Origin of the sequence: Croceibacter atlanticus HTCC2559 (assembly GCF_000196315.1) — a bacterium.
Classification (GTDB): domain Bacteria; phylum Bacteroidota; class Bacteroidia; order Flavobacteriales; family Flavobacteriaceae; genus Croceibacter; species Croceibacter atlanticus.
The window spans coordinates 288,357-749,729 of sequence record NC_014230.1 but is presented as its reverse complement, the minus strand read 5'-3'; the positions used below and the strand labels follow the sequence as shown (position 1 = coordinate 749,729).

Genomic DNA, 461,373 nt, shown 5'->3' with positions numbered 1-461,373 from the left:
TAAGTACGCGTTTACCTTCTTGAGATAGTGCAATTCCGGCAGCCAGTCCATTTGGTCCAGATCCTATAATTACAGCGTCATATGCGCTCATAGTTTTTAATGTGTTATAGAGATGTGTCTATTATATCTTGAACAACTTCAGGATTTAGCAAGGTACTAATGTCTCCAAGGTTTTCAGAATCTTTACTAGCAATTTTTCTTAAAATACGGCGCATAATTTTCCCTGAACGGGTTTTAGGAAGCCCTTTTGTAAATTGAATCTTATCTAACTTGGCTATTGGACCTATATATTCGGTGATTAATTGATTTATTTCTGACCTAAGATTATTGTGATCTCTTCCTTCTCCAGTTTCCTTTAGAGTAATAAACCCATACAGTGCATTTCCTTTAATATCGTGAGGGAAACCTACTATAGCACTTTCAGCTACAGCTGGGTGTTCATTAATAGCATCTTCAATAGGTGCAGTACCCATATTATGCCCGGAAACAATTACAACATCATCAACGCGTCCTGTAATTCTATAATATCCAGTTTCATCTCTTAATGCACCGTCACCTGTAAAATACATACCTTTAAATGCTGAAAAATAGGTGTCCTTATACCGTTTATGGTTTCCATATATAGTACGAGCTATACCAGGCCAAGGATATTTTATGCACAAACGGCCATCTACTTGGTTGCCTTTAATTTCATCTCCATTTTCGTCCATTAACGCTAACTGTACTCCAGGCAAAGGTAATGTTGCATATGTAGGTTTTGTTGCTGTAACATACGGAATAGGAGATATCATTATACCACCAGTTTCTGTTTGAAACCACGAATCTGCAACAGGGCTGCGTTTTTTTCCTACATTAACATTATACCAATGCCAAGCCTCTTCATTAATTGGTTCTCCAACAGTACCTAATACTTTTAAGGAAGACAGGTCGTGACTTTCAATAAATTTAAGGTTTTCTTTTGCCAAAGCACGAATTGCTGTTGGCGCAGTATAAAACTGATTTACTCTATGCTTTTCTACAATTTCCCAAAACCTTCCAAAATCTGGGTAGCTAGGGACACCTTCAAACATTAAGGAAGTGGCACCATTGGCTAAAGGACCGTAAATTATATAACTGTGTCCTGTAATCCAGCCAATATCTGCTGTACACCAATACACATCATTTTCTTCATATCTAAACACATTTTTAAATGTATAGGCGCTATATACCATATAACCTCCACAAGTGTGTACCATTCCTTTTGGCGTACCTGTAGATCCAGATGTATACAAAACAAATAATGGATCTTCTGCATCCATTATTTCTGCAGGACAATTTGCACTAGCCTCTTTCAACAGTGGTTCTATCCAGAAATCTCTGTTAGGTGTCATTGAGACCTCAGAATTAATACGTTTAACCACCAATACGTTTTTAACGCCACTACATTGCTCTAATGCTTCATCTACAATTGCTTTTAAATCTATTGTTTTGTGGCCTCTATAAGATCCATCTGAGGTAATGACCATTTCACAGTCACAGTCGTTTATTCGAGTTGCTAAAGCTTTAGATGAAAACCCTGCAAAAACAACAGAGTGTATGGCGCCAATTCTTGCACAAGCCAATACAGATACGGTGAGCTCAGGTATCATAGGTAAATAAATACAAACGCGATCTCCTTTTTTAACCCCTTTTTGTTTTAAGACATTTGCAAGCTTACAAACACGCTCATACAACTCTTTGTAAGTAATATGTTGTGCCTTTTCTTCGGGATTGTTTGGCTCAAAAAGAAGTGCCGTTTTATTTGCTCTTGTGGTTAAGTGTCTGTCTAAGCAGTTTTCTGTAATATTTAATTGGGCACCCTCAAACCATTTAAACTCAGGTTTGCTAAAATCATAACTTAAAACGCGATCCCATTTTTTTCGCCATAAAAAATGTTCTTCGGCTATTTCACCCCAAAACAGCTCGGGATCTCTAACAGATTTTCTATATACTTGATAATACTCTTCAATATGTTTTATGCTGTAATGGCTCATTGTTAGCTATTTTCATTCTAAGATACAAAATTGTTTAAAGCTGTGTTTGAGGAAAAAAGAAGTTCTAACTTTAAATATTATGAAGAATTTACTTTCAACTATTAGAGACTGTAGCCTTTGTGCAGATAAGCTTCCTCTTGGCCCTAGACCAATTATTGAAGCTGCAAAACACTCTAAAATAGTTTTGATAAGCCAAGCTCCAGGTCGTAAAGTTCATGAAAGTGGTGTAGCGTGGAAAGACCAAAGCGGAAAGAAGCTTAGAGAGTGGCTTGGGGTTACGGAAGAGACTTTTTACAATACAGACAATTTTGCAATTTTACCAATGGGATTCTGCTATCCTGGTAAAGCTAAAACAGGAGATTTACCACCAATGAAAATATGTGCACCTACGTGGCACGACCAAGTGTGGAATGAGCTAAAACACGTTAAGCTTAAATTATTAATTGGTGCTTATGCTCAAAATTATTATTTACCAGATGATAAACGCAACTTAACAGAGAAGGTTAAAAACTACAATGACTATTTACCGGAGTATTTTGTAATCCCGCATCCTTCACCAGTTAATCGTTTTTGGAGAATGAAAAATCCTTGGTTTGAAAATACAGTTGTAACCAAGTTGCAGGAGCATGTAAACTCTATTCTTTGAGGCTAAAAGTTTTTTTAGTTACATTTATAAAAAACTAACTATGAGAACACTACTACTTTGCTTTATCTTATTAACTATAACTTCTTTGTCACAAGCACAAGCTGTTGCTAATCCAGCATCAGATTTAACTGCTTGTAGCGACACAGATTTTTCTCAGTTTGACCTTAGTGTAAATGATGCTCAAATAATAGGAGATCAAAATAATGTAACTGTATCGTATCATACCTCACAAACCGATGCAGATAATAAAATAAATCCATTAATTAGTCCTTTTACAAATACGACTAATCCGCAGACAATTTATGCGCGTGCAGAGGATACTACGGATAGTACTTATGATACTACAACCTTAATAATTAGTGTTGGACTTAATCCTGCAACTGCAGAGCCCATAGATCTTATATTAGAAGATGTCAATGAAGACGGTACAGAAAGTTTTGACCTTTCTGAAAACACTCCTATTGTTTTAAATGGCTTGTCTCCCTCAAACTATGATGTAGTATATTTTGAAACAGAAAGTGATGCCTTAGCAGATAACAATGCCATAGTAACACCAAATGCTTATAATAACTTATTTTCCCCACAAACAATATATATTAGAGTAACTAATTTTGAATTTGGATGTTTTACTATTGAAAATTTTGATTTGGTTTTAACTTTGCCAGATAGTGATAATGATGGGATAAGCGACTCTGATGAAGACTTAAATACTAATGGAGATTTAAATGATGACGATACAGATGAAGATGATATTCCTAATTATTTAGATGATGACGATGATGGCGATGGCGTAGATACATTAACAGAAATAACAGGTATTGGCGCAGGTTTACAATCGTTTGCGTTTATTGATACAGATGAAGATTTAATTGAAAACTACTTAGATGATGACGATGATGGTGATGGTGTTTTAACTATAGACGAAGATTATAATAACAATGGATCGCCTTTAGATGATGATACAGATAATAGTGGTGTTCCAGATTTTTTAGAATCGAACATTAGCCTTTCAATAGAAGATAATAAACTTAGCGAAGTTTCAGTTTTCCCAAACCCATCGTCAGGTATTTTTAACTTAAACGGCATTACCGTTGATACTATTAATGTAAAAGTTATAACCATTTATGGTAAAACCCTTAAAAGCTATACGTTTAATAAACATAGTACTTCTATTAATCTAAGCAATTTACCAAGTGCTTTATATTTTTTGCATTTAGAAGTTAATGGATATAAACGTGTTCAAAAGATTGTTATAAAATAACATCTTAAATAAAAAACCCTGTTAGATAATAAAGACTCTAACAGGGTTTTTTGTAATTGAAATAGTCATTTAGGAAAGGCTCCTAAATCTTATATTATTTCTGCATCGTGTTGTTATCACGCTTAACATCTGCCATAAGTTGACTTGGATCTATTTCTACTTTAGAAATTTCCTTATCCATTTTTAGCTCATATGTAGGCATTGCCCAAGGCCAATCTTCTTGAACATTTTCTGCATTTGGTTTTACCCAACGCATCATACGTAATGGAATGTGAACCATTTTAGTTGTGCCATCTGCAAATGTTACTTTAGCATCTATTGGCATTGGCATTAAACCTATACGCTCTAATGTAGCAGTGTTACCTTCAATGCTTTTTACTGTATAATCTATTGTATTTGTAGTTTGACCAAAGTCTATCAAATACCAACCTAATTCTGCTCCAGATACTTTCTCAGCAACGCGTATAAAATCGTTTGGTGTAGGGTGCTTAAACTTCCATTGGTTATAATATTCTTTTATAATTTCATCTTGAAGATCATTTCCTAATAAATACTCTAACTGTGCTAAAAATACAGCGCCTTTAGCATACGCAGTAATGCTGTAAGCTTGGTTTACATTATATCTGTCTGCGTGTGTAGTCATTGGTTGCTCTACACCAGAGTTTGCTAAATAGGTATAGCCTCTGTAAGAACCAGAATGTGGGTTTTCTTTATTTTCGCCCATAACTACATTCATAGCTTCAGAACTAATAAAGCTAGTAAAACCTTCATCCATCCACTCGTGTTGCGCTTCATTAGTTGCTAGTATAAACTGAAACCAGCTATGTGCCATCTCATGTGCTGTTACACCTACTAGGCTTCCAAACTTACGCTCTCCAGTAATTAAAGTACTCATACCATACTCCATACCGCCATCACCACCTTGTATTACCGAGTATTGTTCATAGGGGTAAGGTCCTATATTTTCATTGAAAAATTCTAGAATCTGCTCTGTTTTTGGCTGAAGGTTCTTCCAGTTTTCTTTAATACTGTCGTTGTCTTGATATAAGAAATGTAAAACAGTACCATCATTAGCAGTTACTTTATCATGAATATAGTCTGGATCTGCTGCCCACGTAAAATCATGAACCATAGGTGCTTTAAATTTCCAGGTAAGCTTTCCTTTTTTACCTTTCTTTCCTTTAGGGCCTTCATCGCCATAGTTATATCCTATATCTTCTGGGTTTTGAAGGTAACCTGTTCCTCCAATAATGTAATCTTTATCAATAGTAATGTTTACATTAAAGTCTCCCCAAACACCATGAAACTCACGTCCTATATAAGGATCTGCGTGCCAACCTTCAAAATCATATTCTGCCATCTTTGGGTACCATTGTGTCATAGATAGAGATACTCCTTCTGCATTGTTACGACCACTTCTTCTAATTTGCTGAGGTACTTGACCGTCAAATTCCATTTCAAAAGTAGCTTTGTCACCAGATTTTATAGGTGTTGCTAATTCAACTTCTAAAACAGTACCTACAGTTTTGTAAGTAACTTCTTTACCATCCTGTGTAAGAGATTTTACTTTAATGTAACCCATTTCAGATTCAGAAAGAGACATAATTCTACTCTTCTTATCTTCAGTAGTCATACGACCATCTGGATCTTGAATGTTTTGTAAACGAACATCCATTTCACTTCCTGGTTGAAATGCATTAAAATATAAGTGGTAAAATACACGGTTTAAATCATCTGGTGAATTATTAGTGTATTCTAATTTTTGGGTTCCTTTATATTGAAAGGTTTCAACATCCATATCAATATCCATATTGTAATCAACGTGTTGTTGCCAATATGAGGTGTTGTTTTGAGCGATAGCTGAAAGGCTTAAAAAGCAAATCAGTACTGATAAGTATTTTGTCATAGTTATAAAGTTTAGTGTTTAAAGGCTCTTACTGTAAACAATAAGAATAGTCTCTCTTATTTCTTACTTGCTAAAATTAAAGCATTGTAAAGGTTTACCATTTTACCTGAAGTAGATAAGCTTGTAAACGGTTTTGTATTGCTGGATTCACCACCAACTACAACAGTTTGTGTTGTGCTTAAACCACTTTCCATTAAAACTTGTTTTACTTCTGATGCTTTTAAGTTAGGAAAGTAAGAACGAACCATAGCAGCAACGCCAGCAGCTGCAGGCGCGGCCATAGATGTTCCTTGTAAGTACTCATACTCGTTTAATGGTGTTGTGGACCAAATTTTAGAACCTGGTGCAAATACATCTACATTGCTTTTTCCGTAATTTGAAAAAGACGATACCATTTCTGCTCCATATGTGTATGTTAATGAACCTACTGTTAAAAATGTATCAGATATTTCCTTTGGTTCTGTAGGTGTTTGATCGTTTGGATACACTCTTTTTTCATCTAGGTTTAAACCTTCATTTCCAGCGGCATTTACGATTAGAACATCTTTTTTAGCTGCATATTCTATAGCATCATTTACCCATTCTGGATGTGTAGAGAAATACTTTCCGAAACTTGTATTAATAACCTTAGCACCATTATCTACAGCATAGCGTATTGCATTTGCTATATCCTTGTCATACTCATCACCATCTGGCACTGCACGTATAACCATAATCTCAACATTTTGTGCAACACCGTTCATACCAACACCATTATTTCTAGATGCTGCAATAATACCAGCAACGTGTGTACCGTGTTTTGCATCTGCTTTTTTAGGGTCTGGACCATCTACATCATTATTACCGTAATAACGCGTTGACCAATCGTCTGGATTGTCTTTTAATATAGTTGCTCTAGCATTTAATTTTTGATTAAAATGTGAGTTTAATCGACCTGCAAAATAATCTACGCCTTCTTTTATACCTTCCATAAATTCTGGAATAGTTTGACCTTCTGCATATGTATACATTTGCGTAAGAAAACCTTTGTATTGCCCTAATTGCTCAGATGTTGTTGTCATTTCAGACAATTCTTTCTTGGTATAATCTTCTTTACCTATTTCTTTGCTTACTGCGGAATGTGCAGCTTTAAGCTGTTGGTAAATACCTTCGTACTGTTGTTTGTTTTGAATAGCTTCTCCGTATTCTTTATCATATTCTGCTTTAGCTTCAACATACTGGTTGTAAGCTTCTAAGTCTTCTCCAGAAAAATCTGAAGCAGATGCGTTTTCAAACTTTGAGTAGCCATCACGAAGAATTCTCACATATTCCATGTTTTCTTCAACAATATCACCTAGGAAATTCCATCCGTGAATATCATCTATGTAACCATTTTTATCATCATCAATTCCATTATTTGGAATTTCATCTGTATTGGTCCAGATTACATTTTTAAGGTCTTCATGTTCTATATCTACACCACTATCTATTACAGCAACAATAACGCTTTGTCCTTGTTTGTCTTTAATGATTTCTGTGTAGGCTTTTTCAACACTCATTCCTGGAATAGTATCGCTTACAATATCTGCGCCACCCCAACCTTTTAATTGTACCTCATTTAGGCTTGTTGTCTTTAGAGGTTGCTTATCTATGTTTTCTAATGGTGTAGAAACAATAGTAGGTACTGCACTTCCACAACCTGAAAGTATAATACTAGCTGTAATAGCGGCAGTTGCTACCGCAGGAAATTTTATAGTCATGTGTTTTAGTTATTTAAATAATTGATTAAATGTGTAAGTATCTTTAAGACGAACGCCTTTGTCTGTATGTTGCACGGTTATAATTTCATTATGAGCATCGTGTTCTAAAAATATGTAATGATTATGGTCTGCAGCTTCGTTTAAAAACTGTGCTTTTTCATCTAAGGTTAATAGCGGCCTTGTATCATAACCCATTACATAAGGTAGCGGTATGTGGCCGGCAGTTGGTAATAAATCTGCTGCAAATACAAGTGTTTTTCCTTTATAGTCTATCCTCGGAATCATTTGTTTTTCTGTGTGACCATCTGCAAAAAAGATTCCAAAATCTAACTCAGATGATGTTTGGAAAGAATCTTTAGTCGTTTTCTTGATAAAGTTAAGTTGTCCGCTATCTTGCATTGGCAAGATGTTCTCTTTTAAAAAAGATGCTTTTTCTCTTGCATTAGGGTTTACAGCCCAATTCCAATGGTTTTCATTGGTCCAAAATTTAGCGTTTTTAAAAGCAGGCAGATAACCGTTACCGTTAGGATTGTTTATTATACAACCACCACAGTGGTCAAAATGTAAATGTGTTAAGAAAACATCTGTTATATCATCTCTATGAAAGCCAGCTTTGGCCAGAGACGCATCTAAAGAATGGTCTCCCCACATATAGTAATATCCAAAGAATTTTTCACTTTGTTTGTCACCCATACCTGTGTCAATTAAAATAAGCCTGTCGCCATCTTCAATTAAAAGGCAGCGAGCCGCCATATCAATCATATTATTAGCGTCTGCAGGGTTAGTCCTTGTCCATAAACTTTTAGGAACAACGCCAAACATAGCGCCACCATCTAGTTTAAAATTTCCAGATTCAATAGGGTGTAATGTCATAGCTTGCAAATTACTAAATGCTATTCAAATTAAAACGAAGTTTAGAGGATTGTGCCTTGCATTTAACAGAATATTATATCCTTTTTTCGTGTCCTCATTATGTTTTGAGCTCAAAAGGTGTTATTTTCCCGAAAAAATACGTAAATGTTAGAATTAGCAGGTATCATCATTTTAGGAATATTGGCACAATGGGTTGCTTGGAAGTTTAAAATCCCAGCAATTTTGCCGCTTATTTTAATTGGGCTTTTAGTTGGTCCTTTAGCAACGTTATACACAGATGGCGGTGTTAAATTAATACAACCTATATGGAATGGTGAAAAAGGCTTATTTCCAGGAAAGAGCTTATTTTACTTTGTAAGTCTTGCCATTGGAATTATTTTATTTGAAGGTGGTCTTACTTTAAAGTTAAGTGAGATAAAAACTACGGGTTCTGTAATTACTAAGTTAATTTCAATTGGGGTTATTGTCACATTTTTTGGAGCAGCGTTAGCCGCACATTTTATCTTCTTTTTAAGCTGGCCAATATCATTCTTGTTTTCAGCTTTAATAATAGTAACTGGACCTACAGTAATTTCACCTATACTTAGAAACGTGCCACTAAAAAAAGATGTTTCTGCTATTTTAAAATGGGAAGGTATTTTAATAGATCCAATAGGTGCTTTATTTGCCGTTTTGGTATTTGAATTTATAAGCGTTGGAGCAGGTAGCGAGTTTACTATTACCGCTTTAGAAGAGTTTGGTAAAATTGTACTTTTTGGCTTTACGTTTGGTTTTACATTTGCTCATGCTTTAGCATTTGCAATAAAGAAAAATGTGATTCCTCATTACCTACTAAACGTATTTACACTTGCTATGGTATTAGCAGTGTTTGTACTTTCAGATTTGTTTGCACACGAAAGCGGATTACTTTCTGTAGTTGTTATGGGTATGGTTATGGGTAATATTAACCTTCCTAACATAAAGGAACTTTTATACTTTAAAGAATCTCTTTCTGTATTATTAATTTCAATACTATTTATTCTGCTTGCAGCTAATATTAATATAGATGATTTACTATTAGTCTTTAATTGGAATGCAGTAGTACTATTTGCAATTGTAGTATTACTAATTAGGCCTCTTGGCGTCTTTTTAAGCAGTATAAACTCAGGATTACAGCTTAATGAAAAACTATTTATAAGTTGGGTAGGACCACGTGGTATTGTTGCTGCAGGTATTGCTTCCTTATTTGGTTTACAACTAACACAAGAAGGAATTGAAGGCGCAGAGTACATTACGCCATTGGTATTTATGATAGTGTTAGGAACGGTATTATTAAATGCAACAACTGCAAGGATGTTTGCCAAACTAGTGGGTGTATTTTTGAAAAACTCAGAAGGCATTTTAATCATTGGCGCTTCAAAGGTTAGCCGCTTAATAGCTAGCTACCTTCATAAAAATGGGCGTCACGTTGTTTTGGTAGATAGTAACAACTTAAATATCAAAAAAGCAAAAGAATTAGGCTTAGAGGCAATGGAAGCTAGTGTTTATGCAGATGATTTAATAAGTAATATTGAGTTGAATGATGTAGGGTACTTAATGGCTCTAACAGGAAATGCAGAAATTAATAACTATGCGTTAGATAAATTTGAAGCTCAATTTGGTGAAAATGGATCATTTAGACTCATTAGCCCAGAAGAAATGAATAACCCTCAAAAAAACCCAAGACAAGGTTTATTCTCACATACAGATGATTATATAAAACTTACAGATGTTGCTAGAAAATATCCAGCAATACAAGAAATAGATATAGATACTAAAGAACAATTTGAAGGCCTTATAGAAATGACTAAATCTGAAAAAGATATGGTACCTCTATTTATAAAAAAGGCAGATGGACAAATAGATATACTAAGCTCATTTAGTAAAGATGTAAACGTTGAAAATTTTGAAGGACATAAATTAGTTTACCTAGGAAAACCAATAGATGTTGAGCAATTAGCAGACTCTACAACTGCTATGGAAGATGAAGATAACTCTATGTAATACTTATAAAAAATGCTTTAAAAAATATAGTTTAGTATATCTTTTAAAGCATTAATATTTTAAAAAAGGAAAGTCTTAATAAAAGACTTTCCTTTTTTGTTAGATTACTGTTGCAAGTAAACTTAGTCGTTTAGCTTTAATACAGCCATAAATGCTTCTTGTGGTATTTCTACATTACCAACCTGGCGCATACGTTTTTTACCTTTTTTCTGCTTTTCAAGAAGTTTACGCTTACGAGAAATATCTCCACCATAACATTTTGCGGTAACATCTTTTCTAAGCGCTTTTACGGTCTCCCTAGCAATAATTTTAGCACCAATGGCAGCTTGTATAGGAATGTCAAATTGCTGTCTAGGAATTAGCTCTTTTAGCTTCTCACACATTTTTTTACCAATATCATAAGCATTGTCTTGGTGTAATAGGGCAGAAAGGGCATCAACCGTATTTCCATTTAAAAGAACATCTACTTTTACAAGCTTAGATTCTTTCATACCTATTGGCGAATAATCAAAAGATGCATAGCCTTTAGAAACTGTTTTAAGACGATCATAAAAATCGAATACAATTTCTGCTAATGGCATATCAAACGTTAACTCAACGCGCTCTGTTGTTAAATAAGTTTGGTTAGTTATAATACCACGCTTTTCAATACAAAGAGACATAACATTTCCTACAAAGTCTGACTTTGTAATTATTGTTGCCTTAATAAAAGGTTCTTCTACGCGGTTAAGTTTAGATGGTTCTGGAAGGTCTGAAGGGTTGTTTACCAATAATATTTCATCTGGATTCTTATTGGTAAATGCGTGGTAAGATACGTTAGGTACTGTAGTAATTACAGTCATATCAAACTCACGTTCTAAACGCTCTTGTATAATTTCTAGGTGAAGCATTCCCAAGAAACCACATCTAAATCCAAAACCTAATGCTGCAGAGCTTTCTGGTTGAAACACTAAAGACGCATCATTAAGCTGAAGTTTTTCCATACTTGAACGTAGTTCTTCAAAATCTTCAGTATCAACAGGATAAATACCAGCAAAAACCATTGGTTTTACATCCTCAAAACCACCAATCATATTTTTGGTAGGGTTTTTAGCATCTGTAATAGTATCTCCAACTTTTACTTCTCGTGCATCTTTTATTCCGGTAATTAAGTAACCAACATCACCAGTTTTAATTTCTTGTCTAGGAAACTGTTTAAGCCTAAGTGTACCCACTTCATCTGCACCATAGGTTTTCTTGGTGGCCATAAACATAATCTCTTGATTCTTTTTAATGCTACCATTAATGACTCTAAAGTAAGTTTCAACACCTCTAAAAGGGTTATAAACAGAGTCAAATATTAATGCTTGTAAAGATTCATCTGGGTTTCCTTTTGGAGCAGGTACTCGCTCTATAATTGCAGTAAGAATTTCTTCTATACCAATTCCTGTTTTTGCACTTGCAGGAATAACTTCAGAAGGGTCACATCCTAATAAATCTACAATGTCATCTGTCACTTCTTCTGGACTAGCAGAAGGTAAATCAACCTTATTTAATACAGGGATAATCTCTAAATCATTTTCTAATGCTAGGTATAGGTTAGAAATTGTTTGTGCTTGTATACTTTGAGCAGCATCTACCACCAATAAGGCACCTTCACAAGCTGCAATACTTCGAGATACCTCGTAAGAGAAATCTACGTGGCCTGGCGTGTCAATAAGGTTAAGGGTATATTCTTCGCCTTTGTGTGTGTAATTCATCTGTATGGCGTGAGATTTTATGGTAATACCACGTTCTCGCTCCAAATCCATACTGTCTAACAGTTGTGCCTGTGCTTCTCGAGCAGTTACAGATCCTGTAAAGTCTAAAAGGCGATCTGCCAAGGTAGATTTACCGTGATCAATATGGGCGATGATACAAAAATTGCGAATATGCTTCATAGTCTACGTCTAAATAAGGCTGCAAATATAGTGGTTTTCAAATCGCTATTTTAAAATGCAATCAATTTTAAAGGTGCTTTAATTACTTCTGTTTAGATAGTTCTTGCTTAAACTCTTATTTTTGCATTAAAATTTAAGCATTTGGCTAAGATAGGCGATATAGACGTAGGTAATTTCCCATTGTTGTTAGCACCAATGGAAGATGTTAGTGATCCACCATTTCGTGCACTCTGTAAGGAACAAGGTGCAGATGTTGTGTATACTGAATTTATTTCTTCGGAAGGTTTAATTCGAGATGCGGCAAAAAGTGTGATGAAGCTTGATATTTATGAGAAGGAAAGACCTGTTGGGATTCAGATTTTTGGTGCCAACTTAGAATCTATGCTAAAAAGTGTGGAGATTGTTGAAGCTTCTGGACCAGATATCATAGATATTAATTTTGGTTGTCCTGTAAAGAAAGTCGTTTCAAAAGGCGCTGGTGCTGGAATTTTAAAGGATATAGATTTAATGGTTTCTTTAACTGAAGCTATGGTAAAACACACGAAATTGCCAGTTACTGTAAAAACCAGATTGGGTTGGGATGAAGAGTCTATAAAAATTGTTGAGGTGGCAGAACGCTTACAGGATGTAGGTTGTGCTGCAATAGCCATTCACGGTCGTACGCGTAAGCAAATGTATAAGGGTGATGCAAAATGGGAGCAAATAGCCGATGTAAAGAATAATCCTAGAATGCACATTCCTGTTTTTGGTAATGGTGATGTAAACACACCAGAACGCGCTGTAGAAATGCGCGACAAATATGGATTAGATGGTGCTATGATTGGTCGTGCAAGTATTGGGTATCCTTGGTTTTTTAGAGAGGTAAAACACTTTTTTGAAACCGGAAAACATTTGCCACCACCAAATATGATAGAACGTTTAGATGCCGCACGTCGTCATTTACAAATGAGTATTGATTGGAAAGGCGAAAAACTAGGCGTTTTTGAAACCCGAAGACATTACACCAACTATTTTAAAGGCATCCCACATTTTAAAGAATACCGTATGAAAATGGTAACGAGTGATGACAGTAAAGATGTATTTGCTGTATTTGATGAGGTTGAGAAGGAGTTTGGCGATTATCAATTTGTTTAAAAGTTGACAATGAGGGTTTTTATAGGCATAGTCTTAGTTGCGCTAGGTTTGTCTTCTTGCAAGAATACTGACTCCTCAAAACAAAGTTCTCACGAAAAAGTAGTTTCAAAAGGATTTTATAATGACTCTATAAAAGGACTCTACATAGGAACCCTACCATGTGCAGACTGTCTAGGAATTAAAACAGAATTACACCTAAAAGAAGATTATAACTTTACGCTCAATCAAGTATATTTAGAAACTTCAGGTTCAGCATTTACTGTAGTAGGAAATTATACAATAAAGCAAGACACCATAAAACTTTATGGAAATACTATTACCCCAGATGCTCATCAATATTTGTATTTAAAGGATACATTGATTAAGCTTAATTTAAAAGGTGAACGAATTAAAGGGATGTTGTCACAAAAGTATAAGTTACCTAAAAAAAACTTTTAGTCTTTAATAAATGAGATACTCTTCAATACAACTAAATTTAACTGTTTAGATAAAGTATCACTTTCCCAAGGATGTTTGGTGTTAAACACATGATCGGCATTGGCAATCCAGCGCAACGTGGCGTTTTCATTCCAATTTTTCAAATTCTCAGCATTATAGTTTTTTACAGATGTGTCATTCGTGCCATGAAGAATAAGAAGTGGCTTTTCTAAACGCTTTGCCACTTTTTGAATATTTAGGCGTTCGTAATTAGCCTTAAAATCTTCAAAAAATGAGAAATAATGAGGCATCTTTTGCTTTGTTCTTCCGTTAACAACGTGCATTACGCCATCTTTTTTCCAAGCTTCAAAGTCTTTTCCGCGAGGAAAACGCGCTTTGTAATCGCTTACAGATGCTAAGGTTATCACTTTAGTTACTCTTGAGTCTTCTTCAGCTTTAATTAAGACAATACCACCACCACGAGAATGACCAACAAGAGTAATATCTGTGGTATCTATCTGTGGTGCGTGTTCAAAATCTTCTGCGGTAAGCCAATTTAAAACAGACTCTAAATCATCTAATTCTTTAGTATACGTGTTGTTTCCAAAGGCCTCAAGATCTGGAAAATCTATAGGTTGCTCCAACGTACCTCCATTATGTGAAAAGTTAAATTTCACGAAAAACAAACCTGCATTGGCAAACGCTTCAGCCATAATATTCCACGCACCCCAATCTTTAAAGCCTTTATAGCCATGGCAAAAAATAACTACAGGTTTTTTATCTGTATTTTGTTTAAAAAATAAATCTGTTACAATTGGTTTGTTGTGCTGTCCTTTAACGGCTATATTTTGTGTTATGGTCATCCTTTAAATGGGTCTTTAAGTTCTTTTTCTACAAACGGAATATTAGGATTGCAAATGTCTTTAATTAGTTGCTCTAATTGCTCAGAAAATGCCTTAAATGTTTCGGTAGTTATTTCTGTGTTTTTATTATAATTGAATGGTAGAAATCCAGATTTCAAATTTTTAAATGAAATTATTCCAGCTTCAATAGGATTTAAAAAGGGTGTTTTTAAATGCATCATATATGCATATTGAAGAATTTGAAAGGATTTTGAATACTTATCATAATCTGTATTTAGATCGTCCCAGCTTTTAACGGTTACTTTAGCGAGATCTACATTACCTGTTTTATAATCTATAATACGCGTTATGCCATTTGTTTTCTCTACACGATCTACTTTTCCTCTCAAATTAACAGGAAAGTCTATCCCATTTATTGTTATAGGAACATTATTATCTTCTTCTATTTTTAATATTTGAATATCTTCACCATTATCGAGGCGTTTTTTTTCTAATTTCAAAAAATTATGAACGTAACGCTTTGCAACTTCAAAGATTAAGAGGTTCATACCTTTGTCTAAAGAAGATTTAGAATAGGTGTTGTTAAACTCTAGGGCTACTTGCTTATCTGCTTTAGTCGTCATAACTTTAATAATATCAGCATTAAGCAGCTCACCAATGTATGGTGTATATAATTGCTCTAAGGTGTCATGCACAACTGTTCCTAAGGTGTTATACGCCACTGTTTCTTCAACCTCTTCAGTATCTCCTACACCTAATACATAGCGCGTATAAAAATCTATAGGGTTTCGCATATATAATGTTAGTGCAGATGGAGAAAACCCAGATTTAGCTCTGTATTTTATTTGATCCATTACCTGAGCTGTTTTTTGTACAGTTCTTAATTGCGAGGTGATTTTTGGAACTTTAGGAAGTGTAATTAAATTGTTATACGAATGCTTTGGGTAATTTTGAGCCTCTACCTGTAATTGTGTAATAAATCTACTTTTTTCACCACTATTTAAGTCGCCGGCTTCTGTGTTAAATATAATATGTGCTTGGTTACAACGCTGCAACATATGGTAAAAGTGATAGGTGTATATGGCATCTTTTTCTTTGTAGGTAGGTAAGCCGTATTCTTTCTTTAAATCATAAGGCAAATAAGAATTAGCACTTTTTCCAGATGGTAAGATACCTTCATTTACAGAGGTTATAATGATGTTTTCAAAATCTAGAACACGAGTTTCTAAAACTCCCATTATCTGTAAGCCATCGTGTTTTTTCCCTATAAAATCTAAGGTTTCATTAGATAGCATATCCTTGTAAATAGTGTGTAATACAGAAATATTAGATATATGAGAAAAGGTAGACAGTAAATGTTCTAATTTATTAAATAGCACATTAAAACGGTATAGATACTCTCTTAATACAGACTGCTCTACAGATAAGTTTTGCTTTAGGTATTGAATTATTTTTAAAATACGGGAAATGAAGTGCTCTGGATTGTTCTCTGAACTTGAGAAAAGCAATTTTACTATTTCACTTTCTTCAGCGCTACTTTGTGCAATAAGGCTATCAAATTTTATTGAAACAATATTTCCTGTGTTTATATAAGATACAACGTTAAGCTTTGAAACCTCTAATACATATTGTAATGAGGGATGATTAAATAATTCTAAAACGTGTTTATAATATAACTCTGATGTATTGTTAAGTTGTAATGTAAACAGAAGTTCAAAAAAAGAAGCTAACGGAACTTTTTGTAACGGTAACCCCATTGTAATATTTACATCTTTAATATGCTTAGGGATTGCATTTAACAATGGCAGTAACAAAGTTTCGTCTCCTAAGATTACAGCTGTACTAGATAGTTTATTTGCTGGTATGTCATTTAAAATTTGACCTACTGCTTTTGCCTGCCCTATTTTTTTTGGTGTTCCAATGATTGAAATTTCTTTCTTATTAGAAAAATTATGGCCACCATTAAACTGTTTGTTCTCAAAAACTTTCCAATTCTTATAATATGATCTTATAAAATGTGAGGCGTCGTGAAATGTATCATTATAAAACACCTCATCTAAGTCCCAAAACACCTCTGCACAATCCTTTTTGATTGATTGTTGTATGATATGTTGCTCAGCATTATTTAATGCATTAAACCCTATAAAAATATGTGTTTTGTTATTTGTAGACAGATAGGTGTCTATGTTGTTGGCAGCTTCTCTGTATATTAATCCTTGATACCCTTTTTTAGAAGAAATAAGACTGGAATATAACGCGTTATAGAGTTGAGGTAGTTGCTTCCAGAATTTTAAATAGTTTTCAATGAGTGTTGTTTTTTCATCTGCTAAGTACCAGTGGTCTTTATCTTTAATTTCAGATAGATAATTAAAGAACTCATCGGAAGGAATAAGGTATCTATCTATTTCATTAAAATCTCCTATTATAGTTTGCGCCCAACCACTAAATGTTTCGAAGGTTTCTTGGTCTTCTTTGTTAATTAGACTTATATAAACTTCGTATAGCTTAAAAAGTGTAGTGGTATTATCTATTTGCTGTAAGCCAGCAACCTTTTCAATAAAACTTTCAATACTATAAATTTCCGGGAGAAATGTGGCTTTATTGGTACGTTTTGCCATGAGCTGTTTTAAAAAACTAACTGCTCTTTGGCTGGGAAGAATAAATATAGGTTTACTTAAATCCTGGTAAGTGTTTTCAATAGAATTTAAGGTTTGCTCTAAGAATGATATCATCTTCTAAAAATAAAAAACGCCTCGAATATTTCGAGGCGTTTCCTAATATTTATTTAGTTAAAGACTACTTTCTGTCTTTCTCTAATTTAATTTCAACACGACGGTTTTGTTGACGACCTGCTGCAGTTTTATTTGTAGCAATTGGTCTTAATTCACCATAACCTTCAGATGTAAGCTTGTTAGCAGCAACTCCTTTAGTAGTTAAGTAAGTTCTTACAGAAGCAGCACGCTCACGTGATAGCTTCTCGTTGTAAGCTTCACTACCTTGACTGTCTGTGTGACCTTCAATATGGAACTTAGCTGTTGGGTATTCGCTCATTATATCTGCAATGTTCTGTAAAGTTTCGAAAGACTCAGAACGGATAGTTGACTTGTTAAGGTCAAATAAGATAGTTCTTGAATACTCATTTAATTCGTTCATTACTTCAACAGTAACTTCTGGACAACCGTTGTTAGCAACAGTACCAGCAACATCTGGACATTGGTCATCTTTGTCTAATACACCGTCACCATCTTTATCTTCGAATGGGCAACCGTTATTAGATGCAGGACCTGCTTCGTTAGGACAGTTATCTTCGCTATCTTTAATACCATCACCGTCTGCATCTGGGCATCCGTTTAATGCTTGGATACCTGCAACTGTAGGACAGTCATCTTTAGGATCTGGGATACCATCACCATCTGTATCAGGGCAACCGTTAAACTCAGCTGTACCAGCTACGTTAGGACAGTCATCCTTACGGTCTTCAATACCATCGCTATCTGTATCTGGACATCCGTTAAACTCAGCTAAACCTGGAGTTTCTGGACATTCGTCTTGATCATCATAGATACCATCACCATCTGTGTCTTTTCCACCAAATGTGAAAACAACACCTAAAGAGTGCTGGAAGTGCTGTGCACCGTAAGCATCTTCAAATACGTGCTTGTAAGTAGAAGCAGCGTTAATTGCAAGGTTTTCTGAAATCCAGAAGTTTAAACCTGCAGTAACGTTACCAGTACCAACACCAACAGTACCTAAGTCACCATCATCGTTACTAAAGTTATCTGGTAAAGCAGCGTTGTTAGATTCTTCTAACCAAGTGTAACCACCACCAATACCAACGTATGGATCTGCCCATCCGCCAGGACCGTTAAGTACGTTTCTTAAGCTATAGCTTAACATACCATCGATACCGTAGTAAGCAAGGTCACCAACTTCTACATCACCAATTCTGTCGATTTGGTTAATTGTACCTACTGCAGTTGCAGAGAAACCGTTACCAATGTAACGACCTACAGATATTCTTGAGATAGATGGAAGGATATTCCAGTGATCTTCTACGTTAAAAAATTCTTGAAAATAAGAACCAAGAGGACCTTGGTCTTCACCAGCTGAAAAATAATCAACTGCGTTTACACCAACGCCAATAGCCCAAGGATTATTTTCGTCCTGTGCCTGAGCAACAGAAAATCCAAGAACAAATAACGTAGCGAATAAAACTTTGCTAAGATGTTTCATATTCTAATTAATTTAATTTTTAAAGTGTTAATTGCTAACAAAAGTAAGCGCTTACAACTAATCATCAAAGACATTTGTAATAAAATTTTCTTAATGCCTTTAACATCAGAGGCCTTGATTTACCTTAAATAACGTTTAAATCCTTTCCAACTTTTATAAATGCTTTAACGGCTTTGTCGATATGGTGAGTTTCGTGAGCAGCAGATAGTTGTACTCTTATTCTTGCTTTATCTTTAGGAACAACAGGGTAAAAGAACCCAATTACATAGATTCCTTCTTCTAATAATCTGTCTGCCATCTCTTGGGAAAGCTTAGCATCGTATAGCATTACTGGTACTATTGCAGAGTCTCCGTCAACAATATCAAAACCAGCATCTTGCATTTCCTTTTTAAAGTAAGCAGCATTTTTTTCTAGCTTATCACGTAACGTAGTGTCATTTTTTAACATATCAAACACTTTTATGGATGCTCCTACAATTGCTGGAGCTAAAGAGTTTGAAAATAAGTAGGGTCTAGAACGTTGTCTTAACAACTCTATTATTTCTTTCTTACCTGTTGTAAAACCACCCATAGCACCACCAAGAGCCTTACCGAGTGTTCCTGTAATAATATCTATGCGTCCTAAAACACCTTTAGCTTCTAATGTTCCTATTCCTGTTTCACCAATAAATCCAGATGCATGACATTCATCAATCATAACCATTGCATCATACTTATCTGCTAAATCACAAATTTTATCTAAAGGCGCTACAAGACCATCCATAGAGAATACGCCATCTGTTACAATTATCTTAAAGCGAGCTCCATTTGCGTTTGCATCCTGAAGTTGTTTTTCTAGGTCTTGCATATCTCCGTTTGCATACCTATACCTTGCTGCTTTACAGAGTCTTACGCCGTCGATTATAGATGCATGATTAAGAGAGTCTGAAATAATAGCATCTTCTTTAGTAAGAAGTGGTTCAAAAACACCACCATTTGCATCAAAGGCTGCAGCATAAAGAATGGTGTCTTCAGTTTCAAAAAAATCTGAAATCTTTTGCTCTAACTCTTTGTGTATATCTTGAGTACCACATATAAATCTTACGCTGGACATTCCAAACCCATGAGTATCCATAGTGTCTTTAGCAGCTTGTATTACATCTGGATGAGAGGACAACCCTAAATAATTGTTGGCACAAAAATTTATAACTGTTTCACCTGTTGATATTTTTATTTCTGCACCTTGTGGTGACGTAATAATACGCTCTTTTTTAAATAGCCCATTATCTTTTATTTCTTGAATTTCGTTCTGTAAATGTTCTTTTATTTTTCCGTACATAATATAGGGTTGATTTTTCTTGTAAAATTACACATTCTTAATGGTAAGGCTTTCATTAGTGTAAACCAAAATAGTTTTTGTAACAGTATAACCTATGTCTTCAAGAGCTTTCTTGTATTCTTTAACTTGACGCTCATTCTGCTCATTAAACACTCCGGTTTTGTAATCAATAATTACTGCAGTGTTATTTTCTACCACATTAATTCTGTCTGGTCTTAAGATTTTACCATCTCTTGAAACCAGATCTCTTTCGTTGTAATTCTTGTTTGCTTCCTTAAAGTATGTATTTAATTCTGGATGCATAATAATAGTCTTTACCTTTTTTCTTACCCTCAAAACATCATCATTTGGCAAAATACCTTTGTCTACAAATAAGTTTATGGCAGATTCCAAATCTGAAACGGAATTTATATTTGCCATAATATCATGAATTAATATACCTTCATCAATAGCTTCTTGTTGTGTAGTGCCCCATAACCTTCCTGAATTGGTAGATAGTGTTATTGAACGTTCCTTAAATGGTAGTGTTTCTACTTTAGACTGAGTTTGTGTTGCTTGTGAAGATGAAGATTCTGTAGATACTTTAAAATGAGGTTCTCCAAAATGAAAACTTGTCTGAGTGTTGTCCCAAATGTTTTCATTAATTAAAAAATCTATTAATAAACCTGAAACCGTTTTTGTATTTACAACTCCCTTTGAGTTAATATCTTTTTTACTTAAAACATAAAGTTGCTCTTTAGCTCTGGTTAGTGCAACATATAGAACGTTAACACCATCCATCTGCTTTTCATTTAATAGATACTCATAAGGTACTGCCATGCTTTCATCCAGCGTTTCTAGCTTAGAGCTAGCAGAAATGTAAGCCTTTGGAATATCATTATAGGGATCTTTTAAATTAACCCAGATATCATCCATTTTAGTATCAAGAATATTTTCTGAAGCGTATGGATATATAACAACTGGAAACTCAAGTCCTTTAGCTCTATGTATAGTAAGCAATTGTACTGCATCTTCTCCTTTAGGAACAACAATACTTAATTTATCTTCGTGTTGAGACCAATGCTCTAAAAATCCATGAATACCTCCAACATTTTGATTACCGTAATCGAAAGCGAAATCTAAAAAGTATTGTAAATAAGCGTTTGAAGATTGTAAAAGGTTAAAGCTTGAAATAATATACTCTAAGGCATCATAGAGAGCTAAACTTGTCAATAAATTATGATCAAAATTTATATTGTATTGCTCTAATGAACTGTAAAAATCTTCGTGATCTTTTTGAAGGCTTTCTAAAATAAACTGCGTTTCATCTTTTTGAATCTTTTCTGAAGCAATCAAATAGTGGAGCAAGTTAACTTTGGTAAGTGCATCTTTAGGGTTTTTTATTAGCTTAAGAACATCAATTATAAATAGAACCTCTTTAGAGTTTTTTACCAGTAAGGTTTCAGAAGAAATTAAAGAAATGCCTTTTTCACTGAGATAATCTGCTATAACTACGCCTTCTTTTCGATTTCTATTTAGTATGCAGATATCAGATTTTTTATAACCAAGAGCTTCACATTCTTTAATAATCTTTAAAACTTCTTCAGGGAAAACCTCATTCTCTTCTTCTTTGTTTTTTAGATCGAAGAATTTAAGATTAACATAACCTTTGTCTTTTTTTATTATTTCCTGTGGTGATTTTTCATAAAGTGATTCATAATCTTCTACTTTAAAATATTGAGCAATATGCTTAAATAATGCATTATTAAAATTTACAACTTGAGGTAAACTCCTGAAATTATTTGGAAGATTAGTGACTTCTGGATTTATAGAAAACGGCGATATCTTATTACATAAATTTATAAACTGTTCTGCTTTGCCACCACGCCACCTATATATACTTTGCTTGGCATCTCCTACCAACAATAAACTTCCTTGATTTTCATCTTCATCTAAACTAATTAGAGGATTTTCTGCTAATGGAATAATATTTTGCCATTGCAATTCTGAGGTGTCTTGAAATTCATCTATAAAAAAATGTCTATACCGTTCACCTAAACGTTCGTATATAAATGGTGCAGGTTGTCCTTTTATAGCATTTGCAATTGTGTTGTTAAATTCTGAAATGAGTAATAAACCACGTTCTTTCTTAATTGCTTCAACCTCTTTTTTAATGCTGTTTAGTAAAGAAAGTGGAATAATGTTTTTGGAAATGTGCTCTATAAAATTAAGTAAAAGAACCTTGTTTTTCGAGTCTTCAAAATATGATCCAATTGGTTGTTTAAGGCCATCTAAAATACTTTTTTGTTCTTTACTTAAGTCTTTGCTGGATTTTGAATAAATTGGCTTTGTGCCATTTATTAAATCATTTTGCCAGCCTGCAGTAAATGTTAGTTTCCCTAAGTTTCCTTCTTTAAGGTTATTAAAATATTTATATGCATACTTACCAGTAAATGCATATTCAGGTAAAATGCCATTCTCATTTAAAAGATTAAAGACATTTTCTGCAATTTGCTTAATAGCGCTTGTAATATCTTGTTTTTTGTCATTTAAAGTTTTAGTGTAAGTTTTAAAATCTTTTAAGTCTTTATTCTCAAAAGCCTTTAAATGATCAAGGTTGTTTTCTTTAGTTAACAGCTTTGCAATGCTGTATAGTTCTCTTGAAATGTCCCAACTTTTGTCATCATCTGCTTTACTTAATGCAAAATCTATTAAAACTTTAGTGAGCTCTTTATCTTCTCCAGCTTTTGCTATTAGCTTATCTACAGCTTCGTGCAAAATATCATCTACCTGCATAGTGACCTCAAAATTAGAAGGTAACCCTAAATCTTTGGCAAATGTTCTTAATACTCTATGCGTAAAGCCATCAATTGTTGAAATCTCGAAGGCTGCGTAATTATGAATTAGTTTTTTTAGTAGGATTACAGATCTTGTTTTTATAAGATCCTGACTAATATTAGTACTATTGGCAACGGCATTTAACATGGCCAAATAATCATCTTGCGTATTATCTTTTGAAAACGCTATAAGGTTTTCAACAATTCTAGATTTCATTTCAGCAACGGCCTTGTTTGTAAAGGTTATTGCTAAAATGGACCTGAAAGCATCTGTTTTTTTAGCTGAAAACAATAAAGAGAGGTAATCTCTAACCAAGGAAAAGGTTTTACCAGATCCTGCTGAAGCGTTATAAATTTTGAAGGGAGCATCTTGCATAGGATTAAAGGTACAATCTTTAAGCTTTTTATAACATGGAAAAGTTTTTAAAGCTTTCTATAATCATTAAATTTGATGGAAACTTATAATAACTAATAAAAAATCTATAATATGTCTTTCGAATTACCGAAACTAAAATACGCGCATGACGCACTAGAGCCACATATTGATGAAAAGACCATGACTATACACCATGGAAAGCATCACCAAGGTTATACAAATAAATTAAACGCAGCAATTGAGGGAACAGATCTTGAAGGCAAGACTATTGAAAATATCTTGACAAATTTAGAGATGAGCAATACAGCCGTTAGAAATAATGGTGGTGGTTTCTTTAATCACAGACTATTTTGGGAAGTGATGTCTCCAGATGGTGGCGGAAAGCCTACCGGAGAACTTGCTGAAGCCATTGATGCTAAGTTTGGTTCTTTTGAAGCTTTTAAAGACGAATTTTCAAGTCAAGCTGGAGGCCAGTTTGGTTCTGGTTGGGCTTGGCTTTGTGTACAAGAAGGTGGTAAAGTAGAAGTGTGTTCTACAGCTAATCAAGATAACCCACTTATGCCAGGAATTGGTTGTGGTGGTTACCCTATCTTAGGGTTAGATGTTTGGGAACATGCATATTACTTAAACTATCAAAACCGTCGTCCAGATTACGTAAATGCATTTTTTAATGTGATTGATTGGACAGAGGTTTCTAAGCGTTATGCAGAGAATAAATAATCTGAATATTTAATCAGACTTAAAAAGGAGGCTTCTTAAAAGCCTCCTTTTTTTATGCATTATATGCAAATAAAAAAGGGTGGATAAACCACCCTTTTTTGCCCCAAATCTACCATAAACTTAACCTACTTAGTTATGGTATCGTCAAATGTAATATAGTCAACTTAAATAAATATGTGTTTTTCAGTAAATTAGATAAAATACATATTACTCGGACTAACGACGCGTTTAGTAGGCGCGCTCCTTATTACCTTCAACAAAATTTATAAATGCTCTGTTTACGACTCTATTGCCGCCTACAGTAGGATAATCTCCTGTAAAATACCAATCTCCTAAATTCTTAGGGCAGGCTTTATGCAAATTATCTATAGGTTGATAAATTACTTTAACTTCAGCATTTACAGTCTCATCACTTAAAAGTTCTGCTATTTTTTGAGAAACAGCCTCATAGCTAAACGGCGCATATACTTCTTTAACAAAGTTCTTTACGTCCTTGTCTTCTAGGTGTTCTTGAGACTTACATTTCTTATAAACATCATCAATAACATGATATTGGTTGGTTTCTTTTAATAGCTCTAATGCCGCTTTAAAAGCTACAAAATCTTCAATACGAGCCATATCTATACCATAGCAGTCTGGAAAACGTATTTGTGGTGCAGATGATACAACTACTATACGTTTAGGTTTAAGACGGTCCATCATCTTAATAATGCTCTTTTTAAGTGTGGTTCCGCGTACAATACTATCATCTATAATAACTAGGTTATCTTCTGGCTTTACAACACCATAAGTAACATCATATACGTGTGCAACAAGATCATCTCTGCTGCTATCCTCGGTAATAAACGTTCTTAACTTAGCATCTTTTATTGCAATTTTCTCGGTGCGAAGCCTGTGCGAGAGTATTTGCTCTAAACGTTTATCTGTTAGTGTTTCCTTTTCATTTAAAATTGTTTCGTTTTTGCGTTTATTAAGGTCTTCTTGAGCAGCCTCAACTAAACCGTAAAAAGAAACTTCTGCTGTGTTTGGTATAAAAGAAAATACAGAATTTGTGGTATCGTTATCAATTGCTTTTAAAACTTCAGGATAAAGTAGTGCACCTAGCTCTTTTCGTTCTTTATAAATTTCTGCATCACTTCCTCTTGAAAAGTAAATACGTTCAAACGAACAGGCTTTACGCTCTAAAGGCTTTAATATTTCAGGAATACTTACAGATCCATCTTTTTTGGTGATAATTGCGTGTCCTGGCGCTAGTTCTTTAACATCATCAAACTTTACATCGAAAACGGTTTGTATAACTGGTCGCTCTGATGCTACTACAACAATTTCATCATCTTTATAATAATATGCTGGTCGTATACCTGCAGGATCTCTTAATACAAATGAATCACCATGTCCTAAAAGACCAACCATAGCATAACCGCCATCCCAATCTTTAGAAGATTTTTTTAGGATTTTTTCAATATTTAAACGTTTAGCAATTTCTGGAGAAGCCTCAATCTTACTAAACCCTTCTTTTTTAAGTTTTTTGTAAAGTTTCCTTACTTCAGAATCTACAAAATGGCCTATCTTCTCCATTACCGTAACGGTATCTGCTTTGTCTTTAGGATGCTGTCCTAACTTCACTAAATTATCAAATAACTTAAACACATTTGTCATGTTAAAGTTACCAGCCATAATAAGGTTGCGGTGCATCCAGTTATTTTGCCTTAAGAATGGGTGTACACTTTCTATACTATTCTTACCAAATGTACCATAACGCACATGGCCTAAAAGTAATTCTCCTATATAAGGAATGTGCTGCTTTTGTAGCTCGACATTATTTGCATATTCTGGATTGTCTGTAAGCTCTTGATTAACGCGTTCATTAATTTGAGCAAAGATATCTTGTATAGGTTGAGCTTGATTACTTCTTACTCTACTAATATATCGCTCTCCAGGCTTAACATCTAACTTAATACTAGCAAAACCGGCACCGTCTTGGCCACGGTTATGCTGCTTCTCCATCATTAAGTACATTTTGTTAACACCATAAAATGCTGTGCCATATTTTTCCTTATAGTATTCTAAAGGTTTAAGCAAGCGTATTAGGGCTATACCACACTCGTGTTTTAAAACATCACTCATAATCGTTTGGTGTTGTACAAAAAAACGCCCCAAATAATTTAGGGCGTTTTTTAGTTATGATAATTCTATTTTGAATTGTGTTAATTTCTTAAACTGCTCTAAGCGTTCTTCAACTTCTTTCTTGTCTAGACTTTCCATTCGCTCTGTGCCAAATTTCTCCACACAGAAAGACGCTAGGTTAGAGCCGTAAATTATGGCATTTTTCATATTCTTAAAGCTGTAGTCCTCAGTTTTTGCTAAATATCCACTAAAGCCTCCTGCAAATGTATCTCCAGCTCCAGTAGGGTCAAACACTTCTTCTAACGGTAGTGCAGGAGCAAAGAACATTTTGTCATCATGAAAAAGTAATGCGCCGTGCTCTCCTTTTTTAATAACAACATATTTAGGTCCCATTTTTTCTATTTCTCTTGCTGCTTTTACTAAAGAATACTCTCCAGACAATTGTCTAGCTTCTTCATCGTTTATAGTAATTACATCTACTTTGGCAATAACTTGCTTGAGTTCTTCTAAGGCGCTGTCCATCCAAAAATTCATTGTATCTAATACAATTAGCTTAGGATTTTTCACTTGTTCTATCACTCGCATTTGTACAAATGGGTGCAAATTTCCTAACATGACTACATCTGCATTTTGATAAGCCGCTGGAACAACAGGATCAAAATCTGCAAGAACATTTAATTCTGTCACCAAAGTATCTCTAGAGTTCATGTCATTATGATACTTACCGCTCCAGAAAAATGTTTTACCACCTTTTACAATCTCAATACCATCTATATTTACATTGTGTTCTGTTAAGAGGTCTAAGTGTTCTTGTGGAAAGTCTTCCCCAACTACTGAAACTACACCGCTATCAATTCCAAAATTTGAAGCAGACAATCCTATATAAGTAGCAGCGCCACCTAATATTTTATCTGTTTTTCCAAAAGGTGTTTCTATAGCATCAAAAGCTACGGTTCCTACGATCAATAATTTGCCCATGTTGAGTTTTTAATTTGAATTTGCAAAGGTACAATATCAAAAATGGATTTCCGAATTATATATTATATCAAGAACAATTTTGACGGTTACTTTCTCCCAAAATCTGCGGGAATTTCTCCCCAAGCTTTTGTTTCCCATTTTACAACAGGTGTATTATAAGAATTGGTTTTTAACCAATGCTCAGCACGCTTTACCAACTCAAACACATTTTTATTTTTGGCATTTAATGATAGTTTGGTGTTGCATTTCTTCTTACGAACCCAACCCATAGCTATTCTGGAGTCTGTATATATTATCCTATCACTGTTGTGTTTTTTTAAAAAGGCCAAGCCATGAACCAACGCTAAGAACTCTCCTATATTATTTGTGCCTTGTAAAAACGGCCCTTGATGAAAAAGTTGTTTTTTAGTTTTAGTGTCTACGCCGCGATATTCCATTTTCCCAGGATTTCCACTAGATGCAGCATCTACAGCAATTGAGTTAAAGTTAGGAGTTCCATATTTTAATTTGTCTGCTTCAGAAAGGACTCTAAGCTTTGCACTTTTGCCTTTAAAATCTTCGTAATTACCATTATAGGCTTTTTGTGCTGCTGCAAAGGTTGGAAAAGATTTATACAATGCACCTTTATAGCCATCTATGCTAGCTTTGCAAGATGCCCAAGTTTTATAAATACCTGGTTTTTTTCCTTTCCATACAACATAAAATTTGGGAGACTTAGTTGCCATTTGTGTCGTAGCGTTCTGGGAATAATAATTCGTTTATAACTTTAGGAAAGTGCTCCATCTCTAACTCATTTATTTTAGAAGCAACATCCTCAACAGTGTCAGTTGGTTTTAACTCTGTTTCAAATTGAGCAATAATCTTTCCGTCGTCATAAACTTCATTAACAAAATGAATGGTAATTCCTGTTTTTTCTTCTTTTTGCTCAACAACAGCTTTATGAACATTTGCTCCATACATGCCTTTTCCGCCAAATTTTGGAAGAAGAGCTGGATGAAGGTTTATAACTTTATCTGGGAAGGCTTCTACAATCTTTTCCGGAAATAACCACAAAAAACCAGCTAACACAATAAGGTCTGGTTGTATGTCTTTTAAGAGGTTAAGCATTTCATTAGTGCCATAAAATGAAGACCTGTCAAAATGTATAGCATTGACATCCAGATTATAGGCGCGTTTTAAGATCTTGGCGCGCTTGTTGTTACTGAAGACGTGAGTCACTTCAGCTTGATTGTTTTTTTTGAAGTATTTAATAATGTTTTCGGCGTTGGATCCGTTGCCGGAACCAAATATGACAATACGCTTATGATGTAGAGAAGTGACCAAATTAAATTATTTATGAATATCGGTTAGACCCCAAAATTAGGTGATGTAGGATAAATTTACAGAAAATCCTGCCACATTTTAAGACATTAAACATTTATTAAGGTAAAGTTTTTTATTTTTGCCGTCTAATCATTTTAAAAACTAGAGATTATGTCAGACATTGCATCAAGAGTAAAAGCAATAATCGTAGACAAATTAGGTGTTGACGAAAACGAAGTAGTTAACGACGCAAGCTTCACAAACGATTTAGGAGCAGATTCATTGGACACAGTGGAATTAATTATGGAATTCGAAAAAGAATTCGATATTCAGATTCCAGACGACCAAGCTGAAAACATTGCAACAGTTGGTCAAGCAATTTCTTATATAGAAGAGGCTAAATAATAACTGCATTATGGAGTTAAAGCGAGTTGTAGTAACAGGTTTAGGGGCATTAACCCCAATTGGTAACAATATTAACGAATATTGGAACGGGTTGGTAGAAGGGAAGAGCGGCTGTGCCGGAATCACTTCCTTTGATCCTGCTAACTTTAAAACGCAATTTGCTTGCGAAATCAAAGATTTCGATCCTTTAAAGCATTTTGATAGAAAAGAAGCCCGTAAGTTAGATAAGTTTGCACAGTACGCCCTTGTTTCTTCAGACGAAGCTATTGCAGATGCAGGTATAGACCTAGATGCAGTAGATAAGTTTCGTGTAGGAGTAATATGGGGAGCTGGTATTGGAGGAATACAAACATTTCAAGATGAGGTTGTAAATTTTGCTCAAGGCAATGGTACACCACGTTTTAATCCGTTTTTTATTCCTAAGATGATTGCAGATATAGCGCCAGGAAACATTTCTATTAAACATGGATTTATGGGTCCTAATTATACCACAGTTTCTGCTTGTGCATCATCTGCTAACGCAATGATAGATGCCTTAAATTATATTCGACTAGGCCATTGTGATGTTATTATCACAGGAGGAAGCGAAGCAGCAGTGACTGAGGCTGGTATGGGTGGTTTTAATGCTATGCATGCACTATCTACCAGAAATGATAACCCACAATCTGCTTCCAGACCTTTTGATGCTAACCGAGATGGTTTTGTATTAGGAGAAGGTGCTGGAGCTTTGGTTCTCGAAGAACTTGAACACGCAAAAGCACGTGGCGCAAGAATTTATGCAGAAGTTATAGGTGGCGGTATGTCTAGTGATGCTTATCACATGACAGCACCTCATCCAGATGGCATAGGCGTAAAACGCGTTATGGAAAACTGTTTAAGAGATGCAGGTATAGATGCCTCTGAAGTTGATGCTATAAACACACACGGTACATCTACTCCTTTAGGAGATGTTGCCGAATTAAAAGCAATCAGTCAAGTATTTGGACAGCATGCCGGGAAGATTAATATTAATTCAACAAAGTCTATGACTGGTCACCTTTTAGGTGCTGCTGGTGCAATTGAGGCTATTGCGTCTATCTTATCGATGGAACATAGTGTCGTGCCACCAACAATTAACCACGAAACGGTTGACGAGAATATAGACCCAAATTTGAACTTAACATTAAACAAAGCACAGGAAAGAGAAGTAAATGTTGCTATGAGCAATACATTTGGTTTCGGAGGACACAATGCTTGTGTATTGTTTAGAAAACTTAATGAGTAATACGAATGAGTATCATTCGTAACATATTAAATTCCCGTTCAAAAAAGGACGGGAATTTTTTTAGTGCTATACAAAACCTTGTTGGGTTTAAACCAACAAACCTAAAACCTTATAAAAAGGCATTTACACACAGATCTTTAAATGAAGTAGATGAATTAGGGAATGCGCAAAACTATGAACGCTTAGAGTTTTTAGGAGACGCAATGCTAAGTGCTATTATCGCTGCACATTTATTTTCTGCTGTACCTGGAGGTAATGAAGGGTATTTAACCAAAATGAGGGCCAAAGTAGTTTCCAGAAAACACCTTAACGAGTTAGGTAAAGATTTAGATTTAGTAAGTCTTGTAAAAACAAATATTCCAAAAACTCAATTTGGAGCAAACATTCACGGCAATTTATTTGAAGCCTTAATAGGCGCTATTTACCTAGATAAAGGTTACAAAAGTTGTAAAAGATTTATACATGAGCGTGTAATAGAGCCTTATGTAGATATAGAACAATTAGAGAACAAAGTTATTAGTTACAAAAGCTTACTAATAGAATATTGTCAAAAAACAAAAAAAGAATTTCACTACGATGTATATGAAGACACAGGAGTTGGTGAAATGAAACACTTTGCTGTTAAATTACGGATAGATAAAAAAGTGGTAGCAAAAGCACGAGCAACCTCAAAGAAAAAAGCCGAGGAAAAAGCATCTAAAAGAGCATTTTTCGCATTTCAGTCTAAGATTAAAAAGGTTTTCGACTAAATCTTATGAGTCGCAAACGTTTTCGTAATATATTTAATTAAGATTTAATCTTTTTCCCTCTTATTTTTATACCTCATATTTTATCTTTAGCTGTTAGCTTGTAAAATATGAAAGGTAATAAACTCATTTTAGACACTGTTTTTGAAGACGAGTTTAAACTCATTGCAATTCATTGCTCTTTGGAGCCTTATAGAATAGCATACTTTGTAAACAAGCAACTAAAACTAAAACTTGAAAGAGTAAGTGACATAGAAATTTATCAAGGAGATACTGTAATTAACGCACCTTTATTTCAGTTTGAAGATGCTATAAGAGAAACAGATTATTACTTGACAGCAAATAAGTTTAAAACATCAAATAAAAACATAACAGAAGACGATCTTTTTGGAAGCAAACAAAACAGATATTCTATAATTTCATTACTTAAAGAATACAAAAACGCAGATTATTTTTTAAAAATTGAAGATGAAGTTGTTAATGCAATTCCTATAAAGCGGATATTGTTCGAACTTAATCAAATAAAACACATAGTTACAGCCTATCTTATAAACACTGAAGATTTAAAACAGAAAGAAAGGCTCGTATTTAAATAATAGTTAATAATAACTTTAGCCCATTTTATGCCTAATAGAAAGAAAACCAAAATTGTAGCAACCTTAGGACCATCAACGTCTACTAAAACGGTCTTAAAACAAATGCTTGAAGCAGGTGCCAATGTATTTAGAATTAATTTTTCTCATGCTAATTATGATGATGTAAAGAAACGCATCTCAATGATTAGAGAGCTTAATGAAAAGTATGGATTTAACGCATCTATCCTTGGAGATTTACAAGGCCCTAAATTACGTGTAGGTGTAATGAAAGGTGAAGTTATTGTAAGTAAAGGCGATAAATTATCCTTTTGTACCGGCGAAGAATTTGAAGGAACAGCAGATCGTGTGTATATGAACTACGACACCTTCCCAAGAGATGTAAAGGCAGGCGAGCGTATTCTTCTTGATGATGGTAAACTAATCTTTGAAGTTTTAGAAACAAATAAAAAAGATGAAGTAAAAGCCAAAGTTATACAAGGTGGTCCTTTACGTTCTAGAAAAGGAGTAAACCTACCTAATACCAACATTTCTTTACCTGCATTAACAGAAAAAGATGTTAAAGATGCCATTTTTGCTTGTGAACAAGGAGTAGATTGGATGGCATTATCTTTTGTACGTCACGCAGAAGACCTGCAAGAATTACAAGAACTCATTAAAAAACATAGCGAGCACAAAATTCCAATAATAGCCAAGATAGAAAAGCCAGAAGGCGTTGAGAACATAGATAAGATAGTTGCTTACTGTGATGGTTTAATGGTTGCGCGTGGAGATTTAGGTGTTGAAATTCCAGCACAAGAAGTACCTTTAATACAAAAGCAATTAGTACTAAAAGCAAAGCAAGCAAGAATACCTGTAATTATTGCTACACAGATGATGGAAACAATGATTACTAGCCTTACGCCAACACGTGCAGAGGTTAATGATGTAGCAAACTCTGTGATGGATGGTGCAGATGCAGTAATGTTAAGTGGAGAAACCTCTGTAGGACAATATCCAGTTCAGGTAATTCAAAAAATGTGTCAGATTCTTAAAACTGTGGAAGACTCTCCATTAATTCACGTACCAGAAGAGCCACCACATATTCGTACTAAGCGATACATAACAAAATCAATATGTTATCATGCAGCACATATGGCTAATGAAATTAAGGCTAAAGCTATTTGTACACTAACAAATAGTGGTTATACAGCATTTCAAATTTCTGCTTGGAGACCTAGTGCACATATATTAGCATTTACATCAAACAAACGCATACTTACACAATTAAGCTTACTTTGGGGTGTGCATGCGTACTACTATGACAAGTTTACTAGTACAGACGATACTGTAGAAGATGTTAACGGTATTGCAAAACAAATGAAGTATGTTAAAAAATCTGAATTTGTTATAAACCTAGCAGCAATGCCAATTTCAGATAAAGGTATGGTAAACACATTAAGAGTTTCAGAGATTAAATAATTCTAAAAAATATAATTTTACACACCCTAAAGCGAAGCTTTTATTAAGCACACTTTAGGGTTTGTTCTTTTTAAAAAGAGGGAATTTTATTATAAGCAGTATCTTTGAAACCTATGGACCAAAGCTTTCCAAATACAGAACATTTAAAAGGAAAAACACTTATAAACGAGTTGTTCTTAAATGGAAAATCTGTAACTGCATACCCATTAAGAATGTACTATATACCTTTAAAAGATAATGATGTAAAAGGTTTTAAAGTTGGTGTATCTGTGCCTAAGAGAAACTTTAAACTAGCGGTTCATAGAAATAGAATAAAACGCTTACTCAGAGAATCATTCAGAAAAAATAAGTACCTTGTCTATAATGGGACAACGCAACACTTTGCGCTTCTCATCGTTTATATTGGCAAAGAAACACCTGAATATGAATTTGTTGAAACTAAATTTAAAAAGCTTGTTGGGGCATTTCTCAAAGCCGTGTCTTAGTTTTTGTGTGTTGTTGGTTTTAGCTTGCGGAGAAAATTCTACAGAGTCTTTTTCAAAAGAATTTACAATTGAAAATTCTGAAGATTATTTAGAGGAAACTATAATAGAAACCACAACAACCCCAAATTTAAATACATCCCAAGAGCAAAAAATTATAAAAACAGGTGTATTAGAGTTTCAAACACAAAATCTTTCTAAAACATATTCTCAAATTAAGGCTTTGCTTAACACCTATGAGGGTTATATTCAAACCGATAATTCTGGCAAAAATTACAACAGGCAATACCAAAATTTACAGGTAAGAATACCATCTAAAAACTTTCAAGTCATTATTGATAGCATTTCTCAGAGCGTAAACTACTTTGATACAAAATCTATTTCCAGACAAGATGTAACAGAAGAATTTATAGACCTTACAGCACGCTTAAAGGCTAAACGAGAATTAGAATCAAGATATATACAGCTTTTATCTAAAGCAAATACTGTAAAAGAAATTTTAGAAATCGAGAGAGAACTTTCTACAATTAGAGAAGATATAGAAGCTAAACAAGGAAGACTAGAGTATTTGCAAAGTCAAGTATCTTATAGCACACTAAACATAAATTTTTATAAGGAAATTTCTAATACTGGGATTACAGTTTCCTACGGAACAAAAATTGTGAATGCTCTAAAGTCAGGTTGGTTCGGTATTTCTTCTGTATTTTTAGGCATCTTAACACTATGGCCATTACTTATAATAGGACTTGTAGTTGCTATTGTAATAAGACATTGGCTTAAGTCTTCAAATAAAAACACTTCAAAATAATGAAAAAGCGCATTATACTTTCGGTAGTAGCTGTCGGTATTTTTTTTACAACAGTAAGTTTCAAAAATGATTTCTTCGAAATTGCTAAGCAGATAGAGATTTTTACTACGCTGTTTAAGGAATTAAACATGAATTATGTAGATGAAACAAACCCTGCAGAACTTATGGATACTGCCATAAAATCTATGTTAACAGAATTAGATCCTTATACTAAATTTTATAATGAACAAGATGTAGAAACAGCACGTATTCGAAACTCTGGAGAGTATACTGGTATCGGAGCATCTGTAAAAACACGAGATGATAAAATTACAATCATAGAGCCTCATAAAGGCTATCCGGCAGATAATGCAGGCCTTAAAGCTGGAGATGAAATTATAAAGATAGGAGATATCGTACTGTCAGATTTTGATAGTGACGCTGGAGAGTTATTAAAAGGATCACCAGGTAGTGAAGTACAGGTTACCTATTTACGACAAGGAAAACAAGAAACAACCACGTTAAAAAGAGGAAAGATAGATGTTGAAGCAGTGCCATATTATAAACTACTAGAAGATAAAACTGGTTATATAGTGTTATCTAAATTTAATGCTAAAGCGTCTACCCAAGTTATTGATGCTTTAAAAACATTAAAAGCAGATGGTGCCGATAAAATTATCTTAGACCTAAGAGGAAATCCTGGAGGCTTATTAAGTGAAGCTATAAATGTGACAAATATATTTATACCAAAAGGAGAGTTAGTTACTACCACAAAGTCTGTTATAAAGAAGTATAATAGAACGTATGTTACTAAAAATGAACCTGTAGATACTGAAATTCCATTAGTGGTTTTAATTGATGGACGTAGTGCATCTGCCAGTGAAATTGTTTCTGGAGGCTTGCAGGATTATGACAGAGCTGTAATTGTTGGCGCAAGAAGTTTTGGGAAAGGCTTAGTGCAAAGACCAAAACAGCTTACTTATGGCACACAACTTAAAGTAACTATTTCAAGATACTACACACCAAGTGGTCGTTGTATACAAGCATTAGATTATTGGAATAGAGACGAAGATGGTAATGCAGTGCGAACAAAATCTGCAGAATATAATGAGTTTAAAACTAAAGCAGGCCGAAGTGTTTTTGATGGCGGTGGCGTACTTCCAGATGTACAGTTAGAAACTTCTAAATTTAGTGGCGTAACATCAGCGTTAGTTCAAGATGAAGCCATTTTTAACTTTGCCACAAACTATTACTACACTCATAAGTTAGAGTCGCCAGAAGATTTTAAATTCACTAGCTCAGATTTTTCAGACTTCAAAGAATTTTTAAAAACAACTAACTTTAAGTATACTACCCAAACCGAAAAGGAATTAAAAGAAACCCTTGAAATTGCAGTTAAAGAAGAGTTTGATGATGATGTGCAGAATAACTACAATAACTTTCTAGCATCTATACAACAAGCCAAGACAAAAGCTATAGATGATAAGAAGCCAGAAATAGAGCGTCTTATAACAGATGAGATTATAAAGCGTTATTTCTACAAAGAAGGTCTTTATGATTATTATGTTATTAATAATCCAGAGATAGAAGAGGCAAAGAACATACTAAACAGTACAAACAGGTACTCTAAAATTTTAAAATAAATCACAATCATAAATGAGGGTATAGGATTATTAATGTCCTCTCATTTTTTGTAAATTCCCATCATTAAATCTAGATAATGATTAAAAAGACAGTAAAAGACGTAGAAGCAGCATTGCAAGGCGTACAAGATGGCATGACATTTATGTTAGGCGGTTTTGGATTAAGCGGCATACCAGAAAATGCAATTGCACATTTAGTAAAATTAAACGTAAAAGACATTACGTGTATTTCTAATAATGCAGGTGTAGATGATTTCGGTTTAGGGTTGTTGCTTCAAAAAAAGCAAATACGAAAAATGGTATCGTCTTACGTTGGAGAGAACGATGAGTTTGAACGTCAAATGCTAAGTGGTGAGTTAGAAGTGGAGCTTATTCCACAAGGTACCTTGGCAGAACGATGCCGCGCTGCACAAGGAGGATTTCCTGCATTTTTCACACCAGCAGGTTATGGTACAGAAGTCGCCGAAGGTAAAGAAGTACGAGAGTTTAACGGGAAAATGTATGTGTTGGAAGAAGCATTTAAAGCAGATTTTGCATTTATAAAAGCTTGGAAAGGAGATGAAGCAGGTAATTTAATCTTTAAGGGTACAGCGCGAAACTTTAATCCAAATATGTGTGGTGCTGCAAAGGTTACTGTGGTAGAGGTAGAAGAGTTAGTTAAGCCAGGAGAGTTAGACCCTAACCAAATACATATTCCGGGCATATTTGTACAACGAATTTTTCAAGGCGAACGCTATGAAAAGCGAATTGAACAAAGAACAGTAAGACAAAGAGATTAAGCAATCATCAAAATTTTCAAATTGAGTATATGTTAGATAAAAATGGAATAGCACAACGCATAGCTAAAGAAGTTAAGGATGGTTACTATGTAAACTTAGGCATTGGGATACCAACATTGGTCGCAAACTTTGTTAGAGATGATATCGATGTAGAGTTTCAAAGTGAGAATGGTGTTTTAGGAATGGGGCCATTCCCTTTTGATGGTGAAGAAGATGCAGATGTCATTAATGCTGGTAAACAAACTATTACAGCCTTGCCAGGCGCAAGTTTTTTCGACTCTGCTACAAGCTTTAGTATGATAAGAGGCCAACACGTAGACCTTACAATTCTGGGTGCTATGGAAGTAGCAGAAAATGGAGATATTGCCAACTGGAAAATACCAGGTAAAATGGTAAAAGGAATGGGCGGAGCTATGGATCTTGTTGCAAGTGCAGACAATATTATAGTGGCAATGATGCACACTAACCGTGCTGGAGAATCTAAATTATTAAAACGCTGTAGCTTACCGTTAACTGGAGTTGGTTGTGTAACTAAGGTGGTTACAAACCTTGCAGTGTTAGAGGTTACTAAAGAAGGCTTCAAGCTTTTAGAGCGTGCGCCAGGCGTTAGTGTAGATGAAATACAAAAGGCAACAGAAGGTACACTCATTATAGATGGAGATGTTCCAGAAATGAAGCTTTAATTGTATAAAATAAGCCTTTAATGCAAATTTAATAATGACTCAAGAAGAGAAGATTAAACAATTAGAGGCTGAAAACAAAAAGCTAAGAGACACCTTTGCATCTCAAAAAGAATCTAAGCGAAAACGAAGAAAGTTAGGGTGGAGCTTTTTAAAACGTTCTTCAGGTATGGTTTTGGGTGTAAAGCTCAAAACTTCAATCGAAGATTTTTTAAACGAATTAGGAGATGACCGTCGTGTTTCTCGTGAAACATTGTCCAATTTACTTTCTGCAGTAGTACTAAGGCTTACTAGAGTTGGTTTCCTGTTGGTGCTTACGGCAATTTTACCTTCAATTTTACTTATTTTTCAAACCTATTACCTTGCCAAGCAAACCACGTTAATAGATGATCAGAAAACACTATTTCAAAATCAGAATATTCGTTTAGATCAACAAACCTATTTGCAAGAAGCAGAACGTCGTGGCAATGTCATTATTTTATTAGATAACATGATTAAGGATGTTAATGATGAAATAGACAGAACACCTTCAAACAGAATTTCTAAACCAACTACAGGTCGTTTAATTGCTTTAAGTAAAATGCTAAAGCCATATCGTTACTTAAAGAATGATAGTCTTACAGAACGCGTTCTAAGCCCAGAACGAGGCTATTTGTTATTGTCTTTAATTGAAAGTGATTTAAGTTTAAAGCTAAGTTCTAACACGTCACTAAACGGATCTTTATTAGAACGATTAGATTTCAGTTATGCAGAAATGGTGGGCGTTTCCATCATTAATGAGGATTTATTAAATATTAATCTGTCTTATGCAGACCTAAGTAATTCAAATTTTAGCGGTAACGATTTTGAAAATGCAGATTTTAAATATGCAGATTTAACCAATACAGTTTTAGATTTAGCAAATCTGGAATCTACTAACTTTAAAGGCGCTATTCTTAAAAACACAAGCTTTAAGCGTGCAGACCTAACTAAGGCAGACTTAAGTTTAACAGATCTTAGAGGCGCAGAGTTCTCTGTTAAATCGCTTAAAGGAGCAACACTTACAAATGCAAGGGTTTCAGAAAATTTTAGTGTAACAATGAGTAAGCAACTAAATAAAACAGACTATGCGTGGTTTGCAGAGACCTATGAGGTTGTTGAGGTAGATGATGATAACTACCAAATTCTTAAAAAATAATTACCTAGGATTTCTAGGAGCTTGCCTTGTGCCGCGCTCTTCAATATCTGTTAGCTTGTAATACAGTAGTTTACCACGTTCTGTGTAGGAAATTATAGCGTCATTAGAGGACAATTTGAAAGAACCATTTTTAGAAAATTGAGGTGGTTTATTACCGTATTCTTTTACAGGGTCGGCATTTAAGATACGGTCAGTTTGTTTAGGAAACTTCCCTACATACACCGTAGGCGCACGTAGTTCAGGCTTTAATGCAACTTGTTTATCCCTAAAGAAAACCTCTTTTAATTCAATAGAGTTTAAATTCTCTTTTAAAACTATGGTAACGTGTATTCCTGCAGGAGATGTTCTTGTATGTTGAGGCCAATCTTGATAATAATATTCAACTATTTCAAAAGGCACCTGTTCTTGTAGCACAAAGTTTTGTAGCTGCTGGCTTGAAGAACAACTGGAAAAAAACACTAAGGGAATAATACCATAAAGTAAAGTAGCTAATTTCATAATATTGAGATTTTCAGTTTAAAGGTACAAAACAAATTAAGTGCCAAAGCGTTGTAAAACAATGATAAGACCTAACTAAAAGAGCATTTGTGTTAATAAAAACTTAAAAATAATTTAAGACTATGTTTTACATAGTCTGTTTGGTTATTTTCGTCGACAATTCATCAATCAATTAAAAATCAACACTCTTGAAAAACGTTTACTTATTTTTAGCAGTCTTCTTCATTTCGATAACATCTATTGCTCAAAGTGTTACTATAAAAGGAACAATAGTAGATGAGACCTCGAAAACACCTTTAGAAGCAGCAACTGTTTTTGCAGAAAAAGTTTCAGATAGTACATTAATAACCTATTCCATTTCAGACAGAGCAGGTCTTTTCTTATTAGAAACAGAATCTAGTTTACCAGAAATGCGAGTAAATATTAGTTTTACTGGCTACGCTGGCTATTCTAAAGTTGTAAAGATAAACTCCTCAGAAATAGATCTAGGAACTATTCCTCTTGGTTTGCAGGCAGAATCTTTGTCAGATGTTGTGATTACTGCTACACGCGCACCAATTACTATTAAAAAGGACACATTGGAGTTTAATGTAAAGTCGTTTAAAACTAAGAAAGATGCCAACGTTGAAGATCTTTTAAAACAATTGCCAGGTGTTGAGGTAGATCCAGATGGCACCATAAAAGTTAATGGTAAACCAGTAAACAAGATATTAGTTAATGGAAAACCTTTTTTTGGTAATGATCCTACAATTGCAACAAGAAACCTAACCAAGGATATTATCAAGAAAATACAAGTAACAGACACTAAAACAGATTCTGAGGCTTTTACCGGCGAAGATGGAGAGCAAACCAACAAAACCATAAACCTTACTATAGATGAAGATAAAAACAAAGGAATTTTTGGTAGGGTAGCTGCAGGTGCAGGCACCGATGAACGTTTTGAATATGCCGGACTTTTAAATTATTTTGATAACGATTTGCGAGTTAGCGTATTAGGTGGTGGTAATAATATTAACTCACCAGGTTTTAGTTTTGGAGAAATACAAAGGCTTTTTTCTAATACGCGTTCTGTAAGCTTTAATGGCAATGGCAGTTTTAATGTTGGTGGGCGTTCTTTTGGTGGTGGCCAAGGTATTACCAACTCCAGAACAGCAGGCGTTAATTTTGCTAATGAATTATGGAAAAAAACAGACATTACTACAGATTATTTTTACTCTGCATCTAACTCATATAATGACGAAGTTACCCAGCGAGAAAACATTTTGCCAGACAATAGGTTTATTACAAATTCTATATCAAGTTCAGACAGTAATATAGATTCTCATACAGTTAATGCTAGATTTAGGTCTGAAGTAGACTCAACTTTTGTAATATTATTTAGACCTGAATTTTCATACAATACAGGACTTTCAAACTTTGATTCTAATGAAGAAAGCAGAACGATAGATGGTGAACTTACAAACCAATCTGAAGCCTCTACACAATCTGATAGAACAGGCACCAACTTTCAAGGAGAATTAGACTTTACAAAGAAGTATGGTAAAAAAGGTGGATTTGTAAGGTTAGGAGTAGAAAACAACATTAATAAGGATGTAAACGAAAGATTCCTGTTTTCTAATACCGAAGTTTTTGGAGACACACCAGAAACAATTACAAGAAATCAATTTACAGACGGTGAAAATACAGACAATGGTTTTCAGGTCTCAGCAGATTGGAGAATTCCTTTAATAGAGAAAAAACTATTCTTAAATGCTGAATATACCTACGAACAAAATACAAGAGAAGATAACCAGTCTGTATTTGACTTTAATGAAACTAACCAAAACTATTCAGATTTTAATCTTGAACAGAGTACAGATTTTGAAAATAAGAATAGCAGTTCTGAACCAGAGTTAGGGTTACAATACCAAACCGATAAACTAAGAGCCGGTTTTAGTGCTGGTTATATACATAGGACTTTAGAAAGTGACGATGCATTAAGAGACATTAATTTTGAAAACAATTTTGATGCACTAACACTTTCAAGTAATTTTAGATATAACTTTACTAAACAATCTAGAGCTTATATTAGTTATAGGCTCCGTAATGATGCTCCAAGCGTAAATCAACTATCTCCTTTTGTAGATGTGTCTAATCCACTAAACACTATACAGGGTAATCCAAACTTAAGCCCTTCTAACAATCATAATATTTATTTAGGATATAACTCTTACGATTTTAAAACCCAATCTGGAGTTTACAGCTATGGTAATGCTACATTTACCAATGATCGTGTGGTAGCTCAAACTACTGTTGATGAAAATTTTGTAAGAAACACTACGTATACCAATGTAAATGGTAATTACAATTTAAACTTTAGCATAGGAGTTAATAAACAAAAGAAGGTAGATTCATTACAAAGCATACGTTACGGGCTTAGAGGAAGCATAAACGCCAACAGAAACGTAAACTTTAATAATGCAGTACAATATGCTAGTAGAACTGTAACGTATTCGCCATCTGTAAATATTGCCTATATATTAAAAGATAAATTTGAGTTTAGACCATCTTACACACTTAACTATACAGAGAATAGCTTTAATTTAGACCTGTTTGAAGGTAGAGAGTACGTAAGACATACCATAAACCTTTTTACTACAGCTACGTTCTTTAAAAAGCTTGAATGGGTAAATGATATAGATTATAATTACAATGCAGATGTTGCTGAAGGATTTGAAAAAAGCATCCTGTTCTGGAATAGTTCACTTTTATACTCATTTTATAACGACGCTTTTACCGCTTCTATTAAGGCGTATGATATCTTAAAGCAAAACAATAATACAAGACGAACAGCTACTCAAGATTATATTCAGGATACACAAAGTACAGTACTACAACGTTATGTTATGTTTGGACTTAGTTATAAATTTAATACTCTAGGAAAAAAAGGCGAAACGAGAGAGTTTAACTGGAGAAGACATTAATATAAAATGAAATCTATTTTATAATTAAGCTGTTATTTAATGAAGATTAAAAAGTATAATTACTTTACCACTTAACTTTTTTACACTTGATCAAGAGATTAAATATTATAATATATTAAAATATTGTTAAAAAGATTAATTAGTCAACTTCTCAAATCATTTTACAGAACGTAATTTTACCTTTCATCAATTTTAATTGTGCTTAAACGATAAATTATATTTAATTAAGAAATGCCATAAAGGGACATAAAGATAGGTTATATTTGTCTTGTAATGAGACACTTGTATTTAATAATTATGTTCCCTTATATGTTTTTTGCTCAACAAGGTGTAGGAATTAATACCAACGACCCTCAACAAGCACTTCACATTGCAGGAACAACAAGCACAATTAGACTAGACGGTTTAAATGCAGTTAATAATGCAAGTAATTCAGGTGATTTTGATGGTAACGGAAATTTAAGTGATAATACATTTCCACTGTATATAAATGAAGATGGAGACTTTTTATTAGATTTTAATACACTCTACATTAGTGAGGACGAAGATGCCATCCAAACTACAACGACTATTACATTAAATCCATTCACAAATTCAGATGGTAATGGAGCAGAAGAGGTGTTTTCTTTTAATGTCACTACTACAAGGCCAACTATTCTAGAAATAAAATATAATATAAGCTTTGAAGTAAACTCTAATGCCGCAGGTGATGAGATTGAAGATTATCTTTCAAGACGAATTACAAATTACTTTACTGTAGGTGGTGCAACATATGGTATTGCCTCCAAGAATTTTACAAATCGAACACCCTCATTTTCTTTTGGTAATACAGGGTCAAATGAAACTTATTATAATGTAGGTAGAGGTTATGTTTCATTACCGGCAGCACAAACATATACAATTCGTTTTTTTGGCGAAGTTTCTTCTGGCGACAGCTATTTAGCAACGAGTGTTGTTTTTGGTTCTGGAATTGATTCACTCTTATTTAGAATGTATTAGAATGAATGTATACTTACTTCCATTTTTATTTTTACCAATGTTAAGTTTTGCTCAAGTAGGAATAGGTACAACTCAACCTCAACAAGATTTACATATTGCAGGAGATACTTCTACAATTAGAATAGAAAGCTTAAATGCAACAAATAACCCTTTTAATAACGGTATTGATCTTGCTCCAGTATCTATTGATGGTTTTGGAAATTTCACATTGGTCCCGCAATACAATACACCTTTGGTGTTTTTGTTAGAAGAAAATAATTTTATTCCTGATAATCCCAGTAATTTAGATTTTAATACAGGTACTGTTATAAATAGTGACCTCGCATCTACCTCAAACGAAGCTATTATTATTACTAAAGCAATTACAATCCCACAACCATCAATAATAGAAGTTAACTATGCGGTTACAATGTTGTTTGCCGGAGATGATTTAAAATCAAATACACTTTCACCAATTACCGATGCTAAATCTAGAACAGGTGAAATATTTTTTAGAATAGACCTCAATAGTGATGGTCTTAATACTACTGAAATCTCAAAGAAATATGGAATCAAAGGAATATATTATACATCCAGTTCTGGTGGAGTTGCTGGATACGCTTATGTTAATAGTCAAGGCTATGTTACATTACCAACAGGAAATCATACTATTTACTTTTACGGTGTTGTCAAAGACGGCAACTCATCCTATACTAGTATTGGTTTTGGAGGTTCAAAGGATTATCTCAAAATTAGACTTTATAATTAATGTTTAACACTAGTCACATACTTAAAGTTTTATTACTATTTATATTAGTAACGACGCTCTCCAGTGCACAAGTTGGTATTAATACTACCTCGCCGCAAGAGACTTTACATATCGCTGGTGATGATACTACAAATATTAAAGTTGAAGGTTTAAGCGCTGCTAATAATGTAAATAACCTCGGTATAGGAAATAGCACTAGAGTTTATGCTAATGAAAATGGTGATTTAACTTTAGCAACGTCACCTCCTAGCGTTGAAATTGTTTTAGATTTCTCTAATTATTTAGACGATAATGGTGTAACAGTTAACCAAACTGGTGGAGGCTCTGCTTTTACCAGAACCAATAGGCCATTAAACACAACATTTACCTTAGTAAGAGACGCAATCATCCAAATTAATTATTCTGTATCTTGGAGTATTCGAAAGAATAATAACTTTAAAATTAGTGACCAAAGAGCTAGAATAATTCAAACTGGAATTTATCTTGTGGATGATTCTGACAACAGTTTTGTAACTCAAGATTTAGATGGTAATACAATAAACCCAGCTACTGTAAATTGTAATCTTTTTGGAGATTTACTAAACTGTCTTGGTACAGAAGCATTACTTGGTCTTAGTGGACAATTTTATAATAACTCTAGCAGAACAGTAGGTGAAGCAAATGGTTTCCATAATACAGGTTCAGATTATGTACGTTTGCCAGCAGGAACTTACAAAGCATTATTTGCAGTTCAAGTTAGTGTTGGTAATGCAAGTGGTTCTGGTAATATCCAGTTTAAATTAGGTACAGCTAATGACGATATTCAAATAATAGCATATTATTATAATTAAAAAAGCTCCAAATTTTATTTGGAGCTTTTTTAATTAGGAATAAAAATTATTAGTTATTCAATGCTTCTGCACCACCAACAATTTCTAATATTTCATTTGTAATACTTGCTTGTCTTGCTTTGTTGTAAGACAATTTAAGACTATCTCTAAGCTCTGTAGCGTTATCTGTAGCCTTGTGCATTGCAGTCATACGTGCACCGTGCTCAGAAGCAAAAGAATCACGCATAGCTTTATACAATTGCATTTTTAAAGACTTAGGAATTAGGTCATTTACTATTTCCTCTTTAGAAGGCTCAAAAATATAATCTGATACGCTAGACGTATCAACATCATCGTTTTGTTTTGCTACTAATGGAAGAAACTGCTCATTCATTACAATTTGCGTAGCTGCATTTTTAAAACTATTGTAAACGATAACTATTTTATCGTATTCACGGTTTTTAAATTTAGCCATTAAATCCTCAGCAACTTCAGCTACATTTTCAAATGATAAATCATCAAAAAGGCTGTTGTTGTTTGTTGTAACTGTATGCGTTTTCTTTAAGATATCATTAGCCTTCTTACCAATAGTTATAACCTCTGTAGAAATACCTTTATATGTAGTTTCTGTAAGAGATTTAACTTTCTTAATAATGTTGGTATTAAAAGCTCCTGCTAATCCTCTGTTAGATGAAATAGCAACAATAAGCACTTTATTTATCTGGCGCTCTTCTGCAAAATCACTTCCGCTATCTGCATCTAAAGTAGCGCTTAGACTTTGTAATAATTCAGTAAGCTTATTAGAGTAAGGGCGCATTTTTGTAATAGCGTCCTGAGCTTTGTTCAACTTAGCAGCAGATACCATTTTCATGGCACTAGTAATCTGCATCGTTGAGCTTACCGATGTAATTCTATTTCTAAGTTCTTTTAAGTTTGCCATTCGTATTAAGAGTATAGATTAAAGAGTAAAGAATATAGGTGATCTTATTAGAGCACCTATACTCTAAAGTCTGTGTCTTTGTTCTATTTAGTATTTACTAGAAAGCTCTGCAGCAACTTTTTCTAATGTGTTAGTCACTTCTTCTGTTAATTTTCCAGCTTTAAGTGTATCTAAAACATCTCTGTGCTTAGCATTTAAGTATTCTAAGTAATCTACTTCAAATTCTTTTACTTTGTTTACAGGAACCTTACGTAATAAGTTCTTAGATCCAGCATAAACGATTGCAATTTGATTTTCTACAGTGTAAGGATCATTTTGACCTTGCTTAAGAATCTCAACGTTACGTTTACCTTTTTCAATTACATTTAAGGTTGCAGCATCTAGGTCTGATCCAAACTTAGCAAATGCTTCAAGTTCACGGAACTGTGCTTGGTCAAGCTTTAATGTACCTGCTACTTTCTTCATAGATTTAATCTGTGCAGAACCACCAACACGAGATACAGAAATACCTACGTTAATTGCTGGACGTACACCAGAGTTAAATAAATCTGAAGTTAAGAATATCTGCCCATCTGTAATAGAAATTACGTTTGTTGGGATATATGCAGAAACGTCACCTGCTTGAGTTTCAATAACAGGAAGTGCAGTTAAAGAACCACCACCTTTTACCTTATCTTTTAAGCTGTCTGGTAAGTCGTTCATATCTCTTGCAATACCGTCATCATTGATAACTTTTGCTGCACGCTCTAATAATCTTGAGTGTAAGAAGAAAACGTCACCTGGATACGCCTCACGTCCTGGTGGACGACGTAATAATAAAGATACCTCACGGTAAGCAACTGCTTGCTTAGATAAATCATCATAAATAATTAATCCTGGACGACCAGTATCTCTAAAGTACTCTCCAATTGCAGCTCCTGCAAATGGTGCGTATACCTGCATTGGTGCAGGATCTGATGCGTTAGCTGCTACAATAGTAGTATAAGCCATTGCACCTTTGTCTTCTAGCGTCTTAGCAATACCTGCAACGGTAGATGCTTTTTGACCAATAGCAACATAAATACAATATACTGGCTCACCAGCATCGTAAAATTCTTTTTGATTTAAGATCGTGTCAATACAAACGGTAGTTTTACCTGTTTGACGGTCACCAATAACAAGCTCACGTTGTCCACGGCCAATTGGCACCATAGCATCAATAGATTTGATACCAGTTTGTAATGGCTCTGTTACAGGCTCACGATAAATAACACCTGGCGCTTTACGCTCTAATGGCATTTCGAAAGTTTCACCTTCAATAGGGCCTTTACCGTCTATAGGATTACCAAGAGTATCTACAACACGACCAACAATACCTTCACCTACTTTAATAGATGCAATACGTTGTGTACGTTTTACTGTAGACCCTTCAGAAATACCAACAGATGGTCCTAAAAGTACCACACCAACGTTGTCTTCCTCCAAGTTTAAAACGATAGCTTCAAGGCCAGTTTCAAACTCTACCAATTCACCATATTGTGCGTTGCTTAGACCATATACACGAGCAATACCATCACCTACGGTTAAAACGGTACCAACTTCGTCTAATGAGGCTTTGTTTTCAAAACCTGAAAGCTGTTGTTTAAGTATTGCTGATACTTCAGCTGGATTAACTTCTGCCATTTTGTTTAATCTTTAAATCAATTATAGTTTTGAAACGTAAGTGTTGTTTGTAAACTCACGTTTAAGTGTATTCAATTTGTTTGCAATACTCGCGTTGTACTGTAAATCTCCAACACGAAGGATGAAACCACCAATTATGTTTTCATCAATTTTATTTTCTAAAGAAACGTCATTTCCTGTAAGCTCTTTAACTTTTGCTAAAACTTTTGCTTCTAGCTCTTTGGTTAAAGGTACTGCAGTAGTAACGGTTGCAACTTCTGTTTTGTTCATTTGGTCGAACAAAAACGTATATTTTTTTGCAACATCTTGTAATATGTCTACGCGCTTGTTTTCAATAAGAATATCGAAAAGACCAATAGTGATAGCGTTACCGTCTTTAAAAACCTGTCTTAAAACTGCTTTCTTATCTGCAGATTTTACTACAGGACTTGTAAGCATAAGCTGTAAGTCATCACTTGCAGCAATGGTGTTGCTAACAAGCTTCATGTTCTCGTTAGTTTCTTTTGCGTTGTTTTGGTCAATAGCCAAATCTAAGATGGCTTTTGCGTAACGTTGTGCTGCTCTTGATGCTGCCATGTTATATTAGTTTAAAGTAACGTCACCTAACATATCTTCAACAAGCTTAGCTTGTTTTTCTTTGTTAGATAATTCTTCACGAACTACTTTTTCTGCAATATCAATAGACAAGTTAGCAACTTGGTTTTTAATATCTGCAATAGCAGCTTGTTTTTCTGAAAGGATAGCAGCTTGTGCTTGCTTGATAATTTGATCTGCTTTAGCTTGAGCTTCATCAGAGGCGTCTGCAATCATCTTATCTTTCATAGAACGTGCTTCTTTAATAATTGAGTCACGCTCTGTACGTGCTTCTTGAAGAATACGCTCATTGTCTGCTTGTAGGTTTTCCATTTCACGACGTGCAGCCTCTGCAGAGTCTAAAGCACTTTTAATAGAAGTTTCTCTATCGTGAACTGCTCCTAAAATAGGTTTCCAAGCAAATTTCTTTAAAAGGAAAAATAAGATAAGGAAGGTAATAACCGTCCAAACCACAAGTCCAAATCCAGGTGTTAATAATTCCATTTTATAATAATTAGATAATTAATTCAACTAAAATTAACTTCAACAGCAACCAACCGTTACTGTTGAAGTTTTGTAATCCTTAATTAGATAAGTGATGCAACAACACCGAATAGTGCTACCGCCTCAACGAATGCTGCTAAGATAAGTGCAGAAGACTGAATCTTACCGTGCATCTCTGGCTGACGAGCCATTGCCTCCATTGCTGAAGAACCGATTTTACCAATACCGATTCCCGCTGCGATAGCTGCTAAACCAGCTCCAATTGCTGCAATTCCTGTAATAGTCATAATATATAGTTTAAAATTAATTAAGTTACTCCGTTATTAATGGTGATCGTGATCCTCTACAGCCATACCAAAGTAAAGCGCAGATAATACTGTAAATATGTAAGCTTGTATTGCTGTTACAATTATCTCGATAATACTAATAAACAATGCAAATGCTACAGATACTGGTGCCACAGCTAATGAGTTGAAAATAAATATTAAAGAAATTAAACTTAAGATAATAATGTGTCCTGCAGTAATGTTAGCAAACAAACGTATAGCTAATGAAACTGGCTTAACAATCATCCCGATTAATTCAATAGGGATTAAGAATATTTTAATTGGTACTGGTACACCTGGCATCCAGAAAATGTGTTGCCAGTAATTTTTGTTACCACTAAATGTTGTAATAATAAATGTAAATCCTGCTAATACAGCTGTAAATGCAATGTTACCAGAAAGGTTTGCTCCATTTGCAATAGGGATTAATCCAAAAATGTTGTTAATCCATATAAAGAAGAATACCGTTAATAAGAAAGGCATGTATTTTTTGTACTTGTGCTCACCAATCATTGGGATACCAATCTCATCTCGTACAAAAATGATTAATGGCTCTACAAAACTTGCAATACCACTTGGTACATTAGTATCAGATTTTCTGTATTTTCTTGCTGCTGTAATAAATATAAGGAGAAGAACAATAACCGAAATAAACATCATAAACACATTTCGTGTTATAGAAATATCAATTGGTATTTGTGCATTTGTAGCATGACCTTCTTCGTCTAACTGTACAGAATCTGCACCAGCGTCTAACTGATACACTTTTTCATGAAGGTTAATAAACTTACCTCCATTTTTTTCTACAACAACTTCACCGTGATAATCGTGATGAAACTCTGAAGACATAAATGTAGTAAGACCATTGTCTGTCCATAAAATAACAGGAAGAGGAATGGAGATTGCGTGACCATTATAGTCTATAATATGCATACCGTACGCATCTTTAACGTGGTGCATTATCATTTCTTTCACGTTAAAGCCTTCCTCAGGTTCTTCTGTATTTGCGTCTTTTGCAAAACCGCTAAGTACGGTAGTTACTAATGCAAGGCCTAAAATAAATTGTCTAAGAGTAATATTCATTGCAAAATTGCGTTAAAATAACCTGTTTAAATTTGGTGCAAAAGTACGCACATTAAATGAATTGGCAAACAAAAAAATTAGTCAAAGTTTTTAGTTTGTTTTTTCCTTTAAAAAATTGGTGACGGTCCACACTTCTAACCCTAAATAAATGAAATACGGAAAGAAGAAGTTAAGCACGTCTGGCACCTTGTTTTCTAAGGATGAAAGTAATACGGGTAATAAAAATACCACAGCCAGGATCATCTTCAAAAACGTAAGTATCATAAAAACATTAAACACATCTGTCTTTCCGGAAGTATGCCTGTAGTTTATAAAGCTATAAATAAGCAATACAACTATAAAGTGAAATGCATAAACTGTCCATAGTGGTATCTTGAGATCAATAGAAGCTGCAAAGTAGTAGTATATATAATAATGGAGCCCAAGTAAAATAACAGTAATGGCACTAAGAAGGCCTACAAAACTTATTTGGCGTCTTCTAAATTCTTTTTCTTGAATAGAATTCATAAAGTTGGTTTTAAGAACAGTGCGTTTTAAGACGCATTATCATCTTTGCTCATTTTTAAAATTTGCCTAATGACAAAAAATATAGCTGCAAGTACAGCCACTAAGCTAAAAATTATAGTGTAAAGGTTGTTTTGGTTATTTAGATATTCATCTAGCTTTACACCTCCAAAAGCACCAATTGCAATTATGGCAAACATTTGAAAGGCTATGCCTGAATATTTAGCGTAAGAAGAATTAAGCGGACTTTTCTTTTCGTTTGTCATCGTCGTTTTTTAACGATTTTACATTGCCTTTCATTGCACATGACGCGTTAAACGTTGCGCCTGGTTCAACAGCAAGCTTACCTACTAAAACTTCACCTTCTATGTGAGAAGAAGACCTAAGTGTTAATGTATCTGCAATATCTAATTTCCCAGAAAATTTTCCTTCAAAATCTGCATTTTCACAAGTAAGTGTACCACTAATAAAGCCACTTTTGCCCACAACTACTTTTCCAGGAGTTGTAACAGTACCTTCTACAGTGCCCTCTATCCTAAAAGCTCCTTTGGCAACAATATCACCTACTATTTTTGTGCCTTGTGAAATTTTATTTTGTTCTCTCGAAACCTGTTCATTATTTCGAGATTTTTTACCTGAATTATTGTCTGAAAACATAGTGTGATTGTTTTAGAGTTAAGGCCTATTTATTGAGTTGAAAACTCTCTGTAAGCATCAATATTTTTATGAATCTGTACAATAGTATAGTTTTCTGAAGAAATACCAAAAAACTCATTTGTAATTTTATAATTCTTGTTGTCTTTTAAAAGCTCGCCAAATCCTTCTGCACCAAGGCTACTGTTTAAACCATGTATTACTAGGAAGTTTTGGAAAGGATTATAAACATCATAAGATGTATACAGGTTAGTGTACCCTAAATCTTCAATAGCTTTATCTACTTTTTCCCTAAGTGCTTTTGCATCAACTGTAGTGTCGTTTTTGTCTATTGGATAAATTAATTTAAACTCACCTTCTTTACCATCTTTTTCAAATTCCTTAAATTCTAACGATGGAATAGATTGTTTGTAAATTTTGGCAGCCTGTTTACCTTCATCACTTTGTGGATAGTTAAGGGCTACAAAATTTAAACCTTCTTTGTAAGCTTCAAATCCTAGATAACGGCCTTCAGCATAAGCTTTTAATAACTCAAATTTAGGAACAATATCATCTCCTGTAAATTGTTGAATATACTCTTCAGATTTTTCTAATACTAAAGCATAATTTTGCTCTTGAAACTGTTTGTATAACGTGGCGTAAATAGCTTCTGGACTATTTTCATCATTCTTTAAGGATTCTGGGTTTCTTAAAATTGAAGCATACCTGGACTCTGGATGATTATTTAAAATATCGTTCTTTACACGATCTGCATTGGCAGTATCTCCAGTGGTTTCGTAAACTTTATACAGATTGTACTTAGAAGGTAATATTAAGCGTTCCTCTGGATTGTTGTTTAATAAGCCTTCAAGCTTTTCTGAAGCTAAACTGTATTCCTTAAACTTTTCTTTATAAATAAGACCTAATTGGTAGTAGGCAAAATTACGCTCTGTAGATAAACTATCAAGTACTTTTTGGTTTTTAGGAATTAAATCTACATAGGTTTGAGGGTCAAATCTCGGATCTTCCTCTAAAGCTGCAATAGGATCTATATCTTCTTCTTCTGTTTCTGTATTAGAAAAAACAGAACCGCCAGTTCTCCAATTGTCTTCTAATTTACGACTGCCCCAAACTTTTTCAAACTCCTGTTTTCCGTAAGCCACAGTTGTAGGGTTGTAAAAGTAAAAATCACCTTTTACTTTAGGACCACCTATTCCTTTTAACTCTCGAGAGTTGGTTTGCTTATTGTAAAAGGAGTTTGTTGCACCAGTAACTGGTAACTCTTCTGCTCTTGCTTGTGCTATGGCAGTAGCTTTAAGACCATCTGCATAGGTTTGGTAATATGAATATTGATCTTCTGCAGATAAATTAGCAACATTTAAAATACTATCGTTTGCTCTTGCAATGCCTTCATAAAGAATCACATCGTCTAGATTAACACGACGTTTTGTAATGGTCCTAAATTCTCTTGTGGTATTATCTAGGTTGGTTAGTGTACTGTCAAAATAATTACCAGCTTCTTTATATTCTGCATTGTCAAAATTTATTTCGGCCAGCCTTAAATAGTTTCTTGAAACTAAATAATTATCTGCAGATTGTGTTCTTAAAGATTTATTGTAATAAGTAACAGCAAGATCTGTAGAGTCTAGTTTTTGATAGTAGTCTGCCATAACCAAATATATTCTATCTAGATATGGTCTGTTTTCATAATATGTTTCAAGGCGTGTAAGCAATTCTTCAAATTCAGCTTTATCGCCTTTATCTAAATCAAAGTTCTTTGCTTTTTCAACATAAGCATTAATTAGATATCTGCGAGGAATGCTTCGGTTAAGCTTTATAACTTCATCAAATGCAATATTGGCACTGTCTACTTTACCAATATTATTATAAAGTTGTCCCTTTATAAACGTATATCGTGCTTGTTTTTCTTTATCATCTATAGTTTCTGAAGCCAATTTAATTGGCATTATAGCACTATCTAATTGTTGAAGGTTTATATAGGCTTGAGAAAGCATTGCAGCTGCTTCTGCAACAGCTTGTTTGTTTAGATCTTCTTCTTCAGCTTCTTCAAGAATTTCTTTTAAATTTTCAATAGCTAGTTCGTTGTTGTCTAGTCTAATATTTACTTTTTCTTTCCAAACACGAGCTTCTGTAATTGTGTTACTAGTAGGATAGCGTCTAAGCACATAGTTAAAGGCTTCTTGTGCCGGTATAAAACGACCATCAAAATAGCGCGCCTTACCTAACATTATAAAAGCTTCATCCATCTGAGGGTTATTTTCCTCGCCATCAATGTACATGCTATGTTTTTGAATGGCTTTAGTTGCTTTTTCTTCAGCACGTTCAAAATTTGCATTCTTGGTTTCTCCTTGTAATAAGGCTTGCTCTTCTATTTGTAACCGCTCTACAGGCAGTATTGCCCAATAGTTATCTCTAAAAGAGGCCTCAAGCTCTGCTTCACCTTGTATAATAGCTTGTTTGCCATTAAACATAGTGTTGTAGTAGGCTGTCATAGCGTGCCAACCACGGTTTATAAATTTGTCCTTTTTTCTAGAACACCCTACAAGAAGTAAAAGTGTTAAGGAAAGTATGATGTATTTATGCGTAGATTTCAAAATCAAAAAGCGCTTATTTTGTGTACTATAACTAACTGAAAACCGCCTACTTTAGTATCACGGGTCGTAAAAATAAGGTACTTTTTTTGAAATAAGCAGATTTTACAATTTAAAACATAGAATTGTACTGAATTATAGAGTGTATTTTAAGTTGCTATCTGTTAAAATGCTCTTCTAATTCTTTTAGTGTTTCGGGAGATTTAGCTAAGTCTTTAACAACTTCTCCTTTTTCTAACACCACAATACGTTCACACACTTCTGTAACATGAAGCAAGTCATGAGAGGAAACCAATAACGTTACTTCTCTGTTTTCAGTAAGCTCTTTCATTAATCTTTTTAGTCTAATTTGAGTTGTAGGATCTAAATTGGCAAAAGGTTCATCTAAAATAATAACTTGTGGGTTACCTATAAGTGCTGCAATTATGCCTGCTTTTTTCTGATTTCCTTTAGAAAGGTCTCTCAAGTATTTTTTCTGCCCTAAAATTTCTCCATTAAAAAAATCTTCAAAATCTGCTAAAAAGGCATCAACTGTGGCTTTGTTTTGGCCCCTTAAATCGCCAATAAAATAAAAGTATTCTTCAGCAGTTAGATAACCTATTAAAAAACTTTCATCTATAAATGATGATGTAAACGGTTTCCAGTCTTCGCTTTCATTTACTATTATAGCATTGTTTTCTATATGTCCTGTAGTGGGTCTTATTAAGTCTAAAAGTAAACTGAAATATGTGGTTTTTCCTGCGCCATTATTACCTACAAGACCAAAGCTTTCGCCTTTAGGAATCTCTAAATGCTCAACATTTAAAACAGTTGCGCCGTTATATGATTTTGATAAGTTTGTTGTGGTGATCATAATATCCAATTCTTGTTAGGTTATTTTTTTTCGTTGAAAGCTGCAATAGTTTTATACTTTCCTTTTTGGTAAACGGCTTCTATCTTATTAAGAAAAACGCCTTTTAACGCAATGCCTAAAATACCACTAATGGCTAGTGCTATTATGCCTGCATTAAAATCTATAAGCTTGTAGGGCACATAAAAAATAAGCATAGGACCAATCATTTTTGGTAAGGCTATTAATAATTGTGTAGGGTTAAATCCTTGTGTATTGCTAAATGCTTTTGCCTTAACATTTAACTCTACAGGAACTCTATTTAAGGCGCCACCAAACAAGGTTATAAAGCTGTTTAATCCAATATTAAAAAGTGCGCCTGCAGCTATCATTCCATAAATATCCCAACCAAAATAAATATATGGTGTGCTTAAAATGAAAGAAATTGCAACAGCTACAACCATTAAATACCATTTAGATTCTAAGTACTTTCTGTAAGGTATGTTTTGGCTCATAAGCAACTTATAATATTCGCTATCCCAAGAAGGTACTAATTGCCCGAAAGAAAGAAGGAAACCACCTGTGACAAATATTGAAGCAAACGCTAAGAATACTGGCATCTCTCTATAAGTTTCTTGAGTATAAAATATAAGCCCATAAAATAAAAAGATAAAAGACATCATTAGGACTTGCTTAGGCCTTGCGTTTCTCTTAATAAGTTTAATATCGTTTTTAAGAAAGACAGCTATACTTCCAAAACGGTCTAACCATGATAAGTTTTCGGTGGTTACTGCTTTTGTTTTTTTAGAAATTGCACCATCTAGGTAAAAACCACTTCTTACAAGACTATAATTAGCCTTGTAAAGTCCAAATGCAGCTATTAAAGGAATGATAACTAAATAAGGTTGCGTGTAAAGACTATAAAATGCAACACCTAATGGCTTGGATACTTTATAAATATCATAAAATTCTAACCCTATAAAAATAGCCAATACCGATAGTAGACTGTAAAAGAAAACGTTGTTCTTATTAATTAAAAAGTTTAAGAAGTTATTACATAATGTTATTCCTAACATGCTTATCAACCAAGTTAATGCAGAAAGCGCAGCATAACCTTTAAACAGTAACACACCAGTTATTGGTACAAATAAGAATAACGGTAAAAGATTAAAAAACGAAATTGTAGTTTTCCCTAAAAGGTAGTGTATAACAGTTTCTCGTTTAATAGGGATAATCATATAAGGCTTTATATTCATTACAGGAAGTTGATGCATAAAAAATCGAAACACCAAGTCGAATAAAAACCAATAAATAACATAGTTGTTAATGGTCACAAAAGGATCAACATCCTTTACAAACTCTTCTGCCATAAAAAAGGCGCTAATACCAAGAAAAAAGGCAGCAGTCATAAAATAGAGTGCTCCAAAAATTAAAAGGATTTTTATTGCTAATCCTTTTTGAAAATAAGAGGATCTTTTAAACTGTTTCCATTCTAATGAGATGAACCGTTTGATCATGTTTTGAGAGTTTTTTCACTATACAAGTGTCGAATTTATCAAATATGTTACAATGACTTTGTATTTTTGCACTCTAATTTTTTAATATGGACGCATTTCAATTTCTTAGAATTAAAGATATCATTCGAGAAACACCACAAGCGGTAAGTTTAGTTTTTGAAGTTCCTAGTGTACTAAAAGACAATTATAAGTTTAAGGCAGGACAATATCTTACATTTAAAATGATGCTTAATGGCGAAGAGATTAGAAGGTCTTATTCGCTTTGCTCTACACCTAAGAGTGGCGAGTTAAAGGTAACAGTAAAAGAAGTTGAAGATGGTACATTTTCTACCTATGCTAATAATAAACTAAAAGTTGGAGATAGTTTAGAGGTGCACACTCCTGAAGGTAAATTTATTTACGAGCCAAATAACACATCTCAGCATAACTATGCGGCTTTTGCTGCTGGTAGTGGTATTACGCCTATACTATCTATATTAAAAACTGCTTTAGAGGAAGAACCAACATCTAAGTTTGTTTTGGTATATGGAAACAGGACACCTCAAGAAACAATTTTTTATAAAGAGTTGTTAGAGTTACAAGCCAATTATGCAAGCAGACTTTTTATAGAGTTTGTATACAGCCAGTCTCAAGAGGATGCTTCCCACTTTGGAAGAATAGAAAAAAGCACAGTTAACTTTATAGTAAAAAACAGATACAAGGATTATACATTTAAAGATGTGTTCTTATGTGGTCCTGAAAAAATGATTGAAAATGTAACAGATGTTTTAAAAGAAAATAATATTTCTGAAGAAAACATTCATTTTGAATTGTTTACCTCTAACACAGAAGGCTCTATTGAAGCAGATTTAGAGGGAAATACAGAAGTTGTAGTAATGTTAGATGATGAGGAAACAACATTTACTATGAAAAAGAGTGAATCTATATTAGATGCTGTTCTAAATCAAGACTTAGATCCGCCTTACTCTTGTCAAGGAGGTATTTGTAGTTCTTGTATTGCTCGTTTAACCGAAGGGAAAGCGGAAATGCGCAAAAACCAAATTCTTACAGATGATGAGGTTGCAGAAGGTTTAATCTTAACCTGCCAAGCGCATCCAACTACCCCAAAAGTAGTTGTAGACTTTGATGAGGTTTAGGCTTCAATAATTTGAATAGCCATTTTTGTTATTTTTTCTACAGGAATACTTAACATAGCATCCTCATAACCATTAGGGACTTTGTTGCCATAAATGGAAGTTGGTATTTTAGGAAACTTCTCTAAGTCTGGAATAAGTTGATTTGCTTCAGGTTGTCCAAATGGCACAAAACCAGCATAAGGATGTGTAACACCCCAAATTGTTAGTACGGGCACTCCAAACATTGCTGCTAAATGCCCATTACCACTATCCATTCCTATCATAAGGTTTAGGTTAGAGATTACTTGTAGCTCTTCTTTAAACTCAAGTGTTCCTGCTAAACAGATTACATTGTCATATTGAGAGGCAATCTTTGTAAGAACTTCAATTTCTGCCAAACCACCTCCAAATAATAATACTTTAGTGTGGTCTTTTTTCGAAAGGGTTTCAATTACAGCAACCATCTTATCTAAAGGGTATTGTTTACCTTGGTGTGCAGCAAAGGGAGCAATACCAATAAGCTTATGTAGAGAAGGTTGCAAAAGGTGTACTAACTCAGGATTAAGCGTTGTGGTGTTCTTTGGTATCGGCTTCAAGTTTATCTGAAAGCCAATTGCCCTTAACACATCAGCATACCTTTCGTGAGTAGACTTAAGTGGTTTAAAGACTTTGTTTTTATCTCGAGTAAGTGCTTTTTTATCGACTCTACCTTTGTCAATTTTAAATGTGGAAATACCTCCAAGCTTAAAAAAAGCTCTTAATATTTTACTGCGTAAAACATTGTGCAAATCTGCGACTGCATCTATTTGTAGAGATCTTAATTGCTTGTATAATTTAAAAAGCCCAAAAACACCTTTATACTTTTGCTTAACATCTGCTTTAAAAACTTCTGTATTTGGAATGTCTTTAAAAAGAGTTGCAAAAAAAGGCTTTGTTACAACTGTTACCTTTACGTTAGGATATGTATTTACAAATTGTTTTAATACAGGAACTGTCATAGCCACATCTCCCATTGCAGAAAACCTAATGACTAGTATATGTTTTGGTAAAGGCTCCAAAAAAGGATTTTACTTTTGGTTTCTTAATACAGGATTAAGATCATCATCATTATACATCTTCATTTGCTTATACACTTTCATGTACTTATCTCCATTTTCAATGTCTGTAAGTAATTGATCGATAGCAGAAGATAAATCTGTGCGTTGCTCTAAAAGAACATTTAATTTTTGTTGACATTGCATGCGGTGCTTTTCAGTAGCATCTTCACGAACGCTTTCTTCATTCATATGATACACCTTTAAGGCAAGGATAGATAATCTATCTACACCCCAAGCAGGACTTTCTGTATTAATGGTAGCATCTTTTTTAGGAGTTACATCTTTATACTTTTCTAAAAAATAGCTATCTATGTACTCTACCATATCTGTACGATCTTGGTTAGAAGCATCAATCTGTCTTTTAAGTTTAAGTGCAGCTACTGGATCTATTTGTGGGTCACGAATTATGTCTTCGTAATGCCATTGTACAGTGTCTATCCAACATTTTCTATATAGCAAATGCTCTAAAAGTTCATCTTCGTTGCTGTATGGGTTTTCAAATGCTTGGTCAACCGTATTTACAACGTGGTATTTATCTATAACTTGCTTAAATATTTTATTTGCTTTTTCTGAAAACATAGAACGGGTATTAATTTTTGTAAAGGTATTATAAATCTATTTATGTCTTATTCTATAGCCCAAAGTATTCTAGATTTGGTTTTATAATTGTCCTCAAATTGAAACTCATAAAGGCTTGATTCACTTATTTGATTTAAAAACTCAGTAATTTTAGGCTTAAGCCAATTTAAATTTGCTTTTAATTTCCAGTGTGCATTATCCTTAGCATACATTATAACAAATAATCTATTTTTATAGTGTAGTCTACTTTGACTAGATTGGTGTTCATAGAGCCAAGAAATTAGTTCCTCTTCGTGATTTATAGCATAATCTAACGTGTGTCCAAACCCCTTTGGGAACACTGTCGTTTTATGATCAAAAGGCGTTTTATTTATATAAAAATCTATGTGTTTGTGCTTTTTGTTTACTTCTGGTGTTACAGCAGTATGATTACAAAATAATTGTTCAATAGCTTTGGCACTCCAGAAATTATACCACCTGTTTATGGTATAATAAAAGAAAGGTCTTTTTTCGAAGCCATAGGTTTCAACAGCATGTTTCATTTTAAGAACTAGTGCCTCCCAAGATTTAGTGTTGTAAATAAATCTTGACCGTTTGTCCCATATGTCTTCCTGTTTTCTAAACCATTGGTATTTGTAGTTCCAACGGTGTTTTAGCTCAGCTTCTATATGGTTTATGTTATACGCCATTAAAAGATTATGGGAATAAGTATAGGCATTAAAATAAGTAGCCAAAGAAGAACTTCTTTAAACCAAAATTCTTTTTCTCTCTCAAAATATTTTGCAGTCATTACAGAAAGTGGCGCAAACATAAATAAAAGCTCACTTCCATTTTTAAAAGGAGAAAAGATAGCAATTGCCATAGATGCAAATAATGTCATGAGTATTAAATACATAGATGGTTTTTGTGAAATAGAAGCATTTTGAATTGCCTTTAAATAAGAACCAGACACCCACACAACCATAGCAAGCACTACGCTAATAGGTAGTAAAATAGTAATTGTATTAAGTTTGGTAAAGTTGAAGTTTGAAAACTGAAACCAATCTGAAAACAAGAAAAACCTGTCTTGAGTTAGTAACATATACGTTGTAGCTAAAATAGCGACACAACTTACAGAGGTAATAGGGATTGCAAAGTTTTTCCAACTTCTGTTAGAATGAAATAGTATTCCAAAATACACAATGATTAAAAATAAGATTGTCCAGAATTGAAATAAAGAAGCAATGCAAATCCAGAAAGCTGCATCAAAAATCTTTTTTTTAATGTCTTTATTTGTCCTTAAGCTTATAATTCTTCGCAAGGCTAAGATGACAAAAATATTGGCGCTAATGACACTATTGTTTTGTAATAAATTAATAAACAACACAGTAAAGCAAGCGTAAAGTATTATTTTATAGGTATTTACCTTGTTTAGGTCGTTTTTCTTTGCAATAAAATTTAGAATGACCATACCAACAACGTAGAGTAGAAGTAAGGCAACTTCTTTAAGGATTGTTATAAAAGATGACCCTCCAAAAAACACTAATCTGTTAGCAACGATATAGAAGACCATCATATAGATGGCTACAAATAAAAAATTTATAGGCTTAGATTGCCCAAAAAACCTTGTGAGCATACGTTATTTTGCTATTTTTGCATTGTAAATATAATACATTGATATCATGGAAGATTTTTTTACAGGCATACAATGGTTTTTTGAAACTATTCTTTTAGCTCCTTATAACGCATTAGCAAACCTAGAGCTAGAAAGCTGGTGGTTAGCAAACTTTATGTCTTGGATTTTTATCTTAATTACTTTTGTGGCTTTCTTTTACTGGTTAAAGCAACTACGTATCTTTAAAGACAACAATGAAGACAGAACAGATGTTTCTGCTCATTCATTCTTATAAATACTTATCTAGGTCTAAACCTAAATCTTTACGATAATACATCCTATCAAACTTGATATTTTCAATGTTTTGGTAGGATTTTTTTAATGCCTCTTTGTGGTTTTTACCAAAAGAAGTAACAGCAAGAACACGACCACCACTTGTAACAATTCCGTTACTGTCTTGTGCAGTTCCAGCTTGAAATACAATACTATCTTTAATATCTGCAAGACCAGAAATTGCTAAGCCTTTATTGTAAGCTTTTGGATATCCTCCAGAAACAGCCATAACAGTTGCAGCTGTATCTGGGTTAATAGTAAGTGTAATGTCGTTTAATTTGCCTTGAGAAAGTTTCACAAAAGCTTCAAGCAAATCAGACTCAATTCTAGGAAGTACAACTTCTGTTTCAGGATCTCCCATTCTTACATTATACTCTATAACTTTAGGTTGGCCATCTACATTAATTAATCCTATAAAAATGAAACCTTTATAATCAATATCTTCTTTATTAAGACCGTTAACAGTTGGCTTAACAATTTCATTTTCAATTTTTAGCATAAATGCTTCATCTGCAAAGGGAACAGGAGAAACAGCACCCATACCACCAGTATTTAAACCAGTATCTCCTTCACCTATACGTTTGTAATCTTTAGCTGTAGGTAATGTAATGTAATTTTTGCCATCTGTAAGCACAAAAACACTTAGCTCAATACCATCTAAAAATTCTTCAATAACAACAGTTGTACTTGCCTCACCAAACTTTTTGTTGGTAAGCATATTGGTAAGTTCTTCTTTTGCTTCCGTTAGGTCGTTTATAATTAAAACACCTTTTCCTGCAGCCAAACCATCTGCTTTTAATACGTATGGAGGATTTAATGTTTCTAAAAAATCGTGTCCTTTTTCAACAGTAGCTGCAGTAAAACTCTCATAAGCTGCAGTAGGTATGTTATGTCTAAACATAAATTGTTTTGCATAATCTTTACTACCTTCTAATTGGGCACCTTCTTTAGATGGTCCTATAACAGGAATATCTTTAAGTAAGTCATCTTTTAAAAAATAATCATAAATACCATTTACTAAAGGATCTTCTGGACCAACAACAACCATATTAATTTGGTGTGTTAACACAGTGTCTTTTATAGCCTGAAAATTAGTAACACTTAAGTCTAAATTTTTAGCGATAGCTGCTGTTCCTGCATTTCCTGGAGCAACAAAAAGATTATCGCACTGCGGACTTTGAATAAGTTTATGAGCAAAAGCGTGCTCTCTTCCTCCAGAGCCTAATAAAAGAATATTCATACTGTTGTTTTTTGCAAAAATAGAGAATTAATGATGTAGGGAGAAAGCTAATGCTATGCAATTTAGATTAATTGTATACATATTTTTAATACTGAATTACTAGAGTATTTATATACCAAGTAAAATTATGTTTGTAATTTCGATTTTTCTGAAACACTATACGTGAACTGGTTTAACCTCTCATTAAAACTTAATAATTATCCACTTAATTCTGCAAAACGTAGATTAAGTGAAATTGTTAATATACCTGAGAAAGACTACCAAAGCTATATAGACGAGAGAAAGCTTAACATCGTAGAACATCACTTTAATACCACCGCGTATTATAAATCTTTATGTAATGGTAAACTGCCTAAGCATTGGTCAGATGTGCCAATAGTAACCAAAGGTAATTTCCAGGTTCCGCTTCAGGATCGTTTGAGTGCAGGCTTTACAGCTAAAAACACATATGTAAACAAAACATCTGGATCAAGTGGTCACCCTTTCATTTTTGCTAAAGACAAAACTTGTCATGCTTTAACTTGGGCTAATATTATTAAGAATTTTGGTGGCTTAGGCTTAGACTTCAATACTTCCTACCAAGCCAGGTTTTATGGTATTCCTTTAGATAAATTAGGGTATTATAAGGAACGTGTAAAAGACACTTTTGCAAAACGTTATAGGTTTCCAATATTTAATATAAATGAAGAAACACATGAGTTTTATATTAAAACATTTACAGCTAAACAATTTGATTACATAAATGGTTATACGAGCGTAATTGTATTATTTGCTAAATATTTAAAACAAAAAAACATCATACTTAAAGATATTTGCCCTAGCCTTAAAGTTTGCGTTGTTACAAGTGAAATGCTTTTTGAGGAAGACAAATTACTTTTAGAGCAATATTTAGGAATTCCTATAGTAAATGAATACGGCGCTAGTGAGCTGGATATTATTGCGTTTCAGGATGTAGAGGGCAATTGGCGTATAAACACAGAAACGTTGTTTGTTGAGGTGTTAAATGAACAAAACAAACCAGTATCTCTTGGTGAACCTGGAAAACTGGTTATAACGAGTCTTTACAATACTGCACACCCGTTTATACGTTATGAAATAGGTGATTTAGGCATCTTGAGAGAAGATAGTACTGCAAAACATACATTTTTAAAGTCTCTTATTGGCAGATCAAATGATATTGCTAAAACACCAAGCGGTAAAATTGTTCCAGGCTTAACCTTTTATTACGTGACTAAAAGTGTCATAGAGGATCAAGGCAATGTGAAAGAATTTGTTGTAAAACAAACAAAGCTGGATTCGTTTAAAATTGAATATGTCTCTAAAGAAGAACTAACTCAAGCATTTAAAACTAGGGTAAAGGAAGCTTTGAGCAATTATTTAGAACCAGGTTTACATTTAGAACTTATTAGAGTAGAGCAATTAAAACGAAGCAAAAGCGGAAAATTAAAACAGTTTGAATCTTTATTATGAAAGAGATCTGTATTGTAACTAATTATTTTCCTCCGGAAACAGGAGCAGCTTCAAATAGAATTAGCTTCTTAGCTACATTGCTAGCTAAAAAAGGATATAAGGTAACGGTTCTTTGTCCGTTGCCAAACTATCCAAAAGGGCAAATTTTTAAGGGTTATAGGCGTTCATTTTTTAGGAAAGAAGCGCAAGCTAATATTAGCGTTCATAGATTATGGCTTTATGCTACAAACTCAAAAAATAAATGGAAACGGTTATTTTCTATGCTATCATTTTCTGTGAGTTTATTGTTTTATAGATGTTTTAAAAAGCCTGCAGAAGTAGTAATAATACAATCGCCACCTTTACTAATTGCATATTCTGCAATAAGGCTGTATGCCTCAAAGAAGAGAAAGGTTATTTTAAATGTTTCAGATTTATGGCCACAAGCAGGATTGGATCTTGGTGCATTAAAAAAAGGAAAATTTTACAACTATCTAAAAACTATTGAAGCCTATAATTATACAAAAGCTGATATGGTTATGGGGCAATCTCAAGAAATATTAGATCACGTGCGTAGCATACATCCACAAAAGGAAATGGTGTTATACAGGAATTTTCCAGATATTAAATTTAATACTGACTCTACAATTTCAATAAATGCTCCTGTAAAAATCATATATGCTGGCTTATTAGGAGTTGCACAAGGTATTTTGGAGTTATGTAAACATATTAAGCTTCCGGAAAATGTTGAGCTTCATATATATGGTGACGGACCTGAAAAGCAAGCGCTACTTCAATATTTAGATAGTGCTAACAAGAATAATATTATATGTCATGGTGAAGTCTCAAAGTCTGAGTTACATACATTATATGAAAATCATCATATTGCATTAGTTCCTTTAGTTAGACCTATTTTAGGTTCAGTGCCATCAAAAATATTTGAAATAGCCCATTTTGGGCTACCAATACTTTATATGGCAGGTGGCGAAGGAGAGCATATTGTAAAAGAACATGCTTTGGGTTATGTTATTAATACACAGGATTATAAGGAGCTTAATGAAACTCTCTGCACTTTAAAAGTTAAAGATTTATTAGATAATAGAATTGAAATAAAAGCTATAGCTAAAAAGCATTTTGTGATTGAAAAACAGTTACAGCAGCTATTAAATGCTATTGAAGCTTAGTAGGCCTTATCTTCACCTTTAGCAGTGTTTTTAATTGTGAGCAGTAGGATTTTAATATCTAACAGAAGCGACCAATTTTCAACATAAAAAATATCATATTTTACGCGGTTAATAATATCGTCGTCTGTTTCAACTTCACCTCTAAAGCCACTTACTTGTGCTAATCCTGTAATGCCAGGTTTTACAAAGTGGCGTACCATAAACTTGTCTATACGCTCTGCATACATTTCTGTATGACTAACCATATGAGGTCTAGGACCTACTACAGACATGTCTCCAAACAATACATTTATAAACTGCGGAAGCTCATCTATACTTGTTTTCCTTATAAACTTTCCAACTTTTGTAATACGTGTATCACCACGAGTAACTTGATGTATATGTGCTGTAGGATTAGGTTTCATAGACCTAAATTTATAGCAACTAAATTCTTTATAGTCTAACCCGTTTCGTTTTTGTTTAAAGAATACAGGTCCTTTAGATTCTAATTGTATTAAGATGGCAAGAATAGGTGTGAGCCAAGTAAGAATAAAGACAAGTACAAATATGGATAATGCAATATCAAAAACACGTTTTATTATTTGATTTATAGGATCATCTATAGGAATACTTCGTAATGATAAAATGGGTAAGTACCCATAATAGTCATAATTCATTTTTTTAGTATAAATCTCCTTGTTATCCGGCAAGAATTTGAGAACCTTAAGATTGTTGTCTGCAAAATCTATAAGGCTTTTCATCTGCTCATCGTTTAGCTCAGATATAGAACAGTAAATTTCATCTATGGAGTTAGTTAAAATAAACTCATAACAGTCTTGTAATGCTAGCTCGTTGGTATCATTTACCTCGAACATATGCTTTAAATGGTAGCCGTATTCTGGGTTGCTGGTAAAAAACTCTTTAAGCTTAAGGGTTTTTTCATTTACACCTACAATTACGGTTTGCCTATAATTTCCTCCAAGAATTACTCTATATTTCTTAAGAAAGTAAAAAATGGTGAACTTAATTAGGGTTATAAGCCCAATGACTTCTGCTATATAAATTACAATTTCTGTAGCGCTCCTATTAAGTTCATTATAAAACCCAAAGAAGGAAAAAACAATAAGGGTAAAGAAAAAGGCTTGCTGTAAAACTAAAGCTGCAATTTTAGTGGCTCTAGTAAACCTATAAACATCATAAAACCTAAGTTTTAAAGATAAAATTAACCAGCCAATAGTTACAAAAATTATGTAGTTGAGGTACTCTAAAGGCATCAATATAAATTGAGAAGCCAAGAAATTTACAATACACAAGTCGACCAAATAATTAAATGGTCTTATATATCCTGAATATCGTCCTCTTCTGTAAATCATTATTTTACAATATGCTTAGAGAAGTCTTTGTGTTCGCTTCTATAAAGCTCTTCTTCACTTAACCCTTTAAAATACGCATAGGTTTTTTGCATACCATCTTCTCTAGACACTTTAGGAGACCAAGACAACTCTCGTTTAGCAACGGTAATATCTGGTTTTCTTTGTAAGGGATCGTCTGTTGGTAAAGGCTTAAATATGATTTTCTGGTCGCTGTTTGTTAGCTTAATAATTTCTTCAGCAAAATCTAAGATTGTAATTTCTTCTGGATTACCAATATTTACAGGATCTGTATAATCACTCATTAATAAACTATACAAGCCTTCAACTTGATCATCTATGTAACAAAATGAACGGGTTTGTAAACCATCGCCAAATACTGTGAGGTTTTCACCTCTTAACGCCTGTCCTATAAATGCAGGTATTACTCGACCATCATTAAGTCGCATTCTTGGGCCATAGGTATTAAAAATCCTTGCAATTCTTGTTTCTAAGCCATGAAACCTGTGATAGGCCATAGTTATAGATTCTTGAAAGCGTTTTGCTTCGTCATAAACGCCTCTTGGTCCAATAGTATTTACGTTACCGTAATACGTTTCTGCCTGAGGATGAACTTTAGGGTCTCCATAAACCTCAGAAGTTGAAGCAATTAATATGCGAGCACCTTTTTCTTTAGCTAAGCCAAGTAAATTGTGGGTTCCTAAAGAGCCTACTTTTAATGTTTGAATAGGAATTTTAAGATAATCTATAGGACTTGCAGGAGAAGCAAAGTGCATGATGTAATCTAAACTTCCTGCAACGTGTACAAATTTTGAAACATCGTGGTGGTAAAATTCAAAATTTTCTAAGGCAAATAGATGTTCTATGTTTTTTAAATCTCCAGTTATGAGATTATCCATACCAATAACGTGACAACCTTCGTTTATAAATTTATCGCAAAGATGTGATCCTACAAAACCGGCAGCACCAGTTATTAATACTCTTTTTGGCATAGAAACTTGTTTTACATTAAGGCATAGCATATTTGCAGTACTAAACCTGGTAGTTTTTAAATCGTAGCAAATGTAAAGTAATGTTTTTTTATAGGTAAGAGTTTAGCTGATGTTTGTCTTACTAAAGTTAAGATATTAAATATAGTACTCCAAAACTCTTTTTAAGGTATACTATTTTAAAAGAGTTGCTATCCTACTTTCCATTTCTTTTAAAATAACATTTTTTGAGAATTTACTAATGATATAGCACTTTGCATTTTCACCAATCTTTTGTGAATAGGATTCATCATTAAAAAGACATTCTGTATAAGTTAAAAGAGCATTAATACTGAACTCAGCTTCATCAACGTATTTACCACCTTCACTCTCTTGAATTGTTTTTTTAACTTCAGATAAACTGCTACCAGTTACTAAAGATGGAACAGAGCTACCCATCATCCCTAATATTTTAGAGGGCATTACTGTATCAACAATTTCTGTTTTTTGAAACAAAATATGCAATTGAGCACTTGAAAGAACATGTCCTAAATCCTCATAGGGAACAGGTTCATAGTGAGAAACCTGTGGTAATGTTTTCGTGTTTTCTTTTAGCCATGCTTTTTTTGAGCCGTCTCCAATGACAATGAGTTCATACCTTTGCTTATCTAACTTTGAAGCATATTGTACAAAAGTATCCCAATCTTGTTTGTCTCCTATATTGCCAGAATATAAAATTTTAAATTTATTAGATGAAAAATATTTATGAGGCTTTTTATAAGTCTTGTCTATCTTTTCATTGTCTACCCAATTAGGTAAGAAATATGTTGGTGATTTTGTTTTAGCACTTAGTTTTTCTAACATCGTATTGCTAATAGTGCTGGTAATATCTGCTTTGTTAAGCAACCAAGATTCAACTTTAAAAAGCAAACCAAAGAGTGGCGTTTTTAAGCTAAATTTCTTTTTTGTAGTTAAACCAGACTGTAAAGCAGCATCAAATTCAAAATCTTGAATGTGAACCCATAATTTAGCATTTAATCTCTTTTTTAATAACCAACCTATACCTGCTGATGGCGTTACAGGTATTATTGAAATTACAAGGTCTGTCGATTTTATTTTAAATGAATTGATTAAACTGCCGAAGCTAAAATCTAATATATGTAAGATACGTTTAATAAATGACGGAGAATTAGGCACATACTGTTTATAACGATATATAGTAATGTTATTTATATCTTCTTTTATGAAATTAGGGTTGTTTTTATAAGATTTCCAAACTTCCCATTGTGGATAATATGGAAAACCTGTAATTACATTTACCGCATACCCTTTGTTAACTAGGTAATTTATGAGTTGTGTAGAGTAAAGACCTATAGCAGTGTCTTCAGGATAAAAATTTATCCCAATGAGAGTTATTGTTTTATGATGTTGCTGTGCTTCTATTTTTTATAACTTTTGCAGGACTGCCTAAACATACTTTTCCTTTTGGCAAATCCTTAAATACTGAGCTTCTTGCTCCAACAACGGTACCCTTTCCAATTGTAACATTTGGTGCGACATATACATCTGTTGCGAGCCAGCATTCATCTTTAATGTGTATAGGTTTTGCAAAAATAGCAAAGTCTCTTTTTAAATAGTCATGAGAACCTGTGCAAAGATATGATCTTTGAGAAATGACAGCGTGTTTTCCAATATTGATTTTTCCTAAAGAGTATAAAACAACATCATCTCCTATCCAGCTGTAATCGCCAATTTTAACTTTCCATGGGTATACAATACTAACGCTTGATCTTATTAAAACGCCTTTACCAATTTTTGCGCCAAAGCATCTTAAAATAAATCTTCTCCAACCATAAAATAATTGAGGAGATGGTTTAAATAATAACGATTGTGCTATCCACCAAAACTGGACGTAAACTTTTGATTTACCTCTAAAACCATTTGGAGTACTATAATCATCTAATTTTTGAAATTCATTCATTTTCAATATTCATAATACTTATAAAACCCTCAATAAACTTTAGAGTTGTAAGTTTTTCTATATAATTCATATTAAATTTAATAATATCCTCTTGTGCTCTAGAATGCTTAGAAACTTTTTTTATAGCTTCTGAAATTTCAAACGACGATTCTTTTTTAATAAATGTAATTTGAGTGTTATTAAACATATCTTGTAGCGCTGGTTGCTTTGTTGCAATTATTTTGTTGCCAGTAGCCATTGCTTCTAAAATAGATAATGGTAAGCCTTCAACCATTACAGAAGGACATATTAATATATTACTCCATTTTAAAAGCTGTTTTTTCTTTTCTCCTCTAACAACACCAAGATACTCAAGGCTATTAATGCTATCTATTTTTTTGTTGTATTCTACAGTTTTCTTTGAGTCCATTGTACCAGCACACTTAGCGGTAAACTTAAAACCTTCTAACTCTAAACTCTCTAGAGATTCAAAAAAATACTGAATTCCCTTACCTGTCATCAAGTTACCTAAAAAAACTATTCGAGGTTCGTTTATTGTTTCTAATTTCTCCTTTTCAGTATTAGTGAGTAGAATATCTTTAGATACAAAATTAGTTAATACATATATATTTGAAACATCAATAAAAGGAGTGAAATTATTTTTTAAAGACTTAGAAAGTACAATAGCTTTGTCTATCTTAGATAAGATAAATTTTACTAATTGTTTTTTTAAACCACTAAGGTTGTGGTGCATATCACCCAGGTAGTTACCGTGTAAGTGAATAATTACTTCTTTAGACAATAATTTACCTAGTAAAATATAAAAGCTATATTTTAATACCCCGAAGAAACTTTGACCAATGGTTATATATATAACATCATTGTTTAAAACACATTTTATATTGAAACTTATTGTAATGAAAAAGAATAATTTATCAAAACTAAAACTACCTGTTTTATCTTCAAATTTAGAGTAGGATGTGTCTAATTTAGAAACCATATATTTCTTGTTTAGCAAACCCTCATATAAGGTAAGGTTGGCAACAGAAAGACCGGTAATAGGGTTAGGGAATGGCCCAATAATTATTATACGTTGTTTTTTCTCCAAGGTAATTCTTGTGTTGATATTGTTTGTAAGAAACAACTAAAATAACTGAAATAGATAACACCATCTTGGCGTTCTAAAATATTTTCAGTTAGCATTACTAAAGCATAAAATGCAATAGTATATATAGCCAAATAATTATTTTTTGATTTTTGATTTTTGAATACTATTATGTAACAGATAATAATAATTGTCGTGCCTATTATACCTAATGCAAGTAGAAAACTTAAATATTGATTGTGAGTATTATATTGCCCAGCAAATAATAGGTCTGATGTTTCTTTGTTCTTTTCGAATAGTGTATTCTTAGAGTCTCCAATACCATAACCAATTAATGGCTCTTCTTTAAAAATTACTATAGCATTTTTATAGATAGAGTACCTAATGTTAGTTGAGGTCACATTGTTCTCAATAGTATCTATAGAAAAAAGTTCTTTAAAGTTTCTGTTAGCTCTATCATTAATAAAAAGAAAGCATACGCAAAGGCATATTATAGATACTCCTAAACCTCTAATTAATGAGGATTTGTTGTGTTTAAAAAAATAAAAGAGAGCTATTAGACCTATGGCTATCATTGGTCCTTTCTTGCTCATTAAAAACATAAAAAATACTATAAGAAACACAAGTAAACCTCTTATTGTAAAGTTTAAAATATTTCGTTTAAGAGGTATAAACATTAAAAATATAAGCGAAAGACACAAGTGCATAGATAGGTATATGGGATGAATCATATAACCCTCAATCTTATCATCTATTAAATGAGAATAATGATATAAAACGTCAGCAAACGTAAACTCTGTAAAATAAAAGTATAAGAAATAATACAGGTTAAGTAAAATAGCACTTAGGATAAATGCGTATAATAACTTATAAAGGACTTTAGAGTTACCGTAAAGTTTGTATTTAGAGTTTACTAAAAAAGCAAAATACCAAGGAAAGACTAATAGTGATGCTGTTTGCTCAATTTTTTTAAATCCGGTGTCAAGGTTTTCAGTATATAAGAGGCTAATTAAAAAAAGTATTGAGACACAAGCATTTATTAAAAAAAACTTGAGATTAAATTTTAATTTATTCTTTATTATAGTAATGAGAGCAAAAAGAGCAAAAACACCAATGGCTAATGGCTTTTTGTCAAAAGGCAATAAAATAGAGCACATCATAACTAGACAACCCAAATAAAACCAGTTTTTAGAAGAAAATTGCATCATGAGCTTGTTTTACTTTTAGAAAAACTAAATGTTATACACTTCTCAATTATTTTAGGTATAACAACAACGCCTAAAAGTGTTCCTATAAAGTATGCATAGCCATTTGTGAAATCTCCTCTAAGCAAGAATAATAGGTGTATTGCAAAATAAAATGAAATAATTTCTTTTAGTGCATCGCCTGAGTTTAACCATTGCATAAGTTTTATGATAGCAAAGGATAGCGCAATGGCCATTAAAAAAACACCAACCCAACCAAAGTTTATATATCCTTCTGAAACAATAGGGTTAGATATGTTATTAAATCTAAACCCATATTCTTCAATTAAATGATCGCCAACAACCTGGCCAGTTGAGTAAGGTTTTCCTTCCCAAATACCTCTAGGTATAAAAAACAATAAGGAACTTAAAAGTTGATGTCCATATTCTAGACCATTTAACTTAACATAGTCTACAGTTGCTATAATATTAGCGTAAGCATCATAATGCAAGGTGCTAAAAGCTCTTAATATTCCTTCTTTTTGCAGATATTCTACAATTTCTTCAGGATGTTCAATCATTTCCTGAAATGTAATCCTTAAGTGTGTAAGTGCTGAGATTAGAGGAAATGCTATAATCATCGAGATAAATAAAAACAGAAATGACTTTGCATTTTTATTTATAATCTTCGGAAAGAAAAGATAGATTAGGGAAATGTAAATAGGTCCTAGTGCATTTCTTTTTTCGGTCAATGGATTTTTAAGCACTAACAGTATAAATAGCATTATTAGCATTACACCAAAAATTATAATACTATTTCTGCTTAATTTAACTTTACTTCTTAAATAGCTAAAGCAAATAGCTACACCACCCAATGGGACCAAGAAAAGTACTTTTTTACGTATAAGTAAACTCCCTACAGAAGTGTCTGGTTTCATCCAGTTGGCTCGCTCTATTTCATTTATTAGAAAGCCAAAATTTGTAATCAAAATAACTGCACATATTATTACTAAAGTTATTGCAATAATAGGTGTAAATGGAGATGGAGATTTTGGGAGGGCTTTTATATATACTCTTTTACTCTTAAAATGAACATAACTAAGAAAGAATATTATATTAAAGAATAATATTACTGCATTAGTATAAATAACAACATTAGAACTGTAAGGGAAAAAATTTATAAAAGTATTAACTTCTGGGTCAATTGCATTAATCTGAATGATAGGAGCTACAATAAAAAACAAAAAATTAAAAACTATATATGCAGATAAAAATGGAGAATATGTTTTTTCAACCTCTAAATGATAGTATGTAATAGCTGTAATAAATAAATAATTAACAAAGAAGGATAACCATACACTTATATCTGTATAAAAAAACAGAAATAGCGGAATACTAGTTACTAAATACACAAATATTAAAAAGGTCCTTAAATTCATGTAACTTTAATCTAAGTTCATTAAAAAGGGTTCTGCCATAGCTTCAATAGAGTACTTATTTTGGCAAAAGTTACAAATTACCGAACGTTTATTAATCCAGAAGTCTTTATTCTCAAAAAATAAAAGGCTTTTATTTTTAAAGTCTTCAATGTCATCAGTTTTAAAATACAACGCATTCTCATTTGGATGTACAGCTTCAATCTCTGGAGAGTGATTTTCATTTTCAGAAACAAGCATAGGTACCCCAAACCCAAAACTTTGAGTTACTGAAAGCCCAACGTATCCAGGAGAAACACTAAACAATGCATTGTCGTATTGAGTTTTTAGCTCAGAATAATTTGAGATATGACCTAATAATTTAACTTTATGAGCAATGTTGTTTTTTATAATGTAGTTCTCAAGAGCCTTTTTTTCTTCTCCATCGCCAATAATTATTAATTGGCTATTTTTTGGCAAAGATGAGTGTAAAGTAAGAAATGCTTTTATTAAAAAAAGTGGTTTTTTGCCTTTTGTTAACCTGCCTACATATAAAATATTATTCTTGTCATTAAGGTCTTGAGTAGAAGCCACCATTTCTTTTTTGAAAATTAAAGCATTACTAGCTGTATAGATAGGTTTAGACGGCATCTTTAATGATAACTCTTCCTCTTGAGTTTTTGTATATACAATTATTTCATTTGCTAATAACCTCATAAAATGTCTAAGCAAATCACTTTTGCTATTAGGACCAGACCTTGGCCAAGCGTGTCCCCAAACAATAGTTTTTCTATTTAGAATTTTCCTTAAAATTAATATTAGCCAATTAGATATATTTCTAGGATTCAGGCTAATTACAAATGTGGTATTTGGTTTTAAAACATATTTCCAAAAAGGCCCTGTCTGGAATAAAAAGTTTCTATTAAAGAAAAAGATGTTTTTAACAGCTCTGTGGAAGCTAATGGTTTTGTCTGTTGTAATAGTTTCTTTAAAAAATCTTTCGCCTCCAAATAAAATAAAATTATCTTCTAATTTTATTTTTAAGTAGGTAAAGAATTTTACCCTATAATCTGGAATGACAGTTTGTATGATAATAAGTTTACTCATGAAACTGTAGCATATTTTTTAAAGTAAATATATCCGAGAATTAATAATAAAAATTCAGTCAATACAACACTAATTGTTGTCCCATAAATACCATAATAGTTTACAAGGACAAGACTTACGGTTAAATTAAACAGACCAGCACAAATCATAATATTCATTCGTGTCTTGTACTTCTTTATTGCAGGCAAAAACAATGCGTTAAAAAGCATGTTTAAACCTGAAAATATAGAGATTAAACTTAATGCTTTAAAAACAATTGCATAATTAGAAATTAAATTGTCGTCATAAATTATATCTAATAATGTTTTACCGAGTACTATAATAATGATCGAAATGATAGTACTTACTAAAAGTATATAAGGCAATAACTTTTTAATAGTATTGATTTTCTTTAAATCACCTTGCTTAGAAAGCCAAGGATAAAATGCTTGATAAAGAGGCGTATATACATTTTTAATAGCTAAAATTAATTTTTCAATACTAGAGTAAATCCCAGCAGTTGTATTTGAAGTAAACATACCAAGAATAAATACATTACTACTTGTATAAAGGCTTATTGCAAAGTTAGATACAAATAAACTTGTACTATCTGATAGCAATTGTTTAATTAAGTCAATTTTTGGACGCGTAATATATACGTACTTAAAACATAAACCCACACCAAGTAACCCAGCAATTATAAAGCCTAAAGAATTATATATAGGGACATAAATATAATCCTGTTCTTTTGTAATTAGAATAAAAACAAGTGCAGTAAAAATTGATTTAGCTAAAATATTTATTAGCGTTACAAATTTCATTTTTTCGATTCCCTGAAAAAACCAAACAGGAAACAAAGCTTGCCCTATAACTAAACCAAAGCTATAAAGGTAAACACTAATATCTACGCTAAACCTTGTAAATACACTAATTATAAAATAAAAGATTGAAAAGGCAATTAATAAAAGGAAAGCCTTTATAACGAAAATAGCAGAGAAGATCTCCGAAAGCTTTTTCTTGTCATCTCTTGCTAAAGATACTTCTCTAGTACCACTTAAATTAAAACCATAATCTACAAACACATTAAAGAAGATAGTTAAAGATTGTGCTAACATTATTAAACCAAACTTATCTGTACCTAGTACCCTTACCAAATAAGGTAAAACAAGAAGCGGTAAAATATAATTAGCGGCTTGAAGCACTAAAAGCGAAACGTAATTAGAAGCTATTGTTCTATTCTCCTTGGCTTTTAGGTAGTTTTTAAACATATACAATTAGTTAAATTACTTTGAAGCTTTATACCAATTGTATAATTTTTGAATACCCTCTTCTGTTTCAATGTCGTGAGACCAACCTAATTTATTAAGTTTAGAAACATCTGTTAATTTTTTTAATGTTCCGTCTGGTTTTGATGTATTAAAGGTAAATTCTCCTCTAAATCCTAAATGCTTTTTTATGCTAAACGCTAATTCTTTAATAGAAATGTCTTTTCCTGTACCAATATTAATGTGGGTATTTCTAATAAAAGAGCCTTTGTCTTTTATTAAATCATTAAAATTAACTTGCTGCATAATAAAGACACAAGCTTTAGCCATATCCTCACTCCATAAAAACTCTCTCCTAGGTGTACCACTTCCCCAAATTTCAACAGAGACAACATCATCTTTTTTTGTAATTCCAAAGCTGGTTAATACTTTAAGAATGTCCTCCTTTGGTGATTTTCCAGAAATAGCACCAATAGGCAACTTATTTAAATCTTCTTTAATAATTTCCCAATCATCTAATTCTAAGGCTTTACCTAAATGTATTTTTCTAAGTAATGCTGGTAGTACGTGAGATTTTTCTAAATCAAAATTATCGTTATACCCATAAAGATTTGTAGGCATTACAGATATATAGTTTGTATTATATTGAATATTATAACTCTCACAAAGCTTAATTCCTGCAATCTTAGCTATAGCATATGGTTCATTTGTGTACTCTAAAGGTGAGTTTAAAAGATAATTTTCTTTAATAGGTTGTTGGCTATCTTTTGGGTAAATGCAAGTACTTCCTAAAAATAGAAGCTTCTTAACGTTATTTAAATAACTATGGTGAATAACATTATTTTGAATCATTAAGTTTTCATAAATAAATGATCCTCTATACGTATTGTTAGCTACTATACCACCAACTTTAGCTGCAGCTAAAAAAACATAATCGGGTTTATGCTCTGAAAAAAACTGTTCTGTTTCAACTTGATTGGTAAGGTCTAACTCTTTATGTGTTCTGGTTATAATATTATGATAGCCTCTAGACTTAAGCTCGTTAACAATAGCTGAGCCAACTAAACCTCTATGTCCTGCAACAAATATTAAAGCATCTTTCAACATATTTATTCAAAATAATTCATAATTGTATAACCGCCTTTCTTAAGATAGCTTTCCTTTTTCATAAGGTTTAGGTCACTTTTCATCATATCATACACAAGGTCTTCTAATTTATGATCGGGTTTCCAACCTAGTTTTTTAAATGCTTTAGAAGCATCGCCTATAAGTAGCTCAACTTCAGTTGGCCTAAAATATTTTTCATCTATTCCAATTACTTCTTGTCCTAAAGAAATGTTGTATTCTGATTTTGAAACAGCTGTTACAATACCTTTTTCATGAATGCCTTTTCCTTCAAACTTTAATGTAACTCCAAGATAATCAAAAGCCATTGTAACAAAATCACGAACAGATGTAGTTTTACCAGTAGCAATCACCCAATCTTCGGGCTCTTCAGCTTGTAAAATCATCCACATCATTTTTACATAATCCTTAGCGTGCCCCCAATCTCTTTTAGCATCTAAATTTCCTAAATACATTTTATCTTGTAATCCAAGTGCAATTTTAGACGCAGCTCTAGTTATTTTTCTTGTAACAAATGTTTCGCCTCTTATAGGAGATTCGTGATTAAATAAAATACCATTACAAGCAAACATGTTATAAGCTTCACGATAATTTACTGTTGCCCAATATGCATAGAGTTTTGCAACAGCATAAGGACTTCTAGGATAAAAAGGAGTGTTTTCGGTTTGAGGAACTTCTTGAACTTTACCATAAAGCTCAGATGTTGAGGCTTGATAAAGTTTAACGTTATTTTCCATTCCTAATATGCGTATAGCTTCTAAGAGACGTAACGCACCTAAACCGTCTGTATTAGCTGTATATTCTGGCATCTCAAAAGACACCTGCACATGGCTCATAGCCGCCAAATTGTATATTTCATCCGGCTTTACTTCTTGTATGATCCTAATGAGATTTGTGCTGTCTGTTAAATCACCATAGTGTAAAAAGAAATTTTGATTTTCTACGTGTGGATCTTGATATAAGTGATCTATTCTATCTGTATTAAATAAAGAAGATCTTCGTTTTATGCCGTGTACTATATAACCTTTTTTTAAAAGAAATTCACTTAAATAGGCACCATCTTGTCCGGTAACTCCAGTTATTAAAGCAATTTTTTGGCTCAAAATTTCAAATTTTAAATTAACATCTTGTTCAAATAACTAACTATTAAAGCTTTTTGAATTTCCAAGTTTCATTCTGTTCTACACTTCCTAAATATTTAAATAATTTTATACCTAATATTATAAGAATGGCTAATAGAATAAAAGCTATGCTGAGGTAATAACTTTTAATTATCCTAAATGGACTACCATACTCCGGAAATCGCTTAATGACATTTACAAAATTTTTAGATTTATTAATATCTTGAATTGTACTCACCAATTCTAAGCTTAAATCCTTTTCATATGAATACAACTCAGGAGTTTCTTTATAAGCTTCTTTAGCTCCTAGGTCTATATTGGTGCCGGCGCCATTTTGCGGTTTATTTGCTTCTGTAATTAAGACTTGCCTTAATACAGATCTAGTTGAATCAATACTCTTTAAAGAATTTTCTAATAGTTTCTTTTTATTTAAAAGAACATCCATCTCTCTATCTCTACGATCTGTTATGTTAGGTGAGTCTGAAAAATCCCAAAGCTTATTATTTAATAAGCTAAAACTTTCGTTTTCCGAAGAGTGCGCTTTTATTTCAAAATTATCATAATCTTCAAATCGCATTTCTTCTTCATACATATTGAAGCTGAAGTTTTTTTGAAGAGTAGAATCTTGCTCATAGATATAATCGTAATAATCAAATCTTAATTTATTAATACTATATATTGGCTCTATTTCAAAAGAAATTAATTTAGCAGCTTTAGATGGTTCTATTTCTAAAAGTCGGCCTAATTTAATGGAGTCTTGATTGATTATTAGCTCATTAAATTCTTGTATTCTTGCTCTTAATTGAAATTCGATTTCATAATTAGTTTGTACAACTGCAGTAGCTTCATAAACCTCAGACTTATACTTTGATGCAATACGCTCTGCAACAAATCCAAGGATGGCTGCAATAATTATAAAAATCAAATATTTTTTTAAAAAGCTTAGAATAAGAATAAATAGAACAAAAACGTTATGAATTAACCGTCCTATCCATCTAAAAAGGTTGCCAAATCCGTTTCCGATAACTTTAAATAGCTCAATAATATTTATTTCTTCTTGGCTATCTTTTTTTTGAGTAGTCTCTTCACTCATAGTGCTTTAATTAAGTATTTGTTCTAATATTTTTTTAGTTATCAGGTATGTTGGTTTTACACCAGTGGTTCCTAAACCTCCAGAAGCAAGTGTGCTTCCTGTTTCTAAAGGATTGTCACTTGCATAATAAGCGTATCTTACTTTTACATCGTCTTTAATGCTACCTCTTATTCTTGATGCTGCTTGTATTGCTTTTTGATAGTGCGCACCTTCCATTTCTAGTCCTATAACATTCCAGGTTGAATGGTGAAAGAAACGTAAAATATCCTTGTTCTGCAATGAAGTACCCATAACGGTAATCATACTACCATCATATACATCTAAGCCTTGATTTTCTAAATCTTCTACTTTTAATTCGTTTACAAATGGATAATTATCTGCTGTTCCTTCAAACAAGTGTGCATTAGGAATCATAATGTCTCCTTTGCCACCTTGCAAAATCCCAGCTTTACCCATTATTGAAACACTTTTCACATTCATGAGTGTTGTGCCACTTTCTGTAGTGTAGGGTTTTAAAAGCTCATCCATAGTCTCATAGGCTTGCTCACCAAAGGCATAATCCATAACCATAATTACAGGTGCTGTTTTAGCCTCAAGACTTTTATCTAATTTAGCAATATCAAAAATTTGAACATTTATATTGGCACCACTTTTATCCTCTAAGTAAGTCATGCCATTTGCTAACGCTGTTTTCATAACTTTAGTACGCAACTTGCCACTTGCAGAGTTACTTAAGTCTTCATAAATAGCATCTATGTTCTTTTTTTTAAGCTCTGTAGTTAAAGATGTGGGTGCGTATAGTGTATTCATAACACTATGCATATTGGCGCTAATAATATGTAGTGGTCTTTCAAGTAAACCTAGCTCTAAAAGCGTTTCCTTTATTTTTGTAGCCCAAATTTCTCCATGAATATGGTGTCCTAAACGCTCTCTTAGTACTGGTGTAAAGGTTACTAGGCGTTTGTTATTGTGTATAACCTCTTCAATAGCCAGTTTTCCTAACCAATAAATAACATGTAAAAAACGGTCGTTAGAGTCTGAAGTGTTAAACTGTGGATATACTGTTGAAACCTCCTTAAATGTCCTACCTATAATATTAGCAGTGTGAGTTAATGCTATCTCGCGTTCTGCTTGTGAAAGATCTTCTTTTTGAAGGACAGCCTTTTCTAATTTTTTCCAATCTCTAGTTACATCACCATTCTCATTTATTATAACACGACGCATAATTTTATGAGACTCCATAAATAAAAAAGTAAGATGCGTTAGGATATCGTAAATTTCTGAGCGACCTCTAGTAATTTCAATATTCATCTGCTCATCATCTATACGATAGCAGTTACGTCTTCTTTTAGGAGGAATAATAGGCTTAAAGTGAGAGTCACCGTAACCTTCATCACTCGTTAAGTTTATAAAACTACATTCTTCAATACCAAAAGGCAGCCTGTCTATAACATAAAGCAAACCTTGAAGCTCTACTTTTTCTTCTGCTATTGTACCATATATTTCTGGTCGTAATGTTAGTAGAGATTCTCTTAGTGTTTCTCCAGAAACGCCCATAGGCTTATAAAATCCGCGATTAAACAAATGTCTCATCGTTATGTACATGCGCTCTATGGCATTTGTACTTTCTTGTGCTCTGCTTCTGTTATTTTGTGTTTCCTTACTCATTATATAATGCTAAGATAGTTTTTTTAAGATTGCAATTCGTAAAGGCTATTTGCTATTTTACGGTCGTTAGACAGTCTTGGCAGTTTGTTTTGACCGCCTAATTTGCCCTGAGTTTTCATATATTCCTTAAAGCCATTCTTTTTTACTTTAAAAATCTCTAGTGGTCTAAGAATTTTTCCATCTATTAAATCTTTGTAATAAGAATTTTGCTGTTGTAAAGCCTGGTCTATTCTGCTTGAAAATGCAGCTATATCTTTTGGCTCTGTTTCAAACTCTACAAACCATTCGTGATAGGGTAGTCCTTGTTTTGGTTCTATTTGAGGTGCTACAGTAAACTCACTTATAGAGACTTGGTAAGAACTACAAGCATCTTTCATTGCCTCCTCAACTTCTTTGGCAATCACATGTTCGCCAAACGCAGAAATAAAATGTTTTATGCGTCCGGAGACTATTACTTTAAATGGTTTAAGTGAAGTAAACTGAACGGTATCTCCAACATTATAAGCCCATAATCCTGCATTGCTAGAGATTAGCATAACATAGTTTACATTTAACTTAATGTCTTTTAATGTAAGGCGTTTAGGGTTTTTGTCGAAAAATTTATCTGCTTCAATAAATTCATAGAATATACCAGAATCTAGCTGAAGCAACATGCCATTATCATCTTGTTTGTCCTGAAATGCAAAAAAACCTTCAGATGCTGGATAAAGTTCAATACTATTTACTTTCTTCCCAATTAACTTTTCAAAAATGGGTTTATACGGCTCATAGTTAACGCCGCCATAAATAAAAAGATTAAAGTTTTTAAAAAGGTCTTTTATATCCTTATCGCTTTTTTCCTTTAAACGTTCAAAATACATTTGCACCCAAGGCGGAATACCACTAATAACAGTCATGTCTTCATTAATGGTTTCCTCTACAACAGCATCTACCTTTGTTTCCCAATCTTCTATACAGTTGGTTTCCCAACTTGGCATTCTGTTTTTTTGAAGGTAGTTTGGTACAAAATGGGCTACAATACCAGATAGGCGTCCCAACTTAATACCGTTTTGCTCATTTAGCTCGGGACTTCCTTGCAGAAAAATCATTTTTCCATCGACAAAATCTGCATTGTTTGTTTCAGCTATATAACAAAGTATGGCATTTCTTGCAGCGTTTATATGACCAGGCATAGACTCCTTGGTTAAAGGAATATATTTTGATCCACTTGTGGTACCAGAGGTTTTTGCAAAATAAAGAGGTTTACCTTTCCATAAGATATCCTCTTTTCCAGCTACAGCTTCTTCTACATAAGGCTTAAGATCTTCATAATCTCTTACGGGTACATATTTAGCAAAATCTGTATGGTCTTTAATAATTACAAAATTATGATCCTTACCAAATTTGGTGTCTTTGGCACCATTAATTAATTCCCTTAAAACACGCTCTTGTGTTTTAATAGGATTAGCTGCCCAACGATCTATTTTTCTCCTGTGATAATGAGCAAAGACTTTTGCTGCAAAAGATTTTAATGACATAGGTTATTCGAAATCTATAAGATCTGAAGGATTTAATGGGTATCCATTACTCCAAATCTCAAAATGTAAATGTGGTCCTGTAGTGTACTCTCCAGTAGATCCTGCTGTGGCTATAACTTCGCCAGTACTTACTAAAGAGCCTTGTTCTTTTTGTAATGCAGAGTTGTGTTTGTATACGGTTATTAAACTATTGCCGTGTTCAATTATAATAACATAGCCGGTTTCTGCTGTCCATTCTGCAAATATCACGGTACCGTCTGCTGCAGCTTTAATTGGTGCATCTTTAGCAACAACAACATCTACAGCGTAATGTTTTTCTTTAAAATTATAACCTTCGGAAATGCTACCGTTTACTGGAGGAAACAGTGTAACATTTAAATTTGAAGGGTTTGTTTCTTCAAAGACATTATACTTGTCTTCTAAAGCTACCTTTTCTCTTAGCTTTAAATCTTCTTCAGAAGGTGACAGGTTAATAGAGTCTATACTTATTCTTGCTGCTTCTAAAATTGAATCTTTATCAATATCTGTAGACTTAACATCGCCACTAAGCACCTTTTTAATGCTTTCGTAATATTGATTATTAATGGCAAGTGCTGTTTCTAGCGAGTCTGTTTTATAAGTAAGCTCTGTAGCTTTTAGCTTTAAACTTGTAGAAGAATAACCAGGAATATATTCTTTTAAAGGAGTAAAGGCAATAAGTACTGTTGTTCCTGCAATAAGCAATAAAGACGTTAGTGTAACTAATATAAACACGTTTAAACGCGTTAACTTTAAAGAGACGCGCTCTTCAAAAGTGTCTTCATTTAAAATAACCATTCGGTATTTATGAAGCAGTCTTTTCTTAAGTTGTTTTTTTTCTTTCTTAGCCATAGCGTTTTGCTGGTTCACAAAGATACTATTTTCGATATTACCACTAAGAAAACGTTTGGTTATTGAATTATATTCTATTAATAGAAGAGATAACAAATTTCTTAGTAAATTTGCAGTCTATAAATATAATGACAATGATTTTAGCATCTATATCTTTAGCAATTGGAGCACCACAGATTATACTAATCGTAGTGGTTGTACTTTTATTATTTGGAGGTCGTAAAATTCCAGAATTAATGCGTGGTTTAGGAAGTGGTATTAAAGAATTTAAAGATGCCAGCAAAGACGACGATGAAGACACAAAAAAAGTAGATAACAAATAGTTAGTTACTTTAAGAATACAAAAAAAAGCCGAAATTATTAGTTTCGGCTTTTTTTGTGGAGAATATCGGATTCGAACCGATGGCCTCTACGCTGCCAGCGTAGCGCTCTAGCCAACTGAGCTAATCCCCCAAAAATGTTGAAATTTTATTTTCCGCTTAATACTAACAATGGGATATTGCAGTAAAACTCTTTTTTAAGGATAATGTTCTTTTCCCAAAGCTTTTTGAAAAATCCGCGTTTACGTCTCACTACACAAAGCATATCTGGATTATGACTTTGAAAGTGTTCTAGTACTCCTTGAAATGTAGTGGCATTTTCTGTCTCAACTATACTGTTCTTAATTTTTGTAAGACGGTCATTAATCTTCGCATCTTCCTCTGTAGCGTCTGGTGTAATTACTCGTAATAAGTTTAATTCAGCATCAAAACCTTCAATAAGCTCCATTAATGGGTTTAAGACCTTTTTCTTACTAATTGTACCGCTTTTAAAGGCCATTAAGATACTGTCTACATTTTTAAACGTGTAACCTTCTGGTACTACTAAAATTGGTATGTTGGTTTGTTTTACAAGTTTACCAGAAGTGTTTCCTAAATAAACTTCTTCTTTAACAGAATTACTTCTTGGGCCAATAACCATTAAATCTACAGGAATATGCTTGTTAAAACGCTCTACACCTTCAACGACATTGCCTTTTAATGGATGTGCTACAACCGAAATGTCTTTTTTGTCCACAGCATTTATAACATCTTCAAGATTATTCTTGGTGTCGTCTTCTATAACCCTATTAAGCCTTGTTCCTGTTCCAGCTTTAGAAAATTCTTTAAAAACAGAAATAACATACACATTTACATCACCTATAAATGACGCCAAATCTATAGCATATTGTAAATTACTAATTGCATTTTTTGAAGAGCCTATAGGTACGAGTATGTTTTTCATAATTATGTTTTATTGAAAGAAATATAAGTAAAAGTACGAGTAATTTTTAAGTGTTTTAAACTTGTTTTTATACAATTTTTGGAACAGTATTATATTCTGAAACAAATTTTGGTGGCTCAGGATTAACAGTGTCTCCAGCTAAAACTGTATTGTAATAAGCGATATAACCAAGAGCCATTACCTTGGCATTAAAGTTTTTTACAGCATAGTCATAACAAGCTTTAGGATTGTAATTAAAGGATTTTGCAGCAAAAATTAAATCTTCATATGAGTTGCTTGTTACACCTACTTCTGGTGAGATTAATTCCTCTAATGCACCTACTTTAGTACCAAACACAGCACAGCCAGCATAAAGGCTTTCAATAATTGCCAAGCCAAAAGGTTCATTCCATATAACAGGAAAAACTAGGGCTTTAGAGCTTTCTGCAACTTCAATTTTCTTTTGGTTATTTACCATGCCGTGAAATATCACTTTAGGGCTTAACATATATACCAAACCTCTTTTAAAGTTTCTAAATGTAAATCGTTTTCCGCCAAGCACATGTAATTTTTCATTAGCAGCTAGTGCAATCTTTGCAGCACCAAAGACATTTTTTAATTTCCAAGCTGATTTGCCTAAGAAATGAAATCCGTTTCTAGTACTCTCTAAATTAGGCTTAGGATAGTCACTCCAATCTATCCCATTGTATACAAAAGCTTCAGAGCCATAACGTTTCGCATGGTTTTTAGATATAAAAATGGTGTTTTTACTTAGATTCTCACTTTCTGGAGGATTTGTGTGTATAGTGACCACATAGGGTTTCTTAACTTTAAATGTTGGTGTTCTATTAAAGTGAATAACATCTATGAATTCTGGGATATGACTTTCAATGGATTTAGATGCATCATAAGGTATTACTGTAGCAAAGTTACAGACAGACGTTTTATCAACCAGGAAATAGACTTGGTGCCCTAAATTACTCAACTCTTTTCCTAAACACCAAATAACACGCTCTATGCCACCATAAGTTTTGGTTGGGATAATTGCGTACCTGCATTCTATTAAAATATTCATAGGTTTAATAGATAGGTGTAATTTGTTGTTTGTGCTTAAGAGACCTTGTTAATGGTGCTTGTAAAAACAACGTATAAAATAAACTCCAATATTTAGGTTTTACAAGGCTACTTATAAAGTACCTTACTTGAAGAAACGTAAGTAGAATATAAAAAGGAATTAAGCCTTGATGTTTTCTTACCACATATAATAGGGAAATCTTTAATTCGGTTTTAATGGCTACAGATTTTTCGGTGCTTGCACCGTGATAATGTATAAAAGAAGCTTCCGGAACTAAGTATGCGCTTTTGTTTAATTTAGCTAGTCTTCTACAAGTATCTGTTTCTTCATAATAAAGGAAAATATTAGTGTCGAAACCACCAATTGTATTAAAGTCTGATGCTCTAAAAAACATAAAACTTCCTGCTATAAATTGTCCTTGTTGCGGAGTGCTGTACAAACGCTTTCGTTTAGGGTACTTTTTAGGCTGTATGGTTTCCAAGAAACTTCTTCCAAATATTTCTCTTACTGGAGATGCAAAATGATCTATAGTAGGCAATATTTTTTTGTCGTCTGTAAAAGCTTGTGGACCACAAACACCAACATCTGGACGCGTGTCCATAAATTTCTTTAACACAACTAGACAATCACTCTCTAAGACAGTATCATTATTTACAAATGCTAAATACTGTCCTTTAGCGTGTTGTACACCTAGCATATTTCCGCCACCAAAACCTGTATTTATGTTACTTCTTACTAATATTATAGGGTGTTCATTAGCAATAGAGTCAATATAATTTTTAACGTGTAGGTAACTTTTTTTAGTAGAGCCGTTATCTACAATTATGTATTGGCATTTTAAAGTAGTTGAGGTATGCTCAAACAATGATTTTATACAGTTAACCGTATAATCTTCAGAATTGTAGTTTATGATGATGATAGATATATCGACCATTTATTCGTTTTTAAGATACTGGTCTACACCTTTTTCAATATAGGTTAGGTTTTTTTCTGTGGTTTCGCGTTCTATAATTTCATTAATCTCAATATGGCTTTTGTCTTGTTCCTTATGATAAATATGATACACAATACCTTTAAACTTAAGACGCTTGCCTTTTACACCTATATTAATAAGGCGTTGTATCATTTCACTGTCATCTATTCCCCAACCGGTTAAACCTTCATTAAACCCATTAACCTTAATAAAATCATCTCTCCAAAAAGACATGTTACAACCTCTTAATTTAGAAGAACGCGAGTCTTCTTTTTTATAAGAATTTGCTAAAAAAGGAATTCTTAAAGTTCTGCCTCTTTTTTTTATGCCTTTCGAAAAATAATTAAATGTTATTTTTTTCTCTTTGAAAAGAGTCTGCAAATAGTCTTCTTGTATATTAACTCTACTGCCATATAAAAACTGACCTTTTTCAGCTAGAGATAAGTGGTCTTTCACAAAATCTTTATGCATAATAATATCGCCATCTATTTCTATAATATAATCATATTTAGCGCTAGCAATAGCTTTGTTCATAATTGCAGGCTTTCTGTTTTTAAGATCTTCATGCCAAATATGGTGTAATGGCACAGGAAAATCTGCCTGCATGCGTTCTATAAGATTTTTGGTGTCTTGAGTAGAGCCATCATCTCCTATGATTACTTCATTAGGTAAATGTGTTTGATTTTTAATACTTAACAACAGAAGCTCTAAGGCTTCAGGCCAATTATAGGTTGGTGTTATAAGTGAACATTTAAGATTAGAGACCATTGTTAGGATTTAGTACAAAGTAACACATTTTCTAAAAAACATCTTTAGTTATTGCCTTTCACTTGTACATTCCTATACTTTTAGTGGTAATGCTCTTTTTTTGTCTAAATTCGTGCCCTTCAAAATAACATCTCTAAAAACAAATATGGATTACAACAATAAACCAGACGGCTATTATAATAATGTGAGACAAGAAATGCTGGCCTATCTTCCAGCTAATGCTAAAAAAGTATTAGACGTTGGTTGTGGTAACGGTGCTTTTGCAGCAACAATAAAAACTAAAAATTCTGCTGAAGTTTGGGGTATTGAATACATGGATGAAGAAGCTAAACAAGCAGAACAGGTTTTAGACAACGTATTTTCAGGACCTTGTGAATCTTTTATAAAAGATTTACCAGACAATTTCTTTGATGTAATATATTTTAATGATGTTCTTGAGCATCTTGTAGATCCTTATGATGTTTTAGACCAAATAAAACACAAGTTAGCACCAAGTGGTGTTGTTATAAGCTCAATTCCCAATATGAGGTATTACAATGCTTTTATAAAACTACTTGTAAAAAAAGATTGGCAGTACGAAGGTCATGGTATTATGGATAAAACACATTTAAGGTTCTTTACTAATAAGAGCATTAAAACCATGTATAAAGATGCTGGATATACAATCACCACACATGAAGGTATAAACAAAACAAAATCTATAAGACCATTGCTGTTTAACATTCCATTATTGTTTACACAAATGGATATGCTAAATTTACAATACGCAACAGTTGCCAAATTTGATAGGTAATAAATTTGGTAAGAGTTTTTAATCATGTCTAAACTCAATATTTCTTTTAAGCACATAAACAAGTTGGCAATACCAGCATTGCTAACAGGTATTGCAGAACCAATTCTTTCTGCAACAGATGCGGCGGTAGTAGGAAATATTGATGTTAACGCTACAGAAGCCTTAGCTGCCGTTGGGATTGTAGGTTCTTTTTTGTCTGCTTTAATATGGATTTTAGGGCAAACACGAAGTGCTCTTCAAGCCATTATATCCCAATATTATGGCGCTAATAAACTTGATGAGGTTTCAACGTTACCCGCACAAGCTATATATTTTAATGTCTTACTTAGCATTGTTATATTAGGGAGCACAGTTTTCTTTATCCAAGATATATTTAGTCTTTATAATGCAGACGGTCTTATTTTAAAGTATTGTGTAGACTATTATGAAATACGTGTTTGGGGATTTCCTCTAACACTTTTTACGTTTGCGGTGTTTGGCATTTTTAGAGGATTACAAAATACCTTCTGGCCAATGGTAGTTGCTATTATAGGAGCAGTATTAAACATAGGCTTAGATTTTATATTAGTGTATGGTATTGATGGCTATATACCAGAATTTGGTTTAAAGGGAGCTGCTTATGCGAGTCTTATAGCTCAAGCGGTAATGGCCATTTTAGCATTACTTCTTTTACTAAAGAAAACAAATATTAGTCTTAGATTAAAATTCCCTATTCATACAGAGCTGTATACTCTAATAGGAATGGCTTTAAACTTATTTGTAAGAACTATTGCGCTAAACGTTGCCTTATACTTAGCCAATGCTTTTGCTACAGATTATGGTAAAAACTATATTGCAGCTCAAACAATCCTCATAAACATCTGGCTCTTCTCTGCTTTTTTTATTGATGGTTACGCGGCAGCGGGAAATATATTATCTGGAAGGTTACTTGGTGCAAAAGATTATGAAGGCTTACTAAAACTAGCTAAAAAAGTTTCTTTATATGGTATGGCCGTAGGTCTATTTTTAGTAGTTATAGGCTTTCTTTTATACACACCACTAGGTTTGTTGTTTAGTAAAGAACCTATGGTTATACAACGTTACAAAGAAGTTTTTTGGATAGTAGCACTTATGCAGCCTTTAAATGCCGTCGCGTTTATTTTCGATGGAATTTTTAAGGGATTAGGTAAAATGAAATATCTAAGAAATGTCTTACTCATTTCTACCTTTGTAGGGTTTGTGCCAACCTTATTTATATTAGATTATTTTGACTATAAGCTCTACAGTATTTGGGTAGCTTTTGTAGTGTGGATGTTGTTTAGAGCTGGAGCCTTAATAATAGCCTTTAGAAAACAATATGCACCAAAAGCAGCAGTTCAATAATCACAGCTTTATCATGTATATTTGCTAAAAAAAGAAACAATGGAAATTTTACAGTTCTTAAGTGGCGCAGGTTTATTTTTAATATTAGGACTAGTTTTAGTAGGCGTATTTATTTATAAAAAAATAAAAAACAGATAAGCTTTTATCTTGTTTTAAGCCAACCTGTTATACTCAAACGTTCGTTAGCCATGACACGTTTTACCTCATGTTCTATGACTTGACTTTCAAAAATAACCACGCGTCCTGGCAACGGTAAAATAGTTTTGTCGCCTCCATCTAAATACAGTGTGAGCTCTCCACCAAATTCTGGCAACCAACCATCTTCATTTAAATAAAACACCATAGAAAGTTTTCTCCTATCATCATTTTGAAAAGTATCTAAATGCCTTTTATAAAATGTTCCGGTAGGGTAAACAGCATAATGAAACTCCTTGGTTAGTATGCCTAAGAAGCAAGTTTTGTTTAAATAAGATACCAAGCTATTCACTTTAGCAAAAAACAACTGCTCTGTTGGCTCTTCCTTTTTCTCATCGATCCATAAAATAAAATCACCTCTAATGGTTTTGTCTATTTCTTGATTGGTATAATTGCCAATAGCAGATTTTTTAAAAGAATCTTCTTCATACTTTATTAATAAAGATTCTTTTAAAGTCGAAACCTCTTCAAGAGTAAAAAAATCATCTACTATACTGTATTTTTTAGTGATGAGGTCACTTATAATACGCTCGTAACTTTCGTTTTCTGTAAACGTAATATCTTCAAAAAGTTGTGTTGTGCTCACGCTTTAAAATTTGCGCAAATATAAATTTTGATTTCATATGATTTGAAAAAAATGACGAGCTCTAAAATATGTATCTTTGAAGCCTATAATAATGTCATGAGTCACATAAGAATAACAAAACAATTCTCTTTTGAAACCGGTCACGCACTTTATGGTTACGATGGTAAATGCAAAAATGTACATGGTCATAGCTATAAGTTAAGCGTTACAGTTATCGGAACACCTATAAGCGATACCTCACACGTAAAGTTTGGTATGGTGATAGATTTTGGAGACCTTAAAAAGATTGTAAAAGAAGAGATTGTAGATGTTTATGATCACGCTACTGTATTTAACAAAAATACACCACACGTGGATCTTGCAAAAGAACTTAGCAACAGAGGGCACAATGTACTTTTAGTAGACTACCAACCTACTAGTGAAATGATGGTAACAGATTTTGCTGAAAAAATTAAAACTAGATTACCAGAGCATATTTCTCTACATTCCCTAAAGCTTCAGGAAACCGAAACGAGTTTTGCAGAGTGGTATGCAAGCGATAATATGTAAGAATGAAGCTTCCTAAAGATAAATACATCTATTTTTCTAGCGATAACCATTTGGGTGCGCCTACAGATGAGCTTTCTAAACCTAGAGAGTTAAAATTTGTTGCGTGGTTAGATGAGGTAAAGAAAGATGCCGAAGCTATTTTCCTATTAGGAGATTTATTCGATTTTTGGTTTGAGTATAAACATGCCGTGCCTAAGGGATTTGTACGTGTACTTGGTAAACTCGCTGAAATTAGAGACTCTGGCATCCCTATTTATTTTTTTGTAGGCAACCACGATTTATGGATGCGCGATTATTTTCAAAAAGAACTGAATATTCCTGTATATCACAAACCAAAGGAGTTTACGTTTAACGATAAGACCTTTTTAATTGGTCATGGTGATGGTCTTGGTCCTGGCGACAAAGGTTATAAGCGTATGAAAAAAGTGTTTACCAACAAATTCTTTCAATGGTGTTACCGTTGGTTGCATCCAGATATTGGTGTTCCCATAGCCAAACACCTTTCAGTAAAAAACAAACTTATTAGTGGTGATGAAGATGCCAAGTTTTTAGGTGAAGACAATGAGTGGTTGGTGCAATATGCAAAGCGCAAACTGGAGCAAAAACATTACGATTACTTTGTTTTTGGGCATCGTCACTTACCTTTGGAAATAGAAGTTGGCAACAACTCAAAATACATCAACCTTGGTGATTGGATTTCATATTATACTTATGGGAAGTTTGATGGGGAAACTATGAGCTTAAACACATTTAAAGAGTAAGACGCTTATTAGATAATGTTATAGGAAATTTATTTTGTCAAGACATGTAAATACTCCACAACACTACTTGCTTTGTGGTTTCTATTCTCAGTCTTATCTGCTTTAAAGCGATTGTATTTTGTAGTTGCTAAATCATACCTACCATAGCGCTCTAAAATCTCACGAAGCTGTTCTGGTGGCAGTAAGCCTTCATTATTATAGCTTAAAAAGATGTATTTGAAACCTGCATTTTTTATGAGTTCCTCAAAAGCTTCTGCAACTTTGGGTTTACTAGAATAGTCACTTTTATTATACTCTGGCAAACCGGTTTTTCCTTTTGGTGTAAATGGTTTATAGTGTGCTATCGTATTCAATAAATGATAGTTTGCACCATATTGCCTAGCATTGTAAGGTGGATCTAGATATAAAATATCACCACTAATCTCTTTTATAAGCGAATTTGCATCTTGTTGAAACACCAAATTATCCTGATTGGTTTCCGCAAATTCAGCAGGTTTTAATTCTAGCGTTTTTTGAGCTGAGGTTTTTAATTTCTTTAAATATGCACCATAAACTGATGCGGTATTAGCAACCTTATCGGCGCTTTCTAAAAGACTTGCCAAGAGGAAAAAATAGACATCATCTGAAATTTTTTCAGCAGTTTTCCAAGCTTCAATTTGTTGGCGAATGGCATCAATCTTTTTCCCGTTTTCAGCTGAAAAATAGAGTCGGTTTGCTGCGCCACCTTCAGCATAATTTTGAAAAATAAAGCCTTCAACTCCTTTAACACCTCTTAATTGTTCTAAAAGTTTAAAGCTATCAATAGCTCTTGAATTGCCAATATAGTTGCGATTTAACACGAAACTATAAAACTCCAAATCGTTTGAAATGACTTGTTTTACTTTCAGCTTAAAATAATGTCCCACAGTTCCTGTTCCTGCAAACAAGTCGCAAAACACAAATTCTGAAATGTCATTTCCGCAGACATTTAAAATTGTTTTTTCTAAAAAAGGAAGTAAGCTTTGTTTAGAGCCAATGTAGTTCATTAGGCGTTTAGGTCTTTAAGTTTTAATTGCAAACTTACATTACCATTCCATTCATTTTCATCAATACTGTAAACAATATCAAAAGTTTTTCTATCTGTTGTAAGCTCACATTTATTGCCTAGGTTAAAACCAATGGCACCAATGCCACGTTTATCGCTTTTTGGCACATTGTTAGGTTGCACTGCAAGTTTTAAATGAGCATTATCTTGTCCAACACATTTTCCATAACCTGTATCGCGTACATTTTTGGTCATAAATGTTGGATGCATATTTCCTGGCCCAAATGGAGCAAACTGTTTAAGTATTCTAAAAAATTTAGGGGTAATATCTGCTAAATCTAGTTCTGAGTCTATATTAATTTCTGGAGTTAAGAGACGCTCATCAATAGTTTCAGAGACTACTTTTTCAAATTCAGCTTTAAAGTTTTCGTAATCTTTTTCTAGTAAGGTTAAGCCTGCTGCATATTTATGGCCACCAAATTGTTCTATATGTTTAGAGCAGGCTTCTAAGGCATTATAAACATCAAACCCTTTGACACTGCGTGCACTGGCAGCAAGCTTTTCTCCACTTTTGGTGAATACTAGCGTAGGCCTATAATAAGTTTCAGTTAGTCTAGATGCTACTATACCAATAACACCTTTATGCCAACTTTCATGATAAACGACTGTGGTTTTACAATCTTTTTCTGAATTATCATTTATTTGTAGTAGTGCTTCCTCAGTAATACTTTTATCTGCCTCACGCCTGTCTTTATTAAAGGTCTCTATTTCCTGAGCGTACTTTGCAGCTAGATTAATGTCTGTTTCGGTTAGAAGGGTAACGGCATGATTTCCATGTTTCATTCTTCCTGCAGCATTAATACGCGGCGCTATAATAAAAACAACATCTGTAATTGTTAAAGTTTCTTTTTTAACCTGTTTTATAATGGCATAAAACCCCATTCTAGGTGCTGTATTTATAATGTGCAACCCATGGTAGGCTAAAATTCTATTTTCTCCAGTCATTGGTACAATATCTGCTCCAATGGCTGTAGCTACCAAGTCTAAATAACCTAAAAGGTCATTTATTGTTCCGCCAGACTGTTCATTAATAGCTTGTATGAGCTTAAAGCCAACACCGCAGCCACAAAGTTCTTTATAAGGATAATTACAATCGTCTCGTTTAGGGTCTAACACTGCTATAGCATCTGGAATCTGTTTGCCTGGCCTATGGTGATCACAAATAATAAAATCTACTCCCTTTTCTTTTGCATAGGCAACTTTGTCAATCGCTTTTATACCACAATCTAAAGCTATAATTAATGTAATGTCATTATCTGCTGCAAAGTCTATCCCTTTATATGATACTCCATAACCTTCATCATACCTATCTGGAATGTATGTAGCAACATTAGGTGTTTTTGTTTTAAGAAAAGAGCTCATTAATGCAACACTTGTTGTGCCATCTACATCATAATCGCCGTAAACTAAAATATTTTCAGACTCTTTAATAGCTTTTTCAATACGTGTAACCGCAACATCCATATCCTTCAATAAGAATGGGTTATGGAGCTCACTTAGAGATGGTCTAAAGAAAGATTTAGCCTCGTCATAATTTGTAATACCACGTTGTACTAACAATGCGGCTATATTTTCTGGAACCGATAAGGCTGCAGACAGAGCTGTTACTTTTGTATAATCTGGTTTTGGTTTTAACGTCCAACGCATAAAAGAGAGGAAAATCTGTTAGGCAAAGTACTTAAAAATTACTTAACTTTTCAGAAAATTGAAGATATGAAATATGTATATGTAATACTCTTAGTATTATGTTGTTTAGGTTGTAAGAGTACAAAAGTGGCACCAGAAACATCAACTTATGAAGGTGTTTTAAAGGTGCAAGGTATTACAACCTACCAATATGGAACTCATACGTTGACTAATGAAAATGATGTATATGCATTAACCAGCGATACGATTATTTTAGATGATTTTGACAGTGAATATGTTGAGATTACTGCTAAACGTGTAGATGGCTATCCTGTAGAAAATGGTCCTATTTACTTAAACGTTAAGACGATAAAAATAAAAAACCAATAACATTAATATATTATAAACTAAACTCAAAATAATTAAGATATGCCATTAGTTACACCATTAGATGCTTCTCACGATAAGGAAACTGCTGAGCTTGCAGAGTTTTTTAATGAGACTTTGGGCTTTTGTCCAAACTCAGTATTAACTATGCAACGCAGACCTGCTATTTCAAAAGCATTTATTAATCTTAATAAAGCGGTAATGGCAAATGAGGGTCGTGTAACTTCTTCTTTAAAGCGTATGATTGCTTGGGTAAGTAGTAATGCTACTGGTTGTCGTTATTGTCAAGCGCATGCTATAAGAGCTGCAGAACGCTATGGCGCTGAGCAAGAGCAACTGGATAATATATGGGAATACAGAACACATAGTGCTTTTAGCGACGCAGAACGTGCTGCTTTAGATTTTTCATTGGCTGCTAGCCAAGTACCAAATGCTGTAGATGCTGATATCCAAAAACGATTACACGAACATTGGGACGAAGGTGAAATTGTAGAAATGTTAGGTGTTATTTCTCTCTTTGGATATCTTAATAGATGGAATGATAGTATGGGAACAACGCTTGAAGGTGATGCGATTGAAAGTGGTAACCAATATTTAGGGAAGCACGGTTTTGAGGTAGGGAAACACGTTTAAAATTCAAACTTAAGCTGTACTGCTATTTCTTTTTTTAGTGATGGTTTTGCTTTAGGACGGTCTTCTGTATTAAGGTTAGATAGTGAAATGCCGAGCAACCTTACGCTATTTTTCATGTCATCTTGGTACAGAAGTTCTTTTGCAGTTTCAAGTATAACTTCTTTTTTTCGTAAATAATACGGCAATGTTTTACTTCTTGTCTGTAGAGTGAAATCGCTGTATTTAATTTTTAGTGTTACCGTCTTGCCAGCCACATTACTCTTTTCTAAACGGCGTTCAATCTCTTCAGCAATATGCTCAAGACGTTCCATCATAAAAAGCTCAGATGTTATATTTTCAGAAAAGGTACGTTCTGCACCTAAAGACTTACGAGTGCGATGAGGTTTAACTTCGCTGTTGTGTATACCTCTTACGATGTGATAATAGTATGTGCCACTTTTTCCAAAATGCTCTTCAAGATATTCGAGTGATTTAGATTTAAGATCGTTACCTGTAAAGATGCCATGGAGGTACATTTTTTCAGCGGTTACTTTACCTATACCGTAAAACTTTCTAATGTCCAGAGTTTCTAAAAAGGGTATAACCTCTTCGGGATTTATGGTTTTTTGACCATTTGGTTTATTAATGTCACTTGCAACCTTAGCAATAAATTTATTTATAGAGATACCAGCAGAAGCATTTAAACCAGTTTTTGCTTTTATTTTTTCTCGAATTTCTTTTGCTATTAATGTAGCACTTGGATTACCTTTTTTATTCTCTGTTACATCTAAGTAGGCTTCATCTAGTGAAAGCGGCTCGACCTTATCTGTATATTCATAAAAAATTTCCCGAATTTGCTGAGAACACTCCTTATAACGAGTAAAATTTGTTTTTACAAAAATTAATTCTGGGCAAAGACGTTGAGCTTGAGCGCCACTCATTGCACTGCGCACACCAAACACTCTTGCTTCGTAGCTTGCTGCGCTCACCACGCCACGCTTGCCTCCACCGCCAACAGCTATTGGTTTTCCTCTTAAATCTGGATTATCGAGCTGCTCTACGGAGGCGTAAAATGCATCCATATCTACGTGTATGATTTTTCTTTCAAAAAAATGCTTACTCATACGGTAAATTTAATATCTTTATTACGAGAAAAGAAACTACCACTTAGTTCATTTGTGATGAGTAAATAATGTTTAAAACTATTATTCATTTCACAAATTTCGCCCCCTATTTTTTAGAAACGAATAAAGATAAAAGTAATAGCATATGTCTAAAACAGCCATAGTGTTAGGTGCAACAGGATTGGTAGGTCATCATTTGTTGGAAGAAATACTTCAAGATGAATCTTATGAAAAGGTTACTCTTTTCTCAAGATCTCCTATAAAAAAAACACATCCTAAAATAGAAGAGCACCTTATAGATTTATTCAATTTGGAGAATTATTGCAACGAATTCAAAGCAAATGATGTTTTTTGCTGTATTGGTACTACAAAATCTAAATCTCCAGATAAAAAAATGTACAAGAAAGTAGATTATGGGATTCCTATAGATGCAGCAAAACTTTCAGGTCTCAATAATATAGAAAAGCTTTTGGTGGTATCTGCAATGGGAGCTAATCGTAAAAGCAAAGTCTTTTATAATAGAGTAAAAGGACAAATGGAACGAGATGTCCAGTTTTACAATAGTAATGAAACATACATTTTTAAACCATCGTTAATTGGCGGAAAACGAAACGAGTCTCGAGTAGGAGAGACAATTGCAAAAGCTTTCTTTTCTGTACTTAATCCAATCTTACCAAAAAAAATTAGATCAATTCATCCTCAGGATATTGCAAAAGCAATGATGCACGTTGCAAAAACAGGATACAACTCAAGTAAGATACCTTCAGATGAAATTCGTATGTTAGCGAAATAATGATTGAAATAGAACGAAAATTCCTGGTAACCTCTTTAGATTTTATAACTGAAAAATCTAACAGTTATACTATTAAACAAGGTTTTCTTAATACACATCCTGAAAGAACAGTGCGTGTGAGAATTAAAGATAAGAGTGCATTTTTAACCATTAAAGGGAAGCCAAATGCATCTCATAGGAGTCGTTTTGAATGGGAAAAGCAAATTACAATTACTGAAGCTGAAAATCTTTTAAAGCTATGTGAAAGAGGCGTGATTGATAAAACTCGGTATGAAGTACAATCTGGCTCACATACTTTCGAAATAGATGTGTTTGAAGGAGATAATAAGGGACTTACTATAGCAGAAGTAGAACTTTCTGAAGAAAATGAAACATTCTTAAAACCAGACTGGTTAGGAGAAGAAGTTACAGGAGATACCAAATATTATAATTCCCAATTAAGTAAAACCCCATTTAATACTTGGATAAATGATTAAAAACCTACTCTTTATTGCAATTCCTATGTGTTTACTTTTTTCTTGTGATACAAACAAAACAAAAAGTAACACCTCAGAGATCATAGAAGACCAGCAAATAAAAGAACAAACCACAGGTTATTTGGTAGATAGCCTTACGGCTCGTGGATTTGAAACTTTTCCTTATAAAGACGAAAAAACTGGAGATACAATAGTAATGCAAAAGTATTTTATTGCTTTTTTAAACAGAGGAGAGCAAAGGGATCAATCCAAAGAAGTAGCAGATAGTTTGCAAACGTTACATATGGCGCATTTAGGAAAGATGTACGATTTAGGTTTGGCAGATATATCTGGACCATTTGGAGATGATGGCGATATGAGAGGCATAACTATTTATAATGTACCTACAAAAGACATAGCAGATAGCTTAGCCAATAGTGACCCAATGGTAAAAGCAGGAAGATTATCTGTTATAGTAAAACCATGGTGGGCAGCTAAGGGCTTTGGATTGCGTTAAGTAGTGATTACTTTAAATAAAGACACATACTTTTATAATCTATAACAGCTTTTCCTTTTTTTAAAACATCTGCACCAATAATGCCATTAACTGGTTCTGCATCGTGTGCTAATAGAGCACTGTTAACATGAGTCATATCAAATAAAACTAAAGAAAGTTTTTTATATGCCCATTTTCCTATGGTTATTTTATTTTTAGACGAAAGCTGTGTAAGCATATCGGTCGCTCCAGCACCAGCAGCTTTAACATTACTGTCTTCGGCTAAAAGTTGAAAACGTTCAACTGCCTCAAAACCAACGCAAGAGCTAGATGCACCTGTATCTAAAATAAATGTTCCTTCAGTTGAGTTAATTGTAGCTTTTAATTCTAAGTGATTTGTTGCCGTGCGTATAAGCTTTATGCGTTTATACCCTTTTTTTAAAAGAAGCTGTCTTAAGGTCATAGGCTGCAAATGTCGTTAAAATCTAAATTCCTATTTCAAAAATAGGGATTTTAAATACTTACTTTTGCAGTATGATTTTAACAGATACGCATACCCATTTATATAGTGAGTCTTTTAATGAAGACAGAAATGCCATGGTGCAACGAGCTTTAGATAATAACATAACCCGTTTTTTTATACCAGCGATAGATTCTACGTATACAAAAGCAATGTATTCATTAGAAAAAGACTTTCCTAGCCATGTACATTTAATGATGGGTTTACATCCAACACATGTAAAAGAAAATTTTAAAGAAGAATTAGCACACGTAACACAACAATTTGATGAACGGGACTTTATTGCTGTAGGTGAAATAGGAATCGATTTATATTGGGATAAAAGCACGCTTGGTATGCAGCAAGAAGCATTTAAATCTCAAATACAACTTGCTAAATCTAAAAATTTACCAATCGTCATACACTGCAGAGATGCTTTCGATGAGGTTTTTGAAATTCTTGAAAGCGAAAAAGACGAGAGTCTATATGGTATTTTTCATTGCTTTACAGGAACACAAGAACAAGCACAGCAAGCAATTGGATATAATATGAAATTAGGAATTGGTGGTGTTGTAACTTTTAAAAACGGAGGTTTAGATAAATATTTAGCAAATATCCCGTTAAAACATATAGTATTAGAGACAGATGCGCCATATTTAGCACCTACACCTTATAGAGGAAAAAGAAATGAAAGTAGTTACCTTATTAATATAGCAGAAAAGTTAGCAGACATATATAATTTAACTGTAGCTGAAATTGCTGAAGTAACTACAGAGAACTCAAAAGACGTATTTGGAATATGAAAAAGGGAGCAAACATTTTATTAATATACACTGGTGGTACCATTGGTATGATCAAGGACTTCGAGACTGGAGCTCTTAAAGCATTCAATTTCGATGAGCTTTTACAAAACATACCAGAACTTAAGCTTTTAGAACACACCATTGATACGGTAACTTTTGAAGAACCTATAGATTCCTCGAACATGAACCCTAAATATTGGGTTGATATGGCAGAAATTATTGAAAACAATTATGATAATTACGATGGATTTGTTGTGTTACACGGTAGTGATACCATGTCGTATTCTGCATCAGCATTAAGTTTTATGTTTGAGAATCTGGCAAAACCAATAATATTTACAGGATCACAGTTGCCAATTGGAGATTTAAGAACAGATGCCAAAGAAAACCTTATTACGAGTATACAAATTGCAGGATTACAAAAAAACGGTAAGCCTGTAATAGCAGAGGTAGGCCTGTATTTTGAATATAAACTATATAGAGGAAACAGAACCACTAAGATTAATGCAGAACATTTTGAAGCATTTGCTTCCTTAAACTACCCAGAATTAGTTGAAAGTGGTGTTCACCTTAAAGTTAACCATACTGCTTTAAAAATCCCTAACCGTCGAAAAAAACTTATATTACACACAGATTTAGATGATAACATTATTGTTATAAAACTTTTTCCTGGTGTAAATCAGAAAATATTAGAACAAATATTGAATATTGAAAATCTTAAAGGTATTATTTTCGAAACCTATGGAAGTGGTAATGCAACCTCAAGCAATTGGTTTATAGATCTAGTTAAAAAAACCATTAAAAGAGGTGTCGTTATTATTAATGTTACACAATGTAGTGGTGGTAGCGTTGCAATGGGACAATACGAAACCAGTGTTGCATTAAAAAAAATAGGCGTTATTTCTGGGGAAGATATGACAACAGAGTCTGCTGTAGCTAAACTAATGTTTTTATTAGGTAAGAATTTAGCGCCAAATGTCTTTAAGACTATATTTGAAACTTCATTACGTGGAGAAATATCCTAAAATTGGTTTAAAATTATGCCAAATCCTTTATGGTGCGCTTATTTTTTCGTTATTTGGCGCACCATTTAGGAAACAAAGATTGTATAGAGAGGTGGCCGAGTGGTCGAAGGCGCACGCCTGGAAAGTGTGTATACGCCAAAAGCGTATCGAGGGTTCGAATCCCTTCCTCTCTGCTAAAACTGTAATTTTAACATCTATTAATGGTAAATAAACGAGAATAACACCGATTATATTTAATCATATTCAATTACGTTTTTAAACAACTAATATTTTTTTATCTTTAACCCTTTAACTAATTAAATTAAGACAATAACAATGAAAAGATTATTTTCAATTTTGGCGATTGCGTCATTAATGGTTTTCAGCACAATTAATGCAAACGCAACAACAGACGCAACAGCGTTAACAACAGCAGTAGTCGCGCAAGAAGACGCAGCTGACGATGCAGTAGAGGAGTCTGCTAGCTTCCATCAAGAATTAAAGAAACGTTTTATAGAAGGAGGTCCTGAGTTTATGGGGATTGTACTTTTATGTTTGATTTTAGGTTTGGCTATCGCCATTGAAAGAATCATCTTCTTAAATCTTTCTACAACTAACACTAAGAAATTAGCTCAAGATGTAGAAGATGCATTAAATAGCGGTGGAGTTGAAGCTGCTAAAGAAGTATGTAGAAACACAAAAGGTCCAGTAGCATCTATCTACTACCAAGGTCTTGATCGCGCAGACGAAAGTATCGAAGCTGCAGAGAAAGCAGTTGTAGCTTACGGTGGTGTGCAAATGGGACAATTAGAAAAGAATGTATCTTGGATCTCTTTATTTATCGCTTTGGCACCAATGCTTGGTTTCATGGGTACGGTAATAGGTATGATTCAAGCCTTCGATAAAATTGAAGCAGCTGGTGATATGCAACCTTCTCTTGTAGCAGGTGGTATTAAAGTAGCACTTTTAACAACTGTATTTGGTCTTATTGTGGCTATTATCCTTCAGATTTTTTACAATTATATTATTGCAAAAATTGACAGTATCGTTAACGATATGGAAGATGCATCAATCACATTGATTGATATGCTTGTAGCATACAAAAAGAGAAAGTAATAACTTTTAAAAGACCAAATTAATTATGGCTTTACATAAAATATTAAAATTAGTAGCCCTGTTGTTGGGTGTAGTCGCTCTAGTTATGGGTATTTGGCTATTCTCAACAGGAAACCAAAGTTTGGTGCAACCCTTAATGTATATTGCTTATGCAGTATTCTTGTTAACGGTATTGTTTGTAGTCATCTTTGTTTTAAAAGGCTTATTTTCTGGAAATATAAAAAATACATTAATTACTGTTGGCGCATTTTTAGCTGTAGTAGTTGTAGCTTATCTTATTTCTAATGGTGTAGAAACACCAATGAAAGACGGTGAAATGCTATCTGCTAGTGGTTCTAAATGGGTTGGTACAGGATTGTATACTTTCTATTTCCTAGCAATTATAGCAATTGGCACAATGATTGTGACTGGTGCTAAGAAAATCTTTAAGTAATTATGGCAAAACGATCAGCACCAGAAGTTAATGCAGGAAGTATGGCTGATATTGCCTTCTTACTTCTTATTTTCTTCCTAGTAACAACAACAATTGAGACGGATAGTGGTATTTCTCGTAAATTACCTCCTATCCAACCAGAAGAACAAGATCCACCACCACTTAAAGAAAAGAACATTTTTATTGTTATTGTAAACAGTAATAATGACCTTTTAGTGGAGGATTCACCAATGGAGCTTGAAGACCTTCGTGAAGCTGCTGTTACCTTTTTGGATAACGGTGGAGGACAAGGTCCAGAAGCTTGTACATATTGTAGAGGTGCAAAAGATCCTGCATCGTCAGATAACCCTAATAAAGCTGTAATATCTTTACAGAATGATGCGTTAACTGAGTATGGAACTTATATTGCAGTACAAAATGAGTTGGTTGCAGCTTATAACGAACTTCGTAATCGAGAAGCTCAGCGTTTATTTAACGTTAGCTTTATCGAGATGGAAGATGCCTATAAAGATGCAAACTACAATGGTGATAAAGAAAAGCTTAAAGAACGTATCCAGCAAATTAAGGATATGTATCCAGAAAAGCTTTCTGAAGCAGAACCAAAGAAACGAGGTTAATAACATAAAATTTTAAAACTATGTCTAAATTTAAAAAGAAAGGAAATGGTGATTTACCAGCTATCTCTACCGCTTCCTTACCAGATATCGTGTTTATGTTGTTATTCTTCTTTATGGTAGCAACAGTTATGAGACAAAACACTCTTAAAGTAAAGAATGAGTTGCCTTATGCTGACCAAGTAGAAAAGTTAGATAAGAAAGATTTGGTGATGTATATATATGCAGGTAAACCAAGTGAGCGTTATCAATCTACATTTGGTAAAGAAGCACGTATTCAGTTAAATGATAAATTTGCAGATGTTAAAGACATACAGCAATTTATATATACTGAGAGAGAATCTAAGCGTGAGGAGTTAGTTCCTCTATTAACAACAGCTTTAAAAGTTGATAAGGAGACTAATATGGGTCTTGTATCAGACATTAAGCAAGAGCTTAGACGTGCAGAAGCACTTAAAATAAACTATACCACAAGAAAAGGTGAGTCTAGTAAGAATAATGAATAAACTTGTCTTAGTTTAATTCTTAAAAATCCCAATCATTTATTTGATTGGGATTTTTTTATGCCCATACTTTAATAGATTGTACTTTTGCTATTGTGAAACATATTATACTCATACTTTTAACATCGATTTCTTTTGTAAGCTTGAGGGCTCAAGAGTCTCCAGAACGTTACGACAGTAGGTTCGATTCTATTCAAAAAACTACAGTTGATAGTCTTTATTTAGAGGATCAATTTTATGTGGGATTTGGCTTTAACTTACTTTTAGATAAACCAGGAGGCTTTTCTCAAAATGGTTTTTCTGGTGGTTTACACTTAGGCTATATAAGAGATATTCCAATTAACAAGCGAAGAAACTTTGGTTTTGGTATTGGTGTTGGTTGGTCTATAAATACTTATAACCAAAATCTTTTCATTGGAGAAAAAGAAACTGAACAAACTATATTTAATGTTGTAGATCGAGGTGATTTAGATGTTAATACAAATAGATTTAGTACGTATTTAATAGAAGCTCCTTTAGAGTTGCGTTGGAGAACTTCTACAGCAACAGATTATAAGTTTTGGAGAATTTATGCTGGCGTAAGATTAGGGTACATATATCACTTTAAATCGAAGTTTGAGCAACCTAATAATGCAGTTAATCAAACACAGTTAGATGAATTGAATAGATTTAGAGTTGCTGGTACATTTACTTTTGGTTATAATGTATTTAATTTTAGTTTTTACTATAGCCTTAACCCTTTATTTGATGGCACTTTAGAAGATGAAAATACTCCTGTTAATTTGGTGCCTTTAAAAATAGGCTTAATGTTTTATATTCTTTAACTATAGCCAAAACTTCAATAAGAATAGTTGAGGCAGGAAACCAATTGCTATTCCTAAAATAACTTCTACAACTGTATGGGCCTTTGCATAAAGTCTAGAAGATGCTACCCAACCATTTATTATTACAAGTGCACTTATAATGGCTAACAAGTTTATATTGTAATGAATACTTAGGGCAATTGTAAACATAGCTAAGCCAGAAACACCAACCATATGCAAGCTTACTTTAATCTTAAGTAATGCCAATAAGAAATTAGTAAATGAAGCGATTAATATACCTCCAAAAAAGTAATACAATTCAGGTACATCTATTCTATTTATTATTACATTCATTAAGAGTAAAAGCAAGATAACAAAGAACAATAAAGGCAATCTGCGTTCTTTTATATTTTTTAGAAATATAGATTGTGCTAGCCCCATATTTTTAAGCATAAAAAAATAAATGATAGGGATAAGGATTGTAACAATGCCAATAGCTAATAGTTGCGCTTTAATAACGTAAATATCTATATACCGAGGTGTAATATAGAAATAGAAAAAACTTCCTATAAAGGGCATCCAAAGTGGATGAAATAAATAGGATCCAAGTTTAAGAAACCACTTCATTAAATTTCTTTTCTTAGCCTTGCAACAGGAATATCTAGTTGTTCTCTATATTTAGCAATGGTACGTCTTGCAATAGGATAACCTTTTTCTTTTAAAATTTTTGCAAGCTTTTCATCTGTTAATGGTTTGCGTTTATTCTCTTCTGCTACAGTTATCTCTAATATTTTTTTTATCTCTCTAGTAGAAACCTCTTCGCCTTGGTCATTAGTCATAGACTCACTAAAAAACTCTTTAATAAGTTTTGTACCATAAGGAGTATCTACATATTTACTATTGGCTACGCGCGATACTGTAGAAACATCCATTTCTATTTCATCTGCTATATCCTTAAGAATCATAGGTCTTAAATTGCGCTCGTCTCCAGTTAAGAAGTATTCTTTTTGATAATGCATAATAGAGCTCATTGTAACAAATAGAGTTTCTTGACGTTGTTTAATGGCTTCAATAAACCACTTGGCAGCATCTAGCTTTTGTTTTATGAACATCACAGCATCGCGCTGCGCCTTGGTTTTTTCTTTAGCCTCTTTATAGCCTTTCATCATATTGCTATAATCCCGAGACACGTGCATTTGTGGTGCATTACGACCATTTAGTGTAAGCTCTAAATCACCATCTACAATTTTAATAGTGAAATCTGGCACAACGTGTTCTACAATACGTGTATTACCAGAATAAGCGCCACCAGGCTTTGGATTTAAATGTTCTATTTCATCTATAGCTTCTCTAAGCTCATCTTCTGTAATATCAAACTTAGATAATAGTTTGGAGTAATGTTTTTTAGTGAAATGATCAAAAGCATCTTCAATCAAACGAATAGCAAGATCTATATCTTTAGTAGGTGTTTTTCTTTTTAATTGTATTAATAAGCACTCTTGTAAAGACCTTGCTCCAACTCCTGCGGGATCTAATTGATGTACAATCTGTAAAATTTTAGATACAGTTTCGTTGTCTGTGTATACATTTTGAGTAAATGCCAAATCATCTACCACATCATCTATGGAGCGTCTTATATAACCGCTTTCATCTACGCTGCCTACAAGAAACTCGGCAATTTGCCTGTCAATATCACTCAGCCTATAGGTTTGTAACTGTGTCTTTAAAAATTGACCAAAAGATGTTCCAGATGCGTAGGGTACACTTTTTTCCTCATCATCTGCACTATAATTATTAGCATTTAATCTATAGCTAGGAATATCATCATCACTAAGATATTCATCAACATTTATATCTGTTTCAATTGTTTCTCGCTCTTCATAATCATCTTGAGAATTGTCAAAATCATCATCATGTTTTTCATCTCTTTCCTTGCCACTATCAAGGGCAGGATTTTCTTCTAATTCCTGCTTTACACGTTGTTCAAACGCCTGTGTAGGAAGTTGTATAAGCTTCATCAACTGTATTTGTTGAGGAGAAAGCTTTTGAGATAATTTATATTTAAGTTGCTGTCTTAGCATGTATGGAGTTGGTTTACTAGTAAATTTACCAAAATGATGCCATAAAAACGTTAGGAAGGCTTAGTTTATGATAGGTTTAATAATTTTTCAAAACGTTTTGGCAATTCTGAAGTTGTAAAAACCTCATTACCAGTAACCGGATGTTTAAATTGAATAGATTTAGCGTGTAGCAACAATTTTTTATTTTTTTCTGAAGATATGCCGTATAGTTGATCACCTACAATAGGATAACCAGCTTTAGAAGTGTGTATTCTTAATTGATGCGTCCTTCCAGTTTTTGGAAATAGCTCAACTAAAGAATATATATCATCTTTAACTTTAAAGGTTTTAATGATTTCTAATTTACTTTCAGATTCTTTGCCATCAATATTGTCATTAAAAAGCATATTACTATCTGGAGTATTGTGTACAACTGCAATGTATGTTTTTTGAATGCCCTTTAACTCTAGTTGTTTGTTTAAATTTATTTGAGAAGATTTGGTCTTAGCAACCACTAAAACTCCAGATGTAGGATTGTCTAACCTATGTATGGGTTGTGGTATTAAAAGAGCATCATTTTTAGTAGAAATCTTTAAATTATAGGGTAAGGCTTTAGCAATTGTTTTAAAGAAATTACCACTTGTAGGATAACCTGCTGGTTTATTTATAACGGCTACATAGTCATCTTCAAATAACACATCAAGGTTAAGCTTAAAATGTTTAGTTGTAGGTTTTAATTGAAAAACTTCTAGAAGTTGTCCTTCTTCAATCCAATCTGCAGAGTCTGCTTGTTTACCATTAATAAATATTAATCCTTTTTTTATAGCCTTTTTTACACTGCTTCTGCTAGGTAATGTATTAAAGACTAACGGCCCATATTCTTGAATTCGAATATGAGCCGTAACTTCTTTTACAGTATGTTTTTCAACTAATTGCAATTTTAAAACTCTGCATTAAGCGGTGTTCTAGGGAATGGAATTACATCTCTTATGTTACCCATACCGGTAGCAAATTGCACAAGGCGTTCAAACCCTAATCCAAAACCACTATGCACACACGTGCCAAATTTCCTTGTATCTAAATACCACCAAAGCTCTTCTTCAGGTATGTCTAGAGCAGTCATTTTCTCTTTTAGAACATCCAGACGCTCTTCACGTTGTGAACCGCCAACTATTTCTCCAATACCTGGAAAAAGTATGTCCATAGCTCTTACTGTTTTTCCATCTTCATTTAAACGCATATAAAACGCTTTAATGTTAGCTGGATAATCAAATAAGATTACAGGGCATTTAAAGTGTTTTTCTACTAAGTAGCGTTCGTGCTCAGACTGTAAATCTGCGCCCCATTCTTCAATTATATATTTAAACTTTTTCTTTTTATTTGGTTTAGAGCTCTTTAGTATATCTATAGCTTCTGTGTAACTAACACGCTTAAAATTATTTTCTAAAACAAACTTTAGTTTGTCTCTTAATAACATGTCTGAACGTTCTGCTTGAGGTTTTGATTTGTCTTCTTGAACCAATCTGTTTTCTAAAAACTCAAGATCTTCATCACAGTTTTCTAAAACATAACCAATCACATATTTTATGAAATCTTCTGCTAAGTCCATATTGCCTGCAAGATCACAAAATGCTACTTCAGGCTCAATCATCCAAAATTCTGCTAAATGTCTAGAAGTGTTTGAGTTTTCTGCTCTAAATGTTGGGCCAAATGTATAAACTTGTCCTAAGCCCAATGCAAAAGTTTCAGCTTCTAATTGACCGGAAACAGTTAAGTTAGTTTCTTTTCCGAAGAAATCTTCTTTGTAGTTTATGCTACCATCCTCATTTTTAGCAGGATTTTTTAAATCCATTGCAGTCACTTTAAACATTTCTCCAGCACCTTCTGCATCGCTTCCTGTAATAATAGGCGTGTTTACATAGTAAAAACCGTTGTCTTGAAAATACTTGTGTACAGCAAATGATAGTTTTGAGCGTAATCTCATTACTGCTGCGCCAGTGTTTGTTCTTACTCTTAAGTGTGCCTGCTCTCTAAGTTTTTCTAAGCTATGACGCTTAGGGGATAAAATTGTAAGCTTAACATCTTCAGGATTTGCTACACCTTCTATTTTTATGTCTTTTACTTGTATTTCCACGCGCTGTCCTGCGCCTTCACTTTCTTCTAAAATACCCTTAATGCGTACCGCTGCACCAATATTAATTTCTTTTAATATGTCTTCTGGCAAGTTTTCAAAATCTATAACACATTGTAGGTTATTAATTGTAGAGCCATCATTTAAAGCTAAGAATCTATTGCTTCTAAATGCTTTTACCCATCCGTTAACTGCTATTTCTTGATGATATTGCTCGCTTTTTAAAACGTCTGCAACTTTAAGTGTCTTCATTGGTTTTACTTTAAGGCACAAAGATAAATGTATCTATACAAAGTATAAAGATATTAGTGCTAAGAGTTTGTTTGAAAATAGTTTTAAAAGAAAAAACCCACTAATAAAAATTAGTGGGTTTTTAAAAAATTGTTAAAGCAAATATTAAGCTTCGAAAGGTACTACGCTTACGTAAGATTTATTGTTTGCTTTCTTTGTAAATTTCACAACGCCGTCAACTCTTGCGTGAAGCGTATGATCTTTACCGGCGTACACATTTTCACCTGGATTATGTGCAGTACCACGTTGTCTTACGATGATATTTCCTGCAACGGCAGCTTGACCACCAAAAATCTTTACACCTAAGCGTTTCGATTCTGATTCTCTACCGTTCTTCGAACTACCAACTCCTTTTTTGTGAGCCATGGTTTTAAATTTTAGTCCTTAAATTAAGGATAAGGTTATACTTAAGCGTTATTTTTCAATTCCGCCGTCTAATTTGTCTTGATATTCTTTAAGTTCATCCCACTTACCATCTGCTGCCATTTGAGCTTGCTTTGGCCAAGTGTCTGTCACTAAATGTGCTAGTCTTGAACTTGCTTCAGATAAAATCTCAGAAATATGTTCTGGAGTTTCCTTAGCTAATTTTTCAAAAGTGTCAACTCCTGCATTCACTAACGCTTCTGCTGCTTTAGGACCTGCGCCTTCAATCTTTTTAAGATCGTCTGCTTTTCCAGATGCTTTCTTTGCAGTAGCTTTTGGTGCTGCTTTAGCTGTTTCTTTTTTCGCTTTTGGCTTAGCTTCTGCTTTACTTGAAGTCGCCTTTTTCTTAGCGCCTGAAGCAGTAATGCTTTCAATTACGATTTCAGACAAGTATTGTCTGTGTCCGTTTTTTACTCTGTAACCTTTACGTCTTTTTTTCTTAAAAACGATTACTTTGTCACCTTTAAGGTGCTTCACGACTTTTGCGCCTATTAGCGCGCCGTCTATAGCTGGGGCGCCTAAAGTAATGTTATCTCCATCACCTACAAGAAGTACATTGTCAAACTCGACACTGTCACCTTCTTCTGCAGACAAACGGTTAACATAAACCTTTTGGTCTTTCTCAACTTTAAATTGATGCCCTGCTATCTCTACAATTGCATACATAGCGTACTTATTAAATAATTAATTTAAAAATTCACCTTCTTTAAAAGGCGGGTGCAAATATACTGCTAATCGCTAAAATAACAAGAACTTATATAGTTATTTTTTTTCTTCTTTGTTGTAAGTGTGTCTTTTACCATCTTTTGTATTCCAACTTTTCTTAAATAATTGCATAAAAGAGAGTGTTAATACAACACTTGTTGCAAACCCCATGATAATAACTTCGAATAAAAAGAGTCCTAAACCTGTTTCTCCTGTTAAACGCCATTGTATATTATCTAAAAATGCTGGGTTTAGGTGAGACGCGTAAATACCCATAAACACACTAAATAAAATTGTAGCGTTAAAACCAGATAGCATTCCTGCTGCAAAGCCTTTTTGATATTTAAATTTTTCACCTTTAAGTAGCTTATAGTGCTTTATGCCTTCATAAATACCATAACCTGCTAAAACACCATTTAATAAACTATATATAGGGTTGGTATGTGCACCAAATAATGACAAAATTAAGAAGTATGCTATTAATGCAGTGCCAATAGCTAATCCGTATTTTATAGGAATGGTTAGATTTTTCATAAATAAAAACGTTGATTTACGTAAATTTCAGAAAAAACTCTGTTATTTTCACTTAATGGGCTGTTAATTTTGACAACCTTAAGTATTGTATAAGTGATTATCTTTTGAACTTTTCTTTATAATGAAACGCTTTCTTGTTTTCTTGCTGGCATTTTTTTTAAACGTACCTGTCTTTTCTCAGGTGCCGGCAGAAGAGCCTGTAGATCAAAATTTAGGCGAGTCTTTTAAAACAATAAATGATTCTACTTTCGTATTAAGGAATGGATTAACTGTTATACTCTCAAAAAATACTTCTAAAGTAATTTCAGTAGAATTGTCTATTAATAATTTACCCCATTCAGATTTTCAAATCGCAGGAATAGATGCTGTAACAGATAATCTTTTAAATGCCAAGGGTGATAATTACTCTGCAGAAACAAAAGAAGGGCTTGTGGAAGTAAATTTAGGCATCAACAAGTCAAATTTTACAAGTTTGACATCTAAGTTCACAGATCATTTTGAGTGGTTTGCAAATGTTTTAGTTTCTCCAAAATTTTCAGAAAATCAATTACAAGCTGAAAAATCCCAGTTAATTTCGAGCATTTCTAACACAACAGATAATCCTTTAGATATTGTTAACCGTGTAGGGAAAACACTTTCCTATGGTCCAGAGCATCCTTATGGAGAGCTTTCAACAATAAAATCATTAAATGCAATTACACTACAAGATGTAATAATACACTACCAACGTTTTGCTGTTCCTAAAAATGCATCACTTCATATTAAAGGTGATTTATCTATCAACTTTCTTAAAAACTTGCTTTTAAACACTTTTTCAAATTGGACCGCGTCTAATTCTTTAAACTCAACCGTAGCAGAAACCGTAAACCCACAATATACTCAGCTTAATTTTATACAGAACGATAGTATAGAGTATAGTAGGATTCAATTTTTAAATACCACAGATTTAAGTAAAGAAAGCGTTGATTATCCTGAAAGCTTAGTAGCTTTAAAATTACTTAACACGTTATTAAGTAATGAATCATATGAAACACAAGCCTTCTTAGAAATATTGCCATTAGCATCTAGAGCCATAGTAAATGTTAGTACAGCTTCTAAACAAACGCCAGAAGTTATCATGGATGTTTTAGATATCATTAAAACTATAAGAACTCAACAGATTGATGACTCTAGATTAAAAAAAATAATATCTGAGCTCAAAGAGGCTTATCCAAATGTTGATTTTAGTGAGGTGGATGCAAATAAAGTAAGGTTGGCATCTGTACTTCATTTTAAAGTAAACCAAATGCGTATAGTTATTATGGCAGATGGTTATAAGTTTTACGAACGTCTTAAAGAGATTAAGCTGAAAGGAAAAACTGTCCCTGTAAAATTTTACAATACAAGAGCAGAGCGTGTAGAAGATATAAAATTTGAAAGAAAACTTCCCGAAGGTGTAACAATAGAAACTGTTTTTGAAAATTATTTAAATGCAATTGGAGGTATAGAAAAGGTTATAAAAATAAATAGCCTTACCATAAAGGCGAAAGCCGTTATCAATGAAACGCGATTAAATTTAGAAATAAAAAAGAGCGTAGATAATAATTACATGTCTCAAGTCTTAGTTGGAGGTAATACATTGAGTAAGTTGGTAATTACAGAAGACAGCAGTTACATTTGGTCTGGCGGTCAAAAAAAATCTATAGGAAGTTCAGAATTAAACGCTTTAAGATATAAATCTCATCCTTTTTTGGAGTTGCTGCCAGAATACTCTATGCTACTGAGAATTGAAACTCTAAATGAGAGAGATGTGCTAGTAGTAGCGTTTAGTGATGTGTCTGAAGAATATTATGATTTTAAAACAGGTTTAAAAACTCAAAGTGTAGTTTTCGATAAAGATTCTGGCGAAAAAATTATTACGAGTTACCGAAACTATAGCAATGTTGAGGGTATTTTATACCCTTCAGAAATTTCTCAAAAAATTGGAGATGCAACACTCTTTTTTGAAGTAACAGAAATTAAAGTAAACCCCACTTTTAAGCCTTCAGAATTCGAGTAACATTTAATTCGGCTAGACCAATTTAAGGCCACTCAATATTTTTTCTATTTAAAATGTAACATGTAGTACTATTAGGCTACATATATAACTGTAAACCATATTAATTAATTAAACTAAACAAAATATGAAATTACTAACCTTTTGGGGTTGTGCATTTTTAGCAGTATTTACTGCCCAGGCACAACAGGTTGAATTCACAGAATTTGATCTTGATAACGGCTTACACGTTATCCTGCATCAAGATAATAGTGCACCAGTAGTAACCACTGGCGTAATGTATCACGTAGGTGCAAAAGATGAAGCTCCAGGAAGAACTGGATTTGCACACTTTTTTGAGCATTTACTTTTTGAGGGCACAGAAAATATTGCACGTGGTGAGTGGTTTAATATTGTAGCTGCAAATGGCGGTAGCAATAATGCCAACACAACTCAAGACAGAACATATTACTATGAAACTTTTCCTAGCAATAGTTTAGAGTTAGGGCTTTGGATGGAATCTGAACGTATGTTACACCCAGTAATTAATGAAATTGGGGTAGAGACTCAAAATGAAGTTGTAAAAGAAGAAAAGCGTTCACGTATAGATAATGCGCCTTATGGTAAGATTATTTATGCAACGGGTATTAATAAATATGTGTTTGATAAACATCCGTATGCTAATTCTGTAATAGGTAGCATGGAAGATTTAGATGCAGCAGAACTTCAAGAGTTTAAAGACTTCTTTAAAAAATATTACGCGCCTAACAATGCTGTATTAGTTGTTGCAGGAGATATAGACGTAGCTAAAACTAAAGCTATGGTGAAAAACTATTTTGGAGCAATTCCTTCTGGAGAAGAGGTTGCTAGGGTAGATATAAAGGAAACTCCAATTTCAGAAACTATTACAGCAACTGAATATGATGATAACATTCAAATTCCTGCAAAATTATATGTGTACAGAACACCATCTATGAAAGAAAGAGATGCTTATATCTTAGAGATGATTTCTTCAATTCTTACAGACGGAAAGAGTTCTCGTATGTATAAGAAAATGGTAGATCAAGATAAATCAGCTTTACAGGTGTTAGCTTTCACAAGACCTCAGGAAGATTACGGTACATATATTATGGGCGCACTGCCATTAGGAGATACAGAGCTATCTACTCTTGCAACAGCTATGGACGAGGAAATTAATAAGCTTAAAAATGAATTAATTTCAGAAAGAGAATATCAAAAACTTCAAAATAAGTTTGAGAATAACTTTGTAAGTTCAAACTCTAGCATTCAAGGTGTGGCTAACTCATTAGCAAGATACTATATGCTTTATGAAGATATTAATCTTATAAATAAGGAGATAGAAATTTACCGTTCTATAACTCGAGAAGAGATTAAAGAAGCAGCTAATAAATATTTAAATAAAAATCAGCGTTTGGAGTTGGATTACTTACCAACACCAGAGTCTAAATAATATTAAAAAATATAAACTTTATGAAAACTAAATTAGTTTCCATGCTTATGATTTGCTTTGTCACTTTAGGTGTCACAGCACAAATCGACAGAAGCAAACAACCACAACCAGGACCAGCACCAACCATTAATTTGGGACAGCCAGATAGCTTTACTTTAAAAAATGGACTTAGAGTATTGGTGGTAGAGAACAATAAACTTCCAAGAGTAACAGCAAGTTTAATTCTAGATAATGATCCGCATTCAGAAAATGAAAAGGCAGGACTAGGTAGCCTTACTGGCGCAGTATTAGGAAATGGTACTAAAACTATTGCTAAAGAAGCATATCTTGAAGAAGTAGATTTTTTAGGAGCAAATGTATCTATAGGAGCAGAAAGTGCTTTTGCTAGCTCATTATCAAAATATTTTCCTAGAGTATTAGAACTTATGGCAGATGGAGCCTTAAATCCTCTAATTACTGAAACAGATTTTGAAGCAGAAAAAACAAAGTTAATTGAAGGTATTAAGAGTAACGAAAAGTCTGTTGGTGCAGTAGCAAGTAGAGTTAGTTCTTACTTAGCATATGGCGAAAAACACCCTTATGGTGAGTTTGCTACAGAAGAAACAATTAATAACATTACGTTTCAAGATGTAAAGTCTTACTACGATCGCTACTTTGTACCATCTAAGGCATATTTAGTAATTGTTGGTGATATTGAATTTAGAGATGCTAAAAAATTGGTTAAAGATGCCTTTGGAGATTGGAAAAAATCTGAAGCGCTTTCTAAAACCACTGTAAAGCCAGTAAACGCACAATACACACAGGTAAACTTTATAGACATGCCTAATGCAGTTCAAAGTGAATTGAGATTAGAAAACACTATAGATTTACAAATGAATGATGAAGATTATTTTAGCGCTTTGGTGGCTAATCAAATCTTAGGTGGTAGCTTCGGAAGTTATTTAAATATGAACTTACGTGAGGCTAATGGTTATACGTATGGAGCGCGATCTAGCATTGGGGCAGATCCTTACGCATCTCGATTTGTAGCATCAACAAGTGTTAGAAATGAGGTGACAGACTCTGCAATTGTCGAGATGGTTAAAGAATTAAGACGTATTCGTACAGAACCAGTTTCTGCACAAGACCTTAACAATACAAAGAATAAATATGCTGGAAATTTCGTGTTGCAATTAGAAAACCCAGCAACTATTGCAAATTTTGCTTTAAACATAGAACGTTACAATCTTCCAAAAGATTTTTACAAAAACTACCTTAAGAATATTAATGCTGTAACTATGGAAGATGTTCAAGCTGCTGCAAATAAATATGTAATGGTAGATAATATGAGAATTGTTGTAGCGGGAAAAGGTAAAGATGTTGTAGAAGGTTTAGAAAACTTAAATCTTAACGGTAAGAAAACACCTGTTTTTTACTTTGACAAGGAAGGAAACAAGGTAGATAAACCTGTTTATGATAAGGAAATACCAGAAGGTGTAACAGCTCAAACTGTTTACAATAGTTATTTAGAGGCTATTGGAGGAAAAGCTAAGGTAGAAGCTGTGAATACATTATCTATGACAGCTGGAGCTACAATGCAAGGCACGCCATTAGAGCTAGAGATTAAGAAGTCTAAAGCAGGAAAAATGGCTCAATCACTTTATGTAATGGGTAATGTAATGAGCAAACAAGCATTTAATGGAACAAGTGGTTATGCTATGGCACAAGGTCAAAAGGTACCTTATGACGAAGAGCAAATAGCAAAAGGTAAAACAGATGCACTACCTTTTCCAGAACTTAATCTAGGTGAAGCAAAGTTAGTTAGGATAGAAGCAGTAGACGGTAGTGATGCTTATGTGGTAATGCCTTCAGAAAATGTTGAAGATTATTATGATGTAAAATCAGGACTAAAGGTTAAATCTACCCAAACAAGATCACAAGGTGCTCAAACAATGGTTGTAACAACACTTTATAAAGACTATCAAGAAAAAGAGGGTATTATGTTCCCTATGACTATTTCACAGTCTTTCGGACCACAGTCTATAGATTTTAAAGTATCTAATATAGTAGTGAATCCAGAGTTTGCAGACTCAGATTTCGAATAAATCAACATAGATTTATTCTGTTAAATGCAAGAATTTCTTTTTAATCCAACCTTGTTGCGTCATTAAAAAGTACAATTGAAACAAAAGAGTATCTTATTTACTATTTTTGGGTTTTCAATTACAGTACTATGACGACTAAACACAACTGGACTATAGAAGAAATTCTTGACATTTATAATAAACCCTTTATGGATTTGCTGTATGAAGCAGCAACTGTACATAGAGAATTCCATGACCCTAATACGGTACAAGTATCAACATTACTTTCAATTAAAACAGGTGGTTGCCCAGAAGACTGTGGCTATTGTCCTCAAGCAGCGCGCTATCATACAGATATAGAAGGAAATGATCTTATGGGTGTGCAGCAAGTAAAAGCACAAGCATTAAGAGCAAAAGCAAGTGGCTCTTCCAGAGTATGTATGGGAGCAGCTTGGCGTAATGTAAAAGACGGCGAAGAGTTTGAGCAAGTTTTAGAAATGGTTCGTACTATTAATAAACTTGAAATGGAAGTTTGCTGTACGTTAGGAATGCTTACCGAAAATCAGGCACACCGATTGGCAGAAGCTGGTTTATATGCCTATAACCACAATTTAGATTCCTCTGAAGAATATTACAAAGAAGTAATTTCTACTAGAGGTTTTGAAGACCGCTTAAAAACAATAGATAACGTAAGAAAAACAAATGTTACTGTGTGTAGTGGCGGTATTATTGGAATGGGTGAAAGTACTAAAGACCGTGCAGGAATGTTGGTAGCTTTAGCAACGTTAAACCCACAGCCAGAATCTGTACCTATAAATGCATTAGTAGCTGTAGATGGTACGCCATTGGAAGATCAAGAGCCAATACCTATTTGGGATATGGTGCGTATGGTGGCAACGACACGTATTGTAATGCCACAAACGCAAGTACGTTTATCTGCTGGAAGAACACAAATGAGTAGAGAGGGACAAGCAATGTGTTTCTTTGCAGGTGCCAATTCTATATTTGCAGGAGATAAGCTATTAACAACGCCTAATCCAGATGTTAATGAAGACATGGAAATGTTTAAAGCATTAGGTCTTAATCCTCAAAAGCCTTTTGTAAAGAAATCTCAGCCAGAAACTGTGGAGTCTCAAGATTCAAAGTACCAAGCATTGGGAGAAAAGCCAAAATGGTCTCGTCCTGGTCATAAAATTGAACGTAACGAAGAGGCAAAAGGTAAGGCTAAAGCAGTATAAAGTTTACTTATAGCTTAATTAAAACTGTTTTTTACAACCGTGTAATAAGCACCTTTTATTTCGTTAATTTTGTTCATTAAAAATGACGCACGTTATTTATGTGCAGAAATTATGAGTAATACCCTTCATTTAGAAGACATACCGAGAGTAAAATCTATTTCAAAAGAAGATTTTATTGAACATTACTTAAAACCACAGAAACCTGTTGTTATAGAGCGTTTAATAGAAGATTGGCCCGCTTTTAAAAAATGGGATTTTGAATATATAGATTCTGTTGCAGGAAATTTAAAGGTGCCGTTATATGACGATAGGCCTATTTCCAGCAAGCTTAAATTTAATGAGCCTCACGCAGAAATGAAGATGAAAGATTATATTAAGCTTCTTAAAAAGCAACCAACTAATTACCGCATTTTCCTTTATAATTTAATGAAGCAAGTTCCGGTTTTGCAAAAGGATTTTAAATATCCTAATATGGGTTTAAGATGGGTTAAGAGTGTGCCTTTTTTATTTTTTGGAGGCGAAAACTCTAAGGTGTTTATGCATTACGATATAGATTATGCAAACATTTTTCATTTCCATTTTCAAGGCAAAAAGCGTTGTATTTTATTTCCGCAGTCCGAAACTAAATATCTTTATAAAGTTCCTAATGCGTTAGTTGCAAGACAGGATATAGATTTTAGCAAGCCAGACTTCACAAAATGGCCAGCTTTAAAACAGGCTGAAGGATTGGTTTGTGAATTAAATCATGGTGAAACATTGTATATGCCAGAAGGTTATTGGCATTATATGCATTATTTAACACCAGGATTCTCAATGAGCTTGAGAGCATTTCCTAAAAGTGTTACTAACCTTTCTAAAGCTGTATACAACTTAGGGTTTATGCGTTACTTTGATAACCTTATGAGAAAAATAGCTGGAGAACGTTGGATACAGTATAAAAATAGAGAAGCTATAAGACGAACGCATAAGCGTAATAACTTAAGTACAAAGCACTAATTAACTATCTCATTTACTTTTTCAAATACTAAGCTAGACTCCCAGCCTCGGTATAGGAGGTAGTCTGCCAGCTTCTTTTTAATTTTTTGGGGTTGTGTTTCTTTAATTTGTTTTAGGCGTTTAAAAGCGAGCTCGTTAAATGTTGTGTAATATTCCTCAGTAGGAATTTCTGTTAATGCAAATTCTATGTTTCGTTTAGATATTTGCCTAAATTTAAGCTCTGAGATTATTCGACGCTTTCCCCATTTTTTTATTCTAAACTTTCCTCTTGCAAAACTTCTTGCAAAGCGCTCTTCATTAAGATAGTTTTCTTGTAGTAGTATATAAATAATATGATCTCTTGCATCAGGAATCATATTCATTTTTTTAAGTTTTTCTTCAACTTCTTTGTGGCATCGTTCTCTATATGCACAATAGCGCTTTAAAGCTTGCTCTGCTTCTTTTACGGTGTAAGATGTTTGGGATTTAGAGTTCATGTTTAAGCAAGATACAAATTATGCATTTTTAATATTGTATGATATTGAAAGTGTGGTATAAAAAAACCCACATCAAAATTAATTGATGTGGGTTTTAATATTTTATAACTTCATGAGTTTTCCATCTTTATCATGAAAGTGATATTCAAGATATGTGTAAGCATCTCTTGGTAAAACTTTTACCCAACGCTTATGGTCAAAAAACCAATTGGCGCGTGGAGAAGGAAATCCTCTAGTTAAATAAGCGGCAATAAATGGATGAGCAGTAATACTCATTTTTTTATGCCCTTTTTTAATTGCTTTTTGCAAGTCCGTTTTAATTTTCTCAACAATAATTATAGGAGCTTCAATTTCTTCGCCTCCGTTGTTGCTAGGGTTTACCTCGCGTGTTTTAATGTTGGTTTCTGGTCTTGTACGCTGTCGCGTTATTTGTATGAGTCCAAATTTACTTGGAGGTAGTATTTTATGTTTTGCGCGGTCGTCACTCATTTCATCTCTTAAATGGTCAAAAAGCTTACGTCTGTTTTCAGCTTTTCCCATATCAATAAAGTCGACAACAATAATGCCTCCCATATCTCTAAGGCGTAATTGTCTTGCAACCTCTGTTGCGCTAATCATATTTACCTCAAGTGCTGTGCCTTCTTGGCTTTTGCTCTTATTGCTTCTGTTACCACTATTTACGTCGATAACGTGCATGGCTTCAGTATGTTCTATAATGAGGTAAGCACCTTTACTCATAGAAACTGTTTTGCCAAAGGACGTTTTAATTTGTCGCTCGATACCAAATTTTTCAAAAATTGGCACTTTGCTGCTATCGTAATACTTAACGATAGACTCTTTTTCTGGCGCTATTTCGCCAACGTAATCTTTTATCTGAGTATGTAAGGTCTCATCATCTACGCATATAGACGTAAAGCTGTCATTAAAAACATCTCTTAGGATGGATGACGCTTTATTCATTTCGCCTAATACTTTTGTAGGATAGTTTGGCCTATACATTTTTTTGCACATAGCCGTCCAGCGATCCATCAAATTTTGAAGATCTGTATGGATGTCGGCTACTTTTTTGCCTTCTGCAACAGTACGAATTATAACGCCGAAGTTATTCGGCTTAATGCTTTTTACAAGTCTCTTAAGGCGTTCTTTTTCTTCTTTAGTTCCTATTTTGGTAGAAACAGAAATTCTATTTGAAAAAGGAACCAAGACAATATAGCGTCCGGCAAGCGAGAGCTCGCTGCTAATTCTTGGGCCTTTAGTTGAGATAGGTTCTTTTACAACTTGTACTAAAATGGATTGATTAGATTTTAACGCATCGTTAACGGTGCCATTTTTATCTATATCTTTTTCCAAAGGAAAGTTTTTTAAAGAGAAGTCTTTAAGCTTTCCTGTTGTTACTTGTTTAACGAATTTTAATAATGAACCTACTTGTGGGCCAAGGTCATGATAGTGTAAAAAACCATCTTTTTCATAGCCAACATTTACAAAGGCGGCATTTAAGCCAGGTACAGTTTTGCGTATTTTTGCAGTGAAAATATCACCAACAGCAAACTTGTTATCATCTTCGTCTTGTTGAAGTTCTATTAATCGTCCGTCTTTTAATAAGGCAAAATCTACTCCAGATGAACTCGTTCTAATAATTAACTCTTTGTTCATATTAGTTAGATTTATACACGCACACTGTGCAAATGCACAATACTTGTGTGGTGTTATTTATATTTATGTCACACAGGACAGTAACTATTAGGTATAATAGCTTTCTTAACAATTACTAGTTTTTTATGTAAAACTGTAATCTATGTCAATGAACGTAAAAACAAGAAAAAGTAGTATAAGACTACTTTTTCTTGTGGCGGTTAGCTCTACGACGTTTCTTACGTTTGTGAGTAGCTACCTTATGTCTTTTTCTTTTCTTACCACTTGGCATACGCTGTGTTATTTAAGATTAATTAATTTTTTAAATTTATTTCTTTACAGAAACATTTTCTTTTACGCCTTCCATAAATACTTTAGCTGGCTTAAAAGCAGGGATGTTATGTGCAGGAATTTTAATAGTTGTATTCTTAGAAATGTTTCTTCCAGTTTTTTCAGCACGTTCTTTAATGATGAAGCTTCCGAAACCTCTTAAATAAACATTCTCACCACCTTCTAAAGATGTCTTCACTTCCTCCATAAAGGTTTCAACTGTAGCTTGAACTTCGTTTTTTTCCATTCCAATGCGATCTGCAATCTTAGCTACGATATCTGCTTTTGTCATAATATGTATTAATATTGGGGTTTGATAATTTTTTTTGCGGGTGCAAATATAAGCATTAATATCTCATTATTTCAAACCTAATTCTCTTAATTATAACCTAATAAAGTTTTTACCTTGCCAAGATATGCAAAAAGACCTTAATTTTTCCAAAATACTCATTAATTGGTATTTAAAGTACAAAAGAGACTTGCCTTGGCGGCATACTACCGATCCGTATTTTATTTGGTTGAGTGAAATTATGCTCCAACAAACCCAAGTTGCACAAGGATTACCTTATTATTTAAAGTTTACAGAGACATATCCAACAGTTTTTCATTTGGCTAAAGCTTCTCAAGAAGAGGTATTGAAAAATTGGCAAGGCCTAGGCTATTATTCCCGCGCAAGAAATTTACATGAGACAGCAAAATATGTAGCAAATGAGAGAGATGGTAAATTCCCTGAAGATTATAAGGGGCTTTTAAGACTAAAAGGCGTTGGAGATTATACCGCTAGTGCTATAGCTAGTATTTGTTATAACGAACCCGTTGCTGTTGTAGATGGTAACGTTTATAGAGTGCTTTCAAGATACTTTGGTATAGAAACTCCTATTAATTCAACAAAAGGTATAAAAGAATTTAAAGCTATGGCAGAGTTGCTTCTGGATGAAAATCAACCTGCGTTATTTAACCAAGCCATTATGGAGTTTGGGGCTAGGCATTGCAAACCTAAAAATCCGTTTTGTGATACATGTCCTTTTAGTGATAGTTGTAAGGCTTTGCAAGATGATAACGTATTAAGTTTACCGGTAAAACTGAAAAAGACAACAATTAAAAAACGATATTTAAACTATATAGTTTTACTGTCTGACAATGAAAACACACAAATAAAACAACGAGTAGGCAAAGGCATTTGGCAAGGATTGTACGAGTTTCCGTGTATCGAAACTAAAAAAGACATTTCTGAAACGGAGTTCTTGTCTCTTTTTAAGGCTTCAGATATAAGTAATGATATTAATGAAAATTATAATGTTTCGCTATTTAATGATGCTTCAATAGTACACAAACTTTCACACCAGCACTTGTATACTAAGTTTTGGATTGTAAGAGTGAGTACTTTAAACGACGGTATACCTACACATCAACTTAAAGACTATCCCGTTCCTGTTTTAATAGCGCGATTTTTGGAAGATTTTTCATTTTAAGTGACACACAACACTTTGTTAACAATCTACTTAAAATCAGTAGATATTTGTATTTTTACAAAAAATTAAATTATGGCTGGTACGTTGAATAAGGTGATGCTAATAGGGCATACAGGAGATGAAGTTAAGATGCACTACTTTGAAGGTGGCGGCAGCATTGGCCGTTTCCCTTTAGCAACCAATGAGGAGTATACCAACCGTACTACTGGTGAGCGCGTTTCTAATACAGAGTGGCATAACATTGTAGTGAGAAATAAAGGCGCAGAGGTTTGTGAGAAATACCTTAAAAAAGGAGATAAGGTATATATTGAAGGTCGTATTAAGACTAGAAAGTGGCAAGATGATAAGGGAATGGATAGGTACTCTACAGAAATACAATGTACAGACTTTACGTTCTTAACACCAAAAGACCAACAAGGTGGTCCAGTACAACAACCATCACAAAGTCAAAACCAATCTAATAACACTCAGCAACAATCACAGCCAGCTCAGCAAGCAAGTCAACCTCAAGTTAGCCAATCTTCTTCTGTAGATGAAGACGATGATTTGCCATTTTAATTTAAGTTAAACTAATTTCTAAGTATTTGGATCCTGATCCCTCGAGTTTACCGTTATTATTAGTCTCTTTCGACTTTTCACAGATTTTTAGCATTATAGTGCTAATGGTGCTACTTTTATGTTCTGCATTAATATCTGGTTCTGAAGTAGCTTTATTTTCATTAGCACCAACAGATTTTGAGCCAGACGAAACTAAACGCTCTGCCAAAGAACAAATTGTAATAAATTTATTAGATAGACCCAAGAAGCTTTTAGCAACAATTTTAGTAGCTAATAACTTTATAAATATTGCTATTGTGTTATTATTTGCTTCATTAGGAGAATACTATCTAGGCAATTTAAATTTAGAGACTCAAGTAATTGGTTACAGTATAGATTTTAGATTTATTATTGAAGTTGTAATCGTCACCTTCCTAATATTGCTTTTTGGTGAGATTTTGCCTAAGGTTTATGCAAATAGGAACAATGTAAAATTTGCTTTTGCAATGGCTTATCCGTTAAGGGTTTTAGATAAAGTATTTTCACCTATTAGCTTACCAATGCGTGGCATTACTTTAGGAATACATAGGCGCTTAGGGAAGCAAAAATCTAACATAAGTGTAGATCAGCTATCACAAGCACTGGAGCTTACAAGTGAGGAAGATACAACGAAAGAAGAGCAAAAAATACTACAAGGCATTGTCTCTTTTGGTAATACAGATACCAAACAAGTCATGAAACCGAGAATGGATATTTTTGCCCTAAATGTAGAGCAGAGCTACAAAGAAATTATTCCTGAGGTTATTGAAAAAGGATATAGTCGTATTCCCGTTTTTGAAGAAAGTATAGATAACGTTCAAGGTATACTTTATGTGAAAGATTTATTGCCTTATTTACATAGAAAAGTATTTGATTGGACTACACTTTTAAGAGAACCCTATTTTGTTCCAGAAAACAAGAAGCTAGATGATTTGCTAAATGAGTTTAAAGACAAAAAAAATCACTTAGCAATTGTGGTAGATGAATATGGTGGTACTAGTGGTTTAATCTCGTTAGAAGATATTATTGAAGAAATAGTAGGCGATATTAGTGATGAGTTTGATGATGAAAATCTCATATTTAGTCAACTAGATGAGTTTAATTATATTTTTGAAGGAAAAACTCCATTAAAAGATTTTTATAAAGTCATTAAACTAGAAAACAATTCTGGTTTTGAAGATTTTAAAGGTGAAGCTGAAACTCTTGCTGGTTTTGTTTTGGAGATTTCTGGAGGCTTTCCTCAAAAAGGTGAAATACTAAGTTTCGAGAATTATACGTTTACAATTGAAGCAATAGATAACAAACGTTTAAAACAAATAAAATTTAGCATTCATCCAGAGTGAGGTATTTAGTCGTCATCATATCATTATTATGTTTTTGGTCCTGCCAAGAAGAAATGCAACCTAAACCTAAAGCGTTTTTGGCTTTAGAGTATTCTAAAGCAGAATATAAAAAAGTAGATGTTGGTTGCGCTTATACTTTCGAAATAAACACAATGGCCAAGGTTAAGCCATCTCGCGTAAATAATCCTTGTTGGGTAGATATAGAATATCCAGAACTTAATGGCACATTATTTATAACTTATCAAGAAGTAAATGGTAATCTTGACACTTTATTACGTGATGGCCAAAAGCTACCATTGCAGCATACCAAAAAAGCAGATGTGATTGAAGGAGACCAGTACCTTAATCCATCTCATAATACCTACGGTATGTTTTATGAGGTAGAAGGTAATGCTGCTAGCCAAGCGCAATTTTATGTTACAGATAGCATTAATCATTTTTTAACTGGCGCTATTTACTTTAGGGCAACACCTAATTTCGATTCAATTTATCCTGCTGCTGCATATCTTAAAAATGATATTAAGCAACTTATGGAAACTGTGGAGTGGCAAGACTAGGTCTTTAGTTAACAGTTTCACAATTAATAATTCTTTAGCGTAAAGGCTTTATAAACCTATGTATCTTTAGGTTAAAACAAATTATTATGTCTTTACTAACCATCATTTTAAGTATTTTATTACCACCATTAGCAGTAGCTTTAAAAAAAGGCCTAGGTGTCGATTTTCTAATTAACTTACTATTAACTGCTTTAGGTTGGTTACCAGGAGTAATTCACGCATTTTACGTAAACTCAAAATAAATACAGATTACCCATTAATCGTATAGTAACCCTTTTTAAATTCCGACTTTTGCAAACTTAAATATAGGTTATGCATCAAGATCGTATTAAATGGGTTTACCTTATAATACTCTCATTAGTTTGGGGCAGTTCTTTTATTCTTATAAAAAAAGGATTGTTAGGCTTAACACCATTGCAATTAGGGGCAACTCGTATTTTAATTGCAGGCATGGTGCTTATTGCTATAGGTTTTAAACATTTAAAATCAATTAAGAAAAGTGAGTGGAAGTGGGTGATACTTTCTGGCTTTTTAGGGACGCTAATACCGGCTTTTTTAATTGCATTTGCCGAAACAGAGATAGATAGTGCAGTTGCTTCTATTTTAAACTCTACAACACCACTATTAGCGCTTATATTAGGCGTTCTAGTATTTGGTGTAGCTTTTGTTAAGCGACAAGCAATAGGTGTATTTATAGGCTTATTAGGTTGCTTAGTCCTAATATTTAGTGGTGCAAATGTTAACCCTCATCAAAATTATTGGTTTGTTGGGTTTGTATTAGTGGCTTCGGTTTGCTATTCAATAAATGTAAACCTTATTAAACAGTATATGCAAAATATACATCCTATAGGAATTACTGTTGGTAATTTTATAGGGATTATGATTCCTGCTTTTATAGTACTAATGTTCTCAGATTTTCCTTTTTCTGAAGTTACATCAAATCCGAAACTATACAATGCACTAGGTTATGTAGTCTTACTGGCCATTATTGGTACGTGTATGGCTAAAGTTTTATTTAATAAATTGGTGCAAATGAGCAGTGCCATTTTTGCTACATCTGTAACTTACCTTATACCTATTGTTGCTTTATTTTGGGGTGTACTTGATAATGAAGATTTTGGTTTTTGGCAGTTTGTAGGAATGGGAATTATATTATTTGGCGTATTTCTAGTAAACTCTGGAAAAAAGAAAGTATAAAAAAAGCCCGCAATTTGCGGGCTTTTTAATAATATACTATTAAGAATTACTCACCTGCAACACTAATGTTGTCTACGTGATATCTTGTAGTTTCTGAGTCTGTACCTTCATAGAAGAAAGCAATATAAACATCACCATCATAACCTGAAAGATCTACAGCAGGAATAGATTGGAAGCCTCCAAATCCAGATCCTGGTCCGTCAGGAATGTTAGCATTTAAATCTGTCCAAGTTGCTGTTGAAGCATCTCCAGTGAAATCTGTAGAGATAAGAACAGAAAGAATGTTACCATTATCAAACGCAATTTCTAAATCGAAACGTAAAGTTTCATTTTCTGTTGCATCTAAGTTAATAGCTGGTGTTACTAAATATACATCTGCTTCTGCTTGACCGCTGTTAAAAGCAGAAATACGAGCATATGTGTTATCGTTAAAAGAAGAAGAGAACCAATCTACAGAACCACCGCTAACATTTTGGTTTGTCCAACCTTCATTAGCAACAAGATCTTCGATAGAAGCACCTTCAAAGTTTTGAGTAAAGAATGGTGTTGGAGGATCGCAACGCTCACCTGTTAAGTTTACAGTTTCTGGAGAGTTTACATTAATTATGTAGTCTTCCCCAAAGAAGTTTAATGATAAAATACCATCTATAGATCCAGATCCAGAAGGAAGTGTTAAGCCTTTAAAGTCTGCAAATGTACTTGTGCTAAAAATAATAGAGTTAGTAACATCTGTTCCAGCTTCATTACATTCCTGCAAAATACGCTCACCATCAAACTCATCTGAAGTCTCACCAGCGTAAGTAATACCATTATTTACATCATCTTGAGTAAACTGTACGCTTGGTACACTTAAATAAAGGTTTAAATATTGGTTTGCATATGCGTCATCTTCATCTACGTCTGCTTTAATTTCGCTAATTGTTTTTACTAGAGGAACAATTTCTGCAGTTTCTGTAGAACGTACAATAACTTGGCTTTGTAAAGAAGGCGCAATTTTACCAATACGGTCACCATCTTGAACACCTAATGTAAGTACACCACTATCTAAACCAACACTAAGACCATCTAATCTTATAAACACTTTTCTACCAAACTCATAAGATGTAAATAATGGGTTTACATCAATTAATAATTTAATACCAACTGTTGGATTTTCAGCTTTATCTTGAAGAATTATTTCTTCGAAGAAGTTACCACCTTCATCAGAAGAGATTACATAACCTTCCATATAAGTTGCTGTATCATCACTTTCATCATCATAAGTGAAGAAATTAAATGTATCCTCATTGTAGAAAAAGTCTTGAGCTTGTACAAAATCTGCTTGTACAGCACCAATACCTATTACTTGACCATCAAGGTTTACTTCTTGTGGTGCTGTATTAGGAATATCAAAATCGTCATCTTGAACGCAAGATGCAAGAACTACTATACTTAGTAGAAATGTTGCTAATAATTTAAAATTCGTTTTCATCATTATTGTATTTATAGTGTTGTTCTAAAGTTTATTATTAAAATCTTACGTAGACGTTAGCATAGTAAGTTGTGCCGTTTCCGTAGAAATAACGTGGTCCAAACACACGACCGTTTTCTCTATTAACATCTTCTTGTAAACTTCTGAAGTTAGATGTTCTAGATTGCTCAAAACCTCCAGTTTTATACTCTTCGTCAAAAATGTTATTTATAGTAATAAAGAAGCCTACAAAGTAGTCGTCTATTTTCCAAGATTTACCACCTACTGCATTAACTAAGATATAATCTCCAAAGTCTTCTTGCTGTAATAAAGCTCTTGCTTCTGTAGGATCATAATCATTAAATGGTTGTCCATCTATATCTGTTGTAAATGCATCAGATCTCGTAATAGTACTTACATCTATATACGCATTATCAAAATAGTTGGTTGTAACACCAAACCACCAGAAGTTAGGATCACGGTATTCAAAACCTATTTGGTACGCTTGTTCTGGACCACTAGCAACGTGGTAATCTTTTAGTTTAGCAGTACCATCTCCAAATCTTAACTCGCCTACACTGTTAATGTTAGGGTTGTCATTAGATGGATCATCATCTGTATTTACTCTGTTAAAGTCGTCACTTGTATAATACACATCTGGGTTGTTGTTAAATGTATACTGTCCAAAAGATGCTGCAGCTTTTAATTTAATAGTTGGAGTTACTTGTGCTTCAATACCAAGTTCTGCACCTATATTACGACGCTCTATGTTTGTTAAAACTTCTTGAACAAATGCACCTTCACCGTTGTTTACATCTTCTGTAAAGTAAAATGCAATATCTGTACCGTCTTCAAAACCAGTGTAAAAACCAGTTAACCTAGCTTTAATCATTGGGCTTCTATAAATGTAGCTAAGGTCTGCAGAAGTAATTTTTTCAGACTCTAATCCTGTAACAGTATTATTGTTTTGTCTTGCATTACTAAATGCGCTTCTAATTGTAGGTGCATTTGTAATATAACCACCATTAGCATCAATTAAATGACGACCTGTAATTTTATAGGTTAAACCAGCTTTTGCACCGTAGTTAGAAAAATCTAGCTTTTCACTTTCACCAAAAGAGGTGTCTGCAAAGTTACCGTTACGGTATAAACCATTTCTCTGGTAAGATGTCTGAGATAATTTAGTAGATACGAAAAAGTCTACTTTGTTGTATTTAAATTGTGCTTGTGCAAAACCACCAACAACATTAGCATCTATCTCGTAATTGTACTTGTAACGATCTCCTTCACCAACAATTCGGTTAGGGTTGTTTAAATCACTCTGAGCAGCATCTGTTGAGTTTGTATTCTCGTTTGCTGTAATCTCTGTAAAGTTATCTATATCTAAATATCCTGTGCCTCCTAAAAGGTCTGATATTCTTGCGTAGTTAGCACTGTTTAAGTTTCTGTAGTTAAGACCTGCATTTAAAGTAATGTTGTCTGTAAGTGTAGAACTTAAGATTGTGTTAGCCTGTATTTGTGTATCATCAATTACATCTTCTTGTATTGCATAAATTGAATTACCGCCAGTTGCAGCAGATAACCTGTTAGCTTCATATAATGCATTGAAATCAAATTGACCATCGTTAATAAATTCCTGTTGTGCTAAATAAGCATTTTGGAAATCTGCTGGTGATGGATTTGGAAACCTTAATTGGTAACTTGGTAAGTTTTGGTAGTAAGAAGGATCTGGGTTTCTTGCACCACCAAGGTAAGTAGATTGCCCGTCTGGTGTTGTTACTAAAGTAGTACCTCCATTTTCTACACGTGAGTTTGCTATTTCACCAAACTGGTAGCTTACGTTTGTGTTAAGGGTTGTATTTTCAGAAAGATCCCAATAATGGTTAAGCATTATAATAGGCTCTTGTATGTTTCTTACTCTTGTGTTTCTTATTTCACCGTCTTGGTAACCCCAAAGTGGGTTGTACTCACGACCTTTAAGGTTGTGTACTTCTTCTGTAATAGCTGTAGAACGACCTCTTCTGTTTGGTGTATACCAAGCAGCAAGGTTTAAGCTATGATTGTCATTTATTTTCTTTTCAACAGCTAAGAACACAGAGTTAGCGTCATAAAAAGTACCGTCTATGTAACCTTCATCACCAAAACGTCTAGATGCTAAAACAGTATAAGCCCAACCGTTAGATTGTAAACCAGAGCTATAGCTACCCATAACACGACCCGTATAACTACGGTTAGCAGTTGCATAAGATACACGACCACCTTCACGATACTTAGAAGCTCTCATTATAATATTTGTAGTTCCTGCAGGACCACCAAAAGAATACTCGTTAGCAGATAAGCCCATTGAGAATTCCTGGTTACGTTGAACATCATTTAAGCCACCCCAATTTCCCCATTGTGGACGACCGCTAAATTGCTTGTTCATATTAAGACCATTAATAAGAACTTCACCAAACTGGTTATCTAAACCACGAGGTCTAAAAAATGTTGCACTAAAATCATAAGCAGCAGCATTTAAAAATATGTCTCTAGAGGCTTGTAATAATCCAGAGATGTTAAATGCAGTGTTTTCGTTATCTTGATCAAGCTCGTTGTCAGATAATGAAATGGTTCCGATTTGAAGTTGTTCCTCATTAATATCAATATCCATAGAAAGGACATCTAAATTAAGGGTTTCGCCTTCATTAATAGTAATAGGAAAACGCTTTGTTGTGTAACCTTGCTTGTAAAGAACAATGACTTGTTCTCCAATTACTCGGCTAGCATCAAAAGAAAATTCTCCTAAACCATCAGTTTGAGTTTCGATGTTAGAGTTTTCAATTGTAACTGTAACATCTGGTACATTTTCATTTGTAACGCCATCTACAGCTTTACCTTGTACAACAGTTTGCTGAGCAAACGCCGTAAGGCTAAGTGTAAACATAAATACAAATACAATGTGGGTTTTACGTAGTAAGTGCCTCATTAATACATGTTTTAGATTAAGAAATTATTATTAAGGGACGGCAAATGTACATTATTCTTGCTTAATTCTTACTTTTGACGCTTATTTTGAACAAGGCTTTACATTAATATAATATAAACTATGAAAACTAAAATTACAATCTTCCTAATTGCCTGTCTTGCATTTAGTTGCGGTAGCTCTAAAGTTGCAACTACTGAAAGCAAAGTTTCAACTGAAAAAAAATACAATGTGTTAACGGTAGCTTTTTACAATTTAGAGAACTTATTTGATACAGAGGACGATACAGAAAAGAATGATGAGGCTAGTCCTATAATGGAAATGCAAAACGATAGGGAGCAAGCTTACCAAAGTAAGTTAGCTAATATGGCTAAGGTAATTTCTGAAATAGGTGCAGATGTAGCTAAAAACTCTCCAGCAATAGTGGGTTTATGTGAAATGGAGAACAGAAAAGTTTTAGAAGATCTAGTGAATCAGCCAGGATTAGTCGAAAAAAATTATGGTATAGCTCATTATGATTCTCCAGACAGACGTGGTATTGATGTTGCTCTTTTATACCAAAAAGACTTATTTAAGCTACAGAGCGCTACAAATCATGAGTTGTTAATTTACGATAATAATGATCCTGAAAAACGTGTATATACTAGAGACCAGTTATTAGTAACCGGTTTATTAGATGGAGATGAAATGAATTTTATTGTAAATCACTGGCCATCGAGAAGTGGTGGTGAGGCACGTAGTAGATACAAAAGAGAAAAGGCTGCAGCTTTAAACAAGAGTATTATTGATTCTTTACAAGCGGTAAACCCTTATGCTAAGATTATCACTATGGGAGATTTAAATGATGACCCTACAAATACAAGTGTGACTAAAGTTCTTGGCGCTAAAGACGAAAAAGAAAATTTAGAAACTAAAGATCTTTATAATCCTATGATGGATTTGTTTAAGCAAGGTATTGGTACTTTAGCCTATAGAGATGGTTGGAATTTATTTGACCAAATGATTATGTCTAAGCCATTATTAGATGAAGATTTTTCTTCTTACAGGTTTTACAAAGTGGGAATTTATAATAAAAACTACTTAGCTAATCCAAGAGGACGTTACAAAGGATATCCTTTTAGAAGTTGGAGCGATGGTGGTTTTACAAACGGATTTAGTGACCACTTTCCGGTTTATGTTTACTTGATTAAAGAAGTAAATTAAAGAATAAACTCAAATAAAAAAGCCCTTTTGATGTATTTCAAAAGGGCTTTTTTAATAATATAATTAATTAACAGATTAAGATTTTAGCAATGTATCAAGCTTTGTTCTTAATTCTGGATTAGAAGGTCTAGGTGCATCTGCAGATACAATATGACCTTTCTTATCTATCAAGATAAATCTTGGGATACCTTGAATACCATAATCCTGAACAAACTTAGATTCCCAATTGTTATCTGCAAATAATTGTATGCCTTGTAAGTCCTTTTCTTCAATCATTGCCTTCCATTTTTGTTTGTCCTTTTCATTATCTATGGAAATACTAACAAACTTAACTGGTTGCCCATGATAGTCTTTTTCAACTTGCTTTAATGATGGTATTTCTGCGATACAAGGTCCGCACCAAGTTGCCCAAACATCTATATAAACATAATTACCGCTTAAGTCTTTTAAACTTGTAGTTGAGCCATCTATATTTTCAAAACTAAACTCTGGTGAAATTTTACCAGGAGTAATATCCTTTAAAACATTATAGCGCTTGTTAACCTTTTCTAGGTTTTCTTTAGTAGGATTTGTGCTAATATACGTTGAGTAAATTTTCTCTAAATGCTCATCTGGTCTTAAACCATAACCGCTTAGATAATTGGTAAGTACATTGTCTTTAATAGTACCATTAGCATATTCATCATTAACTGTTTCAACAAAAGTAACACTGTAGTTTGCTGTGCTATCTTCTTCTTGTTTTTTAGAAATAATGGTGTTTAAATGAGTAGCCACTAACCCTCTGTAAACTTCTGAGTTTTTATATGCAAGAGTATCCTTGTAATTTAAATCTTTTACTGAGCTATAAAACCCTTCCGAAACTTTAAATGAATCATTTTTAGTCGCGTATTTATGATAGGTTTCATAATTTAAAATATTACCTGCTTCTGCGTATCTTATATCGTCTTTTTCTAACTCAAGAAATGCAGTGTTTGTAACATTGTTTGCACTTAAGATGCTGTCATAACTTTTGCTGGAGCTTGATAGTGCATTCTTAAATTGAGCTTCTTCTTTAGCGTAAAGAGATTGCATGTCTCTATTGGCTTCATTATAAAGATATTTAGCAGCCAGATAATTATTTTCATTTGCAAGATCTCCGCTATAATTTATAGTTTCATCAAACTCATCTGTATTTACAGTTACATTTAAGGTTTTTCCTTTTTCAAGGTATATTGTTGTGCGCTCTCTTCCTGCAAAAAAGTAATAGTAACCATTTGCTGAAATGTTTAAGGTATCCTTAAAATTACCTTCTTTATCAACCTTTAGTTCGTAAGCTTCTCCATGACCATTAACGGCAACGATATCTTTAGAGTTGTTTGTTAGCGTACCACTTACTATTGTATGTTGTTTATTTTCTGTAGCACAGGATACAATTACAATTGCTACTAAACTTAAGATAAAATACTTCATAAATGGATTAATTAAAATGTTAACCAAGAACTCCAAGGAATTCGAGAAAGTAATAGAATAAGTGCTAACGTATAGAATATAGCTAACATCTTAAGTTTTGGCGTGCTGGTAAGCTTTTTCTTATGTTTAGAATAACCAACTGTAATAAAAACAACAGTGAGTATCATTACTAATGGATGTTCGAGATTGTACAATCTTAGATCTGAGTTTTTCATAATTGTTGAAACCTCTGTATCACTATCAAACCACCTTACCTTATCACTAACAAAGAATAAAACAAAGCCAATTAAAAATTGAATATGCGTTACAATTAAAGCAAATAATGCGAGTCTAAAATCTCGTGGTACAAATTCTCGTTTTGTAACGTAACCTATTACTGCATTTATAGTGGCAACAGTTACCACAATTACGACTAGATATGCCCAATAGGAGTGAATAAATTTAATGATTTCCATAAGTTCTGGTTGGTTATAGTTTTGCTATGATGTTTGTGTTCTCTTCTTTAAATTCTAATGCATCTAAACGACGTTTTAAGTCGTCTATATGCATAAAATATTCTGTTCTTAATGCTTCCTCTAAAGGCTCTGCACTAGGTAAGTCTTGTTTTAAAGGATCTACTTGTACGCCATTTTTCCAGAAACGGTAACAAACATGAGGTCCGCCAGTATTTCCGGTCATACCTACCCAACCTATAACATCTCCTTGTTTTACATATTGACCAACGTTAACTTTACGTTTTTTCATATGTAAATACTGTGTTTCATAGGTAGAGTTGTGCCTTAATTTTACATAGTTTCCATTTCCGCCTCTATATTCAGATTTGGTTACTACGCCATCTGCTGTAGCTAAAATAGGAGTGCCAACACTTGCTGCATAATCTGTACCTCTATGAGGCCTTAGTTTATACCCGTAATATTTAATTCGCCTTTTTAAATTGAATCTTGAAGAAATCCTACTAAACTGCACAGGTGCTTTTAGGAAAGCACGTCTTAGGTTATTTGCCTCTTCATCATAATATTCTCGCTGACCAATAATTGAGTCATGCTTAAAATTAAACGCATAAAACGGTTCGCCTCTATGCTCAAAATAAACAGCTTTAACGCTTCCCAATTCGGCATATATAGTGTCATTTATATACTTTTCTTCATAAATAACTTTAAATCTATCGCCTTCTTGTAATCTTAAGAAATCTATAGTCCAAGCATAGACATCTGCCATTTTGTAAGCAAGCACAACACTTAGGCCGCTATCTTCCATAGTTTTTGATAGCGAACTGTTTATGATGCCTGTAGCTTCTTTTTCTACTACCGTTAATTTTTTTTGACCTTTATACGCGCCAATACTATCTGAAAAATTAACAACAGTATAATCTACCTTGTCATTTTCATATATAAAAGCTTGTGCAGTTTGGGAGGTGTCTTTAGATTTTAATATAGCATAAGGTCTTCCTATGCCTATTCGAGCTGGATTAAATGTTTCTTTTACAGAGTTTGTAATGTTAAACACTGTTTGGGCAGGAACGCCATGAGCGTCTAATATAGTACCAAAAGTGTCACCAGATTTTACGGTATCTCTTACAAATTCATACTCTTCTGTATTAAAGCCATATTCCTTAACGATTGGTTTTGGAGCAATGGCCATTGGTTCTGTTTCAGGTTTAGGCTCGTTTCCGCAAGAGCTTAAAATTAAAATTAATGCGAAAAGTGATAAGAGGTGTTTCAATGCTTAATTTTTTCTGTGTTAAATAAATGTTCTACCCATTCTTGTCCCCAATTGTCTAGCTCTTCTTCTGTCCAGAGTGACGGGAAGAATACAATCTTTTGAAAGCTTGGTGGCAAAAACTGCTTCCAGTTGGTGCCTCCTGTAGCTTGTATGGCACTGCCTTCTTTGTCTAAATACCTATAGGCTGCACCCATATGCATAAGATTCCAGTTTACATTTGCGTTTAGGTCTAAGTTTTTTAACGCTTCAATAAGTTTTTTATTTTGTTTTTCAGACTTTGGAAGCTCTTCATATTTATGAAAAATAGTTTGTCCTTTTACTTCGTTGGCAATTCTTATAAAACGAGGTGTATAACGGTATTCAAATTGTTTAAGTGTTAAGGTTTTCTCTTTTGTTTTTAAATCTGTTGCTCCACGTTTCCAATACAATTGTTCGTATAGGTTCTCAATATCTTCAGAAGTTTCTAAATCTTTTCTTAGTGAAGGGTGTACTAGGTTATTTAGTGGAGTTGCATAAACCTCGATCATTCTAAATTGTGCAGATTGAAATCCGCTTGCAGGTAATAAAGACATTCTAAACTTTAGAAACTGCTCTCGTTCCATACCACGAATCATAACATCAAAAGAATCTATTAGAATTCTGAAATATCTATTTATTCGTGTAATTTTTTCAATAAAAAACTCTGCCTTTTGGCCTTTGTCATCTATGATTTGCTTTTGCTCATGTATGATTAGCTTAAAGTAGAGTTCAGTAATTTGGTGATAGCCTATAAATATTTCTTCGTCTGGAAAATGTGTTTTAGGTATTTGTAGGCTAAGAAGTGTATCTAAATGTATGTAATCCCAATAGGTAAGATAGCGTTCGTGCAACAAACCATCTAAATAGGAACCCATGTCTTGCCCAGAGTTCTTGAACTTTTTTTCTAATTGAATTATTTTTTTGGCAATTTCAGGGTCTATGTTACTCATATATTTTAATTAACGACAATCTGGAACGGATGTTTCAAACCTTTAAAAGCACTTAAGTCTGCTTCTAAAGAACCTACAGCTAAGTCTGCCTCTATTTTAATAGGTAGCATATTAGGGTCGTCACTAACCCAAAATGTTAAGCTTTCTTCCTCCTTAAAAACACGACCTGCTTGTACGTAGGGCCTAAATTTAAGACATTTTATTTTTCCAAATTTGGTCTTAATAGTTTCGCGTTCCAAAAACTTAAGTTTAAACTTAAAATTTTCTTCGTCGAAAAATAGATTTAGGGTTTGCTCCTCGCCAGATGTTAGGGTTGTAGGGTCTAAATTATTGCGAAGATAATAAAATGCAGAAAGCATGTCATGCACCTTTTCTTTTGTGGTGAATGTTTTTTTAGTGTTGTATTTTTTGTTGTGTACTAAAGCAGTGTTTTTGGAGTGGTCAAAATTAATTTCAATATCCTTGGTGTGACCGCCTTCATTTATTTTTCTAATAAATTTATAAGGTTGGCCATTGGTTTTGTCTACGTATGTTTCGTAATTATCGTCTACTTCAAAAAATAAATGCAATAATCCGGTAGATTTTCCCTTGCCTACAATATGGTGAACAGGTGTTCCTTTATAGGTGTCTTCTTTAACCTCTAAAGTTGCCTCACTAGCATTAAACCAACCATAATGTATCCTAAATTGAAGCCACTCATTAGTGTCGAAAGCTTTTTGCTGAGCAATTGATACAGTTGTAGTTAGGAGTAATGTAAATGCTATTAAAGTCTTCATGTGGTTATAAGATTTAGTGATCTTTTTAAGATGATTTACAATTACTGTTCCAAAGGTAAAAAAAGAAAAAAACTCCACCGTTACCGATGGAGTTTTTAATTGTATTAACCAACTAAATCTTAAATTATGAAATTCACTCCTTTCAGTAACCACTCCGAAAAAAGCTCGGCAAAAGTATAAACTTAATAGATATTGAGCAAATACTTTTTAGCCATTAACATAATCTATTTATGATTAGCAGTCAAATATAAAACTATAAATCATATTTTCATAAAATTTCTTAAAAAACTTATAAAGTTCCTCTAAGATCTTGCTCGCGTTCTATCGCTTCAAACAGCGCTTTAAAGTTTCCTTTTCCAAAAGATTGTGCTCCTTTTCGCTGTATGATTTCAAAAAACATTGTTGGTCTGTCTAGAACTGGTTTAGTGAAGATTTGCAATAAATAGCCTTCATCATCTCTATCTATTAGTATTCCTAAATCTTTTAATGGTGCAAGATCTTCGTCAATTTCACCAACACGATCTAAAACGGTGTCATAATAAGTTTCTGGTACGTATAAGAACTCTACACCTTGATCTCTCAAGTTTGTAACAGTTTCAATAATATTATCTGTTGCTAATGCAATATGTTGTACGCCTGCACCATTGTAAAAGTCTATATACTCTTCAATTTGAGACTTCTTCTTTCCTTCAGCAGGCTCATTAATTGGAAATTTAATCCTACCGTTTCCATTACTCATTACCTTACTCATTAAGGCTGTATAATCGGTAGAAATATCTTTATCATCAAACGAAACCATTTGTGCAAAGCCCATTACTTTTGCGTAAAACTCACACCATTTGTTCATTTCATTCCAGCCTACATTACCAACCATATGGTCTATATACTTTAGACCTACATTATTAGTGCTGTAGTTTGGTTTGTAAGGTTTGTAACCTGGTAAAAAGACACCTTCGTAATTTTTACGCTCTACAAATACGTGAACAGTCTCTCCATAAGTGTGTATTCCAGAAAGAACAACTTTCCCGTATTCATCTTCTACGGTGTAAGGTTCCATATATGATTGTGCTCCACGTTTAGTAGTTTCTTCGTGGCTTTTTGTGGCATCGTCTACCCAAAGTGCAACAACTTTTACACCGTCGCCGTGATCACTTATATGATCATTAATAGTACCGCCAGGTTGTAGTGAAGATGTAAGTACAAGTCTTATTTTTCCTTGCTGTAAAACATAAGAAACACTGTCTTTGCGACCAGTTTCAAGTCCAGAATATGCTATTGGCTCAAAACCCCAAGCAGTCTGGTAATAATATGCTGCTTGTTTTGCATTACCTACGTAAAGCTCAACAAAATCTGTTCCTAATAAGGGTAGAAAATCTTCTGCGCCTTCTATTACTTTTTCTAGTTCTGGTGTTTTATTATCTATCATTATAAAGTCTTTTGTATTTTTTAGTGTTCTAACCAAGATTGGTGGTAAGATTTATCTGCTATTTTAGCACCTTCTTCAGTTACCATTAATGGTTTAAAAGTATCTACCATAACAGCAAGCTCTTCAGTTTCTGTCTGCCCTATGCTACGTTCTACAGCACCTGGATGTGGGCCGTGAGGTATGCCGGCAGGATGCAGTGATATGTGTCCTGGCTCAATATCATTTCTGCTCATAAAATCACCATCTACATAATACAGCACTTCATCACTATCTATATTGCTATGGTTGTAAGGTGCAGGAATGCTTTCTGGATGGTAATCGTATTTTCTCGGACAAAAACTACATACTACAAAGGCATCTGTCTCAAATGTTTGGTGTACTGGTGGCGGTTGGTGTATGCGACCAGTTATAGGTTCAAAATCATGTATTGAAAATGCATATGGATAATTATAGCCATCATACCCAACAACATCAAAAGGATGCGTGGCATAAACCATATTGAAGATTTCGTTATTCTTTTTTACTTTAATTACAAAATCTCCAACCTCATCATGAGTTTCTAAGTCTTGAGGTTGTCTTAGGTCACGCTCACAAAATGGAGAATGCTCTAACAATTGTCCAAACCAATTTCTGTAACGTTTAGGAGTGTATATAGGACGACGTGACTCAACTATAAATAGTCTATTGTTTTCATCATCAAAATCTATTTTATAAATAACACCTCTAGGTATTAAAAGGTAATCTCCATATTTAAAATCTAAATTACCTAAATGCGTTCTTAAGACACCGCTACCTTTATGTACAAATAATAACTCATCACTATCTGCATTTTTATAAAAATAGTCTTGTGTTAAATTTTGAGGCGATGCTAATGTAATATCTACATCGCTATTTGTAAGCACTACCTTTCTGCTTTCTAAGTAATCTGGTTCTGGTATAACCTGAAAACCCTTAAGGCGTAAAGAATGCATATTGTTTTTGGTAGCTACTTTAGGAGTTACATCATAACTGCCGTCTATTTTTTTAACCTGTGTAGGTCTATGTTCGTGGTATAAGTTACTGCTCATACCATCAAAACCAATTGTGCCAAAAAGCTGCTCATAGTATAATGAGCCATCTGGTTTCTTAAAAATGGTATGACGCTTATGAGGAATCTTACCGAGTTTATGGTAAAAAGGCATGTGTTTTAATTTTTATCTTAATATACAAAATCTGAACTTAGACCTAAAATGCTTAGTTACAAATATCGATAAATTTAAGGACAATTAATTGCATCGCCAATTTGTGTAGGTGTATTAATTATTAAGATTAATAGGAATGCTGTTTCTTTAAACCTATAGTATAAATAAATCATGAGGTTACTCTTCATTTTAGTAACTTTGAAGCTATTCAACATCTCAAGATTTTCAACACATTCTCATGACCAATACTCCAGAAAACACTCAAAAACGTTTATTTCTTCTTGATGCCTATGCTCTAATTTTTAGAGGCTATTATGCGTTGATAAAAAACCCAAGAGTAAACTCAAAAGGGATGGACACAAGTGCCATCATGGGTTTTATGAATTCATTGTTTGATGTTATTAAACGTGAAAAACCAGACCACTTAGCCGTAGCTTTTGATAAAGGTGGTAGTAGTGATCGTGTAGAGATGTATGAAGATTATAAAGCCAATCGAGATGAAACTCCAGACGCAATTAAAATAGCAGTGCCATACATACAAAGTATACTAAAAGCTATGCACGTGCCTTGTATAGAAATTGAAGGTGTAGAGGCAGATGATTTAATAGGAACACTCTCTAAGCAAGCCGAAAAGGAAGGCTACCAAGTTTTTATGGTTACACCAGATAAGGATTATGCGCAATTGGTTTCAGAAAATATTTTTATGTACAAGCCTGCACGTATGGGTAATGGTATAGAAATTTGGGGAATACCAGAAGTACAGAAAAAGTTTGAAGTAGAGCGACCAGAGCAAGTAATAGACTACTTAGGGATGATGGGAGATGCTAGTGATAATATTCCAGGTTTGCCAGGTGTTGGAGATAAGACAGCCAAAAAATTTATTAAGCAATATGGAGGATTAGAAGGTTTATTAGAAAACACAGATAAGCTTAAAGGTAAAATGAAAGAGAAAGTTATTGCTAACGCAGAGTTAGGAAGACTTTCTAGAAAATTGGCAACAATCATGCTAGATTGTGATGTTACTTTTAATGCAGAAAACTATGAGTTGTCTGAGCCAGATGCAGAAGCTGTAGCAGAAATTTTTGATGACCTTGAGTTTAGAAGACTTAAAGATCAATTTGTAAAAATTTTCTCTGGTGAGGCAGAAGCAAGTGTTGGCGCAGCAGTCTCTAATACAGAAACGGCTAAGAAGATTGAAACAGCTTCGAAAAAAGCAGCTCAAGCAGGTGCAGGACAATACAACTTATTTGATGCTAATAGCACGATAGCAGATGATGTTGAAGAGGCATCATCAAGGCAGACCATAAAATCAAAGGAACACCATTACCAAAGTGTAGCAACATCTGGAATGGGCTTAAAGCTATTTCTACAAAATTTAAACAAACAGACATCTGTTTGTTTTGATACAGAAACTACAGGACTTAATCCTTTAACTGCCGAGTTGGTAGGTATTGCGTTTTCTTGGGATGCTGGTAAAGGATTTTACCTGCCGTTTTCAGATAACAAAGAAGAGGCACAACAATTAATAGAAGAATTAAGGCCATTTTTTGAAAACGAAGACATTCAGAAAGTTGGGCAAAATTTAAAGTATGATATTAAAGTACTACATAAGTATGATATAGAAGTTCGCGGACCTCTTTTTGATACCATGTTAGCACATTATCTTATAAACCCAGACATGCGCCATAATATGGATGTGCTTGCAGAAACATACCTCAATTACTCACCGGTTTCAATAGAAACATTAATTGGTAAAAAAGGTAAGAATCAAAAAAGTATGCGAGATGTGCCTTTAGAAGATCAAACCGAGTACGCGGTGGAAGATGCAGATATCACACTTCAATTAAAAGAGCATTTTGAAAAAGAATTGGGAGATGCCAATACCCAAAAATTGTTTGATGATATTGAAATTCCATTACTACGTGTATTGGCAGCAATGGAGTTGGAAGGTATTAATTTGGACAAAGCATTTTTAAATAATTTAGCTGAAGACTTAAACAATGACATTGCAACTTTAGAGGCTTCGATTTATAAAGAAGCTGGAGAAGAATTTAATATTGGCTCGCCAAAACAACTGGGCGAAATTCTCTTTGATAAACTTAAACTAGTAGAAAAGCCTAAGAAAACCAGAACAGGACAATATTCAACTGCAGAAGATGTACTAAGTTATCTTGCCGCAGATCACACAATAATTCAAAATGTACTTGACTATCGTGGGTTGGCAAAACTTAAAAGTACATATGTAGACGCACTACCAGAGCAAGTTGAAGAAGATGGTAGAGTGCATACAGATTATATGCAAACCGTTGCTGCTACAGGTCGTTTAAGTAGTAATAACCCTAATCTTCAAAATATACCAATACGTACAGAACGAGGAAGGCAAGTAAGAAAGGCATTTGTACCTAAAAATGAAGACTATGTACTACTCGCTGCAGATTACAGTCAAATTGAATTAAGGATTATCGCGGCATTAAGCGAGGAAGACACAATGATTGAAGCCTTTAAAAATGGTGAAGATATTCACGCCAGTACTGCAGCAAAAGTTTTTAATGTACCTATTAATGAGGTAACAAGAGAACAGCGTAGTAATGCTAAAACCGTAAACTTCGGTATTATATATGGTGTTTCAGCTTTTGGGCTAAGTAACCAAACAGACCTTACACGAAGTGAATCGAAAGACTTAATCGACACGTATTATAAAACCTACCCAAAGCTTCGAAACTACATGAGTAATCTAGTAGATGATGCTCGTGAAGATGGTTATGTAAGTACCGTATTAGGAAGACGCCGTTATTTAAAAGATATAAATTCTAGTAATGGTGTTGTAAGAGGTGCTGCAGAACGAAATGCTGTAAATGCGCCAATACAAGGTAGTGCAGCAGATATAATTAAAGTGGCTATGATTAATATTCATAAAAAATTAGCCGAAGGAAACTTTAAAACTAAAATGTTACTTCAGGTACATGATGAATTGGTTTTTGATGTTCCAAAAAATGAGTTAGAAGACATTAAAACTTTAGTAAAAACAGAAATGGAAAGCGCTTACACCTTAAGCGTACCGTTAGATGTAGAGGTTGGTGTAGGTAACGATTGGCTAGAAGCGCATTAATAAAATAAACTCTTAAACATGAAAAAGACCTTACAAATAGTAAACATAGTTGTGTTTGCTATTACAATATTTATGAATTATGCGTCCAGCGCAGGTCTTTTTAACGGTGCAACTCAAGCAGAAATAAGTGCTAAGTATAGTAATATGTTTACGCCAGCTGGTTATGCATTTTCAATTTGGGGTCTTATTTACTTGTTGCTTTTCGGCTTTGTGATTTACCAATCGAGAAGTTTGATTGTTAAAGTTAGGGATGATGATTTTATACAAAAAACAGGTTGGTGGTTTACACTAAGTTGCTTGGCAAATAGCTTGTGGTGTTACTTGTTTGTTTCAGATTATATATTAGCTTCGGTAGTTGTAATTTTTTTCCTGCTGTTTTGTCTATTTAAAATAGTTTATAAAAATAGTATGGAACTTTGGGATGCTCCAATAGCTGTAATTTTATTTATTTGGTGGCCGTTTGTGTTTTATAGTGGCTGGTTAACAGTTGCATGCATTGCAAATGTTTCTGTATATCTTACAAAAATTGAGTGGAATGCTTTTGGACTATCGCATCAGTTTTGGACAATAGTTATGATAGTAATTGCTACTGGTATTAATTTAGCCATTACTTGGACCAGAAACATGCGAGAATTTGCATTGGTAGGTGCTTGGGCACTAGTGGCTATTAGTGTGGCAAACTATAATATAGAGGAAGCTGTTGTTTATTGTGCTTTAATTACTGGAGGGTTATTACTTGTAAGCAGTAGCGTTCATGCTATTAAAAATAAAGATACAAGCCCTTACCAAAAATGTTTAGAGTACTTAAATAAAGAACCGAACTCTTAATACCTGTAAGCTTCATAAATTACTACTACATTATCTACTGCATTGGTGATATTTAATGTAAAACCATCATCATTAAATGCTGTAAGCGTAGCAGTTGTTAGCCCTAAATTACCTCCATTTTGATTGGTGTACCTTAAGCCAATACAATTTGTTGAAGAGGCGTAACGTGATATATCATTAATAGAGTTTCCAGAACCACCGTTAAAAATAGATTGCTGTAAGATTGATCCATCAATTTCATAAGCATAACCCTTCATTGAACCGTGAGTGTTTTCCTTAGTGTTGTTGTTATTGTTACCAGTACTATTGCTAGCGCTTTGGTTATAATCATCAACATTTGCATAAGCGGTAAAAACAATACGAGAAGGCTTAAAAGGTAATCCTGTAAAATTAACTGTGCCTGTTGAGGTAATTCTAAATTTACCGATATGAATATGCGGTGTATTATCTACAAGTTTATCCCAATCTGAACCATTCCAAAAGTAAAACCCTTTTTCTGTCAAGGTACCGTTACCATTGTTAAAAACCATAGTGCCTTCTACTAATGGAGAACCATCTGGATTTAAAACCGTGCCAGTGTCTGCAGAAGAGTTTAATGCAACTCTTGGTATTAATATGCCAGAATCTGTGGAGGTTATATCTAAAGCTGCTTGAGGTGTTGTAGTAGAGATGCCTACCTGTGCATTTGTATTAGAAACAAATAGAATAAATGAAAGTATAAAGGTAAAAATGGTGCGCATAAATAATTTAAAATCTAACGAAATAGAAATCTTAATACTATGTTAAAAAAAACAAAGATAGAAATTTGTAAAACGTTAATGTGTATTTATATCCGTTAAAAGACCAAATATCGTGCCTAATACCAAAATTTTATACCATTGCAGCTACATCTGTTCCCCAAGTTGGGTATGCAAAGACCATTTGTTTAAGCTCTGCAGCTGTCATCTCTTTAAATATAGCCATTGAGAAAAGGTTGATAACTTCTGAAGCTTGTGGACCAATTAAATGTGCACCTAAAATCTTATCGGTCTCTTTGTGTATAATTATTTTATAGGCGTATACAGAAGTGTTTACTCTTCTAGCATTATACCAATCTTTACCATCTCCAGATTTTACAATATACTCTAAAGACTCATTTTTAGCATCGGCTTCTAAAATGCCAACACTTGCTACATTAGGTATTGTAAAACACACCGATGGTGTAGGAGGAAAAGTAATTTTTTTCTTAGAAGTTGTTTTGGAGTTTAATTCTGCTAAAATATTTGTGGCTACGGTACTTCCTTCTCTGCCGGAAAAAGGCGTTAGTGGTACTGCGTGATCACTAACATCTCCACAGGCATATACATTTTTATTTGTTGGGTTTTGCAAATAGCTATTTACCTCAATCCCATTTTTATTAAATTCAATATTACCTTTCTGAAGTTTAAGTTTTTCTGTAGCAGGAACTCGTCCCGCTACATTAAAAATAAGTTCTGCCTTTGCAGTTTGCAGTTTACCATCTTTTAAATACTCAACCTCGTAGTTTTTTCTTAAATGTTTTACTTGTCTTACATCAGCCTCAAAAATAAATTTAATACCTAATTTTTTTGAAGCCTTTACAAGTTCTTCAACTATATCTTCATCAAAATTACCTAAAGGTCGTTTGGCAAAATCAATAACTGTAACCTTTACACCGCAACGTGCAGCCATATGGGCAAACTCCATCCCGATATAACCTGCGCCTACAAATATCATAGTTTCAGGAAGTGTTTCTAACTCAAGAAAATCATCACTTACTTTCATGAGTTTACACCCATCAAATCCTAAGTTTCTTGGATGTAAACCTGTGGCAATAACAAACTTATCTGCAGTGACAGTTTTTCCTTCTACAGAGATAGTGCTCTGGTCTATAAATTCAGGAGATTGGTGGTATAAAGTGATATTTAAATCTTCAAGCTTTTCTTCTGTTACAGCTGGCACTGCATCTGTAAAGTTACATTTATAGGCCATAAGATCTTTCCAAGAATATTCTGGCATTGTGGTAATCCCTTTTCCTAAAAGATCATTACTTCTCTGTAAGATATGGGTTAGACCATAAATAACTTTTTTAGGGTCGCAACCTCTATTAGCACAAGTACCTCCAAATTCTCTGTCGTCTGCAATTGCAACGTTTAATCCTTCTTTAGCAAGTTTTTTTGCACAGGTTTGTCCTGCAATTCCAGATCCTATTATAAAGACGTCAAAATGTTTGTAGGCCATAACTTTTTATGTAAAATTAAGAGTTGGTGTATAACAGCCGTGTTATAGAAATTGTAAATAATAGGCTGCCTAAACACAAATTCTCTTAAATAAGTCACGCTATGTTTTTAAAGCTTACATAACAGTTAGGGATTCTTAAAATATCTAGACACAAAAAAAGCACCACTAAAAAGTGATGCTTAGACATTAAACGCAATAAACGTTTTAATTAACTCTTGTATAAGTTGTTGTAAACACTTCTGTTTCGTCTCCAAAAGAATCTGTAAATGAAAATGTAAGTGTAGAGTTGTTTAGTGTTTCTATTGAACCACTATCTGAACCGCCATCGTAGCTTATAGTAACGGTGTTTCCAGAAATAGTGTAGGTTGATACATCTGGTGTTTCTGTTTCACATTCATTTTCGTCATTAGTATAAACATATACAGAAGTTACAGTATCCTCACTAAATGTAATTGTGCTAGAGGTTTCGCAATCATCTAAAGGTTCTGGCTCTCCGTTAATTACTTCAGAAGTTAAGCGCCACTGACCAATAATTAATGTATTGAAATCTGCAACATCTCCATTGTTGGAGTCGTCGTCGCTACTGCAAGATGCTGTGGTGCAGGCTATTATTGCAGCTAATAAAATAAGTTTAAATGTTTTCATTTTGAGTTTTGTTTATTTTGCTGCTAAATTATAAAAATATAAAGACTATAAAATGATATTACCCAAAATCAAAATTAAGAGCTTATTTTAGAGTACACTTTAGTTAATGTGCCATCGTCTGTACTTACTGTAAGTTCTAATGTTGTGGTATTAAGTTGGGTAATTTGAACTTGAGAAACATCTCCAGATGATAATGTATAAGTGAGAATAGACTCACTTATGGTATAAGTACCAATTAATATGCTAAAAACACTACAGTTACCATTTGTATTTGTAAAAACATCAACAAACCCAAATTCATTATTACTATCAAAATTAAAGGTGGTCATTAGTTCACATTCTCCTAAAGAAATAAGTTCTTCATTATCGTAGCTTTCAATTAATTGCCATTCCCCAACAATTAAAGTTTCAAAATTAGACGTTTGGTTCGTGCTATCATCATCATTACTGCAACTGCATAAACATAAAAGAAAAGTAATTGCTAGGATAAGGTTCTTCAAAATATAGTTTTTTCTAAATATACTAAATGTATGTTATAATCGCGGTTGTGGTACGCTATACATTTATTGTAAAAACTTATAGATAACATTCTATAATTTAGAGGTTACAAGTATCTTTGTAGTATACATGAGTAAGACATCTATTTCCCAAGCCTTTTCTCGGTCTCCTCAATTCAGGAAACTGCAGGACACTATTGCCCAATCTCAAGAAAATTATCATAAAACAACCCTTACAGGACTTGTTGGATCTGCCGTATCTTTTGCTATTGCAGAAGCTTTTAAGCAAGCAGACAAACCATTCTTGGCCATATTTAACGATAAGGAAGAAGCAGCTTATTATTTAAATGATTTTGAGCAACTTATAAAAGATGATGAGGTGCTGTTTTATCCCGGAAGCTACAGAAGACCTTACCAAATAGAAGAAACAGATAATGCCAATGTACTACTTAGGGCTGAGGTTTTAAACAGACTTAATTCCAGAAGAAAACCAGCCTTAATCGTTACCTATCCAGATGCACTTTTTGAAAAGGTGGTAACCAAAAAGGAGTTGGAGAAAAACACGCTAAAACTTAGTGTTGGAGAACAGGTTTCTATTGATTTTGTGAATGAAGTATTGTTTGAGTACAAGTTTCATCGTGTAGATTTTGTTACTGAACCAGGCGAATTTTCTTTACGTGGTGGTATTTTAGATGTATTTAGCTTTAGTCACGATGAGCCTTTTAGAATTGAATTTTTTGGGGATGAAGTAGATAGCATAAGAACTTTTGATGTAGAGACACAGTTGTCTTTAGAGCAAACCAAAAAAATTTCGATAATACCTAATGTCGAAAATAAGTTGCTTCAAGAATCTAGAGAAAGCTTCTTGAAATATATTCATCATAAAACTATCATCTTCAGTAAAAATACAGAGCTTGTATTTGGAAGAATAGATTCAAACTTTGATAAGGCTGTACAAGCTTTTAAAACATTAAATGCAGAAACTAAACACAGTGAACCAGAAGAGTTATTTGCTACAGGAGCACTGTTAAAAGAGCAACTTAAAGGATTTACGCATTTTGAAATTTTAAATAAAAGTACTGGTGCGGCAGACACCATACAATTTCATACAAGACCACAACCAAGCTTTAATAAGCAATTTAATTTGCTTATTGAAAATTTAAATGAAAACCATGAAGATGGTTATCACAACTATATAGCTTGCGTAAGTGAACAGCAAGCCAAGCGTTTTCATGATATTTTTGATGATGCAGAGCTTAACGTAAAGCAATATGAAACAGTAACAGTTTCTTTATACCAAGGTTTTATAGATGATGAAAGTAATAGCGTTTGCTATACAGATCATCAAATTTTTGAGCGTTATCATAAATTTAATTTAAAGAATGGCTATGCTAAAAAACAAGCCATTACTTTAAAAGAGCTAACCAACCTTACTGTGGGAGATTATGTTACACATATAGATCACGGTATTGGAAAATTTGGTGGTCTACAGAAAATTGATGTTGAGGGTAAGAAGCAAGAAGCTATTAAGTTAATTTATGGAGATAGAGATATTCTTTACCTAAGCATACATTCACTACACAAAATAACCAAGTATAATGGCAAAGATGGGCAAGCACCTAAAGTTTATAAATTAGGTAGCCAAGCTTGGAAAAAACTGAAACAAAAAACCAAGTCTAAGGTTAAGGAAATAGCTTTTAACCTTATAAAATTATATGCAAAACGACGCCTAGAAAAAGGGTTTGCATTTGGTCCAGATACCACAATGCAACTTGAGTTAGAATCTTCTTTTATATATGAAGACACACCGGATCAAAGTAGTGCTACAGAAGATGTAAAAAAAGATATGGAAAACGAGCGGCCAATGGATCGCTTAGTTTGTGGTGATGTAGGTTTTGGTAAAACCGAAATTGCCATAAGAGCAGCATTTAAGGCTGTAGATAATGGTAAGCAAGTAGCAGTTTTAGTACCAACTACAATCTTGGCGTTTCAGCATCATAAAACATTTAGTGAACGTTTAAAAGATTTTCCTGTCACGGTGGAATATTTAAATAGGTTTAGAAGCGCTAAAGAACGACGAGAAACCATAGCAGATTTAGAGGCAGGTAAGGTAGATATCATTATAGGAACTCACCAATTAGTAAATAAGACTGTAAAGTTTAAAGATTTAGGGCTGTTAATTGTAGATGAAGAACAAAAATTTGGTGTGGCTGTAAAAGACAAGCTAAAAACCATAAAAGAAAATGTAGACACACTTACCTTAACAGCAACACCAATACCTAGAACGCTTCAGTTTAGTTTAATGGCTGCAAGAGATTTAAGTACCATTACAACGCCACCACCAAACAGATATCCTGTTGAGACTAATGTAATTAGATTTTCAGAAGAAAGTATTCGTGATGCTGTGCAATATGAAATACAACGAGGCGGTCAAGTTTATTTTGTACACAACCGTATAGAAAACATTAAGGAAGTTGCTGGTATGATACAACGTGTAGTGCCAGATGCAAAAATTGGAATTGGTCACGGCCAAATGGAAGGAAAAAAACTGGAGCAACTTATGCTAAGTTTTATGAATGGAGATTTTGATGTTCTAGTGTCTACTACAATTATTGAAAGTGGTTTAGATGTACCAAATGCCAATACCATATTTATAAACAATGCCAATAACTTTGGTCTTTCAGATCTTCACCAAATGCGTGGCCGTGTTGGTCGTAGTAATAAAAAGGCATTCTGTTATTTTATTACACCACCATATTCTGCAATGACAGATGATGCCAGAAAACGTATTACAGCGTTGGAGCAATTCTCAGATTTAGGAAGCGGTTTTAATATAGCCATGAAAGATTTAGAAATTCGTGGAGCAGGAGATTTACTTGGAGGTGAGCAAAGCGGATTTATAAATGAAATTGGTTTCGATACCTATCAGAAAATTTTAAATGAAGCTATTGAAGAGCTTAAGGAAACAGAATTTAAAGATCTTTACGACACTAAAGAAGAAGATAGAGTTTTCTTAAAAGACACCACTATAGATACAGATATTAGCCTTTTATTTCCAGATGATTATATAAATAATATTTCTGAACGCTTAAACCTTTATACAGAGCTAAACTCTATTTCTGAAGAGAAGGAACTTGAGGCATACGAAAAACGCCTGTTAGATCGTTTTGGAGAGTTGCCACAACAAGCAGAAGATTTATTAAACTCTGTAAGGGTAAAATGGATAGCTACGCAAGTGGGTATTGAAAAGCTAATACTTAAGCAAGGTAAAATGATTGGCTACTTTATAAACGATCAACAAAGTCCTTTTTACCAAAGTAATACCTTTACTAAGGTTTTACAATATGTGCAAACACATCCTCGTCAAGTAGTTATGAAAGAAAAGAAAACAAGAAACGGCTTAAGGCTTTTAGTTACTTTTGATAAAGTAAAGACAATTGATAAGGCTTTAGAAGTTTTAAAACCTTTAGATTTTAAGTCTCAAAAAGCACAACAAGAACAAGTGTCTTAAAACAGAATTTTAGTTGTAATGCATCATCTTATAACAAGGTTTGAACGAGCTCATAAAAAAGCCAGACATAATATATGGATTGGGTGGTTTGCTATTTTCTGTAGGATTGTACTTGCTATTGGTTTTATTCCTGCGGGTTTTACAAAGATTATTGGAGAACGTTTCACAGCGCTTCCAGATATGCATCCTATGGGAAGCTATTTAACAGCGTTATTTCATACAGGATATTACTATACAGCAATTGGTGTTGCTCAAGTACTTGCTGGCGTGCTATTGCTTATTCCCAGAACAGCAACATTAGGAGCACTTTTGTATTTTCCTGTTATTTTAAATATTGCGCTACTATCTTTCTCTGTAAGGTTTGATGGTTCTTTGTTGTCATCACCATTAATGCTCTTGGCCAATATATTTTTACTTTGTTGGGATTACCATAAGCTTAAATTTATCTTTCCGTGGTATCATAAAACATCAACGGAAAACTTAATAGTTGCTAATGAAAAAACAAAGCACTTTCCTTGGAGGTTTGTTGTAGGTTCTTTTATGGTGTTTGTGGTAATTGTAGGGTTTATTGTTGTAATAAACAAAACACTACTTATGCCTAGAAATTCAATTTCAGACTGCCAACAAGATTGTATGAATGCCACTAATCCAGAGGCTTGTCTTGTGTTTTGTGATTGTGTACATAACAATGGCTCGCCATTAAATGAATGCTTAGAGTGTTATGAGAAAAGTTTATAAAACTATAGGTATTGAAATTCTCTAGAAAAACTCAATGGATTATTGTAATCATAGCTACCATTATTACTATCGTAGGTTTGGTAACAGGTTGGTATATGTTTTTCTTAGTGTTTTTGCCATTAGGATTTCTGTTTGGTAAAAAGGAAGACGATAACCACTAAACCCTTTGGATAGTTTTATATTTGCGTTTTCAAACCAGCCTTAAACTTAATACATAATAGGATTTTTTAAATCTCTTTAACTCTTGTATTATACTCATTGAGCAAATTAGAATACTAAATCCCTAATAATATTTACAATGTTAGACTTTATAATAATTGGTGCAGCACAAGCAGGACTTTCCATGGCTTATTATTTAAAGCAACAGGGCAAATCGTATTTAGTTTTAGACAAAGAAAATGAAGTTGGTGCTAGTTGGTTAAATCGTTGGGATTCATTAACCTTATTTACACCAACAGAATTTAACCATTTAGCAGGTATGCCATTTCCCGCTAAAAAAGGGTATTACCCTAACAAATATGAAGTAGCAAGTTATTTTAAGGCTTATGTAAATGAATTTAGCATACCCGTACAATTAAATTGTTTGGTAGAGAAAATTGAAAAAAGAGACGGCAAATTTATTCTTACATCTAATAATGGAATATATGAAGCAAAACAGGTTGTAGTAGCAACAGGTCCTTTTCATATCCCATACACGCCGCCTTGTTCTAAATTAATGTCTAAAGACATATTTCAAATACACAGTAATTATTACAAAAACCCTAAACAATTACAAGAAGGGCCAGCAATGGTAGTTGGTGCTGGAGATAGCGGATTTCAAATTTTAGATGAAATATCCGATAATGGTAGGAAAACTTATTTTTCTGGAGATACAGACGTAAAAACACTACCTCAAGAAATCTTAGGTAAGACATTATGGTGGTGGTTTACCATTACAGGGTTTTTAAGTTTTAGTAAAAACTCTTGGATTGGTAATAAAATAAATCACTCTAAGCAACCAGTAATTGGTACAGATGTAAAAGAGATTTTAGCAAGACCACAAGTTACCGCTGTAGGTAGAACTAATGATGCTCATGATTATATAATTGAAACAGAAAAGAAACAGTTAACCGATGTAAGAAATGTGATATGGGCAACTGGCTATCGTCCAAATTTTAGTTGGATAGAAGGTTTAGAGCTAGATCATGAAGGTTACCCTAAGCACAAACGTGGTGTAAGTACTATTGAAGGCTTATATTTTATAGGATTACCTTGGTTGCACACAAGAGGATCTGCAACTCTAGGTGGCATCAAAAAAGATGCAGAATATTTGTCTAAACAAATAAAATAAGAGTTACAGAATCTTTTAGTTTAAAACAGTATAAGACTACTGTTGTTCTCCATTCTGATAAAAAAAGCGCTCTTCTGTAATTTTACCATCTTTTACCTTATAAACACCTAGTTCACTCATTTTAGAACGTTGTCCACTAGGTTTGTGAGTTGTGTCCATATCAAAGCGTGTTGTAAAGTATCCATCTGCTACAGTTGGTTCACTGGCTTTGCTACTATGAACTTCAAAATTTTCGTACCACCATTCACCTTTTTTCTGTATTTCTTGCATGCCTACGCATTTTGCCATAGCATCATTTGGGTCTGCTTCCATTTCCCAACTTACGGCATCTGGGCTGTAAAGCTCTTGATAGCATTTTGCTTCATTACCTTCATTGCACCATTTAACTAATTGGTCTGCTACTTCTTGGGTTGTCATAATCTTTTGGTATTAAGGTTAATGACACTAAGATACACTATTTATTTAATGCTGAATATTATTAGATTGTAACCTTTTTTTAGGTTTTCTAGAGCTTATATAAACACCTGTAAAGATTAAAGCAGCAGCAAATATGCGAAGCGTTGTTAAGATATCCGAACCTACTAAAACAGCAATTAATGTTGCAAGTAGTGGTTGCAAATACATAAAAGCACCTATAGTAGATGGGCTTAGTATTTTTAATGCATAAATATTAAATAGATAAGTTAAAAACGTAGTGCCAATTATTACAAAAAGCATTCTCCAAATAGAGCCTAAGCTTAACGCTGTCCATTCCACTTGGGTAAATTCAGAAAGGCCAATAGGTAAATTTATAATTACAGCAAATAAGAAAAACCACTTCATAAGAGTAACAGGCCTGTACTTATTAGCAATGGGCTTCACTAAGATGAGGTAAACAGAATAAGAAGAGGCATTTAATACAAACAACAAATTACCTAAAGGAATATTAGGGGCATTAGGTTGCTCTTTCATTCCGAATAAAATTAGAAGCAATGCGCCTGCAAGTCCCAACCCAATACCTATAGATTTTAGTAGGGTAACACGTTCCTTTAAAAAAATAGCAGAAAGCACTAAAAGCAAAACAGGAGATAATGTTATAACTACAGAGCTATTAATAGGAGTAGATAGGCTTAATCCCTTAAAAAAGGACAGCATATTAATTGCCATGCCAAACAGAGCACAGGCTACAAAACGTAACCAATCTTTACGATCTATCTTTTCTCGAGGTAAAAACAAACTAGCAACCCAAAATAATAATGCAGCACCAGACACTCTTAAAAGTATAAAACCAAAGGGTTGTATAACAGTTGGCATTAAATCTTTGGCAATAGTGTGGTTTGCACCATAAATAGCACTTGCTGCAAAAGCTGCCAGCAATGCAAGAATACGGTTGTTCATAGGTTGGCTGGTATTGTGCTTTAGTCTTTAAGGAAAATGTAAGACTAAGCTATTCAAAAAAAATTATAAACTTTCTTTAGCTTCTTCAATAACTTTCTTACTGTTACCAATAAAAATTTGATCGTTATTAATAATCACAGGCCGTTTTAAAAAGGTATAGTGTTCAAGAATAAGATCTCTAAAATCATCTTCTATAAGATCTTCATCTTTAAGATTACGTTGTTTATAAAGTTGTGCTCTTTTACTAAAAAGCGCTTCATAACTTCCGGCAAGATTTTGCATTTCCTCTACATCTTGCTCGCTTAAACCCTGTGTTTTTATATCCTGTTTAATAAATGAAGAAGGAAGGTTTAATTCTTTCATTATACGCTTACAGGTGTCACACGTAGATAGATAATATATTTTTTTCATAACGTGGTTATTTTTATGATTTTACAAAGGTATCTTTTCCCAATTTGAAATGGTATTTTTGATATGTTAGAATTTTTATAATAATACCTATGAACGCTATTTTAGATCTTACATACCGCAATAGAAAAGCCATGTTGAAAATCATAGAACCACTTTCTGTAGCACAACTTAATCATATTCCAGAAGCATTCAATAACAACATTATTTGGAATTTAGCTCACGTAATTTCTGTGCAGCAAGGTCTGGTTTATGGATTATCTAACCTCAACTTTAAAATTGAAAAAGACTTTGTAAAAGCATATACAAAAGGCACAAAGCCAATGGGAGATGTTTCTGAAAAGGATGTCTCAATTATAAAAGAGCAACTATTATACACTATAGAACAAACAGAATTAGATATAAGTGCAGACCGTTTTCAAACTTATAATGAGTATCCGGTAATGTTAGGAAACACGCTAACCAATGTTACAGACGCCTTACAGTTTAATAATTATCACGAAGGTTTACATCTAGGAGTAATTATGTCTTTAAAAAAGTTTGTGTAAAGATTAACCTAAGTGTTTACGCAAATAGTTAAAAACAATACAATGAAATTTAATACAAGAGCAATTCACGGAGGACAACACGATATAGACCCAGCATTCGGGTCTGTAATGACGCCTATTTACCAGACTTCTACTTATAAGCAGACTACACCTGGCGGTCATAAAGGGTATGAGTATTCTAGAAGCGCCAATCCAACACGATCCTCTTTAGAGCAAAGTTTAGCAAGTTTAGAAAACGGAAAGTATGGATTAGCTTTCGGCTCTGGCTTGGCTGCGGTCGATGCTGTATTAAAGTTGCTTGAGCCTGGCGATGAGGTTGTAACTACAAATAATCTTTATGGTGGTTCTTACCGTTTGTTTACATCGATATTCCAGAAGTTTGGTATAAAGTTTCATTTTGTAGATATGGAAAATGCTCAAGATATTGTCGAGCATATTAATGACCACACTAAAATGATTTGGATAGAAACGCCAACAAACCCTATGATGAATATTATAGACATAAAAGCAGTTTCTCAAATCTCGTCTAAACATAAACTTATTCTAGCTGTGGACAATACGTTTGCGACACCTTACCTTCAATCACCATTAGATTTAGGCGCAGATATAGTAATGCATTCTGTTACTAAATACATTGGTGGTCATAGTGATTTGGTAATGGGAGCTCTAATTGTAAATGATAAGGCACTAGCAGATAAACTTTACTTTATACAAAACTCTAGTGGTGCAATATGTGGTCCGCAAGATGCATTTTTAGCTTTACGAGGCGTTAAAACTTTACACGTAAGAATGCAAAGACATTGTGAGAATGGAAAAGTTGTAGCTCATTTTCTAAAAAGTCACCCAAAGGTTGAAAAGGTATATTGGCCAGGATTTCAAGAGCACCCTAACCATATTATTGCAAAAGCACAAATGAAAGATTTTGGAGGCATGGTATCTTTTTCAACTAAAGAAGGATCTTGGGAGTCTGCAATTCAGATTTTAGAAAACTTAAAAGTATTTACATTAGCAGAATCTCTTGGCGGTGTAGAAAGTCTTGCGGGACATCCGGCAAGTATGACACACGCAAGTGTCCCTAAAGAAGACCGTTTAAATATGGGAATTGTAGATTCTCTTATACGATTAAGTGTAGGTATAGAAGACGAATCAGATTTACTAGCAGATCTTAAGCAAGCATTAGGATAAAAAATTAAACTAATAAGACGTTATTTAAGTTAATTAAATATGCTTATTCGAGATAATAAATGTATCCAAAACGAATCCAAAAAATCCAGTCATTAGCTTTGTTATCTGGGTTTCCTGGTTGTTGTGGAGAAAAACCTTCAACCCAATCTGAGCCATAATAATGCCATCGTCCTTCAAAAATAAGATCGCTTAAAGGTCCAAGTTTATAACGTGCTCCAAGACCACCAACTATAGCATAAGTAGAGCCGTCTTCTGGAACAATACTAGCTTCTCTGCCTACAGTAGGGTCTGGTAAAAAAGAATTAAATGTTGTGCTTGGTGAGCCTAAAGGACCTAAATCTGAATATACCTCTGGTGTGTAGTAAACATAATGTACACCAGCACTTATAAAGGGTGCTAGCCTATAACCGTTTGCTTGAAAAGATCTAATGCTTAGTGGCCAATATTCTATACTTGATCCTATTTCAAAAACTTTAGCTTTACCGTGCTGAGCTCTTAATTTAGCACCTTGAAATGTGTTGCTTTCTGCATCATCACCAAAAAAATCTAGGTTAGTAGCGTGGTAATCTGCTTCGGTTCTAAGTTTAAAGTGGTCATTAAAATACTTGTCTCTTGTATAGCAATTGCAATCTGCGCGATATGCAAAATTTATGTAATGTAATAAGCCAATTCCTAATCCAGAATTGTGAGTATTTGTTTGTATGTCATAACGCTGTCCAAAATCTGAGAAGAAGGCAACAGGACCAACTGCAACACCTATTTCTTGAGAAAACCCAAGTTGTGCGTTTGTGGTTTGTAATGACACTAAAAGAAGGGCCAAACCAAGTAAAATATCCTTGATTTTCATTTTAGTAGGTTTAGTTTTGAGACAAAACAAATATATAAATAGTTACTTAACAAAATAGAAAGGTGTGTGTTTTAAAAGTTAAGAATAAAAAATTCTTAAAAAATAATAGGAATATCACAAAATTAAACGCCCTTTTTTATATAACCATTATATTTGCACTTTATTTATTTCAAACGTTTTCGCAAACCGAAACAATACTTTAATTATGGAACAAGAAGTAAAAGAATTTTTAGACAGAGTTTCTCTAAGAAATGCTAATGAGCCAGAATTCATGCAAGCAGTTCATGAAGTTGCAGAAACTGTCATCCCTTTTATAAAAGAAAATAAAAAATATCAGAATAAACGTTTATTAGAGCGTATGACTGAGGCAGAACGTATTATCATGTTCCGTGTAACTTGGTTAGATGATAACGGTAAAATACAAATGAATAGAGGATTCAGAATTCAGATGAATTCTGCTATCGGTCCATATAAAGGTGGTTTACGTTTTCACCCAACAGTTAACTTAAGCGTACTTAAGTTTTTAGCTTTTGAGCAAACATTTAAAAACTCTCTTACAACATTACCAATGGGTGGTGGTAAAGGAGGTTCAGATTTTGACCCTAAAGGAAAATCTGATAATGAAGTTATGCGTTTTTGCCAAAGCTTTATGACAGAGCTACAACGTCATATTGGTGCAGATACAGATGTTCCTGCAGGAGATATTGGTGTAGGCGGAAGAGAAATAGGCTTTATGTACGGACAGTACAAAAGACTAAGAAACGAATTTACAGGTGTATTAACAGGAAAAGGCCGTGAGTATGGTGGTTCTTTAATGCGTCCTGAAGCTACAGGTTACGGTAACGTATACTTTGCGCAAAATATGCTTAAAACAAAAGGAGATTCTTTTGAAGATAAAACAGTTGTTATTTCTGGATCTGGTAACGTGGCCCAATATGCTGCAGAAAAGGTTATTGAGTTTGGAGGAAAGGTTGTAACACTTTCAGATTCTTCAGGATATATCTTAGATAATGATGGTATAGACCAAGAAAAACTTGAGTTTGTAATGGAGCTTAAGAATGAAAAAAGAGGTCGTATTAAAGAATATTTAGATAAATACACTAACGCAGAATACTTTGAAGGTAAGACACCTTGGTCTGTAGCTTGTGATGTTGCCTTGCCTTGTGCTACTCAAAACGAGTTAGAGGAGAGCGATGCTAAGACATTAGTTAAGAATGGATGTATGCTAGTTGGTGAAGGAGCTAATATGCCTTGTACTCCAGAAGCTGTAACTGTTTTTCAAGATGCTAAGATATTATTCTCTCCAGGAAAAGCGTCTAACGCTGGAGGTGTAGCAACATCTGGATTAGAAATGTCTCAAAACTCTATGCGTTATAGCTGGACAGCAGAAGAAGTAGACAAAAAATTACATGAGATCATGAACAACATTCATGACCAATGTGTAAAATACGGTAGCGAAGAAGGTGGCTATGTAGACTACGTGAAAGGTGCAAATATTGCAGGTTTTGTAAAAGTAGCAGATGCAATGCTAGCTCAAGGCGCTGTATAAACAAACAAATAATTTATTTAAAAGCCATTTACACTTTTGTAGATGGCTTTTTTTTATTTTTAGACTATATTAAACTATAGTGAATAGGATTACAAAATTTGTTTTTAAAAACCCTGAACTGTCTATTATTGCTTTTGCAGTTGTAGTGAGACTCATTACGTTTATTTTCTACCCCAATACAACACTATTTAACGATTCGGAAAACTATTTAGATTTAGCAAAGCGCTTGCTTGAGGCTAATCTAATAGGATACGAAGGTTACAGAACACCAGGTTATTCAATGCTTATTCTTTTAGGCTTTCAAAATTTATGCTTAGTTGTTTTAATTCAACATCTACTAGGCATTTGCACCAGTTTGTTTATGTATTGGCTCTTAAGAAGTATTGCACTTCATAAGGGAGTAGCCATAGGTGCTGCTATTTTATATTCGTGTTTATTGCATGTTGTGTTTTTTGAAAAAGGAATTCTTACAGAAACTTTTTCAGCATTTTTGCTAACTGCGATACTTTATATCTTACAACTTCATATTATAAAGAGAAAGTTTAAACCAAGTCATTTTGGAATTCTCTCAGTGTCAATATTGTTGCTGGTAATGACAAAGCCATTTTTCATTTACATCCTGCCAATTATTATCCTCTTTTTAGGAATAGCACTTTGGAGTCAATTACAATTTAAAATCATTAAGCCTATCTTAATTATTACAATACCAACACTTTTAGCAGTAGGAAGTTGGGCGTTTTTAAATAAACAAAATACAGGATACGCAACGTTAAGTAGCTATTTTGGGTATAACCTAGCACAACAAACAGTTAACTTTATACATAAAGCACCCGATGATTATGCAACTGTAAGGGATATTTATGTAAAACAAATAGAGAAAGATAAAGAACAGTTAGGATATACATATTATTCAATTTGGGACGCATATCAACCTATGATGAAAGCTACAGGTTATAATTTTTATGATCTTTCTAATGAGCTTGCTAATATGTCTAAGGCAACAATTATAGCCAACCCTAAGGATTATATTAAGCAAGTATTTTTATCCTGGAAACTTTTTTGGGGAGTAAAATTATATTGGGATCAGTCTCATATCAGTAATCCTGCAGTGGTAATAGTGTATAAAGGCATTTGGTTTTTGCAAAGACCGCTTATTGTTTTTGGTAAAATTTTATTTGTAGGGCTGTTCTTATGGAGTTTTATTAAAGGTGTTTTAAGAAAACGTATATCTGTACATTTGTTATCCTTTATTTTTGCGTTGGTAATTTTAGGGTCTATATTACAGGCTGCTATCATATATTCAGATAATTACAGGTTTTCGTTTCCTTATTTACCTGCAATAATAATTGTCCTTGCAAGTTATAGTGTAAGGCTTACACAGCTTATTAGAAAAAAGAAATGAAGTTAGTTTTTAAATTGTTAGTTCTTGTTCTGCCAATGTCATTAATTGCTCAGGATTTCTCAGAGAATTGGACAGAGTTTTATTCCTACTACAACATTAAAGATGTTAGTAATGGAAACAATAAGATTTATGCAGCAGCAGAGAACGCAATACTTATTTATGATATACCAACAGATTCTGTAAGAACTGTATCTTCTGTTAACGGATTATCTGGAGAGCTTATTACTGCAATACATTATTCAGAAACATACGAATCCTTAATTATTGGTTATGAAAATGGGTTAATTGAAGTTATAAATGATAACAGCACAGAGGTTACTTCGGTAGGTGGTATTATAGAAGAGGTTTCAATTTCACCATTAGATAAACGCATTAATCATTTTATGGAGTTTGAAGATAATATCTATGTATCAACAGACTTTGGAATTGTCCTATATAATCTTCCTAACTTAGAATTTGGAGACACATATAGGATAGGAGATAATGGAGAAGAATTACAAGTAAAACAAACAACAGTTCGTGGCGAAACAATATATGCTGCAACATTTTCAGGAGGTATAAGATATGCAGATGTCACTAGTGAAGATCTTATAGATTTTGAAGAGTGGCAAGGCATAACAACATCTAGTTTTGATGCAGTACAGGTAGTAGGAAGCCAAGTCTATGCTGTTCAAAATAACGGAAGCTTACACCGTATAGAAGGAACCAATTTAGTGTTTGAAGAGTCTTTAGGATTAAGAGCTAGAGATTTGCGTGTAAATAATGAAAACGAACTAATACTAACAACCCAAAGCTTTGTAAGGGTTTATGATGAAAACTTAACCCTTTTAAATGCCATAACAACGCTTCAGGATATTTCACAGAACTATGTGGCAACTACTGTGGTAAATGGGGAGTTTTTTATTGGTCATGATGAGGTTGGCTTAATTGCAACAAGTACAACGTTATCTCCAGAATTTGTAGTTATTAGCCCAGATGGACCATTATTAAACAGCATATTTAATATGGAAGCTTTAGACAATGAGCTGTGGGTTACTTTTGGTGAGCATAACATATTTTATAACCCTTACCCTAGAAGTGATAGAGGTATAAGTCATTTGGTAGAAGATGAATGGCGAAATATTCCTTATGACAGTTTAATGGGTGCTTTAGATATTATTGAAGTTACCTCAAACCCATTTAACTCCGAACAAGTCTTTTTTAGCTCTTTTGGCGATGGGCTTTTAGAAGTGAATGATGAAGTGCCAACGCAATTTTTTACAGGAAATAATTCTGCAATTTTCGATTTTATTCCTAATGGTACAGATGGTAGCCGTGTTAATGGTACGGCATTTAACTCAGAAGGTACTCTGTATCTAGCTCAAGGATTTACAGATATTGCTTTATATAAAAAGGAACAAGACAGTGATGTTATTATGCCTATTGATGATTTGATAGATAACATTCCAACCTTAGGAGATGGTTTGTTAGGTAAAATAGTAATAGATAGAAATGATAATTTATACATAGGATCACAAACACAAGGTTTAGTGGGGTACCAACCTTCTACAGGAATAGTTACACAATTAAAAGATGATGTTGGCGGAGCTGGCTTACCAGATAATGATATTAGAGCTTTAGAGTTTGATCAAAATGGAAGACTGTGGATAGGGTCTTTAACAGGTCTACGAGTTCTTTTTAATCCACAAAGTATCTTTACAGAAGATAATGTAACTGTAGAGCCTATTATTATTGAAGAGAATGGTGTGCCACAAGAATTGTTATTTAGTCAGTTTGTAACATCTATTGAAGTTGATGGCGCAAACAATAAATGGATAGGAACTGCACAATCTGGTGTTTTTTACTTATCACCAAATGGACAAGAAACCTTATTAAGGTTTACAAAAGAAAACTCACCATTACCATCAAATATTATTACAGATATACGTATAGATGAAGCTTCTGGAAGAGTATATATTGGTACTCCAAATGGTCTTTTGGCTTATAATGCTACAGCAACTAGCCCTCAAGATAATTTAGAAAATGTTAGAGCTTACCCTAACCCAGTAAGACCAAACTTTAATGGCGTAGTGGTAATAGATGGTCTTACAGCAAGAGCTAATGTTAAAATAACAGACATCACTGGAAATCTTGTTTATGAAGATACTTCTGTAGGTGGAAGTATTGAGTGGGATACTACAGCATTTGGAAGACATAGAGTAGCTTCTGGCGTTTATTTAATTTTAATTACTGCAGAAGATGCGCTGGAAACTAAGGTGCATAAACTTATGATTATTCGCTAATGCTCGTAACTACAAAAGCAATAGTTATAAGTGCATTAAAGTATGGAGAAGCAGACCTTATTGTAAAACTCTTCACAGAAAGTAGTGGTTTAAAATCTTATCTCCTAAGAGGAATTTTAAAAAGTAAGCGAGGTAAGTTTAGGGCTTCACAATTTCAGCCATTAACATTGCTGGAAGTCGTAGCAAAACATAAAGATAAAGGAACTCTTGAAACACTTAGAGATGCTAAAATCCTAGCAACATATCAAACACTTCACACAGACTTATTAAAGTCAACTGTCATCATGTTTTTGGCAGAGTTACTAAGGAATGCAATACAAGAAGAGGAAAAAAACCCAGAATTATTTGGCTTTCTGGAAACCGCTTTTTTATGGTTTGATAAGTATAATTCATCAAACTTTCACTTGTTATTTTTAGTCAAACTAAGCTTGTTTTTAGGATTTTACCCAGAAGGAACTAACAAAAATGCATCATTTTTCAATTTGTTAGATGGTACGTTCCAAGAAGTTTCTACCAATTCATATTGTATTTCTGGAATTCATAAAGATACTTTAGAACTGTTATTAGGCATAAATTTTGATGGTTTAGAAGAACTAAAACTAAACCAAACCAACCGTTCGGGTATGTTGTCTATGTTGCTTCTTTATTATGAGCTGCATTTGCAAGGCTTCAGAAAACCGAAATCCTTAACGGTTTTAAAAGAAATTTACTCCTAATGCGTCTACTTATACTAAGCTTATGTTTACTGTGTGTATGTACTTTAAAAGCACAGGAAGTTATAGTGTTGTCTGAAGATACAGAAGACCCATTATTTAATGTGGCTGTTTTTAATCTAGATAAATCAAAAAGTAGTGTAACAGATTTTAACGGTAGTGTTAGTCTCAAATCATTTACACTAACTGAAACTATAATCTTTAAGCACCTTGCTCATAAAGTGTTTAAAACCACTAAAGCAAGTGTTTTAAAAGAAGGAAATACGATTTATTTAGAAGCTTCAGAAAACGCATTAGATGAGGTTGTAATGTCTGTGTCTAAATTTTCTCAGAAAGAAAAAGAAGTCTCTCAAAAAATAGTAAGTATTAAAGCTAAGGATATTATAGCTGCAAACCCTCAAACTTCAGCAGATTTACTTGAGAGTACTGGTCAGGTCTTTGTTCAAAAGAGTCAACTTGGTGGTGGCAGTCCAATTATTAGAGGATTTTCAACAAATAGGTTGCTTATAACTGTAGATGGTGTTCGGTTTAATACGGCAATATTTAGAGGAGGAAATGTGCAGAATATTATTTCTATAGACCCATTAGCTGTAGAGAACACAGAGGTTATTTTAGGACCTGGCTCTGTAGTTTATGGTAGTGACGCTGTTGGTGGTGTCATGAATTTTTATTCTAAAAAACCTAAGTTTTCTAATGATGCTAATCTAAAAACTTCTGGAAATGCATTGGTGAGATATGCTACTGCAAATGCTGAAAAAACAGGCCATGTAGATATAAATTTTGGAAAAGAAAAATGGGCGTTCTTAACTAGTGTAAGTTATAGTGATTTTGACGATTTAAAAATGGGGAGTCACGGTCCAGATGAGTATTTAAGACCAGACTATCAAACTACTCAAAACGGAGAAGACCTGGTTGTGCTTAATGATGATCCTAAAGTGCAGGTAGAGACAGGTTTTAATCAAATTTATCTTATGCAAAAAGCTAGGTTTTCTCCTAATACAAAATGGGATTTTAATTTAGGAATAAGCTATTCTGAAACCTCAGACTACCCAAGATACGATAGGTTAATACGTAAGAATGAAGGAGAGTTTAGAGCAGCAGAGTGGTATTATGGACCTCAATCTTGGCTGTCAACAAATTTAGATATAAGGCAAACGCAATCTACATTATTTTATGATGAAGCTAATCTTACGCTAGCTTACCAAAAATTTGAAGAAAGTAGAAATGATAGAAATTTTGGTGAAAATATACGTTTTGAAACAGATGAAGTTGTAAATGCCTATTCTACCAATCTAGATTTTACAAAATCACTAGGGAAGCATAAGGTGTTTTATGGTTTAGAGTATGTTCATAATAAAGTAAGCTCCTTCGGAAAACAAACAAATATAAATACTAACGAATCTGTTGAAGATGCCTCAAGATACCCAGATGGCTCTACTTGGCAATCTGCAGCTGCTTATGCAAGCGCACAATGGTCATTGCAAGATGGCTTAACCTTAACAACTGGTGCCAGATATAATCAAGTGATTGTTAACGCAACATTTAATGACCGTTTTTACGATTTTCCTTTCGATAAAGCAGATATTAACACAGGTGCACTTACGGGTAGTGCAGGATTATCTTGGCAACCAACAGCATTATTTGGAACAAAATTAGGATTTTCAACAGCATTTAGGGCTCCTAATATAGACGATGTAGGAAAGGTTTTTGATAGTGAACCAGGTTCTGTAGTAGTGCCAAATCCAGATTTAGATCCAGAATATGCATATAATACAGAAATAGGATTTACACTAAACTTTAATAATAATGTAAAGTTTGATATAGGTGGTTTTTATACGCTTTTAAATAATGCATTAGTTAGAAGAGATTTTACATTGAATGGAGAGTCTACCATAGATTATCAAGGAGAACCTAGCCAAGTACAAGCCATACAAAATGCAGCAAGTGGAAAAGTATATGGTTTCGAAGCAGGTACAGAAGTAAATTTCAATAAAAACCTTCAGCTTACATCTCAAATAAACATTACAGAAGGCACACAAGAATTAGATGATGGTACAGAAGCACCTTTGAGACACGCAGCTCCAGTTTTTGGAAATACACACTTTAAATTCAGTAAAAACAAAATTACTTTAGATGCATTTGCAGAATATAATGGAGAATTTAGTTTTGAAGAATTAGCACCAAGTGAGCAGGATAAACCATATTTATATGCAATTGATGAGAATGGAAATCCATATTCGCCATCTTGGTACACCTTAAATTTTACAGCTCAATACGATGTTTTAGATAACCTAAAAGCAACAGCAACTGTAGAAAATATAACAGACCAGAGATACAGAACTTACTCTTCTGGAATAGCAGCGGCAGGACGAAATCTTATTCTTGCCTTAAGCTATGATTTTTAATAAAAGAATTTAAAAATTTTAACTCAAGTTTTTTCAAATTATAAAAACGCTTTAGTGTGAAGCAACTACAATGTTTACAGAGACTAAAGACCCTAATTTTTACCCAAAAATTCATTACTTTCGCACTTCATTAGAAAATGCACAGTAATGAGTACGAAGTTCACTGAATACAAAGGACTTGACCTGCCTAAAATAGCATCAGAAATTCTTGACTACTGGAAAGAAAACAAGATTTTCGAAAAATCTATCAGCTCTAAAGATGACAATAAGCCCTTTATCTTTTTTGAAGGACCACCATCTGCAAATGGTTTGCCTGGAGTTCATCACGTGTTAGCACGTAGTATCAAGGATATTTTCCCTCGTTACAAGAGTATGAAAGGTTTTCAAGTTAAGCGTAAAGCAGGTTGGGATACTCATGGCTTACCAATTGAACTTGGAGTAGAAAAAGAACTGGGCATTACTAAAGAAGATATAGGTACTAAAATCTCTGTAGAAGATTACAATAAAGCTTGTAAGAAAGCAGTAATGAGATATACAGATGTTTGGAATGACCTTACCGAAAAAATGGGCTATTGGGTAGATATGGAAGATCCATATGTTACGTACAAGTCTAAATACATGGAAACCGTTTGGTGGTTGTTGTCTCAAATTTATAGCAAAGGTTTGCTTTATAAAGGCTATACCATACAACCTTATTCTCCAAAAGCAGGAACAGGTTTAAGCTCTCATGAGCTTAACCAACCAGGAACATATCAAGATGTGTCTGATACTACTGTGGTGGCACAATTTAAAGCAGATGCTTCAACATTGCCCGAAGAGCTAAAGGCATATAAAGACAATTTATTCTTCTTAGCTTGGACAACAACACCTTGGACATTACCAAGTAATACAGCATTAACAGTTGGACCTAAGATAGATTATGTGGTTGTAAAAACATACAACCAATATACTTTTGAGCCAATTACAGTAATTGTAGCTAAAAAGTTAGTAGCTAAACAATTTAACAAGCGTTTTAGCGCTGTTGAAACAGAAGAAGAACTTTCAGCCTATAAAGAAGGCGACAAAAAGATACCTTACTTAATAGTTTCAGAACATAAAGGAAAAGATTTAGTAGGTATACGCTATGAGCAACTATTATCTTATGCTAAGCCGTACGAAAACCCTCAAGATGCATTTAGAGTAATTTCTGGAGATTTTGTTACAACAGAAGACGGTACAGGAATAGTGCACACAGCACCAACATTTGGTGCAGATGATGCTTTGGTAGCTAAGCAGGCATCACCGCAAATACCACCGTTATTAGTAAAAGATGATAACGACAACCTTGTGCCACTAGTCGATTTACAAGGGAAATTCACCAAACATATGGGTGAGTTTGCTGGTAAATATGTGAAAAATGAGTACTATGATGAAGGGCAAGCGCCTGAGAAATCTGTAGATGTTGAGTTAGCCATAAAGCTAAAGGAAGAAAATAGAGCATTTCACGTAGAGAAATATGTGCACAGTTATCCAAACTGCTGGCGTACAGATAAGCCAATCTTGTACTATCCGTTAGATTCTTGGTTTATAAAAGTAACAGATGTTAAAGATCGTATGCACGAGCTTAACACAACAATTAACTGGAAACCTAAAGCAACAGGTGAAGGCCGTTTTGGAAATTGGTTAGCAAATGCTAATGACTGGAACCTGTCTAGATCTCGCTATTGGGGAATTCCATTGCCAATTTGGAGAACAGAAGATGGTAAGGAAGAGTTAATGATAGGCTCTGTTGAAGACCTTAAAATTGAAATGAAAAAGTCTGTTGAAGCAGGCATAATGGAGAAAGATATTTTTGAAGAATTTGTAGTAGGAGATAACTCCGAAGAAAATTATGATAAGATAGACTTACATAAAAATATAGTAGACCAAATTATCTTGGTATCTTCTAAAGGAGAGCCAATGCGTCGTGAAGCAGATTTAATTGATGTTTGGTTTGATAGTGGAAGTATGCCATATGCACAATTTCACTATCCATTCGAGAATAAAAGACTTGTTGAGACCACGTGGCGTAAAGCAGATTTTATTGCAGAAGGCGTAGACCAAACAAGAGGATGGTTTTACACCTTGCACACAATTGCAACAATGATTTTTGATGATGTTGCATACAAAAATGTAGTTTCTAATGGATTAGTTTTAGACAAGAATGGTCAAAAAATGTCTAAGCGTTTAGGAAATGCTGTGGATCCTTTTGAAACACTTTCTGTTTATGGACCAGATGCAACAAGATGGTACATGATAAGCAATGCCAATCCTTGGGATAACCTAAAGTTTGATATTGAAGGTATAGAAGAAGTAAGACGCAAATTCTTTGGAACGCTTTACAACACCTATTCATTCTTTAGTCTGTATGCAAACCTAGATGGCTTTACATATGATGAAAACCCTATTCCTTTAGAGCAACGCCCAGAAATAGATCGTTGGATATTGTCTGAATTACATTCACTTATTAAAGATGTAGACTCATATTATAATGATTATGATGCCACAAGAGCAACTAGAGCAATATCTGAGTTTGTACAAGAAAACCTTAGTAACTGGTTTGTAAGATTAAGCAGAAGGCGTTACTGGAAAGGCGATTATGAAACAGATAAAATATCAGCATATCAAACACTTTTTGAGTGTTTGTTAACCGTATCTAAACTCGGAGCTCCAGTCTCTCCATTTTTTATGGACAAACTTTACAGAGACTTAATAATGGCTTCAAATAAGGAGCCGTTTGAAAGTGTACATTTGGCCGAATTTCCGATAGCAGATGAAACGGTCATTGACAAAAGTTTAGAGAGTAAAATGAAAAAGGCACAAATAGTGTCTTCTTTAGTACTTTCATTACGAAGAAAAGAACAAATAAGAGTACGCCAGCCATTACAGCGTATTATGATACCTGTATTAAACGACCAACAGCGTAGCGAGATTTTAGCAGTAGCAGACCTTATAAAAACAGAGGTTAACGTTAAGACTATAGAGCTTTTAGATGATGCAAGCGATATTCTTGTAAAGCAGATTAAGCCTAACTTTAAAGTTCTTGGTCCGCGTTTTGGAAAAGACATGCGCTTTGTGGCTTCAGCAATATCAGAGATGAATGCTAAAGAAATCACAAAAATTGAGCAAGAAGGCGAAATCAGTATTGATGTTAATGGGAATTTAACTAAATTGACCCTCGAAGATGTCGAAATCACCTCTCAAGACATTGAAGGTTGGCTAGTTGCAAACAACTCTGGAATCACGGTAGCGTTAGACGTGACAATTTCTGAAGATCTTAGAAAAGAAGGAATTGCAAGAGAGTTTGTCAATCGTATTCAAAACCTACGTAAAGATAGTGGTTATGAGGTCTCAGACACCATTGCTATTAAAATACAAAAAGACGGCAAAATCGAGACTGCCGTAACAGACAATATGGAGTATATTAAAAACGAAACTCTAGCTACAAGTCTCGATCTTGTAGAAGAGTTAGATAATGGTACAGTAGTTGAGTTTGATGATGTAACTACGAAGCTATTTATAGATAAAAACTAAATCATTATGGCACAAACAGATGTAAAAGAAAGATATAGCGATAAGCACTTAGAAGAATTTAGAGCTATTATATTAGAAAAAATTGAATCTGCAGAACATCAACTTAAAATGTATGAAGAAGCATACAATAACTTAAGTGGTAATGGCACAGAAGATACTGCGCCAACATTTAAGGCATTTGATGAAGGTAGTGAAACAATGAGTAAGGAAAGCAACGCACAGTTAGCTAGAAGACAAGAAAAATTTATACGTGATCTTAGGAATGCAATAGTACGTATAGAAAACAAAACGTACGGTATTTGTCGTGTAACAGGAAAACTAATAAATCCTGAGCGTCTTAAACTTGTGCCACATGCTACTTTAAGTATAGAGGCTAAAAATATGCAACAGTAGTTGTTTCTTAAAAGATAATTTTTAAAAACGCTCCTATTTGGGGCGTTTTTTGATGTTATAAAATGATGATACGTAGTATTAAAATATATTTTACAGTCTGTTGTTTTTTCGCAATTCTTGTTCAACAAAATACTTTTGCTCAAAAACAAACAGAACAACAAATTGATGCAAATGAGATAACAACCATCTTGGTAGAAAGTAATGAGGTTTTCAAAATCACATTAAAAACAGCGAAGACTCCGTTTGTAACTATTAAAACAACCTCTGAAGGTGAATACTATCAAAACATATCCTTAATTACAGAACTTACTGGAGAAATTTTAAAAGTAACGTCAAAATATCCACAAATACTTACAAGTGGTTATGATAAGCTAAGCGCTCACAAAGTATTGGCTATGGAAGTTATTCTTGAAGTGCCAGAAAATTTATCTGTACAAATACAAAGCAATGTAGCCTCAGTGTTTGGAGAAGGTAGTTTTGAGTACTTACAATTAGAATTAAAATCAGGGCAATGTGTCCTCAGTAATTTTAATGGTAATTTATTGGTTAACACTTATAACGGAAATATTGCAGTAGCAACAAGCCCATCAAGAGTAGAAGCAGAATCCAGGCACGGTACACTTATAAATAACCTAGATTATACAGGACAACAACTCTTAAAGCTTAAAACTATAGATGGCAATATTACCATCACAAAATCTCAATAAAAAAAGCTTATTTTTGCTCCCGTTAAAGTGCGTTTAATTTTATTATAGCAGCGTACTTACACTATTTTGATAATAAGAAACAATTTATGTCTTTAAAGAAAGCATCCTTACTTATACTAGTGGTTTTATTAATAGACCAAATTTCTAAGATTTACATTAAAACTAATTTTATACTGGGTGATGAGGTAGCTGTATTAAGTTGGTTTAAAATTAGGTTCATAGAAAATCCTGGAATGGCTTGGGGTTTCGAGTTGCCAGGTAACTACGGAAAGTTAATTCTTACCTTATTTAGAATAGTCGCTATTGCTGGTATAGGATATTGGTTGTGGGATAGTGTAAAGAAAAATGGTTCTAAAGTATTAATAGCTTCAATAGCATTAATATTTGCTGGTGCTTTAGGTAACATTTTAGACTCTGTATTTTACGGGATTGTTTTTAATGACAGCTTGCATCAAGTGGCTACTTTCCTACCAGAAGAAGGAGGTTATTCTTCGTTATTTCATGGTAAAGTAGTAGATATGCTTTACTTTCCTTTATACCAAGGTTACTTACCAGAATGGGTGCCATTTTGGGGTGGTGAGTATTTTAGATTCTTTGAGCCTGTTTTTAATATTGCAGATTCTGTAATATTTATAGGGGTTGTAATGTTATTAATCTTCAATAAGAAAGCATTTCCTAAAACAGAAGAAGAAGCTTAAAAAGAATACACCTTTTCTGGTGTTACACAATAATCTAGAGGTATGTCTGTGTTTAAGACATCTTCAAAGGGTTCTTCTTCAACTTCAAAAAAACTTAATCCAATTTTAATGGTTTCAGGTTTACATAGTGCTAAAAAGGCATCATAAAACCCTTTACCATAACCTGCACGTTGCCCTGTTTTGTCAAAAGCTAATAAAGGTATAAATACAACATCTATTTGTTCAGAAGTAATTTCTATACCATCTAATGGTTCTGGTATATTGTAGGCGTTTAACTTTAACCGTGTATTGTCCAATAACAAGATGCTTTTCATAGCTCTTGTTTTAAAGTCTGTTTTAGGTATAACTACTTGTTTGTCCTTACCATTTAAAATATGTAGCAGGTATTCTGTATTAATTTCGGCTTGTGTTTCAATTGCTAGGAAAATATGATAAAAAGAATGTTCCCAGATATGAAGTTGCAATGCTTTATTTGCAATTCTCATGCTTAATTCTTCACGAGTTTCTACACTTAAGTTTTGCCTACGTAGTTTATTAGTTGTCCTCGCCTTCTGCTTCTTCATTAGATTGACTTGAAGTTGAAATATGAAAAATGGCATCTCCTTGATATACCATAGGAGATTGATTTACATTAATAATATACCCTTCATTATTAGTTTTAACCTTATGTCTAAATTGACCATATGGGTCTGTTATTGTGGCAATATATTCTCCTTTTTCTACGTGTTTGCCACATTCTATTTTTGTGTGTAGCAAACCACTATATTTAGCTCTTATCCATGTGCTAGAGTCTATAATTACTGTAGGAGCGTTAACGTCTGGTACACTAAATTTATCATCTAACATACCTAGGTGATTTAAGATTCTCATAGATCCATCAACACCATATTTTGCAATGGTTTTATCGTTATCCTGAGATTTTCCGCCTTCAAAAAGTAATATAGGAATATTTAGTTTTCCGCAAGTTTCTCTGTAAGATTTTGGGATTGTTTTAGAGTACATAGTGAAAGGCGCGTTAAATACTTTAGCAAAATCTAAAGCTTCTGCATCTCCTTTTTTCACTCTAATCTGTGGTGCATTAAATCGACTTGCACCACCAGTGTGAAAGTCTAAACAATAATTAGCAACAGGTAAAATATTTTTTGTGAATTGGTAAGCAAGTCTACTTGCTAAACTACCATTCTTAAAGCCTGGAAATACTCTATTAAGGTCGCGACCATCTGGAAATTCACGATTCATATTTAAAAATCCGAAGACGTTTAAAACAGGAACACATATAATAGTCCCTATTTTAGGTTTATTAATGCCTTTAGATATTAGTTGCCTTACTATTTCGACACCATTTACTTCATCACCATGTATACCACCAGTTATAAGTACTGTTGGGCCAGGAACTTTAGAGCGCTCAATAATTATAGGCACATCTACATTGGTTGTAGTGTAAAGCTTAGCCATATTAAAATTAATGGTAGCTTTTGCTCCTGGTAAAATAGTTTGGTCAAAAATGTAAAGTACGTTTTGATCGTCTATATGAGCCATTATATGTTCTTTTCTATATAACGAACAATTGATTTTGCAATGTCTTTTCCAGTTGCTGTTTCAATACCTTCTAATCCTGGAGATGAGTTTACCTCAAGTATCAATGGGCCACGCTCACTTTGTAGCATATCTACACCTGCAACACCTAACCCCATAACTTTTACGGCTTTAATTGCTGCAATCTCTTCTTCGTCTGTTAATTCAATAATGCTTGCAGATCCTCCACGGTGCAGGTTGCTTCTAAATTCTCCTTCTTTACCTTGGCGCTTCATTGCACCAACAACTTGTCCATCTACCACAAATGCTCTAATGTCTGCTCCTTTTGCCTCCTTTATAAATTCTTGTACAATAACACGAGCTTGTAAGCCATTAAATGCTTCTAAAACAGATTCTGCTGCCTTTTCAGTTTCAGCTAAAACCACACCTAATCCTTGTGTGCCTTCTAGTACTTTAATGATAACTGGAGCGCCACCAACATGACTAATAATTTGCGAAACGTCTTTAGAGTAATTGCTAAAAACAGTTTTTGGCATACCCAACCTTGCTTTGGTAAGCAACTGTAAACTTCTTAGTTTGTCTCTACTTCTTACTAAAGCTTGAGATTCTGTAGTAGTAAAAGCACCCATCATCTCAAATTGGCGTACAACAGCTGTACCATAAAATGTGATAGAGGCACCTACTCGAGGTATTACAGCATCTACGTGTTCTAATACACGACCTTTATATACAATAGTTGGTTTTCTCTTTTCAATAATTAGATCACACTTTAAAGGATCAATAACCTCTACATCATGCTTTCTTTTTTTACATGCTTCAATTAAACGCTGTGTTGAATAAAGGTTAGCATTTCTAGATAAAATTTTGATATTCATAAGATCAATATAATTGAAGCCTTTAATTTTGAGTGCTTCGTTAAATTAAAGGTTATAAAATTTCTGAAGAAACATCTTTAGTGTTTTCTTGGGAAGTTGCTTCAAAAGAGAGGTTTGAAAACTCTGTGTCTACTATAAACTTTTTGGTTAAAAATTTTCTGCCAATAAGAACAGGATAGCGCATATCATCTCTACTACTAAGTGATAATGATATCTTATAAACCTTATTAAAAATCTTAATGTTAGAGTCTATACTATATCTCACATCTACCTGGCCGTTGCTACTTCTTACATATACTACATCGTAATTGGTAAAGCTAAATTCTTTACCATTATAGTTTGGGTGAGTGTCATCTAAAAACTTACATTTTAAAACACCATCAACTTCTTCTATATCCTTGCAATGTATGCTAGAGGTGTAAGCGCCAGTATCTATTTTAATAGATATTTCATTAAGATTTAACTTAGGGAAATTAACCACGTCTACACGTCCTATAACCTTTTTGTCCATAGTATTTGCAAGGTAATAAAATTTAAAACCAAAGCTGCAAAGTTACAAGATAGCAATGGGATATTTAGTAGCGCCAAAAATTAAATACAAAGTTTAATTACTAAAGAGAAGAGAAAACTTTAAAGTTTATAATGTCTTTCAATATAGCTTATTATAGATTTAGAGACACTTTTTTGTGTTGTCTTTTCTATACCTTCTAAACCAGGTGTGGAGTTTACCTCTAAGACCATAGGGCCATTTTTAGACTGTAATATATCTACACCACAAACCCCTAAACCTAAAGTCTTAGCCGTTTTAATCGCAACCTGTTCTTCGGCTTTTGAGAGTGAAACACTTTTTGCAGTGCCGCCTCTATGTAAATTACTTCTAAAATCTCCTTTAGCACATTGGCGTTTCATTGCGGCAACCACCATACCATCTACCACGATAACCCTAAGGTCTGCGCCTTTAGATTCTTCAATAAACTCCTGCAATACAAAACGGGCATTTAAGGATTCAAGTGTTTCAATAGTAGTTAACGCATGTTTTCGGCCTTCGGCTAATATAACGCCATTTCCATGTGTGCCTTCAAGAAGTTTAATTATGATTGGCCCGTCAGGAAACTGATTTAATAATCCTTCGGCATCACCATAAAAATTACCAATAACAGTTTTTGGGGTTGGTATTTGTTGTCTTACCAAAAGTTGAAAACATGTCCATTTATCTCTGGAGTTAAGGATTGCTTGAGAGGAAACAGTGGAGAAAACTTGTAAAGCTTCAAATTGTCGTACTACAGAAACACCAGTTGCAGTTTGAGATGAGCCAATGCGCGGTATAACGGCATCCAGATCATTAACAATGTCATCATAATATCTTAGTACAGCCTTACCACTTTTAATAGTTAAGTTACAAGCCAAAGGATCTATAACTTCCATATCGTGACCTCTAGACCTTCCTGCTTTCAGTAAGCTTTTGGTAGAGTATAAGTGCTCGCTACGCGAAAGTATGGCTATATTCATAGAGCTTGCAATATAGTATTTTCTTAAAACGCGTGGAAAGTTTTGTATCTTTAGTGATAGTAAAATAATATAGAAAATACGTTATGGCAATAGCAAAACCATTCAACTTAAATAAGTGGGTTGAAGAACATAGAGAACACCTAAAGCCACCAGTTGGTAATAAGAATTTATATAAAGATGCAGAAGATTACATAGTGATGATTGTTGCCGGACCTAATGCTCGAAAAGATTATCATTATAATAAAACAGAAGAACTTTTTTATCAGTTAGAGGGTCATATTGAAGTGCATATTCAAGAAGATGGTGAGAAAAAAACAATGAAACTTGGACCTGGAGATATGTATTTACATCCAGCAGGTGTACCTCACTCACCAGTGCGTCATGAAAATTCAATTGGTTTGGTTGTAGAGAGAAAGCGTAAAAAGCTTAATGTAGATGATGGTTTATTGTGGTATTGCGATAACTGCAATAACAAACTTTATGAAGTAAAATTCCCTTTAAATGATATTGAAAAAGATTTTTTAAAACACTTTAAGGAATTTTATGGCAGTAAAGAAAAACGTACTTGTGACAACTGCGGAACTGTTATGCCTGTTGATGAACGATTTGTTGCAACTGAATAAGTTGCATAAGTTTTTCAGCCCAATTCTATTTACCTATTTTTGTGAAAACAACTTAAAACAATAGACTAAATGAGCGCAGTAGCAACTGAATTCGGAATAGACGAAGCTTTAAAGCAATTAGGCATAAATGAAGTTAATAATGGTACATCTACAGGGTCAGATTGGTTTTCTTCTGGTGAAGAAATCTCTTCCTACTCTCCAGTAGACGGACAATTAATAGCTAAAGTAAAAACAACAACTAAAGACGACTACGAAAAAGTTGTTACAACAGCATCAAGCGCATTTAAAACTTGGCGTAAAATGCCAGCTCCACAACGTGGTGAAGTTGTAAGACAATTTAATGAGGAGCTACGTCGTCTTAAAGAACCATTAGGTAAGTTAGTATCTTATGAAATGGGAAAATCTTACCAAGAAGGTTTGGGAGAAGTTCAGGAAATGATCGATATCTGTGATTTTGCAGTAGGACTTTCCAGACAATTGCACGGTTTAACAATGCATAGTGAGCGTCCAGGACACCGTATGTATGAACAATACCACCCATTAGGAGTAGTTGGTATTATCTCTGCATTTAATTTTCCAGTAGCTGTTTGGGCTTGGAATACTGCTTTAGCTTGGGTTTGTGGAGATGTATGTATTTGGAAACCTTCAGAAAAAACACCATTAACAGGTGTAGCTTGTCAAAACATTGCACAACGTGTATTTAAAGAAAATGGTTTACCAGAAGGTATCTCTTGCTTAATTAATGGAGATTATAAGGTTGGTGAATTTATGACTACAGATAAACGTGTGCCATTAATTTCTGCTACAGGATCTACTAGAATGGGTAAAATTGTAGCATCTAAAGTAGGAGAACGTTTAGGGAAATCTTTATTAGAATTAGGTGGTAACAATGCAATTATCGTAACACCAGATGCAGATATTAAAATGACTGTAATTGGTGCTGTGTTTGGCGCAGTAGGAACAGCAGGACAGCGTTGTACATCTACACGTCGTCTTATTATTCACGATTCTATGTATGATAAGGTGAAGAATGCTATTGTCGATGCTTATGGACAATTAAAGATTGGAAATCCTTTAGATGAAACTAATCACGTTGGTCCACTTATAGATAAAGATGCAGTGGCTAACTACAACAAAGCACTTGAACGCGTAGTAGAAGAAGGCGGAAAAATTATTGTTGAAGGTGGTGTTTTAGAAGGTGAAGGTTACGAAAGTGGATGCTACGTAAAACCAGCTATAGCTGAAGCTCAAAATGATTTTGAAATCGTACAACACGAAACCTTTGCGCCAGTGTTATATTTAACAAAATATTCTGGTGATATTGAAAATGCTATCGATTTACAAAACAGTGTAAACCAAGGTTTGTCTTCTGCAATTATGACAAATAATTTACGTGAAGCAGAACACTTCTTATCTGTAGCAGGTAGTGATTGTGGTATTGCAAATGTAAATATTGGAACATCTGGAGCAGAAATAGGTGGTGCCTTTGGTGGAGAGAAAGAAACTGGTGGTGGCCGCGAGAGTGGTAGTGATGCTTGGAAAGTATACATGCGTCGCCAAACCAATACAATTAACTACACAACAGAACTTCCTTTAGCACAAGGTATCAAGTTTGATCTGTAATTGTTGTACAAACAATATACTCTTTAAGGTTTATTACGATTAAAGAGTAATTACAAATACTAAACCTCATAAGCTTTTAAGTTTATGAGGTTTTTTATATTCTTAATAACAGTTACTGCAGAAAAACATTCTTTTATAGATATCCTATCACTAAGCATTATATTTGTAGTCATTTCAAAATTAAAGGCTAGAGTTATGACATTAGGGTTTACTGTAAATAGAATGTGGGTGATTGTATTTTTATTAGTGAATTTAACACTCTCTGCACAAGAGTTTACAAGACAAGATACGTTACGAGGTAGTATAACTGAAGAACGTGCGTGGTGGGATTTAAAACACTACGATTTAAATGTTGAGGTATTTCCAGTAAGTAAATCTATAAGCGGAATTAATACGTTAACCTACACAGTACTTTCCGAAGGAAATGTTTTACAGGTAGATTTACAGTCACCAATGTCTTTAGATAAGGTAGAGCAAAACGGAACGCCTTTAAAAGTAGTTTCAGAAGGAGCAGCACATTTTATCACATTACAAGAAAAGCAGGAAATAGGGGAAGACTATAATATTGTTCTCACATTTTCTGGTAAACCTCAAGAAGCTAAAAATGCACCTTGGGATGGTGGTTTTTCTTGGAAAAAAGATGGTAATGGCAAACCATTTATTGCTACATCAAACCAAGGAATTGGTGCTAGTATCTGGTGGCCTAACAAAGATCATGCGTATGATGAGCCAGACAACGGTATGACAATGGCATTTACAGCACCAGCAGAATTAACAGTAGTAGGTAATGGTCGGTTAGTAAAAACCGAAGATAACGGTAATACAAAAACCTGGTATTGGCAAGTTGTTAATCCTATAAATAATTACGGTGTAAATATAAATATTGGAGATTACGTTAATTTTTCTGAAGCCTATGATGGTGAAAAAGGACCTTTAGATATGGACTATTGGGTCTTGAGTGAAAATTTGGAAAAAGCAAAATCTCAGTTTAAGCAAGCACCGAAAATGATGGAAGCTTTTGAGCATTGGTTTGGCCCTTATCCATTTTACGAAGACAGTTTTAAATTAGTTGAAGTTCCTTATTTAGGAATGGAGCACCAAAGTAGCGTTACTTATGGCAACAACTATAAAAACGGTTATTTAGGAAGCGATTTAAGCGGAACAGGTTGGGGTTTAAAGTTTGACTTTATTATAATTCACGAAGCTGGTCACGAGTGGTTTGCAAATAATATAACACATATAGATGTGGCAGATATGTGGATACATGAATCTTTTACAGCATATTCTGAAAGTTTGTTTTTAGATTATTATTACGGTGAAGAGGCAGCATCTGAATATGTTATAGGTACCCGAAGATCCATAAGAAACGACAGACCATTAATTGGAACTTATAATGTTCATCACGAAGGTAGTGGAGATATGTATTATAAAGGTGCAAATACACTACACACGTTAAGACAATTGGTTGATGACGATGCAAAATGGAGAGGTATTTTAAGAGGTCTTAATAAAGAGTTTTATCACCAAACAATCTCTTCTGAGCAGTTAGAAAATTATTTGAGTGAAGAAACAGGAATAAATCTAACCCAGTTTTGGGATCAGTATTTAAGAACCACTAAAATTCCTAAATTAGAATATAAATTAGATGGCAGTAAAATGTCTTTTAGGTATACTAACGTTGTAAAAGGTTTTGACATGCCTATAACAATTTCTGTAAATGGAAATGAGAAATGGATAGTTCCAACAGAAGAGTGGACTACAGAAACCTTTCCAGAAACTATAAAGAAAGTGGTTGTTAAAAAAGACTTTTATATAGAGTCTGAAAAACTTTAAGGCTAAGGATGTATTTTGTTACTTGCCGGCAACTACAATTACTATTTCACCTTTAGGTGCTTTCTCTTCAAAATGTTTAAGAACTTCAGTCGCAGTTCCTCTAATGGTTTCTTCGTAAAGTTTGCTTAATTCACGAGATACAGAAACGGGTCTGTCTGCACCAAAATATTCAGCAAAGTTTCCAAGTGTTTTTACCAACTTGTGTGGAGACTCATAAAAAACCATTGTTCTAGTTTCTTCAGCAAGAAGTTTAAGTCTTGTCTGCCTTCCTTTTTTAACGGGTAAAAACCCTTCGAATACAAACTTGTCATTCGGCAACCCACTATTTACCAATGCTGGTACAAATGCAGTTGCTCCAGGAAGGCACTCTACATCTAGATTAGCTTCAATACAGGCACGTGTTAATAAAAATCCAGGATCGCTAATAGCAGGTGTTCCAGCATCTGAAATTAATGCACAGGTTTCTCCAGATTGTATTCGCTTTACAACACCTACAACGCTTTTATGTTCGTTATGCATATGGTGTGAGTGCATAGGAGTAGAAACTTCAAAATGTTTTAGGAGTTTGCCACTAGTTCGAGTGTCTTCAGCTAAAATAAAATCTACATCCTTTAGGGTTTGTATTGCCCTAAAAGTCATATCCTCTAAGTTTCCTATTGGTGTAGGTACCAAAAATAGTTTACTCATAAATTAAGCTCTAACAGTTTTTCCAAAGAAAAATGATATTAATAAAAAGATTAGGGCTATTAATGTTGTAGTTGTGTCTTCACCAGCTTGTTGATGAGCAAAAAATGCTAACACAATATCAAAGAAAAAGCCCGCGTAAGCCCAAGATGTTAACCAAGCATTACGTCTCCATAAAATCATTACAACACCAAGTACTTTTGCAATGGCTAAAGGGATAACAATATATGTAGGATAGTTATAGCTTTCAAAAAGGCCTTTTACTGTATCTGTTTCTAAAAAATAAAAAGAAGCAGAATAAAGCATTAATGCACATAATAGAGCTGTAGCTACCCAGTAAATAATTTTTTGAATTCTCATATTCTATCTTATTTAAGTCGGTTAGTTAAACTTCTTTTCGACAATTTCTTTAAACCTATTTTCATACAGCTCTTTGCCTTCCCAATTCTTATAATCTGGCTTAACAACAGTTTCTAAAAAATGTTGAGCATTCTCATTACTTTCTATAGTGTTTAGTTGAGACAATACTCTGTTATAGTCACCAGCACTTCCATTAAATAAATGCTTTATAAATGCTAAGCGATCATTTAAGCCAATAGCAATTCCTGTATTAAGTCGGTCATTTAAGGATTTAGATTTTTTTGTGTCCTGAGTGGCTTTCGCAGTCTCTTTTTTGGGTGTGCTAGGTTTTTCTGGTGTTCCTATAGGTTCAAATTCTGGTAAATCATCATAGCTAACGCCACCAATATCTACCATATCATTTTTCATAAGCCTATTTTTAGCTTCTAAGGCTTCTAGTTGCTGCTGTCTTTTTTGATACTCTACTTCTTCTTGGGACAACGTATTTGGTTTAATTTCTTTTTCGGTAGCCTTTATAATATCTAAATCTGGTTGTGCCTCTTCTCTTACTTCTTCAATTTTAGAAGTTGTGTTGTCTTTTAATGGAACAATAACTTCTTCAGAAGGTGTAATTTCATAATCGTTATCTGCATTCTCAATTGCTTGTACAATATCTTTTCTGCCAATTGTAGGTTGTGGGCCATCAAAATGACGTTCTGTAAATTCTAAAATTGTAAGCTTATCATGGAGTTTTGCAGCCATCTCTTTTAACGTCTTGATATCTTCTGTAGATTTCAATTGTAAAATTTGATGAGCAAGACTTGTTAATTCGGCTTTAAGCGCTTTCTTCATAATTTATGAGATTTCAATGTAGAGCCAATTGATTTTGGTTAAATTTGTGGCACTTTCAGAATTGAAAATTACAAAATGTTTCTTGAAAACACGGTAAATCACAAAGAGCAATTTGGCTGGATAGAAGTCATTTGCGGATCTATGTTCTCCGGTAAAACCGAAGAGCTTATCCGTAGGCTAAAACGCGCAAAATTTGCTAGACAAAAGGTTGAAATTTTTAAACCAGCTATTGATGTACGCTATGATGAAGATATGGTAGTCTCTCATGATGCTAACGAAATACGTTCCACTCCAGTTCCTGCTGCCGCAAATATAAGATTGTTGGCAGATGGTTGTGACGTGGTTGGAATAGATGAAGCTCAATTTTTTGATGATGAGATTGTGGCGGTCTGTAACGATCTAGCCAACAAAGGTATTCGAGTAATTGTTGCTGGTCTAGATATGGATTTTAAAGGCAATCCTTTTGGACCTATGCCTAATCTTATGGCTACAGCAGAGTATGTTACTAAAGTACATGCGGTTTGTACACGTACAGGAAATTTAGCGCAATATAGTTTTAGAAAGTCTGAAAATGACAAACTTGTTATGTTGGGCGAAACTGAAGAATATGAACCTTTAAGTAGAGCAGCATATTTTAAGGCAAGGTTACGAGAGAAATTAAAAACCATGCCAGTAAAAGAAGCTCAAGAATTAGAGGCTAAAAAAACACCAAATAATTAATAACCAAAATGCCTAAGGCCCAAGAAACAGTCCTAGAGATAAACCTTAGTGCTTTAGGGCACAATTACAACTACCTAAAAAGTAAAGTAAATACTTCTGTAAAATTAATGGCTGTTGTAAAAGCCTTTGGTTATGGTAGTGATTCTGTAATGGTTGCTAAAGAGTTGCAGACATTAGGTGCAGATTATTTTGCGGTGGCATATACTAGTGAAGGTGTACGATTAAGAGATGAAAATATCACGACACCTATTTTGGTATTGCATCCATTAGCTAATGCATTTAAAGAATTAATTGAGCGGTGTTTAGAGCCAAGTATTTATAGTTTAAAAACGCTTAGAGAATTTATAGCTACTGCACAAACACTCAAGCAAAAAGAATATCCTATTCATTTAAAATTTAACTCTGGTTTAAACAGGTTAGGGTTTAATGAAAAAGATGTGCCAGAAATGTATTCATTGCTTAAAAACACTACTGCAGTAAAAGTGACCTCACTTATGTCTCATCTTGTGGCGAGTGAAGATCACAACCTAACAGACTTTACACACAATCAAATTTCCTCATTTGTTTCATTTACTGAAGACTTTAAAACTGAATTTGGATATATGCCTATGAGGCACCAAAGCAATACATCGGGGATTTTAAACTTCCCTGAAGCTCATTTTGATATGGTGCGTTCTGGTATAGGACTTTACGGATACGGAAATTCTTCAACAGAAGACCTTGCTCTTAAACCTATTGCAACATTAAAATCTGTAATATCTCAATTACATAACATTCCTAAAGGCAGTTCTGTTGGGTATAATCGTGGATTTATTGCAGATAGAACTACCGTGTCTGCAACAATTCCTTTAGGGCATGCAGATGGTATAGGAAGACAATATGGTAAGGGTAAAGGGTGCTTTATAGTTAATGGTAAAAAAGCACCAATATTAGGAAATGTATGTATGGATATGACTATGGTAGATGTTACCGGTATTGAGTGCCAGGAAGGTGATGAGGTAATAATATTTGGGGCTTATCAAAATGCATCAGAATTTGCTAAAGGAGCACAGACAATTTCCTACGAAATACTCACATCTGTATCTCAACGAGTAAAAAGAACCTTTTGTCGATAAGGTCTATCAAAAGTTGATAATGCTTTTATAATTTATTTAATAAGAAATATATTTAACCAAATAACTTAAAACCAAAACTATGGGATTTTTTTCTGATTTTAAATCATTCTTAATGAAGGGTGATATTGTAGCTTTAGCAACAGCAGTAATTGTTGGAGGCGCTTTTAGCAAAATTGTTGGCTCTTTAGTAGCAGACGTTATAATGCCAGTTATAGGCCTACTTTTAGGAGGTAGAAATGTAAACGATTTATTCTTGGTATTAGACGGCAGTGGGACCTATGAAACTATTGCAGCAGCTAAAGAAGCTGGAGCAGCAATAATGACTTGGGGTAATTTTGTACAAGCAATTATAGACTTTGTAATTATAGGATTTGTAATTTATATGTTACTTAAAGGTTACGAGAAAACAAAGAAGAAAGAAGAAGCAGCACCTGCAGCACCAAAAGGACCTTCTCAAGAAGAATTACTTATCGAAATACGTGACGAATTAAGAAAGAAATAATATTAAAAATACGCAGCGTCACCGCTACAATGCACATTTAGTTTTATTAAACCCCGAACTTTTGCGAAAAAGATTCGGGGTCTTTTTTTGAATAAAATATACACGCATATAATATCATATTTAGAGTACCTACATAACCATCTATTCCTTAATTTTACAATATGTATAAATCAACTTAAAATTAAAACGATGAAAGTTGCTGTTGTAGGCGCTACCGGAATGGTAGGCCGTGTTATGATTAAAGTCTTAGAAGAGCGTAAATTTCCAATTTCAGAGCTACTTCCTGTAGCTTCAAAGAAATCTATAGGAAAAAAGGTTATTTATAACAATCAACCTTACGAGGTTATAAGTATGGAAGATGCAATAAAACAGCGTCCAGATATCGCTATATTTTCGGCAGGAGGAAGCACTTCATTAGAGTTTGCACCAAAATTTGCAGATGTTGGTACTACGGTTATAGATAACTCTTCTGCGTGGAGAATGCATGAAGGTGTTAAGCTTGTCGTGCCAGAAATTAATGCAAATGAGTTAACTACAGAAGATAAGATTATTGCCAACCCTAATTGTAGTACAATACAATTAGTCATGGTTTTAAAGCCGTTACACGATAAATACGGTATTAAAAGATGTGTAGTTTCTACCTATCAATCAATAACAGGAACAGGTGTTAAAGCTGTTGAACAGTTAAGAAATGAGCTTGCTGGTGAAAAAGGTGAAATGGCTTACCCTTACCCAATTCATAAGAATGCTATACCACATTGTGACGTGTTTGAAGAAAACGGGTATACTAAAGAAGAACTAAAACTTACTCGCGAACCTCAAAAAATTCTATCAGACAAAAGTATTGCGCTAACTGCAACAGCAGTAAGAATACCAGTTGTAGGTGGTCATAGCGAATCTGTAAACCTAGAGTTTAATTCTGATTTTGATTTAAATGAAGTAAGAGCTATTCTTTCAAATACAGAAGGTGTTAAAGTACAAGATAATCCAGACGTAAACACATACCCAATGCCTATTTATGCACAAGGTAAAGATGATGTATTTGTAGGAAGAATACGAAGAGATCACTCTCAATCAAACACATTAAATTGTTGGATTGTTAGTGATAATTTAAGAAAAGGAGCAGCTACAAATGCTGTGCAGATTGCTGAATATTTACTAAAAAACAACCTTATTAAGAACACCAGTACTGTAAGTTATGAAGTGTAGTTAGGACTAAGTTTCCGTAACTAACTTTAAATACTTAAAAATGAAATGGGTAAACCTTATTCTTAGAATTGGCCTAGGCTTAATGCTTTTTATGTTCGGTCTAAATAAATTTTTCTGGTTTATGCCAGATTTCGATTTTACAGGTTACCCAGAAGCAGATCATTTATTTAAAGCATTGCGATATGCTGGTGAGCAAGCTACAGGAAAAGGATACTTAATGCATTTAGTAGGCTTGTCTGAGGTTGTTATAGGAGTAATGCTTGTTACAAAAAAATGGGTGCCTTTGGCGTTAGCTATGTTAGTTCCAATATCTATTAACATAGTGCTGTTTCATGCGTTTTTAAACCTTCCTAATATTGGTCCAGCAATTTTAGTAGCTATTGTAAATGCCTATTTAATGTACAAACATAGGGATGCATATAAATCTATACTTACTTAGTAAGTAAATTCATAAATAATTAAGAGGTTAATCCTCAGGCATAAAGCTTGAGGATTTTTTTATATCTTTAAAAGAACTAACCACCAAATTAATAATTTATGAATTCAACCTTTACTAAAATTGTACGCTATCTATTAGCACTAATGTTACTTGTTTTTGGGCTTAATAAATTTTTAAAGCTTTTGCCAATGCCAGAGTTACCTCCAAGCGCAGCAGAGTTTATGACAGAGCTTGCAGCAACAGGTTATGTATTGCCAGTAGTAGGTGCAATCGAAATTTTTATTGGGATCTTATTATTAATTAATAAATGGACACCTTTTGCATTGGTTCTTCTAGCGCCAATCTCTGTAAACATATTGTTATTCCACCTTTTTCTTGATTTACCAGGAATAGGAGGCGCATTAATTGTTGCTATTTTAAATGGAATACTTATATATAAACATTGGTCTAAGTTTAGACCACTATTTGCATAAATAGTATATATGTGTTAAAAGCCTCTTAATCAAAATTAAGAGGCTTTTTTTAATTTGTATTTTTATGCTGAATTAAACTCACACTAATGAAACAACTCATCCTTGTAACAATAACTGCAGCAACAATATTTAGCTGTAAAACAGAGACTAAAACCGATAGAACCATAGCAGTGACATACCCCGAAACAAAGAAAGTAGATACCGTAGATGTATATTTTGGTAATGAGGTGAAAGACCCATATCGCTGGTTAGAAGATGATCGCAGTAAAGAAACCGAAGATTGGGTGAAAGCTCAAAACCAAGCTACATTTGGATATTTAGACAAAATTCCTTTTAGAGAAGATCTTAAAAACAGATTAACCGAACTGTGGAATTATGAAAAGTTGGGATCACCCTTTAAAGAAGGTGAGTATACCTACTATTTTAAAAACAATGGGTTGCAAAACCAAAGTGTGATTTATAGGTATAAATCTACCGAAAGCCCTGAAAATGCTAAAGTATTCCTGGATCCAAATAAGTTTAGTGAAGACGGTACAACATCATTAGGAGGATTAAACTTTTCTAAAGATGGAAGTAAAGCAGCTTATTCAATTTCTGAAGGCGGTAGTGATTGGAGAAAAGTAATTGTTGTAGATGCAGAAACCTTGGAACGTGTTGAAGATACTTTACAGGATATTAAATTTAGTGGTGTGTCTTGGAACGTGAATGAAGGATTTTATTATTCAAGTTATGACAAACCTAAAGGCAGTGAGTTGTCTGCAAAAACAGACCAGCATAAACTATATTATCACAAGCTAGGAACCTCTCAAAAAGAGGATAAACTTATTTTTGGAGGAACACAAGAAGAAAAAAGAAGATATGTTGGTGGCAGTGTAACAGAAGATGGTAAGTATTTAATTGTTTCAGGAAGTGTATCAACCTCAGGAAACGATTTAAGAATAAAAGACCTTACCAAGCCAAATTCAGATTTTAAAACTATAATTTCTGGCTACGAAACAGATTCATACGTTATAGAAAATGAAGGCAGTAAACTATATATTGTAACAAACCTAAATGCACCTAATAAAAAAATTGTGACGGTTGATGCTGAAAACCCATCACCAGAAAATTGGGTAGATTTCATTCCAGAAACAGAACATGTGCTTAGTCCTAGTAAAGCTGGTGGCTACTTCTTTGCAGAATATATGGTAGATGCTGTAAGCGAAGTAAAACAATACGATTATGCTGGTAAATTAATACGTGAAGTTAAACTTCCAGGAGTTGGAACAGTTGGTGGCTTTGGTGCTAAAAAAGAAGATAAAGAACTGTATTTCTCTTTTACAAATTATGTAACACCAGGCAGCATATATAAGTATGATATTGAAGATGGTAATTCAGAGCTATATGTAAAACCAGAAATAGATTTTAATCCAGACCATTATAAGAGTGAACAGGTGTTCTTTAACTCTAAAGATGGTACAAAAATACCCATGATTATAACCTATAAAAAAGGGACAGAGCTTAATGGTAAGAACCCTACGATACTATATGGTTATGGAGGTTTCAATATAAGTTTAACACCAAGTTTTAGTATAGCAAACGCTGTGTGGATGGAGCAAGGTGGAATTTATGCAGTTCCTAATTTGCGCGGTGGTGGAGAATACGGTAAAGCTTGGCATGATGCTGGTACTAAACTACAAAAGCAAAATGTATTTAATGACTTTATAGCTGCGGCAGAATATTTAATTGAGAAGAACTACACATCAAAAGAATATTTGGCAATTAGAGGCGGTTCAAATGGTGGATTATTAGTCGGAGCCACGATGACACAACGACCAGATTTAATGCAAGTAGCATTGCCTGCAGTAGGCGTGATGGATATGTTACGCTATCATACCTTTACAGCAGGTGCAGGTTGGGCATATGATTATGGAACGGCAGAAGATTCCGATGAAATGTTTCAATACCTAAAAGGATACTCGCCAGTACACAATGTAAAAGAAGGTGTTTCTTATCCTGCTACAATGGTAACTACTGGAGATCATGATGATCGCGTAGTACCAGCGCATAGTTTTAAGTATGCTGCAGAGTTGCAAGATAAACAAGCTGGAAATGCTCCTACATTAATTAGAATTGAAACTAATGCTGGCCATGGTGCAGGAACACCAGTAAGTAAAACTATAGAGCAGTACGCAGATATTTTTGGTTTTACGCTTTACAATATGGGTTATGATGAGTTGCCGGTAAAGAAACAATTTAAAGACTAAGATAATTTCTAAATATAATTTATAACCTGTTAGAGAATAATCTAACAGGTTTATTTTTGCATTATGCTAAACGTAAATATACAAGCCTTTAAATATGCTAAAACACCTGTTTTAAAAGCTATAAACTTTAAGCTTACTAAAGGTGAACATATTTCTATTTTAGGAGAAAGTGGATGTGGTAAAAGTACATTGCTGGAACTTGTGTATGGAACGCTTCAACTTAAGGCAGGAGAGATTTATTGGAATAATAAGAAGCTGCTAGGTCCAAATTTTAATCTTGTACCTGGAGAACCTTTTATAAAATATGTATCACAAGACTTTAATTTGATGCCTTATACAACTGTAGAGGATAACATTGGTAAGCACTTGTCCCGTTTAGATATGTCTTTTAGAAAAGAACGTATTGCAGAACTTTTAGAAGTTGTAGAAATGACTTCATTTAAAACTAAAAAAGTTAAAACATTAAGTGGAGGTCAACAGCAACGTGTTGCACTAGCAAGAGCTCTAGCTAAAGAACCAGAACTACTTTTGTTAGACGAACCGTTTAGTCATATTGATAACTTTAGAAAAAATAAGCTTCGTAGGCGGTTGTATAAGTATTTAAAAGACAAACAAATCTCTTGTATTACAGCAACACATGTAAGTGAAGAGGCATTATCATTTTCTGATAGAATCTTGGTAATGAAAGACGGTAAATTTGTTGCACAAGACACGCCTGAAACTATTTACAAAACATCCCAAGATTTATATGTTTGCTCTTTTTTTGATGATGTTTTTAAATACAAACAACAAGTTTATTACCCTTATCAAATTACGGTTGAAGAATTAGGGAAACACAAGGCAACTGTAAAGCAATCTTATTTTAAAGGTGATTTTTGGTTAATTGAAGCTGTATTTAATAATGATAATTTGCTTTTAAAACACAATACTGCACTACCAATACATACAGAAATACTTATAAATTTTAATGATCGTTAGTAAACGCTTTTAATAGTCATGGTTTCACCATTAAACTCAAAAGTGTCTTTCTCAGTCTTATTCATAAGAAGCATACCAATAGGAGATTCTTTTGAAATGACATAAACTGTTTCGTTATCTAAGGTAATAGCACCTACAGAAACAGCAATGTAGTATATAGCTTTAGTGGTTTTTACTAAACTTCCTATATGAATGTTTTTAGAAGGTTTAATATCACGTTGTCTAATATTTTTAAGAATTTGATATTGTTGTTCTGCAACATCTAAACGAGCTCCAAGTTGTTCACGTTCAATATCCATCATGGCTCTATCTGTCTCGTGTTTGTCTCCAGCAGTACTCTTTGTTTCAGACTCTAAAGATTCTACAATATCTGCTATAGCGTGTTTAATCTTTTCTAGTTTGGTAGATACTAAAGATTCACAATGGGAAAGTAATTTAATTTTAAATTCAGATGTTATAGCCATAGGTTAAAAGGTCTTCTGCAGCTAATTGCAGTGGTTCGTTAGTGGTAATAGAGTAAGCATTTACATCTTTTATTAAAGATTCAATTTTAAGTACTTGCTCTTTTAAATTTTTCTTGATGTCACACTCCCAAATAGTGAGAACGGTCCAATTAGACCTTATTAATGTTACGTAATTATTCTGGTCTCGTTTCATATTAGTATCAAACTTATCTTTCCAAAATTCAGTGTTAGTTTTGGGAAGATTTAGGTTGCACTTAGGGCACCTGTGCCAAAAACAACCATTTACAAATATGGCGATTTTTTTGGTTGAAAAAACAATATCTGGAGAACCTGCTAATTTTTTAAAATGTAATCTATAACCTCTTAGTCCTGATGCCCATAATGCTTTTCTTAAAAGTAATTCTGGTTTGGTATGCTTGCTTTTATTTCCTCGCATAGAGGTGTTCACAGATTTGCTATTTATATGTAAAGACATTACAGCTTTTTTATAGCAATTACTTCAAAAATTAAACCAGATTTATTTTTTAGTTTCAGTACTGGTTTTAGTTAAAATCAACGGTCCATAATAATACATTTGTTGTCTTATCCAGGCTTTTTGTCTTTGTACATATGGTGATGAAGGGTTGGCTCTATAGCGTCTTGGGTTAGGTAAAATTGCAGCAATTGCAGCTGCTTCATCTATACTTAATGTAGCAGCAGATTTTCCAAACCAATACATACTTGCTGCAGAAGCTCCGTAAACAGAATCTCCCATTTCAATACTATTTAAGTACACCTCTAGAATGCGTTCTTTATCCCAAATAAGCTCAATTAAAAACGTGAAATAAACCTCGAGTCCTTTTCTCGTCCAACTTCGTTGTGGCCATAAAAACACATTTTTAGCAGTTTGCTGAGAAATGGTGCTTGCACCGCGTAGTTTTTTTCCTTTTTGATTAGCTTCATATGCCTTTTCAATTGCTTTGGTATCAAATCCATTATGATACACAAACTTTTGATCTTCTGAACAAATAACCGCAAGCTGAAGGTTTTTAGATATATCTTTTAACGGCACCCACTTATGAGTCCATTTATTTTGTTCATTATTTTCAAAATACCTGATAACCATTAATGGAGTAATATAAACAGGTATGAATTTGAGTAGGGCAACCCAAATAATACTCATTGCAAAAAACCAAAGTAGAATTTTACCAAAAAATTTAAAAATACGTTTTATCATTCTGTTGCTAAATTTGCTAAATCTTTACCTACAAGACTTCCTATAGCAACACCCATACCACCTAAACGGACACCGCAGTAAACATTTTTAGATACTTTTTTTAAAATAGGCTTTTTTTGATTTCCTACACCTAATATTCCGCTCCACCGCATGTCTATTTCGTAAGGAGTTTTTGGTAATATGTGTGATTTTAAATACGTGTCTAATGTACTTTGTATTAATTCTGTTTCTCCAAAATTAGTGGTCTCTTCTTCTTTTAGTGCTAGGTTTCTTCCACCTCCAAATAATAACCGGTTACCCACATTTCTAAAGTAAAAATAGCCCTCATCTATATGAAATGTACCTTTTATATTTAAGTTCTTAATTGGCTTAGTGATTATTACTTGAGCTCTTCCAGGTTTTACATTAGAGATCTTAAGTTGCTCAGAAAACCCGTTAGTAGCAATTAGCAATGTTTTTGTTTTAAAGTCACCTAAATTAGTTTGTAAAAGCACATTAGTGTGTTGTTCCACATATTCATTAACATTACAATTGTTTAATATAGTAATATTGGCATCTTGTGTTTTATTGATAAGCGCCTGCATCATTTTACCAGTATTAAGTTGGCCTTCAAAAGCATTTACTATAAGTTTTGAATTTATTCCAGAAAATCCAAATGTGTTTTCAGTAACAGAAAACAGAGGTGCTTTATATAATGAGTATAGTAAGTCATTTATCTCATTGAGATGATCTAGGCTTTTTTCTAAAAGCGCCTTGTGTTTTCTAAGAAAAACTTCATAGCCACCAAGCTGTTTGTATTCTAAGTGATCATCTCCCACTATGTTACGAAGTCTTTCTAACCCTAAAACACGCTTCTCAACTAGTTTAAAAATATCTTCAGAAGAGTGTGTTTTAAAATCTTTCAGTAATTCAGAGATGCTACCTAAACAAGCAAAGCCAGCATTTTTGGTGCTGGCACCTTGTGGCCAAGGGCCGCGTTCTAATATAGTAATAGTTGCTTTTGGAAATTTTTCACGAAGTGTTAATGCAGTATTTATACCAACAATACCACTTCCAATTATAATAAAATCGTTGGTTGTAAACCAGGTTTGCCTATCCCAATAGCTTTTTGAATTAAGTATTTCCATATATTGTAAGATACTTATTGTTCCATAAATCCACTAAAATATCTAATAATTTTACGTTTAATATAAAGCAAAAAAAAGACCTCGATATCGAGGCCTTAAAACATTGGTTAGTTAGTTAACGTTTTATTCTTCTTTCATTTTAAAGTCTTCCATAAATTTAGTAGTATAATTTCCAGCAATATAATCTGGATGATCCATAAGTTGTCTATGAAAAGGAATAGTTGTTTTTACGCCTTCGATTACAAACTCATCTAAAGCACGCTTCATCTTATTAATAGCTTCTTCTCTTGTTTGAGCCGTTGTAATAAGTTTTGCCACCATAGAATCGTAGTTTGGAGGAATACTATAACCTGCATAAACATGAGTGTCTAAGCGAACTCCATGTCCGCCTGGAGCGTGAAGTATCTCAATACGGCCAGGAGAAGGTCTAAATCCATTATAAGGATCTTCTGCATTTATACGACACTCTATCGAGTGTAGTTTAGGAGTATAGTTTTTACCAGAAATTGGCACACCAGCAGCAACTAAGATTTGCTCCCTAATTAAATCAAAATCAATAACTTGTTCTGTAATAGGGTGCTCTACTTGAATACGGGTATTCATCTCCATGAAGTAGAAGTTACGATGCTTATCAACTAAAAACTCTACAGTACCTGCACCTTCATATTTAATATACTCAGCAGCTTTTACAGCAGCTTCACCCATCTTTTTACGAAGGGCAGTTGTCATAAATGGAGAAGGAGTTTCTTCTGTAAGTTTTTGATGACGGCGTTGTACAGAACAATCTCTTTCTGATAAGTGACAAGCTTTACCTGTACTGTCTCCAACAACTTGTATTTCAATATGTCTAGGCTCTTCAATAAGCTTTTCCATATACATACCATCGTTACCAAAGGCAGCGCCTGCTTCTTGTCTTGCGCTATCCCAAGCATCTTCAAGGTCTTCAGGTTTCCATACAGCACGCATACCTTTACCACCACCACCGGCAGTAGCTTTAAGCATAACTGGATAACCCATGTCTTTTGCAACTTTCTTACATTCTGCAAAATCTTTTAAAAGGCCATCTGATCCAGGAATACAAGGCACACCTGCAGCTTGCATTGTAGCTCTTGCAGAAGCTTTGTCTCCCATTTTATCAATCATATCTGGAGAAGCACCAATAAACTTAATATCGTGCTCTTCACATATTTTAGAAAACTTCGAATTTTCTGCCAAGAAACCATATCCAGGATGAATAGCATCTGCATTTGTTATTTCTGCGGCAGCAATAATATTTGGAATTTTTAAATAGGATAAGTTACTTGGTGCTGGTCCTATACAAACAGCTTCGTCTGCAAACTTAACGTGCAAACTTTCTGCATCTGCAGTAGAATAAACAGCAACAGTGCTTATACCCATTTCTTTACAAGTACGTATAATACGTAATGCAATCTCGCCTCTATTGGCAATTAGAATTTTTTTGAACATAACTGTTTCAGCATTTGAAGTTGATATAATCATACCAACTCAGATTAAAACAAAAGGTGATTAAGAAGGATCTACCAAGAATAATGGTTGATCAAACTCTACAGGAGAAGAATCGTCTACTAATACTTTCACGATTTTTCCTGACACTTCACTTTCTATTTCATTGAAAAGCTTCATTGCTTCAATAATACAAAGTACATCACCTTCTTTGATAGAGTCTCCTACTTCACAGAAAAGATCTTTATCCGGAGATGGTTTGCGATAAAAAGTACCAATAATTGGAGACTTTACAGTAATATACTTAGAGTCATCTCCATTATTAGAATCAGCTGGTGCAGCAGCCGCGGCTTGCGCTACAGGTTGTGCTGGTGCTGGTGCAGGTGCAGCAGCCATCTGTTGTGGCATTTGTGCAGGCATTTGCATGTGCTGTACGATAGTTTCTTTTTCGTCTGAACCAGTTTTAATGGTGATTTTCACATCTTCCATTTCGAGCTTTACCTCGCTTGCGCCAGATTTGGCTACGAATTTTATTAAATTCTGAATGTCCTTTAACTCCATAATGATACGTTGTTTAGGTGTTTATTTAGTTTTGTTAGGAATTATATGCCCACTTGAGGTAAATTGAACCCCAAGTAAAGCCACCTCCAAAAGAGGCGAAAATGAGGTTGTCACCTCGCTTTAATTTTTTTTCGTAATCGTGTAATAATAATGGTAATGTGGCTGAAGTTGTATTACCATAGCGTTGTATGTTCATAAGAACCTTAGACTCATCTAGGTTCATTCTTCTAGCAGTAGCATCTATAATCCTTTTATTGGCTTGGTGTGCTACTAACCAGCTTACATCCTCATTTGTTAGGTTGTTGCGCTCCATAATGCTTGCGCTTACATCTGCCATGTTTGACACAGCAAATTTAAATACTGTTTTGCCATCTTGTTGTACAAAATGTTGTTTGTTTGCCACAGTTTCTTCGCTAGCTGGCAATATGGATCCGCCTGCATCTATTTTTAAAAATTCACGACCAATACCGTCACTTCTTAAAATTTCATCTTGTAGTCCTAAACCATCTTCATTTGGCTCGAACAAAACTGCGCCACCGCCGTCTCCAAAAATTATGCAAGTTGCTCTGTCTGTATAGTCAATGATAGAAGACATTTTATCTGCGCCTACTAATAGTACTTTTTTGTAGCGACCACTTTGTACATAACTGGCAGCCGTTGACATACCGTATAGAAAGCTAGAGCAAGCTGCTTGCAGATCATAAGAAAAGGCATTTTTAGCTCCTATTTGAGAAGCTAAATATGCTCCAGAAGATGCTACTGGCATATCTGGTGTTGCTGTTGCAAAAATAACTAAGTCTATTGTTGTTGGGTCTAGATCTATTTTTTGAATTAGATCTTCTGCGGCTTTTATACCTAAATATGACGTGCCTTTTCCTTCTTCCTTTAACAAACGACGTTCTTTTATACCAGTTCTAGTGGTAATCCATTCATCATTTGTATCAACCATAGTCTCTAAGACCTTGTTGCTTAACACGTATTCTGGGACATAGCCTCCTACAGCTGTGATTGCTGCTGTGATGTTGCTCATATAGTTCTTTTTAGTAAGAGCCAAAATTTGGCTATCACGCTAAAAAATGGTTGGAAAATTACTAAAATTTCCCGTAATGACTCAAAAAATAGAAGTTTTTTATAATTCGTGCATAAAAAACAAAAACTCCCAAAGGGGAGTTTTTAATATAAATGAGTGTAAGAAGCTTATGCTTCTACCTCTGTAGTATTGTCTATAAGAACTTGACCACGGTAATATAATTTACCTTCATGCCAGTGTGCTCTGTGAAACAAGTGAGTTTCACCTGTTACAGGATCTTTTGCCAAAGTTGGAGCTTTAGCCTTATAATGAGTTCTTCTCTTATCTCTTCTAGTTTTCGAGATTTTTCTTTTAGGATGTGCCATGGCTATGGGTTATTTATCTTTTAGTAATTCTTTTAATTTATTCCAACGAGGATCAACCTCTTCGTTCTCTTTTTGTTTAGGACTAAGTTCTTCTAGCTTCTTTAAAACATCTGTCTTTAAAGTACCGTCTTCAATGCCTGGATGAATTCGCTTTAATGGTACAGCTAAAACTATGGCTTCATAGATATATTGCTGTACATTTATTTCATATTCACCGTGAGGTAAAATAAGAAGCTCTTCATTTTCGTCATTAAACTCTGGGCCAAATTTTACAACCAGCTTTAATTCATTTTCTATAGGCTGGTCATACGGCTCATTAGTTAAGTCTCCATTAACATTAACAGTGCCAGAAATATGAAAAAGCAACTCAAACATAGTTGGTTTTTTTTCAAAATCTAAGGTCACATTAACATTAGCGTCATTAAACTCGTCGTACTCAAAAACGTCAAAAAACGATTGTCCTATAGTATAATTAAACTGATGTTTTCCTACTTTCAATCCCACAAAAGGGATTGTAAATTCTTTTAACTGCTTCATCTCTACATCTATTCTCTTACACTAGCCTTGTGAAAAGGCGGGTGCAAAGATAGTAATTTTACGGAATTAAAAAACTTTATTTCATTCAAAATGAACATGTAAGTTCATTTTATTTTCTCTCTTTCCTTCTTGGCTGTTTTTTTAAAGGGTTTTTAGTGAGCTCTTTATACTCTTTTCTGTTTTTAAAAATTTGCATTCCTGTAAAAACAGCCTGCTTAAATGAGGTTTCATCTGCTTGTCCTTTTCCGGCTATTTCGAACGCGGTACCGTGATCTGGAGAGGTTCTTACTCTTGATAGTCCTGCAGTGTAGTTTACGCCATTACCAAAAGACAAAGTTTTAAATGGGATTAGACCTTGATCATGATATGCTGCGATTACTGCATCGAAATTTTTATAATTCTGTGAGCCAAAAAAACTATCTGCAGAATATGGACCATAAACTAATTTACCGTTGTTGTTTATATTTTTTAGGGTAGGTTTTAATACTTCTTCGTCTTCTTTACCTATTACACCATTATCGCCACTATGTGGGTTAATGCCTAATACAGCGATTTTTGGTTGCCTGATCCTAAAATCTTCTTCTAATGAATGATATATGCTATTAACCTTCTTTTCTATTAATTGTGGCGTAATTGTAGAAGCAACATTTTTTACGGCTACGTGGTCTGTAAGTAAACCAACTCTCAAAGAGTCTGAAACCATAAACATTAAACTATCTCCTTGTAATTCTTTGGCAAGGTAGTCTGTGTGACCAGGAAAATTAAATGCTTCAGATTGTATAGTGTTTTTGTTAATTGGTGCTGTTACCAATATATCTACTTGCTTATTTTTTAAAGCTTCTGTTGCAGCTTCCAAAGATTTTAAAGCATAGCTTCCTACTTTAGTGTCTGGCGTCCCGAAGTTGATATTTACATTTTCTTTCCAAACATTATAAACGTTTACTTTACCATCTATAATCTTATTAAGGTCTGAAATACCTTGAAATTGAAGATCTATATTTAAGTGTTTCTTTATAAATGAAAGCACTTTTGAGTTTGCAAAAATAACAGGCGTGCAAAACTCTAATATACGCTCATCTTCAAAAGTTTTAAGCACAACTTCTGCTCCTATGCCATTTAGGTCTCCTATACTTATTCCTATTTTCAACTGTTGTTTTTGGGTCATTAATTATAACTATTTTTGCAAAGATAAAGGTAACTAAATAAATACTGAATGTTTACAGGAATAGTAGAGGAATTAGGTAGAGTTAAAGATTTGACTAAAGATGGAGATAATCTTCATATTTTTATTGAAGCACATATGTCTTCAGAATTAAAAATTGATCAAAGTGTTGCTCATAATGGCGTTTGTTTAACTGTAGTTGCTGTTACTGACAATACTTATAGTGTTACAGCAATACAGGAAACCCTTAACAAGTCTAATTTAGGGTCATTAAAGGTTAATGATTTGGTTAACCTTGAACGCGGAATGAAGTTAGGAGCTCGCCTGGATGGACATATTGTGCAAGGACATGTTGATCAAGTAGCTGAATGTATTTTAGCTCAAGAGAAAGATGGGAGTTGGGAGTACAGATTTAAATATGATCCAGCACTAAACAATGTGACTATAGAGAAAGGATCTATAACTATTAATGGAGTAAGCCTTACAGTTGTGGATTCTGAGATAAATACATTTAGTGTTGCTATTATTCCCTATACCTATGAGCACACAACGTTTAAACAATTACAAAAAGGAGATGTTGTAAACTTAGAGTTTGATGTAATTGGTAAATATGTAAAACGATTACTTGGAAATACGTCTTTGTCTTAAGATAAAATAAATACCAGCTAATACGCCCAATGCTAATGCTATGCCAATGTTAGTATCAATTGGTACAGGTAAACCTGGAAAAGGTGTTAAAGAATTAGGTGGCGGTGGTCCATCATTAGGTCTTGCCGCTATGGCAGAGCAAAGCAGTGTGGTTAAGCTTAATAATGTTTTAATAGTTTGGGGACTCATAAACAATACTTGCTGTAAGCGATAAAAATTCGCAACTAAAATATACAATTTAATGAAGTATCTTAAAAAACACTAGATTAAATTATTGTTTTTTATTTATATGTTTCAAAAACAGAGAATTAATTTAGTAAGTAATTACTTGTTTTCTTCTGCTTTATAAATAGCATATTTTTTTTCCATCTCTGCTTGAAATTCCTCCATGACAGGTTTAACAGTACTTTCAGGAAGGTCTGCAATTTTAATATACATTAGTCCATCAACAGAATTATTAAATAAAGGATCTACATTAAACGATAGCAATCTTGCATTTTGTTTTATATATTTTTTTAAAAGTACAGGTAATCGATTGTTTCCAGGTTCAATTTCATCTATAATTTTATCAAACTTGTTTAGGTCTGCTTCACTAGCATCAAATACAAAGTCTTTATCTGCATCTTTAAGCTTTACCTTGAATTCCTTTTTTGGCCGTACAAACTGTGCAAAATAAGGGTCGTAATAATGAGATTTCATAAACTCAATCATTAAACTCTTACTAAAGTTTGAGAAATTATTGCTTATGCTAACGCCACCAATTAGATAATTATGCTCAGGATAACGTAAAGTGGTATGTACTATACCTTTCCAAAGTAAAAATAAAGGCATTGGTTTTAATTGATATTCTGCAATAATAAATGCTCGACCCATTTCGATAGACTCACTTATAAGTGTGGTTATTTCTGGTTCAAACCTAAACAGCTCGTTCATATAAAAACCTTCAATACCGTAATCCCTGAAAATTTCTTTTCCAAGCCCCATTCTATAAGCACCAGCAACTTTTTGAGCGTCATTATCCCATAAAAATAAATGGTGATAATACTCATCATATTTATCTGTGTCAATAGATTTGTTAGTGCCTTCGCCTATGGCTCTAAAAGTTATTTCACGCAGTCTACCTATTTCTTGTACAATGTTTGGGATTATCTCTTTTTTTGCAAGAAATACTTCGTAGTTTTTGCTTTCTAGTAAACGTTTATCATTTGCTCTGCAGAACTCTACCTCTTTTTGCATTAAGTCATCTGGAGTCTCTCCAACAATTTTCTTAGGAGCTTTAGTTCTCTTAATTTGTTTAGGAATCTGATCTAGAATATTCTTCTTGTCAAATGAATTGTCCAACAAATAAGTCCTTTTTCTAATGTAAGCTGTAAAACCTTCAAGAGTTTTATATTCTAGTTGGTCTTTTGCTGAAATAGGATGGCCAATCCTTACTTGAATTTTTCGATGCTTTTGAGACAACATCTCACCAGGTAGCTTTGCAGTTCTTAGTGTAGGACTTAATTTAGATAATCTATAAAAAAGTGCACTATTTTTCGCTTTAAAATAAATAGGAATAATAGGAACATTAGCTTTTTGAACTAATTTCATAGCACTAGGTTCCCAAGGTTTATCTGCAATTACGCTATCTTCTTTATAGGTTGAAACCTCTCCGGCAGGAAACATACCCAACGGCTTTCCATCTCTTAAATGAGATAAAGCTTCCTTTAAGCCGCCAACGCTAGACTTTGCTTCTTTATGATCCTCAAAAGGATTTACAGGCATTATGTAAGGTTTTACAGGCTCAAGCCTATGCAAAAGAAAGTTTGCAATAATCCTATAATCTTCTCGCTTGGCAAGTAAAAGTTTCATTAAAATTAAACCATCTATACCTCCTAAAGGATGGTTTGAAACCGTTATAAAAGCACCAGTTTTTGGAATTCTTTTAAGGTCTTCTTCAGGAATATCAAATTCAACTTCTAAGGTTTTTAAAATAGAATCTATAAACTGAACACCATTAAGATCCTTTCTGGTCTCATAAATGGCATTAATCTTAGAAAGCTTAGTGGCTTTTAATAAAACACTTCCTATAGTATTACCTAACAAACCAAGCTTGTCTAGTTTAAGCACTTTAGCAATTTCATTAGCAGAGACTATAGGCATATTAAAGTGTGTTAGTTAATGCAAAATTACAAATTATTAAGCCTTTACAACGAGCTGTACAGTTTCCGTCGCAACTTGTTTTAGTAAAACATCAAACTGCCCTTCTATGCGTTTAACTGCAACATCGTCAAAATGTCTTATGGTATATAGTGAAACACCTTCTGTAAACGATACCTTAAACTTTGCTTTTAAGTGATTTATAAGGTTGTTTAATTGTCTAAACTTGTTATCTACACATACTGAAAAACTAATAGCAGAATTTTGAATTAAATCTACCTTCATTTGATATTTATGAAACAAGCTAAATATCTCACTAATATTATCTTCAACAATAAAACTAAAATCTAATGATGATAAAGAAATTAATACTTGATTTTTCTTTACTATAAAGCAAGGTGTGTGTGGAACTAAAGTTTGTCCTTTGCTAACAGCTGTGCCTTGTGTTGTAGGGTTTAAAAAAGACTTTACGTATAATGGAATTTCCTTTCGTTGTAATGGTTGTAGTGTTTTTGGGTGTATTACAGAGGCACCATAAAACGCCAATTCAATTGCTTCTTCATATGAGATTTGCTCTAATAATGTAGTATTTTCAAACTCTCTAGGATCTCCATTTAAGACACCTTGAACATCTTTCCAAATTGTAACACTTTCAGCATTTAAACAATACGCGAAAATTCCTGCAGTATAATCGGAACCTTCTCTGCCCAGTGTTGTTGTGTAGTTGTTATCATCTGCACCTATAAATCCTTGTGTTATCGTAAGAGAAGATTTGTTTACCTGTGCTTGTATAGCTTCCTGAGATGTTTCCCAATTTACCTTAGCGTCCCTATAGGTGCTGTCTGTTTGTATACAAGACCTAACATCTAGCCATTGGTTTTCTAATCCTATATCTTGTAGGTAATTAGATATAATAGTGGTTGATATTAGCTCACCATAACCAACAACTTGATCATAAACAAAATCATATTTTGGTGATTTGTTATGCTTTAAGAATCGTTTTAAATCAGAGAAAAAGGCACTTACTTTTGAGTAAACTTCATGACTTCTGTTTGAAAATAACTGGTCTAATATAACTTGATGATACATTTCCAGGTCATTAATTTCTTGAGAAAGCTGTGATTCCTTATTAAAATAACAAGAAATAACACGCTCTAAAGCATTGGTGGTTTTTCCCATAGCAGAAACAACTACAACTTTCTGTTTATGACCTGTAACTTTTAAAACTTCAACAACATTTTTTACGCCTTCGGCATCTTTAACAGATGCGCCTCCAAATTTAAATATGTTCATTTTTTTTAGTCAGTTAGTTTGTAGTATAATTATTAAGTTGCTCTTTGTTCATTTGTACCAAATGCCAATCTTTAAGTATTGTTGCTCCGCTGCGCTCATAAAACTTAATGGCATTAGTATTCCAATCCAGAACTACCCATTCTGCTCGCCCAACACCTTCTTGTTTTGCATAGCTAATAACCTGTTTAAAAAGAGCGTTACCCAATCCTGTTCCTCGTTTTGAGGCTCTTACTACTAAATCTTCAAGATGAAGTGTTTTACCTTTCCAGGTAGAATACCTAAAGTAAACAAGTGCCATACCTTCTATAATATTATTTACTCTTGCTACAAAACAAGTAAATAAAGGCTGTTTACCAAAGCCATCATTTATGAGGTCATCCACAGTAATATCTACTGCGCCTGGCTCTCTTTCAAACGTGGCTAATTCCTGTATGAGTTCTAAAACAAAAGGCATATCGTCTTTTGTGGCAAGCTCAATAGTGATGTTTTTGCTATTCATAGCCTGCAAATATAGTAGAGACAAATCATTTAAGTTTAACGAAAACGTTGTAGACCTTTTATTTTTAGATATTTTTGTGAAAAATATCACTAGCAGACCATCTTATGAATAAGACTTTTCAAACATTAGGCGAATTTATCATCGAGAACCAAAGTGAATTTGCATACTCCTCAGGAGAACTCTCTCGCTTAATTAATTCTATAAGGCTAGCTGCAAAAGTGGTGAACCACGAAGTAAACAAAGCAGGTTTGGTAGATATAACTGGAGCTGCAGGAGATACAAATATACAAGGTGAAGACCAACAAAAGTTAGATGTGTATGCAAATGAGCGTTTTATACAAACCCTTACCAATAGGGAGATTGTATGTGGTATTGCGTCTGAAGAAAATGATGATTTTATAACTATTGAAGGGCATAACGAAGACCACCAAAACAAATATGTAGTTTTAATAGATCCTTTAGACGGTAGTTCTAATATAGATGTAAACGTATCTGTAGGAACTATTTTTTCAATTTACAGGCGAGTTACAAAATCTGGAACTCCAGTAACAATCGACGATTTTTTGCAAAAAGGGAATCAACAAGTCGCGGCAGGTTATATTGTTTATGGTACCTCTACTATGATTGTTTACACAACAGGTCATGGTGTTAATGGATTTACTTTAAATCCTGCAATAGGAACTTATTACTTATCTCACCCTAATATGAAGTTTCCAGAAGATGGTCATATATACTCCATAAACGAAGGAAACTATATACAGTTCCCACAAGGTGTAAAAGATTATATTAAATACTGCCAGGAAGAAACAGAAGATGGAGAGCGTCCTTATACCTCAAGGTATATAGGCTCACTTGTGTCAGACATTCATAGAAATATGATAAAAGGCGGTATATACATTTATCCAGAAACCTCAAAAGCTCCAAATGGTAAACTAAGGTTGTTATATGAATGTAACCCTATGGCATTTCTAGCAGAGCAAGCAGGAGGAAAGGCTAGCAATGGCTACCAAAGAATTATGGATATACAACCAACAGAACTTCACCAACGAGTTCCTTTTTTCTGCGGAAGTAAAAATATGGTTACAAAAGCAGAGGAATTTATGGCAAAAAGCAGTAAGCCATAGAGTTATTTAAACACTTTGTAATTTTATTCTTTTAAAAACTATATCTTCGTTAACATAATTTAACTTTTTCAGCATCCTGCATATGTCAAAAAAAGAAACAACTACCGATCAAAACGGAATTATAGATTCTACATCAAAGTTAGAAGCTATAAAAAATCTCATATTTGGTGAGAATATACAGCAATACGATTCAGAATTTGAAGCTTTAAAGAAAGACATTGACGCCAAAAGAGAAGCACTGCAAAACTATGTAGATGAAACTCGAGATGAGTTAATGAAAAGCATAGACTCTTTAAGTACAGATGTAAATATTAGAATTACTGAATTAGAAAGTACTCTTGAAGATAAAGCAGAAGACTTACAAGCTAAAAAAGTAGACAAAGACACTTTGGGAGATCTCTTAATTTCTTTGGGAGAAAAAATTCAAAAAAAATAGCATCATAAACGCCAATCATGGTGAATGAAAGCGATAAGCTCAAACTACTAAAAGAACTACTACTTACAGACGACACAACGTTTGCAAATAGAATATCTGAGCGTATAAATCATTTAGAAAATCACCTTAATGATAATGATAGGCTTTCTAAAAATGTAAAACCCATAATAGAGGAAGAGCTTGAGCATTTTGTAAAAGAAATGCCTAAAACATTGGGGCCAACAATCACCAAAACTCTTAAGGCAGAAATTAAAAACAGCAAGGATGAAGTTGTAGAGGCACTCTTTCCCATTTTAGGTAAGATGATTAAGAAATATGTAGCTCATGAAATGGAGCTGCTAAAGGAAAGCATAAACTCTAAGACCAAATCTATATTTTCTTTTGCAAGCTTTAAACGCAAGGCAAAATCTAAAATTACAGGAATAAGTGAAGAAGATTTAATTGTTAGTGAACTTGCAAACCCTAAAATTGAAGAAGTATTTGTTATAGAAAAAGGCTCAGGTATTGTAGAAGGTCACTATAGCATTAACCAGCATATAGATAAGGATATGGTTTCTGGTATGATTACCGCCATAAAAAGCTTTGTTGAAGATGCTTTTTCTGGAAAGGCAGAAAACTTAGAGGCAATTTCTTATGAGTTATATACTATTCATATTCAGAATTTTCATAAAAAGTATATCGCGGTTGTTGTTTCTGGCAGTTATACGATTATGTATAGAGAAGTATTAGAAGATAAGTTGTTAGATTTTTACGAAGCCTTATCAAAAAATAAAGCAGATAAAACCTGCGATAATATATTAGAAGAATTTTTTGAAGATGAGTAGCGCAAAAAAAATAGTCATACTGGGTCAGTTTGGAGTTGGTAAAACCTCCTTAACAAGACGTTTTGTAGATCAGGCTTTTTCTGAAGACTACTTAGTTACATTAGGTGTACAGATAAAAAAGAAAACATTAACTCTTAAAAATGGAGATGAGTTATCTTTAATAATATGGGATATAGAAGGCACCCGTTCTGTAAAAGATACTAGAGCATCATATCTGCTAGGATCACAAGCAATAATATATGTGTTTGATGTAACTAGAATTGAAACCTATGAAAATTTAGCTGAAGAGATAGAGATCTTAAAACAACACAATATCCCTATTAAGGTATTGGCTAATAAATCAGATTTAGCCGACATTAAGTCTGTCTTAAAATATGTAAAAGAACATAACCTTGATATAAATTACTTTACAAGTGCTAAATCTGGAAAAAATGTAGATAAAGCTTTTAATGAACTTGCAAATGAGCTTGGCGTATGACAAATTCAACCAGTATTTATTCTAGAATAAACACACAAGAAGTGTTTTGCGACCTAGAAGGAAAAATTATCGATTTCAATAATAACATCTTCAATTTTAAAAAAGGAGATAATATTTTTGAAAGCCATCCATTTTTTGAAAGCATTGCTGCAGTAATTATGGATAATCCAAATACTATAGATTCATTTCCTTGTGTTCATTTAGACATTAATCAACAAGATAGGATATGCGATGTCTCTTTTAAAAAAGAAGCACACCAACTTACAGTTACATTAATAGACTATACAGAACCTTATAAGGAATTAAATACAATAGCTCAGGAACGAAATGAATCTATTATTGCTAAGCAAATGTTGGTGTTAAAAAACCAGCAGTTAGAACAGCAAAACAGGTTTAAAAATAAATTCCTAGCTAATATAAGTCACGAAATAAGAACACCTTTAACTGCTATTGTTGGCTTTTCAGAATTATTAAAAAAAACCAATCTTAATTTTGAACAATTAGGATTATTAGATGTAATTACCAACGCTAGTGAGCAGTTAACTGCTACAATTAATGATATGTTGGATATTGCCAAGATAGAGTTAGGTGAGCTTAAAATTTCGAATGAAGAGATAAATTTAAAAGAAGTTATCCTAGATATAGCTAAGGTTTACAAAGAAAAAGCTAAAAGTAAGGGCATAAATTTTTCTGTAGAGTATGATGAGGAAATCCTTAGTAATACTATAGGAGATAAATTAAGAATTCAACAAGTATTAGGTAACCTTTTAGAAAATGCCATTAAGTTTACCAATGTTGGTAATGTCTCTTTGGTGGTTAAGAAAAGTTTTCAAAGAGCTAATAAAATAGGTGTAGATTTTTATGTTGAAGATACTGGGCAAGGTATTCCAGAAGATCATTTACGTTCTGTTTTTGAAAGTTTTCATCAAGTGAATGCTTCAGAAAAACAAAAGGGTACGGGCTTAGGTTTGGCAATTACAAAAACCTTGGTAGAAGCCTTAGAAGGAAAAATACAAGTAGAGAGTGAGCTAGGCAAAGGCAGTCAGTTTAGAGTGTATTTACCATTTAAATTAAACTTAAGAACGTCTCCAAAAACAATAGGTAAATCTATAGAGACATCTGTATTTAAAGACAATAAAAAATACAATTTACTACTTGTCGATAACAGTGAAATAAACCAACTGTTAGTTGTAAAATCCCTTTTAAATCATGGTGGTTTTTATGTAGATGTAGCTCAAGACGGAGAAAAAGCCCTACAATACATTCAAGTAAGAGATTATGACATTATTCTTATGGATCTTAAAATGCCAAACTTAGATGGTTTTGAAACCACTAGGGCTATACGTTCATTAAAAGATAGAGATTTAAAGAAAATACCAATAGTTGCACTTACCGCGTTTGCCTCTCAAGATCAAAAGAAAGCTTGTCTTAAAGCTGGAATGAACGCATATATATCTAAGCCTTTTAAGCAAGAGGAACTTATTTCGGTGGTCGAAAAAATCTTTTTAAAAGCAAATAACAAATAGAGATTCTATCTTAGGAAATCTTTTTTAAAGTTTAAAATAAAGCAAAACAATACCTAAGAATTTATTAAAAGCTTTATCAAACTAGGCATTATGATTAATTTTAGTCAAATGCCAAAACAACCATTACTTCAGTTTAATTCAAAAGGAATTTATTGTGCAGCAGCCAAGGTATATCTAGATCCTTGGAAGCCTGTAGATAAGGCTATTATTTCCCATGGTCACGCAGACCATTCACGTTGGGGTCATAAACAGTATATTACGCATACAAGTAACGTTGCAATTATTAAGCATAGGCTTGGACAAGACATAAATGTAAGTGGTGTAAAATGGGGTGAGCAATTTGTAATAAACAATGTGAAATTTAGCTTATTTCCAGCAGGTCATATTATAGGAAGCTCCCAAATTAGAGTAGAGCATAAAGGTGAAGTTTGGGTGTTTACGGGAGATTATAAAACAGAAGATGATGGTATTGCTGTGCCATATGAGCCTATAAAGTGCCATTCATTTATAACAGAATGTACCTTTGGCCTTCCAGCATTTAAATGGTTGCCCCAAAAACAAGTGTTTAATGATATTAATAATTGGTGGCAAGACAATCAAGACAACGGTCAAACTTCAGTGTTGTTTGGATACAGTTTAGGAAAAGCACAACGTTTGTTAAAGCATTTAGATCCTAGTATTGGTAAGATTTTTACTCATGCAGCCATTGAAAATATGACCGAAGTAGTAAGACCACTAGTACATATGCCAGAAACTATAAGAATTACAAGAGACACAAAAAAAGAAGATCTAAAAGGGCAAATGGTTTTAGCACCACCAAGTGCTCATGGTAGTCCTTGGATTAAAAAAATGGTACCTTATGTTACAGGAAGTGCAAGTGGTTGGATGACGTTTAGAGGAGCAAGAAGAAGACGCGCAATAGATAAAGGGTTTGTGTTAAGCGATCATTGTGATTGGCAAGGGTTGCTCTCAAGTATACAGGCAACTGGTGCAGAAAAAATTATTTGCACGCACGGTTATACAGATATCTTTTCAAGGTTTTTACAAGAACAAGGTTATGACGCCAGAACAGAAAGCACGCAATTTGAAGGCGAGTTAGCAGAACTTGAAACACAAAAAGAAGAGGCATCGTGAAACAGTTTGCATCACTTATTAAGACGCTTGATAGTACAAATAAAACCACAAAAAAAGTTGAGGCTTTAACACAGTACTTTAAAACAGCAAATGCAAAAGACAAACTCTGGACAATTGCCATTCTGTCTCACAGAAGGCCACCAAGGCCAGTAAACACAACATTGTTACGCCAATGGGCAAGTGAGCTGTCTGGAATTCCATTATGGCTTTTTGAGGAGTCATACCATATTGTAGGAGACTTGGCAGAAACAATAGCATTAGTAATTCCTAATGCAGAAGAAGACTCAGAGAAGCCCTTATCTCAGTTCTTAGAAGAAATAGTTGCCTTAAAACCCCGAAGTGAAGAAGAGAAAAAAGAATATGTAGTTGAAAACTGGACGTCCTTAAACTATTATGAACGTTTTGTGTTCTGTAAACTTATTACTGGTAGTTTTAGGATTGGTGTAAGCCAAAAATTAATGACACGAGCATTATCTAAAGCTACAGAAATAGACGAAGATATCTTGGCCTATAAACTTATGGGAGATTGGACTCCAAAATCCACTACTTTTCAGGAGTTAATTTTAGAAGAAAATGAAGAAGACTACCTAAGTAAGCCCTATCCATTTTATCTAGCTTATGCTATCGAAGGTGAACCAAAAGATTTAGGTAATGTAAAAGATTGGAGTGCAGAACATAAATGGGACGGTATACGAAGCCAAGTTATTATAAGAAATGACGAGCTTTTTGTGTGGAGTAGAGGCGAAGAGTTGGTAACAGATAAATATCCAGAATTTAAAGTGTTTACAGAGGCAATACCTAATGGCACTGTTATAGATGGTGAGTTGCTCCCTTTCCCCAATGGAGAAATTGGCTCTTTTAATGATATGCAAAAGCGTATTGGTAGAAAAACAGTGTCTAAGGCGCTTTTAAAGAAAGTGCCTGTTATCTTAAAGGCTTATGATTTATTAGAGTGGCAAGGAGAAGACTTAAGATCTAAACCATTTATTGAACGTAGAAAGGTTTTAGAAACTTTAGTTAATTACGTTCAGACAGAAACATTGCCTTTACAGCTAAGTGAGCGTATGAGTTTTTCCTCTTGGGAAGAAATGGCTAAAGAACGAGAAACGTCAAGAGATAAAAAATCTGAAGGCTTGATGCTAAAACGACTAGATTCTCCGTATTTAGTTGGTAGGAAAAAAGGTGATTGGTGGAAGTGGAAAGTAGATCCATTAACAATTGATGGCGTATTAACTTACGCAATGAGAGGTCATGGAAGACGAAGTAACCTGTTTACAGACTATACGTTTGGATTATGGAATGATGATAAAACAGAACTTGTAACCTTTGCAAAAGCCTATTCTGGACTTACAGATGCTGAGTTTAGAAAAGTTGATGCTTGGATTAAGAAAAATACTATTGAGCGCTTTGGTCCTGTAAGAAGTGTAAAGCCTCATCATGTTTTTGAAATTGCTTTTGAAGGGATTGCAGAGTCCAAAAGACACAAAAGTGGAGTAGCTACCCGTTTTCCGAGAATTTTAAGATGGCGACAAGATAAACCCTTAGAAGAGGCAAATACTTTAGAAGATTTAAAACGCTTAATTCCTTAAATTCAATAGTAATATGAATAGAAAGGAACTTTTATTAGTAGCAGAGCAGTGGTTTAAAGACCAAGGATGGTCACCTTTTCCTTTTCAAAAACAAACGTGGCAAGCTTTTTTAAAAGGACAACATGGGTTGTTAAATGCACCTACTGGAAGCGGAAAAACCTATGCGCTTTGGTTTCCAATTTTGCTTAATTACATAAAAAACAATTCTGAGTATAAAACCAAACATAAAAAAGGGCTAAAAGCTATTTGGATTACGCCATTAAGATCGTTATCACAAGAAATAAAACAAGCAAGTGAGCGTGTTATAAATGGTTTAGACTTACCACTTACAGTAGGTATTCGTACTGGAGACACCTCTCCAAAAGATCGGGCTAAACAAAAACGAGCAATGCCAGACCTGCTAATTACAACACCAGAAAGTTTACAACTATTGCTTTCCTCTAAAGGTTATGATAAGGTATTTAAAGATTGCTCAGCTATTGTAGTTGATGAATGGCACGAGCTTCTAGGCACAAAACGTGGCGTACAAATGGAGTTAGCCTTATCAAGATTAAAAACAGTTGCTTCCACACTAAGAATTTGGGGTATTTCTGCTACAATAGGTAATTTAGACCAAGCTAGAGAAGTACTCTTGGGACCACAAACAATGGCGTTTCAAAATTCAGTATTAATAAAGGCAAACATTAATAAAAAGATTGTTGTTAAGAGTATTATTCCAGATAAAATGGAAACATTTCCTTGGCGCGGTCACCTTGGTCTTCATTTATTAGATGAGGTAATTCCTATCTTAAAAGCTTCAAAATCTACGTTATTATTTACAAATACACGTAGCCAATGTGAAATTTGGTTTCAGAGAATATTAGAAAAACATCCTGAATTTGCTGGAGAAATGGCAATGCATCACGGTAGTATAAATAAAGATACAAGACTTTGGGTTGAAGACGCCATAAGAAACGAAACCCTAAAAGCAGTGGTTTGTACATCGAGTTTAGATTTAGGTGTCGATTTTGCTCCAGTTGAAACAATAATTCAAATAGGTGGACCAAAAGGTGTTGCCAGATTTTTACAACGTGCAGGTCGTAGTGGCCACCAACCAGGAAAAACGAGTGTAATACATTTTTTGCCAACGCACGCTATGGAATTGGTTGAAGCTTCTGCATTGCAAAAAGCAGTAAAAACGAAGGCGGTTGAAGATAGGTTGCCATACCTTTTAAGCTACGATGTTTTACTTCAGCATTTAACAACTTTGGCAGTGTCTAATGGTTTTCTTCCAAAGGATATCTACCCAGAAATAGCTTCAACATTTTGCTTTCAAGGTTTAACTCAAGAAGATTTTCAATGGCTCTGCAACTATTTAGTAATGGGTGCACAGTCTTTACAGGCCTATGATGAGTACAAAAAAGTTGAGGTAGAAGATAATGGATTGTTTAAGGTAAACAATAAAGGTGTTGCTATGCGACACAGGTTGCAAATTGGGACCATTGTTGGAGATGCAAACCTTACTGTAAAATATCAAACTGGCGGCTATATTGGTATGGTAGAAGAATATTTTGCCTCTAAACTTACACGAGGTGATGTTTTTACGTTTGCTGGTAGAAACCTTGAATTTATTAGGATTAAAGGAATGCAAGTTCACGTTAAAAACAGTAATAAAAGGACTAATAGAGTGCCTGCTTGGATGGGCGGCCGCTTAACGTTTTCTGCTCAAATGTCTGAGTTGCTACGTAATGAATTGTATTTGGCGGCTACCAACTCAAATAAGCAATCGAGAGAGCTTAAATCGCTGGCGCATATATTTAAACAACAACGTAAAGAAAGCTGTATTCCTAAAGACAATCAATTTTTAATCGAAACTTTTAAAACAAGAGAAGGCTACCATAATGTATTTTATCCCTTTGAAGGTCGTTTTGTACACGAGGCTATGGGAAGTTTATTAGCTTATCGTATAAGCTTACTGTCTCCCATCACATTTTCATTAGCCTTTAATGATTATGGTTTCGAAATACTTTCAGATAAAGAGGTAGATATAAATGAGGTAATTGATAATAACTTGTTTACATCAGAATATTTATTAGATGATCTTCAAAACAGTTTAAACGCTACAGAAATGGCAAGGCGTAAGTTTAGAGATATAGCGGTAATAAGCGGTATGGTCTTTACAGGCTACCCAAACCGATCTGTAAAAATGAAGCACTTGCAAAGTAATTCGCAGTTATTATTTGATGTATTTAGAGATTATGAAGCAGACAATTTACTCTTTCAACAGGCTTTTAGAGAAACTTTTGAGCATTCTTTAGAAGAAGGCAGATTAAGAGAAGCCTTAGAGCGAATTAAATTACAGCAAATTGTATGGAAACCTTGCAGCAAACCAACTCCATTTAGTTTCCCTATAATTACAGACAGGTTACGTGAAAAGCTTTCCTCAGAAAAATTAGCAGACCGCATTAAGCGAATGATTGCCACGCTTTCCAAATAATTTACTGCTTTGTACCATATAAATTTAATTTAATTAAGAATTAAAAGCTGTATTAAATTATATTCAACGTATTCAAAAAGATTTTCTTTTAATGTATTGTAGGCAAAGAGCATTCCCATAACTTTGTGAGGTGAATAAGCCAATTACTATACAAAACCACAATTTTACGCTTCACCCTAGCGGAGCTATGTATTGGCATGAAAGAGAAATGCTATTAATTTCTGACGTTCACTTAGGTAAGGTTTCACATTTTAGAAAACACGGTAGTGCAGTACCTAAAAAAGCAATTGCTAAAAACTTTGAAAAACTGCAAGATGTTATACAAAGTTTTGCTCCTAAAATAATTTGTTTCCTTGGTGACCTTTTTCATAGCAACCTTAATACAGAGTGGAAGCTTTTTGAACAATGGACAAGTACTCAAACTGCTGCTATTGTCTTGGTGGTAGGTAATCATGATATTATTTCTCCAGACAGATATGAGGAGTTGGGTGTAAAGCTTGTATCTGAGTGGGTTTTAGACGGCTTTCTTCTTACCCATATACCAGAAGAAAGAGATGCGCTATATAATTTTTCTGGACACATTCATCCAGGTATAAAATTAAGAGGAATAGGCAGGCAGTTCTTAAAATTACCAGCCTTTTTTCAAAGAAAATGCCAACTTATCTTACCAGCCTTTGGGGAGTTTACAGGTAACTATATTATGACTCCAGATAAAGACGACGTTGTATTTGCTGTTACTCCAGAAGAAGTTATCCTGGTAAATACTCAAGAGTAATCTATTTTACTAAATCTTTCTTAAGCTCCCAAAAAGCTTAATAATCAGCTTTATATTTTTCTATATTTGTGAGAATGGCACAACAATTAGTATCTCGTATTTTATTACAATTAGAGTTTCCTAAAGATTCTGGTCCTGTTTATACAGAGACCTTGCCTGGCAGTTTTCCTGTAGAGCCATTTAATACTTTTAGCAACATTATTTTTCTGGCAATTGTTATTTATTTTGGAGTTAAGATTTATAACTCTAATCAAACCCATAAATTTTTAGGATATTGGGTTCTTCCTATTTTATTTATAGGTTATGTTGGCGGCACATTATATCATGGATTAAGAAGTCACGAAGCTTGGCTTTTAATGGATTATGTACCAATTTTAGTGCTTACAGTATCTGCAGTATTCTATTTTATTTTCAAATTTTCAAAATCTTGGTGGCGACGCTTATTACTAGCAGCATTTTTTGTTGGTGGCTCATTTGGCCTTCGGTTTTTGCCGTTTCCAGTAAGATATACAGAGTCTATAGGCTATATAATTACAGCTGTTAGTGTACTATTGCCCATTTGTCTTTATCTATTTAAGGTAAACTTTAAACATGGAGTTTGGGTAGCGTTGTCTGCATTCACCTTTGCTTTGGCTGTTATGTTTAGAATTTCAGATAGGTTTGAGTTTTTATCAATGGGAACACATTGGTTATGGCATTTGGCAGGTGGTACAGCAGTTTTTTTTATGTTTAATTTCATCTATTTAGATAGACATCAAAATGTTAATTACTAATGGACTTTAATGCTGAAATAATATTAGAAGATGTAAGGGTAAAATTAAGTCCGCTTTCAAAAAAGGCTACAAAGCACTTGTTGCAATATTCCTTAAATGAACCCGAAACTTGGACCTACTCATTACAGCAACCAAATTCAGAAAGTGCTTTAGAAACTTACATACAAACGGCATTACAAGCTAAAAAAGAAGAAAAAGCATATCCTTTTATAGTTACAGATAAACGCGATAATAGTATAGCTGGATCTACAAGGTTATATGATATAAATCGTTATCATAAAACCTGTTCTTTGGGCTATACGTGGTATGGTAAAGCTTACAGAGGTACAGGCTTAAATACCCATTGCAAATATCTGTTGCTAAAATTTATTTTCGAAACGCTACACTTTGAACGCGTGGAATTTAGGGCAGATTATAATAATGCGCGAAGCATAAAAGCAATGAAAAACATTGGAGCTACTGTCGAAGGTGTTTTACGAAATAATTGTACAGCTCCAAATGGCCGCAGAGATAGCATTGTGCTTAGTATTTTAAGTAACGAATGGTTTGAAGAAGTACAACCAATGTTATTAAATAGATTAAATACTGAATAGACTCACGTAAAATCGCCAAATTGGTTAAATTTGCATCCCTTTTTGAATACACGATATGTTAGATAAGATTAAAGCCTATATTAAAGAAGTTGAAGCTTTTGAAGCTAAAACTGAAGCAGAAATTGAAGAATTTAGAATTAAATACCTTGGTAAGAAAGGTCTTTTAAATCAATATTTCTCCGAGTTCAAAAATGTGGCTAACGAAGAAAAGAAAGAATTTGGCCAAGCTATTAATCAATGGAAAAATGCTGCTCAAGATAGAGTAAACGCTTTAAAAGATGCAGTAGAGTCTACTGTAGATGATAATGGGAAATACGGTGATTTATCCAGACCTGGTGAGCCGATAGAGATTGGTGCACGTCATCCTATTTCTTTAGTTAAGAATAGAATTATCGAAGTGTTTTCAAACATTGGCTTTAATGTTTCTGATGGTCCAGAAATAGAAGACGATTGGCACAATTTTACTGCATTAAATTTTACAGAACATCATCCTGCCAGAGATATGCAGGATACTTTCTTTGTAGAAAAAGATCCAGACGTTGTTTTACGTACACACACATCTGGTGTGCAAGTACGTTACATGGAAAATAACAAACCGCCTATTCGAACAATATCACCTGGTAGAGTTTATAGAAACGAAGCTATATCTGCACGCTCACATTGTTTCTTTCATCAAGTAGAAGGGTTGTATGTAGATAAAGGCGTATCCTTTGCAGATTTAAAGCAAACATTACAGTATTTCACTACAGAAATGTTTGGGAAGTCTAAAATAAGACTTCGTCCTAGTTACTTCCCATTTACAGAACCAAGTGCAGAAGTAGATGTATATTGGGGATTAGAAACAGAGACAGACTACCGAATGACTAAAGGTACAGGTTGGTTAGAAATTATGGGTTGTGGTATGGTAGATCCAAACGTTTTAAAAAATAGCGGAATAGACCCAGAAGAGTATTCTGGTTTCGCTTTTGGTATGGGTATAGATAGAATAGCATTGTTGCTACATCAAATTCCAGATATTAGAATGCTAAGTGAAAATGATGTACGCTTCTTAGAACAGTTTAAAAGCGTCTTATAATGAAAAATTTAGTGATCACCCTTTTGGTAATTGCCGCCATAGTAATAGGAATTCTTACATTTATTTCAGGTCTTATAGATCTTATATTAGGTATTGTGGGAATAGCTATAATGACTATACTTGTATTTATTTTGTGGGGTGCTTGGAAAATAAAATCAGAAGATTAAGGATTAGGAGTAATGAAGAAAGACATAACGATACCAGAATCTAAAGATATCTACATTGCAGCTGTTCTAGAAGAACACCCAGAATACCACACAAAAGATTGGAATGCCTATATCATTAACGATGGTAAAGAACCTATTGAAATGGCATTAATTGTTTCAAAAGGATTTAATGATACTAAGATTACAGCAGAGTTTCGCCATCAAGTAAAATTGTTGCCTGCAAAAAGTTATGCTAAGATTGAGTTTTTAGAAACCAAGGTATTAGCTCTCAACAACCAATTTTCAGTAACTTACTTTAAGGATAATAAGATGTTTGAGAAAACATTTCTTTTCAAGGCAAATACTATAAAAGAAAAATATCTTGATAAGCTTCCTGTTATGAAGCTTGAAGGTATTTTAGGAAACTAGTTAAAACGAAAAAGGGAAGCCAAAAGCCTCCCAATTTCTTCCCCAAATTACTACTCTTAATATATTATTGTATAATAACCTTCTGCGTATATGTAGCGTTATCTGTGTTTATCTGTAACACGTAAATTCCAGTCTCTAATTTAGCTGTGTTTAAAGTAGCTGTGTTTACAAGATCAATATTTTTACTAATTACCTTACGACCGTTTACATCATAAACTTCAACATTGGCTAAGCCACTATTTTTATTTGAGTTAATGTGTATCTGGTGAGATGCAGGATTAGGATACACTGTAAATAGAGTTTTGTTTAAATCTTGCGATGCTAATACGGCTTCGCAATCTGTACCTAATGGATCACTAATAGTAAAATCTGGTACTTGGTCCATTCTACTTATAGCAGTTCCTTGAAATGCAAGTGCACCAACACCTCTTCTAGCAAAAACTGAACGTATTAAACATTCATTAGCACCATCATACAAAGCCTCATCTGCCATAAGTATTGCATCTCGACCATCAACAAATCCTACATTACCACAAGTTTGTAGTTTTAAGCCGTCCATTACTAATTGTAATGCCATATTGTTTCCGCCAGTACCATAATACATATCTGCATCAAACCCATACTCGTCAATAAATGCCCAATACATATCCCAAATAATGGTAGACCATATAAAACCTATACCGTGTGGTACCGTAATTTCTGCATTTCCTAAATCTTCATATGTGTAATCATTTACTGAAAAATCTGTAGAATAACGTGCTGGTCTTATACCAGATCCTAAAACATCTTGACCTAGTACATATGTTCCTATTCCTCTTGGTTGTTCTGCTGTATCTGTTAATTTTTGTGTCATTACCAACGCAAAGAAATCGCTCCAGCCTTCACCCATTTGCTCTTCGAATGCCAAGCTTAAAAGACAGTTGGAGTTATTTCTTCCACCTACTAATCGGGTAGATATACCGTGCCCATATTCATGTGCAATAATACCTTGATCTAAATCGCCATCCTTCATTACTAAGTCTGCTAAAGGACCATTGTCAATTATACGACCCGTAATAGATTCTCCATTGTTAAGAGCATTTATCATAGGATCACCATCTTCAAAAGAGATAGATATAGTAGGAATTGTAATTGGCTCTGTAGCTTCTCCACCGCCATTTGCAGGACCTTCACCTTCTACATTATTAACTATAATTACGCCTATTGCTCCAGCATCTTCAGCATTATAAATTTTAGTAGTAAATGTGCAGACACCTCTTCTAATTACTGCAATGTTTCCATTTAGCGCAGCAGCATTAACAATACTAGTACAACCATCATCTGTATCTGGACTAGCTCCAGCAGTACCTCCATTAGCACCAGTGTAGGCAGCACCATCATCTTCAATAACTACTAAACTTCCGCTAACTTCAGGATCTTCTGCACGAGGAATATCTACAAAAGGAAATCTTGTAGATGCGTATAAACCATCAAAATCTCCAGAAAAGTATACATTAAGAAACTCTCCAAAAGGTGATGCGCCCCATAAAAACATTTGCATTCTTGGATTACCACCATCTGCAGGTGTAGCAAAATTAGCATTGTTTAAGCCGCTACCATCTTGTGCTTCTGCAGCTACACCATCACCATTGTGCGCTGTAACTAATGGAATGTCAAACCCTGTAAAACGGTCATAATCTTCTTCTTGAAAGTTTCCGTTGTCTTCATCAAAACCATATGCGTAAAACACATCGTGTACATAATTATTCCAAACAAATAGGTTAACAATTGTAGCGTCTTGATACACATCTGGTTCTTGAGTAAGATCTAAAGGAAAATCGAATAATAAGGTTGCACCACCATCCACTAAAGAACCGGCAGAAGAAGCAGAGTTTGAGTTGTCAGAATCTTCATAGGCAGCAACATTATTACCGTTAGTATTGGTTTGTAGTACACCGTCTAAATCGTGCCACCCACTTGGAGATGGTATGGGCCTATCAACAGGTTGTGTAGCAATTAAAGATGGATTTATTAATAACTCTCTATCACCATGGATTGGTGTCTCTACCCTTAACGGAAAAGCATTATAAATAGCACCATCACTTTGAATATTAGTATAAGAATTACTATGTGTTGTACTTTTTTTAGATAGTACAGATGGAGCATTAGTGTTTAAAACGTGTTTGTGAGTTGTGTGAGTATTTAGAGCTGGATTTGCATCTGTTACAACAGGCGCATTAAAGTTACACGATATATTAAGGTCGTATTTTGAAACTAATTCACCAGTAGTAACATTAATTTTAGACAACCACCAATGCGGCGTAGGCTCCTTGACGATAATCTCATAAGTTAACACGTAATTCCCATTGGCTGCTTTCTCATAAAATAATGGTGCAGTTAGGGTTTCTTGAGATAATTGCAGAGCATTGATGTCTTCTTTTGTAGCAAAATCTAAGAGCTGTACATGATTTAGATCTGTAAGTCCCAAAGCACTAAGTGCGGCAGTTCCAGCTTGATTTGGTGTTAAGCTAGGTGCTGTTGCGGCACCGGTTAATTTGGTTTCTAAATTATTTATAAACGTATGCTTAAAACTAATGACCTTATTATCTTTTAAAACAACAGTTGCATTGGCATTAGAAACTTTTATACCGTTAAAGGTTTGTTGTAGGTATGCAACATTGTAATTTTTGTTAGATAGATTGCCAATACTATTTGTGTGAAAAGTAATAGCGCCAGACAATTTAAGGTCTTTCTTATGGGCAGAGATGTATGTTGATATAATTGAGTTAGTATCTTGCGCAATACCACTTAGAGTAAAAACAAAACATAAGAGACAAGTAAGTAATTGAGTAGAATAGTTTTTTTTCATAATTTCAGTTCAAAGTTTTATTTATAGTTCCAAAACTAAAGAACTTAAAGAAGTGAAAACTAAGATTGAAAAAAAATAATAAAACATTAACTCATTGTTGTATTTGGACGAGAATAGATACACTTTATAGGGATTAGTGTAAAATAAATCAGAATATCAACAAATATTATGTTAAAGAAATGCTATTTTTATTAAAATTGAATCAATAATTTATATTTGTGTTAGGAGTTATAAATAACTAAACTGCTGAAAATGTCTAAACTAACTAGAGAACAGGAAGAATTAATAGAAAGATTTGGGGTTATCCAAGAACAATCTGGCTTTGCACCAGCATCTGCTAGAGTAAATGCACTCTTAACGGTTTCCGACAAAACAAGTTTAACGTTTGATGAAATACGAGAGACCTTACAATTAAGTAAAAGTGCTACGAGTAATGCTATAAATAACTTATTGGTATTAGGACGTATTGGCTACAAAACACAATTAGGTGAGAGGAAGCGCTATTTTTACTCTAAGTTAGATCATTGGAGAACTATGTTTAGAAAAGACATTTTGGGGCTTAATGATCATGTAAGAGTTTTAGAAGATATATTAAAGGCAAGGACTAAGGATACCAAAAGTTATAATCACGAACTTCAAGACTTGGTGAAATTTATGGAGTATTTTATAACAGAAAGTATAAGCCTTATAGACTCTTGGGAGCCAAAGGAAAAATAGGTTAGTCTAATTTTTCGGCTAACTTATCAAATACCTTTTTAGGATTCTTGTTTTCATATAAAATGCTGTAAACAGCGTCTATTATAGGAGTTTTAGCTCTTTTCTTCTTTTTGTCTTGGTTTATAGTGTAAGCACTTTTTGCAGCGTAATAACCTTCAGCAACCATACTCATTTCCATTTGAGCACTTTTTACTGTGTAACCTTTACCAATCATATTACCAAACATTCTGTTTCTACTAAATACAGAATAACCTGTTACTAATAAATCTCCCAAATAAGCTGAGTCGTTAATATTTCGCTTCATTTTGTACACTTTTTTAATAAAGCGCTTCATTTCGCGAATAGCATTACTCATTAAGACACTCTGAAAATTATCTCCGTAGCCTAAACCGTGAGCTATTCCTGCTGCAATAGCATAAATATTTTTTAGCATGGCAGCATACTCTGTTCCAGTAACATCTTCAGATGTTTTTACATTTATGTAATCACACGTTAAATATTTAGCAAAGAATTTTGCGTTATCCTCATTAGCACAAGCTACTGTTAAATAGGATAAACGCTCTAAGGCAACCTCTTCTGCATGACAAGGTCCTGTAATTACACCTATATTATCAAAAGGGATTTCGTAGGTTTCATTTAAGTGTTCGCCTACAATTAGTCCAGTTTCTGGTACAATTCCTTTTATGGCACTAAATACCTTCTTGTCTTTTAAGGGTATTGTTAGCTCTTGTAATTCACTATATATAAAAGCACTTGGTACAGCAAAGATTAGGTTATCTGCCGCATTAATTACTTCATTAATATCATTACTTAACTTTAGCTGCTCAGTATTAAACTCCACAGAGCTTAAGTAATTGGGGTTATGTTGCATTTTCTTTAAATGCTCTATAGCATAAACGCTACGCATATACCAATGCACCTCATTTAAATTTTCACAAAGCATCTTTACAATGGCTGTTGCCCAGCTTCCGCCGCCAATTACGGCAAATTTTGGTTCGTCATTCATAGTCTAATCTTTTCATCACCAAAAATACAAAATATGATAGCGATATATATTGCTGCAATACAATGGTTTGTGTTTTTGGCACGTCCTTTGAAACCCAAATTATAGAATCCCAAAATTAAACGTTATGAAAACGATACTAAATTTTACCATGTTATTCTTTGTAGGGTTAGTGATGACGTCTTGTTATGTAGAGGTTGTAGATGATCAAGACTATGAAGTAAATAACCCAGAACCTACCTTAACTTTAAATCAGTATTTACAAACTTACGAGTTATGGTATTTAGATGTTGAGCAAACTGCAGGTGCAACTAGAGTACCTTTTTTAGAAATTGCTTTTACATTGTCATTTCAGCAAGGAGATTTGTATGCTAATAATAATTTAGTTGGCATTGGTTCTCGAGGCGGTGGTTTTGGCATACAAACAGGGTATTTTGATGCTTTTCAGGATGTTTTAGAAATTAGCCATGATAAAGATGGTTACCATAGGTTTCAAGTTATAGAAGGACAGGCAAATAAAATGATATTGAAAGATTTGTCATCAGGTACGCGATATGTATTTTACGGCTATCAACGTTCAACTTTTGATTATGATCTTGTGTTTTATAATAATATACATTATTTCCTACAAGAATATCAACTATGGGAAAAAACTGCAACTAGTGCAAATGGTTATGTAAATGCTTTTGATGAAGAAAACTTTATACAATTCTTACCATTTGGTCAAGGTGATAATTTTGAAAGCTCAATAGATGCACAAGGAACACATCCTAATGATGTCGTTTGGGATTATCAAGGTCACTACGAAGTTACAGATATCTCTAATAACGGTTACGTTAAAGGGCTTTATTTGGACTATGAGCCTATGGGAAATGAGTACTTTGAGATGACTATACCAGATGATAATACAATAATGTTATTTCATCCAGCTTCAGAAAGCACGTATACTTTTAGAGGTAGAGGATATATTGAATATAAACTTAAAAATAACACCTCAAAAAAACGTATTAGCAAAGCAGAATTTAAAGTGCTCACTAAAGATGGAGCATCTACATAAAAAAGTAATTATTAAAAGCCTCTTTTAAAGAGGCTTTTAAAGTTGCAATTGTAAGCAAAGTCTTGTTAATAGTTTACTGCTAAATAACTCTTAAAACATTGATAAGAATTTAAGTCGGATTTATAAAAAGACTCTTGTCTTTAGTGAGTGCTTTTTGTAAATTGGGTACTTATTAATAATTAACAAAAGAAAACACAATGGGATTATTTTCATTTATTAAAAATGCAGGAGCCAAAGTATTTGGTATAGGCAAAACAGACAAGGAAGAAGCTGCAGAAGCGGCTGCAGAAAACGCAGCTAAGATTAAAGAGGCTAATGAGAAGGCTGCAAGCTCTATGGAAGAAACAGTTAGTGACTTAGGCCTAGAGGCAGAAAACCTTAATGTAACTATTGAAGGTGATACGGCTACAATTACTGGTAAGGCTTTAGACCAAGCAACGCGAGAAAAAATTGTTCTTGTAGTAGGAAATACAGCAGGAATTGCTCAAGTAGACGATCAAATGGAAGTTGAAAATAAAGAGCCAGAAGCACAGTTTCATACTGTGGAAAAAGGTGACAGCTTAAGTAAGATTGCAAAAAAGTACTATGGTAATGCTATGAAATACCCAGTTATTTTTGAAGCTAATAAACCAATGCTTACAGATCCAGATAAAATTTATCCAGGACAAGTATTACGTATTCCTGCACAAGAAGATTAATTACATCTTTATAGAAAACAAAAAACCTGTCATAAGACAGGTTTTTTTATGTTGTAAATAGTAGGTTATCTATAAAAATTCATCTCATCTGCGTAAGACCACACGTGTTCTGGTAATAATGGGCGTATGTTTTTCTTATCTGCAATTGAAGATCTTATGAATGTTGAAGATATCTCCATAATAGGAGCTTTAACTTTAGTTATCTTAGGATGATCTTTAAATTGATGCTCTATAACACCTTCAGAAATTCTTGGGTAAACAAAAATACCATAGCGCTCTAAAATCACGTCATAGTTTTTCCACTTATGAAGGCTTTTTAAATTATCCTCACCCATAATTAAATTAAACATGTAATCTGGATACTTTTCTTCTAAAACAGCAAGTGTATTTACAGTATAATTTGGTTGTGGTAAATCAAACTCAACAGTACTTGGTTTAAGCTTAGGATAATGCTCTGTTGCAAGTCTCACCATTTCTAATCTATGATGATTATCTAGTAACGTACTTTTCTTCTTAAACGGATTGTGAGGTGTAACAACTAACCATATTTCATCCAATTCTGAAAACTCTGCCATATGGTTAGCAATAGCTAAATGCCCAATATGAATAGGGTTAAATGTCCCAAAATACAAGCCTATATTCTTGTTGGTTTTCACTAGTCTTCTGTTGTATTAGTATCTGCGCCAACAAAATCTGAAACAAGATTATATGCTTTTGTAAGTGCAACATCTAAATTATCATTAAGTATAATATGATCAAATTGTGGTGCAGTCTTTAGCTCTATTGAAGCTTTTGCAACTCTCATATTAATCTTGTCTTCTGTTTCTGTTTTGCGTTTTTTAAGTCTAATTTTAAGCTCCTCTATACTTGGAGGTTTTACAAAAACGGCAAGTGTTTTTTCTGGATAAATCTCTTTAATATCTAGGCCGCCAACAACATCAATATCAAATATTACATTTTTGCCTTCGTCCCAAATACGTTCTACCTCAGACTTTAGTGTGCCATAAAAGTTATCTCTATAAACTTCTTCCCATTCTAAAAACTCGTCTTCTTTAATTCGGCGTTTAAACTCTGAAAGATCTAGAAAGTAATAATGTACACCATCTTGTTCGCCAAAGCGCGGCTCTCTTGATGTTGCCGAAATGGAGAACTCAAGATTTAACGATTGGTGTTTTAATAAATGTCTTACTATAGTAGTTTTTCCACTTCCAGAAGGTGCCGAAAATACTATGAGTTTTCCTCCTTTGCTCATTACAAAACGTTTAGTAGTTGTTCTTTAATTTTTTCCAGCTCATCCTTCATCTGAACAACAAGTTGCTGCATTGGTGCATAATTAGATTTAGATCCTATCGTGTTTATTTCACGACCAATTTCTTGACTTATAAAACCAAGCTTTTTTCCGTTGGAGTCTGCGCTATTTATAGTTTCTGTAAAATAAGAAAGGTGGTTGTCTAACCTCGTTTTTTCCTCTGTAATGTCATATTTTTCAATATAGTAAACAAGTTCTTGCTCAAACCTGTTTTCATCTACGCTTTCTTTTAACTCTTCAATTCCTTTTCGAAGGCGTTCTTTAACTTGGTTTATACGATCTGGATCTATCTTAATAACCTCTTCAAGCAAATTCTTAATATTAGAAATTCGAAGATTAAAGTCGTCCTCTAAAGCTTTGCCTTCATCTGTTCTAAATCTATTTATTTCAACTAAGGCTTCTTTTAAAGTATTTAAGATAGAGTCGTATTCTGTCTCGTCAATTTCTTCGCGAACTGTCTTTAGGGCATCTGGCATTTTTATAGCCATCTTTAAGAGTTCTGTATCATCAGAAGCTACTACTTGCTTAAGTTGCTGCATATAAGACTTTACAACCTCGCTGTTAATAGCGCTAGTCGTATCATCTGATGTAGTTTCAATATACAAGCTAAAGTCTACCTTTCCGCGCATTAGTGAAGATGCAATAAGCTTACGCATATCTAACTCTTTTTCACGATATTGGTTAGGCATACGAGCATTTAGGTCTAAACTCTTGCTATTAAGAGATTTAATCTCTATCGATATTTTTTTGGTAGGCAATTGTAATGTGCTTTTGCCAAAGCCAGTCATGGATTGAATCATAAATGATTTTTAAGAAGTTGCAAAGTTACTAATTCTAAACCGATGAAGTTAACATTTAAGATGTTACTCTTCTTCGCTACTAGTAACTCCAGTTGGAGGTAAATCATATTCATCAACTACACTTTTAGGGCTACCACTTTTTGTGTAGTGTCTTTTTAAGTGAGATTCTGTTAGAGGTAAGATTAAAACTACTAAAAGCACTAAAACTATAACAGTTATTAATGCGCTATACTCTGGAATTAAGACATAACTAGCGCCACTTACAAGAAATGTAAACACCGCAAAGCGTATCATCCATATTGAAGAAAATGTATTTGCACTATCCCAAGTATCTTGATTAGTCATAGATCTAGGTGTACGATAACCGTATACTGAGTTAATTTTCTTTGGTGGAAATTTATAGAAAATTATACCTAGTACGAGCAATATAAATGCACAGCTCAATCCAGTAATAAGTTGATGGTTAATATCCATAAATAAGAATAATTACGCTTTAAAGTAACAAATTTAGTTGAAAAATCAATATAAAGATCATTATTGTATTGAGGTTTAGATACCGTTTGGTATCTTTGTTGTATGCGAAACGCAACAGCAACAAAACAAAAGATTTTAATAGAGAGCGCCAACCTGTTTAATACACAAGGTTACAAGGCCACCTCTATAAGTGATATTACTAAAGCAACTGGTCTTACAAAAGGTGCTATTTATAGGCATTTTGAAAGTAAGCAAGACTTAGAGCAACAGGCATTACGTAATTTATCTAGGCTGTTGTTTTCTAATTTAGGATCTAGCATAAAAGAAGCGAAAACTTTTAAAACAAAGTTTGATGCCATATTCGAATTTTTTGAGAATTATATGGAATCTCCTTATTATGAAGGTGGTTGTCCTCTTATGAATGTTGCTGTTGAGGTAGATGACTCTAACTCTGTATTAAGACAACAAGCATTTAATATGTTGGCGCAACTTAGAGCTTCTATTAAGGTACTTTTTCAAAACGGTATAAAAAACAAGCAGGTAAAACCAGATATAGATATAGAGTTTTATGCTACTATAGTTATATCTTCTTTAGAAGGAGGAATAATGATGAGTAAACTAGAACGAAATAAGAAAGCCATTACCCATTGCGTAAAACACCTTGAGATGGTTATACAATCTGTAAGTCTTTAAAACCGATCTTAAATACCAATTGGTATCAAAATAAATTGATGAAGAATTTCATATTAAAAATATTAGGATTTATAATTAATAGAACAGCGCCTGTGTTCCCAAGTTGGAATAGGGAGTTTAGTTTTAAGTTGTTGTGTAGAGTAAAACGTGTAGGAATTACAGAAAAAGGAGAAGCGTTTTTTAAAAAAAGTATAAAACACAATTTTGAGATTAACAATCAAAATGTTGTGCTACATAAATGGGGCACAGGCAAAAAGCGTTTGTTTTTTGTTCATGGTTGGATGAGCAATTCACAACGTTGGCAGCCTTACATAGATCAACTCGATTTAACTGAATATACAGCGTACGCCTTAGATGCCCAAGGACACGGATTGTCTGATGGTAATGCTCTTAACTTTGAAATTTACCGTAAAGCAATTGCGGCTTCAGAAAAACATATAGGCCATATTCATACTATGGTTTGTCACTCATTAGGTAGTATGGTTACTGCGTATGCTTTTTTAGTAAACACCAACTTAAATGTAAGTAGCTATGTAATCATGGGTGCGCCTTCTGGGATGGATGCCATCTTCGCATACTTTAAAGTGATGTTGGGCCTGTCAACAAAATCAATTCAAAATTTATTAATAAAAGTAAATGAGGTTTTAAAACTTCCTGCAGATAGAGTGACAATGGCGCAATTCTTTAAATTGATAGATAAGCCAATCTTGGTTATTCATGAAACTCAAGATAAGGTAACACCAATATTACCAATACAGGAAGGCGTAAAACAAAACCCAGATATTAAAACATTTTACACAGAAGGTTTAGGACACAATCTTGAAAGTGATATTGTGGTAAACGCTGTGTTAGAAAGAATTAAATTAATTAATAAACAACCACAAGAAACCTACTAATATGTTTACAAAAGAATTTGATATAAGATGGAGCGATTTAGATGCGAATCGTCATTTAGCAAACTCTGCATTTATAAATTTTATGAGTCACACCAGAATGGCTTACCTAATTGAAAATGGTTTTGGCCAAAAAGAAATGGCTAAATATAATATTGGCCCAGTCATATTTTACGAACACATCTTTTACTTTAGAGAAGTATTACAAGGCAAACCTATTAAAGTATCTTTTGAGGTTGGTGGCGTTAGTGAAGATGGTTCACTTTTTAAATTTGTCCATAATTTTTACGATTCAAATGGAAAAAACTTAGCGACTTGCGATATGTTAGGATGCTGGATGGATCTTAAAGAACGTAAGATGACTACATTCCCAAAAGAACTTAACCATGTTCTAGAAAATGCTCCAAAATCTGCAGATTTTAAGATATTAACCAAAGAAGATACTAGAGCATTTGGAAAGTTGCCAAAAGATTTAGATTAAGGAACTTTATGACCTTGACTTGCAATTAGGAGCTCAAACCAATCTTGTATGTCAAGGTTTATTTCTTGTGCTTTAACTGCTGCTTTAGCATGAGAAACCTTAGATGTTCCAATTACTGGATGTATACCAGAAGGATGCTTTAGTAGCCAAGCAATAAGAATTTGGTCTATAGTAGTTCTGTATTTAGCGCGTAGTGTTTTTAAGACATTTTGTACACGCATAGTTTGTTGTGTATGTTCCTTAAAAATACTTCCTAAAGGAGACCAGGCCATTGGCAGTATGTTCTTAGTAACCATATCATCTAAAACACCATTTAGCATTGGTTCATACTGGGTAATACTACATTCAATTTGATTACCAGAAACCTTAATATGTTTTTCTAGCATTGCAACCTGGCTTGGTGTAAAATTTGAAACCCCAAAAGATTTAATTTTACCTTCTGTAAGTAGCCTTTCGATAGCGCCTTTTATTTCTAAAGGATCCATAAGTGGACTTGGTCTATGAAGTAACAACAAATCTAAATAGTTGGTGTTTAGTTTTTGTAAAGACCGTTCTGTGTTCTCCAAAATGTAGGTAGCATCATATTGGTAATGTTTTACACGGTTATAAGGCCGCTCATCAGAAAGATATTGTATGCCTAGTTTAGAGATGAGTTGTACATCTTCACGGTTTACACCACTTTCCTTAAATGCTTTTCCAAATTCAGCTTCAGTAGTATAACCACCATAAATATCTGCGTGATCAAAAGTTGTTATGCCAAGGTCTAATACGTGTTCAATTTGTTCTGCCATTTGTTGGGTGCTCATTTTTGCTCCCCAAGCACCCCAATTCATTACTCCTTGAATAATTCTTGAAAACTGTAATTTTTCCTGCAACATAGTTCTAATCTTTTCGTATTTGTTAGTTACTGAAACTTATCTAATGCGAAAGTACATATATTGATAAGGCTTTGGTAACTTACACGTTTAAATAAAAGTTGGTTTTTAAAAGCGACTTTTTTAAGATATTTTTTAAAAATAGGAATTTGTTTAGCTTTAGTTAGCTTTTTAAATTTGTGAATTAAATAATTGAATCTATGGAACAAAACACGTCGATAGACATTGCGAGTTTAAATGAAAAAATAGAAAAAGAAAGTGCTTTTGTAGATGTGCTTTCATTAGAAATGAGAAAGGTAATTGTTGGCCAAAAGCATATGGTAGAGCGTTTGCTTATTGGTCTTTTAGGACAAGGTCATATCTTATTAGAAGGTGTGCCGGGTTTGGCAAAAACCTTAGCAATAAACACGTTGTCTAAAGCTGTTCACGGGACATTTAGCCGTATTCAATTTACACCAGACTTATTGCCTGCAGATGTTGTGGGAACTATGATCTACAATATGAAGCTTAATGACTTTAGCATTAAGAAAGGTCCTATTTTTGCCAATTTCGTATTGGCAGATGAGATAAACCGTGCTCCTGCCAAGGTACAATCTGCTTTATTAGAAGCTATGCAGGAAAAGCAAGTAACCATAGGAGATGAAACCTTTGTGTTAGATAAGCCTTTCTTAGTTATGGCAACACAAAACCCAGTAGAGCAAGAAGGAACTTACCCTTTGCCAGAAGCCCAAGTAGACCGTTTCATGTTAAAAACAGTGATAGATTATCCTAAGATGGATGAGGAGCAAATGGTAATGCGTGCTAACCTAAAAGGCAGTTTTGAAACTGTAAATCCAGTTGTATCTATAGATCAAATTTTGAGAGCCCAACAATCTGTTAAAGAAGTTTATATGGATGAGAAGATAGAGAAGTATATTCTAGACATCATCTTCGCAACACGTTATCCTGAACAATACAATCTTAATGATATTAAACCATTAATAAACTTTGGAGCTTCACCTCGTGGTAGTATAAACCTTGCAAACGCAGCAAAGTGCTATGCCTTTATTAAACGTAGAGGTTATGTTGTGCCAGAAGATGTGCGTGCAGTAGTACATGATGTACTTAGGCATCGTATTGGGTTAACCTATGAAGCTGAAGCAGAAAATGTTACCAGCGTAGATCTTATTAATAAAATTGTAAATGAGATTGAAGTGCCATAGTAGTTTCTGAGCTTTAGTAATTAGGAAGTAATGTTTTGAGTTACTAATCTCTTTTTGCTAAGCACTTAACTCTACTTTGAAAATTCAAAAATCAAATTGCATTTAAGACTCTTCGATTAAAGACAATGAACACCAAAGACCTCCTAAAAAAAGTACGTAAAATTGAAATTAAAACACGTCGCCTTAGCGATCACGTGTTTGGTGGCGAGTACCACAGTACTTTTAAAGGTCGTGGTATGACGTTTAGTGAAGTGCGCCAATATCAATTTGGAGATGATGTAAGGAGTATAGATTGGAATGTAACCGCAAGGTATAATGAGCCTTTTGTAAAGATTTTTGAAGAAGAACGTGAGTTAACCATGGTTTTAATGGTAGATATATCTGGTTCAGAATTCTTTGGTACAAACCAAGCGTTTAAAAAAGATATAATCATAGAAATTTCAGCAACCTTAGCATTTTCGGCAACACAGAATAATGATAAAATAGGATTGCTTTTATTTTCTGATGAAATCGAACTTTTTATACCTCCAAAAAAAGGACGTTTACATGTCTTGAGAATAATAAGAGAACTTATAGAGTTTAAGCCACAAAGTAAAAAGACAGACATTACAAAAGCTTTAAAATACTTGTCTAACATGCTTAAGAAAAAAGCTATCGTTTTTGTCTTATCAGATTTTATGACAGATGGTTATGAGCAAACAATGAAAATTGTAGGCAAAAAACATGATGTTACAGGTATTCGCGTGTATGATGAAAAAGAAGAAGCTATTCCTAATTTAGGAATGGTTCAAATGCAAGATGAAGAAACTGGAGAGTTGTTATTGGTAAATACAGGATCAAAGACTGTAAGAGTTAATTATGCCAAACATTATAATGAGCGTGTAAATTACTTTGAAAACACATTTAGAAGAAGTGGGTCTGGCGTAATACATACGCGTACAGATGAGAGTTATGTAAAGAAATTATTGGGTTATTTTAAAAGAAGAGCTTAAATGATGAATGAAAACTTAAAAATGGATATAAACAAAGTGTTTTCAACTTCGGTTAGAACGCTTACTGCTATTTTCGTTTCGCTTTTCGCCATTACCTATTCATTTTCTCAAGAAGTAAACGCTACTATAGATTCTACTTCAATAAAAATAGGAGAACAGATAACGTATAGCATTCAGGTAGAAACAGACTCAACCAATGTGGTTGTGTTTCCCGAAGGACAAACATTTGCTCCTATGGAAATGGTGGAAAGTTTGTTGGCAGATACAACACGATTAGAAAAACGTTTTAGACTCTTAAAGGAATACCGCTTAACACAATTTGATTCTGGTAGTTATACCATCCCGCAACAAAGAGTTATGATTAATGATAGGGTCATACTAACAGACTCTATGCGAGTTGAAGTTGCAGATGTAGCTGTAGATACAACTAAACAGAAAATGTATCCTATAAAACCATCTGTGGAGGTGCCTAGTCGTTTTCAAATACCAACTTGGATATGGTGGTTGCTTCTTATAGCTATGGTTGTAGCTAGCTTGTTATTTTTAATCTTTAGAAGACAGAAGAAAAAAGCAGAAGCAGAAGTAAAAATTCCTCCATTTGAAAAAGCAATGCTTGAGTTACAAGCTTTGGATAAGTCTGATTTGCTTAAAAACCAAGACTACAAAAACTACTATTCTCGATTAACAGATTCTGCACGTCGCTTTATAGATGAAAAAGTAGACGATCATGCAATGGAGCGAACAACAGAAGAGTTAATCGCTTTAATGGAAGCAAAAAAACAACAAGGAAAGTTAGATCTGTCTCAAGAAACAATTAAGGATTTCAAACAAATTTTAATGCGTGCAGATTTAGCGAAATTTGCAAAAATGAATCCAGATGAAGGCGTTGTAAAAGCAGACAGATTAAGAGTTGAAGTTATTATTAAAGATACAAAAGCTGCAATTCCAGAACCTACACTAGAAGAGTTAGAGAATACTATAGAGTTTCAAGAAGCTAAAGCTAAAAAGCGAAAACGTAAACAGATTATAATTTCTGTTATAGTTGGTCTCTTTGTATTAGTTGTATTCTTTGTTAGTTTAATTGTAATAAAAGGAACAGATTATATTAAAGATAGCTTTATTGGTCATCCTACTAAAGAACTTTTGCAAGGTGATTGGGTAAGAAGTGATTATGGTTATCCATCTGTAGCAATTACAACACCAAAAGTATTGGTAAGAAAAGATGCAGCTTTGCCTAAAGAAGTAGAGCAAGTTGTTAAGGACAATCAATTATTTACTTATGGTAGCCTTATAAACGGGTTTTACGTATATGTTAACACAACATCGTTTAAGCAGGAACAAAAAGAGGTAGATAAAAGTGCAATTGTACAAGCTAATTTAGGAATGCTAGAGCAGCAAGGAGCTAATAATATGTTTGTAAAAGAAGATGAGTTTACTACAGCAAACGGTATTAAAGGACTAAAAGCTTATGGTACGTTTACATTTTCTAAAGAGCAAGGAAACTTTACGGGTCAAAAATCTGCGTTTCAATTACTGGTTTTTAATAATAACATTGGTATGCAACAAATAATGGTTGTAAATGGTGAGAATGATGAAGCTGGTGAAGAAATATCAAACCGTATTATTAATAGTATCGAACTTCAAAAAAGTGCTCAGTAATGTTAGATAATTTTGTTTTCGAAAATCCGCAGTGGTTCTGGTTGTTCTTAATAATGCCAGTACTAATTGCTTGGTACATTATTAAAAGAGGTAAACAAACTGCAGAGCTAAAAATATCTACTATAAAAGGTTTTAAAGTAAAGCAAAGCTGGTTGGTAAATATAAGACCGCTACTATTTGTGTTGCGCCTATTAGCATTAGCATTTTTAATAACTGCAATGGCAAGACCTCGTACGGTAGATGTTTCAACTAAAACTAAGACCACAAAAGGTATAGATATAGTTATGGCTATTGATGTTTCTGCGAGTATGTTAGCAAGAGACCTTAGGCCAAATAGACTGGAAGCTTTAAAAGATGTTGCTTCAGAGTTTATACAAGGACGTCCTAACGATCGTGTAGGTATTGTTCTATATGCTGGAGAAAGCTACACAAAAACACCTATTACGAGTGATAAAAGTATAGTGCTTGGTGCTTTAAATGATGTAAAGTTTAGTGAAGTTCTTGAGAATGGTACTGCTATAGGAATGGGATTAGCAACATCTGTTAACAGACTAAAAGACAGTAAAGCTTTAAGTAAGGTTATAATCTTACTTACCGATGGTGTAAACAACTCTGGTACAATAGACCCTAAGTTAGCTAGTGAGTTAGCTGTGGAGTACGGCATTAAAACCTACACTATTGGTATTGGTAGTAATGGTATGGCATTATCTCCTATTGGTATAAAGTCTAATGGCCAATTTCAATATGGCAATCAGAAAGTTGAAATAGATGAAGACCTTTTAAAACAAATCGCTACTGTAACTGGTGGTCAATATTTTAGAGCTACTAACAATCAGAAATTAGAAGCTATTTATGAAGAGATAAATAAGCTGGAAAAAACAGAAGTAGAAGAGTTTAAATTTTATAACTACAAAGAGCTTTTTAGATCTTTAGTATTAGCGGCATTAGGATTAATAGTTGTTGAGGTGTTATTAAGGTTTACAATTTTTAGAAGTTTTGTATAAATGGTCTTAGAGGAACACATATATTTTTGGCTGTTGGCAATTGTACCAGTATTACTACTGCTATTAATTGCTGCATTAATCTGGAAAAAACGCAAACAATCTCAGTTTGCAGATAAAGACTTGCTTAAAAAGCTAAGCCCAAACCAATCTGTTTTTAAAACAATTTTAAAAATAGTTGTACTGTGCTTGGCCATTGCCTGTTTAACAATTGCATTAGTAAATCCTAAGATTGGCACGAAATTAGAAACAGTAAAACGAGAAGGTGTTGATGTTGTTTTCGCAATTGATGTGTCAAAGAGTATGCTAGCAGAAGACGTTGCTCCTAACCGTTTAGAGAAGTCTCAACAGTTGGTCACTCAAATTATAAATAGTTTGGCTAGTGATCGTGTAGGTATTATTGCATATGCAGGAAGTGCTTTTCCGCAATTGCCTATTACCACAGATTACGCAAGTGCTAAGATGTTCTTGCAAAATATGAATACAGATATGTTGAGTAGTCAAGGTACAGCTATAAATGAGGCAATTCAACTAGCTAAAACCTACTATAATGATGATGAGCAAACTAACCGTGTGCTATTTATTATTAGTGATGGAGAAGACCATGAAGGCGATTCTGTAAACATTGCAGAAGAAGCAAGTGAAGAAGGAATAAGAATCTTTACCATTGGTGTAGGAACAACAAAAGGAGGCAGAATACCAATTAAACGCAATGGTGTTGTGCTTAATTATAAGAAAGATCAAAATGATCAGACTGTAATTACAAGGCTACAGGAAGAAACATTAAAAGATATTGCTAAAGAGGCTAATGGTGAGTATATATATAATAACATCACTAAGGAAACCGTAGAGAAAGTAACAGAAATCCTTCAAAATATGGATAAGAAAGAGTTTGAAGCTAAGCAGTTTGCAGATTTTAAAGACCAGTTTCAGTGGTTTTTAGGCTTCGGAATTTTCTTTTTAGTTTTAGAAGTATTTTTACTGGAACGAAGAACAAGTTGGCTTAAAAAATTGAATTTGTTCAACGAAAAACAAATAGATTAAATACATGAAGCATATCATTACATATGTAATTCTTTTAGCAGCTACGTTAACTGGATACTCCCAAAATGCCAAGAAGGAAATTGAAACAGATTTTAATACCTACTTAACTGCTATAATCAATAAAGAATTTGAAACAGCTATAGAGTATACAGCAGAAGGTATTTTTGAGCTAATCCCAAGAGAACAATTACTGGTTGCAATGCAAAGCGCTTTTAACTCAGAGTCTATGAATTTAAGGTTTGATAATACTAATATTAAGGACATTAATGAACCAGAACTCATAAACGAGAAGTATTATGCTACACTTAGCTACTCAAATGATATGTATATTGGTTTTGTAGACAACTCTGTGGAAGATTCAGAAGATGAAGAACTGCAAGAAAAAAAGGAGTTACAACAAAGTATGATGTTAGTATCATTTTATAAAAACTTTGGTGAAGAGAATGTGACGTATTTAGAAGATAAAGACCAATATAAAATAAGCGTTCAAAAACGTGTAATAGCAGAATCTCCAAATGGTATAACTAATTGGAAGTTTATAGTAGTAGAGAAGAATATGAAACCAATTTTAGAAATGTTTCTGCCTTCAGAAATTATTGAAAAATTATAATAAAAAACAAAATTAAACGAATGCTGTTTAAGGCATTCAAACCTATATAAATTAACAACAATGAAAACTAAACACAACGTATCTCTTATACTAAGTTTGCTATGTGCTTTGGTGTTCACTATTACCACGCAGGCACAACAAAAAACTAAAGAGCAACTAAAGCAAGAGCAAGAAGCTCAAGATTTATTAAATGAAGCTCAAGACTATCTTGCAGAAGATAATTTTCCGCTTGCAGAGGCTTCATATAGAAAAGCTATTGCTAAAAATCCTAATAATCATGAAGCAAAATATAATTTAGGAAACTTATATTACACCAAGGATAAGGTAAGTGAAGCAGGTGAAAAGTATGTTACAGCAGAAACAGCTTCAGAAGAAAAAGAATTAAAACATAAAAGTGCCCATAATTTAGGGAACACATTTATGCGCGATAAAAAATACGCTAAAGCTGTTGAAGCTTATAAGCAAGCTTTAAGAAACAATCCAAATGATGATGAAACGCGTTACAATCTTGCTTTGGCCAAAAGCTTATTAGAAAAAGAGCAGAAAGATGGTGGTGGCGGTAATGATGATAAGAAGAACGAAGAGCAAAATAAAGACAAGGATAAGCAAGACGATCAAGAGAAGAAAGAAGGAGATCAAGGCGAAAAAGACAAAGACGATAAAGGTGAAGAAAGTGAAGATGGTAATGAAGGAGATGATAAAGAAAACAAGGAAGACCAAGGCAATAAAGACGAAAGTGAAGAAGGAAAGCCTAAGGACGATAAACAAGGTGATGGTAAAAATAACGACGGTAAGGAAAAGAAAGAACAACAACAGCCTCAACAAGGCAAAGGGCAGCTTAGCCCTCAACAAATACAGAACCTGTTAGAAACTATGGCCAACCAAGAAGCAAAGGTTCAGGAGAAATTAAATGCTAAGAAAGCGAAAGCTGCAAAAGTAAAAACAGAAAAAGATTGGTAATGCAATTAAAACATGTCTTATTAATTTGCTTGGTTTTAATAGGGGCAAACACCTTTGCTCAAATTTCTTTTGAAGCCAGTGTGAGTAAAACTAAACTAGGTGTTAATGAACGCTTAAGTGTAGAGTTTACCATGAACAAAGATGGAGATAACTTTAATCCTCCAGAGTTTACAGGGTTTAGAAAAGTTGGAGGTCCGTACCAATCTGTTAGCCAAAGCTGGATAAATGGTAAGAGTACTTATAAGAAAAGTTATAAGTATTTTTTAGAGCCAACAGCTACTGGTAACTTTACTATACAACAAGCTGTAATAGATATAGAAGGAACTACTTATAAGACAACACCCATAAAAATAACGGTTACAAATGCTGTAGAAAATCCTACAGATGGTAATAATGCCAGCGTTGTGGCAGATGATAATATACATTTAGTTGCAGAGGTTTCTAAAACCAACCCATATTTAAATGAAGGCGTTACAGTTACCTATAAGTTATATGTAAGCCCATCTACTTCTGTAAGTAATTGGCGTGAAATAGCGAGTCCTAAATATGCAGATTTTTGGAGCCAGAGTATAGATATAAAACAACTTAAAGTACAAAATGGCACATATCAAGGAGAACAATATCGCTATGTAACACTAAGGAAAACAGTATTGTATCCTCAAAAATCTGGAAAGTTAGAAATTGAGCCACTATCATTATCTATAGATGTAGATGTGCCTTCAAACAGACGAGATATTTTTGGAGGACGTTTGTTTGAAACAGTAAAGAAAAACGTGAGTGCAGGTAAACGAATTATAGATGTTAAGCCACTTCCTACAGAAGGAAAACCTTCAAACTTTACAAATGCTGTAGGTAAATTTAATTTTGAAGTTACCACAAACAAAACAGAGCTAGAGGCTACAGAAAGCTTAGATGCTGTAGTTAAAATTTCAGGTAACGGAAATCTTTCAATGTTTAATTTCCCAGAACTTGTTGTGCCTAGCTCATTAGAAGTTTTTGAGCCTCAACGTAAAGAGAGAGTTTCAACTACTGTTAACGGCATGAGAGGTAGTGTTGAAGAAACATATACTATAATTCCAAACTATAAAGGTAAGTACCCTATTTCTCCAATTAGCTTTTCATATTTCGACCTAGAAACTGAAACTTATAAAACAATAACGTCAAAAGAAATTGTGATCGATGTACTTTCGGGTCCAGAAAATACTGGAAATGCAACGGCAACAGGTGTAACTTCGGGCAACAACAAACAAGCAGTTGTTACTACAGGTACTCCGTTTAGGTTTATTAAACAAAACGCCAATTTAAAACCAATTGGTGATCAGGCCTTTTTTAAGAGTATTGGCTTCTGGATATTATTGTTAGGACCATTGGCACTTATACCACTAGCTATAATATTTGGTAAGAAACGAGAGGAGCGAGCAAATGATGTTAGAGGAAACCGAATTAGAAAAGCAGATAAATTAGCTAGAAAGTATTTAAGTGATGCTAAGAAAAAACTAGGAGACCAAAAACCGTTTTATGAAAGTTTAGAGCGCGCTTTACACAATTATTTAAAAGCAAAATTAAATATTCAAACTAGTGAGATGAGTAAGGATAGGATACAACGTTTATTAAAAGAACGTGGCGCAGATGAAGCACCTAGTATTGAATATATCTCATTATTGGAAAATTGTGAATTTGCAAGATATACTCCAAGTAGCAATACCGCAATGCAACAGGATTATGATAAGGCAAGCAGAGTTATTTCTCAAATAGATAAACAAATGTAAGGATATGAATGGCGCACAAAACACATATAATCTTAGTAAGATAGTTGTAGTTCTTGCAATGTTTGTTTCAAGCCTTGGCTTTGCTAAAACTCTTAAATACGTTTGTACAGAAAATGGATTGCCATTAAAAGAAGTGCCTAGTGCAGATGCTAAAGATGTAGATGTACTGGATTATGGTACAGAAGTAGAAATTCTTGACGAAAAAGGCGAGTTCTCAAAAATTAGATTCTACAGGTTTTTTGAACATATCTTAGGCTACGTATTAACATCAGAGTTATCTTCAGAAAAGATAGATAAACGTATAAAGATACAGTTTAATGATGCTGTTGTTTATATAGAAGATGTTAGGTTGTTATCTAAAAACAATACGTTTAATGCAGAAGATAAGGTAACGGTAAAGGTGTCTTATGGAGACTCTCCATTTAATAAATGGGTACGTGTACAGCCAGAACGCAATGTAAACGTAAAAGTATATCAGCGCGTAGAAAAAAGCCTTGTTGTTTTTGATGAGCAACCATTTTGCGATTTATCGGGAAGCTATACGTTTAAAAGTGATTGGAGATTAATGCCTCCACTTTTAGAAGATAATACGTTTACATCACTTAAAGATGAGGTAGAAGATGAGACTTTCAAAGAAAAAATATCTGTAGCAGAAATCAAAGATGATCTGAGAAGACTTTGTAGCCAAAAGGTAGCAAATATGATAAACCCATTCAAAACACTCACAGAAAACGGTATTGGTATAAAGTCACAAAATGTTTGGTACAAAGTAGTGTTAACAGATGAGAATGGTAAAACCACAGAAAAGATTATAGAGTTTAATTTAATGGTAGGATGTTAATTTAGGATTATGAAGTTTGTAACTATAATATGTGCCCTTTTTATTACAACTGTTACCATTGCACAGTCTGAGTCGCTTTTTAAAGAAGCTAACCAAGCCTATGCAAATGAAAACTATGAAGAGGCTATATCTAAATACCAATCTATCCTTAAAGATGGATACGAAAGCACATCTGTATATTATAACTTAGGAAATTCTCATTATAAATTAAATAATGTTGGGCCTAGCGTATATTATTTTGAAAAAGCTCTTAAGCTAGATCCTAATGATGCAGATGTAACAAACAATCTAGCTTACGCAAGACAAATGACTATTGATGCTATAGATGAGGTTCCTAAAACTGGAGTTTCTAAAATTGTAAACTCTGTTATTGCTACTTTAAGCGTAAATGGTTGGGCTTGGCTTGCTGTAATAGCTTCAATTTCTTTTGTGGTGTTAATACTTCTTTATTACTTCTCTAGAGCATCATTAAAAAAACGATTGTTCTTTATAGGCGGCAGTTTAGCATTTTTAATTGCAATATGTGCAGTTGTATTTGCTTACCAACAGCAATCTGTGTTGGAACAAAAAAGTTTTGGTATTATCTTTCCAGAAGAAGTTGTTGTAAGAAGTGAGCCTAACTCAAGAAGCGAACAGCTATTCTTATTACATGAAGGTACTAAGGCTAAAATTTTAGAAGATTTTGATTCTTGGAGAAAAATTGAATTAGCAGACGGCAAACAAGGTTGGCTGTTAAAAACTGAATTAAAGGCACTTTGATGATAGCTTTAACATTAGTTTAAATGTTAATTTTTTTAAATTCAATACTTTTGCATTTCATAAATTTTTAGAGTTGATAAAGTTTAAAGCATTCATATTTCTCATAGGGTTTTTAGCCTTTACAATTGTACCTACATTGTCTCTTATATTTGATCAAGAGGTAATGAGTGTCGTTGTAATTGAGGAAGAAAACTGCAAAAACAAATTAGACTTTAAAGATTACAGTCATTCTGAAAATGATGTTGTATTTAAGTATTATGATTTCTTAGATACAGACAAACAATACTTCAAATACAATTGCACATTTGTATCTGTGTATATAGATACGGCATATCCGCCACCAAAATTCTCATAATATATTTAGTCACAACAAGCTAGCTTTCTCTTAATAAGGTTGTCTTGTTGCCATTATTATTTATTAAAAACAACAGAAAGATAAAAGTCTTTCTGCATTAAAATATATTATATGTTTAAGAATTTAAAGCACGATTTTCCAGCTAGTGTCGTGGTATTTTTTGTTGCTATTCCTCTTTGTCTTGGTATAGCATTAGCTAGTGGAGCACCACTATTTTCAGGCTTAATTGCAGGTATTATCGGTGGTATTGTAGTTGGAGCCATTAGTGGTTCTAGTTTAGGGGTAAGTGGTCCTGCAGCAGGTCTTGCCGCTATTGTACTAGCTGCAATTGCAAGTTTAGGGAGTTATGAAAACTTCTTAGTAGCTGTAGTTTTAGGTGGAGCAATTCAAATTGTTTTTGGTCTTCTAAAAGGTGGTATAATAGGATATTACTTTCCATCATCCGTAATTAAGGGTATGCTAACAGGTATTGGTATTATCATTGTACTTAAGCAAATTCCTCATTTCTTTGGTTATGATGCAGATCCAGAAGGAGATTGGGCATTTTTACAAATGGACGGTGAAAATACATTTTCTGAATTAGGAAATATTATTGGTAATATAAGTCCTGGCGCTACTTTAATAGCAGTTATTGCTATGGTGATTTTAATATTATGGGAAGCAGTTTTATCTAAAAAAGGTAAAATATTTCAATTAGTACAAGGACCTTTAGTAGCAGTATTTGCAGGTATTGTTTATTTTGTAGCTACTCAAGATATTTCAGGTTGGAGTATTAGTCAAGAACACTTAGTGAGTGTTCCTATTCCAGATGATTTTGACTCATTCCTAGGTCAGTTTACCTTCCCAAATTTTGGTGTTATTGGTAATCCAGATGTTTGGATAACAGCATTTACAATTGCTTTAGTAGCAAGTTTAGAAACACTACTTTGTGTTGAGGCTACAGATAAGCTAGACCCTAAGAAAAGAACAACACCTACTAACAGAGAGTTATTTGCACAAGGTACAGGTAACATGATATCTGGTTTAATTGGTGGTCTACCAATTACACAGGTAATTGTAAGAAGTTCGGCTAACATACAGTCTGGTGGACAAACAAAATTATCAGCAATCCTTCACGGTTTCTTATTATTAATATCTGTTATATTAATCCCTAATATTCTAAACCTTATTCCTTTATCTGTATTGGCAGCTATTCTATTCTTAGTAGGATATAAATTAGCTAAGCCATCTACCTTTAAAAGAATGTTTGTTTTAGGTTGGAAACAATTTGTACCATTTATAGTTACTGTAATAGGTATTGTGTTTGGAGATTTATTAATTGGTATTAGTTTAGGACTTGCAATTGGTATTGTAGTAATTGTAATAAAAAGCTACCAAAACTCTCACTTTTTACATATCGAAGAACCATCAAATGGTAAAAACCATGTTAAGATGACTCTTGCAGAAGAAGTTACTTTTATTAATAAAGGAGCAATTTTGAAAGAATTAAACAATCTTGAGAGTAATTCATTCTTAGAAATTGATACGAGAAAGGCTAAATATTTAGATCATGATATTATTGAGATATTAGACGATTTTAAATTTAGAGCAGAAGAGCGTAACATTCATATAAAGATTATTTCTGAAAGAGGAATCACAGAAAATCCAGAAAGCTACGAGCAGTTCTTTAATCAAGAGAAAAAACAACCTTTTAGACGAGGAGCCTAATAATTACCATATCTACTGACAGGCATCAGTAGTTATGGTTTTTAATTGATGCAATTATGAGTTTGTGTTTTACACAACTATTTAAAATTGAAAACTAATCTTTTAAGTAAAATTAATTTAATGATAACGTTCAAACATTTTAAAGGCGATCTTTTTGGTGGTCTTACAGCAGGAGTAGTAGCATTGCCATTAGCTTTAGCATTTGGAGTACAATCTGGAATGGGAGCAGCTGCAGGACTTTACGGTGCGATAGCAGTTGGTATATTTGCTGCCGCCTTTGGAGGTACACAAACACAAGCCAGTGGCCCTACAGGTCCTATGACTGTTGTGACAGCAGCACTTGTTGTCGCTGCAATAGAGCTTACAGGAAGTCTTGAAGCTGGTATGGGTATAATTTTAGCAACATTCGTTTTTGCTGGGCTTATCCAAATTGTTTTTGGCTTTCTTAATATTGCAGGTTATGTAAAATACTTTCCCTATCCGGTAATCTCTGGATTTATGAGTGGTATTGGTTTGATTATCATTATTCTTCAAATATTTCCATTTGTTGGACTAGACTCTGCCAAGTCTACCATAAAAATCATGAAGGATTTACCAAGATTATTTGCAGAGTTTAATCCACAAGCACTTCTGTTAGGAAGTATTACTATAGCTGTGTATATAATTTGGCCTAAAATTAATAAAGCTATTCCTACAGCACTTGTAGCACTAATTGTAGCGACTTTAATAGGCTATTTTTTCAATTTTGATGTTCCTTTAATTAAGGACATAGGTGAGATACCTTCATTCCTAGAATTAAAAATTGATACAATTCTTGGAATAGATTTAAACGCTTTTTCCATTATTTTAGAGTATGCATTTATCCTTGCTTTACTAGGTAGTATTGATTCATTGTTAACCTCAGTAATAGCAGATAGTATGACTAAAACCAAGCACAACTCAAACAGAGAGCTTATAGGGCAAGGTATTGGTAATGCAATAGGTGGTCTTATAGGTGGTATTCCTGGTGCTGGTGCTACAAAAGGTACTGTTGTAAATATAAATGCTGGTGGCACAACACGTCTTTCAGGTATGATTCACGGCTTGTTCTTATTAGCTGTATTATTAGGACTTGGGTTTTTAGCTTCTGAAATACCACTTTGTGTACTAGCTGGTATTCTTATTCCAATAGGATTTAAGATTATAGATATTAAAGGATTAAAGCATCTTTTAAAAGTACCTAAGGGCGACGCATTTGTAATGATTCTTGTATTATTAATGACCACTTTTGGAAGCCTAATTCAAGCTGTAGGAATTGGTGTGGCATTAGCCTGCTTACTGTTTATGAAGAAGTCTGGTGATATGGCAGAAAGAGGACTTACTACAGGAACACTATCTGATATTGATGACAATGACTCCAAGTGGAAAACTGAAGGTAATTTTTACGAGACCAACAAAGAAAAAATTCTCATCAAAAGATTATATGGGCCATTGTTTTTTGGATTTACTTCCTATTTTAAAGATGAAGTAAAACGAAACTCAAAAGACAAGAGTGTTGTGATCTTTAGAATGGATCGTGTCCCTTATATTGATCAATCTGGTGTATATGCTTTAGAAGATATTATAACAGATCTTGAAGGAAAGGGAATCGAAGTCCTATTAGTAGGTCTTGATACTCAGCCTCGAAAAATGTTGGAAGCTGTAGGTATTATACCAAAGCTTATCCAAGAACAGGATATTTTTGATACTATATATGATTGCTTGGAGTACTTAAAACTTCAATTATCAGATTAACTTTTAAAATTTATTGTATACTTTCATAGTTTGTGAAAGTAAAATTTAAAAAGCACCTCAGTCTTTATAAACTGAGGTGCTTTTATATTTTGAATTATTTTTCTTCACCAATGTATCTTTTATCCTTATCCAGGATATCCCTATTCTTTGCCTCCTTCAAAATTGAGGGTAATACTAAAGGAGTTATTTTAGACACTGGAGCGTAGAGTACAGAACTGTCTAGCTTTTCTTGTTCTATTAAAGAATTGTTGCTATTAACTGCTTCAAAAAATAGTATAATTACACTAGCCAAAAATGCCATTTTTATTACTCCAAATGCACCACCAAGCAATTTATTTAAAATACCGAGAGCAATGATATTTGCCAATTTTGTAAGTAATTTTCCGGCAAGAGAAATAATTACAATAATTATGATAAAGGTTACAGCAAATGCAGCAAGGTTTATATAATTTTCTTCCCAATCAACATGTTCAGCAATAAAAGAGCTTGCATAATAGGAAAAGTGAATAGCGCCAAAAATACCTGCAATTAATGCAACCAAAGAAGCTAATTCAACAAAAAAGCCTTTCATAAAACCTCTTACAAGCCCTAGTAATAGGAATATCCCTAAAATAATATCTATAAAATTCATATCTCAAATATAGGTAATTATGCGCTTCAACTTAAGTATCTTTGCACTATGGCAAGAGATGAAGAATTAAAGCAACGTTGGCAACAAGTTGTAGATAAGCTTTCTGCACAATTTGCAGATGGCGAGGTATTAGATTTAGATGCAATTATCTATCTAATTGGTGTACAAGAATTAGGTAAACCTCACGATAAATATAAAAAAGACCATAAGATAGATTTAATGCACATTGCAATATGCAGGCTACTTGAACCTTATGGTTATTATGAATTTGAATTTTTTGATGATGATGGCTGGCCTCATTACAAAGTGCTAGACCAGCTACCAAATTTAAAAGCTGGTGAGCAGAGTGTTTTAATGAAAGAAGCTATAGTTACATATTTTTTAGAGAAAGCGTATATTTCATAATATAACCTCGTACTATAATATTATGCTACAAAATCAAAGTCATTTATTTAATTTACCTAAAGACATCACCTATTTAAATGGTGCATATATGTCTCCACAGTTAAAATCTGTAAGTGAAGTTGGTGTAGATATGGTGCACTTAAAAGAACAACCTTTTAATGTTACCTCAGAACATTTTTTTGATGCACGTACAACGTTAAGAAAACGCTTTGCAGAACTTATTTCTGCAGATAATTATGAACATACAGCCATTATTCCATCAGTTTCTTATGGTATGGCTAATGTTGCTCAAAATTGCAATTTAAAGCGCGATGATGAAGTTATTTTAATTAATGAGCAGTTTCCTAGTAACGTATATGTTTGGCAGCACGAGGCAAAAAAAGTAGGTGCTAAGATTGTTTCCATAAAGGCGCCCGATACCTTTATAAATCGTGGTAAATTGTGGAACGATTCAATTCTCAAAAGTATTACCAAAAAAACCAAAGTAGTTTCACTTGCGCATTCTCATTGGGCAGATGGCACGTTATTTAATTTAAAGACTATTAGAGAAGCTACTCACAGTGTAGGTGCCAAATTAGTTGTAGATGGTACACAGAGTGTTGGGGCTTTACCTTTTTCTATAAAAGAGTTTAATGTAGATGCACTTATTTGTGGAGGATACAAGTGGCTACTAGGACCATATGGACTTGGTATGGCGTATTATGCAGATTCACTTTGTAATGGCAATCCTATTGAACATAATTGGATGAACAGACTAGGTAGTGAAGATTTCACAAACTTGGTAAACTATCAAGAACACTTTCAACCAAAAGCTGGTCGTTTTTCAGTTGGAGAAAGTAGTAATTTTATATTAACGCCAATGCTTACTACTGCTTTAGAACAGTTATTATCATGGAAACCACAACATATTCAGGATTACTGTAACTCTATTTCTTCTGAAGCTGTAAATACATTAAGAAGTAAAGGTTGTTTTATTGAAGATGATGCATATAGATCTCACCATTTATTTGGTATTTATTTACCAAAACATATGGATTTAAATGTGTTGAAGAAAAGATTGGAAGACGCTAAAGTTATTGTGTCTTATCGTGGTAATGCTATAAGAGTATCACCACATGTTTATAATACTACTGAAGATTTTGAAAGGTTAGTAGCACAATTTTAAATCGTCTTATTTGCCGTTACTTAAATAGAGGTGTACATTTGTAATACTGTTTCAAAAATGCATAAAAGCATCTTCTAAATGCTCTACAGTAGTGCCTAGTTTATTTTTAACAATAGCGACGATATCAAATCTAATTTCAACATCATCTTCTATATCCTCTATATAGTTGTTTATTGCGCTAACTAATAAGCCTATTTGTTTTGGTTTTACAAATTCCTGTGGGTTTCCAAATTCTGAAGTACTTCTTGTTTTTACCTCAACAACACAAATTACATTTCCTATTCTAGCTATAATATCAATTTCAGCTTTTAAATACCGATAATTGGTTTCGAGTATAGTATAGCCTTTGTCGCTTAAAAAGCGTACTGCAAGTTTTTCACCTTCTTTACCTAACTCATTATGTTGTGCCATAACTAAAGATAGCAAAATAGATTGTATGTTGTTATAAATGACAAATGCGAATAATCAATTAAGATTATCCGCATTTTAATTAACACAAATTAAATAGTAAGTTCTAGAACATTACTAGGTCTTTAGGTTATGAGCCGCACATTAAGCAGTCATCACCTTGAGCATCTTTAGATTGTTGGATTATTGCTTTTAATTCCTCTGGAGATAACTCTTCGGTATTTTCAGTATTACTCACATTGTCAAATAAAACTGGTTGTGTTTTTGCAACTTCTGGTGCTTGTACAGTTTGTGCTTGTGGTTCTAACTGTGTTTTTGCTTGTTGTAATGTTTCAGCAGCTTTAGCAGCAACCTCTTGTTGTTGTGGTTGTGGTTCTGCTTTTTTAGCTTTTTCAACTGTAAACTTAATTGCATCAACAGCAGCTTTAGTTCTCAAGTAATACATACCTGTTTTTAAGCCGTTTTTCCAAGCGTAAAAGTGCATAGATGTAAGCTTAGCGTAGTTCGCATTTTCCATAAAGAGGTTAAGCGACTGGCTTTGGTCTATAAAGTAACCTCTGTGGCGAGACATATCTATAATGTCTTTCATAGATAGCTCATATACAGTTTTGTAAAGCTCTTTTAAATCCTGAGGAATACCATCTATATTTTGAATAGAACCATTTGCACGCATAATAGCATTCTTAAGGTCGTTATTCCAAAGACCTAGATTCACTAAATCTTCTAGTAGGTGCTTGTTAACAACAATAAACTCTCCAGATAATACACGTCTTGTATAGATGTTAGATGTATATGGCTCAAAAGCTTCATTGTTCCCTAGTATTTGAGATGTAGATGCAGTTGGCATAGGTGCAACTAATAATGAGTTACGAACACCATTTTCTAACACTTTTTGTCTTAAACCTGCCCAATCCCATCGGCCACTAAGTTCTTCGTCTTTAATTCCCCATAAGTTGTATTGAAATTCTCCTTTGCTTATTGGAGAACCTTCGTAAGAAGAATATGGTCCTTCTTCTATTGCTAACTCCATAGATGCTGTAACAGCAGCAAAATAAAGTGTCTCAAAGATCTCTTGATTTAACGTCTTGGCTTCATCACTTGTAAATGGCATACGCAGCATAATAAATGCATCTGCTAAACCTTGAATACCTAATCCTACAGGACGATGGCGGAAGTTAGAGTTTTCTGCTTCTTTAACAGGATAGTAATTTCTATCTATTACCTTGTTAAGGTTTTTAGTTACACGTTTTGTTATTCTGAATAATTCTTTATGATCAAAAGCACCATTCTTTACAAACATTGGTAATGCTATAGAGGCTAGGTTACATACCGCTACTTCATCTGGACTTGTGTACTCCATAATTTCGGTACATAAGTTAGAAGAACGAATTGTACCTAAGTTTTTCTGGTTAGATTTACGGTTAGCTGCATCTTTATAAAGCATGTAAGGTGTTCCGGTCTCAATTTGAGATTCAAGAATTTTCTCCCAAAGTACACGTGCTTTAATAGTCTTACGTCCTTTGTTCTCAGATTCGTACTTCAAATAAAGTTCATCAAACTCTTCACTGTGTACGTTAAATAGATTTGGGCACTCATTAGGGCACATTAATGTCCAGTTGCCATCTTCTTCTACACGCTTCATGAATAAATCTGGAATCCACATTGCGTAAAATAAATCTCTTGCACGCATTTCTTCTTTACCATGATTCTTTTTAAGATCTAGGAAATCAAAAATATCTGCGTGCCAAGGCTCTATATAAATTGCAAATGAACCTTTACGTTTTCCACCACCTTGGTCTACGTATCTTGCTGTGTCGTTATACACTTGCAGCATTGGTACTATACCGTTAGATGTTCCGTTTGTTCCAGAAATATAAGAACCTGTTGCTCTTACATTATGAATTGATAATCCAATGCCTCCTGCAGATTGTGAAATCTTTGCTGTTTGCTTTAGTGTATCGTAAATACCATCTATACTATCATCCTGCATAGTTAACAGGAAGCAAGAAGACATTTGTGGTTTTGGTGTTCCAGAATTAAATAGAGTAGGAGTGGCGTGTGTAAAATATTTTTTAGACATAAGCTCATATGTTTCTATGGCTGCATCTAAATCATCTAAATGAATACCTACAGAAACACGCATTAACATATGCTGTGGACGTTCAGCAATTTTTCCGTTAAGTTTAAGTAAGTAAGAACGCTCTAATGTTTTAAAACCAAAATAGTCATAACCATAGTCACGGTTATAAATAATGGTGCTGTCTAGCCTGTCTTTATTGTCTTGTATAACCTTATACACCTCATCAGACAATAATGGTGCTTTTTTACCTGTACGAGGATTTACATATTCGTAAAGGTCTGTCATAACCTCACTAAACGTCTTTTTAGTGTCTTTGTGTAGGTTAGATACAGAAATACGAGCAGCTAACTTAGCGTAGTCTGGGTGCGATACCGTCATAGATGCCGCTGTCTCTGCTGCAAGGTTATCTAAATCGCTTGTTGTAACACCGTCATAAAGACCTTCAATAACACGCATGGCAACTTTAACAGGATCTACCAACTCGTTTAAGCCGTAACATAATTTTTTTACTCTCGCTGTAATTTTGTCAAACATGACTGGCTCGCGTCTGCCGTCTCTTTTTAATACGTCCATGGTGTTATTGGTTTTGGTTTAGCGGTTTAAGGCTAAGTGATTAATTGTTTTAGCCCAAAAGTTTACAGCTAAAGGGAAATGCCTTCAGCTTTAAAGGCTAGTGATACTCTATATATATTTAAGACACGTTACCGTGTTGTGTTTAGAAGCTTTAGGCTTCTAGAAGTCTGCGTCGAAACTAATCTTGCTGTTGTCTTTATCTTGATCCATAACACCAGCTTTTTGATAATCTCCTACACGTTTTTCGAAAAAGTTAGTTTTTCCTTGTAGCGATATCATATCCATAAAGTCGAATGGATTTGCTGTGTTGTATTCTTTCTCGCACTCTAATTCAAGTAAAAGTCTATCTGTAACAAACTCTAAATATTGAGTCATTAAGTTAGAATTCATACCTATAAGACTTGCTGGTAGTGATTCTGTAATAAACTCTCTTTCAATATTTAAGGCGTCAACAATAATTTCGCGAATACGCTCTTTTGAAACTTTGTTTACTAAGTGTTTGTTGTGAAGGTGTACTGCAAAATCACAGTGCATACCTTCATCACGAGAAATTAACTCGTTACTAAATGTAAGTCCTGGCATAAGGCCACGTTTCTTTAACCAGAAAATAGAACAGAATGCACCTGAGAAGAAAATACCCTCAACGGCTGCAAATGCAATAAGACGTTCTGCAAAAGAATCTGATTCTATCCATTTTAAAGCCCAATCTGCTTTTTTCTTAATTGCAGGAAAAACCTCGATAGCTCTAAATAGTTGATCTTTCTCTGCTTCGTCTTTTACATACGTATCAATTAAAAGCGAGTAAGTTTCTGAGTGAATGTTTTCCATCATGATTTGAAAACCATAGAAAAACTTAGCTTCACTATATTGAACTTCATTTACAAAGTTTTCTGCTAAATTTTCATTTACTATACCATCACTTGCAGCAAAAAATGCAAGTATGTGTTTTATGAAATAACGCTCGTCGTCATTAAGCTTAGAATTCCAATCTGTAAGATCTTGGTGAAGATCAATTTCTTCTGCAGTCCAAAAACAAGCTTCCATCTTTTTATACCATTCCCAAATGTCATTATGTTGGATTGGAAAGATGACGAATCTGTTTTCGTTTTTCTGTAAAATTGGTTCTACTTGGCTCATGTCTCTAGTGCGTTTTTGCGATTAAAAAGTCACAGATTTGGTTGTGACGATTAGGGACTAACAAATATGTAAAATAGTACGGTTAATATCGAAGAAATGACCCCAACGTTATCCACAAAGTTTTCAACATATCGTATTTGAAAGTGTATGCGGTAATCTCAATAAAAGCGTTTTAAATTACTGAAAAACAAATAATTACGCTAAAAATTATTGAATTCATATTTTCGACTTTAAATCGTTGTTAGCAAGTGTGAACATAGTGTTTCACACGTTTTTTAACAGTCTGAAAATTGATTAAAACTGAAGTGATTTTTGTGTCTTTAAGACCTAAATTTTAACATTTAATACTTAAAAATAAAATGAGAAGTTTGGAATTAAAGTTTGAGATGCTCCTCTGCAACTTTCTCTAAATCTTTGTACCAATCTTCACCATATTTTCTTATTAAAGCATCTTTGGTAAATTTATAAACCGGTACCTTAAGTTCTTTACCAAGTGTGCAGGCATCATCACAAATTGGCCATCTATGATAGTTTATTGCAGAAAAACTTGAGTATTTTTTTATCCTAATTGGGTAAAGGTGACATGAAATAGGTTTTCTGTAATCTATTTCGCCAGCGTTGTATGCATCTTCTATACCACAGCCTGCCATACCATTGTCTTTAAAAGTTACGTAGGCGCACTCTTTACCATTTACTAATGGTGTTTCTAAATCACCCAAAGGGGTTTCAATATATGTGCCTTGTTCTTTGATAGAAGCTATTCCTTCTTCTCTCAAAAAAGGTTTAACTTTTGGGTATATTTTTTTTAAGATATTTACTTCATCTTCTTCAAGCGGTGCACCAGCTTCGCCTTCTATACAGCAAGCGCCTTTACAAGAATTAAGGTTGCACACAAAATCTTTCTCTATGATCTCTTCTGAGACTATGGTTTTTCCTAATTGAAACATTTTGCGAAGATACTTTGTCTAAGTGTATTTACCATATAAAATATCTGCAATACTAATCCCTAAAATAGATGCTTAGAATATTTTAATACCTAATTTTGCATCTTAAACTATGTTGAGATGGAGTTAAATTTCAAGGAAATATTTACAGCAACTATGGTATTGTTTGCTGTTATAGATATTATAGGTAATATTCCCATTATACTATCCCTAAGGGATAAAAATGGTCATATACATTCTGAAAAAGCAGCTATAGTTGCAGCTGTAGTAATGATTGTATTTTTATTTTTAGGAGAAAGTATACTATCACTTATTGGGATTAATGTAAATGAATTTGCTGTTGCTGGTGCTTTTATACTATTTTTTATTGCTTTAGAAATGGTATTAGGAGTTACATTGTTTAAAGAAGATGAAAGTAGCTCAGACCTTGCGGCAATTTTCCCTTTAGCATTTCCTATGTTGGCAGGTCCAGGTAGTTTAACTACTCTGTTATCACTAAGAGCAGAATACTCATTGGCAAATGTAATTGCAGCAATTATTGTAAATATTATAATTGTTTATATTGTACTAAAGACTTCCTCTAGGCTACAACGATTTTTAGGTAAAAATGGAATTATCGTAATACGTAAGGTATTTGGGGTTATTCTATTAGCAATTGCAGTAAAATTATTTGCAGAAAATATTCAGGAACTTTTTAATTAACATTCATGAAAGTATTTATCTATATACTAATTGTAATAGCACTAGGATTGGCTGGTTATAATATTACGCTATTAGATTTTGAGAATCTTTTAGAAGGCAACAGTAAGACCGCACTTATTGGTATCTGTGCCTGTTTATGTGTAATTGTATTAATGCTAATACTATTAGTCTCTAAGAAAATAGAGCAGAAATCTAAGTCTATTAAGCGTTAGGCTTAATACTTATTTCCATAGCATATTCTTTAGGCTCTATTTTAGAACCTTCTTTAGGATATGGTGTCATGCCTGTAGCAAAATACTTACTATCTTCAGTTTCAAATAATAGGTAAGGTTTGTTTTTTGTTACATCTTTAGGACTAAAGGTGATATTTATGTCCTTTACAAATTTACCTTTATCGTACATACCTACAATTACAGAAACTTCACCTGCCCAAATGCATTGTGCGCCTTCTGGACATCTGCTATCATTTGTAACTTGTTTTAACTTTAACATAGTATTACCAAATGGTGTAAGTTGTCCCATTTTAATTTTGGTAAAAGATTCTGTAGCTATTACTTTTTGATTTTCTGAGGCAGCAGCTTCTGTTGTTTCTTTTTGTGAGCAACAAGATGTAAATGAAAAGGCTAAAACTAAAACGAGTACATATTTCATAAGGATGGTATTTAAATTGTAGTTAAGAAAATACTATGCCAAATTACTTAAAAACTTTTAAATACAGGATGTTAACCTCTAAATAGAAAGAAGTCTTCTTTCATAAGTTCTATTTCTGAAGTCTTGTTGGTTATAATAAACTCCAGTGCACGTTCTGTAAATTTTTGCCCTTTGTCTGTTAGGGTTACAATATTCTTTTCTATTGAAATCATGTTGTTTCTTAAAGCCAGATCCAACACAGTTTTTGAACGAATTTTTTGCCAATTTATATGTTCCTGTAAATGATTAACGTGTCGCTCACGTTCTTCTGAATGATTTTGAAGGTGAAGTAAAAATGTAAGTAGAGAAACTTCTTTTCGTTGTCTTTTTTGTCTAAACATGACAGAAATTAATCCTTTATTAGGAGCAAAGAAATAAACCATTAAAAAGATTACGCCAAGCATAGTTGTCATTGATCCTGCAATGGAACCATCCAAAAGATTGGCTAGCCAATATCCAGAGATAGCGGCAAATACCCCAAATGTACAAGATAGCAGCAGCATTTTCTTTAAATCGTTTGTTAAGAGATAGGCAGATGCTGCTGGAGCAATCATTAATGCAACAACCAAAATAGCACCTACGGCATCAAAAGCTCCTACAACTGTAATAGAAGACACTGTCATTAAACCATAATGAATAAGTATGGGAGAAAAACCTAATGTTGCGGCAAGTCCTTTATCAAATGTGCTTAATTTTAATTCTTTGAAAAACATGATTAGCAAAGTAATTGTAATCAACAAAATTGTGCCAATTACCCACAACGATTTTGGTCCTAAATCTATATCGTTAAAGAGGAGTCTGTCAAAAGGGGCAAAGGCAAGTTCTCCCAACAATACCGCATCAATATCTAAGTGTACGTCATTTGCATTCTTAGCAATTAAAATAACACCTATACTAAACAATGCAGGAAACACTAATCCTATAGCAGTATCTTTTTTTACTAAGCCAGTTTTTTGAATAAACTCTACTAAAAACACCGTAATAACACCCGAAAATGCAGCTAATAGAATTAGAATAGGCGAATTTAAATCGTGTGTAATAAAAAAACCTAAAACAATACCTGGCAAAATTGAGTGACTTATAGCATCACTAATCATAGCCATTTTACGGAGTACTAAAAATGTTCCTGGAATGGCACAAGCTAGGGCTACTAACATTGCTATAAGCTGTATGTCTATTTGTGCGCTACTCATCTGTATTGTCTTTCTTGTATAAATTCTCTGCTTTTTGATAGCCTTTTTCTGTCATAGACCACAATTTACCTTGTATCGCGATGTACTCTTTCTCTTCTAGCCTTCCTAAAGTTTTTCTGGTAAAACCTTGAAAATTATTTAAAATACGAATAGTGTGAGGGTGAGATTTATCACTGTGATTTTTTGCAATACCGTACATAAATGCTAAGGTTTTGTGTTGCTCTAAATCTCTACGGTTATTAATAAGACGAAGCTGTCTAAATAAAATACCTCTATTGGGTGAAAAAATAAATGATATTAATACAAAAACACCAGCAACAAGTACTATAACTGGTCCTGTAGATAGGTTATTCTGGCTTGCACTTATTGCTGTACCAAAAACACCAGAACAAAGACCAAATATTGCAGAAAGCAGTACCATAACGCTAAGCTTATTTGTCCATTGTCTTGCTGCTGCTGCTGGAGCCAAAAGCATCGCACTCATAAGAACCACGCCAACTGTTTGTAAGCCAACAACAATGGCCAACACAATAAAAGATGTAATTAAGACGTCTAAAAATTTGGTGTTAAATCCTAGAGTTTTAGTGTAATCTGCATCAAACAGTAATAGTTTAATTTCTTTCCAGAATAGTAATAGAATTATTAAACTCACACCAGTAATTCCTGCCATTAACCAAATATCACTTTCTAGTAGAGTGGCTGCTTGGCCAAACAAATACTTGTCTAATCCTGCTTGATTTGCATTAGGCATTTTCTGAATAAAGGTTAAGAGTAACATCCCGAAACCAAAGAATAATGATAAAATGAGCCCTAAGGCTGTATCACTTTTTAAGTGTGTTTTACTAGTTATACCTCTTATCCACCACGTGCCAAGTAAACCGCTAACTAATGCACCTAAAAGTAAGGTGTAGGTGTCTTTTGCACCTGTAATAAGAAATGCCAATGCTATACCTGGTAATGCTGCATGAGAAATAGCATCACCAAGTAAACTTTCTTTTCTTAAAACGGCAAAGCTACCAAGCATACCACATATCGCACCTAGTATAGCCGTACCTAAGGTTATGGTTCTTAGCGTGTAATCTGTAAAGAAATCTGTAATATCCATACCTATGCGTTTACAGAAACCTTATAGTTAATTCCGTAGGTTTTAGTTAGGTTGTCATCATTAAAAATGTCTCTAACAGGTCCAGAAGCTATGCCCTTTACATTTAAAAATGTTACCCAATCAAAATATTCTGGTACAGTTTGTAGATCATGATGTACTACAATTAAGGTTTTTCCAGCTTTTCTAAGTTCTTTTAAAATATTGATTATTGCCTTTTCTGTAGTAGCATCTACACCTTGAAAAGGCTCGTCCATAAGGTAAATACTTGCATTTTGAACCAAAGCTCTTGCTAGAAAAATACGTTGTTGCTGGCCACCGCTAAGTTGAGATATTTGCCTATTCTTAAAGGCAAGCATTCCAACTTTTTCTAAAGCCTCTAAAGACGCTTTCTTTTCTTTTTTGCCAGGTCTTCTAAGCCAACCCAAACTACCGTAGGTTCCCATCATTACAACATCTAGTGCTGTTGTAGGAAAATCCCAATCTACACTACCTTTCTGAGGTACATAAGCGACTTCATTTACCTGTTTTTTATAATCTTTTCCAAACACTCTTACTGTGCCGGCAATAGGTTTAATAATGCCGAGTATAGACTTTATTAAGGTAGATTTTCCTGCACCATTTGGGCCTACAATAGCCATGAGAACACCTTCTGGAATAGCAAGATCTATATCCCATAATACAGGCTTATAGTTGTAGGCAACCGTAAGATCATCTACCTGTATGGCATACTTCTTCTTAACCTCTACTTTGTTTGAATCTTTTATCATATTTATCACTAAAACTTAGTTGCGCTTACTTAAGTGCATTTACTATAGTGTTTACATTGTAGGAGAACATACCTATATATGTGCCTTCAACAGTTCCCTTATTTCCCAATGCATCTGAGTATAATGTTCCGCCAATTTCTACATTAAACCCTTTAGATTTTACAGATTGTTGTAAGGCTTCAATAGTACGTTTAGGAACACTACTTTCTACAAAAATAGCTTTCACCTTATTGTCGATTATAAATTTAGATAAATTTTGAACGTCTTGTACGCCAGCTTCAGTAGCGGTTGATAAACCTTGTAGCCCAATAACTTCAAAACCGTATTCTTTGCCAAAGTAATTAAAAGCATCATGAGCAGTGACTAAAATTCTTTGTTCTTCAGGAAGAGTACTTATAGTTTTAATAACCGCTGCTTCTAATGTGTCTAATTTTTTTATGTAGTCATTCCTGTTAGCTTCAAAATAATCAGCTTGTTCTGGTACAGCTGCTTTTAATTCTTCTGTAAGTGAATTAGTTATCTGTTTCCAATACTTAATATTAAACCAGATATGAGGATCATAGCTAGATGCAAAATATTCAGAGCTTATAAGTCCTGATTTATCTAAATTGTCTGCTAATGCTTTTGTGGTAACTCTGTTGCCCATTTTCTCAAAAACTTCGACTAATTTACCTTCTAAATGTAATCCGTTATAAATAACAAGGTCTGCATTTGCTAGTTTGCTAACATCACCTTCACTAGCTTTATAAAGGTGAGGATCTACACCACTTCCCATTAACCCTTGTAACTCAATTTGGTCTCCTCCAATATTTTCAGCTAAATCTGTAAGCATTGTTGTGGTAGTAACCACTTTTAGCTTTCCGGTGTTTTGTTCCTTAGTGTGTTTGCAGCTTGCAAATAAAAGTAAGGACAGTGATATAATTATAATATGTTTCATCTTGTAATTTATTATTTAGGTAGTCTAAAACTTACTCCAGCACTAACCAGTAAATCTTGATTTGTATTTAAACCACTTCCAATAGTTGCATCTAGTTGAAAGTTTGGTTTTAATAAATATGTAAAGCCAGCATCCCAAAGGTGGTTTGCGCTATTGTTTTCTGGTAAATCTCCATATAGTTCTACGTAAGCTCCTAATTTATTTGTTATGCTATACCCATATACCAATGTGTATATATAGGCTATTTCTGGTGAGTCATCTCCCCATTGAGCACCCAGATTATATGAAAGGCTCGATTTTTCTGAGAGCGTATGTGCAAAAGAAAATCTAAAATCTGCACCTGTTGTTTCTGGCTTATAGTCACTGCCTGCTGTAAATGGTAATCTTAAATGTCCTAAAAGACCAATTTTAGGTAATACACCATTTTCTTCAGCAATACCAACTTTTACACCTAAGAGCATAGGAGTAAAGCCACTTAGTTTATTGTCAAATTCATTGCCATCGTTACTAAATCTTGTTTCAACAAAATCTAAACCTAAACGTAGCTCTAAATTGTCTAATAAGCCATAACGTACTAGTGTAGTATTGTAGCCAATAGCTTCTGTTTTAAAACCTTCATCTTCGTCTTGTGTGAAAAAAGCTCCAGTTTCAACTTGTATATATCCTTTTGTAACTAGTGCTGGAGACTCGGTTTGGTCTGGTCTGTCTGTAACCATCGCGCCAGGATCCTGTGTTTCTTGTGCGCTCATATTTAGCGTTGTAAGTATTACACTTAACAATACTATTATTTTAATAGATGTAATATGTTTCATTTGAGTAATTTTGTATTTTACATTCGCAAAACTATAAAAGTTAGGTATGACTAACAAATTAAATTCGATAGAATTAACCAAAAGTGAAGAAGACTACTTAAAAGCTATTTTTCAACTTATGTTAGATTCTGATAATGAAAAGGTTGGAAACAATAAATTGGCAGATTATCTTAATATTTCGCCAGCCTCTGTAAATAATATGGTGAAGAAGTTAAAATTAAAAAAACTACTTAAAAGCGAGCGTTATGCCAAGTTGCAGCTTACAGATTCTGGTAGGGATATTGCCGTAGGGTTAATAAGAAAACATAGACTCTGGGAAACATTTTTAAGTAAATATTTAAATTTCACTTGGGATGAGGTTCATGACGTGGCAGAACAGCTAGAACATGTAAAATCTCCTAAACTTATAAATGAGTTAGACAGGTTTATGGATTTTCCCAAGAAAGATCCACACGGTGAAGTTATTCCTGATGCAGAAGGTAATTATAGGACGTTCGAGAAAGTTACGCTTGCCTCATTAGACAGCGGAACCATTTGTAAATTAATCTCTGTAAATGATGGCTCTGTAGAGTTTTTAAGGTATGTTTCTGAAATAGGGTTAGCTTTATCAAGCGAGATAAAAGTTATAGAAAAACGTAGTTTTGATAATTCTGTGAAAATTGAATTTAATGACAGTATTGAAACCGTGTCTCAAAAATTTGCGGATAATGTATTTGTTGAAATTCTATCAAATTAAACACTTATGTCTTACGCGGTAATATTTACTTCCAAGCAATCTTCAAATACAAAAGGCTACGCTAGTATGGCCAATAAAATTGAAGAACTCGCAAAACTACAACCTGGGTTTTTAGGTATTGAAAGTGCTAAAGATGGTATAGGCATTACGGTAAGTTATTGGGAAAGCCTTAATCATATTAAAGAATGGAAACTACAAAGTGAACATCTTTTAGCTCAACAAGCAGGCAAATCACTTTGGTATGATTGGTACAAAGTGCGTATTTGTAAAATTGAACGAGAGTATAGCTTTACAAAACCCTAGCTGATTGTTGTTTCTTTCCTAATAAGAAGTATAGAAAAACTCCTAATATAGGTAACATTAGTACTACAATTATCCACACAATTTTATTATTTCCTCTAAATTCATGTCTTAAAATATCTACTAAAGAATAAATATAAATGCCTAAGACTATTAGCATTATTAGAGGTAAAATAAAGGAAAATTCAGGTTTTAAGAGTTCCATGTAAAGCGGTTTGTGCAAATTTGTAGACTACAATATATAAAAAAAAGCCTTCAATATAATTGAAGGCTTTTCTAAATTTTATAAATCAATTTTTAGTATTATAAACTAAAAGATATTGATGGGTCTGTTGTATCATCTGGTGTTACCGTAAATGAAGTCATCTTAACCACATTGCCATCTACGCTAATAGTTAAGGCAACCTCAAAAGGATTGTTGTTCTCTTCGCCATTAGGGTCTACCTCTGTATCATCAAAATCTGTATACGTTAATTGAATAACAGTATTTGCAGGAAATGGTACATCATCATAAGACAAGTTATAAGGAAATGTAGCATTTTCTTCTGTTGTTGTAAACTCATTAATTCTTGAGATTACAGTAGCGTTTCTTGAAGATGTAGTTTGTACATTAAAAGAAACTGATCCAGAGCCTGCAACCTCGTCATTAGAGTCATCACTTGAACAAGCAGTAGTTGTAACTATTAGTAAGCAAGCTAATGCTATTTTAAATAAATGTTTCATAGGTTATAATTCTAAAGCGCGTTTAACGTCATTATCCATTAATAATTCTTCTGGATTTTCTAATGCCTCTTTAACAGCAACAAGGAAACCTACAGATTCTTTTCCATCAATAATTCTGTGGTCATAAGATAATGCCACATACATTATAGGTCTAATTTCAACGTGCCCATCAATAGCAACTGGACGCTCAACAATGTTGTGCATTCCTAAAATTGCAGATTGTGGAGGATTAATTATAGGAGTACTTAACATACTTCCAAATACGCCTCCGTTTGAGATTGTAAAAGTACCACCTGTCATTTCATCTACAGTAATTTTACCATCTCTTGCTTTTAAAGCCAGACGCTTTACTTCATCTTCTACGCCTCTAAAGCTTAAATTTTCTGTGTTTCTCATTACAGGTACCATTAAGCCTTTTGGTCCAGATACTGCAATAGATATATCCTTATAATCATAGGTAATCATTTCCTTACCTTCAATCATAGAATTTACAGCAGGATACATTTCTAATGCACGAACACAAGCAAGTGTAAAGAATGACATAAAGCCAAGACTTACGCCGTGTTTTGCTTTAAACTCTTCTTTATATTGTTTTCTCAAGCTAAAGATTGGAGACATATCTACTTCATTAAAAGTAGTAAGCATTGCTGTCTCATTTTTAGCAGAAACTAAACGCTCTGCTACTTTACGACGAAGCATAGATAATTTAGTGCGGCTTTCACCTCTTTTTCCATTTCCAGGAGAACCCATAGACGGTTTTGCCTTTACAGCATCATCTTTAGTTATGCGGCCGTCTCTTCCAGAGCCACTAACATCTTTAGAGTCCATTCCTTTTTCATCTAAGATTTTCTTAGCGGCAGGACTAGGAGATCCAGTTGCGTAGTTCTTATTATCTTGTTTCTGGTCTTGAGTACTAGGTTTAGAAGGTGTTTGCTTAAGAGCATCACCTTTTTCATTAGTATCCTCAGTTTTTTTATTTTGTTCTTTAAGGTCTTTTTCGGCATCGTCTCCGCTACCTTCATCACCACTAGCAGCCTTGTCATCACCACCAGGTTTTTTTGCATCTGTATCTATCAAGCATACAACTGCACCAACCTCGACAGCATCACCTTCTTCTGCTTTAAGTGTAATAATACCGCTTGCTTCAGCAGGAAGTTCTAGTGTTGCTTTGTCACTATCTACTTCTGCAATTGCTTGGTCTTTCTCAACATAGTCGCCATCTTCAACAAGCCACTGTGCGATTTCAACTTCGGTTATGGATTCGCCTGGTGAAGGCACTTTCATTTCTAAAGCCATAATGTGTTTATTTTAATCTTTATTGATTGTCTAGTGTTGTTCTTATTAATTTTCTTCGGAATTATTCAGGTCTTGTAAAAACATCTTCTATAACCTTAGCATGACGTTTCTTAAACCTTACTGAACTTCCTGCTGCAGGTGCACCATAAGGTCTTCTGCTGCATACTCTAAATGATTTTGCTTCATCTAAGTGCATTAAGATGTGGCTATAAGCTCCCATGTTTCTTGGTTCTTCTTGAGCCCAAACAACATCTTTTGCATTGCTGTATTTTTTCATAGCATTTCTCATCTCCTCTACGGGAAGTGGGAAAAGCTGTTCTACTCTTACAAATGCAATGTCATCTCTTTTATTATCATCGCGTTCTGCAGTAAGATCATAAAAGAATTTACCGGTGCAAAATACTAATGTTTTAACTTTTTTAGCGTCTGCCTCAACATCATCAATTGTCATTTGGAATGCTCCATTTGCAATTTCTTCTTTAGTAGACACTACTTTGGGGTGACGTAATAAACTTTTAGGTGTAAATACAATTAAAGGCTTTCTAAAATCTGTTTTCATTTGTCTTCTAAACAAATGATAAAGGTTTGCTGGCGTTGTACAATCTGCAACATACATATTGTCTTTAGCACATAATTGTAAGTAACGCTCCATTCTAGCCGATGAGTGTTCTGCACCTTGGCCTTCATAACCGTGTGGTAATAACATTACAAGACCATTTTGTAGTTTCCACTTGTCTTCTGCAGCAGAAATGTATTGGTCTAACATTATTTGAGCACCATTTGAGAAATCTCCAAATTGTGCTTCCCAGATAGTTAATGTTTTTGGGCTTGCCATGGCGTAACCGTAATCAAAACCTACAACAGCATATTCAGACAACAAAGAATTGTATATGTAGAAGTCACCTTGATCACCTTTTAAGTTGTTGAGCAATAAAATTTCTTCTTCACTCTCTTCAACTTTCACAACTGCATGACGGTGAGAGAATGTACCACGCTCAACATCTTGACCTGTCATCCTCACGTCATAACCTTCTTTTAAAAGCGTTCCGTAAGCTAAAAGCTCTCCCATTGCCCAATCGAGTTTGTTGTCCTCAAAATACATGGTTTTACGAGCCTCTATTAGCTTAGCAATCTTTCTTAGGAATTTTTTATCCTTAGGAAGTTCTGTAATTACCTCAGCAATTTCAGTAAGTTTTTCTAAATCATAAGTGGTATCAACCGGCGTCATCATCTCATCTTCTTGAGCATAATTAAAGCCTTCCCACTCATCTTTCATTATAGCGGTAATTTCTGTTTTGTCCTCTTTACGAGAATCCTCAAGATTTTCCTCTAATTTATTTTTATAATCTTGTTCAAGTTTTGTTACATAGCTATCATCTATAACGCCTTGAGATTTTAGCTTTTCAGCATAAATTTCTAAAGGGTTTTTGTGTTTAGAGATGGCTTTGTATAACTTAGGTTGTGTAAAGCGTGGTTCATCTCCTTCGTTATGGCCATATTTTCTATAACCTAAAAGATCTATAAACACATCGCGTTTAAACCTCATTCTAAAATCTAGCGCAAATAACATGGCGTGCACCACAGCTTCTGCATCGTCTGCATTAACGTGAAGTACAGGAGACAATGTTACTTTAGCAACATCTGTACAATAAGTTGATGAGCGGCCATCTAGGTAGTTAGTGGTAAACCCAATTTGATTGTTTACAACAATATGAATTGTACCATTAGTTTTATAGCCATCTAGCTGAGACATTTGTACTATTTCATAAACAATACCTTGTCCTGCAATTGCGGCATCACCGTGAACTACAATAGGTAATACTTTGCTAAAATCGTCTTTGTGATGGCGATCTTGTTTTGCACGTGTTATACCTTCAACAACTGCACCTACTGTTTCTAGGTGTGAAGGGTTTGGTGCTATATTTAAATTTATTTCTTTACCACTGTCGGTTTTTCTGCAGGCTGTCCATCCAAGGTGATATTTAACATCACCATCAAAAACTTCCTGTTCGTAATCTTTACCATCAAACTCACTAAAGATGTCTTTTGCGCTCTTTCCAAAAATGTTGGTAAGCGTGCTAAGGCGACCTCTATGCGCCATTCCCATAACAAAATCTTCAACACCTTGCTCTGCGGCATTTTCAATTAATGCATCTAAGGCAGGAATTAAACTTTCATTACCTTCTAATGAAAATCTTTTCTGGCCAACATATTTTCTGTGTAAGAATGATTCAAACGATACAGCTTCATTCAATTTTTTAAGAATGTGCTTTTTTTGATCGTTAGAAAACTCTGGGTGGTTGTCGTTAATATTTAACTTGTCCTGTATCCACTGTATTTCTTCGGGTTTTCTTACGTACATATATTCTACACCAATAGCTTCGCAATAAATGCGTTCTAGATGTGTAATAATGTCTCGCAAAGAAGCTTCGCCAATGCCAATAATATTACCAGCATTAAATTTAAGGTCTAAGTCTTGCTCAGAAAGTCCAAAGTTTGAAATATCTAGTGTTGGGACGTACTTACGTCTTTCCCTAACAGGATTTGTCTTAGTGAAAAGATGTCCTCTTGCTCTATAGCCATCAATTAGACGTATAACTTGAAACTCTTTTAAAACAGCATCTGGTGCTTGAGATGCAGATTTAGAGTTGCTAGTGTTAGCCTGAGTTGCTTCTATATCGCCACGTTCTTCTAATCCTAGGTCAAAACCTTGAAAGAAAGCGCGCCAGCTTGGCTCTACGCTATCTGGATATTTTAGGTACTGGTCGTAAAGGTCGGCAAAATAAGATGTATGTGCCGCGTTGAGAAATGAAAATTGATCCATAAAAGGAGTACTCTCGATTTTGTTTTAAAAACTAAGCAAAAATACAACAATTCAGGATAATAGACTTTTGAATTGCTATATTTATGAACTATTTAATAAAGCTTAACGCTATGAAACTCATTATTAACACTTTCTTTTCTTCAAAATTTAAGCTACTAATTGTGCTTTTGGTCATTTCTTGTGCAACACATGCACAGAGTGGATCTGGTTTTACAAACAATTTGAGAATAGGAGGAAGTCTTGGATTAGGATTTGGAGATGGCTTTTTTACCGCAAATCTGGCACCTTCTGTTATTTATGATATTAATAATTATTGGTCTGTAGGTACTGGTTTAAGTGGTAGCTATACATCTTTTGATGATGCGAGAGCTTATACAATAGGAGGAAGTGCATTGGCGTTTTTTAGACCAATATCCAACCTAAGGCTATCTTCTGAATTTGAGCAATTGTATGTAAATTTTAAACGTGAATTAGACGGTTCTACCTTTGAAAGAAATTATACCTATCCAGCATTGTTTTTAGGAATAGGGTATACCACAGGTAATTTAACTGCTGGTGTAAAATATGATGTGCTGTTTGATGAAGATGATAGTATTTATAGCAGTGCTCTTGTACCTTTTATTAGCGTGTATTTTTAATTAATGATTATGAAATATTTAATTATTCTAGTGTCTTTGTTTGTTTCAAATCATTTGGCATCACAGGAGATAAGTCTTTCTTTTATGGAAGGTGAGTGGAAAGTTTCTGATAAGGAAGTTTATGAAACCTGGAAGCCGTCTGATGCTAATATTTTAATAGGAGAAGCTTATACAGTTAAAGAGAATGGCTCTAAGAAAATAGCTGAACGTTTAGCTATACGAAAGGTTAAGAAAGATATTGTTTATTCTGCAATGGTACCAAACCAAAATGCAGGAAAGGCAATTGATTTTGTTTTAAATCAGATTGATGAGAACACGTATTCTTTTGAAAATCCAAATCACGATTTTCCTAAGAAGATTATCTATAAAAAAGTTTCAGACAGTGAACTGTTTGTAGTTGTACAAGGTAAAGATGTTACAGAGGCGTTTAATTACACACTTTTAAAGCAAACCAATTAGTAGTTGGCTTTATACCATACTTTCATCCAGCAACGTTTCAATATTAAGAACGAAATATCTTTTGAGAACTGTTCTAAATTTTCAGCTTTTAAATACTTTATAGAGTGTTCTGGTACATCTATGATATAAAGTAAATTTATATATGTAGAAGTGTCATACTGTAATAAATAGTATATTTTAGACTCTATACCATCTAAAAGAGAGTTTGGTGTTGTGCTTTCAATAGTATCAATTTCTAAGTCTACACTTGCCAAATTAAAATCTTTCTCAACTTGAACCACTAGATTCTTAAAAAGATTAAGAGAGGTAGCTTCTTCAAATAGATTAACAGCTGAAGATAAAGCTTCGGGTTTTTGCATTACACAGTTCTGTTCATAAGGATGTTTCCAAACTCAATAAGACCTTTCTTTTTGTCTTCTGAAATGCTAATATGGTCTAGGCACTCAAAAGCTTTTTTTGTGTATTTCTCAATTTCTTGTCTTGTAAGTTCAGATGCGCCACTATTTTCAAAAATTGTTTTTACAGTTTCTATTTTGTTTTCAGGTCGCTTTGGGCTTAAAGAGTAAAGGTGCTCAAGTTGTTTAGCATCTTCTTTAGTAGAGTTTTCAATAGCCTTTAAATAAAGGAATGTTTTTTTGTTTTCTATAATATCACCACCAACCTGCTTTCCAAATGTTTTTGGGTCGCCAAAGGCATCTAAATAATCGTCCTGTAATTGAAAAGCCAAGCCAAGCAAACAGCCAAACTCATATATTTTATCTTTGCAAGAGTCTTCTGCGTTTGCCACAATTGCTCCCATTTGTAATGCAGCACCCACTAAAACAGCAGTTTTAAATTCAATCATTTTAAGGTACTCTGGTATTGTAACATCATCTCTTGTTTCAAAGTCAATGTCATACTGTTGTCCTTCGCAAACTTCAATGGCAGTTTTTGTAAACAGTTTAGCAAGCTCTTTAAAGGTTGAGCCGTCGTAATTTTCAAAAAGCTGATAAGCATTTATGAGCATAGCATCTCCAGAAAGGATACCTGTATTTAAATCCCATTTTTCGTGCACAGTATCTTTGCCTCTTCGCAGTGGTGCGTCATCCATTATATCATCATGAACTAAGGAAAAGTTATGAAAAACTTCCACAGCTAAAGCAGCATCGAGTCCTTTTGTATAATCTTCACCAAAAATTTCTGTAGCCATAAGCACAAGAATAGGGCGTAATCGTTTTCCGCCAAGGTTAAGTATATAAGAAATAGGCTCGTATAAATTTTCAGGTTCTTTAACTGAAACTTTTGAGTTCATATGAGCAATGAATGCTTCGCGGTAGCTTGAAATTTCCTGCATCGAAATAAAAATTTTGTCAAAAATACTGCATTAAGGACGATTTAAAAGGATGACAATTGCAAAAGATTACTTAACAATACAATAACATAAACTTTGGAAACTATTTTTGTTTTTTAAGTTTCCTGTTGTACATTTGCAGCTTCAATATGAGAGAGACAATTTTAAATAAAGCAACAGAGCTATTCTTAGACCTAGGGTTTAAGAGTGTAACTATGGATGATATTGCTACAGAAATGGGCATATCAAAAAAAACCATTTATACCCATTTTAAAAACAAGAGTGTATTAGTTAAAGCAAGTACAGAAATATTGTTCCTAAGAATTTGTAGTGGTATAGATGGTGTAAGGAAAGAAAATCAAAACCCTATTGTGGAGTTGTACTCCATTAAGCAATATGTAATGAAGCATATGAAGAATCAAAACTCTTCTGCGCAATTTCAGCTTCAGAAATATTATCCGGCAGTTTATGCAGAAATGAGATCTAAGCAATATGACTATATGCAGGATTGTGTTGTCGAAAATCTAAATAAAGGCTTAGAGATGGGTCTTTACCGTGAAAATTTAGATGTAGAGTTTGCTTCACGAATTTACTTTCTTGGTATGGTAGGTATAAAGGATAATGATATGTTTCCAGCAGATCAATTCCCCATGATTACCCTTATGGAAAAATATTTAGAATACCACCTAAGAGGAATTGTAACCCAAAAAGGATTAAAAAAACTAACAGAAACAATTGAAAACTATACACCTAATGACTTATAGAATAGTAATGCTCCTGCTCTTTGTGAGTAGTGTGGCATTTTCACAAGAAGCCCCTAAATCCTACAGTTTTTCTTTAGAGGAAGCTGTAAATTATGCATTGGATAGCAGCTATACTGCAATTAATGCAAGACGAGATGTCGCCAAAGCTTTAAAGCAAAAATGGGAAACTACAGCAGACGGTTTGCCACAAATTAATGGCTCGGTAGATTATCAAAATCAATTAAAGCAACCTGTAACATTTATTCCTGCAGAGTTTTCTGGAGGAGAACCAGGAACCTTTACACCGGTAACCTTTGGTGCCAAACAATCTGCAAACTTAACAGCGACGTTAAGCCAAGTAATTTTTGATGGTTCTTATTTGGTAGCCCTTAAAGCCTCAACTGCATTTCTTGAATTTTCTGAAAATGCAAATGAGAAAACACGGTTAGAAGTAAGAAAAGGTGTAATTAACGCTTATGGTGGTGTGTTGCTAACAGAAGAAAGTGTAAGCATAGTAGAAAAAAACATAGATGCTATTACAGACAATCTCTCTGAAACACAAGCATTGTATGAAGAAGGCTTTGCAGAAGAGGAAGATGCAGAGCAATTACAGATCACAAAATTGCAATTAGAGAACCAATTGAGCAATACCAAACGACAGGCAGATATTGCAAAGCAAATGTTCAATTTAGCATTGGGTATTCCTGTAAGTGCACCTGTTGTATTTAAAGATGGTCTTGAGCAACTTACACTCGAAAATGTGAGTTTAGAGATTTCTGAGCAAGAACTGGCTGTAGAGGAAAATGTAGATTATAAAATTGCAGACAACCTAACCAAGCAAAGAGAGTTAGAGTTAAAACTTGAAAAAAGTAAGGCATTACCAAGCGTAAATGCATTTGTAAATTACGGTACACAAACTCAAGACGACGATTTTGTATTTTTTGATAGTGATACCAGATGGTTTCAGTCTTCAATATTTGGGGTGTCTATAAATGTCCCAATCTTTAGCTCTTTAAAACGAAGTGCTAGAACACAAAGAGCAGCAATTGCTTTAGATCAGGCTCAAACAGATTTAGAGCAAACAATTCAGCAAATTCAGTTAGACACAGATACAGCTCGTAGTGACTATCAGTTTGCTATAGAAAGTTACCAAACCGCTCAAAAAAATCTTGAGTTGGCAGAGCGAATAGAAAACAAAAACCAGATAAAATTTAGAGAAGGTATTTCTACAAGCTTTGATCTACGTCAAGCACAAACACAACTTTATAACGCCCAACAAGAACTCTTGCAAAGTATGGTAAATGTAATTACTACTAAAGCAGAGTTAGAAACGGTACTAAATACACCACAGCTAAGAGTGCCATATCAAGAAAGCAAGTAATTGCAATATTTAGAAAAAGACATACAGAAAACGAATCAACAGAAAACTATGAGATCTATATTAAAATTAATCGTATTAAGCCTTATCATCGTCTCTTGTGGTGGTAATAAAAATGAATCTGTAGATAGCCTTATTGCAGAAGGTAATATAGAGGCGCTTAAAGAGAAGAGAAGTGCTTTAAATGAAGAGCAGCGTACTGCTGCTATGCAAGTTAAGAAAATCGACTCAGTTCTAGAGTTAAAAAGCGGCAACAAGAATTTGCCTTTAGTATCTACTATCGTTGTAAAAGATACTTTATTTAACCACTATTTAGAGCTTCAAGGTAGTGTGGAAACTAAGCAGAATATTGTAATATCTCCAGAATACAATGGCCTTTTAGAGCGTATTTATGTAAAAGAAGGACAGCGTGTAAACAAAGGACAGCTACTTGCAAAAATAGATGATGGAGGTATTTCCCAGCAGCTTGCACAAATGGAAACACAGTTAGCTCTAGCTAAAACAACTTTTGAACGCCGCCAAAGACTTTGGGAGCAAAATATAGGTAGTGAAATTGAATACCTACAAGCTAAAGCTCAATATGAAGGACAACAAAACTCTGTTGCACAGATGAGAAGCCAAGTAGGTAAAACAACTATAAGAGCACCATTTTCTGGAACTATTGAAGATGTAATAGCAGAGCAAGGTACCGTAGTAGCATCTGGACAAACCCAAATAATGCGTTTGGTAAGTTTAGAAGACATGTATATAGAAGCAGAAATCCCTGAAGATTACTTAACATCTGTATCAGAAAACACACCGGTAACAATAAACTTCCCTATTCTTAATAAAACAGTAGACTCTAAGGTAAGACAAGCAAGTAATTACATAAGTCCCAGTAACAGAACGTTTAGAATAGAAGTGGCTGTGCCAAATAAAGACAAGTCTATAAAACCAAACCTAACTGCACGATTAAAGATTAATGATTACACTTCAGAAAAAGCACTACTTATACCACTAAGCGTTATTTCTGAAAATGCAGATGGTGAGCAATATGTTTATATAGCTGAAGGAGAAGATACACCAGTCGCAAAACGTCAAATTATTGAGACAGGACGTTCCCAAGGGCAAAATATCGAGGTGCTTTCAGGATTAAGTAACGGAGACTTTGTTATTAAAGAAGGTGCTCGTACAGTAAAAGAAGGCCAAGAGTTACAAATAAAAAATTAAGGATTGTTTTTAAAGCTCTTAGCAGAATTTACTATAGGCCTTTACAAAACCAACCAAATAATACTATAATATGAGCAGTAATAAAGCACAAAAAAATGCCGATAAGGAGTTTGGCATGTCGTCTTGGGCAATAGACAGTAAAACTACCATCTGGGTAATGATTGCCATTTTTCTTGCTCTAGGTGTTTCAGCATACTTTACGCTTCCTAGAGAAAGTTTTCCAGAAATTGAAGAAACCAAAGTATACATAAGCACGCCTTATCCAGGAAATACAGCAGAAGACATAGAGCGTCTCATTGTGGATCCTTTAGAGGATAGATTAAAAAACGTGAGTAATGTTGTCGAAATCATTTCAACAGCTCAAGAAGATTATGCTATAATTACTGTAGAGTTTGATGAAGAGATTACTGTTGAGCAAGCTAAAACTAAGGTAAAGGATGAGGTAGATGCAGAAAAAGCAAGTGAAGACTGGCCAACGTTTAATGATGCTAAAGTAGAGCCTAATGTTTTCGATTTAAATATAGCTGAAGAAACACCAATCCTTAATATTAATATTGAAGGTGATTATCAGGTAGAGCAACTTAAGGAATATGCAGAATACTTAGAAGATGAAATTGAAGACTTGCCGCAAATTAAGCAAGTAGACATTAGAGGTGCTCAAGAGAAAGAGGTTGAGGTAGCTGTAGATATTTATAAAATGATGGCTGCCCAAGTTAGTTTTGATGATATATTAAACGCTATTCGTGGTGGTAATATGACCATTAGTGCTGGTAACCTAATAAAAAGTGGACAGCGCCGTACTATTAGAGTTTTAGGTGAAATACAGTCTCCAGAACAACTTAATAATTTTGTTGTAAAATCTCAAAATGGAGCAGTTTACCTTAAAAACATAGCTAATGTAACGTTTAAGGAAGAAGATAATACCACCTATGCTAGAGAGTTTGGAGAGAGTGTAGTTATGCTAGACGTTAAAAAACGCTCTGGAAAAAATATGGTCGAAGCTGTAGACCAAATTAAAGTTATTGTTGAAGAGACAAAAGCAAATGTATTTCCACCAGATTTAAAGGTGACATTAGCTAATGATCAATCTGAGAAAACAATTAACCAAGTAGATGACCTTGTAAACAATATCATCTTTGGTATTATACTAGTAGTTACAGTATTAATGTTTTTCCTAGGGTTTAGAAATGCACTTTTTGTTGGGTTTGCAATTCCTATGTCTATGTTTATTGCATTCTTTATCCTTCAGCTATTAGGATATACTATGAATACCATGATTCTTTTCGCATTAATTATGGGGCTAGGTATGATGGTAGATAATGGTATTGTGGTAGTAGAAAACGTATACCGTCTTATGGATGAAGAAGGTATGAGCCGTATTGAAGCTGCTAAAAAAGGTATTGGAGAAATTGCTGTGCCAATTATCATTTCTACATTAACTACTGTTGCAGCATTTGTTCCGTTAGGAATGTGGCCAGGCGTTATGGGAGAGTTCATGAAATATTTCCCTATTACTTTATCTATAGTACTAGGCTCGTCTTTATTTGTGGCAATTTTCATGAACTCCATGTTAGTGTCTCAGTTTATGAGTACAGATGAAAAGATAATCTCAAAGAAATCACTAAGAAGAATTACGTTTATTGGGTTGCCGTTAGGATTGCTTGTATTTTTTGTTGGAGGTCCAGTAAGAGGTTTAGGTACATTAATGATTGTGACTATTATCTTGCTTTGGTTATATAAGTTCTTTATTAAAGGTTGGGCTATAAACTTTCAACGTAAAACCTTAGTAGCTTTAGAAAATAGATACAAGAGGTTTTTACAGTACGCCTTAAAAGGGCGTAGAGCTTGGGCATTTGCTGCAGGTACTTTTGGCTTGTTGTTTATTGTATTTATACTATTTGGAATATCTGTAGGAAGTGGTAGAACAAGTATTGAGTTCTTTCCTGATAATAAGCCTAACCAAATTATAGTATATATAGAATATCCTGAAGGAACAGATATCAAAAAAACTAATGAGATAGCTAAGGATATTGAAGAGCGTGTATATGCAGTACTGCAAGATGACATGTATATGGAAGACGGCAGAAATTATATGGTAGAGTCTGCTGTATCTCAAGTTGGAGAAGGAGCAGGTAACCCTCAAACAGATGGTGGTAATAGTGCAGAAATGCCACATAGGGCAAAAATTACTGCAACTATGCGAGAGTATAAGTTTAGAAAAGGTAAAGATTCTGAAGTCTTAAGACAGAAGGTTCAGGATACATTAGAAGGTGTATATCCTGGTGTTGCTATTTCTGTTGAAAAAGACTCAAATGGACCACCTGCAGGTTACCCAATTAACATTGAGCTAGAAGGACCAGATTACGATGAGCTAATCTTAGTGGCAGAACAAATGAAGAATTTCATTAATGCTTCAAATATAGAAGGTATAGCAGAGCTTAAGATAGATGTAAACCGAAGCAAGCCTGCTATGCAAGTTGTAGTAGATAGAGAGAAAGCAGGAGAGCTTGGTGTTACAACAGGACAAGTTGGTAACCAGTTAAGACGTTCTATTTTTGGAGATAAAGCTGGTGTTTATAAAAAGGATGGAGAAGATTATGATATCTATGTGAGGTTTAATGAAGATAATAGATATAATACTAGTGCTTTATTCAATCAAAATATAACATTTAGAGATCCTGCAACAGGGCAAATTAAGGAAATTCCAATTTCTGCAGTTGCTAAACAAAAAAACACATCATCTTTTAGTGCGATTAAACACAGAGATGCAGAACGTGTGGTTACAGTTTACTCTGCATTAGAACCTGGTTATACAGATGCTGCAGCTATTGTTGCGCAAATACAGGAGAAGATGAAAGAGTTTCAGGATTTGCCACAAGAAATTAAAATTGATTATACAGGGCAGATAGAAGAACAAAATAAACAAATGGCATTTTTAATGAGTGCGTTCTTTTCTGGACTGGGATTAATTATGTTAATCCTTGTATTCCAATTTGGATCAATTTCAAAACCAACAATAATTATGATTGCTATATTCCTAAGTTTAATAGGAGTGTTTGGCGGTATAATTATAACTGGAGCATCTTTCGTAATAATGATGACTATGATGGGGATAATTTCATTAGCAGGAATTGTTGTAAATAATGGCGTAGTATTATTAGATTATATCCAGATTCTTATAGATAGGCGCATGGTAAAATTAGGTATGAGTGATGGAGATTTATTACCTAGAGAAGAAATGACAGATATAATTATTGAAGCTGGTCGTGCAAGATTAAGACCTGTACTATTAACAGCAATAACTACTGTATTAGGTTTAATTCCATTAGCTATTGGTTTAAATATAGATTTCTTTGGCTTATTTGGTAGTCTAAATCCTGATGTATATATGGGTGGAGATAACGTTATATTCTGGGGTCCATTGGCAAAATCTGTAATATATGGACTTATTGTTGCTACCTTCTTAACACTAATTATAGTACCAGTATTATTTTATCTAGTACATAGAAATAAGCTTAGGTTTAGAAAGCGTTTTAATAAAGAAAAGCTTCACGATATACATCAATAAAATTAATTTCTAATAATGAAAAGGCCTGCAAATGCAGGCCTTTTTTATACTTATGTAAAAAGAAAAAGCCTTTAGAGAATATCTAAAGGCTTAATAATTTTATTTAATATTTTGGTTATGGGCGATCTCTTACAACTAGTGTTTTAGAGTTGTCCCAAGTTGTTACCTCAGCAATAGTATTGTTAGTATAATCTACTTCTGTTAAATTTCCATTATTCCAAAAAAACCATTTGCCAGTTTTTTCACCATTGGCATATTGCGCAACCGCGGTCTTCGCACCAGTCTTATCATAGGCAACCCACTTTCCGTGAAGTTTACCATCTTTATACGTGCCTTTTTGTTTAACTGCTCCATCTTCATAAAAAAAAGTTCCTTTAATTAAATCTCCTTGTTCTTCAAACTCAGGCTTTACATCTTGTGCAAATAGTGCGCCTGTAAACACTAGTGCTGTCATCATTAATAGCTTCTTCATAACCAAATTATTTATTATTACATAACAAAGATAACATATATTTTACATAAAAAACAAGTTTTGGTAACATTAAAGTAACATTAAAGCTTTAAAACACTGATTATGAAATGATTAAATATAAAAAAACCACTTCTGGGTAGAAGTGGTTTTAATATAATTCTATGAATTAATGATTTATGCTCCTGTATTTTCAGATAATGGAATATCAAATACATTAAATATTTGGTCTCCAGCTCGGTCTATTGGTAGCATATCAGACATGTTGTAACGTCTTAAGTCAAACATTCTGTGGTTTTCACTCCAAAGTGAATAACGACGTTGTCTTAGTAATTCTTCAGTTAAAGCATCTGTAGTAGTTGGTCCAGTATAATCACCAATATTACCAGACACATTTCTAACTACGTTTAGTGCAGTTACTGCATCACCAGGACTTCCAGCTAAGATACTTGCTTCAGCATATAGTAAAATAAGCTCTTCGTTTCTTAAGATATCTATAGGAGAAACATTTGTAGCGTATAAACGTGTTTCAAAATCTCCAGTTAACTCATCCTGAGTAGATGGATCTGGTCTTAAAGCAGTCTTACGTTCTACTCTTGCATCACCAGGCGTTGCATCTGCAATAAAGCTTGGGTGTACAACTATTTGGTCACCATTATTTGGGTTTTCCGGAGTAGATGGACCTCTAAAAACAGGATTAGTTTGGTCATTAGCTTGTTGAGAAAACACATGCTTTGGTCCTGCATTTAGCTCCTCTAAAGTTGTTGCATCTAGGTTTAAAGAAGAACTTGCAAGTGCTGTTAGTGCGCCGTTACCGTCGCCAGCATATACAGCAGCTAAAGCAGCTACACCTCTATTAAATTCCTGAAAATCAGAAACACTAGTGCTAAAACCAGCTAAAGGGAAAATAAAACTTGTACCGGCATTAGATAAATTAGTGTTAGCTTCTTCTAATAAAGCTCTAACATCTGCTATTGCAGCATTAAAATCTAAAATAGGACCTAAGTTTAATTCATCTGCAACATCAGTTCTTGCCATTCCGTAAGACTTAAGTATTTGTATAAGCTCGTATGCTTGAATTGTTTTTGCAAAACCAGCATAACCATTACGTTCTGTGTCATCTATAGACTCAGTGTTGTCAATAGCATTTAGTAGGATGTTAGTGTTTTTTATAGCACGGTAGTTACCATTCCATTGAGAAACACTATAAAATGAATTGTTATCTAAACCAATTCCGTTTTTTCCTAATAAATCTCCTGTGTTACGAGGATCTGCATCAAAAAGATACAATTCTCTAGCCATAGTTCCGCTTGCTGTAGTTTCTACACCAAGGCCATTACGAGTAGTAGACTCTATACCAACAACTAATTCGTTTAGTTGTCCTATTGTTGCATTTTCTTGTACACCACCTAAACTTGGGGCGTTAGGATCAACGACTTCGTCGAACTCACAAGAACCAAAGGTCATTGCCGCTAGAGCAACTGTTCCTATGATTGAAATTTTCTTAAAAATATTTTTCATAATTACTTTTTATTAAAATGATACGTTAAAGTGGAAGTAAAATTGACGTGAACTTGGGAAAGGAGTTACCTCAATACCACTTGATAGGCCAGCACCACCATTTACAGAAACTTCTGGGTCGTAACTAGAGTAATCTGTAATTGTAAAGATGTTTCTCGCAGATAAACCAAATTTTACGGTATCTACTGTTTCGCCAAATATGTTGTTTACAGTTGCACTTGGCAGTCTGTAATACACAGCAGCTTCTCTTAATCTTACGTAACCAGCAGGCTCAACAAAACGTAATGCGTTTGCAGGTTGCCCTAATCTGTCTTGTCCTTCTGGAGTTTCTAAATCTGGAGATGTTTGTCCTAAATCTGTAAGGAATCTAGAAAGGTTAAGGTTTTCACCACCTTTTTTCCATTGTAATAGGAAAGATACATCTACATTATTAAATAACGTTAAGCTGTTATTAAATGCCATTTGGAAATCTGGCTCTACGTTACCTACTTGTAATAGCTCACCATCTACACGACCAACAAGTTGTGTTACAGGTTGTCCTTCTTCAATATAAAAAGTACCTAAACCAGTACCAAAACCAGCACCTGGCTGAGCAAATGCAGGAACATCTAAGCGTGTTACTTCAGAACGGTTAAGGTAAAATTGAACACCTGTATTCCATTTAAAGTTTTCAGTATCTACAACATCAGATCTTACAGCTAATTCTATACCTTCATTCATAAGGTCTGCTAAGTTTGTAGTTTCTGTTGTAAAACCAGAAGATGCAGGAAGTGATCTAGAAAGAATAAGATCATCTACATTCTTGTTGTAATACGTTGCCTCTAAGTTAATACGGTTGTTTAAGAAGCCCATATCAAAACCTATTTCAAATTCTGAAGCTGTTTCTGGCTCAACATCTGGATCTCCTCTTAAGCCTCCTAAAGACTGTCCAGAGTTTCCTCCAATGTTACTAGATCCTAAACTTGTAAAAGTAGCTCCAAATCCTGCAGGCGCACCTGTTTCACCATAAGCAGCTCTAAGCTTAAACTGGTTGATAGAATCTATGTTCCAAAAGTCAAAGTTATTTAAGTTAACAGCAACAGAAGCTTTTGGGAATCCATAAAATTTATTTGGGTCACCATTTCTAGAAGACTTATCTAATCTATACCCTAAGGTAGCAATTACTTGGTCTTTATAGTTACCTTCAACTTGTCCAAAATATCCAAAATCTCTTTCGTCTGAAACAAACTGAATAATACTTTGGTTTACAGATTGAGATACATTTGTTTGTCCAGCAGCTAATTGAGAACCAATACTATTTACAAGGTTAGATTGTTGTTGTAAGTATGTTGTACCTAATTGTGTAGTTAAACCTAAGTCTCCTTCCATAGCATCGTGATTCCATATCGCAATAGCTTGAGTGTTAATTTGCGTAAAGTTGTTTTTACCTTGTGCAACAAAACCAAGTTGACCACTAGCAATTTGTCCTTGGTGATCTTCTGGAACGTAAACATAAGTTTGGTTAGCTAAATAATCTAAACCACCACTTAATACTAATTTTACACGGTTTACATCGTCCGTATATAACTTAGTGTTTAAAGTAAGACCTTGTATAATTCTATCATTTTGGTCTTCGTTTGTAGCTCTATCTCTTGTGTCTAATGGGTTACCAGGATAGTTAGGGTTGTTAGGATAGTTTCCATTTTCATCTGGGAAAAGGTTGTTCCAAGGTCTTGTAAATGCTAAAGTGTACCCATAAGATAAACCACCTTCATTTTCATTACCTGTAAAACTACGTGAAGAGTTACTTCTTACATAGTTTGTAGTAGATGTAAAGTCGAAAACATCAGAAAGTTTGTGATCTACGTTAGTTCTAATAGAAAAACGATCAAAACCAGTACGCTTTATAATACCTTCTTCATCTCTGTAAGACCCACCAACGTAAAAGCTTGTTTTTTCATTACCTCCTGTAGCACTTAATGCTGTTTCTGTAATTATACCAGTCTCACCATAAATAATATCTTCATAATCGTATAAAGAACCATTTGCTGCAAGTGTAGCATCGTATTTTAGAGCTTCATCTTCACCAAAAGTATCTACTACAGATTGTCTTGTCCAAGGTCTTAAACCTAAAGGATTAGCAATTCTTGTAATACCAACATCTTGCTTAAAGTTAATTTTTGTTTTTCCAGTCTTACCTCTTTTAGTTGTAATAATAATTACACCGGCATTACCACGTTGTCCATAAATAGCAGCTGCAGAAGACCCTTTAAGTATTTCGATATCTTCAATATCGTTTGGATCGATATCTGCAAGACGGTTTGAAGAGTTTTCCTCGTTTCCACGATTTGCACCAGATGCAAAACGTAATCCAGAAGGAATCTCAACATTGTTTATATATACACCATCTACAATAATAAGTGGTTGGTTGTTACCGTTAATTGAAGAAATACCACGTAAACGTAGTGCGAAACCTCCACCTGGCGCACCAGAAGAAGATGTAATATTTACACCTGTAACTTTACCATAAAGTGCACCATCTACACTAGTTTGTCCAGTAGTTCCCACAAGTTCCTCGGCAGATACTGTAGAAACTGCATTGGCAAGGTTTTTACGTTTTACAGATGTTCCTAGTCCTGTAACTACAACCTCATCAAGTGCAGCAGCAGACTCTTCTAATGAAGCATTAACAGTTCCTGCAGATGAGACAGAAATCTCTTGGGTGGTAAACCCTAATGAAGAAAAAACCAGAGTTGCAGGTGTAGCTCTTAGTTCTATAGTATAATTACCATCAATGTCGCTCACTGCGCCATTGTTTGTTCCTTTTTCGATAACGTTTACAAAAGGAACGGTTTCTCCTGATCCTGCTTTAGTTATTTTTCCCGTAACCGTCTGTGCGACCATAGCTAAAGGAAAGATAAGCAGTACAAGCAAAATCAATTTTTTGCTAAAATACAAGTGTTTCATAATGAATTGGATTTGATTAATATGTGACGAATGTAGAAAATACATAAGCGAATATAATGCATTTGTTAAATATTTAACAAATAGAAACGTTCATTGTTCTAAAAACAAGGTGTAAGTGCAATTAGTGAGAAACAACTATTAAAATATGCAATATTTTTGTTAAATTGTAAAATCTAGCTGCAGTTTAAAGAGATTATCATTTCTCGTAATTCCTATTCTTTTACAGTGTTTAAATCTATACAAGTTCTTAAATTTGCACTCTTAAATTTAAGTTATGTATAGATCACATTCTTGTGGTGAGTTAAACTCAGATCACATTGGTAATCAAGTCACTCTTTCTGGATGGGTGCAAAAAGTAAGAGATAAAGGTTTTGTGGTATGGGTAGATCTTAGAGATCGTTATGGTATAACTCAATTAGTATTTGATGAGGAGCGTACGTCTTTAGAGATATTAAATCGTGCCCAAGAACTTGGTCGCGAGTTTGTTATACAAGCAAAAGGAAAGGTAATTGAGCGTGAATCTAAAAACAAGAATATCCCAACTGGTGATATTGAAGTGCTCGTTGAAGAACTTACTGTTCTTAATGCTGCAAAAACACCTCCTTTTACTATTGAAGATGATACGGATGGCGGTGAAGATTTAAGAATGAAATACCGTTACTTAGATATAAGAAGAACTCCAGTTAGAGAGAATTTAATATTTAGGCACAAGGTTACTATTGCAGTAAGAAACTATTTATCAGATTTAGGGTTTATTGAAACCGAAACTCCATACTTAATAAAATCTACACCAGAAGGTGCAAGAGATTTTGTTGTGCCTAGCAGAATGAATGAAGGGCAATTTTATGCCTTGCCACAATCTCCTCAAACTTTTAAGCAATTGCTTATGGTTGGTGGTATGGATAAATACTTTCAAATTGTAAAATGCTTTAGAGATGAGGACTTAAGAGCAGATAGACAGCCAGAATTTACACAGATAGATTGTGAAATGGCGTTTATAGATCAAGAAGATATCTTAAATACTTTTGAAGGTTTAACTACACATTTACTTAAAGAACTTAAAGGAGTAGAGGTAACCGAGTTTCCTAGAATGACCTATGATGACGCAATGAAACGTTATGGTAATGATAAGCCAGATATTAGGTTTGGGATGGAGTTTGGTGAACTAAACGAAGTTGCACAACATAAAGACTTTGGTGTATTTAACTCTGCAGAACTTGTAGTAGGTATAGCAGTACCTGGAGCAGCATCATATACTCGTAAAGAAATAGACGCCTTAGTAAATTGGGTTAAAAGACCTCAAGTAGGTGCTTTAGGAATGGTGTATGTAAAATGTAATGAAGATGGATCCTATAAGTCTTCGGTAGATAAATTTTATGACCAAGAAGATCTAGCAAAATGGGCAGAAGTCACTGGTGCTAAACCAGGCGATTTAATTTGCGTGCTTTCTGGAGATACACATAAAGTAAGAACACAACTTAGTGCATTGCGTATGGAAATGGCAGAGCGTTTAGAACTAAGAAAGTCAGACGAATTTGCTCCACTTTGGGTAATAGATTTTCCATTATTAGAATGGGATGAAGATACAAAGCGTTATCACGCTATGCACCATCCATTTACGTCACCAAAACCTGGACAATTAGAGCTTTTGGAAACTAATCCTGGAGAAGTGAAAGCAAACGCATACGATCTTGTCTTAAATGGTAATGAAATAGGTGGAGGTTCTATACGTATACACGATAGCAAAACTCAAGCTTTAATGTTCGATTATTTAGGCTTTACTCCAGAAGAAGCAAAAGCTCAATTTGGATTCTTAATGGATGCTTTTCAATACGGTGCGCCACCTCACGGCGGACTAGCATTTGGACTTGATAGATTGGTAGCTATATTAGGTGGACAAGAAACTATTAGAGATTTTATAGCATTCCCTAAAAACAATGCTGGTAGAGATGTTATGATAGATGCTCCTGCAAAAATAGATGAAGAGCAACTTAAGGAGCTTCATCTTAAGCTTAACCTGTAATTATGAAAAAGTTTATTGTCATCTTATTTTTTAGTTGTGCAATATTACTTTGCCTTGGTTTTTGGAAATTAGATACAGAAGATGTTGCCTTGGGTCATAAACTTATAGGAACAGCTTGTTTGTTAGGCATGTTCATTCTTATACCTTGTTTTATATATTACCGTTGGAAAGGGAAAAATGTTAGAGATTATATGCTAACAGATGAAGCCTTTAAACGAATGAAAGAATTTAATAAAGACAAGGAGAAGAACAAACGAAATCCCAACAACTCTAAATAATTAAAAAACGCAGACTCTTATGAGCTGCGTTTTTTTAAGCTTTTTTCTGAAATCAATTTTGCTATATTTATAACATGATTGCAAAACGAGTTTGTTTAGAGTGTGGTACAAAGTTAATGGGTCGAGTAGATAAAAAGTTCTGCCATGACGGTTGTCGTAACGCTTACAATAACAATATTAATAAGGACAGTAAAAATCTTATTAGAAATATTAATAACAGACTTCGTAAAAACTACCGAATTTTAGAAGCATTTAACCCCAAAGATAAAACCAAGACTACGCGTACTAAACTACTTGCCAAAGATTTTGACTTTAATTATTTTACAAGCACATATACAACCAAAGCAGGCAAGGTGTATTACTTTGTTTATGATCAAGGCTATCTAGAACTAGATAATGATTTCTTCGCACTAGTAAAGCGACACTAACTAATATGGATACAGAAACTATTCTATTAATTGCAGGTTTTGCTTTTGCATTTATAATTATAATATGCAGTTACTATTTTTCAAAACGTAATGTTGTATTAAGGCAATTAACCAAAGTGAAAAGCACATCTTTAGTTAGTGTTAGGCATAATCAAAAAGTGAAGGTTTTTGGAAAAGTAAAAGCAGGTACAGATGTACTAACTGCACCATTAAGTAAAAGAAAGTGTGTTTATTATTATGTTGAAGTTAAAGAAAAGAATGGAAATAACGGAAGCCGAACCATCTTTAAAGAAGAACGTGTAAAAAACTTTATGATTGAAGCAAATGGCGCTTTTGCAGTAATAAAACCGCAAACTAACTTAAAGACTGTAACAAGTTATGTAGTACAAGATATAAGTCATTCTACCGGATTTTTAAATGACGCTTCACCACGCTTAAGACATTTTATTAGGACAAGAAATATAGGAGCAACAACACTATTTGGTTTCAATAAAAACTTAGAATACAAAGAATCATCTATTGAAATAGGAGAGCGCATTGCTGTACTTGCTACAGCAAAATGGAAAAAATTAAACACGCCTATCGAAGGTTACAACTATTCTAGCATATTAGAGCTAGAAGGAACACAAGACGACAAACTTATCATTACAGATGATCCTGAAGCATTTAAAGACAAACTTTAATTTACTTCCAGTTTTGTTGCTTTAAATTTAAAGCAGCTTTTAAAATATCTTTTTGACTAATTAATCCTACAAGCTTCCCTTCTTCAACAATAGGAAAACGTCTCCTTTTAGCGCTTAAGAATTGGTTGGCTGCATCAAAAATATTCATATTACCATCTATAGTTTCTACATCTCTTACCATGTGTTTTTCAACTGTAGCATCATCCATTGGTAAATTGTGGTATCTACTATCACTAATCTGTTTTATACAGTCACCTTCAGAAATAATACCAACAAGTTCATTTTGGTCATTTACTACTGGACCACCAGAAATTTTGTGCTTTACGAGTGTCTGTATCACCTCCATCACGTTTTGGCTTGGTGTGAAGGTGACGAGTTTTCTACTCATATAATCAGACACCGTAATTTGCTCTTTGCTACCTTTTGTAGGTTTAGCTCTACGACCCATGTAATTTGAAATTCCCATAATATAAGTGGTTTAGTTAACACTTAAAGTTAGGTAATAATTTAATACAGGTCTTTATATTCTTTAATAAAATTAAAATACAGGCAGTTGAGAGTTAGTGATTTACCAGTAAAAATGTTTGGCTTCAGCTTGTTTCTTAATAGCCGCTAACATCGCGCTCTGTAGGTTGTTAGCCTTATTTAATGTTGTAGTTTCTTTGGCTATGTAATTTTTTCGTTTGGTGTTTAATTGCTGTATTTTTTCTTGTAATTGCTTACGCTCTTTAGTTTTTAATACAATGTAGGCTTCAATCTCTGCTGTAGATTTTCCTGCCAACGCTTTAGGTAGTTGGGCAGTATTTAATTTTGAAAGGGTTACTTCATTTTCATTTACAGCATCTACAAGATCCCAACTTTTATTTGTGTAAAGATGAGAGCTTTTACTAACTGCTCTTTTAATTGCGCTACTCTCATTATAACTCATAGCATTATCATCTTGAGATATTTGTACTTCAGCTTTTTCTAGGCCTTTTGCGCCATACGGTATATAGGTGTTATTCAATTTTGTGTTTAATTTTAAAATAGCATCATCGTATGGAGAGGCAACGTGTACTATGGCCTTATTATGATCTATTGCCATATAATCGCCTCCAGTAAGTAGAGCACCATCTCGCCAATAAGAAGAAACGCCATGATTGTAGCTTCCGCAGAACATAGTATTTACGGTAATGTCATGTTCTTTAGCATTTTGTGAGGCATCAACATAGTTTATTTGTCCTTGCGTATACGGTTCATTTCCTGCTATAAAAATAAGCTTTAAGGTTTCGTCTTCGTTTTCCCATTCTAAATTGTTTACTGCAGTTTGTACAACTGTACCACAATATTCATTGCCGCCATTAGTAGTTAAAGAAAATAATGCTTTTGAGACATCATCTAAATCTTGTGTGAACTCTAAAATTTTGCGAGTATAGCCGTCATATTTAGAAAGGTTACTATTTCCATACTCATACAAAGCAATACTTAAGGTTGGTGCTTTTCCATAACATTTAGCTAAGGATAACTCATTTACAATATCCCAAAGTTGAGCTCTTGCTTGGTCTATTAATCCGTCCATACTATTACTGGTATCTAACAATAATGCAACCTGTATTTTTGGAGTCTCGTTAGTCGCAGGTGTGTGTAATTGGTGAGTAACTTCTGGAGCATCTGCTAAGAGAGTTTCAGGTTTTGAATTTGCATTTACGCAGCCAATAAGACTTAAACAACTTACAATAATTGGTAGGGCATTAATTTTCATCATCTTTTTTTTAATTGAACATCATAAAAGTACTTGTACAGCAGTGCAATAAAAATTGGTAATGAGTAACTGGTACATACTATTGAGTGAATAGTCCATATGAATGATTCAGCTATTCAAAATGAGAGCAAAAACGTATTAAATTGAGTATTTACAGCACATCTGCATTTTTTTGAACCGTTTTATTGTAGTAGGTTTAACCTTTCAAAAGTACTTATGAAACACATTTTTATTATCTTATTTTTCATCTGTTCAGTGCCTTGTTGTGTTGCTCAAATTGGAGAACAAACTATTGTGAGAGGTACAGTTTTAGAAGAAGGTACCTACAATCCTTTTTCCAACGCTAATGTTGAGGTTGTTGGAGGCGCTTATACGACTACAAATGCGGCTGGCGAATTTAGGTTACAGGCAAGAATAGGAGAAGAGCTTGTAATTAGACACGAAGATTTTGAAACGGTGTATCATACCATTGGTAGAAACGACAATATTAAACTCACAGTCGCACCAAACAAAACAAAACCTAAAGCTGTAAAGCGAAATAAACAAGTTACTCAAGAACGTTTTCAGCAGTATTTAGACTCTGCCAAAAATGTACTAAAAAAAGATGCAAAAATAAGTATCGAGTATGTTGCTAAGGCCTTGGCAACAGATCAAGAACAAACGTTATCTAAACTTCAAAAAGCAAAGGCTTATGAGTTGCTGGGTGATATTTACACGTATTGGAAACAGCATGATTTAGCAGTAAGCAATTACAAGTTTGCTATACGAGATAATGTTTCTACACAACGGCAGCTAAAATTGGCAAAAGCTTATACATTAAATAAAAACTACCAAGAAAGTATATCTCTTTATAATGAGCTAAAAAATAAATCGCTTTCTAATTATAATGAAGTTTTACGATTAGAAGGTTTGGGAGATACCTATAAAAATACTGGTGATTTAAATAAAGCTATTACCCAATATCAACAAGCGCTTACCTTGGCAGAAAAGCATTTGTTTACACCAAAAGTTACAGACTTAAATTCCAAAATCGCGGAGGCTTATGATGCTAAAGGAGCTACTAAGCCTGCAGAAGATTATTATGAAAATTCTTTAAACCTTGCTAATAAGGAAACACGTAAACGTGCTGCAGAAGAAAAAACTAAGGTAGCAGACTTTTACAGTAAGAATAGATCTTATAGAGAAGAAATACAATTACGCCAAGAGGCCTTAAAAGATATTGAGGTATTGTCTGAAGATGCTGTGGAGAAAGAACAGGAAATTGATAACGAGAGTGCATTAACGCCACAAAAACAAAACTATAAAATTGCAAACGCCTACGCTGCACAGGAAAATATTGAAGATGCCATACCGTATTTACAAAAGAGTATAAAAGAAGCCAAGACAAACAATGATTTGGTGGTACAAAAGGATGCAACAAGAAAATTAGGAGAGCTTTATAGAGCAAAGGGAGATATAACTAAAGCCGAAGAAACGTTTAAGGATTATGAAGTTGTTGTAGATCAACTATACGTTCAGAAAGAACAGGAAATTTCTCAGGCAGCACGGTTTAGTAGAGATCTCACACTAAAACAAACTCGAATAGAAAGCTTAGAAAAAGACAGAGCGCTAAATGAGTCGCGTTACCAATTAGCAGTGGAAAATCAAAGCTTAGTAAACCAAAGCAACAGAAGGCAAAAATGGATTATTGGTGTTTTAATTGCATTGGCGTTGGCACTATTGGTTGCAGCATATTTAATGTACCGGAATAACAAGCAACAAAAATTTGCAAATAACTTGTTGGCTTTAAAGTCGCTGCGCTCACAAATGAATCCGCACTTTATATTTAACGCACTCAACTCTGTAAACAGCTTTATAGCAACTAATGATGAGCGTGCCGCTAACAGATATCTATCCGAGTTTTCTGGGCTTATGAGAGCTGTTTTAGAAAACAGTGAGGAAGATTTTATACCATTATCAAAAGAGATAGAGCTGCTTCAAAAGTATACCAAGTTAGAGCACTTTAGGTTTCAGGATAAGTTTGATTATGATATTTTGGTAGATGATGCAATACCTACAAATCAATTTAAAATTCCGCCTATGTTATTACAGCCTTATGTAGAAAATGCAGTGTGGCACGGCTTGAGGTATAAGGAAGATAAAGGTAATTTGTTGGTGCATTTTCAATTAAAAGATGAGCATACAGTAGTTATTATAATTGAAGATGATGGTATTGGCAGAGCTCAATCTAAAGCTATTAAAACAGACAATCAGAAAAAACAAAAGTCTCAAGGCATGAGTAATATACAACGTCGTATTTCAATTTTAAACGATATGTATAGTGACACTATTGCAATTGCCATTTCAGATAAAGACCAAACTAACCACACAGGAACTCGTGTTGCTGTAACCTTAAAGAAACACTAATGATCTTAGATGCCATTTTAGTTGAAGATGAGGCAAGAAGCCGTGATATTCTTAGAAATTACATTACTAAATATTGTCCCAATATTAATTTGGTAGGTGAAGCAAGTGGTGTAGATGAAGGTCTTGAGCTTATAAGAAATCATCAATTAGATCTTGTGTTTCTAGACGTTGAAATGCCGTATGGTAATGCGTTCGACCTTCTTGAAAAAGTAGGCGATCGCACATTTGAAACAGTTTTTGTTACCGCTTATGATCATTATGCAAAAGACGCCTTAAATGCTCACGCTTCGTACTATCTTTTAAAACCAATAAATATAGATGAGCTTATAAAAGCTGTAGATTATGTGGTGGCTATAAAAACCAAAGAATCACAGTTAAAGGATAAAGTGCTTTCTGCAAATATAAAAGCTGTAGATGGTAAAATAACCATTCCTACACAAGAGGGTTTTGAGGTCTTACAGGTTAATAACATTTTATACTGCGAAGCAGATAACAACTACACTACCATTTATTTAGAAGACACTAAAAAAGTGGTGAGCAAAACTCTTAAGTATTTTGAGGATGCGCTAACAGATTCTGGTTTTGCCAGAATACACAAATCCTATCTTGTTAATGTAAATGCTATTACCAAATATATAAAGGGAAAAGGTGGCCAAGTAGAGTTAAAAAACGGCAAAGTACTTTCTGTTTCTGCATCTAAGAAAGCAGATCTTTTAAATTACTTTTCCTGATCTTCTAACATAGTTAGTGCAAACTTAAGTTTCCAATACGGTATGGTTTCTTCAAAATGAAGGTAGTAGGGTTTTAAACCTTCAGGATGGTTTAATGTTTTACTTGCAGTCTTAACTTTAGAAAGTTCTTCATCTGTTACAAATTCATTTAAGTTTAATGAAAGTTTATCTTCTAAATGAAGCTTTAGTAAGTGGCTGTAAATAGTGTTTAAAGACAAATCACGCTCTTTGCTAATATCTTCAACAGGCATTCCTTGCGTATATAATTGAAGCGTTTGTTGGTACGTGTCTACCTTAGGTTTTTGTTGTGCTTTATATGTTTTAATAACATCAATAAACGGTTCTGCATAGCTCTCTAACTTAGCTTTACCAACACCACTAATATCTGCAAAAGCTTTAATTGTGGTAGGTTGCTTCTTAATCATATCTTTTAAGCTGGCATCACTAAAAATAATATAGGCAGGCACATTTTTTTCAGCAGCTATAGCAGAACGCTTGTTTCGCAATTGCTCAAATAGGCTGTCATTCTTAGTTACTTTAGTAGTTTTTGCATCTTTTAAAGCTTTCACATCTTCGGTATGTGCTAGTTGAATGTTCTGCCCTTCAAATAAAATTGCCTTTGCTAAAGGTGTAAGCACTAATCTTCCATTTTCGTGAAAGTAAACCTCCAACACACCAAGATTTATTAATTGAATAATGTATTGCTGTAAATCGTTCCAGGAAACATTGTTTATAGCACCATAGGTCTTTATATGCTGGTATCCTTTATCAAATACTTGTGCATTTTTGGCACCACGTAACACATCAACAATCATAGTGACACCTTCTTGTTCTTTAACGCGTGCCACTGCAGAGCAAACCTTTTGCGCTATAACTGTTCCATCTACATATTTAGGCGGATTTTGACAAACATCACAATACCCACAATCTTTAGTAAGATGTTCTCCAAAATAATTAAGCAAGGCTTTTCTGCGGCAACTTAATGCTTCAGCGTAATGTTGCATACGCTCTAATTTTGCCAACTGAAACTCTTCTGTAGCTGTGCCTTCGGTAAATCTGCGTAATTGTATCACATCTGCATAACTGTAAAACAGTAAGGTGTGTGCTTTTAAGCCATCTCGTCCTGCACGACCAATTTCTTGATAATAGCCTTCTATATTCTTAGGCATATTATAATGTATAACCCAACGCACATTACTTTTATCTATTCCCATACCAAAGGCAATGGTTGCCACAATAATGGGTGTGGTGTCATTTACAAAATCTTCTTGTATGTTTGCACGGTCTTCTGGAGATAAACCTGCGTGATAAGCTTTAGCCTTATAGCCAGCTTGTTTTAGTTTTTGGGCAAGCTTTTCTGTACTCTTTCTGCTCAGGCAATAAATAATACCGCTTTGGGCACCTCGAGGACCTAAAAATTTAAGAATTTGTTTAATGCGGCTTTGACCTGGTCTTACATCTAAAAATAAATTTTGCCTATCAAAAGAGGCCAAGTGCTTTTTAGCGTGAGAGATATTAAGCTGTTTGCTAATATCATCTTGTGTTGCCTTATCGGCAGTTGCTGTAAGAGCAATTATGGGAATTTGCGGAAACTCCTGTTTTAAACTCCCAAGTTTAGTGTAGGCTGGTCTAAAATCATGTCCCCAAGCAGAAATACAATGCGCCTCATCTACCGCAATTAGATTTAGAGTAATTGTACTAATGGTGTGGCGTAAGTTTGGTAAGCTTTCTGGTGCAACATAAAATAAAGACAACTCACCTTTTGTAAGTTGTTGCAACACGTGTTGCTGCTCTTCTTCTGGTTGGCTACTGTTGTAATAAGCAGCAGTTATACCATTGGCTCGCAATGCATCTACCTGATCTTTCATAAGAGCAATTAATGGCGAAATAACCAAAGCAGTTCCTTCTTTGGCTAATGCAGGCAATTGGTAGCACAACGATTTTCCACCACCAGTAGGCATAATAGCTAAGGTGTCTTTCCCCGAAAGCACATCGTTTATAATGGCTTCTTGGTTGGGCTTAAAGCTGTCATAACCAAAATGAGTTTTTAATAGTTGGGTGATAGATGAAGTAGTAGATGTCATTTAAAAGTGAGCTTTCTATAGTATACATTGCGCCGTTAAGGTAAGAATTAGGGATGAGTGAAAAACGAAAAGCGAAGAAAAATATATGTAATATATATGTTGTTTTCTTCGCTATTGTTTTCTGGCTTTAAAATTATTTAGACATCATTAGAAGCTCACTGCAAACCACTTCTGTGGTGTAGCGTTTGTTGCCATCTTTATCGTCCCAAGAACGGTTGGTAAGCTTTCCCGTTATGGCCACTTCTTTTCCTTTACACACGTAGTTTTCTACAATCTCTGCGGTTTTGCCCCAAGCTACAATATTGTGCCAATAGGTTTGTTCTACCTTTTCTCCATTTTTGTCTTTATAAGATTCGTTTGTGGCGATTGAAAATTTAGCCAGTTTTTTACCTGACTCTAAGTTGATAATTTCTGGGTCTTGTCCCAAATTCCCGATCAATTGTACGTTGTTTCTTAGCGTTTGCATAATAATTAGTTTTTAAATTAAACAATTGAGATAATGACAGATTAGTTGTATTGACTGCCGAAGCAAAGATGTAGTAGCGTTCTTGTATTAATCGGTAAGTAAATATTTGTAAACGATTGTAAGTGCTTGTTGTCGCTTGTAAACGTTTAAATAATTATAAATCAATTTATTATGTTAATTTAAAAATTATAAGTTTTTTAATGTGTTTTATTGATTAAGTTTGGAGTTACGCTTATAAACTAGTTAGCAAATATTAAGAAAATACCCAATATGAGGTATTGACCTGAATTCATAATAATTTTAATTTTGAATCCTTAAACATTTAAAATGAAAATAAATATACTCATAGTATTTCTGGTTCTTTTAAATTTTTCAGCATACTCTCAAGACTGCAATTCATTACTAAAAAACGGTGAAAATTATGCTGCTGGTGACAATGCAATTTCGTGGTGTGATTTTGAAACACAAACAGATTACGTAAAATGTATGTGTGATAGAGAAATTAATTATCAAAATCAAGTTAAGGAAGAAAAACGTATTGGTGATAAATACAATTCAGACTTAAAAAACCTAAGAGGTCAAAGAGAAAATGCCGCATCTTCTGGCAATTATAAATTAGCTATAGAATATATTGATCAGCAGATAGATCTTGTAATAAAGAATCCTGTTAATCATCCGCAATATTTTATAGATAACGAGTTAAGAACGCTTAGATCTCAAAAAAAACAATACGAAAATCAATTAGGTAATAATGAAAATTCGCAAAACAATGAACAAAGAGATTCTTACACTCAAAAAAGCAACGACGTAACCTCTAATAAAAACAATCAACCTAATGATGCTCAAGATTTTATTGATAATCAAAAAGCCGCTACTGTAAAATATGATGCTGCATTAGAAAAATTAGGTAATACCTTAACTACTCAATTTACCGAAATGTCTAATAATTGGGCAAAAGAGCAAGATTATATAAATCAAATATCAAGTTTTTCTCAAATAAAATCTACAAGTGTAACTGGTATTATTAAAGAAGCTAGGCAGAAACAAAAACAGCTAGAAGATGTTTTTAATAAAAAAGCTAGAGACCTAGACAAAGATCTTGCCACAGCTAGAACCCGAGTACTTGCAGCTGCAAAGAATGAAACACAGGCTGCTGTAGGAGAATTATTAACAACAACAGCTACAGTTTTGGCAAGAAGAAAACTGGAAAAAGAAGAACGTAATGCAAGACAAAATCTTGAAAGGCAGAAGGAACGAGAACTTTCAAAAATAGCTGAGAAATTAAAGGAAAAATACCTCCCAATAAGACAAAATGCACTTAAAGCTGCAACACTTGCACTTTCTGAAGATGCTGAAGAATTTTATTTAAAACAATATGAGTTTGCAGCGTGTATGATGAAAGATGCTGATGAAATTATTAGAGGAGGCAATTATTGCAAAGACCCTGGGAATAGAAGTTTTAAAAATAATAGTAAAAATATCTCTGGTGAAACCTATTATAATACGTTTAGTCGTAAATCTAACAGTAGTAATGAAAGTATAAAACAAAAAGCACCGTATTTTTTAGAGTTGGCTCTTCAAAAAAAGCCTAATAATCCTAAATGGCTTTATGAAAAATCTCAACTTAAAAATATTGAACTAATTGAAAAACTTGCAATACTTAAAAAAGTTATTGCCTTAGATAATAAAAATGTTGCTTATGGTACTGCTTATGATTCAACACTAAAGGAATATAAAAAGTTTTTAGAACAAGAACGTATATTTGAAGAACAGAAAGCTAAATATGGGAGTGATATTGTTAAAAAAACGATAATTCAAGCAAGTAATTCGAATTATAACTGGGCAGAACGTGAAAATGTTAAATTAGTATATGTGCCAAAACGTAATGAAACATTTTTTATTAATAAACAAGGAAAAACTATTCTAAATACCTCAAAATATGATACCGTAACAGACTTTTTTGAAGGACTTGCTCTTGTAAGTAAAGATGAACGCTATGGTTTTATTAATATCAAAGGAGAAACGATTATACCTTTAAAATACAAAAATGCTAGAACTTTTGATGAAGGTATGGCGTTTGTTGTAGATGTAGAAACATACTTAGCAGGTTTTATAAATAAAAATGGAGAAACAGTAATCCCTTTTGAATATATAGACGTCAGTTCATTTTCAGAAGGATTGGCTTTTGCAACAAAACTCAAAGATGGGAAAAAGAGAACTCAAGATTATGTCCCAGAAAGTGATAAAAATAGCTTTTACATTGATAGAAAAGGCAATGTAAAGATTTCTGGAAAATTTGATAAAGGAGTATCTTTTATAAATAAAAGTGCTGTAGTAAAAAAATCTAAAACTTCAACTTTTATGGGTGGTGGTAATGATAAATATAAATACATTGACACTAATGGAGAATATTTATTCAATGAAGGTTTTGATATAGCAAGACCATTCAACAATAAAGGTTATGCTATAGTGGCAAATGAGAAATTCGCAAGTGGTCTGAGATGGTTTATTATTGACAGCAAAGGAGAGAAAACTAGCAAAATAACCTTTGGCAATGAACCTAAGTTTATAAATAATGTTGCTATTGCAAATATTGGTGGTAGCAGTGACTACACAAGTAAATATGTAATTATAGATGATACAGGTAAAGTATTAACAAATAAAGAATACAAGCGGATTGAATCGTTCAAGGATGGGTTAGCACTAGCTAAAGATGAGTATGATCAAAGCATATATCTAAACCTATTAGGTGAAGAAATTGATAATGATGACGAGATATTATTTAAAAGAAAAGAAAATGAGGTACTTGAAATTGAAGAGCTTAAAGATTTAAAATCTATAGATGAACTTGAGAATTCTTTAAAAGAAATATATATCCAAGTATGGAAAACAGATGATGGTTTTCTAGTTCAACACAATAATCAAAATAGTAACAATAGAGGTTTTTTCAATTGGAAAGGTGAAAATATAATTCCAGTAAAATACCCTTGGCTAACACCTTTTAGTGATGGTCTCGCTGTTTTTAGTGAGGTGAAAGGTAAATATGGCTATATGAATTTACAAGGTGATTCTGTGATAGACCCGATATATGATTTTGCAGAGATGCATTCTGAAGGTATCGCTATAGTAACGCTTAATAAAAAAATGGGGTTTATAGATACTAACGGTAAAATTGTTATACCTATAGAATATCAAGCAGTATTTGCATTTACAGAAGGTTTGGCAAGAATCTGCGATAATGGCAAATGTGGGTATATAAATGAGAATGCTGAAATCGTCATTCCTTTAAAATACATAATGGTTGAGCCATTTAAAAATGGTAAAGCTAAAGTAAGCCTTAAAAAACCTAAAAAAAATGATTATTTCTACATAAATAAATTTGGCGAAAAAGTAGAATGATTCATTACCAAAGGAAATAACATTTGCTAACAATGTATATAAAAAATAGCGCGAGTACTTGCTAACACAGAAGTTCGGGCGCATTTGCAAGGTCGCCAAATTTTTAAATTTGGCTTATTGACAAAGGAAAAATAATAAGAAAAATTTAAAAATTCGGCTCGTGTTTAACCGAATGGATAGCGTGCAAATCAGCCCTACTGTTCTTATACACAACCGTTATAATGCAATTTGAGTAACTGACTCTATGGATGAATTAAATACAAAAATGAATGATGAAATTAGGGTAAGAGGGCAAATTATTGCTCTAAGTTTGAAACTTGAAGATATTTTAACTAAAATTATCTACTCGACTTTTAAACCAATATGCGAAAATGAAGAAGTCTTAAATTTATATCTTGAAGAATTCATTTTGCCAATAGCTTTTGGAAAGAAAATAAGCCTTTTTAAACAAGTATTGAAAACAGAAAAATATCAAACTAAAATTAAGTTATATTTAGAATCCAATTCTTCAATTACTAAAAATAGAAATATATCAACAGCTAAGGAATTAACTAATTTCTTAGACCTAAATCTATCTGAGACTTTAAAAACTAGGAATCTAATCGCTCACGGATTGAATGTGAATGACTTAGTCGCTGAGGAAGTCGATTTAGATAATGGGAATATCATTTTTGCTAACAAATTAAAATCAGAAATACTGAATAAAAACTCTTTGAAAGACTTTTCTGAAAATACATTATTGATTTCCTTCATAATACTAATGATAAACAGATTTTAATATATAAACCCCATACAACAATGTATAACCCCTATTTCGGCGGATTCGACTACGTCTGAATCTGCTTGGAAGTGCTAACTTCTGTGCCAAACAGAAAATTAACGCATATAAATCCTTAACTGACGGTTATATTAGACCGTAACCAATTTGATAAAAATTAGTTCTCAAGAGTCATATTGTAACACATTAGTTAAAAAGCAGACTCATATAATAGAGTATATCCTAAATATTAAATTTAAATACTTATGAAATTAGATGAAGCATCTGCATTTTTCAAAAATTTAATAATAGAATCAGATAATAAAACTGAAATCAAAATTTATAAGAATTTTATTTCAATTTTTACTGATTTGAATAATAGAGATCTTTCAGAAGAACAGTTAAAATCAATAGAAGAAAAACTTGATTCTCTAAATTTTAATGAGAACTCTGATAACAGAAAAAAACACTTCAAGCAAAAGCTGAACCTATTTGTAGGGTATTTAAAAGAAAAATTATCTCTGATTTCAAAAGGTTATTATACTGCAATCGGAATGAGCCTTGGTATGAGTTTTGGAGTTGCGTTTGGAGCAGCTTTCAAAAATGTTTCATATGGATTAATTTTCGGGATGTTAATTGGAATGTTAATTGGAATTGCGAAGGACTCTAAAGCTAAAAAAGAAGGTAAAGTTTTAAGTACGAATCTGTAATAATAACTAGCTACAACACCTTATAAAATTAATTGCTAGTGCAAGTCTATTTTTGAAAATTCTCTCAAATTTTCTTTTCGGTTTGTCTTTGCTAAATTAGGTGCTTAAAAAAGCACTATTCTTATACATAAAGGCTGTACAACATTTGATGAAACACAAAACGATAATATTAATAATCACATTTACAGCGGATTCGACTACGTCCGAATCCACTCGGAATTGATAACGTTAGTTTTAAACTGAAAATAAACGCTAATTTAACACAGTAACTTAAAGCCCTAGTACCAACCTCATGAAATCACCAACCCCAAAACAAATTATTAGAATGCTACTGTTTGTGGGAACAGCTATCTCATTGTATTTTGTGCCGTGGCCAATAGTTACAGCTTGGATAACACCTTTACCAAATACTATACAGGAACAAGTAAACAACGCTAAAGATTATGGGTTTGATGGTATTGTAGTATATGTAGATAAGGGTCAAGATAAGGAACCAGAGTTTTACACTTCAGGATATAAGAATAGAGCATTACAAACACCAGCAGATCCTCAAGCCTTATTTAAAATAGCAAGTGTAAGTAAACTTTATGTAGCACTTTCCATAGCCAAATTAGAGCGTAGCGGTAAACTTTCAATACATAAAACGCTATCCCATTACCTGCCAGAATTAGAAGGAAGTATAGATAATGCTAAAGACATAACCCTAAAAATGATGGTTACCCATAGAAGCGGTATTCCCAACTATACAGATGTGCCTAATTTTTGGGCAAATCCACCAAGTAGTGAACAGAAGATCCTCGAGCTTGTCTTAAATACGCCAGCCAATTTTAAGCCAGATCAGGATTATGAGTACAGTAATACCAATTACTTATTGCTTGGTCGTGTAATGGATCGTGTTTTAGGATATAGCCATTTACAATATATACAACTAGAAATTTTAAATCCGTTGCAATTAAACAATACGTACACTTCTTTAAATGATGTGAATATCGAAGACGTTATGAGTGGCTATTATGTAGGTTATGAGGAAGATCTTAAGACAGATTATATTGGGTCTATGCTTGCTACTGCACAAGATTTAGGCAAGTTTATAAGAGCGTTAAACGATGGCTCTGCATTTTCTGATGCTAAGGAACAAGAGATATACACATCCCTTTATAAATTTAATCATACTGGCCTTATACCAGGATACCAAACCATAGCAGAATACCACCAAGATATTAATACGGTTGTTATTCAGTTTACTAACACCGTAAATTTTAATGGCTACAATTGGAACTTATCTGAGATTATGTATAGTCGAATTTTAAAAATTCTGAAGTCAAAAGATTAAAATCTATATGTTGTTTTAAAACCCTTAGCACCTTATGAAAGCTATAACAATTGTAAATAGAGCATTAACACCTAAGGAAAGCAATCAAGTAAATTTAGGGTTTGATACATTAATGCGAGAAGAGCATGTAGCGTTAGAGAAAACAGAACCCATACATTTTGTAGCAATACAAGAAGATTATCTTATTGGCTGCGCTATAGGATTAGCACATAAAAACGGCGACGTATTTTCAGGTTGGTTTCACTTAACAGATTTGTTTGTAGAGAAAGAATTTCGAAATTTAGGCATAGGCGCATCACTTTTAAAAGAACTTGAAGCACACTGCAAAGCAATTGGTGTTACTAAAATTTGGTTATGGACATCTGGAGCAGCTTCGGTTAGATTTTATAACAGACACGAGTATTCACAATTTGCAGAATTAGAACAGTGGTATTCAGATGGTAGCAGCCGTATTGGACTACGAAAAACAATTTAAAATATTTCAGAATAAAAACGGAAGTCAATTTCTATCTAAAACAATAGATTAGATATATTTGAAAGACCATTTATATATCGCATACTATTAATTACTACCTATGAAAAAAGCCATCTTACTTATACTTGCTTGTGTAGCATTATCATCTTGTGCACTTAAACCAATACCATCTCAGTTTAACTTTGTGAAAACAAACCTAGAAGAGGTTTCATTAGACAGTCTAGGAAACGGAACCATTATGGTATATAATGGCGCAAATTTCTTACATAAGATAGACAATACTGCGCGACTTAATATTTGGATAGATGAAAAGCCTTTAGGTCAAATTCGCCCTAGTGAATATGTAATTATAAACTTAAAAGATGGCAAACGTCTCTTTAAGGCAGTACATATAGATATGGTAAAAATGAGCAGTCTTCATGATGTTATTGTAGATGCAGAGACAAAGGTGATTGAAATTAAACCTACCGTGACATCAAACAAATTAACGGTTACCAATGCATTTCCTGAAAAGTTTGAAAAATTTAAATATGCAGAAAAGCGATAAGTTTGCTTTTCTGTAGCCATCGTTTTTAAACACCTTATCTTTAGCCTTAAACTAACCTATTCATGCATTCGTTTTTTATAAAGGTCATAATTAAAGCTACGCGCACATTTAAAGATGAAGATCACGGCGATTATTATTCAGATTATGAAATTGCCAAACGCTACCGAGAATTTATAAGACTTAGCAAACGCTTTTTTAAAAACTTCATTTTAATTGTTGCTGGTATTTTTTCAGCATCATTTGGCTTTAAAGGATTTTTACTTACTAATGATTTTATAGATGGTGGCGCCACTGGTATCTCACTACTATTAGCTGCACTAACAGTCGTGCCACTTTACGCACTTATTATTTTAGTAAACCTGCCTTTTGTAATCTTAGGCTATAAGATTATGGGAAAAAGCTTTGCCATAAAAACAGCCTTTGCCATTGCAGGATTAGCAATATGTGTGGCGGTAGTACCATTTCCTAATGTCACTAATGATGATTTGCTTGTAGCTGTCTTTGGTGGTTTTTTCTTAGGTGCAGGAATAGGTCTTGCCATACGTGGTGGCGCGGTGATAGATGGCACCGAAGTTTTAGCCATTTACTTAAGCAGAAAGTTTGCAGTAACCATTGGTGATGTTATAATCATAATTAACGTTTTAATTTTCTCTGTAGCTGCTTATTTTCTTTCTATTGAAATTGCCTTGTACTCTATGATCACCTACATTGCTGCTTCTAAAACCTTAGACTTTATTATTGAAGGTATAGAAGAATATATAGGTGTTACCATTATTGCCTCTCAAAGCGACCGCATAAAAAAAATGATTATTGAAAAACTGGGTAGAGGTGTTACCATCTACAAGGGTAAAGGTGGTTTTATACAAGATGGTTTAAGTAAAGATCACGATATTATTTATACGGTAATTACAAGGTTGGAGCTTAATAATCTAAATTCTGAAATAGAGCGAATTGAGCCAAGTGCTTTTATTGTAATGAATAGTATTAAGGATATTAAAGGTGGTATGATTAAAAAACGACCGTTAAAACATTAGCCGTAATCTATCTTAAGTCAAATACTATGGAGCATCAATTTATAGCAGACCAAGAACTATCTCAAAAAGATTTTACTGTTGAAGCATTTGCTGTGGGAGATTACGAGTCTTGCACGTTTAAGAATTGCAATTTTGCAAATGTTAACCTTTCTCAGGTTAAGTTTATAGATTGTGAATTTGAAGCCTGTAACTTAAGCTCTGCTAATATTTATGAAACCGGATTTCAAGATGTAGCATTCTTTGAATGTAAGATGTTAGGATTACAATTTGATAAAGCAGATACGTTTGGGTTTTCAATAATCGTAAAAGATTGCCAATTAAATCACGCTTCATTTTACAAGGTAAATTTAAATTCAAGTTCTTTTGAAGGCTGTAATTTTCAGCAAGCAGATTTCTCTGAAGCTTCTTTAAAAGGAATAACCCTTACAAATTGTAATTTTCAATTAGCAGTGTTTGATGGTACCAACTTAGAACACGCCAATTTTAAAGGCGCCACAAACTACACTATAAACCCAGAAAAGAACCGAATTACTAAGGCGAAATTTAATTATCCAGAAGTTTTAGGATTGTTAGAAGCGTACCAAATAACAGTTGAAGATTAATACAATGACACCAAGAATTGAAACTTTAAAACCTACAGTGTTAGTTGGTATGCACAACACAATGAGTATTGCGGCAAACACCACACAACAGCTTTGGCAAAGGTTTATGCCGAAACATAAATCCATATTAAATAGGGGTGATGCTATCTTATATTCGGCTGAGGTTTATCCTTCAGTAGACTATTTTAAGAGTTATAATCCAGAAGCAGAATTTCAAAAATGGGCAGCAGTTGCAGTCCACTCATCTCAAAGTATCCCTGAAACTATGGATATGCTAATGGTGCAAGGAGATTATGCAGTTTTCACCTATACAGGGTTAGCTAGCGACGTATATAAAGCCTACCAATTTATATATTCAAAATGGCTTCCTGCTTCAAAATATAAACTATCTAATAGACCACATTTTGCGAAGATGGATAGTACCTACAACCCAAATGATCCTAGCTCTCAAGAAGAATTATGGATACCCATTCAGTTAAAAGAGTAAAAAAACAAAACACCGCTAAACTAGTGTTTAACGGTGTACTACTAACCAATCACTCAAATGGCTTATGAACCACGAGTACGTTAATTATTTTTTAAGGTCTTCCAATTCTCATCTGCTTTGCTCTGTAATTGTTCTGGACCTTCTTCGTCCCATTTCTTTTTAGTGTCGGCAAAGATATTGTCATAAAACAAGTATAGTTTACCATCTCTAATTTCATAAGATTCTGGGTTTATGCTAATTTTCTTGTTTTGTGCACCTACTGCATAAGCACAATACCCGTTATATTGCGGCTCGTACTTCTCAGGATTAGCTTTAAACTTGTCCAAATTATTTTGGTTTACAAATTTATATTTGGCGCCATTATATGTTGTTGAGTAACGATCAAAGCCTTCTGTAGCATTGTCGTTAAAATATTCTGTAACATCATAACCATCTGCCATATAGCCATTGCCATTTACATTTGGTCCAATATTCTGCGATGCACACGCCACAAGTAATAATGTGGTAAATGCTAATAATGCAATCTTTTTCATAATAGTATAGTTAGGTTATTAGTGCGTTTAGTCCACTACTAACCATCTACCTAACATTTAAAGTGCTTATTAACAGTAAGTTTAACAAAACTTAAAGAAAGTTGGTGGTTTCTGGATAGGGTATAAGTGCACTAATTAGTAGAGAGATACTATCTTTTAAGATTAAGGTGATGGCAATGAGTATGGCAACTACCAAGATACTAGTGCCAATATTGTTCTGCTGTATATCTTTAAATTCATTAATTCCCTTTGTTAATGTTGAGAAGAGTACAAACACAGAGAAATTAATTATTACTGCAAATACAAACCCAATAATAAGATATAAGCCAGAATAGAGAAGTATATCTGTTATGGTTATACTTTGATTGGTACTCATAGAAAGCCTTATAACATTGGTGATGCTTGGTATAATTTCACTCAAGATAATACCAACAGATAAGATGATACCACTTGTAAACACAATAAATGCCATATTGTTTTGCTTTAAATCTGTACCCCTAAAAAACAAACGTTTTAATATAGAGTAAGAGGCATAAATTATAATTACAGAAATAATAACTGCAATAACAATTTCTAAAATAGCAAGACCAAGAAGATGTGAGTTCATAAGTTAGTTGTTAGTAAGTACAATGTACCATTTATTAAGATCTTTAAAATTTTGAGGCAGTGTACCCATTGTAAAGTTTTGAGAAGTGGTTTCCCACACATAGTATTTTTTACCTCGATAGGTTTTATACTGTCCGCTGGTTGGTAAATTTATACCTAGTATAGAGTGCATATAATAGTCGCTATTCAGGATGGCTATATCATACCCAAAGTGAGAAAGTATAGTGTAAATTAAGACAGTACGAGTATCACAATCTCCCTTTAAGTTAGCCAGATAGGAAACAGGGTTTTGTAACCCAAATCTTTTGTTTCCAATGCAACACGATGGGCATTCTCGTAACAACTCAGCAAAATCTTCCTCATAAAATTCTGGAGCTAAACAGGCGCCTTCAAGTACTAGAGCATATGGCATATCTTGTACCATAGTGACAACCATATCTGCAAATTGCTTCGCATTTAAGTTTTCTGAGGTCTTTAAACTTTCAAATGCATTATAAACCAAATCTAAACTTGAGTCGTCATTGGTTGAAACCAAAGTATATAAATCTCCCCAAAATGTTGCTTGACCTGTATATTTAAAATTGTCAGTTTGGTTTTTAAGTCTATGGTAATCTTGTTCTCTTACCATAAATTCACTAGAGTAGGAGGCGCCATAATAATCACGCCAAGTACGATTATGTGTAAAAACCTTAACAGAATCTGTTCCTGTTTTTAAGAATCGGGTGTCAATAGTATTCTCAACAGTGTCTATAATGTTACGATCTTTGCTAGTACTATTATATAGGTAAAAAAGACCTGCAGATATAATTCCGAGGATTATAAAACCAGCCGTTTTTCCTGTTTTAAATGTTGAGGTAGATGCTGTCTTCCTAAACAACAAAGGTGTAACTCTATTGGCAATAAAAAGCGTTCCTATAAAGATAAGAAGTATGTTGTATTTAATATTAGCATAAATAATAGCTGTAAATACTGCAGCAACAATTACACTAATGCAAAATGATAAACAGCCATAGCCTAGGTTGTTATTTTGCTCTGCCATTATAACACCATTAAGTTACAACCACGAACATCACTATGATCAAAACGCCCTAAGATTTCGAAATCTGTTTCAGATATCTGTTTGCCTAAATCTTGAGTTGCTATAAACGAACAAGAGTTTAAATTGGCAAGATCTATAACATTTATACCTCCAGTTTTTCCTTTATTTAAATATGTTAAGGCATCTTCTGGATCTCGAATTAAAATTTTCATATGCTTAGGACAGTTAAAAACACCTTGGCCGTTTGAGTATGCCTGGCTTAATAACTCTGTCATTCCATATTCACTATGAATATGGTTAACTCCAAATCCTTTACTTAAAATTTCGTGCAGTTCTTCACGAATCATTTCTTTTCGGCGTCCTTTCATTCCTCCAGTTTCCATAACAATAGTGTTTTCAAGTTGAAATGAATAAGCGTCAACCAAATCTAATAACGCAAAAGAAACACCTATTAATAATGTTTTTTGTCCGCTAGCATCAAGCGCTTTTAGTGTTTGCGCAAGGTCTTCCAAATTATGAAGATAAAATCCACTTTTAGGATGTTTAGAATCTGCTATTAAATTATTTGCCATATAGATTAAAGACGAACCATCGCGTTCAAGATAGGACGGCAGCAATGCTAAAATTGCATAGTCTTCTGGGTTTCCGTAAAATTCTTGGAATGCTATATTAAAGCTGTCTTCATAGATAGTTAAATCTGTAATGAAATGCTTACTTGTTTGAGAACCTGTTGTGCCACTACTTGTAAATGTTTTTACAATAGGCTCTTTAGACGATAGGATGTCGTGAGACTTAAAAAATTCAATAGGAATAAAGGGAATATCACGTAGGCTGTTTACGTTACTAGGATGCTTATCTAGAAGTTTACAGAATTTTTGATACACTGCATTAGCTTCGTACTGAAACTTAAACACACGTAAGGCAAGTGTGTTAAACTCTAATTCTGAAGTTATTTTAAAGATGTCTTCTCTTAGCATTATACAAAGATAGCTAACCTAAAGATGTCATTTTAATTAAATTTTAAAACATAAAAAAAGAGCCTTCAGTTATTGAAGGCTCTTTATATATTATAAACTCAGCTAAATTATCTTACGATAAGCTTTTGAGTAGATACTGCTCCATCTTGAGTTACTTTCACTAAGTAAATTCCAGATTGTAAAGCAGACACATTTAATGTGTTGTTTGTAAGCTTTTGAGATACTACTTTCTTACCAAGGATGCTGTAAATTGCTACAGTCGCATCAGAAGAGTTAGTAGTGTTTATTGTTACAGAACCATTTGCAGTTGGGTTAGGGAACAATACAAACGTTTGCTTGTTAAAGTTCTCTGTTGCTAATACAAAATCATTTGGAGCGCCAGGCGTTCCCATATCTGTACCATCTCCATATGTTGAAGTTGCAGTACCCCAATTAGAACCTAGATCGTTGTCTGTGCTATTTAACGCATCGATAGCAAGCTCCATACTTGCACCATCTGGATCTGGGAATTCTGCACCACCATCGTAAAATACTTGGTCTATTACAGTACCAGAACATGATAAAATAATTTCATCATCTCCATTTGCTAAAGCCATACCATCATACTCGTAAGCAACGTTAGTAATACCACCATTAAGAGCAGCATCTCCTTCGTTAGCAAAAACAGCATAAGAGTTAGGAGCAATTATTACAGAAGTTTCAACAGTAAAAGAATCTGATCCAGCATCTGAAATAATCCAACCCATCATATCAATAGGTGTAGCAGTTGTATTGTAAACTTCAAAATATTCCTTATTTGTATCTGTTCCATCAGGATTCTGAAGGATTTCAGTAATAATTATAGCACCTTCACCAGGACAAGCTGCTGTAGCTACACAAGTAGGAGCACTTATAAATCTTGTAAGATCGCAACCGCTATCTGCAGTGTCACCTAAAATGTTTACAGTAAAGTCTGTACCTTCATCTACAAGTGTAATTGTTATAGTACCTTCTGCAACAGCAGATGGATCGTCTCCACCAACAACTCCTACACCACCAGTATTAATTGTGTACGTAGATGTTCCGCCGTTTGTAAAAGGAATGCTTGTAGTATATGTATCTGTTCCTGCAGTTTGTGTATCACAATTTGTAGTCGCATCTCCCAAGAATAAATCACAAGGAAAAGCAACGCTAAATGAAATTGCATTTGAGTCTAAAGTAGCATTACCACTATCTTTTAATTCAACAGTAACATTGTAAGTTTCTCCGTTTGAAGTAGGAATAGCAAATGGGCTTGCTGCATCTTGAGTAGTTACGCCATCTACAATTACATTTACAGTACTACCTGCAGGAGCATTAGCTGTTGTAAACTCTAGGTCTACACTTGTAGTGCCATCTGCAAATACTTGACCATCTGTTGGTGCAGTAATAGTAACCGTTGGTGTTACTGTAAAATTGTCTATTAATCTTAAATGATCTATTGAGATATCTTCATCGCCAGCATCTAAGTTTGCGAAAGTAACTCTAAGATCTGCTACAGTTCCTGTAACACCTAAATCAACATTAAATGTTTGAAAAGCACTTGATAAAGGCGTGCTATCTGCAACACCATCAAAATCTGTATCTAAACCTGGTTCTGTATTAGTACCACCTTGAGAAGCAAATTGAAGAATTTTAGTGTAACCACCGCCATCTACTTGAACTTCTACAAATACCAATGCATCTGCATCCCAGTCTTGGTTAGCTGAATCATCATCTTCAGCTGCAAGCATTACAAATGAAAGGTTTGATAATCCTGAAATATCTATACCAGTAAAATCTAATGATTGTATTGGGGCTGCACCTTCACCATCTATATCGTGAGCTGCAAAGAAAAAAGAACCATCTGCTCCAGATACCTCATAAGATGAGTTAATGTCTGAACCATCTGTTCTAAGGAAAAAATCATTAAAACCATCAGTAAATTCTGGTGTAGTGGTAGTATAACGTGTACCATTACCATCTGTCTCGAAGCTCTCTTCTAGAGCAACTGTTTGAGCAAGCATAAGCGTGCTTGCAAATAAAAAGGTAAGTAAAAAAGTAATTTTTTTCATCATAGATAAATTTTATTATTCGTACGAAAATACGAATTAGATTCCAAACGTTTTGTTAATATGATTAATATCAATACTATTTAATGTTATTATAACATAGTAGTAATAGGTAAAAAAAAAAGCCTCTCACATGGAGAGGCTAGTTTATATTAAATGGTTCTAGCTTAGTTTCTTACCCAACCAGCACTCCAAGTATCGTAATCTGTACCTGTACCATTGTCTATACCAGAAAAGAAATCATCTTCTGTAAATTCTGCTCCAGTATCGTTCTTTAATCTTAAAGTAACATCTGTAAATAAAATATCTGTTACACCTGTTTCGTTAGCTGTTACACCAGAACCAGTAATGTTTTCTCCATCTTCATCATCTAAATCAAAAGCTTCAGCAAAACCTGAAAGTTCTACATTTGTGAATAAAGCTCTTGTTCCTGCACGTAAACGAATTGCTTCATTTTCGTTAGATGATCCACGTCCTACAATTGTAATGTTAGTGATGTTTGGAGCTGAGAAAAATCCAGAGTCTGAATTATTTCCTATATCTGTATTAAAGCCATCTCCTTCAATACCTTTGTCATGATCTACACCATGTCTTACGTATACGTTAGTTAAAGAACCAGTATAACCTTCAGTCCAGTCTACAGAGTCGTCTTGTGCGCCAACTACAGATATGAAGCTTGCATTTACAGTACCACCGAAAAACTCAACACCATCATCTTTACCTTCAAAAGCTTGAATGTATTCAATAGTTGTACCAGAGCCTACACCATAAAAAGAAAAGCCATTGTTTTCTGAAGAAGCATCTGCACTACCACCAGAATACTCAACACGTACGTAACGTAAAGTACCTGAGTTGTCATTTTCTATACTACCACCATATGGTAAGTTTCCAATTTCTGAAGTAGATGTTGCGTCTCCACCAGCTACAGAGTTAATTGGTGCTCTACCTAAAATGATAAGTCCACCCCAATCTCCTGCATTAGGAGTTGCAACATTTGATGTTAATACAATTGGGTTAGAAGCAGATCCTGAAGCGTTAATTGTAGCACCTTGTTGTACAGCAATATATACATCTGATCCTGCATTTGCTTTAACTACTACACCTTCATTAATGGTTAATGTTCTTCCTGTTGGAACAATAAGAGCAGAAGATAATGTGTATGTTTCATTAGCCGTTAGAGTTAAATCTTCAGATAATGTACCTCCAATTACGTTGTCTTGGTTTCCGTTGCCACCATCTCCACCATTGGTGATGTTTATTTGAGAAGTGTCGTCATCTGAGCAAGATGCAAAAAACATTGCAACTGCTGTAAGTCCTGTTAATAAAAGATTTTTTTTCATTGTTTTTAAATTTTAAGATTGATTGGTTTAGAGTTGATTTTAAAAGTTATATTTAAGTTGCAGGCCGACATTAATTCCTCTTTTGTAATTAGAGATAGTAATATCGCCTCCATTATTTTCACGTACTCTTTCGATGGTTGGATCTAAAAGATTTTTTGCGCTGGCATTAATTTCTAAGTGATCTCCTATTTGGTTTTTCCAGACAAAGTCTAAAGTAGTTACACTTTTTTCTGTGATATTTCCTAATTGTCCAGATCCTAATGCATCAATACGATCTGAGAAATAAGAAACAATAAGGTTAGCTACTGGCTTATATGTACCAAATGTTGGGCTATAGCTAACATCTGCATTTATTAGTAATGGAGATGCTCCTTGTAATTCATCTGAGTCTCTATCAAAAGTTGTAGAAATAAATCCTTGAGAACTCTTTAAATCTTGTTTTGTGTGCATTACTGTAACATTAGCACCTGTAGAGAATATGCTGTTTTCATCCTCATCTACCATAAGATTTTTACGAATCTCTATTTCTGCACCTAAAACTTCTGCTTTGTCTCCTGTTCTTGCAAATCGTTGTGTACCTGTTGCATCATTAGCAACAACTAAGTTTACAGGGTCGTTTATTTGCTTTGCAAATGCTCCTAAAGAAAACAACTCAGATCTTCCAAAAAACCATTCGTATTTAAGGTCTAAGTTAAGGATGCTTGAAAATGCAGGATCTGTTAATAAATCTGGGTTACCACCAATACGTTGTGTTACATCTTCATATACGAAAGGTGCTACTTCCTTAAATTCTGGAGTAGATACAGTTCTACTTGCAGAGAATCTTAAGTTTTGATCTTCAGTTAACGCATATTTAATATTTAAACTAGGTAGTATAAATAACTCGTCTGCTTCTCTAAAGCCTGGATCTGTAGCAATAACATTAATTACATCGTAATCTATACGTTGGTCAAAATACTCAAGCCTTAATCCAGGTACAAATGTCCATTTTTCTCCAGATTTAATTTCAGCATCTACATAAGCAGATTGTACGTTAAGCTCTCCTTCGTAAATGTTTTCTGGTAAACCTGGATTATTTCTATTTGTAATACCTTGAGAAGGATCTATTGCGTTAAAAACAAATATGTCATAAAGTTCACCTATGTTTTCTGGAGAAAATACAGCGTCTAAGTTGTTTATGTCTGGAACTTCTGTGCTGGTACCGTTAATAAAGTCGTAACCGTATCTAACATTTTCAAACTCACGAGTTTTAGATCTTCCATTGTAACCAAAGTTAAACGTAAGCTCTTCTGAGTGCTTGTAATTTAGGTTTACACGTGCATTAAGTTCATTATCTGTAATTTCTTGAAAATAACGTTGATTGTCAAAGGCTATGTTGCTGTAAAAGAAAGGGTTTGTGTTTGGATCATTATCTAATGCTAAATCATAACGCTCTACACTAATACGTTTACGGTCTGGTTGTCTTGCTAGTACATTATTAAAACCAATACCATACTCTACTTCTAATTTATCATTAAGTCTGCTCTTACCAGTTAGTTGATTTACAAAAACCATATCCTGATCAAACTGTACGTTCATCTGGTAAAAACCTTTGTCTGTATTTAATATGGCATCTCTGTTGGTACCATTTCCACCAATACCAAAATAACCAACTTCATCTGTAGCATCATTAATAAACAATGAGTTAAAGGTTAATCTGTGATTGTTGTTTATCTTATATCCAATATTTGCCATAGCAGTTGTGTTTGTGCTATATTCAAACTCTTCACTGTCTGGGAAACGTTTTTTCTCTACAGTTGTAAAGTCTACTTGTGTACCTCTTCTGTATTCAAAATCATTACTAAAGGATACTGTACCAAAAACGCTTAATCTAGACTCTTCCCCGACATTCCAAGAATTTCCTGTTGTAATAGCGCCTGTAAAAGCAACTGGTCCAGAAGCAGATTCTGGATCTACACCGTGAGAAACAACTACTGCAAAAGGGTTGTTGTCATATCTGTTATAATATCCAAAAAAGCTTGTGCCTTCACTTTTTACAAAGTTTTTATCAACTGCTCTAGTATTTATTGAGCTACCAGTTTCAGCAGTTATAAAGAATTTTCCTGTGTATTCTTTAGAAACGATATCAACATTACCAGCTGCAAAATCTCCATAGAAATTTGCTGCGTGAGTTTTACTAACACCAATATTCTGAATAACATCAGAAGAGAATAAACCTAAATCTATATTCTTCTTTTCAATATCATTAGATGGTACTGTAAGGCCATTGTATGTTGTGTTTAAATAGCGATCTCCTAAACCACGTACATAAACATTGCCACCACCTTGTTGTTTAGAAATACCAGAAATTTTAGATACAGCAGCTGCAGCATCACTTACACCTTTTCTTGAAAGTTCATCTGCGCCAATACTCTGTTTAATAGTTACAGCTTTCTTTTGATCTAATAATAAAGCGACCTCACTTTCCTTTCTAGCAGTGGTTTTAATAATTACCTCATCGAGTGCAGCAGCAGAAGCGCCTAAGGCAGTAGTAATATTTGTTACCTTTCCTGCTTCAATAACAACATTAGGAACTTCTAATGTTTCATATCCAACAAAGCTAAACTCGATAGTATAGGTTCCTACTGCAATGTTGTCTAGCAAATAGTTACCATCAAAATCTGTAGTGGTTCCTTTACTTGTACCTTTAATAATAACATTTGCAAAGGGCAATGGTTCATTGTTGTTATCCTTGTCTGAAAGGCTACCTGCAACCGAACCTACGTCTTGTGCTACTACGATTGTAGAAAAGACAAATATTAAGATCTGAAAAACTCTAATCATTACTTTTATAATTTTGTGCAAAGAAACTATCAAGATTAAAGATTCAGGTTAAGCAGAAGTTAACTCTATTAGCTATGTATGTTAGCATAATGTTATTTTAACACGCAATAACTTAACATAGCCGTTTTATCGATTATATTTACTTTTGCAGAAACTAACTTACCTATGGACAACAAGAATATTACTATCTTACTGGTTGATGATGAGCCAGATATACTAGAAATTGTAGGATATAACCTTTCTTCTGAAGGCTACAATGTCATTACAGCATCAGATGGTAAAGAGGCTGTTAAACTTGCAAAAAAAAGAAAGCCACAGCTAATAATTTTAGACGTTATGATGCCAGAAATGGATGGTGTTGAGGCTTGTGAGCAAATTAGAAAAATACCAGACCTAGATACTATAATTACATTTTTTACGGCAAGAGGAGAAGATTACTCAATGCTAGCTGGTTTTGATGCAGGTGCAGATGATTATATTACTAAACCTATTAAACCAAAAGTCCTTGTAAGTAAAGTAAATGCTTTGCTAAGACGTATTGTAGAAGATAGTACCAATGATAATGTTGTAAAAATTGGTGATCTTATAATTAATAGAGAAGAATATAAAATCCTTAAAGGAAAAGAAGAGATTCTTTTGCCAAGAAAAGAGTTTGAATTATTATCTTTATTAGCATCTAAACCTGGCAAAGTCTTTAAAAGAGAAGATATATTAGACCGTGTTTGGGGTAATGAAGTAGTAGTTGGTGGCCGTACCATAGATGTTCACATTCGTAAGTTGCGTGAGAAATTAGGCGACAAGCGCTTTAAGACTGTTAAAGGTGTTGGCTACAAGTTTGTATCTTAATTAATGGCTAAAGAATTTAAGCGTTCCTTTAAGTTCGCATTTAACACCTCGTTTTATATTACAATATTCTTAACGGTACTTGTAAGTATATTTCTATTCTCATTTTTCGACTTCTCAATTTCATTATTTTTTATCCTAACGTTTGCAGGAAGTTGCTATCTGTTTTCCTTTATGGTTATACAGTTGCGTATTGAAAAATTCATTTATAAACGTGTTAAGGGTATTTATGATAGTGTTTCTCTTTTAGATGCTACTACACTACAAAGAACCCAAGTAACTACAGATATGGCAACCCTTAAAAGTGAAGTGGAACGCTTTGCAAAGGGTAAAAAATTAGAGATTGAAGCTTTAAAGATTAGAGAATCTTACCGTAAAGAATTTTTAGGGAATGTATCTCACGAATTAAAAACACCATTATTTACGGTACAAGGTTACATTCTCACCTTGTTAGATGGTGCAATGAAAGACAAAACCTTAAGAAAAAAGTACCTTAATCGAGCAATGAAAGGTGTAGATAGGCTTATCTATATTGTTAAAGATCTGGATATGATTACCAAGCTTGAGGCTGGAGATCTTCATTTGGATAAAGAAAACTTCTTAATTTCAGAACTTATACATAGCGTTTATGAGCTTTTAGAAATGAAAGCTGCCAAAAAAAATATCACCTTGCTCTATGACTTCGATTCTAATACAGATGTTATGGTTTGTGGAGACAAGGAACGGTTACAACAGGTCTTAACCAACCTTGTAGTGAACTCTATTAAATATGGAGAGAAAGATGGTACTACAGAAATAACTGTCGAAGATTTTATAAACAATAAGATCTTAGTTAGGGTTACAGATAATGGCGAAGGCATCAAGCAGGAAAATATACCGCGTTTATTTGAGCGTTTCTTTAGAGTAGATAAAAGCGGAAACCGTAAAGAAGGAGGTTCTGGCTTAGGACTTTCTATAGTTAAGCATATACTTGAAGCTCACGAAGAAAAGATTTATGTAGAGAGTGAGTTTGGTGTAGGTAGTGAGTTTTCGTTTACACTAGAAAAGCTTGAAGAAGTCACTGAAGTTGACCCATTGATTACCGAGATGACCTAAACCATCGTAATTAGCCACTTGTTTTAGTTTCTCCACCTTAAATTTATGCTGCTTGCAAGCAGGCGCTAGTTTCATTTTCTTTAAACGCTTAGCTAAGTACTTTTGTTCAAACTGGCCTGGTGTAGGTATAAAGAATGCGGGTTTACCTAATTTAGCAACATCCATAAGCGTTGTATAGCCAGATCTGGAAATAACCAAGTCACTTTGGTTAAATGCATCTTCCAATTCTTTGCCCATCATATAATTGTAAATGGTCAAATTGCCGTCTTTCTCGATAGTCTGCTTGTCTTCAATCTTTCCTTTTATAAGAAGCACATTTCCTTTAAAAAGTTTTAGTTCCACCTTAAAAATGTCTTCTAGCATTTCGCGTTGAGGTTCTGGACCAGAAACCATAGCAAGTAAATCGTATGTTTTGGGTAATAGCTGTTTATTAAATCTGCTTAACGGCCCAAGATATTTAATGCGTAGAGTGCTGTTTTTTAAGTGCCCAAGCTTGCCACTTAAATTTTGGGAACCTTCTAAATCTGGAACCCAACACTCATCAAACTTTTTAATATAACGTCTGTGTAATTTAGAACTGAATTTTGTAGTGCTGCCCGACAACACATTTAGTTGATGCGTGATAAATACAGAAGGTATAGTAGTACTCCTAATTCCCATACGGTTATCAGATATAATACCGTGAAAATTAGCAGTCTTTAAAATCTTTTTTAAAGCTTTTTGCTCAGCATAAATACTCTTTAGTAGTTTAGGACTTTCCAGCAACATTTTAAACTGAAATAATGCTCCTTTTTTAGAGTAAGTTATGTTATAAGAAGGTAACTCGTGGAATGCTAAATTTGGGAATTCTTTTTTTAATAAAGCTAGGGCTGCACCGTCTGAAGCTAAAACAGGCTCAAAGCCATCTGAAATTAATGCATTAATGATAGGAATACAACGTGTGGCGTGTCCTAATCCCCAATTAAGTGGTGCCACCAGAATTTTTTTCTTCAGCATAAAACCTGTTGCCTTTAAAACTTTTTTTAAAAAGTAAATATACACTTATTCTTAAAGCTTTATAAATCTCTACTTTTGCATAAAATATTATCTGTGGGAAGTAAAAATAAATTGAAGCGTTTTAAAGAAAATGAAACATTTGAAAATGTGTTTCAGCCAACGCGAGAAGATGTTGTTTCTGGAAACTTTAAACACAAAGGAAGTTGGGCCTCGTTTTTTGGTAATAGCAATCCTGTAATTGTTGAGTTAGGTTGTGGTAAAGGAGAGTATAGTGTGGGATTGGCTAAAAAATATCCAGAGAAAAATTTTGTGGGTATAGATATTAAAGGTGCTCGTTTTTGGCGTGGCGCAAAAACTGCAATTGAGGATGAGATGCCTAATGTGGCTTTTGTAAGAACCCAGATTGAATTGGTAGAAGATATTTTTGCAGCTAACGAAGTAGATGAAATATGGATTACTTTTCCAGATCCCCAAATTAAATACAAGCGCACAAAACACCGTATGACCAATACAGAGTTTTTGCAGAAATATAAAAGAATACTAAAACCTGGAGGTGTAGTTAATCTTAAAACAGATAGTGAATTTATGCATGGCTATACACTTGGCTTACTGCACGGTGAAGGACATGAAGTTTTAGAGGCTAACCATAATGTTTATAAAAACGAATATTCTCCAGAAGATGTGATTGGCATACAGACTTTCTATGAAAATCAGTATCTTGAACAAGGAAAACCTATAACTTATATTCGATTTAGGATAAACTAATACACTTGGCGTTAACCAAACTTTTTATAATTACATATATAGCTGCTCTCGTAGGTGTTATACCTCCAGGTTTGGTAAACATGTCTGTGGCTAAAACTTGTGTAGAGCGTGGCCGTAAAAATGGAATGTTTGCTGCCTTAGGTGCATCTGTAACTGTACTGTTTCAAGCTTTAATTGCCATACTGCTAGCTAAATATATTTTTGACAACCCATTTGTTAGAAATATTTTATTAAGAACAGGTCTTGTAATTTTTGGAATTATGGCCATTTACTTTTTTGTTAAGGCTAAACAACATCATCCAGAGTTTAAGGTGCCTAAACAAGCAGGATCTCGCAGTTTCTTTAAAGGCTTTGGAGTGTCTGCATTAAATATTTTCCCGATACCATATTTTTGTGTTATTAGTACAGCATTTAATGCCAAAGGAACTGTAGATTATGGTAACCTGGAGATTCTTTTATTTATGCTGGCAGCAGGATTAGGTACATTTACAACCCTGTACTTTTATGTCTTATCCTTCCTTAAGATTGAGTCTAAAACCCAAACGTTTTCTAAATATTCCAATTATTTTATGGCTGCTCTTATGGCCATATTGGTAGTAATAGCTTTAATAAGAATTTATTATCCATTTCATATAGAGTAATATGAAGGAGCCTAGTTTTTTTGATAGGGTTTATGACGTTGCAAAGTTAATACCCTATGGCAAGGTGACCTCTTATGGTGCTATTGCAAAGGCAATTGGTGCTGCAAAAAGTGCAAGAATGGTTGGTTATGCTATGAATAATGCAGGAAATATAGAAGATGTGCCAGCACATAGAGTTTTAAATAGAAACGGTGTGCTAACTGGCAAACATCATTTTAATGGTACAAATCTTATGCAGCAGTTATTAGAAGAAGAAGGTCACATTATTATAGATAACCAAGTGCAAAATTTTTCAGATGTATTTTGGGATCCTATGAAAGAGATTTAAAAGCGAAACCCAACTACAAAGAAATATTGGCTTTCATCTACCTCTGGAGAATAACTCCATTTAACCTCTACAGGTCCTAAAAGTGTTTCGATACCGTAGCCAAGTGCATACCCACTAAAATCTGGAGAAGTTAACCAATTTCCATTTTTAAACAATCCATCTTCAACATTTGCAAAATTGGCGCTAGCTATTATGTGATTCTTATTAAAGACTTCAAAATCTAAATCTAACGTTCCTTTTATATAGCTGTCTCCAGAGAGGCTTATAAAATCATAACCATAAAATGGGACAATACCATTAATAGGTTTATTACCATAGCCGCCTAAAAAGAAATCTAAAGTATTCATATTAGAATTTCCAATTTTAAAACCAGCTTCAGAGCCAATTTTAAAGGCGAATTTGTGTAGTGGAGAAAATACGTAAGCAATTTTTCCTTTAGCTATAGAGAACTCTTCAAAATCATTATTAAAGTCGCTAGAAAAAGCATACAGATGAAAATCACCATCAAAGAACACACCATTAGTAGGATAGTATTTATTGTCGAAAGTATCTAACCTCAAGTTTCCAAAAGTGCTAAAGATATGGCTGTTTTCAATTATGATGCCGCGTAATTGGGTGTTTTCATCTAATCCAATTGTTTCAGAATCTATTCTAAGATATTTATGTTCCAAGCCTAGCCCAAGTTGAAACTGCTGTCTAAACAAAGTTTGCCCATATATTTGATTGGTAAGATCTTCAAAATTTACTTCAATTTGGTTAACATCAAAGTTAGGAATGTTGGTGTTTTCTCTTATTAAAGAGAAGTTTATATTCTTTTCAAATGAGTTGTATCTGGACTTTACGCCAACACTCCAATACCTTCCTTTATCTATATAATATTCAAAATTATAACGCACATTGTCTCCCAAGATAAAGTCTAAAGAAGTAATGTCATTTTTAAATAAAAGACGTTTTCTAGTTATGTTTAGCAATCCTGCAGTTCTGTATAAATCATCATAATGAAGCCCTAATCTTAGGAGCATTTTTTCATTACTTTCTATAACATCTATACTAACCCTGTAGCCATCTCCATCTGGAATTAGTTGATGGTTTACTCTATTAAAATTTCCTGTTGCAGAAAGGTTGTTTATGCCATAGTTAAAATCTTCATAGGTAATTAACGTGTAGTCTCTAATTTTAAGCTTACCAAGAATATAGGATCTTGGGTAATTTTTGTTTCCCGTAACAATAATATCTTTAATGTAAAGAACATCGGAAGATTTGACATCTACCTTTGAAGCTTTTTTAGGCTTTTGTCTAAGTGCGACACGTTTTAAATCTTCAAATTTTAAAAGCGCAGCCTTGTATCCGTTTTTAATGATAGAGTCGCCATCATCAAAAGACAATACGTTGTACTTAGTAATATCTGGTCTTATGTAAATGTCTGTTTTTTCACGCTTACTCTCCATATCTTGTATGGTCCTAAAATTATTTACCTGCGTAAGAATTTCGAAAGCAGAGCTTAAGTTTTTACGATCTACTAAGCTATCCTGTACGTTAATGCCAATAATAACATCTACACCTTTCTTCTTCAGTTCTTCAATAGGGTAATTGTTGCTAACACCACCATCTGTTAATATTTGATCTTCAATTGCTACAGGACTAAAAATAGAGGGAATGGCTCCACTAGCAGAAATAGCTAACGGTAATGAGCCTTCTTCTAATAAAACTTGTTTTCCATTTTCAATATTGGTAGCCATACAGAAAAAAGGAATAGGCAATTTGCTAAAATCATTTAAATCTCCAATATGAGTTGTAAGCTTATTCATGTAGTTATATACATTCTGACCTTTACTTAAACCTGATGGAAATGAGATTTTAAAGCCATCAAAAGGCAATGTTAAAGCATACTTCTCTGCGTCTTCTTTTTCGTAAAATGTTTTAGCGCTTCGCGGAAGGTTATCCTGTATAAGTGTATTAAAATTGGTTTTCTTAAAAATAGAATCTAGTTGGTTGGCAGAATATCCGGAGGCATAAAGGCCACCAATAATAGCACCCATACTTGTGCCGCCAATATAATCTATCCTAACACCAGACTCTTCAATTAATTTTAAGGCACCTATATGGGCTAACCCTTTAGCGCCACCACCACTAAGTACTAAGCCTACTTTTATATCTTTTGTAGCGTCTAAATTATCCTGACCAAAACTGTATGCAGAGTTTAGGATTAAACAAAGCAATAGGATAGCAGTACTATGTATTTTAATTGATCTCAAGGTTTTATAAAGATAGGTAATACAATGGTTGTTGGTTGTAACAAAATTATATAAAAGTTGAAGATGCAAGTTTAATATAGAACGTATTTTTTCTGTGTATATTTATAATAAAAACATGTCTTCACAAAAACGGTTTTCTAGAGCATATAAAGAGGCCAAACGTATATCATTTAATGATGACTCTAAGCTTGTTTTTTTTAGTGATTGCCATAGAGGAGACAATAGTTTTGCAGACGATTTTGCCAATAACAAAAACGTATACTTTCACGCTTTAAAGCATTACTACAAAGAAGGCTTTACATATTGTGAATTAGGAGATGGAACAGAACTATGGGAAAATATAGAGTTTGACACTATTTTAAGAGCACACAAAAATGTTTTTGAACTTTTAAAAGCATTCTATCTTGAAAATAGATTACATATTGTCTACGGAAATCACGATATGGTTCTGCGTGACCAATCTTATGTTAAAAAACATATATACACATATTTTGATCACCGTACAGGAAAGGATTTACCATTGTTTCCAAGTATTCAATTTCCTGAAGCATTAGTGTTAGCACACGAGATTAGTAAACAAGAAATATTTTGTGTACACGGCCATCAAGCAGATTTTATGAACTATGTAGGTTGGAGAATTAATAGGTTTTTAGTTAGGATTCTGTGGAAACCTCTACAAATTGTTGGTATTGCTGACCCTACAAGTCCTGCTAAGAATTATAAAGAACTTATTAAAGTGGAACGGCGTACTAAAAAGTGGATAGTTAATAATAACAACCTGCTAACTATTACAGGCCATACACATAGACCTAGATTTCCTGAGCCAGGAGATATTGCTTATTTTAATGATGGCAGCTGTGTGCACCCGAGAAGCATTACCGGTTTAGAAATAGAACGTGGCAACATCTCACTTATAAAATGGGATATTGCCACGACTAATGAAGGGTTTCTTAAAATTGAAAGGGTGCTCTTAGAAGGACCTACTCCTTTAAAAGATTACATTACAACCTAAGTAAATAAAAACTTAAGGTGCAGGATTAGGAATGTCATTGTGTACTTCATCAATAGCGTTTATAATCTCTTCAGATAAAGTGACGTTGTAACTTCCAATGTTTTCTTTTAGCTGCTCTAATGTTGTTGCACCTATAATTGTAGATGTTACAAATGGCTTTTGTCTTATAAATGCAAGAGACATTTGTGTGAGGCTTAAATTATGCGACTTAGCAATTTCATTATACCTACGTGTAGCTTCAAAAGCATTAGGATTGTGATATCTTGAGTACTGCGGAAATAAAGTTACTCTACCATTCTCTGGCGTTTTTCCTTCTAAGTATTTCCCGGTAAGTTGCCCAAACCCAAGTGGAGAATATGGTAATAGACCAATTTGTTCTCTTAGCAATACTTCGCTCAAACCTATCTCGTCTTTTCGGTTTAAAAGATTATATGGGTTTTGTACTGTAACAACCTTAAGGTTGCCTTTTCTAGCTTCTTCGGCACATCTCATAACACCGTAAGGCGTTTCATTACTCAAACCAACTTGTCTAACCTTACCATCTTTCACATAACCTTCCAGCGTATTTAAAACTTCATTAAAGTTATCTTCCCAAGCTTCTGACGGTTTATGGGTATAATCACGCTGTCCAAAAAAATTTGTATGTCGTTCTGGCCAATGCAATTGGTATATATCCAAATAATCTGTATTTAACCGTTTAAGGCTTTTATGCAAAGCGTCTTCTATTGAAGATTTACTAAAATCTAAAGGTTGCCTTATGTGTTTAAATGTTGGGCTAGGTCCTGTAATTTTAGATGCTAATACTATATCTTTTCTCTTACCAGTTTTTGCTAACCAAGAACTGATAATGCGTTCTGTAGAGCCTTGTGTCTCTGGTTTTCCGGGAACAGAATACATTTCTGCAGTATCTATAAAATTAACACCTTGCTCTAGTGCATATTCTATTTGCTGGTGTCCTTCTACTTCTGTGTTTTGCTCGCCCCAAGTCATAGATCCTAAACAAATTTTACTTACTTTAATATCTGTTCCTGGTATTTTGTTGTATTCCATAATTAGACTGTTGTGAGGTTAGTAACTTCTTTAAACTGATTTATATATCGTTAAGAAGTTTAGAGATTTCATCTAATTTAGGCGTTAAGATAACTTCTATACGTCTGTTTTTAGCTTTGCCAGTTGCGCTATCATTAGACGCTATTGGTAAATACTCGCCACGTCCTGCAGCAGTAAGGTTTTGCGGATCTATTTGAGAGTTCTCTCTTAAAATATTTACTATTGATGTTGCTCTTTTAGTTGAAAGATCCCAGTTGTCTTGTAATGGGCCGTTACCACCATAAGGTACATTGTCTGTATGACCTTCAATAAGAACAGCAATATCTGGATTTGAAGCCAAAACTTCTCCAAGTTGATTTACAGCACGACGCCCTTCTGAACCTACAGCCCAACTACCAGAATTAAATAGCAGCTTATTTTCCATAGAAACATAAACTTTACCATTACGTTGCTCAACAGTTAACCCTTTTCCTTCAAAATCTCCTAAGGCAGAAGAGACGGCTGTTTTAAGAGCTTGCATCTTAGCTTCTTTGGCTGCAATAACGCTTTCTAGTTCGTTAATTCTATTAGATCTTGTCTCTAAATCTGCTTTAAGCTTATCTAATGTCGCGCGTTCTTCGGCTAATGCTTTCTTTTTGTCTTCAAGTTCTGCTATAAGTGCTCTATTTTGTTTAGAGTTTTCAGCTAATGCTTTACTACTATTTGCCTCTAATGCATCATAAGATTTCTGTAGGCTTTCATAAGATTGCTTAGTAGCATTATAATCACTTTCTAATTGATCATGTTCTGCTTTAAGTGAAGCATATTTATCTGTCATAACATCTAAGCTAGTTTCAAACTCTTCGCTTGAAGTTTTAAACTTAGATAAATCATCTTTTAAACTTCTATTTTCTCGTTTTACATCTGCATATTTTCCTTCTAAATCTTTGTAAACTTTAGATGAAACACAAGAAGTTAATAATAAACTTCCTGTAAGGGCAACTGTTGCTAATTTTATGGTGTTCATACTTTGTAGGGTTTTTGGTTTGGGTAATTATAAATCTAATTCTAATAATACAGGACAATGATCGCTATGCACTGCATCTTTTAAAATAACGGAACGTTTTAGTTTTTCTTGTAATGGAGGTGTAACCATTAAATAATCTAAACGCCAACCTTTGTTATTAGCTCTTGCATTTGCACGGTAGCTCCACCACGTATAGTTTTCTGGCTGGTCATTAAAAACTCTAAAAGAATCTATAAAACCACTGTCAATAAATTTTGTGAGCCAATCTCTTTCTACAGGTAAAAATCCAGATACATTTTTTAATCTTACAGGATCGTGAATGTCTTCTGGTTTATGACAAATATTATAATCTCCACAAACAACAAGATTAGGTATACTGTGTCTTAAATTTTTAGAGTATTCTAAAAATTCATCCATGTAATTTAGCTTAAAGTCTAATCTTGCAGAGTTTGTTCCAGACGGTAAGTACATGCTCATTACAGAAACATCATTAAAATCTGCTCTAATATTTCTACCTTCAAAATCCATTGTAGCTATACCTGTTCCATATTCAACGTGGTTGGGTTTAGTTTTGCAGAGTAAAGCAACGCCGCTATATCCTTTTTTTTGAGCAGGATACCAATAACAATACTTGTAACCTATATCATGAAATTCTGTTTCATCAAATTGATCTGGATTAGCTTTAATTTCCTGTAAACAGACTACATCTGCATCTGTTTGAGAAAGCCAGCTTATCAAGTCTTTTCGCATTGCTGCTCTTATACCGTTAACGTTATAGGATACTATTTTCATGAGATTTGTTTTTGCAGCTTCAAATTTAAGGGATACAATTAACGAAACCCATATAAATAGCGACTAAAATGATTGTGTTTTGCATAAAATAATTATCAAAAACAGTAGTTTTACTTAAGATGCGCATACTAACTTTCATTTTATTGTTTTGTGTTGTAACAGTTGGTGTTGCACAACAAACTGTTGGTAGTATGAAGACTAAAACTTTAGTTGTTCGTGACAGTGTTTTTATAGACTCGGTTAGTATAAACCCTAATAGGTTTCAATTACTCGATACAACAGGAAAACCCATAGATACTGCATTTTATAATGTTGATTTTTCCTTGGCTAAAATCACATTTTCTAATACGTTTTTAAATACTGCGGCAAATGATACTCTAAAGGCATCATATTTACCATATCCAGATTTCTTAACCAAACGATATTTTCAGCTAGATAAAAGTATCATAGTAGAAAATAACGATGATCTAAATAAATTATACCAACTTAATCAACAAGAAAAGGGTGTAAAAACATTCACGCCTTTTGATGGCCTTAATACAAGCGGAAGTATTTCTAGAGGAATACGAGTTGGTAACAATCAAAATACAGTATTAGACTCTCAATTAGATTTACAGATTTCTGGACAAATAAGTCCTAGAGTAGGCTTAAGAGCCTCTATACAAGACTCTAATATACCGCTTCAGGAAGGTGGCTATTCTCAAAATTTAGATGAATTTGATCAAGTTTTTATTGAGCTATTTAGTGATAATTGGAGCATTAGAGCAGGTGATGTAAACCTTGTTCAAAATGAATCGTTTTTTGCTTCATTCGAAAAAAAAGTACAAGGAATATCTTTGGGTGCAACATTAAATCCTGAAGGTAATTCTACAAATTTATTTGCAGCAGGCGCGTTGGTTAGAGGTGTTTTTACAGAAAGTAAGTTTCAAGGACAAGAAGGAAATCAAGGTCCTTATAAACTTACTGGTCCTAACGGAGAGCTTTTTGTACTTATTGTTTCTGGCAGTGAAACTGTATATGTAAATGGAGTGCCGTTGGTACGTGGAGAGAATAAAGATTATGTGATAGACTATAATGCCGGTGAAATAATGTTTAACAGTACCTATCCTATAACTTCAGAAATGAGGATTAGTGTACAGTACCAATTTAGTGAGCGTAATTATACTAGGATTATAGCAACTGGTGGCGGAAATTATGAAAGTGATAATTTAAAGATAGGTGCTTTTGTATATTCAGAAAACGATAGTAAAAACCAACCACTACAACAAAACCTTAACGCGCAGCAAGTAGCAATATTGGCAGATGCTGGAGATGATATGTCCCAAATGTTTACCTCTAGTGTGCAACCTTCTGAATTTAGTGAAAACCGAGTGTTGTACAGGTTAGAAACTATAAATAACCAGCCAGTTTATGTGTTCTCTACAAATGCTGAAGATGAGTTGTTTCAAATACAGTTTAGTAATGTGGGCGCAAATAACGGAGATTATATTTTAAGTGATGCCTCTGCAATAAATAGAATTTATGAATATGTAGCTCCAGTAAATGGCGTTCCTCAAGGTAGTTTTGCGCCTGTTATACAGTTAGAGGCGCCTACCAAATTGCAGATAGGTGTTGTAAATGGGAGATATAAACCTTCAGAAAAAACAAATTTATATTTTGAGATTGCAGGTAGTAAAAATGACTTAAATCTTTTTTCAGATATAGATGATGATGATAATGATGGTGTGGCAACAAAATTTGATTTCAGACAACGTATAGTTACCAATGACTCGCTTTGGAATTTAGATGCCTTCGGAACATTTAACTACATACAAGACGAATATCAAAGTATACAGCGTATTTATAATATAGAATTTGAACGCGATTGGAATTTACAGACACCTATAGGAAGCCAAGCCTATGTAATAGGAGGTTTAGAGTTGTCTAACCAAAAGCAAGGTATTGTTAACTATAGTTTTCAGCAGTTAGATTATAAGGATAATTTTAGTGGTTCTAGACACGTGTTTAATTCGGCATTAACTTTTGGTAGGCTTAAAACCTTTGTAAACTCAAGTTACTTAAATAGTGAAGGTTCAGAGATAGATTCAGAGTTCCTAAGAGCAAATATTAACGCAGTATATGGGTTCAAAAAGTCTTGGATTGGAGCAAAATATAGTGCAGAAAATAATCAGCAGCGCCAAGTGGCAACAGACTCTTTAACGGGAGATAGTCAAAGATTTATGAATTATGAAGTGTATACTGGTGTTGGAGATAGTACAAATGTGTTTGCAGAAATAGGGTATAGGTATCGCGTAAATGATAGTGTACAAAGTAATGAGCTAACTCGTGTTAGTAACTCAAACAACTATTATTTAAAGTCTAGGCTAATTAATACTAGTAATACAAAATTAGCAGTTTTTGCAAATTATAGAGTTTTAGAAGATGAAACTGAAGATGATAATGATGATGTCTCTTTAAATTCCAGAATTGTATATAGCCAGTTTATAGCCAATAAGAAAATCTCTTTAAACACTACGTTTGAAACCAACAGTGGTACTTTGCCACAACAGGAATTTACTTATGTTGAGGTTGATACAGGTGAAGGGCAATATACCTGGAACGATTATAATAATAACGGTGTTCAAGAATTGGAAGAATTTGAAATTGCCCAATTTCAAGATGAAGCACGGTTTATAAGAGTGTTGTTACCAAATCAGGTTTTTATAAGAACACACCAAAACAAGTTTAGCCAGACATTGTCCTTAAACTTGAGGTCTTGGGAAAAAGAAACTAATGGGTTTAAAAAGTTTATGTCTCATTTTTACAATCAGACAGCCTATTTAATAGACAGGAAGATTCGCCGAGATGGTGAGGCTTTTGATATTAATCCTTTTAATGATAACGATGAAAAGGAATTAGCACTCAATCTTAGCTTTAGAAACAGTATCTTTTTTAATAGAGGTAAACAAAAGTATACTACATCCTATAGTTACGTATCAACTAAAGCTAAAAACCTTCTCTCTACTGGTTTACAAGAAAATATACAGCAGAGCCACCAAATAAATTTTAATCACAAATTTGCAGAAAGCTGGTTAATTTCAATAGAAAATCAATTAAGTACCACTGAAAGTATTTCTCAAAATTTTGAAAGTAGAAATTTTAATATTGAAGGCGTTTCAATAGATCCCAAGCTGTCCTACCTTTTAAGCAGACAAACTCGTTTTGATATCTTTTATAATTACAATTTTCAAGACAATTTAATTGGAGGTAAAGAACAGTTAGATCAACAAAAATTTGGGTTAGGGTTTTCTTATGCCAACCAACAACAATTTGCTATAAGTGGAGAGTTTAATTACATACAAAATGATTTCTCTGGTAGTGCATTTTCGCCAGTTGCATATCAAATGTTAGAAGGATTACAGCCTGATAAAAATTATACTTGGCAGTTTTTAACACAGAAAAAACTTACTAAGTACTTAGACCTTAATCTAAGTTATAATGGAAGAAAGAGTGAAAACCTAGATGCTATACATACAGGAAGCGTACAACTTAGGGCATATTTTTAAATAAAAAAAGGCTGCCAATTGGCAGCCTTTTATATTTATTAGTGATTTGTATTTAGTTCTTTACAAACTTAACAACACCACTAGTAGTTTCATTCTCTATTCTTACAAAGTAAATTCCTTTTTGTAAGCTAGAAACATTTACATTTAAATCTGAGCTATTGGTTACAGACTTAGTAACAACAGCTTGCCCTAAAGTATTAAATACTTTTACAGTTTCTGGCAACTCATTAGTATTGTTTAATGAGATGTTTAAAACATTATCTGCAGGATTAGGGTAAATAGCAAAGTTTGCAAAAGCATTCTCTTTAACAGATAGAGATTGATTAGCTCTAAAGGCAACGCTTTCAGAATCTTCAAATTGTCCACCTTCAATTACCACAGTACCGTCACCTGTTGTTAGTGAATAGCTACCATCACCATAGCCACAGCAGATACCATCGCCAAATGCATCGAAAATAGTAAACTGGAAGCACTCATTATTTTCTACTGTAAATTCATCGTTTATAGTTGTGTTATCCTCATATGGACCGCCTTCGTACAATACATTACCACTTGCATCTGTTACTTCATAAGTTGTTTCGCTACCATAATCATCAGTAACTAATTCTAAGAAATACGTTGTTGCGTTGTATTCAGTAATATCACCGTCGTTCGCATAAATATATTCATCACTATCTAAGTTGTTACTAGCAACTTCATCTGTAGTGCCGTTAACATCAGTTACAGATACATTTACAGTGTTATTACCATTAATGCCATCTACGCTAGGTAAATTAATTGAAGCTATATCAAACTGATTAAGGTTTCCTGTATACTCATAAGTTTGAGCAGCATCACCATTTACAGAATAGGTAATTGTAGCTTCAGTTACTGCAGCTGTACCTTTATTTATAATTTCAATTCCTGGAGAGAATCCTACTTCACAAATATTTTCTGTGAAACAAGTTAATCTAACTTCAATATCATTAGTGCTAGCAGTACCTGCAGAACACCCTATTGAAGTTGGAAGCTCCATACGTCTTGGAGAGTTCATCATTACAGTAAGCATACGTGTTTTTTGGTCTTCTGTAAATGTATTCATACAAGAGTCGTCTGAGTAGTCCATGTAGTTTTCAGACATATCCATAGAGCCACAAGAAGAATCCATAGCACAACCAAAGTTTGCGCCATCTGAGTTTGGAGTGTCATCACAAAAATCATCTACACTACAAGCGCCATCTCCCCAAATGTGTCTTAAGCCTAGGTAGTGTCCAACTTCGTGAGTCATAGTTCTTCCTAAGTTATAAGTGTTGTTTAAGATAAAAGATCCGTCATCTTGTGCTAAAGTTCCAAATGCATTATAGTTTGAAACAACACCATCTGTATCTGCAGGACCATTATTTGTGTTTAATCCACCTAATCCTGAGCTGTTAGGAAATTGAGCATATCCTAATAATGAAGAGTCTGTAAAGTTTACAGACCACATATTCATATATTTAGTAGGATCCCAAATAGTTTCAGGCTTTACAATACCATCTATATCTGCTGTAGACCAACTTTCTTGGCAAAGGTTTACACGGTTTACACCGTTAGATGCTGCACCGTTAGGGTCTTGTGTAGCAAGACAAAATTCTATCTCAACATCTACACCTGCATTGTAATTAGTTTCTCCAGCGCCAGGTGTTCCCATAAGGCGTCTAAAATCTTCGTTTAATACATCTACTTGAGATACAGCTTGTGCGTAAGAAATATTCTCAGATAATTCTCCGCCAGCAACATTAATAGGATCTCCATCATGTATAATGTGAATGACAACTGGTATGGTTAATACTGGTTGCTGTAAGCTAGTTAAAGCTTGATTCACTTTAAATTCTTCAATTTTTGGAGCTAGCCACTCTTCAAACTCTTCTTTAGAAATAGTTTGTTCTGGATAACGATTAGAAAGTTCTGTATCCATTTCTGTTGTTAAACAACGTACTAGTCCATTGGGACCTTTAACACCTTGCGGATCTTTCTGTGCCCAAGCACTTAGACTAAGAATAAAGCAAAGCGAAAAACAGGCTAAACGAGTAAAGTTTTTCATAAATTTATAATTAAGTTAAGTTTATCAATCGGGGAAAGTACAAAATTTACGATAAATCACTAATAAAATCTTATTTTTAACATCTAAATATACAACATGAAATTTTTAATAGTCATTTTAGGATTCGTAACAATTGTTAATGGAGCTTGCGAAAGTGGTAAAAAAGCTACTGCAGAAACTGCTAAAGTAGAAACACAAAACAATTTGAAAAAGATTAGCTGGAGTGCCTATACAAGAGGAAAGCAAGAATTAATTTCTGTTACAGAAATTAGCTTGGTTGTAAATGAAAACGGAACAGTTACGAAAGAAAAGAATATTACTAGTGAAGATTGGAAAGCATTAAATAGCCTTGTTGAAAAATTAGATTTAAATGAAATATCTAATTTGGAAGCACCTTCACAAAAACGATTTGCAGATGCAGACTTAGCTAGCAAAATTGAAATAAATACAAATTCTGCCAGCTTTACATCGTCTGAGTTTGATAAGACACAACCGCCAAAAACACTTGTGCCGTTAACTAATATGATAAAAAACTTAGCGGGATATTAACCTAACCAAGTTTTAAAATCTAAAGCCTTGCCAATAATTGATTTTAAGTCGGAAATGTTTACTCGGCTTTGCTCCATACTGTCTCTGTGACGTATTGTAACAGTTTGATCCTCTAAACTATCATGGTCTACAGTGATGCAAAATGGTGTGCCGGCAGCATCTTGGCGTCTATAGCGTTTTCCTACTGCATCTTTCTCGTCATAAAGTACATTAAAGTCCCACTTAAGATCTTCAACAATTTGTTCTGCCAACTCTGGTAATCCATCTTTCTTCACTAACGGGAAAACGGCAACTTTTGTAGGTGCTAAAATAGAAGGAAGCTTTAATACTGTTCTAGAGTTTCCGTTACCTAAATCTTCTTCTACTAAAGACTTAGAAAGTACAGCTAAAAACATACGGTCTAAACCAATTGAGGTTTCGACTACATATGGTACATAATTCTCACCTAATTCTGGATCAAAAAATTGAAGCTTTTTGCCAGAATGCTCTTCGTGAGCTTTTAAATCGAAATCTGTTCTAGAATGTATGCCTTCTAATTCCTTAAAGCCAAAAGGAAAATCAAACTCTATATCTGCAGCAGCATTTGCGTAATGTGCTAGCTTTTCGTGATCGTGAAATCTATAATTTTCTTTTCCTAAACCTAAAGATAAATGCCAATTAAGTCTAGTTTCTTTCCAATGCTCGTACCATTTAAGTTCTTCTCCTGGACGTACAAAGAATTGCATTTCCATTTGTTCAAACTCACGCATTCTAAATATAAACTGTCTTGCAACAATTTCGTTTCTAAAGGCTTTTCCTGTTTGCGCAATACCAAACGGAATCTTCATGCGCCCAGACTTCTGTACATTTAAAAAGTTTACAAATATACCTTGTGCTGTTTCTGGTCTTAGGTATAAGTCTGTGGCCGTTTCTGCATCTGCGCCTAACTTTGTGCCAAACATAAGGTTAAACTGTCTTACGTCTGTCCAGTTTTTAGATCCCGAAGCAGGACAAGCAATGCCAAGCTCTTCGATTAAAAGCTTTACATCTGCTAAATCTCCATCTGTTAAGGACTTTGCAAGGCGTTCTAAAATTTCTTTCTGTTCTTGTCTGTATCTTAATACGCGTGGGTTTGTTGTTACAAACTCTTCTTCATTAAAAGCATCACCAAAACGTTTCTTAGCTTTTGCAATTTCTTTTTCGGCTTTTTGGTGTATTTTTTCTGCGTAGTCTTCAACTAAAACATCTGCACGGTAACGTTTTTTAGAGTCTTTGTTGTCTATCAAAGGATCGTTAAATGCATCTACGTGACCAGAAGCCTTCCAGGTAGTTGGGTGCATAAGTATAGCAGCGTCTAAACCTACAATGTTTTGATGAATTTGTACCATACTCTTCCACCAGTATTCTCTGATGTTTTTCTTTAGTTCAACTCCATTTTGACCATAGTCATAAACAGCGTTTAAACCATCATATATTTCGCTTGAACTAAAAATATACCCATACTCTTTAGCATGAGAAATTACATTCTTAAATGTTGTGTCTTGGTTTGCCATAGCGCAAAAATAGAAAGTTGATTATAAATACAATTCTGAAACCTTGAATATTTCAGAGATGGATAGATTATTTTAATGTAAAGGAAGTTGTTGCCAGTAAATCTGCATCCTGAAAAATATTAACCTGATAAACGCCAGAGATAATGTTATTCTCATCTGCATCAACAAGAATACAAATGTCTAACTCTTCATTTTCATAAAATACTTTAGTAGTAGCACTGTACATAAGAACTTTTTCTTCAAACATTTCTTGTTTGTTATCTCCAATAAGGTTGTTCTTAGGGTTTATAATTTGTGCGTATAATTTCTTTTCGCCAGGTTCTGCTATTAGGTTTTTAGCAATAGTAAAGCAGGTTCTTATTTTATCTGCTCTGCGATGCCTTTTTGTGTTAGCAATATCACCAGAGTTTTTAATGATAACGCCTTCTGCAGATAATTTTGTAAGCTGCATTTTAGAACCAGCAGCAACTTTTTCATTTAAAATTTCATTTTGCTGTACTAAAGAGTCTGTAAGTACAATGCGTTCTTTAAGTACAGAGTTTGTACTGTCTACAGCTGTTGCTAATCTTTGGTTTTGTCTGCTTAAGCTGTCAACAGTTTTAAACAGTTTATCCTTTTCTCGTTCTAGTTTTTTAATTTGAGATCTAAAGCGACTAATAGCTGCATAATTTGTATTGTCTAATCCTTTAATGGAATCTAACAGACGCTCAATGCGCTGCTTAGCTTCATAAAGGTCTTTGGCCATGACATCATTCTTTGAAATTGCAGTATCGTATTTAATGATAAGTTCGCTAAGGTCTGACTCAAGATCTGCTTTTTCATTTTCCAGCCTAGAAATTGTTTGCTGGTTTTCATTGTAAAACTTCATGGTATAAACACCAAGTGCAATTATTCCTATAGTGAGTACCGCAGTAAGTATTTTTAATGCCTTGCTGTTCTTTTCTTCAGTCATTTATGATGATGGTTGCTTTATTAGGATGCTAAAAGTAATGAATTTAAGGTAAAGTTGTATTATTGTTATTGATGATAAACGATTTTATTCAGCTTTTATTTCCTAATGCATGTGTGGTCTGTAATGCAACTTTGCCTAAAGACCTTAATACGTTGTGTGTGGCGTGTAGTGACGACCTTCCTGAAGCTCCAATGTTTTACAATAGTCCAACTCAGGTTGAGAAAATGTTTTATGGAAGACTACCTTTGGAACATGGAGTTTCACTTTTAACATTTGAGAAAAAAGGAACAACTCAAAAGTTAATGCATCAGCTTAAGTACAGAGGTGATGAACAAATTAGCGAATACTTAGGTAAATGGATGGCTCAAAAGCTTTTAAAAACAGAATGGCACAAGACAATAACTGCAGTGGTTCCTGTACCAATACATCCTAAACGTAAAAAGAAAAGAGGTTACAATCAAGTTACATTATTTGGAAAAGCTATAGCATCTGCGTTAAATGTTCCTTACGAAGATCAAATTTTAATAAAAACAGGAATTACTAAGACTCAGGTGTTTAAAAAAAGAATTGCACGTTGGGGACAATTGGATAACACCTTAACAATTAATGATTTAAATTCTTTAAAAGGACAGCACGTACTTTTAGTAGATGATATTATTACAACGGGTGCTACTATTGAAGCTTGTGGTGCTAAACTTTTAGAAACAGAAAACTTAAAACTTAGTGTGGCTACTATGGCAATTACATTATGACATCTCAAAATAGATAGTTAAAAAATGCGTTTCTTTGTCATGTATATTTACACGATTATGAGCGTTTTTTTTAGGTTTATTTTTACGGTTGTTTTGTTGTCTGCTGTGTTAGTTTCATGTGCTAAACGTGGCTCGCCGTCTGGTGGAGATAAAGATGAGACACCTCCCAAGTTTGTGAAGGCAAATCCAGAACCGTTTACCACAAATTTTAATGAAGATGAAATTAGAATATTTTTTAATGAATATGTTAAGCTTAAAAACTCTCAACAGCAAATAGTAATTTCTCCGCCAATAGATCCTGCACCATATATTACTCCTTTAGGTAGTCCTAATAAAGTGGTTAAGATTAACTTTAATGACTCTGTCTTAAAACCAAATACGACGTACACGGTAAATTTTGGCAGAAGCATAGAAGACAATAATGAAGGTAATCCGCTTGAGTTTTTTAAATACGTTTTTTCAACAGGAGCTTATATAGATTCATTAAAGCTTGAAGGCTCTGTTAAAGATGCATTTAAAAGAGTGCCAGAACAATTTATTACAGTTGCTTTATATGAGCTTAATGAAAACTACAAAGACTCTATTATTTATAATGAAATACCACGTTATATAACCAACACGTTAGACAGTGCAACAACATTTCAATTTGAAAACCTTAAAGAGGGCACCTATAAATTAGTAGCGTTTAAGGACAATAACAACAATTATAAATTTGAACCTAAAGTAGATAAGGTCGCATATTTACAAGACACTATAACTTTACCTACAGATAAAACCTATGAACTAACCGTTTTTAAAGAAGAACTCGATTTAAAATTTTTGAAACCTAAACAAATAGGGAAGCAACATATACTTTTTGGTTATGAAGGTAGACCAAGCAATACTAATATAACATTGCTAACAGATACACCTGATAATTTTGAATATAGAGTATTAAAAGATAGAACTACAGACTCCTTACATTATTGGTTTAAACCCTTTTTAGAAGAAACAGATAGTTTGGTGTTTAAGGTTGAAAGCGGCACATATAATGATACATTAATTACTCGATTTAAAGATCAGTTTGCAGATACTTTAGAAATAGCAAAAGCCGATAATATAAATATTTTATTAAACAAAGCTTTTACAGTAAGTGGCAATACGCCTTTAGCTTTAATAAATCCAGAGTTAATCTCTGTTGTAGATAAAGACACTTTAAACATACCGTTTGAAGCTTCTCTGGATACAATAAAGAATACTGTAAATGTAAATTTTGAACCTACAGAAAGTAATAGATACCAGATAACATTTCTACCTGAGGCTATAACAGATTTTTTTAACGCTACTAATGATAGTTTAAGTTATAGTGTGCCAACAAAAGAATTTTCAGATTATGGCGATTTATTCCTAACCGTTCAGAATGTAAAATCTTATCCAATAATTGCTCAGCTTTTAGACAATAAAGGTGAAGTTATTTATGAAAAATATAAAGAGACTGAAAGCGTTTTCGAGTTTACTAAAATAGACCCTAAAAAGTATTTTATTAGAATTATTTACGACACAAACGCTAACGGTTATTGGGATACCGGAAGTTATTTAGATAAAAGACAGCCAGAACCCGTAGTGTTTTATCCTGAAGAGATTGAAATTAGAGCAAATAGTGAAATTTACCAGACGTTTATTTTAAAGTAAACGCATCTCTATCTTGTAAAAACTTTAAATGAGATCTAGTCTTATTTATATGAGACTTTTCTAAGGTTACTGTTTGCAACAAGTCTGTCTCTAGTTCTTCTGATGATACTAGTTCCCCTAGTGAATTGTAAACTGCTGAATGTCCAACATATTCATAGCCATTGCCGTCTAGGCCTATTCTATTTACACCTATGCAGTAGCTAATATTTTCTATTGCTCTAGCTTTTAAAAGTGTATCCCAAGCGTGCGTTCTTATCTTAGGCCAATTGGCAACATAAATTAAAGCATCATAATCTTCTGTATTTCTTGCCCAAACAGGAAACCTTAAATCATAACACACCAACGGACAAATTTTCCACCCTAAATACTCAACAATTAAGCGTTCTTTTCCAGCATCATAAGTATGGTGCTCATTAGCAAGAGTAAATAAATGCTTTTTGTCATAGGTTTTAAAGCTGCCATCTGGGTATACAAAATATAGTCTGTTGTAATAGTTCCCATTTTCATTTACAGCAACACTGCCAGTAATAGCAGCGTTTATTCTTTTTGCCCATTGTTGAAGCCAAGCTAAAGTTTCACCTTCAGAAATTTCTGAAGCCTGTTCTGCATTCATAGTAAAGCCAGTAGTAAACATTTCTGGCAACACCACTAAATGAGTATCTTTTAAACTAGTTAAAAGCATATCAAAATGAGAACGGTTCTCAATTGGGTTTTCCCAAGCTAAATGGGTTTGTATGATGGTAACATTTAGGGAGTCTTGCACAGCACAAGTGTTTTTAAATTCAGTTTAAATATAATAAACTAAAAACACTATTAACTAAATTGCTCTAGCTCTAGTTGTATTGTTTCCCAATCTTGCATGTAGGTGGTTAGTTTTTTCTTTTTTGCCTGGTAGTTGTCAAAGAAATTATCTTGAGCAATGGTTTTGTCGTAATTAAGCTCTAGTTCAAGATCTATAGCTTTAATTTCTTTCTCTAATTGGTTAATATTCTTTTCAACCTTGCTTAGTCTGTTAGAAAGCGACTTTACCTTTTTTTGGTCTTCGTAAGATTGTTTGTTGTCTTGAGAAGCAGTAGTATCATCTGTATTTTTAGAAGCTGTAGGTTGCTTGTCTCTTTTTTCGACAGCACGCATATCCTCAACCTTTCGTTCACTTAAGTAATAGTCTATATCTCCTAGGTATTCTTTTATCCTATGATCTTTAAACTCATAGATAGAAGATGTGAGTCCTTGCAAAAAGTCTCTATCGTGAGAAACTAAAAGTAACGTGCCTTCAAAATTTTCTAAAGCATCTTTTAAAACATTCTTAGATTTAATGTCTAAGTGGTTTGTTGGCTCATCCATAACCAAGACATTAAAAGGTGATAAAAGCATTTTGGCTAATGCTAGCCTGTTACGTTCACCTCCAGAAAGTACACGAACGTATTTATCTACTTCTTCACCTCTAAATAAGAATGACCCTAAAATGTCTCTTACTTTGGTGCGGTTTTTTTCATTAGCAGCATCTTCCATAGTTTGGAGTACTGTTTTAGTGCCGTCTAAATAATCTGCTTGGTTTTGGGCAAAATATCCTATCTGTACATTATGTCCAAGCTTTAAATGACCCTGATGAGAAATCTCATCGACTATAATTTTTGCTAATGTTGTTTTTCCTTGTCCGTTTTGACCTACAAATGCTATTTTACTTTCACGCTCTACAAGTAAATCTATATTCTTAAGTACTTGTTTGTCGCCGTAACTTTTTGAAATGCCTTCTGCTTCAATTACAACTTTTCCTGGTCTTACAGAAACAGGGAAGCTAACAGTCATAACAGAGTTGTCATCTTCATCTACCTCAATACGCTCAACCTTGTCTAATTTTTTAATTAGAGATTGTGCCATTGTAGCTTTAGATGCTTTTGCTCTAAATTTTTCAATTAGCTTTTCGGTGTGCTCAATTTGTTTTTGTTGGTTTTTTTGAGTGGCCAACTGTTGTTCACGTAACTCTTTACGTTGTACTAAGTATTTTGAATAGTAGGTATTGTAGTCGTAAATCTTACCTAAAGATATTTCAATAGTCCTATTAGTCACATTATCTAAAAACATCTTATCGTGAGAGACTACGACCGCAACTCCAGAAAACTGTTTTAAGAAAGATTCAAACCATAGAATACTTTCTATATCTAAGTGGTTTGTAGGCTCATCTAGAAGCATGATGTCATGGTTTTGCAATAAGAGCTTTGCCAGCTCTATACGCATACGCCAACCTCCAGAAAAGGTGTCTGTTTTTTTGTTGAAATCTTCTCGTTTAAATCCTAATCCTTGTAAGATGCGCTCTGTATCTCCTTGATAATTATAACCACCAATTATTTCATATTGATGTTGTATATCATTAAGATCTATCATTAACTGCTCGTAACCTTGACTTTCGTAATCTGTACGTTCAGCAAGCTGTGTGTTAATGTCGTCTATTTGTTTTTCGAGGCGCTTTATCTCTTCAAAAGCTTGATAAGCCTCTTCTAATACAGTTCGGCCTTCTACAAAATCTATATCCTGTCTAAGAAACCCAATGCTTATGTCTTTCTCAATTGCAATTTGACCAGTATCTGGTTCTAAATCTTTTGATAAGATTTTGAGCATTGTAGATTTTCCGGCGCCATTTTTACCAACTAAACCTACGCGATCTCCCGCATTAAGCCTAAAAGTTATGTCCTCGAAAAGGAATTCGCCTTGAAATGATATAGATAATTCGTGAATGTTAAGCATAGCCGTGCAAAGATGATTATTTTTGTATTGTAAATCAAAAGGGAATGAAACTATTTAAAGGCACAAAGATCTATTCTATTTTAGGAGGCGTTTGCCCTGTTTGTCATGAGGAATCTATGTACAAGGAACCTAACCCGTATAAGATTACAAAAATCATGCATATGCACGAGCGTTGCTCTAATTGTGGTACAAAATATAAAATAGAACCATCTTTTTTTTATGGCGCTATGTATGTAAGTTACCCGGTTGGTATTGCATTTGCAACAGCTGCATTTGTAATAGCATATTATATGCTTAACGTAAGTTTACTAAACTCATTCTTTGTAATTGTTGCTACAATGATTGTTTTTATGCCTTTAATAATGCGTTTGTCTAGAAACATCTGGATTAATTTTTTCTTTAGCTACGATAAACAAAAAGCAAAACACTAATGGATATTAAGATTACCATTATAGATAGAGAAGGTGAAGCTCATGTGGTAGATGCGCCTACAGACATGAATATGAATCTTATGGAGGTTTGTAAAATGCATGAATTGCCAGTTGAAGGAACTTGTGGTGGTATGGCAATGTGTGCTTCATGCCATTGCTATATCTTAGATAAAGCACACGTCTTACAAGAAAAAAGCTATGATGAAGAAGATATGCTAGATCAAGCATTTTTTGTTGAAGATAATAGTAGGTTAGGCTGCCAAATACCTATCACAAAAGAGTTGGATGGTATGGAAATAAAATTGGCACCTCAAGCAGACTAATGTCGTCGGTTTTAAATTCTGTATTTTTATATCCTTAAAACTAACATTATGGCCTCAATTTTCACTAAAATTATAAATGGAGAAATACCGTCTTACAAAATTGCAGAAGATGAAAATTTCTTTGCATTTTTAGATATTAACCCAAATGCTAAAGGTCACACACTTTGTATTCCTAAAAAGGAAGTTGATAAAGTTTTCGACTTAGATGAAGAAACGTACAATGGGTTAATGTCATTCTCTAGAAAAGTAGCAATTGCTCTTGAAAAAGCTATTAACTGCAAGCGTGTTGGTGTAGCGGTGATAGGGTTGGAGGTTCCTCATGTTCATGTACACCTTATACCTTTAAATGATATGAAAGAGATGTCCTTTAAACATAAAGTCTCTTTGGAGGAAGATGAGTTTAAAGCTATAGCAGAACGCATAAGAACTTTCTTGTAATGTCTGCTGAAAAATTTCCGTTAACCCTAACCTTAAGAATAGATTGGAGTGAAACAGATGCTTATAAGCATGTAAATAATGTAACATTCATTAAATACATGCAATCTGCTAGAGTTAATTTCTGGGAAGAAACAGGACTTGCAACTTACCATACAGATACTAATAAAGGACCAATGTTGGTCTCTACTAAATGTGATTTTAAACAACAATTAACCTATCCAGGAAACGTAATTATTAAAACAAGGGTTACTCATATAGGCACTACAAGTTTTAGTTTAGAACACTATATTTTAAATGAATCAAATCAAGTTAGTGCCATAGGTCAAGATGTAGCTGTATGTTTTGATTTTAATACTCAAAAAACCTTTGAAATTCCAGAATGGTTGCGTGAAAAGATGGAAGAGTTCTCCTAATCTTTACACCATAGCAATAAACGCGTAGGCTGCTATACCACCTAAGGCAACTAAACTTAAGCCAATAGCTATATATAAATTTTTTGAAGGCTTAAAGTAAGAAGGTTTTGGAGGTGATGCTTTTCTTTGGTATTCATAAACGCGCTCAATATCTTCATCCCAATCAACAGGAAAAATTTGCTGATTACATGTATTGCAGAATAACGTACTAGTTACTTCGTCTGTACGTTTGTTGTACCACATTGTCTTTAAGTGCTTTTGTTTAAAGGTAACCTGCAGGCCATCTCTTGAAAAACATTTAGGGCAATGATTATTTAGCGGAGCTTCTCGTAATGTTGAAAATAATTCTTTCATAGCTGTTAACTGCAACAATAGTTGACTTATACTTTTCTCAATTTTATGCCAAAGGTAGTACCTTTTCCGAGATCACTTTTTAAAACTTTAATGTTTCCATTGTGGTATTCTTCAATAATACGTTTTGCAAAAGATAATCCTAATCCCCAACCTCTTTTTTTGCTGGTATAACCGGTTTCAAAAACCTTTTTAAATTTACTTTTAGGAATTCCTTTGCCAGTATCAGAAATTTCGATCTTCACTACTTTTTGATCTTCAATAAGACGAAGTGAGAGTTGCCCTTTTCCTTTCATAGCATCTATAGCATTCTTAACTAAATTTTCAATAGTCCAACTAAACAGAGGTTCATTTAGCATAACTTCAATTGAGCTATTAGGAATCTCACTTTTAAATTCAATTAATTTAGAGCTTCTGTTTTTTAAGTAGCCAAAAGTTTCTTCGGTTACTTTAACAATATCGACCTTGGATAGGGTTGGCTTACTGCCAACTTTACTAAATCTGTCTGTAATAACTTTTAGCCGTTCAATATCCTTTTCTATCTCCTCAATATACTCAGGATTAACATGTTCGGTTTTTAAAATTTCTGTCCAACCTACTAATGAACTTAATGGCGTACCAATTTGGTGTGCGGTTTCTTTGGCCATTCCTGCCCATAATTTATTTTGCTCACTTGATCGTGCAGTTCTGTAAAAGAAATAGATAACTCCTATAAGTAATAACAAGAATACTATTAATGCTAGAGGATAGTATTTTAAGCGATTTAGAGTAGGACTGTTGCCGTAATACACATATTGAATTTCGCCATCGCCTAAATTTACTTTTATAGGGTCATTTTCAGACTTCATTTCTAAAAGTATACGCTGCATACGATCTGGGTTGCTTTCATCTTCTTCAGAAATATTTGCAGACTGCATAATGTTACCGTTGCCATCTGTGTTTATAGATGGTATTGTAACGTTGCTTGTTACAATTTCTGTAACTAAATCTAGGTTGGCGCCATCATTAGGATTGTCTATATCAAAACTTATAAATTCTTCTAGAGCCATAGCCCAGATTCGCATTTTATTACGCTCATCATTTTTTAGCTGCTGAAAAAATAAAGAGGCATTAAAAAAGATAAGGCCAATAAACACTAAGGCAGAGACAAGAATAAGCCAGCGTTGTATATTACGTTCGTTAGAAAAGTTCATAGTTGATTAAAAAGACCAAGTTACTTATAAACGTGTTCACATCAAATTATTGTGTGTTCGGTTTTAAAACGCATTTGCAATTGTTACCTTTGCCGTATGGAGAACATCTTGTCTATAGACCCTAAAAATGAAACTGTTGGTACAGTTCATGGCCACTTACTAAGTGCCATTAGTCCACGTCCAATTGCATTTGCAAGTACTGTAGATGCTCAAGGAAGACCAAATTTATCTCCATTTAGTTTTTTTAATGTCTTTGGTGCAAATCCGCCAATAGTTATTTTCTCTCCTGCAAGACGAGTAAGAGGTAACACCACTAAGCATACCTTAGAGAATGCTAAAGAAGTAGATGAGGTTGTTATCAATATTGTAAATTATAATATGGTGCAACAAATGTCTCTTAGTAGTACAGAGTATGCAGAAGGTGTAAATGAATTTGAAAAAGCAGGACTTACAATGCTTAAAAGTGACTTGGTTAAACCGTTTAGAGTAGCAGAGTCTCCAGTACAATTAGAATGCAAGGTGAAACAGATTGTTGAAACCGGAACTGAAGGTGGCGCAGGTAACCTTATTATTTGTGAAGTAGTGAAAATACATATTAATAAAAATGTGTTAGATAAAAACGGAAGCATAGATCAACATAAAATTGATACTGTAGCTAGAATGGGTGGTAATTGGTACTCTAGGGCAAATATGGGAATGTTTGAAGTTGAAAAACCACTTCGTACACTAGGAATTGGAGTAGATAATTTACCGCAAACTATTAGAGAAAGTAAAATTTTAACCGGTAATGATTTAGGTAGACTTGGAAATGTTGAAACGCTACCAACTAAAGAATTAATTGAAGATTATATTATAAAAAATAGCTTAGGAGAGTTTGTGAAAAATGCAACAGTAGAAGATTTGCACAAGCAAGCCAAGCAACATTTAGAAAACAATAACACCACATATGCGTGGTATATTTTATTAGCAAAATAACAGAAGAAGATGGAAGTACAAGGAACAGTTAAGTTAATTAACGACACACAAACATTTGGTAGCAATGGCTTTAGAAAAAGAGAGATTGTTGTTACTACAGAAGAGCAATATCCTCAACATATAATGATTGAGTTTGTTCAAGACAAAACTAATTTGTTAGATAACTTTAATGTTGGACAACAGGTAAAAATTAGTATTAACTTAAGAGGTCGTGAGTGGGTAAACCCTCAAGGAGAAACTAAGTACTTTAACAGTATTCAAGGTTGGAGAATAGAAAACTTGCAGCCGCAAAACAATGCAGGTTCTAGTAATGCAGCTCCAATGCCACCAGTTGATGAATTTGAGCCAGCTGGAAACAATTTAAATCAAGATGATCACGATGATTTACCGTTTTAATACGATAAATTAAAGTTGTTTTATAAGTAAGACACCCAAAGCATTTTGTAGTGCTTTGGGTGTTTTTTATATTTTTATTTGTCGTTCTATCTGTTGTTCTAAAGAGATAAATGTTTCTGTTCTGGATACTCCAGAAATAGCTTGTATTTCTTTATTTAAAACCTCCATTAAATGGGAGTTGTCCCGACACAGAATTTTAAGAAAAATAGACCAGTTTCCAGTGGTGTAATGGCACTCTATTACTTCTGGTATCGCCTCTAACTGTTTTACAGCCTTTGGGTTACTCATAGCTTTATCTAAAAACACCCCAATAAAAGCCATTGTATGATAACCTAGAACTTTAGGGTTTATAACAAATTTAGAACCAGCAATAAGCCCACTTTTTTCTAATTTTCGTAGTCGCTGATGAATTGCAGCACCACTTATACCAACATTTCTTGCAATCTCTAAAATAGGTGTACGCGCATCGGAGATTAAAGAGCGAAGTATTTTTTTATCAATACCATCAATAACAACTTGTTCGTTTTTTAGTTTCATCAGCTTTCAGTTTAAAACCGAAATATAAGAATTAATTAAAAAACATTATGCAGAAACGCCATCTGGATTATAACCTAAATATTTTCTTTCTGTTTCTTTAAAGGTAATTCCGTGCTCTTCCAGTTCTTTTAAAATTGGTTCATATACCTCTTTAGTAATTGGTATTTGAACACCAGGCGTGGTAATTTCTTTATTTAATATTTTTAGTGCTGCTATAGCTACTGGTAAGCCAACTGTTTTAGACATAGCAGTATAGGTTTGATCTTGCCCCAAAGCTACCATTGTTGAGTCTATTTGATGTTTTTTGCCATCTAACTCAAAGCCAAACTTATGATACATAACAATCATATCCTTATCATCTGGTGCTAAAGACCATTTTTCCATTAATATCTTCTGAAGAATTTGGGCAGGTGTAGCACTTTTTAATCCTATTTTCTTTTTGTCGTTAAATAGGTCAAGCTCTAATAATTTATCCCACATAATATCATCTTGATCTATCTTAAGACTATGTCTCATTTTTAGCTCTACAGAATCTGATGGAGAATACGGAAGAAAAGAGTTAACAAACTCTCTGTAGCTCATATCCATAGTATCTTCCATGGTGTAGCTATCGTCTGTCATACCAAGTTGAACAAACATATTCCAGGCTTTACTAAACCCTACGCGACGCATAGTACCTCTATATAATGTAAGAGCGTCTTCTAATTTATAAATACTTCTATATTTTAAAGAGTTTCTATTGGCATAAGCTTCAAACCTGCCATACCCATCAACTTCTAAAAATTCTGTTCTTCTAAAAAGTTTATTATAAGGGATGTATTTATATTGGCCTTCTTGAATAAACTCTGCGACACCACCTTGGCCGGCCACAACAACATTTCTTGGATTCCAGGTAAACTTATAATTCCATAAATTGTTATCACTTTCTGGAGCCACTAAGCCTCCTGTAAAAGATTCAAACAACAGCATTTTTCCGCCTTTGTCTCTTATTCTGTCAATTACCTGCATAGCACTCATGTGGTCTATACCTGGATCTACACCTATTTCATTCATAAACACCAACCCTTTATTTATTGCAGATTGGTTTAAGCTTTCCATTTCTTGGCTTACATAAGATGCGGTAACCATATGTTTTCCAAAGGTTATACAGTCTTTTGCAACTTCAATATGATAGCGTGCAGGAAGCATAGATATAACAAGGTCTACTTGGTCTATTGCTTCTTGTCTGTTTTTTTTGTTGAAGACATCAAGAGTTATAGCTTTGGCATGTTTATGATTTCCTATAGCTTTTTGAGCATTAGCTACATATAAATCTCCTACAGTAATTTCTAATTGTTCTTTCTCTGCATGATCTAACAAGTAAGACATTAAATAACTTGTAGATTTTCCTGCTCCTATAATTAATATTTTACGCATTTAGTTTAGTTGGTTAGATTTGTAGTAAGACGAAAGTAATGAATTGGCTACAACCTAAAAAATTTAAACATGGATAAAAGATTTCTTATTGCAGGTTCCTTTTTTGGACTAACAGCTGTAATTATAGGTGCTTTTGGAGCTCACGCTTTGCAAAAAGTATTAGATGTGGCACAATTAAATACATTTGAAACAGGAGTGAAATACCAAATGTATCATGCATTACTTTTAGTTTTTTTAGGATTGTTTAGTGTAAAGACATCTAAATCTAAAACTGTATTGCTTTGGTTATTAATTATAGGAGTAATTTTATTTTCGTGGTCAATTTTTGGGCTTGCCACAAATAGCTTGACAGGCTTTAATTTTAAAAAAATCGCAATTTTAACACCATTAGGAGGTACATTGCTCATAACAGCTTGGGCACTCATATTTTACAAAGCATTAACGTTAAAAAATCAATAAATAGAATTTAATTCTCTTGGTTAGGAGTGATTTCTGTACTTTTGCTTTATAAACAAAACACAACTTCAAAACCTAGTTATGGTTACAAATACCAACACTACGAAATCGATTTCGCTAGAACCTTACGGAATCAAGGACACAACGACCCATTATCAACTTACGCCATCACAATTACATGAGACAGCAATAGCAAACGGCCAAGGCCAAGAAGCTAGCAGCGGCGCTCTTGCAATTAACACTGGCGAGTTTACTGGACGTTCTCCTTTAGACCGTTTTATCGTTAAAGACGATGTTACTAAAGATGAGATTTGGTGGGGAAATATAAATATCCCTTTTGATGCAGATAAGTTTGATGCACTTTATGATAAAGTCACAGATTACTTATCTGGAAAAGAAGTTTTTGTGCGAGATAGCTACGCTTGTGCAGATGAAAAATATAAATTAAATATTCGTGTTGTAAACGAATATCCTTGGAGCAATATGTTTGCCTATAATATGTTTTTAAGACCTTCAGAAGATGAGCTTAAAAACTTTAAAGAAGAATGGCTTATTGTAAATGCACCAGGTTTTATGGCAGATCCTGAAGTAGATGGAACACGACAGCACAACTTTGCAATTTTAAATTTTGGAAAGAAAATAGCGCTTATTGGTGGTACTGGATATACAGGTGAAATTAAAAAAGGGATTTTCTCTGCGCTTAATTTTATATTGCCAGTACAAAAGGAAACTTTACCAATGCACTGCTCTGCTAATGTAGGAGAAGATGGAGATACTTCAATCTTTTTTGGTCTTTCTGGAACAGGTAAAACTACATTGTCTGCAGATCCTAATAGAAAACTTATTGGAGATGATGAGCACGGCTGGACAAAAGAAGATACCATCTTTAATTTTGAAGGCGGTTGTTATGCAAAGGTTATAAACCTCTCAAAAGAAAACGAACCAGATATTTATAATGCAATTAAACCAGGAGCTATTCTTGAAAACGTTGTGTTAGATGAAAATGGAGATGTAGATTTTGCTGATACTAGCATTACTCAAAATACAAGAGTTAGTTACCCAATTTATCATATAGATAATATTCAGGAGCCTTCAATAGGAAAGAATCCTAAAAACATATTTTTCTTAACCGCAGATGCTTTTGGTGTACTGCCTCCTATTAGTAAGCTATCTCCAGGTCAAGCTGCTTATCACTTTATTAGTGGTTATACGGCAAAGGTTGCTGGTACAGAAGCTGGTGTAGATGAGCCAATGCCATCGTTCTCTGCGTGTTTTGGAGCACCATTTATGCCTTTACACCCAACACGTTATGCAGAAATGCTAAGTCAGAAAATGAAAGATTCTGGCGTAAATGTTTGGTTGGTAAACACAGGTTGGACTGGCGGTCCTTATGGTGTTGGAAAACGTATGGCTTTAAAGTATACTAGAGCTATGATTTCTGCTGCTATGGATGGTTCTTTAGAGGAAGCAAATAAAGATAATTACCACACACACTCAGTATTTGGCGTTAAACAACCAAGAACTTGTCCTAACGTGCCAACAGATGTTTTAAGTCCTCGTAAGACTTGGAATAATGATCAAGGATACTACAAAAAGGCTTATACTTTAGCAGAAAGCTTTAGACAGAACTTCTTAAAATTTGAAGAGTACGCTAATGAAGAAATATTAGCAGGCGCTCCAAACGTTAAGTAAAGCTCAATTAAGTAAAAACAAAAAACCCGATGATATTTTTATCATCGGGTTTTTTTATGTTTAAAAGTTAGTGAAGTAATTACTTCTTATTAACTTCTGTAATGTATTTCTTTAAAGCCATTGTCATAGATGGTGTTTCTGGTGAAGGTGCTTTAATGTTTACCTTTAAGCCGTGATCTTCTGCAGCTTTAATTGTAGTGTTTCCAAAAACAGCAATGCGTGTATTGTTTTGCTGATAATCTGGAAAGTTTTCAAATAAAGACTTTATGCCGCTTGGGCTAAAGAATACTAAGATGTCATAAAATACATCTCTTAAATTAGAAAGGTCACTAACTACAGTTTTGTAGAAAATAGCTTGTTTCCAAGAAACACCTAGTTCATCTAATGTTTCTGGAACCATTGGTTTTAGCATATCTGAAGAAGGTAATAAAAACTTCTCGTTTTTATGTTTCTTAATAAGAGGAGTTAACTCTTGAAATGTTCTTTTACCAACATAGATTTTTCGTTTTCTATACACTACATATTTTTGTAGGTAATAGGCAACAGCTTCACTTTGGCAAAAATACTTAAGAGAATCTGGTACAGTGTATCTTAATTCTTCAGCTATTCTGAAAAAATGATCTACTGCATTTCTACTAGTAAGTATAATTGCTGTGTAATTCTTTAGATCAACCTTTTGTTGTCTTACATCTTTAGAAGAGACGCCTTCAACATGTATAAAAGGAATAAAATCTATTTTTACTTTTTGCTTTTCCTCAAGCTCAAAGTAAGGTGAATTTTCTATTTTAGGTTCAGGTTGGGAAACCAAAATTGTTTTCACTTTCATAGACGGTGTTTAAATACGTTAATTCAAAATTGTTACTACTTTATATAGAATAAAATAGGGGGCAATTTCAAGTGCGCAAAGATATAAAATAAAATAGAATAAATTATTGAAAATTAGAAGTCCCTTTTTTCTATAATATTTTAAGATAAATAATAGGTTAATTATTAAAAATGCAACGGAAATTATTAAAAACGCGTAACCTCCTAAAAGATGCGTATATACGTCTATAATACACAGTGGAAATATAGCAAGTGCTAAATAATGTCTGTGGCTAAACTTGAAGAATAGGTAATCCTCGATAATGTTTTCCATTAAAAAAAGATTAGCCAACATTTTCTCTGCAAAATACTTTACAAGCATTAAAACGCCAAAACCAAATACTACCTGAATAAAAAAAATAAATTCCCGAGTAAGTAATTCAGGATAATGATCTCTTGCAATAAGATTTAAAACAATACCAGCAACCAAACAGTTAAATGTGAACAGTAATGTATTAAATAGAAAACTTAATTTATGTTCGTTCTTTTTTATGATGAAATATCTTGGCTCTATAGGTAATGCTAAAAACCTTAAAAAGCGTTCTTCATATAATATCTTACAAAGACAAATAAGGCCAAGACATATCATTATAGATGCTGTGATCCATAAATTTGTGGGTTCTTGAAGAGGAATTGCCTGTAAATCTTTCATTGTTGCAAAAGTAATGTAATGAAAAAGACTATTGCAATTTCTTAGATGTTTACGGTAGTTATTTTAAGTACATTTGCAAAAAAAAAGCTTTTTTGAAAAGTTTAGTCATTATACCAACTTACAATGAGAACCTTAATATAGAAAGGTTGTTGCGTAACATTTTTTCTCAACAAAGAAAATTTGATGTGTTGGTGGTAGATGACAATTCACCAGACGGCACTGCAGCTACAGTTAAGTTTTTAATGGAAGAGTTTCCAAATCAATTATTTATTGAGGAACGCCAAGGAAAACTAGGTTTAGGAACAGCATACATACATGGCTTTAAGTGGGCGCTTAAAAGAGATTACAATTTAATCTTCGAAATGGATGCAGACTTTAGTCACAACCCAAACGATTTACACAGACTGTATAATGCTTGTGTAAAACAGCAGGCAGATCTGGCTATAGGTTCTCGTTATGTTACAGGAGTTAATGTTGTAAATTGGCCTATGTCAAGAGTTTTGCTTTCCTACATTGCTTCAAAGTATGTAAGGTTCATTACTGGTATGAATATTCATGATACTACAGCAGGATTTGTTTGTTATACAAGAAATGTACTTGAAACGATAGATTTGGATAAGATTGCTTTTGTAGGCTATGCATTTCAAATAGAGATGAAGTTTAAGGCCTATTTAAAAAAGTTTAAAATAGTAGAGGTTCCTGTCATTTTCACAGACCGAACAAAAGGAGAATCAAAAATGAGTGGCAATATTATATATGAAGCTGTTTTTGGGGTATTTAAAATGAAGTTTAAAAGCCTGTTTAAAAAATAACAATGGATAAGATTTTAATAAAGAATGCACATATTGTTTCAGACGGTAAAATCCTTTTAGGAGATGTTTACATAGAGTCTGGTATTATTAAAGAAGTTGCAGATCACATAAGTGCAAAATCTCCAGATGTAAATGTTTTCGATGCAGAAGGAAATTACCTTTTGCCAGGAGTTATAGATGATCAAGTTCATTTTAGAGAGCCAGGTCTTACTCAAAAAGAAAACATACACACAGGCTCTAAAGCTGCTGTGGCTGGAGGAATTACATCATTTATGGAAATGCCAAATACTAATCCTCAAACTACAACTATTGAAAAGCTTGAGGAGAAATTTGAGATAGCAGCAAAAACCTCTTATGCAAACTATTCATTTATGTTTGGTGGGACTAATGACAATTTAGATGAAATTGTTAAGGTTAACCCTAAGACAACAGCTGCTTTAAAATTATTCCTAGGTTCATCAACAGGTAATATGCTTGTAGATGATGAAACTGTTTTAGAAAAAATATTTAAAAACAGTCCTTTAATGATTTGTGCTCATTGTGAAGATGAAGATGCAATTAAAGCAAATCTGGCCACATATACAGAACGCTATGGTGATGATATTCCAATTGAGTTTCATCCTATAATTAGGTCTGAAGAAGCTTGTTATAAATCATCTTCTAGAGCTGTAGAATTAGCTAAGAAAACCGGCGCTAAATTACACGTATTTCACGTTTCTACCGCAAAAGAACTGGAGTTGTTCGACTCTAAAAAGCCATTAAAAGATAAAAAAATAACAGCAGAGGTTTGTATTCATCACCTTTGGTTTAATGATAGCGATTATGACGCTAAAGGCACACTAATAAAATGGAATCCTGCTGTAAAGACTAAAAAAGATCAAGATGCACTTTTAAAAGGGTTGTTAGATGGTAAGTTAGATGTTTTAGCTACAGACCACGCACCTCACACTAAAGAAGAAAAAAAGAACCCTTATACAAAAGCACCAAGTGGTGGTCCTTTGGTACAACATGCATTACCGGCAATGCTTGAATTTTATCATGAAGGTAAAATTTCATTAGAGAAAATTGTAGAGAAAATGTGCCATAATCCAGCAATACTTTTTGATATTGAACAAAGAGGATATATAAAAGAAGGATATAAAGCAGATTTAGTAATGGTAGATCTAAATGCACCTTGGACAGTGCAGGAAGACAACATCTTTTCTAAATGTGGTTGGTCTCCTTTTGAAGGCTCTACGTTTAGATCACGTATTACTCACACATTTGTAAATGGTAATCTGGTATATAAGAATTTTAGACATTATGACGTTTTAAAAGGTGAACGTTTAACTTTTGACCGTTAATGAAATATAAACTCATCATATTATGTGCTGCTCTGGCAGTGTCTTGCCAATCTATAGAGCGTTCCTCTAAGCCAGACAAGCTTATTGCCGAAGATAGGATGGTAGATATATTTTACGACTTAAGTTTAATTGAAGCATCAAAGCGTTTAGGAAATCATGATGTAGATGTAAAAGAATTAGACCTTAATACATTTATATATGAGAAGTATGATATAGATAGTACACAACTTGTTCAGAATACAACGTACTATTCAGATAACATACCCAAATTTAAAAGTGTTTTTGCACGAGTAGAAAACCGCTTAAAAGTCTTGAAAACAGAATTAGATTCTCTTAGGTCTAAAGAAAACAGAAAAAAAGACTCCTTAAAAAGAGCTGCGGAAAATGTTAGAAAAGACTCGCTTTCCAGTTCTTTAGAAATTGCTAAAAAGTTAAATTCCAAAATTTCTAATTCAGAAGGTAGAGACCGCAATTAGTAGTGTGCTGCAGTATCTTTGATACTTTCATCTATTAATTTAAAATTATAATTTAAGGCATCTTTAAGTTTGTTGTTTGAGTAAACACTTTTGCTAAAAACACCTTTTATTGAGTCGTAGGTTATAGTTTTTTTAGTGTTAAAAAGTGTATGTCCTATACTTTGAAATGCCCAACCCATAAATACCATCCAAGACTCAAGTGTCTTTTTTGGTGGTTGTTTTTGTAGGGCATTTGCTATTTTATTTACAACACTATCAAAACGCAGACTTTCCGAAACCAGTATGTAGCGTTCTTTTTGATAATTGCTTTCCATTAAGGAAATCATAGGTTTTACAACATCAAAAACATCTACAAATCCTGTAGTGAGTATAGGTGTATATTTTAAGCCATTGGCAACTTTTGTAAATAAAAGGCCACTTCCAGATTTCCAAAAACCAGGACCAATAACAACACCAGGATTAACAATTAGAACATTTAATCCTTCTTGAGAGCCGCGCCAAACTTCCATTTCACCACCATATTTAGACCAAGCATAATGAGAATGAGATAATTCTGGGTTCCAAACAGTATCTTCTGTTATAGGTTTATCGTTAATAGTAGACCCTATAGCAGCTATTGAGCTTACATGACAAAGTTTTTTAATATCATGGTGTAAGCATAGGTTAACAACATTTGCTGTGCCTTCAATATTTATACGACGCATGATTTTGGCGTCTCTCACATCATATGATATAAAGCCAGCGCAATGATATACATGCGTAATACCTTTAAAAGCTTCAGACAAAAGTGGTATATCAAGTATATTTGCTTCTGCCCAATCTATTTTTTTAAATAGCTTTTCTGCTTGTTCTTCATCATACAATTTAAAAACAGACAATACGTGCTCTAAGTTACTGTCCTGTCTGTGTATGGCTCTTATAGTCTCGGTTGAGTTTTGTAAAAGCTGAAATAATAAATGAGAACCTACTAAGCCTGTTCCTCCTGTAACTAAAATCATATTTCGAAGATAGTTTTTCTGCACCTAACAATGCGTTATCGAAATTGGATTTTTATCTTTGTCTCCTTAAAAAAATTATATAATGAAGACCAATTTTGTAGCCGAAATGACTTGGAGAGGTATGTTGCATGATGTTATGCCAGGTACCGAAGAACAACTTTTAAAAGAACCAACTGCGGCTTATATTGGATTTGATCCTACTGCAGACTCTTTACACATAGGGAGTTTAGTGCAAATTGTAATCTTAATGCATTACCAACGCGCTGGGCACATTCCTATTGCGCTTGTGGGTGGTGCTACAGGTATGATTGGTGATCCTTCAGGAAAATCTGCAGAACGTAATTTGCTAGATGAAGAAGCATTAGCTAAAAACGTAGCAGGAATAAAAGAGCAACTGTCTCGCTTTTTAGACTTTAGTGAAAATTCTGAAAATAAAGCAGAGCTGGTAAATAATTACGACTGGATGAAAGATTTTAGTTTTATAGAGTTTGCTAGAGATATAGGAAAGCATATTACTGTAAACTATATGATGGCTAAGGATAGCGTGAAAAAACGCTTAAGTTCTGAGTCTACTGTAGGAATGAGTTTTACAGAGTTTACCTACCAATTATTTCAAGGCTATGATTTTCTTCACCTTTATAGAGAGAAAAATTGTTTGTTACAATTAGGAGGTAGTGACCAATGGGGAAATATTACCACAGGTACTGAGTTGGTGAGACGTGTGGCTGGAGGCAAAGCTTATGCTATGACATCTCCATTGTTAACTAAAGCAGATGGTACAAAGTTTGGAAAAACTGAAGGAGGTAATGTTTGGTTAGATAAAAACAGAACATCGCCTTATAAATTTTACCAATATTGGGTAAATGCAACAGATGAAGATGCAGAAAATTTCATTAAAATCTTTACATTTTTAAGTCAGGAAGAAATTTCTGAGTTGGTTTTAAAACATAATGAAGCTCCACATTTAAGGCTATTGCAAAAAACTTTAGCAGAACATGTAACTAAAATGGTACACGGTCAAGAAGATTTAGACAATGCAATTAAAGCGAGTCAAGTTTTATTTTCAAAAACCTTTAAAAACGATATTTCACAATTAGATGAAGCAACGTTTTTAGATGTGTTCGAAGGTGTGTCTCAAACTGAAATCTCTAAAGCTAAATTAGAAGAAGGTTTAGATATGATTGCAGCACTCTCTGCAGAAACTAACTTCTTAAAGAGTAATGGTGAAGCAAGAAGAGCTTTAAAAGCAAATTCTGTTGCTGTAAATAAAGAAAAGGTAACAGAAGCCTATACACTTACTACAGATGATATTATTAATGATAATTATGTGATATTAAATGTAGGTAAGAAGAATACCTATATTTTAAAAGTAAGCTAAGAGAAACACTAACTCATTAAACAACTCATTTGAAGGCAGCCACTGTTAAACAACTAAAAGATGAATTGGAGATGCGCTCTCCAGTGGAGTTAATGCAGTTAACATTGAGGCTTTCTAAATTTAAGAAAGAAAATAAAGAACTACTTACTTATTTGTTGTTTGAAGCTGCAGATGAAGAAGAGTATATTAAAGAAATAAAAGTTGAGGTAGACGAAGCTTTTTCAGAAATTAATACGTCTCGAGGTTATTTTATAAAGAAGGGAATCCGGAAAATATTAAAACGACTTAAAACTTATATTCGCTATTCTGGCAAGAAAGAGACAGAAGCAGAGTTGTTAATATATTTCTGTAAGAAGATGAAAACATTTTCTCCTTCTGTATTTAAGAATAGAGTTTTAGCAAACACATATGAGCGGCAATTAACTATGGCATTAAATGCAATAGATAAACTACACGAAGACTTACAGTATGATTATCGGATTCTTATTGAAGAATTAGATTAAAACACAAAAAATACCCTTTATTGGGTATTTTTTTATGTCTTATATGAGCGTAAGTTTACACTATAAGTTTAAGTAAAAATTTCTTATAATTTGACTAGACTAGCCTTATTATAACGATTTTGGAAAATTGGGGCTTTTCAAAATTTAAATAATATTAGGTCTTAAAACAGCTACCATCGGTAGCTGTTTTTTTATGTTTAATATATAGGAAGTAAGTTATCTTCTGTCAAACCCAAATTTACCAGGACCCATTAATGCGATAGCTGTAAAAGCTAACAAGTAAACAAGACCAAGTTCTTTAGAGCCTATAGGGTCATTTAAGTGTACTACAAACACTGCAACCAGCATTGTGACAATTAAAGGGATGCACGCCAATCTTGTCTTATAGCCTATAAGTACAAGAATTGAGCAAACAAATTCTGCAAACACAGTAAGAAAGAAAGAGATAGTAGCGCCAATGCCTAATGGATCTCCAAAAGAAAAATCTCCTTGTACAAGTTGTAAGAATTTAGGGATGCCGTGAGTTAGCATCAATGCAGAAAAGCCTACTCTCAAAATAAATAGACCAATGTTGTAATATGATTTCATAGGGGTATGGTTGGTTTAATTTTTAAAATTAATAAAGTTGTTTCAATTTTATTTCATCTAAAGTTGTTTATTTACAAGACATCGTAGGAAATAGATGAGAAAAACAATTCTTTTTGTCATAGCGCTATTGATTATCAGTAATGTATTATCGTCTCAAAATGTTGATAATTTATATTACTTGTCTCCAGAAATCTTAGTTGGTAAAACACTTCCAGCCAATACAGACTTTCCTAATACAAATTTACAGACGGCTTTATTTTTTAGTTTTGGAATGTACAATTTAGATAACGAGCAAGATTGGGCTGTAAGATTAAACTACCCTAAAACAGGACTCTCTTTAGCTGTTATAGATTTTGGTAACCCAGATCAAGTTGGCCAAGCAATTACTGTTATGCCATTTGTTGAGTTTTCTGTGTTTAAAAAACATTCAGACAACTTTAATCTCAACGTTGGTTATGGAGCCTCATATATGAACACCCAATATGATTTTGAAGCAAATCCTTTAAACAGAGCAATTACAACTAAAGTTAATTGGTCATTTAGATCATTTTTATATTACAATGTATTAAAAGATAAACTTACCAACTGGCGTCTAGGTTTAGGGTACATTCATCACTCCAATGGCCACACGCGCTTACCTAACCAAGGATTAAATTCTTTGTTGGCAAGTGTGTCTGCTACTATTAACACTTCAAAAGTAGAGAGTGTAAAACCACACAAACCCAAACTTGAGCAAAAAAGCGAAACATACACATCAAGTAGATTTGGATTAGGTTATAACACACTTTCAGACTCAATAAACACCAAGAAAGAAGTGTATACGGTAGCTTTTGAAATAGGGAAAGTAATTAATAAAACCTTTAAATTTGGCGGTGGTTTCTATGCGCGTTATTATCAACATTTCTATGATTATATTAAAGATGAAGAAGCTTTAATTAATAGTCAATACCCAAACTTTAAAGACAACGCTTTTGCTTATTCAACAAATTATGGAGTATTTGGAACTGCAGAGCTACTTCTAGGTCATTTTGGTGTAGAGCTAGATCTGGGTTTAAATCTATATAAACCGTTTTATAAGTTAGAGTGGCAAATAACACAAGGCTACAGAGCAGATAGCGGAAATTATGTATATGCAGATTTAGATTCGTATTATAAATTAAAACGAACCATTTCAAGTAGGCTAGGTGTAAAATATTATTTGATTACTAATAACAAGTCGCCACAACATAACTTGTTTTTGTCTGCACATATTAATGCGAACTTAGGTCAGGCAGATTTTTCTGAAATTAGCCTAGGTTATACTTATAGGTTTAAAAATTAAGGCTTAACAACCGTTAAATCCTAATGAAGCCTTAGGGTTTTAGGATAACATTAACAATTCTGCATTAAACCCTCTTTATTTTTACACATCTAAGCTTCAAAGACCAACTATACATGCGTAAAACTATATTATATATTATAGCAGGAGTGCTCTTAATTGCTGCATTCTTTGCTATGAGAGCTATTGCCGATAGTAAAGACAAAGAGGCTCCTAAAATAAAAAAAGTAGTAAAAACAGTTTTTGTAGATACTATTAAAAACACAGATGTCCCTATAATTATACCAGCTAATGGTAATTTAGTGGCTAAGCGTAGAGTAGAGCTTTATGCAGAGGTACAAGGTATATTTAAGAACAGCTCTAATTTATTTAAAGCTGGTCAAGAATATAAAAGAGGTCAAACTTTAATTAGTATAGATGCTTCAGAATATTATGCATCTGTTCAATCTTCAAAAAGTAATTTATACAATCAAATCACGGCAATTATGCCAGATTTGCGATTAGACTATCCAGATGTGTTTCCTAAATGGGAAGCGTATTTAAATAGTTTCAACATAAATGAAACAACGCCTAAACTACCAGAGATTTCCAACGATAAAGAAAAATATTTTATAAATGGGCGTGGTATCCTAACAACATATTACAACGTAAAAAACTTAGAGCAGCGTTTAGGCAAGTATAGAATTTCAGCACCTTTTACAGGTGTGCTTACAGAAGCTTTAGTAACAGAAGGAACACTAATTAGAGCTGGACAAAAATTAGGTGAATTTATAGATACAAGCACTTATGAATTACAAGTATCCTTAAATAAAGATTATGCAGATTTACTTGAAGTTGGAGAAAATGTAGAGCTATCTAACATTAATAAGACAAAAACATATAAAGGAAAAGTAAGTCGAGTAAATGCTAGTATAGATCAAGCAACACAAACAGTTAGTGCATTTATCGAAGTGTCTAATAATACATTGAAAGAAGGCATGTATTTGCAAGCTGAATTAGAAGCAAGAACTATTAAAAATGCAATATCTATAGATCGTGGTTTAGTTAATGACCGTAATGAAATTTTTACAGTAAAAGATAGCACATTAGTTAGCCTAACTGTTAACCCAGTTTATTTTTCAGATAAAAAGGCAGTAGTGAAAGGTGTTCCAAATGGCGAGGTTATTTTGTCTAAACCAGTATCTGGAGCTTATAATGGTATGCTTGTAAAAGTAGTGTCTAACGAACCTTCTGCAGAAACAAATAGTGTAAAACAAGATTCTCTAACTGTTACAGAAACAACTAAGTAGTTATGAGAAATGTCATAAGTTACTTTATAAAGTATCACGTTGCGGTGAATATAATGATCATCGCATTTATCATTTTTGGTGTTGTAGGCATGCTAAGAATGCAGTCCTCATTTTTTCCGTTATTAGAATCTGAAATTATAACAATAAGTGTAACGTATCCTGGTGCAGCGCCAGAGGAAATTGAGGAAGGTATTGTTTTAAAAATTGAAGACAACCTTAAAGGCTTGGTAGGTGTAGATCGCGTTACCTCTACATCTCGAGAAAATGGAGGTAGCATTACTGTAGAGATAGATCCAGATGAGAATATAGACGTCATGCTCTCTGAAGTTAAGAATGCTGTAGATCGTGTTCCTAATTTTCCAACGGGTATGGAACCTTTAGTGGTTGCAAAACAGGAAAATATAAGAGAAACAATAGATTTCTTTATTAGTGGAGATGATGTAGATCTTGCAACGTTAAAACAAATTGCAAGACAGGTAGAGTATGATTTACGTGCAATGGATGGCTTGTCACAAATAACTATCGATGGTTACCCAGACGAGGAAATTGAGATTGCAGTTAGAGAGAATGATTTGCTAGCCTACAACTTATCGTTTGCAGAAGTTGCAGACGCTGTTTCTAGAGCTAACATAATTACAACTGGTGGTAATATAAAAACAGATGCTGAAGATTTTCTTATTAGAGCAGACAATCGATCTTACTACGGTAATGAGTTAAATAAACTAATTGTAAAATCTCAACCTAACGGCACACAGATATACCTGGAAGATGTTGCCACGGTAAAAGACCGGTTTTCAGAAACTCCAAATGCTTCGTATATAAATGGAAGGGTTGCAGTAAGTGTAAATATTTCAACCACAAATAATGAAGACTTAATTTCTGCAGCAGAAAAAGTAAGAGCTTATACAGAAGAGTTTAATGAAAAATATACAGCACTTCAAATTATAATTGAAGATGACAGAAGTATTACGTTAAACCAAAGAACACAGCTTTTAATTGAGAATGGCGCAGTAGGTATTTTGCTGGTATTGTTTTTCCTGTCTTTATTTTTAAATACGAGACTCGCATTTTGGGTAGCTTTCGGGTTACCAATTGCATTTTTAGGAATGTTTATGTTCGCTGGATCATTTGGGGTTACGATTAATGTATTATCATTATTCGGGATGATTATCGTTATAGGTATTCTTGTAGATGATGGTATTGTTATTTCAGAAAATATTTACCAGCATTATGAAATGGGCAAAAAGCCTGTACAAGCAGCCATAGATGGAACTTTAGAAGTGTTGCCACCAATACTATCTGCTATAATTACCACTATTTTAGCATTTTCTACATTCTTGTTTTTAGATAGTAGAATAGGCCAGTTTTTTGGAGAAGTTTCTACCGTTGTAATCCTAACACTTGTGGTGTCGTTGGTTGAAGCACTAATTATCTTACCGGCACACATAGCCCATTCAAAAGCATTAGTTAGAGAGACTGAAGAAGAAAAGCGCAATAAGAAAGGCATAGCAAAATTCTTTCTTAAAATGCGAAAGTTTAATGAGTATGGTGATAAGTTTATGAGCTATTTGCGTGATAAACTTTACGAACCTGTATTAAGAGCAACACTAAAAAACCGCTTCTTAAGTTTCGCCATTTTAGGGACGTTGTTATTGTTAACTATTGGTTCCTTAATGGGAAGTGTTGTAAAGGTTACACTTTTTCCAAGTATAGCTAGCGATCGTGTTAGCATAAACTTATTAATGCCAGAAGGCACAAATCCAAGAAAGACAGATAGTATTATTTCTTTGGTTGAAGATGCTGCCTGGAGAGTAAATGAAGAATTTACAAAGCGACAAACAGGAAATATAGATGTGGTTAAAAACATTGTACGTCGAGTAGGTCCTGGAAATAATAAAGCTTCGCTACGGGTAAACTTATTGCCTGGCGAAGAACGTGATTTTGGTTCTCCAGAAATAACAAATGCTATAAGAGATGAAGTTGGCGAAGTTTATGGTGTAGAGCAACTAACCTTTGGTTCTGGCGGTAACTTTGGCGGAAGCCCTATTTCTGTATCACTCTTAGGAAATAATTTGGAAGAATTAGAGGGTGCCAAAGAAGAGTTAAAGACAATTCTTCAAGAAAAATCTACTTTAAAAGATGTTACTGATACAGACCCAGAAGGAATAAAAGAAATAAGTATCACATTAAATGATAATGCTTATGCTTTGGGCCTTAATTTAAGAGAAGTTATGAGCCAAGTTCGAGCTGGTTTCTTTGGCCTGCAAGCACAACGTTTTCAACGTGGGCAAGATGAAATTAAAGTTTGGGTAAGGTATGATCGAGAAAACAGAGAGTCTATAAATGATTTAGATGATATGCGCATTATAACCCAAGATGGTAATAGAGTGCCATTTGGTGAAATAGCAGATTATACAATTAGAAGAGGAACAGAATCTATAGCTCACTTAGAAGGTTTAAGAGAAATTCAGGTAAATGCAGATTTGGGTGACCCAAATGCAAGTGCAACAGATATTCTTGCAGATATAGATGAAAATATTTTACCAGAAATTCTCTCTAAGTATCCAAGTGTTTCAGTGTCTTATGAAGGTCAAAATAGAGAAGCAGAAAAGTTAACTAATTCAGCTATAAATGTATTTCCAGTTATCTTGTTTTTAATTTATGCTGTTATAGCATTTACCTTTAGAAGTTATAGCCAGCCCTTGCTACTTATAATTATGATACCTTTTAGTATAATTGGAGTTGCTTGGGGTCATTACCTACACGGTTTCCCTGTAAATATTTTATCACTATTAGGAATAATTGCCTTAGTTGGAATTATGGTGAATGACGGCTTGGTGTTAATAGGTAAGTTTAATAGTTATCTACGGGAAGGCATGTCTTTTGATAAAGCACTTACAGAAGCAGGTAAATCTCGTTTTAGAGCTATTTTCTTAACATCACTTACAACTATAGCAGGTATTGCACCTTTATTAATTGAGAAAAGTAGACAAGCCCAGTTTTTAAAACCAATGGCAATATCTATCTCTTATGGTATTTTTATTGCAACATTCCTCACGTTATTAATTTTGCCACTATTAATCTCTTTAACCAATTCAGCAAAGACAAAAGGGAAATGGTTGCTTACAGGGAAAACGTACAGTAAAGAATCTGTTGAGCGAGCAATAATGGAAAAGAATGATGAAGAGAAAAGGCAAAAAGAATTAGATGAGGCAAACGGTAACAGTATTTCAGAACGCAATACTAATACAAATGATGAGGTACAATGATGAAGTATAAAAACATGTCAGCATTTCTGTTATTGGCTATAACTTTTTCTGTAACAAGTTTTAGTCAGGACTTGTTGAGTAAGGAAGAAGCTATATCTCAAATGCTAGTTAATAATTTTGGGATTAAAATTGCTGAAAATCAAGTAGAGGTTGCAGATAACAACCAAAGTGTTTTAAACTCAGGATACCTGCCAACACTTACAGGAAATGCTAATGCTCAATATGATAGGTCTAACGAAACAAGAGAGTTTCCAGGTGCCTTCAATGAAGATGGTAGTCCAAGACCTAATACAGAGATAGAAGGAGCAGAATCACAAAGCTACAATGCATCACTTAATGTAAATTATTTGCTTTTTGATGGGTTAGGACGTTTTTATAACTACAAGCAACTTAAAGAAACTTACAACTTAACAGAGCTTCAAGCGCGCGAAACTATTGAAAACACAACCTTGCAATTATTTTCGGTTTATTTTGATGTAGCTAGATTAACAGAAAATTTAGAAGTATTTAAACAAGCCTTAGAAATTTCTCAAAAACGCGTTACACGATCACAATATGGGTTTGATTATGGGCAAAGTACCAAGTTAGAAGTCCTCCAAGCAGAAGTGGATGTAGTGACAGACTCTGTAATTGTCTTAAATGCAAAACAACAGTTATTAAATGCAAAAAGAGATTTAAATGTTGTGCTTAACCGCGAATTAGAAACTATAGGTTTTCAAGTAGACACATTAGTGGAGTTTGAAAACGATTTGCTTTTAGAAAGCTTTGTTGAAAAAGCAGAATTTAATAATGTTACGCTATTACAAGCTGAAAGCCAAACACGAATTAGCGATTTTGAAATTAAAGCGAATAAAGCCTTGTTGTTACCTAGTGTGGGCTTAACAGGAAGTTACGGTTGGAACAGGGTTAACAGTCCAGCATCAGCTTTTTTTCCAGGTTCTGTATCTAGAGGAAATAATTTAACTGTAGGCGCAAATTTAACCTGGAACTTATTTGATGGTGGTAGAAGCATTGTAGGTATAAAGAACGCTAAGATTTTAAATGATTCTCAGAAATTGCAAGAACAGCAATTTGAATTACAGGTAAACAGAGATATAGCAAATGCCTTAGGAAATTATAGAAACCTTCTGAAAATTTATAAGATACAAGAGCAAAACGTTGAGACCAATCAAAATAACCTTGAGCGCTCCAGAGAACGTTTAAATCTGGGTCAAATTTCTTCTATTGAATTTAGGCAGGCACAAATAAACTTAATAAACGTTCAGACCAATAAAAACTTAGCGAAATATGATGCTAAGTTAGCCGAGCTAGAGCTGCTAAGGCTTACAGGCCAGCTTTTAAATGTAGAGTTTTAAGTGTCTTATTTTATTCATAACTTTAAGATATGTACGAACACTTCTTTCAATGCCCTTATTGCTGGGAAACAATTTCAATGCTCTTAGACACTTCTGTAAGACAGCAAGTTTATGTTGAAGATTGCGAAGTGTGCTGCAACCCTATTGAAGTCGAAGTGAAGTTCGAAAATCACGAATTAGTACAATTTGAGCCTCAAAATTTAGGGCAATAATATTTTCAAAAATAATAGTCAAAATATTTCGTCAGATTGTGAATAGGTTGTATATTTGCCATCCCAATCAAACGAAAGGGAATTGTTTTTTGTCAAGCTTATGATTTGAAGGTTGCAAAACCAAGTAAAAAACAGACATACAAATCGCGGGATAGAGCAGTAGGTAGCTCGTCGGGCTCATAACCCGAAGGTCACTGGTTCGAGTCCAGTTCCCGCTACTAGCAAAGCTTCAGAGAAATCTGGAGCTTTTTTTATCTCTAATATTTAAACTATGGATTTCAATTACATAGAGCTTATAGGTTACATTGCGAGTGCATTAGTGTTATTTTCTTTTTTCTTTAGAAACATTATAAGGTTAAGAATAGTTAACTCCTTTGGTTGCGCATTTTTTGTGGTTTACGGCATTTTGCTAGGTAGCATTCCCATTATAATTACCAATGTTGCTATTTTATTAGTAAATGGATATTATCTTTTTATAAAAAAGAAGTAACTAAGATATCAAACCTATAATAGTTTAGTATTTATAGGGTGTTGCAAACTATACTTATCTTTGTAAGATGCAACCGAACAACTTTACAACAGACTTTTTTGGAATAGGAATCTTAAATGGCAAGACTCCAGAAAATTTAGGTGTTTTATGGCGAACAGCCCAGAACTTAGGCGCTAGCTTTATTTTTACAATAGGTAAGAGATATGCCCATCAAGCAAGTGACACACACAATTCGGTGAAATCTATGCCGTATTATCATTATAAAGATTTTAATGATTTTTTTGACCACCTTCCAAAAGGTGTAAGAATTGTAGGTGTCGAAAAAACTGAAACAGCAATACAATTAGAAGATTTTGAACATCCAAGACGCTGTGTATACTTATTAGGGGCAGAAGATCATGGGTTAACTCGAGAAGCTATAGACAGGTCACACTTCTTAATTCAATTTAAATCTGAATTTAGTCTAAATGTTGCTGTTGCAGGAAGCATTGTGTTGTATGATAGAAGTAGGAATAAACCATTTCAATAAACGTTATGAGTAGAGGATTTGTAAAAGAAGATGATCAGGAAGAAGCACCAATTATACCACCAAGAGCAGCTTTGCCAAATGGTGTAACTAACTATGTAACGCCAAATGGCCTGCAAGAATTAAAAACAGAACTTAAGCAATTGGCAGAAGAGCAAGCTAATCTAGGCATTAAAGACGACCAGGAACGAAGACGCGCAATAGCCGTAATTACTGCAAAGATGAATCAGCTTAAAGAACGCTTGGCTTCAGCAAGGTTATTAGATCCTAAAGACCAACCAAAAGATGAGGTTAGGTTTGGGGCTACAGTAAAGCTAAAGAACAAAACATCTAACCTGGTTCAGGAATTTCAAATAGTTGGTGTGGATGAAGCAAATATTAAAAAACAGAAAATAGCATTTGTTGCGCCATTGGTTTCTGCAATTATTGGTGCAAAAGTGAATGAAAATGTGAGTTTTAATTTAGGTGGCGAGGTTCGTGAATTGGAAATTTTATCAATCACGTATTAAATTTTAAAATCTTATGTTTTATTGATTGGTTGTGTAAGATTGCCTTAAGTAAATACAGGTAAAACAATAATATTTTAGTGAAAGTCATAATTTTTGGGTAATTTCAAAGGCAATTAACCGTAACCAACTAAATTATGAAAACACTAATTTTTACACTGGGCTGTTTATTTATAACAGCCTTTACATTTGCTCAAAGTTCTGTGTCGGGAACAATTACAGACTCTAACGGCGGCCCTTTACCAGGTGTCAATATTATTGAAAAAGGCACTTCTAATGGTACATCCACAGATTTTGATGGAAATTACACGCTTACAGTACCAAATGATGCTGTCCTTGTAATAAGCTTTGTAGGCTTTGAAACTCAAGAAATTTCAGTAAACTCACAAACAACAATTAATGTAACACTTCAAGAAGGTAATACCTTAGACTCTGTCCAGCTTGTAGGATCACGTAGCCCTAAAAGAACAGCAACAGATACACCAGTGGCAATCGATGTTATTGAAGTTTCAGACATAGTAACTCAAGCTGGTAAAATTGAAATTAATGAGCTTCTTCAATACGCAGCGCCTTCATTTAATGCCAACAAGCAATCTGGTTCAGACGGTGCAGATCATATAGATCCTGCTACATTAAGAGGTCTTGGCCCAGATCAAACGCTAGTATTAGTAAACGGGAAACGTAGGCACCAATCTTCTTTAATAAACATTTTTGGAACTAGAGGTCGTGGTAATACAGGAACAGATTTAAATACCATTCCAGCAGCTTCAATTAAACGAATAGAAATTTTACGAGATGGTGCAGCAGCACAATACGGGTCAGATGCAATTGCAGGTGTTATAAACATTGTATTAAAAGATAATGTAGATGAATTTTCTGGAAGTGTAAGCTATGGTGCATATAACACAAATGCAAAAGGAGATTTTCCAGACGGCACTCCAAACACAGACGGCAATAGGCTAGATACAGATAGAGATGGAAATGCTATTGGAGACGATCAAAGCTTAGATGGTGGTTCTCTAAAAGTGTCAGGTAATTATGGTGTTGCAATTGGAGAGGAAGGTTATGCAAACTTTACAACAGAATATGTAAATAAAAATAAGACCCTACGACCAGGTTATGACTTTAGAAGAGGTTTTGGTGAAGCTGCGATTGAAGGATTTAATATATTCGGAAACTTGAGTTTCCCAGTGTCAGACCAAACCGAAGTTTATGCCTTTGGTGGTCGAAATTATAGAGATACAGATGCCTATGCATTTACAAGAAATGGAGGAGAACGTGTTGTTACAGAAATATATCCAAATGGTTTTACGCCAAGAATAACATCTATAATTACAGATAATTCTTTTGCAGCAGGTGTACGATCTGAGTTAGGAAACGATTGGAAAGTAGATTTAAGTAATACTTACGGAAAAAATGTCTTTCATTATTACATAAAAGGAACCCTAAATGCATCTTTAGAAGAAAACTCTCCTACAGAGTTTGATGCTGGTGGTCATTCTTTATCACAAAACACAATAAACTTAGACTTTTCAAAATATTACGCAGACATAGCTAATGGTTTTAACTTAGCAATTGGTACAGAGTACAGAACAGAAACATTTACAATTTTTGCTGGAGAAACAGGTTCTTATGCAACCTACGACACCAATGGGCAACCCATAACAGATCCTCAAACACAACAACAACCTATAGATCCAGGAACTGGTAACCCAAGACCTGGTGGCTCACAAGGTTTTCCAGGCTATAGCCCGGAAAACGTAGTAGATAGAAGTAGGTCTAACGTTTCTCTGTATGTTGATACAGAATTAGACGTTACAGAAAAGTTTCTTTTAGCCGGCGCAGTTAGATTTGAAAACTACAGTGATTTCGGAAGCACATTTAATGGTAAATTGGCTTCAAGATATAAGCTTACAGATAATATAAATTTAAGAGGATCTTTAAGCTCAGGCTTTAGGGCGCCATCTTTAGCACAAGTATATTACAACTTGCGCTTTACAGATTTTCAAGGTGGAACCGCAACAGAGTCACTACTATCTGCAAATAATAGTCCTGTAACCAGATCATTTGGTATTGGAGAGTTAAAAGAAGAAACAGCTACAAATGCATCTTTAGGGTTTACAGCTAAAGCTGGAGATTTTACAGCTACTATAGATGGTTATTTTGTGAGTGTTAAAGACCGTATAGTACTAACTGGTACTTTTGATGCTCCACAAATAGACAACGTTAATGAAGCTCAGTTTTTTGTAAATGGCGTAGATACAGAAACTACAGGTGTAGATATTATACTTTCTTACAGGAAACTTTTAGATGACAGCTCAATTTCTGCCACTTTACTAGGTAATATAAACAGTATTGAAATTAAGGATGTAAATAATGGCAACTTAGATGAAGATACATTTTTCGGTGCGAGAGAGCGAGCATTCTTATTAGCTTCTGCACCAGATAGCAAGTTTGCTTTAAACATGTCTTATGTAAAAAATAAGTTTAATACAGCATTAGGGATTACAAGATATTCAGAAATAACTTTAATCGATTTTGCAGAAACAGAAGATGTATATGATGCAAAATTTACTGTTGACTTAAACTTTGGGTATGAAATTACAGACCAAGTTAAGCTTAGTATAGGTAGTAATAACTTATTTAATGAATATCCAGACCAGCAAAATGATGGCGAAACCGAAGGTGGTGGTTATTGGGATTCAGTTCAAATGGGATTTGGCGGTGCATACTACTATACACGTCTAGATTTCACATTCTAAGTTATTTAAATAGTTAAAAATTAGTCTTAAAACTCTCAACACTAGTTGAGAGTTTTTTAATTTGTAAAGTCAAGATAAAAACTGAATTCAAAAAGAAGATGAAAACCAAAACCCAGTTATTAGTACTAATACTTATAGGAGTCTTATTCGCTTCTTGCACAGCATTACAATATAGAGAAACTACAGAAGAGGTTTACCTTAGGCATAAAGCTATAAACATACCTACAGAAATTACTACATTCAATTCAAAAGTAATAGATAGAAACATTAGGGTACAAGCAGTAAAAGAATCTAACAATAACATTAATGTTATTTTTTTTCACGGTTCACCTAGCTCAATGGCTGCTTGGCGAGATTATTTAATAGACACTTCATTAGTAAAGAAAGCTAACTTATATGCAGTAGATAGGCCAGGTTATGGATATTCTGGTTTTGGAGATGAGCTTACATCTATTAAAACTCAAGCCAAAGTTATGAACGAGTTAATTAATGACTATAACTTAGAGAATGTTATTTTGGTAGGAACATCTTATGGTGGTCCATTAGCAGCAAGGATAGCTGTTTTAAATACACGCGTAAAAGCACTAATTATGGTGTCTCCAGCATTAGACCCAAATCAGGAAAAGAAAATTTGGGCATCTAGGCTAACGCAATGGTGGCTCACGCGTTGGTTGGTGCCAACAGGTTACCGTGTTGCTGGAGATGAAAAGACGACGCACGCTAAAGAATTAGAAAAGATTGAAGATGGTTGGGAAACATTAAAAATTCCCGTAGTTCATATTCACGGAACAGAAGATAAAGTAGTGCCATTTGGAAATATAAATTACTCTAAAGAAGTTTTCGAAAATATAACTGTAATTCCAATTTCAAATGCAGGACATGAAATTGCCTGGCAAACACCAGAACTCGTAAAGCCCGAAATAGAAGTGCTCATTACAACACTTATAGAAGACATAAAACCTTAGGAACACTAGAGCAATAAAATGTATCTTTGTATAAAAGTTTTAATATGGCTCATAAAGCAGGATTTGTAAATATAATTGGAAACCCAAATGTGGGTAAAAGCACATTAATGAATGCCTTTGTAGGAGAAAAGCTAAGCATCATAACAAGCAAAGCTCAGACCACAAGACATCGTATCTTGGGAATTGTAAATGGAGAAGATTTTCAAATTGTGTTAAGTGATACGCCAGGAATTATAAAACCAGCATATCAACTTCAAGAAAATATGATGGATTTTGTAAAGTCTGCTTTTGAAGATGCAGATGTACTTATCTATATGGTGGAGATTGGAGAGCAAAGTCTTAAAGATGAAGCCTTTTTCAAGAAAATTACAAATGCAGAAATTCCTGTATTATTATTACTTAATAAAATTGATACTTCAGACCAGCATCAATTAGAAGAACAAATGCAGTATTGGAAAGAAAAAGTGCCAACTGCAGAAATTTACCCAATTTCAGCTTTAGAAGGTTTTAATGTTTCTGAAGTATTAAATAGAATTATTGAAGTAATGCCAGAGTCTCCGGCATTTTACCCTAAAGATCAATTAACAGATAAGCCAGAACGCTTTTTTGTAAATGAAATTATTAGAGAAAAAATTCTAATGCATTACAAAAAAGAGATTCCATATAGTGTAGAGGTAGATACCGAAGAGTTTTTTGAAGAAGAAGAAATCATAAAAATGCGAAGCATTATTATGGTTGAGCGAGATTCTCAAAAAGGAATTATAATAGGTCACAAAGGAAGTGCTTTAAAACGAGTAGGAGTTGAAGCACGAAAAGATTTGGAAAAGTTTTTTGGCAAACAAGTCCATATTGAGTTATATGTAAAAGTGAACAAAAACTGGCGTAGTAACGATAATCAATTACGTAGATTTGGCTATCTAAACAAATAACTGAAACCAAACCAACCATAATGAATATTTCAGTCGAGCTAACGCTAACTCCACTACAAGACGATTTTGAACCAGCAATAATAAACTTCATTAAATCCTTAAGAGCTTCAGGGTTAAAAGTATTGGAGAACCCTTTAAGTACGCAAGTATATGGAGAGTATGACGAGGTGATGGGTATTCTTCAAAAAGAAATGAAAATAGCTTTAGAGGCTGTTGAGAGAGGTTTACTTTATATTAAAATCGTAAAATCTGATCGTCACGATTATGAGCCCCATTTTTGAGTTTTTCTTCGGGCAATATCGAGGTTACGAAACACATATTATAGGTCTTGAAGTTGCCGGTATTGTATTCGGTTTAATATCTTCTATTTGCTCTATGCGCAACAGTGTTTGGGTGTATCCTACAGGAATAGTAAGTACTTTAATCTTTGTTTACATCTTATTAAAATTCAATTTACTAGGTGATACCATAATTAATGGTTACTACTTTGTAATGAGTATTTACGGCTGGTATATTTGGACAAGAAAAGTTACACCAACGCAAACAACACCTATAACAAAGGCTACTAAAAATGACTATACGAATAGTTTAGGAATATTTTTAAGTACAATGTTGTTTATATACATAATATATTATGTGTTTGAAAAGTTTGAGGGTTGGGTATCCTATATAGATATACTTACAACAGGATTGTTCTTTGTAGGTATGTGGATGCTTGCCAAAAAGAAACTAGAAAACTGGCTGTTTTTATTAATGGGAAATGTAATTAGTGTGCCGCTCTATTTTTACAAGGGTTTAACATTGAGCAGTTTTCTTTACGTTATATTTGTCATTATCTCAATATTTGGATACTTAGCTTGGAAAAATATTTTAAACAACAGACTTCAGACTGCCTAAAAATTGTTCTCTACGGTCCTGAATCTTCAGGAAAAACTACTTTAGTAAACCTTTTGGCAGAACATTTTAAAACAGTTTCTGTGCCTGAGTTTATGAGAATATATTTACAAGACAAATGGGATAGGACACAAACAGTTTGTGAAAAGGAAGATTTAATCCCAATTGCAAAAGGGCAAATTAATACGGAGAATGAACTTTCCAACGTTGCAAATAAATATTTGTTTTGTGATACTAATCTTCGTGAGATAAAAGTTTACTCCAAAGCATATTATAACGAATATTGCCCCAAAGAAATCTTAGGTGCTGTTAATGACCACCATTACCACCTATATCTATTAACCTATATTGATACACCTTGGGAAGCAGACGATCTTAGGGATAAACCTGATGAACGTAAAGCTATGTTTTTAAAGTTTAAGGATGAGTTAGATGCAAATAATTGTAATTATGTAATATTACAAGGTAATGTAGAAACTCGTTTAAAAACTGCAATAGAGCATTGCGAGGCACTATAAAAGCAAATATTTTGGATTTTACAGCACAGCAACTTAAGCAAATAGAAAATCACGGTTTAACGTTAAAACAGGTTGAGAACCAGTTGCAAACCTTCATGGAAGGTATTCCTTTTATAAATTTGACAGACTGTGCTACAATAGAAAACGGAATCCTTCAAATCTCAGACGATAAGAAACAGACGTATATTAAGTTATACAATTCAAAACTAGATGATATTGAAGTCATCAAATTTGTTCCTGCTTCAGGCGCTGCTACAAGAATGTTTAAGTCATTATACCGGTTTTTAGACACCTATAATCCTTCAAAAGAAAGTATTAATGCCTTTATAAATAAAACAAAAGACAATACACTTAAGCTCTTTTTTGTCGGCTTAGAAAAATTTCCATTTTATGAGGCTATACTTCAGCAGCTAAAGAAAACTTGTCCAAATTATAATTCACTTTCTGATGATGATAAAAAAGTGTGCATTGTAGAGTGTTTATTAGGCGAAACTGGACTTAACTACGGAAATCTCCCTAAAGGATTGGTGCCTTTTCATAAATATAAAGAACATACTGCATCTGCTTTTGCAGAACATTTATTTGAGGCCTCTAAGTATGCTGCTCCAAATAAAAAGGCGCATCTTCATTTTACCATATCAAATAACCATTACAATAAGTTTAAATCTGAGTATGATCGTATAAAAGACATAGTCTCTAATAAAACTGACACGACATTTATTACCACAGAGTCTTACCAAAAGAAAAGTACAGACACTGTAGCGGTTAATTTAGATAATACACCATTTATAGATGACGATGGCAATCTGGTATTTAGACCTGGCGGTCATGGTGCATTAATTGAAAATTTAAATGAACAAGATGCAGATATCATATTTATTAAAAATATAGACAATGTAGTCACATATCAATATGAAGAAGATGTGGCCAACTATAAGAAAATGTTAGGTGGTTTGCTTTTAGAGCAAAGACAAACATCGTTCAAGTTTCTTGAGATGTTAGATGAAAACGCGAACCCTACAGAAGAATTTATACACGAGATTGTTTACTTTTTACAAGACAACTTTAATAATATACTGTCCGAAGATTTTGAGAAGTTCTCTTTAAAATATCAAATTGAATATTTGAGGGAACAACTTGATAAACCTATTCGTGTTTGTGGGATGGTTAAAAACGAAGGAGAGCCAGGTGGCGGTCCTTTTTGGGTTAAACATGAAAGCGGTAAAATATCTCTTCAGATTGTAGAATCTGTTCAAATTAACAAAGAAGACCCAAGACAGTTGAGTTGCCTTAATGATGCAACACATTTTAATCCTGTAGATATTGTTTGCAGCGTAAGAAATTATAAAGGAGAAAAATTCGACTTACTTAAATATGTAGATTATAAAGCAGGCTTTATAAATCAAAAGACCATAAATGGCCAAGATATAAAAGCATTAGAACGTCCTGGTTTGTGGAATGGCTCTATGGCACATTGGAATACAATTTTTGTAGAAGTTCCCTTATCTACATTTAACCCTGTAAAAACTGTGGTAGATCTATTAAAAGAATCACACCAAATAAGTAATTAATGAATACCTCTCAACTTATAGAAGAGGTAGAGTTTAACACTACCACAAGTTCTGGACCTGGCGGCCAACACGCTAATAAAACAGAAACAGCAGTTGAGCTTAGGTGGAATATTAACTCATCTCAAGCAATTTCAGAAAAAGAACGTTTTATATTGTTAGAAAAGCTTTCCTCAAGGCTAACTAAAGATAACGTCCTTATTATTGTGGCTCAAGACTCAAGAAGTCAACACAAAAATAAGGATATAGTTATTAAACGTTTTTTAGAGCTTATCAAAAAGAACGCTAAGCAAAAACCTCCTAGAAAAAAGACAAGACCTTCTAAAATGGCCAAACTAAAACGCCTAAATTCAAAGAAAAAAACATCTGAGAAAAAAGCAAATAGACAGAAGCCAAGATTAGATTACTAAACTATACAGATCTTTTGTGTAACAATTACACACAATTTTAAAGTTTACACACCTGATATCCAATTTTCAACTTTCATATATTTTGTACCTAATTAGTTGTGTTTTTATAAACTACATATAAAACAAAACCTGTAATACATTGGTTTTTATTGTTTTATAAGTACTGGTATGTACTTTTTTATCTATAATATTCTATCAAAACTTACTTAATAATTAATTTTTTAAAGCCTTGGTATAATTGTAGCCTTATACCTAACAACTTTGAAATATTAAATAAATCTAAAATTAGATATCATGAAAAAGATCATATATACAGCGGTAATCGCATTAGGAGCAATAGGATTTACAAATGCACAAGCTACAACACCAGTAGCAGCAAATACAGAAGCTTCTGTTGAGGTAAAAGCAGAGTCTTTATTACAGGAAAAATATGTAGAAATTAAAGCTACAGATTTACCACAAGAGGTTCAAACTGCACTATCAAAAGATTTTGAAGGAGCAACCTTAAATAAGGCGTACATAAACAGTAAAAACGAATATAAATTAACCCTTACTACTGCAGAAGATACAGAAGCAACTGTTTATGCAACTGCAGAAGGAGAGTGGATTAAGAAAAAATAACCACCAACTAGATTATAGTTTAACTACAAAAAAAATGTTATGAAAAAGATCATATTAACAGCTGCAATTGCTCTAGGTACACTAACAGCAATGAATGCACAGGAAAAGAAAACTGAAACAATGGCAATGACAAAGACTGAAGTGAAGACTACAGTTGCTGTTCAGGATAATTACAAAGCAATTACTGCAGAGAAATTACCACAAGCCGTTAAAGAAGCATTTGCATCAGATTTTAAAGGGGCAACTCTTACTAAAGCCTTTGCAAATGACAAGGACGAGTACAAGCTTGTCATAACTACTGCAGATAAAGCTGAAAAAACCGTTTATGCAAATAGCAAAGGCGAGTGGATTAAAAAGCAATAGAAGCAGGATTTAGTTTTTAATACGTTGAAGAGGCACTCAGTAAAATGGGTGTCTTTTTTTTATGATAACTTTAAAGACAAAAGGTGTGGAGACTTTCTATTTTTACAATTCATACATATATGAAATGATACAACGAATATTAGTCGTAGAAGATGACGTTGCTTTTGGTAAAATGCTTTCTAAGTTTCTAGAACGAAAGGGTTTTCAGGTAAGTACTGCCTTAAACGGAAATCATGCTAGAAAGCAGATGGAAGAACAAAAGTATGAATTGCTTATAACAGATTTAAAGCTTCCAGATGATAGCGGCCTTAATCTTTTGGAGTATTGCCAAAGCGTATCTGCAGATACTAACATTATTTTAATGACAAGTTATGCAGAAGTTTCAACAGCTGTTGAAGCTATTAAAAAAGGGGCGTTAGATTATATTTCAAAACCGTTTAGACCAGAAGAATTGCTAATGGTTATTGAGCAGGCAGAAAATAAATCTAAAACAAATGCTACACTTAATGTTGAAACAAGTCCTAAAGCTAAAACCGTAAAGCACAAAACGAGTGAGCTTCCAGACTCTTCTTCATTTGTGAAAGGTATTAGTGAATCTTCTAAGAAATTTAATGAGTACCTAAAACTTGTAGGACCAACAGATATGTGCGTGCTTATACAAGGTGAAAGTGGTACTGGTAAAGAGGTTGCCGCAAATGCTATTCATAACTTTAGCAAACGCAGTAACGAAAATTTTGTAGCTGTAGATTGTGGTGCTATCCCTAAAGAAATTGCTGCAAGTGAGTTTTTTGGACACGTAAAAGGAAGCTTTACAGGCGCAATAAATGACAAAAAAGGTCATTTTGAAGCTGCTCATAAAGGCACATTATTTTTAGATGAGGTTGGTAATCTGTCTTACGAAAACCAAGTTCAGCTTTTGCGTGCCTTACAAGAAAGAAAAATAAAACCTGTAGGCAGCAACAAAGAGATAGAGGTAGATGTTAGAATTATTTCTGCCACTAATGAAGATCTTTTAAAAGCAGTTGCAGATGGTAAGTTTAGAGAAGATTTATACCATAGGCTAAATGAGTTTTCTGTACATATACCTAGCTTAAAAGAGCGTAGTGACGATTTATTCTTATTTACAGAGTTCTTTTTAGAAATGGCTAACAAAGCTTTAGATAAAAATGTTGTAGGCCTGTCTAAGGAAGTTGAAGAAGCTTTTAAATCCTACAACTGGCCTGGTAACTTGAGAGAATTAAAAAACATTATTAAAAGAGCTGTTTTACTTACAACTGGGCAGTTGGTGCCAATAGATGTAATTCCTAGAGAAGTAGTTAACTTTAAGGGACAAGCGCCAATAACAACTCAAGATTTTTCTAAAGACACTAATGAAAAGCAACTTATTATTAATGCACTTAAAGAAGCCGGTTACAATAAGAGTAAAGCGGCTAGGTTGCTAAATGTTACCAGAAAGACTCTTTATAATAAGATGGAGCATTATAATTTAGAGTTGTAATTATCTATTCTTTAAAGCTGTCACTAAATTTTCTACTTTTTCTTGTAATGAGTTAAATAGAGACGTTAATGTTTCTTGCCTTAAGTTTTCTTGAGTTACATACTCTAACACATCTAAAATTTTTACAACCTCTTTAGCTTCTAATTGTCTGGTTAGTGTAAGCATTTTGTGTGCTATGTCATTTACGGCGGTATAATCTTCTGTTTTTACGGCTAGTGCCATACGTTGTAAATCTATATTCACTTCATTATAAAACGAAAACAAAACTTCTTCTAAAGCGTCTTCTGTACTAAGAAAAGAGTTGAGCAAGCTTAAATTAAATAATGTGCTTTGTTGTGTTGTTTCCTTTTCGCTTTCAATTTTAATAGGTATTCCCATATGTTCTGGAAATAATTGATTTAAGGCAGAATATAACTTCTCCTTAGGAAAAGGTTTGTGCAACAATCCAGAAAAACCTTGTTCTTTAAAAGATCTTACGGTGTATTCTCTACTACCTGTCATAGCTACAATTGGCTGTCCGTTATAATTTGCTTTAAAGTGTCGCTTTAGTTGTTCTAAAACCTGAAAACCATTTGTTTTTGGCATTTCAACATCTGTAAGTACAAAATCGTATTCAAAATTTTGCGAAGCAACAAAATCTTCAAAAGCATTAAAGCTGTGGCAAGTAATATTCATTTGGCCAAAAAGCTCTTCTAATAACTTAGTCATACTTGTATCATCATCTATAACCACAACAGTTAAAGACTTTACCGCTTTAGTTAACGTGGTAATTTCAGACTTAAGTTTACTCTCAGAAAGTTTGAGAGGTAATACTAATGTAAACGTACTACCTTGGTTTGGAGTACTATCTACAGTTAAGGTTCCATGTAATAAGTTGGTAAGTTTCCTGCTAATGGCAAGACCTAAGCCATTACCGCCAAAGCGTTTTATGGTATCTGCTTCAGCTTGCTGAAATTCTTTAAATATAAGTTCTTGTTTTTCTTTAGAAATACCTATTCCGGTATCTACTACCTTTATTTCTATCTCAAATTCTTGTGCTTTTTGCTCTAATATTTTAGCATAAACTGTAACAGAACCTTCTTCGGTAAATTTAAATGCATTACCAATTAGGTTACTTAATATTTGGCGAATACGTAGTGGGTCGCTTTCAAAAACTTGATTGCTTATAGCTTGGTCCACATAAAGATGGATGGCTACATTTTTTTGTTGATGCACATCTTTAGAGGTTTCAACAGTTTGCTGTATTATGCTTTCTAGAGAAAATGGTATAGTTTCAATATGTAGTTTACCAGCTTCTAGTTTAGAGAAATCTAAAAGGTCATCAACTAACTTGGTCACGTATAATGAGCTGTTGGTTATTTGGTTTACATAGTATAGTTGCTTTTCTGTAAGGTCTGTATTTTCAATAAGATCAGAGTAACCTACAATTGTATTTAAGGGTGTTTTTAAATCGTGACTTACAGTTGAGATAAGTTGTTCCCTACTTTTTAAAAGTTCTTCAGAATAATCTTTAGATTTTTTGAGTGATATTTTAAAGCGCTCTGCTTTAAAGAAATCATTTAAAATAATGTAGGTAAATAGGAGTATGATAAATATTCCTAAAACACCTGAGTACTTTAATATTGTACTTGTCCTATCTACAGAAGCACTTTTCTTGGTCGCTTGTATTTGATTTTTTCGTGCTATCTCTGCATCAAACGCAGTAATTATTTGGCGCAATTGTGCAGAAATATTTAGATCGTTCCTAATTAACTCATTCTCTTTTTGCTGTAGCGCTTCTCTAGATTTTGAATTTTCTCTTTTAGCTTCAGCCAGGATAAATCTTGTTGCAGTAATCATAGAGTCTACAACTTTTGTCTTTACAGTGGCAGTGTCTCGCTCTTCAGATTGATTTAGGTATTCTACATAATTACTCCAAATTCTACGTTCTCGCTCTGTAAGATCATTGGGGTTATTAATAAACGTTTCAACTGTGAGTTTCCCCATAGAGGATTCTAGCTTATTAAATTCTTCTGCTATATCATCAAAAGAAGAGTCTTTACTATTGGTAAGTTTAAGAATGCGTAGCTGCTCAATATTCTTAGTTTTTTGAAGCAGTAGCTCTTTAACATAATCCAATTGTTGCTTTTGAAATTGGATGTCTGTTAAGGTTTTTATTTCCTCAATTTTATTAAAAAGTGAGTCTGCTTTTTGTTGATATAACTCAAAATCAGACTCTTCACCAGTAAGCAAGGCAAGCCTGGAAAAGCCATCGGTTTCGTAAACTTGATTTATAAGTGTTCCGGTTTCTATAAATTTTTCATCTTCTGTTGTAGTCGTATTGGTTTTAAGCAGAAACTTAAATTCAGAATACAAGAAAAAACCTACAACAAGGGCTAAAACCCCTAAGGTCACATAACTAAGTATGATTTTAAAAGTAAACCTATTTTTGGTCTTATCCATAGGCTTCAAAAATACAGAGAGTTCTTATAGCGATATGCTAAGGAATTAATAAAATTGATTTTGCAGATTAAAACCAATGTCTATCTTTGCGCAAAATCTCAAAGGGGTGCTGTATTTTAATACGGCTGAGATTACACCCAATGAACCTAGAACAGGTAATGCTGTTTAGGGAAATTTTTAAAACATATTTTTTTAGTCAAATTAAGTTGTTGTAAGCATATTGCAATGGGTTATTTTTTTTGCGAAATAGACTAAAATTTTACTGTTTTAATAACACAAGAAGCTATAATAGCTTTATAATTTAATTTTTTTAAACCTAAGAATAATCGCCCCTTTTATTCGTAATTTTTGTTACGGATGAAAACTGTATCTATTCTACTATGCGCATTATTTGTGTCTGCCAGCACATTTGCGCAAGAATTTCAACTCTCTGGTAATGTCACAAACTCTAAAAATGAGCCTATTGAAGGTGTTTCTATTTTTATTAAAGGAATAACTACAGGCACAGAAACCAATGCACTAGGTAACTATAACTTCTCTTTAGAAAAAGAGCAGTATACAATAGTTGTAAGTTATGTTGGTATGATTACACAAGAGCAGACTATTAATCTTGAAGAAGATGTAACTGCAAATTTTGTCTTATTAGAAGACTCTGAGATTTTAGATGAAGTCTTAGTGCGTTCTGTAAGAGTTACTGCAGACTCACCAATTACGTATTCAAACATTTCTAAAGAAGAGATTGAAGACCGTAACTTAGGACAAGACATTCCTATACTCTTAAACTACCAACCTGCAGTTGTAACAACTAGTGATGCTGGTGCTGGTGTTGGTTATACAGGAATACGTGTGCGTGGTAGTGATGCTACTCGTGTAAATGTAACAATTAACGGGATTCCTTATAACGACGCAGAAAGCCAAGGCACATTTTGGGTTAATTTAGGAGATTTTGCCTCTTCTACAGAGAACATCCAATTACAACGCGGTGTTGGTACATCTGTAAATGGCTCTGGTGCTTTTGGTGCAAGTTTAAATATCTTGACAGATGCTGTAAAAGATGAAGCTTATGGTGAGCTGTCTGGATCTGTAGGTAGTTTTAACACTCGTAAAGCAACACTTAGATTTGGAACAGGAACATTAAGTGATCATTTTTCAGTTTCAGGGCGTTTGTCCAAAATAGATTCAGATGGTTATATAGATCGTGCAACATCTGATCTTAAGGGTTATTTTTTACAAGCAGCTTATAAAGATGATAACACACTAATAAAAGCTATAACCTTTGGTGGTTTTGAAGAAACTTATCAGGCCTATTATGGTGTCGATGAGGCAACGCTACAAAGCGACAGAACATTTAATACCGTAGGACAACAATTTGACCGCGAAGGAAACTTTGAAGGGTTTTATGAAAATGAAGTAGATAATTACCGTCAAGATCATTATCAATTACTTTGGAATGAGCGTTACAATAATAACTGGAGTACTAACGTAGCACTTAACTACACTAGAGGTGCAGGATATTTTGAGCAGTATGTAGATGAATTTTATTATTCAAACATCTTATTTTCAGGAGATGCACAATTAGACTTTTTTGGCGTAGATCCTGTAACCATAGATGGCGAAGAGTTTACAACTACAGATTATGTAAGACGTCGTTGGTTAGATAATAATTTCTTAGCTGTAAATGCAAGTGTAAACTACAAAAATGAAAGTTTAGATGTAACAACAGGAGCTTTTTATAGCACCTATAAAGGAGATCACTATGGCGAAATATTATCTACAGAAATCCCTATTGGGTTTTTACCTTATGACAGATATTATGATGGCGATAGTGAAAAAAATGAATTTTCTGCCTTTAGTAAAGCTACTTTAAAGTTTGGCGATAAATGGAGTGTTTATGGAGACGCACAAATACGCCTAGTAGATTACGAAGCTATTGGTGGTAGTGACGACTTAGATGTAGATGAAAGCTATACGTTCTTTAATCCTAAATTAGGAACAAACTATAAGTTAAATACAGAAAACAGTTTGTATTTATCTTATGCACGAGCTAATAGAGAACCAAACCGCACAGATTTTGAAAACGGTAATCCAGAGCCAGAACAGTTAGATGATTTTGAGTTAGGTTGGAGATTAAACAATCCTAAATTTCAAATAAGTACTAATGTGTATTATATGAATTATAACAATCAACTTGTGCTTACTGGAGAAATAGATGATGTAGGATCACCAATTAGAGCTAATAGTGGCTCAAGCTATAGATTAGGGTTAGAGGTAGATGCATCTGTTCAAATTTTGAAAAACCTAATATGGAATCCTAATATGGCTATAAGTACCAATAAAAACAGAGATTTTGTAACTAGTCTAGACGGCAGCTTAGTAAACCTAGGCAATACAGAAATTTCGTATTCGCCTAATGTTATAGCTGGAAACGCAATTAAATACATACCGGTTAAAAACTTAGAGTTACAGATGCTTAATAAATATGTAGGAGAACAATATTTAAGTAATGTAGAAGCGCCTTTATCTAAACTAGATAGCTATTTCACAACAGATTTAAATGTGCAATATACTTTCTCTACAAACAGTCTGTTTAAAGAAATAGTGATAACAGGATTGGTAAACAACATCTTTAGTGAAGAGTATGTAAATAATGGGTATTACTTCACCTTCGATGGAGGAAATGAAGACGGTAGCATTACAACTTTTGAAGGAGCAGGATTTTTCCCGCAAGCAAAAGCTAACTTTTTATTAGGAGCAACACTTAAATTTTAACTTAATTAGATACAGTAAGGATGTCTCCGTTAAGCTCAGCGCGATACATCCTTAAACTGTATGTTCCAGGACCACCTTCTGTTTGTTGTCCGTTGGTAAGGTTGTATGCATTGTTATCATCACATTGGCATCTTGCAGTAAGACCAGTAACTACCAACCTGGAACAATCGCTAACTGGATGATTTGGGTCTGAAAGCTCAAAAGCTAAGTATTGATCGTTACCTATATAAAAGATATTAATTCCAGAAATACCAACCGAATAGTCTTGAAAACTATTGCCTTCAAAATTTAATTGGTTGTATTGTGGTAAGGTTAAGTTATAAACTGCCCCAAAGTTTAAGTCAACTAAATTAGGATTATTATCTCTTGCAGAATCATCTGTTGAGCAAGAAGATAGTATTGCTATTAAAAGTGTAGCTATAAATAGGTTTTTCATCATCAAAATTTAATTGTGCAAGTTAGTATAATTGACAAGCATCTAAAAATTATGTATATTTGAACATCTAATCCCGTCGTGTATGGGATTTTTTGTGTTTAAATATCAGTTGATTATAACGTAATGCTTCTATTGTTATTGTGTTTTTAACCGCTATTTAATAAGAGTATTTAGAAGCCAAATGAAACTAAAGAAGGCTTTTTTATTAAGATTAAGAAAACAACATTATGAGTAAAGTAAATTATTATACAGAAGAAGGATTAAAGAAGTTGAGAGATGAACTGGATCTTCTTAGAGATGTAGAGCGCCCTAAAGCGTCTCAAGCTATTGCAGAGGCTAGAGATAAAGGTGATCTAAGTGAAAATGCTGAGTATGATGCAGCAAAGGAAGCGCAAGGTATGTTAGAGATGAAAATTTCTAAGCTTGAAGGAGTACTATCTAATGCACGAGTGATAGATGATTCTCAACTAGACACCTCTAAAGTATTAATCCACTCAAGTGTTAAGATAAAACACCAAGGAAATGGTGCGGAAATGACCTATAAACTAGTTGCGCAAAGTGAATCTGATTTAAAATCAGGTAAAATATCTGTGGACTCTCCAATAGGGAAAGGTTTACTAGGTAAACAAGAAGGAGATGTTGCAGAAGTAACAACACCTAACGGTACCATAAAATTTGACGTGATTAAAGTTTGGAGAGACTAATAATTGCTCTCAAGCTCCTACATTTAATAAAAAAGCAGGTTTTCTTAGAAAACCTGCTTTTTTAGTTTATTATGTTAACTGTCTAATAAATAAGGATTACACAAACGCCGAATATCCAGTAATTGCGCGCCCAACAATTAATGAGTTAATCTCTTTGGTACCTTCGTAACTATAAATTGCTTCGGCATCTGCTACAAAACGAGCAACATCGTGTTCTAACAATATACCATTGCCACCCATAACTTCTCTTGCTCTGCTTACAACATCTCGTGTGCGCATAGAACAAAATACCTTAGCTAAAGAGGCTTGTTCATCCTTTAATAATCCTTCGTCTTGGAGTTCAGAAAGTCTATAGCATAGGGTTTGCATAGCTGTAAGATTAGCGAGCATCTCTACCAAATGATTTTGTATAAGTTGAAAAGTTGCAATTGGCTTCCCAAATTGTTCACGTTTTTTACAATACTTAACTGCACTTTCATAGGCACCTCTAGCACAACCTACTGCTTGCCAAGCAACACCAGCACGTGTCATTTTTAAAACCTTTGCGGTGTCTTTAAAACTATTAGCCTCTTGTAAACGGTCACTTTCTGAAATACGACAATCTGTTATAGTAATTAAGGCATTCTCTACAGTACGCAACGCCATCTTATCTTCAATTTTTTCAGGTGAAAAACCAGGCGTGCCTTTTCTTACCAAAAATCCTTTTACTTGCTTATCATCTACATCTTTAGCCCAAACTATTGTTACATCTGCAAATGTGGCGTTACCAATCCATTTTTTTTGACCGTTTAGTATCCAAGTATCACCATCACGTTGGCAGGTGGTTTCCATACCTTGAGAAATGGCAGAACCTACATTTGGTTCTGTTAAACCAAAGGCGCCAATAGCTTCCATTCGTTGCATTTTAGGAAGCCATTCTAACTTTTGCTCTTCACTACCACATAGGTAAATACTTCCCATAGCTAAACCGCTATGCACGCCAAAAAATGTAGACATCGAAACATCTACTCGTGCCATTTCAATAGCAATTATACCTTCCATCACAAAATTTTGTTCTGGACAACCATAGCCTTTATAAGCTATGCCGGCAATATTTAAAGTGGCTAATTTTGGGATAATCTGTTGCGGAAATTCTGCTTTCTTCCAATACTCATTGGCAATGGGTCTCACTTCATCTTCCATGAAATTACGCACCTTGAGCTGTATCTCTCGTTGCTCTGGAGTTAGCTTAAGGCTAAGGTCATAAAAATCTCCATCAATAGGCGGTAATTTGTGCTGGCCTCTTTTTGCTTTTCGAGTAAGCATTTTCATTAAGCCATTAAGCTGGTCATCATCTAAGCTGCCAACCTTATCCATAACTTCTTTTAAGTCTATCTTAGAATTTAGCTTGGCAATAGCTTCTATATCTATATCTTTTAAAAGAGATAATGTGCCTTTAATTTTACCGAATAATGACATATGGTTTTTTCTTTTAAAGATAACCAGAGCTATTTAATTCTGTTAACAAAGGAATGTTAATGTAAATTCTAAATTTTAAGGCAGTGATTGTGTAAGCGTTTTAAACACAAAAGCTTTTTGTCCGTCACCTGTTTTAATATGTAACCAATCATCCTGTTTACCCAGAACTGTAATAGTATCATTACGCTTAAGTTGGGTTATTTTATCAAATTTTGAAGATGGTCCTATTCTTATATTAGCTACGCTGTTTTTAATTATAGCCTTAGGTGTTATAGCAACAAATAAATTATCTGTTTCTGGGATTTCAGCATTTTTAATAAACGGCAGTGGATTTACAGCGCCATTATAGCCTTTGTAAATACCAAAATGTAAATGTGGTGGTGTGTATTTTGCATTGCCAGTATTACCTACAAAACCTAGAGTATCTCCTATTTTTACTTTTTTACCAGACTGCGTAGCAATACTATCTAAGTGTGCATAGTAAAGTGAAGCTCCAAAAAGACCGTCTCTCAACCAAACTTGTTTTCCGCCTAATCCTTTATTTCCAGTTGAACTTACATAGCCATCAACAGCTGCAATTACAGGTGTGCCTCTTTCTACAAAAATATCTACACCTTTATGGCTGCGTTTACCGCCATCGCGACTTGCACCCCAAAAACTTTGTATGGCCTTACTAGTTTTGCCAGCTACAGGAAAGTAATAGGTAGGCGATGTAAATATTTTTAAAGATGCTTTTGTTGAAGCATAGATTTCTGGCTGTATTATAAGTTTATAAGTAGCGCTCTCTTTAATTGGGACAGACATATTTGTCTCATTAGGCTTGCTTTTTATTAATGATTTGAATGATGTTATAGAGTCACCTTCAATTTTAAATAATTCAGAGAAAAATTGAATTGAATCTACATCACTTTCAATTTGAAGGTTAAATAACTCACCTTCAGAAAGATTTATGTTATATGAATATGACTGAAGATTAGTGCTGTGTAATTGTACTTGCTCTAAGTATGGTAAATTAATTTTTAGAGAATCATTTTTTGAAACCTCGAAGTTTTTGGTCCAAGTATTAAAAACAACATCTGTGTCTTCAAAATCACGCGCATATATTTCTTTTGCAGTTGGTTGCGTAATAAAATCTGTTGCTTTGGTAAGTTGCTTGCAAGAAACAATTACTAAACATACACTTAAAGTAATAAAAATCTGTTTATTCATAGCAGCTATAAATTAAACAGAAATTATGCCAAAAATAGGCGTTAGGGAATAGGTGTAAGGTATTAGTATTTTAATCTATGAGTGGTGAGCTATGGGCTATTAGTGCCTTAATTGAGATAGCTGTACTAAAAAATATATCAATTTCGATTTCGAATTCAATTTCAACTTCATTTTGGTGCTATCCAAAAAGATAATGCACAACATCTGTAATCTTCGCTGCTTTTACTACGTTGATGCCATAGGTTTCCTTCGGAAGTTTACAATAGCGTGAAATCATAATTGATGCAAAGCCTAGTTTTTCAGCTTCTAGTATTCGTTGCTCTATCTTTGGTACAGGTCTTATTTCTCCTGCTAAACCCACTTCTGCTGCAAAACAAATATCTTTAGGAACATGAATATCTTCATTGCTGGATAAAACAGCTGCAACCACAGCGAGATCAATTGCAGGATCATCTACAGAAATTCCACCGGTTACATTTAAAAAGACATCTTTTGCACCTAATTTAAATCCAGCTCTTTTTTCTAGAACAGCTAAAAGCATATTAAGTCGTTTGGCATTATATCCTGTAGCGCTTCGTTGTGGAGTACCGTAAACAGCAGAGCTTACTAGGGCTTGTATCTCTATCATTAATGGGCGCATACCCTCAAGAGTTGCTGCAATAGCAGTACCACTTAGGTCATCTTCATTTTTAGATAGTAATATTTCACTAGGATTGGCAACCTCTCTCAAACCAGAGCCTTGCATTTCATAAATACCAAGTTCGTGAGTACTTCCAAAACGGTTTTTTTGAGCTCTAAGAATTCTATAAATATGATTTCTGTCGCCTTCAAACTGCAAAACAGTATCTACCATATGCTCTAAGACTTTTGGTCCAGCAATGTTTCCGTCTTTGGTAATATGACCAATTAAAATAACTGGTGTAGCTGTTTCTTTAGCAAACTTTATAAGCTCTGTAGTACACTCTCTAATTTGAGAAATACTACCTGCGCTACTTTCTATATAATCTGAATGAAGTGTTTGTATAGAGTCTATAACCACAATATCTGGCTCAATAGCTTCTACTTGCTTAAAAATGTTTTGTGTCTTAGTTTCAGTTAAGATAAAGCAATTACTTTCTGAATTATCTATACGTTCTGCCCTCATTTTTATTTGTTGAGCACTTTCTTCTCCGGAAACATAAAGAGTTTTAAACGGAAGCTGTAACGCTATTTGAAGCATTAAGGTACTTTTACCTATACCAGGTTCACCACCAAGAAGTGTTAAGCTTCCTGGCACTAAGCCACCACCTAAAACACGATTTAGCTCATTGTTTTTAGTATTGTAGCGTTGTTCTTGAGTGTAAGAGATATCTGCAACCTTTTGTGGCTTAGCCACTCTTTTCTTAGGTGCTGTAGCAGTTTTCCAATCACTTTTTTCAGCTTTTTGGATGACCTCTTCGGCAATAGTATTCCACTCTTTACAAGCAGAACATTGGCCTTGCCATTTTGAATATTGTGTGCCACAGTTTTGGCAGAAAAAGGTAGTTTTAGTTTTGGCCATAATAGAAAGTCAGCTAAAAAAAATATATTTACGAAACTAATGAAGAATTTTCTTTGGTACATACTTGTCTTGTTATCTTTTTTAAATAGTTCTGCACAGCAAGCTAATTTAAATGACAGCTTTGCTTTAAAATTATCAGAAACAAGAAATGTAGATGAGCATTTTGTAATGTCTGAAGATAAATTTGGAGTGTTTCACTTAGATTCAATTAAGAAATACTCGAGAGTATATATAAACCTTGAGAGATATGATGAGGCCTTAGTTTATTCCAATGTGTTAAGTAATTTCTATATCTATAAAACGCTTCAGCATAAAGAAGCTTTTAAAACATTAAATAATTTTGAAAAGCACCTAGCCAACGTAACAATACCTTCTGAGATTGGTAAATATTACGTAGCATACTCAGAGGCGGCAGGATATTTAGAGCAACTGCAAAACGCAGTATTGTTATCTAAACAAGGTATTACATATTTGGAAAAAGTTAAAGATTCGTCACTTTATGAGTATGGATACTTGTACCTTAAATCTGCTGAAAATCTATCTAAGCTTAATGAAATATCTGAAAGTGCGGAACATTTCGAGAAAGCATCTGCACTATTTATACACCAAAAGGATACTTTGTTTTATTTATGGTCCCAAAATGGGTTGGCTACTTTGTTTGGGAGAAATGGACTAAATGATCAGGCTAAAAAAGCAAGACAAGTCATTTACGAACAAGGACCTAAAATAGGCGAAGAGCAAGTGGTTGCCATGGCTCATTTACAAGCTGGTGTCGAGGCTGTTTTTTTAGATGATCACGAAGAGTTATACCATTACAGAGAGGCACTTAAATTTAAAAATGAAAAGTCAGACATTCAGGAAATTGTGAGTGTTCTCGTTTTAAGCTATGCTTCTGAGGCATATGCTAGAGCAAATAAAATAGATACGGCAAAAGTATATTTAAGGAGGCTTAATAAAATTATGGAAGGGAAATCCTTTAATTCCCAATTAAAAACCAATTACGATTTTGCCAAAGCTTATATAGCGCTTTCAGAAAATAGATTGCAAGATGCAGAACGTATAGGTTTAGAGCTGGTAAAACATATACAAAACAGTAAGGATGCTGGTCTTTCTCTTAAAATAAACAGTTTGTTGTCTATAATTTATGAACGTAAAGGGAACAATGCAAAAGCTTTAGAATACTATAAAGTATACTCTAAAGTAAACGATTCAATAAAAACAGCATCTACACGTAACCGATTTGCCTATGTACAAACACAGTTTGAAACAGCTAAGAAAGATTTAGAGATTGAAACCCAAAAGCAAAATATTGAGCTATTAGACTCAGAAAATAAAGTAAAATCTCAGTGGATAATTTTTGGAGGTTTAGGCCTCTTAGGTGCATTTTGTTTAGTGGTTATTATACGTTCAAGAAATTTTGCTAAAAAAGAAAAACAACAACAAGAGCAATATTCTCAAGAGTTAATCGAGGCTGGAGAAGCTGAGCGAACACGTGTAGCAAGAGAACTGCACGATAGTGTTGGGCAAAAATTAATGCTTCTTACAAGACAGACTAAAACGTTTGGAGATACGCCAATGCTTACTCTCGCAAATACAACTTTAGAAGAGTTAAGAAGTATTTCTAGAGGATTGCATCCATCAATTTTAAATCGTTTAGGACTTACATCTGCAATAACATCCTTGGTAAATGAAACCGATGCAAATACAGATATTTTTTTTACTAATGATATTGAAAATATAGATCATAAAATAAGTGAAGACCAAGCGTTACATATATATAGGATTATACAAGAAGCCCTAGGAAATATAGTAAAGCATTCTAAATCGCCATCTGCATCGGTAAAGGTTTTCAATAAAGATAAAACCATAGTCGTGCTTATAAAAGATAATGGAATAGGATTTAGTACTGCCAATAAATTATTAACTTCGAATAGTTTAGGAATGAAAACCCTTTTTGAAAGAGCTAAGATTATAAAGGGTATTCTTACAATTAATAGTGAACCTCAAAAAGGAACAACCATCTCACTAACAATACCCGTAAAATAATGCCATTAAAACCTTCAGAAATATCAATTGTCATTGCAGATGATCATCCTATGTTACTAAAAGGTTTATATGATGAGTTAACTAAACATAACTACAATGTTGTGTCTCAGGCTTTACAAGGTATGCAAGCACTGGAAGCTGTATTGTCTGAGCGTCCCGATGTAGCCTTGTTAGATATAGATATGCCTTTGCTTACTGGGTTCGATGTTGTAAAGATGGCAAAGGAGAAAGGTGTGTTAACTAAATTTATTGTGTTGTCATTTCATAAGGAAAGTGAATATGTAGCACAGGCAAAATCCTTACAGATAGAAGGTTATTTACTAAAAGAAGATTCGTTTTTTGAAATAGAACGATGTATTCAAACAGTTTTAAGTGGAAAAACGTGCTTTAGCAAGTCGTTTGATACAAAAGCCATAATTGATGCAGAAGACGAATTAGGAAAACTAAAGCTACTTACACCTTCTGAAACTCTAATATTAAAAAAAATAGCAAACCAAAATTCAACTAATGCTATTGCAGAGCAACTGTCCGTCTCTTCAAGAACTATAGAAAAGCACAGAAGCAATATTATAGAAAAGTTAGGGCTCAAGCAGGTTAACACTAAACTATCTAATTGGGCAATGACAAATAAGGTTATAATTTTAGCATTATAGTTACGTGATTATACGTAATTTATTAGTGGTACTACGTATATACAGCTTTGTATACTAGTTATACCTTTCAAGTATAAAATATACTATGAATTTACATACCGTAGCTGTTTACCACTCTTCAGAATTATACGCCTATTCTGTAACGCAATATCTTAATACTAAAGGTTATATAGCTACTGGTTTTTGCTTAAAATCTACAGATGGAATTACTTTTACAAACTTACCTAACGTAGATATTGTATTGCTTGAAAGAAAACTATATCAAAACTCTCAAAAATATTTAAAGCAGTCTAAAGCTTCATTAAATATGATTATTATAGAAGATGGTTTTTTAAATAATGATTTGTCTATATTAAAGTTTGATCATATTAAGGGTTATGTGTTTCCTACAGATACATTTGAGTCAATCTCTAAGTGTGTAAATGATGTTTTGGTGACTAACAGCTCTCAAAATAAACAGCTACGTAGTAACACGTAGTTTATTCGTGCTTATACGTATTGTAAGAGGTTAAGGTAGACTATACATTGCATAAAGTTTATGTATGTATTGTTATATCTCTGAAAACCTATTATTATGAAGCACACTTACTTAATGTTTAAATATTTACTTGTTGTTTGCATTGTCTTTTTAAGTATACAACAATCTAATGCTCAAGATGCTACTGCTAATCCATCTTCTATAGAATTTGGAAACTTAGACGTAGGTCAACAATCTACCGAGGTTACATTTTTAACCAATAACACCTCAAACAATTGGACAATTATTGAGTTTGATATTACTGGTCCAGATGCTAATCAATTTGGTCAATCCAACAATCCAGGCGCTCCTTTTGGGCCGGAAGGAGAAGTTATTGTGGAGGCAAATTTTAATCCTACTACACCTGGTAATAAAAATGCAACCCTCATAGTTACTTATGGAACAGATTTTAGTACACCTGTAGGAACTGTAGATATTCCTCTGAGCGGAAGTGCTGGCGAAATTTTTGAGCCTATTGCAGAGGTGACTAATGTAAATTTTGGCACACACGATATTTTTGTGAATGTTACAGATGAGATAACACTATCTAATACAGGTAATGCAGATTTAATGGTTTCTAGTTTAGATTTTACAACAGATGCAAATTTTATTGAAGACTTTAGCCTAGAATCTGGAATTTCATTTCCGTTTACTTTAATTGAAGGAGAATCACGAAATTTTGAAGTTACTTTTAATGCCATAGCACGTGAGCAAACAAGTTCGCCCAATACAGCAGTTAGAGGAATAGATATTCAAATTGACACTAACGACCCAAATAACCCAACCATCTTTTCAAATTTGCAAGCCGAAATCCTATTACCGCAAATAGAAGTACAAATGAGTCCTTTTGAATTTGATGGTCAAGAAGTTGGAGTGCCAACAACCAGAACGGTAGATGTTAACAATACAGGTGACGGTACTTTAGTTTTGAGTAACCTATATTTTTCTGCAGGTTCACCTTCTACAGGAGCAAATGATGATTTTATAGTTACAGACCCATCAAGTTTACCGTTTAATATTCCTGGTAATAGTACGTATCCTGTTGAGGTTCAATTTACGCCTTCTGCTACAGGCGAGCGCTCTACGTTTTTTAGAATTGAAACCGTAAACAGTGATGCTTTATCTTCAATTTTTACAAGAGGCTTCGGTCAAGAAAGCGGTATTTCCATCACTCCAAACCCTATAGATTTTGCAGATGTTGATTTTGGTAGTTTTAGTGCAGAAAACTTTAATATTGAAAACACAGGAACTGCAGATTTAGAGTTGTCTTCTGGAAGTATATCAGGAGCACACGCATCAGATTTTGAAATTACCACAAGCAATGAGCCTTTAACTATTGGTACTGGAAATACTGTGATTTTACAAGTTTTATTTACACCTTCTGGGGTAGGTAACAGGACGGCAACCTTAACTTATACAAGCAATGCACCAAGCAGTCCTCACGTGATTCCATTGCTTGGTAATGGCGCAGAAACATTTATCGAACTTTCAACAAACAGTATTGATTTTGGCGATACCAATGTAGGCACGCCAGCTACGCAAAACTTAATCATTTCAAATACTGAAGAAGCTTCGGTCGATTTGGTTGTGTCAGAATTAAACTTATCTGGAGAAACTACTCAGTTTAATATCGGAGGCGTCACGTTACCTATAAGTATTTCTCCAGGAAATAACATAATGGTTCCTATTACATTCGAGCCTTCAGAGATAGGGGAAAAAACAGCGACGCTAAGTGTTGTGAGTGATGACGATAGTTCTCCAAATACAGTATCACTTTCAGGAAATGCACTTGAGGCATTACTTACTGTTAATCGCGCTATGATAAATTTTCAAGACACTCAAATTATTACAAATACAAGAACAGAATTAGTTAGTGTAGGTAATATGGGTAATACAGGATTAGAGATTACAGGCATCTCATTTTCAGGTGAAGATGCAGATGATTTTTCAGTTACAGATGTAAGTTTTCCTATAAATATTTCTGAACAAGCTAGCTTGTCATTTCAAGTTGTTTTTGCACCACAAACACGTACGTTGAAAACCGCAACAATGACTATTGAAACATCAGCAGGCAATGCAGATGTCGCCTTGATGGGAGAAACAACGGGACCAAAATTAAGTACAGCTGGCACACTCGATTTTGGCACGCTGAATTTAACTGATACAAGAACAGCTGTCACAAGCTTGACAAATTCTGGCGAGTCTGATTTAATAATTGATGGCATTAGCGTTAACGGTGCAAATGCTTCAGATTTTAACTTAGAAGGTCTCAGCTTTCCAATTACTTTGGCGCCTTCAGAATCGCAAGAGGTTAATGTAACAGTAAACCCTTCAGATTCAGGAGTTCGAGAAGCTATTTTGCAAGTATCTACAAATGATACTGCTACGGTAAATCAGTCTGTAAATCTTTCAGCAAATATTACAAACAGAGCAACGATAAGTTTTGCAAATAACCCATTTACATTTCCACAAACAGACACAGGAGAGACCACATTCTCCCTTATACCGGTTACAAATACTGGCTCTAAACCAATGACACTTGTTGGCGCCTATACATTTGCTTCAGACAATTCCAGCATTTTTAGAGTGACCACTTATGAGGATGGCACAGATATATATCCTTTGGAAATTGCACCTGGCGAGACAAAAGATATTCGTTTTCAGTTTTCACCAGATGGTAACCAAGACTCATATGCTACAACGGCCGCAATCGTAACCGCTCAAGCTGAAGGACCAACGACGAACTTCGATTTTCTATGCGGTACTTGCATTCCATCAGGTTATGTCCATAAATTTTACACAACAGGAGGCGCAAACCGTGCGAAACTTAATTTTGATGAAGATATCGATGGAATGGATGAGACCACTATTATTTCATTTCCAGATACCAGTATTGGTCGAGTTAGTGAGCAAATTTTGACGGCCAGAAACACAGGAAACCTACCACTTGAGATTTTTGCCTTTGCAAATGATGGTGAGTTTACCTTAGAGCGTGTTGGAATAGAAGAGGGCGAATCTTTTGCTGTCACACTGCAACCCAATGAAACTGCACAATTTAAAATAACCTTTGCACCAGAAGGTGACCTTGGTGACACCTCAGGAAACGTCATAATAATATCAGACATTTCGAATGGAGATAACGGATTTACAAATCACGTTATTCAAGTAAATGGGACACGTGTAGAACCTGAAGAGGTTGCTGTTGGCGGATTGGTCTTTAAATCTGATAGTAGAACCCTACAGCCTGATGGTGTTACTTGGCTAATGAGTGGCAACGTACACGCCGGAAAGTTAGAGTATGGCGGCGATGTCTTGGTGAATACAACTGCAATGACAGTAACCAGTCTCGAGGAAATTGATGTGTTTGTTAATGACATTCCAGAGATTGGCGACTTTGGCGGCGACCGTGTTTTGTTACAATCTGGAATGATTGAACAAACTGTGGATAATGTTGATCCCGTATTAAATGTAGGTGTTGGCGCTACTGCTGCTAGCGTATCTACCTTGTTTACTTTAGTAGGTATTCCTGTTGAAATTTCCCAATTTAAATTGATTGATGAGACTGTTGGTGGTGTTAGAAAGCAAGGGATTGAAATGGGAGGTGTTATAAGCTTGCCAGAAGAAATTTTTGGAACCAATGCAAACATTACTATGGACCGTATTCGTATTGATGATGTGGATGGTGTGAACGTTATGGGAAGTGCTATGATTGCACCAAATATTAGAATCTTAAATACTTTTGACCTAAGAAATGCCTCCATCAATTTTGATACGTTTACAAATTCCTTTGGTGGTAGTGCAGAGGTGCGTTTAAATCTTTTAAATAAGGGTGTAAACATTGCAGCTTCAATACAAATTATAAACGGCGGTTTAGATTCTGTTAGTCTAGAAATTGAGGTCTCACCAGGTATTCCAATTGCAAACACAGGATTTTCACTTGCAGGCGGAAATGGATTTATTGAGGGATTACAAATACCACCTTTATCGCTTGGTTTAGGTGTCGATATTGAGCCTACAGTCTCGCCTATCGATTTACGCTTGGACAATATGCAGGTAGCTTACACTTTAGGAACCTCATTAACGGCATCAGGAACTATACAATTATACAGACAAGATATTGGTGGTGGTAATGTAACCATTAAAGCAAACGGTGTTTCAGTTGGAGCATTTGTAAATTTATACGGCGTGTTTAAAGGAAACGCATCTATGTTGGTAGAGCATCGTAATGACGAGCTGTTCTTTGAGTCTACGGCGAACTTGTCGATTACAATTCCATCTGTAGAAGTCACTTTTGGCTGTGTTGCTTGTGAGGCTATAAATCGTTTTCTGCCTTTAACTGTTGCTTCAGTAGAAGCTACTTTTAATAATACCACAATGAGAGGAAAATTGACAGTTGCCCAAGTTTTAGAACTTGCAGTAGCATTACAACGTCGATCAAACGGAACATATCGCACCAATTTTGAAGCCAACTTAGGAATATTTAACCTATCGTTTTTTAATGGTCAGTCGCCATCAAGTTTCAACAATCAATTCTATTTTGAAAATGATGAGGAGCTTCAGTTAATTTCTGATGGAAAAGAAGGCGCAAGTCTTGTTATTCCAGCATCGTCACAAAGCAGTTTTGCGCCAATGGATATACCATTCACATTAAATGAAAGTGCGCGAAATATTATTGTGAGAGTACAAGGAGCATCAGGAACACCAGATTATATCTTGATTTTACCTGATGGAACAGAAGTAACACCAACCAATGCCGAAAGTTTAGGCTATCTAGCAACAACCTATGAAGAAGATAATAAAGCCTTCTATATTTTACAGAATACACCTGTTGGTGAGTACAATATTAGGATTGATGATGGCGACACTTATGAGATTGACATCTATGGTGCAGAGTTTGCACCTGAGTTAACAGTAACTTCAGTAACCCAAAATGCACCTAATGATGAAGTTACGTTTACTTGGGAAGATGAAGACTTTGATAGTGATGCTAACGTGTCCTTCTATTATGATACAGATGATAAAGATGCAAATGGTAATCTTATTGTTGAAGGTATTTCAGAAAACGACAATACAGATAGTTTTACATTTAATACAAGTGCACTTAAAAACGGAACCTATTACATATACGGAACTATAAATGATGATATTGAAGATGCAGAAACGAGTAGAGCACCAGCAATGTCTTACGGTACAGAAAGTTTTACAATAAATCGCGAAACAGATGTTGATGCAACAACCTTATTTGGAGAATTGAACAACAATATCTTTGAGTTATCGTGGAGCCCAGTTGAAGATGCAGAGCTTTATAACGTATATATCACAGAAGGTAACGAAACTGTTACGCTATTTTCAGACAATGAGAATGTAGGTAACACATCATCATTCGATTTTACTGAGATTGAAGCAGGTCGCCAGTATAATTTTGCGGTGACAGCTGTAAAAGAAGGAGATGACGAGATTTTTGTTGAAAGTCCGTTGTCTAATGTAGTCACGTTTAACTTCATTTCTCCAGATGAGAATAATTTACCGCGAATTATAACAGAATCTTTACCAGATTATACAGATGCCTGTTCAGAGTATTCTGAAACCATTACGTCTAGTGATGTCGATTCAGAAGATATATTAACACTTAGTTTAGCCATTGCGCCAGAAGGAATGACGCTTAGCGAAAACACTATTTCTTGGCGACCAACAGTAGAACAATTAGGACAAAATCAAGTGGTGTTTGAAGTAAATGATGGTAATGGAGGCATTGTACAGAAGCAACTTATAATTGCTGTTTTAGAAGTAGATGATGAGGAGCCAATACCAAGTCTTGAAACATTAGAGGATATTGCTGCAGAGTGTAGTGTAAGTTTAACAGCGCCAACGGCAACAGATAGCTGTTCTGGAACTATTACTGCAACTACAGAAGACGCTATGGAATACACAGAGCAAGGAGATTATATTGTAACTTGGACATATACAGATGAAGTTGGCAATACTGTTGAGCAGACGCAAAATGTAACGATATTAGACACTTTAGAACCAGAAGTGTTAACTCAAAATATTTCTGTTGTGTTAGATGAAATGGGTTCTGTAAACATTACAGCTTCTCAAATAGATGCAGGCTCTTCAGATAACTGTTCATTGCAAGATTTAACGCTTGATGTTACAAGCTTTAGTTGTGATGATCTAGGAGAAAATACAGTAATGTTAACAGCAACAGATGCTGTAGGCAATATATCATCAGGTATAGCAGTGGTAACTGTTGAAGATTTTACTGCACCAGTTTTTAATCAAGATACACTACCTGAAGATACTACAAGAGGTGCAGACTTAAATAATGAATATAATCTTGAAGATTTTACTGCTGGTATAACATTTGAAGAAAACTGTATTGCTACAATTTCTCAATCTCCAGAAATAGGAACAACGTTTACGCCAGGTACTTATGATATTTCATTAACTGTAATTGATATGGGCGGAAATGAAGACCTTTATACATTTGAGTTAACTGTTGAAGATCACGTATTAGGTATAGCTGAAGTTAATTCAACTAATTTTAGTTTATATCCAAACCCTACAAAAACTTACATAATGGTAACTAACCCAGATAATGTACAGATTCAAAATATTCAAGTATTTGATCTTTCTGGGAAACAGGTAAAAACACTATCTGTAAATAGTTTTAATTCAGAAATACGGATTGAAACATCAAACCTAGCTAAAGGTATGTACTTATTAAAAATTAACTCAAACACAGTACAAGTAGTAAAGACACTTCTTAAAGAATAGATGTTGCTCAAACTTAATTATGCCTCTATATTCGGAAAAATATAGAGGTATTTTTATGTTAAATAAAAACTAAAATAGATAGGTTAATCTACATATGCAATTAACTAATAGTTAACATTTGAACTGTCAATTAATTTTTATTAGAATTAAATTGGCTTGTAAGTAGGTGTTTAGGGTGAATGTAAATTTCATCCCTAATTTTAAGAGTTTGTCACAAAACTTAAAAAAATGTTAATTAGGTTTAAGTTTTATCCCTAATTTCGAGCTGCTTATCGTAACTCGACATCTTATGAATAAAATTACTTTATGGTGCTCAGCACTTTTTATTATTATTGGTTCATTTACTGCAACCTCTCAAACAGAAGGCACAGATTTTCCATCGGGACCAACAACAGATTCAAACTTTACTTTTAATTTAGTAGCAGGAGCAAATACTTTTTCAGGTTCTTTAGATACACCTACAGATAGCCAAGATAACTGGCAAATTGTTATAGGAGCAGGACAAACCATTACAAGTATCACATACACTATTCAAAATAATTTTGGAATTAGTAATGGTTTTTTTGCATTTGGTCCTAATCAAGAAGCGTTTGTCACATATCCTCCAAGCTTTAGTGGGAGCATAAGCTCCTCACCTTTTTTTACGTCTCCTGGTACATATGCAGCTGCTGTGGTTGCAAACATAGCCGAAAGTGCGAGTTGGAGTGTGACCATAAATGTTACACAAGCTCCTGTAGCTGGACCGCCAACGGTAACTTCAAACATTATTGGAGTAGGTTTTTCTGAAAACGGACCGGCAATAGCATTAAACAATCAAGTGTCTATAAGTGATTCTTCTAATATCACACAAATGGTTATTACAGAGCGTTCAGGTGCTGCTGGATCAGATGAAAACGATATATTAACCTTGAGTAATTCAAACGGTTATTCTATTTCTAGTTCTGCAGATAAATCACAATGGACAATAACTGGAAATGGTAGTGCAGCTCAGGCAACTGCTGCATTACGCTCTGTGATGTATCAAAACACAGGACAAAATCCCACTATTTTTGGCACTAATAATGGTCGAGGCTATAACCTTAGTGTTACTAATGCCTTGGGTTTAACAACTAATATAGATTCTTCAGAATATTATTCACTTGGTTTCGCCTTAATTATAAATGATGCTCCAACTTCTGTAATTAATAATACGCTAACTGCAAATAATTTAGACTCTACAGTAATTACCTCTACTCATCTGTTGGGTCTAGATCCAGATGATCGAGAAACAGGACTTGTATTTACAGTAAGTAATGTTCCTTCTAATGGAAATTTGAGGCTAAATGGTATTATATTGAGTATAAATGGAACATTTACGCAATCAGACATTAATAACAATCGTCTAACTTATGAAAATACAAATGGATCCGCTAGTACAGATAGCTTTGTATTTAATCTTTCCGATGGTGGAGAAGATGGTGCTGCAGCAATATCTGGTCGTACTTTTTCAATAACAATCGAATCTGGTGATACTACTGCGCCTCGTATAGATAGTATCGTAAGAGTAGATCCTATAAATCGAGAAACTAATGAGAATAGAATCTCTTTTGATATAACATTTAATGAACCTGTTTCAAATATTAGTCTAAATGATTTTGAACTTATTGGATCTTCATCTCTCATTTCTGATTTTTCACAACAAGCAACTACGCGTTATAGATTAGCTTATGAAAATGGAAATCTTTCAAATATAAATGGAATAGTTTCATTAGGGTTAAGCTCTGGTTATAGCATTACAGATTTAGCAGGGAACTCTTTAGTAAACACAACGCCAATTGGAGTAAACGAAGATTACCTGTTGGATAATTTAGGTCCAGTTGTTACTAGTGTGACGGTACCTGTAAGTGCAACATATACAACAGGTCAAAACTTAGATTTCATAATTAACTTTAATGAAAACGCAATAGTAAACACATTTGGAGGTACTCCGCAATTGTCTATTGTAATAGGAACAATTACCAAGCAAGCTGCTTATGTTAGTGGTAGTGGAAGTAATGGGTTGCTTTTTAGGTATACTGTGTTAGATGGTGATTTAGATACAGATGGTGTTGAGGTAGGTACATTAATGATAAATGGAGGAAGTATAGCAGATACTCTTGGTAACAATGCAAATCTTACACTCTCAAATATTGGTAATACAAATGGAGTGCTTGTAGGTAACCCATGTACGAATCCAGATACACCAGCAATTTCTGCATCTTCAGAGAATGTTTGTCCTGGAGAGTCTGTTGTTTTAACAATAACTGGAAATTTAAATGATGCAACACAATGGGCTATTTACTCAGGCTCTTGTGGTGGTACCTTAGTAGGAACAACGACAACAACTACATTTGAAGTTACTCCCAATAGTAACACACAATATTTAGTTAGAGGTGAAGGTGGTTGTGCAATATCAGCAGGATGTGGTTCTGTTACTGTTATGGCAGAAGATACTGAAGCACCAACAGTTATTTGTCCAGAAGATATTGTTGTTAGCAATGACCCTGGAAACTATGGTGCAATTGTTACATATCCGTCTGCTATTACAGCTGACAACTGCAGTAGTGAACTTTTTGTATCGTATTCACAGGAATCTGGAACTTTTTTTCCTGTGGGGTCAACACAAGTTACAGTAACAGTTAATGAGGGTAATAGTCCAGAAGCAACAAATACGCAAATATTAACACTTGGAAATGGTAATGATGGTGAAGCAATAGCGTTTAATCCAACCAACGGAGTATTGTTTCATGCATCAGGAATTTCTGATGGAAACCAATATTTTGAACCAATCAATTTAAGTACTCTTACAGTTGGAGCTAATATTGCTCCGGGCAATACATATCCGGCAGGAATAGAACAAGAAGTAGTTGGTATGGTATATTATCCGCCTCTTAATGGTTTTGTTGCTATGGATAGAGATGAGAATATAGCTTTAATTAATACTGACAATGGAACGTTCTCTTTATTATCAACTTTAGATAGAGATTATATTAGAGGTTACGCTGTAAACGGGAATAGTGTTTTTGGAGTAGACCCATTTTCTTCTGCATTGGTAGAGTTTGACCCAACTACAGGTGTAACCTTATCAACAGTTCCAGTAGTTATAGATGGTGTTGAAATCACTTCTGGATCAAATGGTTTGTCTACTAGCCCTATAACAGGTATTACCTATATCGTATATAAATTAAGTGGAGGACTACGTGGCTTAGCCTCAATAGATCTTTCAACTGGTATCGGAGAGAGTATTGGTAGTACAGGAACAAAAATCGCAGGAATTTCTTTTAGTGCAGATGGAACATTATATGGTGTTTCTGGAGATGGTGCGAATCCTGCAGAAACATTATATAGGTTTGATTCAATTAGTTCAAATTCTGCTACTTGTACATTCAATGTAATAGTTAATGACACTGAAGCGCCAACTATTACCTGTCCAGATGATATAATAGTTAATTCTGATCCTGGAAGTTGCGAAGCTATTGTAAATTATAACTTTCCTACTACAACAGATAACTGTAGCGTTAATTCGACTTCAGATAATATTACGTTCTCATTTACTGGAGCTCCAGAGTCTTTTATTGTGCCTGCTGGTGTAACAGAAATTTTCATTCAATCTTGGGGAGCTCAAGGTCAGGCTATAACTGTAGATGACTATCAAAATTCAGTTGGCGGTTTAGGAGGTTATTCAGAAGGCATATTATCTGTAACACCTGGTGAAACCTTAGAAATTTATGTAGGAGGAACAGGTACCAATGGTGTTGGTGGATTTAATGGTGGTGGTACTGGAGGTGTTGCTCTTGCAGGTGGCGGAGGTTCTAATGGATTTGGAGGCAGTGGTGGTGGATCTTCTGATGTGCGTCAAGGTGGAAGTGACTTGATAAATCGCGTAATTGTAGCTGGTGGCGGTGGCGGTGGCGGTCGCTCATACGTTAATGGTTCTTGTGTACCATGTGGTGTAGGAGGAGACGGTGGCGATGGTGGCGGTATAACAGGAGTAAATGGAGAAGACCCTGCAGACCCTAATTATAATTCTTATTTTAATCCAGGTTCTGGTGGTTCTGGTGCAACAGCAACAGCTGGTGGCTCTGGTGGTATGGGTACACAGGGTACTAACGGTAATCCAGGAGCTTTTGGTTTAGGAGGAAATGGTTTGCCTGCTAATTATGGTGTTGCAAGTGGCGGTGGCGGCGGTGGCTATTATGGTGGCGGCAGTGGTGCTATACCAACCAGTGGTTCTGGTGCTGCAGCTGGAGGTGGTGCAGGAGGTTCGTCTTACCTTGGAACATTAACTAATAGTGTTACGACAACAGGTATTAGATCTGGGAATGGTGAGATTATTTTAAGTTATGAAGGTTGTGTAGAAATCTCCCAAACTGAAGGATTACCTAGCGGAAGTGCTTTCCCTGTTGGTATTACTACAAATACATTTATAGCTACAGACGCTTCTGGAAACACAAGTACTTGTAGCTTTACGATAACGGTTGAAGATTCTGAAGGTCCTATTGCAGATGTTTTAATATTAGACGATGTAGTTGGTGAATGTCAAGTAAATAGTATAGGAGCGCCTACAGCTACAGATGCTTGTGAAGGTCAAGTTATTGGCCTCACTGATGCCATATTCCCAATTACAGAGAATACAACAATAACTTGGACATATCAAGATTCCTCTGGTAATATGTTAACCCAAACTCAAAATGTGCTTATTACAGATACTACACCACCAGTTGCTAATATGATGACGTTGGAAGACATAAATGAACAGTGTCAAGTAGATAGCCTAGTAGCACCAACAGCAACAGATAATTGTTCTGGCCAAATTAATGGAACTTCAAATACTGCTTTTCCAATCTCAGAGAGTACAACTATTACTTGGACCTATGAGGATGAAGCTGGAAACATATCTACACAAACTCAAGAAATAATTATAGAAGATACGGAAGCACCAACAGTAACTTGTCCAGAAAATATTGTTGTTAGCAATGATCCTGGACTGTGTGGTGCTGTAGTGAATTTTGATATACCGGAGTTTTCAGATAATTGTGTAATTGATAACGATGTTCAAGTGACTTTAAGCTTTACAGGTTCTTCAACTTTTGGTTCACCGTATACAGAGTCAGGTATGGTAATTACCGCTTTTGCTAGCGAGCATATAGATGCACCTTGGCCTGTTGGTTGTGGTGATGGGCAGGGAATGCTTATTCATTCTAATACAGGAAATACTTGGGAGTATAATGGAGGAGAAACTTTCACTCCATCTTCTTTTATAGCCTGCCAAACAGGTATGAGGTTTACAGCATTACCATCTATGGCTACATTTATACCAGAAGAAACGGGGCTTAATGTATTTCCTTCAAATGAAGACTGGAGAAATATAACAGGCCTTATTTGGGAAAATACATCAACAAGTGATGTCTCTTTAGATAACTTTATACTTAATGAATCAGGAATACAACAAACCGCAGGATTGCCATCTGGAAGTGAGTTTCCAATAGGTACAACTACAATAACTTATGAAGTTACGGACAATTCTGGCAATCAAACTACATGTTCTTTTGATGTCACTGTTAACGATACAGAAGCACCGGTTGTAGAGTGTCAAGATGTAACTGTAGAGTTAGATAATAATGGCGTAGCGACTATCACACAAGATGATGTTATCGCAAATTTAATTTCAAGTTCAGTCACTTACAGTATTGATCAGTCAGGAACTTTCGCTCCAATTGATATTTCTGCAAACTCTACACAAGTTGTTTTAAGTGATGACTCAGTTTCTGGAGCCATTCCTCTTGGGTTTGATTTTAGCTTCTTTAATAATGATTACTCAGAATATTATATATCATCTAACGGCTTTTTAAAGTTTGGCAGCGGTCTGGATAACGGTTGCTGTGGCGGTCAATTATTGCCAAATACGTCAACACCAAATAATTTGATAGCCTTCGCTTGGGATGATTTATTTCCGCAAGGAAGTGGTAGTATAACATATGCCACAACAGGTGTTGCGCCTAATAGAATAGCAGTGTTGCAATTTACAGATATTCCATTTTGCTGTAATTCAACTCCACAAGTTACTACTCAGGTAAAACTTTTTGAAAGTACGAATGTTATAGAAATTCATAGCACTTCAGTAACAGGAAGCCCAATGACACAAGGCATAGAAAATATAGATGGTACTATTGGTTTAACTGTTGCCGGAAGAAATAGCGCAAACTGGAACACTCAAAACGACTTTGTAGCCTTTGTACCCGAAGGAGATCAAAGTGTTGCCGATAATTGTGGCTTAGTATATGATATAGCACTTAGTCAAGACACTTTTACTTGTGATGATATTGGAGAAAATACAGTAACAATAACTGTAACTGATGAAGCTGGAAATGTTGGGACGTGCGATGCTGTTGTAACTATTGAAGACAACTCTGTGCCAGTAGCCACTGCAATGGATATTACTGTTCAGTTGGATGAGAATGGTACGGTAACTATTACAGGAGATGATATTAATAACGGGTCAACAGATAACTGTATAGAATCTATTACAGTAACTCCAAACTCCTTTAATTGTTCAAATACAGAAACTCCAGTAGAAGTTACAATGACAGTTACAGATATAGGAGGAAATATAGCAACAGATACTGCTATGGTAACTATTGAGGACACTATTTTACCAATAGCTAACGCCATGAATGCAACAGTTCAGTTAGATGAAAATGGAGTGGCTACAATTACAGTACAAGATATTAATGATGGTTCTTCAGATATTTGTGGCATAGAAACATTATCTGTTTCTCCAAGTACATTTGATTGTAGTAATTTAGACACACCTGTTGAGGTTACATTAATGGTAACAGATAATAATGGTAATTCATCAACAGACACTGCAATGGTCACCGTTCAAGACAATCTTGCGCCGGCAGCCGATTTATTAGTGCTTGAAGATGTTATGGCTCAATGTCAAGTAGACAATATTTCAGCACCTACTGCTACAGATAATTGCGTTGGATCTGTAATAGGAACTACCGTCACAACTTTCCCAATAACAGAACAAGGAACAACTATTGTAACTTGGACCTATGAGGATGAATCTGGAAATACGAGTACTCAAACTCAAAATGTGATAATTGAGGATATAACTTCTCCAACTCCAGATGTGATGACACTTTCCGATGTCGAGGCAGAATGCCAAGTTGATACATTAGTAGCACCAACAGCAACAGATAACTGTGTTGGCGATGTTACAGTTACCAATGATGCTAATTTACCAATATCCACTCAAGGAACAACAGTAATTACTTGGACGTATGAAGATGAAAATGGAAACACAAGTACTCAAACTCAAAATGTGGTAATTGAGGATGTTACATCTCCTACACCAGATGTGATTGCACTTTCTGATATCGAAGCAGAATGCCAAGTTGATGCATTAGTAGCACCAACTGCAACAGACAATTGTTCTGGTGATGTAATAGTATCAAATGACGCAGATTTACCTATAACCACTCAAGGAACAACAGTAATTACTTGGATGTATGAAGATGTGAATGGAAACTCAAGTTCTCAAACTCAAAATGTGGTAATTGAAGATGTTACATCTCCAATACCAGATATGATGACACTTTCTGATGTCGAGGCAGAGTGCCAAGTTGATGCATTAGTAGCACCAACTGCAACAGATAATTGTGCTGGTGATGTAATAGTATCAAATGATGCAGATTTACCTATTACGGCTCAAGGAACAACAGTGATTACTTGGACATATGAAGATGTAAATGGAAACGTAAGTACTCAAACTCAAAATGTAGTTATTGAAGATGTTTCAGGTCCGGTTGCTGATGCAGGAACACTTGAGGATATTACTGCAGAATGTATAGTAGAGAGTATTATAATTCCATCTGCAACCGATAATTGTACAGGACCAGTACAAGGAACAACAGATACAGTCTTTCCAATAGAGGTTCAAGGGATAACAGAAATAACTTGGACTTATGAAGACGATAATGGTAATATTACTACACAAACTCAAAATGTGATTATCGAGGATGTGACAGCACCAGTTCCTATTGTAGCTGTACTTCCAGATATTAGTGAAGATTGTGCAGTGCTATCTCTGCCAATTCCTAAAGCTTTAGATAATTGTTCTGGTTCAGTTTCTGGAGTAACAACTACCGTGTTACCTATAACTACTCCAGGAACTACAGTTGTAGTTTGGAGCTATACAGATGATGTTGGAAATGTATCAACCCAAACTCAAAATGTAACGGTAAATAATTCACCATTAGATCAAGTAGTGTTTAATGATGAATCTTTTATTTATGATGGAGATATACAAGATATTGAAGTCCTGAACTTGCCAAATGGAGCTAGTGTTGTTTACAGTACTACACCAAGTACAGGAATTCCGAACGGTGCAATAAACGCAGGTATATACACAGTTTCTGCAGTAATTACGCCTCCTAGTACTTCTCCAAATTGTGATGAGATAACACTTACAGCAACACTAACAATTGATAGGTCTACTCAGGAAATTGTATTTAACCCTATACCTGTAAAAGAAATAGGTGTAGACCCAGATTTTCAGTTAATGGCAGAAGCAAGTTCTGGACTACCAATTACATATACATATACGTATACAGGAACAAATCAGCCTGCAGATGTTAGTGCAGAAGGCTTTGTAACGTTATTGGCAACTGGACAGGTAACTATTACAGCAAACCAAGAAGGCGATAGCAATTACCTACCTGCAACACCAGTGTCTCAAGAGTTAATTATAGAAAGTAGTAACGCAAATATTAATACTATTACAATTGATGGGCAAGTTTATAACGACCCAGACAATTTAGTAAACTATATTATTGATTGTGGATCCACAGTAAATAGTGTTCAAGTAGTGATTGATGCAGAACCTAGTGCAATAGTAACTCCTGCAACTGTGTTTGAGATTGAAACTCCTGTGCCTGGTATTTACTTGCAGGATGTTGTAGTAACTTCTCAAAATGGTTCGATGGTTAGAACGTATACTATTAGAGTTGAAAAACAATTCTTATTTAATGATATCGCTGAACAGAAGTTTGATAATGTACTCCTTGTAAATAACAACCCTAATACAAATGGAGGTTATAGTTTTGTGGCTTATGAATGGTATAAAGATAATGTGCTTGTAGGTACAGAACAATACTATTCTGCAGGTGCAACAACATCAGACTTGTTAGATCCTAATGCTACTTATTTTGTTAAAATGACTACTGTGAGTGGAGATGTTTTACAAACCTGTGCTATTAATATAGAATTACAACACAGCTATTCAATCTCAGTAACGCCAAACCCGACAACTCAACTTAATAGAACATTAAATGTTAGTGCAGATATTCCGGCAACAGAGTTGGATAATATGATTTATACTGTATTTAATATGTCTGGTAAAGTTTTAAAACAAGGTAGGTATGATGCAATTAGCCATACAGTAAGATTACCAGAAACTATACAGTCTGGTATTTACATGATCAACTTTAGCTCGCCTAATGTAAACAAGGTCATAAAACTAATTGTAGAATAACTAGATCATACCCATATAAACGACAAGATGAATATTAAAAAATATAACAAAATGAACCATTTAATTTCCAATAAAATGAGAGGTATTTTAGTTTTGGTAATAAGTCTTAACTTTTGCTATTCGGCTTCTAGCCAAGAAATTAAAGGAGAAATAATAGGTTCGGTAAGTGGCGTTTTTTCAACGTTAGATTACAGTCTTAATGGTGCAAGCCTAAGAAACGGAAAAGGTGGGCAAGTAGGTGTTCACTATGGCTATCATTTATCTGAAAATTATAGCTTGCAATTAGGATTAGAGTTCCAATCTGTTTCTTCATCTTCAAGGTATGAAGTTATAAGAGGTTCATATAATGCAACAGATAGTGAAGGTGAAGATTTTGAATTTAGGTATAGAGGTACAAATTTTCAAGAACAACAAAAAGCTCAATTTGTTTCAATTCCTTTAGTTGTTCAATATGAAACTTCCGGAGTCTCTAGGTTTTATATTGCTGTTGGTGGTAAGGTGGCATTGCCAATTGATACTTATTACGAAACAGATATAAAAACATTAAATACAAGTGGTTTTTATAGGCAATACAATGTTGAACTTTTTGATCCAGAGTTTGCCGGATTTGGAACTTATAGAAATATTAATGTAAATGACCAAGATTTAGAGCTAAAAACAGCTTTTAGTGCAACTTTAGAACTTGGTATAAAACAAATGCTTTCATCTAATAATTCAATATATATAGGGTTGTTTTTTGATTATGGTATAAATGACCTTTACGACGGTGAAGAGTTTGAAGATCTGGTTAATTACAGTAATGATATTCCATCTGAGTTTACTTATAATACTATTTTAGGGACAAGTAATGCTAGTGAGGTTAAATTAAACGCTTATGGTGTGAAACTAAAGTACAGTTTAGGAATATAGCAGTAAGCAAAAATTCAATAAAAAGAGCCCGCTAATTATTAGCGGGCTCTTTTTATAAGTATTTAAATTTAATAGCCAAAATCAGCTTTAATAGCATCAGATTTTTCCAACATTAGGTCTTTAGTTAAATTTCCTACCTCTTGCAAAAGAAAGGCACTTTGGTAAGTTCTCATAGCTTTTTTAGGTTCTCCTGTTTCCTCGTAAAATCTACCTAGGTAATAATTGCCAAGCATTGTGTCTGGATGCTCTTTTCTTGCAAGTCTTCCTAGTTCTTCATAATCATTCCATTTTTCTAGTTTTTCAATAGCAGCAGATATAGCTTGAAAATCATTAATTCTAATAGTGTTGTCTAAACCAAATAGCTCTTCAATAACATTATATTTTTCAATTAGGTAACTGTAAAGTGAACCCTCAATATTTAAAAGTTCTTCTTTGTACTGTTTATTGCTAATAGGTCTGTAAATAGAAAATATATCTTCAATAGCTTTAGGAATAGCTCTTCCAACAAGAGAATAGTGAGTTGCACCTTCAAAATCATCAAAATAGTAGTTTACAGCTGCATTGTCAACCAAAGACAATTGTTTGTCTGTGTAAATAACATCTTCTCTAATCGATTTTATATCATCTGTTCCAGTAGCCATATAAAACCAAGTTTTTTGTTTAATGGTAGACAGCTTTTCTGTTAAACGTTCTGCCATCATTGGTGCAAAATCTGGGCTTAAATTTATATAACCTTGAAATAAAGCCGGATCTTTAAATAGGTAGTAGTTTATGAAATTAGAGGTATAATCGTGACCAACGGCAATTACAAACTTTGCTGTCCTGTAATTTGTGTCTAAGTAAGGAAGCAGCTCCAGCCCAATAAATTCAAAGAAATTAGCGCCAGAATTTGACGGAAAATAATTTGTGTCATCAAAATAACCATCATCTATTCTTGTTTCTAATTGATTTATTCCTACAACTATGGCTTCTGGCATATCTTCCCAGTAGCTATAAAAGTCTACATTTCCAGCAACAGGCTCAAAAAGATAATCACCATCTAAAACTATAAATATAGGATACCTCTTTTCTGAATTGCTCTCATAATTCCTAGGCAATTGAATTTTTATTTCGCGATCCTCTCCAAGTTTTTCTGAATAAATAGTTTCATATTTTACTTGAGATATAGCTGAAAATGAAAATAATAAAGTGAAGAGTAGAAAATAATATTTCATGGGAAGCTTTTTTTGGGTTCCCCAAGATATAAAATTTTATGTTTTCTTTCTGTTAAGAATAGGTAGTAGTAAAAATGAAAGTCCTCCTAGCACAATATTTAGTAAAGTTTGTGATCCCCAAAGAATCCAACCAAAGGCTTCACCATCTTGTTTGTCTATATTAAAATATATTAAAATTGCGCCTATAGCAAATGGATATACTCCTATGCCGCCATTAGTTGCAGAAATAGCAAAAGACCCAACTGCAAAAGCTGCAAGAATACCAGCAATGCTTAAGTTCTCTGTTCCGGGAATACAATATTTAATAACACCAAACATAAGCACATAAGAGAGCCAGATAAATACTGTATGAAAGATAAACGCCCACTTATTCTTCATATGCAATATGCTTTTCATGCCGTCTAAAAGTCCTTCTGCAAATGTTCTTAGTTTCACAAAGAATTTGTGGGTAGAGCTCTTTAATATTCGAACACCTACTAGCACGCCAACCACTAATACAACAATAATTCCAACAGCCATTAAAGGATTAATATCTTGGTCATTAAAATAGTTCAACAAAGTGTCTGTCTGTAACAGTATAGCAGTAGCAACTACTAAAAGTAACATAATAAGGTCTGCAATACGTTCTGATACAATAGTCCCAAATGCTTTTTCAAAAGGAACTTTCTCATAGGTGGAAATAGTTGCACCTCTTAAGACCTCTCCAGAACGCGGTATGCCAAGGTTGGCCAAATATGCTACCATAACTGCCATAAAACTATTATAAAACTTAGGTTTATATCCTAAAGGTTCTAGAAGAAACTTCCATCTGTAAGCCCTAGATGCATGGCTTAGTAATCCTAATATAAGGGAAACGGCTATCCAAAACTTATCAGCTTCTACTATATTAACCCAAAGCTTTTCGCGTTCTTCCGGAGTTGCGCTAGACACCATATACCAAATTAAAAAAACTCCCAGTAAAAGTGGGAGTAGTGTTTTTAAAATTTTAGAAAGGTGTTTATTCAAAGTGGTTTATTTCAGAAGGTTATTCTCTTCATTAGGAAACACTAAAGACGGTTTAAAGTTCTTAGCCTCATCCATGGTCATCATACCATAAGTAATAAGAATAAGAATATCTCCTTTTGCAACTTTACGAGCAGCTGCTCCATTTAAAGTAATTTCACCACTTCCTCTAGGGCCAGGAATTGCATAAGTTTCAAGACGTTCGCCATTGTTGTTGTTCACAATTTGAACTTTTTCGCCTTCAACTAAATTTGCAGCATCCATTAAATCTTCATCTATGGTAATGCTACCAATATAGTTAAGGTCTGCACCTGTGACTTTCACACGGTGAATTTTAGATTTTACTACTGTTACAAGCATATTCAAAATTAGTAATTTAAAGAGACATTATCAATCAATCTTACGTCTTCTACAAATACAGCAATAAAAGCCCTGTATTTGTTGTTCTTATGTTTTCTCTTAATGGTTTTAAGTGTGTCTATGTTGGCAATTTCAAAATACTCTAGCTCTAGTGCTTCTTGTTTGTCAAATTCACTCTTAACCCATTCATTAAGTTGCCTTGCAGACTTATATTTAAAATCTTCTTTAACTTTTTGTAGTGTTTTGTAAATAAATGCAGATGCTTCTCTACGTTCTTTAGACAGACGTTCATTTCTAGAACTCATAGCTAGTCCGCTATTTTCTCTATAAATAGGACAACCTACTATAGTTACTGGCTGTTTGGTTAAAGAAATCAATTTCCTAACAATCTGTAATTGCTGAAAATCTTTTTCTCCAAAATATGCATAGTCTGGCTTTACAATATCAAAAAGAAGCTCTAAAACTGTGCCTACGCCGTTAAAATGACCTTGCCTGTATTTGCCTTCCATTTCATTAGCAATAGCTCCAAAATTATAAGAGTTAGAAGTGATATTACCATTATATAAATCTTCTGCATTTGGAGCAAACACAATAATATCGTTATGCAACGTTTTTAAAAGTGTCTCGTCTTTTGATAATGTGCGAGGATAGTTTTTTAAATCTCCAGCATTACCAAATTGCGTAGGATTTACAAAAATGCTTACCACAACAATTTCGTTTTGTGATAAAGCAGATGTCACCAAAGCAAGATGGCCTTTGTGCAAAGCACCCATTGTAGGAACAAAACCAACAGTGTTATTACCCGTTCTTTGAGAGTTTAGAAATGCTTGTAGAGATGTGGCGTCCTTAAACGTAGGCATTTATATTGTGTTAATGGCGTGCAAAAGTAAGATTAAAAATGGTTATTGGCTTAAATTTTTGTAATTTTGCGTGTTTTTTGAACCAAGTAACGCTTAAAGTAAAGACCTATGAAAGATAAGAGGATATTATACATATCATCTGAAGTAATACCGTATCTGCCAGAAACAGAAATATCGTCGATGTCTTTTGAGATGCCTCGAATGATAAACAGTATTGGTGGACAGATTCGAATTTTTATGCCAAGGTTTGGTAATATAAATGAGCGTCGTCACCAATTGCATGAGGTTATTAGATTGTCTGGTATGAATTTGGTCATTAATGATTTAGATATGCCGCTAATAATTAAAGTTGCATCTATTCCTAAAGAGCGTATGCAGGTTTACTTTATAGATAATGAAGATTATTTTAAACGTAAAGCTACATTAACAGATGAGGATGGAAATTTATTTCCTGATAATGATGAGCGTGCAATATTCTTTGCTAAAGGTGTAATTGAAACCGTTAAGAAATTAAACTGGTCTCCAGATATTATTCATGTTCACGGTTGGTTGGCATCTTTATTGCCATTATATCTTAAAAACTACTACGGTAATGAGCCTTTGTTTAAAGATGCAAAAATTGTGACATCGGTTTATAACTCAGGTTTTGAGGGTACTTTAGATGAAGACATGGCTCAGAAAATTATGTTTGATGGTATAGAAGATACAAGCGTTGCTCACATTGTTGAGCCTACTTTTAATGGTTTAATGAAAACATCTATGGATTTTTCTGACGCCATAGTATTAGGTAGCGAAGATCTTTCTGATGAATTGGTAGCGTATGCAGAAGCAAGCAAAAAACCAGTATTAGAATACAAAGGGCTTGAGAGTTTTTCTCAGCCGTTACAAGAATTTTATAGCACAAAAGTGCTAAATGATAAAGAATAAATTTAATGACTATAACTAAAAATTTTATAAAAGTAGCAGCTCTTCTAGTTGCTATTTTTTATTTAGGTTCATGTGAAGAAGAAGAGTTTAATACTGTAGGTTCAGATTTAATTCCTTCAGAAAATTTTGATGCATTACTGTTTGATGGAACTCAAATGGTTACATCACAACAAGATATTGTTGGTGTGCAAACAAATGGTTTGCCAACATACTTGTTGGGTGTTTATAATGATGAAATTTATGGGCAAACATCTGCAAGCGTCTTAACACAATTAGTTATGGCTTCTGCAAACCCAACTTTCGGAGATAATGTAGAGTTAGATAGTGTGGTTATGTCTATTCCTTACTTTAGCACACCTACAGCAGCAGAAGGAGATACTACTTTTTATAGTTTAGATTCTATTTACGGCAGTGGTCCAATTAAACTAAGTGTTCAGGAATCTGGATATTTTTTAAGAAATGTAGACCCAAACTCGGGAGATGGTTTTAGTAATGCACAACTGTACTACTCTAACCAACAACAAGAATTTGAAAATAACTTAAGAGATTTTGTGTTTTTTGAAGATGATAATTTTGAGTTTTCTAACGAAGAACTTGTATTAAAGAGATTAAATGAAGAGGACGATGATGAAGATGAAACAAATGATACAATTGTTGAGAGAGTTACGCCGAGACTTCGCGTGAAGTTAGATAGCACTTATTTTAAGAACAATATTATAGATAAAGAAGGTTCAGAGGAGTTGTTGAATAATAATAACTTTAAAAATTTCTTTAGAGGTTTGTATTTTAATGCAGAAGCTGTAAACCCTAATGGCTCAATGGCATTACTTAATTTTGGATCTACAAATGCAAATATAACATTGTATTACAGATCAGACTTAGAAGAGTCTAATGGTGGTACAGAAGGAGAGACAACTTCAGATAATACAACTAAGACCTTTGTGTTAAATTTCGGTGATATAATTGTAAACACCTATAAGACTCCATTTACGCCATCTCAAAACAATCAAAACTTATATATAAAAGGCGCTACGCCTAATATTGCTGAAATTGAACTGTTTAGCGATGAAGATCAATTAGATTCTTTAAAGCAACTTGACTGGTTGGTGAATGAAGCAAACTTAACATTCTATGTAAATCAGCAATTAGCAGACAATGGAGAGAAGGAGCCAGAACGTATATTTGTGTATGATTTAAATAATAATACTATCTTGTTTGACTATACTATAGATTTTACTCAAAATGCGACAGATCCAGTTAATTCTAGAATATTGCACTTGGGAAGATTAACAAGAACACAGAATGAATCTGGTAGTACAACAGACGAAGAAGAAACTGGTATTTTCTATAAGATTAAGATGACAGAATATGTGAAAAACATAATTCAAAACGACTCTACTAATACTCGAATAGGAGTAGCTGTTTCTCCTAACGTTGAAATTTTAGGGGATCTTAACGCAAAAACAAGTAACAGCTCAGAAGATGTTACAGTGCCTTTTGCAGCTCCATTATCACCAGAAGGTACAGTGCTTCACAGTAATTTGTCGCCTAATGAAGACAAGCGACTAAAATTAAGAATCTATTACACAGAACCAAACTAACAACCAAAAATTATGTGTGGAATTGTAGGCTATATTGGACATCGTGATGCGTATCCAATTATATTAAAAGGATTACAGAGATTAGAATATAGAGGTTATGATAGTGCTGGAATAGCATTATGGGATGGAAGTGAAATTCAACTTTGTAAGACAAAAGGTAAGGTAGAGGAGCTAAAACAAAAATGTGAGTCAAGTGCTACCATTAAGGGTAATATTGGTATTGGTCACACACGTTGGGCAACTCACGGTGTGCCTAATGATGTAAACTCTCATCCTCATTATTCAAACTCTGGAGATCTTGTAATTATTCACAATGGAATTATTGAAAATTATGACCCATTAAAACAAGAGCTCACTAAAAGAGGTTACACTTTTAAATCTGATACAGATACAGAGGTGTTAGTTAACCTTATTGAAGATGTAAAGAAAAATGAAAAAGTTAAGTTAGGTAAAGCAGTTCAAATTGCTTTAAACCAAACGGTAGGAGCTTATGCAATTGCAGTTTTTGACAGAAAAAAACCTAATGAAATAGTTGTAGCAAGATTAGGGAGCCCTTTGGCTTTAGGTGTTGGAGAAGATGAATTTTTTATAGCGAGTGACGCTTCACCGTTTATTGAGTTTACAAAAAATGCTATCTACTTAGAAGATGGCCAAATGGCAGTAGTAAGAAATCATAAAGATTTAAAAATATGGAAGATTAAAGATGATTCTTTAGTGGCGCCATATATACAAGAGCTACAGCTAAACCTTGAGCAAATTGAGAAAGGTGGTTATGATCACTTTATGCTTAAGGAAATTTATGAGCAGCCAGACGCAATCAGTGATACCTACAGAGGTAGAATGTTGGTGAATGAGAATCTCATCAGAATGGCCGGAATAGATGATAACATCGAGAAATTTCTTAACGCTAAGCGCATTATCATTGTAGCTTGTGGAACTTCTTGGCACGCTGGTTTAGTTGCAGAGTATATTTTTGAAGACATTGCAAGAATACCTGTAGAGGTTGAGTATGCTTCAGAATTTAGATACCGTAATCCAATAATAAACAAGGATGATGTCGTAATTGCAATTTCCCAAAGTGGAGAAACTGCAGATACTATGGCGGCAATTAATCTTGCAAAAGAAAACGGTGCATTTGTTTTTGGTGTTTGTAATGTTGTAGGATCATCTATCTCTAGAGAAACACATGCAGGTGCATATACTCACGCAGGACCAGAAATTGGGGTAGCCTCAACAAAGGCTTTTACAACTCAAATTACAGTGTTAACTCTAATTGCACTAAGATTAGCTAAGCAAAAAGGAGTGTTGTCTAATTCGCAGTTTAATGAACACTTAAGAGAATTAGAACAAATTCCAGAAAAGGTAAAGAAGGCACTAGAGTCTAATGAACATATAGAGGTTGTTGCAAGTAAATATAAAGATGCTAAAAACTTCCTTTATTTAGGTAGAGGATTTAACTTTCCTGTTGCTTTAGAAGGTGCTTTAAAACTTAAGGAGATATCTTACATACATGCAGAAGGGTATCCTGCTGCAGAGATGAAGCATGGACCAATTGCTTTAATAGATTCACAAATGCCTGTTGTGGTTATAGCTACAAGAAAAGGGCATTATGACAAGGTTGTTAGTAATATTGAAGAGATAAAATCTCGTGAGGGAAAAATTATTGGTATAGTTACTGAGGGTGATGTTGAAGTAAGAAAAAGAGCAGACTATGTTATAGAAGTCCCTGAAACTTTAGAAAGCTTAACGCCTTTACTAACTACTATTCCGTTACAGCTCTTGTCTTACCATATAGCTGTAATGTTAGATAAAAATGTAGACCAGCCAAGAAACCTTGCAAAGAGTGTTACTGTAGAGTAATTGTCTTGAAAATGGAATACTATAAATTTAAAGGAGCTCTAATTTAATTAGGGCTCTTTTGTTTTTGGCTAGTGTATAATAGTTTATATAAAGTACAGTGCTTTAGTAGTGGTTGTATTAAATATAAATATATGTATTCAAAAAACTTCAAAATTTCCGTATTGCATTTTAAATTAAAAAACTATCTTTGCACCTTGAAAATGAAGGGTACTTGTATCCTATTTTATATAAGCTAAATACACTAAAAACCATTTAGATAATGTCTAAAGTCACAGGAAAAGTTGCTCAAATTATTGGCCCTGTTGTTGACGTTGCGTTTGACACAGAAGGCGAACTTCCAAAAATTTACGATTCTCTTGAAATAAAAAGAGAAGACGGATCTATCTTAGTTCTAGAAGTACAATCACACATTGGTGAAAACACCGTGCGTACTATCTCTATGGACTCTACAGATGGATTGTCAAGAGGTACTGCTGTTGAAGCGACAAACGCTCCAATACAAATGCCTATTGGTGATGTTTACGGGAGACTATTTAATGTTGTAGGAGATCCTATTGATGGTATGGAAGACATGCCTAAGACTGGAGACAACGGTCTACCAATTCACCGTAATGCACCTAAGTTTGAAGATCTATCTGTATCTACAGAAGTTCTTTTTACTGGTATTAAAGTAATTGACCTTATTGAACCTTATGCTAAAGGTGGTAAGATTGGTTTATTTGGTGGTGCAGGTGTAGGTAAAACTGTACTTATTCAAGAATTAATTAACAACATTGCAAAAGGACACGGTGGTTTGTCTGTATTTGCAGGTGTTGGAGAGCGTACTCGTGAGGGTAACGATTTACTTCGTGAGATGTTAGAGTCTGGTATTATTAAATACGGAGATGACTTTATGCACTCTATGGAAGAAGGTGGATGGGATCTTTCTAAAGTAGATAAAACTGCTATGAAAGACTCTAAAGCAACGTTCGTATTCGGACAAATGAATGAGCCACCAGGAGCACGTGCTCGTGTAGCACTTTCAGGATTAACTATTGCAGAATACTTCCGTGATGGAGCAGGAGATGGTCAAGGAAAAGATGTATTATTTTTCGTAGATAATATATTCCGTTTTACACAAGCAGGATCAGAGGTGTCAGCACTTCTTGGTCGTATGCCTTCTGCGGTAGGTTACCAACCTACCTTAGCAACCGAAATGGGAGCTATGCAAGAGCGTATTACATCAACTAAAAAAGGATCTATTACATCTGTACAAGCGGTATACGTACCTGCAGATGACCTTACCGATCCAGCACCAGCAACAACGTTTGCTCACTTAGATGCAACTACTGTATTGTCTCGTAAGATTGCAGAGCTTGGTATTTATCCAGCGGTAGATCCGTTAGATTCTACATCTCGTATCCTTACTGCAGATATTTTAGGTAATGAGCATTATGACTGTGCACAACGTGTAAAAGAGCTTTTGCAGAGATATAAAGAACTACAAGATATTATTGCTATTCTTGGTATGGAAGAATTATCTGAAGAAGATAAAATGGCTGTAGGGCGCGCTCGTCGTGTACAGCGTTTCCTTTCTCAGCCGTTCCACGTAGCAGAGCAGTTTACAGGTATTCCTGGTGTCTTAGTAGATATTAAGGAAACTATTAAAGGCTTCAACATGATTATGGACGGTGAGTTAGATCACCTGCCAGAAGCAGCTTTCAACCTTAAAGGAACTATAGAGGAAGCAATTGAAGCTGGTGAGAAAATGTTAGCAGAGTCTTAATAATTAAGTACGACGTAAAAGTAGTTAGCTCTATTTTAATCTGCTAATTATTAATTACTAACTACTAAAAACGAACAATTATGTTTTTAGAAATTGTAACACCAGAAGCTGTGATATTAACTAGCGAAGTTGAAAGCGTTACCGTACCAGGTATTAACGGTGAGTTTCAAATGTTAGATAATCACGCGCCTATTGTGTCTATCTTAGAAAAAGGTAAAGTGCGTTTTAATGGAGATGTTTCTATTTCAGAAAATGTACGCAAGCTTTTCAAGAAAGATGAAAACGGTAAATGGACATTTGCTGTAAAAGGTGGCGTAATTGAAATGAAAGACAATAAAGTTATTGTTCTAGCAGACTAAATTACAAGCTTTAGTATATATTTAAAACCTGTAAAGTTTTCTTTACAGGTTTTTTTATACATTTAAATTAATGATTCAGAAGCCAAATAATATCATAATTTCAGACAGTCGAAGACCAATTTGGCATCTTCTAATTGCGGCAGCTTGTTATACCTGTGTGGTAGTTTTACTCTACACCTTTTTTGCAAATTTTAGGTTTGGTGAATCCTTAAGCAAAATGAAATCTATTTCTGGTATGCTGCAATCGGCTATAGTATTAACAGGAGTGGCTGTACGTTTTTCTATGCAAACAAATATTGTTTTTGATATTGATAATAATAGATATAAGAAACAATATGCGATATCTAGAATAACCTTTGGAAGGTGGAAAGACTTTAAGAGCTTAGATTATATATCTGTTTTCAAGTATAAAGCCTATGAATACCAAGTTAGTTTGTGGTATGACCGCAATCAGCATTGGAAAATAGTCTCTTATGAAGATAAAAAAGCTGCAATTAATCAAGGGATGTTATTAGCAGATAAGTTCGGCATAGGTGTATGGGATTCAACCGTAGCTAATAATGGAAAATGGATAGCTTAAACGGTTATTAAGCACCCTAAATTTAAAATGCCGACTACGAATCAACCGCAAAATTTTTAAGCTTCGAGGTTGAAACGATAGTGGCGAAATATGTGCTTTAATAAATTATTTAGTTATATCATTTAATGTCCAATCATAGGGATAAAAAGTAACCTTAGCATCTTCTGGAATCTTAGTGCTTCTAAAAGCGTTTGAAAATTGAATTAAAGATTGTCCATTCTTAGTGAAGTCCTCATTGTACCATTCCATGATTTGAGAAAAAGCCACTGAAGTGTCATTCACTTTTAAAAAATTAGGATTGTTAATGGCTTTTACAGTTTGCTCTTGTAATTGTTTATCTAAAAAATTAGGAGAATAGGCGTGATCTATAATTGGAGGACAACTTAGTGCACCACAAACTAGCACAAAATGAAAACGAGGCTCATTTGGAAATTTCTCTCTTAATAATTTGTTTTCGATATCATTTAAAGTAACTTTTTTTCCGCCTACAGAATATGTGGTGGTATCAAAGAATCCATCTATATCTAATGGAGACTTAATAGGATAAGAATCACTAATCCCTTTAATAACTAAAAGATTATACGTGTTAATCCAAAAGGCTTGATAAGTTTTGCTGTTAAGTAAAGATACGCTTATGTTTTTTGCATCATTTAATGCATCGTCAAGTAAATCTGAATCTTCTGAAATTGCTTTATAATCTACCTTATTTTGCTTTACGTATGTATTAAAAACTAGATCAGCTTTTTTGAAAAAAGATGCAGTAGATTGTGCGTGACTAACGCCTGTAAGTATACATAAAGCTATTAAAAGCAACTTTTTCATAAAATAAAATGTGTTTATTAAAATTTAAGTCGTGTATTATAAACAATAATTACATAAGCTTACAGTAATGTTTTGAACTAGAAGTACTTTAGTTTGTAAAAACTATAACTTAACAGTGTTCTACCTTTTATAACCATTCTAAATACTAAATGTGGTCTTAAGTTTTTATCTTTAATGACGACCTACATTAATATATATTTCAAAAGCAGTGTCAAATACTGCAAAACTCACCTTGTATGAAACACATTGTTATAATTGGTAATGGTATATCTGGTATTACTGCAGCAAGACACATCAGGAAACTATCAGATTATCGTATTACTGTTATTTCTTCAGAAACTGAGCACTTTTATTCACGTACGGCATTAATGTATATTTATATGGGACACATGAAGTATGAGCATACTAAACCATACGAGGATTGGTTTTGGGAAAAAAATAGAATAGAATTAAAACAAGGCTATGTAGTTTCAGTTGATACTGAAAATAAACAACTTCAATTTAAAAACAATGATCTTTTAGGCTATGATAAGTTAATATTAGCAACAGGCTCTCAAACGGCTACATATGGTTGGGAAGGTTTAAGTTTAAATGGTGTGCAAGGTCTAGTTAATATTCAAGATGTTCAAGCTTTAGAAAATAATACAGAAAACTGTAAACACGCTGTAATTATTGGTGGAGGCTTAATAGGAGTGGAGTTGGCAGAAATGCTTTCAACTAGAAAAATTCCAGTTACCTTTTTAATTAGGGAGTCTTATTTCTGGAATAGTGTTTTACCTGAAAATGATGCAAAACATATTTCTGAGCACATTCTCTCACACGGCATTTCTTTAAAGCCTGAAACTAATCTTGACAAAATACTTGGTGATAACAATGGGAATGTTAGAGCTGTTCTTACAGATTCTGGTGAAGAAATTTCCTGCGATGTTGTAGGGATTTGCACTGGAGTTAAGCCTAATATTAATTTTTTAGAAGGTTCAGGTATTGCAACAGATAAAGGGATTTTAGTAAACAGAAAATTAGAGACCAACGTTAAAGATATTTATGCAATTGGAGATTGTGCACAGCAACATGAAGCTATAGGATATAGAAAACCTGTTGAGGCTGTTTGGTATACAGGAAGAATGATGGGTGAAACTGTAGCACAAACAATTTGTGGAAAAACCATGCCATATAATCCTGGAAATTGGTTTAACAGTGCAAAATTTTTTGATGTAGAGTATCAAACTTATGGTTGGGTATTTAATGATGAAAATAAAAAAGAAGGTGAAACCCATTTTCATTGGAAAAATCCAGAAGGAAACCAGTGGTTAACAATTGCATATCACGAAGAAACTCTTAAGTTTTTAGGTATAAATACGTTTGGCATAAGAATGAAACACGAAACGTTTGATTCTTGGTTAAATGAAAATCAAAATGTTGCTCATGTGGTGGACAACTTGCGTAAAGCCAATTTTGACCCTGAGTTTTATAAAAAATTAGAAAGTAATATTCAAATATCTTTCAAGAATCATTTGTCTTCAAAAACAACTAACACAACAAAGCTATGAGTAGAATAGAACATAACATGTCTCTTACGGGAGGACAACCACCAAAAGCATTAAATACCATTCAAAAAATTAGTACTGCTGTAGGTGTTGTTGGTTTGGGGATTTTACTTTTAGCACTCCTAAACGTTAATTTTCCGAACAAAACTATAGCATTGTCACTATCGCTTCTAATGATGCTGGCAGGTATCGTAGCTTTTTCCTATGGAGCTTATTCTAATAAACATGAAGGTATTAAAAATGATGGTGTCATGTTTAAATCAATTACCAGTCGCGGTTTATGGGGTTGGATATTAGGCATTGCTATGACTGGGTTTTATGTTGTACTATATTTTTATCCGCAATATTTAGGCTTGGTAAGTGATGGTGATAACACAGGAGTAATAGCTTTATTTGACCCATTAAGTAAATTGTTAAGCGGTAATCCAGCAAGCCAATGGTTTTTGTACGGTACACTCTATACATTAGCCATCTTTGCATTCGGAATAAAATTTATTTGGAAATATAGAAATAACACCTATGAAGTAGTAAGAACCATTTCTGTAATGTTTTTTCAAACTGCTTTCGCATTTATAATACCGGAAATACTAGTAAGATTAAACCAGCCTTATTATGATTTTAAAAACATTTGGCCATTAAATTATGAGCTGTTTGCTGGGTATAAGATAGATGAATTTTTAAGCGCTGGAAACGTTGGGCTTATAATGCTCATCTTTGGGCTTCTTTCAATATTTGTTATCACTCCAATACTTACCTATAAATATGGAAAACGTTGGTATTGCTCTTGGGTATGTGGTTGTGGTGGTCTGGCAGAAACAGCTGGAGATCCTTTTAGGCACTTGAGTGATAAAAGTCAAACTGCTTGGAAAATTGAACGTTGGGTAATACATAGTGTTGTGGTTTTTGTAACCGTAATGACGGTAGCGGTGGTGTTTTCTTATTTGCAAGGAAATGAGTCTAGCTCGATATCAGAATGGAGTAATCTGGATAACAAAGTCGTCTTTATGAGTGAAGAAGGCGACAAGCCTATTGGTGATAAAATTTTAGCTGCTCAACAAGCCAATGCAAAAGGTGTTGTGTTTATAAATAAATCAAGCAGCACACCAACTATTCAAAGTAGCGTGCCTTTAACAATAGATTATATTGTTGTAAATGAAGCTGAGCAGGAAGAGGCTTTAAAAAAGGCTAAAAATGGTGAGAATGTAGTGTTGCAAAATGCATTAGTACAATCTCCAGATTTTGAAGTAGCTGCCAATCAAGATGTAAAAGTGTATGATGATTTCTTAATAAGTAAAGAATTCTTTATTTGGTTTATTGTAATTCTACTAACACTTGTTTTTGGTTGGGCTATGCTTTTTAAAAGAGAGGAATTAGCTAAAGATGCCCAATATGGAGCAATAGGTTATTTTGTAGTGGTAATATCATTATTGCTAATTACATATTTTAGTTCACCAGGTAAGTTATTTTTGTTTGATGCTTACCAATTAAGAAAAGCTTACGGATTTTTAATTGGAGCCATTTTTAGCGGTGTTATAGGTGTAGGGTTTTATCCTATATTCGGTTCACGTGTTTGGTGTCGTTTTGGGTGTCCAATGGCAGCTATATTAGGCTTTCAGCAGCGTTTACTTTCTAAGTTTAGAATTACCACAAACGGAGGGCAGTGTATTTCTTGCGGAAACTGCTCTACATATTGTGAAATGGGGATAGATGTTAGAGCATATGCTCAAAAAGGGGAGAATATTGTAAGGTCTTCTTGTGTTGGTTGCGGTATTTGTTCTGCCGTATGCCCTAGAGGTGTATTGAAATTAGAAAACGACTCTATGAATGGCCGTATAAATTCAAACGATATTTTATTGGGTAATGATGTTAACTTAATGGATTACCTAAAGCAACACAACTAAAAATAAGGCATAAAAAAACTCCGAGTATAAACTCGGAGTTTTTTGTTGGCCCACTAGGTCTCGAACCTAGACTCTTCTGTACCAAAAACAGACGTGTTGCCAATTACACCATAGGCCAAAATTACTAAGCGTTGTGCTTTTTTGTAATTGAGAGTGCAAATTTAAAACATTTCTTGAATATTCCAAACATACTTTCAAAAAAATATTTTTCTAAAATAATATGAATTTGGTTGCGTTGTCTACCTAATCAGGTTGAATTTAGTAAATTCGCCAATTACCTATTTAATTATACTATGAAAGATTTCAACTTTTCGAAGTGGAACACTATACTTGGCTGGTTTGCATTTGCAGTCGCATTAATTACTTTTACCCTTACGGTCGAGCCTACAGCTAGTTTTTGGGATGCAGGTGAGTATATAGCAACAGCCTCTAAGTTAGAAATAGGGCATCCGCCAGGAGCGCCATTATACCAAATGTTAGGTGCTGTGTTTTCTGTGTTTGCTCTAGAGTCTTCGCAAATTGCACTAATGGTAAATATGATGTCTGTTTTGGCAAGTGCATTTACTATTCTTTTTATGTTCTGGTCTATTTCTATCTTAATAAGAAAAATTTCAGGAAAAGCAGAAACACTTTCAGCAGGTCAAAAAACAGCAGTTTTAGGAAGTGCGTTAGTAGGTTCATTAGCATTTACATTTACAGATAGCTTTTGGTTTAATGCAGTAGAGGCAGAGGTATATGCAATGGCAACCTTTATCCTTTCAGTTATATTTTATGTAGGCTTGCTTTGGGAGCGCGATATGTTAAAGCCAAGAGGTAACCGTTGGTTAATTCTTATTTGCTTTATAGTAGGATTGTTGTTTGGTGTTCACTTTATGGGTCTTTTAGCAATTCCAGCAATAGGATACCTTTACTTCTTTAAAAATTACAAAGAGGTTACTGCAAAAAACTTCATTATAGCAACGGTTATCATTGTGGCTATACTAATGTTTATATTTAAATTACTTCTGCCTTATAGCTTAAGCTTTTTTGCTATTTCTGAGGTGTTCTTCGTTAACACTATTGGTTTACCATTTAATTCAGGAACTATAATTGCGTTATTGGTTGTAATTGCAGGATTTTATTTCGGTATTACTTATACACGTAAAAAGGGTTTTGTTCATGTAAACACCTTGCTGCTTTGTGTTCTCTTTATTTTAATAGGATTCTCTAGTTGGACAATGTTGCCTATACGTGCCAATGCAGGAACGGTTATAAATGAAAATAATCCAGCCAATGCAAGAGAGCTTTTAGCCTACTATAACAGAGAGCAGTATGGCGAATCTCACTTATTTTATGGGCCGCAGTTTACAGAAATGTATAGTGGATTAGATGAAAACAATCCATATTCTGACGCTAAACCAAAATACGAGCAAGATGAAAAAACTGGCAAGTATGTTATCGTTAATGATTGGGAGAATGCTAATCAAAATTTAGATGATAATCATAAAGGGTTTCTGCCTAGAATGTGGAGTCCCGAGCATAAAGCTAATTATCTTGGCTTTATAGGAGAACTTGAGTTTACCGTAAAACCTGAATACAGAGATCAACAAGAACTTTTAAATGCAGTTGCAGATGTAAAGACTAAATATGCTTTAGGACAAATAGATGCAGAAGATTATGATCAATTCCTAACCCAATTTGGGCAATATTTAGATATAGAAAAACCAAGCTTTGCAGCCAATATTGGTTATATGATCGAGTATCAATTTGGATATATGTATTGGCGTTATTTCATGTGGAATTTCACTGGTCGTCAAGATGATGTTCAAGGTAAGATGGATGACCTTCACGGTAATTGGCTAAGCGGTATTAAGTTTATAGATGAGTTACGTTTAGGTTCACAGGATAACCTTCCGTCAGACGTTAAGAATAATAAAGCCCGAAACACATATTTTTTCTTGCCATTCCTTTTAGGATTACTAGGGTTAGTATTTCAGTTTACTAAAGACAAAAAGAATTTCTGGGTACTCTTGGTATTTTTCCTATTTACAGGACTAGCGTTAAAAGTGTATTTAAATGAACGTCCTTTCGAAGTGCGTGAAAGAGATTATGCGTTGGTAGGATCATTTTACGTGTTTGCAATGTGGATTGGTTTTGGAGTATATGCATTATATGATATGCTAAAGGACAAAATCACTACTAAAATGTTAGCGCCTGCAGTTACAGTAGTATGTTTATTAGCCGTTCCTGTAGTGTTAGCCTCTCAAAACTGGGATGATCACGACAGGTCAGACAGATATACAGCTCAAAGTATGGCTAAAATGTATCTTGACTCTTGTGATGAAAATGCCATTTTATTCACCATCGGAGATAACGATACATTTGCACTTTGGTATGCTCAAGAAATAGAAGGCTATCGCAGAGATGTACGTGTGGTAAATACAGCTTTGTTTGCTACAGATTGGTATATAGATCAAATGCGTCGTAAAGCCTATGAGAGCGACCGCATACCTACAACTTTAGAGCATAAGAACTATGTATATGGTGTAAACGATGCCGTTTGGTATCAAAAAGATCCAAGAGTAAGAGATACATTGCTAATTAAAGATTGGATAAAGTACATAAAGAGTGACAATGAAACCACAAAGGCAGAATTAAGAAGTGGCCAAATAGTTAATACATTTCCAACTAAAAACTTAAGACTGCCAGTAAGCGGATCAAATGCTATTGAACATGGTATTGTAAAAGAAAAAGACAGAGAGAAAATAGCACCTTATATAGACATTACATTAAAAGGTGATATAATTTATAAGAACAGACTTATTATGCTAGATGTAATAGCTAATAATGAGTGGAAACGACCAATTTACTTTACAGGTGGTAGTTATGGAGATGATGATTATCTATGGATGAAAGATTACCTTCAGTTAGATGGTATGTGTTATAAACTTGTGCCAATACGAACGCCAATAGACAAAAGGAACCCTTACGATATGGGACGAATAGATACAGATAAAATGTATAATATCGTTAAGGAATGGGATTGGGGTAATGGTAATGATCCAGATATTTATCATGATCCAGAAACACGTAAAAATGGTTTAGTTTACCGTAGTAACCTTGCTAAACTTATAGAAGAGCTAATTAAGGTGAAAGACTTTGAGCGTGCAGAAGAAATGTTAGACTTGGGTATGGAACAAATGCCGGTAGACTATTATGGCTTTTACACATTATTAGAGCCATTCATAAGTGGTTATTATGAAATTGGTAAGCCGAAAAAAGCTAGAGATATTTGGAGGCAAGTTGCCACTAAATATCAAGAGAATTTAACCTATTACTCAGGATTTAAAGAGTCGAGACAATTTAGGTATGCAGAAGACATCATAACAGATATTGAGCGTTACAGAAGCTTGGTAGATATACTAATTATATATCAAGATGAAGAATTAGTGAAACCAGAAGCAGAGAAATTTAATAATTACCTTAGGCTGTTCCGTCACTTTTATGGTGAAGATGAAGAAATGAATCCTGAAGAAGAGCTTACTCCAGAAGAGCAGCAGTATATTGAAGGATTTGAGCAAGAATTTGGTACAGAAACAACTCCTAAAATTGATTCTGTAAACAATTTAGACTCTATAAACTAGGGCATTCCCCAAACTCTGGTTTGGGGTCAGGCTTTTACTACTCACTTTTTTAAAACAAGAAGATGTTTTAAAAAGAGTTTAAACATGCCATTTAATCCTTAATGCAAAATTAATAGGATATGACATTACCATACATTCCTAAACTTGTACAATGGTGTTTCCCTAAAAGAATTTGGCATTTTTCCAGAAAAGAAAAAAGTATCTATCTCACTTTTGATGATGGCCCTATACCCAAAGTTACGCCTTGGGTATTGCAACAATTAAGTACTTACAATGCAAAAGCTACATTTTTTTGTATTGGAGAAAACATTAAAAAACATCCTAAACTTTTTAGTGAGATAATTTCAAAAGGTCACGCAATAGGTAATCATACTCAACATCATTATAATTGTAAATCAACAGAACATCTCAAATACATAAATGACGTTAGTTTATGTGAATATGAAATTCACACTGCTTTGGATAAGGAAAAGGAGCCTATTGTAACCACAAAAAAGTTATTTAGGCCACCATATGGTAGGTTGTCTCTAAGAGCTTCAAAAACGCTTAGGAAACTAGGATATAAGATTGTAATGTGGGACGTGCTAAGTGTAGATTATAATGCTGCAGTTTCTAAAGAAAAATGTCTTGAAAACGTTTTAAGACACACAAAAAATGGAAGTGTAATTGTATTTCACGATAGCTTAAAGGCAGAAAATAACTTGAGATACGCTTTACCAAAGGTTTTAGCGTACTATTCTGAAAAAGGGTATGCTTTTAAAGCAATTAAAGATTAAGAAAATCTAAACGTACTCTTTTACCAAACCAATTAGAGTGTTGGCATCTTGTTCTCCGCTTTGTCTCCATTTCATTTCACCATTCTTATATATCATAAGAGTAGGTAGTCCTTTAACACGTAAAGCTTCAGCAAGTTCTGAGTTTTTATCTACATCTATCTTTATAACTTTGGCACTGTCGCCTAAAGCAGCAGCAACATCTCGAAGTACGGGATGCATTGCGGTAGATTGTTCGTTCCATTCAGTATAAAAATCTAATAGAACAGGAATATCGAGGTCAATAAGTTCTCCAAATTTTGACATAGCAATTCAAAATGATTGGTTATAGTAGGTAAATGTACAAAATTCGTACAAATATTAAGCATCTTTGGCTTTAAGCGTAATTACAGTAATTTCTGGCCAAATACCAACGCGACCTGGATATCCTAAATACCCAAAGCCTCTGTTTACATTAATGCGTCTTCCTAGCTCTTCATAAATACCTGCCCAATTCTTATAACGATATTGTACAGGACTCCATTTTATTACGCCAGGAATTTCAATACCAAATTGCATACCGTGTGTGTGGCCACTTAAAGTTAACTGAAAATTTTTGGGATTAGATTTAATGTTTTGTTGCCAATAGCTTGGGTCGTGACTCAATAAAATTTTAAAATCTCTTTCAGAAAGTCCTTCAGATGCTTTTTCGATATCACCATGTTTTACAAAACCACCAGCGCCCCAATTTTCAACACCAACAATTTTAATACTGTCTTTTCCGCGTTGTATGCTTCTGTGTTCGTTTAACAATAAATCATAACCCATTTCCTTTTGAATGTTTTTAAGATTTAAAAGGTTTTCGGCTTTTTCTTTTTCATTAGCCCAATCAACATAATCACCATAGTCGTGGTTTCCTAGTATCGAGAACACACCATCTTTGGCTTTAAAACTCCCAAAAAGTACTTTCCAAGGATCCATTTCAGATGCTTTATTATTTACCATATCTCCAGTAAAGAAAATAGCATCACTTTGTTGTTCGTTAATAAGGTTTACAGCGTATTTTATCTTTTCAAAATTATCAAAGCTTCCAGAATGAATATCGCTTATTTGAGTAATTTGGTACCCATTGAAAGCTTCAGGCAAATCGTCAAAACTTAGTTCGTACTTTAAAACTCTAAAATTGTATTTACCTTGTATCATTCCGTATAATAATGATGCAAATGGTATTGCTGCAATTCCCAAGGCAACCTGACTTATAAATTTTCTTCTTGAGGGTATCGTAAATGAAGTTTCGGTAGAAAAGAATCGGTAGTACGTTGCTACAAAAAAGCGAATAATATCTTCGCCAAACATAAAGATGACTAAAATAAGTTTTGGTGCTAGCATTGCAAGCATTAAACCAAAGGCATAGCTTCTGTTGCCACTTACCACACTACCTTCCTGTGGTACAATATTTTGAAAAATTAAGTTACCTACAACCAATAATGAAAGGATAAGGTAACTGTAGTGCCAAATTTTATTTGGAGTAATTGTCTTTAATGCCTGAAAAGCATAAATATCTATTAATATATAGATGACAATAAATATGAGCCAACGCATAAGTTATTTTTTATTGAATTTAGTAGTAGCTTGGTTTTAAGAAGCCTTACAGTTACTCCAGCAAATCTTTAGATGAAACGTCTAAAATTATAGGAGGATTAAAATATCTGCCAGTGCTATCTACAGAGCTAGCATTAACAAAGATGGTGTTTTTAATTCTTGTGAGACCATAGGCATCGTGGACATGACCAAAGATGTGATACTTTAAAGATAGTTTGTCTACACGTTTAGCTAAAACCTTGTCGCCTAAGTGAAAGTTCCGATCGTGTAAGTCTAAAATTTCATATGGTGGTACATGAGAAATAAGTATATCTGTTTCTTTTGGGATGTCATTCCAGTAAAATGGCTCTTTAAATGCCCATCGTGTTAAGCTAGGGACTTGTGGTGTACCCCAAAAATTAATATTCCCAAGTGTAAGAGCTGAGTTGTGCAAATAATGAACTCCTTTAGGTAGGTTTTCTGTAAACTTTTTTAGATCTATATCCTCAAGATAGTAGTCATGATTACCTGCAATAAATACTTTATGGGTGTGTGGCAAACTTGAAAACCAGCTTATAAACTGTGAAACTTCGCGTTTAGTGCCACCTTCGGTTAAATCTCCAGCGTGTATAATAATATCGCCATCTGGAATTATGAGATCATCTTGCCTGTTGTGTGTGTCTGCTATGCAAACAATTTTCATAGGATTGCTTTTGTAGTCTTGTTACTTAAAATATTACCTTTAGCTAAAAATATTTTGAAAAAATACATAAAAGCCATTCTGGTAATCTTAGGAGTTTTATTAGTCCTGGTAATTGGAGCAAATTATTATGCAAAACTACAACTAAAAAAAGCGTTAAGTGAGGTCTCTGCTAAAAACGACTTTTCTTATGAAACTTTAGATGTTAATGTATTATTAGGTAAGGTTTCTATAGATAATGTGAGCTTTAAATCTAAAAGTTTCGAGCTTGAATCTCCTTCTATAAAGTTAAAAGGTTTTGGCTATTGGTATTATATAACAAGTAAAGATGTTAGTGTAAGCACACTTCAAATAGATGCGCCTAAATTAAAAGTGATAAAAGGAGCAGAAAAAGACACTGTCACTTCAACTAAGAATCAGTCTTTTGAAGGTGATGTTTCAATAGGTAATATAAAAACATCAAATGGATATTTAGACGTCATTAATGAAGGTGACGAAAAAAACATTTCGATTAAACTATCTAACATTAATCTTAAGTCTTTTAAAACTTCTCAGGAAATATTAAAAAATGGCTTGCCATTCAATTACAAAAGCCTTTCGGGATCTTTAGATAGTGTTTATGTAAAGATGAATTTTTATCAAGATTTAAAAGTACAATCAATTAAGATTGAGGATAATAATTTTAATGTAAATAACCTGTCGATTACACCCAAATATGAGCGGGCAGAATTTCAAAATGTGATTCCCTATGAAAAAGATCTAATTACTCTTAATGTGCCAGAATTAAAACTTAATGATTTAAAAATAGACACATTAAATGATAAGTTGTCTTTAAAGACTCCAAGCATCGTTGTTGTAAATGCAGACTGTAATATTTATAGAGATAAAACACATACAGATGATGTAAGGATAAAACCTATGTATAGTGAAATGCTCAGAAATTTAAACTTTGGTCTTGATATTAATACCTTAGAAATACAATCGAGTAAGTTGGTTTATGAAGAGCGAGCAGAAGGCACTAAAAAAATAGGCAAAGTGTTGCTTGAGAATTTAAACGCTACAATTAAGGATATAAATAATACTTCAAAAAATGATGGAGGTAAACTTACTACAGCAAACATCTCTACAAATTTTATGGGAACATCTCAATTAAACGTTAATTGGCAGTTCGATATTAATAATCTAAATGACACATTTAATATTAAAGGTGAAGCAAAACAAGTCTCAGCAGATGCAATGAATATGTTTTTTGTGCCAGCAGTCAACGTTAAGGCAATAGGAACATTAAATGAGTTGTATTTTAACTATTCTGGAGACAAAAATGACGCCCTTGGTGATATGCGTATAGATTATAGCACCTTTAAGGTAGAGGTTCTCAGGAAAGATGGCTCTAGTGAAAATAGATTACTAAGCGGTATTGTAAATTTATTTTTAGACAATAACGAAAAAGATGGTAGAGTAACAAAACAAGATGTTTCTGTTACTAGGGATAAAACTAAATCTTTCTGGAATTATTTTTGGCTTTGCATACGCAATGGAGCATTGCAATCGCTTACTAAATCTTAAATGTAATTACAGGACGTTTGGCGTGGTTAACAATATCTTCGCTCAAGCTTCCATTAAAAAAGTGGGCTAAACCTTTTCTGCCGTGTGTAGATATGCCTATTAAACCAGCATCTATACTTTGGGCGTAATTTAAGATTCCTTCTTCTATAGTACGATCATTGTATATGTGTAAATTAAACGTCTTAGATTCCATGCCTTCTAAGAAGTTGCTCATTTTCTTTTCTGCTTCTTCGGTAGTTTTAAATTTGTTGGCGGTGTTTATGTACACTAAGTGAATGTTGGCATCTATTTTATTTGCAAACTTTACAGCCTCATTAAAGGGTCTTTTGGTTTCTTCAGAAAAGTCTGTTGCAAAAATAAAATTATCAACTCTAAAATTTGGAATCTCTTGCTTAATCACTAGCACAGGAATCTCAGAATATCTTACAACCTTTTCAGTATTACTACCAATAAACATTTCTTTAAATCCTGTTGCGCCGTGAGATCCCATAATAATAAGGTCGCAATCATGTTCTTTACTTACTTCCATGATACCATCAAAAGCTTCGTGAAAGTGAACGGTTTCATGTACTGTAACACCTTCTAAATAATCACTTGCCAAAACCTCTTCAAAGCGCTTATGGGCTAATTTCATGAAAAACAAAGACTCTGGTAAGTTTTGAGAATTGTTATTGCTTGTAGGGTCTATTAATTGCATAGGTAGCTCTAGCATATGCAACAAATAAATATCTGCATTGTAAGTTTTGGCAAATTGTGCAGCAACCTTTAAGGCGTTTTCAGCTTGTTCAGAAAAATCGGTAGGGACAAGTATATTTTTCATAAAAAATTGGATTAAGTTGGATATTAAAGTTACAAAATAATTACGTGATTATTAAGGGTTTTGAAAACCAAAAAGAATTCTTATATTTGCGCCATTGAAAAAGGTAACTAAATCAATGAGGGGACGAAAAGTCCCCTCTTTTTATAACCAAAAATGTTGAAGGAAAAGGTAGATAAGTTATTGCAGGCAGTTTTAGACGACAATCCGTCACTGTTTTTAATAGATTACAACATTACTAATGATAATAGTATTGGCATCTTAATAGATGGAGATAATGGTGTAACTGTAGAAGATTGTATTACTGTAAGTCGTGCAATTGAGCATAATTTAGATAGAGAAGAAGAAGATTTTTCACTAGAGGTAGGATCAATAGGAGCAACTGCTTCGCTAACATTGCCTAGGCAATATGTTAAAAATATTGGAAGAGTCCTAAGTGTGAAAACTGAAACAGAAAAAATTGAAGCAGAACTTGTGTCTGCAGATGATAATGAGATAGCCTTAAAGTGGAAGGCTAGGGAGCCTAAGCCGGTAGGAAAAGGAAAACATACTGTAGAGAAAGAAGCGGTAATTCCTTATGAAAAAATTGTAGAAGCAAAAGTTATGATTAAATTCTAAGCAAACAAATGGAGAATATTGCATTAATAGAATCGTTTTCTGAGTTTAAGGACGACAAGCTTATAGACAGAGTAACACTCATGGCTATACTTGAAGAGGTCTTTAGAAGTGCTTTAAAACGTAAGTTTGGTGAAGATGATAATTTTGATATTATCATTAACCCAGATAAAGGCGATTTAGAGATATGGAGAAACCGTGTAGTGGTTGAAGACGGTATGGTGGAAGATGATAACTCTGAAATTTCATTAACTCAGGCTAGAAAGATAGAACCTGATTTTGAAGTAGGAGAAGATGTGTCTGAAGAAGTTAAGCTTATCGATTTAGGAAGACGTGCTATTTTGGCATTACGCCAAAACTTGATTGCTAAAATTCACGAGCACGATAACACAAATATTTACAACCAATTTAAAGAATTAATTGGAGAGATGTACTCGGCAGAAGTACATCACATACGTCATCGTGTAGTAATTTTATTAGATGATGAAGGCAATGAGCTTATCATGCCTAAAGACCGCCAAATACCTTCAGATTTTTTCAGAAAAGGAGAAAGTGTACGCGGTGTAATAGAAAGCGTAGAATTAAAAGGAAATAAACCTGCAATTATTTTTTCTAGAACATCTCCTTTATTTTTGGAGAAATTGTTCGAACAGGAAATACCAGAAGTTTTTGATGGCTTAATTCAAGTTAAGAAAGTTGTGCGTATTCCTGGAGAAAAAGCAAAAGTAGCTGTAGATTCTTATGACGATCGTATAGATCCTGTTGGAGCTTGCGTTGGTGTAAAAGGATCACGTATTCATGGCATAGTTCGTGAATTAGGAAATGAAAATATAGATGTAATTAACTACACAAGTAACGACCAATTACTTATAAACAGAGCGCTAAGCCCTGCAAGAGTTACATCTGTAAAGCTTAATTCAGAAACCATGCGTGCCGAGGTTATGTTGAAGCCAGAAGAGGTTTCAAAAGCCATTGGTCGTGGAGGGCACAACATTAGATTAGCTAGTCAATTAACTGGTTATGAAATAGATGTGTTTAGAGAAGGTGTAGAAGAAGATGTAGAGTTAAAAGAATTCTCAGATGAAATTGATGCTTGGATCATAGCCGAATTTTCGAAAATTGGTTTAGATACAGCAAAAGCAATTTTAGAGCAGGATTTAGATGACTTGGTACGACGTACAGATTTGGAAGAAGAAACCATTCGTGAAGTCGTCCAAATATTAAGAGAAGAATTTGATCAGTAATTAATCCATACTTTTCAAAAAAACAAATAAAAGGGATAACTTAGAGGCAATTTATGGCTGAAGCAAGAACAATGCGATTAAACAAGGTGTTGCGAGAATTTAATATTTCTCTAGACCGTGCTGTGGAATTTTTAAAAGAACACGGTCACGAGATAGACGCGCGCCCAACAACCAAGATTTCTGGAGAAGTCTACGATGTCCTTTTTGACGAGTTCCAAACAGACAAGAGCAAAAAGCGCGAATCAAAAGAAGTAGGCGAGGAAAAACGTAAGGAGAAAGAGCGCCTTAGGTTAGAGAGAGAGAAAGAGCAAGAGGAAAAGGAGAGAAAGGCAGAAGTTGTTCGTGGTAAAGCAAGTTTAGATGGTCCTAAGCAAGTAGGTAAGATAGACTTAAATAAAAAGCCAGAGGCAAAAGAGGAAACTCCAGAGCCTGTAAAAGAACCTGTTAAAGAAACGCCTAAAGAAGAAGCTAAGCCTGAACCAAAGAAAGAAGTTGAGGTTGTAAGGGCTGGCGCTAAACTTTCTGGAACTAAGCAAGTAGGTAAGATAGATTTAGACGCTCCTAAAAAGCCAGTGGCTAAAAAAGAAGCGCCTAAAAAAGTTGAGCCGAAAAAAGAAGAACCTAAAAAGGAAACTCCTAAAGTAGTAGCTAAAGAAGCTCCAAAAAAGGAAGAAGCTCCTAAGCAGGAAGCTGTAAAAGAAGAAACTAAAGATGCTCCAGAGGCATCTAAAGACGATAATAGAGTAACTACTAACTATAAAAAGTTAGATGGTCCTAATTTTACAGGTGAGAAGATAGATCTTTCTCAATTTAAAAAACCTGCTAAAAAGAAGGACGATAAGAAAACCTCAGATAACTCGCCTAAAAAGCGTCGTCGTCGTATAAGTAAAGATACAAGGCCATCTTCTAGAGGTGGTGCCAACAAAGGTGGTAATAACAGAAGAGGCGGCGGTAAACGTCAAATCGTTAAAGAAGAACCTACAGAGGCAGAAGTACAAAAGCAAGTACGTGAGACTCTTGAAAAACTTCAAGGTAAGTCAAACAAAGGTAAAGGTGCTAAGTACAGAAGAGATAAAAGAGACCAACACCGTACTAAATCTGAAGAAGATTTAGCACAGCAAGAAATTGAAAACAAAACATTAAAGGTAACAGAGTTTGTTACAGTTAGTGAAGTTGCTATAATGATGGATGTTCCTGTAACAAAAGTTATTTCTGCGTGTATGACGTTAGGAATGATGGTTACAATGAACCAGAGGCTAGATGCTGAAACATTAAGTATTGTTGCAGACGAGTTTGGTTATGAAGTTGATTTTGTAAGTGCAGAAGAAGAAGAATCTATAGAAGAATTTGTAGATGCACCAGAAGATTTAGTTCACAGAGCACCAATTGTAACGGTAATGGGACACGTAGATCACGGTAAAACATCGTTGCTGGATTACATTCGTGAAGAGAACGTAATTGCAGGTGAAAGTGGTGGTATTACACAGCACATTGGAGCCTATGCGGTTGAGTTAGAAAGTGGTCAGAAAATTTCTTTCTTAGATACGCCAGGTCACGAGGCCTTTACGGCAATGCGTGCACGTGGAGCGCAAGTTACAGATATTGCAATTATTGTAATTGCTGCAGATGATGATGTGATGCCTCAAACAAAAGAAGCTATTTCACACGCACAAGCGGCAGGTGTGCCAATTATATTTGCTATAAACAAGGTAGATTTACCAACTTCTAATCCAGAAAAGATTAAAGAGAAGTTAGCAAGTATGAATTTGTTAGTTGAAGATTGGGGTGGAAAAATACAATCTCATGATATTTCAGCTAAAAAAGGTACAGGTGTAAAAGAGCTATTAGAAAAAGTATTACTAGAAGCAGAGATATTAGAACTTCAAGCAAATCCAACGAGATTAGCACAAGGTACTGTTGTTGAAGCATTCTTAGATAAAGGTAGAGGATATGTGTCTACCATACTTGTTCAAACAGGAACACTTAAGATTGGAGACTATGTACTAGCCGGAACTAATTCTGGTAAAGTAAAAGCAATGCAAGATGAACGTGGTCATATTGTTAAAGAGGCAGGACCTTCTACGCCAGTTTCCATACTTGGTTTAGATGGAGCACCTCAGGCAGGTGATAAGTTTGTTGTGATGGAAGATGAGCGTGAAGCTAAGGATATTGCTTCTAAGAGAACACAATTACAAAGAGAGCAAAGTGTTAGAACACAAAGACATATTACCTTAGATGAAATAGGTCGTCGTATTGCTTTAGGAGACTTTAAAGAACTTAATATAATTCTTAAAGGTGATGTTGATGGTTCTGTTGAAGCATTAACTGATTCTTTCCAGAAGCTTTCTACAGAAGAAATTCAAGTTAACATTTTGCATAAAGGTGTTGGAGCCATCACAGAAAGTGATGTGTTATTAGCAAGTGCTTCAGATGCTATTATAATAGGATTTAATGTTCGTCCTGCAGGAAATGCAAGACAAGTAGCAGATCAGGAAGAAATAGACATCCGTACGTATTCAATTATTTATGACGCTATAAATGATCTTAAAGATGCGATGGAAGGAATGTTGTCTCCAGTGATGAAAGAAGAGATTACAGGTACAGCAGAAATCCGTGAAACATTCAAGATATCTAAGGTTGGTACTATTGCAGGTTGTATGGTAACTACTGGTAAGATTTACAGAAACTCTGGTATTAGATTAATTAGAGATGGTGTTGTTGTCTTTACTGGAGAATTAGATTCTCTAAAACGTTTCAAGGATGATGTTAAGGAAGTATCTAAAGGATATGACTGTGGTCTTCAGGTTAAAAACTACAATGATATTAAAGAAGGTGATATTGTAGAAGCTTATCAAGAAGTAGCAGTAAAGAAGAAGCTTAAATAATATAAAATCATTTAAGAATATAATAAAAACGCCTCAAAGTACTTTGAGGCGTTTTTGCATTTAAGATATTGGTTATGGTTAGAGCTTTATAATGCATTTTGTAATTGTTCCTTCCTCAGCTTCAAAATTCATAAAATAAATACCACTTTTTAAATTTGTCATATCTAGTTTAAAATTGTTTTCAAGGTTGTAAGTATACTTATGTAATACTAGTTTACCAGTTACGTCATATACATTCACCATTTTTGGTGAAATAGTATCTTCAAAAGAAACTGTAGCTTCATTATATATTGGGTTAGGAAATAGTGTAACAGCATTACTTAATTTTTCTGTTCCTGTATTAAGTATTTCAGTTGCGCTTATAGATACAACAAAATTGTTTGAAGCTGCACCTATAATGCGTCTCGCGCAAGAACTTGTACTTGCTGTACTGCAGGAAGAAAATGCATTAATTTCTGTTAACGCATCAGAACCTGTCATAGCTATACCATTTAATACGCCATTTATGTTGTCGCGTTGAGAGTTAAACATAACCCATATTGTATCATCAGTTTCAGATGAAATGTCAACATTAGGCATGTCTATAACAATAGGGTTTGCTGCAGTTGGAGCAGATGTTAGGTTTATGGTCACTTCAGAGCCTTCTATTAAGCTACCAGCGCCATCTGCGCCACACATGCCTTCAGAACCACTTGAGCCGGTTACAGGGCAATCTGTATATAATCTTACGGTAAACTCGCCAGGTATAAATGCAGTATCTGTAGTTACAAAACACGATATAGTTATTTGATTAATAATTCGTGCTGTACCTGCTAGCTGTACGCCATCTCCAGAAAATGTTCCGATGCCATTATCTGCACTCGATATTGCTACTCCTAATGCAACGCCACTACCATTATCTATAGCCTCGTAAATAACTTCTGAATCTTGTGAATAGGTCTGTTTTGTTACTCCAATAATAAGAGCAATTACCATAAGTTTTAAGTATATATTTCTCATATTTTAAATTGTTTATAAAAGAGAAATATATACAAAACTAAGACTGCGTAGTAGGCTTTAGTTATTAATTAACTAACAGATTGTCAGTTATCTATGATATAAGTTTTTAGTCTTAAAGTATAATGCGTGTTCAGTAAAATAAGTATGAAATAGGATCAAAAAAAAGCGATCAATATATGTATACAGACCGCTTTAAAATTTGATATCGAATATGAGTCTAGCCTCTTTCTGGTTTAAAGATAAAAGCGCTAGGAAATTGCTCTTTTATTTTAAGTAAAGCTCTATCTGCTTCAAGTTTATTTCTAAAATTCCCTACCCAAACTTTATAGTTAGGGGTTTCGTAAACAACTTCTGATGGCCACTCGCCAAACTTAGATCTAAAACTTGTAATTGTGTTACTTGCTTTTTGATTGTTTCCATAGTAAAGTTGAATCTTGAAACGCTCTCCAAGCTCATTATTTTTACTCATATCGATACGTTTTTCTAGTAATTGAGGAAGTTTGGCGTCCTGTTCAACCTTAATATTGCCTTGTTGTGCAATGCTAATTTGGCTACTAACCAATATGAAAAACAATGTTTTGTATAAAATCTGTATATTTAATCTGCTCATTTTGAAAAGTATTTGATGCAAAAGTAACCTAGGTAGAACGAATTTTAAGAGTAATTTATTATTTAGATTTATTATAAATTATTAATTATCGTAGCTGTTACATTTCCTAAAAGGTCTTTAAGTATTACTTTTGTGCCTGATTTTAAAAGGGCGTTAACTATATATTTTAAATAGCTTAAAGCTAAAATCATACCAATCTCGAAGATAATTGAACGACGATATGAAACAGGTGTCAACCCGCCATCAACTACTTAAAACGCTGTTACTCACTTTGGTGTTTTTTGTATCATTATCCACAAATTCATTTGCGCAAGCGCAGGCCGATCCAGTTCAAACTGGTGAAGAGCAGGTACAAGATGAAGGCGCTGGAGATCCGGCAAAAGGAAAAGAATTATTCAACTCTTTGTGTGCAGCTTGTCATAAGCGTTACAAAAACGCAACAGGTCCAGCACTAAACGGTGTGACAGATCGTCACGAACGTGGTTGGATTTACGAGTGGGTAAAAAACAATGCAGACTTAAGAGCTTCTGGAGATGCAGAGGCTATTGCAATTTTTGAAGAATGGGGTGGTTCTGTAATGAACAACTTCCCTCAACTTTCTAACAACGATATCGATAATATCCTTGCTTATGTTGAGGAGCCTAAAGCAGAAGCGCCAGTTAATACGGGTTCAACTGGAGGTGGTTCTTCTGAAGGTGGTAATGGTGTTTCGAATAATCTTGTATTGGGTATTCTTGCATTTGTGTTGTTAATGTTGATTTCTGTATTATTCTTAGTTAATAAGACATTAAGAAGATTTGCAACGGAGCAAGGTGTTGCCTTGCCGGTTAAGGAAAAAAGAACTCCTATTTGGAAATCATTTATAGAAAATCAATTCCTAGTATTAGTTACGGCGGTATTCTTACTGTTAGCTAGTGGGTATTTTGTGTATGGTTATTTTATGCAAGTTGGTGTAGATCAGGGTTACGAGCCAATTCAGCCAATTCATTATTCGCATAGAATTCACGCAGGTCTTAATGAGATAGAGTGTAAGTATTGTCACTCGTCTGCTAGAGTTTCTAAGCATTCTGGTATTCCATCATTAAATGTTTGTATGAACTGTCATAAGTCTATCTCTGAGGTAGCTGATGCTTCTAGTGAGTTTACTTCAGTTACGGATGAATATTCTAAAGAGTTTTATGACAATGAGATCCAAAAGCTTTACGATGCTGTAGGATGGGATGGTCAAAAATATACTGGTGAAACAAAACCGGTAAAATGGGTGCGTATCCATAACTTACCAGATTTTGCTTACTTTAATCACTCACAGCACGTATCTGTTGCGGGAATAGAGTGTCAGAAATGTCACGGTCCTGTTGAGGAAATGGAAATTATGAGTCAGCACTCGCCATTAACTATGGGGTGGTGTATTAACTGTCATAGAGAGACAAACGTTAAGATGGAAGGTAATGCTTATTATGAAAAAATTCATGAAGAGCTAGCTAAGAAGTACGGTGTAGAGCAAGTAACTGCTGCAGAAATGGGTGGTTTAGAGTGTGGTAAGTGCCACTATTAATATAATATAAAGTCCTGATTTGTACTTTAAACAAATCACCAAAAAACAATAATGCATATGTCATCAAACAAGAAATACTGGAAAAGTGTTGAGGAGTTGGAAGATTCCAATCCAGTGGTTGAGACGCTTCGTCAAAATGAGTTTCCATCAGAGATTCCTACGGATGATTTCTTAGGGAATGATAAAACGATGGAGAATTCGTCTACATCACGTCGTGATTTCTTAAAATATGTTGGTTTTAGTACGGCGGCAGCCTCTCTTGCAGCTTGTGAGGGTCCTGTTATTCGTTCTATTCCTTATGTAGTGCAACCTGAGAGTATTGTTCCTGGTGTTGCAAACTACTATGCCTCTACAATAGCAGATGGTTTCGATTTTGCTAGTGTTTTGGTTAAGACTCGCGAAGGGCGTCCTATTAAAATAGACAGAAACCTAGAAGATGGAGCTGTTGGATCTGTAAATGCTAGGGTTAACGCATCAGTATTATCGCTTTATGATAATAATCGTTTAAAAAGACCAATGGCTAATGGTGAAGCGGTTTCTTGGGAAGCGTTTGATAAGCAAGTTGGTGATAAATTAAATTCTTTAGGAGGAAAGCAAATTGTGTTGTTAACACAAACATTTGCTAGTCCATCTACAGATAGAATTATTAAAGAATTTTCTTCAAAATACGCTAATGTAAAGCATGTTGTTTACGACACGGTTTCAGATGAAGCTGCTTTAAATGCTTTTGAAGGGAGATATGGTTCTAGAGCATTGCCTAATTATGACTTCTCTAAAGCTGAAACTATTGTTTCTGTTGGAGCAGATTTCTTAGGTGATTGGCAAGGTGGAGGAAATGACAAAGGCTATGCTAAAGGTCGTGTTCCTAAGAATGGGAAAATGTCTCGTCATATTCAGGTAGAGGCTAATATGTCATTGTCTGGTGCTAATGCAGATAAGCGTATTCCTGCAACGCCATCTCAACAAAAAGCAATTCTTGCTGCCATGTATGGTTATATTGTTGGAGGTTCAACTAGTGGTCTAGATGCGAAATTTGATGATGCAGTTGTTAAAGCTGTTTCTCAATTAAGAAATTCAGGTGGTAATGCTGTTGTGTTAACGGGTCTTCAAGATGAAGATGCGCATACTCTCGCAATGGCAATAAATGAAAAGCTTGGTAGTATTGTTATGGATGTTAAGAATCCTAAAATGATACGTCAAGGTAATGCAAAAGCTGTAAAACAGCTTGTAGTGGATATGAATTCTGGTGCTGTTGGCGGCTTGCTTATTGCTGGTGTAAATCCTGCATATAGCTTGCCAAATGCAAAAGAATTTATAGAAGGATTAAAAAAGGTTGATGTCGCAGTGTCGTTCTCTTCAAAAGAAGATGAAACAGCAAAACTTTGTGACTATGTTGCTGCTACACCTCACTATTTAGAGAGTTGGGGAGATGTGCAAATGACTAAAACTCATTTTAGTTTAATGCAACCTACTATTAAACCTTTGTATGATACACGTCAATTTCAAGAGACGTTAATGCAATGGTCTGGTAACACTACTAAATACTATAAATACATTAAAGATACTTGGAGTTCTGTTCTAGGTACTACATCTTGGAGCGACGCATTACACGATGGTGTTTTTGTTTCTTCGACAGTAATATCGGCAGATGATTCAGCTGTTGCTTCTCAAGAAGAAACAGAATCAGTTCAGTCAACTTCGGCTTCAACAGCAGCAAGACGTTTAGCGCAGTCTGCTACTAATTCAGGAAGTGGATTAGAGTTAACACTTTATACTTCAACTGCATTAGGAGATGGTCAACAGGCAAACAATCCTTGGTTGCAAGAATTCCCTGATCCAATAACTAGAGCATCTTGGGATAACTATTTGTTAGTTTCTAAAGCAGATGCAGATAGATTAGAGCTTAAAAATACTCACGTTGCAAATGGAGCGCTTAACGGAAGTTATGTAACGATAAAGGCAGATGGTGTAGAGCTAAATAATGTACCTGTAATTATCCAACCTGGACAAGCAATAGGTTCTGCGGCATTAGCTTTAGGTTATGGTAAGAAGGAAAGTATTCAGAAAGAAATGCAAACAGGTATTAATGCATACCCTTTATATAAGGATTTTAATACCGTACAAAATATAAGTATATCTAAAGAAAGCGGTATGCACGAGTTTGCTTGTGTGCAGCTTCAAAATACCTTAATGGGTCGTGGTGATATTTTAAAAGAAACCACGTTAGAGATATTTAACACAAAAGATAAGCACGTTTGGAATAAAATGCCAGAAGTGTCTAAAGATCATATTGAGTATGATGTAACTTCTCCAGAAGTTGATCTTTGGGATGAATTTGATCGTTCAGTAGGACATCACTTCAATCTTTCTATAGATCTTAACTCCTGTACTGGTTGTGGGGCTTGTGTAATAGCTTGTCATTCAGAAAACAATGTTCCTGTAGTAGGTAAAGAAGAGGTTCGTAAGAGTCGTGATATGCACTGGTTGCGTATAGATCGTTACTATTCTTCTGACATGACTGAGGAAAAAGCTGAAGAAGAAGGATATAGTGGTGTTGGATTATTTGGTGACGGTGTTACAGATATGTTTACTGAAATGGAAGATCCATCTGCAGTAAGTCCTCAGGTAGTTTTTCAGCCTGTAATGTGTCAACATTGTAATCACGCACCTTGTGAAACTGTTTGTCCTGTTGCGGCTACATCTCACGGTCGTCAAGGTCAAAACCATATGGCTTATAACCGTTGTGTAGGTACGAGATACTGTGCTAACAACTGTCCTTATAAAGTAAGACGCTTTAACTGGTTCTTGTATAATAAAAATGATGAGTTTGATTATCATATGAATAATGACTTAGGTCGTATGGTATTAAATCCTGATGTGGTTGTACGTTCTCGTGGTGTTATGGAAAAATGTTCTATGTGTATTCAAATGACACAAAAAACTATTTTAGATGCTAAACGTGATGGAAGAGCTATTAAGGATGGCGAATTTAAAACAGCTTGTTCTGCAGCTTGTGAAAGTGGCGCATTAGTCTTTGGCGATATTAATGACAAGGGTAGTGAGATTAACGAGTTGAAAGAAGATGATCGTATGTATCATTTATTAGAAAGTGTTGGTACAAAACCTAATGTGATGTATCAAACCTTGGTAAGAAATACCAAAGAAGCTTAAACCAATTACAAAATTAACTTAGATAAGTATTATGCATTACGAAGCACCTATACGACAACCTCTTGTTACTGGCGATAAGTCCTATCACGATGTGACTGTGGATGTAGCGGCGCCAGTTGAAGGCAAAGCCAATAAATCTTGGTGGATTGTTTTCTCTATCGCGCTTGTAGCATTTCTTTGGGGAATTGGCTGTATAATTTACACGGTGTCAACTGGTATCGGAACATGGGGATTAAACAAGACCGTAGGTTGGGCTTGGGATATCACAAACTTTGTTTGGTGGGTTGGTATTGGTCACGCAGGAACTCTAATTTCTGCAGTATTATTATTATTCCGTCAAAAATGGCGTATGGCCATTAACCGTTCTGCAGAGGCAATGACAATTTTCTCTGTTGTACAAGCAGGTTTGTTTCCAATTATACACATGGGTAGACCATGGTTAGCATACTGGGTATTACCTATTCCAAACCAATTTGGTTCATTATGGGTAAACTTTAACTCACCTTTACTTTGGGATGTATTTGCAATCTCTACTTATTTATCTGTATCACTTGTTTTCTGGTGGACAGGTTTATTACCAGATTTTGCAATGATACGTGATAGAGCTGTAAAGCCTTTTCAGAAAAGAATTTATTCTATTCTTTCATTCGGATGGAGTGGTCGTGCAAAAGATTGGCAGCGTTTTGAAGAAGTATCTTTGGTTCTTGCAGGTCTTGCAACACCTCTTGTGCTTTCGGTTCACACAATTGTATCTTTTGACTTTGCTACATCTGTAATTCCAGGATGGCATACTACTATCTTCCCACCTTATTTTGTGGCAGGTGCTGTATTCTCTGGATTCGCAATGGTGAATACGTTACTTATTATAATGCGTAAAGTATCTAATCTAGAAGATTATATTACTGTACAACATATTGAGCTTATGAACATTGTAATTATGATTACAGGTTCTATAGTAGGTGTGGCGTATATAACAGAGTTGTTTATTGCATGGTATTCTGGAGTTGAGTATGAGCAGTATGCTTTCTTAAACAGAGCAACTGGACCTTATTGGTGGGCATATTGGAGTATGATGACGTGTAATGTTTTCTCTCCACAGTTTATGTGGTTTAAAAAACTACGTACAAGTATTATGTTCTCTTTCATAATTTCAATTGTTGTAAACATTGGTATGTGGTTTGAGCGCTTTGTAATTATTGTAACATCACTACATAGAGATTACCTTCCATCTTCTTGGACAATGTTCTCTCCTACGTTTGTAGATATTGGAATATTTATAGGAACAATAGGTTTCTTCTTTGTATTATTCTTACTATACTCTAGAACTTTCCCAGTTATAGCTCAGGCAGAAGTTAAAACGATTTTAAAATCGTCTGGAGAAAACTACAAGAAAATAAGAGCAGATAAAGGAGATGATGCTAAATTGTATACACCTGTCGTAAGAGAGCCAATGGTAAACTCAACATCTGGGTTTAATGAGCACACAGATATAAGCACTGAATCTCATAATGAAACAGTAAATGCAGACGCACTTGTTGATACTGAAGCTCAAAAAGATAAAATAGATAATCTACTTGATAAAATTGGTTCATTTGATCCTGCTACTCAAAAAGCAGATGATTTGAAGAAGATTAGTGGTGTTGGTCCAGTTATGGAGCAGAAACTTCACCAGTTAGGTATCTATACATTTGACCAGGTAAGCCGTATGACAAAAACTGAGTACGATTTATTAGATAGTATTATTGATTCTTTCCCAGGTCGCGCAGAACGTGATGATTGGGCAGGTCAGGCAAACACCTTAAAAAACAAATAGTAATGTCTTCAAAAGTAATACACGCAATTTACACAGACGACGACATCTTAATGCAAGCTGTCAAGCAAACTCGTGAGGCTAAGTATCATATAGAAGAGGTTTATACACCTTTTCCAGTACACGGTCTAGACAAAGCTATGGGTCTTGAGCCTACTCGTATTGCCATTGCTTCTTTTATGTATGGTCTAGTTGGTCTTACGGTAGCAGTGCTAATGATGAATTTTATAATGATTGAAGATTGGCCTCAAAATATTGGTGGTAAACCTAGCTTTAGCTATATTGAGAATATGCCATCTTTTGTGCCTATTATGTTTGAACTTACTGTATTTTTTGCAGCTCACCTTATGGTTATAACTTTTTATATGAGAAGTAAACTATGGCCATTTAAACAAGCTGAAAATCCAGATGTAAGAACAACAGACGACCATTTTTTAATGGCTATAGATGTAGCTAACCATAATGTAGAAGATATGACTAAGTTCTTCTATGATACTGGAGCTCTAGAAATTTCAATTGTTTCAAATGATGAACACTAAACAAATGAAGAGTATATTCAATATAGTTTTGATTTTAGGAATTTCAATATCATTAACTTCTTGTTTTGATAAAGAAAAACCAAACTATCAATACATGGATAATATGTATGAGCCAGTAGGTTATGAAGCTTATGGTGCATATAATGTTTTTGAGAACGAACAAGAGGCAAAGCTTCCAGCAGAAGGAACTGTACCAAGAGGTTGGGCTCCTTATGATTATGAAGATTCTGCAGAAGGAAAAGCTAATGCTAAGGCTAATTTAAAAAACCCTATTGCTTATTCAGATGATAATTTATCTTCTGGTAAACAACTTTACACAATTTACTGTGCTATTTGCCACGGTGATAAAGGTGATGGTAAAGGTACTTTAGCAAAACGTGAAAAAATATTAGGTATTCCGTCATATAATGATCAAGGCCGTGCAATTACAGAAGGTGATGTGTATCACGTGATGTACTATGGTCTTAATACAATGGGATCTTATGCTGCTCAAACTAGTGAGGAAGAGCGTTGGCAAATTGCTCATCATGTAATGAAGCTTAAAGATGCATTAGATGGAAAACCAGAAAGACAGACTGTAAATGATGATTCTCAAGTAGAAAATACAGCTACTAATGAAACATCAATGACAACAGAGGTTTCTGTAATGGAAACAGAAAACGAATTAAACGAGGAACAAGAATAGCATAACTGCATTTACAGATATAGTATGTACACCTTATCAAGCAAACTTAAGTTAATTGCAATAATCTTTATGATTGTTGGTGCCATTGGTCTCATTTATGGCTTTATAGCCGCTCCTTCTACTTTAGAAGAAGTTGAAGAAATGATGGCAGCCGAAGCACACCATGGTGGTGGTCACGGTGAAGAAGCTTCTCATGAAACTACAACTCATGACATAGAAACTACACAAAATACTTCGGAGCAAACCCATAACGAAACCGCGACAGGAGACAATCATGAAGCAGATTCACATGAAGTTTCTCACGCTGAGCATGTATTTCATCAATTACAAAATAAGCCTTGGGCTGCCGTATATGTTGCAGCATTCTTTTTCTTTATGATTCCTTTAGGTGTTTTAGCATTTTATGCTATTCAATTTGCTGCGCAAGCAGGTTGGTCACCAGTATTATTTAGAGTAATGGAAGGTATTACTGCCTATTTATTACCAGGTAGTTTAATAATGTTTGCATTGTTACTATTATCAGGTTTCCATTTAAATCATTTATTTGTTTGGATGGATCCAGAAGTTGTTGCACATGATGAATTAATTCAAGGTAAAGCTGGGTTTTTAAATGTTCCTTTTTTCTTAATTCGCGCAGCAATCTATATTATTGGTTGGAACGTATTTAGAAACTTATTACGTAAGTACTCTCTTAAACAAGATGAATCTGATAACAATTCTTATTATAAGAAGAGTTTCCGTTTAGCGGCAGGCTTCTTGGTATTCTTTATAGTAACTGAATCTATGATGTCTTGGGATTGGATAATGAGTTTTGATCCACACTGGTTCTCTACATTATTTGGATGGTATGTATTTGCAAGTATGTTTGTTTCTGGTATTACAGTAATTGCACTTGTTACAATTTACCTTAAGTCTAGAGGTTATTTAGAATATGTAAATAATAGCCATATACACGATTTAGCTAAATTCATGTTTGGTATAAGTGTATTCTGGACTTACTTATGGTTCTCTCAATTTATGCTTATCTGGTACTCTAACATTCCTGAAGAAGTAACTTACTTTATTACTAGAATAGATGATTATAACCTACCATTCTTTGGTATGTTAGTATTAAACTTCATCTTTCCAATATTGGTATTAATGAACAGTGATTATAAGCGTGTTAATTGGTTTGTAGTTATGGCAGGTGTAGCAATCCTTGTTGGGCACTACATAGATATCTTTAATATGGTAATGCCTGCAACTGTAGGAGGATCTTGGTTTATTGGTATCCCAGAAATTAGTGCAGTGCTATTCTTTGGAGGTCTTTTTGTATTAGTTGTATTTACAGCACTTACAAAAGTACCGTTAGTACCAAAACGTAATCCATATTTAAAAGAAAGTAAACACTTTCATTATTAATAATCAGAACGATATTTAAAGAATCATATATAAAATGACTGTATTTTTAACCATAATCGTATTAGCGCTTTTAGCAGTTACTGGTTGGCAAATGTCCAAGATATTTCAACTGTCTCAAGGTAACCAAAATGTTGGAAACGATTCAGAAGTTGCTAATGATAAGGATAATAGAATAAATGGGTATTTGAGTATCATGTTTTTGATATTCTTATATGTAATTAGTATTTATTGTTTCTGGAATTATAGTGAATTCTATTTGCCTGAAGCTTCTTCTGCACACGGTGCAGATTACGATACTTTAATGTTTATTACTATAGCACTTATTATGTTTGTGCAAGTAATCACACAATTCTTACTATTTTATTTTTCTAATAAATATGCTGGTAAGAAAGGGCAAAGAGCTCTTTTTTATGCAGATAATGACAAGTTAGAATTTATCTGGACTATTATTCCTGTTGTAGTATTAGCAGGTCTTATCCTTTATGGTTTGTTTACTTGGAGTGACATCATGAATGTAGAAGAGACTGAAGATACTATGGTGGTTGAACTTTATGCTTATCAATTTGCTTGGAGAGCTCGTTATTCTGGAGATGATAATACTTTAGGTAAAGCTAATGTAAGATATATTGAAGGCATCAATGCATTAGGTGTAGATCCTAGTGACAACTATGGTAAGGATGATGTTATTACTACAGAATTACACTTACCTGTAAATAAACCAGTTTTATTTAAGTTCAGGTCTCAAGACGTATTACACTCAGCGTATATGCCTTTCTTTAGAGCACAGATGAATGTTGTGCCAGGAATGATTACTCAGTTTGGATTTACACCAACTGTAACGTCTGAAGATATTCAGGAAAGCGAATTTATGATTAAAAAGGTTCGTAAGATTAATGAAATAAGAAGAGAGAATAGTAAAGACCTAGTTGCAAAAGGTGAAGAACCTTTAGATAGCTATGAATTTGAATACTATCTTTTATGTAATAAGATTTGCGGAAAATCTCATTACAACATGCAGATGAAAATTGTTGTTGAGTCTGAAGAAGATTTCAACGCTTGGATGGCAGAACAAAAAACACTTAGCGAAGAACTTTCAGCTCAAGCTAGTAACTAATATATTACAATAAACAAGATTAAGATATGTCAGCAGTAGCAGTAGCACACGATGATCACTCACATGACGATCACGGGCATCATCACAAAGAAACATTTATAACCAAGTACATCTTTAGTCAAGATCATAAGATGATTGCTAAGCAATATCTTATTACAGGTCTTATTATGGGTGCTATAGGAATAGGTATGTCAATCCTATTCCGTTTACAGTTAGCTTGGCCAGAAGAATCATTCTGGGTTTTCGAATTCTTTTTAGGAAAATGGGCAGAAGGTGGTGTTATGGATCCTGGTGTTTATTTAGCATTAGTAACTATTCACGGTACCATAATGGTATTCTTTGTATTAACTGCTGGTTTAAGTGGTACATTCTCAAACCTATTAATTCCACTTCAAATTGGAGCACGAGACATGGCTTCAGGATTCCTTAATATGGTTTCTTATTGGTTATTCTTTATTTCAAGTGTAATCATGTTATGTTCTCTTTTTGTTGAATCTGGACCTGCATCTGCTGGTTGGACAATTTATCCTCCATTAAGTGCATTACCTCAGGCAATTCCAGGTTCTGGTACAGGTATGACATTATGGTTAAGCTCTATGGCGGTATTTATTGCGTCGTCTTTATTAGGTTCTCTAAATTATATTGTAACTGTAATAAACTTACGTACTAAAGGTATGTCTATGACACGCCTTCCTTTAACTATATGGGCATTTTTTGTAACAGCAATTATTGGTGTAGTTTCTTTCCCAGTATTACTTTCTGCTGCATTAATGTTAATTATGGATAGAAGCTTTGGGACATCTTTCTTCTTAAGTGATATTTATATTGCAGGTGAAGTTTTACAACACCAAGGAGGATCTCCAGTTTTATTTGAACACTTATTTTGGTTCTTAGGTCACCCAGAAGTATATATAGTTCTACTTCCTGCTTTAGGAATCACTTCAGAAATTATTGCAACAAATTCTCGTAAACCTATTTTTGGTTATAGAGCTATGGTTGCTTCTATATTAGCAATTGCTTTCTTGTCTACAATTGTATGGGGTCACCATATGTTTATTTCAGGAATGAATCCGTTCTTAGGTTCTGTATTTACATTTACTACATTATTAATTGCAATACCATCTGCAGTAAAATCTTTCAACTATATTACAACTCTTTGGAAAGGTAACTTACAGATGAATCCTGGTATGTTATTCTCAATAGGTTTAGTATCTACTTTCATTTCAGGTGGTTTAACAGGTATCATCTTAGGAGACAGTACTCTAGATATTAACGTTCACGATACTTATTTTGTAGTAGCTCACTTTCACTTAGTAATGGGTATTTCTGCTTTGTATGGTTTATTTGCTGGTGTTTACCATTGGTTCCCAAAAATGTTCCAAGGTCGTATGATGAACAAGAATCTTGGTTACGTTCACTTTTGGGTAACAGCTATAGGAGCTTATGGAATTTTCTTCCCTATGCACTTCATAGGTATGGCAGGTTTACCAAGACGTTACTATACTAACACAGCATTCCCTTATTTTGATGATTTAACAGATGTAAATGTTGCTATTACTATTTTTGCAATTATTACTGCTTCAGTACAGTTAGTATTCATTTACAACTTTGTACACTCAATTTTCTACGGAAAAGTTGGTTCTCAAAACCCTTGGAAATCTAATACTCTTGAGTGGACAGCAGATCAGAAACATGTTCACGGAAACTGGTCTGGTCAAATACCACACGTTTACCGTTGGCCTTATGACTACTCTAAGTTAAATGAAGATGAAACAGACTATGTTATTCCAGGTCAAGATTGGGTAGGACAACATATTCCTATGCAAGAAAACGAAGAGGAAATGAATCATTAATTAGTTTTCTAATTACTCATAAAAAAAGCCTATCAATTAATTGATAGGCTTTTTTAATTTAAGTGTATGTAATTATGCTTTCCCTCTTGCAGGATAATCTTTATCCTTAATAAATTGAAATGCTTTAATTAAATCTTCAACTTTAGGTCTTGCAAACGGCATAGTTTGTATAGATGAAAAGTATAAAGAATGATCATTTTTAATTAAAAACAATCCAGGTTCAGAAAATAATTCTGGTTCACTATCTGATATTGCTTTTGAAAAATAAAGTCCCCAAGTTTTAGCATCTTCTTCACTAAGACCATATGCAATTGGTAAATTACCAGTGTCCCATTTTTCTTGAGAAAGCTTCGCTCTCTTTTCAGTATCCATAGAGATTGCTACTACATTTACGCCTTCATTTTTAAAATCTTCTAACTTAGACGATAATTCCTCAAGTTGTTTTTTACATACAGGACAATGTAAGCCTCTATAAAATACTAAAAGTGTAAAATGCTCTGGATTCTGGCTGTATAACTCCCATTCTGTATCATTTACTAATGGTAATGACAGGTTAGGTGCTTTTTCTGTTGGTTTCATAATTTAATTTTTATTTAAATATATAAGTCTATAATTAAATTAGGTCTTAAAGCATTTGTAAAGCTTACATAATATATAGTTAATGCTATTTATCATAAACATATAATCACTTAAAAACGATTTGTATCTTTGTGTAATGAATGAAAATTTAGATCCTTCAGGTGAATCTTTCAGTAAAGAAGAATTTGATATAGAGCGTGCATTACGACCGCTAAGCTTTTCAGATTTTGCTGGACAAGATCAAGTATTAGAAAACTTGAAGATATTTGTTGAAGCAGCAAATCAAAGAAATGAGGCTTTAGACCATACATTGTTCCATGGTCCTCCAGGTTTAGGTAAAACAACATTGGCTCATATTCTTGCAAACGAATTAAATGTAGGGATAAAGGTTACTTCTGGACCAGTATTAGATAAGCCTGGAGACTTAGCAGGTTTGTTAACTAACCTTGAACCTAGGGATGTTTTATTTATAGATGAAATACATAGACTAAGTCCTGTTATCGAAGAATACCTTTATTCTGCGATGGAAGACTATAAAATTGATATTATGATTGAAACCGGTCCAAATGCAAGATCGGTTCAAATAAATCTAAACCCATTTACGCTAATAGGCGCAACAACCCGCTCAGGTTTATTAACAGCACCAATGCGTGCTAGGTTTGGAATATCTAGTAGACTTCAATATTATTCAACAGAATTATTAAGTACAATTGTAGAGCGTAGTTCTAGTATTTTAAATGTACCAATAGATCTTGAAGCTGCTATAGAAATTGCAGGACGAAGTAGAGGAACGCCACGTATAGCAAACGCCCTTTTGAGACGTGTGAGAGATTTTGCACAAATAAAAGGTAATGGTAGGATAGATATGTCTATCTCTAAATTTGGTCTTAAAGCATTAAATGTTGATGCTAATGGTTTAGATGAAATGGATAATAGAATCTTAAGTACAATTATCGAGAAATTTAAAGGTGGTCCTGTAGGTATTACGACATTAGCCACAGCAGTTTCTGAAAGTGCAGAAACTATAGAAGAGGTGTACGAGCCATTTCTTATACAACAAGGCTTTATAATGAGAACACCTAGAGGTAGAGAAGTTACAGAAGCCGCTTATAAGCATTTAGGGAAAATAAAGGGAAGTGTGCAAGGAGGTTTATTTTAATGCAATTAAAGCAACTAATTGATAGTATTCCCAAAGGCTTTTCCAAAACCGTTTACAAGTCACAAACCTATAGCTTAATTAAAACCACATATAATACTGGTGATAGTATTAAAATATTTGCTGAAGAATTAGGCGGTACAGATGTAATAAGTGCAAACATTTATTCTTTAAACTCTAACTATATACTCAAGCCTTGTGAAATGCCTAAACAGAAGGTATTGAATTTTCTAAACCATAAACAAGATTTTTAATTTTGAATACTAAAGCTCAATATTCTGCATTTATAAAAAATGAAGCCAAGAGATTAGGGTTTATGTCTTGTGGAATTTCTAAAGCAGAATTTCTCGAAGCAGAAGCGCCAAGATTAGAAGAGTGGCTGTCTAAAAATAGACATGGTGAGATGCAGTATATGGAGAATTATTTTGATAAACGCCTTGACCCTACTAAACTAGTTGAAGGCTCAAAAAGCGTTGTGTCTCTACTATTAAATTATTATCCTTCAGAAACTCAAACAAAAGAATCTTATAAGATCTCAAAATATGCTTACGGTACAGACTATCATTTTGTCATAAAAGATAAACTAAAAACATTATTACATAGCATTCAGGAAGAAATAGGAGATGTTCACGGTCGTGCTTTTGTAGATTCTGCTCCAGTTCTTGATAAAGCTTGGGCTGCAAAAAGCGGCTTGGGCTGGATTGGTAAGCATAGTAACTTATTATCTAAACAGGCAGGATCTTTTTACTTTATAGCTGAGTTAATTATAGATTTAGAGCTAGATTATGATACGCCAGTTACAGACCATTGTGGTACGTGTACGGCTTGTATAGATGCTTGTCCAACACAGGCAATTATAGAACCTTATAAAGTAGATGGCAGCAAATGTATTTCATATTTAACTATTGAGCTTAAGAACGAAATACCTAATGGGTTTTCAAACCAAATGGACGATTGGATGTTTGGTTGCGATGTATGTCAAGATGTATGCCCTTGGAATAGGTTTAGCAAACCCCATAATGAACCATTATTTAATCCACATCCAGAGTTGCTCACTAAATCTAAGAGTGAGTGGCAAGAATTAACAAAAGAAGTGTTTGCAGAGATTTTCAAGAAATCTGCAGTAAAACGAACTAAGTTTACAGGGCTAAAACGGAATATTAATTTTTTAAATTCGGAAGATTAACGTGTAGAACTTGTAGTTTCTCTAATAATCAAATCTGTATCTAATACTACAGTTTTAGGAACTAAAGGGTTATTTTTCTTAGACGCCTTTATTTCTTTGTAAAGAAGTTTAAAGGATTGTTTCCCCATATCGAAACCTGGTTGATTAATTGTAGTAAGTTTTGGAGAGATTACAGAAGACATAAACCAGTTACTAAATCCTACAATTGCAATATCTTCAGGAACTTTTATACCTCGGTTATTAAGCTCAGCTATGGCTCCTACAGCAACTAAATCTGTATTAATAAATATGCCATCTACATGCTCGTGTTCCGAAAGCATTTTTGAAATATTAGTTTTACCATTTTCAAAACTCATATCATCACTAATATAAACTAGTGATGAGTCATACTTTAGGTTATTATCTAATAATGTCTTTTTATAACCTAAAAACCTGTCTATAGAGTTTTGTGGTAATAATGGTCCTCTAAAGTGAGCAATATGTTTACAGCCAATATCTATTAAATGTTGAGTAGCAATTGCTGCAGCTTGTCGATCATTAATAATCACTTTAGAGCAATTCACTAATTTGGCAATCTTATCAAACATAACCAACGGAACATTTTGGTTAAGTATTTCATTTAAGTGAGAATAATCTGTCGACTCATTCGCTAGAGAAATAAGTATCCCATCTACGCGTTTTGCAAGCAATAAATCTATTTGTTTTTTTTCTAATTCATAAGACTCGTTGGATTGTAGTATGATTACCAAATAGCCTTTTTTTTCAGCCTGATTAATAATACCATTTATAACGCTTGAAAAAAAGTGATGTACAATTTCAGGGATAATTAGGCCAATAGTCTTAGACTCCTTTGTTCTAAGGTTTACAGCAAATGAATTTGGTTTATAGTTTAATAAACTAGCAGTCTCTTTTACAAGTCGTTTAGTTTTTTTACTTACGTCCGGATAATCCTTTAATGCTTTAGAAACTGTTGTTATTGAAATGTTTAGTTTTTCAGCAATATCTTTTAAAGTAACAGGCATCTTTTAAATTCAATTATAGTACCAATATACTCCACTAATTATACATTGCAAAGAAAACGAAAACGTTTTCGAAGAATCGAAAACGTTTTCGGTGTTAAAATTTTAACTATTAACTTTCTTCAATTTATATATTCATAAAATAATAACGCTTAAAATGAATTATTAATAAATCCAACCACGATGAATTTAAGATTTAAAAATTTAGTTTTTCTTTTGCTTTTATGTTTGGGAGCAAATGAAATAGTTGCACAGTCGACTATAAAAGGAAAGGTAAAAGACGAAAATGGTATGCCATTACCTGGCGTAAACCTAGTTTTAAAAGATACTACAAGTGGAGCTGTATCAGATTTTGATGGAAACTATGAAATTGTAAACATTGCAGATGGAACCTATACTCTTAACGTTTCATTTTTAGGGTATAGTAAAATCACCAAATTTATTACAGTAACAGGAGAAGATATTATTCAGAATTTTATAATGTCTGAAGATAGTGAGTCTTTAGACCAAATTATTATTACTGGTGTTACTAATCCAAAATCAAAAATTGAATCTAGTATATCGATCACATCATTAGGATTAAAAACTATTGAAAACTCTGCACCTAGAACAACTGCTGAAATTTTTAGAACTGTACCTGGTATAAGATCAGAATCTTCTGGTGGTGAAGGAAACTCAAACATAGCTGTTAGAGGTGTACCAATTTCATCTGGAGGTTCTAAATACGTGCAATTACAAGAAGACGGTTTACCAGTATTATTATTTGGAGACATGTCTTTTGCAACTGCAGATATTTTCACACGTTTTGATGCAAATGTAAAACGTATAGAAGCTATACGTGGTGGTTCGGCATCTACATTGTCTTCTAATTCTCCTGGTGCAATAATAAATTTTATTAGCAAAACAGGTAAGGTAGAAGGAGGCTCATTAAGTACAAATTTTGGATTAGATTATAATTCATTTAGAACAGATTTTGATTATGGAACACCTATAGGTGAAGATTTATATTTTCACATGGGTGGTTTTTATAGAGTAGGTGAAGGAATAAGGGATGCAGGATATACAGCAAATAACGGAGGGCAATTCAAATTTAATATTACTAAAGAATTTGAGACGGGTTTTGTTAGGTTGTCTGCTAAATATTTAAATGACAGAGCTATAGGTTACCTGCCTATGCCAATACAAGTTACAGGTTCTAATGATAATCCAACTTTTAATAATGCGCCTGGTTTTGATGCTACACAAGGTACATTACATACCCCGTTTTTATCTCAAAATATAGGCTTAGGAGCAAATGGTGAATTACGTAGGTCTAAAGTTGCAGATGGTATGCATCCTGTATCAACATCAATAGGACTTTTGGCAGATTTTGAATTAGTTGACGGATGGAAAATAAAAAATAATGGTAGGTTTTCTGTTAATAATGGATCATTTGTATCTCCTTTTCCTGCATCTGTAGGAACAGCTGAAAATGTGTTGGCTGGTGATTTTGCTACAGATAATGGATGGAATTCTTTTACATATGCAAATGATGGTAGCGCTGTAAGTGATACTCAATTAGTAACACCAGTAGTTTTGTTTGATACCAAACTAAATAACTTTAATAATTTCATGAATGATTTAAGACTCTCAAAATCTTTTGACAAGTTAGATGTAACTTTAGGCTTCTTTAAATCATATCAAAATGTATCTATGTCTTGGTTATGGAATTCTTACTTGCTCGAGGCATCTAGTGATAATGCAAGATTAATAAATATAGCAGACGCATCTGGTGCTAGCTTAAGTGATAACGGCTTATTTGCCTATGGAGCGGCATTATTTGGCAATTGTTGTCAACGTAATTACGATACAAACTATAATATTTCAGCCCCTTATGCTCAAATTTCTTACGAAGCATCAGAAAAATTAAATTTTGATGGTAGTGTGAGGTTAGATTTAGGTAAGGTAGATGGTACATTCTCTGGTCCTGTTGGTTCTGCATTCGATGTAAATAGAGATGGTGTAATCTCTGCACCAGAGCAAAATGTTCAATCTATAAATAATGCTAACCCTACTGTTGTAGATTATGATTATAATTATGTGTCTTATTCATTTGGTGTAAACTATAAATTAAAAGATAATCAAGCTGTTTTTGCTAGATACAGCAAAGGAGCCTCGGCTAAAGCAGACCGTATTTTATTTGCCTCAGACGCTAATGGAGATCCTTTAAATTATTTAGATGGAGATGATGTAAACGCATTAGACTTCTTGAGTCAAGCAGAATTAGGATATAAACAAGGTTTTAAAAACGGAACTTTATACGCTACAGCATTTTACTCTAAAACTACAGAGGAAGGTGGATTTGAAGCTAGTACACAAGAAATAATTGAAAACGATTATAAGTCTTTTGGTCTTGAAGTTGAAGGGTCTTATAGAGTAAATAATTTTGATTTTCGTGCAGGTGTGACATATACAAAAGCAGAAATAGACTCTGGAGATAACGAAGGAAATACACCAAGAAGGCAACCAGACTTTATATATAATTTATTGCCATCTTATAATTTTGGAGCAAACAAACAAAATACAATTGGTTTAAGCTTTATTGGGCAGTCAGAAGCTTATGCGCAAGACTCTAATGCGTTAGTTTTACCAGCATTTGTAATAGTTAATAGTTTTGTAAGGTTTGGAATTACAGAAGGCTTATCAGCTAATATATCTGCAAATAATATTTTTGACACATTAGGAATAACAGAGTCTGAGGAAGGTGCAATTACAGAGGGTCAAGTTAATTATATACGTGCAAGACCAGTGCCAGGAAGATCTATCTCATTAGGACTTAGCTATAATTTCTAACATTAAGTTTCAAGTGTTTTTTAGGGAAGAGTCAATGGTTAATTCCACACATTGGCTCTTCTAATAAAATTTAAATTAAATGAAATTTTTCGTATCTATAATTTGTGTTTTATTATTTACATCTCTTACATTTTCTCAAAGCAATCCTTTAGTAATTAAAGAAAAGACACCATTAATTATTTATGGGAGTAACACCTGTCATTACTGTATAGATACAAAACTATTTTTAAAAGAAAAAAATATCGAGTTTATATTCTATGACATAGACCTTAGTGTAAGTAAGTTAAATGAAATGCTCAAAAAATTAAGTACTAATGGTGTTGATATTTCAAATGTGAAATTACCTGTTATAGATAAATCTGGGAAATTATTTATGAATGATAGTAAGTTTCAAGATTTCCTAAAAATGCTTGTTCAATAAACCTCAATTATGCTTTTAAAAAAAACCAAAGTTAAGTTTTTGGCAAATCTGGAATATGAATTTTGGGTTCTTTGGGATTCAATTTAGTTTCGGGTTACAGCAAAGTAACATGAGTGCCATTTATAAATATTTAGGTGCAAATGAAGCAGATATACCAATGCTTTGGTTGGCAGGACCAGTTACAGGACTTATTGTTCAGCCTATAATTGGAGCGTTAAGTGACGGCACTTGGTCTCCAAAATTTGGCCGAAGAAAACCATTCTTTTTAATTGGAGCTGTGTTAGCAAGTATAGCTTTGTTAATCATGCCATATTCAACAACCATCTGGATGGCAGCAAGCTTATTATGGATTTTAGATGCAGGTAATAATATCGCAATGGAACCATATAGGGCATTTGTGTCTGATAAATTAAATAAAAAACAGCATTCATTAGGATTCTTAATGCAAAGTTTTTTTACAGGATTAGGGACAACTCTTGCAAACTTCACGCCAGCTATCTTAATATCTCTTGGGTTTTTCTTAGCATCAGATAGAATGGCTAACGGTATACCGGTCTCTACATATTGGGCATTTTTCATAGGATCATTTGCTTCTATTGCAACAATATTGTATTCAGTTTTAACTACTAAAGAGTTTCCACCTACACAAGAGGAATTAAACGCATTAAAATTAGATAAAGAACGAGGAAATATCCTTACAAGAGTTTGGATTGATATTGTTGATGCATTTAAAAACATGCCTCTTACAATGAAACAATTAATACCAGTTAAGTTTTTTACTTGGTACGCTATGTTTTGCTATTGGCAGTATCTTACCTCTTCTTTATCATTATCTCTTTTTGGTACATTAGATGAGACTTCAGAAGGGTTTAGTCAAGCACAAGTGTTAACGGGACAAGTAAATGGAACTTATAACATAATATGTTTTGTAGTTGCTTTTGCGTTAGTGCCATTAGCTTATAAAATTGGAGCTAAAGGCGTTCACTTTGTAAGTCTTTTACTAGGTGGTATTGGGTTGTTAAGTATACCTTTTTTAGGTGTAGACAACATATTATTTAGCGTAACTAATCCATTTGGAAGTGGTCAAATAGAAATAGCTTCAATATACCTATTTACAATAGGTTTAGGGGTTGCTTGGGCATCTATGTTAGCTATGCCTTATCAGTTATTAGCGGGATCAATACCTAAAGAAAAGACAGGTGTCTATATGGGCATATTTAATATGTTTATAGTTATTCCTATGATTATCCAAATAGTTACCATGCAATATTTTGTATATGATTTATTAGGTCAAAACCCAATTAATGTATTGAATTTAGCAGGTGTGTTTTTAGTGTTAGCAGCAATTTTCACCTTATTTATAAAAGTTGGTCCTAAAAATTTAATTGTTAAATAGTCATGACAAACAATCCTTATAATAAAGCTAAAGAACTTTTGGTTGAGGCAAGTTCAGATTTTGGATTTTTGGCAAGTGCCAACAACATATCTAATTATAAAAGAGTTTGGGCTAGAGATGGAGTAATTTGTGGGTTGGCGGCCTTATTAGATGGAGATAATATATTAGTTTCTACATTTAAAAAGACACTAATTACTTTAGCAGATCATCAACACAATTTAGGACATATTCCTTCCAATGTTTATTATGGTAAAAGTGGTGTAGAGCTTAGTTTTGGAGGTTTAGCAGGTCGTGTAGATACTATTTCTTGGTTTATAATTGGAGTTGCTAACTATGTTCATTTCACGGGAGATACAGAGTTTCTAGATGAAATGATTCCAAAGATAAATAAGGGCTTATGGCTTTTAAATGCTTGGGAATTTAATAACAACCATCTTATATATGTGCCGAGATCTGGTAATTGGGCAGATGAGTACATCACAGAAGGACATACATTTTATGATCAGGTATTAAGGTTATGGGCTTTACGTACAATAAATCACTTAACACCAAAAATAGAATATCAAGAAAAAATTAATATTGTCACAAAAAAGCTTGTGATAAATTATAAAAGTGGAACTCATAATAATGTGTTTCATCCTAAAGCTTATTCTAAAATGCCTGAATCAAAATTTTGGCAGGCATCAATTACACCATCAGGTTATCAAAATATGTTTGATGCTTTCGGAAATAGCTTAGCTATATTTTTAGAACTAGGAGAAACTTCGTTTAGAAACAAAGTAATTCAATATTCTGAAGTTTTAAGAAAAAAACTACCATTAGGTTTACTTCCTGCATTTTGGGATCCTATTAAAAAAGGAGATAAGCAATGGGATTTACTGGAAAACAATTGTAAGTATGAATTTAGGAACTATCCATACACGTTCCATAATGGTGGAACATGGCAAATGGTTAATAGTTTTTACGGAGTATCGATTGTTGAAAATAATTCTATTAACGCACAACAAGTATTGTCTAATATAGAAGCATTAAACGAGGTTGAAGATTATGCTTTCTATGAAAATTTTAATACTAAAACTAAGGAACCAAACGGTGTTCCAAAATGTACTTGGAGTGCTTCTGGACAAATTATTTTATCTCAATACCTTAAAGGAAAAAAGCTTCTTAAATAATGGAAAATAAAAAAATTGATATTTTATGTATTGGTGAAGCCTTGGTAGATTTTATAGGACATCAACCAGATGTGAGTCTTTCTTTAACTAAAGATTATCATAGATATATTGGAGGTTCACCAACAAATGTCGCTATGAATATGGCAAGATTAGGGCTAAACGCAACATTAATTGCAACGATAGGTAAGGATGGTTTAGGAGATTATATTTTAGAACGATTAAATGAAGTTCAGGTAAATACTGCTCTAATTAGAAAAGATGAGAGTAAGCCAACAAGCTCCATATTTATTTCTAGAACTTCTGGTACACCAGAGTTTATACCTTACTTATCTGCAGATTCAGAAATTATTGATGCTCAGATTCCAGATCATATTCTTGAACAAGCAAAGTTATTTCATACAACTAGTTTTTCACTAAGTAGAAACCCTGCACAAAAGACAATTCTTAATGCGGCAAAAAAAGCATTAAGATTTAATTGTAAGCTTAGTATAGATGTAAATTATTCAGAAAAAATCTGGCCAGATCGTAGTGAAGCTATAAAAGTGTTGGGAAAATATTTTTCAAAAAATCCTTTAGTCAAAATTAGCCAAGATGATATTTCTAGACTTTTTGGAGTTACAATAACAATTGAAGAAGCATTGCAAAAAATACACGATTATGGTGTCGATCTTATCTGCCTGACATTAGGAAAGGACGGAGTAATTGTCTCACAAAATGGACAACCGTCTATTATTAAGCCTGCAAAAGAAATCAAGGAGGTTAAAGATGCTACTGGTGCTGGAGATGCCTTTTGGTCTGGCTTTTTATTTTCTTATATAAAGAATTTTTCACTATCAAAAAGTTTAGATGTAGCACAAAGTTTATCTGCGTTAAAACTTCAGCATGTAGGAAGACTGCCAAATAACATTAATATTCTTTCAAGCTTATTACATTAAGACTAAACTTTAATTTATTCTTATACATAAATAACAAAACTTTAAATATAGTTGATGTAAAAAACTCGTAATTTTCAAGAAAAAGAAAGATATGAGTATTTGGGATAAATTTAAAGAGAAGACTTCAGAAGACTTTATTGATGATGTTGTTACAGAAGATAAAATGAAAGAAGATGTTTCTGAGGTTAGTGCAGAAGATGTTGAAGTTGTTATAGATAAAGAAGAAGCCATTAATAAGAAACTGTCTGGTAGTGCTTCTTTAAAAAAATATGTGGAGCTTGGTAGGTTAATGTTGGCTCTTATAAAAGATTCTTCAAGTGGCAAGTATAAACAAGTGCCTTGGTATACAATTGCAACTATAGCATTCTCCTTGCTATACGTATTAAACCCTATGGATATTGTGCCAGACTTTATTCCTGGATTAGGGTATTTAGATGACATTACAGTACTTTCAATTGGTTTAGGTTGGATAGAAAGTGACTTGCATAGATACTTAGATTGGAAACTTGAGAGCACCTCATAAATAACCAAACATATTTCAAGCTTTAATTTTCTTCGTCAATTAAGGTTGTTACATTTGTAATAGAGTATAAATACTTATTTTATTCAACACCAATAGCCCATGTCTAAAGAAAGCAAACGAAGAGAAGCCTTAGTATATCACGCCAAACCAACACCTGGTAAGATAAAGGTTGTCCCTACAAAAAAATATTCATCTCAACGAGACCTTGCCTTGGCATATTCGCCTGGAGTTGCAGAGCCTTGTTTAGAGATAGAAAAAGATAAGGAAAACGTATACAGATATACCACCAAAGGTAATCTTGTAGCTGTAATTTCTAATGGTACAGCAGTACTTGGTTTAGGTGATATAGGTCCAGAAGCTTCTAAACCAGTAATGGAAGGTAAAGGGCTATTGTTTAAAATTTTTGCAGACATAGATGTTTTTGACATAGAGGTAGACACTAAAGATGTCGATGCTTTTGTTGAAACAGTAAAGAATATAGCGCCAACATTTGGTGGTATTAATCTAGAAGACATAAAAGCACCAGAGGCTTTTGAGATAGAACGAAGACTTAAGGAAGAGCTGGATATTCCTGTGATGCATGACGATCAACACGGTACAGCAATTATATCTGCAGCAGCTCTAATTAATGCACTAGAGTTAGCAGACAAGAAGATTGAAGATGTAAAGTTTGTGGTATCAGGTGCTGGATCAGCTGCAATTGCATGCCTTAATTTATACTTGTTATTAGGGGCAAAACCAGAAAACATGTCTGTATTTGACTCTAATGGATTACTCCACTCTGAAAGAGGCGATATAACAATACAGCAAGAAAAATTCTGTTCTAAAAAAATGTACGGTTCTTTAGCCGAAGCATTTGTTAATGCAGATGTCTTTTTGGGGCTTTCAGTAGGAAATATAGTATCTCCAGAGATGATAAAATCTATGGCTAATGATCCTATTGTATTTGCTATGGCTAATCCAAATCCAGAAATAGATTATGATCTGGCTATAAGTGCACGCAAAGATATCATTATGGCTACAGGACGTAGTGATCATCCTAATCAGGTTAATAATGTATTAGGCTTCCCATTTATATTTCGTGGCGCTTTAGATGTTAGGGCTACTAAAATTAATGAGGAAATGAAAATGGCAGCGGTAAAGTCTTTGGCTAAATTAGCTAAGGAGCCAGTTCCGGAGCAAGTTAATATAGCCTACGGAGAAACGCGTCTAAACTTTGGGAGAGATTATATAATACCAAAACCATTTGACCCAAGACTTATTGCACAAGTTCCGCCAGCAGTAGCAAAAGCAGCTATTAAAAGTGGAGTAGCCAGAAAAGAAATTTTAGATTGGCAGAAATATGAAGACGAACTTTATGATCGTATGGGTAACGATAATAAGGTTACAAGGTTGCTTCATAACCGTGCTAAAATGAATCCTAAACGCATTGTTTTTGCAGAAGCAGATCATCTAGATGTACTTAAGGCTGCACAGATTGTTCATGATGAAGGAATGGGTATTCCTATTCTTCTGGGACGCCGAGAAGTTATTAAGGAATTAATGATCGAGTTAGATTTTGATTCTGAAGAGGTTACCATTATAGACCCAAAGTCAGATGAAGAGAAAGGTCACCTAGAAAATTATGCCAACCAATTCTGGAAGGCTAGACAAAGAAAAGGGGTTACACTCTACGACGCTCAAAAGCTATTGAGAGAACGAAATTATTTTGCTGCCATGATGGTTCAGTTAGGAGATGCAGATGCTATGCTTTCTGGATACTCTAGAGCGTATCCTACTGTGGTGAAGCCAATTTTAGAAATAATTGGTAAGCTTAAAGGAGTAACCAAAGTTGCCACGTGTAACTTAATGAACACCTCTAAAGGCCCAATTTTTATTAGTGACACATCAATAAATATAGATCCTACAGCTAAAGATTTAGCTAAAATAGCTCAAATGACAAACCATACTGTAAAAATGTTTGGGATGGAAGCTATTATAGCAATGGTTTCATATGCCAATTTTGGCTCTTCAAAAGATGCACACGCTACCAAAGTTAGAGAAGCTGTTGATTTGCTTCATAAAGTAGCTCCCGATGTAATTGTAGATGGAGAATTGCAAGTAGATTTTGCTCTTAATAGAAAAATGAGAGAGGAAAAGTTTCCATTCTCTAAATTATCCAATAGGAAAGTAAACACATTAATTTATCCAACGCTGGACTCAGCAAACGGAACCTATAAGTTAATAAAGGAGCTTACTGGTGAAGATTCAATAGGCCCAATTATGATGGGGTTAGAAAAACCTGCACACGTTATTCAACTTGGAGCAAGTGTAGAGGAAATGGTAAATATGGCTGCTGTTGCAATTGTTGATGCTCAGGATAAGCAAAAACGCCAACAAATGAAATTAGAAATCCAATAATTAGCTGAGACATTACGTTTTGCGATCTTAATAAATTTGCTACATTTGGCAGTCTAAGTCTTCAGTTCAAATGATAACCCAACTAGCTGGTCAATTAATAGAGAAAAACCCTACAAACATTATTGTAGATTGTGGTGGCGTCGGCTATTTTGTAAATATTTCATTGCACACTTTTGGCCTTATTAAAAATGAAGAATGCGTAAAGATTTTTACTCACCTACAAGTAAGAGAAGATGCGCATACATTATTTGGCTTTGCAGAAAAAGCAGAGCGAGAAGTTTTTAGATTATTAATAGGTGTTTCGGGTATTGGTGCAAGTACTGCAAGAACAATGTTGTCATCACTAACTCCGCAACAAGTTACAGAAGCAATATCTCAAGGAGATGTTGCAACTATACAATCTGTTAAAGGAATAGGGTTAAAGACTGCGCAACGTGTTATTATAGATCTTAAGGATAAGATACTTAATGTTGTAGGCTTAGATGAAGTTTTGCCATCCCAAGGCAATACTCAAAAAGAAGAAGCGTTATCTGCTTTAGAAACCTTAGGATATACGAGGAAACAAAGCGACAAAGTCGTGGCAGGAATACTCAAAACAGATCCAGAAGCTTCCGTTGAAACTATCATCAAACTAGCACTTAAAAAACTTTAGGCGAATTGGCGAACTTCTATTTTAAAATTCCGGCTTTAAAAACAGCAATCCTTTTATTTGCTTTATTAGGTGCTTACTCTGTAACTGCACAAGAAGAAACAGAACAAGACTCCACTAGTACGGGATACTCCTTAGGAAAAATAGAACTTTCAGACCCCAATAGTATCTTAAACAAATACACTTACGATGTAGATTTAGATCGTTATGTGTACACTCAAAAACTTGGAGAGTTTAATATCTCTTATCCCTTAATCTTAACGCCAGATGAGTATCAACGTTTAATATTTCAAGAAGAAATGCGAAAGTATTTCAATGAAAAATCTGATGCTTTAAGTGGAAAGAAAGAAGGAACGGAAGAAGAACAAAAAAACTTACTGCCTAACTTTTATGTAAACAATAACTTTTTTGAAAGTGTTTTTGGAGGCAGAGAAATAGAGGTTATCCCAACAGGTACGGTCGAGGTAGATTTGGGTGTGCTTTATACAAAACAAGACAATCCGTCTTTTTCACCAAGAAACAGGAGTAACCTAACATTCGATTTTGACCAACGTATAAGTCTTAGTTTGCTTGGTAAAGTAGGAAAGAGGCTTCAGGTAACAGCAAATTATGATACAGAAGCTAGTTTCGATTTTCAAAATCAAATTAAGTTAGAGTATACTCCAACAGAAGATGATATTGTAAGAAAAATTGAGATCGGTAATGTGAGTTTGCCGTTAAACAGTTCTCTTATACAAGGTGCACAAAGTTTATTTGGAGCAAAGGTTGAAATGCAATTTGGTAAGACGACTATTACTGGTGTTTACTCTGAGCAGAATTCTGAACGTAACACAGTAAATGTTGAAGGTGGTGATGCCGTACAGGATTTCGAAAAGTTTATCTTAGATTATGATGAGAACAAACACTTTTTCCTTTCCCATTACTTTAGGGATACATATGATAGATCTTTAGCAAACTATCCATTTATAAACTCAAACGTTCAGATTACAAGAATACAAGTTTGGGTAACTAACAGGACAAACAACACGCAATCTTTAGTAGATGCAAGGAACATTGTTGCAATACAGGATATTGGTGAGTCAGATCAAAATAATATTGGGTTAGATAACCAGCCAGCAGGTTTCGTTAATGAAGCGCCAGGCTCTTTTCCCGATAATGAAAATAACGACTTTAACCCTTTTGGTATTGGTAATCCTCAACAACAATCTATCTTAAACAATCAAATTAGAGATGTAGCTACTATAGGTCAAGGTTTTGGCACCCAAGTTACAGAAGGAAGAGATTACGGCGTTTTAGAAAATGCAAGACAATTACAGAATAACGAGTATACTATAAATACTCAATTAGGTTATATATCTCTTAACCAAAGATTGAGTAATGATGAAATTTTAGGTGTTGCTTTTCAATATACAGTTGGCGGCCAGGTATTTCAAGTTGGTGAATTTGCAAATGATGGTGTAGAGGCAACTGCATCTAACCCAGATACAGATTTAGATGGTATTTTAGATAGTGTAGATGCAGATGTTGATGGTGATGGGACTAATGATAATGGCCAAGATACAGATGGCGATGGTATTAATGACGCAAGTGATGTAGACCAAACCAATGGTCAAGATGCTAATAATGATGGTATAGATGATGCTGCTTTACCACCAAACATGTCTGCCATAGTTAACCAGACGCTTGTTGTAAAAATGCTTAAAAGTCCTATAACTAATGTTAACGAACCTATTTGGGACTTAATGATGAAAAACATTTACAGCTTAGATGCGTTTGATGTTTCTGCTGAAGATTTTAGATTCAATATATTATATACAGATCCACAACCATTAAACTATATACAATCTGTAGGTGCAGATCCGCTTCCAGATGATGTTGAACAAACAACATTATTACGCGTTTTAAACCTTGATAAACTTAATGCCTACAATGATCCTGTTTTGGAAGGTGATGGCTTTTTTGATTATGTGCCAGGGTTAACAATAGATCCACAAAATGGTAGAATCATATTTACAAGTACAGAACCGTTTGGAGAATACTTGTTTAACAAGCTAAGATTAAATCCTTCAGAAGATTATGATGATGAAATGGATGGCTCTGATAATGAGTTGCTAACTTATAACTCTAACCAAAGAGAATACGTATTTAAGAAACTTTATACCACAACTAAAATACAAGCAGAACAAGAATCTGCAGAAAAAAATAAATTCCAACTTAAAGGACGCTACAAATCTAGTGGAGTAGACGGTATTCCAATTGGTGGTTTTAATATACCACAAGGTTCTGTAACAGTAACTGCTGGTGGTCGTGTACTTCAAGAAGGAGTAGATTATGTAGTGAATTACCAATTTGGTCGCGTTCAAATACTAGATGAATCTTTACTAGCATCAGATGTGCCTATTCAGATTTCAACAGAAAGTAATGCATTATTCGGACAACAAACTAAACGTTTTACTGGATTAAATGTTGAACACCGTTTTAATGAAAACTTCTTAATTGGTGGTACATACCTTAATTTAAATGAGAGACCAATAACGCAAAAAGCCAACTATGGTTATGAACCTATAAATAATTCAATTTATGGTTTCAATATTAATTACTCTACAGAAGTACCTTGGTTAACACGCTTTGCAAACCATTTACCTAATATTGATACAGAGGTAGAGTCTAACTTTTCAATACGTGGAGAGTTCGCTTATTTACAACCAGGCTCACCAAGTGGAGACAATTTTAGAGGAGAAACGGTAACCTATGTAGACGATTTTGAAGCGTCACAAACCTCTATTTCAATATTAACTCCATTATCTTGGGAATTGTCAAGTGTTCCTACAGGACCAAATGGTTTTGATGGTGGTTTCGGAAATGGAGATTTACGTGTAAATGATCGTCGCGCAAGAATAAACTGGTATACAGTAGATCCTATCTTTTATAGTAACCAGCGTCCAGATGGTGTGTCAGATGCAGATCTTTCAGATTATAAAACCCGTCGTGTTTTTATTGATGAAATCTTTCCGGAAACAACTATTGTTCAAGGGCAACCTCAAGTGTTGTTTCCTATGGATATTGCATTTTATCCAGAAGAGCGTGGTCAATACAACTATGCAACCGGAGCCAATGGTACAAACACATTACCAAACCCAGAACAAAATTTTGGAGGAATTACACGCCAAATTACAAACACAAACTTTGAACAATCTAATGTAGAGTATATAGAATTTTGGTTACTAGATCCATTTATTTACGATGAAAACGCAGGAAGTACTGGTGGTACAATATCATTTAACTTAGGTAGTATTTCTGAAGATGTACTTAAGGATGGAAGAAAACAATATGAGAATGGTTTGCCAGAAGATGGCGGTACAGCACAAACCCAATCTACAGCTTTTGGAAAAGTACCACAAAACCAATCTTTAGTATATGCTTTTGATACAGAAGGACAAGCACGTGTTAATCAAGATGTAGGTTTTGATGGTTTAGATGATGCGGAAGAAGCTTCAAGATTTGGAGATTTTGCAGGTCTTGCAGATCCTTCAAACGATAATTACAATTATTTTTTGAATGCTCAAGGTAGTATTACTGAGCGTTACAGACAATATAATGGTACACAAGGAAACTCTCCAACAGATGTGTCTCAGGATAATAGAGGAAACACAACGTTCCCAACAGTTGAAGATGTGAATCGAGACAACACGATGAACACTATAGACAGCTACTTGCAGTTAAATGTCCCAATTGCACCAAACCAGATGTCTCCAGATACAAATGAGTTTGTGACAGACGTTAGGGAATTAGATGTAAATACAGTTGATGGAGGTACGTTACCAACACGTTGGGTGCAGTTTAGAGTGCCATTGCAATTTCCGCAAGATTCAAACGATCCTTTAAGAGAGGTTGTTGGTGGTATTGGAGACTTAAGATCTGTACGTTTCATGAGAATGTTCTTACAGGACTTTCAAGAAAACATTCATTTAAGATTTGCAACATTAGATTTAGTTAGAGGAGATTACAGAAGGTATAATGTAGCAATACAACCAGATGGTAATAACCCTACAACAGATGATGCCTTATTTGAAGTTACCTCAGTTTCAGAAGAAATGACTTCTAATTATGAGCCGCCACCAGGTGTAATTAGAGAAGAGTTTGTAAACAATAACCAGTCGGTTTTAGAAGATGAGCAATCTTTAGCATTAACTGTTTCAGGATTAAAACCTAATGATTCTAGAGCTGTTTATAAAAACTTCCAGGTAGATATGAGGCAGTATGAAAAACTTCAAATGTTTCTTCATGCAGAGTCTTTACCAAACGAAACACCATTGGAGGATGATGAAATGGTAGCTTTCATTAGAATGGGATTAGATTTTACAGACAACTTCTATCAAGTTGAGATTCCATTAAAAGTAACAACACCAAATGCTACAAATGCTGCAGAAATTTGGCCGTCAGAAAATGAACTTCAATTACCATTAGATTTATTACAAACTGTAAAGGCTACTGTTTTAGGTAGTGATCAATTTGCCCAGACAGATTTAAATTTCTTTAATGAAAATGGAGAAGTATCTTTAGATAATGTTTCTGGTGAGCTAAGAGTAGGTATCAAAGGTAACCCGAGTTTTGGTAACGTTAGGGTTATTATGTTAGGTGTAAAAAATACAAATGACAATAATTTAGACGAAACTTCTGGCCAAGTATGGTTTAATGAATTAAGGTTATCTGGTCTTAAAAATGAAGGAGGTTGGGCTGCTGTAGTAAATATGGATGCCAACGTAGCAGACTTCATGAATGTTTCTGCCACAGGTAGACGAAGCACTGTAGGGTTTGGTAGTATAGAGCAAGGCCCTAACCAACGTAGTCGTGAAGACGTACAAAGTTATGATGTTACAACCAATGTAAGTGTAGGGCAATTGTTACCTAAAAATTGGGGAGTTCAAATACCATTTAATTACACCAGAGGAGAAGAGTTAATTACACCTCAATACGATCCAGAATTTTTAGACCTAGAGTTAGATGATAGGATAGATGCTGCTCAAGATTCTCAAACAGCAGATGCAATTAAAGAGCGTGCAGAAGATTATACCAGAAGACAAAGTGTAAGTATAATTGGGTTAAGAAAAAACAGAGTAGTCTCTACAGAACCAGGTGCAGAGCCAAAAACACCTATGCCTTATGATATTGAAAATTTTACCCTTTCTGGCACATACAATCAAACAGATCATAGGGATTTTGAGATAGAAGAGTCTATAGATCAAAATGTAAGGGTAGGCGCCACTTATGAGTATGCTGTTCCAGAAGTTACAATAGAGCCATTTAAGAAAATTGCTGTTTTAGATAGCAGTGCTTACTTTAAGCCAATTAAAGATTTTAACTTTAATCCTTTACCTACAAGTATTTCTTTAGGATCTAATATACAACGACAATATAACAGACAGCGTTTCAGGTCGTTTTTGGGAGAAGGAAATATTATTCCGCAATTATACCAACGTAATTATTTGTACGATTGGCAATTTGCACTTAATTGGAAACTCTCTAAGTCTTTAAACTTTAATTATACTACAGGAAATAATTTTGTTGTTAGAAATTATGTGAATGATGATCTCACACAAGATCAAACTATAGGACTATGGGATGGTTTCTTTGAAACAGGAACTCCTAACATACATACTCAAAATCTTCAGCTTAATTATGAGTTGCCTCTAAATAAGATACCATTGCTGGAGTTTGTGAAGTCTACGTATAGTTATGAAAGTTCTTACCAATGGCAACGTGGTTCAGAAATTTTTAACAACCTACAAGATCAAGGAATTCCAAGATTAGGAAATACTGTTCAAAACTCTATGAAGCACGAGTTAAACTCGACTTTAGATCTACAAAGACTTTATAATTATGTAGGTCTTAAAAAGAAACAGAAAAAAACTAATGCAAGACGAACATCTACCAATAGGAGAGATTTACGACAAGGCCAAACAAGCACACCTAGATTAGCTGCTCAAGGCAACCAAGATAATACGCCTTCTAATAAACTAAGTGGCGCAGATAAAGCTATTAATACAGGAATAGGTCTGCTTACAGCTGTTAAGAAATTGCAGGTGTCTTATATCGAGCGTCAAGGTACATTCTTGCCTGGATATACTCCAACAGTAGGATTTATAGGTTCTGTAAGACCAACTGTAGGGTTTACATTAGGTAGCCAAAGAGATGTGCGCGAAGAAGCAGCAAGACGTGGTTGGCTTACATTATACGACCAGTTTAATCAGCAATATCAAGAAGTTGAAAATAGAGAGCTAAATATTCAGGCTACAGTAGATTTATTGCCAGATCTAAAAATAGACTTAAACGCTGCCAGAAATTATTCTGAAACTTTTCAAGAAAACTATAGGGTTACTGGAAGTGGCATTGGAGATTATCAATACAATTCCCTTACGCCAAATACCTTCGGAAACTTTAGTATATCAACAGTATTAATTGCCACAGCATTTTCACAAAGTGACCAAGATTCATCTGAAGCATTTGATACTTTTAGAGAAAACCGATTAGTTGTAGCAAGACGATTAGCAGCACAAAATGGTCAAGACCCTACAGATGTAGATGAGAATGGTTTCCCAAGTGGTTATGGTAGAGGTAATCAAGCTGTTCTACTACCAGCATTCTTGTCGGCTTATTCTGGTAAAGATGTAAATAGTGTAAGTTTAGGTGCATTTAGAGATACGCCACTTCCAAACTGGACAATTAAGTATACTGGCCTTATGCGATTAAAATGGTTTAAGGATAACTTTAAACGTTTTTCATTAAATCACGCGTACAATTCTGTTTATACTTTGAGTCAATTCCAGACTAATATAGATTTTGATACAAATAATCCATTTGGAGATAATAATCGTGACCAAGCCGGAAACTTTAAGAACAGGACATTATTTTCTAATGTGAATATTACAGAAGCATTTAGTCCACTTGTCAAGATAGATATGGAAACAAATAACTCTATCAAGATTTTAGCAGAAATTAGAAAAGATAGAGCACTATCATTAAGTTTTGATAACAATCTTCTTACAGAAATTAGCGGAAACGAATATATTGTAGGACTAGGTTACAGAATTAAAGATTTAAAAATAGCTACTAGAGTTGCCGGTAAACGCCGTATACTAAGTAGTGACCTTAACTTTAAGGCAGATATTTCATACAGACGTAATAAGACTATTATACGATACTTAGATTTAGATAATAGCCAAACAACAGCTGGTCAAAACATCTGGACTATTAATTTTACAACAGACTATGCGCTTACTAAGAATTTAACAGCATTGTTCTATTACGATCATAGTTTTTCTACCTATGAAATTTCTACTGCATTTCCGCAGACAACAATTAGAGGTGGTATAACTTTGCGTTACAATTTTGGAAACTAAAAAATATAACTAACACTATAACTAATAACATGAATATCCCACAAGAATTAAAATATACTAAAGATCACGAATGGATTAAGATTGAAGGTGATGTAGCAACTGTAGGTATTACTGATTTTGCTCAAGGCGAATTAGGAGATATCGTATATGTTGAAGTAGAAACTGTAGATGAAACTCTAGATAGAGAAGAAGTATTTGGTACGGTTGAAGCTGTGAAGACTGTTTCAGATCTTTTCTTACCGCTTACTGGTGAGATTATAGAGTTTAATGAAACGTTAGAAGACGAGCCAGAATTAGTAAACTCAGACCCATACGGAAAAGGCTGGATGGTTAAAATTAAATTTTCTGAAGCTTCAGAAGTAGAAGACTTGTTAGATGCTGAAGCCTATAAAGAATTGGTTGGTTAAAAACGCCGTTCTATTAAGTATTGTTTTTACAATACTTGTAGCAATAGCTAGTTTAGTAAAACCTACTAGTTTTCCTAAAACTGGTGTGAGTTTTTCAGATAAGATAGCTCACACAGCCATATATTTTATTTTAACAATACTTTGGCTCTTCAGTATGATGAGGCAAAAAGTATCTCAATACCCATTTTCTAAAATAGGAATAGCAATTCTACTTCTTGTGATAGGTTATGGCATATTTATTGAGTTTTTACAAGATACACTAACAGATTATAGGTCTTTTGATTATTATGATATGTTGGCAAATACATTAGGTGCTTGTCTAGGTTTCTTAATTTTTAGAGGTTTTCAACAACAAATTGTGAACTTAAAAAGTGTTGAGAATTCCATGTTAGACAAAAATTAATTACATTAGCAATCCTTAAACACGAACGCATTATGGAACCAAAGAAAAATCCAAAAGCAGACCTTAGAAAGAACAGCGTGCTGTACTTTCAAATTGGTCTAATTTTAATTTTATTCCTCACATGGCAAGCCATTGAGATGAAAACTTATCCAGACGAAATTGATATAGGACAAGTTCAAGTAGATGATTTACTTGATGAAGATGTGCCTATTACAGAAATACAGAACACACCACCGCCACCGCCGCCACCGCCGCCACCAGCACCTGAAGTAATCGAGGTTGTTGAAGATGAGGCAGAGGTAGAGGAAACTATTATCGAGTCTACAGAAACAAACCAAGAGGAAATTGTTGAGGTAGAAGAGGTAGAAGAGGCAGTTGAAGAAGAAATTGCAGATGTACCATTTGCAGTTATCGAAAATGTGCCAATTTTCCCTGGATGCGAAGGTGAAACTAATAATGCAGCTCGTAAGAAATGTATGAGTGAAAAAGTTGACAAGTTTGTTAAACGTAAGTTTGATCAAGAACTTGGAGGCGAGCTTGGATTAAGTGGTATACAACGTATTTATGTAGCTTTTAAAATTGATAAAAGCGGTAATATAACAAACGTACGTGCAAGAGCACCACACCCAAGATTAGCTAAAGAAGCAGAAAACGTTGTAAAAGCGTTACCAAAGATGACGCCAGGTAAGCAACGTGGTAAAGCAGTAGGTGTATTATATTCATTACCAATTGTTTTCCAGGTTTTAGATTAATTCTAAATATACCCTAAATATCAAAATCCCGCCTTGTTTTCAAGAGCGGGATTTCTTTTTGGTATGCTTGTTGATTCGGTTTTTATTGTAACATTAAAACCATTTATTATGAACAACAAGCACGATGCTAATGTACGAAAAAGTACATTGGTAAACTTTCAGTTAGGCTTAATTGTAGCCTTAGTAACCACCGTTTTGGTGATGGAGATTAAATCTGCGGTACCAGTTGTAAAGCCCGATGATGTGGCTGTGGACAACTCAGAAGTAGAAACTTATTTTAATCCAGAATTTGTCATTGTTAAAGACAAAGTAGAGAAAAAACAGCCTCTTAAAAAAGTTCAGAAGATTATAGACGTTATTGATGTTATCGATGACGATACTCCAACAGAGCTCTTTGAGGATACAGAACTTACCACAGAACCAGATATCACAGAAATTGAACCTGGAGATTTGGTTGAAAAAACAGAAGACCCAGAAATTGCTCCAGTACCATTTGTTAAAGTGGAGTTTGTACCTATTTTTCCTGGTTGTGAAGGTTTAACTACCAATGCAGAACGTAGAGCATGTATGTCTAGTAAGATAAATACAATTGTACAACGTAAATTTGATGGTGATCTAGCTTCAGATCTTGGCTTAAGTGGACAGCAAAGAATTTATGTGAGATTTAAAATAGACAAAACTGGTAATGTTGTAGATATTCAAGGTCGCTCTACGCATCCTAAGTTAACTAAAGAAGGAGAACGTATGGCTGGCTTAATACCTAAGATGAAACCAGGACAGCAAAGTAACAAGCCGGTAGAAGTAATTTTTGATCTTCCAATTGTATTTAATGTAAAAGACTAGCCATCAACTGTCTTTATTTAAAAGCCTTTTCGACTACTAATTCGAAGAGGCTTTTTTTTATAGGTCGCCTAAATGCGGTATCTTCATCACCTGAAAAACCTGAAGTTTTTTTAAGCGCTATGAAGACCTTTTACACCTTATTTTTATTGCTTCCTTTTTTAGTCTGTGCTCAAACAGCAACAACTTCTTCAGAACGCTATCCTGTTTTTAATGAATGTGAATCTGTTGCACTTTCTAATCTTGAGAATTGTTTTGATGCTACTTTAAAATCATTTATCTATTCCAATTTTCAAATACCTGATGGTATTGAAACTAAAGATTTAAAAACAGATGTAACAGTGATTTTTGAAGTGGATACAGAAGGAATCTTTAATGTAATATATACAGAAGCAGTGTATGAAGAGTTACAAGAGGCAACCTTAGCTGTTTTTGAGAAATTACCAAAAATACAACCTGCAAGTTATAATAGTAGAGCTATAGATATGCAATTTCGTATGCCTATAAAACTACCATTGTCAAGAATGTTAAACCCGACAATTAACGAAATAGATGATCCTGTAAAAGCGATTACAACTGTGTCACCAAACACTATTAAAAATGAGTATGATGATGTAGAGGTGCGTCCGTTTAAAAATAGACAAGCATCCAGCCAAATAAACATTCCTTTATCACATGAAGTTTATTCTCGTTTTGACGATGATATGAACCAGGTTGGAACCAATAATCATACAGCTTCTAAGCCTTTATTGTATAAAGAAGTACAACGCTATTATGATTTTGAGAAAGAAAATAAGAAATTACATTATGATAAATCTTCTTGGTTTGGCAGGAAATTTTTTAATGAACATTTAATTAGGCTTCAAGGAAAAGATTATTGGTTTACGTTAGATGTTGCTGCAGATTTACAGTTGGGAAGAGATTTAGATAGAGATTTAACTACTTATAACAATACAAGAGCTGCAGTTTTTCAAGGAGGTCTAGGAAAGAACTTAAATTTCCACACTGTATTATATGAAAGTCAAGGCCGCTTTGCTGGATATTATAATGATTTTGCAAGGAGTTTAAAGCCAGATGGAGGTAATCCAGCTATCATACCAGGAAGAGGTATTGCAAAAGAGTTTGGAGAAGACGCATTTGACTATCCTATTGCTACAGGATACTTGTCGTATTCACCGTCAAAATTTTTTAATGTGCAGTTTGGGCACGGCAAAAATTTTATAGGTGATGGTTATAGGTCATTATTGTTAAGTGATAATGCAAGCCCTTATCCCTACTTTAAATTAAATACTACATTTTGGAAATTAAAGTATACAAATACTTGGATGTCTCTGCGCGATGTGAGGCCTGCTGTAACTGCAGATGGTTCTTTCAGAACAAAGTATATGGCTAACCATTACTTAAGTATAAATGTGACTAAACGCTTAAATATCGGCTTGTTTGAAAATGTAATTTGGGAAAATGATAATGACAGAGGTTTTGATCTTAATTACTTAAATCCAGTTATATTTTATCGAGCAATTGAGTTTTCAACTGGTTCTCGTGGTGGTAATGCAATAATTGGTTTAACAGGAAAATACAAATGGAGTGACAGCTTTAATACTTATGCGCAATTATTAATAGATGAGTTTTCTAGCGGAGATATTACAGGTGGTGAGGGCAGTTATAAAAATAAAATAGGTTACCAATTAGGTATAAAATATTTTAATGCATTCAATGTCCCAAATTTAATTGTTCAAGCAGAATATAATCAAGTAAGACCTTATACGTATTCTCACAATAGCATTACTCTTAATTATGGGTACAACAACCAAAGCCAGGCACATTTATGGGGTGCAAATTTTAGAGAATATATAGGAATTTTACGCTATAAGCATAAGCGCTATTATGGTCTAGGTAAACTTATTTATGGTGAACGAGGTTTTGATTTTAAGGATGGTGTTGTTTATGGTGGTAATATCTTTACAA

At 34.0% G+C, this 461,373-nt stretch carries 412 protein-coding genes and 4 tRNA genes (2 of these 416 running past the window's edge); 235 read left to right on the top strand and 181 right to left on the bottom strand.

Annotated features, from left to right (window positions below):
• Positions 1–91 carry the 5' portion of a phytoene desaturase family protein gene (locus CA2559_RS03265; protein ID WP_013186417.1) on the bottom strand. The gene continues 1,340 nt to the left of window position 1, outside the view, so only the first 91 of its 1,431 coding nucleotides appear in the window; its start codon is at positions 89–91; its stop codon lies beyond the left edge, outside the window.
• Positions 92–104: 13 nt separating this feature from the next.
• The gene (gene acs, locus CA2559_RS03260; RefSeq protein ID WP_013186416.1) at positions 105–2,012 is read right to left on the bottom strand and encodes an acetate--CoA ligase; all 1,908 of its coding nucleotides are present in this window, start codon (positions 2,010–2,012) and stop codon (positions 105–107) included.
• A gap of 79 nt (positions 2,013–2,091) precedes the next feature.
• Between acs and CA2559_RS03255 the strand changes: the two genes are divergently transcribed.
• The gene (locus CA2559_RS03255) at positions 2,092–2,658 is read left to right on the top strand and encodes a uracil-DNA glycosylase family protein (protein ID WP_013186415.1); all 567 of its coding nucleotides are present in this window, start codon (positions 2,092–2,094) and stop codon (positions 2,656–2,658) included.
• Between the two features lie 40 nt (positions 2,659–2,698).
• The gene (locus CA2559_RS13525; RefSeq protein ID WP_013186414.1) at positions 2,699–3,919 is read left to right on the top strand and encodes a T9SS type A sorting domain-containing protein; all 1,221 of its coding nucleotides are present in this window, start codon (positions 2,699–2,701) and stop codon (positions 3,917–3,919) included.
• Positions 3,920–4,013: 94 nt separating this feature from the next.
• Here the strand turns inward: CA2559_RS13525 and CA2559_RS03245 are convergent, their stop codons facing one another.
• The 3 genes from CA2559_RS03245 to CA2559_RS03235 are packed head-to-tail and all read right to left on the bottom strand — an operon-like array spanning position 4,014 to position 8,437.
• A complete protein-coding gene (locus CA2559_RS03245; protein ID WP_013186413.1) occupies positions 4,014–5,825 on the bottom strand; it encodes a M1 family metallopeptidase in 1,812 nt (603 codons plus the stop codon).
• 56 nt (positions 5,826–5,881) lie between these two features.
• Complete coding sequence (locus CA2559_RS03240; protein ID WP_013186412.1) at positions 5,882–7,564, bottom strand: S8 family peptidase; 1,683 nt, start codon at positions 7,562–7,564, stop codon at positions 5,882–5,884.
• 9 nt (positions 7,565–7,573) lie between these two features.
• The gene (locus CA2559_RS03235) at positions 7,574–8,437 is read right to left on the bottom strand and encodes an MBL fold metallo-hydrolase (protein ID WP_013186411.1); all 864 of its coding nucleotides are present in this window, start codon (positions 8,435–8,437) and stop codon (positions 7,574–7,576) included.
• Positions 8,438–8,581: 144 nt separating this feature from the next.
• On the opposite strand from CA2559_RS03235, the gene CA2559_RS03230 reads away from it, so the two are divergent.
• A complete protein-coding gene (locus CA2559_RS03230; RefSeq protein WP_013186410.1) occupies positions 8,582–10,459 on the top strand; it encodes a cation:proton antiporter in 1,878 nt (625 codons plus the stop codon).
• A gap of 122 nt (positions 10,460–10,581) precedes the next feature.
• Here the strand turns inward: CA2559_RS03230 and lepA are convergent, their stop codons facing one another.
• Positions 10,582–12,378 (bottom strand): translation elongation factor 4, encoded by a 1,797-nt coding sequence (gene lepA / locus CA2559_RS03225; protein WP_041240890.1) that lies wholly within the window; start codon positions 12,376–12,378, stop codon positions 10,582–10,584.
• Positions 12,379–12,519: 141 nt separating this feature from the next.
• On the opposite strand from lepA, the gene dusB reads away from it, so the two are divergent.
• Positions 12,520–13,512, top strand: coding sequence for a tRNA dihydrouridine synthase DusB (gene dusB / locus CA2559_RS03220; protein ID WP_013186408.1), 993 nt, complete (start codon positions 12,520–12,522; stop codon positions 13,510–13,512).
• A gap of 9 nt (positions 13,513–13,521) precedes the next feature.
• Positions 13,522–13,950 (top strand): copper resistance protein NlpE, encoded by a 429-nt coding sequence (locus CA2559_RS03215; protein WP_013186407.1) that lies wholly within the window; start codon positions 13,522–13,524, stop codon positions 13,948–13,950.
• On the opposite strand, the gene CA2559_RS03210 is transcribed toward CA2559_RS03215, so the two are convergent.
• The 5 genes from CA2559_RS03210 to CA2559_RS03190 all read right to left on the bottom strand — a co-directional run bounded on the left by CA2559_RS03210 (position 13,947) and on the right by CA2559_RS03190 (position 23,535).
• The gene (locus tag CA2559_RS03210) at positions 13,947–14,792 is read right to left on the bottom strand and encodes an alpha/beta hydrolase family protein (RefSeq protein WP_013186406.1); all 846 of its coding nucleotides are present in this window, start codon (positions 14,790–14,792) and stop codon (positions 13,947–13,949) included. The two genes, CA2559_RS03215 and CA2559_RS03210, sit on opposite strands and share 4 nt — an antisense overlap.
• Positions 14,789–17,410, bottom strand: a complete 2,622-nt coding sequence (locus tag CA2559_RS03205; protein WP_238524724.1) for a PD-(D/E)XK nuclease family protein — start codon at positions 17,408–17,410, stop codon at positions 14,789–14,791. Before CA2559_RS03205 ends, CA2559_RS03210 begins: the two co-directional genes overlap by 4 nt.
• Before the next feature lie 178 nt (positions 17,411–17,588).
• Positions 17,589–19,025, bottom strand: a complete 1,437-nt coding sequence (locus CA2559_RS03200; protein ID WP_013186404.1) for an OmpA family protein — start codon at positions 19,023–19,025, stop codon at positions 17,589–17,591.
• A 124-nt stretch (positions 19,026–19,149) separates the two neighbouring features.
• Complete coding sequence (gene kbl / locus CA2559_RS03195; RefSeq protein WP_013186402.1) at positions 19,150–20,343, bottom strand: glycine C-acetyltransferase; 1,194 nt, start codon at positions 20,341–20,343, stop codon at positions 19,150–19,152.
• A gap of 27 nt (positions 20,344–20,370) precedes the next feature.
• The gene (locus tag CA2559_RS03190; RefSeq protein ID WP_013186401.1) at positions 20,371–23,535 is read right to left on the bottom strand and encodes a UvrD-helicase domain-containing protein; all 3,165 of its coding nucleotides are present in this window, start codon (positions 23,533–23,535) and stop codon (positions 20,371–20,373) included.
• Between the two features lie 111 nt (positions 23,536–23,646).
• On the opposite strand from CA2559_RS03190, the gene CA2559_RS03185 reads away from it, so the two are divergent.
• Positions 23,647–24,255 (top strand): superoxide dismutase, encoded by a 609-nt coding sequence (locus CA2559_RS03185; protein ID WP_013186400.1) that lies wholly within the window; start codon positions 23,647–23,649, stop codon positions 24,253–24,255.
• A gap of 228 nt (positions 24,256–24,483) precedes the next feature.
• Here the strand turns inward: CA2559_RS03185 and CA2559_RS03180 are convergent, their stop codons facing one another.
• The 4 genes from CA2559_RS03180 to purN form a co-directional block, all read right to left on the bottom strand.
• A complete protein-coding gene (locus tag CA2559_RS03180) occupies positions 24,484–26,382 on the bottom strand; it encodes an amidophosphoribosyltransferase (RefSeq protein ID WP_013186399.1) in 1,899 nt (632 codons plus the stop codon).
• 54 nt (positions 26,383–26,436) lie between these two features.
• Positions 26,437–27,360, bottom strand: a complete 924-nt coding sequence (locus tag CA2559_RS03175; protein WP_013186398.1) for a PfkB family carbohydrate kinase — start codon at positions 27,358–27,360, stop codon at positions 26,437–26,439.
• An 86-nt stretch (positions 27,361–27,446) separates the two neighbouring features.
• Complete coding sequence (locus CA2559_RS03170) at positions 27,447–28,085, bottom strand: ribonuclease H1 domain-containing protein (RefSeq protein ID WP_013186397.1); 639 nt, start codon at positions 28,083–28,085, stop codon at positions 27,447–27,449.
• Positions 28,075–28,683 carry a phosphoribosylglycinamide formyltransferase gene (purN, locus tag CA2559_RS03165; RefSeq protein ID WP_041240887.1) on the bottom strand — a complete coding sequence of 203 codons (609 nt, stop codon included), beginning with the start codon at positions 28,681–28,683 and terminating at the stop codon, positions 28,075–28,077. Before purN ends, CA2559_RS03170 begins: the two co-directional genes overlap by 11 nt.
• Positions 28,684–28,833: 150 nt before the next feature.
• On the opposite strand from purN, the gene CA2559_RS03160 reads away from it, so the two are divergent.
• The 11 genes from CA2559_RS03160 to CA2559_RS03110 all read left to right on the top strand — a co-directional run bounded on the left by CA2559_RS03160 (position 28,834) and on the right by CA2559_RS03110 (position 38,679).
• Complete coding sequence (locus CA2559_RS03160; protein ID WP_013186395.1) at positions 28,834–29,067, top strand: acyl carrier protein; 234 nt, start codon at positions 28,834–28,836, stop codon at positions 29,065–29,067.
• A gap of 10 nt (positions 29,068–29,077) precedes the next feature.
• Positions 29,078–30,331 (top strand): beta-ketoacyl-ACP synthase II, encoded by a 1,254-nt coding sequence (gene fabF, locus CA2559_RS03155; RefSeq protein ID WP_013186394.1) that lies wholly within the window; start codon positions 29,078–29,080, stop codon positions 30,329–30,331.
• Positions 30,332–30,336: 5 nt separating this feature from the next.
• Positions 30,337–31,080 (top strand): ribonuclease III, encoded by a 744-nt coding sequence (gene rnc, locus CA2559_RS03150; protein WP_013186393.1) that lies wholly within the window; start codon positions 30,337–30,339, stop codon positions 31,078–31,080.
• Between the two features lie 107 nt (positions 31,081–31,187).
• Positions 31,188–31,673: an IPExxxVDY family protein gene (locus CA2559_RS03145; protein WP_013186392.1), complete on the top strand. Its 486-nt coding sequence runs from the start codon at positions 31,188–31,190 to the stop codon at positions 31,671–31,673.
• A gap of 27 nt (positions 31,674–31,700) precedes the next feature.
• The gene (pyk, locus tag CA2559_RS03140; RefSeq protein ID WP_013186391.1) at positions 31,701–33,131 is read left to right on the top strand and encodes a pyruvate kinase; all 1,431 of its coding nucleotides are present in this window, start codon (positions 31,701–31,703) and stop codon (positions 33,129–33,131) included.
• 113 nt (positions 33,132–33,244) lie between these two features.
• Complete coding sequence (gene rnpA, locus CA2559_RS03135) at positions 33,245–33,616, top strand: ribonuclease P protein component (RefSeq protein WP_013186390.1); 372 nt, start codon at positions 33,245–33,247, stop codon at positions 33,614–33,616.
• Positions 33,617–33,623: 7 nt separating this feature from the next.
• Positions 33,624–34,421, top strand: a complete 798-nt coding sequence (locus tag CA2559_RS03130) for a DUF4349 domain-containing protein (RefSeq protein ID WP_238524723.1) — start codon at positions 33,624–33,626, stop codon at positions 34,419–34,421.
• Positions 34,421–36,043 (top strand): S41 family peptidase, encoded by a 1,623-nt coding sequence (locus tag CA2559_RS03125; RefSeq protein ID WP_013186388.1) that lies wholly within the window; start codon positions 34,421–34,423, stop codon positions 36,041–36,043. Before CA2559_RS03130 ends, CA2559_RS03125 begins: the two co-directional genes overlap by 1 nt.
• Before the next feature lie 77 nt (positions 36,044–36,120).
• Positions 36,121–36,822 carry a CoA transferase subunit A gene (locus CA2559_RS03120; protein WP_013186387.1) on the top strand — a complete coding sequence of 234 codons (702 nt, stop codon included), beginning with the start codon at positions 36,121–36,123 and terminating at the stop codon, positions 36,820–36,822.
• A 29-nt stretch (positions 36,823–36,851) separates the two neighbouring features.
• Positions 36,852–37,505: a CoA transferase subunit B gene (locus tag CA2559_RS03115; protein WP_013186386.1), complete on the top strand. Its 654-nt coding sequence runs from the start codon at positions 36,852–36,854 to the stop codon at positions 37,503–37,505.
• A gap of 34 nt (positions 37,506–37,539) precedes the next feature.
• A complete protein-coding gene (locus tag CA2559_RS03110; protein ID WP_013186385.1) occupies positions 37,540–38,679 on the top strand; it encodes a pentapeptide repeat-containing protein in 1,140 nt (379 codons plus the stop codon).
• On the opposite strand, the gene CA2559_RS13520 is transcribed toward CA2559_RS03110, so the two are convergent.
• On the bottom strand, positions 38,680–39,177 hold the full coding sequence (locus CA2559_RS13520; RefSeq protein ID WP_013186384.1) for a hypothetical protein: 498 nt from the start codon (positions 39,175–39,177) through the stop codon (positions 38,680–38,682).
• Positions 39,178–39,365: 188 nt separating this feature from the next.
• Between CA2559_RS13520 and CA2559_RS03100 the strand changes: the two genes are divergently transcribed.
• The 4 genes from CA2559_RS03100 (at position 39,366) to CA2559_RS03085 (ending at position 44,717) form a co-directional block, all read left to right on the top strand.
• Positions 39,366–42,140, top strand: coding sequence for an outer membrane beta-barrel protein (locus CA2559_RS03100; RefSeq protein WP_013186383.1), 2,775 nt, complete (start codon positions 39,366–39,368; stop codon positions 42,138–42,140).
• 273 nt (positions 42,141–42,413) lie between these two features.
• Positions 42,414–43,139, top strand: a complete 726-nt coding sequence (locus CA2559_RS03095) for a hypothetical protein (protein WP_148232770.1) — start codon at positions 42,414–42,416, stop codon at positions 43,137–43,139.
• A 1-nt stretch (position 43,140) separates the two neighbouring features.
• The gene (locus tag CA2559_RS03090; protein ID WP_013186381.1) at positions 43,141–43,887 is read left to right on the top strand and encodes a hypothetical protein; all 747 of its coding nucleotides are present in this window, start codon (positions 43,141–43,143) and stop codon (positions 43,885–43,887) included.
• Positions 43,887–44,717 (top strand): hypothetical protein, encoded by an 831-nt coding sequence (locus CA2559_RS03085; protein WP_013186380.1) that lies wholly within the window; start codon positions 43,887–43,889, stop codon positions 44,715–44,717. Before CA2559_RS03090 ends, CA2559_RS03085 begins: the two co-directional genes overlap by 1 nt.
• 49 nt (positions 44,718–44,766) lie before the next feature.
• Here CA2559_RS03085 and atpG read toward each other — a convergent pair whose 3' ends face one another.
• From atpG to CA2559_RS03025, 12 genes are all read right to left on the bottom strand, one after another.
• Positions 44,767–45,636, bottom strand: a complete 870-nt coding sequence (atpG, locus tag CA2559_RS03080) for an ATP synthase F1 subunit gamma (protein ID WP_013186379.1) — start codon at positions 45,634–45,636, stop codon at positions 44,767–44,769.
• 87 nt (positions 45,637–45,723) lie between these two features.
• Positions 45,724–47,298 (bottom strand): F0F1 ATP synthase subunit alpha, encoded by a 1,575-nt coding sequence (gene atpA, locus CA2559_RS03075; RefSeq protein ID WP_013186378.1) that lies wholly within the window; start codon positions 47,296–47,298, stop codon positions 45,724–45,726.
• A 21-nt stretch (positions 47,299–47,319) separates the two neighbouring features.
• The gene (gene atpH / locus CA2559_RS03070) at positions 47,320–47,874 is read right to left on the bottom strand and encodes an ATP synthase F1 subunit delta (RefSeq protein ID WP_013186377.1); all 555 of its coding nucleotides are present in this window, start codon (positions 47,872–47,874) and stop codon (positions 47,320–47,322) included.
• A 6-nt stretch (positions 47,875–47,880) separates the two neighbouring features.
• Complete coding sequence (locus CA2559_RS03065; protein WP_013186376.1) at positions 47,881–48,375, bottom strand: F0F1 ATP synthase subunit B; 495 nt, start codon at positions 48,373–48,375, stop codon at positions 47,881–47,883.
• A gap of 83 nt (positions 48,376–48,458) precedes the next feature.
• On the bottom strand, positions 48,459–48,662 hold the full coding sequence (gene atpE / locus CA2559_RS03060; protein ID WP_013186375.1) for an ATP synthase F0 subunit C: 204 nt from the start codon (positions 48,660–48,662) through the stop codon (positions 48,459–48,461).
• A 36-nt stretch (positions 48,663–48,698) separates the two neighbouring features.
• Complete coding sequence (gene atpB, locus CA2559_RS03055) at positions 48,699–49,784, bottom strand: F0F1 ATP synthase subunit A (RefSeq protein WP_013186374.1); 1,086 nt, start codon at positions 49,782–49,784, stop codon at positions 48,699–48,701.
• 90 nt (positions 49,785–49,874) lie between these two features.
• On the bottom strand, positions 49,875–50,291 hold the full coding sequence (locus CA2559_RS03050) for a hypothetical protein (RefSeq protein ID WP_013186373.1): 417 nt from the start codon (positions 50,289–50,291) through the stop codon (positions 49,875–49,877).
• Between the two features lie 26 nt (positions 50,292–50,317).
• Complete coding sequence (locus tag CA2559_RS03045; protein ID WP_013186372.1) at positions 50,318–50,554, bottom strand: AtpZ/AtpI family protein; 237 nt, start codon at positions 50,552–50,554, stop codon at positions 50,318–50,320.
• Positions 50,526–50,945 (bottom strand): bactofilin family protein, encoded by a 420-nt coding sequence (locus CA2559_RS03040; RefSeq protein ID WP_013186371.1) that lies wholly within the window; start codon positions 50,943–50,945, stop codon positions 50,526–50,528. Before CA2559_RS03040 ends, CA2559_RS03045 begins: the two co-directional genes overlap by 29 nt.
• A gap of 29 nt (positions 50,946–50,974) precedes the next feature.
• The gene (gene porW, locus CA2559_RS03035) at positions 50,975–53,536 is read right to left on the bottom strand and encodes a type IX secretion system periplasmic lipoprotein PorW/SprE (protein ID WP_049787192.1); all 2,562 of its coding nucleotides are present in this window, start codon (positions 53,534–53,536) and stop codon (positions 50,975–50,977) included.
• A gap of 154 nt (positions 53,537–53,690) precedes the next feature.
• The gene (locus CA2559_RS03030; protein WP_013186369.1) at positions 53,691–54,386 is read right to left on the bottom strand and encodes an ABC transporter ATP-binding protein; all 696 of its coding nucleotides are present in this window, start codon (positions 54,384–54,386) and stop codon (positions 53,691–53,693) included.
• Between the two features lie 20 nt (positions 54,387–54,406).
• The gene (locus CA2559_RS03025; protein ID WP_013186368.1) at positions 54,407–55,879 is read right to left on the bottom strand and encodes a DUF5687 family protein; all 1,473 of its coding nucleotides are present in this window, start codon (positions 55,877–55,879) and stop codon (positions 54,407–54,409) included.
• A gap of 86 nt (positions 55,880–55,965) precedes the next feature.
• Between CA2559_RS03025 and CA2559_RS03020 the strand changes: the two genes are divergently transcribed.
• A complete protein-coding gene (locus CA2559_RS03020; RefSeq protein ID WP_013186367.1) occupies positions 55,966–57,015 on the top strand; it encodes a ferredoxin--NADP reductase in 1,050 nt (349 codons plus the stop codon).
• Here CA2559_RS03020 and CA2559_RS03015 read toward each other — a convergent pair.
• From CA2559_RS03015 to CA2559_RS03000, 4 genes are read right to left on the bottom strand one after another with little or no spacing between them, the layout of a single operon-like run.
• The gene (locus CA2559_RS03015) at positions 57,012–58,007 is read right to left on the bottom strand and encodes a glycosyltransferase family 9 protein (protein WP_013186366.1); all 996 of its coding nucleotides are present in this window, start codon (positions 58,005–58,007) and stop codon (positions 57,012–57,014) included. The genes CA2559_RS03020 and CA2559_RS03015 overlap by 4 nt on opposite strands.
• Before the next feature lie 54 nt (positions 58,008–58,061).
• Positions 58,062–58,670, bottom strand: a complete 609-nt coding sequence (locus CA2559_RS03010) for a DUF4254 domain-containing protein (RefSeq protein ID WP_013186365.1) — start codon at positions 58,668–58,670, stop codon at positions 58,062–58,064.
• A 47-nt stretch (positions 58,671–58,717) separates the two neighbouring features.
• Positions 58,718–59,359 (bottom strand): hypothetical protein, encoded by a 642-nt coding sequence (locus CA2559_RS03005; protein ID WP_013186364.1) that lies wholly within the window; start codon positions 59,357–59,359, stop codon positions 58,718–58,720.
• Positions 59,359–60,285 (bottom strand): DUF6427 family protein, encoded by a 927-nt coding sequence (locus CA2559_RS03000; RefSeq protein WP_013186363.1) that lies wholly within the window; start codon positions 60,283–60,285, stop codon positions 59,359–59,361. The genes CA2559_RS03005 and CA2559_RS03000 overlap by 1 nt, the downstream gene beginning before the upstream one ends.
• A gap of 46 nt (positions 60,286–60,331) precedes the next feature.
• Between CA2559_RS03000 and CA2559_RS02995 the strand changes: the two genes are divergently transcribed.
• Entirely contained in the window at positions 60,332–60,559 is a 228-nt protein-coding gene (locus CA2559_RS02995; RefSeq protein ID WP_013186362.1) for a DUF6341 family protein, read from the top strand.
• On the opposite strand, the gene purD is transcribed toward CA2559_RS02995, so the two are convergent.
• Positions 60,554–61,837, bottom strand: coding sequence for a phosphoribosylamine--glycine ligase (purD, locus tag CA2559_RS02990; RefSeq protein WP_013186361.1), 1,284 nt, complete (start codon positions 61,835–61,837; stop codon positions 60,554–60,556). The genes CA2559_RS02995 and purD overlap by 6 nt on opposite strands.
• 162 nt (positions 61,838–61,999) lie before the next feature.
• On the opposite strand from purD, the gene CA2559_RS02985 reads away from it, so the two are divergent.
• Both CA2559_RS02985 and CA2559_RS02980 read left to right on the top strand, forming a co-directional pair.
• Positions 62,000–63,307, top strand: coding sequence for a phenylacetate--CoA ligase family protein (locus CA2559_RS02985; protein WP_013186360.1), 1,308 nt, complete (start codon positions 62,000–62,002; stop codon positions 63,305–63,307).
• On the top strand, positions 63,304–64,470 hold the full coding sequence (locus CA2559_RS02980) for a glycosyltransferase family 4 protein (protein ID WP_013186359.1): 1,167 nt from the start codon (positions 63,304–63,306) through the stop codon (positions 64,468–64,470). Before CA2559_RS02985 ends, CA2559_RS02980 begins: the two co-directional genes overlap by 4 nt.
• Here CA2559_RS02980 and CA2559_RS02975 read toward each other — a convergent pair.
• From CA2559_RS02975 to CA2559_RS02905, 15 genes are all read right to left on the bottom strand, one after another.
• Positions 64,467–65,822: an undecaprenyl-phosphate glucose phosphotransferase gene (locus CA2559_RS02975; protein ID WP_041240880.1), complete on the bottom strand. Its 1,356-nt coding sequence runs from the start codon at positions 65,820–65,822 to the stop codon at positions 64,467–64,469. The genes CA2559_RS02980 and CA2559_RS02975 overlap by 4 nt on opposite strands.
• Complete coding sequence (locus CA2559_RS02970) at positions 65,822–66,811, bottom strand: UDP-glucuronic acid decarboxylase family protein (protein WP_041241094.1); 990 nt, start codon at positions 66,809–66,811, stop codon at positions 65,822–65,824. Before CA2559_RS02970 ends, CA2559_RS02975 begins: the two co-directional genes overlap by 1 nt.
• Positions 66,812–66,982: 171 nt before the next feature.
• Entirely contained in the window at positions 66,983–68,194 is a 1,212-nt protein-coding gene (locus CA2559_RS02965; protein ID WP_262485279.1) for a WcaI family glycosyltransferase, read from the bottom strand.
• Positions 68,195–68,207: 13 nt separating this feature from the next.
• Positions 68,208–68,768 carry a putative colanic acid biosynthesis acetyltransferase gene (locus CA2559_RS02960; RefSeq protein WP_013186355.1) on the bottom strand — a complete coding sequence of 187 codons (561 nt, stop codon included), beginning with the start codon at positions 68,766–68,768 and terminating at the stop codon, positions 68,208–68,210.
• Positions 68,761–69,855, bottom strand: coding sequence for a glycosyltransferase family 4 protein (locus CA2559_RS02955; protein ID WP_013186354.1), 1,095 nt, complete (start codon positions 69,853–69,855; stop codon positions 68,761–68,763). The genes CA2559_RS02960 and CA2559_RS02955 overlap by 8 nt, the downstream gene beginning before the upstream one ends.
• Positions 69,834–71,060, bottom strand: a complete 1,227-nt coding sequence (locus CA2559_RS02950) for an O-antigen ligase family protein (RefSeq protein ID WP_013186353.1) — start codon at positions 71,058–71,060, stop codon at positions 69,834–69,836. The genes CA2559_RS02955 and CA2559_RS02950 overlap by 22 nt, the downstream gene beginning before the upstream one ends.
• Positions 71,057–72,475, bottom strand: a complete 1,419-nt coding sequence (locus CA2559_RS02945; protein ID WP_013186352.1) for an O-antigen polymerase — start codon at positions 72,473–72,475, stop codon at positions 71,057–71,059. The genes CA2559_RS02950 and CA2559_RS02945 overlap by 4 nt, the downstream gene beginning before the upstream one ends.
• Before the next feature lie 6 nt (positions 72,476–72,481).
• Complete coding sequence (locus CA2559_RS02940; protein WP_013186351.1) at positions 72,482–73,558, bottom strand: glycosyltransferase; 1,077 nt, start codon at positions 73,556–73,558, stop codon at positions 72,482–72,484.
• The gene (locus CA2559_RS02935; RefSeq protein ID WP_013186350.1) at positions 73,555–74,805 is read right to left on the bottom strand and encodes an oligosaccharide flippase family protein; all 1,251 of its coding nucleotides are present in this window, start codon (positions 74,803–74,805) and stop codon (positions 73,555–73,557) included. The genes CA2559_RS02940 and CA2559_RS02935 overlap by 4 nt, the downstream gene beginning before the upstream one ends.
• Positions 74,806–74,820: 15 nt before the next feature.
• Complete coding sequence (locus tag CA2559_RS02930; protein WP_013186349.1) at positions 74,821–75,909, bottom strand: GDP-L-fucose synthase family protein; 1,089 nt, start codon at positions 75,907–75,909, stop codon at positions 74,821–74,823.
• A gap of 2 nt (positions 75,910–75,911) precedes the next feature.
• Positions 75,912–77,030, bottom strand: coding sequence for a GDP-mannose 4,6-dehydratase (gmd, locus tag CA2559_RS02925; protein WP_013186348.1), 1,119 nt, complete (start codon positions 77,028–77,030; stop codon positions 75,912–75,914).
• A 43-nt stretch (positions 77,031–77,073) separates the two neighbouring features.
• Entirely contained in the window at positions 77,074–78,141 is a 1,068-nt protein-coding gene (locus CA2559_RS02920; protein WP_013186347.1) for a hypothetical protein, read from the bottom strand.
• 6 nt (positions 78,142–78,147) lie between these two features.
• The gene (locus tag CA2559_RS02915; protein ID WP_013186346.1) at positions 78,148–79,809 is read right to left on the bottom strand and encodes a DUF6909 family protein; all 1,662 of its coding nucleotides are present in this window, start codon (positions 79,807–79,809) and stop codon (positions 78,148–78,150) included.
• Positions 79,810–79,832: 23 nt separating this feature from the next.
• Entirely contained in the window at positions 79,833–81,326 is a 1,494-nt protein-coding gene (locus CA2559_RS02910; protein ID WP_013186345.1) for a GH3 auxin-responsive promoter family protein, read from the bottom strand.
• Positions 81,327–81,329: 3 nt separating this feature from the next.
• On the bottom strand, positions 81,330–82,196 hold the full coding sequence (locus tag CA2559_RS02905) for a M23 family metallopeptidase (protein WP_041240876.1): 867 nt from the start codon (positions 82,194–82,196) through the stop codon (positions 81,330–81,332).
• 134 nt (positions 82,197–82,330) lie between these two features.
• Between CA2559_RS02905 and tatA the strand changes: the two genes are divergently transcribed.
• Positions 82,331–82,519, top strand: coding sequence for a twin-arginine translocase TatA/TatE family subunit (gene tatA / locus CA2559_RS02900; RefSeq protein WP_041240875.1), 189 nt, complete (start codon positions 82,331–82,333; stop codon positions 82,517–82,519).
• A gap of 56 nt (positions 82,520–82,575) precedes the next feature.
• Here the strand turns inward: tatA and CA2559_RS02895 are convergent.
• The 5 genes from CA2559_RS02895 to CA2559_RS02875 form a co-directional block, all read right to left on the bottom strand.
• Positions 82,576–82,649: transfer RNA gene (locus tag CA2559_RS02895), tRNA-Ala, on the bottom strand.
• 15 nt (positions 82,650–82,664) lie between these two features.
• A complete protein-coding gene (locus CA2559_RS02890; RefSeq protein ID WP_013186342.1) occupies positions 82,665–83,459 on the bottom strand; it encodes a universal stress protein in 795 nt (264 codons plus the stop codon).
• Between the two features lie 67 nt (positions 83,460–83,526).
• Positions 83,527–84,513, bottom strand: a complete 987-nt coding sequence (locus CA2559_RS02885; protein WP_013186341.1) for a glycosyltransferase — start codon at positions 84,511–84,513, stop codon at positions 83,527–83,529.
• A 4-nt stretch (positions 84,514–84,517) separates the two neighbouring features.
• On the bottom strand, positions 84,518–85,447 hold the full coding sequence (locus tag CA2559_RS02880; protein ID WP_041240874.1) for a glycosyltransferase family 2 protein: 930 nt from the start codon (positions 85,445–85,447) through the stop codon (positions 84,518–84,520).
• Complete coding sequence (locus CA2559_RS02875; RefSeq protein ID WP_013186339.1) at positions 85,448–86,254, bottom strand: glycosyltransferase family 2 protein; 807 nt, start codon at positions 86,252–86,254, stop codon at positions 85,448–85,450. It lies immediately after the preceding gene.
• Positions 86,255–86,399: 145 nt separating this feature from the next.
• On the opposite strand from CA2559_RS02875, the gene CA2559_RS02870 reads away from it, so the two are divergent.
• Positions 86,400–87,047, top strand: coding sequence for a class I SAM-dependent methyltransferase (locus tag CA2559_RS02870; RefSeq protein WP_013186338.1), 648 nt, complete (start codon positions 86,400–86,402; stop codon positions 87,045–87,047).
• A 24-nt stretch (positions 87,048–87,071) separates the two neighbouring features.
• Positions 87,072–88,409 carry an MATE family efflux transporter gene (locus CA2559_RS02865; RefSeq protein WP_013186337.1) on the top strand — a complete coding sequence of 446 codons (1,338 nt, stop codon included), beginning with the start codon at positions 87,072–87,074 and terminating at the stop codon, positions 88,407–88,409.
• A gap of 142 nt (positions 88,410–88,551) precedes the next feature.
• On the opposite strand, the gene CA2559_RS02860 is transcribed toward CA2559_RS02865, so the two are convergent.
• Positions 88,552–89,190, bottom strand: a complete 639-nt coding sequence (locus CA2559_RS02860; protein WP_013186335.1) for a 2OG-Fe(II) oxygenase — start codon at positions 89,188–89,190, stop codon at positions 88,552–88,554.
• A gap of 96 nt (positions 89,191–89,286) precedes the next feature.
• Here CA2559_RS02860 and CA2559_RS02855 point away from each other — a divergent pair, with 96 nt between their 5' ends.
• Positions 89,287–89,739 (top strand): 6-pyruvoyl trahydropterin synthase family protein, encoded by a 453-nt coding sequence (locus CA2559_RS02855; RefSeq protein ID WP_013186334.1) that lies wholly within the window; start codon positions 89,287–89,289, stop codon positions 89,737–89,739.
• 2 nt (positions 89,740–89,741) lie between these two features.
• Positions 89,742–90,500 carry a UDP-2,3-diacylglucosamine diphosphatase gene (locus CA2559_RS02850; RefSeq protein WP_013186333.1) on the top strand — a complete coding sequence of 253 codons (759 nt, stop codon included), beginning with the start codon at positions 89,742–89,744 and terminating at the stop codon, positions 90,498–90,500.
• Positions 90,501–90,529: 29 nt separating this feature from the next.
• On the opposite strand, the gene CA2559_RS02845 is transcribed toward CA2559_RS02850, so the two are convergent.
• Both CA2559_RS02845 and recJ read right to left on the bottom strand, forming a co-directional pair.
• Positions 90,530–91,525, bottom strand: coding sequence for a DNA adenine methylase (locus CA2559_RS02845; protein ID WP_013186332.1), 996 nt, complete (start codon positions 91,523–91,525; stop codon positions 90,530–90,532).
• On the bottom strand, positions 91,525–93,231 hold the full coding sequence (recJ, locus tag CA2559_RS02840) for a single-stranded-DNA-specific exonuclease RecJ (protein ID WP_013186331.1): 1,707 nt from the start codon (positions 93,229–93,231) through the stop codon (positions 91,525–91,527). Before recJ ends, CA2559_RS02845 begins: the two co-directional genes overlap by 1 nt.
• 66 nt (positions 93,232–93,297) lie before the next feature.
• On the opposite strand from recJ, the gene CA2559_RS02835 reads away from it, so the two are divergent.
• Together CA2559_RS02835 and CA2559_RS02830 are read left to right on the top strand one after the other, a co-directional pair.
• Positions 93,298–93,600, top strand: coding sequence for a hypothetical protein (locus CA2559_RS02835; RefSeq protein WP_013186330.1), 303 nt, complete (start codon positions 93,298–93,300; stop codon positions 93,598–93,600).
• Between the two features lie 39 nt (positions 93,601–93,639).
• Positions 93,640–94,230 (top strand): carboxymuconolactone decarboxylase family protein, encoded by a 591-nt coding sequence (locus CA2559_RS02830; protein ID WP_013186329.1) that lies wholly within the window; start codon positions 93,640–93,642, stop codon positions 94,228–94,230.
• Here CA2559_RS02830 and dinB read toward each other — a convergent pair.
• Positions 94,227–95,333 (bottom strand): DNA polymerase IV, encoded by a 1,107-nt coding sequence (gene dinB / locus CA2559_RS02825; RefSeq protein WP_013186328.1) that lies wholly within the window; start codon positions 95,331–95,333, stop codon positions 94,227–94,229. The two genes, CA2559_RS02830 and dinB, sit on opposite strands and share 4 nt — an antisense overlap.
• Positions 95,334–95,478: 145 nt before the next feature.
• Between dinB and CA2559_RS02820 the strand changes: the two genes are divergently transcribed.
• The 3 genes from CA2559_RS02820 to CA2559_RS02810 are packed head-to-tail and all read left to right on the top strand — an operon-like array spanning position 95,479 to position 97,098.
• Positions 95,479–96,126, top strand: coding sequence for an NAD(P)H-binding protein (locus CA2559_RS02820; protein WP_013186327.1), 648 nt, complete (start codon positions 95,479–95,481; stop codon positions 96,124–96,126).
• On the top strand, positions 96,126–96,602 hold the full coding sequence (locus CA2559_RS02815; protein WP_013186326.1) for a CYTH domain-containing protein: 477 nt from the start codon (positions 96,126–96,128) through the stop codon (positions 96,600–96,602). The genes CA2559_RS02820 and CA2559_RS02815 overlap by 1 nt, the downstream gene beginning before the upstream one ends.
• Positions 96,595–97,098, top strand: a complete 504-nt coding sequence (locus tag CA2559_RS02810; RefSeq protein WP_013186325.1) for a YciI family protein — start codon at positions 96,595–96,597, stop codon at positions 97,096–97,098. Before CA2559_RS02815 ends, CA2559_RS02810 begins: the two co-directional genes overlap by 8 nt.
• Before the next feature lie 7 nt (positions 97,099–97,105).
• Here CA2559_RS02810 and CA2559_RS02805 read toward each other — a convergent pair whose 3' ends face one another.
• Positions 97,106–97,540, bottom strand: a complete 435-nt coding sequence (locus tag CA2559_RS02805; protein WP_013186324.1) for a retropepsin-like aspartic protease — start codon at positions 97,538–97,540, stop codon at positions 97,106–97,108.
• Between the two features lie 71 nt (positions 97,541–97,611).
• Between CA2559_RS02805 and CA2559_RS02800 the strand changes: the two genes are divergently transcribed.
• From CA2559_RS02800 to CA2559_RS02765, 8 genes are all read left to right on the top strand, one after another.
• Positions 97,612–98,379, top strand: coding sequence for a TatD family hydrolase (locus tag CA2559_RS02800; protein ID WP_013186323.1), 768 nt, complete (start codon positions 97,612–97,614; stop codon positions 98,377–98,379).
• Positions 98,376–99,404, top strand: a complete 1,029-nt coding sequence (locus tag CA2559_RS02795; RefSeq protein ID WP_013186322.1) for an asparaginase — start codon at positions 98,376–98,378, stop codon at positions 99,402–99,404. Before CA2559_RS02800 ends, CA2559_RS02795 begins: the two co-directional genes overlap by 4 nt.
• Before the next feature lie 85 nt (positions 99,405–99,489).
• Positions 99,490–99,577, top strand: a tRNA-Ser gene (locus CA2559_RS02790).
• A 142-nt stretch (positions 99,578–99,719) separates the two neighbouring features.
• Positions 99,720–100,499: a MotA/TolQ/ExbB proton channel family protein gene (locus CA2559_RS02785; RefSeq protein WP_041240873.1), complete on the top strand. Its 780-nt coding sequence runs from the start codon at positions 99,720–99,722 to the stop codon at positions 100,497–100,499.
• A gap of 25 nt (positions 100,500–100,524) precedes the next feature.
• Positions 100,525–100,932, top strand: a complete 408-nt coding sequence (locus CA2559_RS02780; protein ID WP_041240871.1) for a hypothetical protein — start codon at positions 100,525–100,527, stop codon at positions 100,930–100,932.
• 2 nt (positions 100,933–100,934) lie between these two features.
• Positions 100,935–101,549, top strand: coding sequence for an ExbD/TolR family protein (locus CA2559_RS02775; RefSeq protein ID WP_013186319.1), 615 nt, complete (start codon positions 100,935–100,937; stop codon positions 101,547–101,549).
• A 20-nt stretch (positions 101,550–101,569) separates the two neighbouring features.
• Positions 101,570–102,052 carry an ExbD/TolR family protein gene (locus CA2559_RS02770; protein WP_013186318.1) on the top strand — a complete coding sequence of 161 codons (483 nt, stop codon included), beginning with the start codon at positions 101,570–101,572 and terminating at the stop codon, positions 102,050–102,052.
• A 92-nt stretch (positions 102,053–102,144) separates the two neighbouring features.
• Complete coding sequence (locus CA2559_RS02765) at positions 102,145–102,873, top strand: porin family protein (protein ID WP_049787214.1); 729 nt, start codon at positions 102,145–102,147, stop codon at positions 102,871–102,873.
• Here CA2559_RS02765 and CA2559_RS02760 read toward each other — a convergent pair whose 3' ends face one another.
• The 7 genes from CA2559_RS02760 to CA2559_RS02730 form a co-directional block, all read right to left on the bottom strand.
• Positions 102,874–103,479, bottom strand: coding sequence for a membrane protein (locus CA2559_RS02760; RefSeq protein ID WP_013186316.1), 606 nt, complete (start codon positions 103,477–103,479; stop codon positions 102,874–102,876).
• Positions 103,479–104,933: an RNA polymerase factor sigma-54 gene (rpoN, locus tag CA2559_RS02755; RefSeq protein WP_013186315.1), complete on the bottom strand. Its 1,455-nt coding sequence runs from the start codon at positions 104,931–104,933 to the stop codon at positions 103,479–103,481. The genes CA2559_RS02760 and rpoN overlap by 1 nt, the downstream gene beginning before the upstream one ends.
• A gap of 65 nt (positions 104,934–104,998) precedes the next feature.
• Positions 104,999–105,850, bottom strand: a complete 852-nt coding sequence (locus CA2559_RS02750; RefSeq protein WP_013186314.1) for an RluA family pseudouridine synthase — start codon at positions 105,848–105,850, stop codon at positions 104,999–105,001.
• A gap of 2 nt (positions 105,851–105,852) precedes the next feature.
• Positions 105,853–107,295, bottom strand: a complete 1,443-nt coding sequence (gene asnS, locus CA2559_RS02745) for an asparagine--tRNA ligase (protein WP_013186313.1) — start codon at positions 107,293–107,295, stop codon at positions 105,853–105,855.
• 144 nt (positions 107,296–107,439) lie between these two features.
• Positions 107,440–107,700, bottom strand: coding sequence for a 50S ribosomal protein L27 (gene rpmA / locus CA2559_RS02740; RefSeq protein WP_013186312.1), 261 nt, complete (start codon positions 107,698–107,700; stop codon positions 107,440–107,442).
• A gap of 48 nt (positions 107,701–107,748) precedes the next feature.
• Positions 107,749–108,423 carry a 50S ribosomal protein L21 gene (gene rplU, locus CA2559_RS02735; RefSeq protein WP_013186311.1) on the bottom strand — a complete coding sequence of 225 codons (675 nt, stop codon included), beginning with the start codon at positions 108,421–108,423 and terminating at the stop codon, positions 107,749–107,751.
• 96 nt (positions 108,424–108,519) lie between these two features.
• A complete protein-coding gene (locus CA2559_RS02730; protein ID WP_013186310.1) occupies positions 108,520–108,996 on the bottom strand; it encodes a DUF4199 domain-containing protein in 477 nt (158 codons plus the stop codon).
• Between the two features lie 121 nt (positions 108,997–109,117).
• Between CA2559_RS02730 and CA2559_RS02725 the strand changes: the two genes are divergently transcribed.
• From CA2559_RS02725 to CA2559_RS02705, 5 genes are all read left to right on the top strand, one after another.
• The gene (locus CA2559_RS02725) at positions 109,118–111,034 is read left to right on the top strand and encodes a M16 family metallopeptidase (protein WP_013186309.1); all 1,917 of its coding nucleotides are present in this window, start codon (positions 109,118–109,120) and stop codon (positions 111,032–111,034) included.
• Positions 111,035–111,158: 124 nt separating this feature from the next.
• A complete protein-coding gene (locus CA2559_RS02720; protein WP_013186308.1) occupies positions 111,159–112,481 on the top strand; it encodes a M16 family metallopeptidase in 1,323 nt (440 codons plus the stop codon).
• 20 nt (positions 112,482–112,501) lie between these two features.
• Positions 112,502–114,565 (top strand): M16 family metallopeptidase, encoded by a 2,064-nt coding sequence (locus tag CA2559_RS02715; protein WP_013186307.1) that lies wholly within the window; start codon positions 112,502–112,504, stop codon positions 114,563–114,565.
• Between the two features lie 128 nt (positions 114,566–114,693).
• Complete coding sequence (gene bioB / locus CA2559_RS02710) at positions 114,694–115,782, top strand: biotin synthase BioB (protein ID WP_013186306.1); 1,089 nt, start codon at positions 114,694–114,696, stop codon at positions 115,780–115,782.
• A 111-nt stretch (positions 115,783–115,893) separates the two neighbouring features.
• The gene (locus CA2559_RS02705; protein ID WP_013186305.1) at positions 115,894–116,778 is read left to right on the top strand and encodes a cupin-like domain-containing protein; all 885 of its coding nucleotides are present in this window, start codon (positions 115,894–115,896) and stop codon (positions 116,776–116,778) included.
• Here CA2559_RS02705 and CA2559_RS02700 read toward each other — a convergent pair.
• From CA2559_RS02700 to CA2559_RS02690, 3 genes are all read right to left on the bottom strand, one after another.
• On the bottom strand, positions 116,775–117,254 hold the full coding sequence (locus tag CA2559_RS02700; RefSeq protein WP_013186304.1) for a regulatory protein RecX: 480 nt from the start codon (positions 117,252–117,254) through the stop codon (positions 116,775–116,777). The two genes, CA2559_RS02705 and CA2559_RS02700, sit on opposite strands and share 4 nt — an antisense overlap.
• 102 nt (positions 117,255–117,356) lie before the next feature.
• Positions 117,357–118,907, bottom strand: coding sequence for an Rne/Rng family ribonuclease (locus tag CA2559_RS02695; RefSeq protein ID WP_013186303.1), 1,551 nt, complete (start codon positions 118,905–118,907; stop codon positions 117,357–117,359).
• A 307-nt stretch (positions 118,908–119,214) separates the two neighbouring features.
• On the bottom strand, positions 119,215–119,523 hold the full coding sequence (locus tag CA2559_RS02690; RefSeq protein ID WP_262485278.1) for an HU family DNA-binding protein: 309 nt from the start codon (positions 119,521–119,523) through the stop codon (positions 119,215–119,217).
• 109 nt (positions 119,524–119,632) lie between these two features.
• On the opposite strand from CA2559_RS02690, the gene mutY reads away from it, so the two are divergent.
• From mutY to CA2559_RS02660, 6 genes are all read left to right on the top strand, one after another.
• Positions 119,633–120,688 carry an A/G-specific adenine glycosylase gene (mutY, locus tag CA2559_RS02685; RefSeq protein ID WP_013186301.1) on the top strand — a complete coding sequence of 352 codons (1,056 nt, stop codon included), beginning with the start codon at positions 119,633–119,635 and terminating at the stop codon, positions 120,686–120,688.
• A 72-nt stretch (positions 120,689–120,760) separates the two neighbouring features.
• Positions 120,761–121,246 carry a single-stranded DNA-binding protein gene (locus CA2559_RS02680; RefSeq protein ID WP_013186300.1) on the top strand — a complete coding sequence of 162 codons (486 nt, stop codon included), beginning with the start codon at positions 120,761–120,763 and terminating at the stop codon, positions 121,244–121,246.
• Between the two features lie 26 nt (positions 121,247–121,272).
• A complete protein-coding gene (locus CA2559_RS02675) occupies positions 121,273–122,607 on the top strand; it encodes a gliding motility-associated protein GldE (protein ID WP_041240870.1) in 1,335 nt (444 codons plus the stop codon).
• A complete protein-coding gene (gene gldD / locus CA2559_RS02670) occupies positions 122,604–123,164 on the top strand; it encodes a gliding motility lipoprotein GldD (RefSeq protein ID WP_041240869.1) in 561 nt (186 codons plus the stop codon). The genes CA2559_RS02675 and gldD overlap by 4 nt, the downstream gene beginning before the upstream one ends.
• A gap of 86 nt (positions 123,165–123,250) precedes the next feature.
• The gene (locus CA2559_RS02665) at positions 123,251–123,406 is read left to right on the top strand and encodes a YqaE/Pmp3 family membrane protein (protein WP_013186297.1); all 156 of its coding nucleotides are present in this window, start codon (positions 123,251–123,253) and stop codon (positions 123,404–123,406) included.
• A 70-nt stretch (positions 123,407–123,476) separates the two neighbouring features.
• The gene (locus tag CA2559_RS02660) at positions 123,477–124,361 is read left to right on the top strand and encodes a DMT family transporter (RefSeq protein WP_013186296.1); all 885 of its coding nucleotides are present in this window, start codon (positions 123,477–123,479) and stop codon (positions 124,359–124,361) included.
• Between the two features lie 46 nt (positions 124,362–124,407).
• Here CA2559_RS02660 and CA2559_RS02655 read toward each other — a convergent pair whose 3' ends face one another.
• Together CA2559_RS02655 and CA2559_RS02650 are read right to left on the bottom strand one after the other, a co-directional pair.
• A complete protein-coding gene (locus CA2559_RS02655) occupies positions 124,408–125,835 on the bottom strand; it encodes a DUF5689 domain-containing protein (RefSeq protein ID WP_148232768.1) in 1,428 nt (475 codons plus the stop codon).
• A gap of 34 nt (positions 125,836–125,869) precedes the next feature.
• The gene (locus CA2559_RS02650) at positions 125,870–128,776 is read right to left on the bottom strand and encodes a carboxypeptidase-like regulatory domain-containing protein (protein WP_174258540.1); all 2,907 of its coding nucleotides are present in this window, start codon (positions 128,774–128,776) and stop codon (positions 125,870–125,872) included.
• A 120-nt stretch (positions 128,777–128,896) separates the two neighbouring features.
• Here CA2559_RS02650 and CA2559_RS02645 point away from each other — a divergent pair, with 120 nt between their 5' ends.
• Positions 128,897–129,976: an endonuclease/exonuclease/phosphatase family protein gene (locus CA2559_RS02645; protein ID WP_013186293.1), complete on the top strand. Its 1,080-nt coding sequence runs from the start codon at positions 128,897–128,899 to the stop codon at positions 129,974–129,976.
• 75 nt (positions 129,977–130,051) lie between these two features.
• On the opposite strand, the gene CA2559_RS02640 is transcribed toward CA2559_RS02645, so the two are convergent.
• From CA2559_RS02640 to CA2559_RS02610, 7 genes are all read right to left on the bottom strand, one after another.
• On the bottom strand, positions 130,052–131,425 hold the full coding sequence (locus CA2559_RS02640; RefSeq protein ID WP_041241091.1) for a TlpA family protein disulfide reductase: 1,374 nt from the start codon (positions 131,423–131,425) through the stop codon (positions 130,052–130,054).
• An 11-nt stretch (positions 131,426–131,436) separates the two neighbouring features.
• The gene (locus tag CA2559_RS02635; RefSeq protein ID WP_013186291.1) at positions 131,437–131,880 is read right to left on the bottom strand and encodes a hypothetical protein; all 444 of its coding nucleotides are present in this window, start codon (positions 131,878–131,880) and stop codon (positions 131,437–131,439) included.
• A gap of 13 nt (positions 131,881–131,893) precedes the next feature.
• The gene (locus tag CA2559_RS02630; RefSeq protein WP_013186290.1) at positions 131,894–133,147 is read right to left on the bottom strand and encodes a peptidoglycan DD-metalloendopeptidase family protein; all 1,254 of its coding nucleotides are present in this window, start codon (positions 133,145–133,147) and stop codon (positions 131,894–131,896) included.
• Positions 133,144–134,115 (bottom strand): tryptophan 2,3-dioxygenase family protein, encoded by a 972-nt coding sequence (locus CA2559_RS02625; RefSeq protein ID WP_013186289.1) that lies wholly within the window; start codon positions 134,113–134,115, stop codon positions 133,144–133,146. The genes CA2559_RS02630 and CA2559_RS02625 overlap by 4 nt, the downstream gene beginning before the upstream one ends.
• 5 nt (positions 134,116–134,120) lie before the next feature.
• Entirely contained in the window at positions 134,121–134,891 is a 771-nt protein-coding gene (locus CA2559_RS02620) for a DUF3108 domain-containing protein (protein ID WP_041241090.1), read from the bottom strand.
• Between the two features lie 289 nt (positions 134,892–135,180).
• A complete protein-coding gene (gene hppD, locus CA2559_RS02615) occupies positions 135,181–136,317 on the bottom strand; it encodes a 4-hydroxyphenylpyruvate dioxygenase (RefSeq protein WP_041240868.1) in 1,137 nt (378 codons plus the stop codon).
• 20 nt (positions 136,318–136,337) lie between these two features.
• A complete protein-coding gene (locus tag CA2559_RS02610; RefSeq protein WP_013186286.1) occupies positions 136,338–137,498 on the bottom strand; it encodes a homogentisate 1,2-dioxygenase in 1,161 nt (386 codons plus the stop codon).
• A 238-nt stretch (positions 137,499–137,736) separates the two neighbouring features.
• Between CA2559_RS02610 and polA the strand changes: the two genes are divergently transcribed.
• Positions 137,737–140,607 (top strand): DNA polymerase I, encoded by a 2,871-nt coding sequence (gene polA / locus CA2559_RS02605; protein WP_013186285.1) that lies wholly within the window; start codon positions 137,737–137,739, stop codon positions 140,605–140,607.
• Between the two features lie 18 nt (positions 140,608–140,625).
• Positions 140,626–141,435, top strand: coding sequence for a tryptophan-rich sensory protein (locus CA2559_RS02600; protein ID WP_013186284.1), 810 nt, complete (start codon positions 140,626–140,628; stop codon positions 141,433–141,435).
• Here the strand turns inward: CA2559_RS02600 and CA2559_RS02595 are convergent.
• From CA2559_RS02595 to CA2559_RS02580, 4 genes are all read right to left on the bottom strand, one after another.
• Positions 141,432–142,175 carry a hypothetical protein gene (locus CA2559_RS02595; protein WP_013186283.1) on the bottom strand — a complete coding sequence of 248 codons (744 nt, stop codon included), beginning with the start codon at positions 142,173–142,175 and terminating at the stop codon, positions 141,432–141,434. The two genes, CA2559_RS02600 and CA2559_RS02595, sit on opposite strands and share 4 nt — an antisense overlap.
• Before the next feature lie 130 nt (positions 142,176–142,305).
• Positions 142,306–143,673, bottom strand: a complete 1,368-nt coding sequence (locus CA2559_RS02590; RefSeq protein WP_013186282.1) for a dihydrolipoyl dehydrogenase family protein — start codon at positions 143,671–143,673, stop codon at positions 142,306–142,308.
• Between the two features lie 204 nt (positions 143,674–143,877).
• Positions 143,878–144,318, bottom strand: coding sequence for a lipocalin-like domain-containing protein (locus CA2559_RS02585; protein WP_013186281.1), 441 nt, complete (start codon positions 144,316–144,318; stop codon positions 143,878–143,880).
• Between the two features lie 74 nt (positions 144,319–144,392).
• Entirely contained in the window at positions 144,393–144,818 is a 426-nt protein-coding gene (locus CA2559_RS02580; RefSeq protein ID WP_013186280.1) for a lipocalin-like domain-containing protein, read from the bottom strand.
• A gap of 127 nt (positions 144,819–144,945) precedes the next feature.
• Here CA2559_RS02580 and mfd point away from each other — a divergent pair, with 127 nt between their 5' ends.
• From mfd to CA2559_RS02565, 4 genes are all read left to right on the top strand, one after another.
• Positions 144,946–148,326, top strand: coding sequence for a transcription-repair coupling factor (mfd, locus tag CA2559_RS02575; protein WP_013186279.1), 3,381 nt, complete (start codon positions 144,946–144,948; stop codon positions 148,324–148,326).
• 18 nt (positions 148,327–148,344) lie between these two features.
• Positions 148,345–149,064 (top strand): DoxX family protein, encoded by a 720-nt coding sequence (locus CA2559_RS02570; protein WP_013186278.1) that lies wholly within the window; start codon positions 148,345–148,347, stop codon positions 149,062–149,064.
• An 11-nt stretch (positions 149,065–149,075) separates the two neighbouring features.
• Positions 149,076–149,225, top strand: a complete 150-nt coding sequence (locus CA2559_RS13855; protein WP_169310330.1) for a hypothetical protein — start codon at positions 149,076–149,078, stop codon at positions 149,223–149,225.
• A 137-nt stretch (positions 149,226–149,362) separates the two neighbouring features.
• The gene (locus CA2559_RS02565; protein WP_013186277.1) at positions 149,363–150,394 is read left to right on the top strand and encodes a flavin-containing monooxygenase; all 1,032 of its coding nucleotides are present in this window, start codon (positions 149,363–149,365) and stop codon (positions 150,392–150,394) included.
• 36 nt (positions 150,395–150,430) lie between these two features.
• Here the strand turns inward: CA2559_RS02565 and CA2559_RS02560 are convergent, their stop codons facing one another.
• From CA2559_RS02560 to CA2559_RS02550, 3 genes are all read right to left on the bottom strand, one after another.
• Entirely contained in the window at positions 150,431–150,811 is a 381-nt protein-coding gene (locus CA2559_RS02560) for a nuclear transport factor 2 family protein (RefSeq protein WP_013186276.1), read from the bottom strand.
• A gap of 45 nt (positions 150,812–150,856) precedes the next feature.
• Positions 150,857–151,771 (bottom strand): DMT family transporter, encoded by a 915-nt coding sequence (locus tag CA2559_RS02555; RefSeq protein ID WP_013186275.1) that lies wholly within the window; start codon positions 151,769–151,771, stop codon positions 150,857–150,859.
• Positions 151,772–151,834: 63 nt separating this feature from the next.
• Positions 151,835–152,182 carry an arsenate reductase family protein gene (locus tag CA2559_RS02550; protein ID WP_041240866.1) on the bottom strand — a complete coding sequence of 116 codons (348 nt, stop codon included), beginning with the start codon at positions 152,180–152,182 and terminating at the stop codon, positions 151,835–151,837.
• Between the two features lie 89 nt (positions 152,183–152,271).
• On the opposite strand from CA2559_RS02550, the gene CA2559_RS02545 reads away from it, so the two are divergent.
• Both CA2559_RS02545 and CA2559_RS02540 read left to right on the top strand, forming a co-directional pair.
• Positions 152,272–152,727: a DinB family protein gene (locus CA2559_RS02545; protein ID WP_013186273.1), complete on the top strand. Its 456-nt coding sequence runs from the start codon at positions 152,272–152,274 to the stop codon at positions 152,725–152,727.
• Between the two features lie 42 nt (positions 152,728–152,769).
• Positions 152,770–153,912: a cystathionine gamma-synthase gene (locus tag CA2559_RS02540; RefSeq protein ID WP_013186272.1), complete on the top strand. Its 1,143-nt coding sequence runs from the start codon at positions 152,770–152,772 to the stop codon at positions 153,910–153,912.
• Positions 153,913–153,955: 43 nt separating this feature from the next.
• On the opposite strand, the gene CA2559_RS02535 is transcribed toward CA2559_RS02540, so the two are convergent.
• The gene (locus CA2559_RS02535) at positions 153,956–154,759 is read right to left on the bottom strand and encodes a THC0290_0291 family protein (RefSeq protein WP_013186271.1); all 804 of its coding nucleotides are present in this window, start codon (positions 154,757–154,759) and stop codon (positions 153,956–153,958) included.
• Between the two features lie 205 nt (positions 154,760–154,964).
• Here CA2559_RS02535 and gdhA point away from each other — a divergent pair, with 205 nt between their 5' ends.
• The 9 genes from gdhA (at position 154,965) to CA2559_RS02490 (ending at position 168,460) form a co-directional block, all read left to right on the top strand.
• On the top strand, positions 154,965–156,308 hold the full coding sequence (gene gdhA, locus CA2559_RS02530; RefSeq protein ID WP_013186270.1) for an NADP-specific glutamate dehydrogenase: 1,344 nt from the start codon (positions 154,965–154,967) through the stop codon (positions 156,306–156,308).
• 79 nt (positions 156,309–156,387) lie between these two features.
• Positions 156,388–157,710, top strand: a complete 1,323-nt coding sequence (locus CA2559_RS02525; protein ID WP_013186269.1) for an ArnT family glycosyltransferase — start codon at positions 156,388–156,390, stop codon at positions 157,708–157,710.
• Positions 157,707–159,992, top strand: a complete 2,286-nt coding sequence (gene porZ / locus CA2559_RS02520; protein ID WP_013186268.1) for a type IX secretion system anionic LPS delivery protein PorZ — start codon at positions 157,707–157,709, stop codon at positions 159,990–159,992. Before CA2559_RS02525 ends, porZ begins: the two co-directional genes overlap by 4 nt.
• Positions 159,992–160,708: a DNA repair protein RecO gene (gene recO, locus CA2559_RS02515; RefSeq protein ID WP_013186267.1), complete on the top strand. Its 717-nt coding sequence runs from the start codon at positions 159,992–159,994 to the stop codon at positions 160,706–160,708. Before porZ ends, recO begins: the two co-directional genes overlap by 1 nt.
• Positions 160,708–163,110, top strand: a complete 2,403-nt coding sequence (locus CA2559_RS02510) for a TonB-dependent receptor plug domain-containing protein (RefSeq protein ID WP_041240865.1) — start codon at positions 160,708–160,710, stop codon at positions 163,108–163,110. The genes recO and CA2559_RS02510 overlap by 1 nt, the downstream gene beginning before the upstream one ends.
• A gap of 147 nt (positions 163,111–163,257) precedes the next feature.
• Complete coding sequence (gene ileS, locus CA2559_RS02505) at positions 163,258–166,662, top strand: isoleucine--tRNA ligase (RefSeq protein WP_013186265.1); 3,405 nt, start codon at positions 163,258–163,260, stop codon at positions 166,660–166,662.
• Between the two features lie 6 nt (positions 166,663–166,668).
• The gene (locus tag CA2559_RS02500; RefSeq protein ID WP_013186264.1) at positions 166,669–167,055 is read left to right on the top strand and encodes a TraR/DksA family transcriptional regulator; all 387 of its coding nucleotides are present in this window, start codon (positions 166,669–166,671) and stop codon (positions 167,053–167,055) included.
• Positions 167,056–167,117: 62 nt separating this feature from the next.
• Positions 167,118–167,762, top strand: coding sequence for a hypothetical protein (locus CA2559_RS02495; protein ID WP_148232767.1), 645 nt, complete (start codon positions 167,118–167,120; stop codon positions 167,760–167,762).
• A gap of 86 nt (positions 167,763–167,848) precedes the next feature.
• Complete coding sequence (locus CA2559_RS02490) at positions 167,849–168,460, top strand: lipoprotein signal peptidase (RefSeq protein WP_013186262.1); 612 nt, start codon at positions 167,849–167,851, stop codon at positions 168,458–168,460.
• Here CA2559_RS02490 and CA2559_RS02485 read toward each other — a convergent pair.
• The 5 genes from CA2559_RS02485 to CA2559_RS02465 form a co-directional block, all read right to left on the bottom strand.
• Entirely contained in the window at positions 168,457–169,023 is a 567-nt protein-coding gene (locus CA2559_RS02485; RefSeq protein WP_013186261.1) for a 5-formyltetrahydrofolate cyclo-ligase, read from the bottom strand. The genes CA2559_RS02490 and CA2559_RS02485 overlap by 4 nt on opposite strands.
• Entirely contained in the window at positions 168,995–169,999 is a 1,005-nt protein-coding gene (locus tag CA2559_RS02480) for a succinylglutamate desuccinylase/aspartoacylase family protein (RefSeq protein ID WP_013186260.1), read from the bottom strand. Before CA2559_RS02480 ends, CA2559_RS02485 begins: the two co-directional genes overlap by 29 nt.
• Positions 169,999–170,871 (bottom strand): 30S ribosomal protein S6--L-glutamate ligase, encoded by an 873-nt coding sequence (gene rimK, locus CA2559_RS02475; RefSeq protein ID WP_013186259.1) that lies wholly within the window; start codon positions 170,869–170,871, stop codon positions 169,999–170,001. The genes CA2559_RS02480 and rimK overlap by 1 nt, the downstream gene beginning before the upstream one ends.
• 52 nt (positions 170,872–170,923) lie before the next feature.
• Positions 170,924–171,382: an ATP-dependent zinc protease family protein gene (locus CA2559_RS02470; protein ID WP_013186258.1), complete on the bottom strand. Its 459-nt coding sequence runs from the start codon at positions 171,380–171,382 to the stop codon at positions 170,924–170,926.
• 119 nt (positions 171,383–171,501) lie between these two features.
• Positions 171,502–172,380 carry a RimK family alpha-L-glutamate ligase gene (locus CA2559_RS02465; protein WP_013186257.1) on the bottom strand — a complete coding sequence of 293 codons (879 nt, stop codon included), beginning with the start codon at positions 172,378–172,380 and terminating at the stop codon, positions 171,502–171,504.
• An 83-nt stretch (positions 172,381–172,463) separates the two neighbouring features.
• Here CA2559_RS02465 and CA2559_RS02460 point away from each other — a divergent pair, with 83 nt between their 5' ends.
• The 3 genes from CA2559_RS02460 (at position 172,464) to CA2559_RS02450 (ending at position 176,459) form a co-directional block, all read left to right on the top strand.
• A complete protein-coding gene (locus CA2559_RS02460; protein ID WP_013186256.1) occupies positions 172,464–173,003 on the top strand; it encodes a 3-hydroxyanthranilate 3,4-dioxygenase in 540 nt (179 codons plus the stop codon).
• Between the two features lie 69 nt (positions 173,004–173,072).
• Positions 173,073–174,626, top strand: a complete 1,554-nt coding sequence (gene amaB, locus CA2559_RS02455) for an L-piperidine-6-carboxylate dehydrogenase (RefSeq protein ID WP_013186255.1) — start codon at positions 173,073–173,075, stop codon at positions 174,624–174,626.
• A gap of 84 nt (positions 174,627–174,710) precedes the next feature.
• Complete coding sequence (locus CA2559_RS02450; RefSeq protein ID WP_013186254.1) at positions 174,711–176,459, top strand: M1 family metallopeptidase; 1,749 nt, start codon at positions 174,711–174,713, stop codon at positions 176,457–176,459.
• An 18-nt stretch (positions 176,460–176,477) separates the two neighbouring features.
• Here the strand turns inward: CA2559_RS02450 and rsmI are convergent, their stop codons facing one another.
• Genes rsmI through CA2559_RS02435 form a run of 3 tightly spaced genes read right to left on the bottom strand, consistent with a single transcriptional unit; the run spans position 176,478 to position 178,334 of the window.
• On the bottom strand, positions 176,478–177,146 hold the full coding sequence (rsmI, locus tag CA2559_RS02445) for a 16S rRNA (cytidine(1402)-2'-O)-methyltransferase (RefSeq protein WP_013186253.1): 669 nt from the start codon (positions 177,144–177,146) through the stop codon (positions 176,478–176,480).
• A 3-nt stretch (positions 177,147–177,149) separates the two neighbouring features.
• Positions 177,150–177,503 (bottom strand): DoxX family protein, encoded by a 354-nt coding sequence (locus CA2559_RS02440; protein WP_013186252.1) that lies wholly within the window; start codon positions 177,501–177,503, stop codon positions 177,150–177,152.
• A 21-nt stretch (positions 177,504–177,524) separates the two neighbouring features.
• Positions 177,525–178,334 (bottom strand): hypothetical protein, encoded by an 810-nt coding sequence (locus tag CA2559_RS02435; RefSeq protein WP_013186251.1) that lies wholly within the window; start codon positions 178,332–178,334, stop codon positions 177,525–177,527.
• A gap of 75 nt (positions 178,335–178,409) precedes the next feature.
• Between CA2559_RS02435 and CA2559_RS02430 the strand changes: the two genes are divergently transcribed.
• The 8 genes from CA2559_RS02430 to CA2559_RS02395 all read left to right on the top strand — a co-directional run bounded on the left by CA2559_RS02430 (position 178,410) and on the right by CA2559_RS02395 (position 186,016).
• Positions 178,410–179,054, top strand: coding sequence for a thymidine kinase (locus tag CA2559_RS02430; RefSeq protein ID WP_013186250.1), 645 nt, complete (start codon positions 178,410–178,412; stop codon positions 179,052–179,054).
• An 8-nt stretch (positions 179,055–179,062) separates the two neighbouring features.
• Entirely contained in the window at positions 179,063–180,169 is a 1,107-nt protein-coding gene (alr, locus tag CA2559_RS02425; RefSeq protein ID WP_013186249.1) for an alanine racemase, read from the top strand.
• Positions 180,170–180,248: 79 nt separating this feature from the next.
• Positions 180,249–180,671, top strand: coding sequence for a large conductance mechanosensitive channel protein MscL (mscL, locus tag CA2559_RS02420; protein ID WP_013186248.1), 423 nt, complete (start codon positions 180,249–180,251; stop codon positions 180,669–180,671).
• A gap of 189 nt (positions 180,672–180,860) precedes the next feature.
• Positions 180,861–181,880, top strand: a complete 1,020-nt coding sequence (locus CA2559_RS02415) for an aspartate-semialdehyde dehydrogenase (RefSeq protein ID WP_013186247.1) — start codon at positions 180,861–180,863, stop codon at positions 181,878–181,880.
• A gap of 40 nt (positions 181,881–181,920) precedes the next feature.
• The gene (locus CA2559_RS02410) at positions 181,921–182,319 is read left to right on the top strand and encodes a DoxX family membrane protein (RefSeq protein WP_013186246.1); all 399 of its coding nucleotides are present in this window, start codon (positions 181,921–181,923) and stop codon (positions 182,317–182,319) included.
• A gap of 98 nt (positions 182,320–182,417) precedes the next feature.
• Complete coding sequence (locus tag CA2559_RS02405) at positions 182,418–182,792, top strand: DoxX family membrane protein (protein WP_013186245.1); 375 nt, start codon at positions 182,418–182,420, stop codon at positions 182,790–182,792.
• 86 nt (positions 182,793–182,878) lie between these two features.
• Positions 182,879–185,038: a prolyl oligopeptidase family serine peptidase gene (locus CA2559_RS02400; RefSeq protein WP_013186244.1), complete on the top strand. Its 2,160-nt coding sequence runs from the start codon at positions 182,879–182,881 to the stop codon at positions 185,036–185,038.
• Between the two features lie 63 nt (positions 185,039–185,101).
• Positions 185,102–186,016 carry an ABC transporter ATP-binding protein gene (locus CA2559_RS02395; protein WP_013186243.1) on the top strand — a complete coding sequence of 305 codons (915 nt, stop codon included), beginning with the start codon at positions 185,102–185,104 and terminating at the stop codon, positions 186,014–186,016.
• Here CA2559_RS02395 and CA2559_RS02390 read toward each other — a convergent pair.
• The 10 genes from CA2559_RS02390 to pdxA form a co-directional block, all read right to left on the bottom strand.
• A complete protein-coding gene (locus CA2559_RS02390) occupies positions 186,013–186,480 on the bottom strand; it encodes a hypothetical protein (RefSeq protein WP_013186242.1) in 468 nt (155 codons plus the stop codon). The genes CA2559_RS02395 and CA2559_RS02390 overlap by 4 nt on opposite strands.
• Positions 186,464–186,955, bottom strand: a complete 492-nt coding sequence (locus CA2559_RS02385; protein WP_013186241.1) for a very short patch repair endonuclease — start codon at positions 186,953–186,955, stop codon at positions 186,464–186,466. The genes CA2559_RS02390 and CA2559_RS02385 overlap by 17 nt, the downstream gene beginning before the upstream one ends.
• A gap of 42 nt (positions 186,956–186,997) precedes the next feature.
• Positions 186,998–187,696, bottom strand: a complete 699-nt coding sequence (gene mtgA, locus CA2559_RS02380; protein WP_013186240.1) for a monofunctional biosynthetic peptidoglycan transglycosylase — start codon at positions 187,694–187,696, stop codon at positions 186,998–187,000.
• Positions 187,693–188,823, bottom strand: a complete 1,131-nt coding sequence (locus tag CA2559_RS02375; protein WP_013186239.1) for an NAD(P)/FAD-dependent oxidoreductase — start codon at positions 188,821–188,823, stop codon at positions 187,693–187,695. The genes mtgA and CA2559_RS02375 overlap by 4 nt, the downstream gene beginning before the upstream one ends.
• Positions 188,824–188,946: 123 nt before the next feature.
• Complete coding sequence (gene accC / locus CA2559_RS02370) at positions 188,947–190,290, bottom strand: acetyl-CoA carboxylase biotin carboxylase subunit (protein WP_041241086.1); 1,344 nt, start codon at positions 190,288–190,290, stop codon at positions 188,947–188,949.
• 60 nt (positions 190,291–190,350) lie between these two features.
• Complete coding sequence (gene accB / locus CA2559_RS02365; protein WP_013186237.1) at positions 190,351–190,848, bottom strand: acetyl-CoA carboxylase biotin carboxyl carrier protein; 498 nt, start codon at positions 190,846–190,848, stop codon at positions 190,351–190,353.
• A gap of 34 nt (positions 190,849–190,882) precedes the next feature.
• Positions 190,883–191,878, bottom strand: coding sequence for a beta-ketoacyl-ACP synthase III (locus CA2559_RS02360; protein WP_013186236.1), 996 nt, complete (start codon positions 191,876–191,878; stop codon positions 190,883–190,885).
• 167 nt (positions 191,879–192,045) lie between these two features.
• Positions 192,046–192,243: a 50S ribosomal protein L32 gene (gene rpmF, locus CA2559_RS02355; protein WP_013186235.1), complete on the bottom strand. Its 198-nt coding sequence runs from the start codon at positions 192,241–192,243 to the stop codon at positions 192,046–192,048.
• A 9-nt stretch (positions 192,244–192,252) separates the two neighbouring features.
• Complete coding sequence (locus tag CA2559_RS02350; protein ID WP_013186234.1) at positions 192,253–192,780, bottom strand: YceD family protein; 528 nt, start codon at positions 192,778–192,780, stop codon at positions 192,253–192,255.
• A 109-nt stretch (positions 192,781–192,889) separates the two neighbouring features.
• Complete coding sequence (gene pdxA / locus CA2559_RS02345) at positions 192,890–193,945, bottom strand: 4-hydroxythreonine-4-phosphate dehydrogenase PdxA (RefSeq protein WP_013186233.1); 1,056 nt, start codon at positions 193,943–193,945, stop codon at positions 192,890–192,892.
• Positions 193,946–193,993: 48 nt separating this feature from the next.
• On the opposite strand from pdxA, the gene CA2559_RS02340 reads away from it, so the two are divergent.
• Both CA2559_RS02340 and CA2559_RS13800 read left to right on the top strand, forming a co-directional pair.
• Positions 193,994–194,590: a riboflavin synthase gene (locus tag CA2559_RS02340; protein ID WP_013186232.1), complete on the top strand. Its 597-nt coding sequence runs from the start codon at positions 193,994–193,996 to the stop codon at positions 194,588–194,590.
• Between the two features lie 40 nt (positions 194,591–194,630).
• Positions 194,631–194,804, top strand: coding sequence for a hypothetical protein (locus CA2559_RS13800; RefSeq protein ID WP_013186231.1), 174 nt, complete (start codon positions 194,631–194,633; stop codon positions 194,802–194,804).
• A gap of 110 nt (positions 194,805–194,914) precedes the next feature.
• On the opposite strand, the gene CA2559_RS02330 is transcribed toward CA2559_RS13800, so the two are convergent.
• From CA2559_RS02330 to CA2559_RS02320, 3 genes are read right to left on the bottom strand one after another with little or no spacing between them, the layout of a single operon-like run.
• Complete coding sequence (locus CA2559_RS02330) at positions 194,915–196,732, bottom strand: GNAT family N-acyltransferase (protein ID WP_013186230.1); 1,818 nt, start codon at positions 196,730–196,732, stop codon at positions 194,915–194,917.
• A gap of 36 nt (positions 196,733–196,768) precedes the next feature.
• A complete protein-coding gene (locus CA2559_RS02325; protein ID WP_013186229.1) occupies positions 196,769–198,022 on the bottom strand; it encodes an aspartate kinase in 1,254 nt (417 codons plus the stop codon).
• Positions 198,023–198,035: 13 nt separating this feature from the next.
• A complete protein-coding gene (locus CA2559_RS02320; protein ID WP_013186228.1) occupies positions 198,036–198,521 on the bottom strand; it encodes a GNAT family N-acetyltransferase in 486 nt (161 codons plus the stop codon).
• Positions 198,522–198,625: 104 nt separating this feature from the next.
• On the opposite strand from CA2559_RS02320, the gene fbp reads away from it, so the two are divergent.
• The 14 genes from fbp to CA2559_RS02255 all read left to right on the top strand — a co-directional run bounded on the left by fbp (position 198,626) and on the right by CA2559_RS02255 (position 211,899).
• The gene (gene fbp, locus CA2559_RS02315; RefSeq protein ID WP_013186227.1) at positions 198,626–199,645 is read left to right on the top strand and encodes a class 1 fructose-bisphosphatase; all 1,020 of its coding nucleotides are present in this window, start codon (positions 198,626–198,628) and stop codon (positions 199,643–199,645) included.
• An 82-nt stretch (positions 199,646–199,727) separates the two neighbouring features.
• Positions 199,728–200,081 (top strand): fructose 1,6-bisphosphatase, encoded by a 354-nt coding sequence (locus tag CA2559_RS02310; protein WP_013186226.1) that lies wholly within the window; start codon positions 199,728–199,730, stop codon positions 200,079–200,081.
• Between the two features lie 17 nt (positions 200,082–200,098).
• Positions 200,099–200,905 (top strand): hypothetical protein, encoded by an 807-nt coding sequence (locus tag CA2559_RS02305; protein ID WP_013186225.1) that lies wholly within the window; start codon positions 200,099–200,101, stop codon positions 200,903–200,905.
• Complete coding sequence (locus tag CA2559_RS02300; RefSeq protein ID WP_013186224.1) at positions 200,898–201,383, top strand: Rab family GTPase; 486 nt, start codon at positions 200,898–200,900, stop codon at positions 201,381–201,383. The genes CA2559_RS02305 and CA2559_RS02300 overlap by 8 nt, the downstream gene beginning before the upstream one ends.
• Positions 201,380–202,909: a hybrid sensor histidine kinase/response regulator gene (locus tag CA2559_RS02295; RefSeq protein ID WP_013186223.1), complete on the top strand. Its 1,530-nt coding sequence runs from the start codon at positions 201,380–201,382 to the stop codon at positions 202,907–202,909. Before CA2559_RS02300 ends, CA2559_RS02295 begins: the two co-directional genes overlap by 4 nt.
• 90 nt (positions 202,910–202,999) lie before the next feature.
• Complete coding sequence (locus CA2559_RS02290) at positions 203,000–204,043, top strand: ligase-associated DNA damage response exonuclease (protein WP_013186222.1); 1,044 nt, start codon at positions 203,000–203,002, stop codon at positions 204,041–204,043.
• Positions 204,040–205,632 carry an ATP-dependent DNA ligase gene (locus CA2559_RS02285; RefSeq protein ID WP_013186221.1) on the top strand — a complete coding sequence of 531 codons (1,593 nt, stop codon included), beginning with the start codon at positions 204,040–204,042 and terminating at the stop codon, positions 205,630–205,632. The genes CA2559_RS02290 and CA2559_RS02285 overlap by 4 nt, the downstream gene beginning before the upstream one ends.
• 13 nt (positions 205,633–205,645) lie before the next feature.
• On the top strand, positions 205,646–208,108 hold the full coding sequence (locus tag CA2559_RS02280) for a ligase-associated DNA damage response DEXH box helicase (RefSeq protein ID WP_013186220.1): 2,463 nt from the start codon (positions 205,646–205,648) through the stop codon (positions 208,106–208,108).
• A 130-nt stretch (positions 208,109–208,238) separates the two neighbouring features.
• Positions 208,239–208,883 (top strand): ligase-associated DNA damage response endonuclease PdeM, encoded by a 645-nt coding sequence (pdeM, locus tag CA2559_RS02275; RefSeq protein WP_013186219.1) that lies wholly within the window; start codon positions 208,239–208,241, stop codon positions 208,881–208,883.
• Between the two features lie 74 nt (positions 208,884–208,957).
• Entirely contained in the window at positions 208,958–209,656 is a 699-nt protein-coding gene (locus CA2559_RS02270; RefSeq protein ID WP_013186218.1) for a hypothetical protein, read from the top strand.
• The gene (locus CA2559_RS02265; RefSeq protein WP_013186217.1) at positions 209,656–210,249 is read left to right on the top strand and encodes a GNAT family N-acetyltransferase; all 594 of its coding nucleotides are present in this window, start codon (positions 209,656–209,658) and stop codon (positions 210,247–210,249) included. Before CA2559_RS02270 ends, CA2559_RS02265 begins: the two co-directional genes overlap by 1 nt.
• A gap of 55 nt (positions 210,250–210,304) precedes the next feature.
• Positions 210,305–211,324: a phenylalanine--tRNA ligase subunit alpha gene (gene pheS, locus CA2559_RS02260; protein WP_013186216.1), complete on the top strand. Its 1,020-nt coding sequence runs from the start codon at positions 210,305–210,307 to the stop codon at positions 211,322–211,324.
• Entirely contained in the window at positions 211,324–211,491 is a 168-nt protein-coding gene (locus CA2559_RS13795) for a hypothetical protein (RefSeq protein ID WP_013186215.1), read from the top strand. The genes pheS and CA2559_RS13795 overlap by 1 nt, the downstream gene beginning before the upstream one ends.
• Positions 211,492–211,503: 12 nt before the next feature.
• Positions 211,504–211,899, top strand: coding sequence for a hypothetical protein (locus CA2559_RS02255; protein ID WP_013186214.1), 396 nt, complete (start codon positions 211,504–211,506; stop codon positions 211,897–211,899).
• A gap of 64 nt (positions 211,900–211,963) precedes the next feature.
• Here the strand turns inward: CA2559_RS02255 and CA2559_RS02250 are convergent, their stop codons facing one another.
• Entirely contained in the window at positions 211,964–214,747 is a 2,784-nt protein-coding gene (locus tag CA2559_RS02250; protein WP_013186213.1) for a T9SS-dependent M36 family metallopeptidase, read from the bottom strand.
• 252 nt (positions 214,748–214,999) lie between these two features.
• Here CA2559_RS02250 and CA2559_RS02245 point away from each other — a divergent pair, with 252 nt between their 5' ends.
• Positions 215,000–215,464 carry a GbsR/MarR family transcriptional regulator gene (locus CA2559_RS02245; protein WP_013186212.1) on the top strand — a complete coding sequence of 155 codons (465 nt, stop codon included), beginning with the start codon at positions 215,000–215,002 and terminating at the stop codon, positions 215,462–215,464.
• A gap of 1 nt (position 215,465) precedes the next feature.
• Here the strand turns inward: CA2559_RS02245 and CA2559_RS02240 are convergent, their stop codons facing one another.
• A complete protein-coding gene (locus CA2559_RS02240; protein WP_013186211.1) occupies positions 215,466–216,470 on the bottom strand; it encodes an NAD(P)H-dependent glycerol-3-phosphate dehydrogenase in 1,005 nt (334 codons plus the stop codon).
• Positions 216,471–216,594: 124 nt separating this feature from the next.
• On the opposite strand from CA2559_RS02240, the gene CA2559_RS02235 reads away from it, so the two are divergent.
• Both CA2559_RS02235 and lysM read left to right on the top strand, forming a co-directional pair.
• The gene (locus CA2559_RS02235) at positions 216,595–217,524 is read left to right on the top strand and encodes a hypothetical protein (RefSeq protein WP_083798853.1); all 930 of its coding nucleotides are present in this window, start codon (positions 216,595–216,597) and stop codon (positions 217,522–217,524) included.
• A 197-nt stretch (positions 217,525–217,721) separates the two neighbouring features.
• Positions 217,722–218,222: a peptidoglycan-binding protein LysM gene (gene lysM / locus CA2559_RS02230; protein ID WP_013186209.1), complete on the top strand. Its 501-nt coding sequence runs from the start codon at positions 217,722–217,724 to the stop codon at positions 218,220–218,222.
• Between the two features lie 65 nt (positions 218,223–218,287).
• On the opposite strand, the gene nadD is transcribed toward lysM, so the two are convergent.
• The 4 genes from nadD to CA2559_RS02210 all read right to left on the bottom strand — a co-directional run bounded on the left by nadD (position 218,288) and on the right by CA2559_RS02210 (position 220,676).
• Complete coding sequence (gene nadD / locus CA2559_RS02225) at positions 218,288–218,878, bottom strand: nicotinate (nicotinamide) nucleotide adenylyltransferase (RefSeq protein WP_013186208.1); 591 nt, start codon at positions 218,876–218,878, stop codon at positions 218,288–218,290.
• Positions 218,878–219,474 carry a guanylate kinase gene (gmk, locus tag CA2559_RS02220; RefSeq protein ID WP_013186207.1) on the bottom strand — a complete coding sequence of 199 codons (597 nt, stop codon included), beginning with the start codon at positions 219,472–219,474 and terminating at the stop codon, positions 218,878–218,880. The genes nadD and gmk overlap by 1 nt, the downstream gene beginning before the upstream one ends.
• Positions 219,474–220,331 carry a YicC/YloC family endoribonuclease gene (locus CA2559_RS02215; protein ID WP_041240857.1) on the bottom strand — a complete coding sequence of 286 codons (858 nt, stop codon included), beginning with the start codon at positions 220,329–220,331 and terminating at the stop codon, positions 219,474–219,476. The genes gmk and CA2559_RS02215 overlap by 1 nt, the downstream gene beginning before the upstream one ends.
• 63 nt (positions 220,332–220,394) lie before the next feature.
• Complete coding sequence (locus CA2559_RS02210; RefSeq protein ID WP_158305527.1) at positions 220,395–220,676, bottom strand: SdpI family protein; 282 nt, start codon at positions 220,674–220,676, stop codon at positions 220,395–220,397.
• Positions 220,677–220,907: 231 nt separating this feature from the next.
• Between CA2559_RS02210 and CA2559_RS02205 the strand changes: the two genes are divergently transcribed.
• From CA2559_RS02205 to CA2559_RS02195, 3 genes are read left to right on the top strand one after another with little or no spacing between them, the layout of a single operon-like run.
• Positions 220,908–221,498, top strand: a complete 591-nt coding sequence (locus CA2559_RS02205; protein ID WP_013186204.1) for a TetR/AcrR family transcriptional regulator — start codon at positions 220,908–220,910, stop codon at positions 221,496–221,498.
• A gap of 38 nt (positions 221,499–221,536) precedes the next feature.
• Entirely contained in the window at positions 221,537–222,394 is an 858-nt protein-coding gene (locus CA2559_RS02200; RefSeq protein WP_013186203.1) for an alpha/beta fold hydrolase, read from the top strand.
• Position 222,395: 1 nt separating this feature from the next.
• Positions 222,396–222,872, top strand: a complete 477-nt coding sequence (locus CA2559_RS02195) for an acyl-CoA thioesterase (RefSeq protein ID WP_013186202.1) — start codon at positions 222,396–222,398, stop codon at positions 222,870–222,872.
• Here CA2559_RS02195 and CA2559_RS02190 read toward each other — a convergent pair.
• Positions 222,869–223,750 carry an aldo/keto reductase gene (locus tag CA2559_RS02190; RefSeq protein ID WP_013186201.1) on the bottom strand — a complete coding sequence of 294 codons (882 nt, stop codon included), beginning with the start codon at positions 223,748–223,750 and terminating at the stop codon, positions 222,869–222,871. The genes CA2559_RS02195 and CA2559_RS02190 overlap by 4 nt on opposite strands.
• A 197-nt stretch (positions 223,751–223,947) precedes the next feature.
• Here CA2559_RS02190 and CA2559_RS02185 point away from each other — a divergent pair, with 197 nt between their 5' ends.
• The 13 genes from CA2559_RS02185 to CA2559_RS02125 all read left to right on the top strand — a co-directional run bounded on the left by CA2559_RS02185 (position 223,948) and on the right by CA2559_RS02125 (position 238,419).
• Entirely contained in the window at positions 223,948–224,949 is a 1,002-nt protein-coding gene (locus CA2559_RS02185; RefSeq protein WP_013186200.1) for an AAA family ATPase, read from the top strand.
• Positions 224,950–225,074: 125 nt separating this feature from the next.
• Positions 225,075–225,941: a DUF58 domain-containing protein gene (locus CA2559_RS02180; RefSeq protein ID WP_013186199.1), complete on the top strand. Its 867-nt coding sequence runs from the start codon at positions 225,075–225,077 to the stop codon at positions 225,939–225,941.
• Entirely contained in the window at positions 225,942–227,600 is a 1,659-nt protein-coding gene (locus CA2559_RS02175; RefSeq protein WP_013186198.1) for a DUF4381 domain-containing protein, read from the top strand. It abuts the gene before it with no gap.
• On the top strand, positions 227,600–228,604 hold the full coding sequence (locus CA2559_RS02170) for a vWA domain-containing protein (protein ID WP_013186197.1): 1,005 nt from the start codon (positions 227,600–227,602) through the stop codon (positions 228,602–228,604). The genes CA2559_RS02175 and CA2559_RS02170 overlap by 1 nt, the downstream gene beginning before the upstream one ends.
• On the top strand, positions 228,605–229,645 hold the full coding sequence (locus CA2559_RS02165) for a VWA domain-containing protein (protein ID WP_013186196.1): 1,041 nt from the start codon (positions 228,605–228,607) through the stop codon (positions 229,643–229,645).
• A 4-nt stretch (positions 229,646–229,649) separates the two neighbouring features.
• The gene (locus CA2559_RS02160) at positions 229,650–230,255 is read left to right on the top strand and encodes a hypothetical protein (protein WP_013186195.1); all 606 of its coding nucleotides are present in this window, start codon (positions 229,650–229,652) and stop codon (positions 230,253–230,255) included.
• A gap of 60 nt (positions 230,256–230,315) precedes the next feature.
• Complete coding sequence (locus CA2559_RS02155) at positions 230,316–231,215, top strand: tetratricopeptide repeat protein (RefSeq protein ID WP_013186194.1); 900 nt, start codon at positions 230,316–230,318, stop codon at positions 231,213–231,215.
• Positions 231,215–232,984, top strand: a complete 1,770-nt coding sequence (locus CA2559_RS02150; protein ID WP_013186193.1) for a BatD family protein — start codon at positions 231,215–231,217, stop codon at positions 232,982–232,984. Before CA2559_RS02155 ends, CA2559_RS02150 begins: the two co-directional genes overlap by 1 nt.
• 4 nt (positions 232,985–232,988) lie before the next feature.
• A complete protein-coding gene (locus CA2559_RS02145; protein ID WP_013186192.1) occupies positions 232,989–233,825 on the top strand; it encodes an SH3 domain-containing protein in 837 nt (278 codons plus the stop codon).
• Between the two features lie 9 nt (positions 233,826–233,834).
• Entirely contained in the window at positions 233,835–234,584 is a 750-nt protein-coding gene (locus CA2559_RS02140) for a tetratricopeptide repeat protein (protein WP_013186191.1), read from the top strand.
• A gap of 73 nt (positions 234,585–234,657) precedes the next feature.
• Positions 234,658–234,939: a hypothetical protein gene (locus tag CA2559_RS02135; RefSeq protein WP_013186190.1), complete on the top strand. Its 282-nt coding sequence runs from the start codon at positions 234,658–234,660 to the stop codon at positions 234,937–234,939.
• A 111-nt stretch (positions 234,940–235,050) separates the two neighbouring features.
• The gene (locus CA2559_RS02130; RefSeq protein ID WP_013186189.1) at positions 235,051–236,646 is read left to right on the top strand and encodes a SulP family inorganic anion transporter; all 1,596 of its coding nucleotides are present in this window, start codon (positions 235,051–235,053) and stop codon (positions 236,644–236,646) included.
• Positions 236,647–236,766: 120 nt separating this feature from the next.
• Complete coding sequence (locus tag CA2559_RS02125; RefSeq protein ID WP_013186188.1) at positions 236,767–238,419, top strand: SulP family inorganic anion transporter; 1,653 nt, start codon at positions 236,767–236,769, stop codon at positions 238,417–238,419.
• 94 nt (positions 238,420–238,513) lie between these two features.
• Here the strand turns inward: CA2559_RS02125 and CA2559_RS02120 are convergent, their stop codons facing one another.
• Positions 238,514–239,050 carry a CvpA family protein gene (locus CA2559_RS02120; RefSeq protein WP_013186187.1) on the bottom strand — a complete coding sequence of 179 codons (537 nt, stop codon included), beginning with the start codon at positions 239,048–239,050 and terminating at the stop codon, positions 238,514–238,516.
• Between the two features lie 48 nt (positions 239,051–239,098).
• Between CA2559_RS02120 and CA2559_RS02115 the strand changes: the two genes are divergently transcribed.
• Positions 239,099–239,455: a hypothetical protein gene (locus CA2559_RS02115; RefSeq protein ID WP_013186186.1), complete on the top strand. Its 357-nt coding sequence runs from the start codon at positions 239,099–239,101 to the stop codon at positions 239,453–239,455.
• Between the two features lie 22 nt (positions 239,456–239,477).
• Positions 239,478–240,620, top strand: a complete 1,143-nt coding sequence (locus CA2559_RS02110) for an aminotransferase class V-fold PLP-dependent enzyme (RefSeq protein WP_013186185.1) — start codon at positions 239,478–239,480, stop codon at positions 240,618–240,620.
• Between the two features lie 51 nt (positions 240,621–240,671).
• Here the strand turns inward: CA2559_RS02110 and CA2559_RS02105 are convergent, their stop codons facing one another.
• The 4 genes from CA2559_RS02105 to CA2559_RS02090 all read right to left on the bottom strand — a co-directional run bounded on the left by CA2559_RS02105 (position 240,672) and on the right by CA2559_RS02090 (position 245,765).
• The gene (locus tag CA2559_RS02105; protein ID WP_013186184.1) at positions 240,672–241,031 is read right to left on the bottom strand and encodes a YraN family protein; all 360 of its coding nucleotides are present in this window, start codon (positions 241,029–241,031) and stop codon (positions 240,672–240,674) included.
• Between the two features lie 127 nt (positions 241,032–241,158).
• Positions 241,159–243,681 carry a ribonucleoside-diphosphate reductase subunit alpha gene (locus tag CA2559_RS02100; RefSeq protein ID WP_013186183.1) on the bottom strand — a complete coding sequence of 841 codons (2,523 nt, stop codon included), beginning with the start codon at positions 243,679–243,681 and terminating at the stop codon, positions 241,159–241,161.
• 159 nt (positions 243,682–243,840) lie between these two features.
• Entirely contained in the window at positions 243,841–244,818 is a 978-nt protein-coding gene (locus CA2559_RS02095; RefSeq protein ID WP_013186182.1) for a ribonucleotide-diphosphate reductase subunit beta, read from the bottom strand.
• A gap of 374 nt (positions 244,819–245,192) precedes the next feature.
• Entirely contained in the window at positions 245,193–245,765 is a 573-nt protein-coding gene (locus CA2559_RS02090; RefSeq protein WP_013186181.1) for a DUF3109 family protein, read from the bottom strand.
• Between the two features lie 117 nt (positions 245,766–245,882).
• Between CA2559_RS02090 and CA2559_RS02085 the strand changes: the two genes are divergently transcribed.
• Positions 245,883–246,464: a MarC family protein gene (locus CA2559_RS02085; protein WP_013186180.1), complete on the top strand. Its 582-nt coding sequence runs from the start codon at positions 245,883–245,885 to the stop codon at positions 246,462–246,464.
• Positions 246,465–246,469: 5 nt separating this feature from the next.
• Entirely contained in the window at positions 246,470–246,676 is a 207-nt protein-coding gene (locus tag CA2559_RS02080) for a hypothetical protein (protein ID WP_013186179.1), read from the top strand.
• On the opposite strand, the gene CA2559_RS02075 is transcribed toward CA2559_RS02080, so the two are convergent.
• The 6 genes from CA2559_RS02075 to CA2559_RS02050 all read right to left on the bottom strand — a co-directional run bounded on the left by CA2559_RS02075 (position 246,666) and on the right by CA2559_RS02050 (position 251,968).
• Positions 246,666–247,115 (bottom strand): hypothetical protein, encoded by a 450-nt coding sequence (locus tag CA2559_RS02075; RefSeq protein WP_013186178.1) that lies wholly within the window; start codon positions 247,113–247,115, stop codon positions 246,666–246,668. The two genes, CA2559_RS02080 and CA2559_RS02075, sit on opposite strands and share 11 nt — an antisense overlap.
• Positions 247,116–247,186: 71 nt before the next feature.
• Complete coding sequence (locus CA2559_RS02070; protein WP_013186177.1) at positions 247,187–248,347, bottom strand: metal ABC transporter permease; 1,161 nt, start codon at positions 248,345–248,347, stop codon at positions 247,187–247,189.
• On the bottom strand, positions 248,340–249,452 hold the full coding sequence (locus CA2559_RS02065) for a metal ABC transporter permease (RefSeq protein ID WP_013186176.1): 1,113 nt from the start codon (positions 249,450–249,452) through the stop codon (positions 248,340–248,342). The genes CA2559_RS02070 and CA2559_RS02065 overlap by 8 nt, the downstream gene beginning before the upstream one ends.
• A gap of 2 nt (positions 249,453–249,454) precedes the next feature.
• Positions 249,455–250,219 (bottom strand): metal ABC transporter ATP-binding protein, encoded by a 765-nt coding sequence (locus tag CA2559_RS02060; protein ID WP_013186175.1) that lies wholly within the window; start codon positions 250,217–250,219, stop codon positions 249,455–249,457.
• Positions 250,220–250,244: 25 nt separating this feature from the next.
• Complete coding sequence (locus CA2559_RS02055; protein WP_013186174.1) at positions 250,245–251,156, bottom strand: metal ABC transporter solute-binding protein, Zn/Mn family; 912 nt, start codon at positions 251,154–251,156, stop codon at positions 250,245–250,247.
• An 11-nt stretch (positions 251,157–251,167) separates the two neighbouring features.
• A complete protein-coding gene (locus CA2559_RS02050) occupies positions 251,168–251,968 on the bottom strand; it encodes a transporter (protein WP_041240854.1) in 801 nt (266 codons plus the stop codon).
• Between the two features lie 46 nt (positions 251,969–252,014).
• Here CA2559_RS02050 and CA2559_RS02045 point away from each other — a divergent pair, with 46 nt between their 5' ends.
• Positions 252,015–252,704, top strand: a complete 690-nt coding sequence (locus CA2559_RS02045; RefSeq protein ID WP_013186172.1) for a metal-dependent transcriptional regulator — start codon at positions 252,015–252,017, stop codon at positions 252,702–252,704.
• A 6-nt stretch (positions 252,705–252,710) separates the two neighbouring features.
• On the top strand, positions 252,711–253,007 hold the full coding sequence (locus tag CA2559_RS02040; protein WP_013186171.1) for an antibiotic biosynthesis monooxygenase family protein: 297 nt from the start codon (positions 252,711–252,713) through the stop codon (positions 253,005–253,007).
• On the opposite strand, the gene CA2559_RS14015 is transcribed toward CA2559_RS02040, so the two are convergent.
• From CA2559_RS14015 to CA2559_RS02020, 4 genes are all read right to left on the bottom strand, one after another.
• Positions 252,994–253,164: a PLD nuclease N-terminal domain-containing protein gene (locus tag CA2559_RS14015; protein WP_148232835.1), complete on the bottom strand. Its 171-nt coding sequence runs from the start codon at positions 253,162–253,164 to the stop codon at positions 252,994–252,996. The two genes, CA2559_RS02040 and CA2559_RS14015, sit on opposite strands and share 14 nt — an antisense overlap.
• A 143-nt stretch (positions 253,165–253,307) precedes the next feature.
• Complete coding sequence (locus tag CA2559_RS02030; RefSeq protein WP_013186169.1) at positions 253,308–253,727, bottom strand: hypothetical protein; 420 nt, start codon at positions 253,725–253,727, stop codon at positions 253,308–253,310.
• 3 nt (positions 253,728–253,730) lie between these two features.
• The gene (gene odhB / locus CA2559_RS02025; protein WP_013186168.1) at positions 253,731–255,023 is read right to left on the bottom strand and encodes a 2-oxoglutarate dehydrogenase complex dihydrolipoyllysine-residue succinyltransferase; all 1,293 of its coding nucleotides are present in this window, start codon (positions 255,021–255,023) and stop codon (positions 253,731–253,733) included.
• A gap of 61 nt (positions 255,024–255,084) precedes the next feature.
• A complete protein-coding gene (locus CA2559_RS02020) occupies positions 255,085–257,847 on the bottom strand; it encodes a 2-oxoglutarate dehydrogenase E1 component (RefSeq protein ID WP_013186167.1) in 2,763 nt (920 codons plus the stop codon).
• Positions 257,848–257,957: 110 nt separating this feature from the next.
• Here CA2559_RS02020 and CA2559_RS02015 point away from each other — a divergent pair, with 110 nt between their 5' ends.
• Entirely contained in the window at positions 257,958–258,485 is a 528-nt protein-coding gene (locus CA2559_RS02015; RefSeq protein WP_238524721.1) for an alpha-ketoglutarate decarboxylase, read from the top strand.
• A 9-nt stretch (positions 258,486–258,494) separates the two neighbouring features.
• Positions 258,495–258,944 carry a DUF6265 family protein gene (locus tag CA2559_RS02010; RefSeq protein ID WP_148232766.1) on the top strand — a complete coding sequence of 150 codons (450 nt, stop codon included), beginning with the start codon at positions 258,495–258,497 and terminating at the stop codon, positions 258,942–258,944.
• On the opposite strand, the gene CA2559_RS02005 is transcribed toward CA2559_RS02010, so the two are convergent.
• A complete protein-coding gene (locus CA2559_RS02005) occupies positions 258,941–259,303 on the bottom strand; it encodes a hypothetical protein (RefSeq protein WP_013186164.1) in 363 nt (120 codons plus the stop codon). The two genes, CA2559_RS02010 and CA2559_RS02005, sit on opposite strands and share 4 nt — an antisense overlap.
• A complete protein-coding gene (locus tag CA2559_RS02000) occupies positions 259,303–260,277 on the bottom strand; it encodes a polyprenyl synthetase family protein (RefSeq protein ID WP_013186163.1) in 975 nt (324 codons plus the stop codon). Before CA2559_RS02000 ends, CA2559_RS02005 begins: the two co-directional genes overlap by 1 nt.
• Positions 260,278–260,423: 146 nt before the next feature.
• Here CA2559_RS02000 and CA2559_RS01995 point away from each other — a divergent pair, with 146 nt between their 5' ends.
• From CA2559_RS01995 to CA2559_RS01980, 4 genes are all read left to right on the top strand, one after another.
• Positions 260,424–261,038: a TetR/AcrR family transcriptional regulator gene (locus CA2559_RS01995; protein WP_013186162.1), complete on the top strand. Its 615-nt coding sequence runs from the start codon at positions 260,424–260,426 to the stop codon at positions 261,036–261,038.
• A complete protein-coding gene (locus tag CA2559_RS01990; protein ID WP_013186161.1) occupies positions 261,028–262,398 on the top strand; it encodes a TolC family protein in 1,371 nt (456 codons plus the stop codon). The genes CA2559_RS01995 and CA2559_RS01990 overlap by 11 nt, the downstream gene beginning before the upstream one ends.
• A 48-nt stretch (positions 262,399–262,446) precedes the next feature.
• Positions 262,447–263,604 (top strand): efflux RND transporter periplasmic adaptor subunit, encoded by a 1,158-nt coding sequence (locus tag CA2559_RS01985; RefSeq protein ID WP_041240853.1) that lies wholly within the window; start codon positions 262,447–262,449, stop codon positions 263,602–263,604.
• 70 nt (positions 263,605–263,674) lie between these two features.
• Positions 263,675–267,172, top strand: a complete 3,498-nt coding sequence (locus CA2559_RS01980) for an efflux RND transporter permease subunit (protein WP_013186159.1) — start codon at positions 263,675–263,677, stop codon at positions 267,170–267,172.
• Between the two features lie 115 nt (positions 267,173–267,287).
• Here CA2559_RS01980 and CA2559_RS01975 read toward each other — a convergent pair whose 3' ends face one another.
• From CA2559_RS01975 to CA2559_RS01965, 3 genes are all read right to left on the bottom strand, one after another.
• The gene (locus CA2559_RS01975; protein ID WP_041240852.1) at positions 267,288–267,644 is read right to left on the bottom strand and encodes a toxin-antitoxin system YwqK family antitoxin; all 357 of its coding nucleotides are present in this window, start codon (positions 267,642–267,644) and stop codon (positions 267,288–267,290) included.
• A gap of 174 nt (positions 267,645–267,818) precedes the next feature.
• Positions 267,819–269,162: a RagB/SusD family nutrient uptake outer membrane protein gene (locus CA2559_RS01970; protein ID WP_013186157.1), complete on the bottom strand. Its 1,344-nt coding sequence runs from the start codon at positions 269,160–269,162 to the stop codon at positions 267,819–267,821.
• A 12-nt stretch (positions 269,163–269,174) separates the two neighbouring features.
• Positions 269,175–272,045 carry a SusC/RagA family TonB-linked outer membrane protein gene (locus tag CA2559_RS01965; RefSeq protein WP_238524720.1) on the bottom strand — a complete coding sequence of 957 codons (2,871 nt, stop codon included), beginning with the start codon at positions 272,043–272,045 and terminating at the stop codon, positions 269,175–269,177.
• 337 nt (positions 272,046–272,382) lie between these two features.
• On the opposite strand from CA2559_RS01965, the gene aspS reads away from it, so the two are divergent.
• The 4 genes from aspS to CA2559_RS01945 all read left to right on the top strand — a co-directional run bounded on the left by aspS (position 272,383) and on the right by CA2559_RS01945 (position 275,520).
• The gene (aspS, locus tag CA2559_RS01960) at positions 272,383–274,131 is read left to right on the top strand and encodes an aspartate--tRNA ligase (RefSeq protein WP_013186155.1); all 1,749 of its coding nucleotides are present in this window, start codon (positions 272,383–272,385) and stop codon (positions 274,129–274,131) included.
• Between the two features lie 2 nt (positions 274,132–274,133).
• Positions 274,134–274,409 carry a hypothetical protein gene (locus CA2559_RS01955; RefSeq protein WP_013186154.1) on the top strand — a complete coding sequence of 92 codons (276 nt, stop codon included), beginning with the start codon at positions 274,134–274,136 and terminating at the stop codon, positions 274,407–274,409.
• 74 nt (positions 274,410–274,483) lie between these two features.
• Positions 274,484–274,837: a hypothetical protein gene (locus CA2559_RS01950; RefSeq protein ID WP_013186153.1), complete on the top strand. Its 354-nt coding sequence runs from the start codon at positions 274,484–274,486 to the stop codon at positions 274,835–274,837.
• 5 nt (positions 274,838–274,842) lie between these two features.
• Complete coding sequence (locus tag CA2559_RS01945) at positions 274,843–275,520, top strand: hypothetical protein (RefSeq protein WP_013186152.1); 678 nt, start codon at positions 274,843–274,845, stop codon at positions 275,518–275,520.
• A 1-nt stretch (position 275,521) separates the two neighbouring features.
• On the opposite strand, the gene CA2559_RS01940 is transcribed toward CA2559_RS01945, so the two are convergent.
• A complete protein-coding gene (locus CA2559_RS01940) occupies positions 275,522–275,986 on the bottom strand; it encodes a CBS domain-containing protein (RefSeq protein ID WP_013186151.1) in 465 nt (154 codons plus the stop codon).
• A 102-nt stretch (positions 275,987–276,088) separates the two neighbouring features.
• The gene (locus tag CA2559_RS01935) at positions 276,089–277,264 is read right to left on the bottom strand and encodes a VWA domain-containing protein (RefSeq protein ID WP_238524719.1); all 1,176 of its coding nucleotides are present in this window, start codon (positions 277,262–277,264) and stop codon (positions 276,089–276,091) included.
• Between the two features lie 213 nt (positions 277,265–277,477).
• Between CA2559_RS01935 and CA2559_RS01930 the strand changes: the two genes are divergently transcribed.
• Together CA2559_RS01930 and CA2559_RS01925 are read left to right on the top strand one after the other, a co-directional pair.
• Positions 277,478–279,667, top strand: coding sequence for a histidine kinase (locus tag CA2559_RS01930; RefSeq protein WP_013186149.1), 2,190 nt, complete (start codon positions 277,478–277,480; stop codon positions 279,665–279,667).
• The gene (locus CA2559_RS01925) at positions 279,667–280,398 is read left to right on the top strand and encodes a LytR/AlgR family response regulator transcription factor (protein WP_013186148.1); all 732 of its coding nucleotides are present in this window, start codon (positions 279,667–279,669) and stop codon (positions 280,396–280,398) included. Before CA2559_RS01930 ends, CA2559_RS01925 begins: the two co-directional genes overlap by 1 nt.
• Here the strand turns inward: CA2559_RS01925 and recQ are convergent.
• Both recQ and CA2559_RS01915 read right to left on the bottom strand, forming a co-directional pair.
• The gene (gene recQ, locus CA2559_RS01920) at positions 280,386–282,482 is read right to left on the bottom strand and encodes a DNA helicase RecQ (protein ID WP_013186147.1); all 2,097 of its coding nucleotides are present in this window, start codon (positions 282,480–282,482) and stop codon (positions 280,386–280,388) included. The genes CA2559_RS01925 and recQ overlap by 13 nt on opposite strands.
• Before the next feature lie 133 nt (positions 282,483–282,615).
• Positions 282,616–282,948, bottom strand: a complete 333-nt coding sequence (locus tag CA2559_RS01915; RefSeq protein WP_013186146.1) for a single-stranded DNA-binding protein — start codon at positions 282,946–282,948, stop codon at positions 282,616–282,618.
• 327 nt (positions 282,949–283,275) lie between these two features.
• Here CA2559_RS01915 and CA2559_RS01910 point away from each other — a divergent pair, with 327 nt between their 5' ends.
• From CA2559_RS01910 to CA2559_RS01870, 9 genes are all read left to right on the top strand, one after another.
• On the top strand, positions 283,276–286,347 hold the full coding sequence (locus CA2559_RS01910; protein ID WP_013186145.1) for a WG repeat-containing protein: 3,072 nt from the start codon (positions 283,276–283,278) through the stop codon (positions 286,345–286,347).
• 244 nt (positions 286,348–286,591) lie between these two features.
• Complete coding sequence (locus CA2559_RS01905; RefSeq protein ID WP_013186144.1) at positions 286,592–287,125, top strand: hypothetical protein; 534 nt, start codon at positions 286,592–286,594, stop codon at positions 287,123–287,125.
• A gap of 245 nt (positions 287,126–287,370) precedes the next feature.
• Complete coding sequence (locus tag CA2559_RS01900) at positions 287,371–287,814, top strand: hypothetical protein (protein ID WP_013186143.1); 444 nt, start codon at positions 287,371–287,373, stop codon at positions 287,812–287,814.
• 292 nt (positions 287,815–288,106) lie between these two features.
• Positions 288,107–289,147 carry a serine hydrolase domain-containing protein gene (locus tag CA2559_RS01895; RefSeq protein WP_013186142.1) on the top strand — a complete coding sequence of 347 codons (1,041 nt, stop codon included), beginning with the start codon at positions 288,107–288,109 and terminating at the stop codon, positions 289,145–289,147.
• A gap of 34 nt (positions 289,148–289,181) precedes the next feature.
• Positions 289,182–289,622 (top strand): GNAT family N-acetyltransferase, encoded by a 441-nt coding sequence (locus tag CA2559_RS01890; protein ID WP_013186141.1) that lies wholly within the window; start codon positions 289,182–289,184, stop codon positions 289,620–289,622.
• Between the two features lie 100 nt (positions 289,623–289,722).
• Positions 289,723–290,169 carry a hypothetical protein gene (locus CA2559_RS01885; protein ID WP_013186140.1) on the top strand — a complete coding sequence of 149 codons (447 nt, stop codon included), beginning with the start codon at positions 289,723–289,725 and terminating at the stop codon, positions 290,167–290,169.
• Between the two features lie 62 nt (positions 290,170–290,231).
• Positions 290,232–291,203, top strand: coding sequence for a YitT family protein (locus tag CA2559_RS01880; protein ID WP_013186139.1), 972 nt, complete (start codon positions 290,232–290,234; stop codon positions 291,201–291,203).
• Between the two features lie 26 nt (positions 291,204–291,229).
• Positions 291,230–291,805, top strand: coding sequence for a pentapeptide repeat-containing protein (locus tag CA2559_RS01875; protein ID WP_013186138.1), 576 nt, complete (start codon positions 291,230–291,232; stop codon positions 291,803–291,805).
• 4 nt (positions 291,806–291,809) lie between these two features.
• A complete protein-coding gene (locus tag CA2559_RS01870; protein WP_041241079.1) occupies positions 291,810–292,292 on the top strand; it encodes a GyrI-like domain-containing protein in 483 nt (160 codons plus the stop codon).
• Positions 292,293–292,372: 80 nt separating this feature from the next.
• Here the strand turns inward: CA2559_RS01870 and CA2559_RS01865 are convergent, their stop codons facing one another.
• The 7 genes from CA2559_RS01865 to CA2559_RS01835 form a co-directional block, all read right to left on the bottom strand.
• Positions 292,373–292,825, bottom strand: a complete 453-nt coding sequence (locus tag CA2559_RS01865) for a YHS domain-containing (seleno)protein (RefSeq protein ID WP_013186136.1) — start codon at positions 292,823–292,825, stop codon at positions 292,373–292,375.
• A gap of 91 nt (positions 292,826–292,916) precedes the next feature.
• Complete coding sequence (locus CA2559_RS01860) at positions 292,917–293,432, bottom strand: DUF350 domain-containing protein (protein ID WP_013186135.1); 516 nt, start codon at positions 293,430–293,432, stop codon at positions 292,917–292,919.
• A 3-nt stretch (positions 293,433–293,435) separates the two neighbouring features.
• A complete protein-coding gene (locus CA2559_RS01855; protein ID WP_013186134.1) occupies positions 293,436–294,470 on the bottom strand; it encodes a hypothetical protein in 1,035 nt (344 codons plus the stop codon).
• Positions 294,470–295,450 carry a LuxE/PaaK family acyltransferase gene (locus CA2559_RS01850; protein WP_041240851.1) on the bottom strand — a complete coding sequence of 327 codons (981 nt, stop codon included), beginning with the start codon at positions 295,448–295,450 and terminating at the stop codon, positions 294,470–294,472. Before CA2559_RS01850 ends, CA2559_RS01855 begins: the two co-directional genes overlap by 1 nt.
• Before the next feature lie 104 nt (positions 295,451–295,554).
• Positions 295,555–297,522 (bottom strand): lamin tail domain-containing protein, encoded by a 1,968-nt coding sequence (locus CA2559_RS13515; protein ID WP_083798852.1) that lies wholly within the window; start codon positions 297,520–297,522, stop codon positions 295,555–295,557.
• 161 nt (positions 297,523–297,683) lie between these two features.
• Entirely contained in the window at positions 297,684–298,856 is a 1,173-nt protein-coding gene (locus tag CA2559_RS01840) for a hypothetical protein (RefSeq protein WP_013186131.1), read from the bottom strand.
• Between the two features lie 39 nt (positions 298,857–298,895).
• Positions 298,896–301,679, bottom strand: coding sequence for a TonB-dependent receptor (locus CA2559_RS01835; protein WP_013186130.1), 2,784 nt, complete (start codon positions 301,677–301,679; stop codon positions 298,896–298,898).
• A gap of 165 nt (positions 301,680–301,844) precedes the next feature.
• Between CA2559_RS01835 and CA2559_RS01830 the strand changes: the two genes are divergently transcribed.
• Both CA2559_RS01830 and CA2559_RS01825 read left to right on the top strand, forming a co-directional pair.
• Positions 301,845–302,525 (top strand): response regulator transcription factor, encoded by a 681-nt coding sequence (locus CA2559_RS01830; RefSeq protein ID WP_013186129.1) that lies wholly within the window; start codon positions 301,845–301,847, stop codon positions 302,523–302,525.
• 3 nt (positions 302,526–302,528) lie between these two features.
• Positions 302,529–303,617 (top strand): sensor histidine kinase, encoded by a 1,089-nt coding sequence (locus CA2559_RS01825; protein ID WP_041240850.1) that lies wholly within the window; start codon positions 302,529–302,531, stop codon positions 303,615–303,617.
• Here the strand turns inward: CA2559_RS01825 and CA2559_RS01820 are convergent.
• Positions 303,561–304,613 carry a glycosyltransferase gene (locus tag CA2559_RS01820; RefSeq protein ID WP_041241077.1) on the bottom strand — a complete coding sequence of 351 codons (1,053 nt, stop codon included), beginning with the start codon at positions 304,611–304,613 and terminating at the stop codon, positions 303,561–303,563. The two genes, CA2559_RS01825 and CA2559_RS01820, sit on opposite strands and share 57 nt — an antisense overlap.
• Before the next feature lie 93 nt (positions 304,614–304,706).
• Here CA2559_RS01820 and trmB point away from each other — a divergent pair, with 93 nt between their 5' ends.
• Genes trmB through CA2559_RS01805 form a run of 3 tightly spaced genes read left to right on the top strand, consistent with a single transcriptional unit; the run spans position 304,707 to position 306,347 of the window.
• Positions 304,707–305,378 (top strand): tRNA (guanosine(46)-N7)-methyltransferase TrmB, encoded by a 672-nt coding sequence (trmB, locus tag CA2559_RS01815; protein WP_013186126.1) that lies wholly within the window; start codon positions 304,707–304,709, stop codon positions 305,376–305,378.
• 5 nt (positions 305,379–305,383) lie between these two features.
• Entirely contained in the window at positions 305,384–306,019 is a 636-nt protein-coding gene (locus CA2559_RS01810) for a LysE family translocator (RefSeq protein WP_013186125.1), read from the top strand.
• Between the two features lies 1 nt (position 306,020).
• Positions 306,021–306,347, top strand: coding sequence for an MGMT family protein (locus CA2559_RS01805; RefSeq protein ID WP_013186124.1), 327 nt, complete (start codon positions 306,021–306,023; stop codon positions 306,345–306,347).
• Here CA2559_RS01805 and CA2559_RS01800 read toward each other — a convergent pair.
• Positions 306,344–308,602: a patatin-like phospholipase family protein gene (locus CA2559_RS01800; protein ID WP_238524718.1), complete on the bottom strand. Its 2,259-nt coding sequence runs from the start codon at positions 308,600–308,602 to the stop codon at positions 306,344–306,346. The two genes, CA2559_RS01805 and CA2559_RS01800, sit on opposite strands and share 4 nt — an antisense overlap.
• Positions 308,603–308,717: 115 nt before the next feature.
• Here CA2559_RS01800 and CA2559_RS01795 point away from each other — a divergent pair, with 115 nt between their 5' ends.
• A complete protein-coding gene (locus CA2559_RS01795; RefSeq protein ID WP_013186122.1) occupies positions 308,718–309,614 on the top strand; it encodes a metallophosphoesterase in 897 nt (298 codons plus the stop codon).
• Between the two features lie 12 nt (positions 309,615–309,626).
• On the opposite strand, the gene CA2559_RS01790 is transcribed toward CA2559_RS01795, so the two are convergent.
• From CA2559_RS01790 to CA2559_RS01780, 3 genes are read right to left on the bottom strand one after another with little or no spacing between them, the layout of a single operon-like run.
• Positions 309,627–310,664, bottom strand: coding sequence for an aldo/keto reductase (locus CA2559_RS01790; protein WP_013186121.1), 1,038 nt, complete (start codon positions 310,662–310,664; stop codon positions 309,627–309,629).
• A gap of 40 nt (positions 310,665–310,704) precedes the next feature.
• Positions 310,705–311,670: an OmpA/MotB family protein gene (locus tag CA2559_RS01785; RefSeq protein ID WP_013186120.1), complete on the bottom strand. Its 966-nt coding sequence runs from the start codon at positions 311,668–311,670 to the stop codon at positions 310,705–310,707.
• Between the two features lie 27 nt (positions 311,671–311,697).
• The gene (locus tag CA2559_RS01780) at positions 311,698–312,462 is read right to left on the bottom strand and encodes an exodeoxyribonuclease III (protein ID WP_013186119.1); all 765 of its coding nucleotides are present in this window, start codon (positions 312,460–312,462) and stop codon (positions 311,698–311,700) included.
• 119 nt (positions 312,463–312,581) lie between these two features.
• Between CA2559_RS01780 and CA2559_RS01775 the strand changes: the two genes are divergently transcribed.
• The gene (locus tag CA2559_RS01775; protein WP_013186118.1) at positions 312,582–316,007 is read left to right on the top strand and encodes a hypothetical protein; all 3,426 of its coding nucleotides are present in this window, start codon (positions 312,582–312,584) and stop codon (positions 316,005–316,007) included.
• Positions 316,008–316,059: 52 nt separating this feature from the next.
• On the opposite strand, the gene CA2559_RS13510 is transcribed toward CA2559_RS01775, so the two are convergent.
• Positions 316,060–318,069 carry a T9SS type A sorting domain-containing protein gene (locus CA2559_RS13510; protein WP_013186117.1) on the bottom strand — a complete coding sequence of 670 codons (2,010 nt, stop codon included), beginning with the start codon at positions 318,067–318,069 and terminating at the stop codon, positions 316,060–316,062.
• Between the two features lie 96 nt (positions 318,070–318,165).
• Between CA2559_RS13510 and CA2559_RS01765 the strand changes: the two genes are divergently transcribed.
• Positions 318,166–318,618: a hypothetical protein gene (locus CA2559_RS01765; protein ID WP_013186116.1), complete on the top strand. Its 453-nt coding sequence runs from the start codon at positions 318,166–318,168 to the stop codon at positions 318,616–318,618.
• Here CA2559_RS01765 and CA2559_RS01760 read toward each other — a convergent pair.
• Both CA2559_RS01760 and CA2559_RS01755 read right to left on the bottom strand, forming a co-directional pair.
• The gene (locus CA2559_RS01760; RefSeq protein WP_013186115.1) at positions 318,615–320,150 is read right to left on the bottom strand and encodes a glycine--tRNA ligase; all 1,536 of its coding nucleotides are present in this window, start codon (positions 320,148–320,150) and stop codon (positions 318,615–318,617) included. The genes CA2559_RS01765 and CA2559_RS01760 overlap by 4 nt on opposite strands.
• A 67-nt stretch (positions 320,151–320,217) precedes the next feature.
• Positions 320,218–321,102, bottom strand: a complete 885-nt coding sequence (locus CA2559_RS01755; protein ID WP_013186114.1) for a hypothetical protein — start codon at positions 321,100–321,102, stop codon at positions 320,218–320,220.
• Between the two features lie 71 nt (positions 321,103–321,173).
• Between CA2559_RS01755 and CA2559_RS01750 the strand changes: the two genes are divergently transcribed.
• Together CA2559_RS01750 and CA2559_RS01745 are read left to right on the top strand one after the other, a co-directional pair.
• Complete coding sequence (locus tag CA2559_RS01750; RefSeq protein ID WP_013186113.1) at positions 321,174–321,854, top strand: ComF family protein; 681 nt, start codon at positions 321,174–321,176, stop codon at positions 321,852–321,854.
• Positions 321,855–321,911: 57 nt separating this feature from the next.
• Positions 321,912–323,525 (top strand): Ig-like domain-containing protein, encoded by a 1,614-nt coding sequence (locus tag CA2559_RS01745; RefSeq protein WP_013186112.1) that lies wholly within the window; start codon positions 321,912–321,914, stop codon positions 323,523–323,525.
• Here the strand turns inward: CA2559_RS01745 and CA2559_RS01740 are convergent.
• Both CA2559_RS01740 and CA2559_RS01735 read right to left on the bottom strand, forming a co-directional pair.
• Positions 323,512–324,288, bottom strand: a complete 777-nt coding sequence (locus tag CA2559_RS01740; RefSeq protein ID WP_041240849.1) for an amidohydrolase — start codon at positions 324,286–324,288, stop codon at positions 323,512–323,514. The genes CA2559_RS01745 and CA2559_RS01740 overlap by 14 nt on opposite strands.
• A 50-nt stretch (positions 324,289–324,338) precedes the next feature.
• Positions 324,339–326,270: an ABC-F family ATP-binding cassette domain-containing protein gene (locus tag CA2559_RS01735; protein ID WP_013186110.1), complete on the bottom strand. Its 1,932-nt coding sequence runs from the start codon at positions 326,268–326,270 to the stop codon at positions 324,339–324,341.
• A 44-nt stretch (positions 326,271–326,314) separates the two neighbouring features.
• Between CA2559_RS01735 and CA2559_RS01730 the strand changes: the two genes are divergently transcribed.
• The 4 genes from CA2559_RS01730 to CA2559_RS01715 are packed head-to-tail and all read left to right on the top strand — an operon-like array spanning position 326,315 to position 327,875.
• Entirely contained in the window at positions 326,315–326,701 is a 387-nt protein-coding gene (locus CA2559_RS01730; protein ID WP_013186109.1) for a DUF983 domain-containing protein, read from the top strand.
• Complete coding sequence (locus CA2559_RS01725) at positions 326,701–327,024, top strand: 2Fe-2S iron-sulfur cluster-binding protein (RefSeq protein WP_013186108.1); 324 nt, start codon at positions 326,701–326,703, stop codon at positions 327,022–327,024. The genes CA2559_RS01730 and CA2559_RS01725 overlap by 1 nt, the downstream gene beginning before the upstream one ends.
• A gap of 48 nt (positions 327,025–327,072) precedes the next feature.
• Positions 327,073–327,462: an HIT family protein gene (locus CA2559_RS01720; protein ID WP_013186107.1), complete on the top strand. Its 390-nt coding sequence runs from the start codon at positions 327,073–327,075 to the stop codon at positions 327,460–327,462.
• Entirely contained in the window at positions 327,462–327,875 is a 414-nt protein-coding gene (locus CA2559_RS01715; protein WP_013186106.1) for an acyl-CoA thioesterase, read from the top strand. The genes CA2559_RS01720 and CA2559_RS01715 overlap by 1 nt, the downstream gene beginning before the upstream one ends.
• A gap of 3 nt (positions 327,876–327,878) precedes the next feature.
• On the opposite strand, the gene CA2559_RS01710 is transcribed toward CA2559_RS01715, so the two are convergent.
• Positions 327,879–328,229, bottom strand: a complete 351-nt coding sequence (locus CA2559_RS01710; RefSeq protein ID WP_041241075.1) for a hypothetical protein — start codon at positions 328,227–328,229, stop codon at positions 327,879–327,881.
• 26 nt (positions 328,230–328,255) lie between these two features.
• Positions 328,256–329,419 (bottom strand): sensor histidine kinase, encoded by a 1,164-nt coding sequence (locus CA2559_RS01705; RefSeq protein WP_013186104.1) that lies wholly within the window; start codon positions 329,417–329,419, stop codon positions 328,256–328,258.
• 96 nt (positions 329,420–329,515) lie between these two features.
• Here CA2559_RS01705 and CA2559_RS01700 point away from each other — a divergent pair, with 96 nt between their 5' ends.
• Both CA2559_RS01700 and CA2559_RS01695 read left to right on the top strand, forming a co-directional pair.
• The gene (locus CA2559_RS01700) at positions 329,516–330,394 is read left to right on the top strand and encodes a flavin reductase family protein (protein ID WP_013186103.1); all 879 of its coding nucleotides are present in this window, start codon (positions 329,516–329,518) and stop codon (positions 330,392–330,394) included.
• 9 nt (positions 330,395–330,403) lie between these two features.
• Positions 330,404–330,790 carry a DUF3127 domain-containing protein gene (locus CA2559_RS01695; RefSeq protein ID WP_013186102.1) on the top strand — a complete coding sequence of 129 codons (387 nt, stop codon included), beginning with the start codon at positions 330,404–330,406 and terminating at the stop codon, positions 330,788–330,790.
• 66 nt (positions 330,791–330,856) lie between these two features.
• Here CA2559_RS01695 and CA2559_RS01690 read toward each other — a convergent pair whose 3' ends face one another.
• Together CA2559_RS01690 and CA2559_RS01685 are read right to left on the bottom strand one after the other, a co-directional pair.
• Positions 330,857–331,327 carry an Lrp/AsnC ligand binding domain-containing protein gene (locus tag CA2559_RS01690; RefSeq protein ID WP_013186101.1) on the bottom strand — a complete coding sequence of 157 codons (471 nt, stop codon included), beginning with the start codon at positions 331,325–331,327 and terminating at the stop codon, positions 330,857–330,859.
• Between the two features lie 45 nt (positions 331,328–331,372).
• On the bottom strand, positions 331,373–332,743 hold the full coding sequence (locus CA2559_RS01685; RefSeq protein ID WP_013186100.1) for a saccharopine dehydrogenase family protein: 1,371 nt from the start codon (positions 332,741–332,743) through the stop codon (positions 331,373–331,375).
• Between the two features lie 69 nt (positions 332,744–332,812).
• Between CA2559_RS01685 and CA2559_RS01680 the strand changes: the two genes are divergently transcribed.
• Both CA2559_RS01680 and pckA read left to right on the top strand, forming a co-directional pair.
• The gene (locus tag CA2559_RS01680) at positions 332,813–333,202 is read left to right on the top strand and encodes a DUF423 domain-containing protein (RefSeq protein ID WP_013186099.1); all 390 of its coding nucleotides are present in this window, start codon (positions 332,813–332,815) and stop codon (positions 333,200–333,202) included.
• 78 nt (positions 333,203–333,280) lie between these two features.
• Positions 333,281–334,891: a phosphoenolpyruvate carboxykinase (ATP) gene (gene pckA, locus CA2559_RS01675; RefSeq protein WP_013186098.1), complete on the top strand. Its 1,611-nt coding sequence runs from the start codon at positions 333,281–333,283 to the stop codon at positions 334,889–334,891.
• A 79-nt stretch (positions 334,892–334,970) separates the two neighbouring features.
• On the opposite strand, the gene CA2559_RS01670 is transcribed toward pckA, so the two are convergent.
• Together CA2559_RS01670 and CA2559_RS13505 are read right to left on the bottom strand one after the other, a co-directional pair.
• Positions 334,971–335,717: a uroporphyrinogen-III synthase gene (locus CA2559_RS01670; RefSeq protein ID WP_013186097.1), complete on the bottom strand. Its 747-nt coding sequence runs from the start codon at positions 335,715–335,717 to the stop codon at positions 334,971–334,973.
• An 18-nt stretch (positions 335,718–335,735) separates the two neighbouring features.
• A complete protein-coding gene (locus CA2559_RS13505) occupies positions 335,736–336,407 on the bottom strand; it encodes a DUF4271 domain-containing protein (RefSeq protein ID WP_013186096.1) in 672 nt (223 codons plus the stop codon).
• 92 nt (positions 336,408–336,499) lie between these two features.
• Between CA2559_RS13505 and CA2559_RS01660 the strand changes: the two genes are divergently transcribed.
• From CA2559_RS01660 to CA2559_RS01650, 3 genes are read left to right on the top strand one after another with little or no spacing between them, the layout of a single operon-like run.
• Positions 336,500–337,219, top strand: coding sequence for a polyprenol monophosphomannose synthase (locus CA2559_RS01660; RefSeq protein ID WP_013186095.1), 720 nt, complete (start codon positions 336,500–336,502; stop codon positions 337,217–337,219).
• A 2-nt stretch (positions 337,220–337,221) separates the two neighbouring features.
• Positions 337,222–338,562, top strand: a complete 1,341-nt coding sequence (locus tag CA2559_RS01655) for a dihydroorotase (protein WP_013186094.1) — start codon at positions 337,222–337,224, stop codon at positions 338,560–338,562.
• Positions 338,562–339,038 carry a DUF4296 domain-containing protein gene (locus tag CA2559_RS01650; protein ID WP_013186093.1) on the top strand — a complete coding sequence of 159 codons (477 nt, stop codon included), beginning with the start codon at positions 338,562–338,564 and terminating at the stop codon, positions 339,036–339,038. The genes CA2559_RS01655 and CA2559_RS01650 overlap by 1 nt, the downstream gene beginning before the upstream one ends.
• Here the strand turns inward: CA2559_RS01650 and CA2559_RS01645 are convergent.
• Entirely contained in the window at positions 339,035–340,036 is a 1,002-nt protein-coding gene (locus tag CA2559_RS01645; protein ID WP_013186092.1) for an NAD-dependent epimerase/dehydratase family protein, read from the bottom strand. The two genes, CA2559_RS01650 and CA2559_RS01645, sit on opposite strands and share 4 nt — an antisense overlap.
• 82 nt (positions 340,037–340,118) lie before the next feature.
• On the opposite strand from CA2559_RS01645, the gene tyrS reads away from it, so the two are divergent.
• Positions 340,119–341,414: a tyrosine--tRNA ligase gene (gene tyrS / locus CA2559_RS01640; RefSeq protein WP_013186091.1), complete on the top strand. Its 1,296-nt coding sequence runs from the start codon at positions 340,119–340,121 to the stop codon at positions 341,412–341,414.
• Positions 341,415–341,443: 29 nt separating this feature from the next.
• On the top strand, positions 341,444–341,917 hold the full coding sequence (locus tag CA2559_RS01635) for a hypothetical protein (RefSeq protein ID WP_013186090.1): 474 nt from the start codon (positions 341,444–341,446) through the stop codon (positions 341,915–341,917).
• A 216-nt stretch (positions 341,918–342,133) separates the two neighbouring features.
• On the opposite strand, the gene CA2559_RS01630 is transcribed toward CA2559_RS01635, so the two are convergent.
• Entirely contained in the window at positions 342,134–342,505 is a 372-nt protein-coding gene (locus CA2559_RS01630) for a DoxX family protein (protein ID WP_013186089.1), read from the bottom strand.
• A gap of 94 nt (positions 342,506–342,599) precedes the next feature.
• Between CA2559_RS01630 and CA2559_RS01625 the strand changes: the two genes are divergently transcribed.
• The 20 genes from CA2559_RS01625 to CA2559_RS01535 all read left to right on the top strand — a co-directional run bounded on the left by CA2559_RS01625 (position 342,600) and on the right by CA2559_RS01535 (position 361,998).
• Entirely contained in the window at positions 342,600–343,826 is a 1,227-nt protein-coding gene (locus CA2559_RS01625; protein WP_013186088.1) for an acyloxyacyl hydrolase, read from the top strand.
• 113 nt (positions 343,827–343,939) lie between these two features.
• Positions 343,940–345,112 carry an efflux RND transporter periplasmic adaptor subunit gene (locus CA2559_RS01620; protein ID WP_013186087.1) on the top strand — a complete coding sequence of 391 codons (1,173 nt, stop codon included), beginning with the start codon at positions 343,940–343,942 and terminating at the stop codon, positions 345,110–345,112.
• A gap of 2 nt (positions 345,113–345,114) precedes the next feature.
• Positions 345,115–348,381, top strand: a complete 3,267-nt coding sequence (locus CA2559_RS01615) for an efflux RND transporter permease subunit (protein ID WP_041240848.1) — start codon at positions 345,115–345,117, stop codon at positions 348,379–348,381.
• Complete coding sequence (locus CA2559_RS01610; protein WP_013186085.1) at positions 348,381–349,736, top strand: TolC family protein; 1,356 nt, start codon at positions 348,381–348,383, stop codon at positions 349,734–349,736. Before CA2559_RS01615 ends, CA2559_RS01610 begins: the two co-directional genes overlap by 1 nt.
• 29 nt (positions 349,737–349,765) lie before the next feature.
• Positions 349,766–349,948 carry a CPXCG motif-containing cysteine-rich protein gene (locus CA2559_RS13650; protein ID WP_083798851.1) on the top strand — a complete coding sequence of 61 codons (183 nt, stop codon included), beginning with the start codon at positions 349,766–349,768 and terminating at the stop codon, positions 349,946–349,948.
• Positions 349,949–350,093: 145 nt separating this feature from the next.
• Positions 350,094–350,166, top strand: a tRNA-Met gene (locus tag CA2559_RS01605).
• A gap of 53 nt (positions 350,167–350,219) precedes the next feature.
• Positions 350,220–350,438 carry a YgjV family protein gene (locus CA2559_RS01600; RefSeq protein ID WP_013186083.1) on the top strand — a complete coding sequence of 73 codons (219 nt, stop codon included), beginning with the start codon at positions 350,220–350,222 and terminating at the stop codon, positions 350,436–350,438.
• Between the two features lie 67 nt (positions 350,439–350,505).
• The gene (locus CA2559_RS01595; protein WP_013186082.1) at positions 350,506–350,967 is read left to right on the top strand and encodes an RNA methyltransferase; all 462 of its coding nucleotides are present in this window, start codon (positions 350,506–350,508) and stop codon (positions 350,965–350,967) included.
• A gap of 5 nt (positions 350,968–350,972) precedes the next feature.
• On the top strand, positions 350,973–351,473 hold the full coding sequence (locus CA2559_RS01590; RefSeq protein WP_013186081.1) for a GreA/GreB family elongation factor: 501 nt from the start codon (positions 350,973–350,975) through the stop codon (positions 351,471–351,473).
• 134 nt (positions 351,474–351,607) lie between these two features.
• Entirely contained in the window at positions 351,608–354,232 is a 2,625-nt protein-coding gene (locus CA2559_RS01585; protein ID WP_013186080.1) for a TonB-dependent receptor, read from the top strand.
• A 98-nt stretch (positions 354,233–354,330) separates the two neighbouring features.
• On the top strand, positions 354,331–355,197 hold the full coding sequence (locus tag CA2559_RS01580) for an alpha/beta fold hydrolase (RefSeq protein WP_013186079.1): 867 nt from the start codon (positions 354,331–354,333) through the stop codon (positions 355,195–355,197).
• A 44-nt stretch (positions 355,198–355,241) separates the two neighbouring features.
• A complete protein-coding gene (gene era, locus CA2559_RS01575; protein WP_013186078.1) occupies positions 355,242–356,126 on the top strand; it encodes a GTPase Era in 885 nt (294 codons plus the stop codon).
• A gap of 20 nt (positions 356,127–356,146) precedes the next feature.
• A complete protein-coding gene (locus tag CA2559_RS01570; RefSeq protein WP_013186077.1) occupies positions 356,147–356,407 on the top strand; it encodes a thiamine-binding protein in 261 nt (86 codons plus the stop codon).
• The gene (gene pnuC / locus CA2559_RS01565) at positions 356,391–357,023 is read left to right on the top strand and encodes a nicotinamide riboside transporter PnuC (protein WP_013186076.1); all 633 of its coding nucleotides are present in this window, start codon (positions 356,391–356,393) and stop codon (positions 357,021–357,023) included. The genes CA2559_RS01570 and pnuC overlap by 17 nt, the downstream gene beginning before the upstream one ends.
• Positions 356,984–357,538 (top strand): AAA family ATPase, encoded by a 555-nt coding sequence (locus CA2559_RS01560; RefSeq protein WP_013186075.1) that lies wholly within the window; start codon positions 356,984–356,986, stop codon positions 357,536–357,538. The genes pnuC and CA2559_RS01560 overlap by 40 nt, the downstream gene beginning before the upstream one ends.
• Before the next feature lie 11 nt (positions 357,539–357,549).
• A complete protein-coding gene (locus CA2559_RS01555) occupies positions 357,550–359,109 on the top strand; it encodes a DUF4301 family protein (protein WP_041241072.1) in 1,560 nt (519 codons plus the stop codon).
• The gene (gene arfB / locus CA2559_RS01550; RefSeq protein ID WP_013186073.1) at positions 359,109–359,516 is read left to right on the top strand and encodes an alternative ribosome rescue aminoacyl-tRNA hydrolase ArfB; all 408 of its coding nucleotides are present in this window, start codon (positions 359,109–359,111) and stop codon (positions 359,514–359,516) included. Before CA2559_RS01555 ends, arfB begins: the two co-directional genes overlap by 1 nt.
• Before the next feature lie 294 nt (positions 359,517–359,810).
• Positions 359,811–360,137: a hypothetical protein gene (locus CA2559_RS13500; RefSeq protein ID WP_013186072.1), complete on the top strand. Its 327-nt coding sequence runs from the start codon at positions 359,811–359,813 to the stop codon at positions 360,135–360,137.
• A gap of 39 nt (positions 360,138–360,176) precedes the next feature.
• Positions 360,177–360,500, top strand: coding sequence for a hypothetical protein (locus CA2559_RS01540; protein WP_013186071.1), 324 nt, complete (start codon positions 360,177–360,179; stop codon positions 360,498–360,500).
• Between the two features lie 127 nt (positions 360,501–360,627).
• Positions 360,628–361,998 carry a sigma-54-dependent transcriptional regulator gene (locus tag CA2559_RS01535; protein WP_041241070.1) on the top strand — a complete coding sequence of 457 codons (1,371 nt, stop codon included), beginning with the start codon at positions 360,628–360,630 and terminating at the stop codon, positions 361,996–361,998.
• On the opposite strand, the gene CA2559_RS01530 is transcribed toward CA2559_RS01535, so the two are convergent.
• A complete protein-coding gene (locus tag CA2559_RS01530; protein ID WP_013186069.1) occupies positions 361,999–364,440 on the bottom strand; it encodes a hybrid sensor histidine kinase/response regulator in 2,442 nt (813 codons plus the stop codon). It abuts the gene before it with no gap.
• 357 nt (positions 364,441–364,797) lie between these two features.
• On the opposite strand from CA2559_RS01530, the gene CA2559_RS01525 reads away from it, so the two are divergent.
• Positions 364,798–367,209, top strand: coding sequence for a TonB-dependent receptor (locus tag CA2559_RS01525; RefSeq protein WP_013186068.1), 2,412 nt, complete (start codon positions 364,798–364,800; stop codon positions 367,207–367,209).
• 1 nt (position 367,210) lies between these two features.
• On the opposite strand, the gene CA2559_RS01520 is transcribed toward CA2559_RS01525, so the two are convergent.
• Positions 367,211–367,648 carry a hypothetical protein gene (locus CA2559_RS01520; protein WP_148232764.1) on the bottom strand — a complete coding sequence of 146 codons (438 nt, stop codon included), beginning with the start codon at positions 367,646–367,648 and terminating at the stop codon, positions 367,211–367,213.
• 224 nt (positions 367,649–367,872) lie between these two features.
• On the opposite strand from CA2559_RS01520, the gene greA reads away from it, so the two are divergent.
• Positions 367,873–368,349: a transcription elongation factor GreA gene (gene greA, locus CA2559_RS01515; RefSeq protein WP_013186066.1), complete on the top strand. Its 477-nt coding sequence runs from the start codon at positions 367,873–367,875 to the stop codon at positions 368,347–368,349.
• Between the two features lie 96 nt (positions 368,350–368,445).
• On the opposite strand, the gene CA2559_RS01510 is transcribed toward greA, so the two are convergent.
• The 3 genes from CA2559_RS01510 to radA all read right to left on the bottom strand — a co-directional run bounded on the left by CA2559_RS01510 (position 368,446) and on the right by radA (position 372,556).
• Entirely contained in the window at positions 368,446–369,807 is a 1,362-nt protein-coding gene (locus CA2559_RS01510; RefSeq protein WP_013186065.1) for an acyl-CoA dehydrogenase family protein, read from the bottom strand.
• Between the two features lie 75 nt (positions 369,808–369,882).
• On the bottom strand, positions 369,883–371,016 hold the full coding sequence (locus CA2559_RS01505; protein WP_013186064.1) for a M23 family metallopeptidase: 1,134 nt from the start codon (positions 371,014–371,016) through the stop codon (positions 369,883–369,885).
• Positions 371,017–371,194: 178 nt separating this feature from the next.
• Positions 371,195–372,556, bottom strand: coding sequence for a DNA repair protein RadA (gene radA, locus CA2559_RS01500; protein ID WP_013186063.1), 1,362 nt, complete (start codon positions 372,554–372,556; stop codon positions 371,195–371,197).
• A 39-nt stretch (positions 372,557–372,595) separates the two neighbouring features.
• Here radA and CA2559_RS01495 point away from each other — a divergent pair, with 39 nt between their 5' ends.
• The 6 genes from CA2559_RS01495 to CA2559_RS01470 all read left to right on the top strand — a co-directional run bounded on the left by CA2559_RS01495 (position 372,596) and on the right by CA2559_RS01470 (position 393,017).
• Positions 372,596–374,602 carry a tetratricopeptide repeat-containing sensor histidine kinase gene (locus CA2559_RS01495; protein WP_013186062.1) on the top strand — a complete coding sequence of 669 codons (2,007 nt, stop codon included), beginning with the start codon at positions 372,596–372,598 and terminating at the stop codon, positions 374,600–374,602.
• Positions 374,602–375,255, top strand: a complete 654-nt coding sequence (locus CA2559_RS01490) for a response regulator (protein WP_013186061.1) — start codon at positions 374,602–374,604, stop codon at positions 375,253–375,255. Before CA2559_RS01495 ends, CA2559_RS01490 begins: the two co-directional genes overlap by 1 nt.
• Before the next feature lie 85 nt (positions 375,256–375,340).
• Positions 375,341–375,733, top strand: coding sequence for a hypothetical protein (locus CA2559_RS01485; protein WP_013186060.1), 393 nt, complete (start codon positions 375,341–375,343; stop codon positions 375,731–375,733).
• Positions 375,734–375,829: 96 nt separating this feature from the next.
• Positions 375,830–382,549, top strand: coding sequence for a choice-of-anchor D domain-containing protein (locus tag CA2559_RS01480; protein ID WP_013186059.1), 6,720 nt, complete (start codon positions 375,830–375,832; stop codon positions 382,547–382,549).
• Between the two features lie 289 nt (positions 382,550–382,838).
• Positions 382,839–392,108, top strand: a complete 9,270-nt coding sequence (locus CA2559_RS01475) for an HYR domain-containing protein (protein WP_013186058.1) — start codon at positions 382,839–382,841, stop codon at positions 392,106–392,108.
• 51 nt (positions 392,109–392,159) lie between these two features.
• Positions 392,160–393,017: a hypothetical protein gene (locus tag CA2559_RS01470; protein ID WP_158305526.1), complete on the top strand. Its 858-nt coding sequence runs from the start codon at positions 392,160–392,162 to the stop codon at positions 393,015–393,017.
• A 68-nt stretch (positions 393,018–393,085) separates the two neighbouring features.
• Here the strand turns inward: CA2559_RS01470 and CA2559_RS01465 are convergent, their stop codons facing one another.
• The 4 genes from CA2559_RS01465 to panC are packed head-to-tail and all read right to left on the bottom strand — an operon-like array spanning position 393,086 to position 396,453.
• Positions 393,086–394,231, bottom strand: a complete 1,146-nt coding sequence (locus CA2559_RS01465) for an alpha/beta hydrolase (protein WP_013186056.1) — start codon at positions 394,229–394,231, stop codon at positions 393,086–393,088.
• A gap of 36 nt (positions 394,232–394,267) precedes the next feature.
• Positions 394,268–395,236 (bottom strand): lysylphosphatidylglycerol synthase transmembrane domain-containing protein, encoded by a 969-nt coding sequence (locus CA2559_RS01460; protein WP_041240846.1) that lies wholly within the window; start codon positions 395,234–395,236, stop codon positions 394,268–394,270.
• Positions 395,237–395,242: 6 nt separating this feature from the next.
• Positions 395,243–395,593: an aspartate 1-decarboxylase gene (gene panD / locus CA2559_RS01455; RefSeq protein WP_013186054.1), complete on the bottom strand. Its 351-nt coding sequence runs from the start codon at positions 395,591–395,593 to the stop codon at positions 395,243–395,245.
• Positions 395,594–395,601: 8 nt separating this feature from the next.
• A complete protein-coding gene (panC, locus tag CA2559_RS01450; protein WP_013186053.1) occupies positions 395,602–396,453 on the bottom strand; it encodes a pantoate--beta-alanine ligase in 852 nt (283 codons plus the stop codon).
• 108 nt (positions 396,454–396,561) lie between these two features.
• On the opposite strand from panC, the gene CA2559_RS01445 reads away from it, so the two are divergent.
• The 6 genes from CA2559_RS01445 to CA2559_RS01420 all read left to right on the top strand — a co-directional run bounded on the left by CA2559_RS01445 (position 396,562) and on the right by CA2559_RS01420 (position 403,545).
• The gene (locus CA2559_RS01445) at positions 396,562–397,380 is read left to right on the top strand and encodes a glycogen/starch synthase (RefSeq protein WP_041240845.1); all 819 of its coding nucleotides are present in this window, start codon (positions 396,562–396,564) and stop codon (positions 397,378–397,380) included.
• Positions 397,381–397,385: 5 nt separating this feature from the next.
• Positions 397,386–398,981 carry a DUF4270 domain-containing protein gene (locus tag CA2559_RS01440; RefSeq protein ID WP_013186051.1) on the top strand — a complete coding sequence of 532 codons (1,596 nt, stop codon included), beginning with the start codon at positions 397,386–397,388 and terminating at the stop codon, positions 398,979–398,981.
• Positions 398,982–398,993: 12 nt separating this feature from the next.
• On the top strand, positions 398,994–400,841 hold the full coding sequence (glmS, locus tag CA2559_RS01435) for a glutamine--fructose-6-phosphate transaminase (isomerizing) (protein WP_013186050.1): 1,848 nt from the start codon (positions 398,994–398,996) through the stop codon (positions 400,839–400,841).
• Positions 400,842–401,100: 259 nt separating this feature from the next.
• Complete coding sequence (gene atpD / locus CA2559_RS01430; protein ID WP_013186049.1) at positions 401,101–402,606, top strand: F0F1 ATP synthase subunit beta; 1,506 nt, start codon at positions 401,101–401,103, stop codon at positions 402,604–402,606.
• An 80-nt stretch (positions 402,607–402,686) separates the two neighbouring features.
• Entirely contained in the window at positions 402,687–402,965 is a 279-nt protein-coding gene (locus tag CA2559_RS01425; RefSeq protein WP_013186048.1) for a F0F1 ATP synthase subunit epsilon, read from the top strand.
• A 70-nt stretch (positions 402,966–403,035) separates the two neighbouring features.
• Complete coding sequence (locus CA2559_RS01420) at positions 403,036–403,545, top strand: hypothetical protein (protein ID WP_013186047.1); 510 nt, start codon at positions 403,036–403,038, stop codon at positions 403,543–403,545.
• 105 nt (positions 403,546–403,650) lie between these two features.
• Here the strand turns inward: CA2559_RS01420 and CA2559_RS01415 are convergent, their stop codons facing one another.
• Positions 403,651–404,367 carry a DUF547 domain-containing protein gene (locus CA2559_RS01415; RefSeq protein ID WP_013186046.1) on the bottom strand — a complete coding sequence of 239 codons (717 nt, stop codon included), beginning with the start codon at positions 404,365–404,367 and terminating at the stop codon, positions 403,651–403,653.
• A gap of 236 nt (positions 404,368–404,603) precedes the next feature.
• Here CA2559_RS01415 and CA2559_RS01410 point away from each other — a divergent pair, with 236 nt between their 5' ends.
• Positions 404,604–405,917 (top strand): NAD(P)/FAD-dependent oxidoreductase, encoded by a 1,314-nt coding sequence (locus tag CA2559_RS01410; RefSeq protein ID WP_013186045.1) that lies wholly within the window; start codon positions 404,604–404,606, stop codon positions 405,915–405,917.
• Positions 405,914–407,815, top strand: a complete 1,902-nt coding sequence (locus tag CA2559_RS13920; RefSeq protein WP_013186044.1) for a 4Fe-4S dicluster domain-containing protein — start codon at positions 405,914–405,916, stop codon at positions 407,813–407,815. Before CA2559_RS01410 ends, CA2559_RS13920 begins: the two co-directional genes overlap by 4 nt.
• Before the next feature lie 45 nt (positions 407,816–407,860).
• On the opposite strand, the gene CA2559_RS01400 is transcribed toward CA2559_RS13920, so the two are convergent.
• Positions 407,861–407,933 (bottom strand) — tRNA-Gln (locus CA2559_RS01400).
• A gap of 175 nt (positions 407,934–408,108) precedes the next feature.
• Between CA2559_RS01400 and CA2559_RS01395 the strand changes: the two genes are divergently transcribed.
• On the top strand, positions 408,109–411,438 hold the full coding sequence (locus CA2559_RS01395) for a glycosyltransferase family 117 protein (RefSeq protein ID WP_013186043.1): 3,330 nt from the start codon (positions 408,109–408,111) through the stop codon (positions 411,436–411,438).
• A 119-nt stretch (positions 411,439–411,557) separates the two neighbouring features.
• Positions 411,558–412,214 carry a polysaccharide deacetylase family protein gene (locus CA2559_RS01390; protein WP_013186042.1) on the top strand — a complete coding sequence of 219 codons (657 nt, stop codon included), beginning with the start codon at positions 411,558–411,560 and terminating at the stop codon, positions 412,212–412,214.
• A 6-nt stretch (positions 412,215–412,220) separates the two neighbouring features.
• Here CA2559_RS01390 and CA2559_RS01385 read toward each other — a convergent pair whose 3' ends face one another.
• From CA2559_RS01385 to CA2559_RS01375, 3 genes are read right to left on the bottom strand one after another with little or no spacing between them, the layout of a single operon-like run.
• On the bottom strand, positions 412,221–412,517 hold the full coding sequence (locus tag CA2559_RS01385; protein ID WP_013186041.1) for a thioredoxin family protein: 297 nt from the start codon (positions 412,515–412,517) through the stop codon (positions 412,221–412,223).
• A 54-nt stretch (positions 412,518–412,571) separates the two neighbouring features.
• Complete coding sequence (locus CA2559_RS01380) at positions 412,572–413,792, bottom strand: metallophosphoesterase (RefSeq protein ID WP_013186040.1); 1,221 nt, start codon at positions 413,790–413,792, stop codon at positions 412,572–412,574.
• Between the two features lie 52 nt (positions 413,793–413,844).
• Positions 413,845–414,474 carry a metallophosphatase domain-containing protein gene (locus CA2559_RS01375; RefSeq protein ID WP_013186039.1) on the bottom strand — a complete coding sequence of 210 codons (630 nt, stop codon included), beginning with the start codon at positions 414,472–414,474 and terminating at the stop codon, positions 413,845–413,847.
• A 54-nt stretch (positions 414,475–414,528) separates the two neighbouring features.
• Here CA2559_RS01375 and CA2559_RS01370 point away from each other — a divergent pair, with 54 nt between their 5' ends.
• Positions 414,529–416,037, top strand: a complete 1,509-nt coding sequence (locus CA2559_RS01370) for a hypothetical protein (RefSeq protein ID WP_148232763.1) — start codon at positions 414,529–414,531, stop codon at positions 416,035–416,037.
• On the opposite strand, the gene CA2559_RS01365 is transcribed toward CA2559_RS01370, so the two are convergent.
• On the bottom strand, positions 416,027–416,857 hold the full coding sequence (locus CA2559_RS01365) for a universal stress protein (RefSeq protein ID WP_013186037.1): 831 nt from the start codon (positions 416,855–416,857) through the stop codon (positions 416,027–416,029). The two genes, CA2559_RS01370 and CA2559_RS01365, sit on opposite strands and share 11 nt — an antisense overlap.
• Positions 416,858–417,010: 153 nt before the next feature.
• Here CA2559_RS01365 and rimP point away from each other — a divergent pair, with 153 nt between their 5' ends.
• The 3 genes from rimP to infB are packed head-to-tail and all read left to right on the top strand — an operon-like array spanning position 417,011 to position 421,598.
• The gene (rimP, locus tag CA2559_RS01360) at positions 417,011–417,472 is read left to right on the top strand and encodes a ribosome assembly cofactor RimP (protein ID WP_013186036.1); all 462 of its coding nucleotides are present in this window, start codon (positions 417,011–417,013) and stop codon (positions 417,470–417,472) included.
• An 8-nt stretch (positions 417,473–417,480) separates the two neighbouring features.
• Complete coding sequence (nusA, locus tag CA2559_RS01355; protein WP_013186035.1) at positions 417,481–418,713, top strand: transcription termination factor NusA; 1,233 nt, start codon at positions 417,481–417,483, stop codon at positions 418,711–418,713.
• Between the two features lie 53 nt (positions 418,714–418,766).
• Positions 418,767–421,598 (top strand): translation initiation factor IF-2, encoded by a 2,832-nt coding sequence (gene infB, locus CA2559_RS01350; RefSeq protein WP_013186034.1) that lies wholly within the window; start codon positions 418,767–418,769, stop codon positions 421,596–421,598.
• Positions 421,599–421,676: 78 nt separating this feature from the next.
• Here infB and CA2559_RS01345 read toward each other — a convergent pair whose 3' ends face one another.
• Positions 421,677–422,597, bottom strand: coding sequence for a T9SS type A sorting domain-containing protein (locus tag CA2559_RS01345; RefSeq protein ID WP_013186033.1), 921 nt, complete (start codon positions 422,595–422,597; stop codon positions 421,677–421,679).
• A 217-nt stretch (positions 422,598–422,814) separates the two neighbouring features.
• The gene (locus CA2559_RS01340; RefSeq protein ID WP_013186032.1) at positions 422,815–423,207 is read right to left on the bottom strand and encodes an SPOR domain-containing protein; all 393 of its coding nucleotides are present in this window, start codon (positions 423,205–423,207) and stop codon (positions 422,815–422,817) included.
• 220 nt (positions 423,208–423,427) lie between these two features.
• Between CA2559_RS01340 and CA2559_RS01335 the strand changes: the two genes are divergently transcribed.
• From CA2559_RS01335 to CA2559_RS01300, 8 genes are read left to right on the top strand one after another with little or no spacing between them, the layout of a single operon-like run.
• A complete protein-coding gene (locus CA2559_RS01335) occupies positions 423,428–424,762 on the top strand; it encodes a c-type cytochrome (RefSeq protein ID WP_041240844.1) in 1,335 nt (444 codons plus the stop codon).
• A gap of 57 nt (positions 424,763–424,819) precedes the next feature.
• A complete protein-coding gene (locus CA2559_RS01330) occupies positions 424,820–427,933 on the top strand; it encodes a TAT-variant-translocated molybdopterin oxidoreductase (protein WP_013186029.1) in 3,114 nt (1,037 codons plus the stop codon).
• Positions 427,934–427,964: 31 nt separating this feature from the next.
• Positions 427,965–429,746, top strand: a complete 1,782-nt coding sequence (gene nrfD, locus CA2559_RS01325) for an NrfD/PsrC family molybdoenzyme membrane anchor subunit (protein WP_013186028.1) — start codon at positions 427,965–427,967, stop codon at positions 429,744–429,746.
• A 2-nt stretch (positions 429,747–429,748) separates the two neighbouring features.
• Positions 429,749–430,282 (top strand): DUF3341 domain-containing protein, encoded by a 534-nt coding sequence (locus CA2559_RS01320; protein WP_013186027.1) that lies wholly within the window; start codon positions 429,749–429,751, stop codon positions 430,280–430,282.
• On the top strand, positions 430,272–430,967 hold the full coding sequence (locus CA2559_RS01315) for a c-type cytochrome (RefSeq protein WP_013186026.1): 696 nt from the start codon (positions 430,272–430,274) through the stop codon (positions 430,965–430,967). The genes CA2559_RS01320 and CA2559_RS01315 overlap by 11 nt, the downstream gene beginning before the upstream one ends.
• A gap of 24 nt (positions 430,968–430,991) precedes the next feature.
• The gene (locus tag CA2559_RS01310) at positions 430,992–432,368 is read left to right on the top strand and encodes an HAD family hydrolase (RefSeq protein WP_013186025.1); all 1,377 of its coding nucleotides are present in this window, start codon (positions 430,992–430,994) and stop codon (positions 432,366–432,368) included.
• Positions 432,369–432,402: 34 nt separating this feature from the next.
• Positions 432,403–433,482 carry a cytochrome c oxidase subunit II gene (locus tag CA2559_RS01305; RefSeq protein ID WP_013186024.1) on the top strand — a complete coding sequence of 360 codons (1,080 nt, stop codon included), beginning with the start codon at positions 432,403–432,405 and terminating at the stop codon, positions 433,480–433,482.
• A gap of 26 nt (positions 433,483–433,508) precedes the next feature.
• A complete protein-coding gene (locus CA2559_RS01300) occupies positions 433,509–435,335 on the top strand; it encodes a cytochrome c oxidase subunit I (protein ID WP_013186023.1) in 1,827 nt (608 codons plus the stop codon).
• Positions 435,336–435,407: 72 nt separating this feature from the next.
• Here the strand turns inward: CA2559_RS01300 and CA2559_RS01295 are convergent, their stop codons facing one another.
• Positions 435,408–435,914: a peroxiredoxin-like family protein gene (locus CA2559_RS01295; protein WP_013186022.1), complete on the bottom strand. Its 507-nt coding sequence runs from the start codon at positions 435,912–435,914 to the stop codon at positions 435,408–435,410.
• A 136-nt stretch (positions 435,915–436,050) separates the two neighbouring features.
• On the opposite strand from CA2559_RS01295, the gene ruvB reads away from it, so the two are divergent.
• Genes ruvB through queG form a run of 3 tightly spaced genes read left to right on the top strand, consistent with a single transcriptional unit; the run spans position 436,051 to position 438,256 of the window.
• Positions 436,051–437,073 (top strand): Holliday junction branch migration DNA helicase RuvB, encoded by a 1,023-nt coding sequence (ruvB, locus tag CA2559_RS01290; RefSeq protein WP_013186021.1) that lies wholly within the window; start codon positions 436,051–436,053, stop codon positions 437,071–437,073.
• The gene (locus tag CA2559_RS01285) at positions 437,073–437,324 is read left to right on the top strand and encodes a hypothetical protein (RefSeq protein WP_013186020.1); all 252 of its coding nucleotides are present in this window, start codon (positions 437,073–437,075) and stop codon (positions 437,322–437,324) included. The genes ruvB and CA2559_RS01285 overlap by 1 nt, the downstream gene beginning before the upstream one ends.
• A gap of 2 nt (positions 437,325–437,326) precedes the next feature.
• The gene (gene queG / locus CA2559_RS01280) at positions 437,327–438,256 is read left to right on the top strand and encodes a tRNA epoxyqueuosine(34) reductase QueG (protein ID WP_013186019.1); all 930 of its coding nucleotides are present in this window, start codon (positions 437,327–437,329) and stop codon (positions 438,254–438,256) included.
• Here the strand turns inward: queG and CA2559_RS01275 are convergent.
• On the bottom strand, positions 438,253–439,278 hold the full coding sequence (locus tag CA2559_RS01275) for a LacI family DNA-binding transcriptional regulator (RefSeq protein ID WP_013186018.1): 1,026 nt from the start codon (positions 439,276–439,278) through the stop codon (positions 438,253–438,255). The two genes, queG and CA2559_RS01275, sit on opposite strands and share 4 nt — an antisense overlap.
• A gap of 180 nt (positions 439,279–439,458) precedes the next feature.
• On the opposite strand from CA2559_RS01275, the gene CA2559_RS01270 reads away from it, so the two are divergent.
• The 14 genes from CA2559_RS01270 to CA2559_RS01205 form a co-directional block, all read left to right on the top strand.
• On the top strand, positions 439,459–442,107 hold the full coding sequence (locus tag CA2559_RS01270) for a TonB-dependent receptor (RefSeq protein WP_013186017.1): 2,649 nt from the start codon (positions 439,459–439,461) through the stop codon (positions 442,105–442,107).
• 79 nt (positions 442,108–442,186) lie between these two features.
• Entirely contained in the window at positions 442,187–442,528 is a 342-nt protein-coding gene (locus tag CA2559_RS01265) for a glutaredoxin family protein (RefSeq protein WP_013186016.1), read from the top strand.
• 55 nt (positions 442,529–442,583) lie between these two features.
• Positions 442,584–443,924, top strand: coding sequence for an MFS transporter (locus CA2559_RS01260; RefSeq protein ID WP_049787189.1), 1,341 nt, complete (start codon positions 442,584–442,586; stop codon positions 443,922–443,924).
• A 2-nt stretch (positions 443,925–443,926) separates the two neighbouring features.
• Positions 443,927–445,096 carry a glycoside hydrolase 100 family protein gene (locus tag CA2559_RS01255; RefSeq protein WP_013186014.1) on the top strand — a complete coding sequence of 390 codons (1,170 nt, stop codon included), beginning with the start codon at positions 443,927–443,929 and terminating at the stop codon, positions 445,094–445,096.
• A complete protein-coding gene (locus CA2559_RS01250) occupies positions 445,096–446,031 on the top strand; it encodes a carbohydrate kinase family protein (RefSeq protein WP_013186013.1) in 936 nt (311 codons plus the stop codon). The genes CA2559_RS01255 and CA2559_RS01250 overlap by 1 nt, the downstream gene beginning before the upstream one ends.
• Positions 446,032–446,122: 91 nt before the next feature.
• Complete coding sequence (locus tag CA2559_RS01245; protein ID WP_013186012.1) at positions 446,123–446,554, top strand: YkvA family protein; 432 nt, start codon at positions 446,123–446,125, stop codon at positions 446,552–446,554.
• A 99-nt stretch (positions 446,555–446,653) separates the two neighbouring features.
• On the top strand, positions 446,654–448,954 hold the full coding sequence (locus CA2559_RS01240; protein ID WP_013186011.1) for an NADP-dependent malic enzyme: 2,301 nt from the start codon (positions 446,654–446,656) through the stop codon (positions 448,952–448,954).
• Positions 448,955–449,024: 70 nt separating this feature from the next.
• Positions 449,025–449,606, top strand: a complete 582-nt coding sequence (gene ruvA / locus CA2559_RS01235; RefSeq protein WP_013186010.1) for a Holliday junction branch migration protein RuvA — start codon at positions 449,025–449,027, stop codon at positions 449,604–449,606.
• A gap of 5 nt (positions 449,607–449,611) precedes the next feature.
• On the top strand, positions 449,612–457,003 hold the full coding sequence (sov, locus tag CA2559_RS01230; RefSeq protein WP_013186009.1) for a T9SS outer membrane translocon Sov/SprA: 7,392 nt from the start codon (positions 449,612–449,614) through the stop codon (positions 457,001–457,003).
• Positions 457,004–457,032: 29 nt separating this feature from the next.
• Positions 457,033–457,410 carry a glycine cleavage system protein GcvH gene (gene gcvH, locus CA2559_RS01225; protein ID WP_013186008.1) on the top strand — a complete coding sequence of 126 codons (378 nt, stop codon included), beginning with the start codon at positions 457,033–457,035 and terminating at the stop codon, positions 457,408–457,410.
• Positions 457,379–457,813 (top strand): VanZ family protein, encoded by a 435-nt coding sequence (locus CA2559_RS13490; protein ID WP_049787188.1) that lies wholly within the window; start codon positions 457,379–457,381, stop codon positions 457,811–457,813. Before gcvH ends, CA2559_RS13490 begins: the two co-directional genes overlap by 32 nt.
• 32 nt (positions 457,814–457,845) lie before the next feature.
• The gene (locus CA2559_RS01215) at positions 457,846–458,565 is read left to right on the top strand and encodes an energy transducer TonB (protein WP_013186006.1); all 720 of its coding nucleotides are present in this window, start codon (positions 457,846–457,848) and stop codon (positions 458,563–458,565) included.
• A 108-nt stretch (positions 458,566–458,673) separates the two neighbouring features.
• Positions 458,674–459,408, top strand: coding sequence for an energy transducer TonB (locus tag CA2559_RS01210; protein WP_041241065.1), 735 nt, complete (start codon positions 458,674–458,676; stop codon positions 459,406–459,408).
• A gap of 119 nt (positions 459,409–459,527) precedes the next feature.
• Positions 459,528–461,373, top strand: partial view of a hypothetical protein gene (locus tag CA2559_RS01205; RefSeq protein ID WP_013186004.1) — the 5' portion only. It continues 248 nt past the right edge of the window; 1,846 of the gene's 2,094 nt are visible here — the first part of the coding sequence; the start codon lies at positions 459,528–459,530; its stop codon lies beyond the right edge, outside the window.

Excerpts from the sequence above, each read along its gene's own strand:
- CA2559_RS01590 (WP_013186081.1), top strand. The coding sequence starts at position 350,973 with ATGAGTAGAGGATTTGTAAAAGAAGATGATCAGGAAGAAGCACCAATT.
- CA2559_RS02585 (WP_013186281.1), bottom strand. The coding sequence starts at position 144,318 with ATGAAAACATTTAAACTTATTTTATTAGCTGCAATAATAGCCTGCACC.
- CA2559_RS01505 (WP_013186064.1), bottom strand. The coding sequence starts at position 371,016 with ATGAATAAACAGATTTTTATTACTTTAAGTGTATGTTTAGTAATTGTT.
- CA2559_RS01955 (WP_013186154.1), top strand. The coding sequence starts at position 274,134 with ATGAAAAAGTTTATTGTCATCTTATTTTTTAGTTGTGCAATATTACTT.
- CA2559_RS03145 (WP_013186392.1), top strand. The coding sequence starts at position 31,188 with ATGAAAGGTAATAAACTCATTTTAGACACTGTTTTTGAAGACGAGTTT.
- CA2559_RS02215 (WP_041240857.1), bottom strand. The coding sequence starts at position 220,331 with ATGATTCAATCCATGACTGGCTTTGGCAAAAGCACATTACAATTGCCT.
- CA2559_RS02845 (WP_013186332.1), bottom strand. The coding sequence starts at position 91,525 with ATGAACTACATTGGCTCTAAACAAAGCTTACTTCCTTTTTTAGAAAAA.
- CA2559_RS01930 (WP_013186149.1), top strand. The coding sequence starts at position 277,478 with ATGAAACACATTTTTATTATCTTATTTTTCATCTGTTCAGTGCCTTGT.
- CA2559_RS02945 (WP_013186352.1), bottom strand. The coding sequence starts at position 72,475 with ATGAATTTAAGGACCTTTTTAATATTTGTGTATTTAGTAACTAGTATT.
- CA2559_RS02820 (WP_013186327.1), top strand. The coding sequence starts at position 95,479 with ATGTCTAAAACAGCCATAGTGTTAGGTGCAACAGGATTGGTAGGTCAT.
- CA2559_RS02800 (WP_013186323.1), top strand. The coding sequence starts at position 97,612 with ATGATTTTAACAGATACGCATACCCATTTATATAGTGAGTCTTTTAAT.
- recJ (WP_013186331.1), bottom strand. The coding sequence starts at position 93,231 with ATGCGTTGGACGTTAAAACCAAAACCAGATTATACAAAAGTAACAGCT.
- CA2559_RS02195 (WP_013186202.1), top strand. The coding sequence starts at position 222,396 with ATGTTTACAAAAGAATTTGATATAAGATGGAGCGATTTAGATGCGAAT.
- CA2559_RS02450 (WP_013186254.1), top strand. The coding sequence starts at position 174,711 with ATGAGGTTTTTTATATTCTTAATAACAGTTACTGCAGAAAAACATTCT.
- CA2559_RS13490 (WP_049787188.1), top strand. The coding sequence starts at position 457,379 with ATGCTGAAGCCTATAAAGAATTGGTTGGTTAAAAACGCCGTTCTATTA.
- CA2559_RS02255 (WP_013186214.1), top strand. The coding sequence starts at position 211,504 with ATGAAGAAAGACATAACGATACCAGAATCTAAAGATATCTACATTGCA.
- CA2559_RS02010 (WP_148232766.1), top strand. The coding sequence starts at position 258,495 with ATGAAATATTTAATTATTCTAGTGTCTTTGTTTGTTTCAAATCATTTG.
- CA2559_RS03120 (WP_013186387.1), top strand. The coding sequence starts at position 36,121 with ATGATTAAAAAGACAGTAAAAGACGTAGAAGCAGCATTGCAAGGCGTA.
- CA2559_RS03030 (WP_013186369.1), bottom strand. The coding sequence starts at position 54,386 with ATGATCACCACAACAAACTTATCAAAATCATATAACGGCGCAACTGTT.
- CA2559_RS02125 (WP_013186188.1), top strand. The coding sequence starts at position 236,767 with ATGATAACGTTCAAACATTTTAAAGGCGATCTTTTTGGTGGTCTTACA.
- nrfD (WP_013186028.1), top strand. The coding sequence starts at position 427,965 with ATGCATTACGAAGCACCTATACGACAACCTCTTGTTACTGGCGATAAG.
- CA2559_RS02290 (WP_013186222.1), top strand. The coding sequence starts at position 203,000 with ATGATTAATTTTAGTCAAATGCCAAAACAACCATTACTTCAGTTTAAT.
- CA2559_RS01755 (WP_013186114.1), bottom strand. The coding sequence starts at position 321,102 with ATGACTGAAGAAAAGAACAGCAAGGCATTAAAAATACTTACTGCGGTA.
- CA2559_RS02890 (WP_013186342.1), bottom strand. The coding sequence starts at position 83,459 with ATGAAAAACATACTCGTACCTATAGGCTCTTCAAAAAATGCAATTAGT.
- CA2559_RS01775 (WP_013186118.1), top strand. The coding sequence starts at position 312,582 with ATGCGCATACTAACTTTCATTTTATTGTTTTGTGTTGTAACAGTTGGT.
- CA2559_RS02655 (WP_148232768.1), bottom strand. The coding sequence starts at position 125,835 with ATGATGAAAACGAATTTTAAATTATTAGCAACATTTCTACTAAGTATA.
- CA2559_RS02100 (WP_013186183.1), bottom strand. The coding sequence starts at position 243,681 with ATGGACGTATTAAAAAGAGACGGCAGACGCGAGCCAGTCATGTTTGAC.
- CA2559_RS02850 (WP_013186333.1), top strand. The coding sequence starts at position 89,742 with ATGAAGCTTCCTAAAGATAAATACATCTATTTTTCTAGCGATAACCAT.
- atpH (WP_013186377.1), bottom strand. The coding sequence starts at position 47,874 with ATGGCAGCATCAAGAGCAGCACAACGTTACGCAAAAGCCATCTTAGAT.
- atpB (WP_013186374.1), bottom strand. The coding sequence starts at position 49,784 with ATGAATATTACTCTTAGACAATTTATTTTAGGCCTTGCATTAGTAACT.
- CA2559_RS02930 (WP_013186349.1), bottom strand. The coding sequence starts at position 75,909 with ATGTTGAAAGATGCTTTAATATTTGTTGCAGGACATAGAGGTTTAGTT.
- rplU (WP_013186311.1), bottom strand. The coding sequence starts at position 108,423 with ATGTATGCAATTGTAGAGATAGCAGGGCATCAATTTAAAGTTGAGAAA.
- CA2559_RS02070 (WP_013186177.1), bottom strand. The coding sequence starts at position 248,347 with ATGAGTAGCGCACAAATAGACATACAGCTTATAGCAATGTTAGTAGCC.
- CA2559_RS02150 (WP_013186193.1), top strand. The coding sequence starts at position 231,215 with ATGCAATTAAAACATGTCTTATTAATTTGCTTGGTTTTAATAGGGGCA.
- CA2559_RS01570 (WP_013186077.1), top strand. The coding sequence starts at position 356,147 with ATGAATATTTCAGTCGAGCTAACGCTAACTCCACTACAAGACGATTTT.
- CA2559_RS03245 (WP_013186413.1), bottom strand. The coding sequence starts at position 5,825 with ATGACAAAATACTTATCAGTACTGATTTGCTTTTTAAGCCTTTCAGCT.
- CA2559_RS01945 (WP_013186152.1), top strand. The coding sequence starts at position 274,843 with ATGGATACAGAAACTATTCTATTAATTGCAGGTTTTGCTTTTGCATTT.
- CA2559_RS01785 (WP_013186120.1), bottom strand. The coding sequence starts at position 311,670 with ATGAACACCATAAAATTAGCAACAGTTGCCCTTACAGGAAGTTTATTA.
- CA2559_RS03000 (WP_013186363.1), bottom strand. The coding sequence starts at position 60,285 with ATGCTCACAAGGTTTTTTGGGCAATCTAAGCCTATAAATTTTTTATTT.
- CA2559_RS02080 (WP_013186179.1), top strand. The coding sequence starts at position 246,470 with ATGAAAGTATTTATCTATATACTAATTGTAATAGCACTAGGATTGGCT.
- CA2559_RS02040 (WP_013186171.1), top strand. The coding sequence starts at position 252,711 with ATGTCTTACGCGGTAATATTTACTTCCAAGCAATCTTCAAATACAAAA.
- CA2559_RS01730 (WP_013186109.1), top strand. The coding sequence starts at position 326,315 with ATGAAACTATTTAAAGGCACAAAGATCTATTCTATTTTAGGAGGCGTT.
- CA2559_RS01475 (WP_013186058.1), top strand. The coding sequence starts at position 382,839 with ATGAATAAAATTACTTTATGGTGCTCAGCACTTTTTATTATTATTGGT.
- CA2559_RS02110 (WP_013186185.1), top strand. The coding sequence starts at position 239,478 with ATGCTACAAAATCAAAGTCATTTATTTAATTTACCTAAAGACATCACC.
- CA2559_RS13795 (WP_013186215.1), top strand. The coding sequence starts at position 211,324 with ATGAAAAATTTAGTGATCACCCTTTTGGTAATTGCCGCCATAGTAATA.
- CA2559_RS02115 (WP_013186186.1), top strand. The coding sequence starts at position 239,099 with ATGGCAAGAGATGAAGAATTAAAGCAACGTTGGCAACAAGTTGTAGAT.
- CA2559_RS02970 (WP_041241094.1), bottom strand. The coding sequence starts at position 66,811 with ATGCCAAAAAGAGTATTAATAACTGGTGCTGCCGGTTTTGTAGGATCA.
- CA2559_RS02055 (WP_013186174.1), bottom strand. The coding sequence starts at position 251,156 with ATGAAACATATTATAATTATATCACTGTCCTTACTTTTATTTGCAAGC.
- CA2559_RS02415 (WP_013186247.1), top strand. The coding sequence starts at position 180,861 with ATGAAAGTTGCTGTTGTAGGCGCTACCGGAATGGTAGGCCGTGTTATG.
- CA2559_RS02610 (WP_013186286.1), bottom strand. The coding sequence starts at position 137,498 with ATGCCTTTTTACCATAAACTCGGTAAGATTCCTCATAAGCGTCATACC.
- atpE (WP_013186375.1), bottom strand. The coding sequence starts at position 48,662 with ATGACTATTACAGGAATTGCAGCAATTGGAGCTGGTTTAGCAGCTATC.
- CA2559_RS01895 (WP_013186142.1), top strand. The coding sequence starts at position 288,107 with ATGAAATCACCAACCCCAAAACAAATTATTAGAATGCTACTGTTTGTG.
- CA2559_RS02200 (WP_013186203.1), top strand. The coding sequence starts at position 221,537 with ATGAAGAATTTCATATTAAAAATATTAGGATTTATAATTAATAGAACA.
- atpD (WP_013186049.1), top strand. The coding sequence starts at position 401,101 with ATGTCTAAAGTCACAGGAAAAGTTGCTCAAATTATTGGCCCTGTTGTT.
- kbl (WP_013186402.1), bottom strand. The coding sequence starts at position 20,343 with ATGTACGGAAAAATAAAAGAACATTTACAGAACGAAATTCAAGAAATA.
- rimK (WP_013186259.1), bottom strand. The coding sequence starts at position 170,871 with ATGAATATCAAAATTTTATCTAGAAATGCTAACCTTTATTCAACACAG.
- CA2559_RS03050 (WP_013186373.1), bottom strand. The coding sequence starts at position 50,291 with ATGAATTCTATTCAAGAAAAAGAATTTAGAAGACGCCAAATAAGTTTT.
- CA2559_RS01935 (WP_238524719.1), bottom strand. The coding sequence starts at position 277,264 with ATGATGAAAATTAATGCCCTACCAATTATTGTAAGTTGTTTAAGTCTT.
- CA2559_RS03170 (WP_013186397.1), bottom strand. The coding sequence starts at position 28,085 with ATGGCAACTAAGTCTCCCAAATTTTATGTTGTATGGAAAGGAAAAAAA.
- rpmF (WP_013186235.1), bottom strand. The coding sequence starts at position 192,243 with ATGGCACATCCTAAAAGAAAAATCTCGAAAACTAGAAGAGATAAGAGA.
- CA2559_RS02950 (WP_013186353.1), bottom strand. The coding sequence starts at position 71,060 with ATGATGCAATTTTCTTCTAAAAACTGGTTTTATTTGGGTTGTCTAGTT.
- dinB (WP_013186328.1), bottom strand. The coding sequence starts at position 95,333 with ATGAGTAAGCATTTTTTTGAAAGAAAAATCATACACGTAGATATGGAT.
- recQ (WP_013186147.1), bottom strand. The coding sequence starts at position 282,482 with ATGACATCTACTACTTCATCTATCACCCAACTATTAAAAACTCATTTT.
- CA2559_RS03010 (WP_013186365.1), bottom strand. The coding sequence starts at position 58,670 with ATGTTTTCAGAAAAAGCAAATAAAATATTTAAGCAAGTTATAGATAAA.
- CA2559_RS01215 (WP_013186006.1), top strand. The coding sequence starts at position 457,846 with ATGGAACCAAAGAAAAATCCAAAAGCAGACCTTAGAAAGAACAGCGTG.
- CA2559_RS02050 (WP_041240854.1), bottom strand. The coding sequence starts at position 251,968 with ATGAAACATATTACATCTATTAAAATAATAGTATTGTTAAGTGTAATA.
- CA2559_RS03240 (WP_013186412.1), bottom strand. The coding sequence starts at position 7,564 with ATGACTATAAAATTTCCTGCGGTAGCAACTGCCGCTATTACAGCTAGT.
- odhB (WP_013186168.1), bottom strand. The coding sequence starts at position 255,023 with ATGGCTTTAGAAATGAAAGTGCCTTCACCAGGCGAATCCATAACCGAA.
- porZ (WP_013186268.1), top strand. The coding sequence starts at position 157,707 with ATGAAGTTAGTTTTTAAATTGTTAGTTCTTGTTCTGCCAATGTCATTA.
- CA2559_RS03090 (WP_013186381.1), top strand. The coding sequence starts at position 43,141 with ATGAATGTATACTTACTTCCATTTTTATTTTTACCAATGTTAAGTTTT.
- CA2559_RS02210 (WP_158305527.1), bottom strand. The coding sequence starts at position 220,676 with ATGACTAATCAAGATACTTGGGATAGTGCAAATACATTTTCTTCAATA.
- CA2559_RS01645 (WP_013186092.1), bottom strand. The coding sequence starts at position 340,036 with ATGATTTTAGTTACAGGAGGAACAGGCTTAGTAGGTTCTCATTTATTA.
- pckA (WP_013186098.1), top strand. The coding sequence starts at position 333,281 with ATGGTTACAAATACCAACACTACGAAATCGATTTCGCTAGAACCTTAC.
- CA2559_RS02645 (WP_013186293.1), top strand. The coding sequence starts at position 128,897 with ATGAAAACTAAAATTACAATCTTCCTAATTGCCTGTCTTGCATTTAGT.
- CA2559_RS02980 (WP_013186359.1), top strand. The coding sequence starts at position 63,304 with ATGAAAGAGATCTGTATTGTAACTAATTATTTTCCTCCGGAAACAGGA.
- CA2559_RS03020 (WP_013186367.1), top strand. The coding sequence starts at position 55,966 with ATGGACGCATTTCAATTTCTTAGAATTAAAGATATCATTCGAGAAACA.
- recO (WP_013186267.1), top strand. The coding sequence starts at position 159,992 with ATGCTCGTAACTACAAAAGCAATAGTTATAAGTGCATTAAAGTATGGA.
- CA2559_RS02875 (WP_013186339.1), bottom strand. The coding sequence starts at position 86,254 with ATGGTCTCTAATCTTAAATGTTCACTTATAACACCAACCTATAATTGG.
- glmS (WP_013186050.1), top strand. The coding sequence starts at position 398,994 with ATGTGTGGAATTGTAGGCTATATTGGACATCGTGATGCGTATCCAATT.
- CA2559_RS02935 (WP_013186350.1), bottom strand. The coding sequence starts at position 74,805 with ATGTTTAAAAACTACCTAAAAGCCAAGGAGAATAGAACAATAGCTTCT.
- CA2559_RS01620 (WP_013186087.1), top strand. The coding sequence starts at position 343,940 with ATGCGTAAAACTATATTATATATTATAGCAGGAGTGCTCTTAATTGCT.
- CA2559_RS01910 (WP_013186145.1), top strand. The coding sequence starts at position 283,276 with ATGAAAATAAATATACTCATAGTATTTCTGGTTCTTTTAAATTTTTCA.
- CA2559_RS02180 (WP_013186199.1), top strand. The coding sequence starts at position 225,075 with ATGAACACCAAAGACCTCCTAAAAAAAGTACGTAAAATTGAAATTAAA.
- CA2559_RS02600 (WP_013186284.1), top strand. The coding sequence starts at position 140,626 with ATGAAAAAGACCTTACAAATAGTAAACATAGTTGTGTTTGCTATTACA.
- CA2559_RS02550 (WP_041240866.1), bottom strand. The coding sequence starts at position 152,182 with ATGAAAAAAATATATTATCTATCTACGTGTGACACCTGTAAGCGTATA.
- CA2559_RS01855 (WP_013186134.1), bottom strand. The coding sequence starts at position 294,470 with ATGGCAGAGCAAAATAACAACCTAGGCTATGGCTGTTTATCATTTTGC.
- ileS (WP_013186265.1), top strand. The coding sequence starts at position 163,258 with ATGAGTACGAAGTTCACTGAATACAAAGGACTTGACCTGCCTAAAATA.
- CA2559_RS02715 (WP_013186307.1), top strand. The coding sequence starts at position 112,502 with ATGAAAACTAAATTAGTTTCCATGCTTATGATTTGCTTTGTCACTTTA.
- acs (WP_013186416.1), bottom strand. The coding sequence starts at position 2,012 with ATGAGCCATTACAGCATAAAACATATTGAAGAGTATTATCAAGTATAT.
- CA2559_RS03180 (WP_013186399.1), bottom strand. The coding sequence starts at position 26,382 with ATGAGTGATGTTTTAAAACACGAGTGTGGTATAGCCCTAATACGCTTG.
- CA2559_RS01320 (WP_013186027.1), top strand. The coding sequence starts at position 429,749 with ATGTCTTCAAAAGTAATACACGCAATTTACACAGACGACGACATCTTA.
- CA2559_RS02810 (WP_013186325.1), top strand. The coding sequence starts at position 96,595 with ATGATTAAAAACCTACTCTTTATTGCAATTCCTATGTGTTTACTTTTT.
- CA2559_RS02785 (WP_041240873.1), top strand. The coding sequence starts at position 99,720 with ATGAAAAGATTATTTTCAATTTTGGCGATTGCGTCATTAATGGTTTTC.
- CA2559_RS02155 (WP_013186194.1), top strand. The coding sequence starts at position 230,316 with ATGAAAACTAAACACAACGTATCTCTTATACTAAGTTTGCTATGTGCT.
- CA2559_RS01735 (WP_013186110.1), bottom strand. The coding sequence starts at position 326,270 with ATGCTTAACATTCACGAATTATCTATATCATTTCAAGGCGAATTCCTT.
- CA2559_RS02015 (WP_238524721.1), top strand. The coding sequence starts at position 257,958 with ATGAAACTCATTATTAACACTTTCTTTTCTTCAAAATTTAAGCTACTA.
- CA2559_RS02095 (WP_013186182.1), bottom strand. The coding sequence starts at position 244,818 with ATGAGCCAAGTAGAACCAATTTTACAGAAAAACGAAAACAGATTCGTC.
- CA2559_RS01720 (WP_013186107.1), top strand. The coding sequence starts at position 327,073 with ATGGCCTCAATTTTCACTAAAATTATAAATGGAGAAATACCGTCTTAC.
- CA2559_RS01790 (WP_013186121.1), bottom strand. The coding sequence starts at position 310,664 with ATGGAATACAACAAAATACCAGGAACAGATATTAAAGTAAGTAAAATT.
- CA2559_RS02400 (WP_013186244.1), top strand. The coding sequence starts at position 182,879 with ATGAAACAACTCATCCTTGTAACAATAACTGCAGCAACAATATTTAGC.
- CA2559_RS03065 (WP_013186376.1), bottom strand. The coding sequence starts at position 48,375 with ATGGAATTATTAACACCTGGATTTGGACTTGTGGTTTGGACGGTTATT.
- CA2559_RS02555 (WP_013186275.1), bottom strand. The coding sequence starts at position 151,771 with ATGAACAACCGTATTCTTGCATTGCTGGCAGCTTTTGCAGCAAGTGCT.
- CA2559_RS03175 (WP_013186398.1), bottom strand. The coding sequence starts at position 27,360 with ATGGGCAAATTATTGATCGTAGGAACCGTAGCTTTTGATGCTATAGAA.
- CA2559_RS02085 (WP_013186180.1), top strand. The coding sequence starts at position 245,883 with ATGGAGTTAAATTTCAAGGAAATATTTACAGCAACTATGGTATTGTTT.
- CA2559_RS02625 (WP_013186289.1), bottom strand. The coding sequence starts at position 134,115 with ATGAGTAACATAGACCCTGAAATTGCCAAAAAAATAATTCAATTAGAA.
- CA2559_RS02310 (WP_013186226.1), top strand. The coding sequence starts at position 199,728 with ATGTCAAAAAAAGAAACAACTACCGATCAAAACGGAATTATAGATTCT.
- CA2559_RS02360 (WP_013186236.1), bottom strand. The coding sequence starts at position 191,878 with ATGAGCAACATCACAGCAGCAATCACAGCTGTAGGAGGCTATGTCCCA.
- CA2559_RS02545 (WP_013186273.1), top strand. The coding sequence starts at position 152,272 with ATGAACGCTATTTTAGATCTTACATACCGCAATAGAAAAGCCATGTTG.
- CA2559_RS03160 (WP_013186395.1), top strand. The coding sequence starts at position 28,834 with ATGTCAGACATTGCATCAAGAGTAAAAGCAATAATCGTAGACAAATTA.
- CA2559_RS01245 (WP_013186012.1), top strand. The coding sequence starts at position 446,123 with ATGAGTATTTGGGATAAATTTAAAGAGAAGACTTCAGAAGACTTTATT.
- CA2559_RS03255 (WP_013186415.1), top strand. The coding sequence starts at position 2,092 with ATGAAGAATTTACTTTCAACTATTAGAGACTGTAGCCTTTGTGCAGAT.
- CA2559_RS01700 (WP_013186103.1), top strand. The coding sequence starts at position 329,516 with ATGGAGAACATCTTGTCTATAGACCCTAAAAATGAAACTGTTGGTACA.
- CA2559_RS01410 (WP_013186045.1), top strand. The coding sequence starts at position 404,604 with ATGAAACACATTGTTATAATTGGTAATGGTATATCTGGTATTACTGCA.
- CA2559_RS01715 (WP_013186106.1), top strand. The coding sequence starts at position 327,462 with ATGTCTGCTGAAAAATTTCCGTTAACCCTAACCTTAAGAATAGATTGG.
- CA2559_RS03235 (WP_013186411.1), bottom strand. The coding sequence starts at position 8,437 with ATGACATTACACCCTATTGAATCTGGAAATTTTAAACTAGATGGTGGC.
- CA2559_RS02835 (WP_013186330.1), top strand. The coding sequence starts at position 93,298 with ATGAAATATGTATATGTAATACTCTTAGTATTATGTTGTTTAGGTTGT.
- CA2559_RS01295 (WP_013186022.1), bottom strand. The coding sequence starts at position 435,914 with ATGAAACCAACAGAAAAAGCACCTAACCTGTCATTACCATTAGTAAAT.
- CA2559_RS02170 (WP_013186197.1), top strand. The coding sequence starts at position 227,600 with ATGTTAGATAATTTTGTTTTCGAAAATCCGCAGTGGTTCTGGTTGTTC.
- CA2559_RS01995 (WP_013186162.1), top strand. The coding sequence starts at position 260,424 with ATGAGAGAGACAATTTTAAATAAAGCAACAGAGCTATTCTTAGACCTA.
- pyk (WP_013186391.1), top strand. The coding sequence starts at position 31,701 with ATGCCTAATAGAAAGAAAACCAAAATTGTAGCAACCTTAGGACCATCA.
- CA2559_RS01890 (WP_013186141.1), top strand. The coding sequence starts at position 289,182 with ATGAAAGCTATAACAATTGTAAATAGAGCATTAACACCTAAGGAAAGC.
- CA2559_RS02375 (WP_013186239.1), bottom strand. The coding sequence starts at position 188,823 with ATGGAAATACTTAATTCAAAAAGCTATTGGGATAGGCAAACCTGGTTT.
- CA2559_RS02065 (WP_013186176.1), bottom strand. The coding sequence starts at position 249,452 with ATGGATATTACAGATTTCTTTACAGATTACACGCTAAGAACCATAACC.
- CA2559_RS02880 (WP_041240874.1), bottom strand. The coding sequence starts at position 85,447 with ATGGTCGATATATCTATCATCATCATAAACTACAATTCTGAAGATTAT.
- CA2559_RS02725 (WP_013186309.1), top strand. The coding sequence starts at position 109,118 with ATGAAACGCTTTCTTGTTTTCTTGCTGGCATTTTTTTTAAACGTACCT.
- CA2559_RS02560 (WP_013186276.1), bottom strand. The coding sequence starts at position 150,811 with ATGACAACCCAAGAAGTAGCAGACCAATTAGTTAAATGGTGCAATGAA.
- CA2559_RS02305 (WP_013186225.1), top strand. The coding sequence starts at position 200,099 with ATGGTGAATGAAAGCGATAAGCTCAAACTACTAAAAGAACTACTACTT.
- CA2559_RS02060 (WP_013186175.1), bottom strand. The coding sequence starts at position 250,219 with ATGATAAAAGATTCAAACAAAGTAGAGGTTAAGAAGAAGTATGCCATA.
- CA2559_RS02920 (WP_013186347.1), bottom strand. The coding sequence starts at position 78,141 with ATGAGTGAAGAGACTACTCAAAAAAAAGATAGCCAAGAAGAAATAAAT.
- CA2559_RS02330 (WP_013186230.1), bottom strand. The coding sequence starts at position 196,732 with ATGCCTATAGTCTCTGCTAATGAAATTGCTAAAGTGCTTAAACTAGAC.
- CA2559_RS02175 (WP_013186198.1), top strand. The coding sequence starts at position 225,942 with ATGATGAATGAAAACTTAAAAATGGATATAAACAAAGTGTTTTCAACT.
- mscL (WP_013186248.1), top strand. The coding sequence starts at position 180,249 with ATGGGATTTTTTTCTGATTTTAAATCATTCTTAATGAAGGGTGATATT.
- CA2559_RS01985 (WP_041240853.1), top strand. The coding sequence starts at position 262,447 with ATGAGATCTATATTAAAATTAATCGTATTAAGCCTTATCATCGTCTCT.
- CA2559_RS01805 (WP_013186124.1), top strand. The coding sequence starts at position 306,021 with ATGAAGGAGCCTAGTTTTTTTGATAGGGTTTATGACGTTGCAAAGTTA.
- atpA (WP_013186378.1), bottom strand. The coding sequence starts at position 47,298 with ATGGCAGAAGTTAATCCAGCTGAAGTATCAGCAATACTTAAACAACAG.
- CA2559_RS02470 (WP_013186258.1), bottom strand. The coding sequence starts at position 171,382 with ATGGACAAAAAGGTTATAGGACGTGTAGACGTGGTTAATTTCCCTAAG.
- CA2559_RS01615 (WP_041240848.1), top strand. The coding sequence starts at position 345,115 with ATGAGAAATGTCATAAGTTACTTTATAAAGTATCACGTTGCGGTGAAT.
- CA2559_RS01835 (WP_013186130.1), bottom strand. The coding sequence starts at position 301,679 with ATGATTAGAGTTTTTCAGATCTTAATATTTGTCTTTTCTACAATCGTA.
- CA2559_RS02540 (WP_013186272.1), top strand. The coding sequence starts at position 152,770 with ATGAAATTTAATACAAGAGCAATTCACGGAGGACAACACGATATAGAC.
- CA2559_RS02905 (WP_041240876.1), bottom strand. The coding sequence starts at position 82,196 with ATGGCTAAGAAAGAAAAAAAACAACTTAAGAAAAGACTGCTTCATAAA.
- CA2559_RS01285 (WP_013186020.1), top strand. The coding sequence starts at position 437,073 with ATGCAATTAAAGCAACTAATTGATAGTATTCCCAAAGGCTTTTCCAAA.
- CA2559_RS01860 (WP_013186135.1), bottom strand. The coding sequence starts at position 293,432 with ATGAACTCACATCTTCTTGGTCTTGCTATTTTAGAAATTGTTATTGCA.
- tyrS (WP_013186091.1), top strand. The coding sequence starts at position 340,119 with ATGAAGACCAATTTTGTAGCCGAAATGACTTGGAGAGGTATGTTGCAT.
- CA2559_RS01975 (WP_041240852.1), bottom strand. The coding sequence starts at position 267,644 with ATGAAGAAGCTATTAATGATGACAGCACTAGTGTTTACAGGCGCACTA.
- CA2559_RS02000 (WP_013186163.1), bottom strand. The coding sequence starts at position 260,277 with ATGCAGGAAATTTCAAGCTACCGCGAAGCATTCATTGCTCATATGAAC.
- CA2559_RS02105 (WP_013186184.1), bottom strand. The coding sequence starts at position 241,031 with ATGGCACAACATAATGAGTTAGGTAAAGAAGGTGAAAAACTTGCAGTA.
- CA2559_RS02760 (WP_013186316.1), bottom strand. The coding sequence starts at position 103,479 with ATGAAGTGGTTTCTTAAACTTGGATCCTATTTATTTCATCCACTTTGG.
- CA2559_RS03005 (WP_013186364.1), bottom strand. The coding sequence starts at position 59,359 with ATGGCGTATAACATAAACCATATAGAAGCTGAGCTAAAACACCGTTGG.
- lepA (WP_041240890.1), bottom strand. The coding sequence starts at position 12,378 with ATGAAGCATATTCGCAATTTTTGTATCATCGCCCATATTGATCACGGT.
- ruvA (WP_013186010.1), top strand. The coding sequence starts at position 449,025 with ATGATAACCCAACTAGCTGGTCAATTAATAGAGAAAAACCCTACAAAC.
- CA2559_RS02635 (WP_013186291.1), bottom strand. The coding sequence starts at position 131,880 with ATGGAAATCATTAAATTTATTCACTCCTATTGGGCATATCTAGTCGTA.
- CA2559_RS02815 (WP_013186326.1), top strand. The coding sequence starts at position 96,126 with ATGATTGAAATAGAACGAAAATTCCTGGTAACCTCTTTAGATTTTATA.
- CA2559_RS01970 (WP_013186157.1), bottom strand. The coding sequence starts at position 269,162 with ATGAAAAATATTTTTAAGAAAATTTCAATCATAGGAACAGTTGCTCTA.
- CA2559_RS02030 (WP_013186169.1), bottom strand. The coding sequence starts at position 253,727 with ATGAAACATTTATTTAAAATAGCATTAGCTTGCTTACTAATAGTTACA.
- CA2559_RS01870 (WP_041241079.1), top strand. The coding sequence starts at position 291,810 with ATGACACCAAGAATTGAAACTTTAAAACCTACAGTGTTAGTTGGTATG.
- CA2559_RS01340 (WP_013186032.1), bottom strand. The coding sequence starts at position 423,207 with ATGAGCAGATTAAATATACAGATTTTATACAAAACATTGTTTTTCATA.
- gdhA (WP_013186270.1), top strand. The coding sequence starts at position 154,965 with ATGGAACAAGAAGTAAAAGAATTTTTAGACAGAGTTTCTCTAAGAAAT.
- CA2559_RS01255 (WP_013186014.1), top strand. The coding sequence starts at position 443,927 with ATGACAAACAATCCTTATAATAAAGCTAAAGAACTTTTGGTTGAGGCA.
- CA2559_RS01610 (WP_013186085.1), top strand. The coding sequence starts at position 348,381 with ATGAAGTATAAAAACATGTCAGCATTTCTGTTATTGGCTATAACTTTT.
- CA2559_RS01375 (WP_013186039.1), bottom strand. The coding sequence starts at position 414,474 with ATGAAAATTGTTTGCATAGCAGACACACACAACAGGCAAGATGATCTC.
- CA2559_RS13800 (WP_013186231.1), top strand. The coding sequence starts at position 194,631 with ATGCCAATGTTAGTATCAATTGGTACAGGTAAACCTGGAAAAGGTGTT.
- gcvH (WP_013186008.1), top strand. The coding sequence starts at position 457,033 with ATGAATATCCCACAAGAATTAAAATATACTAAAGATCACGAATGGATT.
- CA2559_RS01490 (WP_013186061.1), top strand. The coding sequence starts at position 374,602 with ATGCCATTAAAACCTTCAGAAATATCAATTGTCATTGCAGATGATCAT.
- CA2559_RS02270 (WP_013186218.1), top strand. The coding sequence starts at position 208,958 with ATGGCACAACAATTAGTATCTCGTATTTTATTACAATTAGAGTTTCCT.
- CA2559_RS01765 (WP_013186116.1), top strand. The coding sequence starts at position 318,166 with ATGAAATTTTTAATAGTCATTTTAGGATTCGTAACAATTGTTAATGGA.
- pdxA (WP_013186233.1), bottom strand. The coding sequence starts at position 193,945 with ATGACCCAAAAACAACAGTTGAAAATAGGAATAAGTATAGGAGACCTA.
- CA2559_RS02185 (WP_013186200.1), top strand. The coding sequence starts at position 223,948 with ATGGAACAAAACACGTCGATAGACATTGCGAGTTTAAATGAAAAAATA.
- CA2559_RS02780 (WP_041240871.1), top strand. The coding sequence starts at position 100,525 with ATGGCTTTACATAAAATATTAAAATTAGTAGCCCTGTTGTTGGGTGTA.
- CA2559_RS13520 (WP_013186384.1), bottom strand. The coding sequence starts at position 39,177 with ATGAAATTAGCTACTTTACTTTATGGTATTATTCCCTTAGTGTTTTTT.
- CA2559_RS02680 (WP_013186300.1), top strand. The coding sequence starts at position 120,761 with ATGGCTGGTACGTTGAATAAGGTGATGCTAATAGGGCATACAGGAGAT.
- CA2559_RS02960 (WP_013186355.1), bottom strand. The coding sequence starts at position 68,768 with ATGAATGAATTTCAAAAATTAGATGATTATAGTACTCCAAATGGTTTT.
- CA2559_RS03190 (WP_013186401.1), bottom strand. The coding sequence starts at position 23,535 with ATGCAAGATGCTCCCTTCAAAATTTATAACGCTTCAGCAGGATCTGGT.
- mtgA (WP_013186240.1), bottom strand. The coding sequence starts at position 187,696 with ATGATAAAACGTATTTTTAAATTTTTTGGTAAAATTCTACTTTGGTTT.
- CA2559_RS01540 (WP_013186071.1), top strand. The coding sequence starts at position 360,177 with ATGAAAAAGATCATATTAACAGCTGCAATTGCTCTAGGTACACTAACA.
- CA2559_RS01690 (WP_013186101.1), bottom strand. The coding sequence starts at position 331,327 with ATGAAACTAAAAAACGAACAAGTTGTTATTGATGGTATTGATAAAAAA.
- CA2559_RS01980 (WP_013186159.1), top strand. The coding sequence starts at position 263,675 with ATGAGCAGTAATAAAGCACAAAAAAATGCCGATAAGGAGTTTGGCATG.
- CA2559_RS01900 (WP_013186143.1), top strand. The coding sequence starts at position 287,371 with ATGAAATTAGATGAAGCATCTGCATTTTTCAAAAATTTAATAATAGAA.
- CA2559_RS03185 (WP_013186400.1), top strand. The coding sequence starts at position 23,647 with ATGTCTTTCGAATTACCGAAACTAAAATACGCGCATGACGCACTAGAG.
- CA2559_RS02910 (WP_013186345.1), bottom strand. The coding sequence starts at position 81,326 with ATGTCATTAAAATCTTTTGCAGCAAAAGTCTTTGCTCATTATCACAGG.
- CA2559_RS13515 (WP_083798852.1), bottom strand. The coding sequence starts at position 297,522 with ATGATGAAAAAAATTACTTTTTTACTTACCTTTTTATTTGCAAGCACG.
- CA2559_RS01880 (WP_013186139.1), top strand. The coding sequence starts at position 290,232 with ATGCATTCGTTTTTTATAAAGGTCATAATTAAAGCTACGCGCACATTT.
- CA2559_RS02280 (WP_013186220.1), top strand. The coding sequence starts at position 205,646 with ATGAATAGAAAGGAACTTTTATTAGTAGCAGAGCAGTGGTTTAAAGAC.
- CA2559_RS01420 (WP_013186047.1), top strand. The coding sequence starts at position 403,036 with ATGATTCAGAAGCCAAATAATATCATAATTTCAGACAGTCGAAGACCA.
- CA2559_RS13505 (WP_013186096.1), bottom strand. The coding sequence starts at position 336,407 with ATGAAAGATTTACAGGCAATTCCTCTTCAAGAACCCACAAATTTATGG.
- CA2559_RS02870 (WP_013186338.1), top strand. The coding sequence starts at position 86,400 with ATGGATTACAACAATAAACCAGACGGCTATTATAATAATGTGAGACAA.
- CA2559_RS01465 (WP_013186056.1), bottom strand. The coding sequence starts at position 394,231 with ATGAAATATTATTTTCTACTCTTCACTTTATTATTTTCATTTTCAGCT.
- CA2559_RS02020 (WP_013186167.1), bottom strand. The coding sequence starts at position 257,847 with ATGGATCAATTTTCATTTCTCAACGCGGCACATACATCTTATTTTGCC.
- CA2559_RS01680 (WP_013186099.1), top strand. The coding sequence starts at position 332,813 with ATGGATAAAAGATTTCTTATTGCAGGTTCCTTTTTTGGACTAACAGCT.
- CA2559_RS02395 (WP_013186243.1), top strand. The coding sequence starts at position 185,102 with ATGCTAAACGTAAATATACAAGCCTTTAAATATGCTAAAACACCTGTT.
- CA2559_RS01210 (WP_041241065.1), top strand. The coding sequence starts at position 458,674 with ATGAACAACAAGCACGATGCTAATGTACGAAAAAGTACATTGGTAAAC.
- CA2559_RS02295 (WP_013186223.1), top strand. The coding sequence starts at position 201,380 with ATGACAAATTCAACCAGTATTTATTCTAGAATAAACACACAAGAAGTG.
- nusA (WP_013186035.1), top strand. The coding sequence starts at position 417,481 with ATGGAGAATATTGCATTAATAGAATCGTTTTCTGAGTTTAAGGACGAC.
- polA (WP_013186285.1), top strand. The coding sequence starts at position 137,737 with ATGACCAATACTCCAGAAAACACTCAAAAACGTTTATTTCTTCTTGAT.
- CA2559_RS01595 (WP_013186082.1), top strand. The coding sequence starts at position 350,506 with ATGCAACCGAACAACTTTACAACAGACTTTTTTGGAATAGGAATCTTA.
- CA2559_RS03015 (WP_013186366.1), bottom strand. The coding sequence starts at position 58,007 with ATGGGAGATGTGGCTATGACAGTTCCTGTATTAAAACAATTTGTAAAT.
- greA (WP_013186066.1), top strand. The coding sequence starts at position 367,873 with ATGAGTAAAGTAAATTATTATACAGAAGAAGGATTAAAGAAGTTGAGA.
- CA2559_RS01585 (WP_013186080.1), top strand. The coding sequence starts at position 351,608 with ATGAAAACACTAATTTTTACACTGGGCTGTTTATTTATAACAGCCTTT.
- CA2559_RS02145 (WP_013186192.1), top strand. The coding sequence starts at position 232,989 with ATGAATGGCGCACAAAACACATATAATCTTAGTAAGATAGTTGTAGTT.
- CA2559_RS02405 (WP_013186245.1), top strand. The coding sequence starts at position 182,418 with ATGAATTCAACCTTTACTAAAATTGTACGCTATCTATTAGCACTAATG.
- CA2559_RS02510 (WP_041240865.1), top strand. The coding sequence starts at position 160,708 with ATGCGTCTACTTATACTAAGCTTATGTTTACTGTGTGTATGTACTTTA.
- CA2559_RS13525 (WP_013186414.1), top strand. The coding sequence starts at position 2,699 with ATGAGAACACTACTACTTTGCTTTATCTTATTAACTATAACTTCTTTG.
- aspS (WP_013186155.1), top strand. The coding sequence starts at position 272,383 with ATGTATAGATCACATTCTTGTGGTGAGTTAAACTCAGATCACATTGGT.
- CA2559_RS01445 (WP_041240845.1), top strand. The coding sequence starts at position 396,562 with ATGAAAGATAAGAGGATATTATACATATCATCTGAAGTAATACCGTAT.
- CA2559_RS01825 (WP_041240850.1), top strand. The coding sequence starts at position 302,529 with ATGGCTAAAGAATTTAAGCGTTCCTTTAAGTTCGCATTTAACACCTCG.
- CA2559_RS01600 (WP_013186083.1), top strand. The coding sequence starts at position 350,220 with ATGGATTTCAATTACATAGAGCTTATAGGTTACATTGCGAGTGCATTA.
- CA2559_RS02995 (WP_013186362.1), top strand. The coding sequence starts at position 60,332 with ATGGAAGATTTTTTTACAGGCATACAATGGTTTTTTGAAACTATTCTT.
- CA2559_RS03210 (WP_013186406.1), bottom strand. The coding sequence starts at position 14,792 with ATGACCATAACACAAAATATAGCCGTTAAAGGACAGCACAACAAACCA.
- CA2559_RS02350 (WP_013186234.1), bottom strand. The coding sequence starts at position 192,780 with ATGAAGCAGTTAAAAGAATTTACAATCCCTTTTGTGGGATTGAAAGTA.
- CA2559_RS02240 (WP_013186211.1), bottom strand. The coding sequence starts at position 216,470 with ATGAATGACGAACCAAAATTTGCCGTAATTGGCGGCGGAAGCTGGGCA.
- CA2559_RS01520 (WP_148232764.1), bottom strand. The coding sequence starts at position 367,648 with ATGATGAAAAACCTATTTATAGCTACACTTTTAATAGCAATACTATCT.
- CA2559_RS01260 (WP_049787189.1), top strand. The coding sequence starts at position 442,584 with ATGAATTTTGGGTTCTTTGGGATTCAATTTAGTTTCGGGTTACAGCAA.
- CA2559_RS02565 (WP_013186277.1), top strand. The coding sequence starts at position 149,363 with ATGTTAGACTTTATAATAATTGGTGCAGCACAAGCAGGACTTTCCATG.
- CA2559_RS02770 (WP_013186318.1), top strand. The coding sequence starts at position 101,570 with ATGTCTAAATTTAAAAAGAAAGGAAATGGTGATTTACCAGCTATCTCT.
- CA2559_RS14015 (WP_148232835.1), bottom strand. The coding sequence starts at position 253,164 with ATGCTAATAGTCTTAGGCATTTATATTTATTCTTTAGTAGATATTTTA.
- CA2559_RS01485 (WP_013186060.1), top strand. The coding sequence starts at position 375,341 with ATGAATTTACATACCGTAGCTGTTTACCACTCTTCAGAATTATACGCC.
- arfB (WP_013186073.1), top strand. The coding sequence starts at position 359,109 with ATGAATACCTCTCAACTTATAGAAGAGGTAGAGTTTAACACTACCACA.
- CA2559_RS01655 (WP_013186094.1), top strand. The coding sequence starts at position 337,222 with ATGGATAAGATTTTAATAAAGAATGCACATATTGTTTCAGACGGTAAA.
- CA2559_RS01525 (WP_013186068.1), top strand. The coding sequence starts at position 364,798 with ATGAAAACTGTATCTATTCTACTATGCGCATTATTTGTGTCTGCCAGC.
- CA2559_RS02190 (WP_013186201.1), bottom strand. The coding sequence starts at position 223,750 with ATGTTGCAGGAAAAATTACAGTTTTCAAGAATTATTCAAGGAGTAATG.
- CA2559_RS01580 (WP_013186079.1), top strand. The coding sequence starts at position 354,331 with ATGAAAACCAAAACCCAGTTATTAGTACTAATACTTATAGGAGTCTTA.
- CA2559_RS01630 (WP_013186089.1), bottom strand. The coding sequence starts at position 342,505 with ATGAAATCATATTACAACATTGGTCTATTTATTTTGAGAGTAGGCTTT.
- CA2559_RS02590 (WP_013186282.1), bottom strand. The coding sequence starts at position 143,673 with ATGGCCTACAAACATTTTGACGTCTTTATAATAGGATCTGGAATTGCA.
- CA2559_RS02205 (WP_013186204.1), top strand. The coding sequence starts at position 220,908 with ATGCGAAACGCAACAGCAACAAAACAAAAGATTTTAATAGAGAGCGCC.
- CA2559_RS01440 (WP_013186051.1), top strand. The coding sequence starts at position 397,386 with ATGACTATAACTAAAAATTTTATAAAAGTAGCAGCTCTTCTAGTTGCT.
- CA2559_RS03095 (WP_148232770.1), top strand. The coding sequence starts at position 42,414 with ATGAGACACTTGTATTTAATAATTATGTTCCCTTATATGTTTTTTGCT.
- radA (WP_013186063.1), bottom strand. The coding sequence starts at position 372,556 with ATGGCCAAAACTAAAACTACCTTTTTCTGCCAAAACTGTGGCACACAA.
- CA2559_RS02005 (WP_013186164.1), bottom strand. The coding sequence starts at position 259,303 with ATGCAAAAACCCGAAGCTTTATCTTCAGCTGTTAATCTATTTGAAGAA.
- CA2559_RS02885 (WP_013186341.1), bottom strand. The coding sequence starts at position 84,513 with ATGAATATTTTAATAGAATGCAGGTACGCAATTATCCCAACCAAAACT.
- CA2559_RS01830 (WP_013186129.1), top strand. The coding sequence starts at position 301,845 with ATGGACAACAAGAATATTACTATCTTACTGGTTGATGATGAGCCAGAT.
- CA2559_RS01965 (WP_238524720.1), bottom strand. The coding sequence starts at position 272,045 with ATGGTCGCACAGACGGTTACGGGAAAAATAACTAAAGCAGGATCAGGA.
- CA2559_RS03125 (WP_013186388.1), top strand. The coding sequence starts at position 34,421 with ATGAAAAAGCGCATTATACTTTCGGTAGTAGCTGTCGGTATTTTTTTT.
- CA2559_RS01275 (WP_013186018.1), bottom strand. The coding sequence starts at position 439,278 with ATGCCTGTTACTTTAAAAGATATTGCTGAAAAACTAAACATTTCAATA.
- CA2559_RS02430 (WP_013186250.1), top strand. The coding sequence starts at position 178,410 with ATGTTTCTTGAAAACACGGTAAATCACAAAGAGCAATTTGGCTGGATA.
- CA2559_RS01365 (WP_013186037.1), bottom strand. The coding sequence starts at position 416,857 with ATGAAAAATATACTTGTCCCTACCGATTTTTCTGAACAAGCTGAAAAC.
- CA2559_RS01760 (WP_013186115.1), bottom strand. The coding sequence starts at position 320,150 with ATGGCAAACCAAGACACAACATTTAAGAATGTAATTTCTCATGCTAAA.
- tatA (WP_041240875.1), top strand. The coding sequence starts at position 82,331 with ATGATTTTAGCATCTATATCTTTAGCAATTGGAGCACCACAGATTATA.
- gmk (WP_013186207.1), bottom strand. The coding sequence starts at position 219,474 with ATGAGCAAAGGAGGAAAACTCATAGTATTTTCGGCACCTTCTGGAAGT.
- CA2559_RS02320 (WP_013186228.1), bottom strand. The coding sequence starts at position 198,521 with ATGAATAGCAAAAACATCACTATTGAGCTTGCCACAAAAGACGATATG.
- CA2559_RS02720 (WP_013186308.1), top strand. The coding sequence starts at position 111,159 with ATGAAATTACTAACCTTTTGGGGTTGTGCATTTTTAGCAGTATTTACT.
- CA2559_RS02165 (WP_013186196.1), top strand. The coding sequence starts at position 228,605 with ATGGTCTTAGAGGAACACATATATTTTTGGCTGTTGGCAATTGTACCA.
- fabF (WP_013186394.1), top strand. The coding sequence starts at position 29,078 with ATGGAGTTAAAGCGAGTTGTAGTAACAGGTTTAGGGGCATTAACCCCA.
- CA2559_RS01925 (WP_013186148.1), top strand. The coding sequence starts at position 279,667 with ATGATCTTAGATGCCATTTTAGTTGAAGATGAGGCAAGAAGCCGTGAT.
- CA2559_RS02855 (WP_013186334.1), top strand. The coding sequence starts at position 89,287 with ATGAGTCACATAAGAATAACAAAACAATTCTCTTTTGAAACCGGTCAC.
- CA2559_RS02390 (WP_013186242.1), bottom strand. The coding sequence starts at position 186,480 with ATGGCTATAACATCTGAATTTAAAATTAAATTACTTTCCCATTGTGAA.
- mfd (WP_013186279.1), top strand. The coding sequence starts at position 144,946 with ATGAGTAAGACATCTATTTCCCAAGCCTTTTCTCGGTCTCCTCAATTC.
- CA2559_RS02865 (WP_013186337.1), top strand. The coding sequence starts at position 87,072 with ATGTCTAAACTCAATATTTCTTTTAAGCACATAAACAAGTTGGCAATA.
- bioB (WP_013186306.1), top strand. The coding sequence starts at position 114,694 with ATGACGACTAAACACAACTGGACTATAGAAGAAATTCTTGACATTTAT.
- CA2559_RS01685 (WP_013186100.1), bottom strand. The coding sequence starts at position 332,743 with ATGCGTAAAATATTAATTATAGGAGCAGGAAAATCTACAAGTTATTTA.
- CA2559_RS02160 (WP_013186195.1), top strand. The coding sequence starts at position 229,650 with ATGAAGCATATCATTACATATGTAATTCTTTTAGCAGCTACGTTAACT.
- CA2559_RS13920 (WP_013186044.1), top strand. The coding sequence starts at position 405,914 with ATGAGTAGAATAGAACATAACATGTCTCTTACGGGAGGACAACCACCA.
- CA2559_RS02300 (WP_013186224.1), top strand. The coding sequence starts at position 200,898 with ATGAGTAGCGCAAAAAAAATAGTCATACTGGGTCAGTTTGGAGTTGGT.
- mutY (WP_013186301.1), top strand. The coding sequence starts at position 119,633 with ATGCAAAAAGACCTTAATTTTTCCAAAATACTCATTAATTGGTATTTA.
- rpmA (WP_013186312.1), bottom strand. The coding sequence starts at position 107,700 with ATGGCTCACAAAAAAGGAGTTGGTAGTTCGAAGAACGGTAGAGAATCA.
- CA2559_RS02495 (WP_148232767.1), top strand. The coding sequence starts at position 167,118 with ATGATGATACGTAGTATTAAAATATATTTTACAGTCTGTTGTTTTTTC.
- CA2559_RS02075 (WP_013186178.1), bottom strand. The coding sequence starts at position 247,115 with ATGAAATATGTACTCGTTTTAGTTTTAGCCTTTTCATTTACATCTTGT.
- CA2559_RS02775 (WP_013186319.1), top strand. The coding sequence starts at position 100,935 with ATGGCAAAACGATCAGCACCAGAAGTTAATGCAGGAAGTATGGCTGAT.
- CA2559_RS02695 (WP_013186303.1), bottom strand. The coding sequence starts at position 118,907 with ATGAACAAAGAGTTAATTATTAGAACGAGTTCATCTGGAGTAGATTTT.
- CA2559_RS02570 (WP_013186278.1), top strand. The coding sequence starts at position 148,345 with ATGCATCATCTTATAACAAGGTTTGAACGAGCTCATAAAAAAGCCAGA.
- CA2559_RS02090 (WP_013186181.1), bottom strand. The coding sequence starts at position 245,765 with ATGTTTCAATTAGGAAAAACCATAGTCTCAGAAGAGATCATAGAGAAA.
- lysM (WP_013186209.1), top strand. The coding sequence starts at position 217,722 with ATGGGATTATTTTCATTTATTAAAAATGCAGGAGCCAAAGTATTTGGT.
- CA2559_RS01625 (WP_013186088.1), top strand. The coding sequence starts at position 342,600 with ATGAGAAAAACAATTCTTTTTGTCATAGCGCTATTGATTATCAGTAAT.
- amaB (WP_013186255.1), top strand. The coding sequence starts at position 173,073 with ATGAGCGCAGTAGCAACTGAATTCGGAATAGACGAAGCTTTAAAGCAA.
- CA2559_RS01480 (WP_013186059.1), top strand. The coding sequence starts at position 375,830 with ATGAAGCACACTTACTTAATGTTTAAATATTTACTTGTTGTTTGCATT.
- rnc (WP_013186393.1), top strand. The coding sequence starts at position 30,337 with ATGAGTATCATTCGTAACATATTAAATTCCCGTTCAAAAAAGGACGGG.
- CA2559_RS02795 (WP_013186322.1), top strand. The coding sequence starts at position 98,376 with ATGAAAAAGGGAGCAAACATTTTATTAATATACACTGGTGGTACCATT.
- CA2559_RS01335 (WP_041240844.1), top strand. The coding sequence starts at position 423,428 with ATGAAACAGGTGTCAACCCGCCATCAACTACTTAAAACGCTGTTACTC.
- fbp (WP_013186227.1), top strand. The coding sequence starts at position 198,626 with ATGAATAAGACTTTTCAAACATTAGGCGAATTTATCATCGAGAACCAA.
- CA2559_RS03115 (WP_013186386.1), top strand. The coding sequence starts at position 36,852 with ATGTTAGATAAAAATGGAATAGCACAACGCATAGCTAAAGAAGTTAAG.
- CA2559_RS02385 (WP_013186241.1), bottom strand. The coding sequence starts at position 186,955 with ATGTCTTTACATATAAATAGCAAATCTGTGAACACCTCTATGCGAGGA.
- pnuC (WP_013186076.1), top strand. The coding sequence starts at position 356,391 with ATGAGCCCCATTTTTGAGTTTTTCTTCGGGCAATATCGAGGTTACGAA.
- CA2559_RS01265 (WP_013186016.1), top strand. The coding sequence starts at position 442,187 with ATGAAATTTTTCGTATCTATAATTTGTGTTTTATTATTTACATCTCTT.
- CA2559_RS02235 (WP_083798853.1), top strand. The coding sequence starts at position 216,595 with ATGAAAACGATACTAAATTTTACCATGTTATTCTTTGTAGGGTTAGTG.
- asnS (WP_013186313.1), bottom strand. The coding sequence starts at position 107,295 with ATGAAGACACTTAAAGTTGCAGACGTTTTAAAAAGCGAGCAATATCAT.
- CA2559_RS01345 (WP_013186033.1), bottom strand. The coding sequence starts at position 422,597 with ATGAGAAATATATACTTAAAACTTATGGTAATTGCTCTTATTATTGGA.
- CA2559_RS02535 (WP_013186271.1), bottom strand. The coding sequence starts at position 154,759 with ATGAAAATCAAGGATATTTTACTTGGTTTGGCCCTTCTTTTAGTGTCA.
- CA2559_RS01270 (WP_013186017.1), top strand. The coding sequence starts at position 439,459 with ATGAATTTAAGATTTAAAAATTTAGTTTTTCTTTTGCTTTTATGTTTG.
- CA2559_RS02340 (WP_013186232.1), top strand. The coding sequence starts at position 193,994 with ATGTTTACAGGAATAGTAGAGGAATTAGGTAGAGTTAAAGATTTGACT.
- CA2559_RS01390 (WP_013186042.1), top strand. The coding sequence starts at position 411,558 with ATGACATTACCATACATTCCTAAACTTGTACAATGGTGTTTCCCTAAA.
- alr (WP_013186249.1), top strand. The coding sequence starts at position 179,063 with ATGCCTAAGGCCCAAGAAACAGTCCTAGAGATAAACCTTAGTGCTTTA.
- CA2559_RS01330 (WP_013186029.1), top strand. The coding sequence starts at position 424,820 with ATGTCATCAAACAAGAAATACTGGAAAAGTGTTGAGGAGTTGGAAGAT.
- CA2559_RS01530 (WP_013186069.1), bottom strand. The coding sequence starts at position 364,440 with ATGGATAAGACCAAAAATAGGTTTACTTTTAAAATCATACTTAGTTAT.
- ruvB (WP_013186021.1), top strand. The coding sequence starts at position 436,051 with ATGAATGAAAATTTAGATCCTTCAGGTGAATCTTTCAGTAAAGAAGAA.
- rsmI (WP_013186253.1), bottom strand. The coding sequence starts at position 177,146 with ATGAGTAAACTATTTTTGGTACCTACACCAATAGGAAACTTAGAGGAT.
- CA2559_RS03205 (WP_238524724.1), bottom strand. The coding sequence starts at position 17,410 with ATGGCAAAACGTACCAATAAAGCCACATTTCTCCCGGAAATTTATAGT.
- CA2559_RS02250 (WP_013186213.1), bottom strand. The coding sequence starts at position 214,747 with ATGAAAAAAAACTATTCTACTCAATTACTTACTTGTCTCTTATGTTTT.
- CA2559_RS02595 (WP_013186283.1), bottom strand. The coding sequence starts at position 142,175 with ATGCGCACCATTTTTACCTTTATACTTTCATTTATTCTATTTGTTTCT.
- CA2559_RS02485 (WP_013186261.1), bottom strand. The coding sequence starts at position 169,023 with ATGAAGAAGCAGAAGGCGAGGACAACTAATAAACTACGTAGGCAAAAC.
- CA2559_RS01745 (WP_013186112.1), top strand. The coding sequence starts at position 321,912 with ATGAGCGTTTTTTTTAGGTTTATTTTTACGGTTGTTTTGTTGTCTGCT.
- CA2559_RS01950 (WP_013186153.1), top strand. The coding sequence starts at position 274,484 with ATGATTGCAAAACGAGTTTGTTTAGAGTGTGGTACAAAGTTAATGGGT.
- CA2559_RS01240 (WP_013186011.1), top strand. The coding sequence starts at position 446,654 with ATGTCTAAAGAAAGCAAACGAAGAGAAGCCTTAGTATATCACGCCAAA.
- CA2559_RS02140 (WP_013186191.1), top strand. The coding sequence starts at position 233,835 with ATGAAGTTTGTAACTATAATATGTGCCCTTTTTATTACAACTGTTACC.
- CA2559_RS03215 (WP_013186407.1), top strand. The coding sequence starts at position 13,522 with ATGAGGGTTTTTATAGGCATAGTCTTAGTTGCGCTAGGTTTGTCTTCT.
- CA2559_RS02120 (WP_013186187.1), bottom strand. The coding sequence starts at position 239,050 with ATGAATTTTATAGATATTATTTTAGGGATATTCCTATTACTAGGGCTT.
- CA2559_RS03110 (WP_013186385.1), top strand. The coding sequence starts at position 37,540 with ATGACTCAAGAAGAGAAGATTAAACAATTAGAGGCTGAAAACAAAAAG.
- CA2559_RS01940 (WP_013186151.1), bottom strand. The coding sequence starts at position 275,986 with ATGGGAATTTCAAATTACATGGGTCGTAGAGCTAAACCTACAAAAGGT.
- CA2559_RS01470 (WP_158305526.1), top strand. The coding sequence starts at position 392,160 with ATGAACCATTTAATTTCCAATAAAATGAGAGGTATTTTAGTTTTGGTA.
- CA2559_RS01395 (WP_013186043.1), top strand. The coding sequence starts at position 408,109 with ATGAAAGATTTCAACTTTTCGAAGTGGAACACTATACTTGGCTGGTTT.
- CA2559_RS02660 (WP_013186296.1), top strand. The coding sequence starts at position 123,477 with ATGCATCAAGATCGTATTAAATGGGTTTACCTTATAATACTCTCATTA.
- CA2559_RS02640 (WP_041241091.1), bottom strand. The coding sequence starts at position 131,425 with ATGAAGTATTTTATCTTAAGTTTAGTAGCAATTGTAATTGTATCCTGT.
- CA2559_RS01695 (WP_013186102.1), top strand. The coding sequence starts at position 330,404 with ATGGAAGTACAAGGAACAGTTAAGTTAATTAACGACACACAAACATTT.
- CA2559_RS03025 (WP_013186368.1), bottom strand. The coding sequence starts at position 55,879 with ATGATCAAACGGTTCATCTCATTAGAATGGAAACAGTTTAAAAGATCC.
- purD (WP_013186361.1), bottom strand. The coding sequence starts at position 61,837 with ATGAATATTCTTTTATTAGGCTCTGGAGGAAGAGAGCACGCTTTTGCT.
- CA2559_RS01865 (WP_013186136.1), bottom strand. The coding sequence starts at position 292,825 with ATGAAAAAGATTGCATTATTAGCATTTACCACATTATTACTTGTGGCG.
- CA2559_RS01795 (WP_013186122.1), top strand. The coding sequence starts at position 308,718 with ATGTCTTCACAAAAACGGTTTTCTAGAGCATATAAAGAGGCCAAACGT.
- CA2559_RS01670 (WP_013186097.1), bottom strand. The coding sequence starts at position 335,717 with ATGAAAGTGAAAACAATTTTGGTTTCCCAACCTGAACCTAAAATAGAA.
- CA2559_RS02045 (WP_013186172.1), top strand. The coding sequence starts at position 252,015 with ATGACTAACAAATTAAATTCGATAGAATTAACCAAAAGTGAAGAAGAC.
- CA2559_RS02650 (WP_174258540.1), bottom strand. The coding sequence starts at position 128,776 with ATGAGGCACTTACTACGTAAAACCCACATTGTATTTGTATTTATGTTT.
- era (WP_013186078.1), top strand. The coding sequence starts at position 355,242 with ATGGCTCATAAAGCAGGATTTGTAAATATAATTGGAAACCCAAATGTG.
- CA2559_RS03200 (WP_013186404.1), bottom strand. The coding sequence starts at position 19,025 with ATGAAACATCTTAGCAAAGTTTTATTCGCTACGTTATTTGTTCTTGGA.
- CA2559_RS01915 (WP_013186146.1), bottom strand. The coding sequence starts at position 282,948 with ATGCAAACGCTAAGAAACAACGTACAATTGATCGGGAATTTGGGACAA.
- CA2559_RS02975 (WP_041240880.1), bottom strand. The coding sequence starts at position 65,822 with ATGATTTACAGAAGAGGACGATATTCAGGATATATAAGACCATTTAAT.
- CA2559_RS02130 (WP_013186189.1), top strand. The coding sequence starts at position 235,051 with ATGTTTAAGAATTTAAAGCACGATTTTCCAGCTAGTGTCGTGGTATTT.
- CA2559_RS02435 (WP_013186251.1), bottom strand. The coding sequence starts at position 178,334 with ATGAAGAAAGCGCTTAAAGCCGAATTAACAAGTCTTGCTCATCAAATT.
- panC (WP_013186053.1), bottom strand. The coding sequence starts at position 396,453 with ATGCCTACGTTTAAGGACGCCACATCTCTACAAGCATTTCTAAACTCT.
- CA2559_RS01250 (WP_013186013.1), top strand. The coding sequence starts at position 445,096 with ATGGAAAATAAAAAAATTGATATTTTATGTATTGGTGAAGCCTTGGTA.
- CA2559_RS01510 (WP_013186065.1), bottom strand. The coding sequence starts at position 369,807 with ATGTCATTATTCGGTAAAATTAAAGGCACATTATCTCTTTTAAAAGAT.
- CA2559_RS02805 (WP_013186324.1), bottom strand. The coding sequence starts at position 97,540 with ATGACCTTAAGACAGCTTCTTTTAAAAAAAGGGTATAAACGCATAAAG.
- accC (WP_041241086.1), bottom strand. The coding sequence starts at position 190,290 with ATGTTCAAAAAAATTCTAATTGCCAATAGAGGCGAGATTGCATTACGT.
- CA2559_RS02705 (WP_013186305.1), top strand. The coding sequence starts at position 115,894 with ATGAGTAATACCCTTCATTTAGAAGACATACCGAGAGTAAAATCTATT.
- hppD (WP_041240868.1), bottom strand. The coding sequence starts at position 136,317 with ATGATAGATAATAAAACACCAGAACTAGAAAAAGTAATAGAAGGCGCA.
- CA2559_RS01820 (WP_041241077.1), bottom strand. The coding sequence starts at position 304,613 with ATGCTGAAGAAAAAAATTCTGGTGGCACCACTTAATTGGGGATTAGGA.
- rnpA (WP_013186390.1), top strand. The coding sequence starts at position 33,245 with ATGGACCAAAGCTTTCCAAATACAGAACATTTAAAAGGAAAAACACTT.
- rimP (WP_013186036.1), top strand. The coding sequence starts at position 417,011 with ATGTTGAAGGAAAAGGTAGATAAGTTATTGCAGGCAGTTTTAGACGAC.
- CA2559_RS01990 (WP_013186161.1), top strand. The coding sequence starts at position 261,028 with ATGACTTATAGAATAGTAATGCTCCTGCTCTTTGTGAGTAGTGTGGCA.
- CA2559_RS02500 (WP_013186264.1), top strand. The coding sequence starts at position 166,669 with ATGGCACAAACAGATGTAAAAGAAAGATATAGCGATAAGCACTTAGAA.
- CA2559_RS01380 (WP_013186040.1), bottom strand. The coding sequence starts at position 413,792 with ATGCGTTGGCTCATATTTATTGTCATCTATATATTAATAGATATTTAT.
- CA2559_RS02465 (WP_013186257.1), bottom strand. The coding sequence starts at position 172,380 with ATGAATATAGCCATACTTTCGCGTAGCGAGCACTTATACTCTACCAAA.
- CA2559_RS01705 (WP_013186104.1), bottom strand. The coding sequence starts at position 329,419 with ATGAACTTTTCTAACGAACGTAATATACAACGCTGGCTTATTCTTGTC.
- CA2559_RS01750 (WP_013186113.1), top strand. The coding sequence starts at position 321,174 with ATGATAAACGATTTTATTCAGCTTTTATTTCCTAATGCATGTGTGGTC.
- CA2559_RS01495 (WP_013186062.1), top strand. The coding sequence starts at position 372,596 with ATGAAGAATTTTCTTTGGTACATACTTGTCTTGTTATCTTTTTTAAAT.
- CA2559_RS01385 (WP_013186041.1), bottom strand. The coding sequence starts at position 412,517 with ATGTCAAAATTTGGAGAACTTATTGACCTCGATATTCCTGTTCTATTA.
- atpG (WP_013186379.1), bottom strand. The coding sequence starts at position 45,636 with ATGGCAAACTTAAAAGAACTTAGAAATAGAATTACATCGGTAAGCTCA.
- CA2559_RS02460 (WP_013186256.1), top strand. The coding sequence starts at position 172,464 with ATGGCAATAGCAAAACCATTCAACTTAAATAAGTGGGTTGAAGAACAT.
- CA2559_RS02245 (WP_013186212.1), top strand. The coding sequence starts at position 215,000 with ATGTCTAAACTAACTAGAGAACAGGAAGAATTAATAGAAAGATTTGGG.
- CA2559_RS03045 (WP_013186372.1), bottom strand. The coding sequence starts at position 50,554 with ATGACAAACGAAAAGAAAAGTCCGCTTAATTCTTCTTACGCTAAATAT.
- CA2559_RS01840 (WP_013186131.1), bottom strand. The coding sequence starts at position 298,856 with ATGAAAAAAAATCTTTTATTAACAGGACTTACAGCAGTTGCAATGTTT.
- CA2559_RS01710 (WP_041241075.1), bottom strand. The coding sequence starts at position 328,229 with ATGAAAGAATTATTTTCAACATTACGAGAAGCTCCGCTAAATAATCAT.
- CA2559_RS01725 (WP_013186108.1), top strand. The coding sequence starts at position 326,701 with ATGGATATTAAGATTACCATTATAGATAGAGAAGGTGAAGCTCATGTG.
- CA2559_RS02490 (WP_013186262.1), top strand. The coding sequence starts at position 167,849 with ATGTCTTTAAAGAAAGCATCCTTACTTATACTAGTGGTTTTATTAATA.
- CA2559_RS02620 (WP_041241090.1), bottom strand. The coding sequence starts at position 134,891 with ATGAAGACTTTAATAGCATTTACATTACTCCTAACTACAACTGTATCA.
- CA2559_RS13510 (WP_013186117.1), bottom strand. The coding sequence starts at position 318,069 with ATGAAAAACTTTACTCGTTTAGCCTGTTTTTCGCTTTGCTTTATTCTT.
- panD (WP_013186054.1), bottom strand. The coding sequence starts at position 395,593 with ATGCTTGTAACAGTAGTAAAATCTAAAATTCACCGTGTGAAAGTCACA.
- accB (WP_013186237.1), bottom strand. The coding sequence starts at position 190,848 with ATGGAGTTAAAGGACATTCAGAATTTAATAAAATTCGTAGCCAAATCT.
- CA2559_RS01875 (WP_013186138.1), top strand. The coding sequence starts at position 291,230 with ATGGAGCATCAATTTATAGCAGACCAAGAACTATCTCAAAAAGATTTT.
- CA2559_RS01305 (WP_013186024.1), top strand. The coding sequence starts at position 432,403 with ATGACTGTATTTTTAACCATAATCGTATTAGCGCTTTTAGCAGTTACT.
- CA2559_RS01310 (WP_013186025.1), top strand. The coding sequence starts at position 430,992 with ATGTACACCTTATCAAGCAAACTTAAGTTAATTGCAATAATCTTTATG.
- CA2559_RS02730 (WP_013186310.1), bottom strand. The coding sequence starts at position 108,996 with ATGAAAAATCTAACCATTCCTATAAAATACGGATTAGCTATTGGCACT.
- pheS (WP_013186216.1), top strand. The coding sequence starts at position 210,305 with ATGTTAGATAAGATTAAAGCCTATATTAAAGAAGTTGAAGCTTTTGAA.
- CA2559_RS02410 (WP_013186246.1), top strand. The coding sequence starts at position 181,921 with ATGAAATGGGTAAACCTTATTCTTAGAATTGGCCTAGGCTTAATGCTT.
- CA2559_RS01315 (WP_013186026.1), top strand. The coding sequence starts at position 430,272 with ATGAACACTAAACAAATGAAGAGTATATTCAATATAGTTTTGATTTTA.
- CA2559_RS02665 (WP_013186297.1), top strand. The coding sequence starts at position 123,251 with ATGTCTTTACTAACCATCATTTTAAGTATTTTATTACCACCATTAGCA.
- CA2559_RS02440 (WP_013186252.1), bottom strand. The coding sequence starts at position 177,503 with ATGAGAATTCAAAAAATTATTTACTGGGTAGCTACAGCTCTATTATGT.
- infB (WP_013186034.1), top strand. The coding sequence starts at position 418,767 with ATGGCTGAAGCAAGAACAATGCGATTAAACAAGGTGTTGCGAGAATTT.
- CA2559_RS03040 (WP_013186371.1), bottom strand. The coding sequence starts at position 50,945 with ATGTTTTCAGACAATAATTCAGGTAAAAAATCTCGAAATAATGAACAG.
- CA2559_RS13650 (WP_083798851.1), top strand. The coding sequence starts at position 349,766 with ATGTACGAACACTTCTTTCAATGCCCTTATTGCTGGGAAACAATTTCA.
- CA2559_RS03085 (WP_013186380.1), top strand. The coding sequence starts at position 43,887 with ATGTTTAACACTAGTCACATACTTAAAGTTTTATTACTATTTATATTA.
- CA2559_RS02940 (WP_013186351.1), bottom strand. The coding sequence starts at position 73,558 with ATGAGTAAACTTATTATCATACAAACTGTCATTCCAGATTATAGGGTA.
- CA2559_RS01425 (WP_013186048.1), top strand. The coding sequence starts at position 402,687 with ATGTTTTTAGAAATTGTAACACCAGAAGCTGTGATATTAACTAGCGAA.
- CA2559_RS01650 (WP_013186093.1), top strand. The coding sequence starts at position 338,562 with ATGAAATATAAACTCATCATATTATGTGCTGCTCTGGCAGTGTCTTGC.
- CA2559_RS02915 (WP_013186346.1), bottom strand. The coding sequence starts at position 79,809 with ATGAGTAAGGAAACACAAAATAACAGAAGCAGAGCACAAGAAAGTACA.
- CA2559_RS02265 (WP_013186217.1), top strand. The coding sequence starts at position 209,656 with ATGGACTTTAATGCTGAAATAATATTAGAAGATGTAAGGGTAAAATTA.
- CA2559_RS01415 (WP_013186046.1), bottom strand. The coding sequence starts at position 404,367 with ATGAAAAAGTTGCTTTTAATAGCTTTATGTATACTTACAGGCGTTAGT.
- CA2559_RS01905 (WP_013186144.1), top strand. The coding sequence starts at position 286,592 with ATGGATGAATTAAATACAAAAATGAATGATGAAATTAGGGTAAGAGGG.
- CA2559_RS02830 (WP_013186329.1), top strand. The coding sequence starts at position 93,640 with ATGCCATTAGTTACACCATTAGATGCTTCTCACGATAAGGAAACTGCT.
- CA2559_RS03230 (WP_013186410.1), top strand. The coding sequence starts at position 8,582 with ATGTTAGAATTAGCAGGTATCATCATTTTAGGAATATTGGCACAATGG.
- CA2559_RS13500 (WP_013186072.1), top strand. The coding sequence starts at position 359,811 with ATGAAAAAGATCATATATACAGCGGTAATCGCATTAGGAGCAATAGGA.
- CA2559_RS01885 (WP_013186140.1), top strand. The coding sequence starts at position 289,723 with ATGAAAAAAGCCATCTTACTTATACTTGCTTGTGTAGCATTATCATCT.
- CA2559_RS01300 (WP_013186023.1), top strand. The coding sequence starts at position 433,509 with ATGTCAGCAGTAGCAGTAGCACACGATGATCACTCACATGACGATCAC.
- rpoN (WP_013186315.1), bottom strand. The coding sequence starts at position 104,933 with ATGCTAAGACAGCAACTTAAATATAAATTATCTCAAAAGCTTTCTCCT.
- CA2559_RS02480 (WP_013186260.1), bottom strand. The coding sequence starts at position 169,999 with ATGGCTCATATAGACGATCAAAACGTACTTTACATTTTTGACCAAACT.
- CA2559_RS02325 (WP_013186229.1), bottom strand. The coding sequence starts at position 198,022 with ATGAACATATTTAAATTTGGAGGCGCATCTGTTAAAGATGCCGAAGGC.
- CA2559_RS02700 (WP_013186304.1), bottom strand. The coding sequence starts at position 117,254 with ATGAACTCTAAATCCCAAACATCTTACACCGTAAAAGAAGCAGAGCAA.
- CA2559_RS01780 (WP_013186119.1), bottom strand. The coding sequence starts at position 312,462 with ATGAAAATAGTATCCTATAACGTTAACGGTATAAGAGCAGCAATGCGA.